We start from the raw sequence: 461,373 nt of genomic DNA, 5'->3' as shown, positions 1-461,373 counted from the left end.
AAAATGTAATATACGAGTTGGATCAAAAATGTGATTGCTAAAAAGGCTAGTAATGCTTGCTGGTAAATCGCTAATTCGCTGAAGAAAGTGTACTCCATTGTTATGCTAAAAAATAATCGGCAATTTTATCAAAGTTTTTCGGCATTCTCAGCTGTCGTTCACATTTTATGTGTTTGTTGTAAGTTACTTAACATTTACAGCAACAATTTATTGCGTAGAACGAGGTAGTTTTCGATGTATAATTAGTTATTTTTGCGCTCATTTTCAATAAAAGAGGTCAATGAAGTTCGACTTAACTGCCACAGATGTGCATTCGAAGGCTCGTGTTGGTGTAATAACTACCGACCATGGGCAAATACATACGCCAATATTTATGCCTGTTGGAACGGTTGCAACCGTAAAGGGGGTTTTTCATCGAGATCTAAAGGAAGAGGTAAACGCAGAGATTATATTGGGGAATACCTACCATTTGTACCTTAGGCCAGGTTTAGAAGTGCTTAAGGCTGCTGGTGGATTACATAAGTTCAGTGCTTGGGATCGTCCGATTCTTACCGATAGCGGTGGATATCAAGTTTTTTCTTTAGCAGAAAATCGAAAGTTAACTACCGAAGGGTGTACTTTCCGTTCGCATATTGATGGATCAAAGCATATGTTTACTCCCGAAAACGTAATGGATATCCAGCGCGTTATTGGCGCCGATATTATTATGGCTTTCGATGAGTGCCCTCCAGGAACAGCAACCTATGAGTATGCCAGCAAATCTTTAGACCTTACTCAAGGTTGGCTTGAGCGATGCGTAAAGCGTTTTGACGAAACCGAAGGACTTTACGGCTATTCGCAAACGTTGTTCCCAATTGTTCAAGGATGTGTTTATCCCGACTTACGTAGAAAGGCTGCTGAGCATGCTGCTACGCTCGATAGGGAGGGGTATGCTATTGGTGGTTTGGCCGTTGGAGAACCCGCGGAGCAGATGTACGAGATGATAGAGCTGGTAAATGAGATTCTGCCAGAAACAAAACCTCGCTATTTGATGGGAGTTGGTACTCCTGTAAACATTCTTGAAGGCATTTCGCGTGGTGTAGATATGTTCGATTGCGTTATGCCAACTCGGAACGGAAGAAATGGGATGCTCTTTACTAGCGAGGGCATAATCAACATCCGTAATCTAAAGTGGAGAAATGATTTTTCTGCTATTGATTCCAATGGTGTGGCATTTGTTGATACCACCTACACTAAAGCCTACCTTCGACATTTGTTTGTCTCTGACGAAATGCTTGGTGCACAGATTGCCTCTATGCATAATTTAGCCTTCTACCTATGGCTGGTAAGGGAGGCGCGCACACATATCCTTGCGGGGGATTTTGCGCAATGGAAGGAGATGATGGTGCCGAAGTTGTCAACGCGACTGTAATTCGTGTAGAACAAATCATACAAATTAACGTAGTTCTTCTTTCGCTTTTGTAATTTTGAAAGCATAAATAAAAAGAGATGAAGGTTAAACTTTTTAAGCGCCTCGACATATATATTATCAAGAAGTTTATTGGAACTTATTTCTTTGCGCTTCTTATTATTATTGGTATTGCTGTAGTTTTTGATGCAGCAGAAAAAATAGATGACTTCATGGAGAAGAATGCTCCGCTAAGAGCGATTATCTTCGACTACTATATGAACTTTATCCCCTACTTTGCTAGCCTTTTTAGCTCGCTCTTTACTTTCGTAGCGGTAATATTCTTTACATCTAAAATGGCCAGCAATACAGAGATTGTTGCAATTTTAGCGAGTGGGGTTAGCTTTAAGCGGTTACTATACCCTTACTTTGTTGCTGCGTTGTTTATTGCTGTGCTTAACTTTTTATTGGTTGGCTTTATTATTCCCCGAGCTAACGAGGTTAAGATCGACTTTGAAAATAAGTATGTAAAGAAGCAGTACCAAAATACAGAAACGAACATCCATAGGCAGCTTACTCCGAATACGTTTGTGTACATGGAGAACTTTATGGTAATTGGCAAAATTGCCTCTAAATTTTCGTTGGAAAAATTTGATGGCAACCAGCTTAAGTCTAAGTTGATCTCCGACTATGCTGTATGGGATTCGACTAGTGGAAAGTGGACTGCTTACAACTACTACGTTAGAGAGATGTTTAACGGGAAAGAGGTTATTAAGCGCGGGGAGAAGATCGATACGCTTATTGACCTTAGCGGTAAGGAACTTTCGCAGCGATCGAATGTGGTAGAGACAATGAACTTGGTTGAACTTTCCAGGCAAATTGTAAAGCAGAAGCAGCGTGGTGCTGATGATGTTCAGTTCTTGCAGGCAGAACGTAATAAGCGCTACGCATATCCTTTAAGCACCTTTATTCTAACCTTGATTGGGGTGTCGTTTGCATCTCGCAAGGTGAGAGGCGGCATCGGGCTTCATATTGGATTAGGCTTTCTTATAGGCTTTTCTTACCTTCTGTTTATGCGCTTTAGCGAAATGTTTGCGATAGGGGGGCTAATTTCTGCAAATGTTGCAATATGGGTGCCTAACGTACTTTACGCTTTCATTGCGCTGTATCTGTATTGGAAAACACCTAAATAGGACGCCCATTTAGGTCGTTAATGCCTTTTACTTTCCTTAAAAAAATGCCTAACGTGTGAAAAACTGGTGTTAAAGTTATCACAGTAATTCGCAATTTAGGAATAGAATAGCTAGACTTGTAGCTTGAATTTGATGTGGATGTTGGAATATTCTGCATTTTAGTTATCAACTAACACAAGAAAACACATGCCTTTGAAAAAGAAAATTCTTGAGCTTAAGAAGCGCAAGGAGGAAGTACTACAAGGAGGTGGCCCAAAAGCGATTGCTAAGCAGCAAGCGATGGGAAAAATGACCGCACGCGAGCGTATTCTCGCCCTACTAGATGAAAGTTCATTCCACGAGTATGACCTTTTCGTTGAGCACTCTGCTCGCGAATTTGGAATGGATGGTAAAGTGCTCGCCGGGGATGGTGTGGTAATTGGAACAGGTACAATATTTGGTTCACCTGTAGCAATATTTGCTCAGGACTTTACCGTTATGGGTGGTTCGCTAGGCCTTATGCATGCTCGCAAAATCACCAAAATTATGGACTACGCAATCAAGATGCGTATGCCTCTTATCGGAATTAACGACTCGGGTGGTGCTCGTATTCAGGAAGGCGTTAACTCGCTTGCCGGATACGGCGAAATTTTCTACCGCAACACCATCGCCAGTGGCGTAATTCCTCAAATCTCTGTAATTCTTGGTCCATGTGCTGGTGGAGCCGTTTACTCTCCAGCGCTAACCGACTTCGTTTTCGTGGTGGACAACATCTCTAAGATGTTTATTACAGGACCTGAAGTTATCAAGTCGGTACTTGGCGAGGAAATTACCCAGGAGGAGCTTGGTGGTGCTCGCGTTCACTGCGAAATTACCGGTAACGCTCACTTCTTTGCCAAGAGCGAGGCTGAGTGCTTCGATCAGATCAAGAAACTCATCACCTTTATCCCTTGGAACAACAGCAAGAAGGCGCTACGCTTCGAGCCTAAGCATCCAAAGCCTCAGTACAAGATCGAGGATATCGTTCCTGAAAATCCTAACAAGCCATACGACGTTCGCGATGTAATTCGTGCCGTTGTTGACGATTCTGACTTCTTCGAAATTCAGGAGATGTGGGCTCAAAACATCGTTATTGGTTTTGGCCGCCTGAATGGCGATACCATTGGTTTCGTTGCCAACCAGCCTAAGGTGGTTGCCGGAGTGCTTGACTGCGACTCATCTGACAAGGCTGCTCGCTTCATCCGCTTCTGCGATGCGTTTAACATCCCACTCGTTACCCTTGAGGACCTTCCAGGCTACCTTCCAGGTGTAGACCAGGAGCACCAAGGCGTTATCCGCCACGGCGCAAAGATGCTTTACGCTTACAGCGAGGCTACCGTGCCTAGAATTACCGTTATCCTTCGTAAGGCATACGGTGGTGGGTACATTGCCATGAACTCGCGCCACCTGCAGGCCGACTTCGTATTTGCTTGGCCTCTGGCCGAGATTGCGGTTATGGGGCCAGAGGGTGCTGCTAACATCATCTTCCGTAAGGAGATCATGGAGGCTGAGAACCCCGACGAAATGCGCAAGCTGAAGGTTGAAGAGTACAAGGAGAAGTTCGCTAACCCCTACGTTGCCGCTTCGAGGGGCTACGTTGATACCGTTATCGAGCCTTCGGAAACTCGCCGCTTCCTGATCCACGCCCTAGAGGTGTCGCTGGAGAAGGTTGTTGAGCGTCCATCGCGTAAGCACGGAATTCCTCCATTTTAATCGTTGGGCTATGAGCAATACCGAGGAGCTAAAACCTGAGTATACCTCGTTTGTTGTTGACGAAACTACGTATGAGACAATAGTCCCTGCGAAGATTGCCAACCGCAAGGCGTGGGAGAGGCCAAACCCTAACATGATTACCTCGTTTCTTCCGGGTACCATCCTAGAGATGTACGTTAAGGAGGGCGATGTTGTTAAGGCTGGCGACAAGCTGCTTCTGTTTGAAGCAATGAAGATGCACACACTAGTCAATGCTCCTTTTGATGCAACCGTTAAGGCGATTGTTGTATCGGAAGGGGGAAAGGTTCCCAAAGGGGAGTTGCTGATTGAGCTAAAGTAACCATAGAGGGGGAGGGCGAAAGCCTTCCCCCTTTCTTTTTCGCCAGGTGTCCGCTTGGCGAGGGGCTGCTGGTTCAGCGTTTGGCGCTTGGGCCTTCGGTGCAGCGCCGCCGGTGGGGGATATCCGCTTTTGTTGATTCGAAGGGCTCCCCATTGGGCTTGAATAAACTTCTTTTCGGATTGCAACCCGCCCTCTTCGGATTCAAATTCCCGCTATTTTGATCGGGAATGCGGCTCTTTTGATTCAGATTCCCATTATTTCGATCGAAAAAGCCTCTCTTTGAATCGAAATACTCATTCTTTCGATCGAAAGAGGGTCTCTTTGAATTCAGATTCCCATTATTTTGATTGAAAGAGGGTCTCTTTTGATTCAAATACTCATTATTTTGATCGAAAGAGCCTCTCTTTGAATCGAAATTCCCATTATTTCAATTGAAAAAGCCGCTTTTTTGATTCAAATGCTGGCTATTTCGGCTGGGAAGGCGGCTTTTTGAATCGGCATTTTCCCTTTTTTACTCGAAGGAGGCGGTATGCCTGCCGGAGGAGCGGCTCTTCGAGGCGGGAGTGGCGATATTGGGGCTTCGAGCCCAAGGGCTTTAACGCGCAAAGGGCGAGAGCCTCCTTGGTGGAGGTCCTCGCCCTTTGGCGTTCGCTGTGGCTGCGGCTAAGCTACCTGGCGATGATTAGCAGCTTGGCGACTTTCTTATCCTTGGTTCGGGCTACTACGGGGTAGCTGCCCGATTCGAGGTGGCTGACGTCGTAGCTGCTCAGCTTGGTGATGTTTTCGGGGGTCAGCGGCATCGATTCGAGCAGCATGCCGTGGGCGGAGTAGATGTCGACGGTTATTTCGCTGTCGGTGTTGATGGCTGCGACGATGCTGACCTGCGTTGAGGCCGGGTTGGGGTAGATGCTGAGCTGCAGCGTGAGGGCTTCGGCGCCCCGCTTGACCTCTACGGTGTCGGATGCCGAGCATTGGTTCTTGCTGGTTACCGATACCCAGTACTTCCCTTCGGCATTAACGATGATGCTGTTCGTTTTTTCGCCGGTGCTCCACAGGTAGGCATACTCGCTGGAGAGGTTAACCGTGAGCGCGGTCGGAAGCGGGCGGTAGAGCACGTCGCTGCCTAGGCTGACGGTAGGAGCGGGGTAGATCTCGAACTGCGACGTCTTGACGGGGCTCTTTATGCCGCCAACTTCGGTGGATCCGGTGATGGTGTGCTTGCCGGCAATCCCTTCGACCATGTTGGGCGCCTGCTTGCCCTGCGCGAGCATGTTGTCGAAACTGTAGGCGATGCTCTGGGTTGGCTTCAGGTCGGCGCTGAGCTTTACGGTGCCGCTAAAGCTGTACTCTACGGTTTTACCATCAGCCTTGGCGATCTGGTAGCTGCACGATACCTTCACGTCGGTTCCGGTTGGTACGGTAATGTTCTGGCTTTCGTTAACCAGCTTCACCTCGAAGGCTGCCTTTTTGCCGTCGTAGCACTTGGTTTGGCTTACTGCGGGGTACAGCGTGATGAAGTTGGTTGCCTTGGGCGTCAGGTAGTCGATGGCGATCTCCTTTATCAGGATGCAGCCGTCGGCATTGGTTCCGGTTACCTTGTATAGGCTATTCTCGTACACGGTAATATCCTTGGTGGCGGCGCCATTTGACCAGAGGTAGGTTAAGGTGGTGTTGCTGCCCGACAGCGTTGCCGAGCTTTTGTCGGCTGCTGTTTTGGTATCGATGCTAAAGGTTGGGTTGGCCACCACCTTAAACGTTTTGCTCACCGCTGGGTTGTTCGGGTTGACGTCGTACTGGTAGCTAACGCTCACCTCCGCCGTCACGGTGGCACCTGCGGTAGCGGCTGGGATGCCGGTTGCCGTGGTAAGGGTGATGGTGGTCGTCGATTTGGGCAGCAGGTCCTCGGCGAGCACGTAGCTCTCCGTCTTGACGGTGCCGTTCGCCTTCACCGAAACGGTAATGGTTTCTCCCTTGGCTATTGGCGTGTCGCCATCGTTGCCAATCACCAGCGAAAGGGGGACTGGGCGGCCCGACTGGCACATCTTCTCGTTGTTGACGATGGATTGGAGCACGAGGTCGCCGCCCTTAAACTGCACCTTGATCGATGCTTCGGCGGAGCAGCCCTTATCGTTGGTCACCTTAAGGGTATAGGTTCCCGATAGGGTGACGGTGATCGTCCTATCCTGCGAAACGCTTACCCCATCCTTCGTCCATGCGTATGATGCCATCCCCGCAGGCCCGTCGATAGTCTCCTTGGCGTTGGATGAGACGATGTCGGCTGGCAGGGTGAACGTTGGGCTTGGGTTTACGGTAACCGTGGCGTCCGTTTTATTGTTGGCGGTATTGGATTCGCCGGTTAGGGCGGCAATGGTTACGGATACGGGATACTGTCCGGCCGTAGCTCTAGGAAGCGTGGCCGCTAGGGTTACCGTGGTGCTGGCTTGGGGGGCGAGGTCGGCGCTCAGCAGCGTCTCCTCGCTAAAGCTGGTGCCGTTGATGGTGCCGCTGACCTTCAGCGGGGTGTTTTTTGCGATTGTCTTGCCCGATTTGTTGGCCACTGTTAGCGTTAGCGGTTCGGCGGCGGTGCCCTGGCAGAGCGCGGTGCTGACTACCGACGTAAGCTCGATGTCGGGGGTAAACAGCACCTGCGTTGTTTGCGCCGACGAGCAGCCGTTGGCGTCGGTAACGGTGAGCGTGTAGCTGCCATCCTGGGTTGCCGTGATGCTTTGGGTCTCGGCTCCGGTGCTCCACACGTATTTGGTCATGCCGGCAGGCCCTGCGATGGCTACTTGGGCCTCGTTGCTGGTAATTGGGTTGGCAAGCGTAAACGTGGGGGCGGGGTTAACCTTAAAGCTGCCTGTAAGCGTGTTGTTGGCGGCAATGCCGTCGTCGGCAAAGGTGGCTGTAGCCGAAATCGAGTAGCTGCCAGCCGCCAGCGCAGGCAGCTTTTGGGTAAAGGTGTAGGCTATTGTTTTGCCGACGGCCATGGGCTCGGCAAGGGTGGTCTCTTCGGAAACGGTATTGCCGTTAAACGTGTACGATAGCGTAAACTTTGTTCCTGTAGCGATGTTTTCCATGCCCGAGTTCTTGACGCTCATGGCCACGACATGGCCTTCGGGAGCCGCGCAGAAGTCTTTAGGGCTATCGATGGCGGCCACGGCAATATCCTTTCGGTTAAAGTTGACCATCACCTCGTCCGAGGTCGAGCAGCCCTGGTTGGTTGCCGTTAGCGTGTAGGCTCCCGAGTTGGTTACCGTCAGCGTCTTCGACGTGGCGGCGGTACTCCACAGGTAGGTGTTCGATGCCAGATCGGGGGTTACGGTGGGCACAATGGTGTAGCTCGATTCGGTTGAGGCGATGTCGTCGCCCAAGCTCACCGTAGGCGTTTGGTTTACCGTAACGCTGATCACCTTGCTGAAGTTGTTGGTGAGGTCTAGGTCGTCGAGGGTAATCATTGCCGAAACGCCCGTTGGCTGAGCCGTTGTAAAGGTTGCCTTCTTGGCGAAGGTGTATTCGATGCTCGCGTTGGGCGCAAGATCGTTGGCCAGCGTTATAACCTCGCTCACCTCCACGCTTCCGACCTTAAAGGTAACGGGTATGGTTGTCCCGGCCTTGGGCGTGTCGTTGCCAACGTTGGTTATCTTGACGGATACCGGGTATTCGGTGGTGCCGGTGCAGACGGTGCTGCTGGTTCCGTAGGTCGAGGTTAAATCGATGGACAAATCGTTCTTGATGAAGGCCACCTGCGTGCTGAAGATGCTGGAGCACTTGTTGGCATCGGTGATTTTAACATCGTACTTGCCATCTTTCGATACCAGAATGGTTTGGGTGATGTCGCTCGTGCTCCATTTGTAGTCGGTAAAGCCGGCTCCGGCATCAAGGGTCACCTCTACGTCTTTGGTAGTTATCGTAGGCGGAAGGCTCGACTGGGGTAGCCCGTAGGTTTCTGCCGCTACCGTTTGCGCATTGTTGTCCGCCACCAGGTCGCCGGCGAGTTTCGCCACAATGGCTACGGTGTAGGCTCCCTTGGCCGAGATATCGATCGGATTATTTAGGATGATGTCGGCCGAAGCTCCGGGAGCCAGTGCCGCCGTAAGCGTATAGCTGTCGGTGCTGGTGGCTCCGTTTTTCGTAACCTCGAATGAGATAGCCGTTCCGCTGGGGATGGTAACGTTACCCCTGTTTTCGATGGTCAGCGAGGGCTTCATCGTAGGCTCGTGCGTACAGGCCGTTTGAATATTATTGATCGACTTTACGGCGACATCCTTTACGGCAAAGGTGATGGTGGCTTCCGACTTGGTGCTGCAGCCATGCTCATCGGTTACCGTACACCAAACCTTGCTGTCGGCGGGTCCGGGGAAAATCACCTTGTTCGTCTTCAGCGTGGTCTTGTCGTACCACTCGTACGACTTGTAGGCCAGCGAAGGATCGGCGTCGTAGGTGTACTCGAGCGCATTTACCGTTTGCGTTTGTGGGGTCAGCGTAAACGCTGGGAACCCGTACGACTCTATGGTGGCCGCTAGGTTGTCGGCCGTGTTGATATCGTACGGAATGGTAGCCGAAACCTCGATGGGGTAGGTGCCTTTGGCCGACATGTCGAAGGTTTCGGGGAAGATGTAGTCAAACGACTCGCCAGCGGCAAGGTCTTTGACGGTCGTGGTCTTGTGCACGGGCTGAAGCGCTCCCTTATACTTTAGGCGAAGCGTAACTTCGGTTCCCGCCTTGATGACATCAATAGCCTGCCCCTTGTTGGTAACCTTAACGGTGATGGCCTGAGCCTTGTCGAGGCTACACTTGTTGGCGGGCGACACCACCGCTTCGGCGACAACGTTGGGGTTGAGCTTGTACACGTCGGCGGTGCTGCTAACGCTACATTTGGCCGGCGTATTATCGGTAAGGGTTACCTTGAAGGATATCTTATTGTTGGGGCTTACAAACTCCGCCGATGTAATCGCCTGCTTGTAGCCGTTGTTGGCGAGCTCTCCCCATATGCCTTCGCCAATTTTCTTCTCCCACTTGATGGTGTAGCCGAAACCATCGGCGTCCGTGGTGATGTCGAATTCGTGGTTATTCGGATTAAGCGGATCCGATGGGGTCGGAAGCCCAAGTATTACGGTTGGACCGAGGTCTACCGTTGGCTTTTTTACCTCTACCATCTGAACTTTCTTGTCGTTGTCCGTCTTGTAGAAATATTCGGGGTTGTCGATGTTTGTTACCGTAATGTTGTAGAATCCGCCGCGATTCATGTCGATGGTTTTGGAGGTGACGAGCTGCACCTCGCTGCCCACGGGCAGGTCATTGGGCAGGTTGTAGGTCTCCTCGAATTCCTCGGTACGGCTTACGGTGCCGCCATTGGTTCGCGAGTACTCCGATTTGAAGGATACCTTTACGGGTGCGCCCTTCTTGGCCGTTTTTATGCCGCAGTTCTTTACCTTAAAGGTGATGTTCTCCTTATCGGTGAAGCCTCCGCACACTTCGGCTCCGGTAAGCGTTACCGGCTTAACGATTCCGGAGATCCCGAAGTCGTCTGGAGCCTCCTTTATGGCAAATCCGTTCAGCCCAAACCCGCTGAAGAAGCCGTTCGTGGCGTCGCTGGTAAACTCGAAGCGGAATTTCACCCCGGTAGCCCCGTTTAGGCCTGCGGGCAGCAGGTGGCTGATGGTCTGCCAGCCGTTGCTGTTACCCGTAAAGCCGATTTTGCCCGACGAGGCAATGGAGGCCTGATCCTTCCAGCCCCAGAAGTCGTCCCAGAGGTCGCCGTTTTTGCCAACGGGCTGCCAGGTGGCGCCGTTGTCGGTGGAGTAGGATAGGGTTACGCCGTCTTTGTTCAACTCGGTGATGTAGTTGGCCTTGATTTCGAGCATTGGCTTTTCGAGGCCTATAATATCGAAGCAGGGGCTGGTGAGTATTGCCTTGGCGTTGTTGTCGTAGTTACCGTTGAGGTTGGTAATCCACATCTTATCCGTTTGGCTATCTCCAGAAATGTTGGGTGCGGTAGACACGCCGTGCATCCAGTTGTAGCCGGTCTTCGTCCAGTCGTCCGGGGTGTCGAAGCTGGTGGTGTATGGGGTTTTGTACGTCTTCGAAATGTGTACGTTGACGCTGGCTGTGTCGTTCACGTTATCCTCATCTCCGGGGAGCAGCGTTGTTGCCAGCACCTTCAGGTCGCCGTAGAGGCCTGCGGGGAAGGTTTTGCTGAGGGTTACCGTTGCTTCGGCACCTGGGGCTATGTTTTGGGTGATGTTGTCGTCGATGGTGGACCCTCCGTTAATGGTAATCTTGACGGGGATGGGGGCAACGGCCTCCTTCGATCCGGCATTCCTTACCTTAAGGGTGATGGGCTGGCTGGTGCCGTCGCTTCCGCAGGTGCTGGTGGGACTCACGACCTGGACCATGGCCAAATCCTTCTCCATGAAGTTGCCCACCACCGAAACGTCGTCGATGTTCCATCCGGTGAACTCCCTATCGCCGTTGGTGTAGGAGAGGGTGTAGCGGAGCTTGATGTTGTGGGCGCGGTCGAACTCGGCGGGGAAGGCCACCGAAGCGGACTGCCAGCTATCGTCGAGGGTGTAGTCGGTATTCTTCCAAAGTGTGGCCCACGTGGCGCCGTTATCCTTGCTTGCCTGAATCTTTACGGTGTCGTACATGTCAACGTTCAGCCATCGCTTGAAGTTTAGCACCAATCCTTTGTAGAAAAGCGCGTCGAAGCTGGGCGATGTGGCGGTGTAGGGTGCCGACGAGGGGATGTTGGCATCGTAAACCCCATCTTTGGTGAGGTCGTTTCCGAGGACTTTGCTACCGCTTACTGCATTCTCGGGGTCGGGGTTGCCGTATGCCCCCGATTTGCCCATTGGCGCGGCAATTTCGAAATCGTTGGATAGGCTCCATCCCTTGTCGGTCTCAAAGTCGTCGAAGAACAGGTTCTGCTTGATTATTCGGTTGCCGCCCGAGTTGATGGTGGCGTTGGCAAACGCGGTTCCGTTGACGGTTATGCCGCTTGCCGGAATTTCGGCATCGACGGTGTTGCCGCTTTTGGCGTCGGAGGCGATGTCGTAGGTGGCCCATAGGTAGGTGTAGCCGGTTGGTAGGCTGTAGCTGGCGGTAAGAACGGCGGAGCTGCCGCTTAGGGTGCCGCTGGCTATGGGGGTGGAGGTGTTGAATTCGGGATCCTGCGTGGCGTAAAGCGTTACACGGGTGATATCGGTTAGTTTGGTGGCGATGGCGTTTACCTTTACGCTGCTGAGAATAGCATCGCCGGTGTTGCCGGTTACCTTTAGGCGCGAGCAGAGGATTGGGTTGTTGGTCGTGCCGTTGGGGATGATGTCGGTGGTTACCCCTTCGGGGGTTGCCTCGACAAGCGACTTGGCCTGCGAGCCGGTCTCCTCGAGTTTCACCTCGTCGAGGCAGATACCCATACCCCAGCGGCTGAGCCCTTCGAAGGCGAGGTAAACGTCCTTTTGAAGCGCGTCGGAGGGGAGGTTCAGCTGGAAGTCGCGCCACTCGTTCTGCACGAAGTTGTAGGTTTGCAGGAGCCTCCATCCTCCGCTAAAGCCCACCTTATAGTAGATGCGCAGGATGTCGTTGTTTACCCCTGTTGGAACCCTCCATTCGTAGATGGTTAGCCAGAACTTTAGGGTCGGCAATACTGCGAACTTAAGGTTAAGGGGCGGGGTTATCAGCCGGGTTTGCTCCCTTCCGAAGCCTTGGGTGAAGTACCAGGCGTTGTAGGTGCCAGCCTTAGCCTTGTCGGGGTTACGGAACATGTCGTACGTTGCAGCAGGCTTCAGCAGGTTGGGGTCGGCGGGGTTGTACCCCCCATTCCGGTAGCGCCAGGGGACGCTTCCTACTACCGCTTCTTCTGTCCAGCCGTCGGGCTTTCTGCCCAGCTCAAAGCCTTCTTTTAGGTAAACTGTTTGAGCCTTTAGCTCGATGGTAGAACAAACCAATAGGATGATGTACAGCATCATCCTTCTCATCCCTCTTTTCATAATCCAACAGATTCTTATAGCTTTTCGTTGTGAAATATAGCTTAATAATTCAATAAATCGGAGGGGGGGACGTCTCGTAGCGCCAGCAGGAATTAAATTGCGACCCTGTTCTGCCTAGTAATTAGGCAGAAAAAGCAATATCGCCACAGGTTTAATAAAGCTAAATGTTTCGAAACTGCTTCTCGAAACCCCGTACGCGATAAAAAATCACCGCAAAAAAAATCGCACTTGCTTTGTTAATCATCTTGAAATTTCTACATTAGGCATCGGTAAAGATTGTTTTTAGTAGCATTCTTTAGGCCAGCAAAAATATCAGTTAACGCATAACATTACGGGCTATTCAGCCAAATCGGGCCCAATAGCCAGCAAAGATTTCCAATTTTTAATCGTAGCACGAGCTGTAGCCAATGCGTGAAACCTCGGGTAGAGCTTTCACCAAGGGAGAAGTTCCGTCGGAGGACGCGGATTGAGCTTTTACCTAAGGAAAAGCTTCGTCGGAGGTCGCGGACAGAGCTTTTACCTAAGGAAAAGCTCTATCGGAATGCGCGGATTGAACTTTCACCTATCGAAAAGCGCCATCGCCATTCGGCAGGAAAGCTACAGCACGTGCAACTGGCGGTATAGCCCTTGTAGTAGCTTGCGTTAGGGGTATTCGACCTTGCCTTAAGCAAGTGGTGCAAAACCAATCAGCCGTTAAACCAAAACCTAATATCGATGGAAGAATTAGCAATGACCAACCTTGCGTAGCCGACGTGGGTGCTGTTGCAACAGTTATCAAGGAGGAGGTTGTGGGCACTACCCTCAAGGAGGTGAAGGAGTCGGCAGCCTACCAGGAGGTGGTGAGCGAGCAGCTGAGCTACGACGACTCCATGGCTCGCGTGCGTAAAAGCGAGAACACGCTGAGCAAGAACGAGGCCGACAAGCGCCGCGACGATGCCTACGTGGGTACGCGCAAGGCTATCGACTCACTCACCTACTCGCCCGACGAAGCGATTCGGGGTAAAGCCACCAAGCTCTTCAGCATTATGAACATGTACAGCTCGGGTGTCGAAAAGCTGCCCGACTCGAAGGAGAGTGAGTACCTGAAGATCATCATCAGCCGCATGAAGGAGCCCGAGAACTACCAGATGGCCACCGAAATCGGCATCAAGGCATTCGTGGACAACATGGACAAGTGCGAGAGCGATTTTCGTTCGGATTGGGGCGAGATGGAGAACGATAAGGAGGAGTACCGGAACAGCCAATCGGCCACGAATAGCCGCCGGAAGCTGGAGGATGCCATCAACGCGTTCTACGCCTACCTAGCCTACAACGCCAAGTACAACGCCAGCAAGGAGCAGTTTGCCCAGCTGCAGCGCGCCATCTACAGCCGCTACCTGAGCATCCGCCAGAAGTACATCGAGCGGAAGAAGAAGGAGGCCGATAAAAAGGATGGCGACAAGAAGGATTCCGACAAGAAGGACACCACCCCCAAAACCGATGGCGGCTCGGAAAAGAAGTAGCCTTGGAAGTACGATGCTAAGCCCACCTCGTAAAAAGGTGGGCTTTTTTGTTTTATAGATATGGTAGCACCAATAACGGATGGAGGAGGTCCCGTCAGGCCTAAGCGCGCTGCTTCTGCTGCTACTGGACGTTTCCCCTTTTTTATTCCGCCTTAGCCTGAAGGCTTTGGGCAACACCTCCGGTGTGCGCGATTGAGTCCGGCAGCGAGGGATGTCTCTTCCCCCATATATAATAGGGGCGCCTATACCGCTTACTCGTGGTGGAGATGAGGCTTGCTGTGCAACTTTTGTTTTGCGAATAACGGCTTGTAAATGTAGCGGGTAACATTTGTAGAAACTTTTTTTGAGTACGAAGTGTTTATTTTTCGAAATCTATGTTTTTTTTAAAATAAATGTTTTCTTTCTTTAAGGTGTGAAATGGGGGGGATAATGGGCATGTTGTAATGCCCTTAAGCTTTAGTTATAAAATTGGCTGTTGGTTATGAAGGTAAAGGCTGTATTTAATCCTTTTAGGGGCATATTGCTGTTGCTCCTATTTACGGTTTGTGGACTGAAATCTTTCGCGCAAACGGATACTGAATTTTGGTTTGTCATTCCCGATATTACTTACGAGCATCAGATTCCAGGAGGTGAGCCTGCCAAATTCACCTTTTCTACATTCGACATGCCCAGCACCGTTACGGTGAGCATGCCGGCCAATCCATCGTTTACCCCAATCATTATAAACATTCCTGCAGGATCGGCATACAACCTGTCCATGGATAATTATATCAATACGGCGATTAACGCCAGCAGGGCAGGGAATCCCGATGCAGAGAACCAGTATAAAACGTTACCAACTCCCACAAACCCATCTGGGGCAAACAAGTGTGGGCTAAAGATTACGGCTACAACCCCAATTACGGCCTACTACCAGGATGCCAACATCAACAATACCGAGCTCTATGCGCTGAAGGGGAAGAATGCCCTAGGCAATCATTTCTTTGTTCCGTTTCAAAATCAGCGAACCAACCACGGGTTTTCCAATACCAATCCTGCATACTCCTCCATTAACATTGTGGCCACCAAGGATAATACGGTGATCCACATAAAGCCGAGCCAGGATGCCTACATGCATGGAACGTCGATTCCTGCCAATGCAGACAAGACGGTAACGCTGATGGCGGGAGAGGCAATTTGCGTTGTTCCAAAGCTCGTTGGTGGGCAGCCCGATAGGTCTGCTGCTGGGCACCTTGCCGGTACCGAGATCTCCTCGAGCGAGGATGTTGCCATTACCATTAACGACGACTCCGTTCATGGCGATGGGGGGGGCAACTACGATATTATTGGCGACCAGCTGGTGAATATGGCTTCGCTGGGGCTTAAGTATGTAGTTCTTCGAACCAAGGCGCAGACCGATGACGACCGCATATACGTAACCGCAACAGAAGATAATACCACGGTAAAGTTCTACAATAACAATGGTAACACTTTTTCGACAAAGGTGATAAACGCAGGGGAACAATGCGATATTGGTACGGTTGGCGACTTCTGTATTGTTGATGTAGATAAGAAGGTTACCGTGCTCCATGTTGGTGGTTATGGCGGCGAGCTTGGTGGCGCCATTCTTCCTGCCATTGATAAGTGTACGGGTAGCACCCAGGTGGCTTTTAATAAGCTGAATGATGGTGGAAAGACCTTCAATACGAATGTAATGGTGCGTACCAATGGTAAAAACGAGTTTTACCTGAATGGAGTAAAGGTAAACATGGAAGCCGCCGCTGGAAAAACGTGGACACAGCTTCCTGGTACCGACTGGTGGTTTATGCAGGTGCTCGATTGGAATACGGGCAAGTTTCCCTCCCTTAAGCAAGGTCAGGGAAATATCCTTACCAATAAGGGTGACCTCTTCCACCTTGGAGTCTTCTACGGAGCCAGTAGCGGAGGTTGTAACTACGGCTTCTTCTCGGACTTCAACGAGCTAAAGATTGATGCCAACGTTGCAGGTGTAGAAGCTGGCGAAACCAAGGTTTGCTTTGGCGCCCCAATTCAGCTTTATGCCAAAGGGGGTACAACGTATAAGTGGACTCCTGTCGATTATCTAAGCGATCCTGCCGTATTCAACCCAATTGCCAACATCCCGTTTCAAGGGGTGAAGCAGTACCAGGTTGAGGTTTCAGGAGCATGTAACATGAAGGAGGTTAAAACCATTAACCTCCAGATCTTGCCTCCGGTTAAGGCCAACTTCTCCGTCGACAACATTACTGGATGTTCACCCCTTACGGTTAACTTTACCAATACCTCCCTGAATGCGGCCGAGTTACGCTGGAGCTTTGGCGATACCAAGGATACGGTTTCGAATATGTTTAAGGCCACAGGCTTGGTGGAAAAGTTTAGCCATCTATACGTAAACAATACCGATACCCCCATAACCTACACCGTTCAGCTCATCGTAAAGAGCGAGTCGGGCTGTGGCGATGTTATAGAAAAGCAAATTACGGTGTACCCATCGGTGGAGGCAAAGATGAATCGAATCGATCCTACTCCGTCCTACTGTTCGCCACGTAGCCTTACCTTCGAGAACGTATCGCCGCCAACGGCGTTGCCAGCCAGCGATATTACCTATATCTGGGATTTTGGTGATGGGGGAAGCGTTAATACCAGCGATCCAACCGTAAAGCACGACTTTTCCGCTCTAAACAAGGATAAACTGCGTTACGATGTGTCGTTGACCATGATCAACAAGTTTGGCTGTAAGTCGATTGCGAAAGATACCATCGATGTTTACGGAAAGGTGGATGCATCCTTTTCGCTCGATAAGATAAGCGGATGTCCCGATCCAACATTTAACGCCGTGCTAACCGATGGATCAACAGGTCCTATTAAGAAAAGGACTTGGGATTGGAGTGGCTTCTCGCAGACCCCAAGCGCCACCCTTGCCAATGCTTACGATATCTCTACCACAAGTACTTCGGCTACTACGGTTACCCGTACTATAAAGTTGGATGTTGAAGGTGCTGGTGGATGTAAGGATTCGTATAAACAAGATGTGACAATTTATCCGTATGTCAACGCTACCTTCTCGTTTAATGGAGGAACCGACCTCTGCGATGGGGAGATGCTTAACATAAGCAAGTTTTCGTCAGGTGGCGCTACCGATTTTCTTTGGGAATTCGGTGATGGATCCACTTCTACAGAGGCAACACCTGCGGTGGCGCACCTTTACAATAATGCTAGCTATGCTACCGCAACGTACGATGTTAGGCTTACGGTTAAATCTTCCGAGGGAGGTTGCCAAAGTACCTACGTTTCACCTACTAAGGTAAAGGTCTTTTCGCGTATCGATCCCGATTTTTCCATAAAAGATCTCGGAGGGTGTGCTCCTTTTAATGCCACCATACTAAACGTCTCTAAAGGTAATGCGTCGAATAAGTACGAGTGGAACTTTAAGGATGGTTCGGCTCCTGTTGTTGAAAATACGCTAGTTGCTAGCCGACAACACTTATTCACCAATAGTACAACCCTCCCCGAAAAGCATTTCGTAGAGCTTACGGTTACCAACGAGGGTGGCTGTTTTAAGACTGTTTCTCGTTTGGCAACCGTTTATCCACAGCCAGTCGCCGACTTTACGGTTGATAACTCCATTGGTTGTAATCCGTTGCCAGTTGCCTTTACTGCTTCAACCAGTGCTAAGGAGTACGATTACCAATGGTCGTTTGATGATGGGGCTACGGGATCGCAGCCTGCCATCTCGCATACCTACAACAACTTCGATTTTACAAATGATGCAACCTTTAATCCAACGCTCGAGGTTAGTTCTATATATGGATGTAAGGCATCTATAACAAAGCCGATAAAGGTGCATCCTTTCCTGAAGGCTGCATTTACGGTTCAGCAGTTATCTGCTTGTGCTCCTTTCGATGTTAAGGTTACTCCCAACTCGTTAGGCGCAACCTCTTATGCTTGGGATTATGGAGATGGAAGAACCGCTACTAAGACAACAGGGGATTCGTTTACCATCAGCTACGACAATACAGGGGCAACATCTGCAACGTACCCCATTAGCTTGGTGGCTACCAACTCTGGTGGTGCCTGTCAGTCTACCGCAAGTACTGTTCCTGTGGTGGTCGACCCTCGGGTAGTGGCTAACGGAACATTTACAGTAGTTGACAAGTGTACGGGTGCGATTACCTTTAATAATACTTCAACAGGTGCCACCTCCTATACTTGGGACTTTGGCGATGGGCAATCGGCCAGTGTGGCCAGCACGGCTGCTCAGCAGCACACCTACGAAAATAGGACTGCATCGATAAAAACTTATACGGCAACGCTAACTGCCGAAAATGCTAAGGGGTGTAAAGCCACAAAAACGTTCAGTATAGATGTAGTTCCTCGTGTAGAATCGTCGTTTACCTACGATGTAGTCGAGAAGTGTACTCCTATGAAGATTCACATTATCAATACCTCGTTGAATGGAACTGAATTTCAGTGGGACTACGGGCATACCGTTGGTGGTGTTGCTCAGCAGGATGTTAAAACGGTAAAGGATGCCTTTGACAGAATTATTGATAGCGAAGATCCATCTCAGGTAAAAACCTATACCCTTAAGTTAACTACATTGGATAAATCATCGGGCTGTTCTGCGGTTTCTACAAAGGATATTAGCGTATATCCAAGGGTAAAACCTTCTTTCACCAGCTCTATTATTGATAAGTGTACAGGAAAACTATCCTTCCAAAATGCGACTACTGGTGCAATAACATATACATGGAATTTTGGGGATATGAGCTCTTCGTACACAACAGATAAGCTAGATCCTGTTGCACATACCTACTTGAATAGGAGTGGTATTAATGCAACATTTAACGCTAAGTTAATTGCTAGTAACTCTATAGGATGTTCTGCTGAATTTGCTCAGGATATTTCTATTGTTCCTCTTGTTGAGTCTAGTTTTACCATGGAGGAGTTAGAAAAGTGTACCCCAGTTAAGGTTAAGTTAACCAATACCTCGTTGAATGGTAGTGAGTTTAAATGGGATTATGGGCATACTATTGGAGGAATTGCACAACAGGAGACTAGGGCAACAAAGGATGCTTTCGAGAAGATAATTGATAGCGAAAATCTCAATCAGATTTTGACCTACCAAATAAAGTTAACCACCCTAGATAAGGTGTCAGGTTGCTTTGCTGTCTCCTCTAAGGATTTGACCGTATATCCAAAAGTATTACCATCTTTTACCAGCGCCGTTGTTGATAAGTGTAGCGGGAAGATGTCTTTCCAAAATGCGACAACGGGTGCCACAACTTATACTTGGTTCTTTGGAGATCCAAGTTCGGCGTACTCTACAGATAAGCTAGATCCTGTATCTCATACCTATCTGAATAGAAATGCAACCAATGCAACTTTTATTGCTAAGATTGTTGCTAGCAATGCTATTGGATGTTCTGCTGAGGCTGTGAAGGATATTTCGATTGTTCCTAGAGTAGAATCGAGTTTTACGTTGGAGGAGTTGGAGGTTTGTACCCCAGTGAAGGTTAAGCTCACCAATACTTCGCTCAATGGACAGCAGTTTACGTGGAATTATGGTCATACTATTGGGGGTGCATCCCAAGTTGATGTTAAGACTGATAAAATTGCTTTTGAGAAGATTATCGATAGTGAATCAGCTAACACAGTAGTGAACTATCCTATTAAGTTGGCGGTGCTTGACAAAAATACGCTCTGTGCCGACGATTCAACAATTAGTCTTACGGTTCACCCAAGATTGATACCTTCGTTTACTTCCGATAAAGCTGTTGGTTGTTCAGACCTACCTGTCGTACTAACTAATACATCTACAGGAGGGAATCTCTCCTTTAATTGGGACTTTAACGACGGACAGTCGGTAAAATCTTCAGATGTTACGGAGACAGTGGCTCATACATTCGTCAATAGGAATTCTGTTACGAAGAATTATAGCGTGGTACTAACCGCAACTAACGCAAAGGGGTGTAAAGCTACTGCATCTAAGTCCATAGGTGTATACCCCAAGGTTGAGGCTGCCTTCACCTTTGTTCAGTCTTCGAAGTGTACCCCATTCCCGATTGATATTGCCAACAGTTCACTTAATGGAACTGAATATTCTTGGGATTTTGGGCATGTAGTAAATGGAAATAAGCGAGATACTCTTACAATAACAAAGGCTGGATTTAGAACATACATCTATAATGGCAATAGTTCGAACGCTCAAACATACACGTTAACGCTTACTGCTCGTGATGCTGCAACGGGATGTAATGATGTTATAACTAAAACTGTTGATGCTCAACCTGAGGTTAAATCTAGTTTTAGTTTGAGTACGGACAAGGGGTGTAATCCACTTACAGTTTCGTTTACCAATTCGTCTACAGGTTCTTCTGCATACACCTGGAACTTTGGAAATAATACCTCTTCGGCAAGTGTTACACCTGCATCAATGGTATTTACCAATAGTGATACTGTTAGCATTAAAACCTATAATATTGTGCTAACCTCTAAAAACCAAGATGGATGTACCAATGTTTCTACCAAGCGTGTAGATGTTTATCCAAAGATGTTGGCTGATTTTAGTTTAGACAAGGTAAATGGATGTACGCCTTTAACTGTTAAGGTTGCTAATGCATATCCATCTTCGGCATATCGTTACGAGTGGTCCTTAGGTTCGAACGGAACTAGCACTTCACAGCAAATTCCTGATTTGAACTTTATAAATTCGACTACGGATTATACTATTCAAACCGAAAATTTAAAGTTAAAGGTATTCTATAAGGGAGACGCGACCTGCTATAAGGAGGTTGAGCGTTCGGTAGATATTTATCCTGGAACACGAAGCGATTTTGCAATGGATGTTACAGAAGCTTGCAATCCATTGGTCATAAACTTTACAAACGAAACAAAGTCGTACAACAACTCTGCTTCTTATAGATGGAACTTTGGTAGCCTAGGTGGTTCTGGAGATGTTAATCCTAAGTATACATTTACTAACCTGTCAAAAACCGAGAGGGTTACGTATGCTGTTAAGCTAAAGTCCACTTCTATCCACGGATGTAGTGACTCAACGACTAAGACGGTTGTGGTTCGTCCTATCCCTAAGGCTCAAATGGCAATAAATACGGCCTCGGGTTGTGCTCCATTTAACGTGGATGTACAGAATCTCTCTATAGGTTCTATGCCAACATACACCTTTTGGCTTGATAATGATAGAACGACATCTGTGGTAAGAAATGGTAATTCTAATGTTCAGTTTAACGTTGATAATCTTGCTGATACTCCTAAAATGACGGAGGTGTGGCTAAAGACGGTTAGCGATTTTGGTTGTAAAGACAGTATTTCTCAGAAGGTGTATACATATCCTCATGTTACATCAGCCTTTACTTTTACACCTTCGGATGCAGGATGTAATCCGTTGACGGTGAATTTCGCGAATACCTCAAAGAATGCAATTTACTACACTTGGGATTTTGATGATGGGGTTACTGCTCACGTTAGCTCACCTAGCCATGTGTTCCAAAATTTCAAGGAGCAGGATAGGGTGTATAATGTTAAGCTTAAAGCTAAATCGGAATATGGTTGTGAGCATGTGTCATCGAAAGATTTTACGGTATTCTCGGCTCCTATTGCCTACTTTACCATAGATCCACCTTTGCGTACTTTCCCAGATGCTTCGTTCCTGTTTAACAACCAGACAACTCCAAAGGCAATAAATTGGAACTACGAATGGACTTTTGGAGATGGAGGCAAGTACATTGGCGTAGATCCTCCTGTATATACTTATAAGACATGGGGCGATCAGGGAAATGACTATAAGTACAATGTAACGCTGAAGGTGTCGAATGGAAACTGTAAGGATGAGATGACACAGTTCCTTTATCTAAAGCCTGCTATTCCTGTTTCTATTTTCTCGTCTAGCGTTGGTAGTAGCTGTTCTCCTTTGGAAACTCAGTTTGTTCATCAGGCGAAGTTCTATAAGTCTATTGAGTGGAATTTCGGAGATGGAACAACTTCAACTGAGGATAGCCCATATCACGTGTTCAGAACTCCTGGAAAGTATCACGTTCAGTTAACCGTAAAAGGTGACGGTGGTAATTCTTACTCTTATACTACATTGGAGGTCTTCCCTAATCCTGTAGCAAGTTTTAAACTTGCTCCTGGCGAGGCAATGCTGCCCGAGGCTCGTGTACAGTTCTATAATACGTCAATCGAAGGAAAAGATTACGCTTGGGATTTTGGAGATGTGCTAGGTACGTCAACGGAGAAGAACCCTACATACAGCTATAAGAAGTTGGGTAACTACAATGTGCGCCTAAAGGTGACTTCCGAGAATGGTTGTGTGGACGATACGTTGGTAAAAGCTGCGGTTAAGGTAGTAGGCGAGGGTGTACTTAAATTCCCCAATGCTTTCATTCCGAACCTCTACGGGGGGAATGGCGGTACCTACGAGGTGCCCGACTACAAAAACGAGGTATTCCATCCTACGAGCGAGGGTGTGGTTGTATACAAACTATTGATCTATAATCGTTGGGGTGAGAAGTTGTTCGAAAGCGATGAGATCGGCAAAGGCTGGGATGGCTACTACAAGGGTAAACTCTGTGAGCAGGGTGTATACGTGTACAGAGCTACGGGCCGATTTACCAACGGAAAGACGTTCGACCTTAGAGGTGACGTTACGCTACTTCGATAGTTTTGGAGGGATATGATGATGTTAAGGAAATATTTGCTTGTATTATTTGTTGGGTTTGGTGTTTTGTTTGCAAAGGCGCAAGATCCACAGTTTACGCAGTTTTATGCTAACTCGCTATACCTGTCGCCATCTTTTGCTGGTGCGATAAAGGATTCTCGTATAACGGCTAGCTATCGTAACCAGTGGACTGGCTTAAGCAAATCGTTTAATACCTATAATGTTGCTGTTGACCATTACTTCTACAATTTGAAAAGTGGAGTAGGTTTGATAGCGTTTCGTGATGTTGCCGGATCATTGAACCTTGCAAATACCTATTTGGGACTGCTATATTCCTATAATATTCCGATAAACTTTGAGTGGTATGTTCGACCTGGTGCTGGTTTCTACTATAATCAGCGTTCGATTGATTACTCAAATCTTATCCTCGGAGACCAACTTTCATCAGGAGGTCAGAATAGCTCGATCTCTAATCTGAAGGGAAATGCATCTAATCGCGAATTCGACTTCTCTGCATCTTCTCTTCTAGTTGGTCCCAATGTATGGTTAGGATTGGCCTTTGATCACCTGCTTCGTCCTGATCGGTCATTGCTTGGGTCGGAGAATCGGGTTCCTATTAAGATATCGTTGCATGGGGGATATCGTTTTGTATTGCAAGGCTATTACCTTAGACCCGTTGATGAAAGCGTAACGGCTGCTTTTAACTACAGGCAGCAGGGAATTTATCATCAGTTTGACCTCGGGCTGTACTGGTATAAGCGTCCATTAATGGTTGGTGTATGGTATAGAGGGATTCCTGTTGCTAAGAATTCGGGAACCGATGCGCTTGCATTTCTTATAGGCATAAAGGTGCCAAACTTTAATATTGCCTATAGCTACGATCTTACTGTTTCCAATTTTGGGGTAGATTCGGGAGGTGCTCACGAAATATCGTTAACCTACGAGTTTAGCACTCAAGGAAGGAAAAAGTGGAAGGCCGTTCCTTGTCCTGAGTTTTAACCTGTTATTGCAAGTTGAAGATGCTTATTTGATGCTCTGGGGATGTCGTATTTTTACATGTATCATGTGAGTGCGTAAATAAATTAGTATATATTTGCATTGAACACGAAAACAAAAAACTTTTATGAAAAAAGGAGCATTAATTTTTTATATCGCTATCTCAGCTGCAGTTATTGGCCTTTACATCATGTTCTTCGTTTCGAAAGGAAGCCAAGAGAAGATTGTTGCAGGGACTCCTGCTGCATCTAAGAATGTGATTGCTTACGTTAATATTGATACTGTTTTAGCAAAGTACGATATGGCAGCCGATCTGAACAAGTCGTTACAGGATAAGACTAAGAAGATCGAAGGCGAATTTGGATCAAGAGTTCAAAGCTTCCAACGCGAGGCGGTAGACTTTCAGGATAAAGCTCAAAAGGGGTTGATTACCCGTTCGCAGGCAGAAGATATGCAAGGGAAACTTCAGCAGAAGCAGCAGTCGCTTTCTCAGCAAGAGAATCAGTACCGCATGCAGCTTGCCGAAGAGCAACAGGTTGCCCTTCGTAACATCCATACTAAAATTGTTGATTTCCTTAAGGAATACAACAAGACCAAGGGGTATTCGGTAATCATTAGCACCACTTTGTATGGTGGGCCTGTACTAGTTGGCAACGAGGCTATCGATATTACCAAAGATGTGATTAAAGGATTGAACGATTCTTACACTCCTGGAAAGTAGCGTATTTTGTACTTTAAATAACAAGTTAAGGGCTACCGAAATTCGGTAGCCCTTTTTGCATGCGGTTAAACGGGCTTTTGCTTGGTTTAATTTAAGGAATAGCCTACTTTAGGGAAACGTATTTCTAAAGAGTGAGAAATGGAAGAAAAATCAACTAGAAGCTGGCATAGCATAAGCAGCGATGATGCGCTTAAGGCTTTGTCTTCTGATAAGATGGGCTTGTCTGCTGATGAGGCGGCTCGGCGCCTTGAAGAGTATGGTAAAAACGAGCTGGCAGCAGAGGAAAAGTCATCGTTGCTGTCCATCTTTCTATCGCAGTTTGCCAACGTGCTGATAGCGGTACTTCTTGTTTCCGCTACCATATCGCTTATACTCGGGAAGCAAGTTGAATCGATATCCATATTTGTTATTGTGGCGTTGGCTGCAATTCTGGGAACATTACAGGAGTTTCAGGCAGGAAAAGCGCTTGAGGTACTTCGTAAGATGGCTTCACCGTCGGCAACCGTACTTCGAGATGGCGAAGCAGCCGAAATTCCTTCTTCGAATCTTGTTCCGGGGGATGTGGTTGTTATCACCTACGGCAATAAAGTTCCTGCCGATATTCGTCTATTCGAAAGTAACAACCTACAAATTGAGGAGGCTGCCCTTACCGGTGAATCGCTGCCGGTTGAGAAGATCTCCGAGACTATCGAGGGCGATAGCATACCGCTTGGCGATCGAAAGAACTTGCTGTTTATGGGAACATCTGTTTCGAACGGTAGGGGGAAGGGCGTTGTGGTAGGAACTGGCTCTAACACCGAGTTCGGGAAGATTGCCACCATGCTGCAGAATACTAAAACCGAGCAAACGCCGCTTCAAAAGAACCTCGATAAGCTGGGTCGCAATATCGGTATCATTGCTATTGTTGTTGCGCTTCTTCTTTCGGTTGTTTCCTACCTCCTTAATGGGGGAACCATTCTAGATGCCTTTATTTGGGCGGTTGCGCTGGCGGTTGCCATTATCCCCGAGGCGCTACCTGCCGTTGTTACCATCGGCTTGGCGCTAGGTGTTCAGCGTATGGTTAGAAGGAAGGCGCTTATCCGGAAGCTGCCAGCGGTTGAAACGCTCGGCGCCGTAAACGTTGTGTGCACCGATAAAACGGGTACGCTTACCAAAGACGAAATGACGATCAGAAGGGTATACGCCGATTCGACCACCTTTGATGTGGATGGAAGCGGCTACTCTCCCGAAGGAAATATCATCCTAAATGGACATAAGGTAAGGCACGATATGAATTCCATCCTTACAAAAGTGCTTTCCTACGGTGTGCTTTGCAGCGATGCCGAGCTGAAGTTCACCGACGAAGGGTGGAGCATTCTTGGCGATCCGACCGAAGGCGCCATTGTTACCGCAGCCCAAAAGGCAAAGATTGATACGGATGCCATCAGAAAGAATAATGTGCGTGTAGAGGAGATTCCGTTTTCCTCGGATAAGAAGTATATGGCTACTGCGCATATCACTGCTGACGGTAAAATGGTAATCCTTAAGGGAGCCTTTGAGGTGGTGATGGCGAAGTGCTCGATGGTGGATGCTTCGGATGGTGCTCAGCCGTTATCTTCGGAAATGGAAATGAGCATTTCCGATACGGTTGCCGGTTTTGCCGCCAATGCTCTCCGTGTTATTTCTGTTGCCTATAAGATGGTAGACAATAGCGAGCCGCTAGCAGACAAGATGCTTACGGATATGGTCTTGGCTGGCTTTGTGGCTATGATCGACCCTCCGCGCGAGGAGGTGAAGCCCGCCATTGCCACCTGCAAGAGGGCTGGAATACGTACCATCATGATTACGGGCGACCATAAGGCTACCGCTTTTGCCATTGCCAAGGAACTGAAGATTGCCCACGACGAGTCGCAGGTGTACTCTGGTTCAGATGTTGAAAAGATGGACCAGGTTGAGCTGGATGCTGCCGTAAATAAGGCTTCGGTATTTGCACGTATTGCTCCCGAGCATAAACTGCGTATCGTGGAATCGCTCATGAAGCAGGGTAATGTTGCTGCTATGACGGGCGATGGGGTTAACGATGCTCCGGCGCTTAAAAAGGCAAATATCGGCGTTGCTATGGGCATTACGGGAACCGACGTAAGCAAGGAGGCTGCCGATATGATCCTTACCGATGACAACTTCGTAACCATCGTGGCGGCGGTGGAGGAGGGGCGTACCATCTTCGAAAACATCAAGAAGTTTCTCATCTTCCTGCTTAGCGGAAATGCCGGAACCGTGTTTGCCATAATGATTGCATTTGGGTTTGGGCTGGCTCTGCCGCTGACTGCCGTTCAAATCCTATTTATTAACTTTATAATGGACGGGCTTATTGCCATTGCCATAAGCTTGGAACCTGCCGAGGAGGGCATCATGCACCGTAAGCCCCGTACCGTAAGCGAGGGAATTATCACCCGAATGGGGCTGCTGCGCATCATGTCGCTGGGGATGGCCATTGCGCTGGTAACCTTTGCGGTTTACTACGTTGGGGTTGTTGTGCTGAAGCTGCCGCTAATCGAGGCGCAGACTATGTTCTTCCTAACGCTGATCTTTGCAAGGCTGTTCAACAGCTTAAACAACCGATCGCTGAACGCATCAGCATTTAGGTCGAAGCTGCTGGGGAATATTCCTCTGGTTGTTTCGAGCGTTGCGGGCCTTGCCATTGTTTGGGCCACTACCAAGATCGGGGTGCTCCAAGCCGCGTTTGGAAATGTTGACATCAGCATTAACGGATGGCTGGTGGCCATCGGAGCCGGTTCGCTGGTGCTGCTCTTTGGGGAGATCTTTAAGATGATATCGAGGGGCAAACTGTAGGGTTTGCTTGCGAGAGGCTAGAAAATAAAAGGCGGGCACGTTGTGGTGTCCGCCTTTCTTTATTGCTTTACGATGAAAATCTTCTCATCGGCCTTCTTCATCAGGTACTGCTCGCGCGCGTACTTCTCCAGATTCTCGTTGTTGGTGGTCAACTCCTTTATCCGGGTGCTATCCTCGGTAATCTTGGTCTTGTAGTACTCCTTTTCGTCCTTCATCTCGCGAATGGCCGATGCGTTGGTCATCATGTCAACCAGGTTGTAGCGGTCGAAAAAGGTGAGCCATACCAGAAAAACTACGATGGTAAGCACGTACTTATTCCGCAATACAACGAGCGACTGCACGAGGTAGTACTTTACGGGATGCTCGCTCTTCTGCTTGCCCGTCATTCCTTTAGCGTCTTTTTCTTCGGCTTCTTTCATGGATTGCATCTAATAATGCGAATATAGCAAGAAACCGCGTAAAAAGTTATGCGCAATTAAAGAACATGAAGCCGCTTGGTGGAATACTGATTTGCTGGTGAAAATTAAAGATTGGCGGGTAAACGTGGCTGTTTTGTTTGGGAAATCGATAGGTTTGTTGGTGAAAGTCACAAATTGGTGTGCAGTATAATCGAAAAAACGATTTGTATCGATTTTAAAAACGATTTGTGATAGAACGCACGCATATAAGCCAAGGGCGCCTAGTTAATGGGCGCCCTTGTTATTGCTATGCTTGCTGTGCCTTTACGGACGTCTGCGGTGAGTTTAATTTCATCCGTATTGTGATAACTTGTAATTACTCCTGGCTTGCTAAAGTCGGCTAACCTTAGGTTGTTATACCAATAGTCGATGTACAACTTAACAACTAATTCAAAGTCCCCACTAACGGTCAACTTGCTCACCTTGGGCTTACGATCCTTGCTGTAAAAGAAGTCAGTATATAAAAGCCTCTTCGTACCCATTCTATTCTCATAAACCGTTCTTTGCCCATTCCCCAACTCTTTTACACCCGTCGGGTTTAGATTTAGGCCTTCTGGTGTTTGCAAAAAAGCATCGAGAAGACCGCTAACTTCGATATAGTCTTCTCCTCCAAAAGTAGTTCCCAATTTATGGGGAAATGTTGCCCTCAAATTATGAATACTATCCTCCTTTGCACGTTGGGGAGTAGATGCAACAAACGCCTCCTTTCCTGCCTGTTGTTGGGATTCTATTTTAGCAATTCTAATACTATCTGAGACCAATCGTTCTCTTTCTGCCTTTAGGATGTTAGCATTTGAAATAAGGTCATTGCACTTTTCATAGAACGCCAACTCCGATTTATAAGATTCAATATTTATCTTACCTGCAAACTTCTTACAATCGCCAGTTAAGGCATTATTTAAATCGCGAATCTGTTCATTTAAAGAATATTCTCCAATCAAATCAGCCCTTACACCTTTACTGATGGACTCTTGGCATTTATCCAATGCAATATCAAGGTAATATACAGCGCGATGCAAGTTTGGTTTCGCCTTTTCTAAACTAGGCAGTAAATCCTTATTATGGCGATTGTATTGAAGGGTGTCAGAGCCAAAAACAAAGACTCCTTTAGCATTTTGAGCATGGAGCGAATAGCTTAATCCTATGAGTAATAAAAATACAATGTTTTTCATTTCGCTAAAGTTTGATTCAAATGTAGTAAATCGGTAAATATTTAACTCTATTTCTACGTCATTATTTTAATGTCAACTATATAACACCCGCATAACTCACCATAACTCTATTGATCGCAATGCCGTTGGAAGTGGCTTATTGATTGTCCACCTTTGAATAAACAAAAACGCAACAACATGAAAGAGATTGACAAAAAGAAAACTACTGAGGCAATAAAAGAACTAAACAAGGCAGTTTCTACATTATACGAACAGTGCGCATACGACAGCAACTTACTTAGAACAGTAGATAAACTTTACGATCAGATTTACGAAATAAGCTACAAACTAAGGAAAAGAGGGTGCTAAACACCCTCTTTTGTTATATCATAGTTCGCCGTTAAAACCTCCACCTTCCTTTTCCTCTTTTCAAGCGTATTTCCATTCCCTGCGCTCAACGCCTTATCCACACTAATCGAATACCATCCGTTTTTGGCTATATACTCGTCTAAAATTTCACTCGGATATGAGCTAAGCAGGAATTTACCCTTAACCTTGATTAAAACGTCTAAATCGCGCCTAAAATGTTCCTCTTCGTATCCTCCGTAATGACCTTGGTTGGAACCCACATAGGGAGGATCGACGTAGTGAAAGGTGCTTTCGGTATCTCTGCTCAATATGACCTTATGCGCTTCATTACATTCTATTTGAACATACTTCATGCGCTCCGATAAATCTTCGTTGAAGGAGTCTATCTTATTTTGCACGGTTCTAGCCCGCTTATCTCTGTCGTAACCCCACGTGCCTATCTTGCACGAAAAGCCTTGGTTGGTCACTACAAAAAACGCCCAGGCGCGGATAACAGGATCGTCGGCAAAGAGCTCTGGCGTTGAATAAATAATCATGGCCTTCTTGTAGGTTTCGCGGCTATGAAGAGTTGCTTCTATCCGTTTACGGAGGGAGAAGTAATCGTGCTTTAAAACATCGTAAAAATTGACAATATTCATATTCGCATCGTTAACGACCTCGCAACGGCTTGGCTCTTTAGCCCAGAATACAGCTCCTCCTCCGAAAAAACTTTCAGTGTAAATGGTGTGTTCCGGTATTAGCGGTAAGATATTTGGCAACAGCTGCTGTTTACCTCCGTAATAACTAATCGGTGTTTTCATGATTTAAAATGGTTTTAAATGGTATTTCAACTATCTTTGTAGCCTCTCACAGATATAAAATAAATGCGCAAGCATTCCCATCAGAAGGCTTTGGGGCCATCGGCGGGGATGCTTGCGCATTTTTTGTGTTTTATATCTGTGAGAGGATTGAAATACGGGCCGATGGCCTTTTTTTTGCTAGCTAGTCATCGTATAGCTATAACCTTTCTTGAGATCGGTTACCTCTACCGTCGAAAACTTCGTTCGCTGAATTACGGATAGCCCTATTGCGGTTACAAATGGCATGGTGGGCTTACTTACAACCGACAGCCCTACCGATGCAAGTTTAAAGCTGCTTTCTGGGTAGCGGTCGTAAGGCGTAATAACCGATAGCGAAGCAGCCCCCAACAAAGGAGGCTTCAATCCCTGATTAATTACCGACAGGCCAACCGATGACAGCCTAAAGCTGCTCTCAGGAAAAATCCCGTAGTTGGTAAGTACTGAAAAGGAAAGTCCCGCTATCTGCATGATGCTAGTTGTATTTTGTTATGGCAAGACGAAGAATCACCCACCTTGCCGCAATTAGGAACTTAGCCCTAGACGAGTTTGCAGCGCTGTAGAACTCAGGGTGGGCACTCGTTAATGGTTTGCCATCAGTTCCAACGTCAAGCGCTCCAGTTATTAGGTTTCCAACTCTTAGACATCGCATACCAATTGCATCATCCGTATTAGCACCTGACGAGTGGTTGCTCTTACAATCGATCCAAGGGTAGGCAACATCGTTGGTCATGAAATCCGCAGGACAATCGCGAGACTCAGCAATTTTCATCTTAACGCCATTCCAAATAGTTGGGCGGTAAATAGGGTGAAGTGTTGCCGTGTCGCCAGCCGACTTATAGCAAAGGGTTGTGCTATCAACGGCCGTAATTACCGAGCCTCCTTGGTAGGTATTGCCTGCATAGGTGACGTATGCGCTACCAGCCTTTACGAAGTACGATACGCCAGCCAATAACGGAACACCCGATACCGTTGGGGTAATCTTAGCACCTTCGCTAAAGTCGATGGAATCATCAAAAGGAGTAATCAGCACTCCATTCTTTTCGGTATCGGGGATTAGGCTAAGGTTGATATTGTTGAAGTTAGTACCCATTGGCACAGGCATTGGCTTTGACAGCAACACGCACCCCGCAAAATCGGAAGCAAGGCCAAGACGCTCGCCTATTATTACCACCTTATCGGTTGGCTTAACCTCAATCTCGAATGGCGATGAGGTAAGATCGGCGGTTGCCTTAAACGCTATTTTCATCGCAGGTGGGAATGGACCAATGTGCTTACCGCTATCCATATAGCATGCAGGATAGTTATCTTTATCTCCATATATTAGCGAATAGTCGAAGTTGTATCCATCCGTATCTCCATCTGGCTTATTAAATATTCTGTTATCGGTTATCTTACAGTTAGCCCAAGAAATCTTTGAATATCCAGATAGAATAATCCCATTTGACATCCAATTCATAATGGCTGCAAATTTCTGAGCAGCTGTTTGCCCATCAGCATCTATACGAATATCTCCAGTATTATCTGATTTCCTTGCCCAAAATGTGCAATTAACTCTAAAAATACAGGTGTCGAACTTAGGTAAAACACTAGATCGGCCTACATCAAGAAATACCTTACAATTGTCATAAATAGACTTTGACATAATTACTTCTCCGCACGATGGCCTTGCTGAGTTTGTTATATTTAAGTAAGCAGCCCCGGTTGTATTAGAATAGAAAATATATGGGGAACCAACAGTGCCTACTAAAGTATCATAGATAGAATAACTCGAAGATTGCCCATAATTATCTCCTTTTGTATTAACTAGAATAGAATTAGAAATCACACCAAAGGCGGACGATAAAGGACAAATGTTCGCAATTATTAATCTGATACAACTAGGGGTATTTATGGTGTAAATGTTTTTCCCGTCAAAAATCGCGTCTCCCAAGAAATCTGAACTATATGATCTACCTGAAACGCTCACCTGCTCCGAGAAATATCCTTTCAAAACTAAGTTCCCGCTTTTAAGCACCGCTTTGTTAATGGTTTGGTAAGGCTTATCAGCGCTACCATCGCCAAGCAAGTCATCACCTCCCCAACTATCAACGTAAACGTATCCTGCCCCTGTGGTTTTCCACGTTCTCTTATATGCCAACGAAAATGCCATAGCTCTACTGTTTTAAGGTTACTGTAAATTGTTCGTTATCCAGCCTCCAGTTGGTAGCCTGCTCTATGTAGGTACGCTCAACCATGATGGAGTAGGTTCCTTTGTCTATTACCAGTACCCGTGGGCGTGCCCACCTGTCGAAGGTAGTTTTGTTGTTGCCGCTTGTAATGGTTTCTTCTTGGGCAAGGCTACCTGCCGATGCCACCTTCATCTTTAGCTCGTAGGGAGGCTCAAATAGCCCCTCGCTATAGCAGGTATCAATAACCGTCTGTTTTACCTCATCGGTTTGTTCTGCGAATGCTTTAGTTTCGTCAAAAGCAATATTGCCATTTAACTGTATCATGCTGTTTGTTTTAGTTGTAACTTCCTTCAATAAGTAGGCTCCCAATTGTTTTGCCAGTGGCAAAGGCAATCTTTAAGTTTAGAGCGGAACCTGCTGCTACCGCTATTGAGATGGTATTACCGTTAGTAATTGTCGATGCAGTTCCTACACCCGCTTGTACGGATGTAAAGAGGGAAGCATCCCACGATAGCTTCTTAATGGTTGCTGCTGCAGGGAATGAAATGTTTGCCTCCTGCGCATCAGAAAAGCAAACCGAAAGCAGTATTACCTTGGCGTTGCTATCAATAAGATTTTTAAGAACTCTTCCCTGATTGGCAGAAAGCGGCTTATTGGCAGCAGTAGAAAGTAAATCGTCAACGATATCGCTGATATTTACCTTGCTGGTAGATATTGTGTCGATTACAGTCTTGTTGCTTTTGATGAATGCAACAATCTCCTGCACCGTGTCGAGGGTAACATCATCGGATTGTAGTATCGTTAAAATTGTTTGCAGTTGAGCGTACAACTTGGCAAGCGTATCACCTGCAGGAGCAACGCCATCGCGGAGCGTGGTTATAATGCTGCTAGCCTCCTCTATTGCCTGCTGTGCTTTTAGATCGGCAGCGCCGGCCTGCTGCGACACGGTTGCTACGCTTTGCGACAGCGTTTCAACATCCGACTTTTCAGCCTTACCGTTTATGGCTTCAGCCAATCCATCCACCGAACCAACGGGAATCTTATCTTCCCTATGAAAGAACGAATCCAACCAGTCGCCAAACTGCGATTCGGTGGGGTACATCCCTTTTTTAAACCAACTCTTAAGCTGCTGTATGCTTCGTAGTGCCATTTTGCTCTATTTTAAGTTATCCCAAACGCATTATATAGGCCATCACGTAGTATGGAGGGCGGTTCTCGTGCGACTCGCCACCACCAGCCTCTTTTGATTTATAATTTCTAGCCTCAGAAGAGTTTGAATCTCCAGAAACTCGTATGCCTGCTGCACTTTCATCGGAATCTGTGTATACTCCTACTGAGTCGCCTTTTAACCTATTGCCAAGAAACAAATGGAAATGTTTAGCAAGTTGGGCAACCGTTAAAGTCACCGATTTTAAGCCTCCTTTTTTTGCAATGGCATCATAGTCTTCATCATTAGGATCAAAGCCAACAACAAATCTGCTTTTTAAGTCTGGAAGATTAAAAAAACCTTGTCCTACTGCTGATGGCGTGTGCAGCCTACCAATCTTTGCGTATAGCCCTGGATAATCAGTAGCCGAAAGCGTAGAGCCGTCGCACAAGGCGTAACCTGCAGGAATTGCTTCAGGAGTACAGTATCCCGCCCAAATCTGCGCGATGCCAAGCGGTGGAGGTGCCAGCAGCGCAATGGCTTCCTCGAGCACCTTTGCCTTAGCCTCCAACTCAACGTTAGTCTTGATCGATTTAAAGTCTGCCCAAGCAAACTTCTCGTTCCCGGTTCCTGCAGCCAGCGAACGGCGGGTGTAGGCAGTTGGGTAGGAGTTGCCCTGGGCGTCTACTGATATCGACTCGGTTTTTACGTAAAGCCCGGCGCTTACCGCTCCACCGTCAAAGCGAAGAATCTCACCTTGCGGAAAAGCCTGAGTCTTGACAAATACGTAACCCTCCGAGCGATTTGCACCACCATTGGTTAGGTCGCATCCTGCAAGGATTATCTTATCCCCACCGATATTTCCCAGCATGGCGAGCATGGCTGCGTTGCCCTGTATGTAGTCCAGCGTCTCCGCATCGAGTGGAAAATCGCGGTTTGCTTGATTCAAATAGTTACCTAAAATTTTATCCATAGCTATACATAATTGATGGCGTAGCGCTTGCTCGCCAGTTTGTAGGTGTTGGTTATTGCCCTAAGGCGAGATTCATCCAAGCCTTTAAGATCGATGGGCAGGTTTACCATGAAGTCGAAGCCCGTTGTTCCCGAAAACCCTCGTCGCGAAATCAGCAGAGCACCCTCACCACGCCGCTTCAGCATTTTAAACTTGCTCTCCGAACGCTGGTAAATGAAAACTGCCGCACCTGAAATATCACCGTCGGTAACGGTGATCCGTCGGCTTGTTGGATCAAAGGCATCGTTAAGCACGGCGCGGAGGTAGCACGTTTGCCCGTTGTGGTATAACCGGTAGTTGGTCTCATCCCTAAACTGCATAAACGAGCGGTACAGGCTAACCACCGGAGAAATCATTGCATTCGCAATGGCTACCAGCAGCGGCTTACGCAGCATGGTGGGTAGCAGCATTAACACCAGCTTCTTGTGCGATATGTCGTAGATTCTACTACTGCTCATAAGGCTTCATGGTAAAGGTGGAACTCTTCAGCACAAAGTATCCAGCGGCAGGAACCTTCACAGCATCGATAGCCTCGGTGGTATCGACGCCAGCCTCCTTGCTCGATGATTCGCGTAGCTCCACCACCTTAACGCCATCAACCTTTTGAAGGGTGTCCACCAAATCCATGTTGGTGTACATACCGTTAAATGGCAGGTTTTCGATGTAGCTTTTAACCGCATCGATACAGGCATTCTGCACATTTTCGGGTAGTAGCATCGGGTTGTAGTAGATGTCGCACGAAAGGTTGAACTCGTCCGGAGCAATGTTTACAAGGTTGATTCTTACGCCAGCGTCCTTGATCTCGTAGATGTAGGCATCCAACTGCACTTCCACTTCTTTTGGCAATGGGGTACGGATTCCATTAGTTTCTCCTGCTACCTTAATGGTAAGTATCGAAGCATCCTTATTCTCGGTAGCAACCGCATGCTTTACGACCCTTGCGGCTTCAATATCGTTTACGCTCATCAACGAGGAGTCGTAGTAGTCCTTGTCCGGAACAAGCGTTTTGTTTACCATAAAGGCTAGCACCTTGTCGCGATACCACTTTGGGCGGTGGGCAATAATCTCATCTATCCGGGTACTAACATCCGATCGAAAGCGGTCGAACAGCGTCTCCAGAGTCCAAATGCAAACGGCCACCGTGTAGAAAAGAATGCTCTCAACGGACACCGTGCTGAATGTGGCGTTAAAGTCATCGCCCACCTTAAAGCGGTAGATGGCTGCCGCCGATTCGTTGCCCATAAACTCAGCGCAAATGGTGTGCTTTATTTCTGCTATGCTTCGTGCCATACTAGGATACAATAAAATCGATTTCTATTCCCATAAAGTTGATTCCTCCAACGGGATGCTGGGTTAAATCATCTACGGTTGGTGCAGTAAAAGGAACTATTCCTTTATTCGAGTAATAATCGACGATATCCGAGTCAACTATCGGCTCACTTCCAAGCAGCGAATCGTAAGGGTTTAGATCGTCAGTAATTGACAGCCCATTGCTTAAAGCCAAATCAAAAACCGATTCAATCCCACCTGAATGCTGTACAGCAACATCCAGCATCGACTGCCGTTCATATACTTTTAAATTCGCCATTACTACCGTTTAAATACCATTTAAAGGTTACTTTACCACCCTAAATCGTTTAAGCACAAAGTAGGCTAGTACAACAAGTCCAAGTGAAATAATTATAGCCATCCACGTAAATGCTGCGGGAGGCTTGGTTTTGGTTTTCGAATCAGATGATGTTTTAGCATTCGCATCCGATTTTGACTTATTGCTTTCGTTAGTGGCACTTGCTACCTCGCTCAACTTCCCTGTTTTTTCGGTGATGTTGGAATTCGTTTTGCGATTCGTTTTTTCCTGCGAAACCGTTTGCTCAACCGGGTATTGTTTCCCCGAACTATCAGGCTGAGAGTATTTGGTTGTAGTAGTTGTTCGGGTGGTTACCTCGTCTACTACCGACTTATCAACCTTCGTTGTGGAGTCCTTTTCAACCGCTTTGGCTGTGGACGATTTAGCCAAATCAACAACACTTGATGTTTTCGACGTAACATCTTCCGATGTTACAATCTTTGACGTTCGACATCCGAAAAGGAGGATGCTAAAAATCAATCCCGTTATCAGTAAGAAGTTTTTCATACTTTGCTATTGTTTTTTCGAGTTGCTCAATTTTCTTATTGCGTTTGGCATGCAAGGCTATCTCATCGCGAAGTTTCGCGATTTCTTCTTTTAACTCGTCGTTTTCTTTTGATAGCGCATCTACCTTGGTTAGCAGGGTGTCTACTCTTTTTTCCAACGAATCGACCACCTTTTGCCAAGTTTCGAGAGCCATGTCAATATTTTCGATATTCTGCCGCTTACGGCCGAAGATCCACCCTCCAAAAGATCCGGCCAAACCAGTACCAAGGGCAATTACTATCGTTGATGCTACTTCGTTCATACAATGAATTTTTTAGCCAGTTCGTAAAGTCTCTTCCTATCATCCAACCCATTCGTTCCACCATTAATGCGCTTCGAAATCGTGACGATATCATCAGCATCAGCAAAAGCATTTAGCCCATTGGTAGTCCAAAACCAGCATGCAGATTTCACAGCATTGTCCGGTTGTTCTAGCAACGCGGGGTTACTAAGCAAGGAAAGGTTGCCGAAAAGGGCTTTGCTGCATCGTTCATAGTTTGCTTTGCCTGTGACCTGAATTAGACCTCGGCCCTTGTATTTCTGCCCGTCGCCATCAGCCTCTGGAGTGTTACCAAGCTTAACAGCCAATCTTCCGGTGTCGTAGGCGCTACCGCTGGCTATTTCTCTGACATAGTTGAAGCACCCCGATTCGTGGGCCACCTGTGCGATGAAATGTCTTTTCCTTTGTGGGGTATTTATTCCATACTGCTCCATCCACCTGTTTAATGGATCTACGAATGGCTGTAGTACACCTGTTCTTGTTAAGGGACAAACCCCCTTTAGCTGGTTAATGGTTATCATAATGGTTTAGTGTTAATGGTTACACTCAGCTTATTGCTATAATCGTCGTAGTTGATGCTTGCACGAGCGAAGTGGGCTCGAATCCTTTTCTCAATCTTTGATGGGCTATACTTTCCCCTAACGAACTGCGTCAGGCCACAACCCAATAGCGGATCTTCCTTCAGATCACCTTGAGACATGCTCAATACTAAAGCGGCACACTGATCGGTATTGTCGCCAACAGCCACCCCTTGTGTTATGATACCATTCCCATCTCTTTCGATAGAAACGGCTAAATCAAATTCAGTATCGAGCATTAATCCTCTCATGTCAGTGTTTTATGGTTGTATCTTCGATTTTATCGAAAGATTCCTTGTCTGTTATTTTAGCCAACTCTACTCGGAGAAGTCCTAAAAGTGCGGTACCACCATCTTGAGGCGTTGCCACTACTTTAGGGCTGTTTATTGCATCGATGAGACCATCAACCCTTTTGGATAGTTTTTCGAGTTGTGTCTTCAGCTCTGGAACAACGGCCAATCCTCCATTCTTTCCCCCGTTGAATTCTATTAATTCTACTTCATCGGCCATTACCAGAAATGCGGTTGCTTCATCTCCCTCTATCTTTGCAATAAGGCAATCTGTATCCTTCCTCGGTTTTACAGACATCGATCCAACGCCAAGCAGTACATCATAGTAAGGAAGATCATCTTCATCAATTGCGGTCATTGTCTTGTTTACCCAGTCTATTTCACCTGCAGTAACCCAAACCAACGTCGCTTTAACGGCTCCATTTAAATGGTGCTTGAACAACATTCCAAACTGATCTAACTCACTTTTAAGCGTCATACAGCCTTATCTCCTAGTTTACAAACCTGACGAAATCCACCTCCATCAAATGTTTTGGTAACAGCATCGATGTAGTAAAGACCATTCTTTTCGGGGTACAGCCAGCTGCATAATTCCATTCTCATACCATGCTGAACTCTTGGATTCCCAAATAGCGTAACATCACCATCCAAACCGGGTACCTTTACAGCATGGTATATCTTTTTTGCCTCAGCCATCATTTCTGCTTCGCTAAGGTTTATACCGCTAAGAGTTCTGTGAATTGTTTTCCCGGCACCTTTGTCCCCGTATTCAACCTTCAACTTTTTACCCTTCTTCCTTATCAAGCTAATAGTCACTAGCGTATTTTCTATTGACTTTTGCTTAAGGCTTTCTGCTGCACACTTTTCAATGACAACTTTTACTGCAGGAATGCTGCTTTTTGCAATTGATGCAGCGTGTAACACTTTACCTTCGAACCAGGAGTGAATGCCCGTTTTTTTAAGTTCATCCAAAATGGCACTTGCAGCCATCTTGGAGAATCGAACAGTACCAAGCATTTTAGTCTCGTCGCACTGTATCTCGTAACCAGGTGCGATTGTCTGAAGCAATTTTTTCAAAGAGCAATTCTGAAGGCTTATGCTAACTGTTTTGCGTTTCAGTTTATACATCTCATCCTCCAGTTCCAGAACAAGAGGTATTCCCACAGGAACTTTTGCGATATAACCGCTAAACTCAAGCGTAAACTTGTCGTTACATCCAAGCCATATTTCAACCGGATCTCCCTCCCTAAACCAATCGGTAACGCGAAACCTGTTAAAATCTCTTGTCTTTCGAGGTAGCGTGATTTCTGCAGTATCTGTTAGCGATTGCCAACTCGTTTCAATCTTAACAGCGCTAAACCTTCGTATTTTGAATCCCTGCCTCCCGTTGTTGGCAGGGAATTTTAATTCTCCATATAGTGTGTATGCCATACCCTAAACCATTGTTAGCATATCTTCATCGCTTACAGCCTCTATGCTATACTGCATCATATTAGGCTTACCCTGAACAGGCGTAAACGTTAGGCTTTCGGTAACAATGCTGACGATGTTTCTATCAGCGAAAATTTGGCCTTCTACACCAATGCTACTTGCAATCTCATGGAACTTCTGAATGGCATCCATTTGCCCGCGTACCGATCTAAATGCAGGCGGGTTATTCTCATCAGGAAGAATTATCCCATTAATGGTGATATTCCAATCCTCCAGCGAAAAGATTTCCTTTACCGATCCTATCCCTCCAACAGTAGATGTCTTTACAACTGTTTTTGGCCTGCTAAAATCAACTATTGTTGCCACTGGCATTAAGAACCTAGAATACCTGTAGTCCTTCAGAGTTCCATCAGCCTCATACTTCTTGTATGAACCTTCTTTAATCCAAAATGCTCCAAAAACCTTGTTCCCAAACCGAACAGGAGCATCGTCGTATTCTGGATCTTCTTCCCTTAACTTGATGTCAGGATATGAACCAGCCTTAAACTCCCTAGCTTGCCACCATGTTGGCAGATAGATTGGGCTTTCAACTCCAAACACATCGGAGAGCAGCTTTCCTACAAAGGCAACATCTATAGTCGGCACAGCCTTCTTTAGGTCGCCTTTGTAGTCAGCGGCTATCTTCTCTTTGTTAATATTTTCAGTTAATGGGTTATACATATTAATTAGCGGAAACTATTACACCATCCCTTAGCTTGTCGTTAATAACTCTTACAACTTTTTCGGCTATGCTTTCAAAATCTGATTTGTCAGCATCAGCACTTATAGTAAAGTAGTTCTTGATATCAATCCTTTGAGAAATGCTTTTTATGGAAGCGCCTCCGCTACCCTTCATTTCACTTGTTCCATTCCCTTTACCCTTGCTCAGATCGGAGGTGGTTAGCTTTGTGGTCGGCTTTTTAATCTCAAGCGTTTTGCTTTTTGCGCCTGCATGCGAAGTATTCGGACGCTTGTCCGGATTATCTTCGTAGAAGCTTTCCTCTCCCTGCTTTTTACCATCGCCGTAAGCCTTTGATAAATCACGCCCAAACTTCTTGGCTGCACCTACTATTTTGTCAAATCCGTCGCTAAACTTGTAGTTCTTGTCGAACCAGTTGGCCGGGTTGAATACCCCTTTTATTAGGTGCCATATACCTTTAAATACATCACCAATAAAAGATGCAACTCCCGTGAAGAATGTTTTAATGAAGTTCCAAACTCCCATAAGGACGCCTCTAAACGTAGCCGATGTTTTGTAGAAGTAGGTTCCAAGCGCGATTAACCCAGCGATAATGGCGGCAATCCATCCGATTATTGGAATGTTCATAATGGCAACACCCGCCATTTTTGCTCCTGCAGAGATCATCTTAAACCCTGCGCTTGCAATGGTAGATCCCCACGTTACCAACTTGCCCACAACAGGCATTGTTTTTAGGGTATTGAAGAGCATTACAACTCCAGTTCTAGCGTTAGCTAGGTTTGCCATCACTACCACTGTTCCTGCAAGTCCATCAATAAATGGGGTGATTTTTGATGTCACATCAAACATTCCAATCTTAAGATCGGTGAACCAAACCTTAACCTTATTCATACGTTCAGTCCAACCGCTCATAATGGTATCGGCCTGCTCAGTTGCCGTATTGGTACCTGTTATAGCCTTTGTCATTTTATCCTGGGCGTCGATGGAATCTACCATAATGTTTGCTGCCGCGCTATTCTCTGTTCCGAACATTTGGGCAAACAGCGTTGCATCAGCCTGTGCCTTTTTCAGCTCGCGTAAGCGGGTGGTAAGAGGAAGCGTCTTATTTGATACGATATCATAGTTAACGCCAAGAGCCTTTAGTTTCTCTTGAGCGTCCTTTGGAATAACATCGATACCTGCCATTTTCCCAAGAATGTTGCGAAGCGCTGTTCCTGCTTGCTCTCCATACTTACCACCTTGTGCAAGCGCTTGCAGGGCAGAGTTACCTTCTTCGAATGATACTTTTGCATTCTTGATTTCAACCCCTGCAACCTTATAGGCAGCACTTACGCTTGGTACTTCAGCGGCACCATACTTTGCACCAGCTGCCATAACGTTCATCATCCGCGTCATTTCCTGAGCAGCCTCCATTGGGTTACTTAGGTCAACGCCCATTTGCAGCATCGAGGTGGTTAAGGCATCCATCGCACCAACAGCGTCGTTACCCATAGTTTTGCTGAGGGTAGCTACATTTCGCCCCATCAAGTCGAGCGCCTTTTGGTCGTTTGCTATGTCAGGGCCTAAGCGCGATAGGATAGACTTGTAGCTTTCCATCATGTCAGATGCGTCACCTCCAAAATCCTTAGCCGTTTTTCGGGCTTTACTGCCTAAATCGTCAAGAGCGGAGCCTGTAACTCCTGTTATGGCTTCCACCTCTTTCATCTGAGCGTTAAACCTAGCACCTGGCTCGTTTAACGCGTCAAACTTGTTGGCAAGATTCTCCACGCTATCGGCGACAGCGTAGAGATCTATTGCCGACATCTTCTTAATCTTCTCCTTGCTGCCTTCGGCTTTGGTTCCAACGCCCTCAACCTTCTCTGCCGCTTCATCTGCCGCACCGATGACGTTCTTCATCGGTGCGGTCAGCTTATCCACTAGCTCAAGAATCCATTGTGTCGTTGTTGTTGCCATTGCCAAAAATCTCCACAACAGCAGCACAAACTGCCGTCTTAAGGTTTAAGAAGTTTACTTTGTTTAAATGGAGTGATTCTGCGTAAAGCTTGCACCATTCGTCATCATGTAGCTTATCCGGATCGATATGGAAATAATGGCGAATGGATGCATCGCCCTCCCTTATATAATCTCCCTCTTCGGAAATCTCGTGCTGCTTTACGCCTTCGATAAAAAACTTTCGTAGGGAGCAATCAGCTCTTGAAGCTGCTGAACTACGCCCATAAAGACTAGGCCATCCTCCAAGGCATCCATATCACCAGCAACCACCAAGTTCTTTACCCCTTTTTCAGAAAACTCGTCCAGCTTCTTTTGCTGGGCCAGCGGCATAAGCATCTTAATTAATCCCCTGTCTGGACGTCTAACCGCAAACTGATACTTTTCGCCTTCGTCGACCACTTTACCCGATGCAATGCTCCTTATCTTATCCTTTGCCGACTCGTCTTTTTCGCTATCGTTTAGTGATGCCGTTACGGATGATAGCCGTTGTTCCAGTGATAGGCTTTTGTTAGTTAGTAGGAGCGTGTCTACCCCTTGCGATTTTAGGTATTGAAGCTGATCTGAAGTAAGTATGTCGATATCGTACTCCTCAGGCTCAACAATCACCGTAATTATTTTGATCTGCCCGTACTTTACCTTCATTTCTTGAATGACTTCAGGGGTTAGCTTTGCGCTGAATATGGCCGCAGGAGCCAGCGCATAAATGGTATTTTGTAGAGCACCTCCATCGGCATGAGCAACCGCACCTGCAGTTAAAACAAACGCTAGTAGCGTGAATAATCCGAGCAAAATGGCTTTTGAGTTTTTCATTTAAATGCTATTTAAAATGGTTTTACAATACGGACCAGCCGATATGGCTTACCACAAGTTCTAGCTTGTTGGCGATGGTCTTGTCGCCTTGCTTTACCGCAATCGAACGGCCTTTGAACTGGCAGTTATGGATTCTATCCTTAACCTTAAAATCGTTGTACTCGTACTCGACAACAATATCGAATGGAGCAATGTCAGATAGTCGTTTACCCGGAGGTAGCGATCGTTGAATGGCATTTACCTCTTCTACGTATAGGGTAACCGAGGCTTTTGCCTCATAGTTGCCTTCACCTCTCCCGCAAGGATACTTACCTTGCCCTTTAGCATTCTCCAACTCAACACTATCGTCATACTCCAGTTCGGTAATTCCTTCAACGTCTCTGCCAAGAAGGTTGACAGTAATGGAGTTCCATCCTGTCATCTTTCCAAACTTGTTAATTAGCGTACTTGCTGTTGACATATCCTAAAGTTTTTCGGTTAAACCTAAATCCACGTCAAACTCGTGGACAATTTTCCCAACCACAACAAGCGCCTTTATCTTCAACGGGGTGGTTTCGCTTGGGGCCTGAACCTCGCTAATCGAAACATCCTTTCCATCGATATTGCCAGAGGCTTCCATCGCGCTCAATGCGCTTAGGCAAGCAGCTTCCAGTCCCGACACCCAGGTACTTTTCAGGTATCCGGTTGTTGGATCAGTTGGTGCTTTGGAGCGCACCCTTGGGATTAGCGTATTGCGAATAATCCTTGCTGCCTTATTCCAAATGCAGTTAAGGTTGAAGTACGCATAATCGCTATTGGCGCTTACTGCTGTTGGGCAACCGTTGAAGTAGAACCCTCCATAGTTGGCAAATGAGCCTACGTACATGTAACCCTTAGCCGTCAGCGCCTTTTGTTCTTGTGGAGTTAGGCTGGCGAATTTCTTGCCATCCGATAACGAGGCAGATAGCCAACGTCCGGTTTGCTCATCGCTTAGCGAATAATTCTCCTCTCCTCGGCGTGATCGTGGCTTCTCTTCAATATCCACGCTCCCGATATCCTCGTGAATGCGCCTTACCGCAACGGAACCAAGGGCAGTACCAACAGCAGCACGCTTGGCGTAACCAGCCTTTAATGCAGCCATGACAGGATCTTGTGCCACAACGTAGGTTACGTTAGGAGCAGTCACCGTTCTTAAGTCGGGGTAGGCCGTAATGGCAAGCGGAGCAACTCCTCCAACGCCTTCTACAAATACCCCATCAATAAGAATATGCTCATCGGCAAGGCTATTTACCAAACCTTGTAGGCTTACCGCATCAGCAAGCGAGGTGTCAACCGTAGTTGCAAGCCCGGTAATGCCAAGCACGTTCAGGTTCTTTATGCTCCGAATGGCCGTTTTCAAATCAGCATCTGCCACTAGGGCCGCTACTGTTTTAGATTTATCCACAGGGATAAGCCAGAACTTTGACTCAGAGGCTAACCTAAACATCTCGCTCAGGTGGTAGTGTGCAAGCTCGCTATTGGTATCGTCAGTGGTTTGGGTGATTCCTAAATCCTCAGCCGTTTCAATAGAGAGCAGCTCGTAGGCAGTGTTGTAGGCCATACCGCTAGGGAGTGTCATCCCTCCGATAAGGCAAACAACTCTGTCCGATTCTGAATGGCGGTTTAATCCGCCATTCAGCTTGTTGATTGATGCACCAGCGAAGCTCATTCTACTCGTTATTTAGCGAGTTCAACTTCTCAGTTGCAGCGTCTATAACCGTTTTGCGATTCTTGCCTGCAGCCTCCTCGTTTTTAATAGCCTCTACCTCTTCAGCAGTAGTTGCTGCTAGAATAAGCGCAATCAGATCTTCTGCCTTGATAGGCTTTTGTCCCTTCGAATCTTCGAGTTCTTCACGGGTAAACGAGGTAATCTTAAGTTCCTTCTTGTAAACATTGTTTACAGCGTGATTCTTAACAGCGTTCTCGCCTTCGTCGGTAATGAAAGCCATTCCATCGCTGGTTACGGCTACCTTTTGGGCGTTTGGATAGCGAGAAAAAATATCCTTAGCAATTGCCTTTAGCTCTTCTGAATTGTATGTTTTCATGTGTGCTTAAGTGTTAGAGCCGGAATTACCCGGCTCATTGGTGAAACTAAACCGCAATACCCGAAACAATGGCGCCAACGCCAATCTCCTCAATTCGGTCAATCAAACCGTAGGTTTGAGTTCTGAAGATGGACTTAGGATCTGCCGATTTGGTGTCGGTAGTCTCAGGGCTGTAGAGGATCTTTACCGATTCGATATGGTAAACGGTGTTTGGAGCATAGAAGAAGAGCGATGCTCTACGGTCGGTAGCGCCAAGTGCAGCACCTTTTGCCTTTTTCGTTCCATCAGCAGCGTATGCCAATGCGGCGTTATTCGAGAAGAACTTAAAGCCCATAACCGAGCGAACCTTGCCTGTAGTTACGTCAAAGAAGATATTCTTATCGGCAAAGTAGTTGGCGCTATCGCGGTCCAGAATAAGGTCGGTTTCGTGCTCTGGACAAAGAACCATGTACAGTTCCTGCTCATTAGGCAAATTCAGGTTCTTTACCTTTTCAAGGTACTTTACCAAGTCGGCAAAGGAGAGTCGTAAACGACCTGTTCCGTCATTTGCCCCGGAGGTACGCATAACAGGCATGTTGGCATCGGTGGATACCGATGGGGCAAGCTTCCACATTACATGGTCGCGAATACCCATCTTAAACGCCTCAGCATGCTTAACACGAACTGCCGAACGCTTATCGTAGGCCAAATACCTAATCTCTGAATCATCTACCTCGGTAGGCTCAGTATCGTACTTTTCCCAGTCAACAAAGATTTTCTTCCCGGTCATCTTCTTGGCAGTAAACTCCGAGGTGTTGTTTACCAAGAATCCAACGTTGTTGATGAGCTTGTTAAAGCGAATACCATCAGCAGTAATTGCCGAGGCTGGCGCTCCCTTCAGTACGCCAATGAAATCGTCCTTGTAGTTTTTAAACTCAGCAAGGAGCTGAGGGGATACAAACTGGGTTAACCAGCTGCCATCTGCTATAGTTGCCATTCGGTAGCCTCCTATTTAATTTTGTTACGTTTCTTCCAATCAGCAAAGAGCGCGTTGTAGGTCTCTTCATCTTCGTCCTGTAGGGTTGCCAGTAGCTCTGGATCTTCGTCCTGTAGCTGCTCGAAGTTCTTACCTTGGTAGGTATTTCCGTTAGCGTCAATGCCAGTTTTGGTGAATGCAGAAAGCGGCTTAGTGATAGGCTTAAGCCCTTCGTAAAGAGCCTTGGTTCCTTCAAAATTCTGTTCGAACATTTCCTGCCACTTTGCTCGGGCATCAGCGGCAAAAAGCTTATCCTTTTCACCTTTGTCCAGCAAAGCCTTTATCTGAGCGGCCTTTTGCTCCTTTTCCTTGCGATCACTTTCCGCTTTTAGCGTATCATAATCGCCTGCCTTACGGGCATTTTCTTGAAGCCTAGCATTTATCTGCTCCTCAGTAGAGGCTTCAGGCATTCCGAGCGATCTTGCAATTGCTTTTAAATCCATTTCTTCATTGTCGTTTTTGTGAATTAAATCGGTATTTAGAATGGCAATCGGAGAGCCGCTCTCTTGTATTGCCTTCGCTGTTTCTTGGTCTATTTTTACAGCATCCTTAACGCTAGACGCAAAGCCCCATTCAACGGCTTCCTGTGCGGTAAGCCAGAAATCGCCACCATCCCACTTGGCCTTAAAGTCCTTTTCCGGCTTATTAAGCTTAGCCTTATAGGCGTCGTAGTAGGTAACGGTCATGTTCTTGATAAGCTTTAGGTAGTTCTCTACCTCGGTCTCATTACCTTCAACCCATCCGCTTGGCTTGTGAATCATGTACTGCCCGTTCTTGGCCATAGTGAATTCCGTTGCACAAACGCCTATATAGGTACCTGCACTTGCAACGATAGCACCTCCCTCGGCAGTATACGTTCCGAATACCTGATTGAGGATGTTTACGATCTCATTGGCCTGAAAGCAATCACCTCCAACTGTCATCAGGTAAACATGGCAGCTGGTTGCTCCGCCATCCTTAAGTTCCTGGCATCGGGTTCTAAGGTCAACAGCATTGTTACGTCCCCATTCCGAGATCGACCCTATAATATCAACTCGTGAAGCGGTGCCTTCTGCTGAAATACTTATCTGTAATTTTTCATGCGCCATAGTGCTTGTCAATGATGGGTTTTGTGTTCCATTAGACCACAAAGTTTCCCCCTTTTTACCTATCCCACAAATCGCTATTTCAGCAGCTTACTATTTCAGCAGTAGAACCTAAAATTCTTATAGTAGAACTTGAAATTTTTATAGTAGAAAAAATCAACTTTTTACAATACAACTAATTACAATCACCTTTGTGTAAATAACTATTGTATGGGCACAGGTAAAAAGGTAGTACGTAAGCGAAAGGATTACGAGAAGCTAAAGCACACGGCGTATGAGTATGTTGTCGTTCAGGGGCTAGACCAAAAAGAGGTGGCTCAAATGCTTGATATTTCTGAGCCAACCATGTCCAAATGGGCAAAGGAAGGTAGCTGGAGGGAAGAGCGTGAAGCGCGTCAACACTGTTCAAGCGTCGATATCGAAAACACTAAACGTCTACTATCCCTCATGGCCAAGCAGCGGCTTAACCTCGAAACGCTAATACAGGATGCCGTTGCTGGCGGTAATGCTGAAGAGGAGGCTCGGCTAAGAAAGCAGGCAAGCGCGCTAAGCGACGAGATGAGCAAAATCAATAAGACGCTTATTTCTCTTGGAGGCAAGAACTACACCCTTGGCGTATTCATCGATATTATGGACGAAATATTTAACTCGCTCCGCGTATACGATGAGGACCTATGGGAAAAGACCATCGACTTTCAATCCCAGCTAATCCGTAAAAAAACTAACGAACTAGGCTAATGGCAACATCACGTCAAAAAGCGGATAAGCAAAGGGCTGAGGAATACCTTAAGAAGTTGGAGATCGTCCGAAAAGCCAACGATGTAAACCCATTCGAAACGAAAGCCGAACAAAAGGCGCGAATCGAAAGGGCCAAAGTTGACGTTGCCTACTTCGTGGTAAGCTACCTCCCTCATTACGCAACAGCCGATTGTGCCCCGTTTCATATTGACTTTGCGACAATGGTTAAGGAAGATCCCCTTTTTAAGGGCTGTGCCGAATGGGGGCGCGGACTTGCTAAGTCGGTGTGGTGTGATGTAATCATACCGCTGTGGCTATGGGTAAGAGGCGAAGAAGTCTTTTTCTGCCTAATGTCCGACAGTAAGGAGCGCGCCCAGGAGTTACTTGCCGACGTGCAAGCGGAGCTGGAAGGTAATCCGCTACTCATACACGATTTTGGAGCCCAAAAATGTGAGGGTGACTGGGAAATAGGGAACTTCAAAACCATCGACCAGCGCTTTATTGGAATGGCCTTTGGTATAAAGAAGAAGGTGCGCGGGGTGCGCGTTAAGCAGCGTCGCCCTAACCTTTGGGTAATCGATGACCTCGAAACTCCGGACACTATCAGCAATCCAAAGCGAATGCGCAAGCAGTCGGAGCAGGTTGAGAGGGACATTATTCCAACAATGACTGGTCCTATCCGACGAATGCTATATGCGAACAATAAGTTTGCCCGTGTGATGACGCAAACTATGCTGCAGGAAAAACACCCGCACTGGAAGGTTCACCAAATTAAGGCTTACAACAAGGCAACCCATGAGCCTGCATGGAAAAGCATGTACACAAAGGAGTACTATATCGAGCAGGAGCGCGACATGGGCATCGTTGCTGCCTATGCAGAGTACCTGCACGAGACGAAGTTGGAGGGCACCATTTTTAGCGAGGATCAAATACAATGGGCTAATATTCCTGATTTCCGAGAGTTCAAAATGATAATTGTCCATTGGGATATTGCCTATACGGACAACGAAAAGAGCGACTATAATTCGGTAAAAGCGTGGGGACTGCACGAAACTGACTTTTGGCTGGTGGATTGCTACGTGAAGCAATCAAAAATGAAGATGGCCGTACAATGGATGTGCGACTTCAAAAAAAGGCTTCCTGAGGGGGTAAATGTCATATTTCAGTACGAATCGCAGTTTTGGAATGGCGAGGTACAACGTGCCATTGAAGAGGTGGAATACGAAACGGGTATTTCATTAAACCTGATAAAGATCAACACCCCTCACAGCAATAAAACCATGCGTATGATAACCATGCAGCCGTATTACCAAAACAGCCGAATATTCTACAACGATAAGTTGAAAAGTCACTCCGACACGCAGGTTGGGATTATGCAGCTATGTGCCGTTGAAGAAGGCAACACCGAGCATGACGATAGTCCGGATGCCGATCAGCAGGCTATATCTAAGTTGGAACTGTACTGTACTCCTAAGCGCAAAGAAGGTAAAAGTTGGTGGAAAACAGGAAAGATGAAACGTTCAATAGAACTACCATGAAATATATCAATAAAGAAGATTTGGTTTCAATTATCCAGGAGCGATTAATGAACGACAGCATCGCTACCGAAGCGCCTGTAAATATCAACGATAACGATATTCTTGATAACATAGAGGCTAAAACGATCGACCTTGTCATATCCTACATATCTGGCAAGTACATCTGCGACAAGATATTTACAGAAACACCTATTCGCAATGGCGTGCTAGTCCAAATCATTGCATCAATTGTAGTTTACCGTTCCGTACGTAGAAATGCAGCCCGCAAGGTGCCTGAAGATTACGTTCTGCTTTACAACGATTCAGTAAAGCAACTCGAAAAGATTCAATCTGGAGCAATGAAACTGGTCAACTGTCCTCTTCTTATTAAGGAAGACGGCTCTTCTGCAAGTCCTCTATTTGGCAACAATACCAACGATAACTATTTTATTTAAACGCCATTTAAATGCAAAGTAAATCCATCGTAAATAGACTTACTGCGGCAGCAGAAAGAGTCATACTTAGCCGTGTAAAGAGTTCTTCTCTTTTCAACGAATACTATAATCGTACAGAGAAGAGGGCTAGTTATACAAAGCAAGCAACTACCTACAAAAGAAAAGAAATCAAGGACTGGATTAATGGTGTTATGGCCGCAACAGACCCGGAAAATCCAAGAAGGGGAATGCTTATGCGCGTTTACGAATCCTTGATGCTTGATCTACATCTGGGCAGCTGTATTGACAACCGCATTCTGCCGATTCAATGTGCTGCCTATAAGTTGACGGATGCCAATGGGGTTGAAGATTTGGAAGCGCACAAATTACTCGAAAGGCCTTGGTACATCGAACTTGTTAAGCTCGTATGTATGCATACATACGAAGGAACGAAGCTGCTCGAACTTTTCGAGTTGAACGAAAAAGGCGAGCTGAAAGAGGTAAAGCAAATACCTCAGTCAAACTTTATTGCAACAAAGGGTATTGTCATACAAGAAGAATACGATGACAATGGCGTTTCGTACAAAGATGGTCTTTACAAGGACTATTATATACAGATAGGGGGGGATTGGAGTTTAGGAATGCTCAATCAGCTAGCGTCAATAGTTCTTGCAAAGAAACTAGGACTAGGATCATGGTTGAGTTACATAGAAAAATTTGGAGTGCCACCTATTTTCGCTATTACCGAACGCATGGATGATGGCAGGCGTCAAGAACTCTACGAAATGCTTGAGAACTTTAGAATGAATCATTTTGCAGTTCTCCAAGGTAACGAGAAAATTGAAGTCCCCAATAACTACAACGTTGACGCATACAACTCTTTTGAGACGTTGATTAGCAAGGTTGCCAACAACGAAATGAGTAAGCGCATACTTGGAGGTTCGGGTATTTCAGATGAAAAGAGTTTCGTAGGATCGGCAGAGGTACAAGAGAGACTGTTGAAGTATAGGCATCAGGTTGATAAGCTTATCTTCAAATACTATTTCAACGAAGAAATTAAGCCAAGGCTCGTTAAGTTGAGTTCGGTATATAAACCACTCGAAAACTTAACCTTCGAATTCGATGAAACGGAATCCCTATCGCTAAAAGATATATTGGAAGCGGTAAAGGCGTTGTCCTCATTCTATAATTTTGATGTCGATGAGCTTGTTAAAATAACAGGACTTCCTATTGTTAGCATAAAGTCTGCTCTTGGGGATACCACTCCGCCTGCAGGCGAAAAAAAAAAGCCTAGTTCAACCCTAAATAGTGGCACTCCTCAAAGTGAAGCTACACCTATTATATATAGTGCCACTTGGGATGCAGCCTTTGATCGGTTGGCCAATCAGGTTTGGAACGGAGAGATTAAGGCAGATCAGCTAGACAAAGACCTGGTACTAAAAAACTACTCCGCCTTCAGCAAGGAAACTCAATCCGCATGGGGTAAGGGATACGACGAAAGTCCGGTTACTCGAAGGATTCGAGAGAACTTGCTGAAGTTTTCGGGAGCAAAGGCCTACAACCTAATTAAGCGGATCGAAGATTTATCGAAGCAGAATCTTTCAAAGGATGATTTCGTTAATCAAGCAAAGAAGGCTGCCATGCTCCATAACGAAACATGGATGGAGGTGGAGAAAAAGTTTGTGGCCAACTCTGCCAGTTCTGCTCGCGACTTTGAGTCATATATGGCCGATGCCGACATATATCCATACCTCAAGAATAGGACAATGGGCGACTCGGAGGTGCGCGATAGCCATGCCGTAAACGATGGCGTAATTAAGCCAATAGACGAATGGAAGCAAATCCCACCATACGACCCCGGTTGCCGTTGCTGGCTCGAGCAGACTAACGAACCGCCAACAACGCACCATAAAATGCAAAACTTGGACGAAAAGTGGGCAAACAACCCTGTTTTTTCAGGAAAGATTTTCGTGGAAAACCATAGTTACTTCGCTTCAATACCCAGTGGTTCCAAAAAGGTAACTGCCGACAATTCGGAGAAAATGAAGGTGTATGCACCTTACAGTAAAAGCATGTCTGCTGGCGGCGATAGCAAGGTTTTCATCAGCGACTTTTCTGATATCTCCGACACCGATTCAAACGTAACTGCCGCAAAGACGCTTGCCAAAAACCTTAAGACTAACATCTACGTAAGGCCTCACGTCAACAATATTGTTGGATACAAGAACCCTGAACTTGGAATAGGTGCTCCAAATTCAAAGGCCGATCTAAAAACATTCGAAGCCGTCAGGAATGGCAAGCCCATTAAGTTGGATAAGTTCATTGTAAACTCCTTTAAATCGGCAAACGAGCAGGGTGCTAAATCGGTTGTTATTGATATAAGCGCAGAAAAGAACGACTGCAAGGATATTCTTATTCGAAGAATATGCGGAGGGATAAACAAGGGTATAAACACCAACCTAAAGCAGGTATTTGTCATTGCCAATGGCAAGGTTGCTTCAATCACACGCGACCAGGTATCAAAGCGGAAGTTTGACGAATTCCTAAAAGACCTGGATTAAATCGAAAAGGCGACAACCGGAGTTATCGCCTTTTCTTGGTTGGGATTGTGACGAATCACGCTCCCATAGCATCACAAATATACAACTTATTTTGATTTATGTCGAAAAACAAAATTCCTGAGTTTTTAAGGCATGCCAAGCTGCTCAAGAAAAATGCCATAAGGTATGCCGCATCTGAGTCTGTTATCTTTTTTAAGGAGTCGTTCGTTAACGAAGGGTGGACGGACGGTGCTTTAACCAAGTGGAAGAAATCGAGCACTCCGCTGGCTGGCAAGCGAACGCTTTATAAAAGCGGGAAGTTGATGCAATCAATAAGGAAGCTGGAGGCTACAGACCAAAGGCTGGTTGTTATTGCCGACTCCGATCATGCCGAGATCCACAACGAAGGTGGATACATCACCGTAACCGAACAAATGAAGCGCTACTTCTGGGCGCAGCACCTGAAGTTTAAGAAAAGGAATAAGAAGAAAGCGGAGTTTTGCAAGTTCATGGCGCTTAAAAAGGTCGGTTCTAAGGTAAAGATCGATAAGCGACAGTTTATAGGCGAAAGCCGAACGCTAATGCAAAACCTAGATAGTTGGTTCCGTGGTACGGTTAATACAAATTTCGACAAACAAAAACAGGAGTACACGTTTATTCTACAAAGCGATGGTAATAGCGCTTACTAAAAATACTAGCAATGGAAGCATGGGATGACTTATACGTAGAGCTATCTACAACGATTAAAGAGAAGCTGCCCGAAGTGGAATGGGTAGACTTATGGCACGATCAGGTTGCCTACCTAACCGATGAGTTGCCATTTCCGACTCCTGCGCTATTCCTTTCCTTCAACACGATCGGGTGCGACGATAAGGGATTGCTCATTCAGGATTGCGACACTCAAATAGACATGTACCTTTTCTACGAGACCTTTAGCGACACCTACCAAGGATCGTACAACCAAGGCTCTGCACTTGAGTTTCTCAGGACGCTAACAAAGATCCACCAGACTTTTCACGGAAAATCGGGTGTCAACTACGGTACGCTTAGGCGAGTTGGAATGGGGAAAGAAGAAAGTGGCGGTGCCGGCAACTTGTACCGCATTTCGTTTGGCTGTGTGATAGAGGACTCCAGCGCAAAGGTTGACTATCCTGACAAGCCTGTGGCTGATATAGCTGTTGAAAGTTCGAGAATTGAAAGACCTAAGGTTATTGACGCTAATCCGCTGTTTTTTGTCGATACCAAATAAAAAAGGGGATCGAATCCCCTTTTTTAAACCTTAATCTTGCAGCGATTTGCTTTTAAGTAGCTCGTTGTAGTAAGCGTTATTTTCTTGGCAGTAGAATATTCGGCTATAGATGTAGTCCTCGTTCAAAAAGAACACGTTTTCCGACAGTTCCTTTAGAACATCGTCCATCCGTTTGCGCTTTACATCGTACAGCTCGTGAAACTTTTGTACCAGCTGCTGATCTCGCTTTTTTATAAGGTCACGCTTACGCATACAGTAGATTTTTTCGAATGGGGTAAAGTTGTACTACAAATATAATGAATTCCTATTTTATGCTTTTTGCAAAAAAAGAGGCTCGATATTCGCGCCTCTTTTTTTTCTATAAACTACATTTTGCACCTAACAATCATTTACCATCGACAAAATCTGCGACTAAGTTTAGGGCTTCATTTAGTTTTGTAATTGCGTCTGTAAGTTTTACATCCGCACCTGCTTTTTCAACCTCTTCCATCGCTTTGTAGATGGATAATTCAGCAGGAGTACATTTATCCAACTGATTACGTCTCGGAAAATTTTCCATAACAATTGAGTTTAAACTTCGGATTTACATTATTTAATCTTGCTCCATTCGGTCTCCCAGCCGTACCGCTTTAGCCAGTTCTCCGGATCCATCTTTGCCCGGTTATGCAGCTGTACAAAGAAATCATACTGTTTGATTGCCATTATGCACTTTACCTTTTCGCTTTCATCCAGCTTGTCGTAAAGCGGCTCGCATCGCTTGCGGTTGATCTTCCTATTGTACCGCTCCCAAAACGAGGCAAAGGTTATGTCGATGGGAACATCCTTTAATCGTAGCGTTTTCGTGTTGTCGATCATCCACGTCAAAACTCCCGTCGTTAGCGGAAAGTAATCGAGAAACCACTTGAGCATGGCGGGTTCAAGCTTCGCCCTATTCTCAAACTTTTCCAGTACGCCATTCTCATCGTACCGCAGCTCTATCTCACCATCAAATTTTGACGATACTAGTAGCACATGCATTGGTCAAATGTTTAAACGGTTTCAGAATCAAAGTAAATCTTGTAAAAGGACATCTTCTTTTCGGCATCGTAACCTTTTTCCATTAACTCCCGGTTGCCATGCATGTAGATATGGAAGTTCTTGTCTAACTTAATCACGCTCTTAAACTGCTTGGCCATGCCTTTAACAACCCCTTCCGAAATATCGAATTCATCTTCTACCTTAACTTGGTAGAGTGTCGAGTACTTATCCTTGTAATCCTTAAAGGCTTCAACGATCTCGGGCTGCTCCAGGACCGTTGCCTCAAAGTCACCAGCGTTAAACACCTCGTTATCCTTAAAGTACTGCGCGGTGCGGTTGAGCATATCCACCCGATCCGCTGGATCTACCTCATTATCCTCGTTGAACACCTTCTTTACAAACTGCTTGCAAACATCTAGGTAGGTGCGGGTCTTGTAGTAGCTATCGTTTCTAGCCTTAACCTGCAGGAAGGCTTCCTTCCAGTAAACAGCCTCGCTATTCCTTGATGTGTTATCAACCACGCACACCTTGTAGCCAAAGTCCGATTCTGTATTAAGCACTAAGCATGCCTTATCCAGCGAGGTAGGGTTAATTCCAATAATCGGCTTAAGGTTCTTACCCTTGCCATTGTTTTCTACCACTAGGCTTGCCTGTGTACTTTCCGACTTAAAGATTCCCAACCCATCTACCACCTCTCCATCGCATACTATGTCTTTAAATAGGGCAACGAACAGCTCACCGCTTTTAATGTTGGGGTGATCCGAAACCTCGTAAAGCAACGTTGCCAATATTTTACTTGCATGCCCCAATGTATGGCCACCACTAAACACCTGCTCAACCGTTTTATAAACGGGATTTAAGTCGAGCGATGTAGCATGCCAAAAATTAAAGTAGGCGTCCCCTTTTATTGGAGCAAAGAAGAAGTTCAGCAGCAGTCCGGTAAGCATTTCGTTATTGTCAATGGCTACCTCATTCTCCGAAAACGACACGCCGTCTCCAACAAATTTATTACCTACACCATGAACGTAAAGTTCAACCATTGTGGCCTCTGAAAATTGAATCATTGTTTTAGATTTTATAAGGGTTACAACTTTTGATATAAGGGTTTATTTCTTTCAAGACTCTCGATCATGGCTACCGCTACGGCGGCAACCTGAATAAGCTCTTTTCTGTAGTTGGCAAGGCGATCAACATCTCGGTAGTACTCTTTGAAATGGTTTTCGAGAGCCTCTTTGCTGACCTCTCCAACTTCTTCAGTTAATATCGCAACCCATTCTATGGGTTTGTGGTTTTGCTCACCCCATTTGGCATCCTGAGCGAGCCTTTCATTTTTTATCTCTTCAAAGATTGAATCCATAATGCTTTAGTTTTTTGATTGTAGACTGTTGAAACTTTTTTAGCGTCTTCAAAGCCTTTTATACACCCTTCGTTGTATATCACATCCAGTTTATCTTTGATTTTTTCAAGGAAAAGCATGGAGTCATATATGGTTTCAAGTTTCGGTGGATTAGACAAGAAGTTTATCATATCTCGGATTAACTCTTCCTTTGTTTTCATGCAAGCACCTCCTCCAGTTTTACAGACTCTCCAGCCTTGATTTTTTCCGCAAGGGTAATCGCCTTCTTTTCATCAGGCGTTCGATTCGATTCATTTTTCTTCTTTGCCCCCCACGCTAGGAAACAAAGATGATTCGCCATGAAATCCTTTGCCGCATTTTCGTATCGCTGGCGTTTCGCTTTCTCATGATCGAGTATCAGACTTAATTCAGTAACCTTCGATTCTGATTCACCAACCGCCACCGACAAGCATGAAACGTTTCTTTCCAAATCATCAATGATACATTTCGATTCCGCTTTGATTCGTTCAACATCCTCTGCGTATCGTTTCGAATCATTTGCATCGGCCACGTGGTCGGTGTAGTTAATCAAACCGAGCGAGTAGGTGATTAATCCTGTAAAAACGGCCATAAAAACCGACAGAAGTAAACGAACGGGGTTATCATGCCCCGATGCAATTTGAGCGGCGAATTGAAGGTTAAAACCACAAAAGACGAGAAGAGCATCAAACGCCGGAAACACCACCTTTATCCACCTCTCCCGGCTCTTGCGCATCACCAGCACGGTGACCATGCTAAAGGCCATAGAGCCTACCACGGCAAAGAGCTTGTCTATCGCTCCAAACTCGTTGCCCAGGAATAGCAGGCTTTTCGAGTTAATGTAGCTCAGCTCGCACACCATAAACAGGAGCACAAATCCAACGCCAAGCTTACTGAGTAATTTATCTACCATCTCGTTTAGTCAAATAGTGATGGAAGTTTCTCTTCCGGTTCTGGCTCTGTTTGCTCAGGGAATAGGGCGCAGAGCGCTTCGTCAACCCCTACTTCCGCCATTATCTTTAAGGAAAGCATCTTCTTATCTCTGCTTCTATTGTACTCCTTTTGCAGCTGACGCATTACAAGTACCATTTCTTCAAACGATTTTTTTGCCATTGTTCCTTCTATTGGTAGTTTCACAATACACCTTGTAGCGCTTCCTGCGCTCCTTATTACTTTCAAAGCAGTTTGGTGGGTGAATTCGGTAGTACTTATCACCGATAATCTTGTAGTTTTTAGCAAGCCAATCGTTGTAGCTGTCGGCATTACCGATGCCAATATGATCTTTACAGCCTCCAGCGATAATGGTTACCAGCCCAACTACGGCGTATGCGGCTAATGTTGCTTTTACTAGTTCTGGTATCATTTTAAGCGGCATTTAAATGGTTTTTCAATAGGTTTTAACTGGCTTTTTAAAGAACTCCAACCTCTTTGGTTCGTATCGTATCATATACCTTCCGGTGCCTTGGCAATTCGAGCATACAACATCCTCGTAGTCGTCCATTCTGTCGTTCATCTGAGTCAGGAACCCAAACCCATGACAGAAGGAGCATAGCATCACCTTGTATCCATCGGCATCCAGCACATGTCTGGGTTTTGGTAGGGGCACAACATCTTGTGCCCTTACCGATATTTTAGAGTTTTCCACAACCCAACGTTTAGATGTCCGTGTATTTTAGAGCTACCCTGCGCATCTTCCCATTTTCTTCCGCCACGTCAACGTAGTAAAGGCGGTTGCCCGGCTCGGTTCGGATGGCCTTGTCAAATAGGTCGACCGCTTCTACAAATAGCTCCCATCCGGGGATCTTGTTGCGTTCTGCAGTAGCCTTATGGGCGCGTATCTCGTTAACGCTTGTTTGGTCTAGGTCGCCGCTACCCTTAAAGAGTAGGGAGTTTACCATGTCGCGGAGAAACGAGAACTTCTTAGACTCCTTTTCGTCCTTGTCGAACACAGCAAAGAACTCCTCAAACTTTGCCTTTACGATGCTCACGTAGGTCTTATCGAATATTAGCCTACGGGTGGTTCTGATATCAACGCCGATGGTCTTGTCGAAAGCCGAGAAGGTGAGCGATTCTGGCGTAGGTAGGCGCTTGTAGTCCTTTACTTGAGCATCCTTTAGCTTTGCCTCGTATACTTCCTGCTGGGCATCATCAACAGCATCGTTCAGCTCCTTTAGCGCCTTTTCTGCCTTAAGGGCACACCCGGCAATGCGCTGGGCATGCTTCTCTTCAACCTTTAGCACTGGATTAATAGCCCATGTATCCAGCTGCTTGCCGCTACCATCAGTCCAAACTTTACCTTTTTGCTTCATCTCTATTGTTTTTTAGTTGATTTTCTCGGTTTATTTCGTTCAAGTTTTCTTCCTTCAGTTCCTGCAGGCGGCGTTCCAGCGTTCGTGTATCTTCCGCAACCGCCTGATAGGTTCTCCGTTTGCGGTTTTCTGGTTTGCTCAACCAGTCATGTCGAGCATTTACCAGCTTGCTGAGGCTCTTTATATCCAGCACAAGAGCCTCTCGTGTGCTACGCTTATCCTTAACTTCCATAGCCTATTGCATTATTTGTAAGGGTTCGATATCGTATTTACCACTCAACGGAGGATCTATTCTATCCTCCAGCTGCTTCACCTTAAGTTCGGCAGCGCGGTAAAGGCGTAAATTCTTGTCCAAATCGTCGGTGGAGCACGTGCTTACTATTCGTTGCAGCTTATTAAGTTCCTTGTTGGCCTTTCTAAGCGCCCGCATGTACGTCCGTGTGTCATACTGTTTGGTTGGTTTTTCTTCGGTTTTCATGCTAATGGGTATTAGTTGAGATACGAGGCAACCTCTATCTCGGCTTTGGTTAGGTTATCCACGAATTTTAAGTCCTTTTGCTTTTTGATAAAGGCGTTGTAGATTGATCGTAGGCGCTCCAGCGGGATATCGTTAAACGCCTTGGTTTCCGCAGCCCTGCAGGCGATAGACTTAATCAGCTTGATATCGTTCTCCCGGCCCATTGCAGTAAGCCATCCGCCTATGGCGGCAATAACGCGCTTGCGGTATTTATCCAGCTCCCTTTTTTGTGGATTCAGCTCGCATTCCAGCTTGTCGCAAAGTTCTGCGAGCTGCTTCGAGGTTAAGTCCGTGCTGCTGGTCACCCCGTAGTTTTCAAACAGCATTTCCCGCTTGGATTCCTTGTCAAATCCGAGCCTCCCAAATAGGGTGTGCAGGCGTTTTATCAGGTATTTTTCGTGTACGGTTTGCATGGTTATGTTTTTTAGAATGGTTTAACTTGCTTGACCAACTTCACCCCAGTAGAGCTCCGCGTTGCGTTCCTCTATATCCACATGTCCTCCCTGAGAGAACCTGCTTACCACAAAGGCTCGTAGTCCAACTACGTTGATAATAACCTTGCTGAGTTTTCTCGCCATCTGCGCTACTGCAGGATATGGTTTCTTTCTATCCTCATGGGCAATAAGAATGATCAGCTTATTGGGTAGCCTATCAAGTAGATCCTTTTTTAGTCGGCTACTCTTAAGCTCATCGGCATACATCGTTAGGTTATCAATAATGATGATATTGGGAGTCTTGGGCTTGCTAAACTTCTCTACAATATCATCTACCGACAAGTACTCGTCAAAAACAATCTTGTCCGATGCGGTTATATTAGCCCTTAGGCATGCTTGCTTAAACGAGTCATCGACACCTTCTTCTGCTGATATGTAGGCTACCTTTTCCGATAGCGAGATGTCCTTTGCCAGCTGAAGCGTAAACCACGTTTTACCGTTCTTTTCCATGCCATATATCAGCCAGTAACCCTTCGCTTCAGCCTCACCAATCAGCTGGCGTAGTATCGGGTTTTGCAGCTTAACAGTTCGACCTCTTTTCTTTTGAAGTACGTTTGCCGCAGTTAGGCTTCTTGGCTGCGTTCGTTTCTTCTCGGCTCCCTTATCCGTTATATCTACCCCAACAGTCGCTTGCTCCTCCATCTCTAAGCCTCCATGTTTAGGATTAGCAGACTCTCAGCGCGGCGTAAACCGCCTACGTACCCGCTTCCATCGGTTGTTAGACACTTCTTAAGTATCGTAGGGAGTAGGCTCTTATCCTGCATATTTACCTCAAGAACGTCTGTTATGAGCTTCCTGTAAAACTGAAGCCTATCATGGTTGCCTGTGGGCACTACAGATGTATATCGTTCCGAGTATCGGCTAAAAAGTTCTCGGTAGCCTACTTTTCTACCATTGATTCCTCTTTCTATTTTGGCTCTTAAACCATCAGCACCTATCAGGTACCATCCGCAGGCACCGTCGGTTCCGTTCCATAGCTCCTTTAGCTCCAAAAAGGCGGGGTAGTCAAGGTCGCCAGCCTCATCAATTATGATGATTGGGTTAGGAAGCATCTTTATGTAGTACTTGATATTGGCCTTTACATCGGCAAATCGTCCTGTCGAATCCAATCCTATACGTTGGGCTATAAGCCTAATGAACAGCTGCTTTGTTTTAGCTTGAGAAGCATCGACGTAAAAGCAGTTTTTAAGGGATCTTGATAGGTACTGAGCGGTATAGGTTTTACCAATGCCACAATCGTCTACGCAAATTCGCCCTTTAGCGTACTCCTTACAAAAAAGTACGTCCTCCTCAATGGTCTTAAATACTTCCGTTTTTGCCGTATTCCATCGGCGCTCCGACATAGAAACTCCCAATTCACGGCCAAGGCTCAACCACTTTCCATCCTTCAAAATCTGTTCGGTTTCGCCTGCCTTCATACGGTTGAAAACAGAGCCGTTTATGCCCCACTGACGAGCAAAAGCAGCATCGGTACCATCAAAGTTCTTTCGAACCTCAAGTAGCGTTGTAATCACGCTATTTTTAAATTCGTTGGTTAGCTGTAACATATCGGTTGTTTTTTAATTAGAATCTATCCTTTAGTGAGCGGCTATACGATACCTCGCAGCGCTCGTTTTCAAACTCCTCCAGCGCTGGCATCATTTCTGCCTTATGCTCAGTCGTTGGAAGCGCCATTGGCTTCAGCTCGCTAATCTGAAACTTGCGATTCGGAGTCACTGGCCTCTTATCCTCAATGTGTATTCGTTCGAGCTTCTTCTTTTGGCGGCTCATGTAGCCATCTATGGTAGCGGTGTAGCGGCTCATCAGCTCTAAGGCCTTTTTATCCGATTCCTTTTGCTCAATTCTTGCCCTGTTGTATCGGGGTTTAGGGTGTAGCTCGCAGATGTAGCGGTCACCATCGGCTAGATAAACAAGCGCCTTCATCACTTTCCCGGCATTATCATCCAGCCAGTAAACATCCAGTTCCCGTCCTTCCACGATATCCATCAGATGTAGGAGTTTATCCCCCGTACAGATGCCTTCAGCATCACCAATTAGGTACTCTTCATACTGCAGGTTAACTATTCCAACATGGCAGCTGGTTCGGGTTTTATAGCCTAACGATGGGAGTATGGCCCTCCAGTTGGTAGGCTGCACGTCTGGATTTTGCGACTCCAGAAATACCTCCCAGCGTGTTTTGTCCTTAATTTTGGAGTGAGGCATGTTGTTCCAAGTCTCGATATCGCGAAGGCAGCCTTCAACTATCTTTTCGTAGGGTATTTGTGGCACTTGTCCTGGACCTGCCTCGTTCGCTTCGCTAATGGCAAACGGACGGGCCAGCCATCCCTCGCGCTTCTTCTCCAACTGGTAGCGTAGCTGTCTGTAGTAGGCCTCTATTCGCTTACCTCGTGCCTTGTTGGCTTCAATCCTGACATACTCAAACATGGCTCCTTCTCTTAGGAAGGTACTCTGGAAGCTGGAGTTTAAGCTTTTCTCACCCTCAAGCTCAGCAGGCATGCTTAACCCCCACATGGTGTAGTTTCTTACCAACTGACGGTAAAAGTCGATGATGATTCCTTCTTTGGTTTTGCCGTAAACCCAGCAGGTGAAGCATTCGCTACCAATATCGATGGCGTTATAGAACCATAGGCGCTTGCCCTTTGCATACTCAAACGGTGGTTGGCGGTCATCGATGGATATTAAGCTACCAGCCATCGTTGGCTGATCCATCGAGGCGTATGGTTTAAAGCGCTGCATGAACTTCTGCCTATCTCCGCTACGCTCCGCTTGCGTTCCGATAGCATTACGCCATTCCGCTAGGTAGTTGGTAACAGTTGCCGTGCTCAGCGACTTAATCGAAAAGTCAGATGGTTTATATATTTCTCCTGTTCTTTCGTTGGTCAGCTCAATGTAGCCTGAAAGGAAACCATCAAACTGGCGAGCAATTTCGGTGGCCGTTGGCTTATGCTCCTGCTTCGCGAAAAGGCAGTTAAGCAGTTGCTCAATATCTTCATCAACCTTCCTTGCGCTATCGTTACCCCAACCTCCATGAATAAGAACCTTGTATCCGTTTTTCTTATACTCGTTAAGCTTTTGCCTAAGTCGGGTAGGGTTAGATGGAAGGGTATGCCCAAATTTCTCCTTTACACGGTTGCATTCGTCCACCGTAGCCTCCCATGCTGTTTTGGTAGAACCTCGCAGGCTCTTGCGGTAGCCTACGCGTTCGGTGTACACCTTATTAAGCGTATTTAGCACCGAGGCGTTTACGGTATACTCTTCAATGGCCTCATCGGTAAGCGCCACCCCCGCTTTGGTTTCGCACGATGAGTAGAATGCAAGTGCCCTAGCATCCCGTTCGTACTTCGATTCGAACAGAGGAACCCTTACCTTTTCAGGTGGAGCTCCAAATGTCTTAACCAGTGCATCGCGCCATGCTTGCGGTAGGCTAGCCCACATCACAAGCATGGGAGTTCCTGGCCCATTTGAACGGAGTTTTCTTAAAGCCCCCTTGCTAATGCGAAGTTGGAATCCTCGCTCTCCTATAAGTTTTAGGCTATGCTCGCTGGCATTACGTCCATCAAACAGGTATCGGGCTAGCACGCCTAGTATATCGTTATGGTATTCGTATGGTGATTCCATAAATCCCTTAATTTTCCGTTTGCTCCCCGGCAGGTTCCGATGTGGCTGCTTACACGTACTCAAATCGTCGGGGATTGATATTGGGGCAGTATTAATTCTGTTTTTTTTCAATGCCGCCTCTTTCAATTGCGGCCTTCCTTATCCGTAGCGCTGTTGGTGATTCAATTTCCCCGTTTAACGCCTTACGCACAGTGGGGTGACTTACTTTAAAAAGTTCTGCAAGAACCTTTTTTTCCCCAAGGTCAACCAGTATGGGGTTCAACCCTTCAACCTTCTTTTTTTTTCTCATGATATCTCCGCTTTTAAAAATTAATATCTTTACAGGGTGTTTTACTTCAGAAACATATTGCAATATTATACGCTTTTGCGAACATTTCAAAATAATAAACTCTAAAAATACGCGTTTGCGAATATTATTTTGTGTTATGACTATCAATGAGAAGTTTAGTAAGATTATAGATGAACTTTATTCGGGTAACAAAAGGGCCTTTGCAAACTCAATAGGGGTTGCACCAACCGTTATTGAGAATATTGTAGGTAAAAGACAGGGGAATCCATCGTTCGACGTTTTGCAAAAAACCATATCCGCAAATGCGAACATAAATTCAGAATGGCTGCTTTCTGACAGAGGGGAAATGTTAAAGGCAAATGAAGAATCAAACGTTATAGTCCGTGAGTTTAAACTTAAAACCGACGATATGCGTAGATCTGATAGGGTTCCTTTATACAACATCGAAGCAGTTGCTGGTGTTGTAGCCATATTCGACGACTTACACAAGCAAAAGCCTACAGATTATCTAACCATTCCAAACCTCCCAAAGTGCGATGGTGCAGTTCATGTTACAGGAGATAGCATGTATCCGCTTCTAAAGTCTGGAGATATTATCGCTTACAAGGTCATTAATAACAAGGAAAATATCTTTTGGGGAGAAATGTACCTCCTTTCCATAGACTTCGACGGCGACACCTATATCACGGTTAAGTACGTACAGAAAAGCGACAAGGAAGGATACGTTAAGCTCGTATCCCAAAACCAATATCACCAAGACAAAGAAGTTCCTTTAGACAGCATCAAATTCGCTGCACTTGTAAAAGCGTCAATCCGTATCAACAGTATGGGATAGCGCACACGTTTTGAAGCACACTACTAGATGTTGTTTTATTCTATATTATTGGTTTTCACAACTTAAATTCATATTGTTATTTATATAACGCTAGGAATATAGGGGGGGCTATCCTTCTTTTTACCCATGTTAGCGGCTTGTTTTTGGATGTATCGGGGGGATTATGCCGCATTTTCAAACCCTGTTTTGTTCGCCTGTTATTTCGCCTGTTGCTTTTTTCGGGGTCTTTTTTGCATAAAAAAGCCCGGTAAGGCATCAACCTTCCGGGCGTCTGTTTTAATGCTGCTATATATGGCTATTTTAGCCAATTTAGGCTACTGTAAAGCCGTTTATGGCTGTTTGTACGTGTGGGGTAATTGGCGTTTAAATACACCTTTAAAAGTTAAAGCAGAATTAAACTGCAATTAAAGAAAATCACAACTCGTTTTAAATTTGCCGAATTTCAAAACACGTGTAACTAATTGTGTTTAAACAGAAATCGCACAATTTTATAATGCTATACAGATACAATTCATTTTTTACCCCCTAGCAGAAGTTTCAAAGCTGCCTGTGAAAGTTTGATTCTAGCTTGTAAAACATGAGTTATTGTAGGTAAAACATGCATTTCGGTATGGTAAATGTGTTTTTCAGTGGGTAAAAGTCACTTTCCTGTAGGTAAAAGTATCTTTCTGGTGGGGAAAAGCCTCCTTCCTGCAGGTGAAAGTTACTCTTCTGTGGGTAAAACTTGTTTTCTACAGGTGAAAATCTCTTGCCGATGGCGCTACAGAAAGAAAAGGCCAACTCCCGCAATGGCAATCAGTGCCCCGATAACCTCCTTTGACGTCACCTTTTCTTTGAATAGAAAGATGGCCGCTGGAATGATGAGGATGGGCATTATGGACATGATGGTGGAGGCAATGCCTGTTGATGTATGCTGTATGGCAAATAGCGAGAGGGATACTCCCAGAAAGGGGCCAAACACCGAGCCAATGGCAACCACGCCTACAACCTTCGGATTTTGGACAGACTGAAAGAACTTCGGCCACTGCCTGATGAAAAAGAAAACTAAAGCAAAGCCAACCAGTGCCGCAATAGCCCTGATTTCCGTTCCCTGAATGGCGTTGTAGCTGCCAATGCCGTACTTGCTTAGCACCAGCCCAAATCCTTGTCCGAATGCGCCACCAAAGGCAAGAAGAATGCCCTTTAGCGGATACGAAAGCTTGAGTTTCCCATTCTCGGTTCCATTTTCACCGTTGTCGGAGGGGCGCTCCAGAATCACTAGGGCAATTCCGCTAAGGGTTAAAGCCATTCCCAGCAGGCTGGTTGCCGACATCGTTTCACCCATGATCAGCCAGCCGAAGATGGCCGCAATCGGCGAACTGAGTGTCATTACCAGCATACCAACGCGCGCTCCAACCACAACGTAGGCCTGAAAGAGGCAGAGATCGCCAAATACGAAACCAACTAGGCCAGATAGCGACAGCCAAAGTATGTTGTGCGAAGTAGCGTTAACTGGTAAGAAACTTCCGTAGGTAAAGTAGCTGTATGCCGAAAGAAGTACAATGGCTATGAGCATTCGGATCATGTTAACGTTTACCGACCCAATCTTTTTCCCTGCTATTTGGTAGGTTATCCCTGTAATCGTCCAACAGAATGCGGTGACAAGAGCCGCCAACTGCCCAATGTGGTGTGCCATTAAAATGAATTTTGGCAAATTTACAATTCTCAAAAAAATACGAGCCTCGCTTTAAGAAAAATACAGAAATTATCCCAAGGGTGACTCTCTTGGATTAGGCTGTGTATCGTGCGTTTGTGATAGTATATCGTACGTTTATGATAGTATACCGTACAATATGTGTAGAAAACCGTGTGAAAGTAGTAATGTATCGTGTAGAATTGTTAATGAACCGTGTTAAAATGCAAAAGAAACGTTTAAGTACAGCTATTAGACGTGTATAATAATCAAAAATACGTGCATTTGATGTATAAATACGTGTAAAACGAGCAAAAATACGTGTGATTTGCAGATAAAGCTAAAAAACATATGAGCTGCAATACCAACCTTTTTCTGCTCTTTTAGCTGGCTACGTAGATTTTTTACCATCAATTATTTTTGCAGTAAAATGAAAAAAAAACGGAGCAATAGCATGTATTGTTGTTAAAACATTTTAATATTGCCAATAGTAGAAACCCTTAATGATGACGATATGCTAAAAAAAGTTGATATAAATGAGGTAAAGAAAAGCGCCACTAAGCTTATAGGGAAAGACTGGATGCTAATTACCGCTGGCAATCCAGACAATTGCAATACAATGACGGCTTCGTGGGGAGGATTTGGAGAACTTTGGAATATGCCCGTTGTGATGATTTTTGTTCGCCCATCTAGGTTTACGTACAGCTTTGTTGAAAGCGAAGATTACTTTACGGTGTCATTCTTCGATGAGAAGTATCGTAGCACGTTGCAGCTATGCGGAACGGTATCAGGCCGTAAGGTGGAAAAGATAAAGGAGGCCGGCTTGACCCCTGTTCTTTCGGAACATGGAAGCACCTATTTCGGGGAAGCTAAACTGGTATGCGAATGCCGAAAAGTATACTTTGCCGATATCGATCCAGCCAATTTCCTTGAGGAGAAAATAAAGAAGTTTTACCCTCATAACGATTACCATCGCATGTTTATTGGGGAAATTGTGAATACGTACATGAAGTAGGGAGATTTATATCTTCCTCTTTTTTGATTATAATCTTGGGCTGCATTTAAAATTAATTGTATTTGTATGTTCGCACTTCGAAGATGTCGACGAACTCTTCCTTATGGATTAAAAGATGTAGAGTTTTACCTCTATCTTTTAGTCTTTGTGCTATCGTACCTACTGCTAAAAGAGATACTCACCTGCCTTCCTGGCGGGTGTAGTTACTTTTATCCGCAGCTTGTTGCCGTGATAGTTGGCACCATATTTTTTGGATTTGAGTTTGGTTTGATAAATGCGGTTGCTCCCCCTTTGCTATTTTTCTTTTTTATTGGGGCAGATACTTCCTTTTTGGAGCTAGAGCTAACGCGTGAGGTGCTCGTTTTTATACTAGTCGTAGCTGCGTTGGTGTTCCGTAGGATTACTCCCAAGTTCTGGAATTTCTTTATCCTAATCGTTATTGCGGAGGTGGGGGCAATGCTCGTCCTGCTGGTGGCAGGTGGCGAATTTCTCATCTTGCTGAAACAAGCGGTATTCTTATTGCCAGGAATGGCTTTGGGGAGCTTGCTTTCGCTTGCCCTGCTGAAGGCCTTATGTGCGATAGAGAGTCGTAGTATTGATCAATGTCGTAGAAAATAAAGGAGGGGGTCAATTGACCCCCTCTCTAATTATCTAATTATTTACGAAATCTTTCTAGCGCCATCGCTGATGACTACATCGTAAACGGTAGGCTTTTTCCCGAATTGCTTTTCGAATTGAGCTACTGCTGCTGCAACAAACTCGTCGTGGTTGGCCTCGGCAACAACGTTGATGGTGCACCCACCAAAGCCGCCGCCCATCATTCTGGCACCAATTACTCCGCTAACCGACTTTGCCACATCAACAAGGAAGTCGAGTTCCTTGCAGCTAACCTCGTAGTACTTGCTGAGCCCTTCGTGAGAGCCGTACATCTCCTTGCCAAACGAAAGGATGTCGCCTTTCTTTAGCGCTTCGCAGGCCGCGTTAAGGCGGATGTTCTCCTTCACCACGTACTCGCAGCGGTTGTAAACCACAGGGCTAAGCTCCGCCTTTACTTCGGCAAGCATTTCGAGGGTAACATCGCGCAGGCTTTCTACTTTAGGATGTCTCTTGATAATCGTAGCAATGCCTTCCTCGCATTGGGCCCTGCGAACGTTGTACTCCGAAGAAGCCAACGAGTGCTTAACGTTGGTGTCGAGTAGGATTACCCTGTATCCATCAAGTTTAAAAGGAACCAGCTCGTAATCCAACGAACGGCAGTCGAGCTTCATCAGCATGTCCTTCTGCCCATGCAGCGAGGCAAACTGGTCCATAATTCCACAGCGTACACCTGCATAGTTGTGCTCGGCTAGCTGACCAACCTTAGCCAGCTGCATGCGGCTTAGACCAAAGCCATTCATGTCGTTAATGGCAAAGGCAAAAGCGCTCTCAAGTGCTGCTGATGATGATAGTCCGCCGCCAAGTGGAATGTTTCCTCCAAATACGCAGTCGAATCCAGGAGTCGTAAAGCCTAGCGCCTTAAGCTCCATGATAACGCCTAGGATGTAGTTGGCCCAGGCATATGGAGTTTTTTGTCCGTTTGCTACAAATGAGGTTTCCTCGTTGTAGTCGATAGACCTTACGTTGAAAGATTCGGTGCCGTTAGGCTTAACCTCAAGGATGATAGCCTTGTCGATAGCACCAGGAAGAACGAAGCCAAGGTTGTAGTCGGTGTGTTCGCCAATGAGATTCACACGGCCAGGAGCAGCGTAAACTGCTCCGGTGGTGTGAAACCTTTCATTGAAAGACTTTCTAACTGTTTCCTTTAACATTTTGTGATGTTGGTATTACCACCAAATGGTGTAGATTACTATAAGAAATAAACAGATTAACGCTGCAGATACTTTAAACCTAGTTGTGGTTTTAAATAGATCTGGAGTAATGATAATTGCTTTGTCGCTTGGTTTGTTACCCTCAGCGTATGCAGTAACAACCATTACTAAAACGCATAGGATAAACACAATGCCCATACGGTCCATGAAAGGGATCTCAGGTGCTAAGAACTTCAATGCTACAGAGAAGATGAAAGTACCTAATGCCGCAAGAAGCGCACCGTTTGCAGATGCCTTTTTCCAGAAGAATCCGAGTAGGAAGATGGCAAGAGCACCTGGGCTAACAAAACCGGTGAATTCCTGAATGAACTGGAATGCTTGATCGAGGTTCTGTAGCATAATCGCAATAGGGAACGCAATAATAAGAACTACACCAGCAGAGATTCTCCCGGTAAGAACAAGGTTGTTTTGCGATGCCTTCTTGTTGATAAATCCTTTGTAGATGTCCATCGTAAAAATGGTTGAGATGCTATTAAGCATTCCGGCAACAGCACCAATAATTGCAGCAACCAGAGCAGCAAAAGCCAACCCTTTAATACCAGTAGGTACAATGTTAGAAAGCAACCAAGGATAAGCCTCGTCGGGTTTGCTGATGTCTGCATTTAGTGCAAATGCAACAATACCAGGAATAACAACGATTAGGGGGAGAAGAAGTTTAAGGAATCCGGCAAATACTAACCCTTTTTGGGCTTCGTTGATGCTCTTTGCAGCAAGCGCACGTTGAATGATGAATTGGTTACATCCCCAGTAGTATAGGTTGGCAATCCATAATCCACCAACAAGAACGCTAATACCAGGAAGATCCATGTAGGCATCCTTGCTGCCACCCTTACCATCGGCTATCATGTGCTGACCTTTGGTTAGTACCATATCGAAGTGGTCCTTGTGATCTCTGGTAAGTGTTATGAATCCATCGAGAGGATTTCCGTGTCCAAGTGCTTTTAGGGCAACATAGGTGGTAACCAAGCCACCTCCAATTAGGAATACTACCTGTACAACATCGGTTACAGCTACTGCTTTTAATCCGCCAAAGATTGCGAACGAAGCAGCGAGCAATCCAAGCACAATGATACCAATCCATAATGGATCAACAACGACACCCGATATGAGCAGGTTTTGTCCTTCAAAAAGAACGTTCTTAACGGTAAGGGCACCTAAGTAGAGGATAGAAGCAAGGTTTACGAAAACGAATACGATCAACCAGAATATGGCCATAACCGTCTTTACGCGCTTGTCGTAGCGTTGCTCTAGGAACTCGGGCATGGTGTAAATACCCATCTTTAGGAAGATTGGTAGGAAGAATACCGCTACGATAATCAGCGTTAGTGCTGCCATAAACTCGTACGATGCAATACCCATTCCTATCGCATAACCCGATCCCGACATGGCGATAAACTGCTCGGCCGAAATGTTACTTGCAATAAGCGATGTGCCAATAACCCACCAACTAAGGCTCTTGTCCGCAATAAAGTACTCAGAGGCATTCTTTTTTTTACCCCCCTTGTTGCGCGAAACCCACAATCCGACGCTTATAATAATCAAAATATAAGCCATCAGGACAACGTAATCCAATGTTGAAAATGACATGCGTGCTAATGTTTTAGATTAAACTGATAAACTATTGTCTGGTTGTACTCTCTGCCTGGTCGGAGCAGGGTACTCGGAAAAGACTCAATGTTTGGACTGTTAGGGTAGAACTGTGGCTCTAGGCAAAAGGCACTCCTTTTGGGATAGACTTTGCCATGTTTGCCGGGTTGTACCCCATTTTCGAAGTTGTCTGTGTAAAATTGAACCCCTGGAAGTGTACAGTATACGTCCAGGGTTCTGCCCGATTTAGGATCGAGTACTCGAGCACAGTGCGAGAGTCCTTCCTCCTTTTTGTCGATAACGTAGCAGTGATCGTAACCTTTACATTTCTGTATAGGCTCGTATTCGCTGAAGATGCCATCACCTATAACCTTGGCTTCCTTTAGATCGAGCGGTGTATTTGCAACAGGAAGTATGTTGCCTGTTGGAACGGAGTTGCAGTCCGTCTCGAGGTAGCTACTGGCATCAATGGATACGATATGATCTAGTATCGAATCGCAGTCATCTCCGTTAAGGTTAAAGTAGGAGTGATGCGTTAGGTTGATGTGGGTAGGCTTGCTGGTAGTTGCTCGATAGTCCAGCGACAACTTTAAGTTGTTGCTCCACTTGTAGCAAATGCTGATGTTGGTATCGCCAGGGAATCCGTATTTCCCATCGGGTATGCTGCAGCTGAATGTTACCGCATCGTTCTCTACCTCGTAGTCCCAAACCTCGGCCTCAATGGCGCTGCTGCCGCTATGGAGCAGGTTGGCACCCTCGTTGGGGGTAAGGTGGTAGGTTTGTCCGTCGATGGTAAACGAGGCATCCTTAATGCGGTTCGCAAATGGACCTGGGTTCGATCCAAAAAAGCGCTCTCCGTTAAGGTAGCTTTCCAGATCGTTGTAGCCAAGTACAACATCGGCTAACTTGCCATTTTTGTCAGGGATAACAAGCGATACTAACTTTGCTCCGTAGCTGGTAACCTTAATGTATGCCCCACTTTCGTTTTCGAAAGTAATTAGGTCGACTTGCTTTCCTTGAGGCGTTACCCCAAACTTGTCTATTGAGATTTTCATGTGATGGCGTCTCTCTTTGCTTTTGTTAGGCTTGGAAAGAGCAGTGCTTACTGCCTTTTAGGTGGCAGGCACCGCTCTTTGTCCCTATGTCTATTCCCAAAGTTTGCTTGGGTATTCGCCGTTCTTGATAAGGCTATTCAGCTTCTCAACTACAGCAGGACGGTCGCCTTGGTAGGTTACGCCAAACCACTGCGCGTTGGTGTCAAGAACCTTAAGGATTGATGTCCCATCGTTGATGAGCTTGTTAACCACTAGCGGAATAAAGAATTCCGACTTGATGTTTTCCATGTTGTTGGCAAGGAAATCGGTGAACATGGCATCCGAATGCTCGAAGTAGTCGGGGGTAAAGCCCCACATGTTCATCGAAACAATGGTGTCGGCTGCAACGGCAACCTGTTCGCCATTTTCGTCCTTATACTTAATAACGCCATCGATCTTTTCGATGCTGGTACGCTCTACCACACCAGTTAGGTTCTTGTTGGCATCAGAGCTGCAAACTCCGCGCGATACAGAACCCATCTCCGAAAGCGTATTGCCCAAGTGATAGCCCACCATGCAGTACTCGTTCTTCTTGCCGTTGATCTCGCTAAGGAACTTACCTAGTACGGCAAAGGCATCCTTGCCGTAGAAATCGTCGGCATTGATAACCGCAAAAGGTTCCTTAATGGCATCCTTTGCCATCATAACGGCATGGTTTGTACCCCAAGGCTTGGAGCGCTCTGGATTAAGGGTAAACTGGCTTGGGATCTTGTTTAGCTCCTGAAGCACGTAGTCCACTTCAATCTTATTGCCGTAGCGCTCCTTCGAGAACATTTCCTTAAACTCCTTTTCGAAGCTGCCACGGATTACGAATACCACCTTGCCGAATCCGGCGCGGATAGCGTCGTAAACCGAGTAATCCATGATGGTCTCGCCGTTTGGACCAAGCCCATCCATTTGCTTAAGGCTGCCGTAGCGGCTTCCCATTCCGGCAGCGAGTATCAACAATGTTGGTTTCATCTTATTATTTTTATTGCTGTTGTTTGTAATGCTCGATTAAAGAGAACCGCGGATGATTAGCGAGAACGGATTCTCGATTTGTGCGGTTGTTTTGTTTAGGATAAAGTTGGCAAGCGTTTCTCCCATTTTGGCAAAGTCGGTGGATATGGTGGTGATACCGTTGGCAACTACCTCCTTTAGTGGCGTATCATTAAGCGAGATAATGCCGATGTCGGAGCCGATCTCTAAGTTGTTGCTGCGGGCAAGTTTCACCAACTCCACTAGGTGTGCATCGTTAACTACTAGGTATGCTTCCCCTGCCTTAACCGTTCTATCTTTTAGGTCGTTTACCACCTCGAAGGGGATGTTTGCTTCCTTGCAGAAGTGGATGAATCCGCGTAACTGAGACTCTGGCTCTTTACCACCAGGGTACACCGATATGATTTTTTTGTACTTGGCGATTAAATCCTTTGCCTCCATCAGCCCGCTGTACACCTGCTTCTCAAAGTTCTGGTAGATGGTTGGGTAGTTCCCTCTCAGCTCCACAGGAAGCTGGTCGAGGACGTAAACCTTACCCTTTAGGTCACCAAGTAGCGACGATATGCCGGTAAACTGGGCGGGCATTACCACATAGGCTGTGTACTTGTAGTTGTTCTCCTTCAGCAGGTGGTTGAAGATCTTTCGATTGAAATTGTGGAAGTAGAGATCGACGTTGGCTTTGCCATCGATGGTTTTGATGAATGAGTTGTAAAGTTCCTCCTTGAAGGCGTTTAATTCATCGTATAGAAGCATGATGTTTTGCTCCATCTTCACGTTGGTGGAGCAGACATAGTACGCCTTGCCAGGATGAGCGGATATGATACCTTTTGACTTTAACTCGTTGTAGGCGGCAAGCACCGTGTCGCGCGAAAGATCGAATTCGTCGCAGATTTCGTTAATGGATGGCATTTTATCGCCCAGCACCAACCGACCCTCGCTAATAGCGCCAAGGACGGAATTGATGATCTGCTTGTACTTCGAAACAGATAGGCTTTTGTCGATGCAAATGAAATCGAGTTGGCACATAAGGTTCCCTCTTTTAACTGGTGGGTAAAGGTAGGTAAAAAATGAAATGGCTTAGCTTAAGTTCGTTTATAGATTGGAGGATTAACGTTTTGTAGCAACTTTTATTGTTTGTGAATGACTGTCTTTTTGATGTAAATACCATATTTTCAATTGTATCTTGATTGTGTTTTCTGTGGTGTGTACTGGTAGGTGAAAAACAAAAGCCTGAATTCTATGTTGACTCGTGATAGTCGTAAGAATTCAGGCCTTTTAATTAGAATTTTACTAGTAAGTTACATCTTCAACTAGTGACAACTGTTGAGATAAATTGCCAATTTCAATAGTGAAGTTTCCTTTCTCTGCTTTTGCCTTACCCTCCAAATCGAAGAATTTAAGATCATTTGGTGTTATAGTGAAGTTTACTGTTTTTTGTTCGCCTGGGTTTAATTCTATCTTTTCGAATTTGCGTAGGCGCTTAACATCAGGTGTGAGTGAAGCTACTAGATCAGAAGAGAAAAGCATTACCACTTCTTTTCCACTCCGGTTGCCTGTGTTTTTAACATCTACAGTAACTGTTATTGATCCATTTTTTTGCAACTCTTTTGAACTAAGTAGTAGGTTGCTGTAGGTGAAGTTGGTGTAAGATAGTCCGTATCCAAATGGATATTGTGGCGTAAATTCACCGTTGTAGTCGTAGGCTCCTTCTGATTTCTTTTGTTCTTCGGCTGGCTTGTGGTGGTAGGCTATGAGTGAGTTGGGGTAGGCTGGGTAAGTAATAGGAAGTTTACCTGATGGGTTTTCTTTACCTGATAGAATTGCAGCAAGAGCATCTCCTCCATAGTTTCCAGGTAGATAGGCCATTACTACCCCTTTACAATACCGTTCTATCTTGCTTATGATTCGAGGTCGTCCTTCGTTGAGTACCAAAATGATTGGTTTGCCTACTTTTGAGAGTTCTTTTATTAGTTGTTGTTGGTTTTCTGATAGGTAAAGATCTTGAAGATCTCCAGGTTTCTCAGTATAGGAGTTTTCTCCAAGGCAAGCCACTATGTAATCCACCTGTTTTGCTTTCTCCACTGCTGCTGTAATATCAGTATTTTGTTCCTCGTAGTATTGTCCTTTCATGTTGTACTCAAGACCAGGGGTGTAAAGAACGTTTTCTTTACCGAATTCGTTGGTCATGGCTTCAAGAATAGTATTGTACATTTGTGCGTATTCTTCGGTTTTTTCACCTTGCCAAGAGTAACTCCATCCACCATTAAGCGTGCGCATTGAGTTGGCATTTGGTCCTGTTACCAGCAATTTTGCTCCTTTTTTTATTGGAAGAATGTTGTCGTTCTTAAGTAGAGTAATTGCCTCGCATGCGGCATTGTACGCAGAGTTTTCAAATTCTTTTGAGCCAAATAGAGGGTAGTCCTTATAGTCAGTAGTTGGTTTTTCGAAAAGTCCGAGTTCCAACTTCATTACTAAAATACGATGAACAGCATCGTCAATGCGACTTGTTGATACTTCACCTTCCTTAACCAACTGCACAAGATAGTCGCAAAAATCAGTGGAGTATGGAACCATAGACATGTCTATACCAGCATTGATAGCTAGTTTGACAGCCTCTTTAGGGGTTGCTGCTATTTTGTCGCGTTTATATAGATTTTCGATGTCAGCCCAGTCTGTTACTACTACACCATCGAACTTCAGTTCCTTTTTAAGTAAGTCTGTGAGTATACGGTGGCTGGCGTGAATCGATTCGCCATTAATGATGCCTGAGTTTATCATGATAGACTTTGCGCCTGCCTCAATTGCTGCCTTAAACGAAGGTAGATGGTATTCGCAGAGGTAGTTATTGGGAATAAGAGCTGGTGTTCTATCCTTTCCACTAACAGGTGCTGAGTATCCTAGAAAGTGTTTTAGGCAAGCTGCTCCTTTGTTGGTGGCTCCAACGTTGTTGTCGGCTCCTTGATAGCCTTTTATCATTTGTACTCCCATTTCTGCTGCAAGGTAGGGGTCTTCACCAAAGGTTTCCCATATGCGAGGCCAACGAGGATCGATACCCAAATCGAGTACAGGAGAGAATGTCCAAGGAATAGATGACGCACGCATCTCATATGAGGTAATAGAAGCTCCTCTTTCTACCAATGATCTATTCCATGTAGCTGCCATCGCCAGTTGCTGGGGGAATAGGGTCGAGCCTTGGGTGTAGTTTACCCCATGGATGGCATCTATTCCAAAAAGAATCGGAATTTTCAGTCTTGTTTTAGCGCTCTCTTCTTGGATTCGGGTAATGATCTGTGACCAGTGTTCTTTGCTTAGAGCCCGATTATTGGAGGTGTTCAGTATGGAGCCAATCTTGTAATCGACAACGGCTTTTTTTATTCTTTCGTTGTCAATCATAAAGGGCTCGTATGATGTAAACACATCAGCACCTTTGCCAATGGTGTTGAGGGATAGCTGGCACATTTGCCCAACCTTTTCCTCTAGGGTCATCTTTTTTAAAAGTTCAGTTGCTTCTTTCTCTATTGAAATTCGATTGGGCTGAGCGTAACATCCCAAGCCACATGTTAATATAGATAGAGGAAGAGTGAAAAATAAAGATTTTTTCATTCGTCTATTGTATTGAAGGTTGTTTTGTATTTCCAAGGATTGTGAGTATTCTATGCATTGTTTGTTTCGTTTTTTCTATCGCATGAATACAATAAGGATCGTGCTGCTATTCCCTTTTATATTGGTTGATAAACTCTAATGTAGTCTATTTCCATTCTTTTGGGAAAGGAAGATTCGTCGACAGTTCCACCCCAGTTTCCGCCTATGGCTAAATTGAAAATGATAAAACAAGGATTGTTAAAAGGCCATTTACTTGGTGTGTATTCGTTGGGTTGATAACTGAAATATAGTTGGTTGTCAACGTAAAAGTCGATGCACAAGGGGCTCCATTCTACAGCATATACATGAAATTTACCTGCTACATCATCCACCAAAATGTTGGCAGTTTTTTGAGTTTGGGCAGGATGGTTATACGACTTGGTGTGAATAGAACCGTGAACTCTGTTCATATCAAAACCTACATGTTCCATTATGTCAATTTCGCCGCAGTCAGGCCATGGAGTCGTATCTATGTTAGAACCTAGCATCCATATTGCAGGCCAAGTACCTTTCCCATCAGGTAGTTTTGCAGATATTTCAACTCTTCCATAAGTAAAATCCTTTTTCCCTTTGGTTATAAGTCGGGCTGAAGTGAATCTGCTACCTTGATAGTCCTCTTTTTTTGCAGTAATGACTAAATGGCCATTCTTAACTTCTGCATTTTCTTTGCGGTCAGTGTAGTATTGCAGCTCGTTATTTCCCCAGCCATGTCCACCGATTTCGATAGTCCAGATTTTGGGGTCAGGTGTACCGTCTTTGTTGAACTCATCAGACCAAAGTAACTTGTATCCATGCATTAAAGGGGGACGTTGTTTTTTTATGTTGTTATCTTGAGCATAAGCGCTAAAGTATATTAGCATAAAGGTCAATGTTAAGGTAGCGAATCTACTCATGATTGTGAATGTCTTTTATTGTTCTACTGTTATTCTTGGTAAACCCTAACGTAGTCTACTACCATATTTTGAGGGAAAATGGAGTCATCTATTTCGCCGCCTAAGTTGCCGCCTATTGCAATGTTCATGATAAAGAAGCAGGGCTTGTCGAATGGCCAAGTACTGCTATTCCTAACAGAAGGGCTATAAGTGTAGAATACGTTATCGGGGGTGTCGATATAAAACTTCAAGTATTTCTCGGTCCATATTAATCCATAGTTGTGGAACTCGGTTTCAGCATCGGGTAAGTTTTGTTGCTTAACGTTTATGGTGGCACCATAACTCGAAGGCGTATGAATGGCTGCTTGTACCATACTTGGATTACTCCCAATATGCTCTAGAATGTCTATTTCTCCACAAGCAGGCCATCCGGCAGAACCAATGTTGGAGCCAAGCATCCAAATGGCGGGCCAGGTGCCTTTGCCCTTAGGAAGTTTTGCACGTATCTCTATTCTACCGTAACGGAAGTCTCTTTTTCCTGCTGTTACCATACGGGTTGAGGTGTAGGAGCCCACCTTGTGGGTGTCGTTCTCTTTTCGAGCGGTTATGGTGAGCATCCCATTACTTACCGAGGCATTTTCGCCATTTGTGTAGTTTTGGAGTTCATTGTTGCCCCAACCACTAGCCCCTGTTTCAAATTTCCAGTTGTTTTGATTTATAGATGTTCCATCAAATTCGTCGGACCACGCTAGTTTAAGGTTGTCGACGTAATTAGGATCGTCACTAGAGATGGTGAAAGTTTCCTCTTTCTTAAATGAGTACTTTTCGGTGTCTACTGTTAGTATAACGGTATAAGTGCCCATAAAGGGAAAGTATGCTTCTGTTTCCGTAGTGCCTGCTATTTCTTTGCCTTTTATCGACCATTTGATATTGCTGTAAGTCCCATCAACTAGGGCTTTTAGTTTATACTTATGCCCGTTAGATTTGTCAACTTTTTGGGATACGATGGCGAGGTTGACGATATCCTTGCTAATGGTTACAGTTTTTTCTGCCTTAAATTCAACATCGTGCGACCAAGCCGAAAGAGTTACTGTATAGGTGCCTGCGTAGGGGTAGGTGACTGATGTTTCTTTAATATTGTCTGAGGTTGTATTATTGCCAAAGTTCCATGTGATTTTATCATAGCTGCCAGTTAAGATCGCCTTGAAATCAATAGTATTATTGTTGTTAGGGTTGTGCGTTAGCGAAAAATCTAAGTCTAGTATGTCTTTCTCTATAACAATTTCTTTCTCGCATTTAAACTCTGTCAGTCCTTTCCATGCGGAAAGTGTAATTTTGTAAGTGCCTTTATGTATGTAAGTGTGAGTTGGGGACGTTTCTCCTGATAGAGTTTGTTCATCACCAAAATTCCATCGGATAATATCGTAGTTTCCTTTAATATTGGCGTTAAGTTTTACCTCGTTTGGGGTTGTACCATCGATGGTTGTTGTGAAATCAATAGTTAAAGGAGTTGCCTTATCTTTTTCAGATTTGCAGGAGGAAACTACTGATATTGCCATGAAAAGTACTATTTGCAGGTAGGCCTTGATGCGCATTAGATTCTTTGTTTTAAAGGGAGGACAATCCTCAAAGAAGAGGACTGTCCTTTGAAAAAACTATTTAGTAAACTCGAAGTTGTCGAAGAAGAAGATTCCTGTTCCAGAATGTCCTTCGCCGCCAAACTGAATTACGATTTTATCGTAGTTCTTATTTGTACTAACTATGCTAAAGTCGAACTCTAGGTCAATCCACGTATTGGTAGGAAGGTTATCTTTAATAATCTCTGTTTGAGTTTCCCAAGAACTACTTCCACGGCTGCTATCCTGTAGTTTGACGGATACTTGAGGACGAAGCTTCGCATTCTTAATCCAGTTACCAGCTGTACTATTGTCTTTTGTGTAGTCGTTGTACGAAGGAATATACACCTTAAGTTTTACCTTGTGTTGGTTGGTGAGGTCAAACTTATAGCCATTAGTCTTGTAATAGACGTTGCTGTAGAAATCGTTACTTTTTTGGTATAGGAAAACCTTCGACGAAGTGTCGACTGGAACAGGTGCTGGGTTGGAGTACGATGCTGAAGTCAGAAGTCCCATAGCTTCGCTAGTAAAACTTACCGCTGGTACGGTTTTCTCGAAATCTTCAGCAAGTGGCTTCTCCTTAATAGGAATCACTGGTTTAACCCTCTTTTCTATTGGAATAAAACGGTAGTACCATGCATTGCTTGGTTCTACTTTGCTATTACATCTTACGTAAAGTTCATTGTCCGTAAGCTTTACAATTTTGTATTCCGATGTTCCCGCATAGTGCCCCAAAAATGCACCATCGCTAAGTGTCAGCGTCATAGTGGCCTCGTTGAGGGAGAATGTTAGGTTGTTCTTTGGAGTGTAAGCAACGTCGAAATCGCCTACTCCGCCAGGGTTTTCTACAAAGTTTGAGGGAGGAAGAGCGTTCTTACCTGCACCATTGGTGTAGATGTAGGCATTGTTCTTCCATACTAGTTTAAGTCCGTCTTGAATGAAGGTGAACTCTTGAGTGAAAAGGCTAGAACCTGCTTTTTCGTCAGGGCCTGCATTCCACCACGAAGCGGTAGCACCGTCTGCTGGTCCGAGACCAAAGTATCCTGACACATACTGGTCGAACACCCATGTTTTACCTTCTAGTTTAGTAGGACCACCTGTTAGTGCGGTAAAGTTTGGCGTGTTTAGCAGCGAGGGGTTGTCCTGGGCAATAGTAATTTGCGATGTGGTAGAAACAGCCCCTCCAGTGGTGTAAAGAGTCATAGTGATGGTATAGGTTCCTTTGTATGGATAACCGTTACTTACGCTCTCACCCTTAAGTGATGTTCCCTCTCCAAGGTTCCATGTTGTAACACCTGCCACTTTCGAGGTGTTTTTAAATTCGATGATGTTTGCATTTGCAGCGCTGGGAGTTGCTGTAAACGATAACTCGCTGGCGTTCGGAAGTCTGCCCAACGAGTAGTCATTGTCTTCCTGTGGATCGCAAGCCACCATTGTCATTATCGACAACAGGGCGAGAATTCCTATTTTGAGAATGTTTTTCATTCGTTTTATGTTTTGGTTGAAGAACCCTCTATGGTTGAGATAGAGGATTCTTCGTTAAACTAATGATTTACTTTGTTAGAAGTACTTTACTAGTACTTGCTAAGCTGTTTTAGTTCGTATTCTCCAGTCCCTTTGGTTTTATCTATTTCAGACTGGGGAATTGGGAGGTATTTCTTGTTCTCATTCCAAGTACGGGTGCTAAGAGGTGTCGATTCGGTTAGCACAGTGGCTGCATCGCCCCAACGTACTAAATCCCAGTAGCGCATGCCTTCGCCAATAAACTCGCGATGACGCTCTAACTTAATGTTTGCTGCAGTCACAGGAATTGACTTGTCGGTTCCGAATGCACGCTTTCTTATTTGGTCAAGGCACCATTGTGCAGTAATTCCATCGACTTCAGATTGTCCATTCATAACAACCAATTCTGCATAGTTAAGTAGCGTTTCTGCATAGCGGAAGATTCGAAGGTTGTTGCAGTAGTTGAGGTCAACGTCCCCTTGGGGGTTATATCCCTTACGAGCAGCGTACTTGGCAAGAAAGTAGCCTGTGTTTTGGAATCGGGCTGTGTAACCTTCTTCGAAATGATTTATAGAGCCTTCGCGGCGGGTATCTCCCTCTTCGAAGATATTCCAAGAGGAAACGCGTACAGGAGCAAATCCCCAACCTCCTTGAAAATCTCCAATCTCTTTGCCAGCAAGTCCGTTTGGCGAGATGAACGCAGGAAGGTTGGTGCCGTAGCCTTGCCATCCGCTTGACCATGTTTTGCCTTCGGGAAGGTGGTTGACCTCAAAGATATTTTCCTTGCAGAATTCGTAGTTATTCTTCCACATTGCTGCAAAAGGAGTGCTGGTTTCTCCTGAGATTATGCTTGATGCGTCAATTAGGACGTAATCGCCGCTTTTAATAATAGCAGCCATGTTCTTGGCAACCTCAGTATATCGGCTTTGATCTTTTTGGTACATCACCACACGTGCTTTGAGCATCATCGCTGCTGCTTTAGTGATGCGGCCTTGGTCGCTGCCGCTAACCGACATGGGGAGCTTATCTCCAGCAATTGCAAAGTCTAAGTCTTCCATGATTTCCTTGTAGATATCATCAGGGTTAGTCATTTGCTTGGCAAGGTATGGTGCTTTTAGTGGTTCCTTAAAGTATGGAATATAGCCCCAAAATTTCCACAGAAGATGGGTGTAGTAGGCGCGTAAAAAATGGGCTTCTGCGCTGTATTGGTTAACCTTTGCCTCTGTTACTCCAACAGCTTTGCTGCAGGCAATGATGGCATTGTTGCAGCGGGCAATACCAGTGAAGTAGATGTTCCAAAGGCCCGATGGTTGCTCTTGGGGTGTGGCGTTAAACTGAGATAGTAGGTAGAGTTGGTGCTGGTCGCCGGCATCACCACCGCCCTTGTAGATGTCATCCGATTGCAGATCAGACATTAGTACGATGCTGTTGTAGTTGTTGTTGGCGTAGCTATCGAAGAGCAACGGCTGATAACTTGCTGCCAAGTTCGAAAGAATGGCTCCCTCTGTTGCTGGTCCACCTGCCTCTTGAGATTCGGTAGGGTTCGAGGTGAGAAACTCTTCGCTGCACGAGGTGAAGGCCACCGCAGCCATGAGTAAAACTATAAAGCTATATTTCTTCATGATTCTTCTTATTTGCGGATTAGAACGTGATGTTTGCACCAACCGAAATGGTTCTAGATTGTGGGTAGATGCCACGGTCGATACCAATGGTTGTATAATCGCCAGAAGCAACTTCGGGGTCAAATCCATCGTATCCAGTAATGGTAATAAGGTTTTCGGCCGATACAAATAGGCGTAAACGTTGGATTGATGCCTTTTTGGTAAGTCCTAGTGGAAGGGTATAGCCTAATTGAGCGGTCTTTAGACGCAGGTACGAACCATCTTTGATGTAAAGATCCGAAGAACGCCAGTTTCCGTTGGGGTTTTCAATGGTCATACGTGGAAGCTTGTTTGAGGTTCCTTCGCCAATCCAGCGATCAAGGATCCAAGATGGACGGTTCATGGCTGGTATATCGCCGCGTTGAGAGAAGTCGAATATGTCGTTGCCCAGAGTTCCTTGGAAGAATAGGGCTAGGTCTATGCCTTTCCAGTCTGCATTAAGCGAGAGACCATAGGTCCAATCGGGCATACCTTTACCGATCTTGGTTTTATCTGCATCTGTAATCTTACCGTCGTTATTTAGGTCGTGGAATAGTACGTCGCCAGCTTGAGCTTTTTCTCCGTACTTGGCATTATAGGCATCGGCTTGTGCTTTATTCTGTGCAATACCATCAGTTTTAAAACCGTAGAAGAATGGGAATATTTCACCATTTTCCTCCTTAACGTACGATCCAAGTCCCGAAGCACCTGCATTTTGGAGAATAGACTCGCCAGAGGCGTTGCCTAACTTTACTAACTTATTCTTTAGGTAGGTTGCATTGGCGTTAACCGAGAAGTTTACGTCTCCAATCTTTTCTTTGTAACCCAACTCAAACTCAAGTCCCCAGTTCTCCATGTCGCCAACGTTGCCCATTGGGGCTGCCATACCCACGTAATCGGGGATGGGAATGTACATCAACATGCCGTTGGTTTTCTTCTTGAAGTAGTCAAAGCCAAGGTTTACCTTGCTGCTAAAGAGGCGTGCGTCAAGGCCAAGGTCTACTTGTTCCGATTCCTCCCACTTAATATCAGGGTTTGCTATACGAGCAGGAGAACTTCCATACTGCATCATTCCTCCATTTTCCCCAACCTTTTGTAGAGTCCCTAGTTGGTACGATCCACCAAAGTAGTAGTTCTGACCGCCCTGCATAAGCGAGGTGTAAAGGAATCCTCCAATATGCTCGTTACCGTTCTTACCCCAACCTGCTCGTAACTTTAACTGGCTTAACCATGTTGGGCGATTTTGCATAAATTCTTCGTTGGTTATGTTCCATCCTAGCGAGAATGCGGGGAATATGGCCCATTTGTTGGCAGATCCGAAGTTAGATGAGCCATCGCGGCGTACGGTACCTTGTAGGATGTAGCGCTCGTTGTAGTTGTAATCTAGCCTGCCAAAGTATGAGGCAAGCGTGGTGTTGTCGTACCCACCTGTTCCACCGTTAATTTTAGATAATTTTTGGTCGGCAATGCAGTAGTTTATCACTGCTTTGTTTGGATCGGTTTCTAGAAGGTCTCTAAAATTGCCTCCAATATTTTTGTAGGTGTATTTTTGGGCAGATTGGCCAAGAACAACGGTAAGGTTATGCTTGTCGAAAGACTTGCTGTAGCTAAGCACATTTTCAACCTGCCACTTGTAGCCACGATTCATGTTGCTCGAAACGGTACTGAAGTCTTGATTCTTTCCTTGAGTGGCCAAGAAGTAGGGGAAGGAATAGTCGTCGTAACCCCAAAAGGCTAGGTCTGCCCCAAAGCTCGACTTGAACTTCAACCCTTCGAATATGTCTAGTTCGCCCCAGAAGTTGGCAACAAACTTATCGTCGTTGTTAACACTGCCATTAGGTTGGTTGAGCATACCAACTGGGTTGGCTAGTTCCTGGAAGCCTGCAGGCGGAGTCGAGAATACCTTGCCGTTTTTATCCTTTACAGCGTATGGGTGCTGGGCTAGGATTTCGGCGGCAGTAGCATCGTCGGCATAAACCGAAACAAGTGGCGAGAATGTAACGGCGCTACCTAGTATAGAGCCATACTCTGAGTTAGTTTCGATGCCCGACGACTTGCTGCGCGAGTAGCCAACGTTAGTGCCAGCTCTTAGCTTATTAAGAAAGTTACGGCTGTTGTCTTCAAACAGGTTGTAGCTGCTGTTTAAACGAATGCTGTAGCGGTTGTAGTTTGATTTGTTGTAGTTGCCTCCAACAATACCTTCTTGGTCGTAGTAGCCAAATGAAAGGAAGTAGGTGCCCTTGTCGGTTCCTCCCGATACACTAACCTGGTGGCTTTGTACGGGAGCATCGTAGTTAAAGGTTTCCTTTTGCCAGTTGGTACCAGTACCTGCACTTTTTATCTGCTCAGCAGTATATCTAGGCGCTTTCCCATCGTTAACAAGCGACTCGTTCATGATGTTCATGTACTCGGTTGCATTCAGAACTGACTTCTCCTTCCAAGGATTTTGCCAACCGTAGGTAACGTCGTAGCTAACGGTGGGTTTCCCTTTTTGTCCATTCTTGGTGGTGATAAGGATAACGCCGTTGGCTGCGCGTGCCCCGTAAATGGCTGATGAGGCTGCATCCTTTAGCACTTCTACCGATTGAATGTCGGTTGGGTTTAGGTAGTTGATTCCTCCATCTACTGCCATGCCGTCTACAATATATAGAGGTTCGCTGTTGTTAATGGTACCAATACCACGGATACGCACTTTAGAGTCAGATCCTGGCTGTCCCGAACTTTGAGTGATTTGTACACCCGAAGCCTTTCCTTTTAACACATCCTCTACGCGCGAAGGCTTGGAGGTATTCAGCTGTTCGGCGGATACCTTACTGATGGCTGCTGTTACTACGCTTTTCTTTTGAATACCGTAGCCAACCACCACTAGTTCGTCGATCTTTTGGTTCGATTCTTTTAGGCTTACGTTTATCGCCTTTTGGCCAGTAAGAATCTCCTTGTAAGTCTCGTACCCAATAGACGAAAAAATGAGCGTTTCGCCCTTCTTCGCTTCTATAGAATACATGCCATCTATGCTGGTAGTAACCCCTCTGGTACTACCCATAATTGCAACAGAAACCCCTGGTAGAGGTTGCCCATCATTGGCCGATGTAACCTTACCTGTTATCTTACCCTGCGCATATGTCTGCAAGGTAAAGGCAAGGAGCAACCAAATTGTCAAGTGAATTTTTTGTTTCATTCAGGTCTAGATTTTAGTTGGTTTAATCTTAAATCACGGGCAAATATATCTTAATGAATCCTTTTAGTGTTAATAAGTGTTACTTCAAAAATTCATCAAATCGATTTTTGCAACTCATCTTAAATACATCATATGGATGTTTAAATATTTGAATAGTAGTAAAGATGATGTCTTGAAAACACATCTTGCGAAATATTTTGAAATTATGTCATTTCGACTCTGTGTTTTGAAATTTTTGTAAAATAACAACTCCGTTTTTTTTTGATTGTATGGGAGCCTTTTTCTTAATCAATGCCACTGCTGGTGCTTCCTTGTTTGCCATTTTCCCTCGCATTATATGGACGCTTACTATTAGCGGAGGTAGAGGGCGGATTGCTGGGGATTTTGCTCATCATGTTTTGCCTACTGAAGATACTGTTCTATATTACCTTGTAAGGGGAGGTGTCTTGTCTGCCATGTTCTGTAACTATTGTTACTCCATTAATGGGGCTTTAATTGCTTGTGGTCTTTGTTCTTAATGAAGAAATCTCCTCGTTACTTTTATACAAGCCTCTCTGATGATGAGGGGCTGTTTTAAAAGATAAATTCCTACAATAAGGATTACCCTTGTTGTAGGAATTTATCTTTGATTCTTGCTCGTATGTAAGGCTTACTAGGAAATCTATATTTCCATTAGTATTTCTGAAAGACCCTCGGCGCGTTCCAAACCCAGCTTCTTCCTTACCCTATAGCGGCTAATCTCTACGCCTCTGGGAGAGATGTTCATAAGCGTTGCAATCTCTTTAGACGACATATTCATCTTTAGATATACGCAAAGCCGAAGCTCGCGCGAGGTAATATCTGGATATTTCACCTTCAATCGCTTCATGAAATCCTCATGGATTTGTTCTAGGTGCATCTCAAATATCTTCCAGTCCGATTTATTATCGATGTCCTTTGATATCTTTTTGATGATGTTACTTGCCTTCTCCTTTACCGTTTTGTCGGTGGTGTTGGATTGTAACTTTGAAAGCTCTGACTTCATCTTGTTGATCATCTCGTTTTTTTGGATGATGTGCATTGTCGAAAGAGCAAGTTCGCGCTCTTTGCGCTTCATCACCTCCTGTAGATTCTCATTCTTAATTCGAATCATTTCATTCTCCGACTGCAGGGCGTCTTTTATGAGCTGTTCCTCCCGGTCTTTAAACCTCAACTTCTGCTTTTCCTCACCATGCATTCTCGACTTCTCGATGTTGAGGTAGTATCGCTTCTTGATTTTTACCACAATAGCCAGCAGCAGGATAAGGTAAATGATGTAGGCGTAAATTGTTCTATGCCATGGAGGAAGAATGGTTAGCGATTTTGTCTCTGCTTCGCGGATTTCTCCATTAATGCTTTTGGCCCTAACCCTTATTTTGTACTCACCCTCGCTTAAGTTCATGTATTCTTTGTGGTTGTTGTCGCTCCATTGCGACCATTCGTCATCAAATCCCTCGAGCTTAAAGGAGTACTGTACGGCATCGTTGTTTTTGTAGGGTACGGAGGCCTTTATGGTTATAGGCGTGTTGCTATGCTTAATTCTTACCGATAGATTTGGAGTGAAGCTGTATGAAAAGGTTTCGCCTTTAGCGCTAATGCTCTTAGTTATAACCTTAAATTGGGTTGAGTTGCCCTTGCTTGCCATGGGGTCGTAAAGAGCAATGCCATCTTCAGTTCCAATTAGGGTTGTGTTATCGGGAAGGCTGGCTATGTATTCGAAGGTTATGTTGTTGTGGTTGGTTAAGGGGTAGAATGGGCTACTTATTTTTGCGTATTTCTCATCTTCCTGAAGCCTTAATACCGAAAGCTGGTTGTTCTTGTAGTACCAAATGTTTCCGCGTTCGTCCTGCTTCATGTAGCTGATCATTGAAGTCTCGGGGATGAGTTTGTTGTAGTAGCAGCTTGCGGTAAAGAGGTTTCGTGAAGGGTTGTACTCGTAGATTCCCTTCTGGGTTGATGCAATTATCTTACCGTTGATCCTCCAAATGTTATTGTCCTTGTCGGATGGAAGGCCGCTGCGGGTGCCGTAGAATTCGATGGCGGTGAACTTTGTGAGCTCCTTGTTGGGCTTGATCTTGTAGATTCCCTTGTACCCATGGCTCACCCAGATGTATCCGTTGTCGTCAACTTCAATAAAGCGCGACGACTCGTTGAACCCCGATATGTTGTTGACGAACTTCCATTGGGCGCCAACCTTCTCGATGACGGCTATGCCGGAGTAGTGGCCAACGAGCACTTTGGTCTTCTCCTTGTTGATTGGGATGAATAGCCAAGCGCCTCTAACTCCTTTAACCTCCGTGACCCTAGAATTCGATACCGCATAAACCCCGTTGTTGTGCCCGCAGAAGAGGGTGCCCCCCACTTGGGTTAGGTTCCAGACCTGCCCTTCCGAGCCGGGTACGAGCTTGAAGTCGCTCTCGCTCTTCATCGGATCTAAAAACTTGTTCCAGCTTATGCTGTATAGGCCCGAGTTGGTCCCGATATACAGCATCCCATTCAGGAGGCTTGAGGTGTACACCGATTCGATGTTGAAGGAATTCCCGATGTAGCTTAGAGAGGAGTTGAACTCAACCTTGGCGATGCCATTATTGAGCCCTAGCCAGATGTTGTTCTCTGCATCCTTCCCGATGCTTATGACGGTGTTGTTGCTCAGCCCCCGATTCTTGTTGATGTGGAGCACGATTTTGCCCCGGCTATCAATAATGTAAAGGCCGTTGAGGATTGTCCCTATTGCATGGTACCCGTTAATTCTGCATTCTGAGTTGATCTGGTACGCCTTCAGCATGTTGGAGGCGGGGATGACCCATTCCGAAATGGTATGGCCGTCGTAAATAAACAGCCCCTTGTCGATGGTTGATATGAGATATCGCTTTGAGTCGAGCATGGAAACCCCCGAGAGCTGTCGGGTTATGACCTTGCGCTTGGGGTCAATCGGCATCAGCTTCCCCTTTTCGAGGAGGAGGATTCCCTTCGCCGCATCATTTACGAATAGCCTGCCGTTGGCGATGAACGAGAAGTCGAAGCGCGAGGGGGCCTTGATGATGGTGATGCGGTTGCCGGTATACCTGAATATTGCCTCGTTGGATTGGAAGTAGATCTCGTTGTTTAGCTCGTGGATTTTCCAGATGTCGCTGAAGTAGAACTTCCGGCGCAGCTTGGGGGTGATGCTCTTGTAGGTAAGCACCCCGTGCGAGTTGGCCGAGTAGTAGCCGAAGTCGCAAAATCCGCCGACGTAAATCCGGCCATTGCTGTAGAGTACGGCCCTGTTCAGCACGTGCAGCTCCTTGTAGATGCTCCACTCTTTGCCGTCAAACTCGAGGAGCCCGTCGTTGTTTGCCACGTACATGAAGCCGTTGGCCGATTGGGTGAACATCCAGCTCTGGGTGCCCCCCTTGTACATCGATTTGCTGTAGCTTACGATTCGGGGAATGCCCGCCAGCGAGCCTTGCGCAAGGGCTGGGTATATGCTGCTGCCCAGCAGGGCGAGCAGTAGCGTGAGGAGTGTTGCCGTCTTCTTCATTTTGTTAGGTTGTATTGCTTTATATGTAGGCATCTCGAATATTCGTGGTGCAGATAGTTGCCTAGCGCTAGAAGCTAAACGGTGTGAAAGTATTTAATTCGGTAACTTTCTACAAATATTTGACACCTTTTTCGTTTCAAATTAAAAGCGTCGGGTGTGGTAGCAGGCGTAAAACGGTAGTACGGAGCGTGAAAAAAGTTGCCATGAGCATCAAAAAATGGTCACGATGCGCGAGAGCTGCGATGCTTCGCCATGCATCCGGCATCGGCCTCACCTGTAAAAGACCATCTCCGTTCGTCTATGGGAACCGCCTCTGCCCAACAGGGTCTCTATCTCGCTCGCTGATGCTAAACCGAAGCGGATATTGTGTATCTTCGTTTTTGGGTAGAAGCCTACCCGCTAACGCATAACCTACAAACTTGCTACGCTATGATACAGGACAACCTCGCTAAAATCACCTTTACCCCCGACGAGGTGGCGGCACTCGACGGTGCGCTGGCCACCATCGAGCAGGTGCTCGAAAAAAAGATGGTAAGCCTTACCCCCAAGCAGCGCAGGCAGTACAGCCGCGTGAGGTACAACATGGAGAATTGGGTGAACAAGGCCACTGGCTACATCGCCAACAACGCGGAGCTGACCCCCTCGTTTGTTGATGTCGGGCAGCTGCGGCTCGACATGGAGACTCACCTGATGCTAAACCCTCGTATCGATAAGATGGAGGTACTCCTTCAAGGGATTAAGGATACTAACCTGCTGTTGGGTTCCGACATCTACAACGCCTGCATCTCCTTCTACCGCTCGGTTAAGCTGGCCTCTTTGGGCAATACCCCTAGCGCCTCGGCTATTTACGACGACCTAAAGAAGCAGTTCTCGGGTGGCCGTAAGAAGGCTGCCGAGAAGTAGCCTTGGCTTGGGGGCAGCTCTAGGCCCTGCTTTGGGTGGTTGGGTACGCCGCCGAGGGCGTTCTTCCGTATCTCCGCTACCGTTAAAATCCATCTCGAAGCATCCTTAAGGTATCTCCAATATACCTTTGAGGTATCTTTGATATACCCTTAATGTATATCGGATATACGTTCGATGTATTGTTGATATACCTTTGAGGTATCTTTGATATACCATCAATGTATATCGGATATACCTTCGATGTATCTTTAATATACCCATAATGTATATCTGATATACGTTCGATGTATTGTTGATATACCCTTAATGTATATCAAAGATACGTTTGAGGCATTATTGATGTACATCATGGGGGACCGATATACGGTCGAGGCATCTTTGACATGCCTCTAGTGCAGGTCAAAGATGCCTCGATTGTATTCCGATATACCCCAAATACATCGTCGGCTACCTGTGATGCCTAATGCTGGTGGGTAATTGGGGTAGGGGGGAAGTAAAAAGGGCTCCCGAAGGAGCCCTTAACAGAAGTTCTTATTCCGCTAGGAATGGGTATTTATAGTCGGTAGGTGGATTTAGGGTCTCCTTAATCGAGCGGGGGTTGGTCCAGCGGATCAGGTTGAGGTAGCTACCCGCCTTGTCGTTGGTTCCCGAAGCGCGTGCGCCGCCAAAGGGCTGCTGTCCCACAACGGCACCGGTTGGCTTATCGTTGATGTAGAAGTTGCCAGCGGCATACTTCAGCTTTTCGAAGGCCACCTCGGTAGCGTAGCGGTCGTTCGAGAAGATCGATCCGGTTAGCGCGTAGGGCGAGGTGGTGTCAACCAGCTCCAGCGTCTCCTCGTACTTGTCGTCCTCGTACACGTAAACGGTGAGCACCGGCCCGAAGATCTCCTCCTCGATGGTTACGAAGTGGGGATCGTTGGCCAGGATAACGGTAGGCTCAACGAAGTACCCCTTGCTCTTATCGTAGCTTCCGCCAAATACAATCTCGGCATGCTTCGTGTCGCGGGCTTTTTCGATGTAGCTGGTGATGGAGTCGAAGGCCGCCTCGTCGATAACCGCGTTGACGTAGTTGCTGAAGCTGCGCACATCGCCCACCTTGATCTCGGTCAGCATTTCGCCGATGCTATCCTTAACGGCATACCACAGCGACTTAGGCAGGTAGGCGCGCGATGCGGCCGAGCACTTCTGCCCCTGGTACTCGAATGATCCACGAACCAGCGCAACGGCCACCTGCTGTGTGTCGGCCGATGGATGAACCATCACGAAGTCCTTGCCTCCAGTTTCGCCAACAATCTTGGGGTACGAGCGGTAGTGAGGCAGATTCTTGGCAATCTCCGACCAGAAGGTGTTGAACGTCGAGGTAGAACCCGTAAAGTGAACCCCAGCAAACTCGCGGTGGGCGAAGATCTCCTTGCCAATAACCGACCCCTTTCCGGGGATGAAGTTGATGATGCCATCGGGCAGCCCAGCCTCCTTATAGATCTGCATCAGGTAGTAGTTGGATAGGATGGCGGTGGTAGCCGGCTTCCAAACCACGGCATTACCCATAATAGCTGGCGACATGCACAGGTTGGAGGCAATGGCGGTAAAGTTGAATGGGGTAACCGCAAACACGAACCCCTCCAGCGGGCGGTACTCCATGCGGTTGATCACGTCGGTGGTCGGCGACATGGGCTGGTCGGCATAGATCTGCGACATGAAGTAGGCGTTGAAGCGAAGGAAGTCGATTGTTTCGCAGGCAGAGTCGATCTCGGCCTGGAAGGCATTCTTGCTTTGGCCCAGCATGGTGGCGGCATTCATAACGGCCCTATACTTCTTGGAGATGAGTTCGGCAACGCGAAGGGCGATGGAGGCTCTATCTATCCAAGAGATTTTCTCCCATTTCTTGCGTGCCTCAAGGGCCGCTTCGATGGCCATCTTAACCTCATTTTCGCCGGCCAAGTGGTAGGTTGCCAAAACATGGTTGTGGTCGTGCGGCATAACAACCTTACCGGTGTTGCCCGTTCTGATCTCCTTGCCCCCAATTATTAGTGGAATTTCGATCTGTTGAGAAGACATCTTTTCGAGTTCGGCAACCAGCTCGCGGCGTTCTGGCGAGTTGGGCGCGTAGCTTAGAACAGGCTCGTTCTTTGGCTTCTCGAAGCTAAATACTGAACTATTCATACTGGTAGATTAAGTTTGTGTGATTTGTAAAAACCAAAGTTAAAGATTTAAAAATACCAAAGATGATTTTGCTGCTCTTTTTTTGATGGGGTGGTGGGTTACTTTATTTTGGTGTAGAGGCAGGGGGCACGTTTTTTTGCGGATGTCTCATGTTTTGCTTAGCGTTTCTTTTTCTTGTTGTCCGATGAGCGGTGAGTGAACACAAATTGTGGATAATTATGTTAATCACTCTCGGTTAGGTGGTTTTCGAAGTATACTTTTGCGGACGTTAAGTAAAAAAATAAGGCTGTATGATCGTAAAAAACCGCTTGCTAGTAGCAGTTCTTCTTGCTTTAGCCTCCGTTTCGTGTGTTAAGGAGGATTACAACATTGATAAGCTTTCCTCGTCGGTTGATGTAACCTCGTCGGTTGCGCTTCCCATTGCCAGTGGCTCTATTGCGCTAGAGCAGGTGCTGCCTAAGAGCAGCGATACCACCAAATACATCTACGTGGATGGCGATAAGCTGCTTCACTTGGTGTACAAGCAAACCTTCGATTCGCTTACGTTTAGCAAGTACGCCAACATTGTAAAGGACATGCAGGGCAGCACCTCTATCGCTGCTCCCGATGGCATTTCGTTTCCCCTGGGCACTACTAGTGGGCAAACTTCCTTTAGCTTTACGATCAGCTTAGATAGAGCCGATCAAACGTTAACTGAGGCGCTACTCGAAGGCGGATTGCTTTCCATTAGCAGCAGCGCAACTTTTTATGGGTCGTTCTCCTATACTGTCGAGTCGCAGGATGTCGTAGATGCTAATGGCGAAAATCTGAAAAGATCGTTTAACCAAAGTATGAGCTTAAGCCTTGCAGGGTGTAAGATAAAACCCTCCGGCGGCAAGCAAATTAGTTTCAAAATAACTTATGCCATTACCAAGCAGGGCAGCAGCACCACCAACGATAAGGTTACGCTATCGTTTGGGTTAAGCTCGCTTAGGATTAGCGAGCTGGTTGGCAACCTAGGGCAAATCAGCATTCCGCTTCAGAATAACTCTCTGCCGCTAGATTTTAGCGATATGGTGGATAACGTTGGCGACTTCGACATAAAGAATCCTCAGGTTAAGCTGATCTTTAGGAATCAGGCAGTACTACCATTCGCCTTTTCGCATAGCGGAGTAATGGCAACCAAGGATGGTCAAGCCTACAGAATTACAGGGCTCCCCTCACCAATAAATATATACTCGCCCACATATGGTGTCGAGAAGGTGAGGCTTAGCGAGGCAGCCATAGATCCAAGCTCAAACTTGGTGAGTGTTCTTGCAAAGTTCCCTCAGAAGCTAAACTTTAACGGGAGTTTGGTTGCAAACCCAAGCAGCCTTCCCGCGGTGACAAACAGAATAAATACTAAGGATAAGCTTTACATTGGAGCTGCTGCCGATTTGCCTCTCGATGTTAAGTTGTCGAATGTTGTTTTAAAGGATACGTCGTCGTATGACTTTTCGAGTGTTGTTAAGGATTCGAAGAGCATCGATCTGATGAAGCTGCAGTTTCAGTTCAAGAACGGTTTCCCTCTCAACCTTAAGGTTACAGCCGTAATTATTGATGCCGCAGGTAATGTTCTCGATAATGTTTTCGCAGCACCTTTTGATGTTAAGTCGGCTTCTACCCAGAATGGGAAGGTGGTTGCCGCAACCGAATCAAAGGTTGAGGTATCCTACAATCAGGCACGCATCCAGAAGTTAAAAGCTGGCGACAGAATCGTGTTCATATCAACGGCGAATACCGACGGAAATAGCACGGGGCAAACGGTTAAGCTGCTTGCCAGCTACAAGGTCGACATTAAGGTTGTAGGCTTTATTCAGGCAAACCTCAATAATCTATAGTTTAAAAATACACTGATAAAGAGATGAGAAGAGTAATACTTTCTATTATATTGCTGGTTGCTACTATTGCTGAAGTTAATGCGCAAGATAAAACCCTTTACTATATGACAAGGGTTCCCCAATCAACATTCCTTAACCCGTCAACCAATCCAGAATTTTCGACCTACGTAGGGTTTCCTGCGCTTTCGAACATTGGGATCTCCTATAATAACTCGTCGTTTTCGCTTGTAGATGTGCTAAAGAAGGGGAGCGGCTTGCAAAAGGACTCCTTGGTATTCGATGTTAACGGACTTTCGAAGAACTTGGGCAAGATGAACTTTATCCGCTTGGATAATAACATTGATTTGCTCTCTTTCGGTTTTAGGGTGAATAGCTTCTACGGGCATTTTAACATATCATCGAAAACATCTGTTGGATACAATTATCCCAAGGGGCTTGTCGATCTTAAGAATGGTAACTACGATTTCGAAACAAACCGTCCTCGAACCATCGATCTTGACGATATGGGGGTTAACGGTTTTTCGTATGTAGAGTTGGGTTTAGGTCTTTCGAAGGTGGTAAACGAGAAGTTGACAGTAGGTGCGCGCCTTAAGATCCTTAATGGCTTGGCTGCTGTAAAAACCAGCAAGTTTAAGGCGAACATTGTAACCTCCGATGATTTTTCGAAGTCAACTATAAATGTAGACGCCGAGATGTTTGTGTCGGCACCTAAGCTGTCGTTTACCCGCAATGCGGAAGGGAAAATCGACGACGTTAGCTTTGACGATGAGGGAACCAATGGTTCTAAGGATTATAAGTTTGGTTCGAACCTCGGCTTGGGAGTCGATTTTGGGGGAACCTACAAGTTCGACGATAAGTTTACATTCTACGGTAGCGTTAACGACTTTGGCTTTATCCGATGGTCGCAGAACGGCTATAAGCTGGTTTCGAAAGGTGCTTACGACTTTAATGGGGCCGACATCACCCCAGATGAAAATGGCGATGTTGACTTTGATAAGGCAATGGAGGCTATTGCAGATACGCTAAAGACAAAGTTTAAGCCAACAGATGAGAATGCTAAGTTTACTACGATGTTAAAAACGAAGGTTTACCTTGGGGCAACCTACAATGCGCTTAGCTGGTTAAACTGTGGTGCGCTTCTTCGTGGAGGTTTCTATGGTAGCTATTTCGATCCTGCACTAACGCTTTCGGCTAATGCTACACCTTTTAGGGTGCTTGCATTTACGCTTACCTATTCGATCTACAACCGAAGCATGAATAACTTTGGGGCAGGTTTGGTTGTTGGCGGAAAGCCTGTTCAGTTCTACGTGGTTGCCGACAACATTCTCTCCAGAATGGTTAACCTTAAATCGGATGATGGCTCTTCTGTGATGGTTCCGGGGTATACTCGAAGCTTTAACCTTCAGTTTGGTATTAACCTTCAGTTTGGTTCTAGGGTAAAGAAAGGCGCTCAGGCTGCTCAGTCGAAGAACTAAAAGCATTTGTCTTTTTTAAGAGCGGGAGCTGCGTTCATCGAGTTTGCTCGCATATTATACATCAACGGGATTACCTACCATGTGGGTAATCCCGTTGATCTTTTATTATAGTATTCGGATAGGCTATTCTATCGAGTATTCCACGCCAACCACCACCTTAATGCGCTTGTAGAGGTCATTCGTGCCAGAACCTCCGCCACCTTCAGCTTGTCCGGAGAGCGACTCATCCCGGTCAACAATGGAAAAGATCCCCTGGCTGGCGTGCTTCATCTTTCCCAATTTGGTTTGGCTTTCGTTGGCAAAGCGAATGGCGGCATTCTTGGCATTGACGGTTGCCTCCGACAGCATGTCGGGCTTAATATCATTGAGCTTGGTGAATACATATTTTACAGAGCTGCCGCCATACTCGTTTGCGCTGGTAAGTACTACGCCTGCTTTCAGCAGTTCGTCGGTCATTCGGCTAATCTTTTGGATGTTTTCGACGTTGGTGGATCGAACCTGAATGGTCTTGTCAATAAGGTAGCGGAATCCACTTGCCTCGTTATAGTTGCTATACTCCTGTGCCTTTCGGTCGTTAACCACTAGATCCTTTTGAACGATCTCACTTGGCTTAACTCCATTTTTAAGCAGGAAGTTAACCACCTTGATCTTCGCCTCATCAATCGATCGGCTTCCCAACGCGAGGTCGTTTCCTGCAACGCGAGTCTTTATCGACCAAACTGAGAAGTCTGCCTTTACCTCACGTTCGGCAAAGCCTTTAACCGAGATGGTGCGATCTTCCTTCCGAAAGCGCTGAATGGAGCTGCCCAAGAGTATGGCTTGAAGTCCTAGCCCAACCACAATGGCTGCGCCGATAATAATGCTGGTTCGTTTTTCCATAATACCTTACATTTTTAAATTACACTGAGCGTTTAGCAATGCTGCATCTTAACACAAATTTAGTGCCAATGGTTCGTTGCCACGATGAAGAAGTATAGTTGGTGAAGAAAAGACATGTTAGCGATTCTCCTTAACAAAGAAAAAGAAGTAGGCAGCAACAATCGCTGCGGCAATGCCCGTAACAATAAAGGTGGTACTTGCCCCAAACCTAAACCAAATTAGTCCGGCTAAGGAACTTGCCAACATCGTACAGACGCTCTGAAATCCGGTGAAGGTGCCAATAGCCGTTGCTGTATCTTTCTTGTCGGCAATGTTGGTTATCCAAGCCTTAGAGATGCCCTCGGTGGCTGCCGCGTATACGCCGTAAAGAAAAAACATGGCAGCGATGGCGTAGATGTGGGTAAAGTACCCCATCCCTAGGTAGGTTGCTGCGAATATAAAAAGACCAATAACAAGTACCCGCTTTAGCCCAACCTTGTCGGCAAGTATGCCAGCCGGAAAGCTGAATAGCGCGTAGACTAGGTTGTAAAAAATGTAGATTCCTATTACGGCGGTGTCGCTTAGCCCAGCCTGCTTTGCTTTGAGCAGCAGAAACACGTCGGAGCTGTTGAATAGCGTAAAGATTAGAAGCCCAACCACGACCTTTCGGTAGAGTACTGGGCTTGTCTTCCAGTAACCAAGAAACGAAAAGAAGGAGGTAGATCTTTTACTTTCATTTGTTATGCTGCCTTTATGCCTTTCGGTAAGGAAAAAGGTGGCGGCTATGGCAATCAACCCAGGTATAAATGCAATGAAGAATAGGGTTTTGTAGCTCTCGGGGTGGAGGTAGAGGAAGAGCAACGCTAGCGATGGTCCCAGCACTGCACCCAGCGTGTCCATCGAGCGATGAAAACCGAAGACCTTTCCTTTGTTCTCAGGGGTGGCTTCGTCTGACAAGATGGCGTCGCGGGCTCCTGTACGAATTCCCTTTCCGAGGCGATCGGTTGTGCGGGCGAAGAAAACCCAAAGCGGGAAGATGAACATCGCCATCATGGGCTTGGAGATGGCGCTTAGCGCGTAGCCTATCCGAACAAACGGGACGCGCCTGCCGCTGATGTCGGAGAGTTTGCCGAAGTACCCCTTGCTCAGCCCAGCGGTAGCCTCGGCCATTCCCTCAAGGATGCCTATCAGCACCACCGAAAAACCAATCGACCTTAGGTAGAACGGCATGATGGGGTACAGCATCTCGCTGGCGGTATCGGTAAAGAGGCTTACAAGCGATAGTATCCAGATGGTGCGGGTGATGGATTTCATCTCTTTTATAATCCTTAAGGTTTCTTTCCTGTTTTTTCTCGAAAATTGGGATCCCTATAGAAACAGTGTAAGTTGTATTCTTGTTTTACAAGTGTGCATTTGGCGGATATGGGAAGTCGTTGGCATAAGACTTCCTAATTGGGGGCGTTTGCAATTTGTAGGTTAGGAATAGCAGACGCAATAGATATCCGCGAATGTCGTACTAGCATGTGCTGAGATGCATTTGTCTTTACGTTCCCGATTATATAGAAATGGGTTATACTACAAGATTATTCGTGTTTTTTGTAATCATTCTATTGGCCAGTTCTGCTTTTGGGCAGGTGCGTACCGATGGAATTGTGGTTGATGCCCAAACACAAAAGCCTATTGCTGGTGTAGCCATACATGTTGATGGTGGAGAAACTTGCATCAGCGATTCTTTGGGCAAGTTTTATTTCTCTGTTTCGGGGAAAACTGCAGTGACGTTGTTTTTTGCCCACATTGCCTATAAACCCCAAGTGTTTGCGAATGTCAAAACAGGCGGCACCTTGCCGGTGTTTAGCTTGACATCAAGGACGTACGATTTAACGGAGATAACAATAGCAGGTGTTGTCCCAGAACGGAAGGGAACGAATTTGGGGTTAAGCTCCATTGATATCAAGCAGGCCATTCCTGTACTAGGGGAGGCCAATGTTGTCCTCACGCTTCAGCAAAAGGCTGGAGTGGCGCATGCCCACGAGATTAATCCAGGACTTTTTGTGCGGGGGCTGTCGAGCTCGCAGAATAAGGTATTCCTCAATGGGGCCCCCATATTCAACTCGAACCATACGCTTGGAATTTTCCCCTCGATAAATGCGAAAGCGTTGAGCAAGGTTGAACTGCTGAATGATGATGTTCATCCTAAGTATGGCGATTTTTTATCGGCTTGCTTGATTATGGAGGGCAATAGTCAGGTGGCCGATAGCAGCGAGCTGATGCTTGGGATTGGCGGGCTTACCTCGCATGTTTACAGTCGAGCACCTACTGTTAAGGGAAAGATGTCGTATATGGTGGCTGCTCGCCGATCGTACTTCGACCTTGTTGCTAACTACTACAACCGAAAGTATGGCAACGAGAGCGGGAGCAATAGGTTGCCAGACTACAGGCTTTACGATATTAATGGTTCTATTGTCATTCAGCCAACCAAAGAAGATAAGATTGTAGTAACCGGCTACTACTCGGATGATAAGCTGAAGCAAGAGAGGTTTGGTGTTGTTGATCTGGTTTGGGGAAATACGATGGCAACCCTCAGCTGGGAGAAGAAACTGACGGATGCTTTTACCATTAAGCTCAGCGTCGACGATTGCCATTACAACACTACCATGAAGCTGCTTAAGGTTGAACGGAATCAGGTCGTTAATCGTATAGGCCGACATCATTTCAACCTAGATGGGGTATACCGGGTAGGCAAGGACTTGCAGTTTGATGCAGGTGTTTTTGCGGCTCACATGCAAACGGCAATAAGCAACAACTCTAGGGAGTTTAACGGGAACGAGTCGGTTTTAGATAGCATGGCAGGTGGCTATCGCAACTGGGGCGGGTATGCTGCCATTAACGTGTGGCCTTGGCGGCATCTTCAACTTAAAGGTGGGCTGCGGATGGAGAACTACGACCAGAGCCAGTTCTACTTCTCGCCGCGCATTTTCGTGCAGTCGCCGGTGACTTCTGCCTTAACGGTGTTTGCCGCTTTCTCGCATCGCCAGCAGTTCGATCATCTCTACGAGCCCATGGGCATCAACCTGCCCATTGATATGGTTATCCCTAGCCGCGGCAAGATTAAGCCGCAGAAGTCGCACTACTATAGCGCAGGGGTGAAGGTGCGGATGGGGGATCAGGCGCAGGTTACCGCATCGGCCTACTACTCCAAGCTGAGGAATCAGGTTGACTTTGTGAACCCCGAGCCGCTCTACCAGGGCTTCTACTATACCGTTGGACGGGGGACCTCGAGGGGGGCCGAGCTGTCGGTGTCGTATCAGGGGAACTGGTTAGGCGTTGAGGCGTCGTACTCGTTTAGTGAGTCGTTGAGGCAGTTTGCTCAGATTAACCAGGGGCGCTGGTTTCATCCTCCCTTTGACGTTACGCATAAGGTAGATTTGCTGGCAAACCTGCAGCTGAGCCGAAGGCTGAGGCTGCAGGTGGCGCAGTTCCTGCAGAGTGGAACGCGAATTACCATTCCCACCTCCATCTACGTTACTTCGGGAGGAGATTTGGTTCCCGTTTTTACCACGCGCTACAACCTTCAGCTGCCGCTGGCCCACCGGCTGGATGTGGCGCTGCACTACTCTGTGGTTCGATCGTACGGTTCGTTTAGCTGTAGCGTTGGGGTTTACAATGCCTACAACCAGGCGAATCCCTACTTTATCTACTTCGATCCTGTTCCGCTGGATAATAAGCAAAGAGCATTTGTTACAAAAAAGCGCTCGATGCTTCCAATGGTTCCCTTTATTATGATTGAATTCTTGCTATGAAATCGCGTATCCTACTTTGGGGGCTTCTGCTGCTTGCCAGCTGCCAGCTGAGCGAGGATGTGAGCGTAACGCTTCCGCCTCAGCAGCCAAATTTTGTGGTGGAGGCAATCCTGCGGCCTGGCATGCCCATGGAGCTGATGCTCCTCGAAAGTTCGCAACTGAAAGGTGTTGTAAGTCGGAGCTACGTGAAGGATGCCTTCGCCTGCTTTGTGCTTGGTGGCGACACCATCAAGCTTAAGTACCAGTTTTACACCCGGGCCGACGACAAGATGACGGTTAACTACACCAGCAAGGTGCTGCTGCCTAACAGCGAGAGCGGTCGCCTGCGGCTATACATCCGAAAGGGGGGCGATACCTTAACCGCCGAGGCCCAATTTATCAAGCCTGTTGCGATAAGGGCATGTGCGGTTGACGGTGTAAGCGTTGATGCCACCGTTGCTAACACCTTCGGGGATGATGACCGCTTCTTCCAGCTCCATGCCTACCTATACCTGCAGAAGAAGTGGATAGGGCGCTACTCCCGGATCTACGACTTGAGAGACAACCGTACGGAGGAGTTGCCGCTGCATCTGGAGGTGGAGAATATACCGCGAGACTCGGTGAAGGTGGTGGTGTGGCACATCTCGCGCCAGTACTACGAATACATCTACACGTGCATCCGCTCGCTGGAGGCGTACCACGATCTGTACACCGTCCCCACGCCAATTAAGACGAACATTTTTGGAGGAGTGGGGGTGTTTACCGTTGTAGCGGAGGATAAGCGGGCGATGAGAAGCGTTTACCCGTAGAGCGCCTGCCACGAAAAAAGGAAGCCCCTCCGCAGATCGAGGAGGAGCTTCCTTGTAGTAAAATTTTCTGCGAGGAAGAATGCTTTACATATTTAGATTGTACAGAATCTTCTGCTAAATATATAAAAAAGGGCAGCATCCCTAGAAAAGAATGCTGCCCCTGCTGCCTGAGGTTAGCTTGTCAATTATCTTACACCGCCATCCGCTTGGTGCAGGCCCTGTACCACGAGGCTAGGGTGAAGAGTACGAAGAACCCGCCTACGGTGAGCAGCTCCTTTGCGGCGAAGAGGCCGCCGTGTGCGGCTGCAATCTTTTGGTACTCCATTCCGCTTACCATTGGGTAGAAAGTGGGGATCAGGTAGGCGTACTCCCATCTGGCCACAATGGTGGTTACGATAAAGAGCGAGATGCCGATGCCCATGGATTTCACCTGATTTTTTACCTCAAAGCAGATGTAGTAGTAGACCGATAGGATGCCGAAGCTGCATACGAACACCTTGCTGAAGAGCGCAGCGCAGTGCTGCCACGGAATGGCCGCCAGGGTGAATCCGAGGTCGGGCTTGATGACGGCCAGCAGCAGCCCCGTTGCAATGGTGAGCAGCATCGTGAGCAGGTGGGCCGACAGGTTGAGCGTAAACAGCATGGCCAACTTGCTCCAGAAGATTACGTGCTTGCTGTGGGGCAGGGTGTAGGCCAGTCTCCAGGTGGTGTTCTTGTGCTCGAGGTTCAGCAGCTGGCTGGCGAGCAGAATCAGGTACATCGGCAGGAACACCATGGCCGCGCTATTCCATATTTGGGTGATGAAGGGCAGCCAAGGATCTACCTTCGGGGAAAGCATCAGGTGCCCCTTGAAGTAGAAGGCCAGAAGGTAGATGAACAGGATGAATACGGGGCCAAGGTAGGTCAGCCAGTAGGCGGCCGTCCCCCTCGACTTGATGGTTTCGGCCTTAAACGCAGCGCCGAATTGCTGTAGTGCGGTTCTCATTGTTGATCGGTTTTTAGATTTGCGGCAAACGATTTGAGTTGTGCAAGATTACATGCTCAAGGCATTTTGCATCTAATGTCTTGATAATTGCGTCTATTTACTATCCTCGAATAGCTTCATGTACATCTCCTCGAGGGTTTGGTGCTCCTTGTGGATGCCGAATACCTCCACGCCCTTGGCGACCAGCCGATGGTTGCAGCGGGCAATTTCCTGGTCGGTGGCGTACTCAAATCCCACCTTAATGGAGCCATTCTGCCGGATCTCCAGAGGCCTTTCGAGCACGCTACTGATGCCCTCGACGCTGCCCACGGTAAACCATACCCGCTTTTGGGTGGCAATGCGCTCTGTGAGCTGCTCGATGGGGCCCTCGAACACCGCCTGCCCTTGGTTGATGATGGAGAGGTGGGTGCATAGCTTCTCTACCTCCGATAGCAGGTGGCTGGAAACGAAGATGGTGGTGCCCAGCTGCTGGTTGATGCGGATCAGCAGTTCGCGGATCTCGATGATGCCGTTGGGGTCGAGCCCGTTCGATGGCTCGTCGAGCACCAGCAGCTCGGGCTTGGGCAGCAGCGCCATGGCTAGGGCTAGCCGCTGCTTCATCCCCAGCGAGAACTCCGACACCTTTAGCCTCTTTGTGGCGCTGAGGCCAACCAGCTGCAGCGCCTCGTCGATGCTCGCCTTGGGCAGGTCGTGGGCCAGGCGGACTACCTCCAGATTGTTGTAGGCCGTAAGGTGCTCGTAAAAGGTGGGCATGTCGATTAGCGACCCGATGCGCGAGAGGATCGGAATTCTGGCCGTGCTGTACTGCTGCCCAAAGAGGGTTACTTCGCCCTCCTGCGCCTTAAGCAGGCCCATTACGATGCGGATGGTGGTACTTTTCCCCGAGCCGTTGGGCCCTAAGAATCCGTAGATGCTTCCCTGCGGAATGCGCAGCGAGAAGCGGTTGAGCACCTTCACCCCGTTGGGGTAGGCGAACGTTGCGTTGGTTAACTCTACAATTGGTTGCATACTTTATCGACGTTTAATTTTAAACTCTAGATCCCAGATTGCTGTAAGGCTTTGCTCGATGGTTGCCCTACAAATCCATCGCAAACATCACGCTTTGCCAGCGGCTCTTCAACTTTATTCGATAAATGAGTAGGATGGTGCGGCAAACGGCTAAAAGGGTTGCTGCCTGCCGTACTTGCTTTTGTGGAGGCCGTTCGTCGCAGCGCGGTGCGCTTTTGTCGAAAAGGGAGTCTCGTTTGCCGCCATTTTCCCTTACTTTGTGTAAAAAAAGAACGGAATGGAAAAGGTGGTTCACTTTGCCCGGCAGCATGGTTTGGTTGTAGCAGCTCACCTGCTGATGATGACGCTGCTGCTAATCGTAAGCTCGTTCCAAAAGTTTGTGCTGCTATTTGCTGTCAGCACCATTATTCCCATATACTTTAACCACTTTACGCTTATCCCACGCTTGCTCAATCGGCGCCAGCTGTGGCGTTACATCGGCAATATTGTGCTGATGCTGGTGGTCTACTATGCGCTAATTTACCTGGTGATTGCGACCTCCTTCCACCTGGGGGAAACGTTCGGGGTGAATAAGTATCGCCCACAAGGGTACTTCGATAATATGTTCTTTGGAATGACCTCGTCGCTAACGATGCTGCTGATTATTGTAGGTTTGGTTACCTCGATAATTCGGCTGCTGGCCGATTCGATGGCCGTATGCGAGATGCGGGAGCGGCTCTCCTCCATTGAGAGCGAGAAGGTGGCCGCCGAGCTTACCGGGCTCAAGTCGCAGATCAACCCGCACTTTTTCTTCAATGCGCTCAATAGCATCTACGCGCTATCGCTGGATGCCTCGCCGCAAACCCCCGCCTACATCCTTAAGATCTCGGGGCTGATGCGCTACGTGCTCTACGAGTGCAACCAGCCCTTCGTGCCGCTGAGCAAGGAGGTCGAGTTTCTTCGGTCGTATATCGATCTGCAGGAGATTCGCCTTTCGGAGGGCAACCAGGTTCGCTTTGATGTTCGGGTTGACGACGACCAGCAGCCGGTTGCTCCGCTGCTCTTTCTTCCGCTGGTGGAGAACTGCTTCAAGCATGGGCTTTGCGGTGGTGCTAATGCTACCATTGGGGTGAGACTGCATGCCGATGGCGAATCCATCCGGTTTTATACGGAAAACCCGTGCAATCCGGCCGTCACCACCAAGGGCGATAGGGAGCGAGGTCGCATCGGCCTAAATAATGTGGCGAAGCGCCTAGAGCTGATCTATCCTGGAAGGCATGCCGTTTCGTACCAGGCAACCGATCGTATATTCACCTCCGAAATAACCATACAGCCATGAATGCTCGCTGCCTAATTGTTGATGACGAACCGCTGGCCCAGCGCGTGGTGGAAAAGTATATCGAGCAAATGCCCATGCTTACCCTCGCGGGGAAGTGCTCTTGCGCCATAGACGCCGTTCCGTACCTAAATGGTGGGGGCGTCGATCTGGTGTTCCTAGACATCAACATGCCCACCCTTACCGGGGTCGACTTTCTCCGCTCGCTTAGGAATCCTCCTTTGGTGATCATCACAACGGCCTACCCCGAGTACGCCATCGAGGGCTTTGAACTCGACGTGGTAGACTACCTCCTTAAGCCAATCCCCTTCGAGCGCTTCTTTAAGGCGGTGAATAAGGCGCTCGATCGCCTACGCCTGGGTGCCGCACCGGTGGCGTTAGCGGCGATGCCTGTCCCCGAGCCGTTATCCGCCACCGAGAATGCCGTCCTGGCCGTTAAGGCCGATAAGCGCATCTACAAGATTCCTCATAGTACAATTCTCTTTATAGAAGGGCTGGGCGACTACGTAACCATCCATACCGTCAAGGGAAAGATCACCTCGCACGATACCATGAAGCGGCTGGAGGCCGAGCTGTGCCGCCCCGATTTTCTGCGAATCCACAAGTCGTACATCATTGCCGCTGGCCGGGTGGAGTACATCGAGGGGAATGCCGTAAAGGTGGGGGAGGAGCTTATCCCAATCGGCAAGAGCTACCGCGACGAGGTGCTGCCGCTGCTAGAGGGGTAGGCAATTTTGGCCTAGCTCCGCAATAAAAGTGGCATCCGTCTCGTTTGTTACCTGTAGAACCGTTTTTTCTTATATTTGTGCAAAAGATAAAAATAGCGATGAAGAGATTATTACTTTTTTCTTTGGTAGGAATTGTTGGGATGCTAGGCGCCGGTAAGGCTCATGCCCAGCTGCACAACATGGGGCTTCAGATGTCGATTGTAAACCCCAAGGGCGACGCTAATAACAAAGGTGGGTTTAACAGCCTATACGGCGGGCTATTCTACGAGTACCGCTTTACAGGTGTTGATGTTGATAAGAACGAGCTGCGCGACCACTTCGGCCTCGAGTTCGGATTGAACTATACTGAGTTTATCAAGAAAGGAACAGAGAGTGTCCCCTCTTCGAACCAGGCTTTTTACACCTATTTTACGGAAATCAACGGGCGACCATACGCTAGTGTGAAGTCGAACAATAAGGGGGTGAACTTCTATGCTGCTCCAAAGTACTACGTAACGGTTTACCCAGAGTTGGTGGAGTTGTACGTGATGGGGAAGGTAGGGCTTCAATACCTAAATGGCGATAATACCGCAAGCGCTAAGCTTAGCAAGACGGTTAGCGCAACCAACCTGTTCTATGGTGCTTCATTGGGGCTAGAGGTAAAGCTGGGAACCGTTTTCGTTGGCGTCAACTATGGGTTTGACACCAATAGTCCCGAAAAGATAATGAAAAAGGTTGGCTACGACTTCCCTAATGCTGCACCTGGTGTAATACCTCAGTATAAGCCGTTCAACAACTACGACCTTTGGGGGAATACCGTGTTGGAGTTCAAGATTAAGGCGCTGCTCAACGCAAAGGACTAATGTAACCACTATACGAGGAGGAGGCTTTCCGCAAGGGGCCTCCTCTTCTGGTATCTGGGGGGTATTCTTTCAATCCGTGCACGCCGCTAGTCTTCCAGAGCATGCATTTGACAATTCAGAGCATGTGGCTAGACTTTCAGAGCGTGCATTTGGCAATTCAGAACGTGTGGCTAGACTTTCAGAGCGTGCATTTGGCAATTCAGAACGTGTGGCTAGACTTCCAGAGCATGCATTTGGCAATTCCGAGCATGTGGCTAGTCTTTCCGAGCATGCATTTGGCGATTTAGAACATGTGGCTAGACATTCAGAGTGTGCATTTAGCAATTCAGAACGTGTGGCTAGACTTCCCGAGCATGCATTTGGCAATTTAGAACATGCGGCTAAACATTCATAGAGTGCATTTGGCAGCTCCGCATGCTACATGCCGCAAATAACATCTTTCGCCTCACGGATAGAGGAAACCTCGCGGAACTTGGGGCTCTCTACCTTAACGTCCACCTTGTCGAGGCTCCAGTGGGTGTGGAAGGGGATGTGAATGCCGTAGCCGCCGAGCTTGAGTACCGGAATGATGTCCGATTTGAGCGAGTTGCCCACGATCAGAAACTCCTCGGGCTGCACGTCGAGGTGGTTGAGCAGCTTGCTGTAGTCCTCGGGAGCCTTTTCCGACATGATTTCAACGTGGTGGAAGTATCCTTCCAGGCCCGACTTGCGCAGCTTGCGCTCCTGGTCGAGCAGGTCGCCCTTGGTGGCAACCACCAGGCGGTATTGGTCGTAGAGCGCCTTTAGGGTTTCCTCAACGCCGTCAATTAGCTCCACGTCGTGGTCCAGCTGCTCACGGCCCAGCTCGATGATGCGGGCGATGACTTTAGATTCGAGCGACCCGTTGGAGATGCGCAGAGCCGTCTCCATCATCGATAGGGTGAAGGCCTTTACGCCGTAGCCGTATAGGGCAATGTTGTTTGCTTCGGTAGTAAGCAGCTCGCGCTCTATCTCGTGCGGTTCCAGCAGGTGGTCGAGTAGCCCAAAAAACTTCATCTCAGTTTCCCGAAAGTAGGGCTCGTTAACCCACAGCGTATCGTCGGCATCAAAGGCGATTACTTTTAGCGGCATGAATTTTAGATTTTGCCGTAAAGGTAGGAAAAAGCGGGGTAGAGAGCAGGGTGTTTTTGGAGGTCTAGCAGCATTCAAGGCGGTTTGGCCTAAAGAAATCTTCGTTCGCTGGCCTTCGAAGCTCCCGGTTCGCTTCTTTCGGTAATGGCGAACTGCTTAGAATTCCTATCTTTGCACAAAAATAAGCAGTATGCAGGTAAAGAGTGCCATCTTTGTAAAGAGCGCCGAAAAGGCTTCGCAATGCCCCCCACAAACCCTCCCAGAGTTTGCCTTTATTGGGCGGTCGAATGTCGGAAAGTCGTCGCTAATCAACTACGTAGCCAACCAGAAGGGACTGGCCAAGGTGTCGGGCACGCCAGGTAAGACTAGGCTCATCAACTACTTTTTGATTAACGGAGGCTGGCACTTGGTAGACCTTCCGGGGTACGGCTACGCCAAGGCATCGAAGAGCGTTAAGCAGGGCTTCTCGGACATCATCACCGCCTACTTGGAGGCTCGCGATGAGCTAACCTGCCTTTTCGTGCTGATCGACTCGCGGCTCGAGCCTCAGAAGGTCGACCTCGATTTCATCACGCTTTTAGGAACCCACGGTATTCCGTTTGCCCTGGTGTTCACCAAAACCGATAAGATTGGGGTGGAGGTGCTAAAGGATAACGTGTCGCAGTATGCCAATACGCTGCTTCAAAGCTGGGAGGAGCTACCACCGATGTTCTACACGTCGAGCTCTAAGCGTAAGGGGGGCGATGAGTTGCTGGCCTATATCGATGAGTGCATAGAACTTGTTAACACAAATAAGTAGCATCGGTCGCAAATTTTGCGCTCATTTTATACCTTTGCGCTGTCAAATTAAATACCACGACATAATCACCCTCCAATGGCCCAAAAGCATACGATTAAGTTCTTCGCCGGAAGAAACTCACGTTATCTAGCCGAAAAGATTGCCAAAAGCTTCGGAATAGATCTGGGAAAATCTACCGTCACTGACTTTAGCGATGGCGAATTCCAACCATCCCTCGACGAGAGCGTCAGAGGGTGCACCGTGTTCATTATTCAATCTACTTTTCCTCCAACCGACAACTTATTCGAGCTGTTCCTGATGATTGACGCTGCAAAGCGTGCTTCGGCACACCGCGTGGTGGCGGTAATGCCTTACTTCGGTTGGGCTCGTCAGGATCGTAAGGATAAGCCTCGCGTTTCGATTGGGGCCAAGCTGGTGGCCAACCTGCTTTGCGCATCTGGTGTAGATCGTATAATGACGATGGACCTGCACGCCGATCAAATTCAGGGCTTCTTTGATGTTCCTGTTGATCATCTTTATGCCAGCTCGATTTTTGTGCCTTACCTCAAGGCGCTCAACCTCGATGATCTTGCGGTTGCTGCACCCGATATGGGCGGAGCAAAGCGTGCGCATGCCTACTCGCGCTTCATGGATGCCTCTATGGTTATCTGCCACAAGCAGCGCGAAAAGGCCAACGTTGTAGGCCACATGACCGCGATTGGCGACGTGAAGGGTAAGAATGTGATCATCTTCGACGACATGATTGATACCGCAGGTACCATTACCATGGCTGCCGATATGATGATGAGCATGGGGGCAAAGAGCGTTCGTGCCGTAGTAACCCATGCCGTACTTTCGGGGCCTGCCTACGATCGTATCAACAAGTCGGCGCTGGTTGAGGTGTGCGTTACCGATACCATTCCGCTTCGTACCGATGTTGACACCTCGAAGATCAAGGTGCTCACCGTAGCCGACCACTTTGCCGATGTAATTGATAAGGTGTACAACTATAGGTCGATTAGCTCGACATTCATTCAGTAGTTTTTTCTATATTTGCAATCTCAAAATATCAGCCTTCTCTATTTGGTTGAAGGTGTGATGGGGAGCCGAGTTAGGCTCTGAGTAACACAATAAAACAAAGTAACATGAAAAACATCGAACTTAAGGGCGCTCTTCGTAGCGAACTTGGAAAGAAAGGTGCTAAGGACATTCGTCGTAATGCGCTTACTCCTTGCAACCTTTACGGTAATGGCGGAAACATCAACTTTACCGTAGTTGAGAAGGAACTTAAGGACATTCTGTACACTCCAAACGCTTACATTATCGACCTAAACATCGATGGTAAGAGCGAGAAGGCTGTTATCCGCGAAATTCAGTTTCACCCAGTTAGCGACAAGGTCCTTCACATCGACTTTTACCGTGTAACCGAGGATAAGCAAGTGGTAATCGAGATTCCCGTTAAGCTTAACGGTAGCTCGGAAGGTGTTAAGCAAGGTGGTAAGCTAACTCTTACAACTCGTAAGATTAAGGTTTCGGCTTTTGTTAAGGATCTACCTGATACGCTTGATATCGACATCACCAACCTTGGCCTTGGAAAGACTGTAATGGTTGGCGAGCTAGATTATCCTAACCTTACCCTTCTTAACCCAAAGAGCACCGTGGTTTGTGCTGTTAAGATGACTCGTGCCGCTCGTGGTGCTGCTGCAGCTGCTGCTCTTGCCGCTCAACAAGCTGGTAAGAAGAAGAAATAGTAATTAACCGCTATTCGATAAAAGGCGTTAGGAGTATTATCCCCTAACGCCTTTCTTCTATAGTATAACTGTTATAGCGTTGAAGTACCTAATTGTTGGCCTAGGGAATATTGGCGATGAGTACGTAAATACCCGCCATAACATAGGCTTTAAGGTGGTGGAGGCCTTTGCCAAGGCGGCCGATGCAACCTTTACCACCAAGCGATACGGCGATGTGGCCGAGGCGAAGCTTAAGGGGCGAACGTACATCCTGCTGAAACCATCGACCTACATGAACCTGAGCGGAAAGGCCGTGAGCTACTGGATGCAGGCCGAGAAGATTCCGCTCGAAAACGTGTTTGTTATTGTTGACGATCTTGCGCTGCCCATGGGCTCCATCCGCATCCGCGAAAAGGGAAGCGATGGCGGCCATAACGGACTGAAGCATATCAACGAGATACTGGGAACGCAAGCTTACGCCCGCCTGCGCTTCGGCATTGGTGATGCGTTTGCCAAGGGCAAGCAGGTGGACTACGTGCTGGGCCGCTGGACCGAGGAGGAGGAGAAGCTCCTTCCGGCGCTCATCGACCATAGCGTTGAGGCCATCAAGGGCTTTGGCACCATTGGGCTGGCGCGAACGATGAACTTTTACAACAAAAAGTAGCCGATATGGCAGAAGTAACCTCTGTACGAATCGACAAGTGGCTATGGTCCATCCGCGCCTTTAAGACGCGCACGGATGCGGCCGATGCCTGCAAGCTGGGGCGCGTAACCATCAACGGGGGGCAGGCCAAGGCTTCGCGCGACGTGAAGGTGAACGACATCATCGGGGTGAAGAAGATGCCCGTGGTGTACACCTTTAAGGTGCTGGCGCTTGTTGCCAACCGGCAGCCGGCCAAGAGCGTGTACCTCTACGCCGAGAACCTTACCCCCGAGGAGGAGCTCGAAAAGCTGACGATGAATCGCACCGTGATCTTCGTGCAGCGCGATAGGGGAACCGGGCGCCCAACCAAGCGCGATCGCCGCGAGATTGACGACCTAATGGAAAATTACTACTGGGGCAGGGAGGGCTCCGACGAATGAAGCTATCATCGCAAAAGCGCAAGGAGAATGTGGCGGAGTACATCCTCTTCATGTGGCAGCTCACCGACCTGCTCCGCTCGATTCAATTCGACGAGGGTCGCATCCGCGAGCTGCTGATTGATCCCCTAGGCCTGCCCGAAGCGGAGGCCGTGGCCGAGCTGCAGTGGTACCGCGACTACTGCCAGATTATCCGCGAGGAGGGCAAGGAGCAGCGCGGGTTTCCGTCCATCACCCTTTACCTTATCGGCGAGCTGCACGACTTCCACCAGCGCCTGCTAAAGGAGCCCGGCGAGGATACCTACCGCATGCTGACCTTTAACGCCACACCGGCCCTTGTCTCCTTCAGGGAGAAGGTGCCCCAGCCGCTGGCCAACGACATGGAGTACTGCTTCTACGCGCTCTACTCCAAGCTGCTCTTGGGCATGCAGAAGCAGGAGATCTCGCAGCAAACGGCCGAATCGTTTGCCGAAATCGCCAAAATGGTGGGCTACCTGGCCAAAAAGTTTGGCCAGTTCGAAAGAGGGGAGTTCTCGTTTAAGGAAGATTAGTCTCTTTGAGGATGTTTTTTGCTACTGTTGCCGCTAGGTAGTAGAATTGCTAAGGATTTTCTGCTATTGTTGCTGCAATATTGTAGAATTGCTAAGGATTTTCTACTACTGTTGCTGCAATATTGTAGAATTACTAATGCTTTTCTACTACTGTTGTTGCAATGTAGTAGAATTACAAAGGTGTTTCTGCTATTGTTGCTGCAATGTTGTAGAATTACAGCTGCTTTTCCACTACCGAGCACGTAATTACGAGCTTCAAAAGATAAGGACCAAAAAAAAAGCGCGGGCTACCCGGAAGGTGGCTCGCGCTTTTCTTTTATCTTTTATGATGTGAAGCTGGGCTAGGCGTCTACCCCTAGGAGCTGCTTCAGCACAAATCCGAGAAGGAACGAGAATCCGGCCACCGAGATGCTGATGATGGCCATTTCGAGGAAGCGCTTCCTGAAGTTGAGATCCTTCGCAATCGAAATGTGTAGTAGTTAAAGATGAAGATGATGAAGATGGCAATGGCAATCATGCAGCCTAGGGCCATCAGCCCGCTGTCGAGCAGCAGGTAGGGCGCCACCAGCAGCGCTACGGTAATCAGGTAGGCAATGCCGGTGTAGGTGGCCGACTTCAGCGCATCCTCCTCGCCATCGGCCCACGTACTTGAGCTTCTCCTCGTTGATCATGTCGATGAGCTGGTGCTCGTGCTTCTCCTCATCCTCGCGTATCTGGGCGACGAAGGGGTAGAGGGGTTCGAGTTCGGCGTAGGCCTTTTGGGCGCTCTGCTCGTTCTTCTCCATCAGCTTTACGCCGAAGGTGAGCCCCAGCGTTCGGGTGATGAAGTAGCTCCTGAACGTACTCCATCTGTTGGGCTCGATGTCGACCCCCGAGATATCCTTAAGGGCGTTGTAGTGCCTCAGCTCCTGCTGGGCGATATCGCGGAAAAGCTGGGCGTTGTGCGGATCCTTTTCCGCTTCCGCCAGCTTATTGTAGATGGTGTAGCCGGTTATTTCTTCCTTTTGAGCAGTAAGAACGCTCTTGGTTACGCTCATTAGAATTGTGTTGAAGTGGGTTATACTAGTAGAATTCGTAGGTGTACTTGTACAGCACCTGGTACTCGTAGGGCGCGTAGTAGGTATCCACCTCCTTTAGGATGTCCTTTTGATCGTAGGTAGACTCCTTTTTCGAGTACTCGGCACCCTTATTCTCGCTCCACTGCTCCTGTAGCAGGTTGCCCTTGCTGTCGTACTTGTAGGTGCTGTAGGGGAATAACTTCCCGGATGGCTCTTTTTGAACTACCTGGATGAGCTTGTTGTCGGCATCGTAGATGTACTGGTGGGTGTAGCGCTTGTTGCCCCCAACGTACTCGTCGCGCTTGTCGATTTGCCCATTGGCGGAGTAGAAGTAGAGCGTCTTCTTGAGCTCCTTGTTCATGGCGTCGTACTTTACCTCCTCCAACTTTTGCCCTTTGCCGTTCTTAACAATTCGCTGTCTGTAGGTGAGTTTGCCTTTTTTGGTTATGCTGATGTTGCATACGGTATCGGAGTAGCTGTAGTCCCATGACTCCTCTACGATTTTTCTAGAATCGAACTTGACGATCTTGGTAACCTGCTTTGCGGAATCGTGGTGGTATTCGATGTGGTATGGAGATAGTCCATCGTATCCATCCTCGCGAACGAGTTGCCCTTCGGAGTTGTAGGTGAACGAAACAGAGTAAACGGTTGTGTCCTTGTCAACATCAAAGTTGGTGAAAAACGATTTATTCCCCTTGACGTCGTAGGAGTACTTCTGTATGGTGGATGCTTTTCCTGAATTATAGTTGGTAACCTCTGTGGGGTATCCTTGTGCGTTGTATAATGTAACAACGCTAATAGTCCCATTGGAGGATGGCTTGCCATTCTGGTACTTGTAGCTCCATTGAATTGACTTGTGAATCTTATTCGCCTGGTTCTTTTCGCGAGTTTTAGATTCGTCAAGAGGGTCAATCATTTGACCAAAGCAAGGTGTAAGGCATAGAAATGCTAGAGTAAGAACAAGTAGGTGTTTCATAGTTTGAATTCCCTTATAAACCCGAACGGTTAAATCTTCAGCTTTAAAATAGTGAGCAATTATACTAAAAAAAGAGATTAATTTTCTTGTTGCAGCTGACGAATGTCGCTTTTTTAAGAGAAAAAGGCAGAGAAATTTCTTCTCCACCTTTTTTGATTGCTATAGCTTTATGTACACCTCAAGTATTTCGGTGTCGCTTTTTGCCGATATGGTCACCTGCTCCATGGTGGCTGGTATCAGGAGGGTATCGCCAGCGCTGGCTGCCTCTACGCCATTCTTATAGTTTAGGTCGACGTCGCCCTGCAGCACCATGTAAATTACGAAGGAGTCGAGCATGGCGTAGTCGGTTTCCAGCCCTTTGCCCTTGTTGAGCTTTATCAGGTTGGTGGTAAAGTAGGGGCATTCTACCAGCGTATTCGATTGGTTTTCCTTTGCCTCGTAGTCGGTCTTGTACTTTGGCAGGAAGCTGTAGTCGATGGCGTCGACGGCGAGCTCGGTATGCAGTTCTCGGGGTTGGCCGTTGTCGTCTACGCGCCCCCAGTCGTACATGCGGTAGGTGATGTTGGAGGTTTGCTGTATCTCGGCAATCAGGTTTCCCTTCCCGATGGCGTGTATTCTTCCCGATGGGATAAAGAAGGTGTCGCCCTTTGCCGAGGTCTCTACGTTGAGCAAGTCGGCGAGCTTCCCTTCGCTGAGGTACTTCACGTAGGTCGCCTTGTCGACCGGTTGGTTGAAGCCAACGTATATTTTCGCGTCCTTGTCGTGCCCTACAACGTACCACATCTCGGTTTTCCCGAAGGAGTCGTGGCGCTTTTGCGCGAGCTCGTCGTTGGGGTGAACCTGAATGGATAGGTCGTCGGAGGCGTCGATGAGCTTGATGAGCAGCGGAAACTCCTCGCCAAATTTCTCGTACACCTTTTCGCCAACCAGGTCGCCCATGTAAACTTCGACGAGCTCCTGGAGGTCGTTCCCTTTTAGGAAGCCGTTTGTTACAACGGAGATATCACCTTCTACTGCCGATAGCTCCCAGCTCTCTCCGATTTTCTTATTTGCAGGAAGTTTCTTTCCAAGAACGGTGCTCAGCTTGTTGCCACCCCAGATTCTCTCCTTGAGAATTGGGCTAAATTTTAGTGGGTAGAGGTTTGCCATTTTGCGTAGTAAATTATTTGCCGCGAAGTTAGCGTATCGCGGCAAACTTTTAAAGACATTTGTGCGCTAAAGTGTCATGCTTTTTGGGAATATCTTTCTAATTTTATTCCCCAAAAATCGACGTATGCTAATTATTGGAATTGCAGGAGGGACTGGCTCCGGGAAGACGACCGTGGTTCGGAAAATTGTGGATTTGCTCCCCGAGGGGGAGGTTATCGTTATCCCTCAGGACTCGTACTACAAGGATAGCAGCCATCTTCCGCTGGAGAAGAGGCTTGAGATCAACTTCGACCACCCCGAGTCCATCGAGTTCGACCTGCTTGTTGAACATATCAAAAAGCTGAAGTCGGGCATTTCCGTCAATCAGCCCATCTACTCCTACCTCACCTGCACGCGCGCCGAGGAGACCGTTTCGATTGAGCCCCGCCACATCGTCATCGTCGAGGGTATCCTGATCTTTACCTGCCAGGAGCTGCGCGACCTGATGGACATTAAGGTTTTTGTGGATGCCGATGCCGACGACCGGCTGAGCCGCGTTATTACTCGCGACATCGTGGAGCGCGGGCGTTCGGTGAGCAAGGTGCTCGACCGCTACGACCAGACCGTTAAGCCCATGCACCTCCAGTTTATTGAGCCTACCAAGCGCTACGCCGACATCATCATCCCCCAAGGCGGCAACAACGAGGTGGGCGTAAACATCCTCAAGATATTCATCGAAAAGAACCTCCGCGATCACCAAGAACAGTAGCCATGCTCAAGCACATCAACCTGAAGAACGTCATCTTTTTGGATATCGAAACCGTTCCGCTGTTCGAAAGCTACGGGGCTATGCCCGATGTTTTCCGGGAACTGTGGGATCGGAAGGCTGCCTCGCTGGTAAGGGAGGCGCAAACTCCCGAGGATATCTACCAGCGCGCCGGTATTTACGCTGAGTTTGGGCGCGTAGTCTGCATCTCCATGGGGGGGTTCGCCGAAAAGGATGGCGCGATGACCTTTAGGGTTAAGTCGTTTTTTGGGGTTGATGAGGCGGAAATTCTACGGGGATTTGCCGAGGCGCTGGGCCGCTTTACCTCGAAAAAGGGGACCTACATCTGCGCCCATAATGGCAAGGAGTTCGACTTTCCGTACATCGCCCGGCGGATGATTGTTAACGGCTTGGAACTGCCCTCCATTCTCGACGTTGCCGGCAAAAAGCCCTGGGAGGTGCCATTCCTGGATACGCTCGAACTTTGGAAGTTCGGCGACTACAAGCACTACACCTCGCTGCATCTGCTCACCACCATCCTAAACATCCCAACGCCTAAAGACGATATCGATGGGAGCATGGTGGCTGCTGTGTACTACAACGAAGGGGACATCCGGCGAATTGCATCGTACTGCGAGAAGGATGTGATTGCCGTGGCGCAAATCATGCAGCGCTATAAGGGCGAAGCAATCCTAGATAGAGATCGGGTGGAGGTGGTACCCTAGCTGCTGGGGAAGTATACCCAAACCAAGAGACCCCAAGGGTACACTACTGGGGAAGCATACTCAACCGCGAGCCCCCGAGGGTACACTGCAGGGGAAGTATACCCAGACCGTGAGCCCCGGAGGGTACACTACTGGGGAAGTATACTCAACCGAGAGCCTCCGAGGGTACACTGCTGGGGAAGTATACTCAACCGAGAGCCCTGGAGGGTACGCTACTGGGAAAGTATACTCGACCGGGAGTCCTGGAGGGTACACTGCTGGGGAAGTATACTCAACCGAGAGCCCTGGAGGGTACGCTACTGGGAAAGTATACTCGACCGGGAGTCCTGGAGGATACACTGCTGGGGAAGTATACCAAAACCGAGAGACCCCAAGGGTACGCTGCTGGGGAAGGTACTTCAGGTAAGGCGCGTGAAGGGATTATTCGAAAAGAAAGTATGCTTCGTTGCGGCAAAACGCCATCAGAACGGCGACGAATTGCTCCTGCTGCTCGGCATGAACCCAGTGCCCGGCGTTGCCGATTACCACCACTTCCGATTCGGGGTAGAAACGACGAATCGCATCCCGATCGCCATCGTCAATGTAGTCCGACTCGGCACCTTTAATAAACAGCATCGGAAAGCTGCTCTGGTTGACGTGCGCGGGGTTGCTGAGGTCGAATCCGCTCATGATGCTCTCCAGCTGTTCGGCAAGGACATCGAGGTTGAACTTCCACCGAAAGCCCGCTTGCCTACGGCTTAAGCTCTTCAGCAGAAAGCCGCGAAGCCTTTCCGAGGCGATATGCTCGCCGAGTAGGGTGTCCGCCTCCTTGTAGCTGCTGATGGATTCTAGGGGGAGGTGCTGCAGAATGGAGATGATGCTCCTATGCTCCTCGAAGATGTGCCGCTTATGGCGGGCGTTGGTGCTGCCAAGGGGCGAAATGTCGACCACCACCATTCGCCGAACCTTGCTGGGGTACATTAAGCCGAGCTGCATTACCACCTTTCCACCCATCGAGTGCCCAACTAGAATAGGCTTTTCAATACAATTATCCTCGATGAATTCGTTTAGATCTAGCGCCATTGCCTCGTAGCTGTGGAGGGGGGAGTGGGGCGAGCTGCCGTGGTTCCTAAGGTCGACAAGGTAGATGCTGAAGTGCTTCTCTAGCATCTTGGCAACCGATAGCCAGTTGTCCGACGAGCCGTAAAGCCCGTGTACAATGATTAAAGGGTACCCGTTGCCAGTATGCCGCGAGAATAACTTCATGCTACTTCAACTGGTTGAGGTAGCGCTTTATGGTTTCCTCCATCCCCAGGTATAGCGCGTCGGATATGAGCGCATGCCCAATGGATACTTCGTCAAGTCCGGGGATGTTCTTGTAGAAGTATGCTAGGTTTTCGAGGCTGAGGTCGTGACCGGCATTTAGCCCAATCCCCAATCGGTTGGCCTCTTTGGCGGCTTCAACAAATGGCTTAATGGCAAGCTCCCGGTCTTGAGGGTATAGGGTTGCGTAGGGCTCGGTGTAGAGTTCAATGCGGTTTGTGCCCGTTTCTAGCGCGTGCTGCACCATCTCCACATCCGGATCAACAAATATCGAAACCCGAATGCCCTTTTGCTGGAAGATCTTTACCGCATCCGTAAGGAATGCCTTGTTGGCTTTTGTGTCCCAACCCGCGTTCGATGTAATGGCAGTAGGAGGGTCTGGAACAAGCGTTACCTGGGTGGGCACCACCTCGAGCACTAGGTCGATGAACTCCTTGCAGGGGTAGCCCTCTATGTTGAATTCGGTGGTCACCACCTTCTTTAAATCGCGTACATCCTGATAGCGGATATGCCTTTCGTCGGGACGAGGATGGACGGTAATGCCTTGCGCTCCGAATTTCTCGCAGCGAATGGCTGCCTCTACAACATTCGGGGTATTCCCGCCACGCGCGTTTCGAATTGTGGCAATTTTATTTATATTTACACTTAGCTTAGTCATTGCTGTACCGTTTTTGTTAGTAGTAGTGCAAATTTAGGAGAAATATTCATGAAGTTATCTGCCGATTTGGTGTCTGATATGATTCCTGCGTTAAAAATTACCGACACAGGAGGTAAAGCCCTTGCGCTGATGGAGGTATTTAAGGTGTCGCATTTGCCGGTGGTGGATAGCAACAAGCTTGTAGGGCTGATTTCCGAGTCCGACATCCTCGATATGAACGACCCCGAAGTGCCAATAAGCGGCTACAAACTTAGCTGCGGGAGCAACTTCGTCGAGGATAATGTTCCAATTTTTGACGTTCTTTCAATGGCATCCAGCCTAAGCTTATCGGTTATCCCCGTTGTAAATGCCGAAAAGGAATACGCGGGGGCAATATCGGTGTCGGAACTAGTCGTAAAGTTTGCCGAAAACTCCTCGTTCGAGAATCAAGGCGGAATCATTGTTCTTCGGATGGGGATTAAGGATTACTCATTGGCACATGTGGCGCAAATGGTCGAGTCTAACGAGGCAAAGATTCTATTCTCCTACTTAACCATCATTCCCGACTCTTCGATGGTCGAGCTAACCATAAAGGTGAATACGACCGATCTTACCTCAATCGTACAAACCTTCAACCGCTATAGCTACAATGTAGTGGAGGTTTATAATGCAAGCAACGACATGGATGATCTGTTAGATGAGCGTTACGACCAGCTCATGAAATTCCTTAACCTGTAAATGATGGAAGATCGCATTCGCATCGCCGTATACGGGCGTCCCCTTAGCAGCCCCCGAATTTCAGATATTCTTCAGTTCCTCTCAAAGCTCAATACCATTTCGACGTTGTACATATCCAAAGACTTTCTTGATTCGCTAAGCAGCTTCACCATCGCCCACGGGCATACGTACCTAGGTGCTGACGATTTTCCAGAGGTTGACGTGCTGGTAAGCATTGGGGGTGATGGAACATTGCTCGATTGCGTTTCGCTGGTTCGCGATACCAATATTCCAATCTGGGGGATAAACATTGGCAGGTTGGGTTTCTTAACTTATACCTCACTAGACGATGTTGACGATGCCCTCGAAGCCTTATTGAATAAGGAGTACGTCATCGAGTCTCGTTCAATGATCGAGGTAGAAACTGGCAGCTCCCGTCCATCCTTCCCCTCCGCCCTGAATGAGGTAACGGTACAGAAGCAGGATGCCTCGATGATTACCGTTCATGCATATATTGATGAAGAGTTCTTGGGTACTTACTGGGCTGATGGCGTTATTGTGGCAACACCAACCGGTTCTACCGCCTATTCGATGAGTATTGGAGGGCCGATTGTAGATCCTAATTCAAACGTATTTGTTGTTTCTCCCATAGCTCCGCATAATCTAAACATGCGACCTTTAGTGCTCCCCGACACCTCTAAGCTACGTTTAGAGGTCGAATCCCGTACAGGGTATGCAATCTGGTCTATGGATAACCATAGGTTCGTTGTTCCTAGTGGGGCGTCGCTTCACCTGAAGAAATCGGAAACTTGTATAAAATTTATTAAGTTTAGAGGAGGTAATTTTTGTATTAATCTAAGGAATAAACTTTTGTGGGGACTCGATAAGCGGAATTAGTAATTTAGGGGATGTAAGGCGTAGAGTTTTATTTTTTTATGATAGTTTTGCTTGGCATAGTGTTGGAAAAAAAGAGTAGATGAGAAGGTCGCTGGTTGTTATACTGTTTATCTCAATTTCTTGGGTAGGTTATTCTCAAGTTAACCAAAAGACGGTTAAGGAATTTGGGGTTGGTTTGTCAATGCTTACTGGATACACTGATATCGGTGGGGCAGAGGGGGCAAGTGCTCAAAGTATTACTGAGTTTTCCCAAATGTCAAAGAGAGTAGGTGTTGTCGGGTACTACAAGTACAATATTAATCCTAGGTATTCTATTAAGCTTAATGGAACCGTTGGGTTACTTGCTGGTACCGATAAGGGGTCGAGAAATGAGGGAAGAGGTTATAGCTTTTCTTCGTTTATACTAGATGTCTCTGTTATTGGAGTGTATTATATCGTAGCGGAAAAGGAACCTTTCTTTTTTAAGTCTTCGCTTCGGCGACAAGGATGGAGTAGGAATGTATATCCATCACTTTACATTCAGGCGGGGATCGGGGCATGCATATATACACCATCACCAAATGATAAGCTTAAAAACGCTACTTTAGTTGGCTATGAAGGAGGAAAAACAGCAACACCTGTCTTTCCTGTAGGGTTGGGAAGCACTTTGCCAATATCACGGGATGTCCGCTTTTTTCTTGAAACAAACTATGTTTTCACCTTGACGGATTACCTTGATGGTTATAACAATCCGCTATATTCAAAAAGTAAAGATTCTTATATGACAATAACTGCTGGACTTGTTTACCAAATTGGAAATGAGAAAACGAACTGGAGAAAGTCACGATTGTATCGACGGTAATGAAGCATAGCCGATGTTTAAATATCTTCGTAACCATTATATCTTTTGTTCTCTCGTTTCAGGCACGTGGGCAAGAAGTTCATGAAGTTGGATTGCAAGGTGGGGCAAGCACGTACCTTGGCGATTTTAATCATATCAATATTTTAAAATCCCCCTCATTTTATGGGGGAGCCTTTTATCGTCGGTTGCTTAGCGACTACAGCTGCATTCGCATTTCTGCCGGAGCAGGTACCCTTTCTGGAAGTTCAAAAAATCGTGATGGTTTTCTTCCAAGTATTCCTCCTGATATCGAATTCCACCAATTATACTTCAATCTCGATGTAAAATATGAGGTAAACTTCATTCCTTTTAATCCATTAAAGGCGAAGGATGATTTTTTTTCACCATATTTGTTCGTTGGAATGGGGTGTTACTTTTACGATGGAACTTTTGTGCCTGCAATCCCGTTCGGAGCAGGTGTGAAATTAGCAGCATCACCCCGTTTGACTATGGGGGTTGAACTCCAATTTTCTAAAACTTTTTACGATAAGTTGGACGGATATGCTAATTTAACTTCCAGTAAATCGGTATTCATTAATAACGACTGGTTTGTGTTTTACGGTTTGGTAGTATCCTATCGGTTGAAATTGGGGCAAAAAACTTGTCCTGCATACTTATAAATAGCGAATGAAGAAAATGTCAGTTGAGTCTGTTGATAAGAGTAGAGTGCCGCAGCACGTTGCAATTATTATGGATGGAAACGGGAGATGGGCTAGAAAGTTAGGAAACCAACGCTTATTTGGTCACAAAAAGGGGGTGAACTCTGTTATAACAACGGTGGAGATTGCTTCGGAACTTGGAGTGAAATACCTTACCCTTTATGCTTTCTCGACTGAAAATTGGTCTCGTCCAAAGGAAGAGGTCGATGGTCTAATGTCCCTGTTGGTATCAACCATCGAATCAGAAACGCCCAACTTAAATAAGAATAACATAAGACTTACTGCAATTGGCGATTTAGATTCGCTCCCGGCAGGCGTGTCCGAAAGACTTCGTAAGGCTATCAGTAATACATCCGAGAATACAGGTGTGGTGCTTACCTTAGCACTCAGCTATAGTGCCCGATGGGAGATTCTAAAGGCTGTGAAGGATATTTGTCGGGAAGTAAGAAATGGCAACCTCGATATTGAAGCAATAAACGAGCAATCATTTCCGTTATATCTTACAACACGTGAAACGCCCGATCCAGAGTTGATCATTAGAACTAGTGGAGAGCAACGAATTAGCAACTTTTTGCTTTGGCAGTGTGCCTATTCAGAGTTCTATTTTTCGCCGGTATTGTGGCCCGATTTTAACAAAGAAGAGTTTGTAAAAGCCATCGTTGACTACCAGAAAAGGGAGCGACGTTTTGGTAAGACAAGTGACCAAGTGAGTAAGTAAAAGGTATAAGTCTAACTTCATTATTCATAATAATGCAAAGAAGAGCATTTTTTCTCTTATTGTTTTTGCTGTTTGCGGGCAATCTTTTTGCTCAAGATCAGACGGTTGATATTGAGCTAAACTACGAGAAACCCCAAAAGTACGTAGTCGAAGATATCTCTATAGAAGGCATTAAATATTTAGATCCTGATCTTTACATTGGTGTTACTGGTATTGCTAAGGGCGATACTGTAACTCTGCCAGGAGACGTGTTTGCGCGTGCCGTAAAGAAACTTTGGGAACAAGACCTTTTTGGTGATGTGAAGATACGTGTTGCCAAAGTAGAGAACGATAGGATTTGGCTGAAGGTAGACTTGGTAGAAAAGCCCCGCTTGTACAATTGGGACTTTAAAGGCGCAAAGAAGTCGGAGGTGACAGATTTGAATGAAAAACTTAAGCTTAAGCGAGGTACTACTATTACCGAGTTTATGCTTAATACAACCTCAGATTTGATTAAAAAGTATTACATCAATAAAGGTTTTCTAAATGTAGGTGTGAACATTACCCAAAAGCCTGATACGGTAGTTCAGAATACGGAGCATTTGCTTTTCAACATAACGAAGAATAAGAAGGTAAAAATTAAGGATGTCGTTTTTGATGGTAATGTGAACTATACCGATGAACGTTTGAGAAGAGTGCTAAAAAAGACACACCGTCGTGACTGGAATATCTTTAACGTATCAAAGTATATCAAGAGCGATTACGAAGCTGATAAAAAGGAATTGATCGATTTTTATGAGCAAAAAGGTTATCGCGACGCAAAGATTATCGGTGACTCTGTTTATCGTGTAAGCGATGATCGTATTGCAATAAAAATTAAAATAGAAGAAGGTCATAGGTATTATTTCCGATCTATTAATTGGGTTGGGAATACTAAGAATACAGCAGAAGAATTAGGATCATTGCTCAAAATTAGAAAGGGCGATTACTATGACAGAGTAGCCCTAGATAAGCGCTTGAATACCGATGAGGAATCTGTAGCAAGTATTTATCAAAATCAAGGTTACCTATTCTTTAACGCAACACCAATTGAGGTAAAGGTAGACAGCGATTCTGTTGATGTCGAAATTCGTGTTAACGAGGGTAAGCCCGCCACAATTTCCTATATTAGCATTGCAGGTAACGATAGAACTAATGAGCACGTTATTCGTAGGGAGTTGCAAACAAAACCTGGAGATTTGTACCGAAAGGATAATGTGGTAAACTCTATCCGATATTTGGGGCAACTTGGGCACTTTGATGCAGAAAAACTTGGGGAAGGAATTCAGATGGATCCGAACCAGCAGGAGAGTACTGTAGGAATTAAGTATACCGTTAGCGAGAAATCGAATGATCAACTTGAACTTTCTGGAGGCTGGGGTGGTAACATGTTTGTAGGTTCAGTTGGCTTACGATTCAACAACTTCTCAGCTCGACGAATTTTCGAAAAGGGTGCATGGCGTCCAATACCAACAGGCGATAGCCAATCGCTTTCGCTTCGTGCTCAAACCAACGGTTCTTATTATAAAGCCTTTTCTGCTAGTTTTACTGAACCTTGGTTAGGAGGAAAGAAACCTCAATCGCTATCTGTATCGCTATTCTATCAAGTACAGACTAACGGGTATTATTTCTACCAATCCGGCGATCAGTCTTTCAAGGTGATTGGAGGTTCTGTCGGACTAGGGCGTCGTTTGAATTGGCCAGATAATTTCTTTACACTGTCGACTTCTATAAATGCGGAAGTATACAAACTGAAGGATTGGAACAGTTTTATTATAACTAATGGTACGTCTACGAACCTTAGTTTGGCAACTGCGCTATCTCGTAACTCTACGCTAAATCCTATTTATCCTCGTGAAGGATCGGAATTGTCGATTTCGCTAAAGGCTACCTTCCCATATTCGTTGGTTAATGGGAAAAATTATACGCTCTACAACGAGGAAACAAAAACGGGAATGCCTGACAGTGAGCGTTACCGTTGGGTAGAATACTATAAGGTTGGATTTAAAGGAACTTTCTATCAGAGCATATTCAAGGATCTTGTACTTGCTGTAAAAGGACAATTCGGATACCTTGGTATGTATAACTCCAAGGTTGGATATTCTCCTTTCGAAAGTTTCATAGTTGGTGGTGATGGTCTTAGTGGATATGCAATGTATGGCACAGAAACTATTGGTTTACGTGGTTATGAAAACGAGTCTGTAACTCCTAGGTATTCCTACAGAACGTCTGTGCAATCGGTGTCGACAATAAATAAGGCAAATGTGTACGATAAGTTCTGTGCAGAACTTCGTTACCCAATTACGCTTACACCTCAATCATCTATCTACGTTTTGGGATTCTTTGAAGCTGGTAATGCATGGCAAGACATCAAACAATATAATCCATTCCAAGTGGTAAGATCTGCTGGTGTTGGTGCTCGTATCTTCCTTCCAATGATTGGTATGTTAGGTATCGACTGGGCATATGGTTTTGATGATCTTCCACAAACACCTGGTGCTGGAGGAAGCAACTTCCACTTCGTAATAGGTATGCCAACCAACTAATTTTTTGATGATGATGAAAAGGTATTTACTTCTAACCACCTTGATGTTGCTCTGCATGTTTGGGTATAGCCAAAAGTATGCGGTGGTTGATTCGGAGTATATCCTGAAAAAAATACCGAACTATAAGGCAGCACTTGAGCAACTCGATAAGCTTGCGCAGCTGTATCAAAAAGATGTGCAGACGAAGTTCGATGATGTAGATCAAGCCTATCGCGCCTATCAGGCAGAGAAGGTGCTGCTCACAGAATCGCAAAAGAGAAGTCGTGAAGCAGAACTACAAAAAAAAGAGTTGGATGCAAACGAGCTGCAACGGAAATACTTTGGTCCTGAAGGTGTGATGTTAAAGAAAAGAGAAGAACTACTTAAACCATTTTACGATCAGGTTTTTAGTGCTGTAAAAGAGTTAGCCACTGATGGTGGGTATTCCTTAATCCTTGATAAAGCCAATAATCCTTCGGTAATGTTTGCAAGTTCTAAAATCGACAAAAGCGATGAAGTTTTGCAGAAACTAGGTTATAAGTAATTTTTGAAATGTATATTTGCGTAAAACGAAAAAGAACTATTAAAATGAAAAACGGAATTAAGGCGCTTCTACTAATTTGCGCTGTTCTTGTAGGTGGAGCCGCTTTTGGACAAAACCTAAAATTTGGGGTTATCAACTCTCAAGAGGTAATCTCTAAAATGCCAGAAAGAGACTCTGCTGAAGCTAAGTTGATGAAGTTAAGAAACGAGCTGGGTTCTCAAATAGAATCACTTCAGGTTGAACTAAACCAAAAATATCAGGCTTTCGTTCAGGGTAGAGATAAGATGGCCGATCTAGTTCGTCAGAACAAGGAAAAGGAGATACAAGATTTGCAACAACGTGTTCAAGAATATGGCCAGAATGCAGAAGCTGAACTTAGCAAGCAGCAAGGTGCGCTTCTAAAACCAATTGTTGAAAAGATTACTGAGGCAATTAAGGCTGTAGGTAAGGCTAACGGTTTTGCTTACATATTTGATACTGCTGTTCCTTCGCTTGCTTACTACGATACAACAATGGCTGTTGATGTTTTGCCTTTAGTTGTAAAGCAGCTTGGTATTAAAGATAAACCTGCTGAAAAGCCAGCAGAAAAGCCAGCTGCTCCCTCAAAAAAGAAATAAGTGAAATAATGTATACCTTTAAGCCACCCTTTTGAGGGTGGCTTTTTTTGTTACTAGAAGTTTGAAAATGAAACAGCCTATCGGTGTTTTCGATTCTGGCGTTGGAGGTCTCTCGGTATGGAGAGAGATTGCCGCGCTACTCCCCAATGAGAATATCATTTACTTTGCGGATAACGCAAACTGTCCTTATGGACCTAAAAGCCAAAAGGAGGTGATTGAACTTTCTGAGGCTATTGTGAAGTTTTTTATATCGAAAAATGTAAAGTTGATTGTTGTCGCCTGCAACACGGCAACTGCTGCGGCTATCGACTACTTGAGGGCGAACTACGAATTGCCATTTGTTGGAATGGAACCTGCCGTAAAACCAGCTGCTATTCTTACAAAAACAAAGTGTGTTGGGATTCTGGCAACAGCAGGGACTCTTGGAGGAAAGCTGTTTAAAGCCACAACCGAAAGGTATGCTTCGGATATAAAGGTTGTAAAACAGGTAGGGACAGGATTGGTAGAGCTTGTGGAGAACGGAAATCAGTATAGCAAGAAGGCGGAGGAACTACTAGAGAAGTATGTGCTGCCTATGATTAAAAAGGGGGCAGACCATATTGTTCTTGGATGTACCCATTATCCCTTTTTCCGTCCTTTGGTTGATAGAATAGCGGGGGAGGGCGTTACCATTATTGATCCGGCACCTGCGATAGCCCGTAGGGTGAATGATATTTTGGAGGATCAGCAACTGAATGCTTTAGATAACGATGCTCCAAAATACCATTTTTACTCTAGCGGAGCTTCTTCGACAATGAAGACGCTGCTTGAAGATGTTTTACACGTTGATACTTCCAAGGTAGTGCTAGAGGAAAATGTAGCGCTTTAGCTATTCCTCGTCTTTATACCAGCTGGCGTACATTAGGTAGTTGTTCGCAATTTTGTTGATCATCTCCTTGGTTTGCTCTGGATCAACCTTCTTTACGAACTTTGCGGGAACTCCTGCGTAGATGCTACCTGGCTCAATAATCGTATTGCTCAGGACTAGCGCATTGGCTGCAATGATGCTGTTCTCGCCAATTACGGCACCGTCGAGGATCGTGCTGCCCATTCCAAGTAGAACGTTATCCTTTATGGTTGCTCCGTGGATGGTTACGTTATGCCCAATGGAGACGTTGTCGCCGATGTGGATCTTAGACTTCTCGTAGAGGCAGTGTAGCACTGATCCGTCCTGGATGTTTACCTTGTTTCCGATGGTAATGGTATTTACATCGCCGCGAAGTACGGCGTTAAACCAGATGCTGCAGTCGTTTCCCATGATAACCTCGCCAACAATGGTGGCGTTTTCGGCAATAAAGCAGTTCTCTCCAATAACAGGGGTATATCCCCTAACCGATCTGATGTAAGGCATATTCTTCGATTTTATTTTGTGGGGCAAAGGTAGCAGTACCGTTAAGGAAACGCTGCTGTTTCAACTAAAATAAGGATACTTTATACTATGTTGTATTGCATGTTTGCTTGTATCTAACAATTGTATGGCTTCGTATTCGATAAAGCTAAGCATGTTAAGAAACATGTTGCGTCATGTGATAAAGTGTAACTAAATATCGCTCTTTAACTTTCATTTGTACGACTATTTCTTTGAGATGATAAAAAAGTGAAATAAATAGAGGCTAGTATTTCAAAATCACTAATTTTGCCGCAAGTAAAATCATAATTCGGTTTTCAAAACGAGACTAAATAGTGCTGCATCGGGCAGCATGCTGACCTAAAAGAATTAATTATGGATGCAAAGGAAAGATGCTTAGAGTTGGAAGACGTGGTAATCCGGTTTTCAGGAGACTCGGGCGACGGAATGCAGCTTACGGGAACGTTGTTCTCTGAAACCTCTGCGCTGTTAGGAAATGGTGTATCAACCTTTCCTGATTATCCTGCTGAGATTCGTGCTCCACAAGGTACGGTTGCTGGTGTATCTGGCTTCCAGGTTCATTTTGGAAGTCACCCGGTGGCTACTCCTGGCGATTTTTGCGATGTGCTAGTGGCAATGAACCCTGCTGCGCTTAAGGCTAATGCAAGATGGACCAAAAGAGGTGGTACAATCATTCTCGATGTTGATGCATTTAGCGAAAAGGGGCTACAACGCGCTGGATTTGTTACCAGCGATCCTGTTGCCGAGTTAAAGCTAGAGGACTACGTTGTTATTTTTGCTCCAATCACTTCGCTTACCAAGGAAGCGCTTAAGGATACTGGGCTGGACAATAAGAGCATCATCCGCAGCAAGAACATGTTTGCTCTTGGTATCTGCTACTGCATGTTTAACCGTCCGCTAAACTTTACCGAAAAGTACTACGAGGTTAAGTTTAGGAAGAAACCTGAGATTGTTGAAGCCAACAAGAAGGTGCTTCAGGCTGGTTTCAACTATGCTGCCAACACCCACTCTATTGCAAGTACCTACAAGGTGGCTCCTGCCGTTCGCGAGAAGGGAACCTACCGTAACATAAATGGTAATACGGCTACCGCTTGGGGCTTAATTGCTGCTGCCGAGAAATCGGGTCGCGAGCTGTTCTGCGGCTCTTACCCCATTACTCCTGCTACCGATATCCTTCAGGAACTAGCCAAAAGAAAGGAACTAGGCATTAAGACTCTTCAAGCAGAGGATGAAATTGCCGGTATCTGTACCTCGATTGGTGCTGCCTTTGCGGGCGATTTCGCGGTTACCTCAACTTCGGGTCCTGGTCTTTCGCTTAAGTCGGAGGCGCTTGGTCTTGCAGTGATAACCGAGCTTCCTTTGGTGGTTGTTAACGTTCAACGTGGAGGTCCTTCTACGGGTCTTCCTACCAAAACCGAGCAGTCGGACCTAATGCAGGCGCTTTGGGGACGTAACGGCGAGGCACCCATGGTAGTTGTTGCCGCAAGCACTCCATCGGACTGCTTCCACTACGCATTTTATGCAAGTAAGATTGCGCTGGAGCACATGACCCCTGTGTTGCTGCTTACCGATGGCTTCATTGCGAATGGTTCGCAGCCTTGGCGCATCCCAAGCATGAGCGACTATCCTGCCATAAACCCACCAATTGTACCTGCCGGCGATGCCGACTACATGCCATACAAGCGCGACGAGAAGCTTAGCCGCCGTTGGGCTGTGCCTGGAACTCCTGGGTTGGAGCACCGCGTTGGCGGTCTCGAAAAGGACTTCCTGAAGGGAACCGTATCGCACGATCCTATTAACCACCAAAAAATGGTTGACGTTCGTGCCGCTAAGGTTGCCAAGGTTGCCGACTATATCCCCGAGCAGGAGGTATTCGGCGATCAGGAGGGCGAGCTGCTGGTTGTTGGCTGGGGCGGAACCTACGGTCACCTCTACTCGGCCGTTAAGGAGCTGCGCAAGCAGGGAAAGAGCGTTAGCTTAGCGCATTTCAACTATATCAACCCACTTCCACGCAACACCCAGGAGGTGCTGAAGCGCTACAAGAAGATTATTGTTTGCGAGCTGAATTTGGGACAATTCGCCAACCACCTGCGCATGAACTTCCAGGAGTTTGAGTACCTACAGTTCAACAAGGTTCAAGGATTACCATTCTCGGTAGTTGAGTTGGTAGAGAAGTTTAACGAAGTATTGGAGGGATAATAGCCATGTCAGAAATTTGCAACAAGTATACAGCCCAAGATTTTAAGAGCGATCAAGAGGTAAGATGGTGCCCCGGGTGTGGCGACCATGCTATTCTAGCCTCCGTTCAAAAGGCATTGCCTGAGGTAGCCGAGGCGCTTAACTATACTAAGGAACGCTTTACCTTCGTTTCCGGTATCGGCTGCTCGTCGCGCTTCCCCTACTACATGGACACCTACGGATTCCACGGAATCCACGGTCGTGCTGCGGCAATTGCCACAGGGGTAAAGGTGGCCAATCCTAAGCTATCGGTTTGGGAGATCACCGGCGATGGCGATGCCCTTGCCATTGGTGGTAACCACTTCATCCACGCCGTTCGCCGTAACATCGACATCAACATCATCCTATTTAATAACGAGATCTACGGGCTGACCAAGGGGCAGTACTCGCCAACCTCGAAGCTGGGCATCATCACCAAAACATCACCTTTTGGTACGGTGGAGCACCCATTCATGCCAGGAGAACTGGTGCTTGGCGCACGCGGTACCTTCTTTGCCCGCTCGCTCGACGTGGAGGTTAACCTTACCAAGGACTGCATGGTGGCTGCCGCTAAGCACGACGGCACATCGGTGGTAGAGGTGCTTCAGAACTGCGTGATCTTTAACGATGGAACGCATGCCGGATTTGTGGATAAGAGCGTTCGCGAGGATAGAACCATTGTTCTACGCCACGGCGAGCCCATGATCTTCGGCAAGGATAAGGATAAGGGGCTTGTGCTCGATGTTGAGAACATGAACATGAAGGTGGTGAAGCTGGGCGAAAACGGCATCACCGAAAAGGACATCATGGTGCACAACGCCAAGAATCCTAACCCCGGTATCCACATGATGCTGGTTAACATGAAGTCTCCTGAGCTTCCTGTTGCCCTTGGTGTGATCCGTGCCGTTAAGGATTCGACCTACGACGATAACGTTCGCGATCAGGTGCTCGAAGTGATGAAGAAGGCGAAGATCCACAACGTGGACGAGCTGCTTCGTAGCGGAGATACCTGGGAGGTGGAGTAACCCCCCCTTCCGCTGAAAAAATATGCTACTAAGGCTGCCTGCTACCCGCGGGCAGCCTTTTTTGTGTGCTGATACGTGGGGGCGGATGCTCTTCTAGGTGTTTTTTTGAGGTATTTACAGCAAAGAAAAGCTCTTCTAAACCTCAAATGGGGGATTTCCTAGCAGTAAAATACTCTTTCTAATCTTTTTTCGGTAAGCTGCTAGGTGTAAAGTTGGCCTACTTTAGCAGTTGGCGGACTTTACACGTGTAAAGTCAATCGAAGCAAAGTTTTTTATCACTTTACAGGTGTAAAGTTGAACGATTATTGGTTTTTGAAAACATTACACGTGTAAAGTTGATGGTTTGGCAATTTTGGTAGACTTTACACGTGTAAAGTCGGTTTCCTATAAGGTTTAGGCGACTTTACACTTGTGATGTTGTCCTTTTGTTATTAGCGGGAGGATTTTATGCCTGCTATTGTCGTCGAAAAAGAATCTTATACCTTTTCCCGGTGCAAAAATGTGCTATCTCTTTTTTGTGGAGGCTTTCTTCGGCGTGTAGAGGTGATAAAAAGTAAAAATAGAAGAAAGACTGTGCTAAGTTTATCTTAATAGCTTTATATTAGTCTCTAGAAGGTTAATACCCCTAAAAACATCAGCATGATTAAGCCGTTGTTGTACCGCAGGCTATCGCTTTATGAGAAGCTGGCCTTTGCTAGCGAGGTTATATCGGTATTCGATTCGGAGTTTGGAAGTATTCCTGAACTTATGCCGCTGGTATCTCAGGTGAAAGATGACTACAGCGTTGTACGGCAGGCCTCGATTTGGCTTAGCCATCCAGAGTTAACCCAAGCGGTGAGGAACGGCGATGCGCTGCGCGACTTGGGGGTGCGCACGCTCAAGTACGTAGCTTCGCAAAGCCTTAGACGCAGCGATGCCGCATGGGTGGCTGCTGGCAAACTGATCCTTCAAGCCTTCCATGATTTTGGCGACGATATGGCCAGCAGCTCCACGGCAAGCGAATCGGCGGAGGTCAGTAATTTGCTGGCTGCGTTCGACCGCAACGCTGATCTGCGCGCTGCCGTTAGCACCATTGGGTGCGATGCGTGGCTGCAGGATATCCGCGATGGGGAACAACAGGTAAAGCAGGCGATTGCCAATCGCGATGCTGTGCAGGCAGAGGAGCCCCAGTCGCCGGCCTACAAGCTGGCGTTTCAGCTGGTGAAAAGCCTTTCGAAGCTATTCCGCTTTATCAACGTGAAGCTGGAGTTCGAGCAAACGTCCGAGCTGGTTGCGCTGTCGCACCGCATTAACGAGATTGTAGGCCGCTACCGCGCCAACGTCAAGCACCGACAGACGCTGCGGAAGCAGGCCAAGGAGAAGAAGGCTGCCGAACAGCAGGCAAGCGAGAAGACGGAAACCGACGAGGGCTAAGCTCGGCAGTGGCTGCTGTTTGGTGATTAGTCATTATGCTAGTGGCGATGCCAGTAACCTACATGCTATAATCAAGGTGCGTTATCCCCTCCATGGGAGGGGTAGGGGTGGGTTACTCGTTAAAATCATCATATCTACCTCACTTAGCGTTCTTACTCACCCCTACCTCCCGCCTAAGCGGGAGGATTACCTGCTACGATTATGCATTTCGGATTTGAGAAGCATCCTAACCTCAACGGCCATGGGCAAAAGCCATCATCAACCCGCCAAGTACGAAAAAAGATGATCTACCAATTGCCGCTACAGTACCTTGTAGGGCCGGTTCTGGCGATCCTCACGGCCAATGTTACCCGGTAAGCCGCTAAATGCTTATATTTGCAGCTCAAAAAAACCGAAACAGATGAAAGCATATGTATTTCCTGGGCAAGGTGCTCAGTTTGTCGGAATGGGGAAGGACTTGTACGAGAACGTGCCCCAAGCAAAGGAACTTTTCGAAAAGGCAAATGAAATTTTAGGCTTCCGCATAACCGATTTGATGTTTAACGGTACCGACGAGGATCTGAAGCAGACCAAGGTTACCCAACCTGCCATCTTCCTTCACTCGGTAATTCTGGCAAAGTCGTTAGGTGACGATTTTAAGCCCGAGATGGTAGCAGGTCACTCGCTTGGCGAATTCTCTGCGCTTGTAGCAGCAGGTGCGCTTAGCTTCGAGGATGGACTTCGCCTGGTGGCCGCTCGTGCCAACGCCATGCAAAAGGCTTGCGAGCAAAACCCATCGACTATGGCTGCCGTGCTTGCCCTCGACGATGCTAAGGTTGAAGAAATCTGCGCCTCTATTGATGGCGTTGTTGTTCCTGCCAACTACAACTGCCCCGGACAGCTGGTAATTTCGGGAGCCAACGAGGCTATCGATGCTGCCTGCGAGGCCCTAAAGGCTGCCGGCGCAAAGCGCGCGCTTAAGCTTCCTGTTGGTGGCGCATTCCACTCTCCACTTATGGAGCCCGCACGTGTTGAGCTAGAGGCCGCCATCGAGGCAACCGCCGTTAGCAAGCCAATCTGCCCCGTTTACCAAAACGTAGATGCTAAGCCATACACCGATCCAGCACAGATTAAGAAGAACTTGGTTGCACAGTTAACCGCTCCTGTTCGTTGGACCCAAACCGTTCAGAACATGGTTGCCGATGGCGTTTCTTCATTCGTTGAGCTTGGACCCGGAAAGGTTCTTCAAGGTTTGGTAAACAAAATCGCTAAGGATATCCCAGCCGAAAGCAAGCAGTCGCTTTAGGCTTTAGCAACGATACAAAAAAGGAGAGCCCCGATAATTTCGGGGCTCTCCTTTTATATATGCGGTTCATCCTACAAGTTTTCGAGGATGGGCTTTGTCGATTCCTTGAGGACGCCTACCGAGTGCGCCAGCTTCTGCTGCTCCTCGTCGTTCAGCTGCAGCTCTATCACCTCGGTGACACCCGCGCGTCCAACAACCGCAGGCACGCCAATAAAGATGTTGTTCTGTCCGTACTCCCCACCTAGGAATGACGATACGGAAAGGATGGAGCGCTCGTCGTTCAGGATAGCCTTGATGATGCGGGTAAGTGCCATCCCAATGCCGTAGTAGGTTGCCCCCTTACGCTCGATGATGTGGTAGGCGGCATCGCGCACCTTCACGAAGATTTGCTCGAGGTCCTCCTTGCGGTACTTGCCGTGGCTCTGCTCGATGATGTCCTCCACCTGGCGAACGCCAATAAGGGCGTGGCTCCAAGCGGCAAACTCGGTGTCGCCATGTTCGCCCATGATGTAGGCGTGCACGTTGCGGGGGTCAACGTCGAAGTAACTCGAGAGCTCGTGGCGTAGGCGAGCCGTATCGAGGGTGGTGCCCGAGCCAATCACGCGGTTCTTGGGTAGCCCCGAAACCTTCCAAGCCACGTTGGTGAGGATGTCTACCGGGTTGGTGGCAATTACCAGGATGCCGTTAAAGTAGTTTGACATGATCTGCTTAACGATGCCCTTCATGATTTGGGCGTTGCGCTCGAGCAGCTCGAGGCGCGTCTCGCCGGGCTTTTGGTTGGCACCAGCGGTAATCACAACAACATCGCACATGCGGCAGTCGGAGTAGTCGCCAGCTCTGATCTTGGTGCGCGAAGGGGCAAAAGGAATACCGTGGGCAATGTCCATGGCCTCGCCTTCGGCCTTGTCCTTGTTTACGTCGATTAGGATTATCTCGCCAGTAATACCTTGGTTTACCATTGCGTAGGCAAACGAGGTTCCAACAAAGCCTGTCCCAACTAGGGCTACACGATTTACGTTACTAACCATATCTATATTGTTTTTATTTCGATTGGGTGAATGGCAGAACAACCGTCTCCATTCAAAGTTTTGAAGGTAGCGATCTTGATGGAAAGAACTAGCAAAATTGCAGGGCATGTACCCATCTTAACCTTTAATTTATCGAAAATGGGAGATGCGGATGCTTACAGATTCGGGGTGCTTTCTGGTTGTACCGCCAGAATATCTCTTGGCATGATTTCCATATCTGGGGAGAAGCATGCTCCGCACATCTGCATTTAATGGGGGTGGTACGAGCTTTCCGTTTGGTTCATACTTCGATTCTTCATTTATTTGGGGGTCGATTATGGGGCGTAAGATTTATGGAGGTCTGAGATGGACGATCTCCAGATAGCTGAATTAATTGTTTCATAGATAAAATTCGATAACGATGAAAAGAGTAGTAACCTTTTTTGCAGTATTGCTGGTAGTGCTTGCTGCAACGGTGGCTCAGGCAAAAACTACCAGTGCCACCATAAAAACAACCATCCAGTGCTCGTCGTGCGAGAAGCGGATTATGAAGAACCTTCCATTCGAAAAGGGAATCACAGATGTGAAGGTAGATGTGGACAAGCAAACCGTGTGGGTGGAGTACAACGACACCAAGACAGACCTGAAGAAGATAAAAGAGGCTATTGCCAAGCTAGGCTACGATGCCGATGATGTTAAGCGTGATGCTAAAGCCTACGAGAAGCTGCCCGCCTGCTGTAAGGAGAATTCGGGCCTAGGCAAGCACTAGCGCTTCACCTGCAAAAAGACTCAAAACCCCATCCTTCCTGATGAAGAATGGGGTTTTGTTTTAGGCTTATTATGCCTACTTTAGCGCCCCGATTCAGTATAGAGAATAATTATACTATAGGCTAAAAAACATAGTGGGGAAATTACGAATGGAAAATAGGTACATAACCAATTATCTGCAAATCGAGATCGATTCTCAAAATGGATGTTTAGTTCAAACATGGACAGGCTACTGTACCCCGGAAGAGTTTCGTGAAGGACAGCAAAAATCGTTGGATTTGTTTGTGGAAAACCATTGCGTACATTTTGTAAGCGATACAACCAATGCCTGTCCGTTGAAAAAAGAGGACATAGATTGGGTCTCCCGAAATATCACTCCGAAGCTGCGTAATGCGGGAATGGCTGTCATTAACATTGTCCTTTCATCGAGCGCCTATACCCGGTTAACCCTTGAAATGCTTGAGGAGGTAGATCGCGATATAAATAATATACCAATGAGGTTTTTTGGCTCGCTAGAGCGTGCGTTGGACTCCATTTAGGGTTTAAAACAAAGGGGATTTTACAGATCCCCTTTGCTCTATTATTCGATTAGTTTTTTCTGTTTAATCCTTACGAATACTGCGTAGAGTGCAACACCTGCGAGCGCACAGCCTATCCAGAAAGCTGCTGCTCCCGCCATGTTTAGCAGATAAATTAAACCAAACGCAATACCCGCAAATAGCATCATTATAAGCATTTTTGCAACATTTGCACCTCGTCCGTTGTCGGATGGTGGTACGCTAAAGGGTAGGTTGTAGCTGAAAAGCAAAATTGTAATGAGGTGCGTTAGCACTACCAGTATCCCTCCAAATGTTAGGATAGGTATCACTTTGCCTCCCCAGATGAAAAGTGCGGGCAGGCAGATAAGCGTATATGCCGGGATGAAGATTTTGAAGAGCATGGCCTTTATGGCTCCCGATAGCAGCTCTCCTTTGCGCTCTAGCGGTGTTACCTTATATATCCAGGCTGCTTGGTAGCTGCTCGATGCGCAAATCATCCCGAACACCATTCCAATGTAAATACCCATAAATATGAAGCCGTAGTAGCTCTTCGATTGCGATATGGCCCATATCGAGGCTTTAAAGTGAGCGAAATCGGGCTTGAGTATTACAAAGATGTAGGCAAAGGCGAAACCTATGAAGGGGTATACCATCTGCTTAAAGTTGCGGTCGCGGCTCGATATAATCATGGCCAGCTTCCATCCGGCCTCTTCTGTGGAAGTGTTGCAGGTTAATTGGCGGAGAAAGTTTTTTCTTTTGTACTTATTGCCTACATCTTCGTGGCGCTCTGTGCTGGTTGCCAATTTATCGAGAACTGCATCGTAGCCGTTGGTAAGGTAGCGTACCATAATTATAAGTCCAAGGAGTGGAACGGCGATGCCTAATGCTGCAAGAGCAATGCTTCCGAGTGTTATGGTGGCTCCTGCAGCAATATCAACCAGCATGGCGCTCCATAAGGGTTGTACAAGGTAGGCCCACCACTGAGAACCAATGCTATCAACCAACTTTAGATCTTGGGGAATTTTTCCGATGAAAATATATCCAACGAAAAGCAGCACACTAAGTCCAACCTGAAGGTAGGTGATGAGGTTCTTAAACCGCTCTGCCGACACCATCTGAGATAGAACAAGGTAGATGAAATTCGCGGAAAATAGCGCAAAGGCAGTGGTTGTAAGAACGCCAAGCAGGTAGGCTAGCATAGGGACGAATCCCCATTTTACGAGTACGATTACTGTTGCTGGCAGCGATAGCGATGACGCTATAACGCCAAGGTAGAAGGCGATGTGTAGCAGTCGCGATACCATAAGGGTGCGATTGCTAATGGGGCGTGGTAGCAGAATGAGGTTGTCGCTCGGATCGAAGACCACTTGGGTAAACTCGGTAATGAGCGTGGTGCAGAGGAGGAACATGATAAAGGTGTAGCTGATCAGCAGCCCCATGAGGCGGTTGTCCATAACCATCATCATGATGGCTACAAGAAACCCGAATATTACATATGAGGTGATCTGGAAGGCGAGGCTACGCTCCTTCTGCATGCCCTTCGAGGCTTCGGGGACACGGCGAAAATCCGATATCAGCTTGGCGGCAACAATGGCTCGTAGCTGGTTGTAGTCGGCACCGAGCAGCTCTATTGGCTTTCGAAGAAGCTTAATCAGGAATAGGAAGAATTTTACCATAACCACCTACTTTTCGAATGCGTGAACGATGGCTTCGGCCGTTACTTGGTGCCCCTCCTTGCCGGTGAGCTGCGCAAAGATGCGCTCGAGCGATTGGTTGTCGCCGTTCATCAGCGAATCCATGGTGCCATCGGCTACGACGTTGCCGTTGTTGATGAGGATGATGCGGTCGGAGATCTTTTCCACCACATCCATGATGTGCGAGCTGTAGAAGATGGTCTTTCCCTCGCGGGCCAGCTGGGTGACCATCTCCTTAACGATGATTACGGAGTTGGCGTCGAGCCCCGAGAGCGGCTCGTCGAGGAAGATGATGTCGGGGTTGTGCAGCATGCCGGAGATGAGCAGAATCTTCTGCTTCATCCCCTTCGAGAAGGTGTCCATGCGCTGGTTGGCGTGCTTGCCCATCTCGAAGAGGCCTAGCAGGCGGTCGGCCTTATCCTCAATACAATCGTCGTCGAGGCCGTAGAGCGTGCCCACGAAGTTGAGGTACTCCATGGGGGTAAGCATGTCGTACATCACGGCATTTTCGGGGATGTAGCCGATGCGGCGCTTGATCTCGATGGGGTTGGTGCGGATGTCGTAGCCCAGAATCGACACCACACCGTCAAAATCCTGAATGATGCCGCTGAGGATCTTTACGGTGGTGCTCTTACCCGCACCGTTGGGGCCAATGTAGCCTACAATTTGTCCGGCTGGAATCTCGAGGTTGATGCCTTTTAGCACATCTACATATCCGTCTGGCGAGCGGAACGATTTGCGGAGGTTGCTAATGGTAATAGATTTCGTACAATCCATAGTAGTATAAGTATTTTGGGCGTAAATATATAAAAATGGCGGATAGAAACTGGGCCGTGGGGCTAGCTCTTTGGGTGCGCTGGCTGTTATACCCATATCCACATAAAATGGCAGGCCATGAAGCGCGTTACCGGTATAGGCGGCATCTTCTTTAAGTGTAAAGATCCGAAGCGAATGAAGGAGTGGTACCGGGCACATCTGGGGCTCGATACCGACGACTACGGCACCAACTTCGAGTGGCGGCAGGGGGGCAACCCCGCCCTCAAGGGCTTTACCCAATGGAGCCCGTTTGCCGGCGAAACCACCTACTTCGACCCGTCGGGTAGCGACTTTATGGTGGGCTACCGAGTGGAGAATATAGAGGAGTTGGTGGAGCTGCTAAGGGCCGAGGGGGTGACGGTGCTTGATGCCATAGAGGCGTTTGAGTACGGTAAGTTCGTTCATATCCTCGATTTGGAGGGCAACAAGGTGGAGCTCTGGGAGCCCAACGACGAGGAGTACGACAAGATTGTTGTAGGTCGCACCCTGTAGCGTAATCGTTCAAGCATCTTCTCCGTAAATCTTTTTAATGCTGGATTCGATCCGGCATTTTTCTTTTACGGACTGTTTGTCGTATGGCTTGGGGAGCATATCGGACATGTGGAAACCGATATCTACCGACTAGTTGAAGGCATCGTACATGTGGGTGGGGGCATCGGACGGATGGAAATTGGCATCGGACGACTAGGTGGAAGCATCGTACATGTGAAAATCGATATCTACCGACTAGTTGAAGGCATCGTATATGTGGATGGGAGCATCGGATGGGTGGAAATTGGCATCGGACGACTAGGTGGAAGCATCGTACATGTGGAAATTGATATCTACCGACTAGGTGAAGGTATCGTACATGTGGATGGGAGCATCGGACGGGTAGAAATTGATATCGGACGACTAGGTGGAAGCATCGTACATGTGGAAATTAATATCTACCGACTAGGTGAAGGCATCGGACGGGTAGGAGCGGGGTGGGAGAGGCTTGCCTGAAAGGCGTCGGTACGGGAAATCAATGTCGGATGCCGGGGGGGAGGGCTGTCTAGCGGTTGTTCATCCATGGGGGAATGTAAAGGGAGGAGTACTAGCGATTGCTGTAACTTCCTCCCTGTAAAACTTCATTATAACAAAAACTACTATTACTTAAAATGATCGGCTATTTCTTGTCGGATGATGGCTTATTCTCCTTCTCTGACTCGTGGTAGCCCATTTGCTTCAGCGCGCGGCTGTAGGAGAACTTATCGATATCGGCCTTGTTGGTTAGCAGCGTTGAGGCGATTTTGGCTATGCCGATCACCTCGTCGTAAAGGTCGTTTAGCTGGGCGTTGAGGGTTGCGGTGGTCTCCTTGCTGCCGATTTTCTTCTGCTCCTGGATGGCGTTGGCCTGGTAGAGCTCGGCCGCCAGCGCTTTGATGCTGGTAAGGGTGGTGGGGCTCATTCCTGCAGCGATAAGGTCGGCCTCAAGGACTGGCGTTAGGTTGTTGCGGAACGTGGTCAGCATTTCGATGGTGGCGTCCTGCGAGGCGTTCTTGATGAGCTTCACCTTGCTGAGCCCAAGGGCCGTTAGGATGTTGCTGCATTTGGTCTTGTCCTTTCCGAAATCTACCTCGATTTGCGTCTTGGCCTGCTGGAGCATTGCCTTAGCTGCGATTTCCTTGGTGGTGAGGGTGGCGGTTACTTCCTTAAGCGAGGTGGTGCCCTTAATCCCGAAGTTGTCTTCGAGGATGCCGGTGATGTTTCCCTTGATGTCGGTTAGGTAGCTTAACGTCCACTTCGGGCGTGCGGCGGTGAGGGTTGGCGCCATTGCGATGGCGTTGTCGATGATTAGGTCTGTTGCCATCAGCATCTGGATGGCCGTTCCTCTGTACTTACGTTCGTTCATACTTATTCCGTGTTGGTTTGACATCTATTGACGCCCGTAAAAATATAACAATAATTAACCGCAGCAAATTTTAATGTGAATAATCATCAAAAAAAATGGAGAAATGTATGTTTCTTTTAAAAAAGCGTCGTTGCGCCGCCATTCGCCGTTGCTTGGGGGATGGGGGTTGCCGTTATCCCCCATTATAGCTTACTTGTAGGGGCGTAAAACGTGTACACCTCTAAATACATTTACCTGAAAATGAGAAAAAGATTTGTTGCCTTGGCCCTTCTTGCGGGGCCTTTGGCCGGCATGGCGCAGCTGCAGCCGGCCATCGACTCGGTTGTGAAGAAGGACCAGCTCATGGGCATTAGCCTGCTGACCTACGCCAAGGGCCGGGTTACCGGCACCTACCACTCCGGCCTACGCGACTACGAGCGCAGCCTCCCGGTGACCGATAGCACCCTGTTCCGCATCGCATCGCTCTCCAAGCTGGTAACCACCACGGGACTGATGGTGCTCTACGACCAGCATCGCTTTAAGCTCGACGATGACGTTAGCCGCTACCTGGGCTTTACGCTTCGCAACCCCAACTTCCCCGAGGTGCCCATCACCTTCCGCATGCTGATGTCGCACACGGCCAGCCTGAACGACGGCGATGGGTACGACCGCTTTCTGGGTGATATCTACAGCACCCCAGGGGCAATTCCGTCGGTAAAGGAGCTGCTGCTCCCCAGCGGCCGCTACTATACCCCCAACATGTGGCTGGCGCATAGGCCCGGTAGCTACTTTACCTACTGCAATGCCAACTTCGGAATTATCGCCACGCTTATCGAGCGCATCAGCGGGCAGCGATTCGACCTGTACATGCGCGAAAAGATATTGGATCCGCTGGGGATTACCGGGGGGTACAACGTGGCCGAAATTGGCAGCATCGGTAACGTTGCCGCCATCTACCGCAACAAGGACGGGTGGAAGACGCAGGTTGATGGCTACCATGGGCAACGCCCAAGCCCCCGCAACCTTTCGGGGTACGAGCTGGGCACCAACGGCTTCCTGTTTGGGCCACAGGGCGGCCTGCGCATCTCGGCGCTCGATTTGGCCAAGGTTATGCAGCTGCACCTTAACGGCGGAGCCTACGCGGGGAAGCGCCTCCTTAGGCGCAGCACCATTGCGCTTATGCATACGCCCCAGTGGCGCTACAACGGCACGAATGGCGACACCAACGGCGGGATGTTCCAATGCTGGGGGCTTAGCGTTCAGCTGGTAACCAACACCCCCAAAGGCGATGTCGCCATCGAGGGGATTCCGCTGATGGGCCATGCCGGTGACGCCTACGGCCTAATCTCGGGCTTGTACTTCGAGCCTAAGCGGGGGATTGGCTTCGTATTTATGACCAACGGTACGGTGGGCGGGGCTAACCCTGGCGCGCGTACGGGGTATTTTGCGCTCGAAGAGGATATCTTTAGGGCGGTAGCTCCCTACTTTAGGTCGCTGAAGTAGCGGCAGCCCGCGTGAGTTCAGGAAACGGAAAGGGAGGCGTTGCCCATTTTCCTCCTTCTCTCGTGGAAGCTCCGCTTCGGCAAGGCATTCCTCTGCTGCCGTCGGCCGTTCTTTGTTCGCTCGAACACGTTGCGGTTTTTGCGGTTTATTGCTTACTTAGCATTGCTTAAAAAAGTTTAGAATGATTGATCCCGTTAAGCTGGGCAAAGACTTAAGCCCTTTCAACATAGAGTTTGCCGATACCTCGTTCCACAAGCTCATGCAGCGCCGCATCCATAAGGTGCTGCTCATTTGCAGCAGCTACGATGCCTTCATCTTGGAGGAGGATGGGCGAATCGAGGAGCAACTCTTCAAGGAGTACGTCTCGCTGAACCTCCGCTATCCGCCAAACTTCTGCAAGGTGAGCTCGGGGCAGGAGGCGCTCGACCGGCTTAAGACGGAGTCGTTCGACCTGATTATCTCGATGCTAAACATTGGCGAGATGGATATCTTCTCGCTGTCGCATACCTTCAAGGAGATAGATCCCGACACGCCCATCGTGGTGCTCACCCACTTCTCGCGCGAGGTATCCATGAAGATGGAGAAGGAGGACCTCTCGGCCATCGACTACGTTTTCTGCTGGCTGGGTAACGCCGACCTGCTCTTGGCCATCATCAAGCTGATCGAGGACAAGATGAACGCCGACAACGACCTGATGGGGATCGGCGTTCAGGCCATCATTCTGGTGGAGGACTCCGTTCGCTACTACTCCTCGTACCTGCCCAACCTGTACAAGGTGGTGCTCAACCAGTCGCGCCACTTCGTTCGCGAAACGGTCAACGAGCAGCAGCAAAACCTGCGCATGCGTGGGCGCCCAAAGATTCTGCTGGCCACCACCTATGACGAGGCCATGGCACTCTACTCCAAGTACAAGAACAACCTGCTGGGCGTGGTGTCGGACGTAAGCTTCAAGGTAAACCACCGCCGCGACTCCAAAACACGGGCGGGCATTACGCTCTGCAAGGTAATCCGCCGCGAGGATCCCTACATGCCGTTCATCTTCCAGTCGTCCGACCTCAACAACAAGAGCATTGCCGATGAGCTGGGGACTGGCTTTATCCATAAGTACTCGAAGACGCTCCTGCACGAGCTAGGCGAATATGTGCGCGAGTACTTCTTCTTTGGCAGTTTCAAGTTTGTCGATCCGGTATCCAAGGAGGTGATCTACGAGGCCCATAACCTGAAGACGCTCTGCGAGGCGCTCATGAACATCCCCGACGAGTCGCTCTACTACCATGCCAGCCACAACCACCTTAGCAAGTGGCTCTTTGCGCGGGCGCTATTCCCCATTGCCGAACTCTTCAAAAGCCTTCAGGCAACCGACTTTGCCGATATGGGGGCGCTACGCGAGTACGTATCCACCGCTATTACCCAGTATAGGCTGGAGACGGGTAGGGGCGTAATCGGCAAGTTTAACCGCAACGACTACAACGAGCTGCTGCAGATATCGCGTATCGGCGACGGATCGCTAGGCGGCAAGGCGCGCGGGTTGGCCTTCATCGATACGATGCTCAAGAAGTACAACCTATTTAATAAGTACGAGGGGGTTATCATCAACATCCCCCGCAGCACGATAATCTCGACAGACTTCTTCGACCAGTTTATGGAGGAGAATAAGCTGTACAGCTACGCCAGAACCGAAGAGCCGGATGCTAAAATCCTAAAACGATTCATCAAGGCGAAGCTGCCTACTGAACTCGTTGAAGATCTTCGCGAGTTTGTGCGTAACGTAAAGAACCCTATCGCAGTTCGCTCCTCAAGCAAACTTGAAGATTCGTACTACCAGCCCTTTGCCGGGATATACAGCACCTACATGATTCCCCGAGTGGAGGATGATGAGGAGTGTCTACACATGCTGCTGCAGGCCATAAAGAGCGTGTACGCTTCGGTGTTCTACGCCAGCAGCCGTGGGTACATCTTCGCCACCTCCAACGTGCTCGACGAGGAGAAGATGGGGGTGGTACTCCAAGAGGTGTGCGGAACGAAGCACGAGAACCTGTACTATCCCACCTTTTCGGGAGTTGCCCGCTCCATTAACTTCTACCCGCTTGGGGTCGAGTCTTCGCACGATGGAGTTGCCTCTATAGCCTTTGGGCTGGGTAAGTTTATTGTTGATGGAGGGATGACCATGCGCTTTTCGCCCAAGCATCCCAAGCACCTGCTGCAGCTAAGCACGCCACAAATGGCCCTACGCGATACCCAGCGGATGTTTTATGCGCTCGACCTAGATCCTGCCGCTTTCACCATCTCCACCGATGATGGCGTAAACCTCCAAAGGCTGGAAATCGATACGAAGAGCGACTACGAAGGAATGCAGCATGTCGCCTCATTCTACGATTTGCAAAACGATATGGTTAGGGACTATTATCAGCCTACCGGGTGGCGGATAATCAGTTTTGCCAAAATATTGAAGTATGGCACATTCCCGTTAGCAGAGATCCTGGACGAATTGCTTGCGCTCTGCCAAAAGGAGATGAATTCTCCCATTGAGATAGAGTTTGCCGTAAACTTCGATGTTGAGCCTGGGCAGCCAAAGATTTTTAACTTCCTACAGATACGGCCCATTGTCGAAAATGAGGAGATGGAGGATTTGCAAATTGGGCAGATGTCTCCTGACGATGCGCTTATCTACTCGAATTCGGCGTTGGGCCATGGCGTGATGGAGGGTATTAGAAGTGTGGTTTACGTGAAGCCAGAGGCGTTTGATTCCACATACACTCGGCAAATTGCCGACGACCTAGAGAAAATAAACAAAACGTATAAGGACAAGGGCGAATACTACGTGCTTGTGGGACCTGGCCGTTGGGGTTCGAGTGATCCTTGGCTGGGGATTCCTGTGAAATGGCCTCAGATATCCGAAGCTAGGCTTATCGTAGAGTGCGGCCTTCAGAATTTCAGGGTCGACCCTAGCCAGGGCAGCCACTTCTTCCAAAATATAACCTCATTCCGCGTGGGGTACTTTACCATCAACCCGTTTATGAACGATGGCAAATTTGATGTTTCTATTCTCGACTCGCTGCCAGCTACGTTCGAAAACAAGTATATACGGGAGGTGACCCTCGAAAAACCGTTGACCATAATTATTGATGGACGGAATAATAAGGGGATCGTTAATCTGTAAATTTTGATTTTAGAGTCTAAGTTACAATATGTAATGAAAAATATTTGGTATGCTATTAAATATGTTGTGAAATATTGTTTGGTATTTGGAATTAAAGCTACATTTACGGCATCAAATTGCTCCATTAGAGTAGGGGCAAGGCGAATAGAAAAAAACGTTTGTTTAATATATTAAAGAGATAAAAGCGATGGACGTAAAAAAAATCATGGCCGATCTTGAGCAGAAACATCCTGGTGAAAAGGAGTATCTTCAAGCAGTTCACGAAGTGTTAGAATCTATAGAGGAAGTTTACAACCAACATCCAGAATTCGAAGCCGCCAAAATCGTAGAAAGAATTGTAGAGCCAGACAGAATCTTTACTTTCCGTGTTACATGGGTTGACGATGCTGGTAACGTTCAAACCAACCTAGGTTATCGTGTTCAATTCAACTCTGCAATTGGACCTTACAAAGGTGGTCTTCGTTTCCATAAGGCAGTTACCCCTTCAATGCTTAAGTTCTTAGGTTTTGAGCAAACTTTCAAAAACGCTTTAACTACCCTTCCTATGGGTGGTGGTAAAGGTGGTTCAGATTTCGATCCAGTTGGAAAATCGAATGCTGAAGTAATGCGTTTCTGCCAAGCTTTCATGCTTGAATTGTGGAGAATCATTGGTAATGATACTGACGTTCCTGCTGGTGACGTAGGCGTTGGTGGTCGTGAAATCGGCTACTTGTATGGTATGTATACCAAGCTAGCTCGCGAGTACAATGTTGGTGTATTAACTGGTAAGGGTACCAACTGGGGCGGTTCACTAATCCGTCCAGAGGCGACTGGTTATGGTGCATTGTATTTTGTACAGCATATGCTACACAAAGCAGGTAAGGATATTAAGGGCAAAACTGTAGCTGTTTCTGGTTTTGGTAACGTAGCTTGGGGTGCTGCTCAAAAGGCAACTGAGTTAGGAGCTAAGGTTATTGCAGTTTCTGGTCCTGATGGTGTTTGCCATATTCCTGCAGGTATGACCAACGACATGATTGATTATTTGCTTGAGCTACGTGCTTCAAATAACAATATTGTTGCTCCTATGGCTAAGAAGTTTAGCGGTATTACCTTTACTGCTGGTAAGAAAGCTTGGAGCGTAAAGTGCGATATCGCTCTTCCATGTGCTTTCCAAAACGAATGTGATGGAAACGATGCTAAGGACCTTCTTGCTAATGGTACTTGGTGTGTTGCTGAGGTTTCTAACATGGGTTGTACCCCAGAAGCTATCAAGGCTTTCCAAGATGCAAAGATTATGTTTGCTCCTGGTAAGGCAGTAAATGCTGGTGGTGTTGCAACTTCAGGTCTTGAAATGACTCAGAATGCAATGCATATCAGCTGGACTGAGGCTGAAGTTGACGCAAAGCTACATCAAATCATGGAAAGCATCCACGAGGCTTGCGTTAAGTATGGTACTAAGAAAGACGGAAGTGTTAACTACGTTGATGGTGCTAATATTGCAGGTTTCATGAAAGTTGCTAGCGCTATGCTAGAGCAAGGGTTGATCTAGGGATCCCTATAATAATTACTATACGACCGCTTCAAGTTTACTTGAAGCGGTTTTTTTATGTGCACGGATTTAACACATTCAATTTTTGAAAGATAAAATGGTAGGGTATATTTGCGCCTAGTTGTATTAATGGATTATTTGGGGTTGGATTTGTATGGTGCTGATACAGCAAGATAAGGAAACTTGGTTTAAATCTGTATTCGACGACTACTACGATAGCATTCGAAGGTTTTTGTATTTTCGGTGTGGAGATATTGACTTGTCTGAGGATATTGCCCAAGAGGTTTTTATTAAGCTATGGGATATTCGCGATACTATTCGCGAAGAATCCACCCTGTCGTTGCTTTATACCATTGCAGCCAATCTTCTAAAAAATCACCACAAGCATCAGAAAGTGGTGTTGAATTTCCAAAAAAATACGACGAAGTCAGATGTAAATGCCGAGGAAGCTGATCATCCGATGCGCGAGCAGGAGATGAAAGAACGCCTCGAACGAGTTTTGTCTGATATGCCAGAAAAGTGTCGAATCCCATTTCTTATGAGTAGGATTGAAGACCTTACCTACTCCGAAATTGCCCAGAGGCTTGATCTTAGCGTTAAGGCGGTAGAAAAGAGGATGAAGGAGGCACTGGATTTTGTTCGTAATAAGTTGGAATACAAAATTTAATGGTGCATACATGTAAGTGTCTCAGATCTTATCTTCGATGTGTTAAGCTTATACTAATTGTTTTCTTGTTGGGATTTGGATACTCTGCGGTTGCCGAGAGGTTATCCTACTCGTTTAAGAAAAAAACGCTTTCGGGAGTTCTCGAAAGAATAAGTGCCGACAACCATGTTAAGATTGCTTTTGATGCTCAACTTGCCGATAAGCATAAGGTAGATGGTGTCTTTAGGGAGGCTTCATTTGATGAGCTGCTGAAGTCTGTTCTTGCATCAAGCAGCTTCGAAATGGAGCGTATTGGTGCAGTATATGTGGTAAAACCTAGACGGAATGATTCTCGGGGTGTTGGGTACGAGGTTGCTGTCGTAAAACCGACTGTAGAACTGCCCCGGTTTAAAATTTGGGGAACTGTTGTTGATCAGGAAACAGGAGAGAAACTTCCCTATGCCTACATCTATACTCAAGATAAGAAGTATGCTGTAACAGCAAATGCCGAAGGCTATTTCAATCTTATTTTACCATCTTCAACACCTGTCACACTCTGTATCTCCTATTTGGGTTTCGAAAAGAAGTGCGTTGAGGTAATTCCTGAGACAAGAGCAGGAATGCTTTCAATTAACCTCGATCGGGCAAATGCAGTGCTAAGTAGCGTTGTGGTTACCCAAAAGCAAAACTATTTGGTGCAGATACCTAATATTGCGGGTAAAAGTACGCTAAATCCGAGGGCTGCTTCTGGTGTTCCTGCTTTAAATCCTCTTGATTTTACTCCATCCCTTCAAATGCTTCCCGGTATTGATGGCACAACTGAGTCGGCGGCAGATCTGAGTATTCGTAAATCGCCATCATCGCAAACACAAGTTCTTTTTGATGGCTTTACCATTTATCATATCAACCACTTTTTGGGACGGTTAAGCGCTTTTAATACTAAAGCAATAAAGGATATTCAGATTTTTAAAGGTGGTTTTGATGCGCGTTATGGGGGGACTGCATCATCTGTCATAGAAATTACAGGAAAGTCTGGTAATCGATATAAACCGATTTTTAGTGTTGGGGTTGACCCTCTTTCGGTTGATGTTTCTGCTGAGGTTCCTATTGGTAGAAAGTTAAGTTTGGTAGTTGCTGCTCGCCGATCTTATACAGATGTTTACCAGACTTCACTTTATAGTAAACTCTTTGATAAGCTTAGGAACGACATTGCAGAAATTTCATTGAAGGATATTTCTAGCTATAACGAGAAGTATTCTCCCAAGTATCATTTCCTAGACTTGCATAGTAAACTTACCTACAGTCCAGATTCGACGCAAAACTTATCACTGTCTGTATATGGAGGAGAGGATAATATGGACTTACTGTCCGACAAAAAGCGCCTTCTTCTTTCGGAAGGGTCAGATATAGATAATCAAGGAGTCGGCTTTAAATGGAGCAAACAGGTGGGTAATAAATACTTTTTGAGAACATCTTTAGGGTATTCGTCCTACCTGCTGAATTTTACACACCTAAATGTCTCTCGTAATGCAACGCTAGCTGAGGTTGCTCGTAGGTATAGCGCTCTTCATAACCAATTAAAAGACTTTACAGCAAAGGTTGAATGCGAATATCGATTCTTGCCATCTGCCGGGATTATTGCAGGAAGCGTTTTTAGCAATCAGAATAGTACCTACTCTTTCAAGAATTACAGGAGCAACCAAGCAAATGTTCTTATTGATATGGCTAAAAGAGTCGGCTCAGACGGAACCTCTGCGGTAGGATATGTTCTTTTGGATGTTGGGAAAGGCTGGCTAAAAACCTTTACACCGGGTTTGAGGGTTACCTACTTTTCTCCTACAAAGAAGGCTTATGTAGAGCCTCGTGCGCAGATTAGCGTTGAAGTTGCCAAGGGGCTGATTGTTAAAATGGCAGCAGGACGTTACCTTCAGTTTATAAACAGTGTTCCAATGCCATTTATTGGCGATTACACCAGCTACTGGGCTGTTGCTAATGGTGATAGTTTGCCTGTTATTTCTTCCAACCATTTTATTGTAGGATTTACCTACGACGCAACAAGTAGGCTGCAATTTGATGTCGAATCTTATTTTAAACGAACCAAAGGGTTGGTGTCTCAGGTTTTGCTTCCTTCTTTGGTGAATCAGAAGTATAAACTTAGGCAGCTTAGTTTCTACAACTCGAATGATATTTTAGGAGTGGATGTGTTAGCCAAGTATTTATATCCGAAAGGACAGGTCGCGCTGGCTTATAGCATCTCGCAGTCAACCGTGTTTTCGAAGAACCTAAAAGTTGATGATAGCTATCCCGCAAATAATGATCAAGAGCACGAGTTTAAGGCATTTGCATCTCACAAGGTTGGGCGTCTAAATTTTTCGGCAGCATGGATATATGGCTCAGGGAAACCTTGGGATGAACTGGCGTTGTATAATAACCTAAAGGTTGTGCCCGATTACGAAAGGAATAGCCGTAGACTTGGTTCGTACCATCGGCTCGACTTGTCTGCCTCTTATGAGCAAAGAATAGGGTACTCATTACTTTCCGTTACCGCCAGCATTTTTAACGTATACGATAAAAATAATGAGATTATGCGTCCCTATGGTTTTAGCAATACCTCGTTACAGGATGTTTCACAGGGAAAATCTCCGTTGATTTATAACGATATCTATGGGCTGAGATTTACACCTTCGTTGTACCTTAACTTGACATTTTAGAAAATAGATAGAAAATTGCTGCCCTAGGTAGGGTGATTAAATGTGTAGTTGTATTATACATGAATTTCGGCGATATGAACCATAAAAGATCAGATATTGAAGACCGGCAACGCTTAGATGAGCAAACAGAGATGCTGCTAAAGCAGTTCTCCGTTCCAGCAAAGCGTTCAAAAGAGGAGGCATGGGCGGCACTCAACAGCGCTATTGCCTCTCAACCTAAAACGAAGCGTCGTTGGCTTACACCTACGATAACGTGGACGGTGGCTGCTAGTTTTGCATTGCTTGTTGCAGTTGGCTCTCTTATCATGACACATACTACCCATGTTGCTAGTGCAAAAGGCGAACATCTGGCAGTAGTTTTACCCGATGGTTCAAATGTCCTTCTAAATTCAGAATCGCAGCTTAGCTACCAAAAGTATATGTGGTGGCGAAAACGCGAAGTAACGCTTAAGGGTGAAGGCTATTTTAAGGTTATGAAGGGGCGTCGTTTCGAAGTTAGAACAGGAAAGTTTGTAACATCAGTTTTAGGAACAACCTTTAACGTTTTCGCTCGTGATAATGAGGTTCGCGTTTGCTGCTTTACCGGAAAAGTAGGGGTGCGCGAGGTTACAAGTGGCTCTCATACTATACTAACGCCAGGATTAGGAGTTGGTAGTGATGGAAACACTTTAGGAAGCGTTGAAAAGATATCGGAAAAGCAAAAAGGCTGGACAAAAGGAGAGTTTTACTTTACCGATGTTCCACTTGATGATGTTTTCGCAGAAATAGAGCGTCAGTTTAATGTCAAAGTAAGCTGTGCTGGTTGCGAGAACCGACGCTATAGCGGCTATTTTAATGATAAGAGCTTGAGCCAGGCGCTAGAGTTGGTTTGCGTTCCAATGCAACTAGAGTACAAAGTTGCCTCGAATGGCGAGGTAGAGGTAAATCCTGCCGATTAGTAATTTTTTTAATCACATTCTTATGAAAAAACTGTTCTGGGTCTTAGCGGCTGCAGCAGCCCTCTCTATGTCTTCTTGCCAAAAGGAAGATACTGCTTCAACGATTAACGCAAATGAGGAAACCGCCATTGATGGCGACCAGGTAGATGGAATCTATGACGAGGTTGCTAGCGAGGTAGATCAGGTTACCCTTGGTTTAAAGTCGGATATTGCTCCTGAAAGTTCGGGCACCCGAACCGTTACTACTGCTAACAATAACGACGGCACATACACCAAAACGGTGACCTTTGCCAACTGGAAGATTGGGAAGAATCAGCGCTGGATGAAGAATGGGCAGATTATTATCAACGTAAACGTAACCACTCTAACCCGTACAGTTACCTTTAACAACTTCACCATTAATGGGCGCAAGATTGAGGGAACTAAGATAATGGTGCTGAATCCTCAAACTAACACCCTTACCATAACCCTAAAAGATGGGAAGGTGACATTTGCTGATGGTACTACCTATACCCAGGCTTTCACTAAGGTATGGACTAAGGTCGCAGGTGTTGATACCCCTCTTAATGTATGGGACGATGAGTACGATATCACGGTGGATGCTACTGGCGTAAACCGTCGAGGTAAAGCTTACACTGAAACGACTACTACTCCGTTGCATCTAAAAACAATTTGGCCGGTATTTGTTTCGGGAGAAGTTACTCGGGTTGTTGATAGCATGCATACCATTGTTACCAACTATGGCGCCGGCACAGAAGATTTCCTTGTGACCATTACGGTTGATGGAGTATCTAAAGAGGTTAATCTGCTTGATAAAAAGTAGCAGGAGTCAATAAAAAGGAAAGGGATGAGTTAACTGTTCATCCCTTTCTTGCTTATATGGTCGAAATCTATGATTTTTGCTTAACCAAAAGCAAAAATCATGGAAACTGTAAAAACAACTTATTTAGGCGATTTGCGTACTGAGGCTACCCACGTTCGTTCGGGTAAGAAAATCACCACCGATGCGCCTATAGACAATCAGGGAAAGGGAGAGTTCTTCTCGCCTACCGACTTGCTGGCAGCCGCTTTAGGTAGCTGCATGCTTACAATAATGGGAATTGCTGCTCGTACGCATGGTTTTGATATTGACGGAACTGATGTGAGCATAACTAAAGTCATGGGAACCAATCCCCGTAGAGTTGTAGAAATTATCGTGGAACTAAACTTTCCCCATTGCTATCCTGAAAAGTACAGAAGGATTATTGAACTTTCAGCGAAGGAATGCCCGGTTGCCAATAGCCTTCATCCAGAACTGAAGCAAACCGTTGTCTTCAACTATAAGGGATAGGGCAGATTTGAAGGTGCTAATGAGGGGTGATGTTTTTGATTAAAGCTAATTAGCACTTTTGGATGTGGACTTGCTTGCGCGTTGGCATTGATGTGTAGCGTTTTTTGCCATACCGTGCCATAATTCCAATTCGAAGAAAAACGCTGATGTTGAAGGTTTGTTTCGTTGCAAACGTTTGTATTTAATATTTCCCTATTATATTGGAATAACAAATGCAAAAAATGTAGAAAATAGCAATATTGCAAGCGAACATTTAGGGAAGACTCGGTGTTGATAATATCGTAAATACCACAAAATGAAGGTTTAGTTTTCGTTAACCTAGTTTTAGTCGAGTTAGGATTAACATCAGCTACCTTTGTAATCGAAAATCAGTTGAGACTAGTTTTTTCATAGGTTAAGTTTTAGGTTAGGTGTTAAATGTGTCTGAAGATTTAGGTTAGGTTTAGCAAAAGGAACGAAGTGATTTCGTTCCTTTTGTGTTTTTATACGGTTTGAACCTAGAACATAGGATCCCAAGGTGGAAGAACTACAGGCTTCTGATCAAGAACCTTTAGAATTTCGGGCTTGATGAACTTCTTTAGCGTAACCATTCGGAACATGTACTCGCTGAACCAGCTGTCGGTAAAGGTGAGGTATCCGTTGTGGCCGCTCGATGCACCCCAGCTGTTTTCGAACTGCCATTTGGTTGGCTTCTCATTCTTATCCACATCAACGGCAACGATGGCCATTCCGTGCGACGATCCGCTTTCGCCGGTCATTATTCGTTGCTTCTTATCCATACCGAACTTTATGCCGTAAAGGGCCTCGTAATCGTAGTTCTCGAGGGCGCTAACGCCGTCGGCGCTATTGAGGAACTTGCCTACGTCTACGCCTCCGTAAACGGCTTCGTTGCCCTTAATGGATTCGAGGGCAATTTGCTTTAGGTCTTCGACAGGTAGGTTGATGTAGCACCAGTTGATGCCATCCTGAGCATTCCTGTAATTTTCTATCTCGTAGAGCTTGTAGTAGGGGCGGGTAGGGTCGTTCATCATCATCACGTAGTCGCCAACCTTTACGTCGGGAAGGACGGCGTGGTAGAAGCTGATGGGGGTGTAGGTTTGGAGGTCGCTAATGGCTCCATCTTTCTTCTTATACCTCCAGTCGAAGGTAGTTGGTGGCTCGCCGAGGTTGAGGGCTAGAATGCGGTACACCTCGCCAAGCATGGTGGCCTTTTGCGCTTCGATGGCGCTTGGCTTTGCCTTTTTTGCAACCATGTCGCGGAGGGTAAGCCCATCCTCGCGAAGTCGGCTCTTTAGGATGCTTCCCATCGCAGAGGTGTTGCTGCTTGTGTTGGTTTCGGGCATTACGCTTTTGGGCACCAAGCCGTACTTATCCACTAGGTTGATGAAGCCTGCCCAAGTTCCTCCATCGTCAACGGGCGACTTGAAGTACCATTCTACCCTGCGGTCGTCCATGGGGCTGGTGGCGGTGGCGATAACGTTTTCGAGGAAGAGGTTGGACTTTTCGAGCAGGTCGTAGAAGTAGAGGTAGCTCTGCGAGAACTCGAACTCCGACACGTTTAGCTGCTTGATGGCCTTTGGACGGAACAGGTTTAGGCTGGTAAACATCCAGCATCGGCCCGAACTCTTTTGGTCGGTGATGCCCGAAACATCGACCTTGTACTTGAAGAGGTGGTCGATTTTGCCCTCGAAGGCGTTGTTCTCGGCCAACTTCTTGGCGTCGACGTGGGTGAGGGCGTTGGTGATGGCGCGGGTGCTGGGGTCGTTGGCGTTGTACGTCTTCTTAATCTGGTCGAGCATATCCTTGGATATCCCCTTGTTGGGTTGCGCGACTGCGGCAAGGCTTAGCAGCGATGCTACCCCAATTAGTAACGATTTTTTCATCGGTATACAGTTATCATTAATCATTCCGAAGCGAGAGCAGATGCGCTTTCTCGCGCTTCAAAAGAAGGTAATTCTTGCTACAAATCCTATAAGAAGGTGGGGGTGATGGATAATGAATGGGAGAGGCGCGTTTGAAACTCGGGTGTGCGGGGAATCGGTATCGGACGACTAGTTGGAGGTATCGGACATGTGGAAATGGATATCTACCGGGTGGGTGGAGGCATCGTACATGTGGGTGGAAGCATCGGACGGGTGGATATCGGTATCGGACGACTAGTTGGAGGTATCGTACATGTGGAAATTGGCATCTACCTAGTGGGTGGAGGCACGAAGAGACGCGTTTGAAACGCGTCTGTACGAGTAATTGATATCGGACGACTAGTTGGAGGTATCGTACATGTGGAAATCGATATCTACCGGGTGGGTGAAGGCTGGTAGAGCCGCGTTTCAAACGCGGCTGCACAGAAAATCGGCATCTGCCGGGGAGATGATAGTGGAGGTGGCGGATATGTGGAGAAGGTGCGAGAAGACGCGTTTTAAACGCGTCTGTACAGGTAGAGACGTGTTTGAAACACGTCTCTACGCCATCAGGGTTGCGATGTAGGCCGATTCGGTTTGGTCGGTGAGCTTGTAGCGGTCGTCGATGCGGCGGCCAACAATCCACACGATGTCGCTGCCCGAGCAGAGCAGCCACTGGTTTTCCTTATCGAGGATGGACATCTTCTGGTCGATGAAGAAGTCACTTAGCTTCTTTGTGCCCTTCATCCCAAGGGGGACGAACTCGTCGCAGCTTTTCCACCGGCGCAGGGTGAGGGGGAAGCGGAGCTTGCCCAGGTCGAGGCAGGCGGTGGTGGGCCGCTTATCAATTTGAAATGGTACGGACGTATCTAGGGCATCGAACTTCAGCTTAACAGGGCTGCTGATGGAGCTGCAATCGGCATCAATCTGATAAATATTATCGGCTTTGTCCTTTTTGATGGGCGAGAGGATGAGGTGGTCGCGGTCGCGCACGAGCAGGTGGCTGGGGCTAAGGAACTGGCGCCCCGATTCGCCGCTTTCTATCGAGTGGATGATGCCTTCGGTTTGGGTGCTGTTGAAGCCGTACTCGCACAGGAATTCGTAGAGCAGCAGCGAGGCGTTACGGTTGAACTTTAGCTTGCGGATGCTGACGCGGAGCTCGTCGGCGGTGGCGGCTACGGCATCACGCTTGAAGCTGTTAACCTCCTGGGTTACCAAATCTTCGACCAGCTGAAGCCTGGCGATGTTGTCGAGCATGGTTTGGTTGAAGGAGGGGTTGATGATCTTTAGCTGGGGGATGACGTTGTGGCGGATGCGGTTGCGGGCGTACTTGTCCTTGGCGTTGGTGGAGTCTTCGCGAAACTCGATTTGGTGATGCCTGGCGTACTCCTCGATTTCGCAGCGGGGGGCGAAGAGCAGCGGGCGAACCACCCGCCCGGTCTTAGGCTTGATGCCCGTGAGCCCCTTGATGCCGGTGCCTCGGGTTAGGTTGAGGAAGAAGGTTTCGGCAACGTCGTCGGCGTTATGGGCGATGGCGATGTACTGGTAGTTTTCGGTGTTGCAGAGCTGCTTGAACCACTCGTAGCGGAGCCTGCGGGCCGCCATCTGGATGGATTCCCCCTCTTTTTCGGCCTCGCGCTCGGTGTCGAAGCGGATGTAGTAGCCCTCGATGCCGAAGCGCTGCTGGAGGCTGCGCACGTGGCGCTCGTCGCCATCCGACTCCTCGGCGCGTAGACCGAAGTTGCAGTGCGCTATGGCAACGGTATACCCCTGGCTCACCAGGAGGTGGAGCAGGGTGGTGGAGTCAATCCCTCCGCTGATGGCAACCAGAATTCGATCGTCCTTGTCGAACAGCTCGTTGTGCGCTACGAAGCTGTGAAATCGTGATGCAAGTGGCATTCCCTTCAATTTTCGAGTAAAGGTAGCAGCTTAATCGTTATGTTGCCCGCTTTTTTTGCCCAATACCTCCATGATGGCCTTGGCTTTTACGAGGCACTCGTTGTACTCCGCTTCGGGATCGGAGCTAAAGGTGATGGCGCCGCCAACCGAGAACGAGAGGTAGCGCGCCGGCTGGTTGTAGAGTATGCTGCGGATAACCACGTTGAAGTCGAAGCTGCCCGATGGGGTGAAGTAGCCAACGGCTCCGGAGTAGAGCCCGCGCTTGGTGCTCTCGAACTGTTCGATGAGCCGCATGGCGCTAACCTTGGGCGCACCCGTCATCGATCCCATGGGGTAGGCATCGCGGATGACCTCCACGCCGCTGATGCCCTCCTTAACCTCCGACTCTACCGTCGAGATCATCTGGAAAACTTGGCGAAAGGGGTATATGCCGAACAGTTCGGTGACGGTTACCGACCCATCTCGGGCCGTTCGCGAGAGGTCGTTCCTAACCAGATCAACGATCATCACATTTTCCGCCTGCTCCTTGGGGTTGCTCCGAAGCTCCTGCTTTAGCATTTCATCTTCGGCGGGGGTGCTTCCCCGGCGGATGGTTCCCTTTATGGGCTGCGAGATAACGCGGCTGCCCTGCTTAAGCAGGAACCGTTCGGGCGATGCGGATATGAGGTACCTGTCGTGCAGCTTGTAGAAGCAGGCGAATGGGGTTGGCGATACGGTTGACAGCTCGATGTAGGTGGTCAGCGGGTCGATGTCGGCAGCAGCTGCGAAGAACTCCTGGCAGAAGTTCATCTCGTAGATGTCGCCTCGGCGGATGTGCTCCTTAATCTGCTTTACGGAGTCGATGTACTCGCTGTGGCTAATCCGGCTCTCCACCGCTAGCGGTTTGTGGGGCTTCGCCTCGAACGGGCATCGGCTTATTTCATCAAGGATAGAGGCGCTGTCTCTGTCCGACTTTAGAACCGTAAAATTCCCAGCGCAGTCTACGGCAACGATATGCTTTGGAATGAAGAAGTGGATGTCGGGGAAGCCTACGTTATCGAGGTTCGAAGAGGTGAGATCCTCCACGTAGTTCTTAAGGTCGTAGCCCAGAAATCCGAAGGCGTACTGGTTGCGTACGAAGGTCTCCAGCTCGCGGAATGGAGCCTCCGACTCGCACATTTCAGCATCCACATCGGCAGCCAGAACTAGCGCGTATTGGCTGAATTCTGTTTCAACAGGATTTTGGGATAGCCCGTTGCTATCGATCAGCGCAAAGATGCCGAATTGGTTTCCCCAGGAGAGTAGCCGCTTTTTTGCTTCAAGAATCATTTCCGAGACATTCATGCCGCAAATGTACGTAAAGGCACCCAAAGGCGAGGGTGGCTACGGCTGATTTTGGTACTGGACAAAGTCGGGCTTGGTGGGTTTGAAGCCAGAAAGGCGCAACCTGTCGGAACCCGACATCTCAAATTGGTCTATTGTCCCTCCGTATGGCACTCGGGGGTAGAAGCCTAGCCGGATGGAGAAGGTTTTGAAGGCAAGGTTGTCGTTCCTGATCCGTACTCCAATGCCAAAGCCGCTATACATTGGTCCCTTGAAGGGGCTGTTGCCGTGTCCGCTCATCCATGCAAGATCGGAGTAGGCGAAGAAAGCCATCTTAAAGTTCCACAGGGCGTAGGGGGAGTAGGCGATTGTTTCGAGATGGAAGCTGAGCCTGCGTTGCGCTTTGGTGCTGTCGCCCTCGTAGCCCCTGATTCCGTTGTACTCGTCGAGGTAAAGGCTTTCCTGGAGACCTCTGAACCGGTTGAAGCCGTGGGTGTAGTCGAGGCTAGCAAATTGGCGGAAGCGGTATACGCCTAGCTTAAAAAGGTTCGAGTAGTAGAAAAAACCGGTTCTGATTGTCCCCTGCTGGATGCTGTCGTTCTTAACGTACCCTCCGAGCTCCGCATAGCCCCTAAGGTAGCCTATCCCATCCACAATCCCTCCCTGCGATGTTTTCATCGCAAAGTAGGGGCGGTTGCGAAATTCGCCTTTTTCTAAGCCGCCAACCAGCTCTAGCTTATAGCCCGACGGAATATCCTCGGTACGCCCATAGCCGAGCAGCAGCTTGGTTTGGGTGTACCACTGCTTTGCAATGGCTACGGAGCTTAGGTAGGCGGTTTGGTCGTGGTAAAGCGGATTGTCGATAATGGACACGTATCGATCACCGCAGAATCGGTTGTTGGTAATTCGGGCAGCAACGTACAGCTGCGGCTTGTTGACATCGAACTGGTGACTCAGAAAAATCGGGAAGGCATGTCCTACCCAAATATCGTTATGGAATTCTTCTACTGATGATTTTGTTTGATGCAGGGGGAATTGTATCATGTCCTGATACTTCTGCAGCGTCAGCCCATAGGCGTAGTTGCTCTTGTAGTAGTAGTCTTTTTGTACGTCCAAGATCAGATTCTTGAGGTCGAAGTAATTTGCAAAGCCGGCCTTTATGCGTACAATTTCCTTTCCAATATTGTTGATGGTGTAGTAGGCTTCGTAGCCGACGGAGGGGCTACGCTGATTGTTGTATCGGGTTCTGACAACAGCTTCATGGCCATATCCAAACGCATTTTCGTCGTATACTTCAACAAAACCCTTTGCAGCAGAGTATGGCTCCCAGTGAAAGCCAATTGACCAGATATCTTGAATGGCAACATTCAAATCCACCGAGTCGGTGTTAGGAACCTCCTTGGGGGTAATCATCACATCGGAGATGTAGGGGAGGTTACGAATAATCACCTCCTTTTCGGAAAGCTCGTAGGGGGCAATTACCTGCCCCTCTTGGATGTTTAGCGAGTTTCTAAGCGTTTTTTCGCGGGTGTTTCGGTGGATGCGATTGCCTGTTTTTTCGATTAGCGTTAGCTCCTCGTTTGGCTTCGAGTAGCTGACGGTCGCCCCAAATACGTTTATATTTTGGATGGTGATCTTGCGAACTATTTTGCCACTAAAGAGGTCTAGGTACTCCTGCCTTCCGGTATTGATTTGAGATGTGTCGGGCTTCCCTGCGAATACCCAGGCATTGAGGTGCTGGATTATGGCATTGTTGTTTTTAATTATTCTTTTAACTTTTTTGTTTTTGCGGAGAATAACCAATTCAACAGAGTCGGGAAGGTAGAGTATGGTGTCTTTAGAAATTACCATCTCCTTTTTCCCAAGAAGAATTCTTGCTGGGCTTTTAATAAGAACCGAGTCTTTCGATACTTTGGGTCGCTTTGCTTCTGCGCTAAATAGAAGCAGGCAAAATAGGGAGACCAAAAGCAATCGTAATCCTCGCATATTAGGCTGGTAATTTCTGCGACTAAAATACGATAAAAAATAAGTCGTACGAGTATAAATAGAGAAGAGAGGCTGTTGGCCTCTCTTCTCTATTATGTTTGCTTGCTTTATTGGTAGATTTTCTTTGTGCTGACTTCGACTTTCAATATAAAAAAGTAGTAGTCGTCATCGAAGGGGATAAACTGGAAGTTTAGCTTCTCCTCAGTTTTTCGTGCAATGTCGATAAGTCCGAGTCCTGCACCACCTTTTTCGGTTAACATCCCCTCTTTCATTTGCTTTTTGTACATCTCTTTCAGCTCCTCCTTCGTGGCGTTGTTCACCTTTATGAGGTTTTCTTCGAGAATAACGCGATGTTCCGCGGCTACCTTATTGGAGGTAATAACGTAGTAGGTGTCGTTTTTCTTTCCGATAATAAAAAGCCCGCTTCCGGTTTGGCTGCTTTTACTCAGCTCATCGGAATGCTTGTTCATGTTTTGTAGGGTCTCAACCATCACATGGAAAACCTTGCGCTGAACCGAACGTTCTTCGCTATTTCGCTCCATGCTTGATTCTGTCATGTTGGTGAACATGCGCGTGATCTCGTGGTTAAATTCCCCTAGATACACCAACGAAAATCCATTCTCGATCATTTCATCGTAAATGTTCGAAATGGATTTGATAAAAGAAAATGAAAGATCCATATTAACAGCCTTGATTATAAAATTAGGTACTAAAACTTAGACAGCCCAACCTCGTTTGGACCTTGAATAAAATTCAAGTCACGAGGGATATGCTTGCTATCTATACGTTTTAAGTCTTTCTTAAGAGTTGCAGGTATTGTTCCTTTCTCGCTTGCTCTTTTTAGAGCAGCTTCGTAGTCGCCATTTCCTTGGATAACAAGAATCTCGTGCGATAGATTTTTGATGGCTTGCTTCATCGCGTGCTCGTTGATGGTGTAGTAGCCTGTCTTGTTGTTTCTGCTAATAGCACCATTGTCGACAAAGTAGTTAAAGGTTGCCATGTTGGCTTTTCCATGTGAGCTGGCTGCTCCAAATCGAACCGAGCGGAAGATGCCAGCCGTAAAGGTTACGTAGTTCTCCATCAGCGCTTTTTTAGGAAGCGCCTTTAGCTTCACGAGTTCTCCAATCATGTAAAGACCGAGAATGTCGGCTTTGTTTTCTTCGAGTGCGCTGTATTGCTCTTTAAGTGCTTCACGAACGGCACCTTTTTTATTTATTGTATTCTTGATTCCAAGTCCGTGAGCTACCTCATGGAACATGGTGTTTTGGAAGAATGCGTTAAAGGTAACCAAGTTGGCTTGCGAAGGATCGATAACCACCTCCGAAATAGGTTTAACGATGAGGTTAAACTTAGCCTCCATTACATTTTTAAGCATTAGCTTGCGGCTACCCTTCTTTAGCTGCACTCTAGGATCGTTTGGAAGGTTGATGGCGATGGTTTTGCCAGCAGCGTTGCAATCGCCAGCATAGTAGATGGCGCTGTAAACGCCGATGTCAGACCCTTTGGCTGGAACTTCTTTCTTGTACTTCTTCTGAACAGGTAATGCCTTTTGTAGTTTAGGCAGATACTTAATAAACTGGTTGTAGTACTTTGTTTCGCTATGGTTTTTTAATAAGATATACGCCTCGAAAGCGGTTTTATAGTTAAACAGCTCGTCTTCGTAGTTCTCAATAGGTCCAGCAACAAAATCGATGTTGCTATTTTTCATATCCATCCAAACCAAATCGCTTGGGTAGTAGTTGTCAGTTCGGAATGATTTTGCTCTTGTTGCAAGATACTTTTTCAGTTGCTTGTTATCTGCTAACTTGGCTGCTTGATCGAGCAGCTTTGCGGCTTTTTCGATTTGTTCGCTATAGGCAACAGAGTAGGGTACAGATGCCAGTTGTCCAGCCTCATCACGTCTTACAATTGTATATTGGCTTTTTTTGTCGGCAGAATCCCACTCTTCAAACTCTGATTTCGTCATATTGGTAGGATAGAAGTTTGCCCCAAGTGGTTTTTCTTCGAATCCTCTAATAAATGACTTATTACCATCTAATCGATCCCATGGACCATAGTTTATGGTAAAATACTTCTTTGCAGCTTTTCCCTTAATGGTGTCAAGTACTTGCGATTTATCTCCAAATGCTTGTAGCCAGTATATGTCATCCATTATGCGGCTTACCTCAAATAACTTGATGAGAATCTTTTTTTCCTTGTCCGACAGGTTACTTATGTCTGCGGTTAGGTTGAAATCAGCATACTCGGCAACTTTAGCGTTAAGAGTGCTTTCTTCTTTTGCTTTTAGGTCAACTTTAGCAGTCTTTTTATTGTCGTTACCACCTCCACATGCAGTAAAGAGGAGTGTAGCGGCAACTAGTCCAAAAAGGAATTTATTCTTCATTTTTAATATTTGTAGACGTCAATTTATCCGTTAACATCGTCAGAATTAAACTTGTAACCAAGGCGTTTCCCCGTTTGCATTTTCGAGTTCTCGATCTTGGTGTTCATTTGAGCAACCGAGGCAATCTTTACCGTGTCGTATGGGGGAACCAGCAAATCAAATTCTAGAGAATAAACAATCGCAGTCTCAATTATCTTTTTTAGAGCATCTGGTGTTATGGGTGAATTCCCAAAGTTGCTGTACAAGAATGCCATTTGACGTTTCCCTTCGACAAAATAGTTCAGATCCTTGTTTATGAATATTCTGCCAATAAGGTAGCCGAGGTCATCAAGTCGGTTGTACTTAAACGAATCGGTAAGGAAGTTGTAGATGTTAATTACGCCGCAAAGCGCATTAAGCTTATCCTGCTCAACATAGGAGGTTTTCCAAATTTGGTGATCTCTGTCGAATTGGAAAACGTTAGTGTGCATGCTAAAGATAAGAATGTCTTCGGCTATACGGATTTCTGCTTCAAACTTACCTCGATCGCGATATTCCAATTTCACCCTGCGGTCTACGCCGGAAAGTTCTTCGTTGATATCGTTGGTTAACTCGTGAAGCATCTCCTTTAACTGGTTGAATACTTCGAAAGTATTATCGTATACTTTCTGCTTAATGTTGGTCTTTAGCTGAAGGATATCGATGATGCCGTTTAAGTTTTGCTTGTTTTCCTGCGGGTCAGAATCCATGACTGTTATTTGTTTTTATTCGAGCCATAAATATATAAAAATGGCAAAAGGGGAACGATTATTTCCCCCTTTTTTTGTGTTTTATACAACTTGACTAGTAAGATCTAGCAATAATCACGCGTTGTTTGGATGGTTTTCCTGTAACCATACACTTGCCTTCTTCCATTTCGCCTTCTAGCGGAATGCAACGAATGGTTGCTTTGGTTTCCTCCTTGATGAGTTCTTCGGTTTCAGCAGTTCCATCCCAGTGGCATAGAAAGAAACCTCCCTTTTCATCGAGAAGACGCTTAAATTCATCGTAGTTGTCAACCTTGGTGGTCATTTCCTTACGATGGTTAAGAGCCTTATTGTAGATGTTCTGCTGGATGTTGGTAAGAAGTTGCTCGATATAGTCTGCAATTCCTTCTTGCGAAAGAAGTTGCTTTTCGAGTGTGTCGCGACGGGCAATTTCGATGGTGCCGTTTTGGAAGTCGCGAGGGCCCATTGCAACGCGAACAGGTACGCCCTTTAGTTCGTATTCTGCAAACTTGAATCCTGGCTTAAAGTTGTCTCTATCATCAAGTTTAACCGAAATGCCTTTTGCTTCAAGTTGCTTCTTGATCTCCTTTAGCTTGCCGCTGATGCTTTCAAGTTCTTCGGTTCCCTTGTATATAGGTACCATTACAACTTGGATTGGCGCCAACTTTGGAGGTAGAACCAAACCGTTATCGTCGGAGTGGCTCATGATTAGTGCACCCATTAGACGGGTTGATACGCCCCAAGAGGTTGCCCATACGTAATCGAGTTTACCTTCCTTATTGGTGAACTGTACGTCGAAAGCTTTTGCAAAGTTTTGACCCAAGAAGTGAGAGGTTCCCGATTGAAGTGCCTTGCCATCCTGCATCATTGCCTCAATGGTGTAGGTTTCAACGGCTCCTGCAAAACGTTCGGTTGGCGATTTACGGCCAATGGTTACCGGCACGGCCATCCAGTTCTCCGCAAAATCGGCGTAAACATTAATCATTCTCTCAGTTTCTTCTAATGCCTCCTGTGAAGTTGCATGTGCAGTATGGCCTTCTTGCCAAAGGAATTCGGCGGTGCGGAGGAAGAGACGAGTTCTCATCTCCCAGCGTACCACGTTGGCCCATTGGTTGACGAGAATTGGAAGATCGCGGTACGACTGAATCCAATTCTTATAGGTGTTCCAAATAATGGTTTCCGATGTAGGGCGAACGATGAGTTCTTCTTCTAGCTTGGCTTCAGGGTCAACAACAACACCTTTGCCATTTGGATCGTTCTTTAGGCGGTAGTGGGTTACTACGGCACATTCTTTAGCAAATCCCTCAACATGGGCTGCTTCCTTGCTAAGAAACGACTTCGGGATGAAGAGCGGGAAGTATGCATTTTCGTGGCCTGTATCCTTAAACATCTGGTCGAGGGTGCGCTGCATCTTTTCCCAGATGGCGTAACCGTAGGGTTTAATCACCATACAGCCCCTGACTGCCGAATTCTCAGCTAAGTTGGCTTTTAGTACAATATCATTGTACCAAAGCGAATAATTCTCCGAGCGTGGAGTTACTTCCTTTGCCATGCGACTTTGGTATGAAATTTGCTTTATTTTTGTAAGATTTGTGAACGCAAAATAAATAAATAAAATCGGTTTCTCATAAAACGCTGGAGGGTCATTATGAAAGCTTTAAAATTATTCACATTGCTGGTTCCTATAGCACTTCTTGGGGTGTCTTGTGGTACGAGTTCGAGGCTAGGCGGTAGTTCTGCTGGCGACGATATCTACTACAACCCAACACAAGACGCTAAGGAACAAGTGGTAAGCGCTTCGAATGGTAAGCGGGTGCCTCTTGATAAGTCGTATAACGATTTAGTTAATGAAACCAATAGAACTTTGGCGGATACCATTTATGTTGCTTCTGAATCCGATTCGACAGGCAATCCTTACCAGGATGTTTTAGCCGATTCCTACGAAAAAGCAAAGCGTAATCGAGAGTTGGGATATAAAGATCCATGGTATGGCATGCCATCGAGTGCTGCTTATTCGCAAAATATGTGGTATGCTACAGCTTACGATCCTGCATTCTATAACGTCATCGTAATGGGGAATACGATATGGGCAGAGCCTAAGTACATCTCCTCGATGTTTGGCTATCCATACTACAACTCGTACGTTAACTTTGGACCTTACTACAGCCCATACAGAAATTCATGGAACATGAGTTTTGGTGTTGGTTGGGGCTGGGGATTGAGCACCAACTGGGGTTGGGGTTATGATTCTTACTGGGATTATCCTTATTACGGCAACTCCTGGGGTGGATATGGACATCATTATCATGATGGCTACTACTCGGGGAGAGGGTATCGTGATGTTGTTTACGGCCCACGCGATGGTGGCATGCGTTACGGAACGCCAAGTGTTCGCAACTATCCGTCTTCGAGAGGGTATAGCTATTCAAATACCAGCAATCCATCGAGGGTGAGCCGTGATGGTAATTCTGATGTGATCCGTTCGAGCAGGGGTAGTTCTTCTGTAAGGCGAGATGATTCGCGTACCTATCAGAGTGGAACATCCGCTCGCGATTACCAATCGGTTACGACGCGACGTTCGGTAATTACTACACCTACCCGTCAGCCTAGCAGCAGCAGAGAGGCGTATACGCCTACCTATACCTATAGCAGGCCAACGCGCTCTGGTCAGCCTGTATTTAATGAGGGAAGCAGTTCTGGAGCATCAAGGACGTACGAGCGTCGCAACTCGACAGCCGTTGTGCCAAGATCGGAGAGCAGCAGCTCTTACGACAATAGCCGTAGCTACCCATCGCGCAGCAATAACGACAGCAATAGCCCATCGCGTAGCAGCAGCTACAACTCGGGTAGCAGCTATTCGTCGCCATCAAGAAGCTCTTCGTCTAGCTCTAGTAGTTCATCGTCGAGTAGCCGTTCGGAAAGTTCGGGTAGCAGCCGTGGACGTAGGTAATGCTTAATAACAATGATTACAACCAACCCACTTAAATAACAACTAATACGTGTGATTATGAGACTTCGCGCAATACTACTAGGGGGAACCTGCAGCCTGATGGCTGTAGGCGCCCTTGCCCAAAGCGAAACTGATGTGCTCCGCTTTTCGCAAACTTACATGAAGGGATCGGCAAGGTTTACCGCCATGGGTGGTGCCTTTGGTGCGCTAGGGGGCGATATGTCCTCGTTTATGATAAACCCAGCAGGGGTAGGTGTTTACCGCTCTTCGGAGTTTACTTTCTCTACTGGAATTCTTAACAGCAACCAAAAAATAGATTATCGTGGCGATAGGTCTTTTGATGGACATACGTCGGTAAATGTCGGTAATGCAGGTCTTGTTTTGAATTTTTTCAATAACTCTAATAGCGAACTTCGGAATTTCAATCTCGGTATTTCCTACAACAGACTGAATGATTTTAATCAGAATACCTTCTTGTCTGGTGTTAATAACGAAAATTCTATTACCGACTACTTTGCAGAAAAATCCTATGGAATAAAGCAGGTTGATCTGTTAAGCCAAAATCCATTTGATTCGAACTTGCCTTGGAACTCTATTCTTGCTTGGAAAACGTATTTAATGGATCCTGCTAGTTCAGATAACAATAATCAGTTTTATCTTACTCCATTGGCTCGAACAAGGTATGCCAAGGATCCATATTATGCGCCATACGCAAGAGATATTGACAAGAAAGGGCTGAATGATGCCGTTTTTCAGGATCAATGGGAAGAGGTTCGTGGTTTTAATGATGTAGTGAATATTGCTTTTGGCGGAAATTTGATGGATGTGGTTTACGTTGGAGGTTCGCTAAATATCACAAACATCAATTACCATTCGACAAAGAACTACCACGAACAAGCAGATAAGAACAACCTGTCAAATTTCAATGAACTGAATTACGAAGAGATTTACAACGCTTATGGTACAGGAGTATCGTTAGGCTTAGGAATGATCCTTAAGCCAATTCAAGAGATTCGTATAGGGGTTTCCTACCAATCGCCAACTTGGAATTCGATTGATGAGGACTATTCGGCATATATGAATTCAACCTTTTTGAATGTTAACAATGGTTTTGCAGAGTACGATACCCCAATCAATACCTTTAGCTATCGTATCTCATCTCCACAACGTCTTACGGGGAGCCTTGGATTTATTCTTGGAAACTACGGCATAATTAGTGCTGATGTTGATTGGGTAAACTATGCTGGAATGAGAATTCATGGTTCGAATGATTATCGAACACTTTTTAATAATATTAATAGTGCCATTGATAATAGCTACCGCAATACAATAAACGCAAGAGTAGGTGGTGAACTTAAATTGGATAAACTTGCCTTTCGTGCAGGTTATCAGTACTACCAAAATCCTTACAAAAAGGATTTCATCAATTCCGATAATGCTACAAACGTTTACTCTGCTGGTTTTGGCTACCGCACTCGTTCGTTCTTCTTCGACTTTGCGTATAGCCTTATGACGATGAAAAATGCTTATTCGTTATACGACTACTACTATAAGGATGCCAACTCAACGGTTGACATCTACTCGGGCACTGCTACGTCCAACATCAACCGTAATTCGTACATTGTGACGCTAGGGTTTAAGTTCTAGGTTCATCAGAATATAAAATGAAAGGCGGGTGTTGCTACTCGCCTTTTTTTATGCTTTGCTCTAGGATGCTCTTGGCCATTGGACCTTCGTTGAAGAGGAGGTCGAGGATGGAGAGGTTGGGGGTGAAGCCGTGGCGGTCGGCGAATACCTGGTAGTACTCCACTGGGGCGAAGTGCGGGTCGGGCTGCTGCTGGCTCTCCTTGGGCGATATGGCGTACCTCAGGTCGATCTTGTTCTCGATTACTTTGTCGTAGCTGGTGGTGTAGCCGATGCTGGGCGCTATGGAGAGCGACTTTAGGATTGTCTCTAGGATTTGTTGGTTGAAGTCGAACAGGCGCTCGTAGCGGTTTTCGAAGAAGGGCATGAAGTCGTCGATGTAGTAGTCGTAGAAGGGCGAGCTCTTGTAGGCCGATTCGATGGACTTGAAGTGCTGCTTCTGCCAGGGCTTGTTGTAGTCGAGCTGTACTTCGGCGATGGGCATCTTCTCTCCATGCCACTTTACTACGGGTACGGTGAGCGCCATGGGACCGTTGGCGGCAAGGATGCTGCAGCGATTGCGGTAGCTCTGCTTGAGGTAGCTCTCGTGGGCTTCGATGGTTACGCTGCCGGCTATCAGCTTGCAGAGGTACTGTACGGGTGGAAAGTAGGCGGTAGATAGGACTACGGGTTGCATTGTCGTTGTTTTGTCGGGCAAAAGTAGCAATCCGCAGGCAAAATTGAAAGGCACAAAAAAGGGCCGGACGTTTCTCCTGTCGACATATCGTACCTCGGGCATCTCCCTTGGTCGATTCGGCGGGCTAAACCTTCGGCCCCTGCTATTATTGGTGCTTGCCGCTGCTCCTGCTATAGGGGCATGGCCTTGTAGACGTTGGAATCCTCAAGAGGAACGATGTTACCCTTGTAGGTGATTCGTCGGCCCCAGGTGTTGGGCGAGATGTACGCCTCGCCGCGGTTGGAGTTGGCCGTTAGGGTGATGAAGATCTCGGCGTTGATGCCCACGCCAACCACCATGAACCGTACGCTGACGTTTCCATGCTTATCGGTTTCGAGCTTATACCCGCTAATGCTACCTTCGACGGTGATGCCACCCAGCCCGTTGTAGCCAGCTCGGTAGGGCGAGGCCAGCTGCACGGTTGACTTCTCTTTGTCCATCATAACAAAGTTGGTGGTGCTGTTGACGAAGTAGAGGCTGCCCCGCTGCCCCTGTATGGTGTAGGCTTCGAGTACCCAGGTTTGCGCGGATAGGGCTTCTACCGCTTTGGCGTAGCTGGTGGAGTCGAGCTGCTGCTGCTCCTTCTTGCGCAGCTCCTTTCGCTCTTGAGGGGTTAGCTCCCTGAAATCCTGCGCTAGCAGCCCCGCAAAGGGGAGAACGATCAGTGCTAGCAGCGTTGCTATTCTTTTCATAAGGGGAAACTCTTCGATTAATATGGGTGAATCGTCCAACTTTAATATAGGTGGGGACAGGCTACCGCCTATCCCCTAGATGCTCCTGTTAGTGCTGATCGTTTTTGGCAGCCATAAAATGGCCTTTTACGTGAAAGGGAACCAGCGGTCGACATCGAGCGGCTCGGAGGTCTTGCTGAGGTTGGCAACCTGGGCAATGATCACGTAGGTGTAGATTTCCTCGCCCTGCGCATCCTTGCTGGTGGCTACCCGGTTTACGTAGTACGTCAACGGCCGCTCGTTGCGCCCGATGAGGAAGGCCTCCATCTGCCTGAAGAAGCTGCGCAGCTGCGTTTTCTTTCCTTCGAAAACCCGGCTGCGGAAGGTGCCCGACAGCTCGATGTAGTCCTTATCGGCTACCGGCTTGGTGACGGATAGGAGCACCTCTTCTTTCCAGGGGGATACGGGGTGGCGCAGCAGCAGCGCTTCGTTATCGTCGGGGATGATGTTCATCTTGTAGGCCTTGTGGAGCAGCGATTGGTTGACGGTCTCAAGGTTGTCGACAATGGGGAAGTGCATGACTTCCGACACGGTGGTGCGGATGAAGGGCTTGTGGTTCCACACAAACTCTACATCGTCCCAGCTCTCGCGGTTGAACTGGGGATTCAGCATGATGTTGTTACCTTCTACTCGCATGGCGTTGATTTTTTATGTTTCGTTTTACGTAAAACGCACACGGTTAGCAGCTAAAATGTGCTAGAAGATGCGCTTGGCGGTGATTTTACCGCAGGTAGAGGCGTTCCTCTGGGGATGTTGGGCGCCTTGTATATGGTACAAAGGTGTCCCCGGAGTTCCGTTGGGTGCCTTGTATATGGTACAAAGGCTTCGCCGGAGTTCCGCTGGATGGTTTGTATATGGTACAAAGGCTTCGCCGGAGTTCCGTTGGATGGTTTGTATATGGTACAAAGGTGTCCCCGGAGTTCCGTTGGCCGATTTGTATATGGTACAAAGGGGCTTCTTTGGGTTAAAGGCGGCTATTCAATGTTGGTCGTAAAGGAGGGCTGGTGCTGCTATGCCTCCGTATTGAACAAAAGGGAGTCGGGAACAGGGGATATAGGGAGTAAGGAGTAGGAAAGGGCAGACAAACAGGCATAGAAAATCGCTGTGCCCTTTGTACCTCAGAGACTGAAAAAATGTGGAGCGCACCGAAGTGCGCCCCACTACAATTCAAAATTCCTAGCAAATGGGGACTAGGCTCCCATGAATAGCTTAATGTCCTCGTCGACGGTGTTGATACCGGCGATGCCGAAGTTCTCCACCAGCACCTTCACCACGTTGGGCGATAGGAAGGCGGGGAGGGTTGGCCCGAGGTGAATATTCTTTACGCCGAGGTGTAGCAGGGCAAGCAGCACGATAACGGCCTTCTGCTCGTACCAGGCGATGTTGTAGGCGATGGGTAGCTCGTTGATGTCGTTTAGCTGGAATACCTCCTTCAGCTTAAGGGCAATCAGGACCAGCGAGTAGCTGTCGTTGCACTGCCCGGCGTCGAGAACGCGAGGGATTCCTCCGATATCGCCCAGCGGAAGCTTGTTGTAGCGGTACTTGGCGCAACCTGCGGTAAGGATTACGGTATCCTTTGGCAGCTGCTCGGCAAACTCGGTGTAGTAGCTGCGATCCTTCATGCGGCCATCGCATCCGGCCATCACAAAGAACTTGCGGATGGCACCCGACTTAACGGCATCCACCACCTTGTCGGCAAGGGCAAACACCTGCTCGTGGGCAAATCCACCGATAATCTCGCCTTCCTCAATCTGGGTAGGCGCCTTGCAGCGCTTGGCGTGCTCGATGATTGCCGAGAAGTCCTTCGTCTTACCATCCTCACGTGGACCGATGTGGGTAGCCCCTTCCAATCCTGCCGAGCCGGTGGTGTAGATTCTATCCTTGTAGGTGGCGCTGCCTAGCGGTGGCACAATGCAGTTGGTGGTAAAGAGCACGGGGCCGTTAAAGGTCTCGAACTCGTCTCTTTGCTTCCACCACGAGCTGCCGTAGTTACCCACAAAGTGGCTGTACTTCTTAAAGGCAGGGTAGTAGTTGGCGGGTAGCATCTCGCTGTGGGTGTACACGTCAACGCCTGTGCCCTCGGTTTGGGCCAGCAGCTCCTCCATATCCTTCAGGTCGTGACCGCTGATGAGGATAGCTGGGTTATTTCGTGTTCCGATGTTCACTTTGGTGATTTCGGGGTTGCCGTAGCGGGTGGTGTTAGCCTTGTCGAGCAGCGCCATGGTGGTAACGCCGTACTTGCCCGTTTCGAGGGTAAGGGCTACCAACTCGTCGGCACCGATGTCGGTGCGGGTGGTCTTCGTAAGGGCATCCTGGATGAATGCGCTGATGGTATTGTCCTCGAAGCCTAGGTTGCCGGCATGCTCGGCGTAGGCGGCCATGCCCTTAAGCCCAAAGATGATGAGCGACTTCAGCGAGCGGATATCCTCGTTGTCGGATAGCGATAGGGTGCCCACCTTGGTCGATTCTGCGGCAAACTCCTCGCGGGTGCCTGTCCAGGTAACCTCTATGGTTTGGGGAATGGCGATACCCTGCTTGCTGCATTCGGCGATAAGGTTCTTCTTAATCTCAAGCCCCTCGATGATGCGGTTGCTGATGGCGTTATCATCGAAGTTGGCGTTGGTGATGGTGCAGAACAGCGAGTCGATAACGTACTTATCGACGGCGCTGCTCTGGTATCCTTTAGCGCGTAGCTCGGTATGGAGGATGCTGATCCCCTTATTTACGAATAGCAGTAGGTCCTGAAGGTTAGAGGTCGATGCGTCTTTCCCGCATACACCCTTAATGGTGCAGCCAAATCCTTTAGCTGCTTCTTGACATTGGTAGCAAAACATGCTCATGGTATTTTATTTTAGATGTTAGTCTTTTGACATTAGATATTAGACGTTAGACTTTAGATGGCAGATGCTTGATATTCTGGGAAAGGACGATTGGACGTTCTTCTAATATCTAACATCTAATATCTAACTTCTTGTAATTAGATCCACTTCGATTCAAGTATTTCCCCCTGAATGCCTACCTCCACCACCTTAATGGGGATGTTTCGCTTGGCGGCATCACGGGCAAGCTGCGCCATCTGCACCAGACCGCCGCAGCAGGGAACCTCCATGCGCATTACGGTGATGGTGTCAACCTCGGCGCTATCGATTAGAGCGGTGATCTTTTGTACGTACACCTCCTTGTTGGAGTCCAACTTCGGACAGGCAATGGCCAGCGTTTTACCCTGTAGGTGCTTGCTGTGGAAGTTGGCCAGCGCGTAGGCCACGCAGTCGGCGGCTAGCAGCAGGTTTGATCCCTTGAAGTGTGCCGCAGCAGGGTTAATCAGGTGCAGCTGCACAGGCCAGTGGGTAAGCGCCGATGGCTGATCGTCGGCCGTAGGAGCCGTCGCCATCTTAGGCGCAAAGGTGCGAGCTGCCGATCCGGGGCATCCGCCACCGGCATGGTGATGGTGGTGCATCTGTGGAACCGCTGGCTGCACCTTCTGCTTCAGCGAGTCTATCACCTCGTTAATATTAAATGGAATGCTCTTCTCGTTATCACGTAGGTAGCCGAATGCTTGGCGGAGGTACTCCGTTTCGTTGTGGTCGAGCAGGTGCTGCAGGTGCGCCGTTACCACGTTCTTGCCGTTAGGGATCATCTCAATAATGGTGGCCACCTCGTCGTAGGCCTCGGCCTCGCGCTTCTCTATGGTGATGGCGCCAACCGGACAGGTGCCAATGCAGGCGCCAAGGCCGTCGCACATCAGCTCGCTCACCAGTGTTGCCTTTCCGTCTATTAGCTGTAGCGCCCCCTCGTGGCATCCGGTGATGCAGTCGCCGCATCCGGTGCACAGCTCTCGGTCTATCCTAACAATGTCGCGTATCATGGGTTTCAGTTTTGTCGTTTTACGTTCTTTTGATGAGGCAAAGCTACGGCAACTTCAGCCCCTAGTCTGTACCATATGATACAAACCGCAAACATTTTTTATGGTTAACTTTGAGCAGAAGTTAGACGAATGGGAGGTAGAACTGCACGGCCGTGCGGCTCTACGAAAGAATTTGCAGTAACGCTTAATCAGCGCTCCTGATCCCCTCCTCGGGAGGGGTAGGGGTTGGGTAAAACTGGTATCATGCATTTTAACTAGAATTCGCTGATTGATGTTGAACTTCATATGCAAAGGGAGATATCTGCTATCTGAAATTGCCTAAACCCACCCCTGCCCCTCCGAAGGAGGGGATGAAGTGCTGCTAGTAAGCGAAGGACTTTAGGGGAATGTTTGTATGAACTTTAGACCAACATAATAAACCAACCAACATGAATTTTACCCTGCTATCCCGCTGCCCGCTGTTCCATGGAGTTGATCCTGTGGAGCTGGAAACCCTTTTGTCGATGTATCCCTACGCCGTAAAGAGCTACGTAAAGGGCAACGTGCTGGCCTCGCGCGACGACGAGTACACGGGGCTGATGGTTGTCCTGGAGGGCAGCGTTAAGGGAGAGATGGTGGATAACTCGGGCAAGGTGGTAAAAATCGAGGATATTTCGGCGCCGCGGCCCATTGCCCCCGCCTTTCTCTTTGGGCAGAACAACCGCCTGCCAGTCGATGTGGTGGCCAACGATGTGGTGAAGGTGGTGGTCATCCCCCGTGCGTCGATGGTGGGCATCATGCAGGCCAGCTCGCAGGTGCTCACCAACTACCTCGACATGATGTCCAACCGGGCCACCTTCCTTTCGAACAAGCTCTACTTCCTCTCGTTTCGGTCCATCAAGGAGAAGCTGGCGCACTACCTGCTCGACCTGGCCAAGGGGCAGCTCGTCACCTTCTCGCTCCCCATGGGGCAGCAGGAACTGGCCGACTACTTCGGGGTCACCCGCTCGTCGCTGGCGCGCGTGTTTGCCGAGATGGAGCGCGATGGCCTCGTCGCCTTCGACCGCCGCAGGGTAACGCTGCTCAATAGAACAGGGCTGGTGAAGGTTATCCGGTAATGTCGGGAGGTAGTAATCGGAACCGGAATCGTCGTCCCGAGATGTCGGGAAGTAGCAATCGGAACCGGAATCGTCTACCCGAGATGTCGGGCGGTAGTAATCGGAACCGGAATCGTCGTCCCGAGATGTCGGGAGGTAGTAATCGGAACCGGAATCGTCGTCCCGAGATGTCGGGTAGTAGTAATCGGAACCGGAATCGTCTACCCGAGATGTCGGGCGGTAGTAATCGGAACCGAAATCGTCTACCCGACATAAGCAGCAAGGGCAGGTTTCGAACCTGCCCTTGCCGTTAGTCGTACTTCTTAGCCTCTTCCCAGATCACGTTCATCTGGTCGAGCGACATATCCTTGAGGGGCTGCCCCTGCTTGATGGTCTTCTCCTCCAGGTAGCCAAAGCGCTTGATGAACTTTCGGTTGGTGAGCTCCAGGGCGGCTTCCGGGTCGATGTCGTAGAGCCTAGCGGCGTTGACCACCGAGAAGAGTAGGTCGCCGAACTCCTTCTCCATCCGTTCGCGGTTCATGGCTTCCACCTCCACGCGCAGCTCGTCGAGCTCCTCCTGCACCTTGTCCCACACCTGGCTGCGCTCCTCCCAGTCGAACCCCACGGCGCGCACCTTCTCCTGAATTCGGTTGGCCTTGATGAGCGCCGGAAGCGCGCTGGGCACGCCCGAGAGGACGCTCTTGTTGCCGTCCTTCTCCTTTAGCTTCAGCTCCTCCCAGCTGCGGAGCACCTGAGCGGCGCTCTCGGCCTGCTCCTGCCCGAACACGTGCGGGTGGCGGTAGATGAGCTTATCGCAAAGGGCGTTTACCACGTCCGAAACCTCGAACCACTGCTTCTCGGAGGCCATCTTCGAGTAGAATACCACGTGGAGCAGGATGTCGCCCAGCTCCTTTTTGATGTTGGGGATGTCGCTGGCGTTGATGGCGTCGATCAACTCGTAGGTCTCCTCTATGGTGTTGCTGCGCAGGCTCTCGAAGGTCTGCTCGCGGTCCCAGGGGCACTTCTCGCGGAGCTCGTCCATGATCTTCAGAAGCCTGTCGAAGCTTTGCTGCTTGTCGTTCATTATGGATGATGATTTTGTCTACTGGTTAAAAAAGTTGATGCGCACCGACGAGCCCATGTCCAGGTTCAGGATCGAGGCAATGCGCCCCTTGTTCTGGGCCACCTCCAGATGCCCGGCCGAGTTGAACAGGGCTACAAACTCGCCATCCTCCACCGCGTTGTAGGTGCTGGAGATCGCCTTTACCTTGTAGCGGTTGCTCTGGATCAGTATCTCGTAGCGGCGCCCCTTGGCCACGCGGTCGAACTCCTGGCAGGTAATGTTGGTGATGATGTTACCAAACGTATCGATGTAGATGACGTTGCCGATAATGAAGCTGGCGTCGAGCACCGGCAGTAGCATTGGCATATGGTTCACCGAAGGCTTGGGCGTTCCGATGCTCTCGATGGGCTCGCCCAAGGTGAGCGCCGCCGCCGCCTTGGCAAAGGGCACTAGCGCGCTGAAGCCGTTCCCCTGGTCCTCGTAGTCGACGGTCACCACCGCATCGGGCTGCGAGTCGCAGATGAGCCCCATCACCCCGTTATCCACCGCCACAAAGAAGTGCCCCTGGTAGCTAACCGCCACAACGGGCTTCTTGGGCGTAGGCTCGCTATCCACCCCTATTACGTGTACGCTTTTCTCGGGGAAATGGTGGAAGGCGCTCCGCATGACGTAGGCCGCGCCCTGTAGCTGAAATGCGGGAATCTGATGGGATACATCGATGATGGCAGCCGCTGGATTCCTCTTCAGAATCTCTCCTTTTAGGGCGGCTACGTAGAAATCGTGCCGCGACCAGTCGGTTGTGAGCGTTGCAATTGCCATCTGTTTTAAAGCGCTGTTGGAGTTTTATCGTGTGGTTTTGCGGATGTGCCGCTTACCGACAATCAAAATTAGTAAGATATTCCTTACAAAAGATGGTAGGCGTGCATTTTGCTGAAATTTGGAGGCAGATGCGGCTAAACCCCCGCTCCTCCGAGCCCTTTTCTGCTAATTTTACTACCTTCGCCGAGGTTTTTAACCCTTCTTTTACCCAAATAATTATCTAGTAATGGAGTTAAACGTAAAGAATCCGCTCGTAATTTTCGATCTCGAAACTACGGGAATCGATATGGTAAACGATCGAATCGTAGAGATCTGCATCCTTAAGGTATTCCCCGACGGGCATTCCGAGGTGAAAACGCGCAGGGTGAACCCTACCATTCCCATTCCTGCCCCATCAACGGCCATCCACGGCATTACCGACGAGGACGTAAAGGACTGCCCAACGTTTAAGGAGATCGCCAAGTCGCTGGTGCAGCTCATCGAAGGGTGCGATTTTGCGGGCTACAACTCCAACAAGTTCGATTTGCCGCTTTTGGCCGAGGAGTTCATCCGCGCCGGCATCGACTTTGATCTGAAAAAAAGAAAGTTCATCGACGTGCAAACCATCTTCCACAAGATGGAGCAGCGCACGCTGGTTGCCGCCTACAAGTTCTACTGCGATAAGGATCTGAACAACGCCCATAGCGCCGAGGCCGATACCGTTGCCACCTACGAGGTGCTCAAGGCGCAGCTCGACCGTTACCCCGAGCTGAAGAACGACATCGACTTCCTTTCCGATTTCTCGGCAAGGACCCGCAACGTCGATTTTGCCGGACGAATCGTTCTTAACGATAAGGATGTTGAGGTGTTCAACTTCGGCAAGCACCGGGGGCGTCCGGTGGTGGAGGTGCTGCAAGCCGAGCCCGGCTACTACGCCTGGATGATGAACGGCGATTTTCCCCTTTATACGAAAAATGTTCTAACCCGCATTAAGCTGGGGATGATGGTAAAGTAATCGTTCGATCGTGCTATGAAGATAATCTGTATAGGGCGTAACTACGTCGATCACGCTAAGGAGCTCGCCAATCCGGTACCCGAGGAGCCGGTCTTCTTTATGAAGCCCGACACCGCGCTGCTGCGCAACAACGCTCCCTTCTTTTACCCCTCCTTCTCGAAGGATATCCAGCACGAGGTGGAGCTAATCATTAAGATCAACAAGGTGGGGCGGTGCATCGGCGAGAAGTTCGCCAGCCGCTACTACAGCGAGGTTGGTCTTGGCATCGACTTCACCGCGCGCGACGTGCAGCAGAAATGTAAGGAGAAGGGGCTTCCCTGGGAGGTTGCCAAGGCGTTCGATTTCTCGGCTCCCATTAGCAGCAAGTTCCTTCCGATTGCCGATTTCGAATCGGTAGACCGTATCCCGTTTCGCCTGGTTAAGAATGGCGACGTGGTGCAGCAGGGCAGCTCTGGCGATATGCTTTTCAGCGTCAACCGCATTATCTCGCACATATCGCAGTACATCACCCTGAAAATTGGTGACCTTATCTATACGGGAACGCCTGCCGGCGTAGGCCCCGTTGCCATTGGCGACCGCCTGCAAGGCTACATTGCCGATACCCTGATGTTCGACTTTGAGGTGAAGTAAAGCTAGCATCACGATACCGCACAATGGTTGGGACCTACTCCCAACCATTTTTGTTTAGCATCGTACCACCTCGGAGGCCCGTCGAACCACCCATCGAGGTATTCCGCTTCGCCTTCGATGCGGTACTTCTCGGAACGGAGCTCCATGGGTAGGCAGCCTTCGGACTGTTTTGTCAGGTTTGGTCTGACACAAACCACCCCAATACAGCTGGTGGAGCCGTGCATTTGGGGATGTGTGACAAATTGTCTGCAACCCTTCCCTTGGCATAAGTATTGCCATACTATTGGCATCAACAATTAAGTAATTAACTCTTTTAAGCAAACATACTATGGGTAAAATCATTGGTATTGACTTGGGAACAACCAACTCTTGCGTATCCGTAATGGAGGGTAACGAGCCCGTTGTAATTCCAAACAACGAAGGGAAAAGGACAACACCTTCGGTAGTTGCTTTTACCGAAAATGGCGAAATTAAGGTTGGTGATCCAGCAAAACGTCAAGCAATTACCAATCCTGAAAAGACCGTATACTCGATTAAGCGCTTCATGGGCGAATCTTACGATGAGGTAAGAGAGGAGATGACGCGCGTACCATTTAAAATTGCTCGTGGCGACAACAACACACCACGCGTAAAGGTTGGCGATCGTTTATACTCACCACAAGAAGTTTCAGCGATCATCCTTCAAAAGATGAGAAAGACCGCCGAAGACTACCTCGGACAAGAGGTTAGCGAAGCGGTTATTACCGTACCTGCATACTTTAACGACTCGCAGCGTCAGGCAACCAAGGAAGCAGGCGAAATTGCCGGTCTGAAGGTTCTTCGTATTATCAACGAGCCAACAGCTGCCGCTCTTGCATACGGTCTTGATAAGAAGGGCGCTGATATGAAGATCGCCGTATTCGACCTTGGTGGAGGTACCTTCGATATCTCTATCCTAGAGCTTGGCGATGGCGTATTCGAGGTGAAGTCTACCAACGGTGATACCCACCTTGGTGGCGACGACTTCGACAACCGCATCATTGGCTGGTTGGCCGATGAGTTTAAGGCAGAAAATGCGAACATTGACCCTCGCAAGGACCCAATGGCGCTACAACGCCTAAAGGAAGCTGCCGAAAAGGCGAAGATCGAACTTTCGAGCACCACCTCTACCGAAATCAACCTGCCATACCTAATGCCAGTTGACGGTGTGCCTAAGCACCTTGTTAAGACGCTTACCCGCGCTAAGTTCGAGCAAATCTGCGACGAGCTAATCCGCCGTGTGATTGAGCCATGCAAGGTTGCCCTTAGAGATGCCGGCTTGTCCACTTCCGAAATCGACGATGTAATCCTAGTTGGTGGTTCAACCCGTATTCCTTCCGTTCAGGCAGAGGTTGAGAAGTTCTTCGGCAAACAGCCTTCTAAGAATGTAAACCCCGACGAAGTGGTGGCCGTAGGTGCCGCAATCCAAGGTGGCGTACTTTCGGGCGATGTTACCGACGTACTCCTTCTCGATGTTACCCCACTTTCGCTAGGTATCGAAACCATGGGTAGCGTAATGACGAAGCTGATCGACGCCAACACAACCATACCAACCCGTAAGTCGGAGACCTTTACCACTGCTGCGGATAACCAGCCTTCGGTTGAAATCCACGTGCTACAGGGTGAGCGTCCTTTGGCAAAAGACAACAAGACGATCGGACGCTTCTCGCTTGATGGAATTCCATCAGCACCACGTGGCGTGCCTCAAATCGAGGTAACCTTCGATATCGATGCAAACGGTATCCTGCATGTTACCGCAAAGGATAAGGCAACCGGCAAGGAGCAAAAGATTAGCATTACCGCTTCATCAGGTCTTTCTGATGACGAAATCAAGCGCATGCGCGATGAGGCAAGGGCTAATGAGAATGCCGACCGCGAGGCTAAGGAGAAAATCGACAAACTAAACCATGCCGATTCGCTCATCTTCCAAACCGAAAAGCAGCTTAAGGAATTTGGCGATAAGCTGCCTGCCGATAAGAAGAAGGCAATCGAAGAGGCAGTTGGCAAGCTGAAGTCGGCTCATGCTAGCCAAGATCTAGCAGCCATCGATGAGGCTACCAAGGTGCTTAACGAGCTTTGGAATGAAGCATCTCAGCAGATGTACAACGCCGGCGCACAAGCAGGACCTCAAGATGCTGGTGCTGGTGCAGGTGCTGGACAAGGCGCTGATGCAGGTGGTAAGAAGGATGAATCCGTTACCGATGTAGACTTCGAGGAGGTGAAGTAGTTCGCCCCGTAACCATAAACAGAAAAAAGCCCCTCCTTGGGGCTTTTTTCTTTCATTATTGCAGCTACTTTTGGTGCGGATAATAATGTTTAAATAAGTCAGAGGAAGATGAAGGCAATACTATTTCTAGTTAGCTGCTTTTTATGCTGTGCAATGACGGTTTCGGCGCAGCAGGATACCGTATTTAACCAGAAGAATGCACGGGGGCAAAAGATGGGATGGTGGAAGAAAACCTACGAGGACAGCACCATTCAGTACGTAGCCTACTTCGAGAACGATAAGCCCGTGGGCCTTGTTAAGCGCTACTCGAAGCGTGGAAAGATAAAGTCGATATTGAACTACCTTCCAAACTCAAGCGTTGTCGAAGCGCAGCTGTTCAATGCCGACGGTATCCTACTGGCAAAGGGGAAGTATGAGAAGAATAAAAAGGAGGGTCAGTGGATAACCTACTATCCCGATGGGCAAACAATGTACGTGGAGAACTATAAGAATAACCTCAAGGATGGAAAGGCAAACGGCTACTATCCGAATAAGGCGGTGATGTATAAGTACCAGTACACAAATGGTCGTCGTGTTGGTGCTGCGGTGCAGTATTACTCCAACGGCACCCTGATGGAGGAGCTAACCTACAGTCAGGATGGAAAACTCATTGGTCCTTACCGAGGATATTACGATAATAACGCCAAACGGATTGTCGGCACCTACGTAAATGGCGAGAAGGATGGCGAGTGGATTACCTACAGTCAGGACGGAGCTGTTTTCTCGAAAGTTACCTACCATAATGGCTACCCAACAATAACCGACGAGATGGTGAAGAAGGAAACCGAGATGCTAAACTCGTTCAACAAGATGAAGGGAAAACTAAAGGAACCAACCGAAGAAGATCTTCTAAGGTAGGCAAGGTCGCAGCTAGAGTTTAGCATCATTTATCAGCCGCCGAATACCTCCTGCCGCATATCAATGTAATTCTATCTTTAGGTAAGTTGGCTGAAAAGAAAAGTAGCAAAGCAATGGAGCATTACTCGTTATTCGACTTACAGCAAAAGATAAAGGATAGCCTTCAAAGCTCGTTTCCGCTACCCATTTGGGTGGTGGCCGAAATAGGTGAGATAAAGGTTAACTATGCCGGGCATTGCTACCTGGAACTAATCGAGAAGGATGATTCCGATACCGTAAAGATTCGCGCCAAGGTAAGCGCAAACATCTGGGCTAACAAGTTTCGACTTCTCAAGGCATACTTCGAAACATCCACTCGAATAGCGCTCGAGCAGGGGCTAAAGGTGTTGGTTAAGGTTGATGTTCGGTTTCACGAGGTGTACGGACTTAGCCTAAATGTGGTGGATATCGACCCCTCCTATACGGTTGGCGAGATGAAGTTGCAGCGGAATCTTATCATTCAAAAGCTCATGGAGGAGGGTATTGTCGACCTAAATAAGGAGGTTCCTCTTCCGATGGCGCCGCAGCGAATCGCGGTGATATCGTCGGCCTCGGCAGCAGGCTACCAAGACTTCCTAAACCACCTTGCCGCTAACCAGTTTGGGTATGCCTTTTCGGTGGAACTGTTTGCCGCCGTAATGCAGGGCAATGAGGCCGAAGCATCAATCATTGCTGCGCTCGATTGCATCTATAGCAGGCTAAACGATTTTGATGTCGCGGTGATTATTCGAGGAGGGGGCTCGCAAACCGATCTTGTCTGTTTCGACTCCTACGCGGTTGCTGCCAACGTTGCCCAATTCCCGATCCCAGTTCTTGCCGGAATCGGGCACGATAAGGACGAGAGCATTGTTGACATTGTGGCGCACCAGTCGTTTAAGACACCAACCGCCGTGGCCAACTTCCTTATCGATTGCTTGGCGGAGTTTGAGGACGAACTTGTCGACTATGCAAATGGTATAGGGCATGTGGCCCAGAGTCTAATTCACCACCAAAAACTGCTGACGCTTGACGTGGAGTATGAACTACTAAATAGAATTAGAGATATGCTTAAGCAGCATGGAACTTTCATTAGCGATATAGCCTATACGGTATCCAATCGGGCAACCTCCATCCTAAACGATCAGAAAAGATTTGCAGATAGGGTAACGCATGTGTTTAACGCATCGGTACTGTTCAGCATTAAGCGGCGATACGATTTCCTGCAACAGGTAAACCGCGAGTTGGAGTTTGGTTTGACGGTGGGGCTTGCTAAGCAGAAAACAATAATAGATAACCTAGAAGCCAGAATCGGGGCGTCAAGTCCGCGAGAGGTGCTAAAGAGGGGGTATTCGCTAACCCTGTGCGATGGACAGGTGGTGCGGCAACTCGAAGACCTAGATGGGAAAGAGGTTGAGACCCTACTTGATGCTGGTCGAATAAAGAGTAAGGTAACGGTAGTAAAACGTATAACAGGAGATATATGGCAAAAAAGGAGTTGACCTATAGTGCCGCACTCGACGAACTTAAAAGTATTCTAGCTCGTATAGAGGGGCAAGATGTAGATATCGATCAAATAGCAGAGGATGTTAAGCGATCGACAGAACTGATCAAGTTCTGTAAGGAAAAGCTTAGGAAGACCGAAACCGAAGTGGAGGGTATTCTTAAAGGTATGAAGGAGTAAATAAAAAAGGAGGCTGAAAGGCCTCCTTTTTTATATGCGTTGATGTCTATTTCTTTGTAAACCTTCGTGGTTGAATCATATTCTCTGGTTTGAGAATGTTATCCAATTCGTCTTGCGAAAGCAGACCCTTCTCAAGAACTAGGTTGTAAACGCTCTTGCCAGTTTCAAGGGCTTCCTTTGCAACGATTGTAGAGTTTTCGTAACCAATGTATGGGTTAAGCGCTGTAACCAACCCGATTGAGTTGAGAACAAGGTTGCGGCAGTGCTCTTCATTCGCTGTGATTCCTTCAATACATTCATCCTTAAGGGTGCGCATTCCATTTCTGAGCAACTCTATTGACTCGTGGATGCTGTAAACGATAATTGGTTCCATTACGTTTAGCTCAAGCTGACCTGCTTCGGCAGCCATTGTAACCGTTAGGTCGTTGCCAATAACCTTAAAGGCAATCTGATTAACAACTTCAGGGATAACAGGATTAACTTTTCCTGGCATGATTGATGATCCTGGTTGTTTTGGAGGAAGATTAATTTCTCCAATTCCTGTGCGAGGTCCTGAAGACAACAATCTAAGGTCGTTGCAAATCTTTGAAAGTTTAATTGCAAGACGTTTTAGTGCCGATGAATACATTACAAAAGCGCCAGTGTCCTGAGTTGCTTCAACCAAGTTTGCTGCTTGTACAAGAGGAAGATCTGTAATGCGGGCAAGAATCTTTGTAACAAGAGGTGCGTAGTCTGGATCTGAGTTAATTCCAGTGCCGATGGCAGTAGCTCCCATGTTTATCTCGTGGAAGAGCTTCACGTTTTGTTCCAAGCGATCGATCTCTTCCGAAAGAGTAACTGCATAAGCTTCGAACGCTTGTCCAAGAGTCATTGGTACCGCATCTTGCAGCTGGGTTCTACCCATCTTGATTACGTCTTTAAACTCAACACCCTTTGCTCTAAATGCATCGATGAGAGATTTAAGACCATCAATAAGCTGTTGATTGCTGAAGATTACAGCAAGTTTAACGGCTGTTGGATAAGCATCGTTTGTTGATTGTGATAGGTTTACGTGGTTGTTTGGATGAACAAACGAGTACTCCCCTTTTTTCTTGCCCATAGAAACTAGGGCCATGTTGGCGATTACTTCGTTGGCATTCATATTAGTTGATGTACCTGCACCACCTTGCACCATATCAACGATAAAATGCTCGTTTAGCGAGCCCGATTTTACAACCTTACATGCTTCAACAATGGCATCCTTGATGTTTGGTTCAAGAAGTCCAAGTTCGCAGTTGGCCTCAGCAGCGCCCTCTTTTACCAATGCAAGCGATTCTATTAGCATTGGGAAGAATTTCAGCGTAACACCGCTAATGTTGAAATTTTCCAGAGCTCTTAGAGTTTGGACTCCAAAAAATGCTTCTACTGGTACTTCTTTATTACCCAGTAGGTCATGCTCTGTTCTTGTCTTTCCTGAAAAAGGAATATTTACATTTTGGGAACTTAACTTGGCAAATAGGCTTTCCATGGTTTACCCTCCAGTTGTTTACGTATTAAAAATTTCAGTAAATATACGAAATCTTTTTGCTTGTTATGATGACAAAGTGTAAGATATATTAAAACAAAAACTGTTAAATGTAAGTAAAGGGCTTTTATTGCTTCTGAATTGAAACTTATGTCTGTTCGCTAATTAAAGAGAGTCAGATGGTAACGCAGAATCCTAAATGAATATCTTCTTCATGTTAAAAGGTTGGTTGCCGTGAGGGGAAGGAATAGACAACTATTCTATTCATTTTGATTTTGGGAGAGCGAAAAAACTGTTGTGCGGTGACCGAAGAAAATCATAATTCAAATAATATGAAAAAAACGCCTCACCCTTTAGTCTTTAAGTTTTAACACTGCCCTGTATTTGAATCATTTTTGCTATGCTTAGTTGTTCTTATTAGCATTACTATAGCCAAAGGGCAAGGCGCTTTTTCGAGTATTATATATTCTTAAATGGTTTTCTTTATATGGTATGATCTTGTTCTTTTTTATGTTTCGGTTTTGGTACAAAAACAAACGCTCCTTAATTGTTTATTCTTAGTTCATCACTGCCCATACGCTTATTCTTATTTCACTAATAACCTGTGTCCTTTTATTAGAATCTATATTAGTCAAGGAGCGTTGTTTTTGGATGGGGCAAAAGTATGTTCAAAGATTTGCACCAACAAGTGTCATCGTTGTCAAATTTTTTCTCTTATTTAGTATGTCTCATTTTGAATTAAGAAAGGAGGTATCTTGATATGTTTGATAAGCTGAAGGAACGCGTTGAACAAGAGTTTGGAGGGAAGGTGGCTAGTGTGAAAAACTGCCAATCGCTTTCCGAATTAATAACAGAACGTTGTGGCGCAAGAATCAGCGATTCGACATTACGCAGGTTATGGGGGTTACTGCCAAGTCCACGTAAGCCTTCGGTTCATACCTTAGATCTGCTATCGCAATTTGTTGGATATAAATCATGGGGAGATTTTTGTTGCGATTTTGAAGATAAACATTCTATAGCGGGTTTACTCGACAATGCAATGTCAAATTGGCATGTCGGTAAGGAAAATGCCGATAGGATCTCCATGAATATCGCTTCCTTTATTTTTAAGAAATCGGGTGTTGTTTCTAAGGATGTAGTCTTTAGGCAATGTGTTGACGATCAGATATGGGCTCTTCTTGATTCTCGCTATACAGCTACTGGAATAATAGCACCAGGCGGTTATGGTAAATCACTGGGAGTTGCATCGTGGGTAGTACGAAATGTGAATCGTAAGGCTTTTAAAAATAGCATTATATACTTCTTAACGGGGGCTCAGGTAGATGAATCGTATACTCATTCAACTTCAATTGATAGGTGGATTTCAAGCAATTTGTTTAAAACCAATGAGAATGTTTTTGGCAATCCAGAATTGTTTGAGGGTAAATCGTTTTTACTTATTATAGATGCTCTTGATGAAATTGATAGCACTCAAACTAAAGCGGTAACTTTTCTTTCTAAAGTTGTCGATTTTGTAAGTAAGTATTCTGGAAGTGCGTTTATTAAGGTTGTTGTTACTACCCGAACGAGCATTTGGGGACGGAGTATGGTGCAGGAAGTAGTCGGCAACACGAATGCTGCTTCATGCTGGATGGGATTAAGCTATGGTGCATTTGAAAGCGATGCTACAAACTTGCCTTTGCTTAACCATAAAGAATTGCAGGAGGCATTCAATAATTTCATCAATAAGAAAGCAAAGGGACGGAAACTGCTGGTGGAGCAGCTTAACTTTATGCTTAAGGAGACCATTTCTCATCCATACATGCTGAAGCTGTTTATTGCTATATACAATAGTAGTACGCTGAAGCTGCAAAGCTATAATGATGTAATCGATGAGTTTATTTCGAGGGAGGTTGCGCATGCTAAGTATGCCGATGAGAATCTGGATATCATCAATTTTATTCTTAAGGAACAGCAATATGGGCAAACCTTGCGGCCTGTAAAGAAGAATGACCTAAAGGAAAAGTATCCGATTCATCTTCGAAAGGGAGGCAATTACTTTGCGGCTTATGAGCATCTACTGGCTTTCAGCATTCTTTCGGAAGAGACATTCGCAAATAAGTTCAAGAATCTAGTTGTTCAAGTTGATTTCTCGCACTCGAACCTTCGGGATTTGCTGATAACCCGTTACCTTGTTGAGGAGAATGGAGGGGTTACCCACGATCTGTTCATAAAGGTCGATAAGCATTATACCAATTCAGATTTAAGGATTCGGTTGATTAGTAATCTTTACGCCATTGCGTATGCTGAGAATAACTTTGAAGCCATAAAGGATTTCTACCTGCTTCCGGATACAATTAGCAGGGATAAGGAGATCCTGAAATATATAATTTACCTGCTTAGAAATGACAAGCCAATTCTTTCGTTATTGGCGAAAGAGTATAGCAAGTATCCCGTTGCAAAAGAGTTCTTGATTAGCTCCTTCTTTGATTTTGATTATCTAAACACATCGTACTACAAGTTCTTGGAGATGATCTTGGAGTCTTCGACTACCACAAATGAGCGGGTGTACAGCTTAGCGGGGTTGGCTATTTCTAGGGCGCAGCTGCTCGATTATGACGATTTCTTTGCCTTCTCGGAGGATCTCAAGGAACTGCATGTCGATGAGTCGTGCAGCGGCTATAGCATTTTACTCTGGGCAATTTGGACGATTTACCACGCACATATTGTAAACAGCGAGGAGCCTGCCGAGAACTTGAGGGATAGCTTGATTTCTGCCGAAATCCTTTACAGCCGTCAATCGGCAGCTAATCGGTTGTCGACCTTTGTTTTCTACTTAGAGTTGCTGCCACATCTAATTCTTTTCAAGGATATGGCAGTGGCCGGGGATGTGCTGGAACTGATAGGCAAGCATCCCCTAAAAGGTGAAATGGAGAAGGATGTAAAACTTTCCATGCTTTACGATCTATACAAGTTGGATCTGTTGAGCATTGAAGATAGGCGGCATACGCTGTCGGCGGTGAAGGCGTACGGCTTAGAACAGCAGGTTAACGCTTCGCCGATCTCGCAAAGCTACTTCAATCGGGTGTCGGGGTATGTTCTGCTCGCATGCAGCTACCTGCAGCAGGACGATAAGCCGAAGTTTATGTACTACTATCAAACCGCTCTTGAGATATGCAGTAACGCCAGCTTTAAGCTGCTGGAGGTTTCGAGGGTCAAGCAGCTTGCCGACATCCTCGATGACTACAAGATGCATGTTCAGGCGCAAAAGTTTAGGGAGTACTCTGGCACAATTGGGAGTAAGAGAAGCGAAATCCTTTACCACGCCGTTTAGGGCATGGCAAGATGATAATCTGTTAATCCTGGCATGGGAGAGTGTACCTTTGCTTGAACTTGGAGCTTGTGCGTGCTGATCTCGTTCTGTAGGATGTCGTTGAAAAGAAAGCCAATTGAGCCAACAATTCCAATGTTTGTGATGCCTGTCTTTTTCGAAAGAGGCACTAGGTGTAGATCCGTGAATTGGCGAAATGCGCTCTGCACCTGTTGCCTGATGAACGGATGAGCTTTGTGCGCACTCGCAAACTCAACAAAGCCGGAAAGGAATTGGGCCGGGTTTTCGGAGCTGTTTAGGCTGTTGAACAGCTCGTTTGGGGATATCCCCGTTTCCTTTATAAAAATTTCCTTGAGTTCGTCGGGCATGCTGCCGTAGTAGTAGCTTTTGGCTACCTGTGTGCCGATGCTGATGCTGCCCCCTTCGTTGCCGATGTGGATGTTGAGCGAAATCGATTTCTCGATAATGGTTGTGCCGTTGTAGGCGCCGGTGCTTGAGCTTGCTCCTAGGATGGCGATTAGCCCTGGGGTGTGGTTGAATACGCCTTTTGCGGCACCTGTCAGATCGGTATCTACCATAACCGTGGCTTCCTCGAAAAAGCTTTCGAGGCAGAAAACGATGCGTTGCTGGTGAGATTGGGCGCTACACCCAACTCCGTAAAAGAACACGTGGGTGATGTTGCGGGGGTCGATGGATTTGGGAAAGTGGGTAATTAGCGCGCGTACAACGGTGTAGTTATCCACTAGTATGGGGTTTAACTCCTCGGTTGTAAATGCGACGACTTTTCCTGCTCTATCAATAATGCTCCACTCTGTTGTTCCTAAGGCGCTATAGGCTACTACTACCATTAATCTTGCGGGCTTTTTTTAAGTAAAGGTAATTCATCGGATTTGGTTCTAATCCGACGATGTTTTTTTTGACAAACCGTACAGTTTTGTCGAAGTAGAGTGGAATTAACGGGGTGTGCTTGGCGAGGATCTTGTCCATTTTGGAGAAGGCCTGGCTTCGAGCTTCACCGGTTTTGAAGAACGATTCGAGGTAGAGCTTGTCGAACTCGCTGCTCTTGAATCGGGTATAGTTCGGCCCGTTGGGGCTCTCGTTTTTCGAGTAGAAGAGGGCCATGTAGTTCTCGGGATCGGGGTAGTCGGCAATCCAGGAGCCCCGGAAGAAGGGGAGCTTGCCGGAAGCCATCTCCTGCTGGAACGATCCGCCCGGAACGATGTCGATGTTGAGCGTTATGCCGATGGCGGCCAGGTCGTGCTGGATGAACTCCAGCAGGTCGGCGTAATCTTCGAGCGAGGTTACCGTAATGGGTGGTATCCCTTGCCCGTGGGGGTAGCCTGCCTTTCGGAGCAGCTCGGCGGCAAGCGTCGGGTTGTAGGCGTAGGGCTTCTCGGTGGGCTTGTAGCCGGGTATGGATGGGGGGATTATGCCGCTTTCGGCGGGCATGGTCAGGTTTTTGCGGAGGTACTTGATCATCTTATGCCTGTCGAACCCTATGGCAATGGCCTTCCGAACCAGCGGGTTCATCAGGGGGTGGCTGGGGGGCAGGTTGAGCGTGAAGCCGAGGTACTCGGTGTTGAGGTAGGGGATCTCGAGCATCTTTATGCGGTCGGCATACTTGGGGTTGAGCTTGCCCGAGCTGGTAATGATCTCGTCTTTGGTGGACTGGTTGATGCCGGAGATGAAGTCGAGGTTGCCGCGGATGAACTCCATAAACTCGGAGTACTTGTCGGTGATGAAGGTGATGTTTACAGCCTTGAGGTAGGGCAGGCGCTGGCCCTTGGCGTCGAACTCGAAGTACTTGGGGTTCTTTACCAGTACGAGCATCTCGCCCTCGCGCCACAGCTTAAACATGAATGGTCCAGTGCCGACGGGGTGCTTGCGGAAGTCCTTCTTGTAGCGCTCCACGGCCTCCTTGGGCACGACGCTGGTGGGCGGCATGGCCAGCATGCCCAGCAGGAAGGGGGCAGGTGCCTGTATCTTTAGCTGGAAGGTGGAGTCGTTGGCCGCAAAAAGGCCGTTGCCGTGGAAGGTGGTGTCGAGCTTGGCGAAGATCCAGCGGCAGGGGCTGCCCACGTTGTCGTCGAGCAGGCGGCCGAAGGAGTAGGCAAAGTCGGCGGCAACCACCTTACGCCCGATTCCGTGGGGGAAGGCGGGGTCGTCGTGAAAGGTAACGTCGGTGCGCAGGTGGAAGGTGTAGAGCGTTTGGTTGGGGCTAATCTCCCACGACTTGGCTATGGCGGGCTCGACCTTGAGGCTGTCGTTGAGCTGAACTAGCCCGTTGAAGAGCTGGATGGTGCCCCAGATCGTCTTCAGGTTGCTGGCAAATGCCGGATCTAGCGTCGCAATTCCCTTCGACTCGTTGTAGCGGATTACATCGGCCAGCTCGTGCTTCCTGTTGGAGCATCCCAGAGCGGCTATTGCTATAAGCAGTATGAGGAATCTTCTTTTCACCACGATCAATTTGGCCCAAAAGTATAAAAAGAAGGCGATTTTACGGGTAAAAGATGCGCTCATTAACAAGTGCGATATTTGGAGCCGCTCCAGCGGTAAGCCTTCTTCGAGCTTTCGTTGCCCAGTTAGCAGCCCTAACCTAAAAGGCAGGCGTAATTCCTGCTTCCGAAAAAATAGGGTAGACACAGTTCCGTGAATACACCCAGAGGAAAAGAGAAAACGTCACGAGGATATCTCTTAACCTCGTGAGGAAAACGGAAAATGTCGCAAGGTTTTCTCTTAAGGTCGCGAGGAAAGGAGAAAATGTCGCGAGGAAAACGGAAAACGTCGCGTGGTTTTCTCTTAACCTCGCAAGGGAAAAAGAAAATGTCGCGAGGAAAAAGGGAAACGTCGTAAGGTTTTCTCTTAACCACACGAGGAAAACGCAAGTAGGGGCTCTATCAGTAGCCGCAGTGCCTCCGGAGCGTATCGGAAGGGTGGGGTGCTGCGTTGGGGAGGTTGAAGCTGCTGTAGACCTCGAATAGAAAGAGGTTGCCGTACAGTGGCAACCTCTTCGCTATCGTTGCAAAGGCTATAACAGCCTTACCGCAGTGCCGCTCACCGAAACCATCAGCATGCTTTGGCCAATGGTTTCGTAGTCGATATCGATGCCCACAACGGCGTTGGCGTTGAGGCGAAGGGCTTCGTTGATGGTGTCGCGAAGGGCCGTGTCCTTCGCCTCCTTAAGCACCTCCTCGTAGGATGAGGATCGGCCACCAACGATGTCGCGAATGCCGGCCATAAAATCCCTGAAGATATTGGCGCCAATAACCGTTTCGCCGGTAACAATGCCGAGGTACTCTACGATTTGGTGGCCCTCGATGGATGGGGTTGTGCTTAGAATCATAACTTGAGGTTTTGTTTTACGGCATTAAATGTAAAAAATCCTTTTGATATATTGCCATCTATCTCCCGACTTCTCTTCAGTCCGATTTGAAGAAACCGCAACTGGTGATTACCTTTGCATCACTAATAGAAATAAACAACTTGATTTATCCCAATACCTTCGAGGAAAAGGTTGGATTCGACCGAATTCGACAGCTAACCGAGCACTACTGCGCCACCGAGCTGGCAAAGGAGAAGTTGCATTCCGTAAAGATGTCCACCAGTTACGAGTGGATTGTCCGCGAGATAAGCCTTGTGGAGGAGCTCCGCCAAATCCTGCTCATGGAGGTGGGCTTCCCTCAGTCGGGCTATGTTAACGTGGATAACCTGCTCCGGAAGCTCGCCGTAATCGGCACATTCCTAGATCCCGCCGAGATGGTGCTGCTGCGTAGCGCGCTGGAGGTGGTAAACTCCATCCTGAACTTTCTGCGGAACGTGGAGGCGGAGAAGTACCCCTACTTCACCCGCATGTCGGAGGGCATAAGCGCCTTCCCATCGGTTGTTGCCAGCATCGATGCCATTATCGATCGGTTTGGCAAGGTGAAGGACAATGCTTCGCCAGCGCTGCTGGAGATCCGTCGAGAGATCAGCGCTAAGGAGTCGCAGATATCGCGTAGGATGACCTCAATCCTAAAGAGCGCCCAAGCCAGCGGGGTGGTGGATGAGGATGTGCAGATCTCCATTCGCGAGGGGCGGCCGGTGATTCCGGTAAGCGCCGCCAACAAGCGAAAGATAAAGGGATTCGTTCACGACGAATCGGCGACAGGAAAGACCTTCTACGTTGAGCCCATAGAGGTGGTAGAGCTCAACAACGAGATCAAGGAGCTCTACTACGACGAGCGCCGCGAGATTGTGGTAATCCTCACCACCTTTGCCGATGGGCTGCGCCCCATGCTGCCCGACCTGTTGGGCGCCATCGACTATATGGCTACGGTTGATTTCGTTAAGGCAAAGGCGAAGGTGGCGCTGGATATCGATGGGGTAAAGCCAATACTGGTAGACTACCCGCACCTCAGCTGGCGCAACGCCAAGCACCCCATCCTGATGCTTACGCTCAGGAAGGAGGGGAAACAGGTGGTGCCGCTCAGCATCGAGCTGAACAAGGAGACCCATTTGCTACTGATATCCGGTCCTAACGCCGGGGGGAAGTCGGTATGCCTAACCACCGTTGGGCTGCTGCAGTACATGATGCAATCGGGCTTTCTGGTGCCGCTATCCGAGATCTCGGAGATGGGCATCTTCGAAAGCCTGCTGATAGATATCGGCGATGAGCAAAGCCTGGAGAACGACCTGAGCACCTACAGCTCGCACCTGCTGAACATGAAGATGTTCCTGCGCAGCATCAACGAAAGATCGATTATCCTTATAGATGAGTTTGGTTCGGGAACCGAGCCCACTGTCGGCGGTGCCATTGCAGAGGCCCTGCTCGCCCAATTCTTGGAGCGGAAGACCTTTGGGGTGATTACTACCCACTTTTCGAACCTGAAGTACTTTGCTGCCGATGCCAAGGGGATTGTCAACGGGGCGATGATGTTCGACGTGCAGCAGATCCAGCCGCTGTTTAAGCTGGAGATGGGCAAGCCCGGCAGCTCGTTTGCCTTCGAGATAGCCCGGAAGATCGGTCTTCCTGAGAGCGTGCTCGCTGCTGCATCAGAAAAGGTGGGCGACGAGTATGTGAGCATGGAGAAGCAGCTGAGGCAGATTGCCCGCGACAAGCACTACTGGGAGAGCAAGCGCGATAAGATAAAGCGCAACGAGAGGCGCTTGGACGAACTGGTGGCTAAGTTCGAGAAGGATCTTCTGGAGATAAAGGATCTTCGCAAGGATGTGGTGGAGAAGGCTAAGGTTGAGGCTAAGGCTATTCTTTCCGAGGCCAACAAGAGCATCGAGCGCACCATCCGCGAGATTAAGGAGAGCAACGCCGAGAGGGAGAAGACCCGCCAGGCTCGCCAGCAGTTTGAGCAGGAGAAGGAGAGACTAGAGGCGGAGTCGGAAGATGAGGACACCCGCATTGCCCGTAAGATGGAGCAGCTGCGCCAGCGGCAGGAGCGCAAGTCGGATAAGACGGCTATTGAGCCGAAGGCGCCAGCGCAGAAGGAGCAGAAGTCCTTCGAACTGGGCGACAAGGTGCGCCTGAAGGGGCAGGGGGCTGTTGGTGAGATCACCCAGCTATCGGGCAAAAGCGCCACCGTGGCCTTTGGCAACCTCTACACCTCGGTAAAGGTGGAGAAGCTCGAGCGCGCCTCCAACGCCGAGTTCCAGCAGAAGATTCGAGAGGACCGAACCGTTTCGTCGACGGTGGTGGAGATGAGCACCCGCCGCAACAACTTTAAGAGCAACGTCGACCTGCGGGGCATGCGCGCCGACGAGGCCCTGGAGGTGGTGCGCGACCTGGTGGACGAGGCCATCATGCTCAGCATCTCCGACCTGCGCATCCTCCACGGCAAGGGGAGCGGCATCCTCAAGCAGCTGATCCGCGACTACCTGCGGACGGTCGACCTAGTGAAGTCCTTCGGCGACGAGCGCGAGGAGCTGGGTGGCGCCGGTATCACCATCGTAAAGCTGGATATATAGACGGGTATTCCTGACCACCATAAAGGGCCGAAGCTGCAGCTTCGGCCCTCTTTTTTGCTTGGTGTAGGGAGAAGAAAGAAAGAGGAGTAGGCCGTCCCGGCTTACTCCTCTCATCAACAAAGGTGTTATGATCTTTTCATTCCCTTACTTACACCTCTTTGTATATCGATACTAGTCCAACAACCTCCCCGCTGGCATTCTTTACGGGGTACTTGTCTTTCTCTATGTTTACAACAACGCCATCCTTGAATTTAAACTGACCCCTTTGCTTGATGATTGGCCTTTGGCTGGCCATAACATCGTTGTCCTCCTGGTCAATTATGGTTGCGACGTCGGTACTGAATAGATCGGTGGCGGTTTTGCCTACGGCATCTTCAATTCGATCTATCTCGAACAGCCTCTTAGAAGATTCGCTTATTCGGAGGTAACGGCCATGGTTATCCTTAAAGTTGACGTATTCCGACGTACTTCTAAGCAGCGCCTCGAACATCTGGTTATCGGTGTTGATCTTGTCCATCGCCAGCTTCTGGTCTTCCTGCACGCGGGCCATCTCCTCTTGGGTAGATTGCAACTCCTCTAGGTTCTGGCGCATCTCCTCTTCGGCAGCGGCCATTTCCTCGGCCTGAAGTTTGGTTTGCTCAAGCAATTTGGCGGTGCGCTCGTTTACGCGGGCTGCCTTAAGGGTAGAGGCAATGCTCTCGGCAACCTTTTGTACGAAGCTAATCTTGTACTCTTCGAGGGGTTGCAGTGAGGCTAATTCGATTACGCCGTTCACCTCTTTGTCTACCATTAGGGGTACTAGGAGGAGACAGCGTGGAGCCGTATCACCCAACCCGGAGGTGATGGTGATATAGTTGTCTGGAATTTCGAGTAGGTAGATGGGCTCAGCCTCTACGTAGCAGCGGCCAACGAGTCCTTCGCCAACCTCGATGCGGCGATCCATCAGTTTGCGGCGGTTGTAGGCAAAGCAGGCAGTCATATCGAGGTACTGCGTCTCATTATCGTTTTGCACGAAGAGTCCGCCTTGGTTGATGCCGAGGTACTTCACCAGGTTGCTGATGATCTGATGTGACAGCTCGCCGATGTCGGCATGGTTGCTGCGCAGGATCTCGGCGAACTTGGCCACCCCTTCGTTAGCCCAGTTGTTGCGCATTTCCTCCTCCTGGCGCTGATGCTCCTGGCTCTTGCTCTGGCGCAGGCTCTCCTTCATCTCTAGCAGCGCCAGTCCGATATTGTCGTTCTCGCTCTGGAGTTTTAAGTCCTCATCGAAGTTGCCCTTGCCGATTTCGTTGGCAAAGTGAACCGCCTCGCCCAAGGAGTCGATCAGGTTATTCACCGATCGGTTGATCTGGCCGATCTCCGTTTGGTCGGAGGTGTCGAGCTTCTTGGTGTTCCTCACGTCGCCTAGCCCCAGCTTGGTGATGCTATCGTTCATCTTGTTGATGGGGTTGGTGATGCGCTTGGCCATATTGCTGCTCATGAACGAGCAGATCACCAAGCCAATTATCGATACGATAATGGCCAGGATGGTATCGGTTAGCGCCTTCTTGTAGAGTACGCTGTTCGGAATGGTTAGTCCCATGGCCCAGGTGGTGTAGTCCTGGTCGGCGTTGACTGGTGCCACAAAGTGCGATACGTCATCGGTTTCAACGTAGTACGATCCTAGGCTCTTATCCTTCTCCGTAAAGATGGTCTGTAGCGTCTCCTTCAGTTTGGGGTCGGTATCGGCTGCTAGCGGCTTGCCGTAGAGTTCGTCGTTGGTGTTGGTGACCATCTGCTGGTCGTGCGATATCAGGTAGGCCGATGCCCCTTCGGGAACTGCCGTCTTTTTGGTGATGCGCTGCATCTGATCGAGCGGCATATCTACGGCGGCCGCCCCTACTACCTTGCCGTTAAACTCGATGGGGGCGGCAATGGTGGCCACGTAGGCAGCTGGCGACCCGTTGGGGTAGCTGCTGGTATAAGGTTCTGATATTACGGTCTTGTCGATGGACTCGGCGTGCTGTAGGCACTTGTCGACGCCGCTCTGGTCGAATCCCTGCTTTACCTGGCGGGTTACCCCAGGCCTATCGGCTGTAGAGATGTAGAGCACATGCCCCTCCGAGCCATCGCCCTGAAGGTATTTGGAGTCTATTGAAAAGTAGGCGGCGTGGTACAGCGTGATGTCGTTGTACTTAGTCAGCCGCTGGGTAACGCTGGTGAGCAGGCGCGAGATCGAGCTGTCGCGAAGCGACGACCCGCTCTGCAGGATATTGTCCAGCGCTATGGTCAAGGTACGTGCGGTTCCGATGGTGCGGTAGATGCGCATTTTAGCCCCCGTGGCGTTTACCTGTGCCTGCTGGGTGTAGTACTTTTCGGCGTTTTCCTTGCTGGTTGTCCAGTTCGTGTACGCAAAGAATGCTCCCGTTACAGCCAATACTGCGCCAAATGTGAATGTCGCATCCCTGAAGATCTTCCCTTGTAACGACTTCTGATTCTTGATGGAGAAGAAGCCTTTAATAGATTCAAACATAAGTTGCCCTTGAAGTTTATTCTGGTGCCAAATGTATTAAACATACATCTTGGGCAAGGCTGCACAGTTGCTTAGCTCTTGGTATAAATTGTTAAATGATTGTCGGTGATGGATAGGCGCATTGCGATGCCTTGCCGGATGCTGGTGGTACCTGTTTATTTATAAGGGCGTTTTAGCTTGGGGTGGTGCTTGTTCAACTTATTGCACAGCTAGCCCTCGCTATTCCTGCTGGTGTTCTGTTTAAAATTGGGGCAGATAGCCATTTGCGGGCTGCGTATTCGTAGCCATATGGGGAGGAAGATTACATCATCTTCAGCTAAAAAAGCCGAATGTGAAGAATACTGTCGCTTTGTTAAATAGTTTGCCGCACTTGGGGGATAGGGGGATTTCTCCGATTTGGCCTGCATTTAAGCTCCCCTTTGGTTTGTGGAACTTCGATTTTGTGCAGGTTTATGGCTACCGGTGGGGGGGGTGCTTTGGCGTTAAAGCTTGGCATCGCTTGTATCTGCTCGCTTTAGCCTAGCCTTTAAGGTGTATTTTATGTATTTGCTGCATGGTCGACCTCCAATAGGTGCTGTTGGGCAAGGAATGGGTGGTTCGGAGGTGTTAGGTAAGGGGGACGGAGGTAGCTGTAAAGGTGCCCCCGCCAAAGCCGTTGCCGAACCTGCTTATTCCTTCCGTTTTTGCTATATTAGCGGAGTAATGGCTAATTTCAACAGCGGAACAGCATGGATAGAGCAACGTTCGAGCAAGAGTTAAGGGTGGTGGTGGCCGATGGGCGGCAGAGCGCTGTCCTGCGGCTGTCCAGCATGGTAGGGCTGCTTCGGCCAGCGGTGGCCTCCGATGTTGGCCATGCCCATGCCTGCTTCGGCTACTTGGCCGAACTGCTTGAGGAGGATACCCTGCTGGCCGGCCAGGTGGCCACCCTGCTGTTCGATGTGCTGAATGGCTATAGCTCCGAGAAGCTCTTTGCCGAAAGCGGTATCGTGTCCATCCGCAGCTTCTGGCCCGATTTGCGGGCTAAGCTAAGCCGGAAGCTCCTGCCCGAATACTACCCCGACGATGACGCCCGCTCGCTGCTGCACCAGGTGTTCAGCCATCGAACCGACTATATATGGCTCGCGGCGCTCTCGCGCGACGACTGGCACCGCTTTATGGCGGTGTTGCGCCTCTCCGAGGAGCCGCTCCAGCATTCCGGCCTCGAGAGCGCCATCTCCCACTCCCTCATCGTGCTGGCCCAGCGCATCACCGCCATTGCCTACGAGCCCGAGATCGACTCGAAGCTCCCCGAACTCGAAAGCATCGACTCCCCTTTTCTGGAGCTGGCGCGGGCCACCAATAAGCTGGTAAAGGCCCGGCGTACCCCATCGGCAGCGCACGAGGTGAAGCGCTACCAGGAGGCCATCCTCAGCCATCTGGCGAAGTGCCGTAAGCTCATCGAGCATATCTACGCGAATAAGGACCGCTACGGCGTTAGCATGCACTTCATCTACTTGATTAAGCGGTTCGAGCAGCAGGTGGAGCGCTACGCCATGCTCTTTGCCGTAGTCGGGTCGCCCGATCGTAGGGGGGCGGCTGATGGCATCCGGCAGCTGGTGGTGCACCTGGTGCGCGTGGAGAAGCAGCGCAACAGCATCAGCCGTCACCTGCATACCAGCACGCGGCTCCTCCTTTATAAGATTGCGGTGAACACCTCCAAGACGGGCGAGCACTACAAGGTGGCCAACCTCAAGGAGTACATCGTGATGCTTAAGGCGGCCCTAGGGGGGGGGCTGGTCGTAGCCCTTTTGGCCTGCCTTAAGCTAGGCGTATCGTACCTGCCGTTATCCCCTTTAGGTACGGCTGTTGGGTATAGCCTTAACTATGCGATGGGGTTTGTGGCCATATACATGCTGCGCTTCACCCTAGCCACCAAGCAGCCTGCCATGACGGCCTCCACCATTGCCAAAACCCTTGCCAGCGGTGACTCTCGGCAGATGATTACCCCTGATACCTTACTGCTGACTCGGCAGATCGTCCGAAGCCAGTTCGTCTCGCTGATGGGGAATGTGGCCGCATCGCTACCCTTCGCCTGGCTGCTGGCCACCCTCTTTACCTATATCGGCGGAGGCCATGTCGTAGATGCCCCCAAGAGCGCTACCCTTTTGGCCGATATTAGCCCGTGGACAAGCCTGTCGCTCTTCTATGCGGCCATTGCGGGGGTATACCTCATGCTTTCGGGGTTGATTGCCGGATACTACGACAACCTGATTCTTCACAACAGCTTCTGCCAGCGGGTTGAGTCGCACAAGGGGTTAGGGCGGTTGCTCGGTCGGCGACGCCAGAATGGCCTGTCCGTATACCTATCGGGCAACATGGGGAACCTCGCCGGGAACGTAGCGCTAGGCCTATTCCTTGGCGCCACCTCTACCATCGGGCACTTCGTTGGGCTTCCGCTCGATATCCGGCACGTCACCTTTTCGGCGGCCAACTTTGGCATTGCCCTAGCCGATAGCCCGGCGATGCCGTCGTTGGGGATGGTGGTCGAGGTGGCCGTAGGCATCTTTGGCATTGGGTTGATGAATGTGGTGGTTAGCTTTGGCCTATCCATAGCCGTTGCCCTCTACTCGCACGGTGCAAATCCATCCGACTACCTGAGGCTGATAAGGGTGCTGGTGGCCGATTTCGTTAGGGCACCCCACCAGTACATCCTGCCGCTGAGGAGTAGGAAGCGGAGGCACTAGCTATGGCTGCAGCTTGGGCTATCTCCAATATGGCGCTTAACGCTGGCAACGTTATCGGCGTTCCACTTCACTCGATGGCAAAGCGGCGCTACCCGATGAGTGCAATCCTTAACCTCGCATATCGAGCAGGCCGATAGGTGGCAGTCCTCCACGTGCACGCTCATCTCGATGTTCCTCCCGAACTTCTCCACTATAAAACCTTCTAGCTGGCTGGCCTCAAGGTGAGCCTCCTTTACGGTGATGTACCAGGGCACCGTCAGGTGGCAGTCGATGTGGTACACGGCTCCATACTTAACGATTCTGAAGTTGTGCAGGTCGATCCAATGTGCCCTGCGATTCCTGTTCAGCTGCTCCACCACATCGGCGATGAGCTTCATGTCGGCCTCGTCCATGATTCCCGCAAGGGCATGCCGCACAATCTTTACCCCTTGGTAGATGATTAGGGAGGCAAATACCATAGCCGTAACTGCATCGAGCCAACCCTTTCCTGTAATCTCCAGGATGATTAACCCAACGATGATGCCTAGGGTGGTGTAGGTATCCGATTGCAGATGCCTGCCGCTGGCAACAAGAGCCAACGAGCTGGTCTTCCGTCCTTGGCGGATGGCCATGTAGCCGACCCCGTAGTTTACGATGGCCGAGAAGAGCACCAGGTAGATACCGTAGTCGAGCTTAGCCAGCGGGGTGGGCGATATCAGTGCGAGTATCGATTTGTAGATGATGAGGGCTCCAGCAATGGCGATAAGCGCCCCCTCGAAGCCCGCCGACACAAACTCCACCTTACCGTGCCCGTAGGGGTGATTCCTATCTTTAGGAACAGCCGAAAGGTAGAGGCTGTATAGCCCAACAAATCCACCAACCATGTTCACAATGCTCTCCATGGCGTCGGTAAAGATGGCTACCGATCCGGTGATGTACCACGCCACCGTTTTAACGGCAAAGAGCGCCACCGCTACCGTGGCAACTATTTTCTGATAGTTAATGTTCTGTTGGGCATTGCTTACCATGATGGCTTTTTGGTAAAGATAGGGTGACTTCCCAATTTTATCAACTGGCGCTATTCGGTGCTGGTGATGCCGATAGGGGAGGACGGTTTGATCGCCGTAAAGCTAAGTGTGAAATTAAAAGTATAAAAGCTTAATAGCAGTACGTTATCTCCTCCTTGGGAGGGGCGGGGTGGGCTAATAATGTTGATTTACCGAGCAAAACCTACCGTTTACCCTTCTGCCTAAGAGGAAGGACTGCTGGCATTGATTATGCATTGGAGAATTTGGGGAAACTCCTTAGCATGGAGGCTATGGGGACGCCTCCTCTCCTTTAATGTTGCAATTCGGTTGTTGAAATAGGCACAATTGCATTATGCATCGTACCCAAATTTACCTGTTTTATTTGACGGCTAAACCTCCGACATTTGGGCATGAATTATCTTATCCGATAAATAATCTTGCAGAAGCATGAAACGAATAACCTTACCTTGTGCACTATTGCTGGTTGCGCTGGCACAGCAATCGGTGGCGAAGAGGCCAAGCCAAACCGTAGAGTTTGTCCCTCAGTGGGCAAAGAGCGCGGTGTGGTACCAGATTTTCCCCGAGCGCTTCCGGAATGGCGACCCAACCAACGATCCAACCGTGAACGACATTAAGGGTGCCGACCCCGCCGATCCTCCTAAGCAATGGCAGGTGCACCCTTGGGGTAGCGATTGGTACGAGCGCCAGCCCTACGAGAAAGCTAATGGAGAACCCGAGCTATGGAAGCACATGCTCCGTCGCCGCTACGGGGGCGACCTTCAGGGGGTCATCGAAAAGCTCGACTACATAAAGGGTATGGGCTTTAACGCCATCTATCTTAACCCGATATTCGACTCCCCTTCGGCGCACAAGTACGACGGTGCCAGCTACCACCATGTCGATCCAAACTTCGGTCCAGATCCTGTTGGCGATAGGGCGTTAATGGCAACCGAGAATCCGCTAAAGCCCGCTACCTGGGTGTGGACAAAGGCCGACCTGCTGACACTAAAGCTCATCAAAGAGGCGCACAACAGGGGCATCCGCGTTATCTTCGATGGGGTATTTAACCATTTAGGGGCAAATAGCTTCGCGTTCCGCGATCTGAAGAAGAACCAGCAGCACTCTCCGTATAGGGATTGGTTTACCGTTAAGTCGTATGATGATAGCGTTAAGGGAACCAAGTTCGACTACGAGGGGTGGTTTGGCGTTAAGTCGCTTCCCGAGCTGCGCGAGGATGCGAATGGTATTGTTGATGGTCCCAAGCAGTACATCTTTGCCGCAACCCAGCGCTGGATGAATCCGAAGGGCATGGGTACCAAGTACGGCATTGACGGCTGGCGCCTCGACGTTGCCTACTGCATAGGTCATCCCTTCTGGAAGCAGTGGCGCAAGCACGTTCGCTCCATCAACCCCCAAGCCTATATGACCGCCGAGATTGTCGAAGCTCCCGAAAAGGTAAAGCCTTACCTCCTGGGCGATGAGTTCGATGCCGAGATGAACTACAACTTTGCCTTTACCTGTGCCGAGTTCTTCATCAACCCCGACTCCATGCGCATCAGCGCCTCCAAGTTCGATAGAAAGTTGCGCGATTTAAGGGAGTACTACCCTCAGGGTGTTGCCTACGTGGTGCAGAACCTCTTTGGCAGCCACGACGCCAACCGAATTGGGTCTCACATTGTAAACCGTGGCATCTGCAACTACCGCAACTGGGGCACATACTTTGGCAAGTCGCAGGCGGCAAACAATCCGAAGTATAGCGTTCGTAAGCCTAACGCCGAGGAGCTGCAGTTGCAAAAGCTCGTTGCAATTATGCAGATGACCTATGTTGGTGCTCCAATGGTGTACTACGGCGATGAGGTTGGTATGTGGGGCGGCAACGATCCCGACTGCCGCAAGCCTATGGTTTGGGACGATATTACCTACGCCGATGAGGTTTACAACGTCGATGGCTCCAAGCGCACCCCCGATAGGGTAGAGGTGAACAGGGAGTTGCAGGCGCACTACAAGAAGCTCATCGGAATACGCAACGCGAACCCAGCCCTACAGCTGGGCACCTTTAAAACCCTCATTGCCGACGATGCTAAGGACGTTTACGTCTTTGAGCGCGAGTACAAGGGACGCAAGCTAATAGTGGCTCTTAACAACTCCGTTAAGGAGCAGGTGGTTACCCTTGCAGGGGTAACAGGCCAATCGATGAGCGATCTGCTTAACGGGAAAACCTACAGCGCTGTAAAGGGTAACCTTACGCTTACCGTTTCTCCTAAGTGGGCTGATATCGTAAGGGTGCGCTAGGATATTCTTACTCATATTATGGTAAACCGCTAGATGATTTCTAGCGGTTTTTTTATGCCTGATGATTTATCGTAAGACTAAATTTTATACCTTCGTTTCGGGATTTTACGAAATACAATGGCAAAAAAGGAGAAATACTACACCGAAAAGCAGGAGAAGTTGGCACGATACGGTAAGGCTTTATCGCATCCCGTGCGAATTTTCATCCTCGACTACCTAGCCAACAACCTCGACAGGTGTTGCTATAGCGGTGATATGGTAGAAAATCTTCCGATTGCCCGTTCGACGCTCTCCGAGCATCTTAAGGAACTTAAGAATGCGGGGCTAATTCAGGGCGAGATAAATCCACCGTACATAAAGTACTGTATAAATAGGCAGAATTGGGAGGAGGCTAAGCTTCTTTATGCCGAATTCTTTAAGCGATAGCACATTTTTTTAAACAAACAGTTCGGGAATTCCCGAAATAAAACAGCTTACTATGGATATAAAAGTATTAGGTCCAGGGTGTACAAGGTGCAAGAACCTAGAGAAGATTGTTTACGATGCCGTAGCCGAACTAGGCGTGAATGCCACCATCACTAAGGTTAGCGATGTTGTTGAGATTATGAAGTATGGGGTTATGGCTACTCCTGCTCTTGTGGTTAACGAAAATGTAGAGATTAAGGGGCGCGTACCATCCAAGGATGAGGTTAAAGAGGTGCTCGCTAAGTATTAATTTATAGAATAGGTCGAATTTATGAAACATCTTTTTCTTTTAAGCCTAGCGCTTATGCTTGCTGTTGCTGGATTTTCGGCAGATGCGAAGAGCGCAAAAAAGGAGGCTAAGGCAACGGTTAACCCTAAGGTAGAGGTTTACTACTTCCACTTTACCCGTAGGTGCCCAACTTGCTTGGCCGTAGAGAGCGAGTCGAAGAAGGCGGTTGAGGCGCTTTATCCCGCGCAGGTTAAAAGCGGACAGGTGACCTTTACCAGCATCAACCTCGACGATGCGAGCAGCAAGGCCGCTGCCAGCAAGTGTAAGGCAGAGGGGCAAAGCTTGCTAGTGGTAAGCGGCAGCAAAAGAGCTGACCTTACCTCGAAGGGCTTCATGTATGCAAAATCGAATCCCGAAAAGCTAAAAGTGGCACTCGGAAAGGCTATCGAAGAGGTGTTGAAGAAATAGATTCGAGAGATGGAACTATTGCAAAGCATACTCGATAGCACACAATACTCATTTCTAACGGCAATTGTGCTAGGGCTGATGACCGCCATCAGCCCTTGTCCTCTTGCTACCAACATTTCGGCTATTGGCTTTATTGGGCGCGATATCGAAAATAAGAATAGGGTGTTTGTAAGCGGTTTGGTTTACACCCTTGGCAGAGCCATTAGCTACACCGGATTGGCGGTCGTCCTGTTTTTGGGCGCCAACCAGATGAGCATTACCATGCTCTTTCAGGGTTGGGGTGAAAAGCTGCTAGGTCCGTTGCTGGTTGTTATTGGGCTTTTTATGCTCGATGTTATAAAGTTAAACTTTCCGATGTTCTCTAAGCTAACCGAGACGCTGGGAGAGAGGAGCAAAGGAAGCTACTGGGGGACCCTGCTACTGGGGATGGTGTTTGCGCTTGCCTTTTGCCCCTACAGCGGCGTGCTCTACTTTGCCATGCTGATCCCAATAACCATAACAAGTGCAAGCGGGCTTTACCTGCCAGTGCTTTTTGCCGTAGCAACAGGGCTTCCGGTGATTGTTTTTGCCTGGCTGTTGGCTTTTGCCATCGGCAATGTCGGGAAAACGTACAACCGGATTAAGGCATTCGAGCTCTGGTTTCGCAGGGTGGTTGCCGTGCTGTTTATCCTGATTGGGGTATACTATATCGTGCTATTCTTTATCTAACCTTTTTTTGCCCATTCATTTCGGGATTGGTCGAAATAAAATTATTACCGTTATGCGATTGAGTAAGCCAGCTATTATACCTTTTCTCCTTCTTCCGGTTTGGTACCTGCTGTACCGAAGCCTACAGCCTGCAGCCGACTGGATAGTCGATTCGGCGCTTGGGCTCGAAAGAGGGGCTCACCTTACCGAAGCCTTGCGCTTCTTCATCTTCGAGGTGCCCAAGGTGCTACTTCTGCTAGCCCTAATCATCTTTTTTGTGGGTATCATTCGGTCGTACTTTTCGCCCGAGCGCACCCGAAGGATGCTGGAGGGCAAGTCGCTATTCACGGGCAACGTAATGGCGGCGGGGCTTGGCATTGTTACTCCATTCTGCTCGTGCTCGGCTATTCCGCTCTTCCTCGGATTTGTGGAGTCGGGTGTTCCGCTGGGGGTGACCTTTTCGTTCCTTATTGCCGCCCCAATGATTAACGAGGTAGCCGTGGTGCTGCTCTTCGGGATGTTTGGCTGGCAGACGGCGCTAATCTACGTTGTAACGGGACTGGCAATAGCTATACTTGCCGGTTGGACTATCGGAAAACTTCGGCTGGAGCATTGGGTGCAGGACTGGGTTTACCAAACCCGATTCAGCGATTCGGGCGATGCCGAGGAGACGATCTCCTTCGAGCAGCGCATCAGGTTTGGCTACGTTGCAGTGAAGGATATCGTAGGCAAGGTTTGGATTTATGTGATGCTGGGTATTGCCGTTGGGGCAGGCGCCCATGGCTACGTTCCCGAAGATTTTATGGCTTCGCTTATGGGAAAGTCCGCCTGGTATAGCGTCCCCCTGTCAGTTTTAATTGGCGTTCCGCTATACTCCAACGCGGCAGGAATTGTACCTATCGTTTCGGTGCTCATCGAGAAGGGGGCATCGCTGGGAACGGCTCTGGCATTTATGATGGCTGTAATCGGGCTGTCGCTGCCCGAGATGATTATCCTGAAGAAGGTGCTGAAGCTGCCAATGATTTTAACCTTTGCGGGTATCGTTGCCCTAGGCATTATGGTGGTGGGGTATCTGTTTAATCTGGTGTTCTAACAAAACATGAAATGAAGAGGAGTCAGAAGTGGCTTTATTCTACTGTTCCTTCAATTAAATTCAGTCGTCTACTGAATTAAGCGCAGTCGCTTGCTGAATTAAATTCAGTAGCTTACTGAATTCATCGCAGTCGCTTGCTGAATTAAATTCAGTCGCCTACTGAATTAATCGCAGTAGGTTGCTGAATTAAGCACAGTCGTTTACTGAATTCATCGCAGTAATTACTGAATTAAGCTCAGTCGTCTACTGAATTAACCGCAGTAGTTTACTGAATTAAATTCAGTCGCCTACTGAATTCATCGCAGTAGCTTACTGAATTAAATTCAGCCTAGAGTATGCTCTAGGGGCATTTGGGGGCTAATGGCTGGTGTTTGGCGCTTTTTAAGCGGGAGGTAAACGTGCGAGCGGGGTAGGTGCTTACGTAAAGAACCTACCCCGCTCGTTGTATCTTTGGGTTAGTGCTACTGCCCGATGCTTGCTTCGGGGCTTATTTCAGCCATTGTCTCATTTTCGAAGCGGATAACCCTGGATGGGAATTTTTTGATGAGGCTGTAGTTGTGCGTTGCGATGATGACCGTACAGCCGGTGATGCTGATCTCCAGCAGCAGCTTCATGATATCCTCCGATGCTTCGGGGTCGAGGTTGCCGGTGGGCTCATCGGCAAGCAGCACCTCGGGGTTGTTGAGCAGCGCTCGGGCAATGGCAATGCGCTGCTGCTCGCCTCCCGATAGCTGAAACGGATACTTGTAGTCCTTCAGCTGCATCTTCACCTTTTCGAGCACGTCGTTGATCCGCGTCTCTATTTCAACCCTGTTCTTCCAGCCGGTCGATTTTAGCACGAACTCCAGGTTTTCGCGCACCGAGCGGTCGTTGAGCAGCTGGAAGTCCTGGAATACCACGCCCAGCTTGCGGCGGAGCATCGGAATCTCCTTATTCTTAATCTTTCGGAAGTCGAATCCGCAGATGGTGCCTTCGCCTTCGTCGAGTCTGAGCTCTGCGGTAAGAACTTTTATGAGGGTTGACTTTCCGCTACCTACCTTACCCACAAAGTACACCAGCTGCCCCTTCTCGATGTCGAGGTTGACGTTGTTCAGTACTACGTTTTTACCTTGGAAAATGGTAGCGTCCTTTATCTCAATAATTGTGTTTAGTGCCATTTGCTTTAAATTTTAAGCGCCCTTGCGGCTTCAGATCATGCCTGAAGTTTTTTGCTTTCGTGGTAGTCGCCTGTTGCGATTCCGCTTTAGGGCTACAAAGATCGGTAAAGACAACGAATTAGCATCCAAAAATAGCAAATGTTTCAGTTCGTATTCGCTTAGCAACCAAAAAAAGAGTGAAGCTGCAGGGGGCGATTCTCCCATAATTTTGAGGGAGCTGCATCAGGTTCGGCTAAAACTTTCTATTTTTAGGCAGAATCTATTCTCAAGTCAATGGTAAAAAACTTAGCTAAAGGTTGTGCCTCCCTGCTCTTCTTTGTTGCAATAAGCTACTCAGGAGTAGGACAAACCACGCAGATCAACCGAAGTGATGAGCGCCTATATCGTGAGGCGCTGGAGCTGTTCGAAAAGGGAAAGTACGCCTCTTCGCAGCATCTTTTTGAGGAGTATACCTCCTCAATTGGGCAAAAAAATACGATGCAACGGGGGAATGCCGAATTCTACAAGGCTATGTGCGGCGTGCATCTCGAAAATAAGGATGCCGAACGCGAGGTGCGCAACTTCGTGATGCACTACCCCGAAAACCAAAAGGTAAACTACGCCTGCTTTGCGCTGGGTAACCTTTACTACAAGCAAAAGAAGTACGCCGATGCCGTTTACTGGTACAGCAGGCTGGAGGTTGACGCCCTAGGGTTCAACGACAAGTGCGAAAGCTACTTTAAGAAGGGGCTATCGTACTACTACACGGGTAAGAAGGACTTGGCGGCTCAGGCTTTTGCCTCCATCAAGGATGTAGACAACAAGTACTCGTCGCCGGCAACCTACTACTACTCGCAGATTGCCTACGAGGAGAAGAACTACGCCACCGCGCTAAAGGGATTCTCGATGCTGCTCAACGACGAGTCGTTCGGGCCAATTGCCCCTTACTACATCGTGCAGATATACTACATCCAGCGCAACTACGAGAAGGTGATCGAGCAGGGACCAAAGCTCGTTGAGTCGTCGACCCCATCGCGTGCCGCCGAGATATCGCGCCTGATTGGGGAGTCGTACTACCGGTTGAAGATGTACCCCGAGGCGTTGCCCTACATCAACCGCTACGCCGACGAGGCTAAGAACATCACCCGCGAGGATAGCTACCTGATTGGCTTCATCAACTTTAAGGCTGGCAACCATAAGAAGGCGGTAGAGTCGTTCGAGCGCATTGTTTCGGGCGAAGATTCGCTAAGCCAGAACGCCTACTACCATCTAGCGTATAGCCAAATGCAGCTGAATGCAAAGCAAAAGGCGCTTCAGGCATTTAGCATGGCCTCAAAGATGAGCTTCGATAAGGATATCCAGGAAGATGCGCTTTTCAACTTTGCCAAGCTAACGTTCGAGCTCAACTACAACCCGTTCAACGAGGCAATCAAGGCGTTCAACAGCTACATCGAGAAGTATCCCAGCAGCCCACGCGTCGACGACGCCTACGAGTACCTGATGATTGCCTACACCAACACCAAAAACTACAAGGCGGCGCTCGAATCGCTACAGAAGATAAAGAAGCAGGATGTTAAAACGAAGTCGGCCATTCAGCGTGTGGCATACTATCGAGGCTTGGAGCTGTTCCAAAACCTGAACTTCAAGGAGGCTATTGCTTCATTTGATTTGTCGTTGACGAACTCTAGCTATGACCATAAGCTTGCCGCATTAACGCAGTACTGGAAGGGCGAGAGCTACTACCGGTTGGAGGATTACGACAACGCCCAAAAGCTATACGGCGAGTTCCTGCTCGCTTCGGGGGCATTCGATCAGCCAGAGTATAAGCTGGCGCACTATGGCTTAGGCTACAGCGCCTTTAAGCAGAAGAAGTACGACGAGAGTATGACCTGGTTCCGTAAGTACACCGCATTTCAGGATGTTCCTTCGAAGCCAGCGCTGGCGGATGCCTACAACCGTATCGCCGACATCCTCTTCTACGAGCGTAAGTACTGGCAGGCTATCGAGAGCTACGATAAGGCGTACGCGCTAAATGCATCCGATCCCGACTATGCGCTCTACCAGCGTAGCTTCGCGCTTGGATTGGTTGATCGTCCCGAGCGCAAGATCGAATCGATGAACACCTTCCTTCAGAAGTATCCAAAATCGCCTTTTGTTGATGATGCGCTATTCGAAATAGGGCGTACCTACACCCAAATAGAGCAGTTTGATAAGGCAGAGGAGACATTCCAGAAGTTCTTGGATAAGAATAAGGGCTCTAACTACTACATCAAGGCATTGGTGGAGCTGGGCTTGATTAACGTAAACAAGGCTAACGACGATAAGGCTCTCGAATACTACAAGAAGGTGGTGGAGGATTTCCCCGGAACCAACGAGGCAAAGAACTCGCTTTTGGCGATCAAGGAGATCTACGTGGACAAGAACGACGTTGATGCCTACTTCACCTATGCCCAAAAGCTAGGAAAGGATGTAAGCATCGGCATGGCAGAGAAGGACTCGCTGATGTACTCTGCGTCGGAGCGCGCCTACCTAGCCAACGACTGCGCCAAGGCAATTCCCGGATTTAAGAAGTACATAGCATCGTTCCCCAATGGTGATTTCCTTCTTAACTCGTACTTCTACCTAGCCGATTGCCAGGAGCGAACTGGTAACCTAGGCGAGGCTGCTGTAGCCTACAAGTACGTTAGCGAAATGCCAAAGAACCAGTTCTCGGAAACATCGCAAAAGAAGTATGCAAGCATTAGCTACGGGCTGAAGAATTACAAGGATGCCTTAGCCGCCTACGAGAAGCTGGAGGTGAATGCCGAAAACAAGTCGAACCTACTTGAGGCACGTGTTGGGATGATGCGCAGCGCCAACGAGGATAAGCAGCTGCAGCAGGCTGCCGATGCCGCAACAAAGCTGATATCTACCGAAAAGGCTACCCCCGAGCTGCTTCGCGAGGCTCACTACGTAAAGGGTAAGTCTCTTTACGGGTTGGGTGATCTTGATGGCGCTTCGGCAGAGTTTGCGCAAATTGCCACCAACGTCCGAACCAAAGAGGGAGCCGAGGCTAAGTTTATGAAGATACAAATTGCCTACCAGCAAAAGAAGCCCGAAGCGGTAGAGAAGGAGGTGTTCGAATTTGCCGATATGAATACGCCATTCCAGTACTGGATCGGAAAGAGCTTCCTGTTACTCGGTAGAACCTACCTGGACAAGAACGATGCCTTCCAGGCTAAGGCAACCATTCAAAGTATTCTCGATGGCTACACCGTAAAGGATGATGGTGTGGTTGATGAGGCAAACAAGCTGCTCAAGGAGGTTGAGGAAGCCGAAAAGGCAAAGCAGAACGTTCAGCAAGCCCCTGTGGAGGTAATTCAAAAGTAAGCAATGATGAAGAAGATTCTATATACGATACTTGCGCTGACGCCAGCTGTGGCATTTGCGCAAACCCAAGATAATACGCTTAACAAGCAGGTGGAGGTTACCCGTTCGTACGAGCCAACCATCAACGATGCTTCGAAGCTAAATATAATGCCCAAGATAACGGATACGCTAAAGCTAACCCCTAGCTTTAAGTACTCCATCTTCTCGAAACCGGTGGAAACCTACTTTCCGGTTAAGCCTATTGCTGCCGCTAAGCTGGTCGAAGAGCCCAAGGAAGATCTGTACAACTTCTTCATCCGTGGAGGAATTGGCAACTACTCAACCACGCTCTTCGATATCTACTACAATAGCCCACGCAACGTGGATTACAGCTACGGTGCCTACTTTAAGCACCGCGCATCAACAGGTAACATTGGGTTGGAGAAAGGACCAAAGGTGCCAACGAACAACTCGAAAAACGAGATAGCGCTATTTGGCAAGAAGCTCTTTGGTACGAATATCCTGAGCGGAGGAGTATCCTACAGTCATAACAGGAACCTTTATTACGGCATTGATTCTGCCCAGATGGCTAAGCCTGCTTTCCGCTTCAACAAGGATTCGCTGCTCCAGCATTTCAACAGCATTAGGGCAGAGGTAAACCTGAAGTCGTTCTATTTGGATTCTACCCATATTAACTACAAGGCATCGGTTAGCTACGATTACTACAACGACAAAGCCGATTTTGGGGAAAATCATGTAACGGTAGGTGGCGAGGTGTTTAAGTATATCCAACGAGACTACCTAGGTGCTGGCTTAAACATTCTTCATGTTGGTAAGTCGGGTAGCTTCGATACGGTGTCGAATACGGTGGTAACCCTTGCACCAATGCTCCGAAAGTACGGAAGCTTCTATACGGCATCAATTGGCGTTAACTTCACCAACGACGCGTGGGGAAATAACACCAAAAGTTACTTCTTCCCTGTTGGGCATTTAACCCTCGATGCTGCCGGAAACTTCTTTGTGCCCTACATTAAGGTGGGCGGATACCTAGAGGTGAGCTCCTATAAGAAAATCACCACCGAAAATCCTTTTGTAATGCCCGGAATTTACGTGGAGAATACGGCGCATAAGATGGTGCTCACCGGAGGTATTAAGGGTAATGTAAGCGCATCGGTGTCGTACAACGTGTGGGGTGGCTACGAGCTAATCGACCATCAGTTCTTCTTCGTTAACCAGAAAGGCAGCAAGAGCTACTACAACAACTTCAACGTGATTTACGACAACATATCGAAGACTACCTTTGGTGGCGAGATTGCCTTAGCCGTAAAGAACTTCTTGGATATAGGCGTGCGTGCGCAGGTGTACAGCTACTCGCTGGATAAGCAGGAGAAGGCGTGGGGTATGCCAGCCTTCGAATCGTCGGTTGATGCAGCCTACCGCCACAACGAGAAGTGGACGTTTAAGGCATCCATCTTTACCGTTGGATCGCGCTACGTAAAGTGGATGGATAACTACAATAGCAAGGGTGAAGTTATTTCACCAATGATGCCTGCAATTAAGCTCAGCTCGTTTGTTGACGTCAATCTGGGCTGCGAATACCAGTTCACCAAGCGTATTCATGCCTTTATTAACATCAACAATCTACTCAATAGCGATTCGGACACCTACTACCAGTACAAAACCTACGGGATTAATGGCGTTGTAGGCGCCAGCTACTCGTTCTAGCCATCGGAAAAGGTTAAGCTATTAAAAGCGAGCAATAATCTTTGGCGCTAAAGCCTGTTGTTGGCTCAGATTTAGGATATAATTGCTATATTTGCATGTAATCCTGCCTAAGTTAATTTAAGGATTAATCTTAGGCAGGATTTTTTACGTGAATAGTAAGATCAAAACATAAATTTTTGCAAGTAATGAGCAATCTTGACGCAGAAAACAATGAGCTTAACTCAAACAACAGCTATTCGGCCGATAGCATTCAGGTGCTCGAAGGGCTTGAGGCAGTTCGCAAGCGTCCGTCGATGTATATCGGCGATGTGGGAGTTCGAGGCTTACACCACCTGGTTTACGAGGTAGTTGACAACTCTATTGACGAAGCTCTTGCCGGATACTGCAAGAACATCAACGTATACATAAACGAGGATAACTCCATTACCGTTGAGGACGACGGTCGTGGTATTCCTACCGATTTCCACGAAAAGGAGCAGAAATCGGCACTTGAGGTGGTGCTAACCGTACTTCATGCCGGTGGTAAGTTCAACAAGGATTCCTACAAGGTTTCTGGAGGTCTCCACGGTGTGGGCGTATCGTGCGTAAACGCGCTTTCGATAAAGCTTGTTGCCGATATCTACCGCAACGGAAAGCACTACCGTCAGGAGTACAGCCAGGGAAAGCCAATGACAGAGGTGGCGATTATGGGCGATACTGATCGTACTGGAACTACCATCACCTTTAAGCCCGATGCCGAAATCTTTAATGCCATCGAATACTCCTACGATATTCTTTCGACTCGTTTACGCGAGCTGGCGTTCCTAAATAAGGGGATCAGCCTTTACATACAGGATAGGCGTGAGGCTGAAGAACAGGTGGATGAAGAAGGAACCTCTACGCCTGGTTTTAAGAGCGATAGTTTTCTTTCGGAGCTGGGCTTGCGCGAGTTTGTAGACTACCTTGACGGTACTCGCGAGAAGCTAACCGAAAAGCCAATTTATATTGAAGGTGAAAAGAATGGGGTGCCAGTGGAGATTGCCTTCCAGTACAACACCAGCTTTTCGGAGAACGTTCACTCGTACGTAAATAACATCAACACCATAGAGGGTGGTACGCACCTTACCGGCTTCCGCCGTGGCTTAACGCGTACCCTTAAGAAGTATGCCGACGAATCGGGCGCGCTTACCAAGGTGAAGTTCGAGATTAACGGTGATGACTTCCGCGAGGGGTTAACCGCTGTTGTTTCGGTAAAGGTTGCCGAGCCACAGTTCGAGGGGCAGACTAAGACGAAGCTGGGTAACTCGGAGGTCTCGCTGGCCGTCGATCAGGCTACCAGCGCTGCGCTGGAGGCTTACCTAGAGGAGAACCCTAAGGATGCCCGCCAGATTGTTTCGAAGGTGATATTGGCTGCCACTGCCCGTCATGCTGCCCGTAAGGCGCGCGAGATGGTGCAGCGTAAAACCGTTCTTTCGGGATCGGGGCTGCCCGGTAAACTGGCCGACTGCTCGGAGCGCGATCCTAGCATTTGCGAGATCTACTTTGTCGAGGGAGACTCGGCAGGTGGTACCGCTAAGCAGGGGCGCGACCGTAAGTTTCAAGCCATCATGCCGCTTCGTGGTAAGATCTTGAACGTGGAAAAGGCCATGCAGCATAGAATCTTCGAAAACGAGGAAATCAAGAACATGTTTACGGCGCTTGGCGTTAGCATCGGCACCGAGGAGGACAGCAAGGCGCTTAACCTAGCGAAGCTCCGCTACCATAAGATCATCATCATGACCGATGCCGACGTGGACGGTAGCCACATCGCCACGCTAATGATGACCTTCTTCTTCCGCTACATGCAGGATCTGATTAAGGAGGGCTACCTCTACATCGCCACACCTCCGCTCTACTCGGTTAAGAAGGGCAACAAGATGCAGTACTGCTGGACGGATGACGAGCGCGACAGAATCAGCATGGAAATGAGCGGCGGGCGCGAAAACTCGATCCACGTTCAGCGATATAAAGGTCTTGGTGAGATGAACGCCGAGCAGCTTTGGGAAACCACCATGAGCCCTGATAGCCGAATTCTCCGTCAGATTACCATTGACAGCGCTGCCGAGGCCGACCGCATCTTCTCGATGCTAATGGGCGACGAGGTTCCACCACGCCGCGAGTTCATCGAAAAGAATGCCAAGTACGCCAAGATTGACGCGTAATTCCAGACGTTAGACGATAGATTTTAGATATTAGAGGAGGGCGCTTGCCTTCCTCTTTTTACTTTTATGAAAGCTCTTGAACGTTTAGCTATTTTCTAGGTTGTTGCTGCTGCTGAATCCTCCCTTCCTCCGTGAGGTCTTTTCTTAATTCTGCTACCTTTGCCGCACTTTAAAATGCCTATGCAAGCCGTCTGTTTTATCGTAAACTCCCAGAAGAGGAAGGTTAAAGGGCTGGTTGCCCGAATAGCGTCTACCTTTGAAAGCAGGTATGCGGTGATGTTTCTGTACACCTCGGCTAGCCGCGATGCCGAGCGGCTGGCGGTGCAGGCGGTGGAGCAGGGCTGCTCGTACGTTGTGGCCGTTGGCGGCGATGGCACCGTTAACGAGGTGGTGAACGGCCTGATGCTGCTCTCCGATGCACAGCGCAGGGCGGTTACCCTTGCCGTGCTTCCTTGGGGGACTGGTAACGACTTTGCCCGCTCTATTGGCGCCACGCCCTCGGTGGAGCGCCTCTTTGAGCTGGTTGAGCAGAACAGCACCTGCCAGGTTGATGTGGGCAGGGTGCAGTACACGCAGCCCAACGGGCTTGCCGCGCTTCGCTACTTCGTCAACATTGGCGATGTCGGCATTGGACCAAGCACGGTGATGATGGTGGAGCGGCTAAAGCGCTTCCTAGGGGCGACGCTGGCCTTCTGGATCGGCGGTTTTTGCACCATCTGCTTCCGCAGGCCGCAGGAGGTGGCCATCGAGGCGGATGGGTACTCGCATAGGGGTACGGTAATGGCCGTTTGCATGGCCAACGGGCGCTACTTTGGCAGTGGGTTGGGCATTGCCCCGCACGCCGTGGTCAACGATGGCATGCTGAACCTGGTGGTGGTGGGGCGCGTGTCGGCGCTCACCTTTCTCCGATTCACGGGTAAGCTGCGGAGGGCCGAACCCGTAATTCACCCCGAGGTGCGGTACGTGGAGGTTAGCCGCTGCCGTATTCTCTCCGAAAGCGACTGCCCGCTGGAACTCGACGGCGAGGTGCTGGGCGCTGCGCCGCTGGAGGTGGAGCTGCTGCCGGGCGCCATCTGCGTTGTGGTGGATACCTGCTGCTCGCGCGCCATCGATTCGCGTCTTAAGCCTGCCAGCATGGAGCGTTCGGGGGCATCGGTTACGGCTTGATCGGCCATCATGCTCTATAACGAAAAGGGTGGGCGGTAAAGTTCGCTGGGGCCCGCTTGCTTGTGAATACATCCAGCAACCTCGTGGTTGTTCTCTTCTTCTACTTCCTTTCACTAGCTTCTCTCGAGGCTAATCGCGTTGGAGCCATTTGGGGCTTCTGATCGCTGCTGTAGCAGGTGGGCGCTTGCTTACCTTGGCTGGTGCCGCATCTTGGCTGCCGCTTCTCCATCCGCAATTATTCTTAAAAGCTTTACGATTTTGGGTGATCCCCATAGGGTCTTGGAGGGCTTGTGGGGCCTTGCTTTTTGCTGGAGTGCCCCTTGTGTAGGCTTCTGTAAGGCGCTGTGGTATGCGGTTGTGCGGATTGTACATCTGAATAAATGGGCTACTTTTGAGGCGCCTTTTTTCGAATCATTCCCAAGCCTTGTTTGGGTTGGCTCTACTTGCTGCAACAGCCGTGGTTTCTGCTGATCCCTCGGCGATGCGCTACGCTGCAAATTTTAACCAACGCAATAAATCCATGAGAAAAACCGCTCTAGTCTTGCTGTGGACGCTTGCCTCTTCTCTTCTCTTTGCCCAAGGCGAAGGCGAGATGACGGTGAGCAGCCTAAACCACTGCCATAGCCCCAACAGCTGTGCCAGCGTCCAATCGTTAACTGCCAAGTGGAACCTGACCACGATGATGGGCGAGCTGCTGGTTCGTGTCTCGTTTAAGTGGACCGCTGGGGGCGATACTCCCGCCAACTTCTTCGATGGCCGCGACTTTATCGTGCTGCGCTGTGTTGCCTCGGGCAGCTCGCAGGTGGTGGGTTACATCCGCAGCGGCGCCGATTGCCCGGTTTCGGGGAAGGGGTACGGCCATAACATGGGGGGCTCGCCCTCGTGGACGTCGCTTTTCTGCGATTCGGAGGGCAACAGCCTCGGCTACTCGGCCGAGAAGACCAAGGAGATCTGGAAGAAGGGCTTCTCGGTTGCCGGTGTGTCGCTGGTGCGATCGGGCGGGCTCGATGCCGACAAGCCCCGCGCCGCACAGGCGGCCAGCTCGGGTGGCGGTGCGCCAACCACCACGGTAACGGGCTCGCCGCAGTCGTCGCAGCGGGTGGCCGAGCTGCAGGCCAAGCAGCGCCAGCTGGAGGAGCAGAGCAAGCAGCGCCAGCAACAGCAGCAGCAACAGGCGGCTCAGGAGCGTTCCCGCCAGCAGCAGGCCGATCGTGGCCGCCAGCAGACGACGACGAGCCGCTCCTCCTCGCCGGGCGAGGCTGACCGCTACGCGAGGGAGATGGCCATTAACCAGTACAACGACGCGCAGCGCAACACCCAGGAGATGCTCGACAAGGTGAAGCAGGGCGCGCAGGATATCATGAACACCATATCGCAAACCGCCGAAAATAACCGCAGGGAGAATGAGAAGTGGAAGGCGGAGTGCGCCGCCAAGAACCGCGAGTGGGAGGAGAACGAGGCCCGCAAGAAGCGGGAGCAGGAGGAGCAGAGCCGGCAGTACTGGGAGAATGCCCGCAGGGAGGCCGAGCAGAGCAAGCGCGAGGAGGAGGCCAAGGCTGCCCAGGCAACCCTGATTGGCCAGAACCGTTTGGCCATCGTTAACGAGTTTAAGGCCTCGACCATCCCGCTATCGTCGGAGCTGGGCTCGGCCGATAAGCTCTACTACTTCGGCTTCTCCTACAACGGGGACAAGCTCAAGGACAACACCTGCACGTTCTACATCACCCCAACCTTCGAGGTGGGCCGACGCGCCGACGGCACCTGGCCCTACCTGTCCAATGTCGTGGACGACCTCTACCGAAAGCTACCCTACAACACCCGCATCATGCACGGGGCCTACTCCTCGTACGACGAGGCCGAGCAGGTGCGGCAGACGCTCATCGGCATGCTCACGAAGACCAGCGTCACCTTTAAGGATAAGGAGTACGCGGGCAAGGTGGCCACGGTGGTGGCTAAGCCGCTGCCCGCCCTGGCCCCTGCGCTGAAGGCCAGCTTCGAGGGGGCCGAGCTGCTCTTTGCCAGCGGCAAGTACTCCGCCGCCCTGGCGCAGCTCCTATCCACCGAAGGGCAGCCGGGCGGTAGCACCGAGCGGGTGGCCTACCTGAAGCTCTTCGCCTACGATGGGCTGCTGGCCTATCCGCATACCGACTCGCTGGAGCTGCTGCTGCTCATGCACCAGGCCATCAGCGGCTACCTGAGCGCCTACGCCAACCATCCCATAAAAGAGAAGTACGCCGAGGTACAGGCGCTACAGGAGAAGTACAACCGTTGGGGGCTGGGCGACCAGCGCGTTGCGGGGGCTATGGGCGGTAACGCCGAGGACCAGTACCAGCTGGGCATGATCTTCTACCGGAGCGAGCTTTACCCAAGGGCGGTGCAGCTGCTTGCCCGTAGCGCCGAGCAGAAGCACCCCAAGGCCTGCGGCAAGGCGGGGGTGCTCTACGACCTCGGCATTGGACGCGTGAAGCCGAACCCCGACCTCTCGGCCAAGTACCTGCGGTGGGCCGTGGAGGCCAACGACTGGGAGGGCATCAGCTTTGCCGCCTACCAGTACCGCGAAGGCGTGGCCCCCTTCGCCAAGGATGCCGCCAAGGCTGCCGAGCTCTTCCGAAGGGCCTACGACATGAGCCCGACGCAGACCGACAACAACGATGCCGATGCGGCCATGTACCTCACGGGCCACTTCTACCGCTACGGCAGCTACGGCGAACCCAACTACGACAAGGCCTACTACTGGTACAGCAAGGCGGCCCAGCGGCCCTACTCGATTTACCAAAAGGCGGCCCAGGCCAAGGTGAACGAGCTCTCCTCGTTCCTCTCCAGCAAGCGGAGCGGGGATGCCTACTTCAGCGAGAAGAATTTCAAGATGGCCATCTGGAACTACAATCATGCCTATAGCACCATCAAGGACGGCCGGTTGAAGAGCCGCCTCTTCGAGGCGCAGGTTGCCCTAGGCGACCAGCTCTTCCACGAAAAAAAGAACCGGTACGATGCTCAGAAAGCCTACGATGAGGCGGGTGAGCTGGTGGGCGACGACCCGCAGAAGCTGGCCGTGCTGCTGCCCAAACTCGAGGAGTTCGTGTACGACGACATGCGCAGCTACTCCTTCGATTGCACCTACCCCACCGACGAGGGGAAGCTCAACTACTACCTGGCCAGCTTCCCCAACGGCAAGTACCGCCGCAACCTGGCCAACGTCATCGACTACCTGTACCCCGGCGCGGCCAAGAGCAACCTCAAGTGGGATTACTACAACAACGCCAAGCGGCTCTACCTGATAGCGGCCTTCACCTACTCCGACTCGGGCAAGGCCCCGCGATTCCTGAAGAAGGTAAAGCGGTACATGAAGAAGCGCTCTGAATACGGCGAGCGGTATGCCGGCTTCTCCTACGAGCCGAGCACCAAGGACGACTGGACCAAGGGCAAGCTCGTGGTAACCGCGGTGCAGAAGGGCAGCCCCGCCGGGGAAAGAGGCCTGCTGGCCAACGACGTGATCACCCATATCAGCGGCATCCCCGTCGAGAAGCTGGAGCCCTGGCAGGCCAGCGAGCTGATGCGCTCCTTCAAGGGCGACGAAACCAGCGGCTGCTACCTCACCGTCATCCGGCCGGGCGAAATCCTGCGCCGGGTAATCTACGTTTTCGGTAGGTAACCGCTAGGTAAAAGATACAGTAAGGGGCTGCCTACCGCGCGTGGGTGGCCCCTTGTGGTTTTTAAAAGGATGATGCTGCATCGATGCATTAGGTCTACGGGAAATCGGTTAGGGGTGCTGCATCGATGCATTAGGTCTACGTGAAATCGGTTAAGGGTGATGCATCGATGCATTAGGTCTACGTGAAATCGGTTAAGGGTGATACATCGATGCATTAGGTCTACGTGAAATCGGTTAGGGGTGATGCATCGATGCATTAGGTCTACGGGAAATCGGTTAGGGGTGATACACCGATGCATTAGGCTTACGGGAAATCCGTTAGGGGTAATACATCGATGCATTAGGGCTTCCTGAAGAGGGTAGGAGCGAGTGGGTTATCCGGGAGCTTGATGGGAGGGGTGAAAAGCTACGGAATATTTGCATTTCGATCGAAAAAGTTAAATAGAATTTGCTGTAGTTAAAAAATGTATATATTTTTAAAGGCCTTACATATACGGATTCCCAAAAAACTACAACAAATGAAGAAAGTAAAGTCATTTAATCTTCGCAAAGTGCTGGTAGACGAGCTCGGCACTTTTGCACGTAACTTCTGTACAATCGTAAAGGGGCTCGTTGCCTCGAAGCAAATTCCAGAGCCGATGGTGACGGGGTTGGAGCAGGGCATAAAGCGCTACGAAATGGGCGTGGGGCCCAAGGTGGATAAGGCTGGCACCGAGCGCAGCCGGTTGCTCGATCTGGAGTGCGACGGTCTGTTTCTGGCCACCAAGGGGGCCGTTCGCACGGCCAAGTTCCGCCCCGATCAGCGGGAGGCCGCACAGCGAATGGAGGATGCCATCCGCAACCGTGGCTGGAATATGCAGAATGCCGCCTACGATGCCGAGTCGAACAACATCAAGCTGCTGCTGGCCGACATCAAGGGCTCGCCCGTGCTGCAGGCCGATGCGGTAACCATCAAGTGCGACGACCTGCTGGCGCTCCTCGAAGCGGCCAACAAGAAGTTCGACGCCAGCGAGGCCGACCGTAAGGCCAAGGAGCTGGAGCTGGGCGGCCTCAACAGCTACGAGGCGGTGAAGGGGCTCAACGCCGAGATCCAGCGCATCTTCAGCTACCTGGATTCGGTGTCGGGCATCTACCCCGAGGTGGCGAAGGCCATCGACCAGATCAACCTGCTCATCGATCCGCTGGCGGCCAAGATCAAAACCCGCGAAACCGTTGCAGAGAACAAGAAGAAGGAGGAAAAAGAAAAGGAAAAGGATAAACCAACCCAACCAAAGCAGTAAAACACAATTTCTAACCGTCCGATATGTAAGCGCAAGGCCAACCGATAAGGTTGGTCTTGCTTTGTTTTGTGGCGAGTTTATGGTTGTTGTAGTGCTGCTGTAATTTAGGAATGTTATAATTTGTATACTGCCATAAACTCATGAATTTACTCTTGTAAAAGTTTTTTCGTTTGTAATTCTATTGAATCTTTTCTAATAGAGAACTTAATTAAGCCTGTTTTCTTTATTTCGTCTTTAGAAATGCATGGTAAAATATCATCGAGTGTTTTAGGTATTCCATCAGGACCAACAGCTGATAAGTAATATTTAGTGGAACTTATTCTCTCATAGTAGTAGTCGGCATAGGTTATATCACCATTATTATTACTAACAATGTATGATAAATCTGGGGTGACTAGGATTTTTTTGTCATCGAGAGCTAGGTGTCCTAAGCTATATGGGAAGTCTCCTAGATGCTCTTTGTACTTTTCTATTTTTTTAGAATAATAGTTTAAATCGCTAATTGTACAATCTTTAAAATTAGGATGAAATCCGATTTTCGTCAACTCTTTATAATCTTGATTAGTTTGAGGATTTAAAACGCATAAAAAGAAAATAAAATTGATCATTGCTACGGCAATGAAGGTTATTGATGCGATTAGATGTCTCCGAATAAAAATGATGTTAAGTGATAACAAAAGAATAGTTATCGGGGCAAGGGTTGGAAATATTGAGATGAAACATGTAATTGAAAAGAAAGTGGTAATTAAGATTTCGTTTTGAAGTGCCTTCTGAATAAGTCTTTTAGGTGAGAATTGGTGTTTCATGTGCTTGCTATTGCTAAATGTATGTTTTATAGTTGTGCAAAGTTGCGAATATAATTAGACGAAGTAGTAAAATTGTGATTTTTTCAAGGCAGAATCTGAAAGCATATCTAACGTTGATCTATTTAAATGAAGTTCAATTTAGGTACTATATGAATTACCAAAAAAAGCAAAAGGGCGCCTTTAGAGGGCCCTTTTGTTATTTTTTTTGGTAGCCTTATCGGCTGCCTTATTTCTTGTACTGCAGCGTGGCAACAACGGGGTAGTGGTCCGAGATGTACACGTCGCCCTTCTTGATGGCCATCACCTGGTAGTCTTTGGCCTCGAAGGATTTTCCGGTGAAGATGTAGTCGATGATGCAGCTCTTGGTGATCTTGCCGTAGTCGTGGAAGGTAACGCCGTCGTCCGAAGCTCCATCCCTATTCTTTGCGGAGGCACGCGCGTCGATAAGAGGAGGGAATCCCGCTAGGTCTTTTACGGCGGTAAGGTAGGCGCTCTCGGTGGGGCGCGAGTTGAAGTCGCCCATCACGATGTAGCTCTTTGCGTCGAGCTCCTTCACCTTTTGGCGGATCAACTTTATCGACTCCTCGCGGGCCTTAACGCCCATGTGGTCGAAGTGGGTGTTGATTACTGTAACCTCGCGTTTCGCCTTCTTGTCGTACAGCGTAACGATGGTGGCAATGCGAGTAAGCGCGGCATCCCAGCCCACGCTGCCCGCCACCGATGGCGTTTCCGACAGCCAAATGGTTTGGTGGTTCTTTTCCGAGAAGCGATCTTTTCGGAAGAAGAGTGGGGCATACTCCCCCTTTTGCTTGCCGTCTTCGCGGGCAACCCCCACGTAGCTGTAGGCATTCAGGTTCGAGCTCAGGTAGTCGAGCTGCTCCTGGAGCACCTCCTGCATCCCAATAATGTCGGGCTTCTCGGTGTTGATGAACTCGGCCGCGATGGCCTTGCGGTTTTCCCAGCGGTTGATGCCATCGTTGGCGTTGCTGTTGCGGATGTTGAATGTTGCGACTTTTAAGCTGCTCTGGCTGCTAGCGGCAAGCGAGGTAAGCGCTAGCGCTAGCGTAATAAAATATGTACGCATTTGGTGTTATATTTTTTGATGATGCAAGCTTACAAAAAAAGGCGCAAACCCTTGCGGGCTGCGCCTCAATCATTGGATGGATGGCCTATAAGATTTTAGATGTTAGATATTAGATTTTAGATGTACGACTGATCGTCCTATCTCAGGATATCTGGCATCTGCCTCCAAAATCTAAATACTAACGTCTAAATACTAATGTCTAAAATTCCACACCACGCCCAGCTTAACGCCTAGGGCGAGGGGCTTCACCTTATCCACCTGGCTGGATTCGAAGAGGCCGTTGTAGATGCCCTCCTTTAGGTAGATATTCTTGCTGTCGGCCTTGAGCATGCTGTTCAGCCCGTAACTGGCGTAAATGCCGCCGTACAGGCTGATGGCGTCGTTTAGCAGGTAGGTGGCACCGGCATCGGCCAGCAGCGCTACCGAGGGGCGCAGGGAGATATCGCCCGAAGGCCTCTGGGAGTAGGTGCTCAGCCCCTGCTCGGGCAGGTCGCCCAGCTCCGCTTTCCACTGGCTGTAGTAGCCCGTGGTGGTGATGGAGCCACCCGTGGCCTTGTAGGTGCTCTTAGCTGGGATGGAGAGCTTGGCGCCCGCCGAGGCCGTCAGCCCCACCTTGGTGGTGAGCGCCCTTCGGTAGGTGGCCGCTAATGGGATGTCGATAAGGGTGGCCGACTGCTCCTCCTTCCAGCCGCTGTAGCGGGTGCGGAGCTCGTAGGCGTCGCCCTCGGCATCCACGTTAGGGGCCTTGGTCAGCAGGTTCAGCGTACTGGTCGACTTGAATGACTGCGCGCCCACGCCCGTGCTGATGCCCCAGTTGGGGCTGAAGAAGTAGGTGTACCCTGCGCCGAGGGTATACCCAGCACCGCCCTTGCGGCTGCCGTTGTCGATGCTGTAGCCCAGCTGGTGGAACCCGCCCCCCGCGCTAAGCGAAAGGAACTGGTCGCCCTTCTGGGCCTGTGCCGCAGCGGTGGCGCCGAGCGCCAGTGCGGCTATAAGTAGCTTTTTCGTCATCTTACTTTTCTTTTTAGGTTGAAGGGATGAGCGGCGCTGCCGCCCATCCCTTTACTTTTAGTTGGCCAAAACCACCTTAAAGGTGAGCACCTGCCCATCGGCGGTGACGATGCGGCCCATGTACACGCCGTTGCTGCCCGATAGGGTGATGCGGTTTTCCTGCTCCACCTTGCGCAGGGTGAGCACGGGTGCGCCCTGGGTGCTGTACACCGTTAGCACGGCGCCTATCAGCTCCTCGTCGCCGAAGCCCGAAAGCTTAACGGTGAGCTCCTGTCCGGCACGGGCAGGGTTGGGGTAAACGCTCACGCTGGCCGATGCGCTCTTTTTGATGCTAAGCACCTTGGAGCAGGTGTTCACCGTTTGACCCGTAGCGGTTTTAAGTTGCGCGTAGTAGGTTCCGCTAAGGCCGTTGGGGTCCTTGTAGAACTGGCTGGTAGCCCCGCCGATGGCGCTGCCGTTCTTGTACCACTGGTAGCCAGCAAAGCGGCCGTCGTGGTTGTCGATCAGCACCACGTTGCCAAACTTAGGCACGATGACGTCGGCCGTTATGTTAACGGTAACCTCGAAGGCCGAAGGCTCGCTGATGTTGCCGTAGCTGTCGCGCAGCTGCAGCGAGGCGGTGTAGCTGCCATCGGCCACCCTTGATGGTATGGTGAAGGAAACAGTGCCGTTACCGGCAGGCAGCGCGGCGTAGCCGCTGTTGCTGAAGCCAGCCGTAAGGGCTTTGGCGTCGAATACGATCTGGTACTCGGTAGGCTTACCGCTGGTAAGGGTATAGGCAAGGCTCAGCTTGTCGCCCTCGCAGCCTGCCTGTGGGGCCTGTAGCGAAGCTACCTCAATGGGGTTCGATATGGTAAGCTTGCCATCAACGTAGGCGAACTCGTAGCTGTCATCGGAACCGCCTGTAACCTTAATGGCGTACACCCCAGTTGGGCTGGTTGCCGTTGCAGTGGTGGTAGCGGTAGGCTTGGCCTCAAGCACTGCCTCTGTATCGCCGTTTACGAATCCGTTGTAGGTGATGCCTAGGGCAGGAATGGCCTCACCCTCGCGGATGTTGTAGCTGGTTGCGGTAGCGGTAAGCGGTGCCTTGCTTACGCTGATGGCTGCTGTCCTTGTAACCTCGTTGTAGTTGGCCTTATCGGTAGGGGTAAAGGTAGCGCTGAGCGTTTGACCTTCTCCTGCGTTGAGCACGATTCCTGCTGCCGGAGCGTAGGTGAAAGTTCCCTCAATATTGGAGGTAGCGCTGAGCTGCTCCTCACCCAGCTTTGTGCCGTAGGTAATGGCCGCAGGGGTATTCCATGCAATAGTAGGTGTCGCCTTATCTACGGTAAGGCTTACGGTTGGCTCCACGCTGCTGTAGTTGGCCGCATCCGTTGGGATAAAGGTTGCCGTAAGGTCGTGCTTACCTGCCGTTAGGGTTGTCCCTTCGGCAGGAGCGTAGGTGAAAGTTCCCTCAATATCAGCGGTGGCGTTTTGCTGTTTGTCGCTTAGCTTGGTACCGTAGGTTATGGATGATGGGGCATTCCATGTAATAGTAGGCTTCGCCTTATTTACGGTAAGGGTAGCCGTACCCTCTACGCTGTTGTAGTTAGCCACATCGGTAGGGGTGAAGATTACCTTTAGGGTGTGCGTCCCTGCGGTAAGCATATCACCACTATTTAGGGCGTTGCCGTTGGTGGTGTAGGAGAGTGTACCTGCTACTGCCGTTCCGTTATGTGATGCGGTGGCATTAAGTTGTGCGTTGCCTACTGCCGTGCCGTAGATGATGGCTGTTGGCGCTGCCCAGCTGATGGTTGGGGTAATCTTTTTGATTTTTAGAGTACCTATTATGTAGGCGAAGAAATAGTTGTTGTCGCTTCCCTCAGCAACGTTGATGTCGTATGCGCCAGCGTTACTTTTGTCGCTTGCTGTGGTGGTAGCGGTAGGCTTGGCGTCGAGCACGCTTTCGTCTTCACCATTCACAAACCCTTTGTAGGTAACCCCGAGGGCTGGAATTGCCTCGCCCTTGACGATGGTGTAGCTGTTGGCGGTAACGGTAAGCGGTGCCTTGGCTACGGTAAGGCTTACGGTTTTCTCCACGCTGATGTAGTGGTCGCCATCGGTAGGGGTAAAGGTAACCTTCAGACTATGGGTACCTGCTGTAAGTATATCTCCAGACTTAAGCGCATTGCCGTTGGTGGAGTAGGATAGCGTACCTGCTAGTAGTGCATTGCTGTACGATGCGGTTGCGTTCATTTGTGCATCGGTAAGCGCGGTGCCGTAGGTGATGGCGGCAGGCTCTGCCCAGGTAACCGTAGGTATACGCTTATCGAGGATGTCAATCTCGCCATCAACGTAGGTAAAGCTGTAGTTGTTGTCTACCCCATCTTTAGCCGTTGTGGCATACTTGCCCACGGGGCTGGTAGGGGGAGCGGTGGTGGTTACGGTAGGCTTGGCCTCGAGCACGTTCTCGTTTTCGCCGTTCACAAAACCATCATAGCGAATGCTGAGTGCAGGAGTTTTCTCGCCCTTGGTGATGGTGTGGCTGCTGGCGGTAACGGTAAGCGGCGCCTTGGCTACGCTGATGGTTACTTTCTTTGTTGCCTCGTTGTAGTTAGCCTTATCGGTAGGGGTAAAGGTCGCGCTGAGCGTTTGCTCTTGTCCTGCATTGAGCAAGGTGCCTGCAGTAGGTGTGTAGGTAAAGGTTCCCTCGGCATCAGCGTTAGCGCTTAGCTGCTCATCGCCTAGCTTGGTGCCATAGGTGATGGCGGCAGGGGTAACCCAGCTGATGACTGGGGTGATTTTACCTATTGTAAGCGTACCCTTCACGTAGGTGAATTCGTAGTTGTTGTCAGCCCCATTCGCTGCCACGATATCATAGCTGCCTGCATTGCTGCCTGCATTGCTGGCATCAGTAGCGGCGGTGGTTGCGGTAGGCTTGGCGTCGAGCACGCTCTCGTTTTCGCCGTTCACAAAACCATCATAGTTAATGTTGAGGGCAGGAATGTTCTCGCCCTTGGTGATGGTGTGGCTGCTGGCGGTAACGGTAAGCGGAGCCTTGGCTACGCTGATGGTCACCGTTTTTGTCACTTCGCTATAGTTGACCCAATCGGTAGGGGTAAAGGTCGCGCTGAGCGTTTGCTCTTGTCCTGCGTTGAGCACTGAGCCTATTGCAGGTGCGTAGGTAAAGGTACCAGGAGCATCAGCGTTAGCGCTTAGCTGCGCATCGCCTAGCGCTGTTCCGTAGGTGATGGAGGCTGGCTTTGCCCAACTGATGGTTGGGGTAATCTTTTTGATTTCTAGAGTACCTATTATGTAACTGAAGAAATAGTTGTTGTCGCTTCCCTCAGCAACGTTGATGTCGTATACGCCAGCGTTACTATTGAAGTTTGCCGTGGTGGTAGCGGTAGGCTTGGCGTCGAGCACGCTTTCGTCTTCACCATTCACAAACCCTATATAGTTAACGCCGAGGGCTGGAATTGCCTCGCCCTTGACGATGGTGTAGCTGTTGGCGGTAACGGTAAGCGGTGCCTTGGCAACGGTAAGGCTTACGGTTTTCTCCACGCTGATGTAATGGTCGCCATCGGTAGGGGTAAAGGTAACCTTCAGGCTATGGGTGCCTGCTAAAAGTATATCTCCTGCCTTAAGCGCGTTGCCGTTGTTGAAGTAGGATAGCGTACCTGCTAGTGGTGCATTGCTGTACGATGCGTTTGCGTTCATTTGTGCATCGGTAAGCGCGGTGCCGTAGGTGATAGCGGCAGGCTCTGCCCAGGTAACCGTAGGTATACGCTTATCGAGGATGTCAATCTCGCCATCAACGTAGGTGAACTCGTAGTTGCTTGCAGTACCACCTGCGGCAACGACGGTATACTTGCCCACGGGGCTGGTAGGGGGAACTGTGGTGGTTACGGTAGGCTTGGCCTCGAGCACGTTCTCGTTTTCGCCGTTCACAAAACCATCATAGCGAATGCTGAGAGCAGGTATTTTCTCGCCCTTGGTGATGGTGTGGCTGCTGGCGGTAACGGTAAGCGGTGCCTTGGCTACGTTGATGGTTAGCGTTTTGCTTACCGTGGTATTCCCCTTATCGTTGGGGGTAAAGGTTGCGGTGATCGCTTGCGCATTGCCTGCGTTGAGCACGGTGCCAACGGCAGGGGTGTAGGCGAATGTTCCGGGGACGTCGGCGGTAGCGTTGAATTGCTCCTTGCCTAAAGCGGTACCGTAGGTGATATCGGCAGGATTGCTCCATGCGATTACGGAGGTATGCATTGGCGTTACGCTGTTCGATGCCATTGATGGTTTGCTTACTCCTACCTTGTTGCTGGCCGTAACGGTAAAGGAGTATTTTGTTCCGTTGGCAAGCCCGGTCACCTCAAGGGTGTGCTCTATCCCGGGGGTGATCCCGGTTGCGAGTACCGTTATGGTGGCCGATTTGCCCGTGCCTACAGGGGTGGCGATTACCGTGTAGCTCGTAATTGGCAATTCTCCGTTGTTTGTCGATGGGGTAAAGCTTACGGTAGCCTGTCCATCGCCTGCGGTAGCGGTTCCAATGGTTGGGGCTGCGGGTCGGTCGTAAACATTCAGCTTAAACACCTCCGAGGTGGATGCGTTGTAGCGAGCATCACCAATGTACTTGGCTTTTATGGAGCGCTCGCCTAAGCCTATGGATGGATAGCTAAAGGTGGCAACGCCGTTGTCTATCGTGATTTTATCTAAGACATTTCCATCTTCCGTGAATAGCACCTCCCCGGTTGCCCCTGGTGTTACGGTGGCGGTAAAGGTTACAGGCGAATGTTTGGCGGTTGGATTGGGAGTTCCGCTCAAGCTAACGGTTGAGGCGCTGGGTCCAGCTAGCGTTCCGCCAGCGGCCATTACCTGCTTTAGGTTGTCGAAGAATTCCTGCTCGTTATTTGCATTTATATTAGGGGTGCTAGATGTAAAGTCGATATCGTACATTACCACTAGGCATCCCTCTTTGGCATTTGCAAGCGTACCCTGGGGGAAGTAAAGTCCGCCTCCTACCGTTCCATCGCCTTCGGTGGCAATAAAGGAGCCCGTACCCGACGAGGTGACGGTTCCGCAGCCTACCGTCGTTACGGATGATATGCTGCTTGCTCCCGTGTTGAAGGGAATCTTTAGCATTAGGGACTCAGTCGACTTTTTTGCTGGTGGGGCAATGGTGCCGCCACCTGCTAGCGCTATAAGTTCGTTAATGCTCTTGTTGCGCTGGTCGGTTGATGGGTTAGGGTGCTCACCTGTTAGGAGTAGGGTGTTGCCCTTTGCCGTATTCAAGAAGCTTACGTACTGGGCCTGTTCGGTAGCGGTAACCAACGAGGCATTTTCGTATCGTAAGTCGTAAATCTGCGCGTAGCCATTCAGCGAAGCGGGTACTCCTGTGGTGCTTAAGGTTACGTTGTAGGTGCTCGAAAGATCTTCATTGAGCTTGTCGGCTGCTGCTTTTATGGCAGTCTCCGTGCTGGAAATGATCAGGACGTTGGGCTTGGGCGTTACGCTGTTCGATGCCGACGACGGTGCGCTTGTTAGGACTGCATTGCTGGCCGTAACGGTAAAGGAGTACTTTGTTCCGTTGGTAAGTCCAGCCACCTCAAGGGTGTGCTTTGTCCCGGGGGTGATTCCTGTTGCGGGTACCGTTATGGTGGCCGATTTGCCTGTGCCCTCAGGAGTAGCGGTTACCGTGTAGACCGTAATTGGCGATCCGCCGTCGGATGCCGATGCGGTAAAGCTTACGGTAGCCTTTCCATCGTCTGCGGTGGCGGTGCCAATGGTTGGCACATCGGGTGCGGCGCATACAACCAGCTCAAACTTCTCCGAAGCGGATGCGTTGTGGGCTGCATCGCCAGTGTATTGGGCCGTTATGGTATGGGTGCCTAATGTTAAATCTAAGGTTGTAAGGGTGGCAACCCCTTTCTCTAGCGAGGGCGTGCCCAAAGCATTAGTGCCATCTTTAGTTACGTCCACGAATTGCACCTGCCCGGTGGCGCCCGAGGTTACGGTGGCGGTAAGGGTTACAGGCGATTTCTGGGCGACGGGGCTAGCAGTGGCGCTTAGGCTGGTGCTGGTGGCGCTGGGGCCTGGCAGCGTTCCGCCGGCGGCCATTACCTGCTCCAGTTTCATTCGGAAGTCATAGTTATTGTAAGGGCTAGCCAGTAAGGAGATGTTGTACATCACTACCAGGCACCCTTCTTTGGCGTTGGCTAGCGTGCCCTTAGGGAAGTAGAGCCCAGCGCCCGAGGTTCCGTTGGCTTCGGTGGCAATAAAGGAGCCGTTGCCCGATTCGGTGACGATTCCGTAATAGGTCAGTGGAGAGGTTGATATGCTGCTTGCCCCCGTGTTGAAGGGAACCTTAAGCGCTACATCGCTAAGATCTGATTTTGCTGCCGGAGGGGCAATGGTGCCGCCACCGAGCTCCTTAATAAAGTTGCTGACGTTCTGGTTGCGTAACTCGTACCAAGGCGTCCCTCCTACCAAAAATAGGGATTTGTTTGGCTTATTTAAAAATTTGGTGTATTGGGTTATATCGCCAGATGGTATATAGAATTCGGATATTCGTACGTCGTAAATCTGCGCGTAGCTATCTAGCGAAGCGGGAGCTCCGTTGGTGCTTACCGTTACGTCGTAGCGAGCGGAGAGATCCATTACCAGCCGATCGGCTGCACTCTTTTCTTCAGACTGATTGTTCGAAACAACTAGGACGTCGGGCTTGTAGAAGGGCGTTACGCTTTTCGATTGATCTGATGCTTTACTTGGGCCTACCTTGCTGTTGGCCGTAACGGTAAAGGTGTAGGAGTTATCGTTGGTAAGATCAGGCACGATGATGGGGCTCCGGGTGCCCGTTGCCGTAATGCCGCCAGGGGTGGCGGTTACGGTGTAGCCCGTAACGGGTGCTTCGCCTTTGTTGGATAGATGGAAAAAGCTAACCTTGGCTTCCTCGTCTCCTGCGATGGCGGAAACGCCGATGGGGGCCGATGGTGCTACTGGCGTTACTGCAAAGCTTTGCGACACGGATGGCGCTGCCTTGACGAGAGCGGTGCCTGCCTGATCGGCCACTACGGTGCAGGTTCCTACGGAGACAAAGTTTAGCGCCCCGCCGCTGGTGATGGTGCACACATCAGTCGTCATGGAGGTATACGTAACCTTGAGTTCCAATGTGGTCTTAGCCGAAAGGGTTGGCGTTGTGCCGTAGAGCTGCGCGCCAGGGTTATCGAAGGTGATGGTTTGGCTCATTTTGGGCGTTACGCTGTTCGAAGCCTCCGATGATTTGCTTGTTAGTGCTGCATTGTTGGCCGTAACCGTAAAGTTGTATTGTATTCCGTTGTTAAGCCCGGTCATCTCAAGGGTGTGCTCTACCCCGGGGGTAATTCCGGTTGCGGGTACCGTTATGGCGACCAATTTGCCCGCGCCAACAGGGTTGGCGGTTACGGTGTAGCTTGTAATTGGCGATCCCCCGTTGTTTGTGGGTGGGGTGAAGCTTACGGTAGCCTTTCCATCGCCTGCGGTAGCGGCGCCAATGGTTGGCGCATCGGGTTCGGTGCAGACAACCAGCGTAAGCGCCTCCGAAGTAGATGCGTTGAGGTTTGCATCGCCAGCGTATTGGGCCGTTATGCTGTAGGTGCCGGATTCTAATGCGGTGGTAATGGAGGCAACGTCGTTATCGAGCGTGGTTCTGGTCCAAACGTCATCGCCTTTTTTGAACACCATCGCTCCGTTGATTCCCGATTTTACGGTTGCGGTAATGGTTACACGCGAATCCTTGGCAACGGGGTTAGGGGTGGCGCTCAAGCTAACGCTGGAGGCGATGGGGCCTGGCCGCGTTCCGCCTGCGGCCATTACCTGCTCCAGGTTGGCTCGAAATGCTTTTTGGTCCGAATTGTCGTTATAATAGGTAAAGTTGATGTCGTACATCACCACCAGACACCCCTCGGTGGCGTTGGCTAGCGTGCCCTTGGGAAAGTAAACACCAGCGCCCGAGGTACCGTTGGCTTCGGTGGCAATAAAGGAGCCCGTACCCGACGAGGCTACTATTCCAGGTGAGGAAAGCGCTACGGTTGATATGTTGCTTGAGCCCGTGTTGAAGGGGGTTTTCAGCAATACGGCGTCATACGATACCTTACTAGGAGGGGTAATGGTGCCTCCGCCTAGCGTCTCGATAAGCTTGCTGATGCTCTGGTTGCGGGTGTCGAAAGCTGGGGTGCGGGAGTCTTCTCCTGCCACAAAGACGGATTTGCCCTTTGCTTTACTCAAAAACAAGCCGTATTGATTTAGGTCGTTGTCTGTAATCGCCTCATTTACTCGTACGTCGTAAATCTGCGCGTAGCCATCTAGTGAAGCGGGTACCCCGGTGGTGGTTACGGTTACGTCATAGCGGTCGGAGAGATCGGCTACCAGCTGCGGGGCTGCCTTCTTTTCGTCATACCATCCGTTCGAAACAACTAGCACATCGGGCTTGTAGAAGGGCGTTACAGCGGTCGACTTGTCGGAAGGAGAGCCATCCCCTGCGCTGTTGGTGGCCGTAACGGTAAAGGTGTAGGGTGTACCGTTGGTGAGCCCTGGTACAACGATGGGGCTTGCGGTGCCCGTAGCCTTAATGCCCCCAGGGCTGGAGGTTACCGTGTAGCTGGTGGCTGGCTCGCCGCCATTGTTGGCGGGGGGGCTAAAGCTTACCGTAGCCTGCTCGTCGCCTGGGGTGGCGCTGACGCTGGTGGGGGGCTGCGGTTTCTGGATCTTAGCCACGTTGGACAGCTGGATCTTCGTTATGTAGAGTAAGAATTGCAGATTGTCCGTGCTGGTGGGATCCTTCAAATTGGAGTCGTTAGACAAAAAGCTGACGGTGACGGTAAAGCTGGTTATGCCGTTACACACAGAGGAGGGAAGGGGGGGGGTGTAGTTGTTATTGGAAGAGGTTTTTTCAATATTATAGAATACTCCCTTCGATGTTGCGGCGCTCACCTGCCGCTGATACCCCCCCGATACCTCGGAGAAATCGAAGTCAGTAAGGTCGAAATAGTAGCCGGGGATGGAGAAGGTGACCGAGATGCTTTTCTGTTTGACACTGCTGTTGTAGAGCTTCCATGCCGAAGTTCCGAGCCCGGATGTTGGGGTTTCGGCATTGGTCATGACGATATCCAGCGTGTTGCCATTCTCGGTCCATGTGAAGTGGTTGTCGCTAGTCTTAGTTTGGGTTCCTGTTCCAAACACGAAGGTCTGCGCGGTTGCCTGCCCGCCTATTGCCAGCAGGGCTAGCGTCAGGGCCAGCAGCGGTAGCCTGCTGCTCCTTCGTTTGGGTACCGCTGCCGGTGCGGCAGCTGCGGTTTGGCCCAGAGCCCCCATGGTGGGGGTCAGCCATAGGGCCAGCGTTCGTAGAAATCTTTTCATGTATGCTTGTTTGTTGTTCTCTATATAGGGGTAATGCTGCTCCCGGAAAAATCGCGCGAAGGTGGCGAATGCGGCGTAAACCGGGTCGCCAAATCGTAAAATTCAGCTTACGATTTGGCGAATGGCTGAAAATGAGGGGTGCGGCGGCTGTTCTCTAAGGAATTTTAGGGGTTGCGGGGCTGTCTTTTGTGGGCGGTTTTGGTACTTTTGCTCCCCTCTTATTTGGCCGTTAACGTATGATATCACTCGAAGAACTGTATTCCTTACTTGTAATACTGGCTCCAGCTATAACCTCGTTTGCCGCGCTGCTGATCCTTACCCTCGACACCATGCGCGGCGGTAGTGGCGAGTGGCGGCTGCGCTCCAGGGTGTTCCTCTACTTTGGTAGCGCGCTGGTTAGTTGGCTTTCCTTGCTCTGCTACTTCCACCTTCCCGAACTCTTTGTCCGCATCAACTGGCTTTCCTACCTGGCGTTTATGCTTATCCAGGTGTACTTTTACGGGTTTATCTTTAAGGTGACGCGTATCGATGCCGCCGAGCGCTTCTCGTGGTGGCACTACCTGCTGCCGGGGCTCATTGCGCTGGGGCTGCTGATGCTGCAGCAGGTAACGCCCCAGGCCGAGCAGCTGCGGGTGGTGGTGGGCCATGGCGAGTACGACGGGGCCGAGCGCCTCTTCTTTCGTTACTCCAACAGCAAGCTGGCCGTGCGGCTGGTCTTTACGGTGGTGTATACCCTGCTGGCCTTTAGGCGGCTGGCGCGCTACCAGCGCTTTGCTGCCGAGCAGCCCAATGGGCGCCCCAACCTGCTGCGGTGGGTGCTGGGCTTCCTCTTTTTTTCGGTGCTCCTGCTGGTGATCCCCTCGCTGGCGCTGATATACTCGCGCAGCACCGTTCTGGGCACCGTCGTAATGGGCTTCCAGACTTTGGTGCTGGTGCTTCAGTACTGCTACCTCTGCTACTACGTGCTGGCAGGGCACTACGTCACCATTGTGGAGGACGAGCCTCCGCTGCTGGGCACTGGTGTCGCCGAGCCCGACGGGGCTGCCCTGCCCAAGAAGAGCCTGCTCACCCGCGAGCGCTTCGAGGAGTACATGCAGGTCGAGCGCCCCTTCCTGAACCCCAGCCTCAAGATCGCCGACCTGGTGGAGACGCTAGGGGTCAACCGCACCTACATCTCCTCGTTCATCAACTCCGAGTACGGGGTCAACTTTAGCGCCTACATCAACCAGCGCCGCTTGCAGGAGTACCGGCAGCTGCTGTCCGACTCCGCCAACGAGGACCGAAGCAAGATCGAGCTCTCGGAGATGGCCGGCTTCAGCAGCTACCGCAGCTTCTTGCGCGTGGCGGATAGTGGGGAGTAGGTAATAGGCCGCGCGTATTCGCGTATTAACGTGTCGCGGGGATACAACGCTTAGTAGGGGAGGAAAGAACCACACGCCCCGAAGTTCTACCAACAAAAAGGCGCAACCCCCGTCGGGCTGCGCCTCAATCATTGTATGGATGTTCTATAAGATATTAGACTTTAGATATTAGATTTTAGAAGTGCATCTGATCGTTCTTCCTCATGATATCTAGTATCTGCTATCTAAAATCTAAATACTAACGGCTACCATCTAGACTTTAGATGTTAGATATTAGAAGTACGTCTAATCGTCCTTCCTTATAATATCAAGCATCAGCCATCTAAAATCTAAATACTAATGTCTAAAACTCCACACCACGCCCAGCTTAACGCCTAGGGCAAGGGGCCTAACCTTATCTACCTGGCTGGACTCGAAGATGCCGTTGTAGGTGCCCTCCTTTAGGTAGATATTCTTGCTGTCGGCCTTGAGCATGCTGTTCAGCCCGTAGCTGGCGTAGATGCCGCCGTACAGGCTGATGGCATTGTTTAGCAGGTAGGTAGCGCCGGCATCGGCCAGCAGCGCCACCGAGGGGCGCAGGGAGATATCGCCCGAAGGCCTCTGGGCGTAGGTGCTCAGCCCCTGCTCGGGAATGTCGCCCAGCTCCGCTTTCCACTGGCTGTAGTAGCCCGTGGTGGTAATCGAGCCCCCTGTGGCCTTGTAGGTGCTCCTTGCTGGGATGGAGAGCTTGGCGCCCACCGAGGCCGTTAGCCCCACCTTAGCGGTGAGCGCCTTTCGGTAGGTGGCCGCCACGGGGATGTCGATAAGGGTGGCCGACTGCTCCTCCTTCCAGCCGCTGTAGCGGGTGCGGAGCTCGTAGGCGTCGCCCTCGGCATCCACGCTAGGGGCCGAGGTCAGCAGGTTCAGCGTGCTGGTCGCCTTGAACGACTGCACGCCCACGCCTGTGCTGATGCCCCAGCTGGGGCTGAAGAAGTAGGTGTACCCTGCGCCGAGGGTATACCCGGCACCGCCCTTGCGGCTGCCGTTGTCGATGCTGTAGCCTAGTTGGTGGAACCCGCCCCCCACGCTAAGCGAAAGGAGCTGGTCGCCCTTCTGGGCCTGTGCCGCAGCGGAGGCGCCGAGCGCCAGTGCGGCTATAAGTAGCTTTTTCGTCATCTTACTATTCTTTTTAGGTTGAAGGGATGAGCGGCGCTGCCGCCCATCCCTTTACGTTTAGTTGGCCAAAACCACCTTAAAGGTGAGCACCTGCCCATCGGCGGTGACGATGCGGCCCATGTACACGCCGTTGCTGCCCGATAGGGTGATGCGGTTTTCCTGCTCCACCTTGCGCAGGGTGCGCACGGGTGCGCCCTGGGTGCTGTACACCGTTAGCACGGCGCCCAGCAGCTCCTCGTCGCCGAAGCCCGAAAGCTTAACGGTGAGCTCCTGTCCGGCACGGGCAGGGTTGGGGTAAACGCTCACGCTAGCCGATGCGCTCTTTTTGATGCTAAGCACCTTGGAGCAGGTATTCACCGTTTGGCCCGTAGCCGTTTTAAGCTGCGCGTAGTAGGTTCCGCTAAGGCCGTTGGGGTCCTTGTAGAACTGGTTGGTAGCCCCGCCAACGGCGCTGCCGTTCTTGTACCACTGGTAGCCGGCAAAGCGGCCTTCGTGGTTGTCGATCAGCACCACGCTGCCAAACTTGGGCACGATGATGTCGGCCGACACGTTAACGGTAACCTGGAAGGCCGTAGGCTCGCTGATGTTGCCGTAGCCGTCGCGCAGCTGCAGCGAGGCGGTGTAGGCGCCATCGGCCACCCTTGAGGGGATGCTGATGGAAACGGTACCGTTACCGGCAGGCAGCGCAGCGTAGCCGCTGTTGCTGAAGCCCGCTGCAAGAGCCTTGGCGTCGAATACGATCTGGTACTCGGTAGGCTTACCGCTGGTAAGGGTGTAGGCCAGGCTCAGCTTGTCGCCCTCGCAGCCTGCCTGTGGGGCCTGTAGCGAAGCTACCTCAATGGGGTTCGATATGGTAAGCTTGCCGGCTACGTAGGTAAGCGCGTAGTTGGCCGCTGCTCCCCCATCGGCTGTAATGGCGTACACCCCAGTAGGGCTGGTTGCCGTTGCAGTGGTGGTAGCGGTAGGCTTGGCCTCGAGCACTGCCTCGGTATCGCCGTTGACGAATCCGCTGTAGGTGATGCCTAGGGCAGGTATGGCCTCCCCCTCGTGGATGCTGTAGCTGGTTGCGGTAGCGGTAAGCGTTGCCTTGCTTACGGTAATGCTTACGGTTTTCTCCACGCCGATGTAGCGGTCGCCATCGGTAGGGGTGAAGGTAACCTTCAGGCTGTGGGTGCCTGCGGTAAGTATATCTCCAGCCTTTATGGCGTTGCCTTTGGTGGTGTATGATAGCGTACCTTCTACTGCCGCGTTGTTGAATGATGCGGTGGCGTTAAGCTGCGCATCATTTAAAGGTGTACCGTAGGTAATGCCATTTGGCTCGGCCCAGGTAACCGTAGGTATACGCTTATCGAGGATGTCAATTTCTCCATCAACGAAGGTAAGCTCGTAGTTGCTTGCAGTACCACCTGCGGCAACGACGGTATACTTGCCCACGGGGCTGGCAGCACTTGCTGTGGTGGTAGCGGTAGGCTTAGCGTCGAGCACGCTTTCGTCTTCACTATTCACAAACCCTTTGTAGGTAACCCCTAGGGCAGGAATTGGCTCGCCCTTGACGATGGTGTAACTGTTGGCGGTAGCGGTAAGCGGTGCCCTGTTTACTGTAATGCTTACGGTTTTCTCCACGCTGATGTAGTAGTCGCCATCGGTAGGGGTAAAGGTAACCTTCAGGCTATGGGTACCTGCGTTAAGTACATCTCCAGCCTTAAGCGAGTGGCCGTTGGTAGTGTACGATAGCGTACCTTCTACTGCTGCATTGCTGTACGATGCGGTAGCGTTGAACAGCTCCGTGTTTAGCGCACTGCCGTAGGTGATGGCGGCAGGTTCTGCCCAGGTAACCGTAGGTATACGCTTATCGAGGATGTCAATTTCTCCATCAACGAAGGTCAGCTCGTAGTTGCTTGCAGTACCACCTGCGGCAACGACGGTATACTTGCCCACGGGGCTGGCAGCACTTGCTGTGGTGGTAGCGGTAGGCTTAGCGTCGAGCACGCTTTCGTCTTCACTATTCACAAACCCTTTGTAGGTAACCCCTAGGGCAGGAATTGGCTCGCCCTTGACGATGGTGTAACTGTTGGCGGTAGCGGTAAGCGGTGCCCTGTTTACTGTAATGCTTACGGTTTTCTCCACGCTGATGTAGTAGTCGCCATCGGTAGGGGTAAAGGTAACCTTCAGGCTATGGGTACCTGCGTTAAGTACATCTCCAGCCTTAAGCGAGTGGCCGTTGGTAGTGTACGATAGCGTACCTTCTACTGCTGCATTGCTGTACGATGCGGTAGCGTTGAACAGCTCCGTGTTTAGCGCACTGCCGTAGGTGATGGCGGCAGGTTCTGCCCAGGTAACCGTAGGTATACGCTTATCGAGGATGTCAATCTCGCCATCAACGTAGGTCAGCTCGTAGTTGCTGGCAGCACCACCTGCGGCAACGACGGTATACTTGCCCACGGGGCTGGTATTGGTTGCGCTGGTGGTTAAGGTAGGCTTGGCGTCGAGCACGCTTTCGTCTTCACCATTCACAAACCCTTTGTAGGTAACCTCGAGGGCAGGAATTTTCTCGCCCTTGGTGATGGTGTAGTTACTGGCGGTAACGGTAAGGGGCGCCTTGGCTACGCTGATGGCTACCGTCTTTGTAACCTCGTTGTAGTTGACCTTATCAATAGGAGTAAAGGTAGCACTTAGCGTTTGATCTTCTCCTGCATTGAGCAGAGTTTTAGCTGCTGGAGAGTAGGTGAAGGCTCCCTCGGCATCAGCGGTAGTGCTTAGCTGCGCTGCACCCAGAGACGTGCCGTAGGTGATGGGCGAAGGGGTATTCCAAGCAATGGTTGGTGTTGCCTTATCTACGGTAAGGCTTACGGTTGCCTCAACATTATTGTAGTTGGCCGCATCGGTAGGGGTGAAGGTAACCTTTAGGTCGTGCTTGCCCGCCGCTAGGGTTGTTCCTTCGGCAGGAGCGTAGGTAAAAGCTCCCTCAATATCAGCGGTGGCGTTTTGCTGTTTGTCGCTTAGCTTGGTACCGTAGGTGATGGATGTTGGCGTATTCCATGTAATAGTAGGCATCGCCTTTTCTACGGTAAGGCTAACGGTTGCCTCCACGCTGTTGTAGTTAGCTGCATCGGCAGGGGTAAAGGTAACCTTTAGCTTGTGCTGTCCTGCATCCAGCTTGGTATCTGCCGCAGGGCTGTAGGTAAAGGCTCCCTCGGCATCGGCCGTTGCGTTTAGCTGCGCTGCACCCAGAGGTGTTCCGTAGGTGATGGCGGCAGGGGTAGCCCAGGTAATGGTTGGGGTGGCCTTCTCCACAACAATGGAAACGGTTTTCGCTGCACCAGTGTGGTTAATCGCATCGGCAGGGGTAAAGGTAACCTTTAGCTCGTGCTGTCCTGCCGCTAGCTTGGTATCTGCCGCAGGGCTGTAGGTAAAGGTTCCCTCGGTATTGGCGGTCGCGCTTAGCTGCGCTGCACCCAGAGGCGTTCCGTAGGAGGTGGACGAAGGGGGATTCCAAGCAATGGTTGGGGTAGCCTTCTCTACGGTCAGTGTTACGGTTTGCTCTGTGCTGTTATAATTAACCGCATCGGCAGGGGTAAAGGTAACCTTTAGCTCGTGCTGTCCTGCATCTAGTTTGGTATCTGCTGCAGGGCTGTAGGCAAAGGTTCCCTCGGCAGTGGCCGTGGCGTTGAGTTGCGTATTGCCTAGCGCGGTGCCGTAGGAGATAGAGGAAGGATTAGCCCAGTTGATGGTTGGGGTAATCTTGTTAATGGTAATCTTGCCCTCACTGTAGACAAACTTGTAGTTGTTATCGGAGCCTCCAGTTACGCCAATGACGTACTCGCCTGCATTACTTTGGGCCGTTGGCACGTTGGTTAAGGTAGGCTTGATGTCGAGAACTCTCTCGTCTTCACCATTCGCGAAACCGCGGTAGGTGATGGTGGGGGTAGGAATCGCGTCGCCCTTGGTGATGGTGTGCGTTGAGCCGATTACTGTAAGCTGCTTCTTCTTTACGTTTACCGTTACCGTTTTTGTGACCTCTTCGACGTTGTTTGGGAAGGTAGGCATAAACTTGATGGTAAAGGTTTGGTTGTCGCCCACATTGAGGGGTGGGGTCAGCGAAGGGGTGTAGGAAAACGTACCTTCGGCGTTTGACCCTGCTGGTTTTAGCATGTTGCCGTAGGTAATATCAGTGGGGTTCTCCCATCGAATTATTGGGGTAGCCTTTACCTTTACCTCCTCGGAGCGGAATATATTACCTGAACTCGAACGGACAAACCCATCGAAGGCAGGATTGGTCATTACACAGTACACCCCATCGGTAACAGGAGAAATAAAGGTAAACACGCCTGCCGTCTCGGTATAGTCGACATCCTTTGTCAGTTCATCGTTTGTTCCCGATTTGTACCAAGTGTAGGTGGTGGGATACTCTTTACCATCGGCATCGGTTACCTTTTGCTGGCTGCGGAGGTCTACCACACCGTTGGTTACGGTAGGCGCAATGGGCTGCTGTGGGGCGTATTGGTAGTTTTTGTAGTAGTACGACTTCACCTTAGGCAGCGTGTTAAAATCTAGCTTATTGTTATTCGCGTAGATGTATTTCAGCGTTTGTGTATCGGGGAATACCAGTTCGGTAAGTAGGTTGTCGGCGCACGATAGCTTTTCGAGTGCTAAACTGGCGTTAAGCTTGAGCGTGGTTAGCAGGTTGTTTGTGCCGTTAAAATCCTTTAGCGCTGTGTTGCTGCTTAAATTTAGCGCTTGCAGCTGGTTCTGATAGCAATGAAGGGTGGTAAGTGCCGTACAGCTCGAAATATCGAGCTCTTTTAGGTTGTTGGCATAGCAGGATAGCTCGACTAGCTTAGGGCTCGAAACCTTCAGCTCTTTTAGGTTGCTGCTGGTGCAGCCCAGAGATGTAAGGTTTTGGCTGCCGGTTAGGTCGAGCGTTGCAATGTTGGCACCAGAGATGCTCAGCTTCTGCAGATTTGGAGACGCCGACACATCAACCGATCGTATGTCGGTGGCTGTTGATATCAACTCTACTACATCTTTGGCGTATACCTTTACGGTGCTGCCAGCGGTTGCTGACCCGTTATAGTTGGATAGCGTGCTATGCTGCACTCCCTCTACTAAAACGCCGTTGCCCCAGTCGATAAAGCAAGGCCCTTCGCTGCTGCATCTCATTCTGAATTCGGTAATGGCACCTACGTTTCCTTGGGTAAAGCTGTAGGCCAATGGGCTGTTCCTCTCTACCGTAATATCCTCAGTGCGGAAGGCTTTGGTACCTGTAAATTCGCTGAACGCTTTGTTGGTCATTATGCAGTACACTGGGCTGGCAGGGGTGGTTAGGAAGGTAAACACGCCTGCCGTCTCGGTATAGTCGGTATTCTTTTCCAACATAACATCTGTTCCAGCTTTGTACCAGGTGTAGCTGGTGGTTTGCTCACCATTGGCACTAGTAGCCTTTAGTTGGCTGCTGAGGTCTACTATGCCGTTGCTGGCTGGAGCCTTTAGCATTGCCTGTGGGGCGTAAACGTATTGGCCTAAATCTCCGGCAGGAGGTAGGGTGGGCAGCGAGAACTTGTTGTCGTTGACGACTAGTGTCTTTAGATTGGCATTGGCGCTAACATTTAGCGTGGACAGGCCATTTTTTGCACAGTGTAGATAAGTTAGCGCAGGGTTTTTGCTAAAATCTAACGAAACCCCCGGGTTGAACTCGATGTTGACCTCCTCAAGCAGCGGGTTGTTGGAGGTGGTTAGTTCCTTTAGCTGGTTGTACGAGACGACCACCTTTTTTAGCGCAGGGTTTTTGCTGATGTCTATTGCGGTAAGGCTATTGTTGTTGCAGTACAGGTTTTGGAGTTGCTTGCATCCTGATACATCGAGCGAGGAAACCCCTTGTTCTGCGCAGTTAAAGCCAGTTATGCCATTGCCAAGTATTTTTACAGTACTCCCTGCGGTGAAGGGGTTTTGTCTAACCTCAGAAGGAATGCTGGGATCTGTCGAGGAAATAGCTCGTTTCTCCAGTACACCATTGCCCCAGTCGATGTAAACGTCGCCAGCCACCTTGAGGCTTAGGTGTGCGGATATCTTATTATTTGTGAGCGACGAGGTAAAGGTAATATTGTCGGTGCATTGGGGTGCAAAGCATGGGTAGTTTAGGGTGGTGGTGGTGTTATCCTTAGTAGGAATAAACATCCAGCGGTTGTCGGTTCCGTTGACCGGCTCGCCGTAGAAGCCCCAGCCGGCGAAGGTGCCTTGGGCTTTCATTTCGGCGGTGGTTTTAGGAGCTCCCTTGCCGGTGTCACTTTTCTTAGATACCTCACTATCGTAGTAGGAGTTTGTTACAGTGCCTAGATTACTAAAGAACCCTACAAGGCCTCCTAAATTGCTTGTGCCACTTACATTGCCGGCACTAAAGCACCTGTCTATAGTTGAATTAGACAAACTGAACCCTACAAGGCCACCCACGTTAACGCTACCTTCTACGTCTGCGGTGCTGTAGCAGTTTTGCACTTTAACTGGGGAGAAGAGCACTCCTACTAAACCTCCAGTTCCTCCGTTTGCTACATTGTTGACACCGGTTACGCTGCCCGTGGTGTAGCAGTAGCTAAGGGTGCTTCCAACGGATACAGTACCCGCTAGCCCCCCTACCGGTGCTTTAGTAGTGGTAGGGCTACCCTTTACCTGTCCGCCAAAGCTGCACAGGCTTACCTGCGAGCTGGAAGCTTCGCCTGCCAGTCCCCCGATGTACGATGTTCCTGTTACGGTTCCATTAACCACCTTGCAGCTGGCGATGGGGGTGTTTGAAGTGTAGCCTGCTAAGCAGCCAACGTAATTCTTTCCTATAACGTTAGGGTTGGTAAGGGTAAGCCCTTTAATGGCGGCATCCTTAGTTTTCCTCCAAAGCCCAACATATTCTTCGCTGGGACGGTTGATGTACAGCCCGGTAATAGTGTGGCCGTTACCGTCGTATGTGCTGATAAAGGATTGGGTTAATGCGCCAATTGGGGGGAAGCCTTTGCCGCCATCCCAATCCTTGGTGCTGGTGGCATCGATATCTGCCGTTTGAAGGTAGTATCTCCCGTCCCAGTACTGCGTCTTCGAGAGCCAGTAGAGGTTATCCAGCGTGGCAATCTGGTACGGGTCTTCCTGTGTTCCTTCCCCTGTGGGTTTTATTGCGGTTTGCGCCACCGCCCCGGCGGCAATGGCCAGCCATAGGGCAAGGATTAGTAGAAATCTTTTCATGTATGCTTGTTTGTTTTGCTATTTTTCCAACGTTGCCAGGTGGGGCGGGGCGAAGGTGTCCTATGTCCTTTCTATCGGCCTAGGTCTTTCTCGGAACCTCCTTCGGAGCGCAGTGCCGTACCTCGGGGAATTCTGGAACAGGCCCAGAATGGCGGCATGAATTGGAATTCGTGCTGCGCGTAAAGGCATCGCTCCCTTGCGGGTGGCTTCTGCTCTCCCCCATTAATTGCGCAAAGGAGGTGAATGCGGTGCAAACCGAACGGACAAATCGTACATTTCAGTTTACGTTTTGTCCATCTGCCTGAACGGAAGGGGAAAACAGCACCCCGTTTTGTAAGAGTTTTTAGGGTTTGCGGGTGGTGCTGCAGCCGCTTTTACCGAATGATTTGGTACTTTTGAGCCCCACTAGAGCAACCGCGAATGATTCCGATAGATAAGCTTTACTCTCTCTTTGTACTACTTGCTCCAGCCTTTACCACGTTTGCTGCGTTGCTGATTCTTGCCATCGACTCCATGCGCGGTACTCGTGGCGAATGGCGGCTGCGTTCTAGGGTGTTCCTCTACTTAGCCAGCAACCTGTTTACTTGCATTTCGCTGCTGTTCTACTACTATCTGCCGGATGTTTTTGTGCGCATCAACTGGATCTTTTATCTGGCCTTTATGCTCATTCAGGTGTACTTCTACGGCTTCATCTTTAGGATAACGCGTACCGATTACTCCGAGCGCTTCTCGTGGTGGCACTACCTGCTGCCCGCCCTTGTGGCGCTGGGCATGCTAGTCCTGCAGCTTACTACCCCGGTGGCCGAGCAGCTGCGGGTGGTGCTGAGCCGTGGCACGTACGAGGGCGGCGAGCGCCTCTTCTTCCTTTACTCCAACAGTAAGCCAGCCGTGCGGCTGGCCTTTACGGTGGTGTATACGGTGCTGAGCTTTAGGCGGCTGTTCCGCTACCAGCGCTTTGCCGTCGCACAGCCCAGCGTTCGTCCCAACCTGCTGCGCTGGGTGCAGGGCTACCTCATCCTTTCTGTGATCCTGCTGATTACCCCCATGCTATCGCTGGTGTACTCGCGCAGCGCCATCTTGGACACCTCCGTTATGGGCATCCACGTTATGGTGCTGGTGTTTCAGTACTGCTACCTCTGCTACTACGTGCTGATGGGCCACTATGTGACCATTGTCGAGGACGAGCCCCCGCTGCTGGCCGCCACCCCCGACAGCGCCCTTCTGAAGAAGAACTTGCTTACCCACGAGCGCTTCGAGGAGTACGTCCGCACCGAAACCCCACACCTGAAACCCGACCTTAAGATGGCCGACTTGGCGGAGGCGCTGGGCGTTAACCGCACCTACATCTCCTCGTTTATCAACACCGAGTATGGGGTTAACTTTAGCGCCTACATCAACCAGCAGCGGCTGCAGGAGTATCAGCGGCTGCTGGCCGACCCCTCCAACGAGGGACGGAGCAAGATCGAACTCTCGGAGATGGCAGGCTTTAGCAGCTACAAGAGCTTCCAGCGCGTGGTCGGGCGGGAGGCGTAAGGCGTGGCTTGTGAAAAGTGAGTAACCACAGCGTACGTTCCTCTGCCATCCACCATTTTGGGCTGCCGTGCGGCGCGCGAAGCCCCACGTTCGGAGGAGGTGCTACCCCGTAGCCGTTAAGTTAAGGCTGCATTCTACTAAGCCTTCTCCCTTCAATTATCTTCAGCCGATGCGGCAAATCCTTTTACGGCGAAACTCCCCGAACTTACGTTCGGGGCCACAGCAATACCATTGGTCGCCGCTGCTAGTATATCTAAGCGGCCAAGTTAGGAATGCTGTTAATACATTCTTAGCGGTACTACCTTCGTTGGTTTATGTTTACAGGCTCAATATTGTTACGCAAAAATGGCAGGCAGAATTCCAAAATTGGTCTCAAAATCACCTTGCTGTCAGACGATGTCTTTCCTGTTGCATGCTACAAGATTACCGATATCGTCAAAAAAAGGCGCAACCCCCATCGGGCTGCGCCTTTCTCATTGTATGGGCTAATACGGACAACCAGCCCCGAGCAAAATACTGAATTCCCAACTTGCTATTTCCTACTCCCTACAAGGTAATTGCCGTCCCGTTGTAGTAGTCGAGCAGCTTGGTGCGGAAGATGTACTCGTAGCGGGCCTGCGCCAGCTCCGACTGCGAGGTCGCCAGGCGCTTCTTGGTCTCGTTCATCTCGAATACGGTCGATCTTCCGGCGTCGAACTTCTCCTGCGCGTACTGGTAGGCCACGGTCGATGCCTCCAGCGCCTGCTTGGCCGAGAGGAAGCTCTGCTGCGCCGTCATGGCGTTATAGTAGGCCTGCTGCATCTCCTTAAAGAGAACCTTTTTGGCATCGCTGAGCACCAGCGTACGCTGATCCTGCTCTATGCGGGCCAGGTTGATGTTGTTGCGGCTCTCGTAGCGGTTAAAGATGGGGATGCTCAGCTGTAGGCCAACCACCTTTTGCCCCTGGTTCTTTACCTGGGTCGAAAACGACGGGTTAGTCATGTCGAAGACGTTGTAGTAGCTATTGCCGTACTGCGCAACGGCGCTCAGCGAGGGGTAGTAGGCCGCTTTGGCCATGCTGATGTACTCCTCGCCGGCCTGTAGGCGGTACTCGGCAGCCTTTACGGCAGGGCGTATGCCGTAGGCCTTCTCTATGCTGCCCGAGCTAAGCGCCAGCACGGCATCGCTGTTGATGGCCACCTTTTCGGTGGATGGCACCTCCACGTCGAAGCTCTCGATGGATTGCAGCTCCATCAGCTGGCCGAGCGCCAGCAGGGCAATCTTCAGGTCGCCCTGTGCCTTAGTGAGGTTGTACTCCTCCTTGGCCAGCTGCGCCCTGCTCTCGTACTGCTCCGACTTGGGCAGGCGTCCGCCGTTTACCAGCTCCTCGGTTTTCTTGAGCTGCAGCTTGCCCTGGTCTACGTTCTCCTGGGCCACCTTCACCAGCTCCTTGTTGTAGAGCACCTGCAGGTAGGCCAGCGTTACCTGTATGGTAATGTCGTCGCCCATCTGGTTGATGTCCTCCATGGCGGCCTTCAGGCTCCAGTCGGCGTACTTCACGCGGCTGTTGATGTAGCTGCCCTGGTAGATGGGTGCGCTGGCGTTGATGCCCAAGGTGGTGGTAGCCGAGCTTTGGTTGACGTAGGAATTTGCCGAGTTTATCGATCGGCCAAACGTCAGGTTTTGGTTGATGTTGGCGTTGAGGTTGGGCAGGCGGCTGTTCTTGGCCGTGTTTACCTGCACCTCGGCGCTCTTCATGTCGTTGGTGCGGCGCTTCACATCGAGGTTTTGCTGCTTGGCGTAGTCGATGCACTTGGCGAGGTTCCAGCTCTCCTGTGCGGTTGCCGAGGTGCTCATAAGCCCCATCAGCAGTAGGGTTGCTATGGTTGATGCTTTCTTCATGGTTGCCTAGTCTTGCTTTTTGGCCTCATCCTTCTTGATGAGTGCCCCCTTTAGCTTATCCTTGGTGGTGATGCCCGACAGCACCTGGATGTTGATGCCATCCGATAGCCCCAGCTTAACGGCCTTGCGCGTAAACTCCTGCTCCTTGCCCTCCTTCTTAACGATGTTGACGTACGAGGTGTCGTTCACAAACTCCACCACGCTTTCGGGAATGGTAAGCACCTTCACCTTCCGGTCGAGGGTGATCTCGGCGTTGGCGCTGTAGCCCGCGCGCACGAAGATGTTTTCGGGGATTTTGGCTGCGGCCTTAATCTCGAAGAGGATGGCGCCGTTCTCCTCCACCCCCTTGGGCGAGATGTACTCCAGAATGGCGTCGAACTTCTTATCCTGAAGAGCCCCCATGGTGAGCTTTATGGGCATTCGCTCCTTGATGCGCCCCACCTCGGTCTCATCGATTTTCCCCTTAAAGATCATGTCGCGCAGGTTGGCCACGCTGGCAATGGTGGTGCCGTCGTTAAAGGTGTTCGATTGGATTACGGAGTTTCCAACCTTTACAGGAACATCTAGAATGGTTCCCGAGATGGTCGAGCGGATTTGCGTGGTGCTGTAGCTGGCCGACCGCTTGGAGATACCCTCGCGGATGATGGTAAGCGCATCCTGCGCGTTCTCCTTGTCCTCCTTGGCCTTCTTCAGCTGGAACTGCGACTTCAGGAAGTCTTCTTTGGACACTACTCCCGAGTTGTAGAGTTTGTTCACGCGGTTGTAGTCGTCCTGCGCCTGCTCTAGGGTGATGTTGGCCTGGTTCAGGCGGCTTTCGGCCGAGTTGATCTGCACCATCTCGGGGATCACCTTCACCTTGGCGATGATCTCGCCTGCGGTAATCTTATCGCCAGCCTGCTTGTAAATTTCGGTTACAATGCCCGATATCTGTGGCTTGATGAGCACCTCGTTGCGGGGCTCTATCTTTCCGGTTGCAATAGTCTTCCGTTCTACATTGCCAATCTTGGGCACTACCACCTCGTACTGGTCCTTGGGCGGATTAGCCTTTTTCCACAGAAATGCAAATGTGCCAATAAGCATGATGGCGATAATGGCAATGAAAATGATCCGTTTAGTTTTTTTCATCGTATGTATTTTTTACTGGTTCCTTATTTTAAAGATGCTAGACGTTAGATTTTAGATAGGCCTTGAGGGATAATCATTGTTATTCTTCCGCTTCTCTGACTTCAAAATACATTCGTCTAACTTCATCTAACTCCGTTTAACTTCTGAAATAGCTTCTCCAAGAAATCTACTCGTCCCTCAGCGCATCAATAGCCTTAATCCGAAGTGCCTTTCGGGCGGGGATCATTCCGGCAAAGAGGCCTGCAATAACCAGCACAAGCATGGCGAATATGGCCAAGTCGAAGCTGATTTGTGGGTTCATAAAGAACATGTCGTCGTTCGAGGCTGCGCTCTGTGCCGTAAGGACGTTGTCAACTATGTTGAGGATAAATACCCCAAAACTTAGCCCGGCAACTCCCGCAATGAGCGTAAGCACCAAGCTCTCCATCATAATTTGGCTAAGGATGTTGAATGGCGTTGCACCAAGGGCACGGCGAATGCCAATCTCCTGGGTACGCTCGCGGATGGTTACCATCATGATGTTGCTTACGCCAACCACCCCGGCAAAGAGCGTCCCAAGGCCAACGATCAAAATGAGAACCTTGATGCCGAGGAACAGGTTGGCAAACATCTTAAACTGCCGCTCGAGGTTAAACCCAGATACCGCCTCTGGGTCGGTGGGCGAGATGTCGTGCTCCTTTTTGAGGATGCCCTTAATCCTATCCTCCAACGACGATACGCTGGTGCTTGCCTTAGAGGTAATGGCTAGCACATGCACCTGGTCGCCCATGTTGTAGGCCACCTGCATGGTGGTGTAGGGGAGCATCACGCTACGGTTTACCGGCCCGTTGATGTTCATTTGCGAGTTGCCCTTTACCACGCCGATCACGGTGTAGTAGATGCCGTTTACCTTAATGGTGGTGCCAATCGGGTTCTCCCCAATCTTGTAGAGATCCTCGTAGGCGTTGTAGCCAATAACTACGGCCTTGCGCCTTTGCTGGATGTCGATGTCGTTAATGTATCGGCCGTAAACGATATCGGGCTTATCTATCTTTACGTAGTCGGGGTTTAGCCCCTTTACGTTGTACGAGCCCGACTTTTCTCCTCTGATGGTGTTCTTTGGTGTTCGACCACCTCCAAATAGCATGGGCGATACCACCTCAACTTCAGGAATCTTGCTCTTGATAATCTCAATATCTTTCGAGCGCATGAGCCACGATCGTCCCTTCTTAAATCCTTTGTAGGGCTCGGTGGTATTGTTTGTCCAGTAGAATACGGAGTTGGTGGCAACCGATTGTATGCCGTTCATAATGCCGTTGCGGAGGCCATTGCCCGAGCCGTACATCACCACCAGCATAAAGATGCCCCAGAATACCCCAAACGCAGTGAGAAAGCTGCGCATCTTGTTTTTGGTGATGGTTTCCCAGATCTCTTGCCAACGATCTAAATCAAACATGATAATTATTTTATAGGTTTTGCTATTCCGATCTTAGCGCCTCTATTGGCTTAATGGTAACGGCTCGTTTTGCGGGAATGTATCCGGCAATCAGCCCTGCAATAACCAGAATTCCTAGGGCGGCAATAACAATCCCAACATCAACCGTTGGATTTCGGAAGATCACGTTGCCGGGTTCTGCTGGGGTTTGGTTTATTGCAAAGTTGATTGCTTCGGTTATTGCAATGCCGAGCATCATCCCGATATACCCAAATACCGAAGTAATAAGCACCGACTCTATCAGGATAAGCTTGATGATGGAGTTGGGCGATGCTCCCAAGGCCTTACGGATGCCAAACTCCTTGGTTCGCTCCTTTACAGTAATCAGCATGATGTTGCTAACGCCAACAATTCCGGCTATTAGGGTTCCAATTCCCACAATCCAAACGAAAAGCTTTATTGCCCAAAATATTTTCATGGTCTGGATGTAGTTCTCCGAGTTATTCCATAACCCCAATGCAGCCCTATCGTCGGGGTTGAAGGTGTGCAGCCTGGCAAACCCTTTTCTGATGGTGGTGTTGTACTCCTCGTTCTCCTTCGCCGTTTTTAGGCTTTTGGCCGATAGAATGATGCCATCGTATCCTTTTTTTCCGAAGTCGTAGATGCTCTTGGCGGTCGAAATGGGGATGTACCCCTCCCGGTTATCGTTGCCGGTAACGTATTTCACGACGCCCACCACCTTATACATAACGTTGTTGACGTTTACGTATCGGCCGATGGCATTCTCGTTGGGGAACAGCACCTCCTTAATCTTTTCGTTGATGGCTATAACCTTGCGCGTTTCGCGGATATCCATGATGTTGATGAATCGGCCCATTCCCGGCAGAACCTCTATACCTTCTAGTGCTGCATAGTTCGATGTAACCCCCAGAAGCCCGTAAGATCCCGTCTTGTTTCCATTGGAAAATGTAGCCGACTCCGATGGATAAAACTTGTAGGCAACCGTATCAACATAGGGGAGCTGCTTCTCGGATAGAAAGATGTCCTTCTCCGACATCTTCATTTTTCTTCCGCTTTGGTAGCCGCTGTATGCCATGGTGCTAGTTCCCGGCCACAGGTAAATGGCGTTCTTCGACTCGGAGGCGAAGTTCGTGCTCACCCCATTGCTCAGCCCATTCCCCGATGCCAGAAGAATGATTAGCATAAAAATACCCCATGCAACGGCAAACCCGGTAAAGAAGGTTCTAAGCTTGTTGGCCTTTATGGTGGCCATTATCTCTTGCCATAAGTCTAGCATGGTGCCCTAGTTTTGGGTTATCGATTCGATGATGCCATCCTTTAGGTGGATGATCTTATCCGTCTTCTCGCCAACTGCCTTTTCGTGGGTTACAATAATCATCGTCATCCCCTTTTGGTTAACATCCTTAAGGATGCTCATCACCTCTTCGGATGTCTTGCTGTCGAGCGCCCCCGTAGGCTCATCGGCAAGGATAATTTGGGGGTTGGCGATCAGCGCACGCGCAATGGCAACGCGCTGCTTCTGCCCACCCGACATCTCGTTGGGCATGTGGGTTGCCCACTCTTTTAGCCCCAGCATATCCAGGTATTCCATGGCCATGATGTTGCGCTTCTTGCGGCTTACCTTTTGGTAGTACAGCGGCAGCGCCACATTCTCGATGGCATTCTTAAAGTTGATGAGGTTAAACGATTGGAAGATAAATCCAATCATCTGGTTGCGGTACTCTGCGGCCCGCTTCTCGCTCAGGTTGCTGATCAAAACATTGTTGAGGCGATATTCTCCGGTATCGTAGTTGTCGAGGATTCCCAAGATGTTGAGTAGGGTAGATTTTCCTGATCCTGAAGCACCCATGATGGACACAAAATCGCCCTCGTGGATGTTTAAATCGATGCCTTTTAGCACATGCAACGGGCTGCCGTTGTTGTATGTCTTATTAATGTCCTCAAGTTTTATCATAGCACTATTATGATGAATTAACCCCCTTATGACGTACGCCCTAGCGAAAGGTTACAGCATTTTTGGAACAAAAAAGGTGGACAACCTTCTTCGAATAATTAATTCTCTTTAAATCAATGCTAATCGTGCTTCTTTGAATCGGATATCCAACCTACACGAAAACGCCGATGCGTGTAATCTGCTGGCTCTGTAACAGCAAATAGGGGAGAGCATAGCAGGGATTTTGCCCTTGCAATTTCCCGAGCATTGATTGTTGGCTTGTTGGTAAATATTGGGGAGATACGCCATTCCTAAGCAGATCTGTAAAATTGCATTGCAGGGTTGTCATCGCCCATTGCAGACCTGTAATATTGCATTGCGGAGTTGTCAATCGCTATTGTTGACCTGTAATATTGCATTGCAGGGTTGTCAATCGCTATTGTTGGCCTGTAATATTGCATTGCGGAGTTGTCAATCGCTATTGTTGGCCTGTAATATTGCATTGCGGAGTTGTCAATCGCTATTGTTGGCCTGTAATATTGCATTGCAGGGTTGTCAAACGCAATTGCAGACCCGAAATATTGCATTGCAGGGTTGTCATCGCCAATTGCAGACCTGTAATATTGAATTGCGGAGTTGTCAATCGCTATTGCAGACCTGTAATAATGCAATGCGGAGTTGTCAATCGCTATTGTTGACCTGTAATATCGAGTTGCGGGGTTGGCATTGCCCATTGTAGACCTGCCTTCTGTTATTGTTTGTCCAATATTGTCGAATTAATTTACCCCATAACGAATCGAATTAAGAGTATCGCTAGCAATGGCCGCTTGCTAGCGAATCCATTCAACCACATTACGATTCTTAACCACCATCAGCCACTCTCCCGAGTGAACGTTTATTTATTGAGATAGGTGAGATAAAGGAAAGGGCCCAAACAAGTATTTGAGCCCTTTCAGTCGTATTTTACTACCGCTGCTATTCTACGTTGATTGTGCCCTCAAAAACTTTTTCTGCAGGACCTGTTAGCCAAACATTCTCGAAGGTCCCGTCTTCTTTCCTGTCGAACGATACCTGTAGGTTACCTCCCATTACCTCCACGTCCCAAACGTTCTGATCCGATTCGAGAAATAAGGACGCTGCAATTGCGGCAGCCGTTGAACCTGTTCCACAGGCAAGAGTTTCGTCCTCAACGCCACGTTCGTAGGTGCGTACAAAGATTTCGTCGTCAAAAATCTCAACAAAGTTTACGTTTGTACCGCCTGGCGCAAACTTTGGATCGTTGCGAATGGCCTGACCCTCCTCGTAGACGTCCAGATTCTCCAGATCCTCAACAAAGGCAACGTAGTGAGGCGAACCTGTATTGACAAAGTAGTAGTCGTCGTTCTCTTCAACCTCTTTTACATCAATCATCTTAAGCTTTACGAGCATCTCTCCATCCTCTTCTGTGAAAAATGCCTCGTGCAACCCATCGATGCTGTTGAACTCCACCTTCTCAGCAGAGCCCAGTCCAAGCGATCTGGCAAATACGGAAATGCATCGTCCTCCATTCCCGCACATGGTCGATTCCTTCCCATCTGCGTTGAAGTAGCGCATGTAGAAATCATGCTTATCGTCCTTTTCAAGAAGCATTAACCCATCGGCACCTATGCCAAAGTTTCTGTCGCAAAGCATTTCAACAGTGTCAATGCTAGGCGAGAACTCGCCCTTTCGGTTGTCTATAATAACAAAGTCATTGCCTGCTCCTTGGTATTTTTCAAACTTCAATATCATGTTGTAACATTTTAATGTTCCTAAATTAGTTGTTTGGTTCTAATAACAGGGAAATAGTTCTCTTTTTATTTGGGTTAATCTATGTTACGCATCTGTAATCGTTATAATAAAAGGCATCACTTTTGAGTTATTGTGCTAAGTGAAAAACTTGACAACGCTGTAGTGTATGCCATTCGTTTTAAGATTAATATGGCATATCTAAAGATGTAATTTGTCAAGGATATCTGTCGTTGTGTCAGTGAAGGAAACTTCAAGTTGAAAATTTAAATCTAACGCATATGAGAAAAGAAAATTTGGTTGCAATTGTTGCAGCAGCATTGCTAGGTGGTGCCGTTTCGTCAATTTTGGCAATTACCATTATGCAAAAGAGATTTGTTACCACACAAGATTTGATGAATCCTCAGCTAAGTCTGGTTAGCAATCAGGCTGGTAATTCAGCAGGAGGAGGTGCCGATTTTACCTATGCTGCCGAACAATCTGTAAACAGCGTGGTACACGTTAAAACCTACTCCTCGGAGGTTGAACAAGCTGATCCGTTTTTTGAATTCTTTTTTGGACAACCAACTCCTCGTCAACGCCAAGATCAGCCAGTCCCAAGGGGGGCTGGATCTGGGGTTATTGTTTCAAAGGATGGCTACATCGTTACCAATAACCACGTTGTTGATGGTGCAGAAAAGGTGATGGTAACCCTAAACGATAAGCGTTCCTTCGAGGCAAAAGTTGTCGGAACAGATCCTAATTCCGATATCGCTCTGCTAAAGATTAATCAAACTGACTTACCCTTTATGCGCATAGGCGATTCCGACAATCTTCGTATTGGAGAATGGGTAATAGCCGTTGGTAACCCATTCAACCTAACCTCTACGGTTACCGCTGGAATTGTAAGTGCTAAGGGTAGGAATCTTCCTGTTCGCGAAGATATGAACCAGTACCAGGTTGAGTCGTTCATTCAAACTGATGCGGTTGTAAATCCAGGAAATTCTGGCGGGGCTTTGGTAAATACCAAAGGAGAACTAATTGGTATCAATACGGCAATTTACACACAAAACGGAGTGTTTAACGGATATTCGTTTGCAATTCCTGCCAGCATTGTAAAGAAAGTGATATACGACCTAATGGAGTATGGTGCTGTTCAAAGAGGATTTCTGGGAATTTCGATGAGCGATATAACTTCAGACAATGCGGAAAAGCTAGGATTAAAGAATCTTCTTTCTGGTGTTTACGTTGCTGAGGTTACTGCTGGTGGTGGTGCAGCCGCGGCTGGCATTCAAAAAGGGGATGTGGTTGAGTCTATTAATGGGATGAATGTTAATTCGATAGCGCAGCTGCAGGAGCAGGTCGCCCGTTATCGTCCTGGTGATAATGTAGATATTTCGCTAATTCGTGATGGTAAAGTGAAACATTTTAAGGTTACTTTACGTAAAACATCAAGTGGTGACAATCAAGAGATAGCCGTTAAAGGCAGTTTTACTGCGATGGGTGCCACGTATGCCAATGTTAGTCCCCAATTAAAGAATAGCTTAATGCTTAAGGGAGGAGTTCAGATCGTTGAATTAGAGAATGGGAAGTTAAAGTCTCAAGGCATCCGAAAAGGGCTAATAATACTACGTATAAACCGACAACCAATTAGCAGTGTGGAGGATCTGGCTGAAATCTTTGCTAATGCTCAACAGCGACAGGTTATAACTATAGAAGGAGTCTATCCAAATGGGCTGCAGGCTTTGTACAGTATAGGCATTTAAGTTTGGAGAAGAACTAAACACAAAGTTAATATATTTTCATGAGACAGCTTAAAATCACCAAATCGATTACCAACAGAGAGAGCGCATCTCTTGACAAGTACCTACAGGAAATTGGCAAGGAGGAACTTATTACTGTTGAAGAAGAGGTTGAATTGGCACAACGAATCAAAAAAGGCGATCAGGTAGCCCTCGAAAAGCTTACCCGCGCTAACCTTCGTTTCGTGGTGTCGGTAGCAAAGCAGTATCAAAATCAAGGGTTGAGCCTACCTGACCTTATCAATGAGGGTAACCTCGGTTTGATTAAGGCTGCTGAGAAGTTTGATGAAACCCGTGGTTTTAAATTCATCTCTTATGCGGTTTGGTGGATTCGTCAATCAATCCTTCAGGCTTTAGCTGAGCAGTCGCGTATTGTACGTCTTCCACTTAACCAGGTGGGATCGCTTAACAAGATCAACAAGGCGTTTGCAAAATTTGAGCAGGAAAACGAGCGTACTCCATCACCAGAGGAATTGGCTGATGCACTTGATCTTCCAAAAGAAAAGGTGTCGGATACTCTTCGCGTTGCTGGTCGCCACGTATCGGTGGATGCTCCATTCGTCGATGGAGAGGACAACAGCCTTTTGGACGTGCTTGTTAATCCTGATTCGCCAAATGCAGACCGTAGCCTAATTAACGAGTCGTTGGTTAAGGAAATTGAGCGTGCATTGTCGACTTTAACTGATAGGGAACGTGATATTATCCGCCTATTCTTTGGTATCGGTTGCAGCGAAATGACACTTGAAGAGATTGGAGAGAAGTTTGGTCTTACACGTGAACGTGTTCGTCAGATTAAAGAAAAAGCAATTCGCCGTCTTCGTCACAGCACTCGCAGTAAGCACCTTAAAAGCTTCCTTGGCTAGAAAATATTTATGGAAATTACTTGATGCCCGCAACACCAGCGGGCATTTTTTTGTTTGATGGGCTAAAACTGTTAAAAAGAATGAGGCTGCCCTTTGGGGACAGCCTCACCAATTATAGATTAGTCAATTTCTTTACTTTGCTTTCTTAGTTTTAGCCTTATTCTCAATATCGGTGTACTCAATCTCGAGACTTTTATTGTACATAGCCATTGCGCGTGCGCTCATACCCATGCTCGAGAAACCACCATCGTGGAGTAGGTTTTGCATGGTTACCTTACGGGTTAAATCAGAGAAAAGGGCAATGGTGTAGTCGGCACACTCTTCAGCCGTAGCGTTGCCAAGGGGTGACATCCTATCGGAAAAGTCCATCAAGCCATCGAAACCCATGATTCCACCTCCGGCAGTTGTCATGGTAGGCGATTGTGAAATGGTGTTGATGCGAACATGCTTTTCGCGACCATAGATATATCCAAAGCTGCGGGCAATAGATTCGAGGAGTGCTTTTGCATCAGCCATGTCATTGTAACCGTATAAGGTGCGCTGTGCGGCAACGTACGAGTAGGCAACGATTGATCCCCACTCGTTCATGGCGTCGAGTTTGCGGCAAGTCTGAATGACTTTATGAAATGAGATGGCAGATATGTCGAGCGTTTTTTGAAGATAGTCGTAGTCGAGATCGTCGTAAGTTTTTCCTTTGCGAACGTTTGGAGACATTCCAATGGAGTGAAGAACAAAGTCGAGTTTCCCTCCAAGAATTTCCATTGATTCTGCAATAAGTTTCTCAAGGTCTTTTACATTAGTTGCATCGGCAGGAATAACAGTAGATCCGGTTTTTTTTGCCAACTCATCAAGTTCTCCTAATCGAAGAGCTACAGGAGTGTTTGTTAAAACAAATATAGCACCTTCTTCATGTGCCTTTTCAGCAACTTTCCACGCAATAGATTTGTCATTTAATGCTCCGAAAATGATTCCTCTTTTGCCTTTAAGTAGGTTGTATGACATTGATTTTTAGTTTAGTTAAACAAATATAGGGATAAAAAGCGGATGATGCCGACAGTCATCTATTAACATAGACTAAATCGGATACTCAAGCCCATAACCCCAATAGTAGGGTAAAGTTCAATAAAGATTTATGTGAGCAGAGGAATCGTCCATTGCTATAGGTTTCTTCCTAAGAAAATCCTAGTTATTTAAGAGTGCTTTAGCATTTTTGATGGCTGCATCGGTGATATTTTTGCCGCTGAGCATTTTAGCAATTTCGCTAATACGCTCCTGAGCGTTGAGTAGCTTAATTTGAGTTGATGTAGCAGCGTCTCCTGTTTCTTTATATACAAAGAAGTGGTAATCGCCTTTGCTGGCAATTTGAGGAAGGTGGGTTATGTTGATTACCTGAATGCTTTGCGACACATCCTTTATGATGGAGCCCATTTTATCGGCAACTTCGCCCGAAACTCCAGTGTCAATCTCATCAAATATAATGGTGGGCAAGTCGCCTTTCTTTGCAAGTAGTGTTTTGATGCTAAGCATTAGACGTGACATTTCTCCACCAGAGGCAACCTTTGCAACGCTTTGAAGCGGGAGTAATTTGTTGGCAGAAAATAGAAATTCTACCTTGTCTATACCGGTGTTGGTTAACTCAGTTTCGTTGATATCTATTTGAACTTTAGCATGGGGCATTCCTAACTCACTAAGTTGATGCTCTATGTAGTTGTGAATTTGCTCGGTTACACTTTTTCTCTTTTCCGACAGTTGAATTGCTAGCGCTTTTGTTTCAGCATGTAATGCGCTTGTAAGCATACGCTGTTTTTCAATCTGTTCGTCGAAGTTGGCTATGAGCGAAAGTTTTGATTCGAATTCGTCGCGAAGAGATAATAGTTCAGCAACCGAGGAAACGCGGTGCTTTTGCTGTAGGGTGTATAGCAAGTCAAGTCTTTCTTTTACTTGGCGCAGCCTTTCTGGATTTATCTCAATCTTTTCGTTGAAGTTTATAATCTCATCGCTGATGTCTTTTATCTCGATAGAGATGCTGTCAAGTCTTTCTAAAATAGATTCCGATTTGTGGAAAACATCTTTGATGCGTCTAACCGATTGCTGACAACTTTTTAGCGTATGGATGATTGCCATGTCCGATTCGGAAATGGCTTCGCTGCAAAATTGAAGTTCTGTTTTTATAGTTTCAGCATTAGATAGCTCCTTTTCCTCTTCCTCGAGTGCTTCCTGTTCTTCTTCCGCAAGGTTAGCATCAGCAAGCTGCTGGTACTGGAAGGTGTAGTAGTCGAAGTCGGCGGCAGACTTATTTTGCTCTTCGATGAGGTCTTGTAGTTTTTTATCCTCCTTCTTATACGAAGCAAAGGTTTGCTGGTATTGAAGCAGTAGCGCGTTGTTCCCGGCTGCTACATCCAATACATTCATCTGAAAATTATGGTTGGAGATAAGCAGCGTTTCGTGCTGTGAGTGAATGTCGATGAGCATTAACCCGAAATCTCGTAGGGTAGTAAGGTTTACAGGAGTGTCGTTGATGAAGGCGCGCGACTTGCCGCTTGGCGTTATCAGCCTTCGAATAGCTGCTTGCTTGTCGTATTCTATGTCGTTTCCCTCAAAAAACTTAGCAAGATTCATCTTTTCTATATTAAAGATGCCTTCTATGATGCAGCTCTTTTCGGGATTCTTTAGCGTTGAGGTGTCGGCTCGTTGACCCAATATAAGTCCAAGAGCGCCTAGTAGAATAGATTTTCCAGCACCAGTTTCGCCGGTGATGATGTTCAAGCCCTGTTTAAACTCGATATTGAGTTTGTCAATAAGGGCATAATTCTCTACGGATAACGATTGGAGCATGGCAGAGTCGTTAGTTTGTCTTTTTCTCTTCTGTGATTTTTTTGTACTTAGGGTCGTTGGCTTGATCTATCTCAGCAAGTATTTGGTAAACCCGTTGCTTTTCCGATGCGTATGCCTCTGAGTATACATTCACAATTTCGTCCGATTTGGCATCAAAGAATATTTTAAGAAGAAATAAGTTGGGGTCTGGCTTATCTCGAAACACCTTCTGGATGCTGAGCAAACTGTTGGTGATTTCGTCTCGCCCCTCTGCAACTTTTGATGCCATTTGGTCGAGACCTAGGCGATGGTACATATAAATGGCGCTTCGTACCTGCGAATACTTGGGGTTGAGCAGGTTTTCTACCAGCCAATAACGGTTTTTTCGTGATGATTCGAAGGATTTCCATCCTTTTTCGGGAGCTGTTTGCGCATTGCTAACAATCTTTTCTGCCTTTTTGAAGAACTCAGTGCCGCCCTTTGTCGAAAATGAGTCGTAGTCGAGGCCAATAACGATGTAGGTGTAGTAGGCGAGAAGCGATGTTAGCGCAGAACCATACGAGTTTTCGTTGAATTCAAGCTTATTAAACTCTTGGTAGCTAAACTGAACATCGTTGTCGTTGAAGTTGAAGAGTACAGTGGTGTATGAGGAGCCAAAAACAGGTCGGCGTGCCTGTACCTGAAGTGTTCCTTTATACTCGTTCGGACCAACTTGTTCGGTGATGTTAAGAAGAAAGTTGCATTCGATGCGCTCATCCGTTGAGTACACGTTGTTGCTCCACGAGCGGTTGTTCATAAACTCGTAGAGATCGGTTTGCATTGTCTGAAAAACTTGCCGATAAGTTCCCTGTATTTGAGATGCGTTTACCGAAATATTGCATCTCAGATCCTGAGCTTCGGTAAGTCTACCAGCAAGAAGAACAAGTGCAAGAAGAAGCAACTTTTTCATTCCACAACCAAGTTAAAAGAAACGAACGATCTGACTCACGATGTCTTGAGCAACTTCAGCCTTTGATTTTAGTTCAAAATGCTCAACTTTTCCGTCTTTGAAGATAATTGAAATTTTATTGGTGTCGTGATTAAATCCCGCACCTTTATCGCGTAAAGAATTTAAAACGATGAAATCAAGGTTTTTGCTCTTCAATTTTTTGATTGAATTTTGCTCTTCCTCGTTGGTCTCGAGGGCAAAGCCAACGAGTACCTGTTTGGCTGTTTTCATTCTGCCAAGTTCGGCAGCAATGTCCTTGTTGGGGGTGAGATTGATGGTTAAATCGTCGCTTTTGCGTTTGATTTTTACATCGGAGTAGCTGTCGGGGCGGTAGTCGGCTACAGCAGCACACATTATCGCACCGCTTGTGTTTGGAAACACTTCGATGCTCTTTTGGTACATTTGGTCGGCGCTAATAACGTTAATTCGATTGATGTTGGGATGAGTCGTGGAGAGGTTGGTTGGACCGCTAACAAGCGTTACGTTAGCACCTCTGTTTGCCAGTTCTTCTGCCAATGCATATCCCATTTTCCCTGACGACCAGTTGCCAATAAACCTTACAGGGTCGATGGCTTCGTAGGTGGGGCCTGCTGTAACTAGGAAATGCTTACCGCTAAGCTCTAGCGGTTGAAAAAAAAAATCTTCGATATACTTGACGATTGCCTCAGGTTCCTCCATTCTGCCCTTGCCCATTAATCCGCTGGCTAGCTCGCCTGATGCTGGTTCAATAATCTTGTTGCCGTAGGTCTTTAGGGTTTCGAGATTTTTGAGGTTGGCTGGATGTGCATACATGTCGAGATCCATTGCTGGAGCAACGCAAACAGGACATTTTGCAGAGAGGTAGGTGGTCAGAAGCAAGTTGTCGGCAATGCCGTTGGCCATCTTTCCAATGGTATTGGCCGATGCTGGGGCTATTAGGTATAGATCGGCCCACATGCCCAAGTCGACATGGCTATTCCAGTCCCCATTTTCGGGATTGTAGAAGTCGACCAAAATTGGATTTTTGGCAAGTGTTGCAAGGGTAAGAGGGGTGATGAATTGCTTGGCCATAGGGGTCATTATCACCTTTACCTCGGCGCCTGCTTTAACTAGTAACCTAATAAGTATAGCAGCTTTGTAGGCTGCTATACTGCCGGTAATACCGATAATTATGTGCTTGTCCTTAAGAACTGAAGGCATTGTAATGCTTATTGTTTTGCTTCTTCTCCGCTAAGACGGAAGTATACTTTGCCATCAAGAAACTCTTGAGTTGCAATTAATACTGGCTTTGGAAGTTTTTCGTAGTACTTCGAGATTTCAATTTGCTCGCGGTTTTCGAATACTTCTTCAAGATTATCCGAAACGGTGGCAAACTCCTCGAGCTTACGGCTTAACTCTTGCTTCATCTCTACCGAGATTTGGTTGGAGCGCTTTGAGATAATAACTACCGATTCGTATAGGTTTCCACTTGGGGCATCTATCTTATGCGAATCGCGGGTAATTGTTGTGCTGGCTGCGCCGGCTTTCTTGTAGTCCATATGGAATTTACAACTTAAGTTTAGTTCTTAACAATTTTGTTTGCTACGCTGAGCATCTCCTCAACCTCTTTCTTGTACTTGGTCTCTGGGTATTCTGCGATTAAGGTGTAGTAGTTGTCTACCATTTCCTGGAATCGCTCCCTCTTCTTCTCTGGAATACTGTTGTTCGCGTATTCGTAGGAGGCTTTTACGACCATGTACAGCTGCTCTTCGTGATACTTCGAGTCGGGGAATTCGTTGATGGCGCGCTTCAAAGCAACTATGGCTGCCTTGTAGTACTCGCCTCCCATGTCGAAGTATAACTTCGAGCTAAGGTACGACTTCTCCATCAATTTGTCCCTCATTTCCTTGATGATTTTCTTAGCCTCATCGGCTTTGGGGCTCTTGGCATATTTGTAGCAGAACTCCTGCATCTGAACAATTGCGTTGCTGGTAGATGTTTGGTCGAGCTCTATACGAGGCGATTGCTTGTAAAAGCTGTAGGCGTAGAGGAACTCGGACTCCTCGGTGAAGACGCTTCGTGGAAACTTATTTCGGAACGTGTCGAAAAGGGTTGCGGCTGCTTCGTAGTCTTCCATCCCAAAGTAGCACTTTGCCATGAAATAGTTAACCGAGTCGTCGCGAACCGTTCCTTGGTAAACGGTGGTTATCTGTTCGAGAAGCTGCGAGGCTCGGTAGAAGTCCTTCTTGTTCATGTACTCAATAGCCTTTTTGTACTTGAGCTCGTAGTCGTTGCTTTTGAGTAGCTTGTCGAATCCGCCACAGCTGCTGAAAAGCACTGCAATTACCGATACTATAAAAATGACTTCGTACTTTCTTCTCATGGTTATGGAAAAATAATTGGCAAATTTAGTTTTTTTCGATTAACTGTGAAACTTTTTTGCTTTAACGGTTGTCCCTCTGCCAACTTATAGGGGGCGGTTGAACCGTTACTACAAAAAAATGCATAGTTTTGCGTACATAAAATAACGCAACTTCGCACTAAGTTATTGTAGAACTTAAAATAATTAATCGTGGACATATTTGAGAGGATAAGGAAAAACCGCGGTCCTATTGGTAAGTACGAGAAAGAGGGGCACGGTTACTACGCTTTCCCAAAGCTAGAGGGCGAAATTGGCCCTCACATGATTTTCCGTGGCAAGCCTGTGCTTAACTGGAGCCTTAACAACTACATCGGATTGGCCAATCACCCAGAAGTACGCAAGGCGGATGCCGATGCGGCTGCTGTATACGGCATGGCCTACCCTATGGGGGCACGAATGATGTCGGGACAAACCACCAAGCACGAGGAACTGGAGCAGCGCCTAGCGCAGTTCGAGAAAAAGGAAGATGCCTACCTGCTCAACTTTGGATACCAAGGGATGGTTTCCATCATCGACTGCCTTGCTGGCCGTAACGATGTTGTGGTGTACGACTCGGAGGCGCACGCCTGCATCATCGATGGCCTTCGCCTATCGCCTGCCAAGCGCTTCGTGTACGGACATAACGATATGGATAGCCTGGAGAAGCAGCTACAGCATGCCACCAGCTACGCCGACAAAACGGGCGGCGGTATCTTGGTCATCACCGAAGGGGTATTCGGTATGGCTGGCGACCTTGGCTACATCCCCGGTATTGTTGAAAAGAAGGCTCGCTTTAGCTTCCGCCTGCTGGTTGACGATGCGCACGGCTTTGGCACCATGGGTAAGACGGGTGCTGGTATCGGCGAACACTTTAACGCGCAAGACCAAATCGACCTATACTTCTCGACCTTCGCTAAGTCGATGGCTGGTATTGGCGGTTTTGTTGCCGGTGATGCTGATATCATCAACTTCCTTCGCTACAACCTTCGCTCGCAGATATTCGCCAAGTCGCTTCCAATGCCTATGGTATTTGGTGCGCTGAAGCGTCTGGATCTTCTTCAAACCCGTCCGGAGCTGAAGAACAACCTTTGGGAGATTGTTGGCGCGCTTCAGTCGGGCCTCAAGAAGGAGGGATTCGATATTGGCGTTACCCAATCGCCGGTAACCCCTGTTTACATGCACGGCGAGGTGCCAGAAGCAACTAACCTGGTGCTCGACCTGCGCGAGAACTACGGCATCTTCTGCTCCATTGTGGTGTATCCGGTTATTCCTAAGGGGCAAATCTTGCTGCGCCTTATCCCAACTGCCGTTCATACGCACGAGGATGTTGAGCGTACCATTAAGGCTTTCTCCGCCTGCCGCGAGAAGCTGGCCGCCGGCAAGTACGTTGGCGAGGCCGTTGTTCAGCCAAAGTAAAATTCCTGACGAAAATACAGCAGAGGGCTACCAATTAGGTAGCCCTTTTTGGTTGGTAGGCGTGCAGGTGCGGCCGAGGGGCTGCCCGATGGCCGCATTTGCGGTAGCCCGGTGGTGCTGGGGCATCCTCCTCGGCGCGCTAGCAGTATCTGGCCTTTGGCAATCAATTTTCGGATGCTCGGAAATGGTGCGGAAGGTAAAAAGTGGTTTCCGAGTATGCTCGGAAAACTCTTTTGGGTTTGAGTGTAAGTTCCGAGCATGCTCGGAATTGCCTTTTAGGTGATAAAGTAATTTCCGAGTATACTCGGAAAAGACTTTGGAGGGTGAAGAGTATTTCCGAGGCTGCTCGGAAATAGCTTTCAGGGGTTGTTGTTATTTCCGAGCATGCTCGGAAGTCTATTTTGGCGTTGTCGGGTATTTCCGAGGTCAGAGGTTTTGCCCGCTGCCCTACATCTGCATAAAGTTCCGACCCGATATTCCGATTCGGGGGCTCTTCTGCTGGGGCTGGTGGCGGGAGTTTTGGGTGCTGGGCTTCGGGCACCCTTCCCGGCATGGGAGGTTTGCGGTGCCGTACGACGGGTAGTGCTGCTGCCGAGCGATGAGGGGGCTGCTGGTGTTCTCCTGCTATCGCCTTACCGGTGTCCTTGCCGCTTCTGCCCTTTTTTGTTGGGCCTCCTTCGAGAGCCGTTTCCCGTTTATGGCCTGGTTTACGACCCCGCCCCATACCGCAGCTGTAGCTGCGATTCCGAAAAACAGCGCCGTCTTGTCCCGCTCCCGATCCTTCGATAGGGTAAGGTTTATGGAACTTAGGGCGTTGTCGGTGCTCGAGCTCTTAAGCAGGAGCATGTTGGTGGTGGTAAGGTGGCTGCCGGGCAGGCTTAGCGCTAGCGGCTTGGGGGTGTAGTAGTAGGGCACCATGTACAGCGATGGGGTAAACCTTACGGGAAGCATGGGCTTGACCTTGGGGAGGGCTTGCTTGGCCTCGTCGGCCTTTAGGGTGTCGGCATTTTGCGCGGCTGCGCTGGCACCTGTAGCGCAGAGTAGGGCGATGGAAATAAATCGGGCTACGGCATTGGTTGCATTCATAGGTATAGGGTATTTGGTGGCTAAATGTATCGATTTTTTCTGATACGACTAAAACGAATCTACCCCAACTTTATTGTGCAAAAAGCCCCCAGCTGGCGGGCTGAGGGCTTCGTGGATGTGGGCGCTAGGCCTACTTCTTCTTTTTCTTCTTGGTGGCAAACTCCTTCTGCTTTTTCAGGAAGGCGAGCTGCACGTTTACCTGCTTTTGCAGGCTTTGGATGGTCTGGGTGAGGTTCTGCATTTGCTTTTTTTGCTGCTCGTCGTCGAAGCTCAGCCGCACGAGCTCCTTTTGGGCGATGGCCAGGTTGGCGGTGCAGGTGTCGGCCAGCTCCTTCAGCGTAAAGGCCGATATGCCCTTTGCCCGGAAGGTCTTCTTTAGCGCTACGAGCTTGTTGTAGTCGATGATCACGATGTTCACCCGATCCACCACCGTGTTAAACTTGTTCACCTTGCGGTTTTCGAGGGCGTACTTCTCCTTCTTTTTTAGGATGACGATGTTCTGCTTGCAGATGTCCATCATGGCGTTGGTGCAGGGGTTGACGTCGCCGGCCCACTGCAGGCGGCGGCAGAGCGCCTCCAGCTGCTCCGACTTGAAGAGCTTGCTGTTGGCCGCGATGGTGTCGTTGTAGCTGTAGTACACCTTTTCCTTCGATGCTGTTTCGCCGTTGTAGAAGGCCTCGGCCTTTACGGGGTGGCTCATCAGCTGCCACAGCGGGTCGAAGGGCATGTGCGTTTTGATGAACTCCGAAGGCTCCACCATAAAGTACTGGTCGTTGACCTTTTTCGAGAACTTGCCCTTTACCAGGGTGCCCGCGCCCCACATGGGGTCGAAGAGCTTCCACTCGCCGCTGGAGAGCTGCACGGCGTTCCAGGCGTGGCCGTCGATATCCACTACCTTGTTGAGCATGGTGTACCCGGCTACCGTGTAGGCCTGGAAGCCCAGCTTGAGGCAGAGCTGGGTGAAGAGCTCGGCGTAGCCCGAGCATACCGCCTTCTTCTTTTTCAGGATGACGTTGGCAATCGAGTCGGTGCTGCACGACAGGGTCAGATCCATCTCGCCGCCCTTGTCGAACGAGACGTTCTTGGCCATCCACATGTAGGCCATCCGCAGGTATTCGTCCTCGGTTGCTGCGTTTGCTTTGATGTACTCCGCCATCAGGGTGCACGATTTGGCTGCACTGCCGGGCATCTTAAAGGCCAGCTTGTCGACCTTGTCGTAGCCCGCTGCCGATGCGGTAAATGCTACTAGTGCTGCCGCTGCAGCGATAAGAATGCGGAGTTTACTCACGGATACCGTTGTTTTTTAGGGTTAATCAGCTGTTGCGGTTGCAGGCGCCGCGCTATTCGTCGCGCTGTTGGCCTACCTCCCACTTTTTTCGGCTGCAAGGATACGAAAAAGAAGTTTTGGTTTCTCCGCCTTGCCCAAATTTCGTTGAATATTGCATGGGATAGGCAATTTTATAGATTCGCTATTCGGATTACCTTTGCGCCAACTATGGCGGAGCATAAATCATTTAGTACGATAGTTGTAGGCGGAGGGCCGGCCGGTCTCTTTGCCGCGGTGAATTTGCCGGAAGGGTCGACCCTTATCCTTGAGAAAAAGGAGAGCCCCGGCAAGAAGCTGCTGATTGCCGGTACGGGGCGCTGCAACATCACGCACGAGGGAGATATCGCCGATTTTACGGCGAAGTACGGCGGCAACGGCAGTTTCCTCAAGAAGGCGCTGCGGGAATTTACCAACAGCAATACGGTGCGCTTCTTCACCGAGCGGGGGCTGCCCACCATCATCGATAAAAACGGCAAGGTGTTCCCCGCAACCGAAAAGTCGCGCGATGTGCTGCGGGTGCTGCTAGGCGAGTGTGCTGCTCGTAAGGTGGAGATTGCCTACAACGAGGCGGTTGTTGATGTTGCTCAGTTCGAGCACGGCTTCCGGGTTAAAACGGCAGCCAACACCTACTTGTGCCAGCACCTTGTTTTGGCTACAGGGGGCTGCTCGTACCCAACAACCGGATCGGCGGGCGATGGCTACCGCATTGCCGAGCAGCTGGGGCATACGGTTGTTGCGCCACGTCCTGCGCTTACCCCCATCTTCGTCAAAGATTTTGCGATGGACGACCTTGCTGGCGTGTCGCTGGTGGATGTGCCCATCTACCTTTACCGCGATGGAAAAAAGATTAACGAGCATTCGGGCGACATCGGGTTTACCCATAAAGGGCTAAGCGGACCTGGTATTATAGATTTCTCGAGGTACATGCAGGCGGGCGATGAGGTAAAGGTGAACTTCATCGGTGTGCATATCGATAGCCTTAGAAGCGCCTTTATGGATGCGGCCGCTGCCAAGGGAAGCACCACCATACAGCAATTTCTACGCGAGTACGAGCTGCCCAAAAGCCTAGCAAAGGAAATCCTCCTGAAGGTGGGGGTGGAACCCTCGTGCTGCCTTTCTAATGTTACCGCCAAGTCCCGGAACCTGCTGTTGGCCTACCTCTGCGAGTATCCGTTTACCATAGAGCGCTTGGGCGGGTTTAAGGTGGCCATGGCAACGGCAGGTGGCGTCAACCTAAAGGAGGTATCGGCAAAGACCTTGGAGTCGAAGGTCTGCAAGGGGCTTTTCTTTGCTGGCGAGGTGCTCGATGTTGATGGCGATACCGGCGGGTACAACATCCAGGCTGCCTTCTCGACAGGCTTCCTGGTGGCGAAGTCAATTACCACTCGGTAGTGGTGTAGCATATAAAACGCGAACGAGCGGCATCAGTCTGATGCCGCTCGTTCGCGTTTACGTATAGGTGTGCTATCGCTGAAACATCTCGATTTCGGTCTGCACCTGCTGCGCTAGGGTGTCGTAGGTGTGCCCCTCGGGGGACACTGGTGGAAGAAAGTCGATTTCCACCTTGGTGAAGGGCTTGGGGAAACGGCTTCCGCGGGGAAGCGCCTCGAATGCCCCCTTAATGGAAACGGGTACGATGGGGATATTCAGCTCGCAGCTGAGGATGGCGAAGGTTTTCTTGAAGTCGCCAAGCTCGCCATTTCGGGTACGAGTTCCCTCGGGGAATATCATGATGTTGTTGTTGGTCTTAAGGGCTTCACCCATCTTCTGGATAGACTCCTTGAGCTCTTGGTCGATGTCAACAACAATGATGTTGTTCTTATTGGCTAAGAATTTCAGGAATCGGTTGTTTACATGCTTTGCCTTGGCGTAGAAGAAGGTCTTTCGGATCTGGCTATGCTTAAGGAATGCTGCAACAAAAATGCCATCGAAGTAGCTTTGGTGGTTTGGTGCAATGATGCATGGCCCTTCGGGAACATTCTCCTGCCCAGAATTTCGTAGGCGGAAGTAAACCGAAAAGAAGAACTTAAATGCTTTTATGAGGATGCTTCCGGTGATCCAGGTGCTTGGCATTTTAAACTTAACCTTTTCGCGAAGTATTTCCGACCAGTTAATCTGCGAAATCCTCATGGTCTTCTTCTTCTCCTTAATGTGCTCGCTTAGCTTGATCACGCTTCCAAATCCAAGAATTTCGTTTATCTCCATCTTTACGCCAAAGGTGGTAGCAAGGAACATCTGCAGGCTCACCTTGTCGAGCGAGTCGAGGCCTAGGTCCATCTCCAGGTGGTCGTTCGGATGCACCTTTATCATCTTTTCGTTTTCGATGAAGTTCTTAATCCAGAGGTACTCCTTGATTTTAATTTCAGGGATGTTCTCGTCTTCGTCCTTGCGCTCTACGGCCAGCTCTGCCAACTTGAATCGTTGGATTTTGCCAAGGCGAGTTCGGGGAAGCTCTCCGTCGAAAATGGTGAAGGATACGATTTTTTTGTACGAGGCGGCCTCCTTGTTGTACTTGTCGATTACCTCCCAGCGGATGGTCTCTTCGATGTTGGTAACGCCTCGCTCCTTGAGCGCTGCTGTATTGGGAATCACGATTGCGCTTAGCTGATCGCCTTTTTGGAATACGCCAATCTCCTTAATCAGCGGCGACATCTCCTCAATTTCGGACTCAACAATCGAGGGGTTGATATTTTTTCCGTTCGAAAGAACAATGATCTCCTTCTTCCGTCCGGTGATGTGCATGTAGTTATCCCTGTCGAGGTAGCCTAAGTCGCCGGTGTAAAGCCACCCATCCTTTAATACTTCGGCAGTTTCCTCGGGGCGGTTGTAGTAGCCCTGCATAACATTTGCCCCCCGAACAACGATTTCCTCCTCGCGGAAGTCTATCTCGCATCCCCTTAGCGGAGCACCTGCCGAGCCAACAACAATTCGGTCGGGGCGGGTGAAGGTGATCATCGGAGCAGCCTCAGTCATTCCATACCCTTCTAGGATTTTGAAGCCGAGCACCTGGTAGTCGCGCCCAACAGCAGGGTCTAGCGCGGCACCGCCGCTAACCATGAAGCGAATAGATCCTCCGAACTTTTTATGAACCGCGGCAAATACAAAGCGCGAGAATGCGTAGGTGTTAACCTTTGCGGCAAGTCGGTATAGGTTGCGGGCTATAATGCTTTTGTTGATCTTGTCCATTATGCCCCGTCGGATGGCGGTATAAAGGCGGGGAACCCCAATGATGGTGCTTACCTTATACTCCTGCATGGTGCGGATAATGTCTTCCGATGCCATTGATGGCGAAAAGGCCATTCGAGCACCTTGGTAGCACGACACCACCATGGTGCCAAGTAGCGGGAATATGTGGTGAAGGGGCAGCAGTACAAGTGTGGTGTCCGATGGAATAAGGATCGGAATCTCGATTGTTACCGCCGTTATGTTTGCCATTATGTTTCCGAATGACAGCATCACCCCCTTGGGCGAACCTGTAGTGCCAGAGGTGTAGATGATAAGCGCTGTTTTCTCCATCTCGGGGCGAATGTCCAAGATAACCTTTTCGGGCGACAGTGGGATATTCTCGATATCGTCGATGAGGATAACCCTAGGCTGGTAGGTTAACTCCTTAAGCGCAATGGATAGCGCTTCCTGTTTTAGCTTGGAGCAGAATATAGTTTCTGGTTTGCAGTCTTCCAGTATGTAGGCAACCTCTGAAGGGTTTGCCATAAAATCGATGGGCACAACCGTACATCCGTTATGCCAAGCAGAGTAGAAGGCGTAAACCCATCCCGGTCTGTTCTCGGAGTAGATGGCAACCTTGGCATTGCAGTTTGGCTGGTAGGTTAAAGCGGTGGCATTAACCCTCTGATGAACCTCGTTGTAGGAGATAAATTTACCGTTCTCTACTATAGCCGTATTATCTCCAGTTTTTAAAAGCATAGTTCCGTCTTTTTTGAAAATGGGTTTAAATCTTGTCGTGGTTTTCTGAAACCATCTAATTCAAAATCTCATTAGCAGATTTCCTAGGCGTTTGAATCCTTTCGTGGGACTACTAATTATCCGTTTTCAGCGTTTGTAAACAACCTGCAAAAGTATAAGTTTTTATTTAGCGACAATGAGTGGGGGTGGAATGTAGGCTTTGCTACTTGTAGGTGGCACCTGCTGGAATGCTGGTTTCTTTGGTGATTCGCTACAACATTGCCGGAAAAATGGAGGGGAGGTTGGAGGTTGATTTTGACAAAAGTATCTGGTTGCAACCTGCCCTTTGCCTGAAAACAGCGAAATGGAGCGGAGGTGCCCGCTCCATTTCGTTATTCTATTTTTCTCTTTTCGAGATACTTCTTTGCGTAGTCGAGAATTTGCTCGTGGTCGAAGGCGAGCGGGGGCAGGGCATCTAGGCTGAACCAGTCGGCTGAGCTGGCGTCGTCGCCTGCTTTAATTTGCGAATCCTCATTGGCAAATCCTAGGAAAACGGTGCTTATCGTTCTGTCGCGAGGATCGCGATTCACGGCATCGAAGGTATGTAGTTGGTAAAGCGTATCCACAACAATGCCTGTCTCCTCGTAGAGTTCCCGATTGGCAGCATCGGCTAGGGTTTCGTCCATATCCACAAAGCCGCCGGGTATGGCCCAGCAGTCTTCGAATGGGGAGTGCTTACGCTCGATAAGAAGCGCTTCATCGCCCTCGTCGAGGGTGCGAATGATAACCGCATCAACGGTTACCTGCATTCGGGGATAGGGGTATGTGTAGGGCATTTTCTACTCAATGATTCTTTTAATCACTCGCAGCTTGTGGGTGTACTTCCCTAAGCGGTTGTTGAAGATGCCCTGCTGGTCGAAGATGTCCTTGCGGACCTTGCCGCTTGAGTGGATGATGCTGCCATTGCCATCGAGAATGCCAACGTGGATAATGGTACCCTCGTCGTTGTCGAAGAAGGCGAGGTCGCCGGCTTTGACTTCGGATACGAAGTTGATGGTTTGCCCCTCGTTTACCTGCTGGCTGGCGTCGCGGGGGAGCTTAATGCCAATAATTTTGTAAAGAAGTTGGGTGAATCCGGAGCAGTCTATCCCAAATGCTGTTCTCCCGCCCCATAGGTAGGGCGCGTTGAGAAGGGCTGCTGCCATATCGATGATTCCGTTGCTGCTTTTGTGGTTTACTACATCTATGGAGCTGGTAATTCTGTACTTTTTGTCGGCGATTTCGAACTCCTTGGCCTCGTCGCGGTAGTAGTTTAGGCTTGCGCCAATGGGGATAAGGATATGGTCGCCTCGGTTGACATCGACGGCATGGCATATCTCGGAGGATACTTCGTAGCCCGAATGCTCGATGTACTCGTTGTAGTAGGTTTCAGATACGGGGGTGATTGTTTTCGAGTCAATCCAGCCGCGGTAGCCGTCGAAGGCATTTTCGACATACAGCCAGCTGTCCTTTTCTTCGAGGATGGTTAGGCATTCGCCTAGGAGAAGTTGCGATACCATCTCGCTACGTTCCGATGGCTCTCGCCTCATAGGGATTACTGATATTGAAGAAACTGCATATTTCATGGAACTGAGTGTTATGGTTGTTAACGGAATATAAAATTAGGAAAAACAATTAAACGTTAGCGTATAGGATTAAGTTTATTTTTCCAAACTTTAACGCCGCATTTATTTTTTGGAAATATACACGGTAATGAAGCTCTATAACCTAGATATCTACAGGACAAAAAAGTCCTTTCTTTTGCTACTGTTCCTCTTGGCTGCTGTCGCTATTGTGGGGATTCTACCCAAGACGCCAACGTTTAAGCAGGAGTACCGCGTTGGTGCTCCGTGGCTGCACGACGACCTGTACGCGCCCTACGATTTTCCGCTGTACAAAACGGAGGCCGAGCTGTCTGTCGAGAAGCGCCGGCTGCGGGCTAAGGCGATGCCGCTCTTTAGGCTTTCGGAGAGGTCGGGGGCACTATCGTTGAGCAGCCTGATGGACCAGAAGCAGCCTAGCGGGTGGGCGATGCCTTCGGCTGAGTACCGGAAGGTGATGGCGGGCGTGGAGGTTCTGCTCCGGGATATTTACGCAAAGGGAATTATCTCGGAGGTTGAGCTGTCGCAGGTGTTCGCTCAGCGGAAGGATAACATCATTGTAATTCGGGACGATAACGCTGGGCAGGTGTCCGTTTCCGATCTCTTCACCATAAATTCGGCTACCGCATATATTCTATCGCAGGTTACGACTCAGTACTTCGATTCGAACCTGAAGCGGGCAAAGGCCTTTGTTCAGGCAATCAACTTGAGTGCCTACGTTAAGCCCAACCTCGACTTCGACAGGGAGGCTACCGCCCAGTTTCTGAATGATAAACTCAACGAAATGTCGTACTCGAACGGGATGATCAGTGGTGGGCAGAAGATTGTCTCGAAGGGCGAGGTGGTGAACGAGGCTACCTTTAAGATGCTGGAGTCGCTCAAGCGGGAGAATGCGAGCCGCTTTTCGTTCTCGAAAAACGTGTACTACCTGGTGGCGGGGCAGTTGCTGCTGGTGGGGGGAGCCTTGGCGCTGCTCTACCTATTCCTGATGGGCTACAGGCGCGAGGTGCTTACGGGCTACCGTACGACCATATTCCTGCTGCTCTCGATTGTGGGGATGGTGGCGCTGGTGGCCTGGGTGGTTAAGCAGGGAACGGTGAGCATCTACATTGTTCCGATGACGATTACTGCCATGTTTATCCGCACCTTCTACGACTCGCGGGTTGCCTTTTTCTCGTACAACATCATTGTACTGATTTGCGCGATGGTGGCGCCCAACAGCTTCGAGTTTGTGCTGATGAACTACTTCCCAGGCGTGGTGGCCATCTTCACCATGAAGCAGATCTACCGCTCTGGCGGGCGAATTTTCGTGGCGGTGCTGGTGGTCTTCCTGACCTACCTGGTTTCCTACCTAGCGCTGAGCCTGATTAAGGATGCCGTTTACGACTCCCAGTCGGCGTGGAATGTGCTTTGGCTGGGCGTTAACGCGCTTTGCGTGCTAATTGCTTACCAGTTTGCTTACCCCATCGAACGGCTGTTTGGCTTTCTCTCGGATGCCACGCTGCACGAACTTACCGATACCAACCAGCCCCTGCTGCGCGAGCTCTCGGAGCTGGCTCCGGGAACGTTTCAGCACTCGCTGCAGGTGGCCAACCTGGCCGAGGCGGTGGCCCGCGAGGTGGACGGCAATCCGCTGCTCATCCGCGCTGGGGCGCTCTACCACGACATCGGAAAGATGAACAACCCAGGCTACTTCACCGAAAACCAGTCGTCGAGCTTCAACCCGCACTACAACCTAGAACCGGACGAGAGCGCGGGCATCATCATCCGCCACGTTGCCGATGGGGTGAGCATTGCGCGCAAGCACGGCTTGCACCAGCGCATCGTGCGGTTTATCCGAACCCACCACGGCACCACCAAGGTGGGCTACTTCTACCGGAAGTACCAGGCGAGCTTGGCGGAGGCCAACTTGGACGACCGCTTTACCTACCTAGGCCCAAGGCCCGAGTCGAAGGAGGAGGCCATCCTGATGCTGGCCGATGGGGTAGAGGCCGCCTCGCACAGCCTAAAGGTGTACACCTCCGATACCATTGGCCAGCTGGTGGAGGAGATCGTACGGATGAAGATGGAGGGCGGCCAGCTCGACCGGGCCGACATCAGCCTCAGCGAGCTCACCCTGGTGAAGGAAATCTTTAAGCGCAAGCTGCTAACCATCTACCATACCCGGGTGGAGTACCCCAAGTAGGGCAAACTCGCCGAACTTGACGTTAGACTTGCCGAGTTTGATGTTGGTCTCGTCGATCTTGACGTTAAACTCGCCGATCTTGACGTTAAACTCATCGAGTTTGATGTTGGATTCGTCGATCTTGACGTTAAACCTGCCGAGTTTGACGTTGGACTCATCAAGTTTGATGTTAGACCCGCCGAATCTGACGTTAAACCCATCGAATCTGAAGCAATGCTAGCCGAGTTTCACCCTAGCTAGCATCAAGAGAACAATCCTGAAACCATTAATTGTTGCTTGCTATCGGTTTTCGAGCAGCAAGGCCTTTAACGCCTCGTAGCTGGGGCCGATGATGGTGGATTGCTTGGGGCTGGCCACCAGCGCGGCTACCTGCTGGGCCAACTCGGTGGGCAGCGGTTGATGCACCTCTACGTCGCTGTCGAACTTCACGGGGTGGGCGGTTTCGAGGATGAGGCCGCTCTCGGCGGGGTGCTCGGCAAGATACTGCTCCAGCGCCCTGTAGGCAACCGCTCCGTGGGGGTCGAGCCAGTAGCCGTAACGGTCGGATACGCTGCGGATGGTGTCGCGGGTAACCTCGTCGCTGATGCTGTAGCCGGCCATGCGCTGCCTTAGCTGCTCGTAGCTGTTCTTGTACAGCTCCAGGATGCGCACAAAGTTGCTGGGGTTACCCACGTCCATGGCGTTGGAAATGGTGCTGATGGTTTCCTTCGGATTGTATTTGCCGCTGAGCAGGTACTCGGGCACGGCATCGTTGGCGTTGCAGGCCACCACAAACTTCTTGATGGGTAGCCCCGAGAGGTTGGCCAGCATCCCCGAGCAGATGTTCCCGAAGTTGCCGCTAGGCACCGATACCACGGGCGCCTCTCCATTATCCTTCCACTGCTTGTAGGCGAAGAAGTAGAATAGCTGCTGCGGCAGCCAGCGCGCCACGTTGATGGAGTTGGCCGAGGTGAGGAACCGCTGCCCGCGAAGCGCGGTATCGGCAAAGGCCTCCTTCACCATTCGCTGGCAGTCGTCGAAGTTGCCTTGCACCTCCAGCGCGTACACGTTATGACCGAGCGTGGTTAGCTGCTTCTCCTGCACGTTGCTCACCTTGCCCGAGGGGTAGAGGATAACCACCTCCACGCCCGGAACGTTGAAGAAGCCGTTGGCAACTGCGCCGCCGGTGTCGCCTGATGTTGCTACCAGCACCGTCATCTTTTGGCTGGCATCCTGCGCAAAGTAGCCCAGACAGCGGCTCATGAAGCGGGCGCCTAGGTCCTTGAAGGCAAACGTTGGCCCGTGGAAAAGCTCGAGCGACGCAATCCTATCGTTGATGGCTACAAGCGGGAATTCGTAGCTGATCGATTCCGCTACAATCCGTTGCAGCTCGCCATCGGGTAGCGCTCCCTCCACGTAGGGCCTCATCACGCTAAAGGCGATATCGACGTTTGAGTAGGACTTGATGTTCTTAATCAGATCGGGATCTACTTGCGGAATCGACTCCGGGAAGTACAGCCCCTTATCTGGCGCCAGCCCTTCTATGGTTGCCTCTCTAAAATCTACCAGCGCAGACTGCCTGTTGGTGCTATAGTATTTCATTGGTTTTCGTTTGTTTTGATGATGTTAGAATTCTCGTAGCGGGTTTGCTCAAGGTAGTATCAACGCAGAGGTTCTGGGCTTAGCGTAGCGTCCTATAGTCGTCAACCTAAGAATTTTTATAAAAGCCTAATGCCTAATCATGGCAGTTTATCCCCTCCTTGGAGGGGGTAGGGGGTGGGTTTGCTCGTTTAAATCAACATTTTCACTCCACTTCGCGTACCTAACCCACCCCTACCCCTCCCGAGGAGGGGATAACGTGCCCCTATTGGACTTTTATCCTTTTGATTTCAGGCTTAGCTTGGCGGCTGGCTATTAGTTTCCTCGCTACGCTTAGCCTTACTCCTCAAATACCTTTACCCCGTTGGTGTTAATGGTCGTTACGTAGGTGTGGTAGTCGATGCCGAGGCGGGTGAACACCTCTGCCATCACCGCCTCTACCCTGTGGGCGGTTGCCTCGTCCTTGCTCAGCATAAAGATGGATGGGCCCGAACCCGATATGCCGCCACCTAGTGCTCCTGCCTCCTTGCACCGCGCCTTCACCTCGTCGAAACCGGGAATTAGGATGCTGCGGATGGGTTCGATGATGACATCCTCCAGCGAGCGTCCCAGCAGGTCATAGTCCTTTTTGAGCAACCCGGCTACCAATCCGGCAACGTTGCCCCATTGCTTTATGGCATCCTTTAGCTCTACCTGATGCTTTAGTATCTTGCGGGCATTCTCGGTTTTTACCTCTATCTGCGGATGCACCACGGTGACGTGTAGCGCTGGCGATGACAGCTGCACCACATCGAGCGGAAAGATGGAGCGGATAAGCGTAACCCCACCAAGTATGCATGGGGTGATGTTGTCGGCATGCTTTACGCCGCTGGCCACCTTCTCGCCGCACATGGCAAAGCGCACCAGATCGTCGGAGGAGAATCTATTCCCCAGCAAATAGTTTGCGCCAACCACCGCTCCGGCTGCGCTAGCCGCGCTGGAGCCGATTCCGCTGCCCGGCTTGATGTTCTTCTTGATCTCCACCTCGAAGCCAACCGATCCATCCAGCTCATCCATCAGCGCAAGGAGTGCTGCCCCAGCTACGTTGTCGGGCGGATTGGTGGGTAGGTTGTAGTCATCCTTATTGATGATGCGGATGATGGGCTCGTTGATGAGGCGGAGCGCCATCTCGTCGTAGGGTGCCTCGAGGGCAAAGCCCAGTATATCGAATCCGCACACCATGTTGGCTACCGTTGCTGGTGCGTGGACTTTTACCTGTTTTACCATTTACTGCTTGTTGTTTGTCTCGTTTGTATTCGTTATCGGCTAAACCCTTGCGGCTCTAATGATGTCGGAGAAGATACCCGAGGCGGTAACCTCGGCACCTGCACCTGCACCCTTTACCACCAGCGGCTGCTCCTTGTAGCGGTCGGTGAAGAAGAGCACGGCGTTGTCTTTCCCATCGAGGTTGTAGAAGTCGCTTGTTGGGCTAACGGCCTGCAGGCCTACCGATGCCTTGTTGTCCTTAAGCGTTGCGATGTACTTTAGGCGTTTCCCTTCGGCCTGTGCCTTTTCGAGCAGCGCTTTGAAGTGGTCCTCGTGCATGGCAACCTCGCCGTAGAAGCTGGCGATATCGCCCTCCATGCACGACTCGGGCAGGAATCCTGCGTTCGATATCTGCTCCATTTCAAGCACACGACCCGACTCGCGGGCAAGGATTAGTATCTTTCGCATCACATCGGTTCCGCTCAGATCGAGGCGTGGATCGGGCTCGGTGTAGCCCTCGTCCTGCGCCTGCTGCACCACCTCGGCAAACGAGCGGGTGCCGTCGTACTTGTTGAATACGAAGTTGAGGGTTCCCGAAAGCACCGCCTGTATGGTGTTAACCCTGTCGCCGCTGCGCAGCAGGTCGTTGAGGGTGTTGATTACGGGCAGTCCAGCGCCAACGTTGGTCTCGAACAGGAACTGGGCGTTGAACTTCCGGGCAAGGCTCTTCAGCTCTGAGTATTCGCTGTAGGCCGACGAGCAGGCAATCTTGTTGCAGGTTACTACCGAGATGCTCCGCTTTAGGAACTGCTTGTAGGTTTTGGCAATAACATGGCTGCCCGTGTTGTCTACGAAGATGGAGTTGCGCTTGTTCATGGCAACCGCCATCTCGATAAACTTATCGAGGCTCATTGTCGATCCTGCGCCTAACTTCTCCTTCCAGCTGTCGAGGCATATACCATCCTCGTCGAAGTGCATCTGGCGGCTATTGGCAACGCCAATCATCCTAACCTGAAGCTTCAGCTGCTCCTGCAGGTACTCCTGCTGATGCCTTAGCTGCTCGATGAGGCGGCTGCCCACATTCCCAACGCCCACCACAAACAGGTTGATCTGCTTGTACGAGGTCTCGAAGAAACTTTCGTGAAGCACGTTCAGCGCCTTTCGTAGGTCGGAGGTTGCTATTACGGTGGAGATATTTCTTTCGGATGATCCTTGGGCAATGGCCCTAACGTTAATGCCGTTGCGCCCCAAGGCCCCAAACATTCTTCCGCTGATGCCGGGCTGGTTTACCATGCTGTTGCCTACGAGGGCCACCACCGAGAAATCGCGCTCGCTCTTTATGGGGTACACCACGCCTTCGGCAATCTCGCTGTGGAATGCCTGGTTAACGGCATTCACGGCGCGGTACTCGTCGTTTTCGCTGATGGCAACGCATATCGAGTGCTCCGAAGAGCCCTGAGTAATTAGGATAACGTTTACGCCCTCGCCGGCTAGGGCGGCAAAGAGGCGCTTCGAGAAGCCCGGAATGCCAACCATCCCTGCACCTTCGAGGCTGAGCAGCGCAATGCTGCTGATGCTCGATAGCCCGCTTATCTTCTCGCTTCCGTCGTGTGCGGAGTCGGTAATCAGCGTGCCATGATCGGTGGGGGCAAAGGTGTTCTTTATCCATAGCGGAATCTTCTTGCGCATTACCGGCTGCACGGTTGGAGGATAGAGCACCTTGGCGCCAAAGTGCGACAGCTCCATGGCCTCCTGGTACGAGATGCTCTCTATGGGCTTGGCGTTGCGCACCTGGCGGGGGTCGGCGGTCATCATGCCGCTAACGTCGGTCCATATCTCCAGGCGGCTAACGTTTAGGGCAGCCGCAAGTATGGCTGCGGTATAGTCCGATCCGCCACGGCCTAGGGTGGTGGTGTTGCCAAAGTCGTCGGAGGCAACAAAGCCGGGAAGTATGGCTATCCGCTCGTCTGTGGCCTCGAAGCGCTTTCGGATAAGCTTATTCGTTACCGAGAAGCTGACCGCAGCGTGGCCAAACTTGCTGTTGGTCTTTATCAGCTCGCGGCTGTCGATCCACGCGTGGGCGATGCCATCGGCCTCCATCTTTGCCGAGATGATGCGCGAGGTGATCAGCTCACCAAACGAAACCAGCCGATCGGAGATGCGCGGCGACATCTCCTGCAGCACAAACACCCCGTTGCAGATCTCCTCGATGGCGTTTATCTGCTGCTTCACCATGCTTAGCGTGGCGCTTTGGGTGGTGATGGGCAGCATGTGGCGCACGTACTCGAGAAAGCGGTTCTCGATCTCGGCAATAATCTGCTTGTACTCCTCGCTCTGCACCGTTGCCAGCCGGCCGGCCATCAGCAGCATGTCGGTTATTCCGCCCATGGCCGAAACTACAAAGGCGGTGGGCCGCTTTTCGGCCGACTGCTTGACGATGCTTAGCACCGCATCTACGCTTTGTGGAGTTGCTACCGAGCTACCTCCAAACTTCAAGACTCTCATATGTTAGTATATTAATTGCTCAACTGGAAGTTAAACCTCTACTTCTCCCCGTAGAGGCTACCATTAAATGGTCTGTGGATTATATGGAACAACGCAACCCCTTACAGGGTTGTAATTGTAGCTGTGGTAATAGTAGTAGTAGGGCATAGCCCAGTACCAATACCAGCAATAGCAAGCGCAGCCACCGATTGTGGCAGGATAGGAGTTGAGGCGATATGTGATAAAATCTGCTTCAAGCGTTTGCTCTTTATTTTGACTTTGGGCAATATCAAAAAAAATATCTACCGACAGCTCGGTTTGATGCTTCTTTTCGTTCTATTTAATAGTAAAGGATCAGGCGTTTGCATATTGGCTATCTTACACATTTAGCCGTTTGGGCGCCTTTGGGGTAAGGATGTTGCCGTAGAGCCCCCTGGTATGCATCGAGCCCTTTTGCCGTAGGCGTAAAATGCTGGAGATGTGTAAGCGGAGTGCTTGGGCGGGCGTTTATGGGTTGTGCACAGGGACAAGAAGATGGTTGTATCTTTCTATACTTTAGAAAGAAAAGAATAGGGTATGGCAATGTTACATGATTGATGCGGCTAATCCTGTTTGGCGAAGCCTCTTGCCCATAGCCGTCAAACTAAGGTTCTTTCTCAATACTCAATACATATTCATGGCTCGTTATCCTCCCGCTTAGGCGGGAGGGCAGGGGGTGGGTTTACTCGTTTAGATCAACATTTTACTTCACTTAGCGTCCTTAACCCACCCCTACCCCTCCCAAGGAGGGGATAAACAGTTTCAATCATGCGCTGGTACTTAATTTCTATCCTTTTCTTTCAAAAGATATAACTCTATCATCCGCTTAGCTTGTGTCTTCTCTACTTCCGCTCTATTTTCTTTAGTAGCTCTAGTAGGTAGATCTTGTTTTCGAGGTTAACCTTTACCTTATAGTTGATGTAAACCTGCTGCAAAAAAACTATTGCCATTATTATAAAGACACCGGCCCTATTCAGGTCCACCGATTCGAGCATGTCGAAGTATTTCTGTAAGGATATCACCACTAGGACTGATGCTATTACGATTGCCATTACCCTGTAAAGCTGAAAGCCTCGGGTTACCTTCTTTAGTACTGCCGTAAGGGTGTCGATGTCTTCGCTTAGCAAGCCCTCGAACTGTAGCTTTCCCCAGTAGTTGGTAAATGCTCGGTTTGTTTTTTGTATCTGATTCCTGATGTCTTCCTTTACGTACTCCATAATCTATTTTTTTTATCGGGATTCATTTATGCGGTACTGCTGCTCAGCGGAGGCGTAGCAAATGGCAGGCTGCATCGGTAATGCTGCAGCTAATGTCTGCTTGGGTTTCTTGGTTATAGTGTTTTTAGGGTCTTCTGATTGTTTCGAAGCATTAAAATCGCTTTCTCTGCTCTGGTTTGTCTAGTTGCTGCTTGCTTTGCAGAGCCTACCCAATCGCAATACCCCTTCTTATACGAATTAGCCAACGAGTTAAAGAATTCTTGTGCTTGTGAGTCGTTGTCGAGTAGCTTTTGAAGCTCTTCTGGAACTCCATCAGTGTGATTTCCTTTTTCCATCATAGTATTATGTCTTAATCGGTTTTATGGTTTTATCTCAGCTAAGCGTAGGCTCTGCCTACGCTTTTGGACCTTACGGCCTCCGGCCGTATTTTATAGGCTAGAAGACTGGTTACCCGAGCGGAGCGAGGACGCTCCGCTCAGCATGGGGATTATACTTCGGTTAGCGAAGGGCGCTACATGCTGCTTAAACCCCTATTTATTAGGCTCAGTTATCTTTTTTCTTTTTATATCTTCTTCAATATTGGTTTTCTTGATAATAAGTTTTTCGATTTCTTTATTAAGTTTGTCCACGTCACCCAAAAGTTTTTCTTTCTCAACTCTAAGTTTATTTATATCCACTTGTTCTTTGGATATTATTTTCTCAATCTTAATTTGATTTTGTTTTAATGACTTCTCTAATTCGATAGCAGATTCATTTAGAGCGAGGATTTCAACTTCGATTTTTTTCTTTTCTTTCTTCAAATCTTGAATTATCTCACGTGCAATTTCTTGTTCAATATTATACTCTTCCAATTGTTGGAGTGTAATCTTTAATTCATTGTCTTTCTCGTTTAATATTTCGCTAATCGCTTTTAAACGTTTATTTTTGGTCTTCAGGAGATTTTCGACAATGTCTTTTATTGATTTTGCGACTTCATTTAGAGCGATTTCTGAGTTTTCCCAATGAGTAGAAGTTATCGGTTTTCCATTTTGAGGTAGTCCTTGTATTTTTGAAAAAGGTAAGTCTGACCAGTCACATGGGTTGAGAATTATCGGAATAATTACAGCATCACCCTTTTCGTGTCTGCTTATTGCTTTCGTCATCTCTACATCATAACAATAATCAGAAGCTATAAAATCAGCACTAATTAACAGCAAAACAATATCTGCTTTTGATAAATTAGTGTCAATTTCTTTTTCCCACTCTTTACCGGCATCAATCTTTCCATCATACCATGTATTTACGTAATTTTTTCTTTTTAGCCCACTTAAATGTTTATCCAGTCGGTCTCTTAGAGCAGAGTCTTCCCGTGAATATGCGAAAAAGATATTAATATGAACTTCTTCAGTTGTATTGATTTTATTCATGAAATTATTAGTGTTTAATTTGATTGTCGGTTTTTTAAAAAAAATGAGCCTAACTCGTTTGTATGTCTGACTTTATAAGACATATCTAACTAATTTTTGGAGAGTATGTCTGATTGGTGCCAGTCTTATCTATTATAACCGTATGCTAAGGTCCCAATATTGGGCGCAAACGAAATGCTCCAATAACATATCTGTTTGCAGAGGGTTATTGCTATACGAGTAGGCTTGCTAAAGTAGCAACTTTCCTGTGTTGTTGTGCTTTTATCCGTAGGAATTCGTTGCTGGTAGGCATTCTTGCCCCAAAATGGCTAAAGCTTCAGGGTCGAAGGCCGAAGCTTCGGGTAAAAAGGCTGAAACTTCAGGGTCGGAGGTCGAAGCTTTGGGTAAAGAGGCTAAAGCTTCAGGTAAAAAGGTTGAAGCTTCAGGGTCGGAAGGCGAAGCTTTGGGTAAAAAGGCTGAAGCTTCAGGGTCGGAAGGCGAAGCTTCGGGTAGAAAGGCTGAAGCTTCGGGGTCGGAGGCCGAAGCTTGGGGGTAATTAGGCGAAGCTTCAGGGTCGGAAGGCGAAGCTTCGGGTAAAAAGGCTGAAGCTTCAGGGTCGGAGCTCGAAGCTTCGGGGTAAAAGGCTGAAGCTTCAGGGGCGAAGCTCGAAGCTTGGCGCTTTTCTAACAAAATGCACCGTCTACCAGTGGTAAGCGGTGCAATCACTTAAAATAAAGGGGAGCATTTACTTCTTTTCGGCGTCTTTTGCGGCTGCCTTTTTCTCCTTGTTGGCCTTTCGCTGTTCAGGACGTGCAAACAAAGGGCTAACCCTTTCGAAAATGGCCTGCGCCTTAGGATCGTTCTTTACGGCAAAGCGCTTAACGGAGCTGTAGTAGTCCATGCAGGCATCAAAGGCCTCGCTTCCGGCAACAATAACGGTGTCGTCGACCATCCGCTGGAGGTTGTTGATGCTTAGGGATACCGTCGAGAGCTCGGATAGCACCTTAAAATCCTTGTTAACCTCCTCTAGCGAAAACATTGGTGGAGCGTACTCAGGTGCCACGTTCATCTCGGTAGTGATGCTGCTCACCTTGCCGGTGTTTCGGCTGCCCAAGCGTGGCAGCTCTTCGCGTCTGGCATCCGACAGCTCTACGCAGTAAGGTTTCAGCTCGGTGTGGCACTCCAGCAGCTTTGCCTTAACCTTGTCGATTACTTCTTGAGGAATTACTTTTGAATAGTCGTTTTTCATGGGCTGTTGTTTTTTCTTTGTGGATGTTAAAATACTTATCGAATGCTAAAATAATGAATTTTTAATTCATCCTAATAAATCGCTACGGATTTTGAAATAAAATACAGCTGATCCTATCAAATCGTAAGGCTTTCGTGGGGAAAATCCGAAAAGGGCTAATCCTTCGGGTGGGAGAGGGGGCAAAAAAAAAGCGCAGCCCTAGGGCCACGCTGGTATTTTATGCGATCGGAATATCCTACTCGCTGTTTCCTGCTTCCTCGCCTACGGCTTTTGCACCGCGATGATGGTGTCGTAGAGCTTTTGCAGCACCGCATCCTTGTCCTCGGTGCTGAAGCACTTCCCGAGGTAGAGCACAAACTGCGCCGATTTCGACTTCAGCTGGCCATCCTTGTAGAACTTCACCATGGGCTGCGCGCCAATGATGTTAAGGGTGATGGAGCTAACGTTGTAGTCCTCGCGGAAGAGCATGAAGCCCGACTTGTCGACCTCCTTGAGCGGGATCTCCCACTTGTAGCTGTACTTGGCGGGCGATTGGCCGAGGTACACCACCAGCGATGTAGTGGCGGTATCGAATGCGGCCCTGTAGGCCATGGTGTTGAGGCTGCTGTCGCTGCTACAGCTGTTTATCAGCTCTATGGCTGGCTGGATAATGGTGGCTGGCGAGGGCTTGGGCTGGTTGGGGAGCGTTGGGCGGCATCCTACGGCAAGTACTACCACCGCCGCTATTGCGTATAGCGTCTTCATCATTCGATTTTTTTCAGATTTATCGTCATCAAAAGTAGCACAATATGCGTAAACGGGAAACCCTAAAGCATCAAAACCTGCTAGCACCGTGGGGTGGTAGCAGGTTTCTTGCAAGCTTCGATGAAGGTTTATAAAAGTTATTTCCTCGTAGTTGTGCAGGAAAGCTCCTGCAGTTTCGAGATGGGGCAAATATAGGAATTCGTGTAAAAGTTGATGCGCCATCAGCGTTATTTTTATCAGGGATATCGCTTTTAAAAAAACATCGATCATAATGGAGGTAGACGTAAAGGAATCAGCAATTCGAGCACAAAGCGTATCCCCCTTTGGAGGGGGAAGGGGGAGGAAAATAGACGTTATAGGTAAAAACTTGATGCCAATTGTAGTTATACACTTCTAAAAAATCCACCCCCTAACCCCCGCCGGCGGGGGATATCCTTCGAAATAGAGTAGTGTAAATCATAAAGACGAAATCCCTGCTATTTTTCCCAAGTTAAGCGGATGATAGAATTATATTTTTTGAAATTAAAGGATGAAATTAAGTGCCAGTGCATGATTGAAAAGGTTTATCCTCCCGCTTAGGCGGGAGGGTAGGGGTGGGTTAAGTCCGCTAAGTGGAGTGAAAAATGTTGATATAAACGAGTAAACCCACCCCCTGCCCCCTCCTCGGAGGGGATAACGAGCCATGGATATGCATTTGAGTTTTGAGAAAATTCCTTAGCTTGCTGGTCGTGCCGTTTATTCCTACCGTCCTTTACCATATCGGGGCGCCCATTGATGATAGCGCCAATAACCAAAAGAGGCAGCCCGATGCTCCTCGGACTGCCTGCTCAATTGAATAAAAGGAAAAATAAAAACTAGCTATAAGCTATGAAGGTCTACTCGTTCATGGCCTTGCCCAACGTGGCAAGGATACCGCCATCTACGTAAAGCACATGGCCGTTTACAAAGTTCGAGGCATCCGATGCCAGGAATACGGCTGGTCCAGCCAAATCCTCGGGCACGCCCCAGCGAGCGGCTGGCGTACGCTTAAGGATAAACTCGTTGAACGGATGGCCGTTTTCGCGGATAGGGGCGGTTTGCTCGGTAGCAAAGTAGCCCGGTCCAATGCCGTTTGCCTGGATGTTGTACTTGGCCCACTCGGTAGCCATGCTACGGGTAAGCATCTTCAGGCCACCCTTTGCCGAGGCGTAGGCGCTAACGGTTTCGCGGCCCAGCTCGCTCATCATCGAGCAGATGTTGATAATCTTACCGCCATTGCCGCGGGCAATCATGCGCTTGGCAACGTTCTTGCCCATAACGAATGGCCCGGTTAGGTCAACCTTAAGCACCAGCTCGTACTCCTCTACGGCCATGTCGACAATCGGAATACGACGGATGATTCCTGCATTGTTTACCAGGATATGGATAGGGCCAACTTCCTTCTCTATTAGGTCCAGAGCTGGAATAACCTCGCTCTCCTTGGTAACATCGAAGCGGTAGGCATGGGCCTTGATCCCCTGCTCGGCATACTTTACCACAGCGGTGTCGAGTTTTTCCTGTAGGGCATCGTTTACAACAACGGTTGCGCCTGCGCGGGCAAGAGCTACGGTCATTGCCATTCCTAAACCATGGGTAGCGCCGGTTACTAGGGCTACCTTACCTGTTAAATCAAATAGTTGTTGTGACATAATGATGTATTTTACGATTAACTCTTTATTCGTTTAGTTGGCCTCGGGCTTGTCTACCCTAAACCAGTCGAAATCGGCGTAGCCAACATCGTTCTTTTTTATTTTACCAGTGGCAAAGATACCCACGCGTGCGCCAATCCAGCGCCCTTGGGTAAACCTAACGGGCTTGCCGATGCTGGTGAAGGTGGTTCCGTTGGTGCTGTACGAAAACTGGCAGAGCTTACCCTGGGTGATGCTTACCCTTAAGTAGGCGGTGTTGGCTAGCGGTACAGCATCCGAAAGAACCTCGGCGTTGCCCTTGTCGGCGCCCTCGCACGAGGCCTGAACGAGCACAATACTACCGTTCCGATTCTCTAGGGCCACATATCCGTACGACATCCCCATCACGATGAGCCCAACCTTTTCGCCATCTAGGAGAGCCTTAAAGGACAACTTGGTGGTGGCGCTCATTTCGGGTGCCGAAATCCGCTGCATGAAGAGGTTGGGGATATCCCACATGTTCTTTGCCTCGGCAGGAGCGGTGATGCAGTATAGGCGTTGCACCCCAAGCTTGTTGTAGGCAAATGCCCAGGTTGGTTCGGGGTTGGCATGCCACTGCCACTGTAGTCCCGCCGATGGGGCGTTAAACTCGTCGGTAGCTTGGGGCGTTGCCACCGCTACAGGCTTAAGGGTGCTCGGCTTCCTGTACTTTGCAACAGGTTCGCCAATGCCATCGCCATCGGTATCCACGCCAATAACGGGCCAATCTTGCTCCCACTTCATGGGCTGAAGATGGGTAATGCGGCCCAGCTCCTCTACATCCTGAAAATGGATGAACCAGTAGTTGCCCTTAACATCGTCTACCCAGCCACCCTGGTGGGGACCGTTAACCTTAGAGCTGCCCTGCTTCAGCACCACCTTTTCGTCGTATGGCCCAAAGGGCGATTTCGAACGAAGGGCCAGCTGCCAGCCGGTGGCCACCCCGCCTGCTGGGGCAAATATGTAGTAGTAGCCGTTGCGCTTGTAGAATTTTGGACCCTCGACGGTAGGATGCGCCTCGTGCCCATCGAACACAATGCGTTCCTCGCCAATAAGCGACTTGCCATCGGGGGCCATCTCGCTAACGGTAAGGATGCTCTTTATGCCAGCACGGCTTCCGGCCCATCCGTGTACGAGGTAGGCTCTGCCGTCGTTATCCCAAAGGGGGCATGGATCAATTAGCCCTTTCCCGGCTTTAACCAAGTGGGGCTTGCTCCATCCGCTGGTCATGCTTTTCGACTTAACCATGTAGATACCGTAGTCGGGATCGCCGTAGTAGATGTAGAACTCGTCGTTATGCTGGCGTAGGCTAGGTGCCCACACTCCGTTGCCATGCTGTGGCTTGGCAAATACGTCGAGAGGCTCCTGTCGGGCAATGGCGCTGCCAATAATTTGCCAGCTGACAAGGTCTGCCGATTGCATTATGGTTAATCCGGGTACAGTGTTAAAGGTCGACGATACCATGTAGAAAGTATCCCCAACCCTAATCACATCCGGATCGGGATAGTCGGCGTAAAGGATAGGATTCTTGTAGGTGCCATCGCCGTTATCGGCCACCCATACCTTCGACACCTGTTCTTGAGCGAACACCGCGCTACAGCATACAACCGATATTGCTAGCAGTAGGAGTCGTTTCATTGTTCTACTTTTTTACAATTTCGGATTGGGATACCCCATCACCGATCTTTACAGAAGCCCCTTCGGCTCCCTTTACCCCCGACAAATTTATCGATTTGGTGGCAGCTCCGGCAACGCTAACCTTAATTAGCGATGAGCTTAGCAGCTCAACCTTCGACGTTTTTATACCTCTCGCATTTACCATCTCCATAGGCACGCCTTTAGCCGCCTTAATGGTGACATTGCTAAACGAGATATCTTCTGCTTCAATGCATATGATTCCCTTTTGAGCCTCGATGGTAATTCCGTCGAAGCTGATGCCTTTGATGCTCATCTCTGGTAGTCCCTCCAGGTAAATAGCCTGCTGAGCCCCCTTACAGGATACATTTCGTATGGTGAAGTTCTTGAACTGAGGGGTCGATTCGTCGGCAACCGGATTAGCGCCCACCTCCTTTACTGTCGTCTGAGTTTTTCCCTCATCCTCAGGCTCGGCAATGGGCGATTTACCCATGTAGTACATGCTAAAGTTGATGGCTTCGGCAGGGATATTCGTCATGTTGATGCCATCAACAAGGATATTTTCTACCACACCTCCACGTCCGCGTGTGGTTTTGAAGCGTAGGCCGATATCTGTTCCTAGGAAGGTACATTTCTTTACAATGATGTTGCGAACACCACCCGACATTTCGCTGCCAATAACAAAGCCTCCATGTCCGTGGTAAACTACGCAATTCTCGATGCGGAAGTTCTCGGTTGGCATTCCGCGCTTGCGGCCTTCCTCGTCCTTGCCCGACTTTATGCAGATGCCATCGTCGCCTACATCGAATGTGGAGTTGGTTACCACACCATTTTTACACGATTCGATATCGACACCGTCGCCATTTTGGGCATACCACGGATTGCGAACGTTTACCTTGTTGATGGTAAGGTTTTCGCACATTAGCGGATGGAGGTTCCATGCCGGAGAATTCTGGAAGGTAACACCTTCGAGCAGTACATTTCTACACTCCACCAAGCTAACCATATTGGGACGTAGGTAATCCTTTATCTTTTCGTACTCCTGCATCGAGCCTCCCTTTATGTATCCTTGAATGGTCGTGTTCTGTCCGAGAAGCGATTTCTCCGAGGGGTACCATGTGCTCTTATCGGTAGACAGGATTCCTCCTGACGATACTAATGTTTTCCACTGCTCGGAGGTAAGCTTCGACTTCTTGACTGGGCGCCATGCCTGACCCGCACCATCAATAATGCCGCTGCCTGTAATGGCAACATTCTCCTGCTTTTTGGCGCTAATTGGCGACTGGCAACGAATGGTTTCCCACCCTTCAAAGTAGCTCATCACCAAAGGATAGTCGTCGAAGTTGCTGCTAAACTGCAAAACAGCCCCAGCTTGAAGATGAAGGTTTACATTGCTTTTAAGCGTTATAGGACCCGTTAGCCACATGCCCTTAGGTACTAGAACCACGCCACCTCCTGAGCTGCTACAAGCTTCGATAGCCTTGTTTATGGCAACAGTATTGAGCACTAAGCCACCTTTTGCCGCCCCAAAGCTGGTAATCTTTACTGTATCGGCTTTAAAAGTAGGTTGTTCTACTTTGGGTAGAGTAAACGACGAGACATTTGCTTGCCCTACAACTTGGACTGATACCGAAAGCATCAATCCAAAAAAGAATAGTACTGTAACCTTCTTCATCTATGGTTAGTTTTCTACTTTAAAAACTTAGAAATAGACAGCTTTTGCTCGCTCGCATTCTTTACAAATAGATTTGCCATTATGCTAGCACCATACTCGGTAAAGTGTGTGTCGTCAATCTTCCCCTCTGGAGCACAAAGCAGCTCGCCTGGTTTCAAATGCACAAACATCTTTACAGATCCTTCGGCGCCATGCTCGCGAACAACGGCTTCGCTTAACTTGTGCATGTCTACAAAATCGGACTTCGTTTCCTTCGCTACTGCACGAGTCAGATCTGGATATTCGCCATGCACGTCGTAGAACATCCCCTTGTCGTCGAACCTGCGGCGAACAACAGGCGTGCAGAGTACAGGAATTGCACCTTTAGCACGAGCCTCTAGCACAAAGCGGCGCATGTTTGCCTTAAAGTCTTCGGGAGCAGTGTAGCGATCTACCTTCTCTTTGCTCTCATCGTTGTGCCCAAATTGAATGATGACATAATCGCCTGGTTGCAGCTTATCTAAAACAGCCTGCCAGCGTCCTTCCGAGATGAAGGTTCGGGTGCTACGTCCATTCATTGCATAGTTCTGAACAGCTACATTGCTCTTGCAATGCTGCTGAAGGAACATTCCCCAACCACGTTCTGGGTAAACCTTATCCGGCTTGTCAGCCATCGTAGAGTCGCCTATCATGTAAATGGTGATGGGCTTGCTGGAAATGAACCCAAACAGCAGCATGCTAGCTGCTATCATGCCTAATAATTTTTTCATTTTATTCGTTTTAGTAGTGATGATGGATTCCAGCTATCGTCGTAACCCTTGCGGTAGCCATCTTTCCCGAATATGTTGGCTAGCGTAAGCTCGTCAGCCTCCTTTTTTGATAGCTGCTTAGTCCAAGGTGCACGAGTATTAGGGCTAGCACCAGCCCCTGTAGATTGGTATTCGGCGTAAAAGGCTGTTTTTTCGGCATCCTTCTTATTCCAGTTGTGCCATCCCTCGGGTAGAATATGACTGCCCATCTCGCAGCTAACAAATATCGTTTTGGCAAAGCTTCGCCATGGACGACCAAGGTACACCTTGGTTGCCTCGTCGTTTGCAGTAAGCTTGCATCGGAAGAAGACATAGCCGTAGCGATTCCCCTCGGGGGTAGATGCTGCTGTTATGTATGAATTCTTTATCGAGTGAATGGTACACCGCTCGAAAACGGCGATTGAGGTGCCGAATATAAAATCCGTTGTTCCTTCTATGTAGCAATCTTCAAGGTAAATTCGTCCAGGGCCACGCGTAAAAAACGTATCCTGATTCCCCAAGAACCTGCATCCTTTAAAGGCAACCTTGTCGCCTAGCACTTCGCATGCAACCGCTTGACCAACCTGCCCTGCCGAATTCTCGAAGGTGATATTGGAGAATAGCACCTCATTTGCACTAATGGATGCCGACCAAGAGGAGTAGGTATTTATTGTATCGCCGTTAACCACCTTTCCCGTATGGTCTCCCCATGTGATTATGGTTTTGGTAGCATCTTCGCCTTCCACAATAATGCGCTGCTTGTCCTGTCTGAGCACTACCTTTTCGGTGTAGATGCCCGGTTTTACCTTAATTCTCGTATACGAATTAGAGCCACTAGCAACAGCATCGAATGCCTGTTGAATGGTAGTGAAATTACCATCTCCCTTTTGCGAAACGACGATAGTGCGCTCCTTCCCAAAGGATAGTAGGGAGGTGAAAAAGAGTAGCAGGAACGTTATGCTTTTCATCTAAAATTAGTTTGTTTTTAAGCAGAGGTGAATGCCCAATGTATTTTTGCAAGGATTTGCCGCCTGATAAATGCGCTTAAAATCTTTTTTGGAATATCTTCACCCTTGTAGATCGTCCAAAAATCTTTTTCGGAGCATCTTCACCCCTGCAGATCGTCCAAAAACTTTTTTTGGAGCATCTTCACCCCTGTAGATCGTCCAAAAACTTTTTTTGGAGCATCTTCACCCCTGTAGATCGTCCAAAAATCTTTTTTGGAGCATCTTCACCCTTGTAGATCGTCCAAAAATCTTTTTTGAAGGATCTTCACCCCTGTAGATCATCCAAAAATCTTTTTGGGGGCAATAGGTGATAGGTGAATAATCACGACTAAAGAGATTTATAGTGTAACCCCTGTTTTAAATATGGCAATCTCCTTAAATCCCGTTTTTTCGTGCTTTAGCTTTTCGCCACTAGCTACGCTGATTACATAGTCAACAAAGCTACTGGTAACCTCTTCGGCTGGAGCGTCCTCTAAAAGGATACCAGCGTTAAAGTCTATCCAGTTTGCCTTATGCTTAGCTAGGTTGGAGTTGGTTGCAACCTTCATGGTTGGCACAAACGAACCGAATGGAGTGCCACGACCAGTGGTGAATAGCACCATTTGGCATCCTGAAAAACCGAGAGCTGACGAGGCTACTAAATCGTTTCCTGGCGCGTATAGCAGGTTAAGTCCTGGCACCTTTAATGGTTCTGCGTAATGTAGCACGTCCATAACAGTGGCACTGCCACCTTTCTGTACGCACCCCAACGACTTTTCTTCGAGGGTAGTTATGCCGCCCTTCTTATTTCCGGGTGATGGGTTTTCGTAAATTGGTTGGTTGTGTTCGCGGAAGTAGTCCTTAAAGCCATTAATAAGCTTTACTGTCTTCTGGAAGATGAGGTTATCCTTCGATCTGTCCATCAGGATGGTTTCGGCACCAAACATTTCAGGTACTTCGGTTAGCACAGTTGTACCGCCTAAGCCAACCAGCCAATCCGAAAACCGTCCCAGAAGAGGATTGGCAGTAATACCGGAAAAACCATCGCTGCCACCACACTTAAGCCCAATTTTAAGGTGAGAGACGGAGTGGGAGGTACGCGAATCGTTCTTCATCGCTTCGGCTAATTTGGCTACAATACTTAAGCCTTCCTCCACTTCATCTTCTACCTCTTGTGAGGATAGGTAAACAACGCGCTCGTCATCCACATTGCCCACAAACTTTTTGAGATTGGCAATCTGGTTGTTTTCACAACCAAGACCAAGCACCAGCACACCTCCCGCATTGGGATGGTTGATGAGTGCAGCAAGTGCCTTTTGGGTATTCTCCAAATCATCACCCAGCTGAGAGCAGCCGTAGTTGTGCTTAAACACAACTATATCGTCGATATGTGCCACGTCAAGTTCCTGCTTGGCCCTATCGACTATTAGTTGAGCCTGACCGTTAACGCAACCAACTGTTGGCACAATCCAGAGCTCATTGCGAATGCCTACTTCGCCATTTTTCCGCAAATAACCCTCAAAAGTGCGTTCCGACTCAGGTTTCTTTATTTGCGATAGGCTAGGATTATAGTCGTACTCTAAGTTGTCTCGAAGAGTAGTTTTGATATTGTGAGTATGAACCAGCTGACCTGGGATGATTTGCTGTAAGGCAAAACCGATAGGAAAGCCATACTTCAAGACAACCTCGCCCTCGTTAATCTTAGCGATAGAGAATTTATGCCCATTATCGATAGGCTCTTGTAGGGTAATTTCTACCCCATCGATATTGAGCACCTCTCCTGCGACAAGGGAATCGAGAGCCACACAAACGTTGTCGAGGTCATTTATTCTAAGCCATCTCTTCATATTCGACTAAGTTGTGGTCGTTGTATCGTTTCCATAACAGATACAACGACCATTTTATCTATGCATTTTATGAATTAAGAACCGCTTCTAAGGATTTGCGCATTCCAACAGAAAGGATGCTTTGAACAAAGCCCGCTACAGTTGGTGCTAAAGGTTCAATGCTCATTAGGTTTTCCTTCCAGATATCCCTGTTCGAGAGAATTTGAGAAACAGTTTCTAAAATATTCTCGCTATTCCAAACAGTTTGAATGAACTTTACATGTTCGGGAGTATCGTTAGGAATGAAAGTGATTTCTGATTTACCGCTATATAGAGTAAGCAGAGCTGCAAGTGAAAATGCAGTAAGTGATGCCACCTTCCCTTTTTTTACATAGCAGTCTTTCAGGGTAGGGAAGTTGCGTGTTTCCCACTTCGATAAAGAGTTAAGCGAGATGGTCTCTAGGTAATGCTTAATTGCAGGATTATAGAATCTTTCAATTATCGACTCTGAGAAACGCTTAAGCTCATTTTGATCCTCATCAATTACAGGAAGAACTTCTTCTGCTACCATCTTATTGATAAACGATTCCGCTAGCTTATCATCAAAGGCTTCTTTTACAGTTTTAAATCCCAGTTGAAGGCCTACAGGAACAAGCGCAGTATGCGATCCATTTAAAATGCGAACCTTCTTATCTCTGAATGATTTGATATCATCGAGGAATAGAACATGTAAACCAGCCTTGTCAAGAGGGAAACGGCGTTGAACATCGCGGCCACCAGCAATTGCCCAAACATGGTAGAACTCTCCCTTAACCACAAGATTGTCATTAAAGCCAATTTCAGCCTTAATTTCATCTATATTTTCTCTTGGGAAACCAGGAACAATTCTATCTACCAGCGTATCGCAGAAGGTACAGGAATCTTTAACCCAACTAATAAAATCGGTGCCAAGGTTGCATCTCTCCGCATGACGAAGCACATACTCCTTTAATGTTGTAGCGTTGTTCTCAATAAGTTCGCAGCAAATGAAGGTAAGCCCTTTTGTTGGATCTCCCTTAAAATGCTCGAAACGGCTATGTAGCAACGCCACAACCTTTCCAGGGAACGATTTAGCAGGTTTTGCAAAGATATCCTCATCGTCGTGATACTTTATGCCAGCTTCTGTGGTGTTTGATACCACAAACTCTAGTTCCTCGCTAAGAATATACTGCTGGTACTTTTCGTATTCAGAATAAGGATTTAAAGCATCCTGAATTGACTCAACCAAAGTCACCTCTTTAACCATCTTCTTATCCTTAATGCCTTCGAGGTAAACATGGTATAGATTATCTTGCGCTTTGAGCATATCTACCATGCCCATTTCGAGGGGTTGCACAACAACAACACCCGAATTGAGAACACCTTTCTTATTGGCATGGTCAATCATCCAATCTACAAATGCACGAAGGAAATTGCCTTCGCCAAACTGCATAATATGTATTGGTCTTTGGGTAGTAGCTACCGTCTTTCTATTTAACTCTTTCATATTCTTCTTTTCTTAATTCTACAAATCAGTAATTGGCCTATACTTTGGCACGAATGTCTTCATTATGACCCAAGCAATTAAATAGGCCACTGAACAAACGGCAAACATAATAAGATATGCAGTCTTAGGCGTTTCTACATAGAAGTCGGTTAGTCCTCCAGCAAGTAGTTGAACCAAAACGCCTCCAATACCTCCAGCCATTGCTCCAATACCCGTTACCGAGGCGACTGCTTTTTTAGGAAACATATCAGAAACAGTTGTAAAGAGGTTTGCAGACCAAGCCTGATGAGCAGCACCGCCAATACAGATGACAGCTACAGCTAGCACGCTTGCCCAAGATCCAAAATGGTCTACATTACCAAAATACTGAGTAGATAAAAGCACTAGAGGAAGAATTGCAATCATTAGCATCGCAGTCATTCGAGCCTTATATGTTTCCATACCTCTGTTGATAAGCATCATTGGAAGGCTACCTCCAAATACGCTACCTATAATGGCAATACCAAACACAATAAAGGTGGGCCACATCACTTCCTGAGTGGTCATGTCGAATTGTTTTTTGAGGTAATCAGGTAACCAAAACAACAGGAACCACCAAATGCCATCTGTCATAAACTTGCCAAAGAAGAACGACCAAGTTTGACGGTAGGAAAAAAGCCTAAACCAGCTCACCTTTTCCTTCGCTTCTGTACCATTAGAGGTAACTATATCGTCGCTATGAATGTAGTCGAACTCCTCTTTAGAAACTTTTCCTTTAGCCAACATGGCTTTAGGCGTACCGTAGAAGATAAACCAAAATATTAACCAGATAAAACCAGCAGATCCTGTAAGGATAAAGGCCATCTTCCAGCCCAATTCGGAGCCAAAGTAAACCATACACCAAGGTACAAACAGGGCCGAAATCATAGCACCCATGTTAGAGCCGCTGTTAAAGATACCTGTTGCTAGAGCACGTTCCTTTTTTGGAAACCATTCGGCAACAGTCTTTATTGATGCTGGAAAGTTACCTGCTTCGCCAACGCCAAAAAGGCTTCGAATTGCAACGTGTAGGGCAACTGTCTTTCCTGCGAAAGCATTTAAAACTCCAAATACAGACCAAATAATTAGCGAAAGGGCCAAACCTAACTTTGTTCCAATTTTATCAATAACCCATCCTGCGATAATTGTAACCCCCGCATAAAAAGCGGTAAAGAATGAGGTAACAAAGGCAAAATCAGAGTTTGACCATCCAAATCCGCCCTCTTCTACAGGTGAGCAGAAGAAGGATTTCAAGAAACCGATTACGTTTCTGTCCATGTAATTCACTGTAGTGGCAAATAGCAAAAGAGCTGCAATCACCCAGCGATAATTCGTTACATTACGTACGTTAGTCATGGTGTGTTTTATGTATCTGAAAAGAGTTGGGGTAAGAACGGATATCGAAACTCACCCCAACTATTGGTTAGGTTGTTTTTAGTTTTTTTATTGTGTCAAGTGCAAACTTGCAGAGGTCTGTTATAGACTTCCAGTTTTTGGCTTCAATGACGCTGGCTGGAAATAGATTCGAGCCCATTCCCACACAGGTTACACCTGCCTTAAACCATTTTGTCAGACTTTCCTCTGTAGGCTCAACTCCACCAGTAGGCATAATGCTAGTCCAAGGGCAAGGTCCTTTTACTGCCGAAACAAAACCAGGTCCTCCAACTGATGATCCAGGGAATACCTTTACAATCTCAGCACCCAATTCTTCTGCTTTCGATATCTCGGAAAGAGAACCACATCCAGGAGACCAAAGGATCTTACGTCGATTACAAGTTCTAGCAACATCTTCATTTATAAGAGGAGCTACAATAAAGTTAGCTCCTAGTTGTATGTAAAGAGATGCTGTTCCTGAATCGATAATAGAACCAACCCCAAGTGTCATTTCTGGGCACTCTTTGGCAACCCACTTATTTAGTTCACCAAATATTTCGTGAGCAAAATCGCCTCTATTGGTAAACTCAAATACGCGAACGCCGCCCTCATAACAAGCCTTTATCACCTGTTTGGCAACATCAATATCCTTATGGTAGAAAACAGGAACCATTCCTGTTTCCGCCATTTTTAATGCTACCTGAATTCTAGTAAATTTTGCCATTTCTTTAGTATTGATAATTTACCTACTATCTCGACACACGTCCTGATGTATCTCCACCCATAAGTTTCTTTACCTCATCAACTGTAACGAGATTAAAGTCACCATAAATAGTATGCTTTAAGCATGATGCAGCAACTGCAAAGTTTAGAGCACTCTGCAAATCGTCACCATAAGTAAGTAGCCCGTAAATTACGCCTCCCATAAACGAATCACCACCGCCAACACGATCAACGATATGTGTAATTTGGTAGGTTGGGGCTTCATGAAGCTTCTTTCCATCATACATTAAGCCCGACCATGTGTTGTGATTAGCATTAATGGATCCCCTCAGTGTTATAATAATACGTTTTGCCCGAGGGAAGCGCGCCATTAGCTGCTTTGCTACCGATTCATACTGCTGAGCCGTTACATGACCTTGAGTGACGTCCATCCCTTCAGGCTTAATACCAAAGAAGGTTTCAGCATCTTCTTCATTACCAAGAATCACATCACATCCTGCTACTAACTGTTCCATAATAGCCGCAGGCTTTTGTGTGTATCCCCACAAGTTTTTACGGTAGTTCAAGTCTGTAGATACGGTAACTCCGAGTTCATTTGCTACCTTAATTGCTTCGAGGCAAGCCATTGCTGCGCTTTCCGAAATAGCAGGGGTGATGCCAGTCCAGTGAAACCACTGCGCATCCTTAAACACTTCGTGCCAGTTTACCATCCCTGGTTGAATTTCCGAGATAGCAGAGTGAGCACGATCGTATACTACCTTGCTAGGGCGATTAACAGCACCTGTTTCGAGGAAGTAGATACCAACACGTTCCCCGCCGCGAACAATATTGCAGGTTTGAACGCCGTACTTGCGAAGATCCATAATGCAAGACTCGGCTATATCGTTTTTCGGAAGTCTGGTTACAAACTCTACAGGAATGCCATAGTTTGCAAGCGAAACTGCTACATTGGCTTCGCCACCACCAAAAGTTGCATTAAGTGTTTTTGCCTGCGAAAATCGTTCGTATCCAGGAGTGGCTAGTCGGAGCATGACTTCACCAAATGTTACAACCTTTTTCATCTTATGTCTTTTCTAGTGTTACTTACGTAGATCCTAAAATTTGAAATAGCCTTTGGGATTATTGTAGCAGATATCCTGCACCATAGCTCCTAATAAAGGCATATCGTTCGTTATTAGCCCGTTTTTAATGTCATTTCCAAGCATATTACAAAGAATACGACGGAAGTATTCGTGACGAGAGTAAGACATGAAGCTGCGAGAGTCAGTTACCATTCCTACAAAAAGACGAAGTAAACCGAGCGCCGAAAGCGTATCTATTTGTTTTGTCATGCCATCCTTCTGATCGAGGAACCACCAGGCAGATCCCCACTGCATCCTCCCCCGAACTCCTTCACCTTGGAAGTTTCCTAGCATGGTTGCCATAACTTCGTTATCCTTCGGATTAAGGTTGTAAAGAATTGTACGGGTTAGTCTGCCCTTGCTAAGAAGGTTGTCGATATATTTCGCTAAAGGCTCTGCATAGGCGGCATCACCAATAGAATCGAACCCTGTATCAGGACCAAGGGTGTTATACATTAACGTATTGTTGTTACGTATGGCACCAATATGGTACTGCTGCACCCAATCTGTACTATGGTCGAGTTCTGCAAAAAAAGTAAGCATGAAGGTGATAAACTTTTCTTCCTCTTCTGCATTAACCTTAATGCTCTTTCTAATCTTAGAGAAAATCGTTTCAACTTCAGATTCTGTATAAGTTGCGGCATGAGCGGTCTTTAATCCGTAATCGGATAGTTTACAACCCATGCTGTTGAAGAATGAATGACGCTTTTGGTAAGCATCTTTTAGAGAGCTGAGATCGGAGATGCTAGTGTCCGCTGAAGCTCCCAAACGATCGATATATGAATTGAGCGATACCAAATCAGACAGGTTGAGAATTCTATCGGGTCTCCAACCTGGTAAAACGGTAACCTTCCAGCCGTCATTTGCTATTTTTTTATGGTATTCTAAGTTGTCTGCTGGGTCATCTGTAGTGCAGAGAGTCTCAACATTCCAGCGTTCTAGCAATCGACGGCACGAGTATTCGGGGGTTTGGAGCTTACTGGTGCAGTTATTATATATGCTATCCGCAGTACTTGGATTTAAAATTTCATCAACTCCAAAAACACGTAATAGTTCAAGATGCGTCCAGTGGTATAGAGGATTGCGAAGCGTATATGGAACAGTCTCAGCCCATTTCTCAAACTTCTCATAATCCGTTGGATTACCAGTGCAGTACTTCTCTTCAATACCCAGCGTACGCATCGCACGCCATTTGTAGTGGTCTCCTTTAAGCCATATTTCCGTTAATGACTTATATTGGTAATCATTAGCGATTTCAGCAGGTGGTAGATGGTTATGGAAGTCTATAATAGGAAGTTTCTCTGCATAATCATGGTAGAGTTGTTGGGCCTCTTTGGTTTCCAACAAGAATTCATCAGTAATAAATGTTTTCATTTCAGTTCCTCCTTATGTGCTTTTTAGAGCAGTTGGTTTGGTAGAACAGTATCCATATCACCATAGTCCATATTTTCACCGCACATTCCCCATATGAAAGAGTAGTTGCTAGTACCAGCACCTGCATGTATCGACCATGATGGAGAAATCACAGCTTCCTCGTTTTTCATCCAAATATGGCGGGTCTCATCAGGTTTTCCCATAAAGTGACAAACGGCTTGTGTTTCTGGAACCTCGAAGTAGAAGTATACCTCCATGCGGCGAGCGTGGGTATGTGGTGGCATTGAGTTCCAAACGCTACCTGATTTGAGTTCAGTCAACCCCATTTGAAGTTGGCAGGTTTGAATATTCTTGCTTATTATAAGCTGATTTACCGTTCTCTTATTAGATGTCTCCATCGCGCCCAAGTCAAGAACGTTGGCATCAGCTCTGGATATTTTTACGGTAGGGTAGCTGCAATGAGCAGGAGCCGAGTTAAAGTAGAACTTAGCAGGAACAGCCGCGTCTGCACTTGCAAATTCTATTTGCTTAGCTCCTTGTCCTACATATAACGCCTCTTTGTACTGGAGTTGAAAGGCATGACCATCTACAGTTACAACGCCATCATCTCCCACGTTGATAATGCCTAACTCGCGACGCTGACAAAAGTATTCGGCTTTTAGCGCATCTATAGCTTCCAGTTTTAGCGGAGTCGACATTGGGATAGCACCACCTACTAGCATTCGATCATTGTGCGTATAGAGCATTTTTACAAGCCCCTTTACCAGAATTTCCTCGATAAGAAATTCCGACCTCAACTTCTCAGTGTCGTAATGCTTAACATCTTCCGGACTAGTTCCGTAACGTTCTTCAAATATTGCCTTCATAGCTACTTATGTTTTAAAGTTGAAGGAGTTTCCTTCAACACTTCTCCTTTTATTTTTACATTTTTAAGGGTAACCCCCTTTACACCTGTCATTAAATTGCCTTCAGATACTTGCTGAAAATCGCAGTTGCTAAGGCTAATGCCCGATACTTGATCATCCCTATTTAACCCATCAATAAAAATTCCATATCGGCTTTTTAAGCAGGTTATTTTGTCGAGATTTATGTTGTGTACAGCAGGATTATGTCCCCCCTTTTCTCCGTTCTTAACCTCGTAGTTAAGTTCTATACGAAGAACAGCCTCCGAGCATTCGCCCACCTTGATGTTTCGGACAAAAATGTTTTCGATAACTCCCCCCCGAAACGAGTTTGACTTAATTCGAACCACTCTTTCGAGTAAAGGGCTGTCCATCACGCAATCTTCGGCAAATACGTTGCGACAGCTGCCCGATACTTCACTGCCTATAACAACTCCTCCATGTCCGTTTTTCATGGTACAGTGGCGGATTAGGATGTTCTCGCTAGGGATATTCCACTTACGTCCATCATTGTTACGTCCCGACTTAATTGCAATGCAATCATCGCCTGTATTAAAGAAGCAATCCTCAATCAGCACATTTTTGCAGGATTCTGGATCGCAACCGTCGTTGTTTGGACCATTACTTTCGGCAGTAATTCCACGAACGATAAGATTGTTGCACATAAGAGGATGAATGAGCCAAAAGGGAGAGTTGGTTATTTTTACACCCTCTATCAAAACTCTTTCGCACCTGTAAATATTGATAAACTGAGGACGAAGTAGGTCGGTTTCCTTCATGATTCGTTGGGCAATAGGCGTGCGGTTGCTTTCCATCATCACCAACTTATTCTTACCTTCTGAATTATGCTCTTGACTTGACATTCCTTCCTTCCAACCATACTCTGGACGCCCCTTCCAGGGCCACCAGTTTTGTTCGTTAGCCATTCCGTCTAATGTTCCTTTGCCCGAAATTGCAATATTCTTTTGGTTATAGGCGTAAATCAATGGCTTGTAGTTATAGCAGTCGATGCCTTCCCAGCGGGTTAGAACAAAAGGAGTATAATCTTTAGGATTTGTAGAGAATCTGAGAATTGCCCCTTCGGAAACATGCAGGTTAACGTTGCTTTTTAGTTCAATTGGTCCTGTAAAGAATGTTCCAGCAGGTACGACAACCGTACCGCCCCCCTCATTTGCACAAGCCTCAATTGCCTTATTAATTGCCAATGCCGAGTTAAAGTCCATACCCGCTTTAGCTCCATAATCCAATATGCTATACTGCTTATTTCGGAATGTTGGCTCTACAATATGCTTCAGTATTGTCTCTTTGTATAACCATGGATCTGGCTTAGCCGTATTTTTCGTAAAACCTAAAAGCATTACAATCGCGACTGTACATCCCAACACCCTAACTGTATGTTTTACCATATTCGCCATTTACTAGGTTATAATACTTTTACTTCTACAGGTTCACTTAACTGTTTCTGCAAGTTCGAGAGGTAGGCAATAAATGCTTCCTTCGACTTGATTCCATTTTTTTCTAACTCCCAAGCACCAAGGAAATAGTATTCTACATAACCATTTGTTGGTTTCAGTACCACCACATGGTTGTCCTTATCTTCCGTTTTTTCTATCAAATCGGACTGCTTGTAAAGTATGGCCAAACCCAAGTTATCCTTGTTTAAGCTTTGAGGTCCCCAAGTTGCGATATATCCCCACTTGGTATTGTTTCCATTCGCAACTAGCAATTCCGCTTTTGTATCCTTAATTATTCCCGTACAAAAATTTGAAAGATTGCCATCTACGAATAGCTCTTGGTGGGATGCGCGACTACCTGCATCGATGGTTATTGTCGATTTTAGAAGATGCTTTGCTCCATCAATCTCCCATCCGTAATAGTTCGTTTCTATTTTTGACTGAATAATGCCATCGGCAACAATCTGGCTCGTGACACTATCAGTTTTTGCCACACGATTGGCTTTTCCGCCATCCCAGTAGGCAATGGTACCAATTCCTAACGATGGACCAACCTTAAGTATATCCATTCCCCAGTTGCACATGTGATGATACGACTCGAAACCATCGACACCAACCTGATTGAGAACCATAGCGTCGGTTATCTTTCCGTACAAATCGGTGGCATTTCGCCAATCGAGGTAGAAACGGTAACCAACCTTATCGCTCTCCCAGCCTGGTCCTTCGTACTTTATGTCGAAAGAATGATCGGTATGCTCGTCGGCAACACGAATGGCATTTGTTTTCACCCATTCGCCTCCTTGATACTTTCGGTTTACAAAAACGCCCCCCTGCTTTTGGGTAATCTCGGCATACGTTCTTTTGGGGTACGAAAACTGTTTGCTAGCTTTGGTAATTACGATAGTCTTCTGATCCTTTTCTGCCAAGTTTATTGGGAAAATGGCGTACAGTGTACCGTTATACGATGCAACCTGCATGGCTATTCCCGACTTCCCATCTTGCACCATGTAGCGTGTGGCATCAAAGTTTGCAATCTTCGCCTCGATACTCTTAAGGGGGATTCTAACCATGTAATCGGTAAAAGCGACCGATTCCTTGTTGGTTAACTTAACTTTTAAATTTCGTTGTGCAATACCAACAAGCGACAAAGACAGTAGGCAAAGGCTTATGATTCCAATTTTCATCATACAATGTATTACATCCAATAATCAAGAACATACAGTTCCAAAAACATCTTCAAATTCGGTGCTAATAAGAAACAGGCAATGCTTTTTAGAATACCATCACCAAGAGGCTTCTCTTGGCGATGGTTTCTTTTTTCATTATGGATACAATTATGGGTGGTATCCCAGTTCAGTGTTATCTATTACATTAATACCCATAGTCATTTTTCAAAAGTCCATTGCTAGAATCAATGAAGTTCTGCCAAATTGGCCAGAATTGACGAGTATTAGGATCCGTTAGGTAGAGCGAGTTTATCTTTGAAGTAGGAAGTTTAGTTGCAGAAATCCAAGTTGTAACAGTAGTGTATTCGCTTGTTTTATCTTCCGTTTCGCCTCTGTTTAAACCATATATTTGCAATGTCTCTCCATCGGCTGCATAGCGTGAGTATAACTTGCTATTGATGTCAGAATAACGGCCTGTTAAAACTGCGAGTTCTGTCATTTTTGTTTTTGCTAAATCCATTTTATCCTTAAGAAGGTTCCAACGGATTAGCGCTTCCTTACGTAGCATTTCTCCCGTAAACTCATATGCATGCTCGTCAACGATTGCCTTGAACATAGACTCCTTATCTGTTAATGCATCTACATAAGCATCAACTTTAGTAGGCCAATCTGCTTTTTTAAATGCTCTTTGTCTAATTTCTTTTAGATATGGAGCGGCAGCTTTGGGGCCTTCGAGTTCATTCATAATTTCGGCAGCCATTAAAAGCACTTCAGCATAACGCATATACTGCTTGTTCACACCATCATCATTTGTTGAGGTAACACGACGTTTTGTCATCCATTCATAGCGGAATTTTCCAAAGTACCATTTAGCAACACCACTAGGATTAAGCACTTGCTTTGATTTTGTTTCCCCAGATTTTAGAGCACTCCATTCATAGGGAACACAGGTAATATCGCGTCTAGTATCCTTAACATCGTAGTCATAGAACAAAAATGGAACAACTCCAGAATCACCACCCTTATTTTGACCTGTATATTGATCTACGCTATTATGTTTTACTCCAAACGTAAATACCATACGACCACGACCATCCGCAAATGGAATTTCAAAAAGGCCTTCACCTCCTGCAGTAACATCATCATTTACATTTTTCTTAAAGATGTCACCAAAAGTTGGTTCTAGTTTTGCAGTTTTTGACCCGTACACATCTAATACCTCTTTTTTAGCAATGGCATACATTTTTTCAACTGATAGTTCAGGATCGGTGCTTCTTCTTATTTGTCCATCTGCACGTAAGCTGTAACCTGAAGCAACTAAGCATAGGCGAGCCCGAAAACTCTTAACAAAAGCCTTGTTAACATGCTCAATAGTTTTAGTCATAGCAGAAGCATTAGGCCATGCAACAAGTTCTTCTGCCTCACCCAAGTCGGCAATAAGCTGCTTGTATATGACATCTCGATCAGATTTGCCCACGTAGACGGTACTTGTAGTAATAGGCTCAAAACGAGCGGGTACATCTCCCCATGCACGAACAAGATCAGCATATATAATTGCACGAAGAGTAAGAGCTTCTCCTAATATTTGCCCCAATTCAGTACCTGGTTCTGGTTTTCCGTACTTGCGTAAACCGCTTATACACATATTAGCGCGCTCAATTCCCTCGTACATTTTTGCCCAAGCATTGTTGGCCGTGTTCATTTGGTCGTTTGTTGGGGTTAGAGTGTAGTTGGCAAGTTGAGCCTGACCGGTAGTCTTTTCAGAACTATTGTACCATTCAACATCTGAATTTAGCCCATACCATGGTAGAAAACGTCCGCGATAGGAGTTGGTTTCACCGAAAGATTGATGAATCCCCATTACTGCCTTCATTGCAAGATCTGGAGTCGAAAATATGATCGATTCTTCTAAGGAGGATTTGGCTGGGGTGTCCAGATAATCCTCGCATGAAACCAAAAAGAGGGCAGCAATAAATCCAAGAATATATTTTAACTTCTTCATTACAGTCAATGTTAATTTGTTAGAAGGCTAAGTTTACTCCAAATACAACCTGACGGCTCTTTGGATATGCAGAGTAGTCAACCCCTGGTGTCAATGCTGTTTGACGACGAGTTGATGCTTCTGGATCAAAACCACTGTAGTTTGTTAAACAGAATACATTGTATGCTGTAACATAGAATCTAAGGCTGTTTATTTTAACTTTCTTAAGCATCAAACTGGGAAGGTTGTATCCAAGAGTTAGGGTGCTTAAACGGAGGAATGATCCATCCTCAACAGCCCAATCGCTAAAAATAAAACGACCGGTATATGGTGACCACATAGTTGTTTTAGTATTCATTTCTGCTAGCTTGGTAGGATCATTAACAAGATTACCATCCGTATCAACATTTGTCCATCGTTTACCATCTGCCATGTCATCAATCATGTTACGGTATTGGTACTTGCTAGTAGAGGTAAACTCTATTTTATTAGCATTGTATACGTCGTTACCATAGCTCCAGTTGAATACAGCAGACAGGTCAAACCCTTTGTAACGGGTGTTAACGGAGAATCCTCCTGTATGCTTTGGATTGGCATTTCCAATAGATGTGCGATCATTAATATCAACCTTACCGTTTCCATCCAAATCTTGCAGTTTCATAGAGCCTGGACGAATAGTACCCACAACACCACTTGCATCTGCAACTCCTTGTTTTAGTGTCCATATTTTCTTAACTGCATCATAATTTTCGAAATCACTTACTTCATAACGTCCTGCTGATTTATAGCCATACATTTCGCCAACAGAACCACCTGTGGCAATAATATAGTCTGCGCCAATATCCGTAGAAGCCCAACCTGATGCGGCAGTGAAGTCTTTCATCGTCTTGCCGAGATTTTCGATTTTATTGCGGTTAAATCCAATGTTGAAATTGAAATTCAATCCAAAATCCTTCTTGTCAAAGGCAATCCAGTTCATCGAGAATTCAACACCTTTATTTTGGGTTTCGCCCATATTACGATACTGAATATCATAACCAGTACCTGCAACTGGGAACGCGATTAGCAAATCCTTCGTAGTGTTCATGTAGAATTCGAAAGATCCTGTCAAACGAGATTTTAGAAATGCATAGTCGATACCAATATTACGCGTATAGGTAGTCTCCCATTTTAAGTCTGGATTCGCCATAGTTTTAGATGGTGCCCAGAAGTTTCCTGTCCCGTTAATCCACTCGGTATTGGTAGACACAAATACTTGATTAATTAAGCCAGAAGGAATATTGTTGTTACCTGCAGTGCCATAGCTGAAACGAATTTTCATGTCGTTCAACCAACTTTCGGTCCATTGCATAAAACTTTCATCAGAAATACGCCAAGCAGCTGCAGCTGATGGGAAGTATCCCCAACGATTTCCTTTCGCAAACTTTGACGAACCATCAGCACGGAACGTACCGGAAAGGATGTAGCGACCTTTATAGTTGTAGTTTGCTCTACCGAAGAATGAGGTCAAGTTATCATCGGGATTGTAGAAGTTATCGATTGATGAAGCTGCACCTGTTGATGTAAGCTTGAATGCTTGATCAGATGTAAATAGTTTAGGTAAGCCATGAACCGTATTGGTGAGTCGCTTCGAACTGGTATGAAGCATCTCCTGTCCTAATAGCAAATTTAAGCTATGATCGCTGCCAAGCCACGACTTGAAATCGTAGTTTATAGTATTGGTATTTCTGAAGCGATCGCTACCATTATTGGTAAGAATAGCTGCAGGTAACCCTTGGTTTGCACTTGCTGGTGCATTTTTTACGTAGTAAGTCGATCGACCGTAAAAGCGTTCCTCATTGGTGTTGTAAACATCTAAACCTACTTCAGACTTTGCTGTAAAGTTTTTAAAAACTTCCCAAGCAGCACTAGCGGAGGCGTTGTAGTTTACACGGCGTTGATTTCTATCATTATCCGCGATGGCAATATCGGGTCTGGTCAAATCGCCAAAGGTTTCCTCGTTGGTATCATCAGTTCCTCCCGAAATACCTAGTGGAACTGGCGTATAGATTACAGTGTGCTTTAATCGAGAATCTGCCGATGATGCCTCGTTTTGCTCATTAAGGCCACCACCATTAATTCGGGTATCCGAATAGCGGAAAGAGTAGTCTAGCGTAATCTTATTATTCGGTTTATGATTCAGCTTAAGGCTAAAGTTGTTACGATTGAAATCGGAGCCTATCATAATTGCCTTATCCTTTAGGTAGGAGTAACTGAAGGCATAGCTGAACTTATCGCTTCCGCCTGTAAGGCTAAGATTGTGGTTCATGGAGTATCCTGTACGCCCATAGACCTCGTCCTGCCAATCAGTCCCGGTCGTATTTTTGTATGAGGTAAGGTTACTATAATCGCCAAAATAATCCGTATAGGATGTTAAGTCATCCTTACTAAGTAGTGTCAGTTCATATTGCCACTTTGCATAGTCGTAGGGCTTAAGTACGTCTAGTGTTTTTGCAATTGACTTAACGCCATAGTAGGCGTTGTACGTAACAGACATTTTCCCTTCTTTACCTTTCTTGGTGGAAACAATGATTACCCCGTTTGCTCCACGGGCACCGTAGATTGCCGTTGAGGATGCATCTTTCAAAACATCGATGCTTTCGATATCCGATGGTGCAATATCGCTGATTCGGTCAACAGGGAACCCATCCACAATGTAGAGTGGGGAATTGTCTCCGGTGATAGAACCACCACCACGTACACGAATCTTCATTTCAGCATCTGGGGAACCTTCGGTTGAGGTAACCTGAACACCAGCTAGGCGTCCGCTCATTGCTTCGACTGCTGAGGCAACTGGCATTGACGCAATCGCATCCGACTTAACCGATGCCACAGATCCTGTGATATCGCGCTTCTTCTGAATGCCGTATCCAATAGCAACCACCTCTTCGAGCTGTACCGATGAGGCTTTCATTACTATGGTCAGCTGTTTTTGCCCTTTTACGTGAACATCCTGATTCTGCATTCCTATAAAAGAGAATCGCAGAATGGCGGTGTTTAGGTCTTTCACCTTTATCTTAAAGGTGCCATCAATTGTTGTAGAGGTGCCGATGGCGGTACCCACTGCCTGTACGGATACGCCAGGTAGCAGTTCTCCTTTTTCATCCTTCACCACACCACTCACGTCTTGAGCCTGAGCCATTGCGCTCGAGATACCCCAGAGGGCGAGTAGGAGTAAGAGTTTCATCGAGATGTGTTTCATACTTGAAAAAAGTTTGTGTTAGGTTCATGCGCCATTAAATGGCCGCATGCTGATTAGTTGGTTAGTGTCATCCTCTTATCTTTTGAGGCGACTTTCATGGGCGCAATATAGGGCGACTATTGCTTAAAGATGATAGTTTCCCATCCCAATCATGGGGGTGAATTATCTCAAATTCAACATTTGTTAACTTTGGAATAATGCCACAACTAGTTGATGATGCGATGTATATTCGTTATGATTCTTGAATTAGTTAATAAATACCTTGTTTTCTGTTGCTTTTCAACCGCAGCAAAGAGTGGCATTCAGCAAAGCACCCTTGCGATGAAATCGGCTAAGGCAAAAAGGCAGATGATGGCGGTCGTCAGTATAAAAAAAGATCGAACGTAAATCCGCTTTGAACTAATCCCGATACCTTCCGCGCGTGAGCGCCTAGCGGAAGGCATGCTTACAGGATGGCAGACTAAAAAAAAGGAGAATGCTAGGTCTTCAGTCTAGTATCTGCTGGCAGTCCCGCTTTAGCTGCAAATGCTCGGGATTCTAGCCAATGTGCAAGTTGGCTTGCTGCCATTCAACGGCTGCTAGAAACCTCTGTTTACTTCCTCCTCCGGTTAAATTTTTGCAAGAAAAATGCCTGTCAATAATGGATAACAGGGGATCTTGCGATGAGAAAGGGAGAAAGCGAGTTCAGATCGCTAAAATACCTGATAAGTGGATTTGACTTCATGTCGTGAGTAACAACCTCGGAATTATTTGCTATAGAAAAAGGCTCGTCTTTTATAAAAAATGAACTATTCCGTAAAGAAAATGGACTATTTGATAAAGAAAATGCGTCATTCCAGAAAGAAAATGGTCTATTCTAGAAAGAAAATGGATCATTCCGTAAAGAAAATGAGTTATTCCAGAAAGAAAATAGACCATTCCGCAAAGGAAATGAACTATTCCAGAAAGAAAATGAATCATTGTGTAAAGAAAATAGCCTAGATGTTGACCTAATATTGAGGTGTATTAGTGGGAATTGCATCTTTTTTGCTGTTTTTTTTCCTATGCAAAAAAGGGCTGCCTACAAGCATAGGCAGCCCCCAACCTAACCACATCTGCTAATTGCCGTACCCAGGATTCTGCCAGAATCCGTTAGGATCTGAGCCCTGTGTACGGTTGGTAACCGCATCCATTTGCGTTTGAGGGATTGGCCTCAAAAGGTGGATGGCCTTTATGTTATTTTTTGCCGAACCATTGTACTTGGTAACCCTTTCTATGAGCTTCCCAGTACGCTTAAGGTCGAACCAGCGCTGCTGCTCGCCGCAGAGCTCGCGGGCACGCTCGTCGAGGATAATGTTGATGTCTTTTGCCGCTAATTGTGCCTCTTCAGCTGCCGATAGCGTGTTGTTTTTGCCCGCAATGGCGCGTGCGTTGCGCAAATCGTTGAGTCTGCTTTTTGCCAAGTTGGGTTGGTTGGCCATCATGTACCCTTCGGCTGCGATGAGGTACATTTCTGCCAAGCGGAAGACAAACGCATCGCGCTCGCATAAGTCGCTAATTACGGAAGAGGTGTAATCGTCGAATTTCTTTAGCTGGATGTACATGCGGTTTCCCTTATAGTTCTCGTTGCCAGCGGTACCCGTTGCAATAGTAGGTAAGGTTCCTTCAGCATCTTGGTATAGGGGATATACCTTGGAATTGCTCACATCGGTGCGAGAGAAAAGAACGTATCGTCCTGCGGCACGAGCGATTTGTGCTGGGGTTGCCGCTTTTTTAGCTAGGAAGATGGCGGTATCGCGCATGTTTGCAAAGCCAGATGGGGGGGCAATGCCAGCGTTAAAGGCGGCCTGTAGCGAAGGTGCTACTAGGTAGGCATCCCTAAACGAAGCCTGGTAGCGCTGGTCGGTTTCGTCGTTGAATAGATCCAGAAGATATCCTGACGGAACATAGCGTGTAAAGCCTTTACTGTAGGATTGGTAGCTGGTGCCTAGATCGTACGTCTTTCCAGAGTAGGAAAGTTTTTTGTTGGTTTCGGTATCTGTACGCTTTAACACTCCAGCTGTTGCGGGAACTACATTCCATACTCCAACGAACATCAGATGCGAGGCATTGCCGCCAATTGTGTTTGCTGCATTACGAATCATCATTGCCGACCAGTTCATTTGCTTCCCTTGCGGATCTAACTTTAACCTCTTAGGCATGATGCTGTTCTCCAATATGCTTGAATAATCGATATACCAAACGACCTCCTTGTTGGATATCCCATTTTGATTGGCCCCAGACCAGCAGTCGGCATACTTCGAGTAAAATGAGCATCCGCTTGCAGTAATAACCTCATCTGCTGTAGCTGCAGCATCGGCATATGCTTGGCTATCGTTAAACTTGCTAGCTTTGTAGAGGAGCAAGCGTGCCTTTAATGCTTTTGCAGCCCATAGGTTTATGCGCCCTGTTTTTGCTGTCTTATTGGCTAACTTGGCAATAGCATCGTTAACATCTTCGAGCATGAAGGCATATACATCCGCTTCTGACGAGCGATGCGCAATGGTGGTCAACTCTGTTATTGGTTCCTTATTAATTTGTACAGGACCCCATGTCTCTACCAAATGCCAGTAGTAGAAAGCACGTAGCGTCTTAAGTTCTCCTAGGTAAGCATTTTTGTCGCCTTCCGATAGCACTGTAGTAGGTGCGGCAGTAACGTATTTGATACCTGTATTGCACACGTTAATGGCGGTGTAGAACAGTTCCCAGTATTCGTCGAAGCATGCGTTCATGGTTTCTTTTGTACTGGATGCTGCTACTTCGGGGGTAATACCAGAATAGTCGATTAATACTTTCTGTCGGTTATCGTAGCCGGTAAGCCAGGTATCTGTACCGCCTTCGCTTAGACCAAATGCTGCTTCTTTACCATACCATCCTCGGAGGTAAGCGTAGCTAGCAGCAACAAGACCGTCGAGTCCTGATTTGGTGGAGTAAACCAAATCCTCAGTAGAATTGGTTTTGTTGCTCTCCTCCAAAAAATCGGAGCAGGAGACGTTGATCAAGGCTATGAGGGCTATAAACCCAATAGTATATCTCATTTTTGTTTTCATACGTCTGTTATTTTAATATAATACAACCTAGAATTCTATGTTTAAGCCTACAATCAGCTGCTTAGCAAGGGGGCTCGATATTGCACCACCTCTCTCAGGGTCGTAGTTGTCGAGATTGCTAAACGTAAAGTAGTTTTGCATAGAACCGTATACGTACAACTTGCTCATTCCAATTTTAGACGTAAGTTTTGAGGGAAGCTGATATCCCAATGTAACCTCTTTAATCTTAAAGAATGATGCCTTCTCATAAGCTAATGCTGGCATGTCATTCTGAGAAGCAATACCTGGGCGAGGAAATTTAGCTCCCTGATTTTCTGGTGTCCAAAAATCAACAGCCGGAGAACCATCGGCTTCTGTAGGCTTATACGCCGTATTGTAATCGTACTGGATCCATTGTCCAACACGTGCATACATTAAGGCCGATAATGAGATGCCTTTGTACGAAAGCGTATTGTTCCAGCCCAAAATAAAGTTTGGACTCTGGTTGTAAATTCGCTTATCCGATTCGTTAATAACGCCATCATTGTTGCGGTCAACAATTTTAATGTCTCCTGGAACCCGGTTATAGGTTTTAGCTTTGGCCGCTTCTGCAATCGACCAGCAGCCATCTGCTTCGTAATCGTAGAAGGCACGTGCTGCTTTGCCAACGATTAACGCCATTCCAGGAAGGGATAAATCTTGATGTGCACCGCTTGCAAGCTCTACGATTTTATCACGATTCATAGAGAAAGAGAAGTTTGTATTCCACGAAAAATCATGTTTCTCAATTGCTCTAATATTTAGAGTCGCTTCAATTCCCCTATTCTCAGTAGTACCCACATTGGTTAAAACTTGAGGATACGCAGATGTGGCAGGTAATCCTTTATACAACAATAAATTGTAAGTTCTGGAGTAGTAAGCATCTACAGTAGTAGATATTCGATTGTTGAACAACGAAAGATCAAGTCCTAAATCATAGGTTTTGGTTGTCTCCCAAGTCAGATTTGGATCGCCAAAATTTGCAGGTACCTGTCCAGATATTAGACTGCTTCCAAATGAATTATACACCTTGTCGGCACCTAATACGGTAAGTGTACTATAAGGTTCAACGGCCGAGTTGCCAGATTTTCCCCAACTTGCACGTAGTTTCAAATTGCTGACTGAGTTTATTCCTTCAAAAAAAGATTCGTCAGAAATAACCCATGCGCCAGAAATGGAGGGGAAGTACCCCCATTTATTCCCTTTCGATAATGCTGATGAACCATCAGAACGTAACGACGCTGTAAGCAGGTACCGATTGAATAGCTTGTAGTTTACTCTGCCAAAGTAGGAGAGCATGTTTTTCTTTATGTAATTATTAGCAATTGTTCGTCCTCCAGGGATAATGTTCGACAATTCGTAGAACGAGTTCTTTCCATAATGATCCTGTAGACCTGTTCCTGAAAGTCCGTGCATTTCGTAGGTAGATTGATACGAACTTTGTCCTAATAAGAATTGGAAGTCATGGTTAGCACCCAGTTTTGTTGAGTAGTTTAATGTGTTTTCCCAGGTGTATGATAATGATTGGTTGTTTTGAACCTCGAAGGCAGAGCCACGACCCGATTGATAGTTTCCTGTGCACATGTAATCTTCGTACTCACCATAACGATTAGAGTTCTGATCTACCCCTAAAATGGTTTTAAAGCGTAAGTTCTTTACAATTTCCCAGTCGAGAAATACATTGCTGAAAAGTCTATTGCTTTGCGTGTTATTTTGATAATACCCAGGGACTTCATTTAGTAACGGGTTGGTGTGGCTTGTTGCTAGCTCCGACGGTTTATCAAGGATGTCCCCATTTGCAAAGTAGGGTTGAGCCAACGTGTGCATTTTTATCAGTTGCGAATAAACGTTGTCGGCTCTTCGAGCCCAATCTCTATAGGTATACTGAATGCTTGCCCCAATTTTTAAATTATTTGCAATGCTATGGTCAATGTTAAGTCTTCCATTATATCTGCTAAGGTCGTCGTTCCGAAGTAGTCCCTCTTCCTTCATGTATCCTAGCGATAGGTTAAATGAAGTTTTGCCACTCCCTCCAGAAACAGCCACTTCGTAGTTCTGTGTAGTGCTGTTGCGCATAATCATATCGAACCAATCTACTCCACCCTCTTTATAGATGTCGTAAACAGATTTTTCGTAAGGTGAGCTTACAACGGTAGATAATACCTTATCGGCAGGGTAGTCTGCTAGGTTTGTTGTTCCCCACGCTAGTGTACCTTTTTCGGCATTATAGCGTTTTCGTTCAGCTTGGAAAAGGTACTCCTCTTGAGCATTCATCAGCTTTGGTAGGTTGGTTGGGCTGTTAAACGAAAGATAAGAGTTCAGTGTAACCCTTGTTTTTCCTCCATTCTTTTCAGCACTTCCTCTTTTAGTTGTTATTATAACAACGCCATTAGCGCCCCTTGTGCCATAGATAGCAGTAGATGAAGCATCTTTTAGAACTTCCATCGATTCAATATCCGAAGAGTTGATGTCAAGCGTTGAGCCATACTCAATCCCATCAACAAGGAATAACGGAGCATTCGAGGCAATGACAGAACGATTTCCTCTCAGGCTAATGTTTATTCCAGCACCAGATTCACCGCTCGACTTCGTTATATCCAATCCTGCAACTTTACCTTGCATAGACTGTAGCGCGTTATTCGATGCTGTCTTTACAATCTCGGTGGTTTTAAGAGAAGACACTGCACCTGTTAGATCTCTTTTTTTTACAAACCCGTAACCAATGGCAACAACCTCTTCGAGTTCAACAGAGGCAGATTTCATGGTTACTACTAAATTCTTTTGTCCCTTTATAGGAACGTCCAGATTCTGCATCCCCACAAAGGAGAAACGTAGAACGGAGGTGTTCAGATCTTTCACCTTTAGCTTAAAGGTTCCATCTATGCTTGTAGATGTCCCTACAGTGGTACCCACAACCTGAACAGAAACGCCAGGCAAGAGTTCTCCCTTTTCATCTTTTACCACTCCTGCTACCTCTTGGGTTTGAGCCATTGCGCTCGAAATTCCCCAAAATGCAAGAAGCAGCAAAAATCTAATAGAAATGTTTTTCATTTAATAAAAGTTTTGTTAGGCTTAGCATTTACCTTCATTAAAACCAGAGATAACTTCATGTTGCAGATCAATCAATCATCTGTTGGGATAATGGTAGGTGTTACCGGTGCAATATAGGGTGTTATACTATTGGTAATAGAGGTTTTTTATACCAAAGATGGGTGGTAAAAATAACATTTGTTGATTTAGTTAAACTGTATATAACTTTAAGACGAGTTTGTTTAACTGATTTATTGTTTAAATATATGATTGTTGTGAATGTAGGTCAAAATTATAAAGCATTAACGACATCTATATTATAATCACAATGCAAAAGGGTGGCTCAACATTCGTTAAGCCACCCTTAAATCTGATAACTGTAAGGACTATATGCTACTTATTGTGCCTGCAAATCGATTCAACTTCTAGGCTGGCCATAATAAACGGCCCAACGCCTTTGGGATCGTTATCCCTTTTCACTTCGTTGATATAGTATTCGTAGGAACCATCGCGATAGGGATTTCCTCCAAGGCCAGCAACCGCACAGCAGCTGGTAAGGCTTATGGTTCCATCGCTATTCTTAACAATAAAATATTTGAGAATTCCGTCATATCCCTTTTTTGCAATCTTTAGATACGATTTGTCGAGATAGCCCAAACGTACTCCTTTATATAGCGCGTAGACGAACATTGATGACGCTGTTGCTTCTAAATAGTTTCCTTGTCGTGTCCCCTGGTCAAGAACCTGATACCAAACTCCAGAAGTTGGATCTTGATACTTTTTTATCCCTGCAGCAACTTGATGCAGAATGGCAATTAACTCTTCTCGACCTTTATAATCGGCAGGCATGTTGCTAAGTGCATCTACTAAGCCCATGGCATACCATCCCATAGCTCGTCCCCAGAAGTTAGGTGAACAACCTGTCTCCTTATTTGCCCAACGTTGAGCTTTTAATTCATCCCAACCATGATAGTTTAATCCCGTTTTAGGGTCGTAGGTGTGCTTGTTCACAAGTACAAATTGCTTAACAACATCGTCAAAATCAGCAGGCTGATTGTACTCCTTTGCATAAAGTGCGTAGAATGGGGCACCCATGTAGAGACCATCAAGCCACATTTGGCTGGTGTATATTTTTTTATGCCAAAAGCCGCCTTCGGTGGTTCGTGGATGTGTATCTAGCTGGTGACGTAACAAATCCACCGCCTTTTTATACTTTTCTTCTTTTGTATGGCGGTATAGGTAAATCAAAAACTTTCCTGGGTTAATCTTGTCAATGTTGTACTCTTCCAGCTTATAGGTGGCAATGGCGCCCGATTCGTCTATAAACTTATCTGCAAAACCTTTTGCATACTCGAAGAAATGCTTGTCGTTAGTACTATCGGCAAGCTGCAGCATCGCCAATGCCATTAATCCTTGGGTGTAATCCCATTTGGGGGTTGAGACGAAGTCTGCCGTCCAAAGTTCCTTATGCCTCTTCATTTCAGATTCACCCATCCATACGGAATATCTTATGCATTTTTTTTTAGGTTTTGCATCAGCAGACATGGAATGGAAGCATCCTACAACTAGGGCTAATAATAGTCCGATAACCGTAACATGTGTTTTACTCATAGCTGTGTATCTTCTTTATTATACTTATACTGAACTTTCGACTGAATACTACTTTACCTTTTTAATTTTTCGCTGCCACTTGTCGTATTTTGGATAGAGCCTCAGAGGCCATTCTCCATACCAAGCATAGCCGTTTCTTCGCTCGTACCCAATTTCGGAGATATCGTACTTTTTTACACCATCTCTGTCGCACACAAAAGGCCTCATGTCATCGAGATTATAGAAGCGTGCCCATAGAGGAGTGGCGGAAGGATCGTCAACCATACGACGATCTTTTTTGCCTTCTACGTTAGTAATCTCATCGAGCCTCTTTCCTACGATTTTTGTCTTGTCGAACCACGCCATTGCGCCATTAACTGCATTAATAACCTCGGGCGAAGGATTGGGGATGCTCATTAGAAGTACTACAATCTCGGCAGACTCAGATCCCGAAAATGATGGTAACTCGTAGGCTCTAGCCTTGGCTGGCAGCAGGGTAACTTCATCGTGCTGTGCACACCAAACAGTTGGTTTCCCATCTACGATAATCTGTGTTTTGAGAATGCAGTCAATTCCTTTATCAAACATTTTTTTCGCAGTCTCTGCGTTTTCATCAGTTGTTATTCGAGTAAATACGGTATCCCTATCGGCTATTTTTTTCAAAAGATTCATCACATTCACCATAGCATTATCATTATAGGTGATATGAGTGTAATAACCTTTTCTGTCGTAGAATTGAGGCCAGCCTCCATTGGCGAGCTGCATCTTCTGCAAAAAAAGAAATCCTTTCTGGAAGGCACTTCTATATTCATCCCGGTGTGTTACATTAAAAATTTTTGCCAGAAATGTTAGCTCGGTTGTGGTTGCTCCATTATCTATGGTTGCATCTTGTGTTACTTCCTTTTCATCTGTGACTGCTGCGATTTGCGAATCGGAGAGCGGCTCGTCCATGCGAATATTTTTTGGCCAACCACCACAACTACGCTGATAGAGCAGTATGTTATTTGCAATATTTGCAGCCTCTGGAGAGGCGTACCATATCTCCGATTTCTCCTTTACAAAGTTGCGCCATTCCCGAGCCATTTTTGGCGTTCCATGTCCGCTATCCTGTGCAATAGCTGGTGCATTGCCAGCAAAGACACCTAGGAAAGATGTAATAATGGCCACCTTGAAAATATGTCCGTTTCTAATGTGTAGCATTGTGTATTTTCTTTTTAGCAGTACCGATGAATATTAGAAAAGAGCCACGAAGCCCTTACAATCAGCATTTCAGTTCTGCGAATATCTATATATTTAGGTAGTAAACCATCTACTTTTTTCCCATTCGAAGCGGGTAAACGTAACATTACAGCAATGTAGATTGGCAATATGCGCGAAGGACAGCCGTTTAATCGGGTAGAAGAAATGGAATTAACTCCCGCTTCGTCCTCCATGGCCACCGTAAATGCAGATCCGCATAGAGGTTAGAGCGTTGACCTTTTTGCTGGTATTCCTGCTTTCGACATGTTCTCATTTCTTGTTTCGATAAGTTCGTCCGTAGGGCTACGGTTCTTATTTCATGTTTCGATAAGTTCGTCCGTAGAGCTACGGTTCTCATTTCATGTTTCGATAAGTTCGTCTGTAGGGTTACAGTTCTTATTTCTGGTTTCGGTAAGTTCATCCGTAGAACTACAGCTCTCATTTCTGGTTTCGATAAGTTCATCCGTAGAGCTACAGTTCTCATTTCTTGTTTCGGTAAGTTCATCTGTAGGGCTACGGTTCTTATTTCATGTTTCGATAAGTTCGTCCGTGGAGCTACAGTTCTTATTTCTTGTTTCGATGTGTTCGTCTGAAGAGCTACGGTTCTCATTTCTTGTATCGATATATTCATTCGAAGAGCTTGGGTTGTTTGTTCTGCTTCCGGAATATACGTCCGTAGGGCTACGGAGGTCGTTTCTTCAGATCGGGTAGGAGGGCCACGGTTAACTCCCGCTTCGGCCTTCTGCGCAGCGTACATGCGGATCCGTATATGACGGTTCCGTGCGTTGACAGATTGCTGCGGGTGCGATATTGGTCTCCGCTATCCAACGGGTAAGGGCACCCTTACTTCTTTATCGAATCCTCGAGCCTTAAGCAAGATGACTCCTACTGATGAACCTGCCCCATTGGGGGATGCCCATGCCGGGCGAACTTAAAAAAGGCTGTAGATTCTTAACTCTACAGCCTTTTCACTATTCATGCTTCTCGTTTCTTATCTTCTCTAAGTAACTCGACGGGCTCATTCCGTATACATCCTTAAAGCACTTTCGGAAGTGCGCCAAGTCTCTAAACCCAACGGCGTACACAACCTCAGAAATGGTAATCTTATCCTGTTCGAGAAGTTGAGCAGCTCTTCGTAACCGAATATCACGAATAAACTCCTTTACTGTCATGCTGGTGAGCGCCTCTAACTTTCGATAGAGCTGCATGCGGCTAACCCCAACTTCGGACGAGAAAAGTTCTATGTCCAGATCAGGTTCTGACATATACTTTTCAACAACCTCTACAGCCTTTCTGAGGAATCTTTCATCTGGGGAGGCTATGGAAATGTTTGTAGGTTGAAGTAAAATGTCGGTTTTTAACTTTTCACGAAGTTTGTTACGGAGTAGCAGCAGGTTGTCAATCTTCACATTGAGGATGCTCAAATCGAAGGGCTTTGTTATGTAATCGTCGGCACCAGCAATAAGACCGCTCATCTCCGATTCTTTAGAGTTAGCGGCCGTTAGTAGCACTATAGGGATGTGAGAGGTTCTCTCGTCCTTTTTGAGCTTCCTGCACAGTTCTTGTCCGTCCATTACTGGCATAATAACATCCGAAAGCACCACCTCTGGGATATACTTTACTGCTAAGTCGAAGCCGATCTTACCATTTTCGGCCTCTAAAATGGTAAACTCATGCTTAAAATGCTCTCGAATAAAGGTTCGCATATCCGCATTGTCGTCGACAACCAGCAAATATTTTGCCGAGGCAGCAATCTTCTCTTGGTCCTCTTTTTTTGCCATTGCTAAATCATCACCACGGGCGTCGCTATTTTTAATTTCGTAGTCCTCAAGGATTGGAAGTCGAACAACGAAGGTAGTACCCTGATCCATCTCGCTCTGAACATCTACATCACCATGCAGCAGCTTAACAAACTCCTTTACGATAGATAGACCTATACCCGTTCCAGTTATTCCCTTCGAATTCGAGGCTTGGAAGAATCGGTTAAACACATTACTTACGCTACTGGCTGGAATTCCTGTTCCCGTATCTGAAACAGATATTTCGTAGCAGGCTCTTTGCCCAATATCTTCGAAGCTATAGCTGTCGGTAAGCTGTAGGCTAATCCTTACGTCACCTCCTTGATCCGTAAACTTAAAGGCATTCGAGAGAAGGTTGTTTACGATCTTACCCAGTTTATCGGTATCCATCCATACTGAAAGCTCGCGCTCAGGAAAATCGACAACAAGCTTAACTCCCTTTTCTTCTGACATAAACTGGAATGGCTTGACGGCGCTTTCCATGAATCTTACTAAATCGCCCTTGTCGTAATCGGCTTGAAGTTTCCCGGTTTCCAACTTTTTAAAGTCTAAGATCTGGTTTACCAGCTTCATTAAAAGTTGCGTATTATTTCGAACCATCTCCAGCATGACCCGGTCTCCATTACTCAACGATGGATTTTCGATCATCTTTTCGACAGGTCCTATAATTAGGGTAAGTGGTGTTCGTATTTCATGCGATACGTTCGTAAAGAACTGCTGCTTCATCGAATCAATTTCGTTCAGCTTCTTAGCCTTTGTCTTTTCGAATACTAACTTGTTGCGGAGATTTGCCCTATTAGTTAGAAACTGAATAACGAGGATGATGATTGCAATGAATACGAGTAGCATTAATCCACGAAACCAAATTGTTCCCCAAAATGGAGGTCTTATTTTAACTGTCAGAACGGCGCCATCCTCATTCCAGAGCCCATCGGAGTTTGAGCCTTTAACCCTAAACTTGTAGGTTCCGGGGGCAAGGTTCGAGTAGGTTACCGAGGTAGCATTTCGGGCATCAACCCAACGATCTTCTAGGCCTTCGAGTTTGTACGAGTATCTATTTTTATTCGCCTTAGCATAGTTTAGGGCTGCATAGTCGAAGGTAATCATGTTTTGACTATGGCGAAGTGTTACCTCTTTGGTCGTACAAATGCGCTTATAGTTTGCCCCATCTTCAGTTTCGATCTTTAGGGGCTCGTTAAATATGCTGATGTTGGTAATTACAACGGGAGGGCGATAGCTGTTAGGCTTTACCTGCTTTGGATTAAAGATGTTGAATCCGTTTATACCTCCAAAGAGGAGTTCGCCGCTTCGTGTTTTGGCAAATGCTCCATAGTTAAACTGGTTATTCTGCAGACCGTCTACCCGGTAGTAGTTCATAAACTTGTGGGTAGCCTGGTCGTAACGCGAAAGCCCATTGGAGGTGCTCACCCAAAGTCCCCCCACACCGTCGTCGACGATGGAGTAGGTGAAGTCGTTTGCAAGACCTTCAGCTTCGGTTAAGTATCTCTTTACGCCTTTCTTTTTATCGAAAATGGCAAGGCCATGCCCTTGAGTAGCCAGCATGAAGGTGTTGTCCGAAAGCTTATGAAAATCTCTGACAACCTCGTTGACAATGCGCTTTGTGCCAGTGGAAGGAGTATAGATTACTAAGTGATCGTTCGATCCAAACCAAATATCTCCGGACTGATCCTCTTCAATCCAGTTGACCTGCTTATTTCCGATAATATCGCCTCTAGTGATAAAACTATCCGACACAGGATCGTAGAGGTCTACGCCTTTATACGACCCAACCCAAATACGCTTTCTACTATCCATAAAGGTGATCCAAACCCTATTGTCGCTTATGCCACCTGCTTTACCGGGAGTTGCAACGTAGGACTTAAGCACCTTTTTAGTGTTGGCGTTTACAATGCTAATTCCTCCCATGTAGGTTGATACCCAGACATTCCCGCGTCCATCGGGCATAAACCATTTTATACAATCCGACTTAAGACCGCTGTTCTTTTTGGTGATAGCCGAAAAGTTTCCCGCTTTTCTGTTTAGAATGTTGATGCCTCCATTTTCTGTGCCTAACCAAATCTCGTCGTTACTCGATGGACAGATGGCATATATTTCGTTGTCGTTTAATCCATCGGCCATAGAGTTAGACATGGAGTAGTGCTTAAAGTACTTCTTCTCGTCTATCAGGTAGCTCACTCCGCCTCGAGTGCCTACCCACAGGTCGCCTTTGGCATCGACAAAAAGGCTAAGGATGGAATTCTGCCCTAGGCTTGTTTGCTCCTCGTTTTCGTGTCCATAGTAGGTGTACTGTTTGGTTGAAGTGCTGTAGGAGTAAAGCCCAGCTCGGGTTCCAAACCAGTAATCGCCATTCTTATCCTGGGTTATCGCCTTAACGGTTTGCGATCGATCTTGAGTAGGATAGGGGGTGAACCTGCTGGCGCTTTTGTAGTCGGCATTAACATAGTACACGCCGCTATTGTAAGTTCCAACCCATATTTTTCGGTACGAATCGGCATATAGAGACCAAACCTCGTCGGTGAGGTACGACTTTGCATCAGCACTTACCCTTGCAAGGTGCCTGTTACTAGGGTTGTAGGTGAGCAATCCTTTATCGGTGCCTACCCAAATAATGCCACGATAGTCGATGAGTATCTTTTTTATTTGTCCTACTGCAAATAGAGGATTTTTGAATTTTATGAAGGTTGCCTTTAGTCCATTCTCCGATTGGAGTAGCTTATACAATCCGTTATCGCATCCCAGCCATATACTCCCATCCTTATCCGACCTTATGGAGTTTACGGATACGCCATCGAGTCCTTTTATGATGACTGGTTCAAATTCTTCAACCCCATTCCTTAGTCTGTAAAGACCACCTTTCTCTACGCCTACCCAAATGGTGCCATCTTTGTCCTGAAAAATATCGCGGATTAGTCCATCTGTAGGGTTTGCTTTGCCCTTGTGCTTCATTTTGTATTGCTTAAAATGAAGCCCGTCAAAGCGGTTTAGGCCATAGCTGGTTCCTATCCAAATCCAACCATCACGATCTTGAAAAATGGATTGAACCTGATTGTTTGAAAGTCCCTGTTCTTGCGAGAAGTTATCGAATCGGTATAGCGAGTTTCGGCCGGCTTGTGCATTGGTGCTTATCAATGCTAGGATTAGGAGTACGGTTAGGCTATAAAATCTTGAAATCAGTTTCATACACGCGAAATAAATGCTGTAAATCTAGCTAATATTACCTGCAAAAAAATAGTTTGGTATGACAATTAACAGGGGGAGTTTTCCTTATAGGGCAGTAGTATCCACGAATTCGTAAGCAAGAGGTTAGGGGGGCATTATAGCGCTTGAATAATAGAGGGGGAATGGTACCTTGTTCTAACCAATAAAAAAAGCGCCCTACAAGAGGACGCTTTTCTATAATATAGGATAAACCTAGTTTCCTAGTGTAGCTACCATTACTGCCTTGATGGTGTGAACGCGGTTTTCTGCCTCGTCGAATACGATTGAGAGCGGAGACTCGAATACCTCTTCGGTAACCTCCATTTCGGCAAGACCGAACTTTTGGAACATCTCTTCGCCAACAACGGTTTCGCGGTTGTGGAATGCAGGTAGGCAGTGCATGAACTTCACGTTAGGGTTACCAGTAGCACGGATAACGTTCATGTTGATTTGGTAAGGCTTAAGCAGCTTAATGCGCTCTTCCCATACGTTTGCTGGTTCGCCCATCGATACCCAAACATCGGTGTAAACGAAGTCGCAGCCTTTAGCTCCTTCTTTAACATCTTCGGTAAGGGTGATTTTAGCGCCGGTTTCCTTGGCAATCTCGCGGCATTTAGCAACGAGTTCTTCCTCGGGCCAGCATTGCTTTGGAGCAACAGCGCGGAAGTCCATGCCCATCTTAGCGGCACCAACCATTAGGGAGTTACCCATGTTGTTGCGGGCATCGCCAAAGTAGGCAAAGGTAACCTTGTTAAGAGGCTTGTCGGTATGCTCGCGCATGGTTAGAAAGTCGGCCAAGATTTGAGTTGGGTGGAACTCGGTGGTAAGGCCATTCCATACGGGTACGCCAGAGTATTGAGCAAGTGTCTCAACGATCTCCTGAGAGTAGCCACGGTATTCGATACCATCGTACATGCGGCCAAGAACGCGAGCGGTATCCTTCATCGACTCCTTCTTGCCCATTTGCGAGCCGGCAGGGCCAAGGTAGGTTACATGAGCACCTTGATCCATGGCGCCTACTTCGAATGCGCAGCGGGTGCGGGTAGAGTCCTTCTCGAAAAGAAGCACAATGTTCTTACCCTTCATGGTTGGTTGTTCGGTTCCAGCATACTTTGCCTTTTTAAGGTCAGCTGCCAAATTCAACAGGTAGTCGATTTCTTTTGGTGTGAAATCAAGAAGCTTAAGGAAACTCCTATTACGCAAGTTAAATGCCATATCATTAATTTTTAAGGTAAATCGTTTCGCCTATGCAAGTAAGCAAATTGTTACGACCTACGCCATTTTACATGTCAATAATTTTATGCCGCCCTAGACGCTAATCGGCGTGCAAGGACGATTGCTTTGCGGTGCCGAGTATGCCTAGCAGCTACAGCCAATTGGCTTATCCTCGGTGTCGTACTCCATGGTGATCTTGGAGCCGTACTTCTTATCCTCGAGCTTGGTTGCCTCGGTGATAATGCTCTTTTCGCCGCCCAACTCGATGAACTTAAGCGCTGCACGAATCTTAGGAGCCATGCTACCCTCGCCAAACATGCCCATGTCGAGGTACTTCTTGGTGTCGGCATGGTTTAGGAATTCGGCAATTTGCTGGTTAGGTTTCTTGTAGTTGAGGTAGATGAAGGGCACATCGGTGAGGATGTAGAATTCGTTGGCCTTGATGTTGGAGGCCAGAAGCGCCGATGCGGAGTCCTTGTCGATAACTGCCTCGGCTGCGCGAAGAGTGTCTGCCTCGTCGTAGTAAACGGGAATGCCACCACCGCCCGATGCGATGACGATGAAGCCTTGGTCGGCCATGCTCTCGATCACCCTCTCGTTGAGGATGCCCTTAGGGGTTGGCGATGGAACCACGCGGCGCCATCCGCTGCCGGTATCCTTTACCTCTTCCTTGAAAACCCATCCCTTGCTGGCGGCCAACTTGTCGGCAGCCTCTTTCGAGTAGATGCGGCCAACACGCTTGGTGGGGTTAGAGAAGGCGGTGTCGTTGATATCTACCAGTACCGGGGTTACCAGCGTAACCACCTCGCGCTTGATGTTGTGCTTGTGCAGCACGTTGCGTAGGGCGCGCTCTATGATGTAGCCAATGGAGCCCTGGGTGTCGGCGACGCAAACGTCCAGCGGCATTTGGGGGAGGTTGTACACCTGCTCGCCGGCGTCGTTCTGGAGTAGCGCGTTGCCTACCTGTGGGCCATTGCCGTGGCTTATTACCAGATTGTAGCCCTGGCGAAGTAGGAATACAATGTTTTCTAGGGTGTCGGTTGCATTTTGCTCCTGCTCTTCGATGGTTCCCTGCTGGTTGCCCCGAAGCAGCGCATTGCCGCCTAGTGCAATCACAGCTAGCTTTTTTGTACTCATATATTTATTTCGTAATAGTTGTTATATAGGTCGTTATTAAGCCGAACAAGCGCCCTACGGAGCGCCAGTTCGAGTGGAGACCTACATCATCCACCGAACGCCAAAATTATATTTTTTTAACTTCATACAATATGATTTTGAAAATAATTGAAGAAAAAATCGATGATTTTATAGCTTGATGCTGGCTGTAAGGCTATAAATCGATATTCAACTTGGGTTAAATCGGAAAAATCAAAAGTAAAAATGGCGAATTGTTGCTGTTTTTGATGATTAAAGCGAGTAACGGGGTGTTTTGTTTCTTTGTATAATCAGTGTGAAATCGCGTTGCCCGTCTTTTTTCTAATCGGGAAAGAGTGTACATTCGTGTTGGCTTACGTAAGGTTGACACGCTTGTAGTCCTGTATCAGCGATCTTTATTGGTCCTCGGATTTTTTTGAATTGTAACGGCTGCGGTAGGCAGCCACTGTTGCGCAGGATCAACCCCGATAGGCTATTTTTTAATACGCATCACTTCCTTATACGCTAAGGTTTTACTTATAATCATGGAAACACTATTAGAATTGGATTACGTTACGCTTTCGTACGTAGCAGAGAAGAAATGTTTGGTTCAAACATGGAAGAAGTTTTGTACCACCGAGGAGTACAAGCATGGGCAGGAGAAGAGCCTGGAATTTGTTGTTGCCAAGGGCTGCAAGGGCTTTGTTAGCGACACCACCCATGCTGGCCTGCTGAAGCCTGAGGCCACTAGTTGGGCTGGCGAGGTCTTTGTTCCAAAGCTGAAGGCGGCGGGCATCGGCAACGTGGAGGTGGTGCTGCCCCAGAGCGCATTCACTAAGATGACCCTGATGAGCATCGAAAAGGATGCCGTAGGCTACATGCGCTACTACGGGTCGTTGGAGAGCGCTATGGAAGTGCTATAGCTGATTCGGCAAAAATGTTGAGCCCCCGCTGCTAGGTAATGCCTAGGGCGGGGGCTTTTTTTGTTCCGTAACGAATCGGGTGGGGCTGTAGATGTGATGGGTAGATTCTATGCTCATAGCCGTCAGGCCAAGAAAAAAGGATTCTGCTAGCAGTATTGTATGTTCTAGTACGACCCGTATCGGGTCGGTATGGTTGCCATGCTTCGATCTACAAACCTTAAATCCCTCTGGGATTTTTCGAACGAAAGTATAATGCCATAGGCATTAAAGGTTTGTAGATAGGGGCGTCATTCTGGAACCACGACTCCGGAGGAGTCGAACATTATGGATTAAACCTTAGCCTGACGGCTATGAGACTCTATGCTACTCCTGAGCATTATCGTATAATGGCGGCTAATCTACAATCTCTACGGATTGCTGCCTAACCTCCACCCTGCTGCATTAGTTAAAGGTAGTAGGGGCAGGGTTGTTGCTTTTCCCGTATGCTTAGGGGCTGATGCAAAAAAGCAGAGGATGCGCTGGGCATCCTCTGCTTGTAGGTATGTCGTTAAGGCGGTGCTACGCCATCTTGTAGACAAAGGCGTTGATGTTCATTCCTGCGCCAACCGAGGCAACAACCACGGTGTCGCCCTTCTTGATTTCGTGGGGGGCGAGCTGGCCCTTCACGATGAGGTCGAGCAGCGTGGGTACGGTGGCCACCGACGAGTTGCCCAGCCACGAGATGGTCATCGGCATTACGTCGGCCGGTGGGGTCATGTCGTAGAGGCTGTAGAGGCGGTCGAGGATGGCGTCGTCCATCTTGCCGTTGGCCTGGTGGATGAGCACCTTGCTGATGTCGGAGAGCTGCAGGTTGGCCGCGTCGAGGCAGTCCTTGATGGCCTGGGGCACATGCTCGAGGGCGTACATGTACAGCCTACGCCCGTTCATGCGGATGTAGAGGTTGCCTGTAGCCTCGTACTCGGCGGGGTTGAGCGAGGGGCCCATCTGGAGCATCTTGGAGTAGAGGAAGGTGTCGGAGCGGGTCTTGTGGACCAGCATGCCCACGGGCTCGTCGCTGGGCCTAGCCTCGAGGATCACGGCGCCGGCGCCATCGGCAAAGATCATGCGGTCGCGGTCGTGCGGATCCGATATGCGCGAGAGGGTGTCGCCACCGGCTACCAGGATGCGCTTGGCGTCGCCCGAGCGCAGGTAGTAGTTGGCCTGGATCATGGCCTGCACCCATCCGGGGCAGCCGAAGGGAACGTCGTAGGCTACCGTTGCGGGGTTCTTGATGCCCAGCAGGTGCTTCACGCGGGCGGCCACGCAGGGCACGATGTCCACGCGGTTGCTGCCGGGCAGCACGTCGCCGTAGTTGTGGGCTACAATCACGTAGTCGAGCGTTTCGGGGTCGATGCCGGCTGCCTCGATGGCCCTGGCGGAGGCCAGGTGTACGATGTCGGAGGTCAGCTGGTCATCGGCGACGTAGCGGCGCTCGGCGATGGTGGTTATCTCCAAAAACTTCTGGATGATCTCCTCGTTGCTCTTGTCGAGCGGCTGGTGGTCGTTGCCGTAGAACTGGCAGCCCAAAAATTCCTCATTCTTCACAACTCGCTCGGGGAGGTAGCTCCCCGTTCCGGTAATGACGCTGTAGATCGTTTGGTTCATATGGTAAATATAAATCTTGTTACATACGGATTGCCGTATCAATCGAACCGTTCCCAACTAAATTAAAGCCTGCCCGTGCTGAGGGCGGAATTCCCGATGATAGGCCCGCAGGCCGGCGGGCGAAGGTACTGTTTTTTCTCTGAAAACCGGATTTGCCCTTGGCCACATCCGCGGAGGCTGCCCGAAATTGGACCGATGGTTTAGCAAAAAATGGCTTTTGTATTAAAAATAACGGTAAAAAATAGGAATACATGTAAAAAATACTACTTTAGCGGTTGGTTGATATAAAATAATACTAAATCCAACAGCCAATGAAAAATGAGTATTCGCAGGTTATTGCCAAGGAGGTGCTCGACAAGGTGAATGCCCACCTTAAGGAATGCTACACGCTACTAAAGCCCTCCTGCGTGGAGCTAACTCCCAGCCAACGGGAGGAACTGCCCAAACTGGGCACTAGGAATACGGGTAAGGTGAGCAGCATCACCAACGAGATGAACGTGGCTCCCGAGTACGCCCCAATCATGTTTGACATGGTTGAGGTGAATAAGGACTTTAAGGTGATAACCGACTTGTCTACCGTCGCCTTAAGTATCACCAACCTCCAGATGCTGGTCGATGACACCCTAACCGTTGCCGGAAGCGAAGCCTTCCTGGGCTGCATGGAGTACTACAGCTCCGTTAAGCATTTTGCTTCGCGGAACGATCCTAAGGCTAAGGCCATTTACGAGCGGCTTAAGCCAATGTTTACCCCACAAGTGGCTAAAAAGAAAAAGGACGAGCAAAAGCCAACGAAGTAGAGCCATCTACCGCGCCAACAGAGTTCCGATAGCACCTCGCTACCGGAACTTTTTGTTGGTACCCTTTCCCGGTTGGCAGCGTAGGCTGCAAATAGCAGGGTGCAGGCTGCAAATAGCAGGGTGCAGGCTGCAAATAGCAGGGTAGAGGCTGCAAAAAGCAGGGTAGAGGCTGCAAAGAGCAGGGTAGAGGCTGCAAAGAGCAGGGTGCAGGCTGCAAAAAGCAGGGTGCAGGCTGCAAAGAGCAGGGTGTAGGCTGCAAATAGCAGGGTAGAGGCTGCAAAGAGCAGGGTAGAGGCTGCAAATAGCAGGGTGTAGGCTGCAAATTGCAGGGTACAGGTTGCCCTTAACGACTTTTTCTTGGCTAGCAGGAACAAGCATCCCGAAAAGCAGTTACTTTAATCTGCCCCGATAGAGCTGATGGGGGCAATCGTTATCGCCGCATCAGGATTTGCGGGGTTTGGAGTAATGGTTAAACGATATTTAAGCTATCACACGAAATCCGCTGTTAAAACCACTGACAATTTTTACTACTTTTGAGCGGCTATTGGGCTAGCCATACGCGGCCCAATAGGCAGGTGTACCGCCCGAGTGAATACCGGAATACGGGTTTGGCAGCATTGCTCGTACGGCAGCGGGCAAATTCATACAAACAATACACAATCCTGCTGTATCCCCCCAGCCATATAGCTGTAAGGTTGGCTGCGCAGGCAGAGCAATAGAGGTTTTTCTAATTCATAATTGCATTTACATGAATTTCACACACGAAGTAGAAGGAATGATTTGCGTTGCACAAGGTGCAAATCATGGTCCTGCACCCATCCCCGAAGAGGGCAAGTGGGTAAAGGCAAAGGAAGTGAAAGATATTTCGGGCTTAACGCACGGTGTGGGCTGGTGTGCCCCACAGCAGGGTGCCTGCAAGCTAACCCTAAACGTTAAGGAAGGTATCATCCAGGAGGCGTTGGTAGAAACGCTAGGCTGTACCGGTATGACCCACTCTGCGGCGATGGCCTCCGAGATCCTACCCGGAAAAACCATCCTAGAGGCGCTAAATACCGACCTCGTGTGCGATGCCATCAACACGGCCATGCGCGAGCTTTTCCTTCAGATTGTTTACGGTCGTACCCAAACCGCCTTCTCGGAAGGGGGCCTTCCTATTGGTGCTGGGCTCGAAGATTTGGGCAAGGGGCTTCGTAGCGTAACCGGAACCATGTACGGAACCGTAGCAAAGGGATCTCGCTACCTGGAGATCGCCGAAGGCTACGTAACCAAAATAGGTCTTGACGCCAATAGCGAGATCATCGGCTACGAGTTTGTAAACCTAGGCCGCATGATGGACATGATTAAGGGCGGTACCGACGCAACCGAAGCCCTTAAGAAGGCATCGGGTAAGTATGGCCGCATGGAAGAGGCGGTAAAAGTTATAGATCCACGTAAAGAATAGGAGGAAACAAGAATGGCATTATTTGAGAGCTACGATAGACGTATTGCACAAATCAACAAGGTGCTCAACTCCTATGGAATTTCCTCGGTAGAGGAGGCTAAAGCAATATGCGATGCCAAGGGAGTGGACGTGTACACAATTGTAAAGGATATTCAACCAATTGCCTTCGAAAATGCATCGTGGGCCTACATCGTAGGTGCTGCCATTGCCATTAAGAAGGGCCAAACCAACGCGTCGGAAATTGCTGCAACGCTAGGTGAAGGGCTTCAGGCATTCTGTATCCCTGGTTCGGTAGCCGACGACCGTAAGGTTGGTCTTGGCCACGGCAACCTAGCCGCCATGCTGCTTCGCGAAGAAACCAAGTGCTTTGCATTCCTAGCCGGCCACGAATCGTTTGCCGCTGCCGAAGGTGCAATTGGTATCGCCAAGTCGGCCAACCGGGTTCGCAAGGAGCCATTGCGCGTTATCCTTAACGGTTTGGGTAAGGATGCTGCAAAGATCATTGCCCGCGTTAACGGCTTTACCTACGTTCAAACCCAGTTCGACTACGCAACCGGCGAGCTTAAGGAGGTTAACCGCATCGCCTACTCGAATGGCGAAAAGGCAAAGGTAAACTGCTACGGTGCCGACGATGTGCGCGAAGGTGTTTCGATTATGCACCACGAGGGTGTTGATGTTTCGATCACCGGAAACTCTACCAACCCAACCCGCTTCCAGCACCCTGTAGCGGGTACGTACAAGAAGGAGTGCTTCGAGCAAGGTAAAAAGTACTTCTCGGTAGCATCGGGCGGTGGTACAGGTCGTACGCTCCACCCCGACAACATGGCTGCAGGTCCTGCTTCTTACGGCATGACCGACACCATGGGACGCATGCACTCCGACGCTCAGTTTGCAGGTTCGTCATCGGTACCCGCACACGTAGAGATGATGGGGCTTATCGGTATGGGCAATAACCCAATGGTAGGCGCTTCGGTTGCCGTTGCTGTTGCTGTTTCGCAAGCTTAAGCGAATGATCGTTTTTTAAAGTTAGATGATGATAGTTTAACTTGAAAGGCCTGGCAAATTCTATATTTGCTAGGCCTTTCTCTTTAGTAAGACTACTGATGTTCAAACGTGGGCCTTCGCCCCGCTGAGTGGAGCGTCCTCGCTCCGCTTAGGTAGCCAAGGCTTCCAACTTTTAAAAGATGAAATTGGTAAAATAGAGGCTGTCCATTATTATTTGGACAGCCTCTTTAATTTCATGGAATTTCTGATGCGGCTTATACTTTGTCAACCGCAGTCATTTGTAGGTTGTAGAAGGACGTATTAAGATATTGTACTTACAACCTGAAACCATGAAATTTAAAGACAACCAGATCTGACCAAGAAAACTTTCTTTTATGCTTTAAATGATTGCTACTTGTTCCCTTTCCAAACAGAGTCGATCAACCCCTGAATCCCATTTGCTGTAATAAAGTCAAATAGTTTTACGAGCAATGGAAAAAGTAGGATTATGATGACTATGGCAATAGCTAGTATGGCTACCATTGCAAAAATGACCAACCTCCTTAGCTTCGGGTCCCTAAGGTATTTGCTAATCAACTCCCTCTTAAAATCGTGATGCCTCGAATGGTAATGTGAGTTGTGATGATCATCATCATGGTCAAAAAAGTTATCATCCCTACCATAATGGTCATGATCGTGACTATGGTGCTTACGTCCATATTCAGAAAAATCATTGAATCCCATGATTATAACGTTTAATAAAAATAAGTAATAGGAAAGCCTTGCTACAAGTAATACGAATGCTGTAATGGTAGAGTACCTACCATTAACTTGTAGTAAAAAAAGGATGAATTACAAAAACTTTGGTGGCTGCCAAATGCTTGATGAAAAGCAATCTTCTTCTAGGACAGAAACTAAACGGGGCGATTTTTCGATACTCGAAAGATATCTACTTAGATCCATTTTTGTGGGATCAACAAAAAAACACTCATCACAATTTGCGGTATGCGTGCTATCTAGCTGGAGCAAGGAGCTGGAGCATTCTCGCTGTTCACATTCTTTGCTAGGTGAGAGCGTGCAACAAATAAAACCACAATCAGCCAGAATTAGAACGAAGCTGAGCGCTAAAAATAGGAAGGATATTTGTTTTACGGCATTTCTCATATAAAAATCGTGCTCACCTTATATCTAACATAGGGCTGCAAATATATAATAGAATGAAAAGATATTACATCAAGATGTCTGCAAGAAAGTAAAATTCAATGCAAACTAACACTTATATCGGCTTACAAGGCGATGTGAGGTATTGTAAAGCAAAACATCCTTGTTCGGCTGAGGTTTTCGCCCATTGCCGAATCTATTCTGCAGGCTATAGCCTGCTATGATAGAGCTGCCGAAGGCTGGAGCCTTCGCCCAACGGAGCGTCCTCGCCCCGCTTGGGTAGCCAAGGCTTCCAGCCTGTTACTAATGCGGCCAGCGGCCGCAAAAAGCAAAAGCGTAGGCAGAGCCTACGCTTAACTCGGGACTTTTTTTAGCTAGCAGGAACAAGCATCCCGAAAAGCTGCTACTTTAGCTCGCCCTGTCCGGTGGTGGCTCCTACCTTCGCCGAATGGGGTACGCCTGACCGCGTAGATGAAAACAAAACCATGATAGGAATGAGAACCATAGACATCAACAGCTGGAAAAGAAGGGAGCACTTCCGCTTTTTCTCCAAAATGGCCAGCCCCTTCTTTGGGGTGGTAACGGAGGTCGACTGCACCCGCTGCTACGACAGCGCCAGGGCAAGCGGGAGGTCCTTCTTTGCAAGCTACCTGCACAAGTCGATGATCGCGGTAAATGCCGTAGAGGAGCTGCGGTATAGAATCGTAGGCGACGAGGTTGTAGCGTTCGATGTTATACACGCGGGGACAACCGTAGGCCGCGAAGATGGCACCTTTGGCTTTGCGTTTGTAAACTTCTCGGCCGATTTTGACACCTTCAACGCCGAGCTGCAAAAAGAAATAGAGGAGGTAAAGAGCACCTCGGGGCTTCGGCTTAACAACGACGATCTGAAGACGAACCTTATTCGCCACTCAACCATCCCCTGGAATTCGTTTAGCGGCCTGCTGCACCCTACCAACTTCGATCCGAAAGAGTCGGTCCCCAAAATTACCTTTGGCAAGTTCGCAATCCGCGAAGGGCGAAAGATGCTTCCGGTGTCGGTTGAGGCCCACCACGGCTTGGCCGATGGCTTTCATTTGGCGCAATACTTCAGCGAGTTTCAGGCCCAACTTGATGCGGAGTAGCTGGGGCGGGAGCCCCGCAGAGGGGAGGCTCACCGGCGCTTGTAGCCATGCCGCAAAGAGGAACGAATATATTTTAAACGGTCGATAATTAACAAGTGCGATAGCCGAATGGATAGGACATTCTTGAAGTTTTATGCTGATTCAACACGGTACAACTTGGCATTTTCGGTGCTGTGCTTTGTGGTAGTGAGCCCGCTCGCCGGCCTTGTATCGCTGCCAACATTCGGGTTGGCCGTTGGACTGCTTTGCTACAGGAAGTTTCATGGCCACCAGTACTACTTCTACTACAACCTGGGGATAACCAAGCGGCGGCTGATTGCCAAATCGGTGGCGGTTAACCTGGCGATTGCGCTTCCCGGACTACTTGTGCTGCTAATAATGTACCTGAATGAGTGAACTCGTAGTAGGTAAGCTGTCCAAGGCGTTCAATGGGCACGAGGTGCTGTCCGACATTTCGCTCCACCTAAAAACGGGTGAGATTTTGGGCATCTTTGGCCGTAACGGTTGTGGGAAGTCGACGTTGCTAAAGATTCTATTCGGCACCCTATCCGCCGACGATGAACGTATCTGGGTTGACAACGAGCGCTTCAGTACGTCGAGGAATATCGAGTTGATGAAGATCTCGTACCTGCCCCAGGAAAGCTTTTTGCCCAGCGATTTAAGGGTGAGGGATGTAATTCCGCTATACTATAAGGATGGAGATGTGCAGGACAAACTTTTCTACGACCCCCGGATAGCCAAGATTGAGCGGCAGCAGGTAGGAACCCTATCGTTGGGCGAGCGGCGGTACTTCGAGATTTTGCTGATTTCGAGATTGCCTCACCAATTCATGCTGCTCGACGAACCCTTTTCGATGGTCGAACCCTTATACCAAGACTCCATAAAAGCGCTGCTGCTCCAGCTGAAAAACGAAAAGGGGATACTAATCACCGACCACTACTACCGCGATGTTCTCGCAATTTCGGATCGTAAAATGCTGATAGCGGATGGCCGTGCCATTGAGGTTGACAATGAAGCCGACCTGATGAGGAATGGATATTTGCCCATCCGCTGAGCGCCCTCGAACCTGGCTTTCCCCCCCCGTTCGGATGAGGCTTCAGCATCAAGCCTGCAATAGCAGAGCTGACGAGTATGGGAATCTTTGCCTAGCGAAGGAACTTCACGTATAAGCACATCTAGGCGCAGCCGTACCAGCAGCTGCGCTTGTTTTTTACTACTTTTGGGTGGCGGACGAGAGGCTGCCAAACTTTTTTCGAATCGATAAATAAGTAAGTTGATGGAAAATATAGAGGTTAAGCGGGCATCGGTAAACGACATAGAAGCACTGCAGGCAATTGGGCGGCAAACCTTTTTCGAGACATTCTCGGCCGAGAACACGGCAGAGGATATGCAAAAGTACCTAAGCGAAGGCTTCTCCGACAAGAAGCTGGCCGCCGAGCTTGGCGACCCCAACTCGGAGTTCTACCTTGCGCTGCTCGACGGTAGCGTAATTGGGTATCTGAAGTTGAACTACGGCCCGTCGCAAACCGAGATAAAGGATAGCGAAGCGCTAGAGATAGAGCGAATTTACGTGCTGAAGGAATTCCACGGGAAAAAGGTGGGGCAGCTGCTCTACGCGAAGGCCATGCAGGTGGCCCAGCAGATGAACGCCAGCTACGTGTGGCTGGGCGTATGGGAGAAGAATCCGAGGGCAATTAACTTCTACCGCAAAAATGGCTTTGTGGAGTTCGACAAGCACGTCTTCCAGCTGGGCAACGACGAGCAGACCGACATCATGATGAAGCGGCCGCTGAAAAGTAGGTAAGGAATATTGTAGCGGCAACTCCAACGGAGAATGATAGTAAATACATATAGTATGGCGGATAGCGTAAAAAGGTATAGTACGATTGGATGTTGTGGAATTGACTGTGGATTGTGCCCTCGGTTTCATACCAAGGGAGCTTCGGTTTGTCCTGGTTGTTGTGGTGAGGGTTTTAGGGAGAAGCACCCCTCGTGTGGCGTGGCTACGTGCTGTGCAAGCAAGCGGGGACTCGAAACGTGCGCTGATTGTGGCGATTTCCCCTGCCATCGATTCAAAACCGAGAGTGCGGGAGCCGATTCCTTTGTCACGCACCGAAAGATGCTGCCCAACTTGGACTTTATTAAGGAAAATGGAATCGAGCTTTTTGTAGATCAGCAGCAGATGCGGGTTGATATCCTCACCGATTTCCTCCAGAAGTGCGACGATGGGCGTTCCAAAAGCTTCTACTGTATCAACTGCGCACTACTGCCCATCGGTGAGTTGCAGGATAGCCATAGATATATGGTTTCACTCGGAGATTTGGTAGATACAAAAGAAAAGAGCAAAAGGCTAGAGAACTACTTACAGATTATAGCAAAGGATTTGATGGTTGATCTGAAGCTGATCCGTAAGAAGTAAAACATCTTCCATCTTTACGCAATAGCTTATGTCTTAAAAATGGGAAAGAAGTATAGCCCTTGGCTCGGCGGCATGAGCCCCATTTCGTTCTGGTTGCAATGCCGTCAAACAGAAATAGCAGTTTTAAACTGCAAAGAATTGGAGTGTTATTAGCGTGCATTTTGATTGCAGCCTATAGGCTACTTAATAAAGTTGAAGTTATAACCTTCGGTTAGCCTTGGAAGACGAATACATCACTCTTCGGCAGTCATACCTGATTCACCAGTCACCAGCATGTCTAACATCTAACGTCTGAACTGTCTACGTATTTTCCCCATCCCAAAATATTCAGTGATTTCCACCTTGAAAATCGAATTCCGTAGTTGTAAATTGAGCAGATTAAATGTTTTATCGGACAGGTAGATCGCAGCAGGAGTAAATTCACCCTCTGACTAGGAGATGGCTCCCGCAAAGTGGGGTCGCCGATGAACAAAATCCTTAAAGTCAAAAGTTATGGAGACAAAAACAATTTTTTTCAGCTCGTTAGATTCTATTCTGAACGGACGTTCGCTACTAAAGCAGGGTAACACCGTAGATCCCCACTCCACCTACATCCAAAACTATGTACAGGTGTGCAACTACGTATCGTCGGTAAACAAGAGTGAACTACCCGTACTAAGGAAGGCACCTGCCCATTGGGATGAGTATCAGAAGAGCCTGATCGATGCAAAGGCAGCCTCCATTAAGTGGGTCAACGAGATTGCGGCCAATTTAAAGGAACTCCCCACGGAGCTGATGGATTCGAATGAGGATGTTTTAGACCTCTTCCAAAAGGCGATTGATCATTGTGATAAGCTGATCATAGACCCAACTGACGAGTTTGCCCGTAAAAAGCTCAAGCAGGATATTAACAACAGCCTAGAGGAGATACACGACCTCTCCCAAAAAATAGAGAGGGTGATTCAGCGAATGAGCGAATTCAGGGATACCCTTCCCCAGCAGGCGGCCAACCTGCAGCATATTGCAGATCTGGCAATGCAGGACGAAAAAGTGGACAAGGACAAAATCGAGGAGCTGCAAAAGAAGATTGGCGAAATTAAGTCTGAAATTAGCAGTTTGACGGGGGCAATCGTTGGGCTCTCAATAGCTCTAGGTGCTTCGATTATTCTTTCGGTGGTGGCCGTGGCGGTGGCCGGACCAATCGGTATGCTCACCTGGATATTTACGGGAGCAGCAGCGGCAGTTGCGACAACCTATATTGTAATCGACTCCATTAAGCTTAACACCCTGAAACAGGAGGTTAAGGCTTTGCAGCATGATATGGACGATTACACCGCCGATGTTGCCACCCTGCAGGTGGTTGCAAAAACGTTCCAGGAGCTGGCCGAGCAGGCAATAGCAGTTGAGGATAACATGAAGTATATTCTGGATATCTGGAAGGCGCTCGATTACGACTTGACTCAGATCTCCAAGGAGATTGAGAAGTCGGGTGAGAAATACAGTTCTCAGGATTGGGCTGGTGTAAAGACCGGATTCCAGAACGCAACTACGTTATGGAAGCAATTCCAGGAGGAGGTAAAGCTTTGCAGCCTTGAGGAGATGAGCGGCAATACCGCCAAACTCGATATCGGAATGTCGAGCGAGGAGGTGAAGCAGCAGCTGGATGCAGGTAAGAATGTCGAGCTTATTGAATACTTGACAGCTTAGCAATGCGCCTGCAACGCTGTCCGTACTACTATTCGTCTGAGGCTCCTGCCCATAGATGTCATGCTACGCGGAAAACTTCCCTAAATGCGATCATGCCGGACGAAAGTCCCTGTATCTCCTAAGAGATAGCACTCCATGTTTTGATCTTAATATGTCATAAGGCAGCACCCGAATGGAGTGCTGCCTTTGCTCTAAGTAGGAGTAGGAGCTTGCTACTGCTTTACCTCAATTCGAGGATCTTCCTTAAAGTATCCGTATAGCTGCTGCGTGCCGTCTGTTCCCCTCTTGTAAACTTCGAAGCAGAAGTGGTATGCCTCAGAGCCTCTATTTTCTATGGCTGCATCAACGAATGGGAATGTTCTAGTTTCAGAAACGAGCGTGAGAGGATCCTTCCGGGATGGAACTTTTACCTCTTTTTGGTAGTTGTGATAGCTGGTGGTGGTGTTGTAAAACACATTCTCGTCCCCGAAAATCTTATAGATGTAGGCGGCATGATCCATGTTAGAGGTTTCGGACTGTGAGGCCCAGCAAATATGGTCACCCACCTGTGCATTTACCTTTAGGTCCGTTGTGCCCGAGTACATGCTGCTGTTGTAGGTAGCAACCATGTATATTGGATTAAATGGAACCGTTTTTTTAGGATCGTTAGGATCTGGAACTTGCCTGGTGTTTATCATTGTAGGGTTGTTCGGATCTTTGGAAATGGCATACCACTCTGGATGGTCGATAATGGCTTGCGTGTCGATGGTGGTATTCACGTAGAGAATTTGTTGCGTAGACTTTAGCGCCAACATGTCGCGAATTTCATTGTTTTCTGCCTCTTTTCTAATCATGGCTAATTCGTTTTATATTTTGCCTACTCGTGGGTTTTTCGGCACCGACCACCTCGTCTTTTTGGGGATTGGGTGTAGCCCAACTTGTTGTATTCATTTTTTTGTGAGCTAAATGTACATCGGTAGTTTTCGATATGTCAATAGAATAGAGGTTAACGGATGTGTGTATTGCCTAAATAATGCAATACAATATATTGCACTTTGTCTTTTTTTGTTTGATAGTTAGGCTGAGATTTTGGTGATTCTCGCTGGGCATACGCTTTTGTTATGCTCCCGTTGTCAAGGCTTTCTTCCTGTTATGGTCAGTGTAAGTTTTCACTTAGCAAAGCGATGTTGGTACGGTTGGCATTTTATATATTTACTTCATTAAAATGTTGTACCAAAACATCTCATCCATGCTAGAAATTCCCGAATCGAAAACCATTAGTCGGCAGGCCAGCGAAACCTTAACCGGAAGAACGATTACCGAGGTGGTTAACGCCACCAGCCCCCATAAGTTTGCCTTCTATAGCGGCGATCCTACGGCTTATGGGGCGCTGCTCATCGGCAGAACGGTTGTATCAACCCGAGGGCACGGCATGTTTGCCGATATCTGCCTCGATGGCGATGCCACCATTACAATTGGCGATGGCACCAACATGCGCTACTATGTACCCTCAGAGCCACGCCCTGCCAAGCACCAGCTGCTGCTTGGGCTCGACGATGGTAGCAGCCTTGCCTTTACCGTTGCCATGTACGGCAGCATCTGCGCCTACAGGGGAGCGCTCGATAGCAAGTACCACCAGCGTAGCCTCGGCAGCATCTCTCCGCTCGACGATGCCTTTGATGAGCAGCTCTTCGAAAACATTTTTAGGAGTACCACCAAGGATTTGTCGATGAAGGCGCTTCTGGCAACCGAGCAGCGTATTCCCGGATTGGGGAACGGTGTTTTGCAGGATATCCTCTTTAATGCGGGTGTTCATCCTAAGCGGAAGAAATCTACGCTCTCCGACTTTCAGAAGGCGGAACTCTTCCATTGCCTGAAGGTGACGTTGCAAAATATGACCGATAGGGGAGGGCGCGATACCGAAAAGGATCTCTTCGGAAATCCCGGAGGGTACAAAAGCGTGCTGTCGAAAAACACCTATTCGGCTCCATGCCCCAATTGTGGCGATACCATTATTAAGGAGGCCTACTTGGGCGGTACCATATACTATTGTCCCACTTGCCAGCCGCTACTCAAATAGGAACTCCGGTATTTTAAGAGCATTGGTCGACTTTTGGTATTTCACATCATCTAACTCCTTATTTATTCGTTTAGTTCTTCAGTAACATGGAAGATATCAACATCGCCTCTTTTTTTGGAAGCCTTTTGCCGCGTAGAAACGAATTTATACCTTACTTTGTAGCATATAAATAAAAAGGAGCATTAGCCCGAATGAGTACGAAAGAGAAAACCACTAAGAAAGAGACCGCTAAAAAGGAGAATCAAGTCGCCGAAAACCACATGGATGGGCGCTACAGCTTTATTGTAGGCATCTTTATCCTTTTCTTTGCTGCCTACCTGCTGCTGGCTATCGTTTCCTACTTCTTCACCTGGGAGAGCGACCAGAGCTTCATCTGGCAAAAGGTATTTTCGAGTAGCCTGATATCTGTCGATAACTGGACTGGAAAGGTGGGTGCCTTCCTTTCGAATGCCCTCGTGAATAAGGGCTTTGGCATATCTGCTATTGGCTTTCCGTTTATCATGGCGCTCATCGGGCTCCGCGTGCTTAAGTTCCGCCCTTATCCATTTCGCAAGACGTTGCGGACCCTAGTCCTAGGGATTATCCTACTGTCGGTAATTCTGGGCTTTGCCTTTGGCGAGGCAAAGGGAACCTTGGGTAGTGGGCTAGGCGGCGAGCATGGCTACTTCGTTAGCAAGTGGATGTCTGCCTTTATCGGCAAACTGGGAACTTTCTTTGTCCTGCTGTTTGTAAGCATTATCTACGCCATCTCCATCAACCGTAATACCATTTTTTATATAAATAAGACGGTGGTGGCTGTTGCCGATCTGTTTAGGTCGAAACCTGCAACTCCTTTAACCGAATCGTTCGAAGAGGAGGAATCGGTAGAGGAGGAGGTAGAGGTCCGTAACGAAGAGCCAAAGCAAAAGCCAGCGGTAAAGGATACCCAGATTGTTCGTGCTACCGAAACCGAGCAGGCAAAGGAAGCCACCTTCACCATTGTTCGCGACGAAGAGGAGGAGGAAGATTCCTACGAGCAGGAGGATGTTAACGAACAGGAAGAGGTAAACAAATCTGTCGCCTTCCCTTACAACGGGGCTGTTGTGCCTCCTTTCGATATTGATGATAAACCAGTAGAACCGCTCACTCCAATACTGCTCGACGATAGCAAGGTGAAGTTTATGCTCGAGCAGACATCTGAGGAGAAGGATGCTGACGAAGACGTTATCAATAGTGAGCTGTACGATCCTACACTTGAACTTTCGTCGTACCAGCGTCCGCCTATCGAATTGCTCGAAGACTACAAGTCGAATTTCCGCGTTACCGAGGAGGAACTCATCGCCAACAAGGAAAAGATTGTAACCACGCTAGCCAATTATAAGATTCAAATCGATAGCATTAAGGCAACCACCGGTCCAACCGTTACGCTCTACGAGATTGTTCCGGCGCCGGGTGTTAAGATATCGAAGATTAAGAACCTTGAGGATGATATTGCCCTGAACCTTGCCGCGCTGGGTATCCGTATCATTGCGCCAATTCCCGGAAAGGGAACCATCGGTATCGAGGTGCCCAACCAGAAACCCGATGTGGTGTCGATGCTCTCCATCCTTAAGTCTGCAAAGTTTCAGGAGTCAAAGTTCGATTTGCCTATTGGTTTGGGTAAAACCATCTCCAACGAGAACTTTGTTGTCGATTTGGCAAAGATGCCCCACCTTTTGGTGGCTGGTGCAACCGGACAGGGTAAGTCGGTTGGTTTGAATGCCATTCTAACTTCGCTGCTCTACAAGAAGCACCCCTCGGAGTTGAAACTGGTGATGGTCGATCCTAAGAAGGTGGAGTTAACGCTCTACTCTAAGATTGAGCGCCACTTCCTAGCAATGATTCCCGATTCTGATGATGCCATTATTACCGATACGCAAAAGGTTATTTATACGCTTAACTCGCTTTGTATCGAGATGGACTCGCGCTACGACCTGCTCAAGAAGGCGCAGGTGCGCAACATCAAGGAGTATAACGAGAAGTTTGTATCGCGCCGCTTGAATCCGAACAACGGTCACCGATTCCTTCCATACATCGTGGTGGTTATCGACGAGTTTGCCGACCTGATTATGACGGCTGGTCGCGAGATTGAAACGCCTATTGCCCGTTTGGCTCAGCTGGCTCGTGCCATCGGCATTCACCTGGTGATTGCCACCCAGCGTCCAACCACCAATATTATTACGGGGGTAATTAAGGCTAACTTCCCTGCGCGTATCGCCTTTAGGGTAACCTCGATGATCGACTCGCGTACCATTCTTGATCAACCCGGAGCCAACCAGCTTATCGGTAGGGGTGATATGCTTATCTCAACAGGCAGCGATCTTACCCGCGTGCAATGCGCCTTTGTGGATACGCCCGAGGTGGAACGAATCACCGACTTTATTGGCAACCAACGAGCCTACTCTACTGCGTACCTGCTACCAGAGTACGTTCCCGAAGGGCAGGGCGATGCTGCTGCCAGCGTCGATCTCGACAAGCGCGATTCGCTGTTTGACGAGGCTGCTCGCCTTATTGTGCAGAATCAGCAGGGATCAACTTCGCTTATCCAGCGTAAGTTTAGCATTGGCTACAACCGTGCTGGTCGAATTGTCGATCAACTGGAGGCTGCCGGAATTATTGGACCATTCGAGGGTAGCAAGGCTCGTCAGGTGCTTATTACTGATGAGCTCAGCCTCGAACATATTCTAAACGACTTAGACAACAGATAGCATAAGATGAAACGAGCATGTTGGCTACGATGCAACCATAGCTGAACGTCGATATGCGAACTACATCCTTCGGCTCAAAAAACAAATTATTTTAGGATGAAAAAGTTACTATTCCTACTGTTAGCCATCGTTACAGGTGGTGCAGCGATGGCGCAAGATCGTCAAGCAAAGGAAATACTCGACAGGCTCTCGGAGAAAACGAGATCTTACAGCACCATAACTGCCGAGTTTACCATTTCAATCAACAATAGAAAGGATAAGGTAAAGGACACTCAGCAGGGCAAAATGCAGCTTAAGGGAAGCATGTTTAAAATATCGATGAAGGCTAGCGATATTTATAGCAATGGTCGTGTACGTTGGACTCACGTAAAGGAGGCTGCTGAGGTTAACCTTCAAAATGTAAATCCAAACGATCCCAGCATCCTTAATAATCCTGCGAAGCTATTCAACGCTTACCTTACCGATTTTAAGTATGCCTATAAGGGAACAAAAAAGGAGTCTGGAGTAAAGGTCCAGGAGATTCATCTTTTCCCAAAAGATCTTAAGGCTGCTTACTCGCAGGTTAAGTTAATGATCGAAGAAAGTACAGGAATGCCTAAAACTGTAATATACGTAGGGAAAGATGGTGTAACTTATACCGTCAGGTTTACAAGGATTACCCCTAATCTTTCTATGTCGAATGCAGAATTCGTATTTAACACTAAGGCGCATCCCAATGTCGAAGTTATCGACATGAGGTAAGTTCGCAACAATGCTACAAAGCAAGAGAGGCTGCCATCGTTGGCAGCCTCTCTTGCTTTGTAGCATTGTTGAGTATTACCAATGCCGATTTCGATGTGTTTCTCTTTTGTTGGGCTAAATGTTTGTTATTTAAATATTAGAAGATGGCATGTTGTGCTTGATGAATTTATATTAAAGATTGCTATTAAGCAAATGTTTGTTTGGGCTTATTAGCATTTGGAAATGGTTTTTATCTGTGGCCCTATCCCAATGTTTTACTGCTTTGGGGTGTGTTTTAACTTCATTTTAATGTGTTAATCTATTGGAATGAGAAGTTGTTAGTGTTGTTTTGCCGTACTCTGTATCAATACATTTGTACTTAATTAAATCGAATATCTATGTTTTGGTTTGAACTCTTAGTTGTTCTACTTGCAATATTTGTAGGAGCGAGGTTGGGAGGTATTGGTCTTGGTGTAATGGGTGCCATAGGCTTGGCCATCCTTACTTTTGGTTTTCATCTTCAACCAACAGTTCCTCCTATTGATGTAATGTTGATGATTGTCGCAGTTGTTACCGCTGCTGGAGCATTACAGGCTGCAGGAGGATTGGATTACTTGGTGCATTTGGCCGAAAAAGCATTGCGAAAAAATCCTAAGCAAATTACTTTTTTAGGACCTTTTGTTACCTATGTTTTTACCCTTGTTGCAGGAACTGGGCACGTTTCCTATTCGGTTCTTCCAGTAATCGCTGAGGTGGCTACCGATTCGAAAATACGACCTGAACGACCACTTTCCATATCTGTTATTGCATCGCAACAGGCGATTACAGCAAGTCCGATATCTGCAGCCACTGTGGCATTACTTGGCATGCTAACTCCTTTTGGAATTGGGCTTGCCGATATTCTTGCAATTTCTATTCCTGCAACGCTTACAGGTGTGTTTGTCGGAGCTTTGTTTGCATCGCGCATGGGCAAAGATCTTGATAGTGATCCTGAATACCTTAAGCGTTTGAACGATGGACTTGTAGAACCTCTTGGTAAAGATGAGGGAAGCAAGAATGTTCCTACAACCGCAAAGGTGTCGGTATGGCTATTCCTTTTGGGTGCTGTGCTTATTGTACTTTTCGGGTCATTCGATTTTTTACGACCAGAATGGATTGTAGATGGTAAGGCAACGCGTTTAGGCATGCCGGAAACAATAGAAATAATCATGCTTTCTATAGCAGCGCTAATACTGATTTTAGGGAAGGTTAATGTGGCAAAGGTGGGAAAAGGGTCTGTTTTTTCAGCAGGAATGCAGGCTGTTATTGCCATCTTTGGTATTGCATGGATGGGTGATACTTTCTTCAAGGGTAATATGCCATTTCTACAAAGTTCGTTGTTGTCGATGGTTACCACCTATCCTTGGCTTTTTGCCTTTGCGCTGTTTGTTTTATCGATTCTACTTTATAGCCAAGCCGCCACGGTTAGGGCATTAGTTCCTTTTGGTATTGGGCTTGGCTTACCTGCTGCTTCTATTATTGCAATGTTTCCAGCCGTAAACGGATACTTCTTTATCCCTAACTATCCGACAATTGTTGCTGCAATTAACTTCGACAGAACAGGGACAACCCGAATCGGGAAATATGTGCTGAATCATAGTTTTATGATTCCAGGTTTAGTGGCTACGGCAGTAGCTATTGCTGTTGGTTTTATGTTGGCTACTATTATTTTATAGTCGAATATAAAAACGTGAGAAGATGAGAAAGGTATCGATTAGAAGAGCAATTAGCATAGCATTTTTGCTGATGCTCGGTATTTTTACGTTTAACAACTTTGCATTTGCTCAGGTAAAACCCAAAATTGCTATTCTAGCAACAGGGGGGACAATTGCCGGGGTAGGGCAATCGGAAGTAGGCTCGGCGTACAAGTCAGGAGCAATTACGGTTGATAAACTTCTTGCTGCTGTTCCTCAAATTAATACACTTGCGACCGTTCAAGGTGAGCAGGTTGTACAAATTGGTAGTCAAGACATGAACGACATGGTTTGGCTTAAGTTGGCAAAGCGCATTAACGAACTTGCAAAAACAGACGTTCAGGCGTTTGTAATTACTCATGGTACCGATACGCAAGAGGAAACAGCGTACTTTCTTAACCTTGTGTTAAAGACAGACAAGCCTGTTGTTTTAGTAGGATCAATGCGTGCATCTACAGCAATAAGTGCAGATGGACCTAAGAATCTTTATGATGCCGTTGCTTGTGCAATTGATCCATCTTCAAAAGGACGCGGTGTAATGATTGTTATGGATGATAAAATATTAGGTGCCGACGATGTTACAAAAACAATGACAACTACTGTTGAAACCTTTGCTTGTCCTAACTACGGTCCTCTAGGAATAATGTATAATGGGAAACCAATATATACTAGAGTTTCGTTGAAGAAGCATACTGTAAAAAGTGAGTTCTCTGTCGATAATTTATCAGTGCTCCCTAGAGTAGAGATAATTTATGGCTATGCCAATGTTACCCCTTTATTTGTAGATGCTGCTGTTAAGGCAGGTGTTAAAGGCATTGTTTATGCAGGGGTAGGGAATGGAAATCCTTCGACAACACTTCAAGATGCTCTAGTTGCTGCTCGTAAGTCGGGAGTTGCGATTGTTCGCTCATCCAGAGTATTTAGTGGACCCACTTCTCAATTTGACGAGGTCGATGATGATAAATGCGAATTTGCCGCTTCGTGGTATAAAAATCCTCAAAAGGCTAGAGTCTTACTAATGCTTGCACTTACCAAAACCAACGACTACAAAGAAATTCAGCGAATGTTTGTTGAATACTAGTTATCCCTATGCTTTGTAAGTATAGTTCTTTTAGTTACTCAACGTAATCGAATTTTAATAGGAGGACAAAAATGATGAAACGGACATGTACAATTATGGTAGGGGTGCTCTTATTTGGAATCGGAACAACCGCATATGCGCAGGAATTTAAACCTGAATACATAAGGAGTAATGCGATCTTCCAAGTAGAAACACGTGTAGATGCACTTACTCAGTTCGATGATGGTTATTTTGACACTCATGGAATATGTAAGAACTTCAACCTTGTATTAAAGGGGAAACTTTCCAATCGTATTAGTTATAAGTTTCGTCATCGCCTGAACAGAGCAGCACAAGGAGATGATAAATTCTTGAATGCTACTGATGCGGCGTGGATTGCCTTTAATGCTACAGACAAATTTATTATTACTGCAGGAAAGCAAACCGTTGCGTTAGGAGGCTTCGAGTACGATTATGCACCAATCGATATGTATATTCCTAGTGTTCTTTATGATAATATTCCTGGTTATAAGGTTGGTGTCGATCTTGGGTTTATCATAGGGAAAAATGATTGGCATTTTCAGGTGACCAATGGTGGTTTAGGATATTATGTTGACGGGAATGGCAATATTATTCACACGGAGAGAGTTGGGGATCATACATTCTTAACTTACACCTTTGCTTTAAATGGGCAATATGTAGATGGAATCAACTACCGTCACTCGGTTAACTTCTATGAATATGAAAAGGGGCGTTTTATAAACTTAATTGCCCTTGGACACCAGTTTAATATTGGTAAGTTTTGTTTAGAAGCTGATCTTACTAATCGCGCTTATACCGATGACATGCAACTTTTCAAAGATTATACTTTAACTGGTAATTTTAAGTATGATTTTGGGAAAGTTACAGGGTTCTTTAAGTTAGGGTATGATAAAAACGAAAACTATATTCCCACTCCTAATGTAATAGATGCAAGAGTAGAACAGCTTGTTTATGGAATTGGAATTGAATATTTCCCATTCGAAACGAAAGATGTTCGTTTCCATGCCTTTTATGCAAATGGGAGGTATGATATGATGAATAATGCAAAAACTGGAACTAACTTGATCAATTTTGGAGTCCGCTGGAATCTCAGGTTGCTGTAAGTTGTATAGTTCCTTAAGTGTGTAGTTTCTTATAGAAAAAGGGGCTGTCTAAAAAGGATAGCCCTTTTATTACAAGTGCTACTAAGGTATTGGGGGTATCCCAAGGTAAGTTGGATTGGTTGTAAAATGGCTTTTCAATGGGGGATATACTCTTTTTTTTCGAAAAAACATTTCCCTCCAAGGAGTTCATTTTAAGGGAGGCAACGTTCGTTAACGCGTTAAGGTATGGTGTAGGGGTTGCAGGTTCGGAAAAAGGCAGTACTTTTGCATCCGCAATCGGGAACAACGGCGCCTTCGCAGGGAGGGCTAGCGGGAACGGGAGCGAGGCTCTTTAACATAAGCGGCTTAGGAGGTAAGCCGGAACGGACGAGGGAGTAGCGAGAGCACCGGCCGCCCAGAAGGGTTTTAGGACGGAAAGCCGCGAAGGGGCAACCGAAAAAAAAGTTGGCCAACCGCTTGGAAGTTTCGAAATAAAGCCTACCTTTGCAGCCCGCAAATGAGGGAGCGGGTCGCTGAGAAGCGGCAAAAAGTAATAGGTTCTTTGAGGAAGTGCAGTGAAAAGATAGAAAACGATTAGGATGATTTATTAGACTAACGTAATCCTGATGGGCTAAGGAAACAACAGGGGAAGCAATTCCCCGAAATCAACATCTTCTACTATGGAGAGTTTGATCCTGGCTCAGGATGAACGCTAGCGGCAGGCCTAACACATGCAAGTCGAGCGGTAGAGGACCTTCGGGTTCTTGAGAGCGGCGCACGGGTGCGTAACGCGTATGCAACCTACCCTTTACAGGGGAATAGCCCGTCGAAAGGCGGATTAATGCCCCATGGCTCCCAGGTTCGGCATCGGATTTGGGGTAAAGATTTATCGGTAAAGGATGGGCATGCGTGCCATTAGCTTGATGGTAGGGTAACGGCCTACCATGGCTACGATGGCTAGGGGTTCTGAGAGGAAGGCCCCCCACACTGGGACTGAGACACGGCCCAGACTCCTACGGGAGGCAGCAGTGAGGAATATTGGTCAATGGGCGCAAGCCTGAACCAGCCATGCCGCGTGCGGGAAGAAGGCGCTACGCGTCGTAAACCGCTTTTGTCTGGGGGTAACCGCAGGGACGTGTCCCTGCCTGCAAGTACCAGACGAATAAGGGTCGGCTAACTCCGTGCCAGCAGCCGCGGTAATACGGAGGACCCGAGCGTTATCCGGATTCATTGGGTTTAAAGGGTGCGTAGGCGGCCCGGTCAGTCAGCGGTGAAAGGCTCCTGCTCCACAGGAGAGCTGCCGTTGATACTGCTGGGCTAGAATCTTAGCGAGGCGGGCGGAATGCGCGGTGTAGCGGTGAAATGCATAGATATCGCGCAGAACGCCGATTGGGGAGCCAGCTCGCCAGCTGAGTATTGACGCTGAGGCACGAAAGCGTGGGGATCAAACAGGATTAGATACCCTGGTAGTCCACGCCGTAAACGATGATGGCTCGCTCTTGGCCTGCAAGGGTCAGGGGCTTAGCGAAAGCGTTAAGCCATCCACCTGGGGAGTACGCCGGCAACGGTGAAACTCAAAGGAATTGACGGGGGCCCGCACAAGCGGAGGAACATGTGGTTTAATTCGATGATACGCGAGGAACCTTACCCAGGCTCGAACGCCGAACGAATATGGGGGAAACTTCATAGCCAGCAATGGCGGTCGGCGAGGTGCTGCATGGTTGTCGTCAGCTCGTGCCGTGAGGTGTCGGCTTAAGTGCCATAACGAGCGCAACCCCTATCGGTAGTTGCCAGCGGGTTAAGCCGGGAACTCTACCGAGACTGCCAGCGCAAGCTGCGAGGAAGGCGGGGATGACGTCAAATCAGCACGGCCCTTACGTCTGGGGCGACACACGTGTTACAATGGCCGGTACAGAGGGCAGCCACCCAGCGATGGGGCGCGAATCTCGAAAGCCGGTCGTAGTTCGGATCGGAGGCTGCAACCCGCCTCCGTGAAGCTGGATTCGCTAGTAATCGCGCATCAGCCATGGCGCGGTGAATACGTTCCCGGGCCTTGTACACACCGCCCGTCAAACCATGGGAGCTGGGGGGACCTGAAGTGCGTGACCGCAAGGAGCGCCCTAGGGTAAAACCGGTGACTGGGGTTAAGTCGTAACAAGGTAGCCGTACCGGAAGGTGCGGCTGGAACACCTCCTTTCTGGAGCGCCATCAGGGCGAAATCTGAGAGCTGCACTTCCCAAAAGATATTGAGCGCCACGAGGCAGACGGCCGCATCGGATGCGGGTGGCGCGCAAACGGTAAATCCGGCTTTAAAACCCGGAGGCACCAGAAGATCTTTGACGTTTGAGGACGAAGCGGCGCATGCGACGGAGTTGATCTCCGGCGGGTGCGCGGAAAGGAGTAAGAAAAGGGCGCACGGGGGATGCCTTGGGTCCTATAGGCGACGAAGGGCGTGGCAAGCTGCGAAAAGCCGCGGGGATCGGCAAGCACGAATCGATCCGCGGATACCCGAATGGGGCAACCCACCTGGCTGAAGGCCAGGTATCCGGAGCAATCCGGAGGCGAACGGGGAGAACTGAAACATCTAAGTACCCCCAGGAGAAGAAAACAATAGTGATTCCCCGAGTAGCGGCGAGCGAAAGGGGATTAGCCCAAACCCATCCGGTTACGGCCGGGTGGGGGTTGTAGGGCCTCCATTACCAACCACGAGCGAAGCTGAAGCCGCTGGAAAGCGGTGCCATAGCGGGTGACAGCCCCGTAGGCGTAGGCGAGTGGGCGGGGGAGGAACCCTGAGTAGGGCGGGGCACGAGAAACCCCGTCTGAATCTGGCAGGACCATCTGCCAAGGCTAAATACTCATAGGACACCGATAGTGAACCAGTACCGTGAGGGAAAGGTGAAAAGTACCCCGAATAGGGGGGTGAAAAAGACCCTGAAACCGTGCGCCTACAAGCGGTCGGAGCCCTTTAGTGGGGTGACGGCGTGCCTTTTGCATAATGAGCCTACGAGTTGCTCCTGTCCGGCAAGGTTAAGTGCGGTTACGTACGGAGCCGAAGCGAAAGCGAGCCTGAATAGGGCGAATAAGTCGGACGGGGCAGACGCGAAACCTTGCGATCTACCCATGGCCAGGATGAAGTTCCGGTAATACGGAATGGAGGTCCGAACCAATAAGCGTTGAAAAGCTTCTGGATGAGCTGTGGGTAGGGGTGAAAGGCTAATCAAGCTGGGAAATAGCTCGTACTCCCCGAAATGCCTTTAGGGGCAGCCTTGGACTTACCACCATGGAGGTAGAGCTACCGATTGGATGCGAGGGCCTCACCGCCTATCAAATCCTGACGAACTCCGAATGCCGTGGTGCGATATCCAGGAGTGAGCCGGCGGGTGCTAATGTCCGTCGACGAGAGGGAAAGAACCCTGACCGCCAGCTAAGGCCCCCAAGAGGCGGCTAAGTTGATGAAACGATGTGCGGCTGCAGCGACAGCTAGGATGTTAGCTTGGAAGCAGCTATTCATTTAAAGAGTGCGTAACAGCTCACTAGTCGAGCGGCTGCGCGTGGATAATAATCGGGCATCAAGCCGTCCGCCGAAGCTGCGGATAAGAAATTATGGTAGGGGAGCATTCCACCGGCGGTGAAGCTGGGCCGTAAGGTCTGGTGGAGCTGGTGGAAAAGCAAATGTAGGCATGAGTAACGACAAGGCGGGTGCGAAACCCGCCCACCGATAGACCAAGGTTTCCTGATCAACGCTAATCGGATCAGGGTAAGGCGGGGCCTAAGGCTAACCCGAAGGGGGATGCCGATGGACAGACGGTTAATATTCCGTCCCTGGCCAGCGCTGCGATGGGGCGACGAAGGAGTGAAAGGACCGCCCGGCGACGGAATGCCGGGTTGAAGGGTGTAGGTATAGGGTGTAGGTTAATAGCCGGATCCTGCCGAACCTGATAGTACCGCGAGCCCACGGGCAAGCGGATAGCGTCCCTAATCCGACTTCCAAGAAAACCCCCTAAGCATCAGGCGCTGGGCACCCGTACCGCAAACCGACACAGGTGGTCAAGGAGAGAATCCTGAGGTGCTCGAGTGAATCACGGCTAAGGAACTCGGCAAACTAGCCCCGTAACTTCGGGATAAGGGGCCCCCACGGTGACGTGGGGCGCAGCGAAGAGGTCCAGGCGACTGTTTACCAAAAACACAGGGCTCTGCGAAACCGAAAGGTGAAGTATAGGGCCTGACACCTGCCCGGTGCCGGAAGGTTAAGAGGAGAGGTCATCGTAAGAGAAGCTTTGAATCGAAGCCCCGGTAAACGGCGGCCGTAACTATAACGGTCCTAAGGTAGCGAAATTCCTTGTCGGGTAAGTTCCGACCTGCACGAATGGTGTAACGATCTGGACGCTGTCTCAGCCGTGAGCTCGGTGAAATTGTAGTATCGGTGAAGATGCCGATTACCCGCAACGGGACGGAAAGACCCCGTGCACCTTCACTGCAGCTTAGCGCTGGTTCTGGGGTGGCGATGTGTAGGATAGGCTGGAGGCTGTGAAGGCGGTACGCTAGTATCGTTGGAGCCGACGTTGAAATACAGCCCTTCGCCACTTCGGGGCCTAATCCCTGATAGGGAGACACCGCTTGGCGGGTAGTTTGACTGGGGTGGTCGCCTCCAAAAGAGTAACGGAGGCTTCCCAAGGTGCCCTCAGCGCGAATGGCAACCGCGCGTGGAGTGCAATGGCACAAGGGCGCTTGACTGTGAGGCCGACAAGCCGAGCAGGTGCGAAAGCAGGGCATAGTGATCCGGTGGTTCCGCATGGGAGGGCCATCGCTCAAAGGATAAAAGGTACGCCGGGGATAACAGGCTGATCGCCGCCAAGAGCTCACATCGACGCGGCGGTTTGGCACCTCGATGTCGGCTCGTCACATCCTGGGGCTGGAGAAGGTCCCAAGGGTTCGGCTGTTCGCCGATTAAAGTGGCACGCGAGCTGGGTTCAGAACGTCGTGAGACAGTTCGGTCCCTATCTGTTGCGGGCGTAGGAAGTTTGAGGGGGTCTGACCCTAGTACGAGAGGACCGGGTTGGACGAGCCTCCGGTGTACCAGTTGTTCCGCCAGGAGCACCGCTGGGTAGCCGCGCTCGGTTGGGATAAGCGCTGAAAGCATCTAAGCGCGAAGCCTGCCTCAAGATGAGACTTCCCTTAAGGGCCGTGGGAGACTACCACGTTGATAGGCCGCAGGTGTACGCGCAGCAATGCGCTTAGCCGAGCGGTACTAATTGCCCGAACGAGCTCCGAGAGGGCCGCGCCCTTAGCGGGCAGACGCCGCTTCGTCCGAAGAATGTCAAAATCTAAAAGATATAAGATTTTAGACGCTAGATATTAGACGCTATATGAGGATTGAATGGCATATGCTATGAAGTCTAAGATCTAGGTGCTAAATACTAGGATCTAAAAGAAGACTTAGGTGGCTAGGCGGCGGGGCTCCACCCCTTCCCATTCCGAACAGGGCCGTTAAGCCCGCCAGCGCCGATGGTACTGCTACACCAAGCGGGAGAGTAGGTGGCCGCCAAACTTATAGGAGCCTCGATCTACTGATCGAGGCTTTTTTACAAAAAAAAGAAATCAGGCGATGTCCTAAACGGACGAATTGCCGAAAAGACTTAGGTGACTAGGCGGCGGGGCTCCACCCCTTCCCATTCCGAACAGGGCCGTTAAGCCCGCCAGCGCCGATGGTACTGCTACACCAAGCGGGAGAGTAGGTGGTCGCCAAACTTACAGAAGCCTCGATCGAAAGATCGGGGCTTTTTTTATTCCATTAAGAGGCCCATCTATCTTTATTCCGTTGCAGCTTTTGCTAGAGAGACGCATTGTAAGGTGTTTGCTCGAATCCCTGTGGGCTAAAAATATCATATTAGAATTGCCTTAGATTTATTTTTGGCCCAAACAACCTCCGAAAACATTTGTTACTTGCTGCAGGATGACGGCAGTAGGGTATATGCATTATACCTTCTTATAATCGAAATGCTGACTGTTAAATGGGTGGCATCAGTATACTAAAGGGAGTAGAGTTCTCGTTCATTTAATAAACAACCAAACTATGAATTTTTTAGCATCACTACTACTATCGGCGATGCTCTCGGTGCCATCGTTTTGGGGTACCAATATGGAGCAGGCGCAGCAGCAGGCAAAGCAGGAGAGTAAGCTTATTCTTCTCAACTTTTCGGGATCGGATTGGTGTGGTCCGTGCATGAAGCTTCGACGGGATGTCTTCGATTCGGACGAGTTCTTGGCCTACGCCAAGGATAAGCTGGTTCTGGTTAACGCCGATTTTCCGCGTCAGAAAAAGAACAGGCTCGATGCCGAGCAGGTTAAGCGCAACGAGGCGCTTGCCGAAAAGTATAATACTAAAGGTACGTTTCCCTACACGCTGCTGCTCGATGCCAACGGTCGTGTGCTGAAGACATGGGAGGGAAATTCCGGCTTAACTCCAAGCCAGTTTATCGACGAGCTAAAGCAGAGGTAATGCCTATGGAGCATGACGCAATGCAGCCAAAGATGTTTAGCCGTGCGCTCAAGCTAATGGGCAATCGGTTTGAGTTAAGCGTGGTGAGCGATAATGAGGAGTGGGCCAACCTTCGTATAGATGAGGGTGTGGCCGAAATTCAGCGTATTGAGCGGCTGCTGACAACCTTTAGCGACGATAGCCAAACCAACCAGATTAACCAAATGGCAGGCGTACAGCCCGTGATGGTGGATAGGGAGGTGTTCGATCTGATATATCGCTCGATAAGGATCTCGGAGCTGACGCAGGGGGCGTTCGATATCACCTACGGATCGCTTGATAAGCGATTCTGGAACTTCGATACGAAGATGACTTCGCTGCCCGATAGGGAGCTGGCCCGAAAGTCGGTTTCGCTGATAAACTATCGCAACGTGGTGCTCGACGCCCAAGATTGTACCGTCTTCCTGAAGGAAAAGGGGATGCGCATTGGTTTTGGCGGTATCGGCAAGGGGTACGGCGCCGATAGGGCTAAGCTGGTGATGCAGCAGAACGGCGTTACCAGCGGCGTGGTGAATGCTTCGGGCGATCTGACGGTGTGGGGAGCACAGCCTAACGGCGATGCCTGGACTATTGGCGTTGCCGATCCGAATTTGGCTAACGAATCATTTTCATCATTTAAAATTACCAATGCTTCGGTAGCCACATCGGGAAGCTACGAGAAGTTTGCAATCGTTGATGGCAAGCGTTACTCGCACACCATCGATCCGAAGACTGGATTCCCGGTTTCGGGGATAAAGAGCGTGACGATTATCACCAAGTCGGCCGAGCTGGCCGATGCCATGGCCACTCCCGTTACGGTGATGGGGGTGGAGGTTGGCTTAAACCTTATTAACCAGATGAAGGATATCGCCTGCATAGTTGTTACCGACGATGATAGGCTTTACTGCTCACGTAATATCAACATCAAATGAAAGCAGCAAAAGGAAGGATATGGCTGGGCGTAGTGGCCCTTTTGGTCATGGTGCTCCCGTCGTGCGTTAGCGTGAAGGGGTATCAGAAGATGTACATCAACGACTCGGAGATGGAGCTCTCCACCCGCAAGGTGCAGCTCCTGGAGCAGAATGTGCTGATGTACCGCGAGGGGGCCTCGGGGGCCAACGGAGGTAAAACGGGTGGTGGCTGCGGCTGCAACTAGTAACAATTAAAGCAGGCAACGCTTATGAAGAAATTTACGCTTTCGCTGTTGGGATTGTACCTGTCGGCCTTAATGGCTTTTGGGCAGGCGGCTAAGGATACAAGCAGCTACAAGTCGACTCCCCTGAAAATTGATGAGGTGAACTTTGTGTCGGGCTACTACTCGCAGGATGGCAACCACTCGGCCGTTACCGGGGGCGTTGGCACCGAGAGCCTGACGAACTTCTCCAACGTGATCGACCTTACCATGAGCAAGCGCAGCAGCTACAAGCTCCACACCTTTGGGGTGCAGCTGGGCATCGATCACTACACATCGGCATCGTCGGATATGATTGATGGCTGGAAGGGCGGAACGCTGCCTGCCGGAGGCTGGACAAAGGGCGATGATGTTGTTAATCCCAACGCTAATCCGTCGCTACTAAAGAGCAGCACCATCTCGAGGGCCTCGGGTGGCTCTACGCCAAGCGTGCAGACGGGCGCATCGAACGCCATCTACTCGCGCGCCTCTAGGGCCGATAACCACATCTATCCATCGCTGAGCTACACCTACAAGAACGAGCTGAAGCGCTTCCAGCTGGGGGCTAACCTTGCCTACTCGCACGAGTTCGACTACGAGAGCCGGGGCGCCACGCTGTCGTTTGCCAAGTTCTCCAAGGACGAGAACCGCGAGCTTGCGGTTAAGCTATCGGCCTACCTCGACGAGTGGAAGGTGATTATCCCCAAGGAGTTGCGCGATAATGTGGACTACTCCTCGATAATTGGCTACAGCTACAAGGGGGTGGTGGGCTACAGGGGCATTGTCCCGTACGGGTCGGGGTCGGAGAGCGATCCGGGGCCGGTTGCCCACTCGCCGCGCAACTCGTTCAACGCCTCGTTTGTGCTGTCGCAGGTGGTGAACCCGCGCCTGCAGCTGGCCCTCCTGCTGGATGTGGCCTACCAGCACGGGCTGCTCGGCACCAGCTACCAGCGCGTATGGTTTAACGACAACTCGCTGCGCTACGAGAATCTGCCCGACAGCCGCTTTAAGCTGCCCGTGGGCATTAGGGGAAGCTACTTCTTGGGTGATAGGGTTATCCTGAAGGGCTTCTACCGCTACTACTGGGACAACTGGGGCATACGGGCCAATACCGCCGAGCTGGAGCTGCCCGTTAAGCTCACCCCGTTCCTCTCGCTGGCCCCCTTTGGGCGCTACTACCAGCAGTCGGCGGCCAAGTACTTTGCGCCGTATAAGCAGCACGCCATCGACGAGCCCTACTACACCAGCGACTACGACCTCTCGAAGTTCGACAGCCAGAGCTACGGGCTGAACCTGCGCTTCACCTCGGCCGATGGCATTCTGGGGATGAGGGTATTCAACGCGGTAGAGGTGCGCTACGGCCACTACAACCGCTCCGATGGCTTATACTCCAACATGATTGCCGTTTCGCTTAAGTTTAAGTAGCGTAGCGGCACGCAAAAGGGGCCCCGCCGCTAGCGACGGGGCCCCTTTCTATATTCTACGTGTTGCTATTCGTTGCTGGATGTCTCGGCGGGAGTGTTGTTCTCCGACTCCATGGCCTTCTTCGCCTTGGCCTCCTCCTCCGCCTTCTTTTCGGCCTCCCACTCCTCCTGCATCCTGTCGAGCTTCAGCTGGTGGGCTGCGATCGACTTGCTCGAGAACTCTTCTGGGGGAAGGTCGAGGTACTCTATCGGGAAGTCGTACTCCAGCATGTTCAGCAGCCGGTATACCTCATCCTCGAACTGGCCGTAGTCCTTGTAGAGGATGTAGCCGTACATGATGATGCCGTCGGGGCTTAGGTTGAGGATTTGCCGGCAGCTGGCCAGCAGCGAGTTTTGGATGATGTCGAGGTACTCCTTGCGGCAGTCGTTGTACAGATCGGCTTCCTCGGTGGCCTCGCGGATGTGCTCCTGGTAGTGTAGCTCGCACTGCTCGGGGGAGAGGTTGGGGATGCTCTCGAAGAACGAGCGCTCTAGCAGGTGCGGCTCCATGGGCATGCCGCACAGGTTGACTATCCCCTCGAAGTCGCTATGCTTGGTGCGGAAGTCTACGCCTAGGCGATCCTCCACCAGCAGCTTTAGCAGCGAGGGGAGGGTTTCGGTGTCGGCCATGGAGGCAATCTTGTCGATCTCCTCCAGCATTCGGGGGTGCAGGTCGGTGTCGAACGCCTCGTACTGCCCGAGGATAACCTCGCGTATGGGCGCCTTTACCTCGCGCCAGAAGCGGAGGCATACCTTGTTGAAGAACAGCTCGGCCTCCATTACTGCTTCGGATGGCTTAAGCTTGTTCTGGAAGGTGTAGTAGCGGAGGTTTTCGTCGTACCAGGCCTCGAAGGGCGTCATCTCCTCCTCGTCCTCTAGGGCGTCGTCATCGTCATCGTCGTCGTCGTCGAACATAGCAGCGCGTTTTGGTAGTTTGGGCGGTGGGTGCCTTGTGCGCCAACCGCTTGCCCAAATATAGCTATTTTGTGGTGCTGGAGGCAACTTCTTCGCCTAATCCGCTAGAAAGCCTAGCTGGAGCATGATGTCGCGGGTCATTTTGGCTAGCGGACGCTTACCCACATCCTTTTTGTCGATGTAGCTTCCGAGCACCAGCTGCCGTACCTCGTTGGGCGAGGTGAACAGCTCGGGGAACGACTCGCACAACTCCATAATCCGATCCTCGCTGTAGATGTGCTGCTTTAGGAATAGCTCGTGGCCGATGTCGTTGTGCTTTTCGTAGAGCTTTTCGAGGCCAAGTATTTCTTTCTGCTCTTTTAGATCAGTGTCAGGCGTTGTTGTAATTACCTTAAATGCATCAGGCTTGGTGTAGTCGGCCTTAGCATATTCTAACGAGAACTTAAATCCCTTATCTACATCTTTAATCTCCAACGGCGACTTGCCAAACTTTTTCGACTGCTTGCTAAGGTTGCAGCTACTGCAAACAGGAATTAGGTTAAATAACGAAAGGCATAAGTATGGGTACTTACTCTTTTCAAAGAAGTGGTCGATTTGACAGATCGTTTTCACAGATTCGCTACGTACTGTAGAATAGATAAACGTTCTGTTACAATACGGACAGACAGTAATACCCAACAGTTCTACTAAATCTGGGAAGTTATACATTCGAATACTATTTTTCCTTTTAACATCTCGCGTACGAAACAGCTCATACTTTTGAATCAAACGGCCTTTTCGAGTTAATTCATTACCTTTTTTCTCAGGTGAACTATCGATCCCTATTTCCTTCGCTATTTCTCTTAACGTCGGAACATCACCAATTAGTAGGTCTTCAATTGAAAACTTGCTTGCGTGGCATTTAAGTAAAGACTCTAGTTCACTTAATGTCTTATTCTTTTTGAGAAACTCTAAAATGGATTCTAGATAATTCTTTACGATTGCATCCGTATAGTGCTGCCTAATTGGTATCATCTCTTCTTGCTTTAAGTGCCACCAACTCCTTTTCTAGCGCTTCAATTCTATCCTCGACGTTGAAGTGGAACTTCTGGTTGTACTGCTTTAGCAGCATCTCTCTTACTAAGGGTTCGCCTACTTGCCCGATGATAAAACGAATCTCCGTCTTCCTTTCCTTCGTTATTTCTCCTTTCCCTCTCAAGTCTTTAATCACATCCCCAATTTTACCTTCGGCAAACTTTCCCATAACCCCATCCATAAAGAAGGAGTTGCGGTAGAGGCTATGTATGTTGGCGCCAAAGGTGCGGTCCATATCTTTGGGATCGCATACTTTGCAACAAGGTTTACCTTTCTCGTCTTCTTTCGTATTTAAGAATATTACGTTTTCGCGAGGAAGATCGGAAACGACGATTGGGGAGTGAGACGTAATAATGATATGGTGATTGTCTTTTTTGCCCAGAAGCGAGAAGAACCAACGAAACCTATCAACTAATGATTTTTGCCATTCGGGGTGTAACGAAGTGTCTGGCTCATCGAAGATGCAGGTCGTAAAAATGCTTTTTGCCTTTTTGTGCTCATGCCAAATGCGTGCAAATAATGAGATCAGGGAGGCCTCCCCATCGCTTATGTCATTCCAGTAAATAATAGGTCTTATGCTATATGCCCAATTTTTTAAGGTTCGCTTTTCTTCCTTGTCCTCAATAAATAAGAGAACTTCTTTATTGAAACTGTCAATGTTGAATTTAAATGTTAATTCAAATATAGAAGATCTCTCATCTCTATCGTTTGATGAAATCGGTATGACAAATATGCTGCTGTTTATGCATTCATCTAATAATTGCGAATAATCATTGAATCCGGTATTTATATTGAACTCATCATTGAGGTTTCTTTCCAATTCTGGGTAACTAGCGATTCCTCTTTCTTTGTAGTTCGTGGATGCTAGCAGTGCAAAGTACAGGTATTTTACGATGTCTTCTTTTTGTATTGTGCCATGTTGTCTATATTTTAATAGTCCGTATTCAGGACTTTGTATTAAATCAAGTCGATCTATGTATGAATCCTCAAATGAGAATAGCACTTGGATATAGAATTTATCTGGGCATGCGAATGGTATCAATTTATTTTCCTTACTTATCCTCCTAATATGTGAGAAAAATTCTATCTGCTTTTTCTTATCAAGAAGATGAAATGCTGTTAATGAGGGATTGGTTGAATTATGATCTTTCGATTTTCCTAGTTCAAATGCGCTAGGATGACCAGAGGTTTCGAGTAAAAAGTTTGAGGAGATATTGGCAGTAAAGGAATTGTTAACAGGTCTCTTTTGATTGGAATTTATCGAAGTTGAGTAGTATAAAATATTGTGTGGATTATTTCCTTTCTCGTTTACGTAAAATCCATCTAAAACATCTTTTGTTTTGACCATCTTGTCATCCTGCATAATGCAGTCTCTTAGTGCATGGCTGCAAAAATGGTGGTGCTGCTCATCTTTATCTTGTGTAATAAGGATGTAATTGCGGATTAGCTCAGGGGCAATTTCTTCTGTTCCCCATCCGTCTCTAGTAATAATAAAGTCAATCAAGCTACTCTTCCCACTCCCATTCTTCCCAACAATAGCCGTAATGTTGCTAATGTTTTCTCCAAAGAAATTATCGGGGTAGTTGGGGTTAATGGGGGCGTGGGTTAGGGTTCCTCCTGTAACGGGGCCCTCTTTTTCGTTGGGTTCGAAATGGAATTTGTGCTTGGGCGAAAAGTTAAAGCCCTGTCTTTTTATGTTGTTGTACTCCTCTATCCAAACGTATAGCAGCTCCATGGTGGGTTGTTTAAGGCGTTAGGTAATGATTTTGCGATTTTTTCGGCCCTAAATATCGATAAAAAGTGGGCTGGTTGTTCACATTCCCTCCGAATGGTTGGCGAAAAGGAGCGGAGCCAATCTTGTTCGGTGACAAATCCTCCAAAAAAACTTTTTGAGCCATTTGTTTGCCAGCAAATCCTCCAAAAAAAGTTTTTAGGCTATTTGTTGGCCGACAAATCCCTCAAAAAATTTTTTAGTCCATTTGTTCGGCGATAAATCCTTCAAAAAAAGTTTTGTGCTATTTATTTGCCAGCAAATTCTCCCAAAAAAACTTTTGAACCATTTGTCGGTGGTCGGGAATGGCGTAGAGACTATTGTAGGGCATTTGGGGGGCTTGTCTGTCCGAAAAATGGCCAGCTGGCAGCGCCACGCTTTTAAGAACTATAGCTTACACGGGAAGCAAATTTTTACTTTTCGTAATAATAAATTGCAAAACATGTTTGGAGTTAATGTTTAATCGTATATATTAGCACTTGCAAATACAAACTAACAATAAATAACGTAAAGATGATTGAGCCAACGATGTTTCGACGCTACTCTCTAGAGGAGAAGCAGACCTTCACAGAGGAAACCATTCGTGCCGTAGATCCAGAGCTTGGTAAGTTACCCGAATACTCGGCTCTGGTGGCTCAGGTGAAAACCGATTATTCGAATATGATGAAGACCACCGAAGGATTGAACCATCCTGAGCTTACCAAGGTGGTAAACGATGGCGACAACCTTCGCGATGGCGGTATTGGTGGCCTTAGGGGCAATGCCAAACGAAGCCTAAACCGTACCGACCCCAAGTGGGTAGCTGCAGGAACTGTAATTCTGCAGGCATTCCACGATTTTGGCGAGGGGATGGCCTCTCTTGCAATTGCCAAGGAAACCGCAGCCGTGGGTAGGTTTCTAGCCGAGGTGGATAGAAATCCGGTGCTCCGTGCAGCCATCACCACCATTCAGTCGGATGCGTGGCTTCAGGATATGCGCGATGGCCAGCATATGGTGGAATCCGCTGTCGATCAGCGTGGGGTAGAAAGAGCCGCTGATGCGCTACCCTCTACCGTAGAGGCAGCCATGCCGCTGGTGGCCAGCATCGATAAACTGTTCCGCTATATCAACATGAAGCTGGAGTTTGATCCAAAGCCCGAGCTGGTGGCCCTGTCGAACCGGCTTAACGAGATCATCGCCCGCTACAAGCAGGTGGTTAAGCTGCGGCAGACGCTCCGCGAGCAGGAAAAGGATAAGAAGGACGACAAAAAGGACGATAAGGTAGAGGAAAAGAAATAGGAAATCCTGCCGTGAGGCAGCTCTTCATTGGTTGGTAATTTTGTTTTTTTTTAAAGGTTAGCTGAAGGGGGAGCGTGGTTAGGCCCCCCTTCTACTTCTAGGATTATTAGCATCGATTAGGTTGTCCTGCCGGGAGGCAGTTTCTATATGTGATACGTGATAATTAAGGTTAACTGTTGAGGATGCTGTGCTAGCGCGCAGCATCCCTTTTTTTGTGCGTGCGCCAGGCGGCTGCCCCTCAAAATGTGCGGCGCCGCTAGGAACTGAGCAAGAAAAAGCTACCTTTGGGGCATCCGCTCGGATGCATTAAATTTAACAGAATAGCTATGAAAAGATACCTATACGTTCTGCTGCTGGGTGCCTCTATGGCAGCCTCGTGCGCCAAGGATGGCAGCTCGCCGTCGGGATTTGGAACCGAATCGGGGATGCAGGCCAAGGATATTGTAGGAACTTGGACCTTTGAGACCCCTAAGGACGAAGATATTGTGGTGAAGGCTACGAGTGACGACTTTACAAAATTGGTAAAACAAGATCTTACCACCATGATGAATGGGGGCGTTCTTTCCTACATAATGTTCGATATTACCTTCGACGGCAGCCAGTACTGCTCGGCCGTAAACAACGCAACCGACCCCAAGGCTCGCTACCAGGGCGCGTACATCGTTAGTGGCGGTCGCCTGAATGCGGTGCTGAACTCCCCCAAAGATAATAAGTCCATTTACGGGAAGCTCGAAATGTCGGCCGACTCCACGCGCTACCTTGTCTTCGATAAGGATGCCTACATCGAGTCCTGGGCGCAGCAGCTTAAGAGCCAAGATCCCACGGGAACAGTCTCTGATCTTACCAAAAAGGCTGTGGAGCTGATGCGCACCTCCATCACCGAGCTCCGGTACCCCGTAAAGCTGGTGAGGAAGGATATTCAGTAGCCGCTTGGTGTAATGATTTTTCGGGGGGAGCCTATACGGTTCCCCCTTTTTTATGCGCCTTGGCGTGGTAGGCGAGGGAGTAAAAAAATGCTCTATAACGTTTTAGGTGGGTAATGTCCTCTTTTCATCTCGCTATTCAACCGCTTCACGGTTGTGATAATGCTGTACGCTGTTTCCCCGCATTGCATGCGGGGCTATTAAAATTCAATCTAAGTGCCATTGCATGATTGAAACTGTTTATCCCCTCCTTAGGAGGGGGCAGGGGGTGGGTTTACTTTTTCAAATCAACATTTTTCTTTACTTAGCGTTCTTAACCCACCCCTACCCCTCCCAAGGAGGGGATAACGAGCATGAATATGTATTTGAGTTTTGAGGAAAAGACTTAGCTTGACGGCTATGCAGGAGGGGTTGAATATATTCTCTGAGAAACGGGCTAGCTCATCGCTAATACCCACCCGATAGGACAAAAAAATCCCCATCTGACTTTCAGATGGGGATTTTCTTATTTCGATTACTCCTTAATCAGCTTTTTGTACTTCACGCGGTGGGGCGTCACATCGCCGAGGCGCTTCTTCTTGTTCTCCTCGTAGTCGGTGTAGCCACCCTCGAAGAACACCACCTGCGAGTCGCCCTCGAAGGCAAGAATGTGCGTAGCGATACGGTCGAGGAACCAGCGGTCGTGCGAGATTACCACGGCGCAGCCGGCAAATCCTTCGAGACCTTCCTCCAGCGCACGGAGCGTGTTAACGTCGATATCGTTGGTAGGCTCGTCGAGCAGCAGCACGTTGGCCTCCTCCTTCAGCGTTAGCGCCAGGTGCAGGCGGTTGCGCTCGCCACCCGAAAGGTTCTTTACGAGTTTCTCCTGATCGGAACCCGAGAAGTTGAAGCGCGATACGTAGGCGCGGGCGTTTACCGAGCGGCCACCGAGCATCATCAGCTCGTTGCCCTCCGAGATTACGTTGTACACGCTCTTTTCGGGATCGATGCTCTTGTGCATCTGGTCGGCGTACCCAACCTTAACGGTGTCGCCCACCGAGAAGGTGCCGCTATCGGGCGTCTCCAGCCCCATGACAAGCTTGAAGAGGGTGGTCTTACCAACTCCGTTGGGGCCAATAACCCCTACGATGCCGGCAGGTGGGAGCGAGAAGGTGAGGTTCTCGAACAGCACCTTGTCGCCGTACGCCTTGCTCACGCCCTGCACGTCGATAACGTGGTTGCCCAAGCGAGGCCCGTTGGGGATAAACATTTCGAGCTTCTCCTCCTTCTCCTTGCTATCCTCGTTAAGCATTTTGTCGTAGGCCGAAAGGCGGGCCTTGCTCTTTGCCTGACGGGCCTTGGGCGCCATGCGCACCCACTCGAGCTCGCGCTCTAGGGTTTTGCGGCGCTTGCTTTCGGTCTTCTCCTCCTGGGCTAGGCGCTTGCTCTTCTGGTCGAGCCAGCTGCTGTAGTTGCCCTTCCAGGGGATACCTTCGCCACGGTCGAGCTCGAGGATCCATCCGGCGGCGTTGTCGAGGAAGTAGCGGTCGTGGGTAACGGCGATAACCGTTCCCTTGTACTGCTGAAGGTGCATCTCCAGCCACTGGATGCTCTCGGCATCGAGGTGGTTGGTGGGCTCGTCGAGCAGCAGCACGTCGGGTTGCTGGAGCAGCAGGCGGCACAGGGCCACGCGGCGGCGCTCACCTCCCGAAAGAACACCAACCACCTGGTCGGGTTCGGGGCAGCGAAGCGCATCCATGGCGCGCTCGAGCATGCTGTCGAGCTCCCAGCCGTTCACGTGGTCGATCTGCTCGGTAAGCTCGCCCTGGCGCTCGATGAGCTTGTTCATCTCGTCGTCGCTCATGGGCTCCATAAACTTGGCGTTTACCGCCTCGTACTCTGCCAGCAAATCGACAACGGGCTGCACACCCTCCATAACGATTTCCTTCACCGTTTTGCTATCGTCGAGCTTCGGTTCCTGCTCCAGGTAGCCAACGCTGTATCCGGGCGAGAAAACCACATCGCCCTGTATGGATTTGTCCAATCCGGCGATAATGCGTAGCAACGTAGACTTACCCGAGCCGTTCAACCCGATGATGCCGATCTTGGCACCGTAGAAGAACGACAGGTAGATGTTGTTCAGAATCTTTTTGTTGTTGTGCGGGAGCACCTTGCTCACCCCAACCATCGAGAAGATAATTTTTTTGTCGTCGGACATATATAAGTTAGATATTAAGCTTTTGTATTAGACGCTAGATGTTAGATATTAGAAGTTAGATATTAGATGAGGATGTGTAAGCCTTTGTGCGATGCTATGTCCTATGTCTATTATCTAAAGTCTAAAATCTAAATTCTAAAGTCTCCCTCTAGTATCTGGCAATACGCTCTATATCCCAGCGGGTAAAGCCGCCCTTTTGGATTTTGTTTGCCTTGTGATCTCCGTAAAAGTAGAGCTTCGCATCGTCAGTTCCAAATAGCATCTTGAAGCAGCGGCCATTCTCCTTCCCTTTGGGGTAAACCATGTATCCTACAACGGTATTGGGGGTGTGCTGCTCAACGGCTTTGATGATTTCCTCGCGCGATACGAAGCGGATGTCGTTCTTGTTCTTCTTTTCCATGCGCTCTTGGGTTACGCCAGGGGCAACGTCATCCTTGCATATCAGGATTGTTTTGTTTGCCAGCTCCTCCACGTTCTTGTTGTAGAATCGGAGGCTTTCCTCTAGTATGCCGGGGTTCATCTTAAGGTTCTGAATGTGCAGCTGAAGGAAGTTAAGCATGGTTGGCAGCATGTACATGTTGTCGAAGGCCTCTTCGAGCGTAGTGGAAAAGGGGATGAATCCCAGGTCGGGCATGTCGGAGTAGGTTGCCGCATTACCACCCACCGACAGGGCTAAGTAGTAGTAGGGCGATTCGCGCTTGTCGTTGCTGTAGCGGACTTCGGTTATCCCAAGGAAGGAATTCTTGGCATCCGTTCTTAGGTTCTCGAACTCGGTAGAGTCTACGTACTTTACTGGGGTAACCTTCCAGTACTTGGTGAGGTTATCCTTAAGGCTGATATCTACCATTTTGTTCTCGTTAAATATCAGAACGGAGGTAGTCGATTTAAAAAAGCGTTCAACGTCGGCCGATGTAGCCTTTTTGCCTTGGGCTAAAGCTGATAGCGAAAGCACGAGGGTAAATGCAATAAGTCCTATTTTCTTCATTTTCATTTGAGTTGGTTGCAGTGACAAATGTAAAAAGGATTTTAGAATAGTAAGTTTTATTCATCTTAATTAAGCGAGTAGGAAAAATCCCCATTCGTGATTCTAGGCAATAAAAAAGAGAACGATAGATTGGCGAAACCCAACTATCGTTCTCCTATACATTAGCGGTAGTGGCTACTATTTTTTTGACAGCTTCTTAAGGTCGGATTCAAGCATCCCATCGGGCTTCGATCCGGAAATGTGGTGCATGTCGAAGTAGTACAGTAGGCCATCGGATGCGCTGAAAACCATCTTGTAGACGCGCTCTTGCATACGTTGTCCTTCAGGGCCAACCTTGTGGATGAACATTACGTTCTCATCCTTTTTAGCAATGGCATCCTCAATATCTTCTGGATTAACCACCTTCACAGGGAAGGGGTAAGCCTTACGCTGCTTGGTGATATCGCGCATATCCTTTTCAAGATCTTTCTCTACAACCCAAAGCTCCTTCTGTTTTACTTTAGGTGCATTATTGTTGTAGTCGTCGAGCATGTCAGACTTGAGCAGCTTAGGATCGGCCTTGAGCGCAAGGATGTGCTGCTGGAAAAAGCGTAGGAATGCCTCTAGCTTGTAGAAGTAGGAGGCATCTCCATTCTTGGAGTAGGCAACAGGAATGCTGATTACCTCTGGCATATCGGTAACCTTGCTGGTTGCCGAACCGTTCATGGCGCAAAAGTGGGTGTAGTTAATAGAGAGGTTTTCCTCGGGGTACTTAAAGTCAACCAACACCAAAAACGACTTGTCGCGGTCTTTACGCATTTGCTCGAACTGCGCCGAGGAGATAAACTCAAACTTGGTAAGAGTCCAGTTCGCAGCCATCGCCTCCTTAATCTTTAGGTTGAACGAGCTAATTTGGTTCGACTCCAGCACCACATAGGTTGTGTTCTTCAAGAACGTGTTCACGTCATCTGTCGTAGGCTTGTACCTTCCGGCAAAAAGCGACGTACTCAGAAAACCCAACAAAACAGCCAGTAATGTTCTTTTCATGATTATTCCCTTTAAAAAAAATGTTCTGTAAAATTAAACTTTAGCGCCTATCTACAAAAACAAAAATGCCATTAGCGTGAAAAATGGGTGCAGAACTAATATCTAACGTTGAATTAATGCGGAGGAAATGCTAATAATTGAGAATTTCTGTTATTTTCGGGGCGCTAATTATATGTAGAATTATGAAACTTGTCAACGAAGAAGATTTAATGAGAGCAGCGAACCTACAAGGTTTAGGTGGCGAAGGTATTGCTAAGCTGCTAATGTTCGTCTTGGGCTTTAACAAGGTAAACGATATTTACTCGAAAATTGGAGATAATAGGGGGCTCGACTTTATAAATAGCCTACTCGAGGAGCTTGGCATTAGATACGAAATTAATCCCGAGGAGCTGAAAAGAATCCCTCAAGGTGGATTTATCACCGTTTCGAACCATCCATTTGGAGGTATTGATGGCATTCTGCTGATGCTTCTCATATTGGAGCATCGTCCCGACTTTAAGGTGATGGTGAACTTCCTTCTGCAAAAGATTAAGCCGATCGAAGATTTCTGCCTACCCGTAAATCCTTTTGAGAATAAGAAGTCGATAAACTCCAGCTTGGCAGGTATAAAATGCGCCATCAAGCATGTTAAGGATGGTAATGGATTGGGAGTTTTCCCCGCCGGTGAAGTTTCGGCATTCAACCAGAGCCTCTTTAACGTAGCCGATAAGCAGTGGAACGATTCTATTATGAAGCTTATTAAGGGTGCCGAAGTTCCTGTTGTTCCCATTTACTTCCATGGCAGCAACTCTAACTTGTTCCACCTTCTGGGGATGGTGCATCCTATGCTGCGTACGGTGAGACTCCCTTCGGAATTGTTCAACAAGAAGAACAAAACAATAAAGATTCGCATCGGCAATCCTATTTCTGTAGAGGAGCAACGCGAGTTTAAGGGTAGCGACATCTCGCGTTATACCCGTTACTTGAGAGCCAAAACATACGCGCTCAGCTCGCCAATTAACGATAGCGAGGTGAAGAAGTTCTTTAAACCTCGCATTGTCAAGAAGACAGCGGTAGAGGCGGTTGTTGCACCTGTCGATCCTGAAGTTGTACAGGCAGAAGTTGCTGCGCTGAAAAATGAATACCTGCTTTTTACCAGCAAGAACTATTCGGTGATCTGTGCCCCTTCGGTAGAGATGCCTAATCTCATAACCGAAATTGGTCGTCTGCGTGAGCTTACCTTCCGCGAAGTTGGCGAAGGAACTAACCAAAAGATCGATATCGACGAATTTGACCTTTACTACAACCAGCTCTTTATTTGGGATGATGAGGCTAATGCTATTGTTGGCGCATATCGTGTTGGCAAAGGTCAGGAGATTATGGATCGTTACGGGAAGAAGGGCTTCTACATTCAATCCCTGTTCAAGATTAGCGACGAGTTTGCACCCGTACTCAACCAAAGCATAGAGCTGGGACGTTCGTTTATAGTAACGGACTACCAAAGAAAGCCGCTTCCTCTGTTCCTGCTATGGAAGGGGATTCTTTACTTCCTGCTCAAGCATCCCGAGTACCGATACCTCATAGGCCCCGTTAGCGTGAGCAACCGCTACTCCTCGTTCTCGAAGAAGCTTATAGTGAACTTTCTGAAGGAAAACCACTACGACTACGAGATGGCGAAGTACGTTAAGCCTCGGAATCGGTTTAAGGCTAAATACGATAATATCGATTCGGAGATTGTCGTTCAGCAGGCTAATGCCGATATCAACAAAATAGATAAGTTTATCAGCGACGTGGAGTCGGAAGACTACCGTATGCCGGTGCTGCTTAAAAAGTACACCAAGTTGGGTGGAAAGATCATCAGCCTAAACGTCGATCCTCTTTTCAACGATTGTCTCGATGGTCTGCTAGTTCTCGATCTTTTCAATGTTCCTTATGATGTAATCACCTCGCTATCTAAGGAGATTAACGACAAAACAATACTTGAAAGGTTTAATCAAACCGACTATGCATTTGAGGAATAGATAGCCTCATCGCATTAAAGTAACGAAGGGCAATTCTAATGAGTTGCCCTTTTTCTGTGTTGGGATTATAAAAAAGGGGGATTAACCGCACTGGTAATCCCCCTTTTAGTCTCAATATTGATTTCTCTTTTTCTCTTACTTCTTTCCTGCCTTATATCCTGCAATTCCATAGTAGAAAATTGCAACAAACGATAGGATACTTAGGAAAAATGCTGCATTAGGCATGCCGTTTTGGTTAAATATGCCCCAAATCACAGGGTAAACAGCGCCACCAACTACGGCAAGCATCATCCAGCCTGCAGCCTTTTTGGTGTATGAACCAAGACCGTCCATTGCCAAAGGCCATACGGCAGGCCAAACCAGCGAGCAGGAGAAGCCCATTGCTGCAAATATTAGGATCTTAACAGGAACCATTAGTGTGGTTTGCTCTAATCCTACAAGGTTAATAAAAGGGAAGGTAACCGTTACATCGGCAGGAACAAGTAACCCTGCAATTGATAGGATTATGCCAGAACCAGCGCAAAGAGCCAGCGCCTTCGATTGAGAAAGATACTTAGGAATAAATACAATCCCGCAGATATAGCCGATAATAAGGCCGTATGAAGCGAGTGCATTGTAGAATTTAGTGTGAACTTCTGCCATGTTGAAGGCTTCACCCATTGCCTTGCTTTGTCCCATTACCATTGTCTCGATACCCACGTAAAGGAATAGCGTTAGCACACCAAGAATAAGGTATGGGTAGTCGGTTAGCTTGCCTTCTACCTTCTCTTCGTCGGTTGATGATGAGCCGCTAGTGTTTTCGATTTCTGGCATCTTAACGAATAGCAGAATAACGGCAGCCGCAACGAATACAATGGTTATCCATACGTAGGTAGAGCTGATCTGTGAAAGCTTATCATCCTGAGTAGCGGTAGGGGAAAAGGTAATTGCCGATGCAAGGATGATAGGAGCAAGACCACCTGCAAACTTGTTCATGATGCCCATGAAGCTGATGCGGCGAGCCGCACTTTCGATGGGACCAAGAATGGTAATGTAGGGGTTAACGGCTGCTTGGGTCATTGTATTTCCAACTCCAGTTACGAAAAGTGCACCTAGGAAAAAGAAGAACGACTTGTAGATGGCTGCCGGAATAAATAGGAATGATCCGAGGGCGATGAAAAATAATCCTACCGACATTCCTCGCTTGTACCCAACTTTAGTAACAACCCACGCTGATGCGTTTGCCGAAGCGAGGGTGGCTATGAAAAAGGCAAAGAATACCATTTGAGATTGCCATCCCCCTTTGGGAAGGTTGAAGGTGTTCTCAAGGATTCCGTTTAATCCGCCAGTTGCAAAAGTGACGAATCCAAAAACGGCAAAAAGCATAGCTACGACCGTAAACGGTACGAAGTTGCTGCCGACTTTTTTAGTGGTTGCGGACATTTCTGGTGTTTTTTAAGGTTATCTTTTGTTTGCTTGCGAATGTACTTTTTTTGGCATTAATAGCATACTACCATTCTATTTTTAAAACAAAAGTGAAATTTACTGTATAATAGTGAATTTAAAATTCTGCGTTACGGCGTATCTCAATTGTTTTATTTTGTATTTTTCGTTCCCGTTTTTGACAAGGAAAATAAGCGCGATAAGGACTTCGTTTCGCATAAGCTGATTATTTACTCGTCAGCCTAAACCTTTGAGCAACAAAAGAAACAGAATGATAATTACAAAAGTATTAGAGAAGATCGAAAAGCCAGACCTAGAGCTGGTTTCGCAAACGTTGGATTGGGAAATCTCGTCTTTTAAAATAGAACAGGTAAACTGGGAGGCATTCTCCTACAAGCCTCGTGTTACCCTTAGGTTAGGCTACAATGAGTACGAACTTTTCTTGAAATATAAGGTTCGAGAGCAATCAGTAAAGGCTGCGGTCTCGGAGAATAACGGGAAAGTATGGGAGGATAGCTGTGTCGAGATGTTTATTTCGCCTCTGCGAAACATGGATTACTATAATTTGGAGGTCTCTTGCATCGGGAAGAAGCTGCTAGGGCTTCACAAGAAGGGAGCGGAGTCGGTAAGAGCCGAAAATAGCATACTTTCATCTATCAGGGTGCTTTCGTCGTTGGGTAGTAAGCCTTTTTCGGAGAAGCAGGGCGAAACAGAGTGGAACATAACCATTGCCATCCCATTCAAGGTCTTCTGGAACGATCACTTCTCGCCAAAGTCGGGTGATAGGGTTGTGGCTAACTTCTATAAGTGTGGCGATAAATTGGCAACCCCGCATTACCTGTCGTGGCAAAAGATAGACGCTGTTAAGCCAAATTTTCATTTACCTCAGTTCTTTGGCGAGCTAGAGTTTGAATAGAGCCTGTACCTTTATCTTCCATATTCTTTGATCTGCGTGTTTCGGGTTTGATGTTATTAAACATGTTATGACATGCTATATAATACGAATTTGTTATCAGAATAACAGTGGAAAAATAATAGTTTTGAGGCACTCTTGAACAAAGGCACAAACAATTTAATTATAGTCATGGGAAGAAAACTTCTTATTAGAGACTTGACCATGCGTGACGGTCAACAATCTCTTTTTGCTACACGTATGACTCAGGCACAGGTTAACAGGCTGCTACCTTTCTACAAGTACGCCAACTTCTACGCTATGGAAGTTTGGGGTGGTGCAGTACCTGACTCTGTAATGCGTTACCTGAACGAAAACCCTTGGACTCGCCTAGAGACTATCAAGGCTGCTGTTGGCAATGTTTCTAAGCTTACTGCTCTTTCTCGTGGTCGTAACCTTTTCGGTTATGCTCCATATCCAGACGAAATCATCGACGGTTTTAGCCGCAACGCTATCGAGTCTGGTCTTGGTATCATGCGTATCTTCGACGCGCTAAACGACGTTAACAACGTTAAGGCTACCATTAAGTACGTTAAGAAGTACGGTGGTATTGCCGACTGCGCTGTTTGCTACACCATCGACCCTCAAGGTTTGAAGACTCCAGTGTTTACTGACGAGTACTTCCTTGGTAAGGCAAAGGAAATGGCTGCTCTTGGTGCTGACATGATCACCATCAAGGATATGAGCGGTCTTATTCCACCTGCACGCATCGCTGGTCTTATTAAGCTATTCAAGCAGCACATCAACGTACCTATCGATTTCCACACCCACTGTACTCCTGGCTACGGTCTTGGCGCAGTTCTTTCGGCTATCGTAAGCGGTGTTGATGTTGTTGATACCAACATCTGGAACTTTGCAGGTGGTCCTGCTGCTCCAGCTATCGAGCTTATCTACCTCTTCTGCCAAAAGCTAGGCATTGAGCTAGACATCAACATGCACGCGGTTGCCATGATCAACTCTGAGCTTGTTGATATCCGTAAGGAGCTTGCCGATGTTGATGCAGTTAAGAAGTTCCCTAAGCCATTCAACCCACTTACCGATACCCTACCTGCAGAAATCGATGCCCTATTCAATAAGGCTGTAGATGCTGCTAAGGCTGGTAAGGAAGCCGAACTTCTTGAAGCTTGCCAAGCTATCGAGGCTCACTTCGGATTCCCTGCTCCAGACGAACTGGTAAAGAAGGCTGAAATCCCTGGAGGTATGTACACCAACATGGTTGCTCAGCTTAAGGCGCTTAAGTCGGAGCACATCCTTCCAAAGGCTATGGAGCTAATCCCACAAGTACGCTTGGACGCTGGTCTACCTCCATTGGTAACCCCAACCAGCCAAATCGTGGGTGCACAAGCCGTAAACTGCGCGCTTGACATCATGAACGGTAAGGAAATGTACAGCAACGTTTCTAACCAATTCCGTAACATGGTTAAGGGTGAGTACGGTAAGACTCCTGTTTCTGTAGATCCAGAATTCCGCTTCAAGATCTGCGGTACCCGCGAGGAAAGTGACTACGATGTATCTAAGCACCAACTGCAGCCAAACCCAGAAATCGCTGGTCTTGGCGTGAAACTAGCTGAAAACGAGAAGGAAGTTCTTCTTCTTGAACTCTTCCCACTTGTTGCTAAGGATTACCTAACCGCTGCTAAGAAGGAGCAATACAAGAACGCTCCAAAGGCTGAAAAGGTAGAGGCTGCCGCTGCTGTAACTGTTGCTAAGTCTGCCGTAAAGGGTCAAGATGTTACTGTTGCCATGCCAGGTAAGGTGCTTCAAATCCTTGTTAAGCCAGGCGATGCAGTTAAGGCTGGACAAACCATCGTTATCCTTGAGGCTATGAAGATGGAAAACAGCATCACCTGCCCATTCGATGGCTTCGTGAACAATATCTTTGTTGCCGAAGGCGATACTATTCCTGCTGACTCTGCAATTCTTGACGTAGTTAAGGAAGCTGTTGCTGCACCTGCTGCTGGCGCTGCTGCTCCTGCTGCTGCCTCTACTAAGAATGGCAAGCCAGTTCAAACTCCAATGCCCGGAAAGATCCTTCAGATCCTTGTTAAGCCAGGCGAAACCGTAGCTGTAGGACAAACTATCGTTATCCTTGAGGCTATGAAGATGGAGAATAGTATTCCTTCTACCTTCGCTGGTTTGGTAAACAGAATCTTCGTTGAAGAAGGTCAAACTGTTGCCGCTGACTCTAATTTGATTGATGTTATCTAGTAGATATCTCAAATAAGCTTAAGGCCAACCTTTCCGGTTGGCCTTTTTTCTTGTCGTATTTTTGGGCGTTCTGCTCTTACACTCCATCTGCATTTGCCGAAGTAGCTTCGGCCACTACTGATTCTATTTCGGCCATTACCGAAGTCGTTTCGGCTATTACTTATTTTACTTCCGCCATAGCTGAAGTTGCTTCTACCATTACTTATTCTTCAGCGACCATTGCAGAAGTGGCTTCGGCCATTGCTAAAATAGCTTCCGCCATTACTGAAGTCGTTTCGGCCATTACTAATTTTGCTTCCGCCATAGCAGAAATAGCTTCTATCATTGCTAATTCTTCAGCGACCATGGCAGAAATGGCTTCGGCCATTACAGGAACGATTTCGTCCATTGCAGAAATGGTGGCGGCCACGCTATGCGCTGCTGCGACCTCTGATTACATGGGTACAACTCCTGATTGCTTGTTGGCTACTTCTGATTGGGGCTTTGCTTCTTCAATTGGCGATATTTCTACTTCGATGCTTTTGCTGGTGTTTTGATGAGGTGAGGCGGAGGGAGCGGTACAGAAGCAAAACACCCTAGATAATGTGCATTACCTAGGGTGTTCTTGTATATTAAGCGCGATGCTTTACTCTCTAAGCCCTTTTGCGGCGCTCTTGCCGGCCATGTATCCGGTGGAGAAGGCGATCTGGAGGTTGTAGCCTCCGGTTGGCCCGTCGAGGTCGAGCAGCTCGCCGGCCACGTAGAGCCCTTTTACGACCTTCGACTGCATCGTCTTTGGGTCGATATTCTTTAGCGAAACGCCGCCCATGGTAACAATGGCGCCGTCGAAGCCGGCCGTGCCGCCTACGTTTAGGCGGGTAGACTTCAGCGTGCGGGCAAGCTTGGCAATTTCGGTGGTCGATAGTTCTGCGGCCTCCTTCTTCAGCCCAATCTTATGGAAGGTGGCGAATGGCTTAACCAACTTCTTGGGGAGAAGCCCCATCAGCAGCTCCTCGGTGGAGGAGAACTCGCCCGATTTCACGTCGCGCTTGATGCGCTGGATGAGCTGCTCGTTGCTGAGCGCCGATTTCAGGTCGAGCGTTAGCCCCACGTTCTGCTCCTTTTCGAGGGCGAGCACGGCCTGCCGGCTCATGCGGAGGATGGCCGAACCGCCAAGGCCGTTGTCCAGGAATTCCACCTCGCCGAACTCGCTGGCTACGGTGGAGCCTTCAACCTCGAGGGAAACCTCTACGTTCCTTAGCTGTAGCCCGATTATCTTGGAGAATTCCAGCTGCTTTACCTGTAGCGGAACGAGCGATGGGAGAGGGGGGACGATGTGGTGGCCCAGCTTTTCGAGGAAGGTGTAGCCGTCGCCGGTTGATCCGGTGCGGGGGTACGACTTGCCGCCCGTGGCCAGGATGATGGCCTTTACGCCCATTACCGTCTCGTGGCCGCGCTCCGAATCGCGGAATTCGATGGTGGTAACCTTGCTGTTGCTGACGCCGATGTTTACCACCTCCTTAAAGATGTGCACGTCGGCGCCGGCGTCGGTGGCGGCATCGAGCAGGGCGGTGGCCACGTCCCACGCTTGGCCGCTTTCGGGGAAGATGCGGTCGCCTCGCTCCACCACGGTTCTAACGCCGTATTTTTCGAGCAAATCAACAATCGCCTTTTGGGGAAAGCCGCTGAAGGCCCAGCGGAAGAAGGCCGGGTTGGTGTTCACTTTTGATAGGAATTCGTCGTACCTACACTCGTTGGTGATGTTGCAGCGCCCCTTGCCGCTGATGCGTACCTTGCGGGCTGTTTTCTCCATCTTTTCGAGCACAACCACCCGTGCACCCTCGCTTGCGGCTGCCCAGGCGGCAACTAGTCCTGCTGCACCACCTCCAACGATGGCCAAATCGTATTCTCTCATTCGGTTGAATTATTGCGCAAAGATAGCCACATAAAAAGATAAAACGCATTACCCTGTAGAGTAATGCGTTTTTTATTAGTAGGTTTCAGGTTCTTCCTGGATTGGCGTTGGGAGCTCGGCATCGGTGGGGATTTCGTTCCCTATGAGCAGCGTGTCAGCCGGATCTTCGACGGGGTGCCGCAGGTACATGCTGGCAAGGCCGTTGAGGCTAACGTGCGGGTAGATGCCGTCGAACTCCTCCTGGGTGATGATGCCGTTGCGCAGCAGCTTGCTGGCGATGAGGTGGTAGTACCCCGTGTAGTGGCTGCGCAGGCTTCCGCTATCGCTAAAGCTGTAGTAGAATTTCTTTGGGCGGGGGATGATGCTGGCCATGAAGATGGCCTCGCTGGGCGTAACCTGGCTTACGCTTTTGCCGAAGTAGAATTCGGCCGCCTCGTTGGCCCCAAAAATGCCCGGTCCCCACTCGATGATGTTGAGGTAGATCTCCATCATCCGGTTTTTCGATACCAGGTGCTGCCTTTCGATCAGCCAGGTAACCAGCGCCTCCTCGAGCTTGCGGGCGATGGTCTTATTTCGGGATAGGTAGATGTTCTTTACCAGCTGCATGGAGATGGTGCTTCCGCCCCTAACAAATCGTCCCGCCTGGATGTTGCGGATCAGCGATGCGCGGAAGGCATCAATTAAAAAGCCGCGGTGCCCAAAGAAGTTGCCATCCTCCGAAAACATTACGGCGTACTGCAGCACTCTCGGGATTTGGTCGAGGCTCCTAAAGTTGGGGTTGTCGGGGCCTACCGAGAAGGTGCGCGAAGGCACTCCGTTATCGTAGAACGTGTACTGGAACGGTGCGTTGATGTAGGGGTACACCACTTCGCCATACTTGCGGATGCTGAAGTCGCGCGATTGGAGGTCCGACTCAAAAACGAGGTTCTTGAGGTTGTTCCAGTCTGCCTCGAACTTCAGGTGGTAGGAAAGCTCGCCGTTCACCTCAAGCCCTTTCACCGTCGAGAAAATTCCGTCGGGCAGCGAGCTGAACAGGTCCTGAGCGGGGAAGAAATCCTTATTGACGGATAGCGCCACAAACCGATTAGGCTTGGAGCGATACTTGGCGTAGGGGTTAAACGTTAGGCGGTTGAAGTTAACCACCGTAGCGCTGTCGAGTTCGATGAAGTCCTTGCCAAAGTTTACAACATAGTCGAAGTTGCCTTTTTCGAGCACCACCTCCTTTTGGGCGATTTTCCGGTGGTCGATGTAGAGGTTGTTGAACATGGCGTCCCCTTTAACCTGGTACTTTCCGCGGTGGTAGCCCGAGCCATCGATGCCAAAGGCTAGCGTATCGAAGGCTACCTTAGCGTGGTACTTGTAGGTGATAAAAGGAATCGTAGCCCTAGGGGTGTTGGTGGCGTAAACCTTCATCGAGGCGCTGTTAAGCCAGGTGTTGATGTCGCCAACAAACCGGAATACCGTGGTGGAGTCGTTTTCGGTAACACGCGCTTGCAGGTCCACCTCGCCGCTGCTGATGTCGAACCGTGGAACGGTAGCCGAAACCTTGTGCCCGTACGAGCTGATGCTGGCGTTAAAGCGCTTGATGTGGATGTCGCTGGGCAGGATGTCGAAGAAAAGGTCCAGCAGGCGCTCTACCCTTCGGGCGTAGCTGGTGCTGGTGGTGGTGGACTCGTCCTTGCGGGTGGTCTTGTACAGGAACGTGTAGTTGTTGCCCGTCGAATCCCTCAGCACATTTATGTTGATGTTGTCCGCGTTCATCTTGGTGATGCTCAGGCGGGCCATCATAAGCCTAAACGGGTTAATCTTTATCTTAAGGTTGTCGATGTTGATCAGCGTATCGTTGTCTATCGGCTTAATTACGATCTTGTCGAAGTTTATGGTAAGGATTCCCGTAAAATGGGGGTTGATAACCTGCACATCTGCCTTGTGCGACTCGTTGAACGAGGTAACCTTTTTCGTTACCATGTGATCCAGTATTGACGAGCGAAAGGCAAAAAGAACGATGGAAATTGCAATTAGCCCTGCTACGATGCACAAGGCAATAATTCTGATTTTTTTCCAAGGTAGATTCCTAAAATCCATGTTTGTCAATTTAGCGCGTAAAGCTATAATAAAAATGAAGAAATGGGAAGGTTTGCGGCGTTAGTTTTTCGGGCGTTTACTATTTGTTAAACCTTTTTGGGCGCTGGTCTGGCTGCGTCTCCTTTCGGCTGTTTTATGCCCTTTAAGCCATAGCGAATTAGCTTAATTTCTTTGTTCATTGGGGCGTGTGGCGGACGATGCGCAGATTATAAGCCCTAAATTTGACGGTTTAATGAATAGCTTACTATTATGGCATATTTAGGTGTCGATATCGAATCGATGAAGCTTGCAGCAGAGGCTATTCGGGAGGGAAAGCTGGTGTCGTTCCCTACCGAAACCGTATACGGATTGGGTGCTGATGCGTTTAATCCAGCGGCCGTTGCCCGTATCTTTCAGGAAAAGGAGCGTCCTTCTTTTGACCCGTTGATTGTTCACATTTCAGATATTTCCCAGCTGTCGAAGCTTACAAGGTCCGTTTCTCCGGTGGTGCTTAAGCTGGCTGAGCATTTCTGGCCGGGGCCTCTCACCATGGTGCTCCCTAAGCAACCCGAAGTGCACGATATTGTAACGTCGGGGCTCGATACCGTTGCGGTTCGAATGCCGAACCACCCAATAGCGCTTCAGCTGATATCGCTTTCGGGTACCGTAATTGCGGCGCCAAGCGCCAACAAGTTCGGGCAGCTTAGCCCAACACACCATAAGCATGTCACCAAGCAGCTAAAAGGGGTCGATTATGTTATTCAGGGTGGATACACTACGGTTGGTATCGAATCCTCGGTAGTGTCAGTAGAGGAGGGGCTAATCCAAATTCTTCGTCCCGGTGCTATTACTGCCGCCGATATTAAAGCTGTTTTGCCCGATGTCACGGTCGTAGACTTTACAAAACCTGTAGATGACCACCTGCCATCACCGGGCTTGTTGAATAGCCACTATAGCCCTAAGAAGCCGCTTTACATTGCCAGTAGCATAAGCGAATTTGCCGGACAAAAGTATGGCTACATTGCCTTCTCGGGCGATGGAGCAGTTGATGGTCCTGCCATTGTTCGGGTGCTTTCTAAAAGCGGAAGCTATGCGGAGGCTGCCACCAACCTATTCGGAGCCTTACACGACATGGAAGAGTCGGATGTAGACTTTATCGTAGCTGAGCCAATAAAAGAGGAGGGGATTGGAATTGCGATAATGGATAGGCTGAAAAAGGCCGCATTTAAGTATAAATCCGAGTAGCCTTAACGTTCGCGGCTACTAGAAATAGAAAAGGAGGGTTTAGCCCTCCTTTTCTTGTTATATCCTGATGGTTGTTACTCTACTTCCTTCATGTTGTGGAAAACGTTGGTAACGTCATCGTCGTCCTCGAATTTAGCCAGCAGCTTTTCGATATCGGCTTGCTGTTCTGCAGTAACCTCCTTGGTGTCGGTTGGAATCCTATCGAATTCGGCGCTTACGATTTCAAACTCGTTTTGCTCAAGGTACTTTTGGATGCTCCCGAAGTTTTCGAATACTCCGTAGATCTCGATGTTTCCTTCTTCAGCATCAGCGAAGATCTCGTCAACACCAAAGTCGATCATCTCAAGTTCTAGTTCTTCCATGTCAATGCCCTCTTTCTCCTTTACCTTAAAGTGGCATTTATGCTCGAACATAAACGATACGCTTCCCGATGTGCCCAGCGACCCGTTGCACTTGTTGAAGTAGCTGCGAACGTTCGCTACAGTACGCGTAGGGTTGTCTGTTGCAGTGTCTACGATAATCGCGATCCCGTGAGGTCCGTATCCTTCGTAGGCGATTTCCTTATAGTCTTCTTGTTCTTTAGTTGTAGCCTTCTTGATTGCACGCTCAACGTTTTCCTTAGGCATGTTGGCCGCCTTGGCGTTTTGAATTAACACCCTGAGGCGTGAGTTCGACGTTGGATCAGGACCACCCGATTTCACGGCTATAATAATCTCCTTGCCTAGCTTGGTAAAAGTGCGAGCCATGTTACCCCAGCGTTTCAGCTTACGTGCTTTGCGATACTCAAATGCTCTTCCCATTGTACTTTTCTTTGGATGTTTTTCCGAACTGCAAATGTATTGCCGCTTTGCGAATTATAAAAGTTTTTTTGCAAAAATATGTAAACTAAAAAAGCCCCGAATACTTTCGGAGCTTTTTAGAGCCGATGGCGAGAATTGAACTCGCGACCCCTTCCTTACCAAGGAAGTACTCTACCACTGAGCTACATTGGCCTTTTGATAAAAAAGCCTTTGATAAATCAAAGGCTTGGAGCGGAAGACGAGATTCGAACTCGCGACCCTCAGCTTGGAAGGCTGATGCTCTACCAACTGAGCTACTTCCGCGATTGTTGGTAAGTGGGGAGAGCAGGATTCGAACCTACGAAGACATAAGTCAGCAGATTTACAGTCTGCCCCAGTTGGCCGCTTTGGTATCTCCCCAACAATAATACTTTAAGAACTTTCTTTGGAGCCGGTGGAGGGATTCGAACCCCCGACCAGCTGATTACAAATCAGCTGCTCTGGCCAACTGAGCTACACCGGCAATTCTCTATTTTAAAGAGCGTTTGCTTTTGTTTTTATCAGGAGCGTTTCCTTTCAAAAGCGATGCAAAGATATGGGTAATTCTTGAATCTGCAAGGGCTGTGAAGAAAAAAGTCTGGGATTTATTCCAGACTTTTTGTTTGATTTTTGAATCTCAACCGATTAAAAGTTGAAAATTTTTTCATGATTTTCCATCTCATTCTGCAGTGCGACCATTTTTATGGCGGTAAGAGCGGCTTCGTCGCCCTTGTTGCCGTGTTTTCCGCCTGCACGATCGAGAGCCTGCTGTTGGTTGTCTGTAGTTAGAACCCCAAAAATTACAGGAATGTTGTAGTTAATGTTTACTTGGGTGATGCCTTGGGTTACTCCTTGGCAAATAAAGTCGAAATGGCGTGTTTCTCCTTGAATAACGCAGCCAAGTGTTATAATGGCGTCAACTTCGGTGTATTCGGCCATAAATTGGGCTCCTACGGTCAACTCGAAGGTTCCGGGCACATGTTTTACTATGATGTGTTTTTCAACCGCTCCGTGTTTGATAAGGGTGCTGTAGCAGCCTTCCAAAAGTTTGCTGGTAATTTCGTCGTTCCACTCAGCCACGACAATGCCAAACTTCATGTTTTTTGCAGATGGAATTTCACCTTTCTCTGTTGAGAGGTTTTGTAAGCTAGTAGCCATGTCTTAAAATTTTTTCAAAAGGTAAAAAAAAAGTACCAATCTTTCAATTGATACTTTTCTGTATTGAGAGAGAAATATTACTCGTTAGTATTCAACTTGGCGCGTGTAATGTACTTGTCTACGTCAGTTGCTTCTGCACTTTGTGGGTAGTTGTCCTTCACGTTTTCGTAGTTGCTGAGCGCATCTTTCCACTTTCCTTGTTCTTCGTATACTGCAGCTGCCTTAAAGAGGAACTGAGGAGCGGTAAAGTTGTTGTCGCTTAGCTTAGCGGCTTTCATGTAGGCATCCGCAGCCTTGTCAAGCTGCTTGAGTTCTACGTATGCATCACCTTTAGCGCCTTCGGCAAGTGGGCCAAACACCAAGTGGTCGGTGGTGTAGTCGTTAAGGTAATCTAGCGCCTTTTGATACTGACCAAGGTTTAGTTCGCAGATACCTGCATAGAAATTGGCAATGTTACCTGCTGTTGTAGAACCATACTCATCTACGATCTTGGCAAAACCAGCATCGGTTGCGCTTCCTTCAAGAGCCATTTTGTAGTTGCCTTGTTCGAAGTAGTTCTGTGCTGCAGCCATTTGTGCAAGAGCCTTTTCTGCTCGTGGTTCTGCTATTAACTTTTTGTACCCAAAGAATAGTCCTATAATTACCACTACGGCAGAAAACCCGTAGATCAATAGCTTTTGGTATCTTTCAATGAATTGTTCGGATTTAGTTAGAGCGCCCTCAATTGCCTGAAGGTTCTCTTCTTGATGCGTTTTCTTTTCGTGTGACATATTATTAATCTGTTTGTTGTCAAAAATAGGATAGCAAAAGTAATTCTTTTTAAATAATATGGAAATTTTTGTGTGCCTTTTGTCATCCGATCGTTTGTAGTACATTTGCTAACATATATGTACGGAAATTTCAGATGTAATCGATTGGGGATAAGTATTTCAGCCTATGTTTTTAAGTAGATTAAACCTTGTTAACTTCAAAAATTTTGCCAACGTCGAGGCTGAGTTTTGTCCGAAGATTAACTGTTTTGTGGGCAACAATGGCGTTGGAAAAACCAATATGCTGGATGCTATCTACTTTTTGTCGATGTGCAAAAGTGGTTGGTTGATGGCCGACAGCCAGTGCGTAAAGCATAGCGAACCTTTTTTTGTTATCGATGGTACATATAAAAGTAGAGGGAACGAGGATAAGATCTATTGTGGTTTTAAGCAAGGTAGCGGCAAAATCATAAAGAAAAATGGAAAAGAGTACGACAAAATCGCCGATCATATTGGAGTCTATCCATTAGTGCAAATTTCGCCTGCCGATAATAACCTTGTGCAGGAGTCGGGCGAAGAGCGACGTCGGTTTATGAACATGGTACTTTCTCAAGTTGATAGAAGCTACCTTGCCGCCTTACAAAAGTACAACAGGCTTATTGCTCATCGGAATAAGCTGCTTAAGTCCGACCTCTCCATTCGCTCTTCGTACGAGGTGCTGGAGGTTATCGATATTCAGATGGCAGAGGTTGGGACATACATATATATATGTAGAAAGAAATTGATTGAAGACCTTCAACCAATTTTCGACAGCTACTACTCCGCTATCTCAGAGTCGAAGGAGATGGCAGGAATACGCTACATTAGCCACCTTGAAAAAGGTGATATGAAGTCGCTGCTTGTAAAAAATTACGAGAGGGATTGCATTTTGCAGCATACTTCGGTTGGAGTGCATCGTGACGATTTGGACTTGCAACTTGATGGCTATTCTGCTAAAAAGATGGGGTCGCAAGGACAGCACAAAACGTTGCTCATATCGCTTAAGTTGGCGCAGTTCGAATTGATGCGGCAGTCTGCTGGCGTAAAGCCGATCCTGCTGCTCGATGACATATTCGATAAGCTAGATCCCCGAAGAGTTTCGCGACTAATAGAGTTGGTTGGAAACGATCAATTTGGCCAAATATTTATTACCGATAGCAATAAGCATCGACTTGAAGAGGCTTTAGGCGTACTTCTCAATGAAGCCTACCTCTTTTCGGTTGCTGATGGTGTTGTAGAACGAAAGGAAATCTTACCATGAAACCAGGTAAAACTTACGCGGTATCCGATTTGCTCAAAAGCATTTTTAAGGATAAAAAGTTTGAAGAAGGATTGCTTAGCGCTCAAATAAAGCGCGAATGGTCGGACATCGTAGGGCTTAAAGTTGCGTCTGCAACAGGTGGAATGTGGGTAAGAGAGCGAGTGCTTTTCGTTGAGGTGAAATCTTCTATTATTAGAAGTGAACTGAAGCTGATTAGCGCAGATTTGGTGAAGTCGATAAACCGGAGAATGGGAGAAGATGCCATCACCGATTTGATTGTTCGATAACCAATAATCGGCAATGGCTGCTTATTTCTAGAATTCGACCTCTTCTGGGGTAAAGAAAAAGCGAATTTCTCTTTGGGCGTTTTCGTCAGAGTCGGAGCCGTGAATGGCGTTACGCGAAACTTTTTCGCCGTATATTTTTCGGATTGTACCTTCGGCGGCTTCAAGTGGATCTGTTTTTCCAATCGTCATCCTAAAATCTTCTACGGCATTTTTCTTCTTAAGAGCAGCTACTACAATTGGACCTGAGGTCATAAACTCTACCAGTCCACTAAAGAAAGGTTGTCCTTTATGTATGTCATAGAAGCTTTCGGCTTGTTCTTTGGTTAAAGTGGTATCCTTTCGGCTTAAGATTTCGAATCCAGCCTTCTCGATCATTCCGAAAATTGCTTCAGTGTGATTATTTGCTACCGCATCAGGTTTTACGATTGTAAATGTGATATTTCCGCTCATTTTGTTAACTGTTATTGAGGGGCGCAAAGTAATAAATTATTCGAACCAACAAAAGAATTGATATCTTTAGCCCGTAAAAACTAGGAAGTGATAGATAACAGCAAACTCGAGATACTGAAAAAGCTGCTGAATGATGCGCAGTGCATTTCAATAGTTACACATCCAAATCCTGACGGTGATGCCGTTGGCTCTTCAATCGGCATATATCAAATCTTAAAACAATTAGGTAGAGAGGTTTACTCTATTGTTCCCAATTCGTTTCCAGACTTTCTGGCTTGGATGGAAGATGCGGATAAGTGCCTAAACTTTGAGAAAAATCCGCAGGATGTATCAGATGTGCTAGGTAGAAGTGACCTTATTCTTTGCCTCGATTTCAACTCTATATCGAGGTTAAACGGAATGGGTGATGTGGTTAAGGCAACATCGGCACCTAAGGTGCTAATCGACCATCACCTCTATCCAGAAGATGATTTTATTCTTCAGTTTTCGGAGCTGTCGGTTAGCTCAACTTGCGAGCTGGTTTACCATATCATCAAGGGGTTGGACTATCAATCGCTATTTACCATTGGCGCGGCTGAAGCACTTTATGCCGGGATTATGACCGACACCGGCTCCTTTAGTTACTCGAGCTCAAATCCGGCAACTTTTCATGTTGTTGCCGACTTGCTGGGGTTGGATATCGATAAGGATAAAATCCACCAAGCGATATATAACACATTTTCGGAAGAACGGATGCGCCTGATGGGCTACTGTTTAAACGAGAAAATGGTGGTTTTTAGGGAGCATAAAACGGCATACATCGCACTAACGCTAAAGGAACTTAACAGGTTTAAGCATCGTTCTGGTGATACCGAAGGGCTTGTAAACCTCCCGCTTTCTATTAAAGATGTGAATTTCTCCGTGCTCTTTACCGAGCAGACAGATGGGAACGTAAAGCTGTCATTACGCTCGAAGGGCGAATTCTCGGTAAACGAATTCTCGAGGAAGTACTTCTACGGAGGTGGGCATAAAAATGCTGCTGGTGGGCGAATTCAAATGAAGCTGCCTGAGGTTATTAAATATTTCGAAATCTGTGTAAGGGAAAATGCAGACAAAATTGTTAAAAGCATCTAGCATTTTAGGATTAATGTTACTGGCTGCCTGCAGTAACAACTCTCAAGAGGGCTACGTAAAGCATCAAACCAACTATTCTGTCGAAGAAAATAAGATGCTCCGAGCCAATCGCTACCTTAATAAGAAGGATATGCTGGTTGTTGAAGGCTATATCGAACGGCATGGGCTTAAGATGAGCCTTTCGGACTTCGGATTTTACTACCGATGTGTGGAAAGCGGTGGGAGTAAGAAGGTAAAGTCTGGATCGGTTGTTCTATACAGCTATAAGGTACGGCTGATTGATGGTACTCCTTTGGATTCTTCGGGTGTTGAACTTGCTCAGCTTGTAGTTGATAAGTCGGATGGAATTGCCGGTCTTCATGAAGGACTAAAGTATTTTCATGAGGGCGATAGCGCTCAATTTATCTTCACGCCTCATTCAGCCTATGGGTTGGTTGGCGATGGCGAGAAAATTCCATCGCGGGCAACGCTCGTTTACGATGTAAGAATAAAAAGTGTGCAGTAGCGCACAATAAATAGGATTGATTTGCTGTTTATATAGGTAAAATTGGGCATCGCCTGCGGCTTGAGGTAGCTATATTTAAAGAATATTCCTACATTTGGGAGCCTAAAGGCAAAGCAATTAGCCAATCTGCAAATCCAATTTTTAGAAGTTGATGAGATTTTTTAAACATACATTTTTTGTCGTTACGCTTGCTTGCGCTGCTGCATTCATTACGTCTTGCGGCAAAGAGGAAACCACTACAACCAGCTTAGTGGCGCAGAATACCCTAATAGAGTCTTTTGTAAAGACCACCAAACTTACGGATAGCGTCGAAAAGAGCGGCGATTTGTGGTGTAATCGGTTTGTTAAGGGTGCAAACTCCACTAAGATACAGGTGGGAGATGAGGTTACCTTCTACTACATTCTAAGTGTTGTGAAAGATGCTACAACTCTTGAACCCTATGCCACGAATATAGAGTCGGTGGCAAAGGCTAAGGCATTGGCTAATCCCTTTTCCAAGTATGAGCCTATTACGGTAGTAGTGGGCAAGAGCGGGTTGCCTAAAGGATTTGATCTAGGGCTTCGCCTATTGTACGATGGCGATGCCGCTCAAATTCTTTTTCCATCGACCTATGGTTATGGAGCAAGCGATATTGGCGCTGTCCCTGCCAATTCGGCAATAGGGGTAAGGGTGTATATCAGCAAAGTTGAAAGATAAGAACGAATAAAAAGTTGCAATAACAGTTTTTCTATGCATAGCTATCTTAAAGTATTGGCTTTAGCAGCCCTTGCAGTGGGGCTTTACTCATGCGCTCAGGAACAAACCATATCAGATCGAGTAGTGGAAGATGGTATTATCGGTGCGTATGTTGAGCAAAATCCTATATGGAAAAATAAGACGGAATCGGGGCTTTACCTAAACGTGCTTAAGGAAGGAACTGGCGCTACACCAACCGTTACCGATTGGGTTATGGTTAAGTTTACCGGTAAGACGCTAGACGGCGATTACTTCCACTCTACAGATACCACCGTATTTAACCATTTAGACTATAACGTAAACTACTATCACATAGTCCCCGATTTCTTGTACATGGCAGGTTCGATGCCTCAAGGCTTTAGGGAGGCGTTGTTGACCATGAAGGAAGGAGGCAAGGTTGATCTTCTTATTCCCTCGTACCTTGGTTTTGGTTCTTACGGAGCCGTTAAGTTTGGGCAGATGCCAATTCTTCCTAATGCATACGTACAGGCTAACCACCCTGTAAAGTATCAGTTGGAGCTGGTAAAGGTTATCTCTAAGCCTAGGGAGTACGATTCTTTGCTGGTCGACTCTTACGTTAAGAATAATCCAGGTTTTGTTGATATTAAGGATAAGGCTGTGTATCTAAAGGAACTTGAGAAGGGAAGTACAGCTATTAGCGATACCATTGGAAATGGAACAAAGGTGTATGTTCACTATGCTGGATATTTCCTAGATGGATACTGCTTTGATACGAATATAAAAACCATTTCGGATACTTTCGCTCCTTATGCGCCCTATAGTGGCAGTTCTTCTAGTTCGTCGACTTCTACTTCTACAACTACCTCTGGAGATACGCTAGTTGTAACAATGGCAGCAAGTAGTAGTGGGGTTGTTACTGGTTTTGATAAGGCATTGCGTAAAATGACCAAGGGCTCTAAGGCAGAGGTTGTATTTACGTCAACCAATGGTTATGGATTATCTGGTAGCTCTAGCTCAACCAGCAAGCCTTCCATTGGAGCCTATACGCCGCTGAAATTTTATATTGTAGTTGATAGGGTAGAGAACCCCACCTCATCTACAACTACCGCGTCGTCTATCGTTGTTCCGAAATATTTGCTACGAAAGAATTAAAAAGACCGTGGGTCTTTTATGAAGGTCGGGGACTTGCTTACGCCAGTCTCCGATTTTTTTTGTCACAATGTACTCGGTTTCGGTGGTGATGTCGGCGGCAATGCAGAGGCGCGTTTCGGGGTGGCAGGTTTCCAGCAGCGCTGCCAGCATGTGGTTGTTGCGGTAAGGCGTTTCGATGAAGAGCTGGGTTTGGTGCTCGCGGTTGGAGCGTTGTTCCAACGTCTTTATGGCCTTAACCCTTTCGGCGGGCTTTACGGGGAGGTAGCCTACGAAGGAAAAGTTCTGCCCGTTTAGTCCCGATGCCATTAGCGACATCAGAATAGACGACGGCCCAACCAGCGGAACAACCTTAACCCCCAGTCGATGTGCTTCGGCAACCGCATCGGCTCCAGGATCGGCAACGCCGGGTACACCTGCCTCCGATATGATGCCGATGTCGTTTCCGTCCATCGCGGGCTGTAGCATCCTACGAACCTCGGTTGGGTGGGTGTGTTCGTTGAGTTCATAAAAGGTGAGTGAGTCGATCTGAATGCCCAGTTTGAGCTTGCTGATAAACCGGCGGGCGGTGCGAATTTCCTCCACAATAAAGAATCGGGTGTTTAGGACTACATCCTTTACGTGTTGCGGAATGACGTTCTCGATTGGGGTATCGCCCAGCGTGGTTGGAATCAGGTATACTACTGCCGACATGGTCTCTGTTTTTTCGGCAAAGGTAATCCAATTATCCTGATATGCTGCTCGGGGGCGTTTTCGGGGGATACTTTGTCGGTTTATGTGCTACTTTTGCGGTACTATTCAACCCATAAATAGAAGCGGTGAAGGTTACATTTCTAGGAACGGGAACCTCGCAGGGGGTGCCGATTATTGCCTGCAGCTGCCCGGTGTGCCAGTCGGGCGATAGCCACGATAAGCGCCTGCGCTCGTCGGCAATGGTGGAGGTTGATGGCGTTCGCATCCTGATTGATGCTGGGCCCGACTTCCGCCAGCAGATGCTCCGCGAGGGGGTGACGGACTTGGATGCCATTCTGCTAACCCACGAGCACAAGGACCATGTGGGCGGGCTCGACGACGTTCGCGCCTTCAACTACGTGCTCAATCGGCCCATGGACATTTACGCCCAGGAGCGCGTGCTGGGGCATCTGAAGGTCGAGTTCTCCTACGTCTTTAGCGAGAAGCCCTATCCGGGCGTGCCGCAAATGGCGCTGCACCCCATCGGCAGCGAGCCGTTTACGGTGAAGGGGGTTGAGGTGACGCCCATATCGGTGAGGCATTTCCGCCTGCCTGTGTCCGCCTACCGCATTAGCGACTTTTCCTACATCACCGATGCCAACTACATCTCCGAGGAAGAGAAGCAGAAGCTGGTCGGAACGCGCGTGCTGGTGGTTAACGCCCTGAGGCGCGAGGAGCACATCTCGCACTTTACCCTGAGCCAGGCGCTGGAGCTAATCCGGGAGGTGAAGCCCGAGGTGGCCTACCTCACCCACATCTCGCACCAGCTGGGTAAGCACGCCGACGTGCTCAGGGAACTCCCCCCAAACGTCTTCCTAGCCTACGACGGGCTGTGCGTGGAGGTGATATAAGACATAAGATTCAAGACACAAGATATTACCCCAGACATGGCTTCTCGCTCTGTTCTGGGGTATTGTTACTAGTATCCGCCTCTCGTGGCTGCTCTTCCATGCAGCCTTCTCCTTTTTCCTTTTTCTTCCTGATGAAGGTGTAGTGGCGCTTCAGTTCGGCGCTGTACTTGTCGTTGAGCAGCTCCACGGCATGCAGGGTTCGATCCCATCCCTGCTGCGGGTTGATGATGGCCTGCGCGTCGATATAGGCCCAGAGCCCCCGAATAGCCTGCTCGAGCGCCTTGCGCACCCGCGTGGGCGGCGCAATTGCCTTCTGCTCGGCTCGCTCATTATTGGCCAATATGTCGCTGTGGTCGAATAGCTGGTTGGCTTCTTCCAGGCCAGCTAGGGCTTCCTGCAGGTTAAGAGCGTCCACGGCGGGCTTGTGTTCCCCATTGTTAAGCACGTGCAGCAGCTTGCTGATGCTCACTGATTCGGTGTTGTAGTTCTTGCGGTACAGGGTAAAGCCGAGGCGCTCCATCAGGTGTTTTACATGCTCGCCCGCCTGCTGCTGCTCCTCCTTGGCCGAGTAGCAGCCCGCCAGCACTAGGTGCTTCAGGTGCAGGAAGGCCCGGTCGCGGGTGGTATCGGCCTTTTTCAGGTTGATGTTGCTTCTTCGGCTGGTGTTAAACCCGCTTTCGAAGCGCTGCTTGGCCTCCACAACGGCATGGTAGCGTTCCGTATCGAGCAGCGCGGCATCAACGTACAGGCTTACGTCGTCGAGCACGCTGTTGGTGTAGCATATGATGCTGTTCACGCTCAGGCGGGGAAGCAGTGCGGTCTTTTTCATAGGTCGAAAAGGTTAAACGCGTTCTGTTTGGCGGCAACGGCGCTGCGCGAAAGGCCATTTCGGCGAGATATTGTCCTTCTGCCGCTGCGCGAAAGGCCATCGGCAGATCGTTTCGGCCAATTGGCTGCCAACGAAAGCTCATCCTCCTCTTCGTTGGCCCTGCTGCGCGTTGCTGCATGCTTTACTTCGCTAAATATACTAAAAATACAGCTGTATTTTATGTGATGCTACTTTTGTTATGAAAAATGCAGTTGTAAAATTTATGCTGTCATTTGCAGTGCATAAAATACAAATGAATATTTAAAGATTCGGTATGCGTATTAAAAAATACAGATGAATAATTAGAGATTCTATTTGTACAATGAAAAATACATTTGCAAATTTTATTGCAAAATGGTGGTGAAAAATACAACAATCAGAAAAAGCTCCGTTGCATCGGTGCTTGCCCTTCCGCTGGCTGCGCTAAGAATATTTGCTGGCGTTTTGCCCTTTTGTAGGCTGAAGGTAGGGGCGTCCGGCGATGCTTTTGCCTTTCCTACGACTGCGGAGGGGGAATTCCGTTTGGTTTCTGCCTTTTGATCTAAAGGGGAAAGGCTTTTCGTATGAATTTGATGCGGATGATGGATAATTTTTTTGAAGTTGCTTAGCTGTATTTGAAAAATCACTACCTTGCTACTGCTGTCCGAACTTCGATTAACGGTATTAACCTAAAGAAATTAGTACTATGGTCACAAAGCAACGCTATTATCATGGTAAGAGGGTGGAAAAGCAGCCGCTGAATACTACCGAACAGCTTGCGCGTATCTTTATAATCCTTTTGGGCCTAGGGTTGGCCATCGCGCTGGTGTACCTGCTTGTTGCTCGCTACTTCTAGCTGTTTGTAGTGGCAAAATGGAGCGAACTTCCCTTGCGAGGTTCGCTTTTTTTATGTGCCGATGCCGCTTGGCTACAGCGTCGCCACCATTCTGATGTAGGCTTCCACGTCGAACTTCGATCGGCATCCGTTGTAGATCATGTAGCGTATCTTTCCGAAGATGGGGCGCGGAAACCAGGCCCTGTCGTGCACCCCGCCGATGCTCCATGCAATGCCCGCATAGCCGTTGGGGTCGCGCCCGTCAATCGAGTACCTATCGTTTAGGAAGATGGCCGTAGCAAGCGCATCCTCTACCGAAGGAGTCCACTCCAAGATCTTTTTGGCCCAGTACATGCGCATGTAGCCGTGCATCTTTCCCCGCTTTACCAGCTCTTGCTGGGCGGCATTCCAGAGCGGGTCGTGCGTTAGCCCCTGCTCCAGCTGCTCTAGCGGGTAGCAGAACTCCCGAGGGTCGGTCCTGTGTAGGTCGATGTCCTTTTTGGCCCAGTAGGGGAAGCCGCCGACGCTATCGTACTTCGGGTTGTAGAAGCAGAAGTTATCGGACAGCTCGCGCCGGACGATGAACTCCTCCAGAAAGGCCTCGCTGGAGGGCGATGCCGCAGCTCTTCGGCTAACCTCCACGGCGATTCGCTGCGCCGATAACTGCCCGAAATGCAGGAATGGCGATAGGTTCGACTGCCCGTCGAGCGTCGGATTGTTCCTCCGTTCGCTGTAGCCATCGAGCTTCTGCTCTATAAAGCTGTCGAGTGCTCGCATGGCGCTGGCCTCTCCCGGCATCAGCCATCCGATAGGCTTTACGGATGAGTCTGCCTGAATGCTCGTCTCCACCTGTTGCCAGTTGGTAGGCTGCCTGTCTAACCTGCCAACGCCATTTTGCTCTTTTAGCGGAGGAAACTCAGTAAGGAAATCCTCAAGCGCCCGCTTTATCTTCGGGCGGATGGTGTAGGCCCCAAACTCCACCTTCTGCGACACCCAGCGGCACGGAACAATGTTGTGGGCATCTACCTCGTAGTGGGCTATGCCTTCCATTTGGTTGATGGCTTCAATCCAGTTCCGCTTTATGCGCAGCGGGTCAAAGTCGGAAACCACTAGGTTGATTTCATTTTCTATGATGTACTGCTCTAAGGCTCTTGTTGGATTGTTGTCGAGTATAAGCCTAAAGGGAATGTTTAGCACGGAAAGCCTCCGTTCTACCTCTTTTAATCCTTGTAGCATGAAGCTGTAGTGGCGCATGTTGGCTAAGGGGTAGGAGGAGGTGAGGGTAAAGACAACTTCTAGCGGGCAGCTGTGCAGTAGCGCCTGCTCTTGGGCGAATATCAGCGCCCAGTTGTCGCTAACCCGTTGGTCGCGGCTCATGCGGTAAACCACCTTCCTAATAGCGGAGCCGGTGGTTTTGTGCGTAATTACTCTTCGTGGATCTACATTCATGGTCTGCTAATTTACGAAAAAGGAAGAGCCTACCCTTTGAATATGGTAGGCCCTTTTTATGTAGGTCGATTAGGCATTGGTATGCATGCTAGGCTAATACTTAGGAAGCGGTGCGGAACCTTTTATGATGTCAATCAAGTCGATTTTGAAGATTATGCCTTGGTTGGGCTCTATTGCAGGAGCTCCCTTTTCACCGTATGCGAGTGTGCTTGGAATGTAAAGGATAAAGGTGTCTTTGGGCTTCATGAGCAGTATGCCTTCTTGTAGTCCAGGGATGATTTGGTTGAGCGGCATGCGTACAGGCTTTTCTGCTCCATAGGAAGAGTCCAGTATTTTCCCATCAATAAATTTGGCCTCGAAGTTTACCACGGCGGTATCGTTAATGGTCGGATTTAGGCCATCTGTAGGGCCGCTTGCTATTGCCTCGTATTGAAGGCCGCTGACTGTCGTTTTTACGTTGGGCTTTTTGGCATTTTCCTCGAAAAACGCCTTCATCTTAACCTCATTTTCTTTAGTTAAAACATCAATCCGTGCTTTCTCTTTTAGTTGAATTTGAGTTTGAAGTTTAGTAAGCAGGACGTTAATGGTGGTGTCGTTGTATAGGTTGATCTTATTTTTTACGTCGTTAAGCGCTTGCAGTACGAGCCCGTGGTTAAAATCTACCCGTAGGCTCTCCATACTTCTGGCTAAAACTACGCCATAGGCATACGAAGCGCTATCTATGAAGCTGCTGAATTTTGCTTGTTGGGCAGCGGGGCTGCTGTTAAGCGATGCTTGGGAAAAGCCAAAGCCTGATGAAAGCAAAATGGCGATTAAAGTGGTTGTAAAATTCTTCATGGGAATTGTTTAAAATTTGAATGACCATTAATAGTTATTTTAACCATCCATTGGGTGAAAAGTTTTAAATAGGCAAAAAAAGAAGCCTTGTAAGATGCAAGGCTTCCTGCTTCTAAATAAACCAAGGATTAATCCATTCGCTCGATCGCATGAGTATGTCGATGTACTGGGCACGAGTGTAGGCAAATGGATCTTTAAGGTTGACGTACGATAGCTTGCCTCTAACCTCATCGATGGTTTCGTAGCCTTTCATATTCATCCATGTTTCTGTTTCTGCAATCATACTTTTTACGTATTCAGGACCATTCTTGTATACCGCGCTTACTATCTGTACGGTATTTGCCCCGGCAAGGAACGTTTTAATTGCCTCTTCGGCGGTAACGATTCCGGTAGCTGCTGATAGCTGCGCATTAATTCGATTAAAGAGCAAGCCGCAGTAGCGTAGCGCTAGCCGCGAATCGTCGGAACGGCTAAATACGTACGATTGCTTCATGGCTTCGGCATCAATATCAATGTCGGGTTGGTACATCCTGTTGAAAAGCACGAATGCCTTTACGCCAAGCTTATCCATTCGCGAAATGACCTCAAGCGGATTGCCGTAGAATGGGCTCAGCTTTACGGCTATCGGGATGGTTATTTTGCTCGTCACCTCTTTCAGCACATCGAGTTGGGTGTTGATGATTTCGGCACCAGTAATCTCAAACTTGGAAGGGGAGGAGTAGAAGTTTAGTTCAAGGCCATCGATGCCAGTCTCCTGCATGCGCACTGCCCAGTCTACCCATGTGGCTGGCGTAATGCAGTTGAGGCTTCCGATTACGGGAATGCTTAGCTCGCTCTTTACCTTTTTCAACTTATGCAGGTGACCTCTAGGACCAGCATGGTGTAGTTCTGGAAATATGCGAACCATCTCGGGGTGGCGCTCGTTGTAGGCCTCCAAGTCGTTGTCTAGTTCGAGGCTCTCCAGTTCAATTTGTTCTTCGAAGAGCGTTTTGTAGACGATTGCACCTGCACCTGCTTCCTCCAACTTTTTCAATCGGTCAACGTTATCGCTCAAATTACTTGCCCCAATAATGAATGGACTTTTAAGGGATAAGCCCATGTAGCTTGTGCTTAAATTTGCCATGGCTGTCCTAATTATGATTTTACTTATTACGTGTTGTATTAGTGCTTGTAGAAGCTAACTCTTAAACGTATTTAATGGATGTCTTGTTCGGAATGCGTGGCTCTTATCCTATATTTGCAGGATTTTTTGAATATGGCTTTCTGGAATATTTCTACAGGTTTAATACGTTTTTCTAATGATTGATAAGCATTCTGAGTACGATTTAACGCCTCAGCGGAGGATTGTTATTGGAGTACAATTTCTTTTTGTGGCGTTTGGAGCGACAGTGCTGGTGCCGTTACTCGTTGGACTCGATCCCTCGGTGGCGCTATTTACAGCAGGTTTGGGAACTTTAATCTTTCAACTGATTACGAAAGGTAAAGTTCCCATTTTTTTGGGCAGCTCTTTCGCTTTTATTGCTCCCATACAAAAAGCCACAGCGCTTTATGGGTTGGCAGGGACATTAAGCGGAATGGCAGCAGTTGGCGTTATTTACGGCATTGTATCGGCACTAATAAAGTGGAGGGGAATAGGCCTAGTAAAGCGTCTTTTCCCCTCTGCTGTGTACGGGCCTGTGATTATTCTTATTGGAGTTTCGCTTGCACCAACGGGGGTAAAGATGGCGTCGTCTAACTGGCCAATTGCCTGTATTTCTCTGGCGGGTGCAATCGTTGCGCTAATGTACGGTAGAGGAATCCTTAAGTTAATCCCTGTTTTTATAGGAATTGTTGTCGGATATGTCGTTTCAATTTTCACCGGAAATGTTGATTTCTCGGTTATTGCTAACGCTCCATGGATTTCTATGCCAAAGTTTGTAACTCCAGAGTTTTCGATAGAGGCTGTTCTTTATCTGATTCCTGTAGCGTTGGCTCCAATTGTGGAGCACGTTGGCGATATCTACGCAATTAGCGCTGTTACCGGAAAGGATTTTGTAAAAGATCCCGGATTGCATAGAACCATGCTTGGTGATGGCGTTGCCTGTGCTGTTGCCGGATTTGTAGGAGGCCCTCCTGCTACAACTTATGCTGAGGTTACTGGGGCAATTGCACTGACCAAGGTTTTTGATCCCCGTGTTTTACAGATATCGGGTGTAACCGCTATTGCTTTTGCCTTCCTTGGTAAGATTAACGGTTTTCTTAAATCGATTCCGGAAGCAGTCCTAGGGGGGATTATGCTTATTCTTTTTGGTATCATTGCTACGATTGGTATCAAAACAATGATTGTTGATAAGCTAAACCTCTCGAAGTCGCGCAACCAAATTATAGTAGCCCTGATTCTTACTGTTGGAATTGGAGGTGTCGCAATGAAAATTGGTGAATTTGAACTTTCCGGCATCGGCTTAGCCGCAATCGTAGGAATTGTACTAAATTTGATCTTGCCCGATAGAGACAAGTAAAACTGTTAATATGACTTATCAGAAGGGCTGCCACAGGGTGGCCCTTTTGTATGAGGTGAAAAATGTGAATATGAATAGTACCGAACAAATTATTAAGCCTAGATCTAAATTTCCAACCATAACTCAGGCTTGGTATATTACGCTGATCTTTTTTGCTGTAACAATTGCAGTTTCAGGTATTCTTGCCCTTCTAATTAAAGATAGTAAGGATTTGACTTTATTTCTGGGGTATACAATTCCTTTTGTGATTATTGTTGTTATGGCCTTTCTTTTTCAAAAGCATGATTTTGAGGCTAAATTCACAACGCTTTTTAGAAAGTTCGATATTCAGATCGTTCCATTCCTGCTGCTTTTCGTTTTGGGATTTGGATATGCTAGTGATTATGTCACCAGCTTAATTCCGATACCCGATTTTATGAGGACGCTCTTTAGTCAGATGTTCTCTTTTAGTATCTGGGGCTTTGCCCTAGTTTGCATTGCCGCACCTTTACTTGAGGAGGTTTTGTGCCGAGGAATCTTTCTCCGTTCTTTTCTGGAAAACTATTCGGGAAAGAAGGCAATTTTATGGTCTGCAATAATCTTTGCCGCTATACATATGAATCCTTGGCAAGCAATTCCTGCTTTTATTATCGGATACTTTATGGGATGGCTTTTTTATAGGACGAAATCGCTGCTGCCTTCGATTGTTGTTCACTTCATAAACAACATTGTTGCGTATGTAGCGGCAGGCATGCTTGGGGACGATTTTGAAAATGGTAAGATGCTTAGCTGGCAGCTGAATCTGGCATTAGCTGTAGTTGGTGCACTTATTGCCCTCTTTAGCGTTTACAGAATCCGTAAAATTTTAGGGAAGGAAGTAGTGCAGCAGTAGGTGCTGTATGAAGATATAAAATAGAAAGGCCGCGATTGCGGCCTTTCTTATTCCATTAGTATTTATTCTTGATGTATTCGTCAATCGATTTTGCGGCAACTCTTCCTGCTCCCATTGCCAGAATTACGGTTGCGGCTCCGGTTACGGCATCACCGCCAGCAAATACGCCTTCTCGCGTTGTTTGTCCCTTTTCGTCGGCGATTAAGCACTGCCATTTGTTGAGTTCGAGCCCTGGGGTTGTTGTCGAAATTAGTGGGTTTGGCGATGTGCCAAGCGACATAATAACTACGTCAGTTTCGACTTCAAACTCAGAGTTTGACATTTCAATTGGGCGTCTACGACCAGAAGCATCGGGTTCGCCAAGCTCCATTTGGATGCACTTTATTGCTTTAACCCATCCTTTTTCATCTCCGATAATTTCGGTTGGATTGGTGAGCAGTTTAAACACGATACCTTCTTCTTCGGCATGGTGAACTTCTTCTACACGTGCAGGAAGTTCTGCTTTAGAACGACGGTAAACTATAGTAACATTAGCACCTAAGCGTGCTGCCGTACGGGCTGCATCCATTGCTACGTTACCACCTCCTACAACAACAACATTGCTTCCAACGAAAATGGGGGTGTCGTACGATTCGTCGTAGGCCTTCATTAGGTTATTTCTGGTCAAGAATTCGTTGGCTGACACTACACCGTTGAGGTTTTCTCCAGGAATGCTCATAAACTTGGGAAGACCAGCACCAGATCCTACGAATACGGCATGGTAGCCCTCTTCGTCAATTAACTCATCAATGGTCACTGTACGACCAATTACTACGTCGGTTTCTATCTTAACACCAAGTTTTCTAACATTCTCAATTTCTGCTTTTACAACCTTCTCTTTGGGTAAACGAAATTCCGGAATGCCATATTCTAACACGCCGCCAGGTTGATGTAGCGCTTCGAAGATCTTCACCTCGTAGCCCATTTTGGCAAGGTCGGTTGCACAGGCTAATCCTGCAGGGCCGCTACCTATAATCGCAACCTTAAATCCATTTGGAGCGGCAACTTCTGCGAGGTTTAGATGATTTTCGTTTGCGAAGTCGCCTACGAAACGTTCGAGTTTGCCAATTGCAACGGGTTCCGATTTTACTCCAAGTATGCAATCGCCTTCGCATTGCGACTCTTGTGGACAAACTCTACCACAAACGGCAGGTAAGCTACTGTCTACAGCAATAACTCTAGCCGCTTCTTCAAAGTTCCCTTTCACTACCTCCTTTATAAATGCAGGGATGTTTACAGAAACCGGACATGCTGCAATGCATTTGGGCTTTTTACAGTTGAGGCAGCGAGTCGCTTCAAGCATGGCCTCCTCTTTGTTATAGCCGTATGATACTTCTTCGAAGTTGTTTCTTCTGATATTGGGATCCTGCTCGCGGACAGGTACTCTTGGTATTTTGTTTGCCATGGTATTTTCTTCTATTATTTTTCGCATTGGCAGCTTTCGTCAGACTCCTTTTCTTGTTTGCGTAGCTTTTGCCCTTCTGCCGATTTGTACATTATTTGGCGGCGCATAGCCTCATCAAAATCTACAAGATGTCCATCAAACTCTGGCCCATCAACACAGGTGAAAAGTGTTTTGCCTCCTACCGATACGCGGCATGCTCCGCACATCCCTGTTCCATCAACCATTAGAGTATTTAGCGATACAATGGTTTTGATATCGTACTTTTTAGTAGTGAGCGCTACAAACTTCATCATAATCATAGGACCAATGGCTACAACTACATCGTATGTTTTCCCTTGATTCTCGATTAGGTCTGCAATAACGTTGGTAACAAGTCCTTTTGTTCCAAAAGAACCATCGTCGGTGGCTATGTACACATTTTTTGCAACAGCGCTCATTTCCTCGCAGAGTATGAGATTATCTTTGTTCTTTGCTCCAATAATCACATCAACATCAATTCCTTGCTGGTGTAACCATTTAACCTGAGGGTATACAGGTGCAGTGCCAACACCTCCAGCAACAAAAAGAATTTTTCTAGATTTTAATTGCTCTGGAGTTTCCTCAACAAATTCGCTTGGGCGTCCGAGTGGACCTACTACGTCAAGGAACGAATCTCCTTCTTCCTTAGCGCATATTAGGTTGGTTGATGCTCCTACAGTTTGCGTTACGATGGTTACAGTACCCTTGTTTATATCATAATCGCAAATTGTTAAAGGAATACGTTCGCCTTTTTCGTGCACTCTTACTATAAGAAATTGCCCTGGTTTTGCCGCTTTTGCAATTCGTGGCGCATAAACCTCCATGAGGTAGATGTTGGGGGCAAGCAATGATTTTTGGGTAATCTTGAACATGATTAGCGTTCAGGTTTATTGTTTTGTGAGTTACAAAGTTAATTTTTTAGGCATTCGAACAAATCTTTTTTGATAGTTTGGAATAACATTTTGTTATTAATAATGTGCAAACTGACAAATAGATATGCAACGATTTTTAGGATAAACTCTTTAACGCAGAATAGATAACCTTTTCACATACCCTCTGTTAGTAATATGAATTGGATCATTTTTTTGTGGTAGCACGTGATTGAGTGATCTATTGCATAAAAGACTCTCTAGATCATTAAGAGTTTTTTTGCTAACGATGAAGAGGAGAAGAATGTATGACTTTGGAAGTTAACTTGTTTCTATGAAAGAAAAAGAAGTTATTCTCATTGTCGGCGATGATGTTAGCACTATTGGTACACTAGAAGAATCGTTACGAAAGTTTGGGTACGATTGCTTTGTTGCATTATCAAGCGCTCAAGGCATACAAAAGGCGTTTGAGTGTACTCCAGATTTGATTATTTGTGTTCCAGAAAAGGAATGTTTTAAGTCGTTTGAGTTTTTTAATATTATAAAAGAGAGCAGTCATACATTTGATATTCCATTTATTGTTATCTCGGATAGCATTAGTATGGAGGATAGCCTCTTTGCCCTAGAACTTGGTGTTGATTTGGTTTTAGATAAACTTCCTAAGAACAGAAATTTACAACAGGTAATTGAGGCTAGGATAAAAACTCATCGTAGGCTGAAGAGGGAGTCGGAACGAATCTTTCTAAAATCCTTTGATCAGGTTTCTTATCCGATTGTCATTTACGATACAGATTTTAATATCGTAAATGCTAATAACTCTTTTTATAGCATTTTCAATAAAGATGGTAGCGGGTTTATTTGGGAAGTTGTTGGGATAGATAAGGATGCTTTTCAACATCTGTCCTATAAAATTTTTGCAAATAGCGAAAGTCGTGAAGAACTTAACCTCCGCATAAAGAAGAACGGCTCTTATGAGGAATATAATCTAGTATTATCTTCGCTAAATACGCTTTTTGCGAAGCGATCTGCTCTTATCGTTTTTCAAAAGGTTAATTCCTATGATCTGGTTGAAAATATTGATATTTCCAATTCCTTGGATGCTAAAGAATCATTGATAGATAGAAATCTATTCTTAATGGGGCAAAAAAGTGCACCTGATCCTGTATCTTACAGTGATGGGGGGATTACAAAACCTAATGAAATGAATTTTACAAAACGACAACTCGAAGTTCTAGAGTTGTCGATCTTAGGGTTGCCAATGAAGCAGATTGCTGATAAGTTGTGTATATCAGAGAAAACCGTTGAAAAGTATCGCTCTAACTTAATGGAAAAAACGGGGTCGAAAAATATTATAGAATTGGTGTTGTTTGCCATCAAGAATAAATACGTTCAGGTGTAACTAAGCAATGTGTAAAAAAGCAGGATTGAAAGTCTCTCTTTCAATCCTGCTTTTTATGTGCTTCGAAATTGCGACTTATTCTACAACGACCAAAATGGGAAGGTGCCGTTAGTAACCACTGAAGTTCTACCTCCATTATAGATGTCTGTTTTTAAAATGTCACCAATTGCAGTACCTAAGTTTGGTCTATTAACAAAGATAATTTGTCGATTGTCAGGTGCAAATCGAGGAAAAAGATCGTTGCTGCCATTCGATGTTGTTGTGCTTTCTCCACTAGATGTTAGGTCAACAGGGGCTGAACTGTCGGTCAATTTCTTCAAGAAAATGTGCGATTGTATTTTTTGTCCGGAAATGTCGAGTACTCCGCTAACATCTTGGCTATAGACTAAATACTTCCCATCTGGAGAAAAAGATGGAGATTCAAGCATTCCTGTTACCCCTCCAATAAGAAGCTGCATGTTGGTGCCGTCATTGTCCATCGTGTAAAATTCCGATTCGTATGGCATAGGACCAACTGTTCGTACCACAATCTTACCTGTCTCGGGGCACCAGTCTACGTTTGTGAATTGACGATTTGTTGGAGCTGTAGCAATTTGCCTGTTGTTAGTTCCATCGGTATTAATGGCATATAGACGATCCATGTAGGTATAAAGAATACTATTGCCATGGTTGTAGAATGAGTATCCGTTACCGATAGAGTAGGCTGACATGTTTGGGTAAGGCGATATTTTCATGACTCCTGTTCCATCGCGAAAAATCCCAAATACATAAGGTAGATTTTCGTAATAGGATGTAAAGAGTATTAGGTTTTGGTTCTTGTAAGCAACAGGTGCGAAGGCTGTTTTTTCATACTTTTCAGTAACAACCTCTTCGTAGCTCATGTCAGGGTCGGTTGCGATGATTTGATAGAGCCCGTTAGACGAGCTCCTCGAAAAAAAAACTGACATGGTGGGTTTTGTCATTGTGGTAAATGTCCAGGTTGTGCTGGTATCTACAACAGAGTTGTTATATACTGCGGCTACCTTCCAAGCATATTTAGTTGAAAATTTGAGCCCTTGTACAACAAGGGCAGTGTCAGTAATATCATTGAACACCTTCTCTATTTTGCTCCCCACTTCTTTAACGGTTACTTTGTAGGATATGGCATCGAGAGGTTCTTCTCGTACAATTTTCCACGATATGGTTATTTTCGGTTTTATATCTACAGCATTACTATCGGGTATAGAGCCGGAGAGGGTTATTGCTCCAATGGTTTTGGTTGCCTGCTGCATCGAAATGTTGGCAGTGGAGGTTACTCCTTTGCGAACTTCAAGTTGAGCCGAATAGGTAGTGTAGTTTGTCTTTTCAGCGTTAACAGTTACTGTTCCAATTTTTACATTATCAAGCGAATATTCGCCTTTGTCGTTAGTAACAGCAGTAGAACTACCTGGATTGGTTGATACTGTAACCCCTTTAAGTGGAGTCTGGGTCTTTCCATCGGTAACTACCCCTTTGATACTCCCATATTCACTAACAGGGAATGGGTCTTTTTCGCATGAAATTGCTATAACAACCGCAAAAGATAGCAGTAGTATTGTCGATAATATCTTGTTTCTTGTTCTCATCTTTTTTTAATTAAGTGGTTTAAAAATTAGAAGTGGTAGAAAAAGCCCAATTTTGCGCCCCAATACTTATCATTCATATCTCCATTTTTAACGCCGTCAATTTCATCGGTAAGCATGTAGCTATACATGCCTGTGAAGTTAAGGCTGAAGTTCTTGTTGAGGCGGTACTTAAAGCCAAGTTCTGCACCAATGTAGGGGAATACGTTGGTATTGCTACGGACGTTATTCGATTTTGCAGTAATGCAAGTCCCTCCTTTTAGAACAAAGATTGGAGTTCCTTTATGGTACGGGAACATAGAGAACTTTAAGTCGGCAGAAGCATCGAAGAACTGGTGCGAAAAACCGTTCTTTATATAGCTGTAGCGGTAGCCAAAATTCTGACCAAATGAAAGAACTTTTGATAGGGCAATGTCTGAGCTTATGAATGCAAATGGTTGATAGTTGCTATATGCATAATCTCCATTATACTGTTCTACTCCAGCAGATGCTCCTATACTGAACTGCCCTGCTACTTGTTGTGGGTTGGTTGCTGTGTTCCCGTATACATCAATGTCGTCATTCATTGAACTCTCCTTTGCGTAGGTTACAATCGGTGCACTTAAGGTGTCCTTCGCATTTTGAAGCTGCCAGTACTTCTCCTTGACACCCTCAATAACGAGAGATTGTACTGCTTTTTCTATGGCTTCGGTAATACATAGCTCCGATGGTTCGTTGTAGGTAAAGCCGGTTTCTGCCTCTAGCAGCTTAGTTAAGCTTACATAGCGGTATACATTAGCCTTAATCTCCTGCGACAAGATGGTCTTAGAGGTGTATACCGTTTTTAGAACAGCTCCACTTGATGTAGATACAGCTCTAAGGTAAATGGTTACCCTGTCCATCCGATATTGGGTATTACCACCAATACCAAAGTAGCGAACTCCCAAACCTCCGGTGAGCAGGTTGGTTTCGTAGGAGATAATACCTCCTTCTAATAGGACTCCTGCAAATAGGAGAGGAGGGAGGTCTGATTCTTTACCTTCGAATTGAGCTCTGCTCGATCGAATTATTTTACGCTCGTTTAGCAGGTTGTTGATGTTCTCACGCTCAATTGGCATAAACCAACCTGATTGCTCCAACGCACGGATAAGTATGGTTGTAGCTCCCTGTGTTACGGCAGTAGACCACGACCCACCTGATTCAGACATCTTGTATTGCCCAGTTTGGTCTCTAAATTTATACACTGCTGCCACTACTTTCTCCTTTGGTGGAGGGAGTTGGCTGAGTGTTTTTTTCATTGGGGTTTCGGGGCCCAGCCTTGCTCTCTCAGGTTTGTAGGGCTGGCTTGTGTAGTTGCCGCAACTTGCGATAAATGCTAAGGCAGCAACTCCAATTAATAGCCTAATTTTTGTTGTGGTTTGCATTGCTGTTCTGTTGATAATTAGTAATTGGGAACTGTTACTTGTGTTTGATTTCCCGTAGAATTGTCAAAAATGGTAACTGTTACACCTCCCGAACCAGAGCCAATGTTGATGCGATACTTTCCAATGTTGTATACTCCTTCTTTTAGTTTGTTGTCCGTTCCAAACTGTTTTTGAATAATAGCATTGGACAACGAATAAAGAATTTGGTTGTTGAGGTTTTTGGCAAACTCATCCAATTCCGAATCGGATTTATCGGTTGTGGAAGCCTCCTTTTGCTTGTAGTCCGACTGCACTTGGGCAGACTGCATAAGCCAGCTCGCATTTAGCGGGCTTCCTCCAAACGAAGGGTTGATGAACGAAAACGTCAACTGTTGGGCTAATGCGCTACTTGCTGCCGATGACAGAAATACAAGTAACAATACAACTTTTAGTGTTTTCATACTTTGACTATTTAAAAAATTCCGGATCCTGTTTGTTCTTTGTTGATTAACTCCAGGAGTATCTGGTTATAGTTGACTATAAAATCTGCGGCTAACTCTACAGCTTCGTAGGCTGTCTCCTCAATTAAATCTCGTTTGGGTTGTAGGTAGTTGCCGTATATCTCCATGTCGTTAATGGTTACTTTTATTATAGTTGATGTTCCAAGACCTGGTGTTTCGTCGATTACAATGGAGTAATCCATGACATTCTCGGGCAGTACTAGGTTTTGGATAAACAAGTCATAAAAGTCTCGTCCTGCTCTTGTCTTGGTTTGATCCATTACAAAACCACCTGTAATTTCTTCAAATGAGGCTTTGCCATTTTTGCCGTTGCTTATTTTGCCTACCAATTCTTCGAGTATCGCTTGAGTTTTAGCATCTTTCTTGGTAGTGTCGGTTTGAGCAAATAGGGGAGTGCTCAATGCAGACAGAAGTAGAAATGCCGTAAATGCTAAAACCTTCATATTGCTTTGTTTTTTGAGTTTTACCTTACTAACCTATGGTTAAACGATTAGGTTTAAAAAATGGCTTCTTTTAACAAAACTCTAGCTTTTAAAGTAAAATCCATGGTAGTTGTCGCAACAACCATGGCTCTAAGAATTAGGATAATGGTTTGTCCTATTAAGAGGATGTTGTATGAACTTCTATGTGGCCTTGCTACGAATTAACGTGCTGTCTTTCTAAATTCAGGGATGGATTATCTCTTTGCTCGAGATATTCCAAGTAACCTTTTCCTTATAATATTTGTACCACTATTGCCTTAATTATATGTTTGTTAGTTGCCTTGTTTTTAATATAGATATGCTCGTCTTTATTCATTAGAAAACCCCAGCAGTATTTTACTATACTATTGCTGGGGTTTTTGTTCAAAGGCTAATTTTATTTGGCCTTATTGTTTGGAAGTTACTGAGAATACCATATTAATGATGGTGGCGGAAATCGCTTTGGTAGATCATTCCGAAGTTGAAAGCGCCTTTTTGGGATACAGAGATTACGCCATTGGAACTCTCGCTTTCGATGCTAAGCCTGTTGGCAAAGCCTTCTTGAGTAATCTTTAAACTTTCTCCTTTAAATTCAGCAGGACCTGAAGCGTAAGGGCTAAATGGACTGTAGTATTTAGCAACTACGTTTCCTGTGCCTTTTTGAGTTATGTCAACATCTGGTTTTTCGTTACTCTTCCCCTTAACATATAACCAAATCAAGTTGTATTTCCCATTTTGGCTAAGATCTACATCACCACCTTTTTGAGATAGGTAGATAACGTTAAAGTTGGGGTGTGCTTGGTGTGGTTGACCATTCAAACCATCTAGGTGATGATGTTCTTCTACATCTTGCCTAATGGTTGTTTTACCACCTCTTAATACGCCGATAGAGTAGAATGCATCTCCGTATCCATCTTGGGTAACATTAAGTATTTCGTCGTTTCCAACTTCTAGTGGACCATATATAACGCTGGTATTGTTGTCCTGTTGGTAGTTGTGTTGAGGAGCTCCTGTAATCCCTGGATTGTGAACGTATCTGAGACCACCAACAAAATTATACATGCCTCCTTGCTTAATATTTAAGTAGCTATTGCCAAACTGAGAAGCAGAAGCTATGTTATGGTTGCCTGTTTGGGTAATTTCACCATAAGGTTGCTTGTGATGATCCTTGTCGGCTACAAAATTTGGGTGATGCTGGTCGAAGCGAACCTGCATTAAGTTTGCGTAGTTGCCATGGCCGAGTTGGTTGATTTCACCTTCGTTACCACTGCCTATTTGACAAATAAAAGCAACGTTCCTAAAGCTGAGCTTTTGTTGTGGTGCGCCATTTGTTGTTAGTGGAAAATGGTGATCATCTAGTATACCTTGGTTAATGGTAGCAGTGTTACCTGTGCCATACTGGTAGATGAACCCCCACTGCATCCATCCTTCCTGATTTAGATTGGCAGTATTGTCATTGTTTGGCTTTGGCCCTGGGCCTGGTTTTCCGTCTTGGGCACTTACTCCAATTGCAAGCATTGCAAGCACTGCAATAATTCCTAACTTTTTCATGACTCTTGATTTTTGGTTTGACATTTAAACTTTGTTTCAAACTGACAAGAGCAAAGGTATCTCACAGCCAACGGTTGCTTCAATTAGGATTTTCCATACTCTTTTGCGCTTGTTTGTTTTCCTTTTATAATGCTCTCCTAAAATTTTTTTACGTCTGCTAATTTTAAATTCGTAAGCGTTCGTTTGTATTCTATTTGTAGGCTACGTTAAGGTTTAGCTCCGGTTTTGTTATCGAATTTGTAGCTGCTATAAGTTCTTATTCCATCGTTTTCCCTTCAAAAATTCAGATTTCTTAAAAGGCTATGGGGGAATACCCTACAATTTTGGTAAAAACGTTAACTCCCGCTTTCGCGTTTTGAAGGGCTTTAGTAAAAGATTGCACTTTTTTTAGGGGTATTTGTATTGCGAGCAGCGTTAAGGCGTAACCTTTTGTTTTTTAGGATTTCGGAAGGCCTTCCTTCGTTGTGGCGCTGGGGGAATACCGAAATATCGACGGTTTTCGAACACCCAGCGTATGAATCACGATTTGCCAGATTAAATGATGTATGGAGGTATTTTCAAGCATGGCAGGCTAAATGGCGTTCAATGACTCCCTCGGTGGAATAGGTGAAACACGTCGAATTAGAGATTCAGCTATTGAGGGTTCTGGTATGTGATGCTGCTCCTTTTGTGATCGTTGAAACGTAGTTTTGCTCCTGCTGAACTCAGGATGCTACGAATCTGTAGGGGCTAGAATAAAACAAGGCCGAGCTGCGTTAGCTCGGCCTTGTTGGGGGGGGGCGTACTGTCTATTCGTTGCTATCGAGCTTCTTTGGCTCCTTCTTGGCCTTGGCCGCAAGCGTTTGGCGGGTGCGCAGCTGCTGCATTACAAGGTCAATTTCGTGGTTGATTTTGGTAATCAGCTCGTCGTATTCGGGCTTGGGATCCACCAGGCTAAGCGCATCGAGCATCTCCAGAATGCCGGCGCTCTGCTTGCGGGCTACCTTTGCCAGCTCGTAGGCTGCAACCTGCTCCGACTCCTTTACCTTCATATCGCTAACGAGGCTGTACTCCTTCTCGAACTCAGCCTGTGCGGCCATTACGGCATCCCACATTAGCTTGGCGTTAAGCGTCTGTAGGGCGGCAATGTAGCGTTCGTTGGTGGTAAACAGGTTGTTTAGCCCGTATAGCGCCGATGTTTCCTTGTCGAGCTTCATGCTCTGTACGTTTCCGGCATCCTTAAGCGCCTTGTGGATGAGGTTGGCGGCCTCGTTGATGGCCGGGTTGGAGCTGTGGGTGAAGGCCTCGGTAAAGGTCAAAAAGCAGAGGTATTCGCTGTCGCGTTTTGTGTCTTTTGCCTTCTTGTTCTTGGTTTCGATGATGTAGGTTGGGCTCGACATTACCCCCTCCATGTCGGCCATGGTCTTCGAGAGGCCCGTTACCAGCTCCTTAAGCCTGGCGTTGAGGTTTGGAATTGGGCTGAACAATGCCAGCATCAGCTTGATGAAGTTGAACACTTCGCCAACTTGCATCTTGGTTAGGTAAACTGAATTTGTTTTCATACGGATTTTGTTTTTTTATTGCGTGTTAAATAAGAATAAAATATTAGACATTTCCAACTGCTACACAAAAAAACAGCTGCATAAATTAATGGTGTTAGGTTTGGCTTATTCTGCTTATGGGTGGGGCGTAGGCTTCGGCGGTTGATCACCCCTTTGGGGGGGCGTATCGCTGCTCCTCTTCTTTAGGATGGCCTGCCCGCGTAAATTATTTGAGCCTTTTTTGGGGAGAAAACATGTCCTCGTAATTTATTTGGGGCTTTTTTTCGTGAAAAACATGCCCGTGTAAGCTATTTGAGGGCATTTCTAACGGCGAAGGCTTTCGCGTAAATTATTTGAGCCTCTTTTGGGGAGAAAACATGTCCGTGTAAATTATTTGGGGCTTTTTTTCGTGAAAGACATGCCCGTGTAAGTTATTTGGGGGCGTTTCTAGCGGCGAAGGCCTTCGCGTAAAATATTCGAGTTTTTTTCTGAAGGAAGGCATGCTCGCGTAGCTTATTTGGGGCCGTTTTCGGCGAAAGGCTGCTTGTCGGAGGGCTGCGGGTGCCTGCTTGTGGGCAAAGGTGTTTTCCTGTAAAGTGCTAGTGCGTGCTTCTAAGCAGAAAGGAAGCGCACTCTAGTGCTGTCGCTACATTTCGCGTAAGCGGACGGCGTATGGCCGCTTTACATTGCTGCCTAAATTATTTTTTGCATTATCAGCGTGTGCGTTGTAGGCGTTGCACCTGCGGGAATATACACGAAAACCCCCGGATGGTACAGGGACTCATCCGGGGGTGTTAATACTAGTGTCGTGTCACACTTGAAGCAATGTTTTTGGCTGTAGTATTTCCGTACGGCTACCGCCAAAGAGCGCCGTTAGTGCTGTACGATGATTCCTACGTTCCAATTTCCTACTTGCTTAACATTCATAGTGCTGTTAACCGATGTACCCATCACGGTTAGCTTGTTGAAGTGGCCAATTTGGTCAACATCCAGCTTGTTTCCGAACCATATAACTGCAGGAGTAACTAGGTTGTGGCTTCCAACTTGGTTGATGTCTGCAGTGCTATTAGACATTTGGACTAAGTTGGCCTCGTTCATATGGCCCATTTGGGTGATGGTGCCCGTTGCTTTCCATGACATGGATGGATGGGTAATCGATGCTTGGTTGCCCCAGCCGTTTTGGTTGATGGTAGCCACCCCAAAGAATCCGTACTGCTCGATCTTAGCTACGTTTGGTGCCATCCACTTGCCGCCGGTTTGGGTGATAGATGCATTGTTGAGAATCCCAACCTGGAAGATGAATGCCATGTGGTTCTTCCCGTTTTGATCAATGGTTGCTGTATTAAGCCATCCAAGCTGATCAATGGTTGCGAACAGGTGCTTGCCGTGTTGCTTGATGCTTGCGGTGTTGAACAGCCCTGCTTGAAGGATATTGGCATGAACATCGGTGCTGTTTTGGAATATAAAGGCAGAGTTGAACCAACCAGGTTGGGTGATGCTAGCCGTAGAAAGAACCGTGTTGGTTTGGCTAATGGTAGCATTGTTGAAGTAGCCAGGCTGAGTGATAGCAGCAGCACTTGCAAAAGTCATGGTTTGGGTGATGGTACCGGTATTGTGGCCACCTGTTTGGTTGATATCGGCATTGGATAGTGCAGCCCTAGTTTGGTCGATGGTAGCAACGTTCCTGTGGTTGGCTTGTAATATGTTAGCGGTGCTATAGACTGAACCAGTTTGGCCTATGGTTGCCGTATTGTTCTTGCCTTGCTGTACAATATTGCCAAGTACATACATGTTGCCAATTTGGGTGATGGTAGCAACGTTATCCTTGCTGTTGGGTACTTGCATAATTACCGCAGTGCTTAGGCCTCCAAGGGTTTGAGAGATGGTTGCCATGTTATGCCTGCCGAACTGGGTGATTAGGGCATTGTCAGCCACATCTTCTGTTTGAGAGATGGTGGCGATATTGTTCCTGCCGTACTGCATAATATCGGCGTCATCAGCTAACGATTTTGTTTGGTCGATGGTAGCATTAAGCCTCATACCCTTCTGAACAATTTTAGCATCCGATGGCATTGGGAAGAACCACCAGCCATCCATGGTTTGGTTGATTGTGGCGTTGTTGCCCCATCCTACTTGGTCGATTTCGGCTTTGCTAAACAACGAGAACTTTTGGTTAGTTGTTGCAACGTTGTGCTTGCCTAACTGGTTGATAAAGCCTTTTAAGAACAAACCATTGTACTGGTTAACGTTGGCCATATTATCTTGCCCTATTTGGGTGATAAAGCCAAAGCCATAGTAGTTGTTGATTTGGTTAAGATTTGCAGTGTTGTTTTGCGCAAATGCTGCAGCTCCAATCAACATTAGTCCTAACAGTAGGCCAGTTGTCTTTTTCATGATCTTAAATTTTTGGTTCGACAATAAAAATTTACTGACAGGAGCAAATGTATGCTGCCGTCAAGGCGCACCACAATTAGGTATTTCCATATTCTTTAATTGAAATTTAATTGATGTTTTTAAATTGGCTTGCTGTTCTAATTAAATAGCATTATTTGTGTAACATGAGCGAGGAATGAGCATTTGTTTAATTAACGATAATCAAATTCGATAAACGTTGGTTAATGCGGAGTGCATTTTTAGTGTTGCCCAACATTCAGGGTGGATGTTTAGCTGGGCTAAACCCTATGCTTATGCATGGAGTTGCTCCATTTGATGCCTCTTTTGGGCTGAAGTTTGTGTAAATTTAAGCATCGTTTTTCAGAACCTGCATAAATTAGCGTATAAGATGGATGTGGGCTGTTTTTGATCGGTTGTTGTAACGTAAGTTGGATAATTGATGTAATGGTATTTGAACGCAAGTTAAATGCTCGATTAAATCGTATATATTAAGAGCGATGTTAAAGAGTTAATGGTAACATTTGTATGAGAAATATTTCCTAATGTGAATTGTAATTTATTGGTTGTTTTAAGTGCAGCGCAAATCGATGCTTTAAATTGTTAATTGGTGATTTGTTTAAGCATTAATTATGGTGGTTTTTGTAACAAAAAATGGTCGTCTATCAGTTGTGCGTTTGATGGGTGCTGTAGAGGCAGCTGCATGCAGGATATCTACCGAGGTGGGTAGCGCCTAGCGCAGCTAGCTATGGCACAAAGAAAACCCCGGATGTACGGTTCATCCGGGGCTGTCAGCACATGAAATTAGATTAATGCATTATCCTAACGTCATTGTTTCGGATTGTAAAGTTATTGTTGGCAACCTGCGCAGTAGCCCGTAAACATATGTTGGTAGCCAATGCCTTTTTGAACAATCATACCAAAGTTGTTCGATCCGTTTTGGGTAGCAATAATGGTGTTGTTCCATCCATCGCTTTCAATGCTTAGCCTGTTGTGGTCTCCAGTTTGTTTAACATCTAATAGTTTTCCGTTAAACTCAGCAGCTCCAGTGCCGCAATCATCGCATGGTCCATTGAATTTGGCAACATAGTTCTTGTAGCCGTTTTGTTCAATTTTTACGGTTGGCCCATTTGGATCTCCATGTAGCACGTCTATATCTAGGATAATCCGGTTCTTTCTGCCATTTTGCGATAGCATTGCATTACCGCCAGCTTGTTCAAGCCAAATTGCGTTGTAGTCGAGTTGGGCGTGGTGGTGCTTGTCAAAGGTCTTGTTGTTCCAAGTTCCATCATTACCTTGGATGATGGTTCTTGTGCCTTTTAGTACGCCAACACCAAAGAAGAATTCTCCTTCGCCTGTTTGGGTGATGCTAGCAGCATCCCATTTCTGGTTTTCGCCAATAATTAAAGGCGTAAACATAAAGTTAGGACAGCAGCTTTGTGCGTAGCTGTACTGCGATAGTGGATAGCAGCAGTTAACAAAGCCCATAGAGCCGCCAATAAAGTTATGCTCGCCCCCTTGGACAATGTTTAATACGCTACCACTTAGTTGAAGAACTGATGCAATGTTGTGGCTCCCTGTTTGGGTAATAGTACCAATGGCTCCGGGTTTTGGGCCTTGATGGCTGTTTACAATGTCAGCATATGGGCCACCATGATACCAGCCCCAGTTAAGCTGCCATAAGGTTGCTAGGTTGCCATGTCCTGATTGGTTGATGGTACCTTCGTTGTTGAACCCAATTTGCGTAATAAAAGCGGTGTTGCCGTAGCTGCCAGTTTGATGGTTCATTACACCTTCTCCTGTTGGAGCTGCTATCATACCTTGATTTATGGTAGCTTTATTGGCATCTCCAAACTGGTAGATAAACCCCCATTGCTTCCATCCTTGTTGATTAAGGTTGGCTTCATTACCCTTTGCTGGGGTTGGTTGTGGATGATTAAATTCCTGCGCACTCACGCCGATTGCAAGCATTGCAAACACTACAATAATTCCGAACTTTTTCATAATACAAAATTTTTGGTTCGACAATAAATTTCTACTGACAGGACAAAGTTATTCCGCCGCTGAAGCTCGAATCAATTAGGTATTTCCATATTAATTGTTAGCGTCTTGTTAATCGGTAAATGGCGATTTTATATTTCTGATTAAATAATATTTGTTGTGCTTTTTATGAGAGAAATAAAATATTATTAAATAGATATTCACTTGTTTTATTAAATTCCAGTTAAATTAATTAATAAATTATTTAATATTCTGGTTGTATTGCTAATGATGATTGATGGGGATTTCCTATGTGAAAAGGCTTTTATGTGTACTTGTGTACTTGCTTTATTTGAAATTTTAATGAATTATTATTAGGTGATATGCTTGTTGTGTTATTTAGCAAATGCATTGTTTTGTTTGTTTAGATAATACTGTTATTGAGGTGTTGAAAATACTAATTACTCTTGCAAATGTTAATGGTTAGTTAAGTAGTAGATAATTTTAGTTTGTGTTTTGTTATTGTCGTGTTAATGGTTAAGTAAAATGTAATTATATTATTTGAAATAGTGAATTGTAATTTGTTTAATATTTATAGGTTAAAACGATGCGAATATTTTTGGTTTTGTTGGAGTATAATTCAGTATTATTTATGTGAATTTACACAATAATAGAGATGGTCGTGTTTTACAAATAACAGAATTGCGTAGTTTGTAGAATAAGTGTGTTGGTGTTCATGGTGTTCGCGTGTGGGATATGATGAGCTTTTGTCTGAAAAGCAGCTTAGTAATTTGAAGAGTTTATAAGGAATGGGGTTAATTTTTTAGGTAATCATCTTGTTGCTCTCTTCTGGGGTGCTCATAGAACATGCAATGAGCATTAGAAAATCGTACAGATCGCTTTAATACGCTGAACTAAGCCATAAAAGCAGGTGTGCTCGGTTAAAACGGTTAAATAAATCTAAACAGTTCGGAAGTTTTTGTTTTTGGTTTGCTTTTGAATTTAATGGCAACTGAGGTCGGCGTGTTTTAAACTATAGCTGATATTTTTATTATCGTTGAATACGGTAATGGCTATTGGGCTAGACGCTATTATTTAACTATCCCCCCTTCGAAAATAGGGGGTGGTGGATCGTTTCCTTATTTTTCTACCTTGCATCCGAGGAACGAAGCGTGTTTAAATTTATATACTATGGAAGTAATTGTAAGTGGCACCGAGCAATGTGCTATTGTTGAAATTGGCGATTTAGTTCGTCGCTTAACTCAGGAGACAGGCCAAGAATACCTTGCCTTGAACAGAGGAATCAATGCTGTAGTAAACATTGATTTGAGCGAGGTAGTCAAATCGATCGATTTCAATTCTCCCGAAATTCAGATTTATCCACCAACAACAGGTTTCCCTGCGCTTAAGGATGCGATAAATAAGGAATTCTTTGGAGGTAAAACCAATCCTGCCCAGATTTCGGTTACGGGAGGCGGGATGGCTGCAATTGATATGGCCTTCCAAACAGTAAAGGTTGATAAAGTATACGTTCCAGAAATTATTTGGGAGTCGTACTTTATGATTATGCAGATGCGAGGGAAGACGCCTGGCCTGTACCACTCGCTATCGTCGCTAAAGGGGATGATAGATGAGCTCCGTGGTAATGCCGTGCTAATCTGCGATCCAAGCAACCCTGTTGGCGACAAGTACGACGACGAAAAGTTGTTCGAACTAATTAAATTCCTAAACGATAACGATGTGGTAGTTTTTTGTGACTGCCCATACCGTCGTATCTTTAAAGGTGCCGATGACAACTTCTACGAACGTCTTCTTCCTCTCGAAAATGTGATTATTACCGAAAGTTTCAGCAAGTCGGTTGGTCTTAGCGGTATGCGTCTAGGGTTTATCCATTGTAATAATCCGTTGTTCAATAAGGAAATTTTGCTACGATTACTCTTTGCTACAAATGGAATTAACGGCTTTGCTCAGCAGCTAGTTTTACGACTTCTTACTACCGAAGAGGGGAAAAAGGCTGTTGCCGATTTCAAGCAAAAAACAGTTGAGGGTATCACCAAGAATATTGCATACCTACGTGAAAAAGGGTTCTTGGCAGAGGAGTTTTACCAAGAGTCGACTCCTGTTGGTATTTTTACCATTCTGAACTTGAACTATGATGTGCTAATGGAGCACCATATTGCAAGCGTTTCTTTACGCTTTTTTGCGAAGGAGATGGAAAGTGCTGATAAGTATGCTCGCGTATGCGTATCAGTTCCTCACGAGAAGTTGAAAAGATTCTTTGAACCATTAGAAGGGTTAGTTGCATCGAAGTAATGGTTTTTTGAAATATTTATTCTTATCCCCACAAGCAAAGGTTTGTGGGGATTTTTGTTAGAAATCAGCTGAGTTGTTTAGTCATTATTTGCTATAGTATTGTTATTCCTATTCCAAATCGGCCTGTTTTACCGTTGTTGTATCTCGATGAGAAAAAGAGGTTGGGGTTGCATTTGGTACATAATCGGGCAATCTCTATATTTCTAGGAGGGATTCCTACTTCTTCAAGTTGCACCTCGTTCGTTTTCCAAAGATCGAGGTGGTACCTGTTATTATAGGGTATTAGTAGATTTGTAGAATTTGGGAAGTTCGAGGATACTGCATCAACAACATCGTCTCCTATCTCGTAGCAACAATGACCAATAGATGGGCCTATTCCGGCTAGTATATTCTCCGCGTTACATCCGAATTCAGCGATCATCTTTTCGGCAGTCTGTTGGGCTATTTTTTTCACAGTACCTCTCCAGCCTGCATGAATTGCTGCTGCTACCTTTCTTTCTGTGTCGAATAAAACGATAGGTACACAGTCTGCCGCCTGTGCAAAAAGGGTGATTTCTTTAGTCTCGGTAATTAAGGCGTCGGAGTTGGGTATTGATTGGTCCTTTACGCGATTTCCTGCACCTGCATTGCTGCTGGTTATAATTGTGATTGTATCGCTATGTACTTGATTTTGGAAGGTCATCTTTTCGAAATCGAGGTTTAGTGCAGCGCAAATCTTTTGTCGGTTGCTTATGGTTATTGCTGCTGGTTCGAATTCGGAAAGCCCAATGTTGCATGTTGCCAAATGTTCCGAACCCTCACCCCCAATACGGGTTGTTACAAATGTTCTAACATCTGTTCTATTGGCAAAAAGGTTAAATGTGTAGGTAAGTGGTGCCTTAGTTAGCTTGATCATGAGGGGAAACGAAAAGAGCGAGAAATTCCCGCTCTTAAATTATTGAAGGTTGAAAATGTACGTGATATTCCCAGTTTGTATGGATGGTGCATCCTGGTCGACATTGAAGCGAGCTCGTTGTGCTGCTGCAATAGCCGCCGAAATTAGCCTTGAATCGGACGTTGTAGAGCCTTTAGGGGAGTAGGTCGCCTTAGTTACATTTCCGTTCTGATTAACGGTTATAGCAACAATAACCTTTCCTGATGCTTGTACGTTATAGGCAGGATTAGGGAAGCCACCTACAATGCGTCTTCCGCTGAGGCTAAAGGAGTGTCCTCGACTGCTGCCTGTGCTACCACCAATTCTACTTTTGCTATCGGGTGAGCCGTTAGGGTCTCCTTGATTTCCAATACCGCCACCATCTCCTTCACCGTGTGAAGGTAAACCGGAATTGCTTCTACCAGGGAAAAGAGCGCGCTTGTTTACTTCGCGGGGCTTTTCAACAGGAGTTGTGGGTGTCGTTTCCGGTGTATTTTGTGCTACAATTTTAGCAGATGGAAGGGTTATGTGGGGCTTCTTCTTAGCAATGCTTTTTGTGGGTAGGCTAGGAGCATCTTCTATGTCCTGAGTCATCGGACTCTCTTCCTGAACCATTTGCTGGTTTGGCGCTGCCTGTGCAATGTTGTCTGCGGCTGATGGTTCTACAGAACCACTGCCAACATCGCTGTCGCCAAAGTTGATAAGGATAGCCTCTTCGGCTGGGAGAGGTTGTTGAGGTTTAAGGCTGATCAGCAGCAGTGTAAGCACAAATGCTGTGTGAAAAAACAATGTCCCTATAATTCCTACCCTTTTTGATGTATCGGTGCTAACCATATATTATTCTAGGCTTGTTGCTCAAATAAACTTGTTGCTGTTGTCTGCTTAATGTTCATCTTTTCTCACCCTTACCTGTCAAGTTGCTTAAAATCACAACTATTTATTTGGGTATTTGCCCTGTCGAAAATAGTAAATTGTTTATTCTCGTCAAAGGTTTAATGTAAGAGAATGTTCTTAAGTGTTGAGGATCTGTTTGTGGCACTACTTATTATTATACTATTTTCCTCCTTTTTGTGTTTTCGTAGAGTCATTTTTCGACTTAGTTTCTGGGAGTAAGGCTGGTTTTGGAGGTGTTGGCGCACTATTCTTTTTCTTTTTTCTGAAAAGATCTCCAAATGAGTTGAACTGGTTTTGAAAGAATATGCCAACTCCCTGTCTACTTTGTGTGGTGCTGTTTAATAGGTAGTCTTGCTTTTGGCGGGAAAACATTTTAAACTTAACCCTATCCTTTTTATCAAGGCGAACCTCTGCATCGTAGTCGCCAGCAACGCCTCGTCCTGTTGATTTTGTGTTGTCGGCTACGTCGATTGTACCGTTTACGGTGAGCCAGTCTTTGAACTTATAAGACCCTGAAAACTCGTATTCTTGTGTAGTGGTTGCTGTTGAAGGGGTGTATTTTATGCCAAAGTTTAACGAGTTGGATATTTGCGAAACAAGGTTTGCCAGCTGGTTGAAAAGGAGGTCGGTTGCCATGCCCTTGCTGGCGTAGGTTCCTATTGGATTTTCGTTGCTTGCTGTTGTTTGTTCGGGGAAGAATTGACCGAACCAGAGCAGGCTGACAAACTGCTTTTGCATTTGGCTCTCTGTGTTAAGAGCGGCTTGTACTAGTGTTTGGGTTGATGCTTCGGCATCAGGAAGTTCAACCCCCAACTTTATGGTGGGGTTTAAAAGCATTCCATCGAGCATGAGCTTGCAATCGACGTTGTAGCGTTGTGTGTTGTTTTGGTCTAAGCCAACGAGTATTGGACCAAGAGAGGTTCTAACCTTATGGCGTGCGGTTACATTTATGGTTGCGTTTGATGGATTTCCAGTCCAGGTTATAGTACTTCCAGCATCAATAGAGAAATCTTTTGAGGTGAGATTTAGTAGTGAAAAGCGGAAGTTCCCCTTTTGAATGGTGTAGTTGCCTCGAATTTGGAAAATGTTGGATGATGGATTAACCTCCATGCTCAAGTTGGAGGTTCCTTGGGCCTTTAAGATATTTCCAGAGCCTGGATCTAGAAGAATTTGTGCTTCGGCATCGGGGGTTACCTGAAGTTCAAGGTATATCTTTAGGTTCGACTTGGGCTTTTTCTCCTGCTTCATACTTGGAGTGTCTGATGCAGATTCTGCATTATTATCATTCTTTTCCTTCTGGCTTATAAAGGTGATAAAGCTTTGATCCTGGATTTGTGTTCGATTATTTAGGGGTATATATACTTTCGAATTCTTTTCTGTTACGGCGTTGATACGCATCTCTAGGTCGTGTAGATTACCTAGTATTTGAACTAAACCCGAAGCGTATGCGGTTCCATAAAACACCTTGTTTTGCTTAGCGGTAGTATTAAGTGCAAGCAAGTTTTTGGGTTGAATGTTGATGTTGAACTTGAAGTTCTTGAGGTTTTTATGGGTTACTGAGGCATTTACGAAAGCAAGGTTGCCTAATGCGTCGGTAAGCGTATCGTTCTTAATGCTGAGCTCTGTTGGGGTTATGACAATAGGAGCAGTGATGTTATAGGTCGTATTTAGGAAGTCAACTTTGGCTTGAATACTATTGAGGTAGGCTATGCCATTTATTATAGGTGTATCAGTTGTTCCAGTAATGCGGAGATCGCCGCTGATGTTGCCCTTCATATTTGATACGATTCCTTTGGTGAAGGGCTCGAGCAGGAAGGGGCGTAGCTGGTTTACCTTGACATCCAACTCAAGATCCTTTGTTTCGGGAGATATGGTGCCAGATAGCCTGTACACCTCTTTGTCGTCGATAGTATTTGTGGAGAGAACGCTGACCTTGCGGCTTACTTCGTCCCACGAGCTTACTAATTCGGGACTACCTACCGATTGACCATTGATGTAGGCATCGTCGAATTTGACGTTGCTGAAGAGCATTGGGCTTTCGTAGATATTCTTTAGCGTAGCAATACCGTTTAGAGCACCTCTAATATCGTATCCTGACTTTTGGAAGAAGGACTTGAAATTTTGGATGTCGAAGTTGTTAATGATGAAGTGGAGCTGATCGTCTCGATTTTTTGAGATCTTACCTGCAACGGCAATCTTCTGTTGCTGGTTGATTATCTTGAAATCTTCAATCCCAATGGTGGTGCTATCGATGCTAACCAGTGCTTGTCCTATCTTCCATGGGGTATTGTTAACCGTTAGGAGCGACTTTAGGAAGTTTACTTCGATGTGAGGCTTTGGCGAATGCGTCTTTTTCTCGAAGGTGGTTATGAACTTCACTTCGCCTTCGTTATGGTTCTCTTTGGTGTTATTGTTGAAAGATACCGTTGTGTTAATTCTGTTTGCGGCACCCATTGCATCGAGGTTGATGTTGCTTAAGGCAAGCGATTTTATCTGGTACTTACCGCAGGTTAGCGACGTCCGCATGTTTCCGGGTGTTCCAACGGCTTGTAGGTTTACTTTGCTAAACTGGCTTGACCCCAGCTGCAGAAGCGGTGATATTAGCTTAATGTCGAAGGTGTTGTTGCTGGTGTTGATTGAGCCCAGCAGCGTTGATGATTTCTCAACTTTTAGCCTTGGAATAAAGAGTCCGAGAACATCGTTTACTTTCTTCACCTTGACATTTACAAAGTATTGCTGCTGCGTTCCTAGTTGGATTGCCGCAGGAGCTTTTTCTCCTGTAGTTGAACCTCCTTTTGCTGTCGTCGGTAGTTGTGGTATTTCTGCTTTGGCAATTGCAGGGAAGTATAGCTTTGTGAAGTGGTTTACTGCCAAACCAAGATTTCGAAGCGAGGAGTTGCCCTTAATTACCCCATCTGCCAGATCGGATTCAATCCTCAATTCCCTTTCGGTGCTGCTATTTTTGAGGTAGACGTTAGCCATTCCAACGAGCACACTTTTGCTATGCGTGGAGAAGGTGGCGTTGTGTAGGGTTGCCGATCCGTTTATATTATCAATGCTGGTTCCGGTAAAATCAACATTAAACAGACCTTTTATTGAGGTGATCGTATCGCTTGATGTAAAGTTTAATCGGTGCAGGTTTACATGGTTTACCTTGAACGAGGCCATCGTTCTACTTGGAAGGCTACTGAAGTTGTAGCTCCCCGCGCAGGTGAAGTCGGCATCGCGGCTATTTACCCGAACTAGGTAGTCGTAGAGCTTGCCTTCGCGGTTTAGGGTTAGGGCGATGTCCTTGTAGTCGTAACCGTGAATGTAGACGCTGTTGAAGTTGGCTTCCGTGGAGGAGTTCTTTATCAGCCTTCCTTCTGTTGCGCCTGATGATTTGAGTGTTCCTGTAACGGCACCAACCTCTTTCGAATCGATAATACGACCTAGGTTGAGGTTGCTTGTGCTGACGTTTAAGGCGTAGGCGTTGGTGTGCCCGTTGCTCGCCTTTGTATCTAGCGAGGCTACTATATTGCCAATGGATGAAAATACCTGTGCTGACGAGTTGAATGCTGAGAATTTTCCGCTGAAGTAGGCGTTTAATTTTAGTTTCCCCAGCTTAGCCATGATACCTGCCACGCTTTCGCCGTGGGTGCCAACAAAGGTTTTTATGGTTTGTCCCAACTCCCTTCCATTGGAGGTTAGCTCGTGTACGTTACCTCTCCAAACGGTTTCCTCGGCTTTGGGTAGTCCTACAATCGAGAAGTTTAGCGATAGCTTCGTGCTATCACCTGTCTTAAACTCTAGGTAGCTGCTGCGGAGGTTGCATACGGGACCTCTTACTCGTCCATCAAGGATTCCCTTGAAGTTCCACTTGCTCAGGGTGGGGGCAAAGTAGGATATCGTCTTAAAGTCGACGAAGGCGTTGTTGAAAAGCGCGTCCATCTTCACCTTATGCACGTAGTCCTTCCAGTCGGCGAAGCCGTTAAACCGAAATATGATGTACGATGCCTTTACGAGGCTGTTTGGGGTGTTGATGGTGGCGTTGGATAGCTTTATCTCCTTGGGCGAAAAGTCGACATCGGCACCGAGGTGGCGCAGCAAAAATCCGCACTTCTCGTAGGCGCTCAAGTTCTCCATCTTTGCCGTAATCTTCGAGCCTACAATGCGAATATTCCTAAGATCGACGTAGATGTGGCGGATGTCGAGGTCGGTGTAGTTCATGCCGTAGGGCTTAACCTGGGGCTTCCACTTGTGGTATTTGAACGCGAAATCGACCAGCTTAAAGTTGCGGACCTTAAAGCTGTACGCCTTTTTCTTAGTGGTGTCCTTGCTGGCAAGGGCATCGAGGATGAACTTGAGGTTGAGAACGCCCGTCGAATCCTGCTTAAGGTAGAACTTGCCGTTGTCGAGCTCGGTGGTTCCTATCGATATAAACCTTTTGCCGAGGTTGTACCCTCGCAGCGATGCGTAAATTCTTCCGGAATAGAGCAGCGTGTCGCCATGCTGATCTTCCACGTAAACCTTGTTCAACCTAAGCTTGTTGAAGAAGGCGTAGTCGACAGATTCGATGCTAATTTTGGCGTTAAACTTCTCGGAAAGGATATTGGTGATCTCATGTACGACGAAAGTTTGTACTTTTGGGCTCTTCAATGCTAAAAAAAGAAATAGCGGTATCGATATTAATATCAGTACCGTTATGGAGAATATTTTGAAAACTTTTTTTAGAAGTGCCTTTTTTGTCATACAGTCACAAAACTAGCACAAATAAATTTTTATACACAGCTTTACGCTATGGCAATTACAATTTTGGCAATAGAATCTTCGTGCGACGACACTTCGGCTGCGGTAATTCGCGATCAGGTGCTGCTCTCCAACATAATCGCCAACCAGGATGTCCACCAAAAGTACGGCGGGGTGATCCCGGAGCTGGCCTCGCGCGCGCATCAGCAAAACATCATTCCGGTTGTGCATCGGGCGCTAGAGGTGGCCAACGTTGAGGTTGGCGAGGTTGATGCGATTGCCTTTACCAACGGTCCTGGGCTGCTGGGGTCGCTGCTGGTGGGGACGTCGTTTGCCAAGGGGCTATCGATATCGCTGAACGTTCCGCTGGTGGAGGTTAACCACCTTCAGGGGCACATCCTGGCGCACTTCATCCAAAAGCCGGGCGAGGAGCCCAACCATCCACAGTTTCCGTTCCTATGCCTGCTGGTGTCGGGTGGCCACTCGCAGATTGTGATTGTGCGCAGCCCGCTGGAGATGGAGATCATCGGGCAAACGCTCGACGATGCCGCCGGCGAGGCCTTCGATAAGTGCGCTAAGGTGATGGGGCTGCCCTATCCTGGAGGTCCCTTCATCGATAAGCTAGCTGCCGAGGGCGACCCTAAGGCCTTTAAGTTTGCCAAACCGCAGATTTCGGAGCTTAACTACAGCTTTAGCGGGCTGAAGACATCGTTCCTGTACTTTCTGAGGGACAGGGTTGCCGAGAATCCCAACTTTATTGAGGAGAACAAGGCCGACCTGTGCGCCTCCATCCAGCATACCATCATCGCGGTGCTCATGGATAAACTCGTTAAGGCTGCTAAGCAAACCGGCATCCGAGAGATTGCCGTTGCTGGGGGCGTTTCGGCCAACTCGGGCTTGCGCAGCACGCTCGTCGAGGAGGGGAAGAAGCGCAGGTGGAAGGTGTTTATACCAGAGTTTGGCTACACCACCGATAACGCCGCCATGATTGGCATCACCGGATACTTTAGGTACCTGAACGGCGAGCGCACCTCGCTGGATGTGGCTCCGGTTACGCGAATTAAGTAGGGAGTAGGACGAAAGTCTTAAATCTTGCGTCTTGTGTCTTTAATCTACTCGTGCCATGAAGATCATCATCTCGCCAGCCAAATCGCTCGACTACCGGAAGCCCGTTCCGGTGGCAGAATATACCATGCCTCGCTTCCTCGATCGCTCGCAGCGGCTCGTTGACGCGCTGCGCCAGCTGCATCCTGCCGAAATTGGCTCGCTGATGGCCATCAGCAGCAAACTGGCCGAGCTCAACTTCGAGCGCTTCCAGCAGTGGCATCAACCTTTCACAATCGAGAATGCCCGTCAGGCGGTGTACGCCTTCGATGGCGACGTGTACGATGGGCTCGATGTCCGTTCGCTGAGCGATGCTCAGGTGGGCTACCTGGGCCAGCACCTCCGCATCCTTTCGGGCCTGTACGGCGTGCTGCGTCCGTTGGATATCATCCAGCCCTACCGCCTGGAGATGGGCAGCAAGCTCTCCGTTGATGGCGCCAGGAACCTCTACCACTTTTGGGGCACCCAAATTACCGATGCGCTCAACGACGAGCTGGCTGCTGAGGCCGATGCAACGCTCGTCAACCTGGCCTCAGAGGAGTACTTCCGGTCGGTTATCCCATCAGCCCTTAAGGCGCGCATCGTTACCCCCGTTTTTATGGAGTACAAGGGCGACAGGCCCCGCGTGGTGGCCCTGATGGCCAAGCGCGCCCGTGGAATGATGGTGCGCTTTATGGCCGAGCAGGCCGTTGACGATGTGGAGGACATCAAGACCTTCGACTACGGCCGTTACGCCTTTAACCCCGACCTGTCGGTGGGCGACCGCTGGGTGTTTGTGCGGTAGGGGCGCCGATTCTGTTCTCCGCAGGGGGCTGTCGTAGCTGCATCTCGGTGCTCCAGCCCTATCTTTTCCCGTTTATATGATGCCGGCCATCGTGCAGGCGCTACTTGCCTTCGGATAGAGTTGGCCCGGGGTCGGACCGACTCTCCCCGTTGCTGTTTGCTGCTTGCCCGTGGTCGGGCCGATGGTGTTCATGCCTGTTTGGTACTTGCCCGAGGTCGGGCCGACTCCTCCCATTGCGGTTTGCTACTTGCCCGGGGTCGGGCCGGGATGATTCAGGGTGTAGTAGTGCTTGCCCGGGGTCGGGCCGAGAGGATGTGGTATAGTGAAGAGCTGGCCCGGGGTCGGGCCAATTCTTTGCAGCGGCAGCAACACCCCTCCGGGGGGATGTCCTGCGCTATCTGTGTAGCGGTTGCGTATGCCGCTGGCCGTGAATGGGCCAGCGGGCCATTGCGACAGCAGGCGGGTGCCTACTTAGCGTTCTCCTTTAGCCATCCAGGGCGGTTGGTGGTGATGCCCTTAACCCCAAGGCTGGTTAGGCGCTTGGCCTCGGCGGGGTCGTCAACCGTCCAGGCCAGAATGTCGAGCCCGAGCTCCTTTGCCTGCTGCATCACCTGCTCGTCGATGGCCTTGTAGCCTAGGTCTAGCCCGTCGAGGCCGGCGGCTTTTGCGGCTTTCATCTTTTCCGAAAGCCCCTCCTTCTTGCTGCTTAGCCAGTAGCAGGCGTTGTGGGGGAGCTGCTTCTTGGTGTCGACAATGGTATTCCAGTCGAAGGCGATAAACAGGCACTGGGACTGCTTTCCGCTCTTTGCCACCACATCTTTAAGAGCGGGGAGAACCTCGGTGCCGCATTTCAGCTCAATTACCAGCTGCTTCCCTTCGGGGGTGGCGGCAATCATCTCCTCCAGAAAGGGGATTCGTTCGCCTGCGTACTTTGCATCCTTAAACGATCCGGCATCGAGCATCCGCAGGCTGTCGGAGCAGGATTCGGAGATTACCATGCTCTTTCCGGTGGTGCGCTTGGTGTTCTTGTCGTGCATCACCATTATGCGGTTGTCCTTGGTGAGGTAGATGTCGAGCTCTACGGCGTCGGCGTTTTGCTCCCAGGCCAGCTTGGCGGCCGCTACGGTGTTCTCGGGGGCCAGGTGTGAGGCTCCGCGGTGGGCGATGTAGCCCTGCGCGAGGGCGAAGTTCGAAATGGTAGTCATGAGGAGTAGTGCAAAAAAACGGTTCATGGTAAAATGGTGCTAGAGGGTTGTACGTAAAGTCTGGGCGATGCCCGTATTTTTTTGATGATCACCCGTAGGGGGTGCCCGCAAATGTAGCGTAAATGGGCGCAGGGTGGTTCTCCATTTCGGGCTGATTTATCGGCTGCCAGCGAAAAAAGCAAGGGTGCCTCGCGAACGGGACACCCTTGGGTTTAGCAAATAATATAGTAACCGTTTCCTACTTGCCGGTTCTGTTCTGCTCCTCCTCCGAGCTGGTGCTGCGCTGGCGGGCTGCCTTTACATCGCTGCTGCCAAAGCGGTAGGTGAGCGAAATGTTGAATCGCTGGCTGCTCCAGGTGTTTCTGGTGTAGAGGTCCATGCCGTTGTACCGGGCAGTTGCCCTGCTGCTGGTGGTTTTGAAGAGGTCGTCGACGGAGAGCTTGGCGGTTAGCTTGTCGCTAAGGAACTTCTTTTGCAGGCCGATGTTTACGGCATATCGGGGTTTTATGTCGATAAGGCCGTAGGACATGGCGCTGCTGTAGGTTCCCATCACCTCGAAGATGTACTGCTTGGGCAGGATGAAACTGTTGCTGGAGTAGATCATGTACATGACCTTGATGTTGCCCGATTCCTTGCCGTTGTTCGATGTATTGATGTTACCCGTTTCCTTGCTGTTGCAGTTGTAGTCGTTGTACATCGCCGTGATGTTGTTGTTGGTGCGGAACCATGAGATGGGGTTGAGGTTGGCGCTAACGTTGAGGGTAACGCTGTTCAGTTCGTCGAGGTTGCGCTTGTAGATCCTGGTGGGCTTTATAGCCTGTGGGTTGTTGGGGTTGGCCACCTCTTCGAGCACCTCGTTCTGCACGTCCTTGGTATGCGAGTACCCAACGCTGGTAAACACCTTGTTCCTCCAGGCATGGCTCAACTCGATGTTGTCGGTGTACTGGGGCTTCAGGTAGGGGTTGCCCTCCTGGTAGGTGTACTCGTCAACTCGGAAGGCAAACGGATTGAGGTTGCTGTAGCAGGGCCTGTCGATGCGTCGGTTGTAGCTAATGTTTACGGAGTTGTTTTCGTTGATGGTTCTTTGGATGAAAAGGGTGGGGAAGATGTCTAGGTAGTCGCGCTTGGTAACCTTATTTATGCTGATCGAGTTCCCCTTGCTCCAGGTTTGCTCGGCGCGTAGGCCCCCCTTAATGCTCCAACTGTTCTTGTCGTACGAGAGCGAGGCGTATCCGGCAAGGATGCTCTCGTCGTACTTAAAGTGGTTCGATCGCTCGTTGTCTACCTCCCAGGTGCTGGTGGTGTGGTTGTACTTGTAGTACTTTAGGTCGTTGTCGCTGCTTACGGTGCTGCCCTTAACCCCGGTTTCAAGCATCACCCCCTTCGCGAACGGGTGGGTGTAGTCTGTTTTAAACGACTTAATGAAGATGTCGGAAGGGGTTTGGTTCTTCAGGAGCAGGGTTGGGGCGAATGTTTCGCCGTTGGGCTTAAAGTAGTAGGTGTCGTTGTGCTGGTTCGATCGATTCTTGTACTCCACGTAGTCGACATCCACATTCAGCGAGCTGCCAACGGTGTCGATGGTCATTCGGTAGTTTGCGTTAAGCGTAAGGTTGCTGTTGTTGTTATCGTCAACGGCGGAGCTTTTTAGGTATTGGGCGAGGCTGCCGTCTTTTACGATCAGGTTGGTGCGGGTGTTCATCTCAAAATCCTCATAGTACTTCGATCCTCTTGCCATCACCCCAAAGGTGTGGCGCTTGTTCATCTCGTAGTCGACCCCTGCTAGAAAGTTGTAGGTGTCGTTGGTTCCCTTTCCTTTGCCATTTTGAATGAGCTGGGAGATGTCGTTATTTGTCTTTCTATCCAGGAATAGGGTGTTCTTGTAGCAGAACCTTCTTCCATTCAGCGATCCGAAGGTGTTTATTTTCCCCTTGCGCATGTTTAAGGATACACCACCATTTCCGCCAACCTTGTTGGTGATGGTTAGGCCCGCGTTGGCAGTTCCGTTCACCCCAATCTTGTTGTTCCTTTTCAGCTTGATGTTGATGATACCAGTATTACCGGCAGCCTCGTAGCGGGCAGGGGGGGAGGAGATCAGCTCCACCTTTTCGATTTCGGTTCCCTGAAGAGTTTTGAGGTAGTTGGCCAGCTCCTGTCCCGAGAGGTAGGTGGGCTTGTCGTTAATGGTAACCATTACCCCATCCTTTCCCTTTAGCGATATCTTGTCATCCTTGTCGATGTTTATTCCGGGAGCTTTGCGGAGCACCTCGTAGGCATTTTCGCCGGATGCGGTAGTGCTATTCTCCACATTTAGCACGGTGCGGTCGGCTTTTTGCTCTATTTCGGGGCGTTTGGTGCTTACTGTCACCGCTTGTAGCACGGCGTTGTTTTCGAGCGTGAGGTCCTCCATCTTTACGGAGCTTTGCTTGCATGCAATGGGCCTAGAGTGCTTTGGCTCGTAGCCTACCATGCGGGCCGATACCACATAGCGGCCATCGTTTACCTGGTTGAAGGTGTAGGCTCCGTTTATATCGGTTATCACCGATTTTTTGATGGTGGTGTCGGGGAGTATGGCTAAGCTTACGGCGGCGAATGGAATAGGCTGTTTGCTTAGCTTGTCGATCACCCTTCCCGAAATGCTTCCCTTGCTTATGGGCTCGGCAGGTAGAGTCCCTGCTGCTGCAATCAGGATCAAGAGCAGAATAGCTTTAACAGAATAGATAGGTTTCATTTTGTATTGATGTTTATGTTTTGGCGGTATGACGCAGAAATCTCAAGATCGTTACACCCTTTCTATCGTTATTTGGGCACCTTGAGCGTAATTGAATGGGGCATAAACACCCAACCCCGCTGGGTACGAGTACGCTAAATGCTGTGCGGAAATTGAAAAAAAAGTGGACTATAAAGCGCGAATCAGCTCTATAAAGACGGGTAGATGGTCGGAATAGCCGCCGTTGTAGCGGTAGCCGTTATAGGTACGGCGGGGTTTTGTGCCTCCATTTTCCTTGTCGTCTTCGAGCATAAAGGGGCTGGAGTAGATGGTCTGTCCGCCCTTTAGCATAACAGGGGTGTCGCCATTTATCAAGCCTCTCGAAACGATGAATTGGTCGATGAGCTCCCATGTGCCGTCGAACTTTATGGAGCCACGGTCTTCCGTTGCTAATGGTGCGGCAAGGTTTACAAGCAGGCTGTCGTTAAGAGTATTCAGCGCATCGCTTTGGGGTAGGTCGTTAAAGTCTCCGGTAACGACGATGCTTGCCGACTGGTTCTTCGCAAGAATAGAATCAACCTTCGACTTTAGCAGGCGGGCAACTAGCATGCGCGACTTGTTGGAGCGCTCGCCTCCCAGCTTGCTGGGGAGGTGGTTGACGAAAACGTGCAGCGTGTCGAACTCGCCCCACTTAAAGCGGGCGTAAAGGATGCTGCGGGTGCGCAGGCTCGTATCTATAGCATTCGGGTTGAAGTAGCGGTAGTCGAGCAGCCTTAGCCGATTCCTCTGGTAGATGAGGGCAACGTCTATTCCGCGGGCATCCGACGAGTTTTGGTGCACCACAGCATACTCGAACTTCGAGAGTGGCGTTTCGTAGCAGAGCTTGTTGAGCACAAATCGGTTTTCAACCTCGCAAAGGCCGATGATCTCGGGCGGGGTGGGGGAACTCATCGAGGCAAACACCTTAAAGATGCCATTCCGCTTGGCAAGGAACCGCGAGTAGTTCCAGCGGCGAGGGCCGTCTGGGGTATAGTCTGCATCATTGATGGTGGAGTCGCGGAACGAGTCGTAGAAGTTTTCGCAGTTGTAGAAGGCGATGCGTATGGAGTCCTTTTGTGCCTTCGAGGAGGCGCAGCAAAAGATTACCATCAGCAGTACTATGCATCGCCGTGCCATAGGCTACATCTGGAAGATTATCATGTAAACGACCGAAAAGATCAGCATCCCCAAAAGAAAGTAGCGGATAACCTTAGCTCCCCACTTAATTGCATACTTTGCCCCAAACCAGCCGCCAATCATGTTGCCGATGCCTAGGCTAATGCCGTAGGGGAGGTTCACCTGCCCGTTGTAGAAGAATATGGCAAGGGCAAAAATGGTAAGCATAAAGGCTAGGAATACCTTTAGGGCGTTGGCCGTAATCAAGTCGTTGCCGATACTGAGCACAAGCCCAGCCAGAAGGAAGTAGCCTAAGCCCGCCTGAATAAACCCACCGTAAAAGCCAATAGCCGTAAAGATGATAATGTCGCGAGGACGAAGCCTCAGTGGTTGGTCGCTCTTGGGGCGTAGCCACTTGTCGGGGCCGTAGAACACCAGAAAAAACATCACCGCATAGAGGGAAAGAATCATCCAGCGGATAACATCCTCGTGGGCATCTACCGCCATGTAGGCGCCAACAATAGAGCCGATGCTGGCAGGGATGGCCAGAACAAGTCCCTCCCTAACCGGAAGCACTTTCTGCTTGGCAAAGCTAGCCGAACCTACCAAGTTCTGGAGAAGGATGCCAATGCGGTTGGTGGCGTTGGCTATGTGTGGCGATAGCCCAAATCCCATCAGAATGGGAAGCGATATTAGCGAGCCACTACCCGCCAGTATGTTGATAAAGCCGCACAGAACGCCTACGAATGCTATGATGAGGTAATTTATGATGTCCATGTTTAGATGGTAGACATTAGATTTTATATGCTAGATATTAGAACGGCTCAGTGGTTGGGTCATCGTTAACTTCAAAATCCTTCCTAATAACTTTTCAGATATCCCACAAATATAGCTAGAAGAACCGTTCCTGCTTTAACGAAAAGTTTCAGGAATTATCGCAATTACTATCTTTGCGTATTAAAATAGAAATAAATGAGCGAACAACAGAATGCTTTGATATACTCTAAGAATGTGGTAGAGGTTGTTACCCTAGCCAAGGAGTATACTGCATTTTTGGAACGAGCAGGCGAGTACGAGCAGTACGAATTTCTCATTCATGCGCAAAAGTTGCTTCCTCTGATCTACTTAAAAGGTTGCCTACTGCCCGATGTCGAGCAGCTTTTTGATGAGGAGGTGGAGAAATTTGTTTCGGAAACCGACTGGACTTACATTCGAAATAATGTTGCCGAACTTCTTGGCGATAGGGACGATTTCTACGAGGTGTACACCGAAAAACTTTTCGATACCGAGGGGGGCGAGCAGCTTTCGATTAGCGAAACGCTTGCTGATATCTACCAAGATCTGAAGGATTTCTTGGAACTTTACCGCTTTGGCAACGAGGAGTGCATTAACGATGCGCTTTACGAGTTAAAGAATAGTTTTACCGAATACTGGGGGTATAAGTCGGTTATTGCGCTTAAGGCAATTCACCGCGCCATCTACTTCGGAACAGAAACGGAAAACGATGAGGAGGCTCAAGCACCAAAGGGAGGCTTCTTCAATCGCTTTCAGGATAGCCACCGAAATATCGACTAAGTATGTACTCTGCATCCATAAGCAAAGAGGAGTTAAACGAGCTACCCATCCGAGCATTCGAGGGAGCAATACATGTTGTGGACAGCCCCGATAAGGTTGCTGATGCCGTAACCTACTTGGCAAATGTCAAGCTGCTGGGTTGCGACACCGAAACCCGCCCCAACTTTAAGAAGGGGCAGCGCAACAAGGTTGCTCTACTTCAGCTCTCCGACCACGCCCACTGCTATCTTTTCAGACTAAATATGATTGGGCTACCCGTAGAGGTGGCTAGCATCCTTCAGCGCGCCGATATCAAGAAGGTTGGCGCTGCCATCCGCGACGATATCACGGCTCTGCAAAAGCTTACCCCTTTTATCCCAAACGGGTTTGTCGACATCCAAAAAATGATGGACGCCTACGGCATCGAGGCGAAGAGCCTTAAGAAGATGTCGGCCATCGTCCTAAACTTTAGAATTTCTAAGTCGCAACAGCTCTCCAACTGGGAAGGCCCCGTGCTCACCCACGCCCAGCAGCTGTACGGCGCCACCGATGCTTGGGTGAGCCGCGAAATCTACCTCAAGCTCATAGAAGACATTAAAGGTATCTCTTTATAAGATGGAAGTAACCGCACAGGTTTTTTTGAAGCCCAAAAAGGAGGAATCCCTTTTGCGCTTCCACCCTTGGATTTTCTCAGGTGCCATACGTCATATCATCGGCGACCCTAAGGAGGGCGACGTGGTTGAGGTGTACACCGCCAGCAACGAGTTCATCGCGCTGGGGCATTACCAGATTGGCTCTATCGCCGTTCGTATCCTTTCGTTCGATCCTGTTAATATCAACCAGGAGTTTTGGAATGCTAGGATTCGTCGCGCATTTGAGGCTCGCGCTGCCATAGGATTGACCAGTAGCAGCACTACCAGCTGCTACCGCCTGATCCACGGCGAGGGCGACAACCTCCCCGGTGTGATTGTTGACATATACGGCGAAACTGCCGTGGTGCAGTCGCATTCGGTGGGCATGTACCTCTCGCGCGATTACATCGCCGAGGGTATCAGGCAGGTTTACGGCAGCCGCATCAAGGCGATCTACGATAAGAGCGAGGGAACGCTTCCCTTTAAGGCTGGGCTCAACGCCAAGGATGAGTACATCTTCGGATCGGCCATCGATACGCCTGTGCTCGAAAACGGCATCAAGTTCAACGTTAGCTGGGAGGAGGGGCAGAAGACCGGATTCTTCCTCGATCAGCGCGACAACCGCGAGCTGGTGGGCAAGTACTCCAAGGGGCGCGACGTGCTCAACATGTTCTGCTACACCGGAGGATTCTCGCTATACGCCCTTGCCGGTGGCGCCAACAGCGTCGATTCGGTTGACAGCTCGAAGAAGGCGATGGACATGGTGGATCGCAACGTGGCGCTCAACTTTGGGACCAACCACAACCATACCTCCTACGCCGAGGATGCCTTCGAGCACCTCCGCACCATCGATGGTAAGTACGACCTCATTATCCTCGATCCTCCAGCGTTTGCCAAGCACAACAAGGTGCTCAATAAGGCGCTGCTGGGATACCGCAGGCTCAACGCGCTTGCCTTCCACAAGATTAAGGCGGGAGGAATCCTCTTTACCTTCAGCTGCTCGCAGGTGGTTACCAAGGAGCATTTCCGCAACTCGGTGTTTACCGCCGCCGCCATCAGCGGGCGTAACGTGCGCATCCTGCACCAGCTTACGCAGCCAGCTGATCACCCCATTAACATCTACCACCCCGAGGGCGAATACCTGAAGGGGCTGGTGCTGTACGTGGAGTAAGAAATCAAAATAAGTAATCGACCATATTGGGGCATGCTTCGGCTTGCCCCTTTTTCGTTTATTGGTAATAATTCAATTACGGAGTTATTTCGGCTATGATTATGTGATACTATAATTTGTTGAGAATATTATTGTAATTTTCGAAAGGTTCGTTCTCATTCGAATTTAATACGTACAAACTTGAATGCTTTCTGATGAAAAAAACATACTTATTCCTGCTGTGTTTTTTTGCGAGTATCAGTTTAGTAGCACAGAACACAACAGGCTCCAATAACATAATACCGAGAAGTGGTGTATACGCTAACTTTTTGGGAGATGCATCGGTTGTTTCAATAAACTACGAAAGAATCTTTCCATTTAGTTCAACCATGTTTTTAACGGGTAAAGTTGGTGTTGGATACAATGAAGACTACCACCTTCATATTGCTGAATGGGGAAATTCCAATTATTCTCCAGATAAGTTTATCACCTTTACTCACCATATTACAGCCAATTTGGGGAAGAAAAAATTCTATTTTGAATTGGGATTAGGAGGAACTATTGTAGGAGGAAACACCAAATATAATTACTTGCTATATCCAATTATAGGGTATAGACTTCAACCTCTAAAATCAAATAAAGTAAACTTTAGAGTATTCTCCTGTGTTCCGATAGCACCTTTTAGGTACACAAGCATCTGGTTTTCTCCAATTGGGGTAAGCGTAGGATTGAGCCTTTAATATTAGACCAACCATACAGGGACATGTTTCGGCTTGCCCCTTTCTCGTTTCTACCCTTTGGTAGCTCAGCTTTCAATATCGGTAGCTAAGGTTTACCCCCATGTAGCTAAGTTTTGGGTGTCGGTAGCTGAGTTTAGGAGCCCGGTAGCTATAAAATACCCGTCCCGGGAGCTACTGAGCCGTCGGTTACAACATTTTTGTGGTCGGTTACTGTAACCGGAGGGGTAAAACCTGTAACCGGGCGGTGAAACTATGTAACCGATGTCCAAAAAACTGTAACCAGAGGGTCAAACCATGTAACCGACGCCCAAGAAGTAGTAACAGGGAGGCAAAATCGGGTATTCGTTTGAATCAGATCGAGAATGTAGCGTCTAAATTCTAAACTCTAAAGCCTATCTGTTCCAATTCCGTTGGCGATGTTTACCCCCTGCTTAACCCTATCGGCCATGCCGATGCCGTCGCGGATGCTGCCTGCAAGGATAAGCCCATGGCAGGCGGTCTGTAGCTTCTCGATGGCGGCAAATCGCTCCTCCGACGACCGCTCGTACTGCGCAATGGCATGCGGGTAGCGGAACACCTCCAGCATGTCGGGCTTGGAGTTGGTGCGCATGGTTTCGGATATCTCCCTCATGGCAACCTGCTTCAGCTCGTCGTCGCTTAGGTTGTACACCGCCTCGTTCTTGATGCCTCCGGCAAATATCGACAGCAGCGCTCCGTCTTCGGGCGCACGGTTGGGGAAGATGGAGGAGGGGAAGAGGATGCCCAGCACCTGACGCTTCTCCTTCGAGGGGATCAATCCCCCGAAACCGTTAAGCGGAATACCGTTCCACTCCCTAAATCCGGCTACCACCTGCGCCACCTTGGCGTATCGGAGGTTGGTGATGGGCGCTAGCACATCGGCACCTAGGAACGGAAGCAGCGATGGCAGCTCGTAGGCCCCAACGGTTGATACAACCTTCGACGATTCGATGCAAATGGCATCGCCATCTGTAGCGGTTGCCGATACTTGGTAGCGATTGTCGGTTGGGGTTATCTGGGTATTTTCGGCATTCAGGATGATGTTTTCGCGTCCTACTGCATCGGCAAGCGCATCAACGAGGCTTTGCAGGCCTCCGCTTACCGAGAAGACATTCTTCGTAGCGCGCTTCTCCAACTCGGTTTTAGGCTCCTTGGCCTTCTTCATTGCTCCGCGGATGAAGCTGCCGTAGTTCTGCTCTAGGTTGTAGAGCTTAGGCAGCGCAAACTTGGGCACCAGCAGCGAAGGGTCGCCCGCGTAGATGCCGGAGATGAACGGATCGATGGCGTACTCGAGGAAGCTGCGCCCCATGCGGCGGAGCACCAGCTGGTCGAGGGTTTCGTAAGGATTATTTCCTGGCTTGCGGAAGGGCTCGCCAAGAATGCGCAGCTTATCGCCAACCGAGAATAGCGGCGTGCCGATGGCCGAGCCAAGCCCCGAAGGAAGGGCATTCCAAGCACCATTCTTCCATATCAGGCGGCGCTTGGCGTTGGGGTTGGCGGTTTCGAGCGTGCAGCTGCTGCCAAGATCGTCGAACAGCTGCACTAGCTCGGGCGATGATAGAACTCCCGTATTGGGCCCCGCCTCGTAGGTAAACCCATCGTGACTAAAGGTGCGGATAACGCCGCCAACGCGGTGGCTGTGCTCTACTACGGTAACGTTTTTGCCGGCTTTCTTCAGGTAGAAGGCTGCGGTAAGCCCGGTAAGTCCGGCGCCAATAACGGTTACATCGGAGGTGATATTTTTTTGCATGCTATACGGTTTTGGAGTAGCTGTTTGCCTGCTGCTGGTATGCGCTATCGAGCGCTGCGGCAATGTTTCGGATGAAGATAGCCCCTAGCTCGGTTACCGTAATCTCGTCGGAGGTGTAGCGTATAAGCTCATCGGCGGCAAAGCCAGCCAATACCTCATCGTTTACAGCTACCTGCGTCCTAACATCCTCGACAGGTACGCCTAGCTTGCTGGCGACATCGCTCCAGCTAACCCTCTTGTTGCACATCAGCTCGGTGATGGTCTCGCGGGTAATTATCTCACCTGAAGAAAGGGTGTAGCCCTTTTCGATAGGAAGATGGTGGTTCTCGATGGTGGCGATATACTCGGCAATATCCTTTACGTTCTGGGCATATCCTTTTTCCAGCTGGCTGATGGCGGTTACCCCAAAGGCGTACACCTGTCCGGTGGTGCGGCGGGTGCAGTATCCCTGGAAGTTTCGGTGCAGCTCCTTGCTTTCGAGCGATGCGAATAGCTCGTCGGTGGGTAGCACGAAGTGGTCGAGGCCAACGGGCTGGTAGCCCTTCTGCTTTAGCAGGGCGTAGGCGCTAAGGAACATCTCCATCTTCACTTCGGATGATGGCAGTCCGCGCTTCTCGAGTATCATCTGGTGCTTCTTCATCCAGGGCACATGGGCGTACGAGAAGGTGACAAGCCTATCGGGACGAATGGCTGCGGCTTTCTCTACCGATTCGAGGAAACTCTCCACCGTTTGACCTGGGAGCCCGTAAATAAAGTCGAGGTTAACGCCAATGTCGCTTCTTCCCTTTTTGATGAAGGCCACCAGCTCGTCAACAGGTATGCGCGAGGAGTCGCGGTTGACGGTGCGGAGCACTTCATCGTTGAAATCCTGAATGCCGAGGCTAAAGCGGTTGAACCCCGCCTGCTTGAGCGCATCAACGTACTCGTGGGTGAGGTACGCAGGGTTGCACTCTATGGCAATCTCGGGCTTGTCGATAAAGCTGAAGCTGCTGGCAACCATATCCACCAACTCCTTGAGCATCGCTGCATCGATGGAGTTTGGTGTGCCGCCACCAAAGTGGATTTGCGACACCTTGCGAGCCGGATCGATATGCTTTGCTACCAACGCAAACTCCTTTTTGATTGCCCTGAGGTATGCCTCGGTTTGCTCGGGGCGCCCCATGGTGTAGGCGTTGCATCCGCAGTAGAAGCAAATCTTCTTACAAAAAGGAATGTGGAAGTAGAAGGCCAAATGCTGGGGCGTGCCGCTGTTTGACTCGTCGAGCATCTGGATGTAATTAGATTCGCCAAACTCGCTGCTGAAGTGGTTGGCAGGTGGGTAGCTGGTGTACCTTGGAACGGGTACGTTATACTTTTGCAGGAGCTGGCTAGATATTTTCATTTTCCTTGTATTGACGAAAAGCGTATGTGATAACAATTAGGGTGAACAGGCTTAGCAGCGCCTCGATGCCAAAGAGGTTGGTGTAGCCCAGCTTGTCGGTCAGCTTGCCGCTAACCACCGCAAAGATAAGGCTGCTAAGGTGTGTTACTACAATCTGCAGGGTAAAGTCGGTTCCCTCGCATCCCTTACGCACCTTATCCATAGAAATGGTGTAGATGATAACCGTCGAAAGACCATATCCGCACCACAGCAGTCCAATAGCCGCGTATAGGCTTGCAACGGATGGCGTGCCTTGCGAGATGAACCAGAAGAATGCCGCAGCCGCTAAGCTAACCAACAGGAATAGGTACATCGAGATCTTACGACCAATCCACTTAACTAAGAATCCGGCACTAAGGGCGCTGATGGCTGCCACCGAGGTGCCGAATATCCCCGACATAAAGCCAATCTGCTTAACGTTGTAGCCCAAATCAACCAGGTAGGGCTTTAGCATGGTTAGTATTCCTATGATTCCCGAGTAGTAGAAGATAAGAACGAGCACCCACTTGTGCCTCCCCTTTTCGGCAAAGAAGCGGTAGATGTCGGCTAGCGTTACCCGCTTGGTAATGGCTTCGTGCGATGCCAGTGGCTTGCGGTATAGCAGCATGGGGATAATGGCAAAGGCTACAAAGGCTGCCAAAAGAATCAGCAGGTAGTTCCATCCGAAGTAGTGGTAGGCAATGAGCAGCACACCTGTACCCAAAATGCTTCCGGCAAATGTTCCGCCCGACTGCATGCTGTTGCCCAGCCCGCGCTCCGATGGTTTTAGCATCAGAATGGCGTAGATATCTACGGCAATATCCTGCGTAGCCGATGCAATAAAGGCCACCACCATTAGCATGATGATTAGCTTAAAGTCGGTTTGCAGGTTGAAGTAGCCTATGCCTATTATTATAGCCGCATAGAAGAGCTCCGAGATGATTACCCAGCGGCGGAGATCCTTCAGCGAGCGGGTATGGTTGTCGATAAAGGGCGCCCAGAGGAACTTGAGTATCCAGGGCAGCTTCACCAGCTGCAAAAGGCCAATCGACTGCAGCGAGTAGCTCTCCTGCCGCATGATTACGGGCACAACCGTCGAGAAGAAGCTCATCGGTATCGACTGTGCGATGTAGAGGCTAAAGAGTACCGGAAATTTTTGCCAACTTTTTGGGTTCATCTCTTGAGATGTTAGATATTATATTTTAGATGTGAGATTCAGAACTATTCCCGATTCCCGACTTTTTGTTCCCACTCACTTTTCCCTACTCCCTTTTAGAAGTTCACCGATAGGTTTACCCCCAGCTGCATGGGGCGACCTGTTTGAATAAACTTACTTGGTAGCATCTCGAAGTAGTAGGATTCGTACTCCGTATCGGTTAGGTTACGCCCCCATAAGTCGAGCTGGATGCTTTTGCGAATAAACGAAATCTTTCCATCCAATACACTGTAGTAAGGCTGGTGATGGTTATTCGCGTCTGTCCAGTAAATGGCTCCTGCTCCGCGATAGATTACGCCAATTTTTATCTTATCTAGAATTGTGCTATTCGCAAAATTGAAGGTCTTTCCTGCCTGAATTCCTAGCGTGTGCTTTGGAACGTAGGGGATGTAGTTGCCGCTATAATCAATGGTAGTGCCATTCTTAATCTGGGTGTACTTGGTAAAGGTGGCATCGGTGTAGCCGTAGCTGATAGATGCGTCAAACCCTGCGATTGGGAGTAAATGTAGCGATGTTTCAAGACCTCTGCTGCGGGATTTCCCAGCATTCTTTAGCATGACACCTCTGCCGCTTGGTAGTGGTTGTGTTATCTGCTGGTTTATCCAATCAATATAGTAAAGGGCAAGATCGCCATAGAAAAGATTTCCAAGAAGCGGGCTCTTTACCCCAACTTCGTAGTTAATGCTATGTTCTGGATTAAACTTTGTGTCTTCAGGTCGCTCGAAGGAGGTGTTAAACCCACCTGTTTTATATCCCTTACAGATGGTAGCGTAGATATTGCTTGAACCCAACTTGTATGATAAGGCAACTTTGGGAATAATCTCAAGCGTTTTTTGTGCAGGATAGGTGGTGTCTTTCATGTTGGTAGTAACCCCATTTGCTGCAAGAACCTTGTAGGTGTAGTCCATTACATCTTTCTCTCCATCGAGCCGTATGCCGCCAGTAAGGCTGAGATTCTTTACCAAGAAATCGTTTATGGTTAACTGATGGAAAAAGGCATATCCCATAATATCGTGCAGGTAGGCTTTCTTGTCGTACGACTTTTTTGAGTAGTAGTAGGCATCAACGTTGTTGTCGAAGAACTGCGCAAAGCCGTAGGCGCCGAACAGCCAGCTGATGCGCTTTGCTCCCTTAGAGCGGATGACAGCTTCCTGCGAAGCCATGTTCTGCTTCTGGTACTGATTTACGAAATAAACCGATTGCTCCGAAAAGTCCTGATCGATGGCTTGGCGATCCTTAAAGTACTGGTACGACGATGTCGATAGGACTTCGTACGATGGTGCATCGTACTTCACCACCACCGCATCGGAAAACATGTCGCGGTTGTAGTAGCTGTACTCGTTGTACTTTATAGGGTTTGCCTTGCCCGTAACAGAATTAAGTAACCCGTAGGGGTAGCCTCCCTGGCGGCTACGCTCGTACGAGGCTATATTCTCGACCGACAGCTTCTTGGTGATATTCCAGATAAGGCGGTTACGCCCGCCAAACGAGTTGAGGTTATCCACCAGCGTGTTGTTATAGGTGTTGGTGAAAAAGCCATCGTTGTGGCGGTAGTTAAGGGCCAGCGAGTAGCCAAAACTGTCGCCCACCTTGCCGTAGTGCCCGCCGCTAACGTTGTACGCGCCGTAGGTTCCGGCCGAGAGGTTGAGGGAGGTGCCCTGGTAGGTCATGGGCGATTTGGTGATCACGTTGATGATGCCGCCCATGGTGTTACGCCCGTAGAGCGTACCCTGTGGGCCACGGAGCACCTCTATCTGCTCGATGTCGAAGAAGTCGAAGGCAAAGGTCGACTTGTCGAAGTAGGGAACGCGATCGACGTATAGCCCTACTGATGGCGCGTTGATCTTGGAGCCAATGCCGCGGATGTAGATGGGCGAGGTTAGCTTCGACCCATAGTCGCCCATGAAGACGTTCGGCGTGGTTGCCGTTAATCCGCTGAGGGTTTTCATGCCGGTTTCGGCTATCGTCTGAGGTGAGATCACCGAAATGGATGCGGGGATTTCCTTTACCTTGGCGTTGTTGCGCGAGGCGCTTACCTGTACTTCGCCCAACTCGTATCTCTTGGCTATGGTGGTGTCGTTGTTTTCGGTGGCGCGCTGCGCGTTGGCCAATGAGGCAGCCGACATCAGCATAAGTGCGGCTGCTACTTGTTTACGGTTCATAGTTTTCTTTTTCTCCTTAAAATGCTCGCGCATTTCGGTAAGTATTCTACTAGCTTAATTAAATGGTTGAGATGCCGACGGTGCAGCTTGCGCCATCAGGCAGCTGGAGGGCTAGCAGAATGTAGGAGGGCGAGAAAAGCGAATGGATACCTTGTAGTAGGCGGATAGGGTCGCGTTCGGGTGGCTGCAGACTTCGGTCTGAACGGCTACGGCAACGGGAGGTTGGCTTACCTGCTCGGGGCGTTCGGCCTGCTGCGCCTGAAAGTGGCTGGTGGCATCGTAGGCCTGGTGGCTGGTGGTGCTCGCTAGCCGAATCTCGTGCGAGGATGAAATTGAGGTAGCCGCTAGCTCGGCAGCATCGGCGTTGGGCTTGTTGAGCGCATAGAATCCGTACGATAGTAGGTAGGCCACCACCGTAATGATATAGGGAGTATGCGTCGAGAATAAGCCGAACTCAAACATGATGCTGTTCTATGTGGCCGCAAAGTAACGCATTTTATGGGGGAAGCACAAGGAAAAGCTGTTTCTTGGAGCTTTGAGATGCGCAAAAAATGAAGGCTCTGCAACGAATAGCATGGGTGGTACGCTGTTTTGTGGCGCTCCGCTGCCATCGAGCTACGGGGTTATCCCAAAGCCTTGTGCCTAGTTGGGATTGCGAGCAGGGATTTCGCTTTTGGGATATACTAAGCGTTGCATTCTCCACCTAAAGTGTTAAGGAAATAAAAATAATCACACCTCTTGCAGCGTTTCTCTTTTCAGCCTCGTATGGGGAGATGTGCTCATCATCAGAAGCAACCCGAAAAGGTAATGCTTCAAGAGCATCAGCGTGGGTACCTGTCGGCTAGTTTGCTTTGGGTACAGGAATGATCTATCACAAAAAACGCTTTATTTTGTAATCATATTTACCTAGTCAATACATATAACGGGCAGTGTAGGGGGTAGCTTGGCTGCTACCCCTATTTGTCGTTTTATAGAACTCTAAAATTTTTGGAAGATAACCTTATAGAAATAGTACTGGGATGCCAACGGGGGAATAGCCGTTGCCAAAAGATGCTGTACGAGATGTTTTTTCGGTACGGCATCTCTGTTGTCCGGCGGTTCTCCTCTGTAGAGGAGGACGCCCGCGAAATACTGAACGATGCTTTCGTAAAGGCGTTCTCCAAGATTCATCTATTCGACGAGCGGTCGGATTTTAAGCCTTGGTTCCGGAAGATTGTGGTAAACACCTCCATCGATCACTATCGGTCGGCGATGGGCAAGGTCTCCACCACCGACGGGGGCGAAATCACAGCCCAAATACCAGAGAACGCCAGCTTCTTGGATTCGCTTAACGCGAACGACATCATCCGGCTCTTGGACTCCCTGCCCGATATCTACAGGATACCTTTTGTGCTGTACGAAATAGAGGGGTACTCCCACGCCGAGATCGCAAAGAAGCTGAAGATAAAGGAATCAACATCCCGTAGCAACTTAACCCGAGCCAAGCAGCAGTTGCAACTTTTGGTTACAAAACATCATTCCTATGAGAACAACTAACGGTATCAACAATGAGGAAAAGTGGAAGGAGGCGCTCGAGGAGTGGACTCCCGACGTTGAGGTTACCGGATGGGAGGATGTGGCCGGCAGAATTCCTTCGGGCAGGGCATTTCGCGTAAGGCAGCGTGTCGAAGGTGGTGCCGTAAGGGTAGCGCGTGCTGTTGTTCGTTTTGTTTCCCTCAAAATGGCGGTTGTTGCCATCGTGTCGGCGGCCATATCGGGGTATGTAACGTACCGAATTGTCGAAAAGCATACGGTTGAACGAATTGTTGTGAAAGAATACGTAATGCAGCCCGCTGCGTTCCAGCAAGCCGTTCCTCGGGCCAATGGCCTTATAGGAGCAGAACGGTACGATGGGGCCGACGCTTCGCCCCTCCATGTCGCAGGTTATTGGCAACCTGGTGGTGCGGTTTCTACGGCTGGTGGGCATAGAGCAGGCTCTGCGAACCTACTGGGCATAGGGCGTGAGGCCAATTCCGGTAGCAATAGGGATCTAAATGGAGGTAGGGCTGGCGCTGCAGGTTGCTCTACGGATGCGTATTCTACGGGCGCTGCAGTGGCAGCAGGGGGCGCTACTCGATCTGGTGGTGCTGCTCGTGCAGAGGGCGAGGAAGATGTTGCCCTCTCGCCCGATGGCTATCCTGGAGCATTGCCAACCCAAGCCAGCAGCGCAGCGGCCTCGATGAACGGGGAGTCAGCCGCCGTGTCGGGAGCAACGTCCGCTAGCCACAAGGGTGGGGTCTCCGATGCTCGGCATAGCAGCCGTGCCTACGCCAAATCGCAAGGGCTTGCAGGTGCACCTGCACGTGCATCAGTTTCCGAGATGGATGAGGCTGATGCCGTATCGGGCCGGGAATGGATAAAGAAGCGTAGGATGGCAAAGGCAAGGCAAGGTTCGGCGATCAAGCATCGAGCGCTTGCTAGTGCCCCCTCGGTGGGTGACTCTGATGCTGCCAGCGCTGTACCCTCCAGCCCGGCAAGCGGAAGCTCTTTCGCTAAGCGCGAGCTGCCCGATGCGCCTATTGGACGAGGAGGTGCATCGCTACAGAAGTATCACCTGAACCCCAGCTGGTCGACCAGCTGCTTTTTATCGCTCGAATATCCCGAATACCATGTTCCTTTTAAGCGCTACCTGTCCTACTTCTGGGGCGTTTCGCTCGATGCCGGTACTGCTCGCAGCGGCTCCTCTTTCTTTGTGCTTGCCGGGGCAAACGCCTTTGTGGGGAGCATGTACAAGGAGAAGGTTGGGCTGATGCTTTCGGTTGGTGGCCGTTGGCTTGGCGACTTACCCAGTATGCTGCTGGTAGATTCGAATACTGGCTATGAGCTTTCTGGAGCTCGTTCCGATTCGTCCAAGCGCTCCAGTTCCTTGCAGAGCTACTACCAGGCCTTGTTGGGCCTCGACGGTGTTGTCCGCCTTTATTCGGGGGCAAAAACATCCTTCAGCACCACGTTGGGGGCTCGGGGCTGTTGGACGCAGCTCGCTAAGGGCGATAGCACGTCCAAGCGCTTTATTCCGCTATCGGCGGTGCGGTTCTCGGCAAGCTATCTTCGACGAATATCCGTAGGGCAGATCTCGCTAAGCCCGTTTGCCGAATACCAGCTAAACGGTGCGGGAACGATTTCCAAGTCGACCATCCTGTTTGGGCTTAACGTAGGGGTGATCTTCTAGGGTGATGCCGATGGCCGCTCTTTTGCCAACGGCTCCGCGCTTGTGCTAGCGGGGTGCCGATGCCTCGGGAATGCTCTCGCAGACGTGAAAGCTCGTAGCCGAGGGGTCAGAAACCTTCTCGCAGACGTGAAAGCTCATACCCGAGGGGTCGGAAACCTTCTCGCAGACGTGAAAGCTCATTGCCGAGGGGTCGGAAATGTCCTCGCAGACGTGAAAGCTCGTAGCCGAGGGGTCGGGAATGCTCTCGCAGATGTGAAAGCTCATACCCGAGGGGTCGGAAACCTTCTCGCAGATGTGAAAACTCATAGCCGAGGGGTCGGGAACCTTCTCGCAACCGTGAAAGCTCATTCCCGAGGGGGCAAAAATAGCCCTGCCCCTACGCGGGTAGAAAACTGCGGTAACATTAAGGAGGGAACATCAGCCCTTGTTAACTTATTTTTTTACTTTTACGTCAAACTAAAATTTTCAACAACCTATGAAACACCCATGTTTCTTTACCGCAAACACGAACGGATTAACGTTTGTATGGGTGTTCCATCCAACCGCTTTAAATAATTATTTGGATGAAAAAGCTACTGATGTACTCTTTATCGATGCTGATGGGGGCGCTAGGCGCTAACGCTCAGCTGCTGGATGCAACACCTGTACCCTCGTCGTCGGTACAAAAGATGATTTCGGCTCTCGAGTCGAAGTACGGGCAGGGCGAATCGTTCCGCATCAAGCGGGGCGTGGAGCAAACCGCCATGCTTTGGCGCGCCAGCGATGGCTCGGTTGCCGATTTCGAGCAGTTTGTTGCCGACAATTACGAGGCCGATCCCGCCAAACTCGATGCGCTCTTTGGCAAGCTATCGCGCGCCTTCGAGATTCTGAACGGCTACAACAACCGCATTACAATGGACCTGAAGAAGCCGCTCGACCTCGACTGGGGCCCCGTGGAGCCCATCGACGAAATTGTTGGCTCGTTTAACCCATCGGCGCACCTGGCCGACGATCTTTACGCCAATAAGCTGGCCTTTATGGTGTCGCTCAACTTCCCCACCTACTCGCTGGCCGAGAAAACCCAGCTAGGGCCCGGCTGGAGCCGCAAGCAGTGGGCTTACGCGCGCATGGGCGACATGTTCACCTCGCGCATCCCTGCCGAACTCAAGCAGCGCGCCACCAAGATTTCGGTGGATGCCGAGAAGTATATCTCCGACTACAACATCTACATGGGCAACCTGCTTACCGATAAGGGGCAGTCGCTCTTCCCCGCCGATATGAAGCTCATCACCCACTGGGGCCTTCGCGACGAGCTGAAGTCGAACTACGCCAACAAGCAAACCGGCCTGCAGAAGCAGCAGCTGGTGTACGCCGTTATGAAGCGCATCATCGACCAGTCTATTCCTAAGGAGGTGATCAACTCGGGCAAGTACAAGTGGAACCCCGTTACCAACGTGGTTACCGACAACGGCAAGCCCGTTGCCACTGCCAGCGAGCCCAACACCCGCTACCAGGTGCTGCTAAACAACTTCAACGTAACAAAGGAATTCGACCAGTACTACCCCGGCAAGCCAACCTTCCTGCAGAGCAACTTCGAGTACGGCATGGAGATTCCTCAGGCCGATGTCGAGAAGCTCTTCCGCGAGTACCTGGCATCCCCCGAAATTCGCAAGGTGGGCAAGCTCATCGCGAGCCGCTTGGGCCGCAAGCTGCAGCCGTTCGACATCTGGTACGATGGGTTTAAGTCGCGCAGCACCATCAACGAGGACGACCTGAGCGCCAAAACCCGCGCCAAGTATCCCACCGCCGATGCCTTTAGGGACGACATGCCCCGCATCCTTGGCGAGCTGGGCTTTACCCCCGAGCAGCAGCAGTTTATCCAGTCGCGCGTAAAGGTGGAGGGATCGCGTGGCTCGGGCCATGCCGCCGGTACTGCCATGAAGGGCGACTACAGCCTGCTGCGCACCCGCGTTGGTAAGGCCGGGATGGACTATAAGGGATACAACATCGCCGTGCACGAGTTTGGGCACAACGTGGAGCAGACCATCACCATGGAGCTGGTGGACTACTACATGCTTAGCGGTGTTCCTAACACCTCCTTCACCGAGGCGCAGGCCTTCCTTTTCCAGAAGCGCGACCTCGAGCTGCTGGGCATCCCCGAAAATAATCCTAACAAGCGCGACCTGAACATCCTCGACAACGCCTGGTCGGCCTACGAGATTATGGGCGTTTCTATTGTCGACATGGAGGTTTGGAAGTGGATGTACGCGCATCCTAACGCCGCCGCCGCCGAGCTTAAGGATGCCACCATCGGCATTGCCAAGAATGTTTGGAACCAGTACTACGCCGATGTTTTTGGCAGCAAGGATGAGCCAATCCTCGCCATCTACAGCCATATGATTGAGATACCGCTTTACCTCAGCGCCTATCCAATTGGACAGCTGATCCAGTTCCAGGTTGAGGAGCAGGTGGAGGGGAAGAACTTTGCCTCCGAGATGGTTCGCATGCTAACCCAGGGCCGCATCGTTCCCCAGCTGTGGATGAAGGGGGCTGTTGGTAGCGAGATCTCCACCGCCGCACTGCTGCATGCTGCAAGTAAAGCCGTGGATAACGTAAAGTAGCACCAGAAGACAACTTATAGAGGGGGGCTCGCCGCAGGCGGGCCCCCTTTTTTATAGGGTGATGGCTGCTACGCGCTGTTGGAAGGCCATTATGCATGCATAATGGGTAGTCGCAAAGCTGCGGCAGCCAAATATTCATGCATAATGGGCTGCTGCAGGACTGGGGCTGCAAAATATGTATGCATAATGGGGCGTCGCAGGAGTGGGGCAGGCAAAACTTCATGCATAAAAGGTTGCCGCAGCTTTGCGGCTGCCAAATATGCATGAAGATCGAGTTGTACCTAACACCCTACCTGTCGCTACGTATGGCATCCGGCGCGCCGCCGATCTTCTTTGCACAAAAAAATTCCCTAGCGGGACGAATCCGGCTAGGGGGCTGTGCGCCATCAGCGCTTTGGGTACGGATGCTTTCAGAAAAGATGCCTGGCGAGCCGCAGCGCCAGCTCCGCAATGCTGCCGAGCATGGTGGCGAGGTGTCTTGCAGCCATCGCCCCGAGGAGCCGAACGAGCCAGTCCATCGGCTACAGGGGCTTCACCGGTATGCAGATGTCCACAATAAACTTCTTCTGGGGGTGCTCCTCGTGGTTGTTGTGGTACAGCTCGTAGGGGCTGGCGTCGGCGGGCTGGTAGCCGCTCTGCGCCACCCACAGGCACATCGAGTCCCATGCCTGCTGAAATTCCTGCTCGTTAACCTCGAAGTGCCCGACGGCGTAACGGCCTCCCGGAATCTGCATCTTGCCAATCTCCCCCTCGGTCTTTACATCCTCGAATACGGTGATGCAGGCGCTCTGGCGGATGTTCTCCTGCGCGGTTACCTTGGGGTCGTCGTGGTAGTAGGTAATTCCCTTACATTCGGGGTGGTTGAGTAAACCTCTTGGCCCCGCCCACTTAAAGAGCTTGTCGTAGGCGGCGCCTATCTGGTTGTACTCGCCCTTGTGCCGGCAGTAGATCACGTTCATTGCGGGCATCTCCCTAACTTCGATAACGTTTTTCATCTCTTTCCTCCAAATTGTTTGTGATTCGATATCGCAAACGTACGCATTGGAGCCCTCGTCGAGCTTACCGCTTTTGCTATCCAGCTGACGATTCTTGCTATTTTCGTCCCAGCTGCTGCGGAACTCTTGGGCGCTTACCTTAAACCGCTCCTTGAAGTTTCGGCAAAATACGGATGGGCTGTTGTAGCCGCAGTAGTAGGCAACTTCGGTAATCGAGGTGTCAGGCTCGCTAAGCAGGATGCTTGCGGCCCGTTCGATGCGCTTGCGCTTGATGAAGCCGTTCAGCGTTTCGCCCGTGAACGCCGAAAAGATGCGGTGGAAGTGGAACGGCGAAAAGTTGGCCACATCGGATAGCCGCTCAAGCGACAGCTCTTTGTTGATGTTCGCCTCAATGTAGTCGATCACCCGATTAATCCTGTATATGTACTCTTTTTGATACTTGTTCATTGGTAGCAGTATTTCGGTGCAAATATACGCAATGCCCCACGCATTGCCGCAGCTGTAGGGCATGCAGCAATGCGGGTGTCGGTGTCCAGCATTCGACAGCTTTAGGGGAAAGTTTCTTGGGATGTACTAAGGGGTTAACATTCTTTAGGCAGCTTATTCATCCATTTTACGAGCGGGTACTTGTGCCGCCTAATCTTCAGATTGGCGAATGGAATGTATAACGAAAGCTGCTTGGCGATCTGCTGTAAGTAGTCGTTAGCTCTAAGCGGAAGGAATCGTTCTCGCCTTCTTGTTTTTGTGCTGGCGCTTTCTGCGTTCGATCTCGTTAAGTTAATCGGAAACGTGTAGCTAAATCGTTCTAAATTGGCAGCGATATATTGCATTTTCTCCTCGAAGACCCGTTAACCATCAACAGCACTCTTTTGCTTGCAGCTGTCGTAAATTACTCATGTTAACCCCTAATAAACTCAATCATGAAAAGAGTAGCAATTTTAGCAGCAACATTTCTATTTACATTTTCTATGCTTCAAGTAAATGCCCAAGAAAATGAAAAAGGAGCCGTAAGAGATACCAAGAAGGAGTTGAAGGAAACCAAGAAAGAGCTACGTGGTGAGAGAAAAGAGTTGAGAAAAGCGAAGCGAAATCAGGTGAGCGAAATGTCCAAGGAGCAATTCGTATCTGATTTTGGAAAGATTCCAAACGCTCATTGGTCAAGAGCAACCTACTATGACAGGGTCGTATTTTCGAAAGACGGACAAACAATGACGGCCTTTTACGATGATGACTCGAAGCTGATCGCAACAAGTACGTTTAAGAAGTTTACAGATCTACCTTCTAAGGGCCAGAGTAAGATTAAAACGGCATACAAAGATTACACCGTAAATTCGGTTTTCTTTATCGATTATAGAGGATCGGAGTATGGCGTTATGTTCTATGGCCATTCATTGGAAACGGATAATTATTTTGTAGAGTTAACCAATGGTGCTAAGAAAATACTTGTTATGGTTGATCTCAATGGTGGCGTATCGTTCTTCAAGCAACTTTAGCATTCTTAATTTAAATAGTGAAAAGGTGCGGATTAATCTGCACCTTCTTTTGTCGCTATTTGAGTAAATCAAAAAGATGAAATACGATTAAAAAAGAAGGCTGCTCGTTGAGGGCAGCCTTCTTATACTATTTCTGGTTCGATTTGTAAGCCAAGTTGCATAGCTTGTAGAGCATGCGGGCTCCTACGTTGGCGTCCCACTCGCCATCTTCGTCGGTGGCAACCTCTACAAGGTCGAATCCGACAATCTGACGGCCAGTTTCGGCGACTAACTTTAGCAGGTAGATGGCCTCTTGGAAGGATAATCCTCCAGGAACTGGCGTGCCTGTATTTGGGCAGCAGTCGGGGGTAAGCCCATCGATGTCGAAGCTGATGTAAACCTTCTTAGGTAACTGCTCAATGATTTGCTCGCACTGTTCGTGCCAGTTCATTCCCTGGAACTTTTCTTCACAAAGCTCGTAGTCGGTAAATGGAACAACCTTCGGATGGCTCATGGCAAGGGCAATTTCCTCTTCGCTAAAGTCGCGAACGGCCACCTGCACTAGTCGGTCTACAGCAGGGATTTTGTCGAGCACGTTGTACATGATGGAGGCATGCGAGTAGGTGAAGCCTTCGTAGGCAACGCGTAGGTCGCAGTGCGCATCGATGTGCAGGATACCCATGCCCTCGTGCTTCTCCGACAGAGCCTTTATCAGCCCAAATGGTACGCTATGCTCGCCGCCAACTACACCTACAATCTTCCCCTTTTCGATCCATTTTTTTGCTTCGGCGTAAACGTACTCGTTTAGCGATTCCGAGGCGTTATTGATGGTTTTAAGGTTCTTGGTAATGGCGGGCGAGTTCTCATCTTCACCATTCTCTAGGCGCTCGATTACGTCCTCGGCCAAATCTCGTAGCTCAGCCGATTTGTCGCGCCAATCCTCGTCGATAGGCAGCGTCCCGATGCCAACCTTCCAGGCGTCCTTCACAAAAGGATCGTAGAGGTCTAGCTGCGGCGATGCCTCGAGAATGGCCACAGGGCCATCTGCTGTGCCGGGGGCGTAAGATGTGGTAACATCCCAAGGCACCGAAAGAAGCACTACGTTGGCCTCATCGGGCGAGTAGGGAAGAGCAAAGTAGTTGCCGTTTGGTTGGCCAACTCCGTTAGGATCAAATTCCATATTACAGCTCGTTTAGCATTCGTTTTACATAGTTAGGCAGGGCAAATGCGCCGCGGTGTACGTCGGCGTTGTAGTAGTTAAGCAGGTGGTTGTTGCCAAACGTTTCTGCATTTTCGTTGCTTACGTTGGTAACGTCAACATCACCCTTAACGCCTAGCTGGAAACTCCAAGTTCCCGATGGGTAGGTTGGGATGTGGAAGAGAAGCGTCTTTACTTTTTCCGTTCCAAACACCTCCTTTAGGCATCCGTTGAGCTCAACAAAAGCGTGGTCGTTGAATAGTGGCGATTCGGCCTGTGTTACCAAAATACCGTTTGGCGTTAGCGCGTTGAAGCAGCATTCGTAGAACTTCTTCGAGAAAAGGCCTTCGGCTGGGCCAACAGGATCCGAACCATCAACAATGATGAGGTCGTAGCTTTCGGCGCTGGCCTCTTGTACAAACTTGATGCCGTCGCCAACAATAAGCTTTAGCTTGGGGTGGTTGAAGCTGCGCGAGATTGAGGGAAGGAATAGCTTGGATGCCTCAATTACGTTCGCGTCAATTTCAACCATTGTAACCTTCTCAACCGAAGCGTGGCGTAGAACCTCGCGGATGGTGCCGCCATCGCCGCCTCCAATTACAAGAACGTTTTTCACCTGTCCGTGCGAAAGGATTGCTGGGTGGCTAATCATCTCGTGGTAGTGGGTTTCATCCTTTTCGGTGCACATTACCATGTTGTCGATGGTAAGGGTTGTTCCGTATGCGTAGGTGTCGATAACGCGGGTACGCTGAAACTCCGAAGTTTTATCGTAGAGCACCTCGCCGGTGTAGCGAAGCGAGAGTGCCTGGTTGTCATCTTTGTCGGTAAACCACACGTTGCGATTAAAGGTGTCGGGGTTGATGTGTTTTTTTGCCTCCTCGCGGACGTTGTTCATATCGAAATTAACGTGCTGAAGCAGGTTAAGCGATCCGCGCTTCATCTCTAAAGCCGAGTAGTTGGTCGACTCGAATACCTTCTTTAGGTAGTCGAACGAGATCCAAGGATCAACCGATTCGCCGCAGGTAAATAAATCGACAGCGGCGTAACCGTATTCGGGCCATGTGTGAATGGCAAGGTGGCTTTCCTGTATAACCACTACTCCCGATACTCCGTAAGGGGAAAAGTGGTGAAAGGTGGAGTTGATAACCGTTGCCCCTGCTTTGGTAGCGGCCTTCACCATTCCTTGTTCGATAACAAACACGTCGTTGAGGATTTCGGGATTACATCCCATAAACTCAACCAAAATGTGCCTTCCTAATGCTGACATTCCGTGGGTTTATTTGTATAACATTCAATAATTCAGCAAAGATATTGCAATTAACAGTTTTTTCCAACGGATTGTAAACGGGCTCAAATCGAAAGAAGTTAAATGAAGTTATTGTTGTAGGCGAGATGTCGCCAGTTTACTTGGACTCGGATGCTGAGACGGCTTTTAACAAGATGTTAACCAGCTCTAACATCTCCTTAACCCGTAATGACTATTTTATGATGTATGTTTGTATCGTAAAACTTTTCAACGTCCCGATAGGGAAAGGCTAAGATGAATAGTCTTTAGAGAAGGAAAGTTTACGGAATACTTTGCACTAGACAGAAAATAGATTTTTTTCATAGATTTTCTGTGTCTATACGTTTCGGTGCCGGCGCTTCGCCGAGGGATCACCTCTGTGATGCTTTGCTTTTAGCTCCTCTTAAAGGCGGAGATCAATTTCCTGAAACAATTAACGAGCCATTAGCTAGGACTAACATCACCTTAACCTGCATGGGGGGTATTATGTAGTATGTTTGTACTGTAAAACTTTTACAGCGTCGCTGTTGGAAATATTCGAACAGAACGGCTGATAAAAAGGGGTTACGTTTACTCCTAGTGTAAGACAGACAGAAATAGTTTTTTCATAGATTTAGGTTATTGGTTATACATCAACCCTCGATGCGACATCGGGGGTTGATGTTTTTATATGGTTTGATTACTGGCTAGCCTCTACTTAACTTCCTTCCTGCAAAGCGCTGTTTTAACTCCCCTTAAATTCGCAGGTTGATTCCCCGAAACAATTAACGAGCCATTAACCAGCTCTAACATCACCTTAACCAGCATGGGGTATATTATGTAGTATGTTTGTACTGTAAAACTTTTACGGCATCGATGTCGAAGAGATTCGAGTAGAGCGATTGCCAAAAGGTTTACGGGTTACTTTAGTGTTAGGAACGCTTAATAATAGTTTTTTCATAGATTTAGGTTTTTTGGTTAGACACAAACGACCCCGATGCGATATCGGGGTCGTTTGTGTTTGTAGGTGGGCTTAATGCTTTGTTCGGAATAGGTTCGATAGCTGCCTAAAGATGCTTGTAGGCTCTTTGGTTGGCTCTTTTTCTATTTTCCAAGGTGTAAGGGGAGTGGCTTTTTCTTCTGCTCTGTCGCCTTGTGGAAGCATTTTGCTTTCGTATATCGCAAAATCTGCTGGAATGGAAGATCGGAATATCACCTTCCAGATGGATTTGTTTGTCTGGTTTTGGACAAGACAGAGCTCGGTGTCCCAGGTGAGCCAGCTGAGCAGCTCGGAGAGGCGCGTAAACCCTAGCCGGCTGCTGGAGAATCCAACTACGATCTCGCGAATGGCGCAGTCGATGGTTGCCGGATTGACGCCCTCGGTTAGGCTGGTTCGAAATTCTGGATCTGCCGCAATCCACTCGATAATTTCTTTAAGCTTTTCGACCACCTCCTTGGTGCTGGCGTTGGTGGAGATCGACTTTATCTCCCGGGTCATTCTCCTTATTCGTTGATCTCGGATGTCGGCGTTGTTGTCGTTGCCAAACCGCTTGATGTTGCTTTTGCTTAGCGATACGGCGTTTGTGGGCTTGGCGCTTTTGAGTCCAATTTTGATATCGGAAGGGGGAAAGAGGTAGATTGCCATTTCGGTGTTCTCGACGGCATGGGCTAGGAAGTCGATAAAGCGTTCGAATCCAAAAGCCGATGGGTCGAAGTTGGGGATGGCGGCCCCGATGAACTCCCGTATTACCGATGGGTTGATGCCGCATTCCAGCGCTTTCTTGTACTCCTTCGAGTCGACGAACGCGCTCAGAAGTTCGTTGATGCGCTGCCATATAAGGTTGTTGCTGTTCGAGTCCTTTCCGTTGAGTTTCTCGATGAGATGCTGGCTGCGGGTGTCGGAAACGCGGACCTCGACCTTGTCGTTCTCCACCTCGGGATCTTCCACCCAGATGAAGTGGTCGCAGGCGGAGGCAAAGAGCTTGTTGGTGGACTGCTTGTAGGCGCATCCGATAACCACCTTGCTGTACTCGCGAAGCTTGCGGGCGAGGCTTGCGTAGGCTCCATCGCCCGAGATGATAACGTAGGTGGTGATTTCGGGGTGGGTGTGAAGGGTGTCGATAACGTCGACGGCTAGACGGATGTCGGCAACGTTTTTTATTGTTCCCCCGTTGGTGCCCACCACGGTAATGGGCTCGATATCCAGGTCGATAAGCTCGGAGTGAAGGAAGCTTAGCGTGGGGTTGAGCCAGTTGGCGTAGGCCTTATGGGTGGCTATCCTTCCGGTTTTTCCTGTTTCTCCAATCTTTTTTAGGATGTCGTGGAGCGACAACCCCTGTACGATTTTCTTGCTGAAGCCGTAGCCCTTAATCAGGTTTTCAACATCGTAAAAAATGGCGGTGTTGTAGGGCGCTTTTACGTCGGTTGTGGCATTCATTGTTGGTCATTTTTAAATTAATAATTAGTGCTGCTAGTGTTGGTCGATGGGTAAATGGTGTTGTTCACTGCCTTTTCCCCTGTTCGAGCGGGCGGTTGCCTCGCAATTGTAAAGTTAAAGATAGTTACAGAATAAAAATAGTGTTTAAGAAAAAAACATTGGGCTGCGCTACTTTTTTTATTCGAACTCTTGGGAGCAACTACTATAGAGCATAGGAGTGGCATTCGGATCTGTTTGAACTTCGAGATTTCGTCTTCCTAAACTTCTTTGATCGATGTATGCATAAACAAGGCGCAGGCGTAAAGGGGGTGTCCTTTACGCCTGCGCCTTGTTTATGTAAATTGCCGGTTGTGCTACCTCAGCTGCTTACTCCATATGTCGTATCCCTCCTTGGTAAGGTGCAAACCATCGGTGGTGAGCTCCTTGCGCAGCACGTTGGTGCCCTTTTCGGTGAAGAAGGGGTAGAGGTTGATGTACTGGATCTTCTTTTGGGCAGCAACCAGTTCAAACTTCTGGTTAATCTCCGGTATTAAGTTGGTCTTACCTATCATGGTTTTGTAGCGGCCAAACGATTCGTTGATGGGGATTAAGCTTTGCAGGTATAGCTTGGTTTTGGGCGATTCGGACTGTATTCTATCAATAACCGTGGTGAGCAGCGTCACCACGCTATCTGCCGAGAGGTTGTGCGATACATCGTTTACCCCAAGCATTAGGTATATCGTTTTGGGCTTACCGGGTAGGATTTGGTATAGGCGATCGTAAACGCCCATGGCATCGTCGCCAATGATGCCGCGGTTGCGCACGTGCTTTGCGTTGAGGAGCGTTCCCCAATCGCCGCCATTTTCGGTCATGCTGTCGCCCAGCATAACGATGTCGCCATCGGTGATCGGATTCTCGTTTTCGAACTGTAGCGTGCGCTGGTAGTAGTGGTCGGTGTACTTGCGCGCTGGGGGGTAGATGGAGGCGGCAACGACGTTAGCCACCATGGTGCGCAGGCGGGTTACCTCGCCCTTATCCTCGGGGTGAACCCGGTTGGTGAGGAGGATTACCGCGGTTTGGGTATCGGGGTCGATTACGATGGAGGTGCCCGTGTAGCCGGTGTGGCCGTAGGCGTTTGGCCCGAATAGGTCGCCCTTGTTGGAGGAGTAGGGCGAGGATACGTCCCACCCGAGCGATCGGCCAAAGGATGCTAGGCTTGCGGGTACATGGGTGAGCGCCTGTACGCCCATGGGGCTGAGGATGCGCTTGCCGTTGTACTCTCCGCCGTTAAGCAGCGCTGCCGATAGGATGGCCAGGTCGTCGGCACAGGAGAATATACCTGCATTCCCCGATATTCCCCCGTTCATTTCTCGAGCTAGCGGATCGTGGACGATGCCCTTGAGGACGCTCCCGTCTTTCAGCCTCTCGGTAGGCGCGCATAGCTCGAGCAGCTTGCCGGTAGGGTTGTAGTCGGTATGGTCCATGCCCAGCACGTCGTAAATGTTCTCCTTGGCAAAGTCCCTTAAGCTTTTCCCGCTAATCGTTTCGATGATCTGCTGTAGCGTTATGTAGTTTAGGCAGCTGTACTTAAAGGCTGTTTCGGGGGTGGTGTCGCGCTTGCAGGTGGCGATGTACTCTACAATGGGGCTGGGACTGGGGTTGGGCGCGGCGTGCTTGGCCTTGATGCTGGATATGGGCGCGTAGGCGGGGAGGCCCGACGTATGCGTGAAGAGATCGATTACCCGGATGTTGTCGGTAAACGAGGGGACGTAGAGGCTCACCTTGTCGGATAGGCGCAGCTTACCCTGCTCGATGAGGATCATGGCCGAGATGGCTGTGGCGATGGGCTTCGTGCACGAGGCCATGTCGAACACCGTGTTTACCGTCATCGGTTCTGCTGTAGGAACCGTTTGCTTGTTGCCGTAGGCCTTCAGGTAGGCCATCTTGCCCTGCCGCACTACGGCGAGGACGGCTCCGGGGATTTGCTTGCTGTCGATTGCTTTTTGAATGGCCTGGTCGGCGTAGCGTAGCTGCTGCGTGCTCATGCCCACCTGTTCGGGCATTACCCGCTGTAGGGGTTGCGAGGTGGCCTGCAGTGCGATTAGCAAGGTGATGGCCACTGCTAGTAATGATTTCATGCTTCGATATTTTGTGTTTTAAAGGTTGGTCGGACGTTGTGTGGCTTCGGCCGTGCCGTCGGTGGGGCGGGAGCACGCGGCGGTGGACTCCCGTTGCCGTTCGGCGGCGTAGGTTGGTGCAAATGTATAAAATGAATGCTCTTCTGAAACCGTAATTTGTAGAGAGCCACTCGGGGCATTCGTTAAATCGGTTGACAAGCGGGGGAGGCAGGAATTTCGCTTTTAAGATTTACACTACTCTATTTCGAAGGGTATCCCCCGCCGGCGGGGGTTAGGGGGTGGACTTTTTGAAGTGTACAGCAATCATTGGCATCAAGTTTTTACCTCTAACGGCTATTTTCCTCCCCCTTCCCCCTCCAAAGGGGGATACGCTTTGTGCTACGACTTGCTGATTCCTTTACGTCTACCTCCATTATGATCGATGATTTTTTAAAAGAGAAATCCCTGGCGGGGGAGGCTTTCCCCCGAATTGATGACGGTTGCCTTTGAGGGGAGCGGTGCTGCTGCGTAAAGGCAAGATTTCGGCGGTTGGGCGGTGCTGCTGTTTTTGCTACATTTGCGCGATTTACCGTACGGGAGAACCCGTCAAACTCGAATCTTGCTTTACCCAATGAGCGCTTCATCGTTAACGCCTAAGCCGCACTACGAGATCCTCGATGGCCTTCGTGGAGTGGCTGCCGTTCTGGTGGTGGCCTTCCACATCCTGGAGGTGCACGCGCAGGGCCATGTGGACCTGCTGCTAAACCATGCCTACCTGGCGGTGGACTTCTTCTTCCTGCTGTCGGGCTTCGTTATCGGCTACGCCTACGACGACCGATGGGGGAGCATGAGCCCGGGCGGCTTCTTCAAGCGGCGCCTCATCCGGCTCCAGCCCTTGGTGGTGATGGGCGCCATCCTTGGGGCTGCTCTTTTCTTCTTCCAACGGTCGGACTTCTGGCCCATGGTTGCCGTGGCGCCCGCCTGGAAGGTGATGCTGGTGATGCTGGTGGGCTGCACCATGCTGCCCCTGCTGCCGGCCTTCGACATCCGCGGAGGGGCCGAGATGTACCCGCTCAACGGGCCGGCGTGGTCGCTCTTCTACGAGTACGTGGCCAACATCCTGTACGCCCTCTTCGTTCGCCGGTTCTCCACCACGCTGCTGGCGGTGCTGGTGGTGCTCTCGGGAGGGGTGCTGGTTCACCTGGCCGTTACCGGGCCCGCCTGCGACGTGATTGGCGGATGGTCGCTCGAGCTGGTGCAGATCCGCTACGGCCTAACCCGCGTGGTGTACCCCTTCTTTGCGGGGCTGCTGCTCTTCCGCATCGGCAAGCCTGCGCGGGTGGAGCATGGCTTCCTGCTCAGCAGTCTGCTGCTGGTGGTGCTGCTGGTGATGCCGCGCCTTGGCGAGTACGCGCACCTCTGGATGAACGGCATCTACGAGTCGGTAACCATCGTTGTGCTGTTCCCGCTGGTGGTGTTCATCGGAGCCAGCAGCCAGCTTAGCGGCAAGCTATCCACCACCCTTTGCCGGTTCCTCGGCGAGATCTCTTACCCCATTTACATCACCCACTTCCCGCTGGTGGAGCTCTACAGGGCCTGGGTGTTCAACCACAAGCTAACCCTTAGGGAGTCGTACCCGCTGGCGCTGCTCGTGTTTGCGCTGGCCATCGTGCTGGCCTACGCCTGCCTTAAGCTGTACGACGAGCCCGCCCGCCGATGGCTCCGCCGAAGGTTCTCCGGCGAGGCAGCGCCTAAGCCGCAAGGTCCGCTCGGCGCGGGTAGCTCGCTGGTAGAGTCCTGCCTACCGCAGCCCGACGCCTTTGGTGCCGATGTGGAACAGTAGCAGGCAAGCGAGACTCTGGGGATATTTGGCGGTAGCCCTGCCGTCGTCGCCCCTTTTCGGGTTTCGGCAGCTCCTTTCTCGGTTGTGACGCTGCCTTTCTGTCATGTGATAGGCTTTGGATCGGGTGTGACGGTCCATTTTTTGCCTGAGAATTTTTATTTTTGATGTGTGACGGTTCGTTTTTCGGTAGCGACAGGCCTTGGATGAGGTGTGACGCTGCCTTTCTGTCATGTGACGGGCTTTGGATGGCGTGTGACGCTTCGTTTTTCGCCTGTGACAGCCTTTGGATTGGGTAAGACAGCTCGTTTTCTGGCATTGACACTCCTTGGAGCGGGTGTGACGGTTCGTTTTCCTCCTGTGACAGCCGTTGGAACGGGTGCGACGGTTCATTTTCTGGCATCGACAGGCTTTGGAACGGGTGTGGCGCTTCGTTTTTCGCCTGTGGCAACCTTTGGAGCAGGTGCGACGGCTCTTTATTCTCCGGCAATGTTTTTTTCTTTAAGGCTGCTTAACGTTGGAGGTTTATTGCTACATTGGGGGCAACTTTATAATCGTACACCTACCTGTAAGCATGCTTTGGAATTAGCCTTTCGGCTTGCACCCCGTTCGGGGTGGTGGGGTACGAGATGAAAATCGAACTTTAACTTAAATCCTATTGCATGAAACGATTTGTTGTCGCTTTTCTGATGCTGCTGGCTTGCTCGGTATCGCTTCAGGCTCAGAAAATCAAGTACGAAACCTCTTTCGAAAAGGCCAAAGCCTTGGCCGTACAGGAGAAAAAGCCGCTAGCTGTACTCGTAACCGTTCAGTCGCCATCCTACCCAAAAAATTACACGGGGGGCCTTGACGATAGGCGTGTAGCCGAGAAGTTTAACAGCAGCTTTGTCTGCTATAGGGTCGACATGGCTGATACGGCAAATGCGGGGAAAATTATAAGGGCCTATAACGTATCCCAGTATCCTTCCTTTATTTTCCTTGATGCAAAGGGTGGATTGTTGTTTGCCGATATAGCTCCGCTACCTTGCCCCGAACCATTGCTGGAGATTGCCGATAGGGCAATTGCCGCTTCAAAGGAGAAGTCGATGGCTGATTACGACCGCGAGTATGCCGCAGGAAGCTGCAGCACGACCTTCCTGAAGGAGTACATCGGCAAAAGGCAGCGAGCCAGAATTACCGACAATGCCGACCTAGTTGAGAAGTACGTGAAGGGGCTGAGCGTTGCCGACTTCTCCAAGTACAGCGAGGTGCTCTTCATTCTTAAAGCGGGGCCAGTTGTCTATGGCAATGCTTACACGCTGGCTTATATGAATAGGCCTTTGGTTGATAGCATCTATAAGGTAGAGCCATCGGCCGTCCGTATTGCCATCAACAATACAATAGTGGAAAATACCTTGAGCCGGGCTGTTGCCGCTAAAAATGAGCAACTGGCGAATTCTGCCGCAGGCTACTCCGAGCGTTGCTGGGGAAAGAACCATCGGGAAGAAGGGAACAAAAATTGGAATGCAGTAATGATGGAGTATTACATTGGCGTAAAGGACACCGTTAGCTATCTCCAAAAGGCTTCCTACTTTTACAATGATTACTATATGAATATTTCGGTGGATTCGCTAAAGAAGAAAGACTCGATAAATCTTGCCGCTCGAAATAAAGCAGCAGCATCCCGTACAAAACTTTCCGATACCACCGTGAATAGAACCGAGACCTATTCGTATACTAGCTTCAAGGATAGCTATGCAACCATCTTGAATAATGCCGCATGGCGTTTCTACCTGATGGCTGGCGATAAAACCGACTACCTGCTAAAGGCGATGCTGTGGAGCCGACGCTCCATTGAGGTAACCCCCAAGGCGAGCTTCTACGATACTTACGCCCATATATTGTACAAGCTGAAGCTCTTTGATGAGGCAGAAAGCATGGAGCGAAAAGCCGTAGAGCTGGGTAAAGCCGAAAAGTTTGACGTGAAGGTGTACCAAGAGGAGTACGGTAAGATTAAAAGCAGAAGCTTGTAGAGGTGAATAGTATGGTTGGCAATGCCAATCCGTTCAATCCCCGTAATCCGTGATAAAAAAAGGCCGTGGGAACCACCCCACAGCCAAACCTAAATCACAACCTAATCCTCCCTACGAGTAGATCAGAATTAAGCTCAGAGCTTATCGTTTAACGGCCGCAGTAGAGTATTTCGCATTGGAATAGCCTCCTGCGGCTTTTTGTGTGTATCGTTTACTTTACCTTGCTGCGCTTCATCAGCTCGTCGATTTGGCGAAGGGCAATCTTGGGGTTGGCAATCACGTTGCATCCGCCCACGCATCCGCCCTCGCAGCTCATCACCTCGACAAAGTTGCCGGAGCACGACTTGGGAAGCTGCTTCAGGGCGCGTATCTGCGCCTTGTCGATACCGTTAATCACCACCGGCTCCACCTTGGCGGTAGGGGCGTAGGCGAGCACCGCGTTGGTAACGCCGCCCGAGTAGCCGAATCCGCGGGCTACGCTGGTAACCTCCTTGTCGATGCTGCCGGGTTCGGCCTCGGTAATCTCCACCCCGTGGGCCACCATTAGGGCGCCAAACTCCTCGAAGCTTAGCACCAGGTCCACGTTGGGGTCGTAGAAGGCCTCGTGGCGCTTGCCGGTGCAGGGCGCAACCATTACCAGGATGCCGTCGGGGTACTTCTGGCGGGCTAGCTCGGCGGTGTAGTACATCGGCGACTTGGTGTGCGACACGAAGGGCTTCAGCTCGGGGATGTGGCGATCCACCAGGTTCACGTACGCAGGGCAGCACGAGGTGGTCATAAATGGGGCACCTTCCTCCATGCGCTCGAGGAACTCCTCCGACTCGTACTGCGAGGTGATGTCGGCGCCCACGGCCACCTCCACTACCTCGTCAAAGCCCAGCTCCCTGAACGCTCCCACGATCTTCTCCATCGGCACCTTAAACTGTCCTGCAATGGCGGGCGCCACCATGGCAACCACCTTCTTGTCCGACTTAAATCCTCTATACAGCTCGGTAAAGTGGGTCTTTTCCATTACCGCGCCAAACGGGCAGGCCACCACGCACTTTCCGCAGTTGATGCACTTGCTCTTGTTGATGCGCTCGATGCCCAGCTCGTCTTTGGTGATGGCTCCCACGGGGCACGATTCCTCGCAGGGCACGGGCTGGTAGATGATGGCGTGGAAGGGGCATACCTTTTGGCAGAGCCCGCAGTTAACGCACTTGGTGGAGTCGATGATCGCCTGCCCGTTGACGAATACGATGGCGTCCTTGTTGCAGTTCATCGTGCAGGGGCGGGCAACGCAGCCGCGGCACATGTTGGTGACCACGTAGTTTGCCTTTACGCACGAGCTGCACGCCTCGTCGACCACCGTGAGCATGGTGCTGTTTTCCTTCTTTCCACGGGCATAGGCTATGCGGGCGTACTCCGATAGCGGGGTTAGCTCGTCCTCCTCGTCTTCGATGTTAAATCCGAGCAGCGCCATCAGCTTGTACTTGATAACCGCTCGATCCTTGTGAATACAGCAGCGCGATGTTTCGCTGTAGCGGGGGCGCATCTCAACTGGAATACGGTCGATTTCCTGTCCGATGGTTCCTTCGTTCAGCATTTTCGCAAGCCTAGTCATCAGCTCGCGGCGAATTAGCATTGCGTTGTTGGTAACAGCCATTACTTTCCTCCTATTTCTTCCTTTATTACCTCAATTATTTTCGATACCGATGCTTCGCGGATTAGCTTCCCGTTTACCTCGGCGTAGGGTGCCTTCACCGGCTTATCGGTGTTGCAGTACCCCAAGCAGGGCGATCCCTTAATCACCACCTTGCTCTTTAGCTCTTCGGGTAGCACCTCCAGTAGCGTCCAAAGATCCGATCCGCCCATCACGTAGCAGAGCGTCCCGGAACATATTTTTACAGCTATCATAGGTCAGTTTTTCGTTACGTTTTTTATGTTGGTTAGTCTGTCAAACCTCGGTTTGCTGGGCTTGATCCCTATTCTTTTTGCTTCGTCTAGTTTCTCTTTAAATAAACTGCAGCCTCACCTCCTTCAGGTACTTTCCCTCCAGCAGCTCCACTATTCGCTTTACCACGTTTCGCCGAATCTCCAGCTCAACGGGCAGGTTGGGATCTTGGTGGGCGATGTTGATTTTAGTTCCAACCACAAAGTCGATGATGTCGTTTTGCAGCAGCAGCTGAACAATCTCAACGGCAGGACCGTCTCCCTCAACCTCTCCTGTGGTGTGCTCTTCGAGGATTTGTGCCACCTTCCCTATGGTAAGTATTCCTTCGGTAATTAGGTCAACGCCCTCCATGGATGAGGTGGGAGGGAGCCCCGATTTTCCTACGTCGAAACCTACCTCTATCTCCTTGCCGAACTCGCGCGATAGGATTTGGGCTGTAGTTCCTCCGCAGATAATCTTTTTACCTGGAAATGACTTTACAATTGATGCCAGATACCTATCCTTCTGCTCGTGGAACGGTGGACCGGTGCAAATAAGCAGCTGGCGTGGCTCCCTAAAGTACACAACGGCGCAGGTTGTGTCGTCCATCGGCATGTATATGTCGTTTTTTTGTGCCTGAAGCACAATCTTCCTGGCAAGTGTTGTTGCCGATCGGGTTGGTCTGCCCTTCAGCTCCTTAATAATGAACTTCTGAACAGCCTCATCTCCCCAGCCAAAAGGCATCTGCTGGGTTCCCATCCCCGATTGCGTAACGCCATCGGAAAAGAGCACCATTCTGTCCTCCTTTTGGGCGATGAAGTGCGATCGGTACATAACCTTTCGGCGGATGCTGCTCTCCTCAATGGTAATGCTCTCCTTCTCGGGCGTAATTACCTTGCCGTTGCGTACCAGCACAAACGATGGGTTGTCGTACTCCACCACGTTGGTTTCGCCATCCGACTCAATGTCTACGATGGTGAAGGTGGCGTAGCTAATCTTTCGCTCGCTATCAACCGGCAGCGTTTTCATGATGGTGTGCGCTATTCGGTCGATAGGCTCCTTCAGCAGCGTGTAGTTTACCGCCATCGATGCGGTGAGCGATGCCAGCACGTTGGCTTTTATACCGCTTCCCAAACCGTCGGAGAGCACCATCACCAGGCGGTTCTCCTCCTTAATCTTTTTCGAGAGGAAGACATCTCCACACACGGGACGCCCCTTGCAGTTTTGCTGCCACATGTCAACTTCTATGAAAAAGGGGCTATCTTTCACTGCTTTCCTCAATTTGGTATGCCTCTAGGATGGTGTTAAGCATGGTTTCGGTACGCGATGCATTTTCGCCAAGTAGGTAGGCTATCTTTTGTACGGTTTCCAGGTTTTCCTGAATAACCATTTGCGTTCTTTTCACAATTTCATCGTTGCGGACTTCGGGTACCACAAGGTCGCGCATAATGGCGCAAACAATTTTGTGCTTTTGTACGGTGAATATCGAAACCTTAAAGACCTTATCGCTGAATCGTACGTCGCGCTCCATGATATCCTTTCCGGTACTTAGCACCGACGAGAATAGCTTATGGAAGGGGACTAGCTTGGCAACGTTGGCTCCAGCAAGTCCCGGATTCGCCTCGTTAATCATCTCGATTTCTGCTCCCATCATTTTGGCGAAGCTCTTGTTCGACTCAACAACCTTCATCTCCTCGTCCACCAGCAAAACTCCCGAAGGGATTTTCTGAAGCAGAACCGTAGCCTTGTCGTTGGCAACCTTGCGCATGTACGATACGCACATGTTGCGCTCTGCCTGTCCGTCAATTAGCGCTGCGGCAAAATCACGGCAGCTGTCGTAGCCGCAACCACCACAGTTTATCTCGTCTTTCTCCGATTGCTTGCCTATTGCGCTTAGCGATTCTAGAAGATCAGCCTCAGCATGCTGCCTTTTTTGAACTGGATAAATATTGCTGAAACTACGACTAATGTCTATACTAGGAGTGGTGGCAGCTGCTTTGGCATCTCTTGTATTCTTGCGATTAAGCTCCGACTGAATCTTATATCGCTTTATTGCTGTCGAATCTTTGGTTAATGTTCCTGGTCCGTGGATGCAGCCTCCGGTGCACGAGAGCAACTCGAGGAATAGCTTTTGGCTCGAATCCCAGATACCTATGCTGTTTAGCGTTTGTCTAATTGCATCGGCTCCCGAAAAGTTCATGTAGATGGTGCTGTTCTTCTCTAAATCGGCGGATACTCCAGCAACCATTCCTCCGTCAAGCGGGTAAATGGAGCCCATACTCGAAAGGTTAGGCTCGAAGGTATCCTCATTTTCGGGGATTAGGTCGAAATCGATACCCTCATCTTCCAGCCATTCGCGCAGGTCGTTGAAGGTTAGTGCCACATCAATGGAGTCTTTATACTTGTCAGCCTCGCGCTTTTTCGATATGCATGGACCAAAGAAGATGGTTTTGGCATCTTTCCCAAACCACTCCTTAATCATCAGTCCGTGCGTAACCATGGGCGAGTGTATAGGAACAATCGAGTCGCTGAGGTTGGGGTAGTATTTGCATATCAGCTCAACCACCGATGGGCATGCCGATGATATAAATATGCCCCCTTCATGCCTTGATATGTAGTTGGCGGTCTCTTTCGAAACAACCTCTGCACCAAGTGCCGTCTCCGAAACGGCGCTAAATCCTAGCATCTTAAGCGCACGGGTGATTCTTGATATGGAAATGTTTGAGAACTCCGTAGCGTAGGATGGCGCAATCGAGGCAACCACAATCTTTGTGTTGTTTATGATGTTGCGTGCAGCCTTCAGGTCGTTGCGTATCTTCTTTGCGTTTGCGGGGCAAATGGTAACGCAGTTCCCGCAAAAGATGCAGCGCTCGCCAACAATCGAAGCGCTCCCTTGACCAACATTTATTCCTTTAACAGGGCAATGGCGGATGCACTTATAGCAATCCTGGCAGTTGTTTATCTCGGTATATATCGGGTTTGCTAGGTTCATTGCTGCTGTTTAAGGGCGTTTTCGATATGAGTTATTGCCGTGTTGAAGCGCACTTCTTTGTATACAACCCCGTTTATGGAAATTGTAGGTCCGCTGCTGCAGATGTTTGAACAGAGCTTCCCTTTAAAGCATACCTTTTCTTCAAGGTTGTTCTCTTTGAGGTGCTTTTTTATAGCATCAAGCATCTCTCTGTTTCCTCGCGAGAAGCACGAGCTGCCAAGGCAAATTAGAACTTCAACTTTTTGCTGCATATCCTCAATGTGTATTTGCTGCCATTAAGGCTTGTATTTTACTTATGTCTTCTGCAAGGTTGTCAAACCCGTTTGTGTTGATGCAGGCTATTCCTTCAGAAAGTGTTAGCGCTTCTCCCGATATATTGATAATTGCTTTTGCTCCGGCATCTATGGCAATATTGGCAGCTTGCTGTGCTTGCTCTTTTTCGGTTGCAATTATCATAAATTGAATATGCATCCGATCAGAGAGGCTAGTTATCCTGTCGGTACTTAATACTTTGATCCCGTCTATTTCGTATGCATCAAAACTGGATGAAGGATCAAAAGCCGCAACTACTTTTATTCCTTGCAGGGATAACTCTTTTGCGTTGATAATCTTTTTTCCGTGCTTGCTAGTGCATATTAGAAATGCCTCCTTTAGGCGATTCACAACCAACAGCGATTCTATGATGTCGATTCCACTGCTAATGGATATTGCTGAGTTAACATGGTAGATGCCAAGCAGATGAAGGTCGTTGGATATTGTAGGCTTATCAAATCCAAGTGCGGACGACATCTCGTTTGTGTCAAACATATTACGCCCCTTAACCTTCTGAAATTTTAAGTAGGCTAAGTAGCGCGATGCTCTTTTTTTTAATTCCTCAGTTAGTATGTATCCCTTTTCATTCATCTGCGTTGAGATTTGCAATTTGTATACCAAATAATGTAATGTGTTGATTTGTATTTTTATAGTAGGTGTTGCTTTTGTAATGACAAAGGCTTGTTGTTGTGTAATAGGACGACGTGATGTTGTTTTGTGTGTAATAAATACTTTCAATGTTTTAATATAGGACAGTTTGTTGCAAAAAAAATAGGCCGAAGCCTATTTTTATTTCCTTTAAGCGGTTTGACTAAGCTGGATGAATTGCTTCTACTGGGCAAACATCGGCGCAAGTTCCACACTCGGTGCATACTTCTGGATCGATCTTGTAAATATCACCAGAAGAAATTGCCTCAACTGGACACTCGTCAATACATGTACCGCAAGCGGTGCAATCGTCACTAATTTTGTAAGCCATTACTTATTAGTATTTGGTTAAACTTGTAAAAGGTTTGCTTTGGACAAATTTAAACGGAATTATTATAAAGCGAAACATAATTCGGTGAAAAAATACCAATGCTTAGGTTTTTTGATGCTTCTCGCAGCTTTTACTTTTTTGATCTTCCTGAAAAAACATTCAATGTCAATTTTTTACCGAGAGGTTGTTGAGTCGCTGGGCTTACGTCATTTCGTAGATTGTGTTGTTTGCTATTCCAACAAACTTTTGGCAAGGGTAATCAGTGCAAAGGTGCCTGTTTTTAGAGCTTTTTCGTTGGCTATAAATTTTCCGTTGTGAAGCATTCCTGACGAGCCTTCAACTCCGCCTACTCCTAGGCGGAAGAATACGGATGGATAGCGATTGCTGATAAAACCAAAGTCTTCGGTTGTCATTCGAATGTCGAGATCAATGACATTTTCGATACCCAAGTTCTCAATAAATGTAGCTCTTGCCTTGCTGGTAATTTGGGGGTTGTTGATTAGGCAGGGGTATCCCTTTTTAATGTCAACAATAGCCTCTGTGTGGTATGCTTTGGCGGTACTCTCAATAACTTCGGTGATGCGCTGATGCGCTTTTGCTCTCCACTCTTCGTTCATGGTGCGGAATGTTCCTTCGAGTTTTACTGTTGAGGGAATGATATTGGTTGCACCATTGGCTATGAACTTACCAATTGACAGTACAGTTGGAATGCGGGTGTCGCCAATACGGCTAACTAGTTGCTGTAAGTTAACCACGATGCTCGATGCTGCTAGAACGGTGTCGTCTAGTGTATGAGGAAGGGCTGCATGTCCGCCTTTGCCTTTAACTTCAATGTGTATTTCGTCGCCTGATGCCATGTACATTCCGGGACGAATACCCACTTTACCTGTTTCTATTTCGGGAGATACGTGAAGCGCTGCAAAGGCTTCAATGCCTTTGCTATCGAGTATGCCCGATTCTAGAACCTTGCTGGCTCCACCTGGGAACATCTCTTCGCCAGGTTGGAATAGGAGGTAGATGGTTCCTTCTATATTATGTCGATTCTTCCAAAGTACTTTTGCTGCCGATAGTAGCACGGCTGTATGCATATCGTGACCGCAGGCATGCATACAACCGCTATTGGCAGATGCATAGGGTAGGTTGGTTTCTTCTTGAATGGGGAGGGCGTCAATATCGGCTCTTAATCCGATCGACTTCCCCTCTTTAGAGCCTTCTATAGCTGCCAATAAGCCAGTGCCTGCAACGCTTGTGATGTCGGTAATGCCGATTTTGCGTAGCGTATTGGCTATAAACTTTGAGGTTTCGTGTTCTTCGAACGAAAGTTCGGGATGCTGGTGCAAATACCTGAAAATTGAGGTTGCCCAATCGTAACTTTCGGTGACCTCCTGCTTGATTTGGTCAAGATTTATCATTTTAAGCCTTTGAATGTTTTTTTTTGCTGCTAAATTTGAGGCAAATCTACCAACTTTTTAAAGTTGGGGAATAATTTCTGTATAACAAAGAAATCAGGTTTATAAAGCAAGTACAGTGCAATAGGTTTTGTTGTATTGCGTTATTGCCAAGATTGAACGATAATTGTTTAAAGACTAAAATCGCTAAGAATGAAAAAAAAGATCTTGTCGTTGGTTGGCTTGCTGCCCATTTTGGTGGGAGTCGCGTTTGGGCAGGCTGCAAAGCCGGTAATAAACTTTACGAAAACCACGCATGACTTCGGACAGATTGAAGAGAAGGGTGGTCCTGTATCGTATTCATTTGCCTTTTCGAATACGGGGAGGGTGCCGCTGATTCTTACCAATGTGGTTTCTTCGTGCGGATGTACCACGCCGGAGTGGCCCAAGGCGCCAATTCTTCCAGGAAAGAAGGGCGTAATAAAGGTTACCTTCGATCCAATGAACCGTCCTGGTCCGATTGATAAAACCATTACGGTATCATCGAATGCTACAAAGCCTCTTGTTGTGCTGACGTTAAGCGGGCTTGTAAAGGAAAAGGCTAAAGACGTTGCTGATTTGTATCCTCGTAAAATAGGGGAGTTGCGTATGCAAACTTCTCACCTTGCCTTTACGCGTATAGATCCAGATGCCGTTGTTACCAATAAGGTCGGAATCATAAATACCGGTGCGAAGCCTATCAGCGTAAGGTTATCAGGTGTGCCTGCTCATTTAAAAGTTAGCGTAACTCCATCTTCGCTAAAGCCTAATGAAAAAGGAACTATAGTGGTAACATACGATGCCAAGAAAAAGAACGATTGGGGTTTTGTGGTTGATAACATGTCTGTTCTTGTAGATGATAGGGCAAGCGACGACTGTCGATTTACGGTTAGCGCTACAGTTGAGGAGGACTACTCTAAGATGACGCCTGCGGAAATGGCAGATATGCCAACCATCAAGTTTGATAGAACCACCTACGACTTTGGTGAAGTTGCCGAGGGGAAGGCTGTGGTGTACGAGTATGGCTTCAAGAATCTTGGCAAAAGGGATTTGATCATCCGTAAAATTGGTACCAGCTGCGGATGTACCACCGGAGCTCCTAGCGGAACCATTATCAAGCCAGGAGAGTCGGGAAGCATTAAGGTTAGCTTCGGCACATCGGGGTATAGCAACCGTCAGGGAAAGACCATAACGGTGATAACCAACGATCCTAAAAATCCGTCGGTGGTGCTTCGTCTGACCGGAAATGTAAAGCCAAAGTAGAGCAGAGAAGATTCATATTATAGTAATGGCCCGCCAGCTGCTTGCTTGGCGGGCTTTTTTATGTCCCATAAATCGTCAACTAGATGTTTCATGGCAGGAATTTCTGCAAGGGGTTTATTCTGGTTTCTAATTTATATTGTTATAATTTTGCGGCCGAACAAGACGTATTCCTAAGATAGCATTTATGGAAGAAAACGAAAACAAAAGCGCATTGAGCGTTAACAGCGGGGTGGAGCAGCCTCCTATTGTTAACCCCAACGCCTTGTCTCAAATTAAAAGAAAAAAGCGGAAGCCTTTAACCCTTGACGGCTATGTGGAGGGTATCTTGGCCGGAAACAGAACCATACTAAGCCAAGCCATAACCCTTCTCGAGAGCTCCTTGCCCGAGCATAGCGAGCTTGCTCAGCAGATCATCGAGCGGTGCTTGCCCTACAGCGGAAAGTCGGTACGGTTGGGCATCACCGGTGTGCCGGGTGTGGGGAAGAGTACGTTTATCGAGGCAATCGGAGGGCAGATTACTGCGCTAGGCCACGAGCTGGCGGTGCTCGCCATCGACCCCAGCTCCGAGCGCTCGAAGGGTAGCATCCTTGGCGATAAAACCCGTATGGAAACGCTTTGCGCCGACCCTAAGGCGTTCATTCGTCCCAGTCCATCGTCGGGCTCGCTTGGTGGTGTTGCCCGTAAAACCCGCGAAACCATCATACTCTGCGAAGCCGCTGGTTTCGATGTAATCTTCATCGAAACGGTAGGGGTGGGGCAGTCGGAAACTGCCGTTCACTCGATGGTTGACTTCTTCCTGCTGCTGATGCTTGCCGGTGCTGGCGACGAGCTGCAGGGCATCAAGCGTGGCATCATGGAGATGGCCGATCTGATTGCCATAACCAAGGCCGATGGGGTAAACGCGACCAAGGCAAGGTCGGCAAAAATAGAGTACCAAAGCGCGCTGATGCTTTTCCCCGCCACCGAGTCTGGCTGGAGCCCCAAGGTGGAAACCTGCTCCTCGTTGGATAACGCTGGCATTATGAATATCTGGGAGAATATAGAGCGCTACGTTGCTCTAACCCAGGAGAACGGCTACTTCCACAACCGGCGCAAGGATCAGGCCCGCTACTGGATGATCGAGGCCATCAATAGCCGCCTGATGCGCAATTTCTACAATAGCAGCGAGGTGAAGGTTAACCTCGAACTGCTGGAGCAGCAGGTACTCGACGATAAGATCAGCTCGTTTGCTGCGGCAAACAAGTTGCTGTCGATTTACTACAATTCGGGGAAGCACTAGCGCTTCGTACCATAGAATATCAGGAAAGGACGCGAGGAGGCAAGCAAGCTCCTCAGCGTCCTTTCTTCGTTTGACCCAAGGGTGGCGTGGCGGATAAGAAGAGTCTAGCAGAGGCGGAAATTTCTATTTGGCGGTGCAAGTATGCTAATCGACGGCGGAGTTTTTCACAAAACGATAAATAAGTATCAAACGACAGCGGAAATATCTATAAAATGGAATGAAAGTATTAATCGACGATGTCGTTTTTCACACAGCGAAAAAATATATCAAACTACGTTGTAAAATTTCACACAGCGATAAAAGAGTATTATCCTACGTTGAAGTTTTTCGTACAGTGAAATAAAAGTATCATCCTACGATGAAGGTTTTCGCACAGTGAAATGAAAGTATCATCCTACGTTGAATTTTTTCATATAATGAAACAAGAGCATCGGCCAACGGTGTGGCTTTCCCTACGGTCTAATTGGGAGGAGGAACCTTCGGCGAAGCGTTTCGCCAGAGGAAATAGCGTACGGTGTTACGGTAGCGTTTGGGGGCGATGGGAAAAAGGATGTGCTGCGGTGCTGCACTTCTCTGGTTAGCGGCAGCGCGACAAGCCGCGCTGCCGCTGGAAACAACCCTTGCCAGTGGCTGCTTAAATAATGCAAAAAGCAGCCGTTAGGCTTCTTTAAAGGCTGTAGTTTTTCCTCGTTCTGCTAGAAATAGTACTTTTGTGGGTCTATGCAAAAATAGGAGGATAATGATGACAGGTATTAGCATGGTTGACCTTAAGGGGCAGTATAATCGTATAAAAGACGAAATTGATGGTAGGATGCAGGAGGTGGTCAGTACCGCTGCGTTTGTAAAGGGGCCGCAGGTGAAGCTGTTCGAGGATCGTCTTTCGCGCTATTTAGGGGCTAACCATGTTATTGGATGCGGTAATGGGACTGATGCGCTTCAGATTGCGCTCATGGCGCTTGGCCTAAAGCCCGGCGACGAGGTCATTACTGCTGACTTTACCTTTATCGCTACCGTTGAGGTGGTTGCTCTTCTTGGCCTAAAGCCTGTTCTAGTAGATGTCGATCCTGATACCTACACCATCGACATCGAAAGGCTCGAGAAGGCCATCACGCGCCGTACAAAGGCCATTATACCGGTTCATCTTTTCGGGCAGTGCGCCGATATGGAGCCAATCCTGCTGCTTGCGCAAAAGCATAACATTTATGTGATTGAAGATTCAGCCCAGGCAACTGGTGCAACCTATACTTTTGCCGATGGTACGGTAAAGCATGCCGGAACTATGGGGCATATCGGAACGACTTCGTTCTTCCCTTCTAAGAACCTAGGCTGCTACGGCGATGGTGGCGCGCTGTTCACCAACGACGATGCCATTGCCGAAAAGATACGGATGGTGGCCAACCACGGGATGCGCATCCGCTACCACCACGAGATGATTGGCGTTAACTCACGCTTGGATACCATACAGGCTGCCGTGCTCGACGTTAAGCTGAAGTATCTCGACGAGTATAATAAGGCGCGCAGAACGGCCGCTGATTACTACGATTCAGCATTCGAAGGTGTGCCTGGCTTGATCGCTCCTTTTAGGGCAGAAAACTCATCGCACATATTTCATCAGTATACCGTAGTTCTCGACGAGGATGTAGATAGGGCTGCTTTAATGAAGCATCTACAGGAAAAGGGCATTCCTTCGATGATATACTACCCCATTCCGCTACACCGTCAGGAGGCGCTGGGCGAGGCAAAGGGAAAAGATACAGATTTCCCAATCACCGAAATGCTTTGCAAGAGGGTGATGTCGCTTCCGATGCATACCGAGTTAACCGAGGAGCAGTTAGGCTACATCTCTAACTCGGTGATTGAGTTTTTGGCGAATAGGTAGTGAGTAGGAAATAGGGAATTGTCTCCTTAACGAAAGTCTCGCTGCTGTTGCTAACGTCTAAAATCTAATATCTATCATGAAATGGCAGATTACTTTGCCCACGAAACGGCGATTCTTGATGAGGGTTGCCAAATTGGCGACGGAACTAAGATATGGCACTTTTCGCACATCATGAGCGGGTGTACCCTTGGCGAAGGGTGCAATATCGGTCAGAATGTTGTGATTTCGCCAGATGTTGTACTCGGCAAAGGCTGCAAGGTTCAGAACAACGTGTCGATATATACCGGCGTAATCTGCGAGGATGATGTTTTTCTCGGACCTTCGATGGTGTTTACCAACGTAACCAATCCACGAAGCGCCGTTAACCGCAAGAGCGAATACCGCAAGACTGTAGTAGGCAAAGGTGCTACCATTGGTGCCAACGCTACCATCGTTTGTGGGCACGATATTGGAGAGTATGCCTTTATCGGCGCTGGCGCGGTTGTCACTAAAACCATAAAACCTTATGCCTTGGTGGTAGGCAATCCTGCCCGTCAGATAGGCTGGATGAGCGAGTTTGGGCACCAACTCGAATTCGATAGCGAGGGTATCGCCGTTTGCCCCGAAAGTGGCGAGCGCTACATGTTAGCGAACGACGAGGTTGTAAAGATTGCATAATCAAGTAGAATTTTCGTGATGCTTGT

The 461,373-nt window shown here is 48.2% G+C and carries 359 protein-coding genes, 4 tRNA genes, 4 rRNA genes and 2 pseudogenes (1 of these 369 only partly in view); 157 read left to right on the top strand and 212 right to left on the bottom strand.

Translation table 11 applies throughout. The features are described 5' to 3' along the window. Positions 1–98, bottom strand: partial view of a glycosyltransferase gene (locus ACHZA1_RS04285; protein WP_320054003.1) — the start only. The gene continues 1,051 nt to the left of window position 1, outside the view; 98 of the gene's 1,149 nt are visible here — the first part of the coding sequence; the start codon lies at positions 96–98; its stop codon lies off the left edge, out of view. A 182-nt stretch (positions 99–280) separates the two neighbouring features. Here ACHZA1_RS04285 and tgt point away from each other — a divergent pair, with 182 nt between their 5' ends. The 4 genes from tgt to ACHZA1_RS04265 all read left to right on the top strand — a co-directional run bounded on the left by tgt (position 281) and on the right by ACHZA1_RS04265 (position 4,651). Next, the gene (gene tgt, locus ACHZA1_RS04280) at positions 281–1,411 is read left to right on the top strand and encodes a tRNA guanosine(34) transglycosylase Tgt (RefSeq protein WP_320054002.1); all 1,131 of its coding nucleotides are present in this window, start codon (positions 281–283) and stop codon (positions 1,409–1,411) included. A 77-nt stretch (positions 1,412–1,488) separates the two neighbouring features. Then, positions 1,489–2,580 carry an LptF/LptG family permease gene (locus ACHZA1_RS04275; RefSeq protein ID WP_320054001.1) on the top strand — a complete coding sequence of 364 codons (1,092 nt, stop codon included), beginning with the start codon at positions 1,489–1,491 and terminating at the stop codon, positions 2,578–2,580. 186 nt (positions 2,581–2,766) lie between these two features. Beyond that, a complete protein-coding gene (locus ACHZA1_RS04270) occupies positions 2,767–4,311 on the top strand; it encodes an acyl-CoA carboxylase subunit beta (RefSeq protein ID WP_320054000.1) in 1,545 nt (514 codons plus the stop codon). A gap of 10 nt (positions 4,312–4,321) precedes the next feature. Then, a complete protein-coding gene (locus tag ACHZA1_RS04265; RefSeq protein WP_320053999.1) occupies positions 4,322–4,651 on the top strand; it encodes a biotin/lipoyl-containing protein in 330 nt (109 codons plus the stop codon). A 668-nt stretch (positions 4,652–5,319) separates the two neighbouring features. Here ACHZA1_RS04265 and ACHZA1_RS04260 read toward each other — a convergent pair. After that, positions 5,320–12,639 (bottom strand): T9SS type A sorting domain-containing protein, encoded by a 7,320-nt coding sequence (locus ACHZA1_RS04260; protein WP_320053998.1) that lies wholly within the window; start codon positions 12,637–12,639, stop codon positions 5,320–5,322. 674 nt (positions 12,640–13,313) lie between these two features. Between ACHZA1_RS04260 and ACHZA1_RS04255 the strand changes: the two genes are divergently transcribed. The 5 genes from ACHZA1_RS04255 to ACHZA1_RS04235 all read left to right on the top strand — a co-directional run bounded on the left by ACHZA1_RS04255 (position 13,314) and on the right by ACHZA1_RS04235 (position 27,364). Further along, positions 13,314–14,141, top strand: coding sequence for a DUF6261 family protein (locus tag ACHZA1_RS04255; protein WP_320053997.1), 828 nt, complete (start codon positions 13,314–13,316; stop codon positions 14,139–14,141). Between the two features lie 481 nt (positions 14,142–14,622). Continuing rightward, positions 14,623–22,818 (top strand): PKD domain-containing protein, encoded by an 8,196-nt coding sequence (locus ACHZA1_RS04250; protein ID WP_320053996.1) that lies wholly within the window; start codon positions 14,623–14,625, stop codon positions 22,816–22,818. 33 nt (positions 22,819–22,851) lie between these two features. Continuing rightward, a complete protein-coding gene (locus ACHZA1_RS04245; RefSeq protein WP_320053995.1) occupies positions 22,852–23,814 on the top strand; it encodes a PorP/SprF family type IX secretion system membrane protein in 963 nt (320 codons plus the stop codon). Positions 23,815–23,938: 124 nt separating this feature from the next. Further along, the gene (locus ACHZA1_RS04240; RefSeq protein ID WP_320053994.1) at positions 23,939–24,532 is read left to right on the top strand and encodes an OmpH family outer membrane protein; all 594 of its coding nucleotides are present in this window, start codon (positions 23,939–23,941) and stop codon (positions 24,530–24,532) included. 138 nt (positions 24,533–24,670) lie between these two features. Further along, the gene (locus ACHZA1_RS04235) at positions 24,671–27,364 is read left to right on the top strand and encodes a cation-translocating P-type ATPase (protein ID WP_320053993.1); all 2,694 of its coding nucleotides are present in this window, start codon (positions 24,671–24,673) and stop codon (positions 27,362–27,364) included. Positions 27,365–27,423: 59 nt separating this feature from the next. Here the strand turns inward: ACHZA1_RS04235 and ACHZA1_RS04230 are convergent, their stop codons facing one another. Both ACHZA1_RS04230 and ACHZA1_RS04225 read right to left on the bottom strand, forming a co-directional pair. Then, a complete protein-coding gene (locus ACHZA1_RS04230) occupies positions 27,424–27,783 on the bottom strand; it encodes a septum formation initiator family protein (RefSeq protein WP_320053992.1) in 360 nt (119 codons plus the stop codon). 260 nt (positions 27,784–28,043) lie between these two features. Beyond that, entirely contained in the window at positions 28,044–28,994 is a 951-nt protein-coding gene (locus ACHZA1_RS04225; RefSeq protein WP_320053991.1) for a hypothetical protein, read from the bottom strand. A gap of 177 nt (positions 28,995–29,171) precedes the next feature. Here ACHZA1_RS04225 and ACHZA1_RS04220 point away from each other — a divergent pair, with 177 nt between their 5' ends. Beyond that, positions 29,172–29,342: a hypothetical protein gene (locus ACHZA1_RS04220; protein ID WP_320053990.1), complete on the top strand. Its 171-nt coding sequence runs from the start codon at positions 29,172–29,174 to the stop codon at positions 29,340–29,342. Here ACHZA1_RS04220 and ACHZA1_RS04215 read toward each other — a convergent pair. From ACHZA1_RS04215 to ACHZA1_RS04105, 23 genes are all read right to left on the bottom strand, one after another. Further along, a complete protein-coding gene (locus ACHZA1_RS04215; RefSeq protein ID WP_320053989.1) occupies positions 29,339–30,142 on the bottom strand; it encodes a DNA adenine methylase in 804 nt (267 codons plus the stop codon). The two genes, ACHZA1_RS04220 and ACHZA1_RS04215, sit on opposite strands and share 4 nt — an antisense overlap. A 177-nt stretch (positions 30,143–30,319) precedes the next feature. Further along, positions 30,320–30,649 (bottom strand): hypothetical protein, encoded by a 330-nt coding sequence (locus ACHZA1_RS04210; RefSeq protein ID WP_320053988.1) that lies wholly within the window; start codon positions 30,647–30,649, stop codon positions 30,320–30,322. Positions 30,650–30,653: 4 nt separating this feature from the next. Then, entirely contained in the window at positions 30,654–31,637 is a 984-nt protein-coding gene (locus ACHZA1_RS04205) for a hypothetical protein (RefSeq protein WP_320053987.1), read from the bottom strand. A 697-nt stretch (positions 31,638–32,334) separates the two neighbouring features. Then, entirely contained in the window at positions 32,335–32,673 is a 339-nt protein-coding gene (locus ACHZA1_RS04200; RefSeq protein WP_320053986.1) for a hypothetical protein, read from the bottom strand. Positions 32,674–32,683: 10 nt separating this feature from the next. After that, entirely contained in the window at positions 32,684–33,499 is an 816-nt protein-coding gene (locus ACHZA1_RS04195) for a hypothetical protein (RefSeq protein ID WP_320053985.1), read from the bottom strand. A 16-nt stretch (positions 33,500–33,515) separates the two neighbouring features. Beyond that, on the bottom strand, positions 33,516–34,469 hold the full coding sequence (locus ACHZA1_RS04190; protein ID WP_320053984.1) for a tail fiber protein: 954 nt from the start codon (positions 34,467–34,469) through the stop codon (positions 33,516–33,518). A gap of 2 nt (positions 34,470–34,471) precedes the next feature. Next, positions 34,472–34,966, bottom strand: coding sequence for a hypothetical protein (locus ACHZA1_RS04185; protein WP_320053983.1), 495 nt, complete (start codon positions 34,964–34,966; stop codon positions 34,472–34,474). Then, positions 34,956–35,798 (bottom strand): hypothetical protein, encoded by an 843-nt coding sequence (locus tag ACHZA1_RS04180; RefSeq protein WP_320053982.1) that lies wholly within the window; start codon positions 35,796–35,798, stop codon positions 34,956–34,958. The genes ACHZA1_RS04185 and ACHZA1_RS04180 overlap by 11 nt, the downstream gene beginning before the upstream one ends. A gap of 1 nt (position 35,799) precedes the next feature. Next, on the bottom strand, positions 35,800–36,096 hold the full coding sequence (locus ACHZA1_RS04175; RefSeq protein ID WP_320053981.1) for a hypothetical protein: 297 nt from the start codon (positions 36,094–36,096) through the stop codon (positions 35,800–35,802). A 27-nt stretch (positions 36,097–36,123) separates the two neighbouring features. Further along, the gene (locus ACHZA1_RS04170; protein ID WP_320053980.1) at positions 36,124–36,642 is read right to left on the bottom strand and encodes a hypothetical protein; all 519 of its coding nucleotides are present in this window, start codon (positions 36,640–36,642) and stop codon (positions 36,124–36,126) included. After that, the gene (locus tag ACHZA1_RS04165; RefSeq protein WP_320053979.1) at positions 36,605–36,943 is read right to left on the bottom strand and encodes a hypothetical protein; all 339 of its coding nucleotides are present in this window, start codon (positions 36,941–36,943) and stop codon (positions 36,605–36,607) included. Before ACHZA1_RS04165 ends, ACHZA1_RS04170 begins: the two co-directional genes overlap by 38 nt. Further along, positions 36,940–37,482, bottom strand: coding sequence for a glycoside hydrolase family 19 protein (locus tag ACHZA1_RS04160; RefSeq protein WP_320053978.1), 543 nt, complete (start codon positions 37,480–37,482; stop codon positions 36,940–36,942). Before ACHZA1_RS04160 ends, ACHZA1_RS04165 begins: the two co-directional genes overlap by 4 nt. Continuing rightward, positions 37,479–37,790: a hypothetical protein gene (locus tag ACHZA1_RS04155; RefSeq protein WP_320053977.1), complete on the bottom strand. Its 312-nt coding sequence runs from the start codon at positions 37,788–37,790 to the stop codon at positions 37,479–37,481. Before ACHZA1_RS04155 ends, ACHZA1_RS04160 begins: the two co-directional genes overlap by 4 nt. 1 nt (position 37,791) lies before the next feature. Beyond that, complete coding sequence (locus tag ACHZA1_RS04150) at positions 37,792–38,307, bottom strand: hypothetical protein (protein WP_320053976.1); 516 nt, start codon at positions 38,305–38,307, stop codon at positions 37,792–37,794. Next, a complete protein-coding gene (locus ACHZA1_RS04145) occupies positions 38,304–39,260 on the bottom strand; it encodes a hypothetical protein (protein ID WP_320053975.1) in 957 nt (318 codons plus the stop codon). The genes ACHZA1_RS04150 and ACHZA1_RS04145 overlap by 4 nt, the downstream gene beginning before the upstream one ends. Before the next feature lie 3 nt (positions 39,261–39,263). Beyond that, positions 39,264–39,980 carry a DUF6046 domain-containing protein gene (locus ACHZA1_RS04140; RefSeq protein ID WP_320053974.1) on the bottom strand — a complete coding sequence of 239 codons (717 nt, stop codon included), beginning with the start codon at positions 39,978–39,980 and terminating at the stop codon, positions 39,264–39,266. 1 nt (position 39,981) lies between these two features. Continuing rightward, positions 39,982–41,952 (bottom strand): phage tail tape measure protein, encoded by a 1,971-nt coding sequence (locus ACHZA1_RS04135; protein ID WP_320053973.1) that lies wholly within the window; start codon positions 41,950–41,952, stop codon positions 39,982–39,984. Positions 41,953–42,150: 198 nt separating this feature from the next. Further along, on the bottom strand, positions 42,151–42,801 hold the full coding sequence (locus ACHZA1_RS04130) for a hypothetical protein (protein ID WP_320053972.1): 651 nt from the start codon (positions 42,799–42,801) through the stop codon (positions 42,151–42,153). Positions 42,802–42,823: 22 nt separating this feature from the next. Then, positions 42,824–43,261 (bottom strand): hypothetical protein, encoded by a 438-nt coding sequence (locus ACHZA1_RS04125; protein ID WP_320053971.1) that lies wholly within the window; start codon positions 43,259–43,261, stop codon positions 42,824–42,826. Positions 43,262–43,264: 3 nt separating this feature from the next. Then, complete coding sequence (locus tag ACHZA1_RS04120; RefSeq protein ID WP_320053970.1) at positions 43,265–44,488, bottom strand: DUF2586 family protein; 1,224 nt, start codon at positions 44,486–44,488, stop codon at positions 43,265–43,267. A gap of 1 nt (position 44,489) precedes the next feature. Continuing rightward, the gene (locus tag ACHZA1_RS04115; RefSeq protein ID WP_320053969.1) at positions 44,490–44,864 is read right to left on the bottom strand and encodes a hypothetical protein; all 375 of its coding nucleotides are present in this window, start codon (positions 44,862–44,864) and stop codon (positions 44,490–44,492) included. Between the two features lie 46 nt (positions 44,865–44,910). After that, positions 44,911–45,840: a hypothetical protein gene (locus ACHZA1_RS04110; RefSeq protein ID WP_320053968.1), complete on the bottom strand. Its 930-nt coding sequence runs from the start codon at positions 45,838–45,840 to the stop codon at positions 44,911–44,913. A gap of 11 nt (positions 45,841–45,851) precedes the next feature. Beyond that, positions 45,852–46,967: an ATP-dependent Clp protease proteolytic subunit gene (locus tag ACHZA1_RS04105; protein ID WP_320053967.1), complete on the bottom strand. Its 1,116-nt coding sequence runs from the start codon at positions 46,965–46,967 to the stop codon at positions 45,852–45,854. 207 nt (positions 46,968–47,174) lie between these two features. On the opposite strand from ACHZA1_RS04105, the gene ACHZA1_RS04100 reads away from it, so the two are divergent. The 6 genes from ACHZA1_RS04100 to ACHZA1_RS04075 all read left to right on the top strand — a co-directional run bounded on the left by ACHZA1_RS04100 (position 47,175) and on the right by ACHZA1_RS04075 (position 53,442). After that, positions 47,175–47,702, top strand: a complete 528-nt coding sequence (locus ACHZA1_RS04100; protein WP_320053966.1) for a hypothetical protein — start codon at positions 47,175–47,177, stop codon at positions 47,700–47,702. Then, the gene (locus ACHZA1_RS04095; protein WP_320053965.1) at positions 47,702–49,240 is read left to right on the top strand and encodes a hypothetical protein; all 1,539 of its coding nucleotides are present in this window, start codon (positions 47,702–47,704) and stop codon (positions 49,238–49,240) included. The genes ACHZA1_RS04100 and ACHZA1_RS04095 overlap by 1 nt, the downstream gene beginning before the upstream one ends. Beyond that, on the top strand, positions 49,237–49,674 hold the full coding sequence (locus ACHZA1_RS04090; RefSeq protein ID WP_320053964.1) for a phage protein Gp36 family protein: 438 nt from the start codon (positions 49,237–49,239) through the stop codon (positions 49,672–49,674). Before ACHZA1_RS04095 ends, ACHZA1_RS04090 begins: the two co-directional genes overlap by 4 nt. 11 nt (positions 49,675–49,685) lie before the next feature. Beyond that, a complete protein-coding gene (locus ACHZA1_RS04085; protein WP_320053963.1) occupies positions 49,686–52,214 on the top strand; it encodes a hypothetical protein in 2,529 nt (842 codons plus the stop codon). A gap of 98 nt (positions 52,215–52,312) precedes the next feature. Next, positions 52,313–52,882 carry a hypothetical protein gene (locus ACHZA1_RS04080; RefSeq protein WP_320053962.1) on the top strand — a complete coding sequence of 190 codons (570 nt, stop codon included), beginning with the start codon at positions 52,313–52,315 and terminating at the stop codon, positions 52,880–52,882. Between the two features lie 11 nt (positions 52,883–52,893). Further along, on the top strand, positions 52,894–53,442 hold the full coding sequence (locus ACHZA1_RS04075) for a hypothetical protein (protein ID WP_320053961.1): 549 nt from the start codon (positions 52,894–52,896) through the stop codon (positions 53,440–53,442). A gap of 30 nt (positions 53,443–53,472) precedes the next feature. Here the strand turns inward: ACHZA1_RS04075 and ACHZA1_RS04070 are convergent, their stop codons facing one another. The 18 genes from ACHZA1_RS04070 to ACHZA1_RS03985 all read right to left on the bottom strand — a co-directional run bounded on the left by ACHZA1_RS04070 (position 53,473) and on the right by ACHZA1_RS03985 (position 63,061). Next, entirely contained in the window at positions 53,473–53,694 is a 222-nt protein-coding gene (locus ACHZA1_RS04070) for a hypothetical protein (RefSeq protein WP_320053960.1), read from the bottom strand. A 133-nt stretch (positions 53,695–53,827) separates the two neighbouring features. Then, positions 53,828–54,001, bottom strand: coding sequence for a hypothetical protein (locus tag ACHZA1_RS04065; RefSeq protein WP_320053959.1), 174 nt, complete (start codon positions 53,999–54,001; stop codon positions 53,828–53,830). A gap of 29 nt (positions 54,002–54,030) precedes the next feature. Continuing rightward, positions 54,031–54,459 (bottom strand): hypothetical protein, encoded by a 429-nt coding sequence (locus tag ACHZA1_RS04060; RefSeq protein WP_320053958.1) that lies wholly within the window; start codon positions 54,457–54,459, stop codon positions 54,031–54,033. An 11-nt stretch (positions 54,460–54,470) separates the two neighbouring features. Further along, positions 54,471–55,523, bottom strand: coding sequence for a nucleoid-associated protein (locus tag ACHZA1_RS04055; RefSeq protein ID WP_320053957.1), 1,053 nt, complete (start codon positions 55,521–55,523; stop codon positions 54,471–54,473). A gap of 20 nt (positions 55,524–55,543) precedes the next feature. Further along, positions 55,544–55,816 (bottom strand): MazG-like family protein, encoded by a 273-nt coding sequence (locus ACHZA1_RS04050; RefSeq protein WP_320053956.1) that lies wholly within the window; start codon positions 55,814–55,816, stop codon positions 55,544–55,546. Continuing rightward, entirely contained in the window at positions 55,792–56,016 is a 225-nt protein-coding gene (locus tag ACHZA1_RS04045; protein ID WP_320053955.1) for a hypothetical protein, read from the bottom strand. Before ACHZA1_RS04045 ends, ACHZA1_RS04050 begins: the two co-directional genes overlap by 25 nt. Then, the gene (locus tag ACHZA1_RS04040; RefSeq protein WP_320053954.1) at positions 56,013–56,747 is read right to left on the bottom strand and encodes a hypothetical protein; all 735 of its coding nucleotides are present in this window, start codon (positions 56,745–56,747) and stop codon (positions 56,013–56,015) included. The genes ACHZA1_RS04045 and ACHZA1_RS04040 overlap by 4 nt, the downstream gene beginning before the upstream one ends. A gap of 5 nt (positions 56,748–56,752) precedes the next feature. Continuing rightward, positions 56,753–56,923, bottom strand: a complete 171-nt coding sequence (locus ACHZA1_RS04035; protein WP_320053953.1) for a hypothetical protein — start codon at positions 56,921–56,923, stop codon at positions 56,753–56,755. A 4-nt stretch (positions 56,924–56,927) separates the two neighbouring features. Continuing rightward, complete coding sequence (locus ACHZA1_RS04030; RefSeq protein ID WP_320053952.1) at positions 56,928–57,197, bottom strand: hypothetical protein; 270 nt, start codon at positions 57,195–57,197, stop codon at positions 56,928–56,930. A 24-nt stretch (positions 57,198–57,221) separates the two neighbouring features. Further along, complete coding sequence (locus tag ACHZA1_RS04025; RefSeq protein ID WP_320053951.1) at positions 57,222–57,479, bottom strand: hypothetical protein; 258 nt, start codon at positions 57,477–57,479, stop codon at positions 57,222–57,224. 10 nt (positions 57,480–57,489) lie between these two features. Continuing rightward, entirely contained in the window at positions 57,490–58,143 is a 654-nt protein-coding gene (locus tag ACHZA1_RS04020; protein WP_320053950.1) for a hypothetical protein, read from the bottom strand. Beyond that, complete coding sequence (locus ACHZA1_RS04015) at positions 58,127–58,375, bottom strand: hypothetical protein (RefSeq protein WP_320053949.1); 249 nt, start codon at positions 58,373–58,375, stop codon at positions 58,127–58,129. The genes ACHZA1_RS04020 and ACHZA1_RS04015 overlap by 17 nt, the downstream gene beginning before the upstream one ends. Before the next feature lie 3 nt (positions 58,376–58,378). Next, positions 58,379–58,621, bottom strand: a complete 243-nt coding sequence (locus tag ACHZA1_RS04010) for a hypothetical protein (RefSeq protein ID WP_320053948.1) — start codon at positions 58,619–58,621, stop codon at positions 58,379–58,381. A gap of 11 nt (positions 58,622–58,632) precedes the next feature. Further along, complete coding sequence (locus ACHZA1_RS04005; RefSeq protein WP_320053947.1) at positions 58,633–59,073, bottom strand: phage protein GemA/Gp16 family protein; 441 nt, start codon at positions 59,071–59,073, stop codon at positions 58,633–58,635. A 21-nt stretch (positions 59,074–59,094) separates the two neighbouring features. Then, positions 59,095–59,796 (bottom strand): hypothetical protein, encoded by a 702-nt coding sequence (locus ACHZA1_RS04000; RefSeq protein WP_320053946.1) that lies wholly within the window; start codon positions 59,794–59,796, stop codon positions 59,095–59,097. Positions 59,797–59,798: 2 nt separating this feature from the next. Next, entirely contained in the window at positions 59,799–60,701 is a 903-nt protein-coding gene (locus tag ACHZA1_RS03995) for an ATP-binding protein (RefSeq protein WP_320053945.1), read from the bottom strand. 16 nt (positions 60,702–60,717) lie between these two features. After that, positions 60,718–62,772 carry a hypothetical protein gene (locus ACHZA1_RS03990; protein WP_320053944.1) on the bottom strand — a complete coding sequence of 685 codons (2,055 nt, stop codon included), beginning with the start codon at positions 62,770–62,772 and terminating at the stop codon, positions 60,718–60,720. A gap of 91 nt (positions 62,773–62,863) precedes the next feature. Further along, complete coding sequence (locus ACHZA1_RS03985; RefSeq protein WP_320053943.1) at positions 62,864–63,061, bottom strand: hypothetical protein; 198 nt, start codon at positions 63,059–63,061, stop codon at positions 62,864–62,866. Between the two features lie 136 nt (positions 63,062–63,197). Between ACHZA1_RS03985 and ACHZA1_RS03980 the strand changes: the two genes are divergently transcribed. Next, on the top strand, positions 63,198–63,896 hold the full coding sequence (locus ACHZA1_RS03980) for a S24 family peptidase (RefSeq protein ID WP_320053942.1): 699 nt from the start codon (positions 63,198–63,200) through the stop codon (positions 63,894–63,896). A 760-nt stretch (positions 63,897–64,656) separates the two neighbouring features. Here the strand turns inward: ACHZA1_RS03980 and ACHZA1_RS03975 are convergent. Further along, positions 64,657–65,571, bottom strand: a complete 915-nt coding sequence (locus ACHZA1_RS03975; RefSeq protein WP_320053941.1) for a DMT family transporter — start codon at positions 65,569–65,571, stop codon at positions 64,657–64,659. 478 nt (positions 65,572–66,049) lie between these two features. On the opposite strand from ACHZA1_RS03975, the gene ACHZA1_RS03970 reads away from it, so the two are divergent. Both ACHZA1_RS03970 and ACHZA1_RS03965 read left to right on the top strand, forming a co-directional pair. Beyond that, positions 66,050–66,583, top strand: coding sequence for a flavin reductase family protein (locus ACHZA1_RS03970; RefSeq protein WP_320053940.1), 534 nt, complete (start codon positions 66,050–66,052; stop codon positions 66,581–66,583). Positions 66,584–66,649: 66 nt separating this feature from the next. Next, complete coding sequence (locus ACHZA1_RS03965; protein ID WP_320053939.1) at positions 66,650–67,201, top strand: hypothetical protein; 552 nt, start codon at positions 66,650–66,652, stop codon at positions 67,199–67,201. Between the two features lie 41 nt (positions 67,202–67,242). Here ACHZA1_RS03965 and galK read toward each other — a convergent pair whose 3' ends face one another. From galK to ACHZA1_RS03905, 12 genes are all read right to left on the bottom strand, one after another. Beyond that, on the bottom strand, positions 67,243–68,391 hold the full coding sequence (gene galK, locus ACHZA1_RS03960; RefSeq protein ID WP_320053938.1) for a galactokinase: 1,149 nt from the start codon (positions 68,389–68,391) through the stop codon (positions 67,243–67,245). A 15-nt stretch (positions 68,392–68,406) separates the two neighbouring features. Next, on the bottom strand, positions 68,407–70,038 hold the full coding sequence (locus ACHZA1_RS03955; protein ID WP_320053937.1) for a sodium/sugar symporter: 1,632 nt from the start codon (positions 70,036–70,038) through the stop codon (positions 68,407–68,409). A gap of 5 nt (positions 70,039–70,043) precedes the next feature. Next, entirely contained in the window at positions 70,044–71,093 is a 1,050-nt protein-coding gene (locus tag ACHZA1_RS03950; RefSeq protein ID WP_320053936.1) for an aldose epimerase family protein, read from the bottom strand. A gap of 90 nt (positions 71,094–71,183) precedes the next feature. Beyond that, positions 71,184–72,092, bottom strand: coding sequence for a sugar phosphate nucleotidyltransferase (locus ACHZA1_RS03945; protein WP_320053935.1), 909 nt, complete (start codon positions 72,090–72,092; stop codon positions 71,184–71,186). A gap of 36 nt (positions 72,093–72,128) precedes the next feature. After that, a complete protein-coding gene (locus tag ACHZA1_RS03940) occupies positions 72,129–73,136 on the bottom strand; it encodes a GntR family transcriptional regulator (RefSeq protein ID WP_320053934.1) in 1,008 nt (335 codons plus the stop codon). A gap of 264 nt (positions 73,137–73,400) precedes the next feature. Next, positions 73,401–75,713 (bottom strand): glycoside hydrolase family 3 N-terminal domain-containing protein, encoded by a 2,313-nt coding sequence (locus ACHZA1_RS03935; protein ID WP_320053933.1) that lies wholly within the window; start codon positions 75,711–75,713, stop codon positions 73,401–73,403. A gap of 116 nt (positions 75,714–75,829) precedes the next feature. Next, positions 75,830–76,645 carry a glycoside hydrolase family 16 protein gene (locus tag ACHZA1_RS03930; RefSeq protein WP_320053932.1) on the bottom strand — a complete coding sequence of 272 codons (816 nt, stop codon included), beginning with the start codon at positions 76,643–76,645 and terminating at the stop codon, positions 75,830–75,832. A gap of 29 nt (positions 76,646–76,674) precedes the next feature. Continuing rightward, positions 76,675–78,183, bottom strand: a complete 1,509-nt coding sequence (locus tag ACHZA1_RS03925; protein ID WP_320053931.1) for a family 16 glycosylhydrolase — start codon at positions 78,181–78,183, stop codon at positions 76,675–76,677. Between the two features lie 96 nt (positions 78,184–78,279). After that, positions 78,280–79,725 (bottom strand): PKD domain-containing protein, encoded by a 1,446-nt coding sequence (locus ACHZA1_RS03920; protein ID WP_320053930.1) that lies wholly within the window; start codon positions 79,723–79,725, stop codon positions 78,280–78,282. Positions 79,726–79,814: 89 nt separating this feature from the next. Then, entirely contained in the window at positions 79,815–81,365 is a 1,551-nt protein-coding gene (locus ACHZA1_RS03915; RefSeq protein WP_320053929.1) for a RagB/SusD family nutrient uptake outer membrane protein, read from the bottom strand. A 19-nt stretch (positions 81,366–81,384) separates the two neighbouring features. After that, positions 81,385–84,561, bottom strand: coding sequence for a TonB-dependent receptor (locus tag ACHZA1_RS03910; protein WP_320053928.1), 3,177 nt, complete (start codon positions 84,559–84,561; stop codon positions 81,385–81,387). 661 nt (positions 84,562–85,222) lie between these two features. After that, positions 85,223–88,099 (bottom strand): triple tyrosine motif-containing protein, encoded by a 2,877-nt coding sequence (locus tag ACHZA1_RS03905; protein WP_320053927.1) that lies wholly within the window; start codon positions 88,097–88,099, stop codon positions 85,223–85,225. Positions 88,100–88,528: 429 nt separating this feature from the next. On the opposite strand from ACHZA1_RS03905, the gene ACHZA1_RS03900 reads away from it, so the two are divergent. Further along, positions 88,529–89,002 carry a hypothetical protein gene (locus ACHZA1_RS03900; protein WP_320053926.1) on the top strand — a complete coding sequence of 158 codons (474 nt, stop codon included), beginning with the start codon at positions 88,529–88,531 and terminating at the stop codon, positions 89,000–89,002. Positions 89,003–89,533: 531 nt separating this feature from the next. On the opposite strand, the gene pruA is transcribed toward ACHZA1_RS03900, so the two are convergent. Next, positions 89,534–91,165, bottom strand: coding sequence for an L-glutamate gamma-semialdehyde dehydrogenase (pruA, locus tag ACHZA1_RS03895; RefSeq protein WP_320053925.1), 1,632 nt, complete (start codon positions 91,163–91,165; stop codon positions 89,534–89,536). 290 nt (positions 91,166–91,455) lie between these two features. Between pruA and ACHZA1_RS03890 the strand changes: the two genes are divergently transcribed. Beyond that, positions 91,456–93,024 carry a hypothetical protein gene (locus ACHZA1_RS03890; protein ID WP_320053924.1) on the top strand — a complete coding sequence of 523 codons (1,569 nt, stop codon included), beginning with the start codon at positions 91,456–91,458 and terminating at the stop codon, positions 93,022–93,024. A gap of 23 nt (positions 93,025–93,047) precedes the next feature. Continuing rightward, positions 93,048–94,499, top strand: coding sequence for a DUF5723 family protein (locus tag ACHZA1_RS03885; protein ID WP_320053923.1), 1,452 nt, complete (start codon positions 93,048–93,050; stop codon positions 94,497–94,499). 123 nt (positions 94,500–94,622) lie between these two features. On the opposite strand, the gene ACHZA1_RS03880 is transcribed toward ACHZA1_RS03885, so the two are convergent. Then, the gene (locus ACHZA1_RS03880; RefSeq protein ID WP_320053922.1) at positions 94,623–95,378 is read right to left on the bottom strand and encodes an SIMPL domain-containing protein; all 756 of its coding nucleotides are present in this window, start codon (positions 95,376–95,378) and stop codon (positions 94,623–94,625) included. A gap of 117 nt (positions 95,379–95,495) precedes the next feature. Next, on the bottom strand, positions 95,496–96,671 hold the full coding sequence (locus ACHZA1_RS03875) for an MFS transporter (protein WP_320053921.1): 1,176 nt from the start codon (positions 96,669–96,671) through the stop codon (positions 95,496–95,498). 275 nt (positions 96,672–96,946) lie between these two features. Between ACHZA1_RS03875 and ACHZA1_RS03870 the strand changes: the two genes are divergently transcribed. Then, positions 96,947–99,157, top strand: a complete 2,211-nt coding sequence (locus tag ACHZA1_RS03870; RefSeq protein WP_320053920.1) for a TonB-dependent receptor domain-containing protein — start codon at positions 96,947–96,949, stop codon at positions 99,155–99,157. Continuing rightward, a complete protein-coding gene (locus tag ACHZA1_RS03865; RefSeq protein ID WP_320053919.1) occupies positions 99,154–99,945 on the top strand; it encodes a DUF4249 family protein in 792 nt (263 codons plus the stop codon). Before ACHZA1_RS03870 ends, ACHZA1_RS03865 begins: the two co-directional genes overlap by 4 nt. Before the next feature lie 190 nt (positions 99,946–100,135). Here ACHZA1_RS03865 and ACHZA1_RS03860 read toward each other — a convergent pair whose 3' ends face one another. Both ACHZA1_RS03860 and ACHZA1_RS03855 read right to left on the bottom strand, forming a co-directional pair. Further along, the gene (locus tag ACHZA1_RS03860) at positions 100,136–100,930 is read right to left on the bottom strand and encodes an ABC transporter permease (protein ID WP_320053918.1); all 795 of its coding nucleotides are present in this window, start codon (positions 100,928–100,930) and stop codon (positions 100,136–100,138) included. A 93-nt stretch (positions 100,931–101,023) separates the two neighbouring features. After that, positions 101,024–101,938 carry an ATP-binding cassette domain-containing protein gene (locus ACHZA1_RS03855; RefSeq protein ID WP_320053917.1) on the bottom strand — a complete coding sequence of 305 codons (915 nt, stop codon included), beginning with the start codon at positions 101,936–101,938 and terminating at the stop codon, positions 101,024–101,026. A 277-nt stretch (positions 101,939–102,215) separates the two neighbouring features. Between ACHZA1_RS03855 and ACHZA1_RS03850 the strand changes: the two genes are divergently transcribed. From ACHZA1_RS03850 to ACHZA1_RS03840, 3 genes are all read left to right on the top strand, one after another. Continuing rightward, positions 102,216–103,256: a sensor histidine kinase gene (locus ACHZA1_RS03850; RefSeq protein WP_320053916.1), complete on the top strand. Its 1,041-nt coding sequence runs from the start codon at positions 102,216–102,218 to the stop codon at positions 103,254–103,256. Beyond that, positions 103,253–103,981, top strand: a complete 729-nt coding sequence (locus ACHZA1_RS03845; protein WP_320053915.1) for a LytTR family DNA-binding domain-containing protein — start codon at positions 103,253–103,255, stop codon at positions 103,979–103,981. The genes ACHZA1_RS03850 and ACHZA1_RS03845 overlap by 4 nt, the downstream gene beginning before the upstream one ends. A gap of 98 nt (positions 103,982–104,079) precedes the next feature. After that, positions 104,080–104,823, top strand: a complete 744-nt coding sequence (locus ACHZA1_RS03840; protein ID WP_320053914.1) for a hypothetical protein — start codon at positions 104,080–104,082, stop codon at positions 104,821–104,823. Between the two features lie 417 nt (positions 104,824–105,240). Here the strand turns inward: ACHZA1_RS03840 and ACHZA1_RS03835 are convergent, their stop codons facing one another. Continuing rightward, complete coding sequence (locus ACHZA1_RS03835; RefSeq protein ID WP_320053913.1) at positions 105,241–105,933, bottom strand: HAD family hydrolase; 693 nt, start codon at positions 105,931–105,933, stop codon at positions 105,241–105,243. Between the two features lie 190 nt (positions 105,934–106,123). Between ACHZA1_RS03835 and yihA the strand changes: the two genes are divergently transcribed. From yihA to ACHZA1_RS03805, 6 genes are all read left to right on the top strand, one after another. Continuing rightward, positions 106,124–106,732: a ribosome biogenesis GTP-binding protein YihA/YsxC gene (gene yihA / locus ACHZA1_RS03830; RefSeq protein ID WP_320053912.1), complete on the top strand. Its 609-nt coding sequence runs from the start codon at positions 106,124–106,126 to the stop codon at positions 106,730–106,732. A gap of 75 nt (positions 106,733–106,807) precedes the next feature. Then, positions 106,808–107,752, top strand: a complete 945-nt coding sequence (locus ACHZA1_RS03825; protein WP_320053911.1) for a ribose-phosphate pyrophosphokinase — start codon at positions 106,808–106,810, stop codon at positions 107,750–107,752. Positions 107,753–107,856: 104 nt separating this feature from the next. Beyond that, a complete protein-coding gene (locus ACHZA1_RS03820; protein WP_320053910.1) occupies positions 107,857–108,462 on the top strand; it encodes a 50S ribosomal protein L25/general stress protein Ctc in 606 nt (201 codons plus the stop codon). A gap of 79 nt (positions 108,463–108,541) precedes the next feature. Next, on the top strand, positions 108,542–109,105 hold the full coding sequence (gene pth / locus ACHZA1_RS03815) for an aminoacyl-tRNA hydrolase (protein ID WP_320053909.1): 564 nt from the start codon (positions 108,542–108,544) through the stop codon (positions 109,103–109,105). A 5-nt stretch (positions 109,106–109,110) separates the two neighbouring features. Continuing rightward, complete coding sequence (locus tag ACHZA1_RS03810) at positions 109,111–109,524, top strand: RNA-binding S4 domain-containing protein (protein ID WP_320053908.1); 414 nt, start codon at positions 109,111–109,113, stop codon at positions 109,522–109,524. Continuing rightward, the gene (locus tag ACHZA1_RS03805) at positions 109,521–110,072 is read left to right on the top strand and encodes a DUF4924 family protein (protein WP_320053907.1); all 552 of its coding nucleotides are present in this window, start codon (positions 109,521–109,523) and stop codon (positions 110,070–110,072) included. Before ACHZA1_RS03810 ends, ACHZA1_RS03805 begins: the two co-directional genes overlap by 4 nt. A gap of 479 nt (positions 110,073–110,551) precedes the next feature. Here ACHZA1_RS03805 and ACHZA1_RS03800 read toward each other — a convergent pair whose 3' ends face one another. The 3 genes from ACHZA1_RS03800 to ACHZA1_RS03790 form a co-directional block, all read right to left on the bottom strand. After that, positions 110,552–111,109, bottom strand: coding sequence for a ferritin family protein (locus ACHZA1_RS03800; RefSeq protein WP_320053906.1), 558 nt, complete (start codon positions 111,107–111,109; stop codon positions 110,552–110,554). A gap of 25 nt (positions 111,110–111,134) precedes the next feature. Then, entirely contained in the window at positions 111,135–112,106 is a 972-nt protein-coding gene (locus ACHZA1_RS03795; RefSeq protein ID WP_320053905.1) for a hypothetical protein, read from the bottom strand. Positions 112,107–112,265: 159 nt separating this feature from the next. Beyond that, positions 112,266–113,255 (bottom strand): type I phosphomannose isomerase catalytic subunit, encoded by a 990-nt coding sequence (locus tag ACHZA1_RS03790; protein WP_320053904.1) that lies wholly within the window; start codon positions 113,253–113,255, stop codon positions 112,266–112,268. A gap of 124 nt (positions 113,256–113,379) precedes the next feature. On the opposite strand from ACHZA1_RS03790, the gene udk reads away from it, so the two are divergent. Beyond that, positions 113,380–114,003, top strand: a complete 624-nt coding sequence (gene udk, locus ACHZA1_RS03785; RefSeq protein WP_320053903.1) for a uridine kinase — start codon at positions 113,380–113,382, stop codon at positions 114,001–114,003. Between the two features lie 2 nt (positions 114,004–114,005). Next, complete coding sequence (locus tag ACHZA1_RS03780) at positions 114,006–114,725, top strand: 3'-5' exonuclease (protein ID WP_320053902.1); 720 nt, start codon at positions 114,006–114,008, stop codon at positions 114,723–114,725. A gap of 420 nt (positions 114,726–115,145) precedes the next feature. Here the strand turns inward: ACHZA1_RS03780 and ACHZA1_RS03775 are convergent, their stop codons facing one another. Together ACHZA1_RS03775 and ACHZA1_RS03770 are read right to left on the bottom strand one after the other, a co-directional pair. Further along, positions 115,146–115,970, bottom strand: coding sequence for an alpha/beta fold hydrolase (locus tag ACHZA1_RS03775; RefSeq protein WP_320053901.1), 825 nt, complete (start codon positions 115,968–115,970; stop codon positions 115,146–115,148). A gap of 1 nt (position 115,971) precedes the next feature. Further along, complete coding sequence (locus ACHZA1_RS03770) at positions 115,972–116,685, bottom strand: pyridoxine 5'-phosphate synthase (RefSeq protein WP_320053900.1); 714 nt, start codon at positions 116,683–116,685, stop codon at positions 115,972–115,974. Between the two features lie 48 nt (positions 116,686–116,733). Here ACHZA1_RS03770 and ACHZA1_RS03765 point away from each other — a divergent pair, with 48 nt between their 5' ends. From ACHZA1_RS03765 to murI, 9 genes are all read left to right on the top strand, one after another. Next, the gene (locus ACHZA1_RS03765; RefSeq protein WP_320053899.1) at positions 116,734–117,402 is read left to right on the top strand and encodes a CBS domain-containing protein; all 669 of its coding nucleotides are present in this window, start codon (positions 116,734–116,736) and stop codon (positions 117,400–117,402) included. Continuing rightward, positions 117,403–118,278 carry an NAD(+)/NADH kinase gene (locus tag ACHZA1_RS03760; protein WP_320053898.1) on the top strand — a complete coding sequence of 292 codons (876 nt, stop codon included), beginning with the start codon at positions 117,403–117,405 and terminating at the stop codon, positions 118,276–118,278. A 79-nt stretch (positions 118,279–118,357) separates the two neighbouring features. Continuing rightward, positions 118,358–119,119: a DUF6089 family protein gene (locus tag ACHZA1_RS03755; protein ID WP_320053897.1), complete on the top strand. Its 762-nt coding sequence runs from the start codon at positions 118,358–118,360 to the stop codon at positions 119,117–119,119. Next, entirely contained in the window at positions 119,119–119,778 is a 660-nt protein-coding gene (locus ACHZA1_RS03750) for a DUF6089 family protein (RefSeq protein ID WP_320053896.1), read from the top strand. The genes ACHZA1_RS03755 and ACHZA1_RS03750 overlap by 1 nt, the downstream gene beginning before the upstream one ends. Positions 119,779–119,794: 16 nt before the next feature. After that, positions 119,795–120,535 carry an isoprenyl transferase gene (locus ACHZA1_RS03745; RefSeq protein ID WP_320054887.1) on the top strand — a complete coding sequence of 247 codons (741 nt, stop codon included), beginning with the start codon at positions 119,795–119,797 and terminating at the stop codon, positions 120,533–120,535. 32 nt (positions 120,536–120,567) lie between these two features. After that, positions 120,568–123,099 (top strand): POTRA domain-containing protein, encoded by a 2,532-nt coding sequence (locus ACHZA1_RS03740; protein ID WP_320053895.1) that lies wholly within the window; start codon positions 120,568–120,570, stop codon positions 123,097–123,099. Positions 123,100–123,106: 7 nt separating this feature from the next. After that, a complete protein-coding gene (locus tag ACHZA1_RS03735) occupies positions 123,107–123,622 on the top strand; it encodes an OmpH family outer membrane protein (protein ID WP_320053894.1) in 516 nt (171 codons plus the stop codon). Between the two features lie 44 nt (positions 123,623–123,666). Then, positions 123,667–124,239, top strand: coding sequence for an OmpH family outer membrane protein (locus tag ACHZA1_RS03730; protein ID WP_320053893.1), 573 nt, complete (start codon positions 123,667–123,669; stop codon positions 124,237–124,239). A 67-nt stretch (positions 124,240–124,306) separates the two neighbouring features. Then, positions 124,307–125,107, top strand: coding sequence for a glutamate racemase (gene murI / locus ACHZA1_RS03725; RefSeq protein WP_320053892.1), 801 nt, complete (start codon positions 124,307–124,309; stop codon positions 125,105–125,107). Here the strand turns inward: murI and ACHZA1_RS03720 are convergent, their stop codons facing one another. Beyond that, positions 125,108–125,629, bottom strand: a complete 522-nt coding sequence (locus tag ACHZA1_RS03720; protein WP_320053891.1) for a gamma carbonic anhydrase family protein — start codon at positions 125,627–125,629, stop codon at positions 125,108–125,110. 372 nt (positions 125,630–126,001) lie between these two features. Here ACHZA1_RS03720 and ACHZA1_RS03715 point away from each other — a divergent pair, with 372 nt between their 5' ends. The 4 genes from ACHZA1_RS03715 (at position 126,002) to fabD (ending at position 131,587) form a co-directional block, all read left to right on the top strand. Then, the gene (locus ACHZA1_RS03715) at positions 126,002–127,846 is read left to right on the top strand and encodes a 2-oxoacid:acceptor oxidoreductase subunit alpha (RefSeq protein ID WP_320053890.1); all 1,845 of its coding nucleotides are present in this window, start codon (positions 126,002–126,004) and stop codon (positions 127,844–127,846) included. A gap of 5 nt (positions 127,847–127,851) precedes the next feature. Further along, on the top strand, positions 127,852–128,889 hold the full coding sequence (locus ACHZA1_RS03710; RefSeq protein ID WP_320053889.1) for a 2-oxoacid:ferredoxin oxidoreductase subunit beta: 1,038 nt from the start codon (positions 127,852–127,854) through the stop codon (positions 128,887–128,889). A 639-nt stretch (positions 128,890–129,528) separates the two neighbouring features. Then, positions 129,529–130,302 (top strand): DUF6261 family protein, encoded by a 774-nt coding sequence (locus tag ACHZA1_RS03705; protein ID WP_320053888.1) that lies wholly within the window; start codon positions 129,529–129,531, stop codon positions 130,300–130,302. Between the two features lie 400 nt (positions 130,303–130,702). Further along, complete coding sequence (gene fabD, locus ACHZA1_RS03700; protein WP_320053887.1) at positions 130,703–131,587, top strand: ACP S-malonyltransferase; 885 nt, start codon at positions 130,703–130,705, stop codon at positions 131,585–131,587. Between the two features lie 71 nt (positions 131,588–131,658). On the opposite strand, the gene ACHZA1_RS03695 is transcribed toward fabD, so the two are convergent. After that, positions 131,659–132,615 (bottom strand): L-lactate dehydrogenase, encoded by a 957-nt coding sequence (locus ACHZA1_RS03695; RefSeq protein ID WP_320053886.1) that lies wholly within the window; start codon positions 132,613–132,615, stop codon positions 131,659–131,661. Positions 132,616–133,015: 400 nt separating this feature from the next. Here ACHZA1_RS03695 and ACHZA1_RS03690 point away from each other — a divergent pair, with 400 nt between their 5' ends. Both ACHZA1_RS03690 and ACHZA1_RS03685 read left to right on the top strand, forming a co-directional pair. After that, on the top strand, positions 133,016–133,363 hold the full coding sequence (locus ACHZA1_RS03690; protein ID WP_320053885.1) for a heavy-metal-associated domain-containing protein: 348 nt from the start codon (positions 133,016–133,018) through the stop codon (positions 133,361–133,363). Positions 133,364–133,511: 148 nt separating this feature from the next. Next, positions 133,512–133,901 (top strand): hypothetical protein, encoded by a 390-nt coding sequence (locus tag ACHZA1_RS03685; RefSeq protein WP_320053884.1) that lies wholly within the window; start codon positions 133,512–133,514, stop codon positions 133,899–133,901. A 41-nt stretch (positions 133,902–133,942) separates the two neighbouring features. Here ACHZA1_RS03685 and ACHZA1_RS03680 read toward each other — a convergent pair whose 3' ends face one another. After that, the gene (locus ACHZA1_RS03680; RefSeq protein WP_320053883.1) at positions 133,943–135,577 is read right to left on the bottom strand and encodes a hypothetical protein; all 1,635 of its coding nucleotides are present in this window, start codon (positions 135,575–135,577) and stop codon (positions 133,943–133,945) included. Positions 135,578–135,583: 6 nt separating this feature from the next. Next, a complete protein-coding gene (locus ACHZA1_RS03675; protein ID WP_320053882.1) occupies positions 135,584–136,372 on the bottom strand; it encodes an ABC transporter ATP-binding protein in 789 nt (262 codons plus the stop codon). Between the two features lie 117 nt (positions 136,373–136,489). On the opposite strand from ACHZA1_RS03675, the gene ACHZA1_RS03670 reads away from it, so the two are divergent. Beyond that, the gene (locus ACHZA1_RS03670) at positions 136,490–136,903 is read left to right on the top strand and encodes a VOC family protein (RefSeq protein WP_320053881.1); all 414 of its coding nucleotides are present in this window, start codon (positions 136,490–136,492) and stop codon (positions 136,901–136,903) included. Positions 136,904–137,011: 108 nt separating this feature from the next. Continuing rightward, positions 137,012–137,398 (top strand): hypothetical protein, encoded by a 387-nt coding sequence (locus ACHZA1_RS03665; RefSeq protein WP_320053880.1) that lies wholly within the window; start codon positions 137,012–137,014, stop codon positions 137,396–137,398. Positions 137,399–137,561: 163 nt separating this feature from the next. Here the strand turns inward: ACHZA1_RS03665 and ACHZA1_RS03660 are convergent, their stop codons facing one another. Continuing rightward, a complete protein-coding gene (locus ACHZA1_RS03660) occupies positions 137,562–138,287 on the bottom strand; it encodes a hypothetical protein (RefSeq protein ID WP_320053879.1) in 726 nt (241 codons plus the stop codon). 240 nt (positions 138,288–138,527) lie between these two features. On the opposite strand from ACHZA1_RS03660, the gene ACHZA1_RS03655 reads away from it, so the two are divergent. From ACHZA1_RS03655 to ACHZA1_RS03620, 8 genes are all read left to right on the top strand, one after another. Next, entirely contained in the window at positions 138,528–139,769 is a 1,242-nt protein-coding gene (locus ACHZA1_RS03655; protein ID WP_320053878.1) for a serine hydrolase domain-containing protein, read from the top strand. 181 nt (positions 139,770–139,950) lie between these two features. Then, positions 139,951–142,929 carry a PEP/pyruvate-binding domain-containing protein gene (locus ACHZA1_RS03650; protein ID WP_320053877.1) on the top strand — a complete coding sequence of 993 codons (2,979 nt, stop codon included), beginning with the start codon at positions 139,951–139,953 and terminating at the stop codon, positions 142,927–142,929. Between the two features lie 187 nt (positions 142,930–143,116). Continuing rightward, entirely contained in the window at positions 143,117–144,457 is a 1,341-nt protein-coding gene (gene gdhA / locus ACHZA1_RS03645) for an NADP-specific glutamate dehydrogenase (protein ID WP_320053876.1), read from the top strand. A 154-nt stretch (positions 144,458–144,611) separates the two neighbouring features. Further along, complete coding sequence (locus ACHZA1_RS03640; protein WP_320053875.1) at positions 144,612–145,124, top strand: RNA polymerase sigma-70 factor; 513 nt, start codon at positions 144,612–144,614, stop codon at positions 145,122–145,124. A gap of 68 nt (positions 145,125–145,192) precedes the next feature. After that, entirely contained in the window at positions 145,193–147,814 is a 2,622-nt protein-coding gene (locus ACHZA1_RS03635; RefSeq protein ID WP_320053874.1) for a carboxypeptidase-like regulatory domain-containing protein, read from the top strand. A gap of 74 nt (positions 147,815–147,888) precedes the next feature. Then, positions 147,889–148,752, top strand: coding sequence for a FecR domain-containing protein (locus tag ACHZA1_RS03630; protein ID WP_320053873.1), 864 nt, complete (start codon positions 147,889–147,891; stop codon positions 148,750–148,752). Positions 148,753–148,774: 22 nt separating this feature from the next. Beyond that, positions 148,775–149,575 (top strand): hypothetical protein, encoded by an 801-nt coding sequence (locus ACHZA1_RS03625; protein WP_320053872.1) that lies wholly within the window; start codon positions 148,775–148,777, stop codon positions 149,573–149,575. A 99-nt stretch (positions 149,576–149,674) separates the two neighbouring features. After that, entirely contained in the window at positions 149,675–150,082 is a 408-nt protein-coding gene (locus tag ACHZA1_RS03620) for an OsmC family protein (RefSeq protein ID WP_320053871.1), read from the top strand. Positions 150,083–150,579: 497 nt separating this feature from the next. Here ACHZA1_RS03620 and ACHZA1_RS03615 read toward each other — a convergent pair whose 3' ends face one another. Continuing rightward, entirely contained in the window at positions 150,580–151,965 is a 1,386-nt protein-coding gene (locus ACHZA1_RS03615; RefSeq protein WP_320053870.1) for a C1 family peptidase, read from the bottom strand. A 144-nt stretch (positions 151,966–152,109) separates the two neighbouring features. Here ACHZA1_RS03615 and ACHZA1_RS03610 point away from each other — a divergent pair, with 144 nt between their 5' ends. Then, complete coding sequence (locus tag ACHZA1_RS03610; RefSeq protein WP_320053869.1) at positions 152,110–152,310, top strand: hypothetical protein; 201 nt, start codon at positions 152,110–152,112, stop codon at positions 152,308–152,310. A 234-nt stretch (positions 152,311–152,544) separates the two neighbouring features. Here ACHZA1_RS03610 and tilS read toward each other — a convergent pair whose 3' ends face one another. The 7 genes from tilS to proS form a co-directional block, all read right to left on the bottom strand. Beyond that, positions 152,545–153,882 (bottom strand): tRNA lysidine(34) synthetase TilS, encoded by a 1,338-nt coding sequence (gene tilS / locus ACHZA1_RS03605; RefSeq protein ID WP_320053868.1) that lies wholly within the window; start codon positions 153,880–153,882, stop codon positions 152,545–152,547. Positions 153,883–153,912: 30 nt separating this feature from the next. Then, a complete protein-coding gene (locus ACHZA1_RS03600) occupies positions 153,913–155,190 on the bottom strand; it encodes an anthranilate synthase component I family protein (RefSeq protein ID WP_320053867.1) in 1,278 nt (425 codons plus the stop codon). A 54-nt stretch (positions 155,191–155,244) separates the two neighbouring features. Continuing rightward, positions 155,245–157,035 carry a hypothetical protein gene (locus tag ACHZA1_RS03595; protein ID WP_320053866.1) on the bottom strand — a complete coding sequence of 597 codons (1,791 nt, stop codon included), beginning with the start codon at positions 157,033–157,035 and terminating at the stop codon, positions 155,245–155,247. A 242-nt stretch (positions 157,036–157,277) separates the two neighbouring features. Beyond that, positions 157,278–157,850 carry a SiaB family protein kinase gene (locus ACHZA1_RS03590; RefSeq protein ID WP_320053865.1) on the bottom strand — a complete coding sequence of 191 codons (573 nt, stop codon included), beginning with the start codon at positions 157,848–157,850 and terminating at the stop codon, positions 157,278–157,280. Between the two features lie 29 nt (positions 157,851–157,879). After that, positions 157,880–159,553 carry a Zn-dependent hydrolase gene (locus tag ACHZA1_RS03585; RefSeq protein ID WP_320053864.1) on the bottom strand — a complete coding sequence of 558 codons (1,674 nt, stop codon included), beginning with the start codon at positions 159,551–159,553 and terminating at the stop codon, positions 157,880–157,882. 23 nt (positions 159,554–159,576) lie between these two features. Next, positions 159,577–160,281: a hypothetical protein gene (locus ACHZA1_RS03580; RefSeq protein ID WP_320053863.1), complete on the bottom strand. Its 705-nt coding sequence runs from the start codon at positions 160,279–160,281 to the stop codon at positions 159,577–159,579. A gap of 94 nt (positions 160,282–160,375) precedes the next feature. After that, positions 160,376–161,851 carry a proline--tRNA ligase gene (gene proS, locus ACHZA1_RS03575; RefSeq protein ID WP_320053862.1) on the bottom strand — a complete coding sequence of 492 codons (1,476 nt, stop codon included), beginning with the start codon at positions 161,849–161,851 and terminating at the stop codon, positions 160,376–160,378. 96 nt (positions 161,852–161,947) lie between these two features. On the opposite strand from proS, the gene ACHZA1_RS03570 reads away from it, so the two are divergent. Both ACHZA1_RS03570 and ACHZA1_RS03565 read left to right on the top strand, forming a co-directional pair. Then, a complete protein-coding gene (locus ACHZA1_RS03570; protein WP_320053861.1) occupies positions 161,948–163,249 on the top strand; it encodes a hypothetical protein in 1,302 nt (433 codons plus the stop codon). A 57-nt stretch (positions 163,250–163,306) separates the two neighbouring features. Beyond that, positions 163,307–164,896 carry an outer membrane protein transport protein gene (locus tag ACHZA1_RS03565; protein WP_320053860.1) on the top strand — a complete coding sequence of 530 codons (1,590 nt, stop codon included), beginning with the start codon at positions 163,307–163,309 and terminating at the stop codon, positions 164,894–164,896. A 34-nt stretch (positions 164,897–164,930) separates the two neighbouring features. Here ACHZA1_RS03565 and ACHZA1_RS03560 read toward each other — a convergent pair whose 3' ends face one another. From ACHZA1_RS03560 to ACHZA1_RS03540, 5 genes are all read right to left on the bottom strand, one after another. Then, a complete protein-coding gene (locus tag ACHZA1_RS03560; protein ID WP_320053859.1) occupies positions 164,931–165,569 on the bottom strand; it encodes a WbqC family protein in 639 nt (212 codons plus the stop codon). A gap of 170 nt (positions 165,570–165,739) precedes the next feature. Beyond that, entirely contained in the window at positions 165,740–166,300 is a 561-nt protein-coding gene (locus ACHZA1_RS03555) for a DUF4251 domain-containing protein (RefSeq protein ID WP_320053858.1), read from the bottom strand. A gap of 126 nt (positions 166,301–166,426) precedes the next feature. Then, positions 166,427–166,975 carry a hydrolase gene (locus ACHZA1_RS03550; RefSeq protein ID WP_320053857.1) on the bottom strand — a complete coding sequence of 183 codons (549 nt, stop codon included), beginning with the start codon at positions 166,973–166,975 and terminating at the stop codon, positions 166,427–166,429. A 554-nt stretch (positions 166,976–167,529) separates the two neighbouring features. Then, positions 167,530–169,173 carry a hydroxylamine reductase gene (gene hcp / locus ACHZA1_RS03545; RefSeq protein ID WP_320054886.1) on the bottom strand — a complete coding sequence of 548 codons (1,644 nt, stop codon included), beginning with the start codon at positions 169,171–169,173 and terminating at the stop codon, positions 167,530–167,532. Between the two features lie 143 nt (positions 169,174–169,316). Beyond that, positions 169,317–170,204, bottom strand: coding sequence for a 4Fe-4S dicluster domain-containing protein (locus ACHZA1_RS03540; protein WP_320053856.1), 888 nt, complete (start codon positions 170,202–170,204; stop codon positions 169,317–169,319). 428 nt (positions 170,205–170,632) lie between these two features. Between ACHZA1_RS03540 and ACHZA1_RS03535 the strand changes: the two genes are divergently transcribed. Continuing rightward, complete coding sequence (locus ACHZA1_RS03535; protein WP_320053855.1) at positions 170,633–171,301, top strand: Crp/Fnr family transcriptional regulator; 669 nt, start codon at positions 170,633–170,635, stop codon at positions 171,299–171,301. A gap of 289 nt (positions 171,302–171,590) precedes the next feature. Here the strand turns inward: ACHZA1_RS03535 and mazG are convergent, their stop codons facing one another. Together mazG and ACHZA1_RS03525 are read right to left on the bottom strand one after the other, a co-directional pair. Beyond that, positions 171,591–172,364 carry a nucleoside triphosphate pyrophosphohydrolase gene (gene mazG, locus ACHZA1_RS03530; RefSeq protein ID WP_320053854.1) on the bottom strand — a complete coding sequence of 258 codons (774 nt, stop codon included), beginning with the start codon at positions 172,362–172,364 and terminating at the stop codon, positions 171,591–171,593. A gap of 18 nt (positions 172,365–172,382) precedes the next feature. Next, a complete protein-coding gene (locus ACHZA1_RS03525; RefSeq protein WP_320053853.1) occupies positions 172,383–173,162 on the bottom strand; it encodes an SAM-dependent chlorinase/fluorinase in 780 nt (259 codons plus the stop codon). A gap of 226 nt (positions 173,163–173,388) precedes the next feature. Here ACHZA1_RS03525 and ACHZA1_RS03520 point away from each other — a divergent pair, with 226 nt between their 5' ends. The 6 genes from ACHZA1_RS03520 to xseB all read left to right on the top strand — a co-directional run bounded on the left by ACHZA1_RS03520 (position 173,389) and on the right by xseB (position 179,627). Continuing rightward, positions 173,389–174,156 (top strand): 3'-5' exonuclease, encoded by a 768-nt coding sequence (locus ACHZA1_RS03520; protein ID WP_320053852.1) that lies wholly within the window; start codon positions 173,389–173,391, stop codon positions 174,154–174,156. A 15-nt stretch (positions 174,157–174,171) separates the two neighbouring features. After that, positions 174,172–174,786 (top strand): fumarylacetoacetate hydrolase family protein, encoded by a 615-nt coding sequence (locus tag ACHZA1_RS03515; protein ID WP_320053851.1) that lies wholly within the window; start codon positions 174,172–174,174, stop codon positions 174,784–174,786. 328 nt (positions 174,787–175,114) lie between these two features. Further along, a complete protein-coding gene (gene dnaK / locus ACHZA1_RS03510) occupies positions 175,115–177,031 on the top strand; it encodes a molecular chaperone DnaK (RefSeq protein ID WP_320053850.1) in 1,917 nt (638 codons plus the stop codon). 108 nt (positions 177,032–177,139) lie between these two features. Continuing rightward, on the top strand, positions 177,140–177,928 hold the full coding sequence (locus tag ACHZA1_RS03505; protein ID WP_320053849.1) for a toxin-antitoxin system YwqK family antitoxin: 789 nt from the start codon (positions 177,140–177,142) through the stop codon (positions 177,926–177,928). Positions 177,929–178,041: 113 nt separating this feature from the next. Beyond that, on the top strand, positions 178,042–179,445 hold the full coding sequence (gene xseA / locus ACHZA1_RS03500) for an exodeoxyribonuclease VII large subunit (protein ID WP_320053848.1): 1,404 nt from the start codon (positions 178,042–178,044) through the stop codon (positions 179,443–179,445). Beyond that, positions 179,427–179,627, top strand: coding sequence for an exodeoxyribonuclease VII small subunit (xseB, locus tag ACHZA1_RS03495; protein ID WP_320053847.1), 201 nt, complete (start codon positions 179,427–179,429; stop codon positions 179,625–179,627). The genes xseA and xseB overlap by 19 nt, the downstream gene beginning before the upstream one ends. A gap of 46 nt (positions 179,628–179,673) precedes the next feature. Here the strand turns inward: xseB and aspA are convergent, their stop codons facing one another. Further along, positions 179,674–181,134, bottom strand: coding sequence for an aspartate ammonia-lyase (aspA, locus tag ACHZA1_RS03490; RefSeq protein ID WP_320053846.1), 1,461 nt, complete (start codon positions 181,132–181,134; stop codon positions 179,674–179,676). A 1,036-nt stretch (positions 181,135–182,170) separates the two neighbouring features. Here aspA and ACHZA1_RS03485 point away from each other — a divergent pair. Continuing rightward, positions 182,171–184,444 (top strand): hypothetical protein, encoded by a 2,274-nt coding sequence (locus ACHZA1_RS03485; RefSeq protein WP_320053845.1) that lies wholly within the window; start codon positions 182,171–182,173, stop codon positions 184,442–184,444. Here ACHZA1_RS03485 and ACHZA1_RS03480 read toward each other — a convergent pair. Further along, entirely contained in the window at positions 184,441–185,289 is an 849-nt protein-coding gene (locus ACHZA1_RS03480) for a hypothetical protein (protein ID WP_320053844.1), read from the bottom strand. The genes ACHZA1_RS03485 and ACHZA1_RS03480 overlap by 4 nt on opposite strands. Further along, the gene (locus ACHZA1_RS03475) at positions 185,270–186,961 is read right to left on the bottom strand and encodes an ABC transporter substrate-binding protein (RefSeq protein WP_394701065.1); all 1,692 of its coding nucleotides are present in this window, start codon (positions 186,959–186,961) and stop codon (positions 185,270–185,272) included. Before ACHZA1_RS03475 ends, ACHZA1_RS03480 begins: the two co-directional genes overlap by 20 nt. A gap of 182 nt (positions 186,962–187,143) precedes the next feature. Between ACHZA1_RS03475 and ACHZA1_RS03470 the strand changes: the two genes are divergently transcribed. Beyond that, entirely contained in the window at positions 187,144–187,422 is a 279-nt protein-coding gene (locus ACHZA1_RS03470) for a hypothetical protein (RefSeq protein ID WP_320053842.1), read from the top strand. A 47-nt stretch (positions 187,423–187,469) separates the two neighbouring features. Here the strand turns inward: ACHZA1_RS03470 and ACHZA1_RS03465 are convergent, their stop codons facing one another. Then, entirely contained in the window at positions 187,470–187,784 is a 315-nt protein-coding gene (locus ACHZA1_RS03465) for a YbjQ family protein (protein WP_320053841.1), read from the bottom strand. A gap of 140 nt (positions 187,785–187,924) precedes the next feature. Here ACHZA1_RS03465 and ACHZA1_RS03460 point away from each other — a divergent pair, with 140 nt between their 5' ends. After that, the gene (locus tag ACHZA1_RS03460; RefSeq protein ID WP_320054885.1) at positions 187,925–190,396 is read left to right on the top strand and encodes a Smr/MutS family protein; all 2,472 of its coding nucleotides are present in this window, start codon (positions 187,925–187,927) and stop codon (positions 190,394–190,396) included. A gap of 148 nt (positions 190,397–190,544) precedes the next feature. Here ACHZA1_RS03460 and ACHZA1_RS03455 read toward each other — a convergent pair whose 3' ends face one another. Beyond that, positions 190,545–192,908 (bottom strand): GAF domain-containing protein, encoded by a 2,364-nt coding sequence (locus tag ACHZA1_RS03455; RefSeq protein ID WP_320053840.1) that lies wholly within the window; start codon positions 192,906–192,908, stop codon positions 190,545–190,547. Positions 192,909–193,636: 728 nt separating this feature from the next. Between ACHZA1_RS03455 and ACHZA1_RS03450 the strand changes: the two genes are divergently transcribed. Continuing rightward, a complete protein-coding gene (locus ACHZA1_RS03450) occupies positions 193,637–195,631 on the top strand; it encodes a hypothetical protein (protein WP_320053839.1) in 1,995 nt (664 codons plus the stop codon). On the opposite strand, the gene ACHZA1_RS03445 is transcribed toward ACHZA1_RS03450, so the two are convergent. Further along, positions 195,628–196,638, bottom strand: coding sequence for a cation diffusion facilitator family transporter (locus tag ACHZA1_RS03445; RefSeq protein ID WP_320053838.1), 1,011 nt, complete (start codon positions 196,636–196,638; stop codon positions 195,628–195,630). The genes ACHZA1_RS03450 and ACHZA1_RS03445 overlap by 4 nt on opposite strands. Before the next feature lie 447 nt (positions 196,639–197,085). Here ACHZA1_RS03445 and ACHZA1_RS03440 point away from each other — a divergent pair, with 447 nt between their 5' ends. The 6 genes from ACHZA1_RS03440 to ACHZA1_RS03415 all read left to right on the top strand — a co-directional run bounded on the left by ACHZA1_RS03440 (position 197,086) and on the right by ACHZA1_RS03415 (position 201,872). After that, positions 197,086–198,930, top strand: coding sequence for a glycoside hydrolase family 13 protein (locus ACHZA1_RS03440; RefSeq protein ID WP_320053837.1), 1,845 nt, complete (start codon positions 197,086–197,088; stop codon positions 198,928–198,930). A gap of 117 nt (positions 198,931–199,047) precedes the next feature. After that, positions 199,048–199,356 carry a winged helix-turn-helix domain-containing protein gene (locus ACHZA1_RS03435; protein ID WP_320053836.1) on the top strand — a complete coding sequence of 103 codons (309 nt, stop codon included), beginning with the start codon at positions 199,048–199,050 and terminating at the stop codon, positions 199,354–199,356. A gap of 52 nt (positions 199,357–199,408) precedes the next feature. Further along, on the top strand, positions 199,409–199,645 hold the full coding sequence (locus ACHZA1_RS03430; RefSeq protein WP_320053835.1) for a thioredoxin family protein: 237 nt from the start codon (positions 199,409–199,411) through the stop codon (positions 199,643–199,645). Between the two features lie 21 nt (positions 199,646–199,666). After that, a complete protein-coding gene (locus ACHZA1_RS03425; protein ID WP_320053834.1) occupies positions 199,667–200,092 on the top strand; it encodes a nitrophenyl compound nitroreductase subunit ArsF family protein in 426 nt (141 codons plus the stop codon). Between the two features lie 9 nt (positions 200,093–200,101). Then, positions 200,102–200,800, top strand: coding sequence for an aromatic aminobenezylarsenical efflux permease ArsG family transporter (locus ACHZA1_RS03420; protein ID WP_320053833.1), 699 nt, complete (start codon positions 200,102–200,104; stop codon positions 200,798–200,800). Positions 200,801–200,852: 52 nt separating this feature from the next. Next, positions 200,853–201,872 carry a permease gene (locus ACHZA1_RS03415; RefSeq protein ID WP_320053832.1) on the top strand — a complete coding sequence of 340 codons (1,020 nt, stop codon included), beginning with the start codon at positions 200,853–200,855 and terminating at the stop codon, positions 201,870–201,872. Between the two features lie 461 nt (positions 201,873–202,333). On the opposite strand, the gene ACHZA1_RS03410 is transcribed toward ACHZA1_RS03415, so the two are convergent. Further along, positions 202,334–203,029: an ATP-binding cassette domain-containing protein gene (locus ACHZA1_RS03410; RefSeq protein ID WP_320053831.1), complete on the bottom strand. Its 696-nt coding sequence runs from the start codon at positions 203,027–203,029 to the stop codon at positions 202,334–202,336. A 273-nt stretch (positions 203,030–203,302) separates the two neighbouring features. Here ACHZA1_RS03410 and ACHZA1_RS03405 point away from each other — a divergent pair, with 273 nt between their 5' ends. From ACHZA1_RS03405 to ACHZA1_RS03380, 6 genes are all read left to right on the top strand, one after another. Continuing rightward, positions 203,303–206,377 (top strand): tetratricopeptide repeat protein, encoded by a 3,075-nt coding sequence (locus ACHZA1_RS03405; RefSeq protein ID WP_320053830.1) that lies wholly within the window; start codon positions 203,303–203,305, stop codon positions 206,375–206,377. 3 nt (positions 206,378–206,380) lie between these two features. Continuing rightward, a complete protein-coding gene (locus ACHZA1_RS03400) occupies positions 206,381–208,081 on the top strand; it encodes a TonB-dependent receptor (protein ID WP_320053829.1) in 1,701 nt (566 codons plus the stop codon). Positions 208,082–208,266: 185 nt separating this feature from the next. Further along, a complete protein-coding gene (gene gyrB, locus ACHZA1_RS03395; RefSeq protein ID WP_320053828.1) occupies positions 208,267–210,261 on the top strand; it encodes a DNA topoisomerase (ATP-hydrolyzing) subunit B in 1,995 nt (664 codons plus the stop codon). A 180-nt stretch (positions 210,262–210,441) separates the two neighbouring features. Next, entirely contained in the window at positions 210,442–211,428 is a 987-nt protein-coding gene (locus ACHZA1_RS03390) for a diacylglycerol kinase family lipid kinase (RefSeq protein ID WP_320053827.1), read from the top strand. Between the two features lie 520 nt (positions 211,429–211,948). Beyond that, positions 211,949–215,080 (top strand): PDZ domain-containing protein, encoded by a 3,132-nt coding sequence (locus ACHZA1_RS03385; protein ID WP_320053826.1) that lies wholly within the window; start codon positions 211,949–211,951, stop codon positions 215,078–215,080. Positions 215,081–215,598: 518 nt separating this feature from the next. After that, positions 215,599–216,360, top strand: coding sequence for a DUF6261 family protein (locus ACHZA1_RS03380; protein ID WP_320053825.1), 762 nt, complete (start codon positions 215,599–215,601; stop codon positions 216,358–216,360). A 146-nt stretch (positions 216,361–216,506) separates the two neighbouring features. On the opposite strand, the gene ACHZA1_RS03375 is transcribed toward ACHZA1_RS03380, so the two are convergent. The 4 genes from ACHZA1_RS03375 to ACHZA1_RS03360 form a co-directional block, all read right to left on the bottom strand. After that, complete coding sequence (locus tag ACHZA1_RS03375) at positions 216,507–216,968, bottom strand: hypothetical protein (protein WP_321427022.1); 462 nt, start codon at positions 216,966–216,968, stop codon at positions 216,507–216,509. A gap of 424 nt (positions 216,969–217,392) precedes the next feature. Further along, entirely contained in the window at positions 217,393–218,250 is an 858-nt protein-coding gene (locus tag ACHZA1_RS03370; protein WP_320053823.1) for an endonuclease/exonuclease/phosphatase family protein, read from the bottom strand. Positions 218,251–218,442: 192 nt separating this feature from the next. After that, entirely contained in the window at positions 218,443–219,261 is an 819-nt protein-coding gene (locus ACHZA1_RS03365; protein WP_320053822.1) for an outer membrane beta-barrel protein, read from the bottom strand. 57 nt (positions 219,262–219,318) lie between these two features. Then, positions 219,319–228,630 (bottom strand): MBG domain-containing protein, encoded by a 9,312-nt coding sequence (locus tag ACHZA1_RS03360; protein WP_320053821.1) that lies wholly within the window; start codon positions 228,628–228,630, stop codon positions 219,319–219,321. Positions 228,631–228,866: 236 nt separating this feature from the next. Between ACHZA1_RS03360 and ACHZA1_RS03355 the strand changes: the two genes are divergently transcribed. Then, positions 228,867–229,991: a helix-turn-helix domain-containing protein gene (locus ACHZA1_RS03355; RefSeq protein WP_320053820.1), complete on the top strand. Its 1,125-nt coding sequence runs from the start codon at positions 228,867–228,869 to the stop codon at positions 229,989–229,991. Positions 229,992–230,327: 336 nt separating this feature from the next. Here the strand turns inward: ACHZA1_RS03355 and ACHZA1_RS03350 are convergent, their stop codons facing one another. Further along, entirely contained in the window at positions 230,328–231,146 is an 819-nt protein-coding gene (locus ACHZA1_RS03350) for an outer membrane beta-barrel protein (protein ID WP_320053819.1), read from the bottom strand. Positions 231,147–231,203: 57 nt separating this feature from the next. Then, positions 231,204–238,370 carry an MBG domain-containing protein gene (locus tag ACHZA1_RS03345; protein ID WP_320053818.1) on the bottom strand — a complete coding sequence of 2,389 codons (7,167 nt, stop codon included), beginning with the start codon at positions 238,368–238,370 and terminating at the stop codon, positions 231,204–231,206. A 420-nt stretch (positions 238,371–238,790) separates the two neighbouring features. On the opposite strand from ACHZA1_RS03345, the gene ACHZA1_RS03340 reads away from it, so the two are divergent. Next, positions 238,791–239,903, top strand: a complete 1,113-nt coding sequence (locus ACHZA1_RS03340) for a helix-turn-helix domain-containing protein (RefSeq protein WP_320053817.1) — start codon at positions 238,791–238,793, stop codon at positions 239,901–239,903. A gap of 546 nt (positions 239,904–240,449) precedes the next feature. Here the strand turns inward: ACHZA1_RS03340 and ACHZA1_RS03335 are convergent. The 7 genes from ACHZA1_RS03335 to dapF all read right to left on the bottom strand — a co-directional run bounded on the left by ACHZA1_RS03335 (position 240,450) and on the right by dapF (position 248,047). Continuing rightward, the gene (locus ACHZA1_RS03335) at positions 240,450–241,784 is read right to left on the bottom strand and encodes a TolC family protein (protein ID WP_320053816.1); all 1,335 of its coding nucleotides are present in this window, start codon (positions 241,782–241,784) and stop codon (positions 240,450–240,452) included. Positions 241,785–241,790: 6 nt separating this feature from the next. Beyond that, positions 241,791–242,909 carry an efflux RND transporter periplasmic adaptor subunit gene (locus ACHZA1_RS03330; RefSeq protein WP_320053815.1) on the bottom strand — a complete coding sequence of 373 codons (1,119 nt, stop codon included), beginning with the start codon at positions 242,907–242,909 and terminating at the stop codon, positions 241,791–241,793. 166 nt (positions 242,910–243,075) lie between these two features. Further along, positions 243,076–244,344 (bottom strand): ABC transporter permease, encoded by a 1,269-nt coding sequence (locus ACHZA1_RS03325; protein WP_320053814.1) that lies wholly within the window; start codon positions 244,342–244,344, stop codon positions 243,076–243,078. Between the two features lie 22 nt (positions 244,345–244,366). Next, positions 244,367–245,620 (bottom strand): ABC transporter permease, encoded by a 1,254-nt coding sequence (locus ACHZA1_RS03320; protein ID WP_320053813.1) that lies wholly within the window; start codon positions 245,618–245,620, stop codon positions 244,367–244,369. Between the two features lie 6 nt (positions 245,621–245,626). Then, the gene (locus ACHZA1_RS03315; protein WP_320053812.1) at positions 245,627–246,298 is read right to left on the bottom strand and encodes an ABC transporter ATP-binding protein; all 672 of its coding nucleotides are present in this window, start codon (positions 246,296–246,298) and stop codon (positions 245,627–245,629) included. A 290-nt stretch (positions 246,299–246,588) separates the two neighbouring features. Further along, positions 246,589–247,011, bottom strand: coding sequence for a hypothetical protein (locus ACHZA1_RS03310; RefSeq protein WP_320053811.1), 423 nt, complete (start codon positions 247,009–247,011; stop codon positions 246,589–246,591). Positions 247,012–247,252: 241 nt separating this feature from the next. After that, positions 247,253–248,047 carry a diaminopimelate epimerase gene (gene dapF / locus ACHZA1_RS03305; RefSeq protein ID WP_320053810.1) on the bottom strand — a complete coding sequence of 265 codons (795 nt, stop codon included), beginning with the start codon at positions 248,045–248,047 and terminating at the stop codon, positions 247,253–247,255. A gap of 278 nt (positions 248,048–248,325) precedes the next feature. Between dapF and ACHZA1_RS03300 the strand changes: the two genes are divergently transcribed. Then, a complete protein-coding gene (locus tag ACHZA1_RS03300) occupies positions 248,326–249,789 on the top strand; it encodes a Do family serine endopeptidase (RefSeq protein WP_320053809.1) in 1,464 nt (487 codons plus the stop codon). Between the two features lie 38 nt (positions 249,790–249,827). Continuing rightward, positions 249,828–250,688, top strand: coding sequence for an RNA polymerase sigma factor RpoD/SigA (locus tag ACHZA1_RS03295; RefSeq protein WP_131837635.1), 861 nt, complete (start codon positions 249,828–249,830; stop codon positions 250,686–250,688). 132 nt (positions 250,689–250,820) lie between these two features. Here the strand turns inward: ACHZA1_RS03295 and ACHZA1_RS03290 are convergent, their stop codons facing one another. From ACHZA1_RS03290 to ACHZA1_RS03265, 6 genes are all read right to left on the bottom strand, one after another. Further along, positions 250,821–251,690 carry an SDR family oxidoreductase gene (locus ACHZA1_RS03290; RefSeq protein ID WP_320053808.1) on the bottom strand — a complete coding sequence of 290 codons (870 nt, stop codon included), beginning with the start codon at positions 251,688–251,690 and terminating at the stop codon, positions 250,821–250,823. A 180-nt stretch (positions 251,691–251,870) separates the two neighbouring features. Then, positions 251,871–253,523 (bottom strand): DNA repair protein RecN, encoded by a 1,653-nt coding sequence (recN, locus tag ACHZA1_RS03285; RefSeq protein WP_320053807.1) that lies wholly within the window; start codon positions 253,521–253,523, stop codon positions 251,871–251,873. A gap of 10 nt (positions 253,524–253,533) precedes the next feature. Next, the gene (locus ACHZA1_RS03280; RefSeq protein WP_320053806.1) at positions 253,534–254,451 is read right to left on the bottom strand and encodes a DUF4835 family protein; all 918 of its coding nucleotides are present in this window, start codon (positions 254,449–254,451) and stop codon (positions 253,534–253,536) included. A gap of 12 nt (positions 254,452–254,463) precedes the next feature. Continuing rightward, positions 254,464–255,669 carry a bifunctional phosphopantothenoylcysteine decarboxylase/phosphopantothenate--cysteine ligase CoaBC gene (gene coaBC / locus ACHZA1_RS03275; protein WP_320053805.1) on the bottom strand — a complete coding sequence of 402 codons (1,206 nt, stop codon included), beginning with the start codon at positions 255,667–255,669 and terminating at the stop codon, positions 254,464–254,466. Positions 255,670–255,677: 8 nt separating this feature from the next. Beyond that, entirely contained in the window at positions 255,678–256,007 is a 330-nt protein-coding gene (locus ACHZA1_RS03270; RefSeq protein WP_320053804.1) for a DNA-directed RNA polymerase subunit omega, read from the bottom strand. Between the two features lie 20 nt (positions 256,008–256,027). Beyond that, positions 256,028–256,831: an outer membrane protein assembly factor BamD gene (locus ACHZA1_RS03265; protein ID WP_320053803.1), complete on the bottom strand. Its 804-nt coding sequence runs from the start codon at positions 256,829–256,831 to the stop codon at positions 256,028–256,030. 186 nt (positions 256,832–257,017) lie between these two features. Here ACHZA1_RS03265 and ACHZA1_RS03260 point away from each other — a divergent pair, with 186 nt between their 5' ends. Beyond that, positions 257,018–258,265 carry an aminotransferase class I/II-fold pyridoxal phosphate-dependent enzyme gene (locus ACHZA1_RS03260; protein WP_320054884.1) on the top strand — a complete coding sequence of 416 codons (1,248 nt, stop codon included), beginning with the start codon at positions 257,018–257,020 and terminating at the stop codon, positions 258,263–258,265. 624 nt (positions 258,266–258,889) lie between these two features. Here ACHZA1_RS03260 and ACHZA1_RS03255 read toward each other — a convergent pair. After that, positions 258,890–259,351, bottom strand: coding sequence for a hypothetical protein (locus ACHZA1_RS03255; RefSeq protein ID WP_320053802.1), 462 nt, complete (start codon positions 259,349–259,351; stop codon positions 258,890–258,892). Positions 259,352–259,481: 130 nt separating this feature from the next. Next, positions 259,482–260,639 carry a transglutaminase domain-containing protein gene (locus tag ACHZA1_RS03250; RefSeq protein ID WP_320053801.1) on the bottom strand — a complete coding sequence of 386 codons (1,158 nt, stop codon included), beginning with the start codon at positions 260,637–260,639 and terminating at the stop codon, positions 259,482–259,484. A 207-nt stretch (positions 260,640–260,846) separates the two neighbouring features. Here ACHZA1_RS03250 and ACHZA1_RS03245 point away from each other — a divergent pair, with 207 nt between their 5' ends. Then, positions 260,847–262,070 carry an NAD(P)/FAD-dependent oxidoreductase gene (locus tag ACHZA1_RS03245; protein ID WP_320053800.1) on the top strand — a complete coding sequence of 408 codons (1,224 nt, stop codon included), beginning with the start codon at positions 260,847–260,849 and terminating at the stop codon, positions 262,068–262,070. 72 nt (positions 262,071–262,142) lie between these two features. Here the strand turns inward: ACHZA1_RS03245 and ACHZA1_RS03240 are convergent, their stop codons facing one another. The 3 genes from ACHZA1_RS03240 to ACHZA1_RS03230 form a co-directional block, all read right to left on the bottom strand. After that, positions 262,143–264,602, bottom strand: coding sequence for an AMP-binding protein (locus tag ACHZA1_RS03240; protein ID WP_320053799.1), 2,460 nt, complete (start codon positions 264,600–264,602; stop codon positions 262,143–262,145). Between the two features lie 371 nt (positions 264,603–264,973). Beyond that, a complete protein-coding gene (locus ACHZA1_RS03235) occupies positions 264,974–265,417 on the bottom strand; it encodes an NUDIX hydrolase (protein ID WP_320053798.1) in 444 nt (147 codons plus the stop codon). 3 nt (positions 265,418–265,420) lie between these two features. Further along, positions 265,421–266,206 (bottom strand): C40 family peptidase, encoded by a 786-nt coding sequence (locus tag ACHZA1_RS03230; RefSeq protein WP_320053797.1) that lies wholly within the window; start codon positions 266,204–266,206, stop codon positions 265,421–265,423. Positions 266,207–266,333: 127 nt separating this feature from the next. Here ACHZA1_RS03230 and ACHZA1_RS03225 point away from each other — a divergent pair, with 127 nt between their 5' ends. Continuing rightward, complete coding sequence (locus tag ACHZA1_RS03225; RefSeq protein ID WP_320053796.1) at positions 266,334–268,406, top strand: HDIG domain-containing metalloprotein; 2,073 nt, start codon at positions 266,334–266,336, stop codon at positions 268,404–268,406. Positions 268,407–268,685: 279 nt separating this feature from the next. On the opposite strand, the gene thrC is transcribed toward ACHZA1_RS03225, so the two are convergent. The 6 genes from thrC to ACHZA1_RS03195 form a co-directional block, all read right to left on the bottom strand. Then, a complete protein-coding gene (gene thrC, locus ACHZA1_RS03220) occupies positions 268,686–269,987 on the bottom strand; it encodes a threonine synthase (protein ID WP_320053795.1) in 1,302 nt (433 codons plus the stop codon). Between the two features lie 336 nt (positions 269,988–270,323). Further along, positions 270,324–271,250, bottom strand: coding sequence for a homoserine kinase (locus ACHZA1_RS03215; protein ID WP_320053794.1), 927 nt, complete (start codon positions 271,248–271,250; stop codon positions 270,324–270,326). Between the two features lie 39 nt (positions 271,251–271,289). Continuing rightward, positions 271,290–273,734 carry a bifunctional aspartate kinase/homoserine dehydrogenase I gene (gene thrA, locus ACHZA1_RS03210; protein WP_320053793.1) on the bottom strand — a complete coding sequence of 815 codons (2,445 nt, stop codon included), beginning with the start codon at positions 273,732–273,734 and terminating at the stop codon, positions 271,290–271,292. An 860-nt stretch (positions 273,735–274,594) separates the two neighbouring features. Continuing rightward, positions 274,595–274,969, bottom strand: coding sequence for a hypothetical protein (locus tag ACHZA1_RS03205; RefSeq protein ID WP_320053792.1), 375 nt, complete (start codon positions 274,967–274,969; stop codon positions 274,595–274,597). Positions 274,970–275,082: 113 nt separating this feature from the next. Beyond that, positions 275,083–275,307, bottom strand: a complete 225-nt coding sequence (locus ACHZA1_RS03200) for a YdeI/OmpD-associated family protein (RefSeq protein ID WP_320053791.1) — start codon at positions 275,305–275,307, stop codon at positions 275,083–275,085. A gap of 192 nt (positions 275,308–275,499) precedes the next feature. Next, positions 275,500–276,375 carry a TIR domain-containing protein gene (locus tag ACHZA1_RS03195; protein WP_320053790.1) on the bottom strand — a complete coding sequence of 292 codons (876 nt, stop codon included), beginning with the start codon at positions 276,373–276,375 and terminating at the stop codon, positions 275,500–275,502. Between the two features lie 304 nt (positions 276,376–276,679). On the opposite strand from ACHZA1_RS03195, the gene ACHZA1_RS03190 reads away from it, so the two are divergent. Continuing rightward, entirely contained in the window at positions 276,680–276,910 is a 231-nt protein-coding gene (locus ACHZA1_RS03190) for a hypothetical protein (protein WP_320053789.1), read from the top strand. Between the two features lie 189 nt (positions 276,911–277,099). Here ACHZA1_RS03190 and ACHZA1_RS03185 read toward each other — a convergent pair whose 3' ends face one another. Both ACHZA1_RS03185 and ACHZA1_RS03180 read right to left on the bottom strand, forming a co-directional pair. Then, entirely contained in the window at positions 277,100–277,603 is a 504-nt protein-coding gene (locus ACHZA1_RS03185) for a hypothetical protein (protein ID WP_320053788.1), read from the bottom strand. Positions 277,604–277,864: 261 nt separating this feature from the next. Continuing rightward, positions 277,865–278,350, bottom strand: coding sequence for a hypothetical protein (locus ACHZA1_RS03180; protein ID WP_320053787.1), 486 nt, complete (start codon positions 278,348–278,350; stop codon positions 277,865–277,867). Between the two features lie 268 nt (positions 278,351–278,618). Here ACHZA1_RS03180 and ACHZA1_RS03175 point away from each other — a divergent pair, with 268 nt between their 5' ends. Beyond that, a complete protein-coding gene (locus tag ACHZA1_RS03175; RefSeq protein WP_320053786.1) occupies positions 278,619–278,744 on the top strand; it encodes a hypothetical protein in 126 nt (41 codons plus the stop codon). Between the two features lie 478 nt (positions 278,745–279,222). Here ACHZA1_RS03175 and ACHZA1_RS03170 read toward each other — a convergent pair whose 3' ends face one another. The 23 genes from ACHZA1_RS03170 to arcC form a co-directional block, all read right to left on the bottom strand. After that, on the bottom strand, positions 279,223–280,014 hold the full coding sequence (locus tag ACHZA1_RS03170) for a gluconate 5-dehydrogenase (RefSeq protein ID WP_320053785.1): 792 nt from the start codon (positions 280,012–280,014) through the stop codon (positions 279,223–279,225). 33 nt (positions 280,015–280,047) lie between these two features. After that, the gene (locus tag ACHZA1_RS03165) at positions 280,048–281,670 is read right to left on the bottom strand and encodes a glycoside hydrolase 43 family protein (RefSeq protein WP_320053784.1); all 1,623 of its coding nucleotides are present in this window, start codon (positions 281,668–281,670) and stop codon (positions 280,048–280,050) included. A 4-nt stretch (positions 281,671–281,674) separates the two neighbouring features. Then, positions 281,675–283,342, bottom strand: coding sequence for a glycoside hydrolase family 28 protein (locus ACHZA1_RS03160; protein ID WP_320053783.1), 1,668 nt, complete (start codon positions 283,340–283,342; stop codon positions 281,675–281,677). 14 nt (positions 283,343–283,356) lie between these two features. After that, a complete protein-coding gene (locus ACHZA1_RS03155; protein ID WP_320053782.1) occupies positions 283,357–284,091 on the bottom strand; it encodes a rhamnogalacturonan acetylesterase in 735 nt (244 codons plus the stop codon). Then, complete coding sequence (locus tag ACHZA1_RS03150) at positions 284,088–285,077, bottom strand: pectinesterase family protein (protein ID WP_320053781.1); 990 nt, start codon at positions 285,075–285,077, stop codon at positions 284,088–284,090. The genes ACHZA1_RS03155 and ACHZA1_RS03150 overlap by 4 nt, the downstream gene beginning before the upstream one ends. A 377-nt stretch (positions 285,078–285,454) precedes the next feature. Beyond that, positions 285,455–286,942, bottom strand: a complete 1,488-nt coding sequence (locus tag ACHZA1_RS03145) for an altronate dehydratase family protein (RefSeq protein WP_320053780.1) — start codon at positions 286,940–286,942, stop codon at positions 285,455–285,457. A 67-nt stretch (positions 286,943–287,009) separates the two neighbouring features. Beyond that, positions 287,010–288,446 carry a tagaturonate reductase gene (locus ACHZA1_RS03140; protein ID WP_320053779.1) on the bottom strand — a complete coding sequence of 479 codons (1,437 nt, stop codon included), beginning with the start codon at positions 288,444–288,446 and terminating at the stop codon, positions 287,010–287,012. Positions 288,447–288,464: 18 nt separating this feature from the next. Then, positions 288,465–289,742, bottom strand: a complete 1,278-nt coding sequence (locus ACHZA1_RS03135) for an MFS transporter (RefSeq protein WP_320053778.1) — start codon at positions 289,740–289,742, stop codon at positions 288,465–288,467. 145 nt (positions 289,743–289,887) lie between these two features. Further along, complete coding sequence (locus tag ACHZA1_RS03130) at positions 289,888–290,562, bottom strand: bifunctional 4-hydroxy-2-oxoglutarate aldolase/2-dehydro-3-deoxy-phosphogluconate aldolase (RefSeq protein ID WP_320053777.1); 675 nt, start codon at positions 290,560–290,562, stop codon at positions 289,888–289,890. A 25-nt stretch (positions 290,563–290,587) separates the two neighbouring features. Further along, positions 290,588–291,622, bottom strand: a complete 1,035-nt coding sequence (locus tag ACHZA1_RS03125; protein ID WP_320053776.1) for a sugar kinase — start codon at positions 291,620–291,622, stop codon at positions 290,588–290,590. 33 nt (positions 291,623–291,655) lie between these two features. After that, entirely contained in the window at positions 291,656–293,056 is a 1,401-nt protein-coding gene (gene uxaC, locus ACHZA1_RS03120) for a glucuronate isomerase (protein ID WP_320053775.1), read from the bottom strand. Between the two features lie 23 nt (positions 293,057–293,079). Next, positions 293,080–293,922, bottom strand: coding sequence for a 5-dehydro-4-deoxy-D-glucuronate isomerase (gene kduI / locus ACHZA1_RS03115; RefSeq protein WP_320053774.1), 843 nt, complete (start codon positions 293,920–293,922; stop codon positions 293,080–293,082). A gap of 2 nt (positions 293,923–293,924) precedes the next feature. Next, positions 293,925–295,364: a glycoside hydrolase family 28 protein gene (locus tag ACHZA1_RS03110; RefSeq protein WP_320053773.1), complete on the bottom strand. Its 1,440-nt coding sequence runs from the start codon at positions 295,362–295,364 to the stop codon at positions 293,925–293,927. Positions 295,365–295,381: 17 nt separating this feature from the next. Next, entirely contained in the window at positions 295,382–296,599 is a 1,218-nt protein-coding gene (locus ACHZA1_RS03105) for a DUF4861 domain-containing protein (RefSeq protein WP_320053772.1), read from the bottom strand. 184 nt (positions 296,600–296,783) lie between these two features. Then, positions 296,784–298,580: a RagB/SusD family nutrient uptake outer membrane protein gene (locus ACHZA1_RS03100; protein ID WP_320053771.1), complete on the bottom strand. Its 1,797-nt coding sequence runs from the start codon at positions 298,578–298,580 to the stop codon at positions 296,784–296,786. Positions 298,581–298,599: 19 nt separating this feature from the next. Then, positions 298,600–301,800, bottom strand: coding sequence for a TonB-dependent receptor (locus ACHZA1_RS03095; RefSeq protein WP_320053770.1), 3,201 nt, complete (start codon positions 301,798–301,800; stop codon positions 298,600–298,602). Positions 301,801–302,897: 1,097 nt separating this feature from the next. Continuing rightward, a complete protein-coding gene (locus ACHZA1_RS03090) occupies positions 302,898–304,868 on the bottom strand; it encodes a RagB/SusD family nutrient uptake outer membrane protein (protein ID WP_320053769.1) in 1,971 nt (656 codons plus the stop codon). A 27-nt stretch (positions 304,869–304,895) separates the two neighbouring features. Then, positions 304,896–307,937 (bottom strand): TonB-dependent receptor, encoded by a 3,042-nt coding sequence (locus tag ACHZA1_RS03085; protein ID WP_320053768.1) that lies wholly within the window; start codon positions 307,935–307,937, stop codon positions 304,896–304,898. Between the two features lie 372 nt (positions 307,938–308,309). After that, the gene (locus ACHZA1_RS03080) at positions 308,310–309,527 is read right to left on the bottom strand and encodes a glycoside hydrolase family 88 protein (RefSeq protein WP_320053767.1); all 1,218 of its coding nucleotides are present in this window, start codon (positions 309,525–309,527) and stop codon (positions 308,310–308,312) included. A gap of 48 nt (positions 309,528–309,575) precedes the next feature. Next, a complete protein-coding gene (gene pelA / locus ACHZA1_RS03075; protein WP_320053766.1) occupies positions 309,576–310,706 on the bottom strand; it encodes a pectate lyase in 1,131 nt (376 codons plus the stop codon). A gap of 1,010 nt (positions 310,707–311,716) precedes the next feature. Further along, entirely contained in the window at positions 311,717–315,745 is a 4,029-nt protein-coding gene (locus tag ACHZA1_RS03070; RefSeq protein ID WP_320053765.1) for a two-component regulator propeller domain-containing protein, read from the bottom strand. Positions 315,746–315,976: 231 nt separating this feature from the next. Then, positions 315,977–316,978: an ornithine carbamoyltransferase gene (argF, locus tag ACHZA1_RS03065; RefSeq protein ID WP_320053764.1), complete on the bottom strand. Its 1,002-nt coding sequence runs from the start codon at positions 316,976–316,978 to the stop codon at positions 315,977–315,979. Positions 316,979–317,122: 144 nt separating this feature from the next. Next, positions 317,123–318,115, bottom strand: a complete 993-nt coding sequence (gene arcC, locus ACHZA1_RS03060) for a carbamate kinase (protein WP_320053763.1) — start codon at positions 318,113–318,115, stop codon at positions 317,123–317,125. A gap of 542 nt (positions 318,116–318,657) precedes the next feature. Here arcC and ACHZA1_RS03055 point away from each other — a divergent pair. Continuing rightward, complete coding sequence (locus ACHZA1_RS03055) at positions 318,658–319,035, top strand: hypothetical protein (protein WP_320053762.1); 378 nt, start codon at positions 318,658–318,660, stop codon at positions 319,033–319,035. Between the two features lie 558 nt (positions 319,036–319,593). On the opposite strand, the gene ACHZA1_RS03050 is transcribed toward ACHZA1_RS03055, so the two are convergent. After that, positions 319,594–320,721 carry a ketoacyl-ACP synthase III gene (locus tag ACHZA1_RS03050; RefSeq protein WP_320053761.1) on the bottom strand — a complete coding sequence of 376 codons (1,128 nt, stop codon included), beginning with the start codon at positions 320,719–320,721 and terminating at the stop codon, positions 319,594–319,596. Between the two features lie 269 nt (positions 320,722–320,990). Between ACHZA1_RS03050 and ACHZA1_RS03045 the strand changes: the two genes are divergently transcribed. The 10 genes and pseudogenes from ACHZA1_RS03045 to ACHZA1_RS03000 all read left to right on the top strand — a co-directional run bounded on the left by ACHZA1_RS03045 (position 320,991) and on the right by ACHZA1_RS03000 (position 330,291). Continuing rightward, complete coding sequence (locus tag ACHZA1_RS03045) at positions 320,991–321,476, top strand: hypothetical protein (protein ID WP_320053760.1); 486 nt, start codon at positions 320,991–320,993, stop codon at positions 321,474–321,476. A 748-nt stretch (positions 321,477–322,224) separates the two neighbouring features. After that, a complete protein-coding gene (locus ACHZA1_RS03040) occupies positions 322,225–322,917 on the top strand; it encodes a hypothetical protein (RefSeq protein WP_320053759.1) in 693 nt (230 codons plus the stop codon). A 12-nt stretch (positions 322,918–322,929) separates the two neighbouring features. Then, entirely contained in the window at positions 322,930–323,922 is a 993-nt protein-coding gene (locus tag ACHZA1_RS03035; protein ID WP_320053758.1) for a GGGtGRT protein, read from the top strand. Between the two features lie 1,634 nt (positions 323,923–325,556). Further along, positions 325,557–326,186, top strand: coding sequence for a chloramphenicol acetyltransferase (locus tag ACHZA1_RS03030; RefSeq protein WP_320053757.1), 630 nt, complete (start codon positions 325,557–325,559; stop codon positions 326,184–326,186). Positions 326,187–326,294: 108 nt separating this feature from the next. Beyond that, entirely contained in the window at positions 326,295–326,582 is a 288-nt protein-coding gene (locus ACHZA1_RS03025; RefSeq protein ID WP_320053756.1) for a hypothetical protein, read from the top strand. Continuing rightward, positions 326,575–327,240 carry an ATP-binding cassette domain-containing protein gene (locus ACHZA1_RS03020; protein WP_320053755.1) on the top strand — a complete coding sequence of 222 codons (666 nt, stop codon included), beginning with the start codon at positions 326,575–326,577 and terminating at the stop codon, positions 327,238–327,240. The genes ACHZA1_RS03025 and ACHZA1_RS03020 overlap by 8 nt, the downstream gene beginning before the upstream one ends. Positions 327,241–327,462: 222 nt before the next feature. Next, positions 327,463–327,990, top strand: a complete 528-nt coding sequence (locus tag ACHZA1_RS03015) for a GNAT family N-acetyltransferase (protein WP_320053754.1) — start codon at positions 327,463–327,465, stop codon at positions 327,988–327,990. Positions 327,991–328,020: 30 nt separating this feature from the next. After that, positions 328,021–328,251, top strand: a pseudogene (locus ACHZA1_RS03010) (DUF3795 domain-containing protein); the annotation flags it as partial. Between the two features lie 66 nt (positions 328,252–328,317). Next, on the top strand, positions 328,318–328,605 hold the full coding sequence (locus ACHZA1_RS03005) for a hypothetical protein (RefSeq protein ID WP_320053753.1): 288 nt from the start codon (positions 328,318–328,320) through the stop codon (positions 328,603–328,605). Between the two features lie 492 nt (positions 328,606–329,097). Continuing rightward, positions 329,098–330,291 (top strand): hypothetical protein, encoded by a 1,194-nt coding sequence (locus tag ACHZA1_RS03000; protein WP_320053752.1) that lies wholly within the window; start codon positions 329,098–329,100, stop codon positions 330,289–330,291. Positions 330,292–330,503: 212 nt separating this feature from the next. Here the strand turns inward: ACHZA1_RS03000 and ACHZA1_RS02995 are convergent, their stop codons facing one another. Next, positions 330,504–331,124: an AidA/PixA family protein gene (locus tag ACHZA1_RS02995; RefSeq protein WP_320053751.1), complete on the bottom strand. Its 621-nt coding sequence runs from the start codon at positions 331,122–331,124 to the stop codon at positions 330,504–330,506. Between the two features lie 395 nt (positions 331,125–331,519). Between ACHZA1_RS02995 and ACHZA1_RS02990 the strand changes: the two genes are divergently transcribed. The 15 genes from ACHZA1_RS02990 to ACHZA1_RS02920 all read left to right on the top strand — a co-directional run bounded on the left by ACHZA1_RS02990 (position 331,520) and on the right by ACHZA1_RS02920 (position 348,826). Next, positions 331,520–332,350, top strand: coding sequence for a DNA-formamidopyrimidine glycosylase family protein (locus tag ACHZA1_RS02990; protein ID WP_320053750.1), 831 nt, complete (start codon positions 331,520–331,522; stop codon positions 332,348–332,350). Between the two features lie 191 nt (positions 332,351–332,541). Next, positions 332,542–335,076 carry a DNA translocase FtsK gene (locus tag ACHZA1_RS02985; RefSeq protein WP_320053749.1) on the top strand — a complete coding sequence of 845 codons (2,535 nt, stop codon included), beginning with the start codon at positions 332,542–332,544 and terminating at the stop codon, positions 335,074–335,076. Between the two features lie 96 nt (positions 335,077–335,172). Next, positions 335,173–335,817 (top strand): outer membrane lipoprotein carrier protein LolA, encoded by a 645-nt coding sequence (locus ACHZA1_RS02980; protein WP_320053748.1) that lies wholly within the window; start codon positions 335,173–335,175, stop codon positions 335,815–335,817. A 377-nt stretch (positions 335,818–336,194) separates the two neighbouring features. Then, positions 336,195–337,511 (top strand): anaerobic C4-dicarboxylate transporter, encoded by a 1,317-nt coding sequence (locus ACHZA1_RS02975; RefSeq protein ID WP_320053747.1) that lies wholly within the window; start codon positions 336,195–336,197, stop codon positions 337,509–337,511. Between the two features lie 22 nt (positions 337,512–337,533). Continuing rightward, positions 337,534–338,610, top strand: coding sequence for a type II asparaginase (locus ACHZA1_RS02970; RefSeq protein WP_394701060.1), 1,077 nt, complete (start codon positions 337,534–337,536; stop codon positions 338,608–338,610). Between the two features lie 71 nt (positions 338,611–338,681). Next, positions 338,682–339,734, top strand: coding sequence for a porin (locus ACHZA1_RS02965; protein ID WP_320053746.1), 1,053 nt, complete (start codon positions 338,682–338,684; stop codon positions 339,732–339,734). A gap of 137 nt (positions 339,735–339,871) precedes the next feature. Then, entirely contained in the window at positions 339,872–340,069 is a 198-nt protein-coding gene (locus ACHZA1_RS02960) for a hypothetical protein (protein ID WP_320053745.1), read from the top strand. Between the two features lie 321 nt (positions 340,070–340,390). After that, positions 340,391–341,910, top strand: a 16S ribosomal RNA gene (locus ACHZA1_RS02955). 198 nt (positions 341,911–342,108) lie between these two features. Then, a 23S ribosomal RNA gene (locus tag ACHZA1_RS02950) occupies positions 342,109–344,986 on the top strand. 163 nt (positions 344,987–345,149) lie between these two features. Further along, positions 345,150–345,261: ribosomal RNA gene (gene rrf, locus ACHZA1_RS02945) — 5S ribosomal RNA — on the top strand. A gap of 88 nt (positions 345,262–345,349) precedes the next feature. Continuing rightward, positions 345,350–345,461 (top strand): 5S ribosomal RNA (gene rrf, locus ACHZA1_RS02940). The 16S, 23S and 5S rRNA genes sit together here, the layout of an rRNA operon. A 325-nt stretch (positions 345,462–345,786) precedes the next feature. Continuing rightward, the gene (locus ACHZA1_RS02935) at positions 345,787–346,212 is read left to right on the top strand and encodes a thioredoxin family protein (protein ID WP_320053744.1); all 426 of its coding nucleotides are present in this window, start codon (positions 345,787–345,789) and stop codon (positions 346,210–346,212) included. 5 nt (positions 346,213–346,217) lie between these two features. Beyond that, complete coding sequence (locus ACHZA1_RS02930; protein WP_320053743.1) at positions 346,218–347,162, top strand: FAD:protein FMN transferase; 945 nt, start codon at positions 346,218–346,220, stop codon at positions 347,160–347,162. Beyond that, positions 347,159–347,386, top strand: coding sequence for a DUF4266 domain-containing protein (locus ACHZA1_RS02925; protein ID WP_320053742.1), 228 nt, complete (start codon positions 347,159–347,161; stop codon positions 347,384–347,386). The genes ACHZA1_RS02930 and ACHZA1_RS02925 overlap by 4 nt, the downstream gene beginning before the upstream one ends. 24 nt (positions 347,387–347,410) lie before the next feature. Then, the gene (locus ACHZA1_RS02920) at positions 347,411–348,826 is read left to right on the top strand and encodes a DUF3570 domain-containing protein (protein WP_320053741.1); all 1,416 of its coding nucleotides are present in this window, start codon (positions 347,411–347,413) and stop codon (positions 348,824–348,826) included. Positions 348,827–348,891: 65 nt separating this feature from the next. Here the strand turns inward: ACHZA1_RS02920 and ACHZA1_RS02915 are convergent, their stop codons facing one another. The 3 genes from ACHZA1_RS02915 to ACHZA1_RS02905 form a co-directional block, all read right to left on the bottom strand. Next, positions 348,892–349,779, bottom strand: coding sequence for a hypothetical protein (locus tag ACHZA1_RS02915; RefSeq protein ID WP_320053740.1), 888 nt, complete (start codon positions 349,777–349,779; stop codon positions 348,892–348,894). A gap of 96 nt (positions 349,780–349,875) precedes the next feature. Continuing rightward, positions 349,876–350,391, bottom strand: coding sequence for a hypothetical protein (locus ACHZA1_RS02910; protein ID WP_320053739.1), 516 nt, complete (start codon positions 350,389–350,391; stop codon positions 349,876–349,878). A gap of 388 nt (positions 350,392–350,779) precedes the next feature. Further along, positions 350,780–352,588 (bottom strand): AAA family ATPase, encoded by a 1,809-nt coding sequence (locus ACHZA1_RS02905; RefSeq protein ID WP_320053738.1) that lies wholly within the window; start codon positions 352,586–352,588, stop codon positions 350,780–350,782. A 549-nt stretch (positions 352,589–353,137) separates the two neighbouring features. Here ACHZA1_RS02905 and ACHZA1_RS02900 point away from each other — a divergent pair. Next, positions 353,138–353,902 carry a DUF6261 family protein gene (locus ACHZA1_RS02900; RefSeq protein WP_320053737.1) on the top strand — a complete coding sequence of 255 codons (765 nt, stop codon included), beginning with the start codon at positions 353,138–353,140 and terminating at the stop codon, positions 353,900–353,902. A gap of 326 nt (positions 353,903–354,228) precedes the next feature. Next, on the top strand, positions 354,229–354,828 hold the full coding sequence (locus tag ACHZA1_RS02895) for a hypothetical protein (RefSeq protein ID WP_320053736.1): 600 nt from the start codon (positions 354,229–354,231) through the stop codon (positions 354,826–354,828). Positions 354,829–355,339: 511 nt separating this feature from the next. Here the strand turns inward: ACHZA1_RS02895 and ettA are convergent. From ettA to ACHZA1_RS02880, 3 genes are all read right to left on the bottom strand, one after another. Beyond that, a complete protein-coding gene (ettA, locus tag ACHZA1_RS02890; RefSeq protein WP_320053735.1) occupies positions 355,340–357,022 on the bottom strand; it encodes an energy-dependent translational throttle protein EttA in 1,683 nt (560 codons plus the stop codon). Between the two features lie 148 nt (positions 357,023–357,170). Then, positions 357,171–358,007, bottom strand: coding sequence for a hypothetical protein (locus tag ACHZA1_RS02885; protein WP_320053734.1), 837 nt, complete (start codon positions 358,005–358,007; stop codon positions 357,171–357,173). A gap of 177 nt (positions 358,008–358,184) precedes the next feature. Beyond that, the gene (locus tag ACHZA1_RS02880; RefSeq protein WP_320053733.1) at positions 358,185–359,033 is read right to left on the bottom strand and encodes a hypothetical protein; all 849 of its coding nucleotides are present in this window, start codon (positions 359,031–359,033) and stop codon (positions 358,185–358,187) included. A 182-nt stretch (positions 359,034–359,215) separates the two neighbouring features. On the opposite strand from ACHZA1_RS02880, the gene ACHZA1_RS02875 reads away from it, so the two are divergent. Next, on the top strand, positions 359,216–361,033 hold the full coding sequence (locus ACHZA1_RS02875; protein ID WP_320053732.1) for a lysophospholipid acyltransferase family protein: 1,818 nt from the start codon (positions 359,216–359,218) through the stop codon (positions 361,031–361,033). 135 nt (positions 361,034–361,168) lie between these two features. Here ACHZA1_RS02875 and ACHZA1_RS02870 read toward each other — a convergent pair whose 3' ends face one another. Continuing rightward, positions 361,169–362,455, bottom strand: a complete 1,287-nt coding sequence (locus ACHZA1_RS02870; RefSeq protein ID WP_320053731.1) for an MFS transporter — start codon at positions 362,453–362,455, stop codon at positions 361,169–361,171. A gap of 271 nt (positions 362,456–362,726) precedes the next feature. Here ACHZA1_RS02870 and ACHZA1_RS02865 point away from each other — a divergent pair, with 271 nt between their 5' ends. The 4 genes and pseudogenes from ACHZA1_RS02865 to ACHZA1_RS02850 all read left to right on the top strand — a co-directional run bounded on the left by ACHZA1_RS02865 (position 362,727) and on the right by ACHZA1_RS02850 (position 366,151). After that, positions 362,727–363,371: a carbohydrate-binding family 9-like protein gene (locus ACHZA1_RS02865; protein ID WP_320053730.1), complete on the top strand. Its 645-nt coding sequence runs from the start codon at positions 362,727–362,729 to the stop codon at positions 363,369–363,371. 168 nt (positions 363,372–363,539) lie between these two features. After that, positions 363,540–365,339, top strand: a pseudogene (locus tag ACHZA1_RS02860) (biotin/lipoyl-containing protein); the annotation flags it as partial. An 84-nt stretch (positions 365,340–365,423) separates the two neighbouring features. Next, entirely contained in the window at positions 365,424–365,615 is a 192-nt protein-coding gene (locus tag ACHZA1_RS02855; RefSeq protein WP_394701073.1) for a biotin/lipoyl-containing protein, read from the top strand. Between the two features lie 50 nt (positions 365,616–365,665). After that, positions 365,666–366,151 carry a hypothetical protein gene (locus ACHZA1_RS02850; RefSeq protein WP_320053728.1) on the top strand — a complete coding sequence of 162 codons (486 nt, stop codon included), beginning with the start codon at positions 365,666–365,668 and terminating at the stop codon, positions 366,149–366,151. An 89-nt stretch (positions 366,152–366,240) separates the two neighbouring features. Here ACHZA1_RS02850 and ACHZA1_RS02845 read toward each other — a convergent pair whose 3' ends face one another. Together ACHZA1_RS02845 and ACHZA1_RS02840 are read right to left on the bottom strand one after the other, a co-directional pair. After that, positions 366,241–367,509: an NAD(P)/FAD-dependent oxidoreductase gene (locus ACHZA1_RS02845; protein ID WP_320053727.1), complete on the bottom strand. Its 1,269-nt coding sequence runs from the start codon at positions 367,507–367,509 to the stop codon at positions 366,241–366,243. 75 nt (positions 367,510–367,584) lie between these two features. Beyond that, entirely contained in the window at positions 367,585–369,594 is a 2,010-nt protein-coding gene (locus ACHZA1_RS02840; RefSeq protein WP_320053726.1) for a biosynthetic peptidoglycan transglycosylase, read from the bottom strand. A 249-nt stretch (positions 369,595–369,843) separates the two neighbouring features. On the opposite strand from ACHZA1_RS02840, the gene ACHZA1_RS02835 reads away from it, so the two are divergent. Continuing rightward, positions 369,844–370,818 carry an L-threonylcarbamoyladenylate synthase gene (locus ACHZA1_RS02835; protein WP_320053725.1) on the top strand — a complete coding sequence of 325 codons (975 nt, stop codon included), beginning with the start codon at positions 369,844–369,846 and terminating at the stop codon, positions 370,816–370,818. Between the two features lie 74 nt (positions 370,819–370,892). On the opposite strand, the gene ACHZA1_RS02830 is transcribed toward ACHZA1_RS02835, so the two are convergent. The 7 genes from ACHZA1_RS02830 to ACHZA1_RS02800 all read right to left on the bottom strand — a co-directional run bounded on the left by ACHZA1_RS02830 (position 370,893) and on the right by ACHZA1_RS02800 (position 373,564). After that, positions 370,893–371,618, bottom strand: a complete 726-nt coding sequence (locus ACHZA1_RS02830) for a YebC/PmpR family DNA-binding transcriptional regulator (protein ID WP_320053724.1) — start codon at positions 371,616–371,618, stop codon at positions 370,893–370,895. A gap of 120 nt (positions 371,619–371,738) precedes the next feature. Next, a tRNA-Thr gene (locus ACHZA1_RS02825) sits at positions 371,739–371,810 on the bottom strand. Between the two features lie 35 nt (positions 371,811–371,845). Next, positions 371,846–371,921: transfer RNA gene (locus ACHZA1_RS02820), tRNA-Gly, on the bottom strand. A gap of 13 nt (positions 371,922–371,934) precedes the next feature. Beyond that, positions 371,935–372,017, bottom strand: a tRNA-Tyr gene (locus ACHZA1_RS02815). Positions 372,018–372,043: 26 nt separating this feature from the next. Further along, a tRNA-Thr gene (locus tag ACHZA1_RS02810) sits at positions 372,044–372,120 on the bottom strand. Between the two features lie 161 nt (positions 372,121–372,281). Next, the gene (gene ribH, locus ACHZA1_RS02805; RefSeq protein WP_320053723.1) at positions 372,282–372,794 is read right to left on the bottom strand and encodes a 6,7-dimethyl-8-ribityllumazine synthase; all 513 of its coding nucleotides are present in this window, start codon (positions 372,792–372,794) and stop codon (positions 372,282–372,284) included. A gap of 77 nt (positions 372,795–372,871) precedes the next feature. Beyond that, a complete protein-coding gene (locus ACHZA1_RS02800; RefSeq protein WP_320053722.1) occupies positions 372,872–373,564 on the bottom strand; it encodes a tetratricopeptide repeat protein in 693 nt (230 codons plus the stop codon). A 166-nt stretch (positions 373,565–373,730) separates the two neighbouring features. Between ACHZA1_RS02800 and recF the strand changes: the two genes are divergently transcribed. Continuing rightward, positions 373,731–374,843 (top strand): DNA replication/repair protein RecF, encoded by a 1,113-nt coding sequence (recF, locus tag ACHZA1_RS02795; protein ID WP_320053721.1) that lies wholly within the window; start codon positions 373,731–373,733, stop codon positions 374,841–374,843. Further along, complete coding sequence (locus ACHZA1_RS02790; protein ID WP_320053720.1) at positions 374,840–375,130, top strand: DUF721 domain-containing protein; 291 nt, start codon at positions 374,840–374,842, stop codon at positions 375,128–375,130. The genes recF and ACHZA1_RS02790 overlap by 4 nt, the downstream gene beginning before the upstream one ends. Positions 375,131–375,157: 27 nt before the next feature. Here the strand turns inward: ACHZA1_RS02790 and ndk are convergent, their stop codons facing one another. After that, on the bottom strand, positions 375,158–375,580 hold the full coding sequence (gene ndk, locus ACHZA1_RS02785) for a nucleoside-diphosphate kinase (protein WP_320053719.1): 423 nt from the start codon (positions 375,578–375,580) through the stop codon (positions 375,158–375,160). Positions 375,581–375,667: 87 nt separating this feature from the next. Between ndk and ACHZA1_RS02780 the strand changes: the two genes are divergently transcribed. From ACHZA1_RS02780 to ACHZA1_RS02765, 4 genes are all read left to right on the top strand, one after another. Then, positions 375,668–376,693, top strand: coding sequence for a bifunctional oligoribonuclease/PAP phosphatase NrnA (locus tag ACHZA1_RS02780; RefSeq protein ID WP_320053718.1), 1,026 nt, complete (start codon positions 375,668–375,670; stop codon positions 376,691–376,693). Next, the gene (locus ACHZA1_RS02775) at positions 376,677–377,198 is read left to right on the top strand and encodes an FKBP-type peptidyl-prolyl cis-trans isomerase (protein ID WP_320053717.1); all 522 of its coding nucleotides are present in this window, start codon (positions 376,677–376,679) and stop codon (positions 377,196–377,198) included. Before ACHZA1_RS02780 ends, ACHZA1_RS02775 begins: the two co-directional genes overlap by 17 nt. A gap of 151 nt (positions 377,199–377,349) precedes the next feature. After that, complete coding sequence (locus tag ACHZA1_RS02770) at positions 377,350–377,895, top strand: FKBP-type peptidyl-prolyl cis-trans isomerase (protein ID WP_320053716.1); 546 nt, start codon at positions 377,350–377,352, stop codon at positions 377,893–377,895. 33 nt (positions 377,896–377,928) lie between these two features. Further along, positions 377,929–379,047, top strand: a complete 1,119-nt coding sequence (locus tag ACHZA1_RS02765; protein ID WP_320053715.1) for an FKBP-type peptidyl-prolyl cis-trans isomerase — start codon at positions 377,929–377,931, stop codon at positions 379,045–379,047. Here the strand turns inward: ACHZA1_RS02765 and ACHZA1_RS02760 are convergent. Continuing rightward, a complete protein-coding gene (locus ACHZA1_RS02760; protein ID WP_320053714.1) occupies positions 379,033–379,737 on the bottom strand; it encodes an SAM-dependent methyltransferase in 705 nt (234 codons plus the stop codon). The two genes, ACHZA1_RS02765 and ACHZA1_RS02760, sit on opposite strands and share 15 nt — an antisense overlap. A 125-nt stretch (positions 379,738–379,862) precedes the next feature. Here ACHZA1_RS02760 and ACHZA1_RS02755 point away from each other — a divergent pair, with 125 nt between their 5' ends. Further along, positions 379,863–380,627: an MBL fold metallo-hydrolase gene (locus tag ACHZA1_RS02755; RefSeq protein WP_320053713.1), complete on the top strand. Its 765-nt coding sequence runs from the start codon at positions 379,863–379,865 to the stop codon at positions 380,625–380,627. A gap of 25 nt (positions 380,628–380,652) precedes the next feature. On the opposite strand, the gene ACHZA1_RS02750 is transcribed toward ACHZA1_RS02755, so the two are convergent. Together ACHZA1_RS02750 and ACHZA1_RS02745 are read right to left on the bottom strand one after the other, a co-directional pair. Beyond that, entirely contained in the window at positions 380,653–381,456 is an 804-nt protein-coding gene (locus ACHZA1_RS02750; protein WP_320053712.1) for a DUF6261 family protein, read from the bottom strand. 383 nt (positions 381,457–381,839) lie between these two features. After that, positions 381,840–382,121, bottom strand: coding sequence for a hypothetical protein (locus tag ACHZA1_RS02745; RefSeq protein ID WP_320053711.1), 282 nt, complete (start codon positions 382,119–382,121; stop codon positions 381,840–381,842). A 59-nt stretch (positions 382,122–382,180) separates the two neighbouring features. On the opposite strand from ACHZA1_RS02745, the gene ACHZA1_RS02740 reads away from it, so the two are divergent. Beyond that, positions 382,181–382,330: a hypothetical protein gene (locus ACHZA1_RS02740; RefSeq protein ID WP_320053710.1), complete on the top strand. Its 150-nt coding sequence runs from the start codon at positions 382,181–382,183 to the stop codon at positions 382,328–382,330. A gap of 72 nt (positions 382,331–382,402) precedes the next feature. On the opposite strand, the gene ACHZA1_RS02735 is transcribed toward ACHZA1_RS02740, so the two are convergent. From ACHZA1_RS02735 to ACHZA1_RS02725, 3 genes are all read right to left on the bottom strand, one after another. Then, positions 382,403–383,758 (bottom strand): deoxyribodipyrimidine photo-lyase, encoded by a 1,356-nt coding sequence (locus ACHZA1_RS02735; RefSeq protein ID WP_320053709.1) that lies wholly within the window; start codon positions 383,756–383,758, stop codon positions 382,403–382,405. Between the two features lie 93 nt (positions 383,759–383,851). Further along, positions 383,852–384,595 carry an FKBP-type peptidyl-prolyl cis-trans isomerase gene (locus tag ACHZA1_RS02730; protein ID WP_320053708.1) on the bottom strand — a complete coding sequence of 248 codons (744 nt, stop codon included), beginning with the start codon at positions 384,593–384,595 and terminating at the stop codon, positions 383,852–383,854. Between the two features lie 112 nt (positions 384,596–384,707). Beyond that, on the bottom strand, positions 384,708–385,718 hold the full coding sequence (locus ACHZA1_RS02725; RefSeq protein WP_320053707.1) for a dihydroorotate dehydrogenase-like protein: 1,011 nt from the start codon (positions 385,716–385,718) through the stop codon (positions 384,708–384,710). A 175-nt stretch (positions 385,719–385,893) separates the two neighbouring features. Between ACHZA1_RS02725 and ACHZA1_RS02720 the strand changes: the two genes are divergently transcribed. Continuing rightward, positions 385,894–387,093, top strand: a complete 1,200-nt coding sequence (locus tag ACHZA1_RS02720; RefSeq protein ID WP_320053706.1) for a uracil-xanthine permease family protein — start codon at positions 385,894–385,896, stop codon at positions 387,091–387,093. 10 nt (positions 387,094–387,103) lie between these two features. Continuing rightward, the gene (locus ACHZA1_RS02715; protein ID WP_320053705.1) at positions 387,104–387,964 is read left to right on the top strand and encodes a type II CAAX endopeptidase family protein; all 861 of its coding nucleotides are present in this window, start codon (positions 387,104–387,106) and stop codon (positions 387,962–387,964) included. 55 nt (positions 387,965–388,019) lie between these two features. Here the strand turns inward: ACHZA1_RS02715 and gltA are convergent, their stop codons facing one another. Both gltA and ACHZA1_RS02705 read right to left on the bottom strand, forming a co-directional pair. Next, a complete protein-coding gene (gltA, locus tag ACHZA1_RS02710; RefSeq protein WP_320053704.1) occupies positions 388,020–389,408 on the bottom strand; it encodes an NADPH-dependent glutamate synthase in 1,389 nt (462 codons plus the stop codon). 14 nt (positions 389,409–389,422) lie between these two features. Then, a complete protein-coding gene (locus ACHZA1_RS02705) occupies positions 389,423–390,298 on the bottom strand; it encodes a sulfide/dihydroorotate dehydrogenase-like FAD/NAD-binding protein (RefSeq protein ID WP_320053703.1) in 876 nt (291 codons plus the stop codon). A 331-nt stretch (positions 390,299–390,629) separates the two neighbouring features. Here ACHZA1_RS02705 and ACHZA1_RS02700 point away from each other — a divergent pair, with 331 nt between their 5' ends. Beyond that, the gene (locus tag ACHZA1_RS02700) at positions 390,630–391,694 is read left to right on the top strand and encodes a LuxR C-terminal-related transcriptional regulator (protein WP_320053702.1); all 1,065 of its coding nucleotides are present in this window, start codon (positions 390,630–390,632) and stop codon (positions 391,692–391,694) included. Between the two features lie 80 nt (positions 391,695–391,774). Here the strand turns inward: ACHZA1_RS02700 and ACHZA1_RS02695 are convergent, their stop codons facing one another. The 8 genes from ACHZA1_RS02695 to ACHZA1_RS02660 all read right to left on the bottom strand — a co-directional run bounded on the left by ACHZA1_RS02695 (position 391,775) and on the right by ACHZA1_RS02660 (position 403,125). Then, positions 391,775–393,298 (bottom strand): carboxypeptidase regulatory-like domain-containing protein, encoded by a 1,524-nt coding sequence (locus ACHZA1_RS02695; protein ID WP_320053701.1) that lies wholly within the window; start codon positions 393,296–393,298, stop codon positions 391,775–391,777. Between the two features lie 26 nt (positions 393,299–393,324). After that, the gene (locus tag ACHZA1_RS02690; protein WP_320053700.1) at positions 393,325–394,572 is read right to left on the bottom strand and encodes a CsgG/HfaB family protein; all 1,248 of its coding nucleotides are present in this window, start codon (positions 394,570–394,572) and stop codon (positions 393,325–393,327) included. Between the two features lie 143 nt (positions 394,573–394,715). After that, positions 394,716–395,138, bottom strand: coding sequence for a curli assembly protein CsgF (locus tag ACHZA1_RS02685; RefSeq protein WP_320053699.1), 423 nt, complete (start codon positions 395,136–395,138; stop codon positions 394,716–394,718). Between the two features lie 11 nt (positions 395,139–395,149). Next, the gene (locus ACHZA1_RS02680; RefSeq protein WP_320053698.1) at positions 395,150–395,641 is read right to left on the bottom strand and encodes a CsgE family curli-type amyloid fiber assembly protein; all 492 of its coding nucleotides are present in this window, start codon (positions 395,639–395,641) and stop codon (positions 395,150–395,152) included. Between the two features lie 456 nt (positions 395,642–396,097). Beyond that, positions 396,098–397,210, bottom strand: a complete 1,113-nt coding sequence (locus tag ACHZA1_RS02675; RefSeq protein ID WP_320053697.1) for a curlin repeat-containing protein — start codon at positions 397,208–397,210, stop codon at positions 396,098–396,100. Positions 397,211–397,998: 788 nt separating this feature from the next. Beyond that, the gene (locus tag ACHZA1_RS02670; RefSeq protein WP_320053696.1) at positions 397,999–398,751 is read right to left on the bottom strand and encodes a DUF6261 family protein; all 753 of its coding nucleotides are present in this window, start codon (positions 398,749–398,751) and stop codon (positions 397,999–398,001) included. A gap of 852 nt (positions 398,752–399,603) precedes the next feature. Beyond that, the gene (locus ACHZA1_RS02665; RefSeq protein WP_320053695.1) at positions 399,604–401,124 is read right to left on the bottom strand and encodes a hypothetical protein; all 1,521 of its coding nucleotides are present in this window, start codon (positions 401,122–401,124) and stop codon (positions 399,604–399,606) included. A gap of 846 nt (positions 401,125–401,970) precedes the next feature. After that, positions 401,971–403,125, bottom strand: coding sequence for a hypothetical protein (locus ACHZA1_RS02660; protein ID WP_320053694.1), 1,155 nt, complete (start codon positions 403,123–403,125; stop codon positions 401,971–401,973). A 1,167-nt stretch (positions 403,126–404,292) separates the two neighbouring features. On the opposite strand from ACHZA1_RS02660, the gene ACHZA1_RS02655 reads away from it, so the two are divergent. Then, positions 404,293–405,414 (top strand): pyridoxal phosphate-dependent aminotransferase, encoded by a 1,122-nt coding sequence (locus tag ACHZA1_RS02655; protein ID WP_320053693.1) that lies wholly within the window; start codon positions 404,293–404,295, stop codon positions 405,412–405,414. A gap of 91 nt (positions 405,415–405,505) precedes the next feature. Here ACHZA1_RS02655 and pgeF read toward each other — a convergent pair whose 3' ends face one another. The 3 genes from pgeF to ACHZA1_RS02640 form a co-directional block, all read right to left on the bottom strand. After that, positions 405,506–406,309: a peptidoglycan editing factor PgeF gene (gene pgeF, locus ACHZA1_RS02650; protein ID WP_320053692.1), complete on the bottom strand. Its 804-nt coding sequence runs from the start codon at positions 406,307–406,309 to the stop codon at positions 405,506–405,508. A 39-nt stretch (positions 406,310–406,348) separates the two neighbouring features. After that, a complete protein-coding gene (locus ACHZA1_RS02645) occupies positions 406,349–407,161 on the bottom strand; it encodes a TonB family protein (protein ID WP_320053691.1) in 813 nt (270 codons plus the stop codon). A 219-nt stretch (positions 407,162–407,380) separates the two neighbouring features. Beyond that, positions 407,381–411,859 carry a translocation/assembly module TamB domain-containing protein gene (locus tag ACHZA1_RS02640; RefSeq protein ID WP_320053690.1) on the bottom strand — a complete coding sequence of 1,493 codons (4,479 nt, stop codon included), beginning with the start codon at positions 411,857–411,859 and terminating at the stop codon, positions 407,381–407,383. 141 nt (positions 411,860–412,000) lie between these two features. On the opposite strand from ACHZA1_RS02640, the gene tsaD reads away from it, so the two are divergent. Together tsaD and yaaA are read left to right on the top strand one after the other, a co-directional pair. After that, entirely contained in the window at positions 412,001–413,017 is a 1,017-nt protein-coding gene (tsaD, locus tag ACHZA1_RS02635) for a tRNA (adenosine(37)-N6)-threonylcarbamoyltransferase complex transferase subunit TsaD (RefSeq protein WP_320053689.1), read from the top strand. A 55-nt stretch (positions 413,018–413,072) separates the two neighbouring features. After that, the gene (yaaA, locus tag ACHZA1_RS02630) at positions 413,073–413,837 is read left to right on the top strand and encodes a peroxide stress protein YaaA (RefSeq protein ID WP_320053688.1); all 765 of its coding nucleotides are present in this window, start codon (positions 413,073–413,075) and stop codon (positions 413,835–413,837) included. A 467-nt stretch (positions 413,838–414,304) separates the two neighbouring features. On the opposite strand, the gene ACHZA1_RS02625 is transcribed toward yaaA, so the two are convergent. The 4 genes from ACHZA1_RS02625 to ACHZA1_RS02610 all read right to left on the bottom strand — a co-directional run bounded on the left by ACHZA1_RS02625 (position 414,305) and on the right by ACHZA1_RS02610 (position 419,681). Further along, complete coding sequence (locus tag ACHZA1_RS02625) at positions 414,305–415,069, bottom strand: glycerophosphodiester phosphodiesterase (RefSeq protein ID WP_320053687.1); 765 nt, start codon at positions 415,067–415,069, stop codon at positions 414,305–414,307. Positions 415,070–415,280: 211 nt separating this feature from the next. Next, the gene (locus ACHZA1_RS02620) at positions 415,281–417,770 is read right to left on the bottom strand and encodes an outer membrane beta-barrel family protein (protein ID WP_320053686.1); all 2,490 of its coding nucleotides are present in this window, start codon (positions 417,768–417,770) and stop codon (positions 415,281–415,283) included. A gap of 168 nt (positions 417,771–417,938) precedes the next feature. Next, positions 417,939–418,925 carry a hypothetical protein gene (locus ACHZA1_RS02615; RefSeq protein WP_320053685.1) on the bottom strand — a complete coding sequence of 329 codons (987 nt, stop codon included), beginning with the start codon at positions 418,923–418,925 and terminating at the stop codon, positions 417,939–417,941. A 3-nt stretch (positions 418,926–418,928) separates the two neighbouring features. Further along, positions 418,929–419,681 carry a sulfite exporter TauE/SafE family protein gene (locus ACHZA1_RS02610; RefSeq protein ID WP_320053684.1) on the bottom strand — a complete coding sequence of 251 codons (753 nt, stop codon included), beginning with the start codon at positions 419,679–419,681 and terminating at the stop codon, positions 418,929–418,931. Between the two features lie 195 nt (positions 419,682–419,876). Between ACHZA1_RS02610 and ACHZA1_RS02605 the strand changes: the two genes are divergently transcribed. From ACHZA1_RS02605 to ACHZA1_RS02590, 4 genes are all read left to right on the top strand, one after another. Then, entirely contained in the window at positions 419,877–420,479 is a 603-nt protein-coding gene (locus ACHZA1_RS02605; protein ID WP_320053683.1) for a DUF5063 domain-containing protein, read from the top strand. Between the two features lie 2 nt (positions 420,480–420,481). Then, entirely contained in the window at positions 420,482–421,072 is a 591-nt protein-coding gene (locus ACHZA1_RS02600) for a 3'-5' exonuclease (RefSeq protein ID WP_320053682.1), read from the top strand. Between the two features lies 1 nt (position 421,073). Continuing rightward, positions 421,074–422,261 (top strand): class I SAM-dependent rRNA methyltransferase, encoded by a 1,188-nt coding sequence (locus tag ACHZA1_RS02595; RefSeq protein ID WP_320053681.1) that lies wholly within the window; start codon positions 421,074–421,076, stop codon positions 422,259–422,261. A 194-nt stretch (positions 422,262–422,455) separates the two neighbouring features. Continuing rightward, on the top strand, positions 422,456–422,980 hold the full coding sequence (locus tag ACHZA1_RS02590) for a hypothetical protein (RefSeq protein WP_320053680.1): 525 nt from the start codon (positions 422,456–422,458) through the stop codon (positions 422,978–422,980). Between the two features lie 385 nt (positions 422,981–423,365). Here ACHZA1_RS02590 and hemG read toward each other — a convergent pair whose 3' ends face one another. From hemG to ACHZA1_RS02565, 5 genes are all read right to left on the bottom strand, one after another. After that, positions 423,366–424,748, bottom strand: coding sequence for a protoporphyrinogen oxidase (hemG, locus tag ACHZA1_RS02585; protein ID WP_320053679.1), 1,383 nt, complete (start codon positions 424,746–424,748; stop codon positions 423,366–423,368). A gap of 1 nt (position 424,749) precedes the next feature. After that, positions 424,750–426,123 carry an oxygen-independent coproporphyrinogen III oxidase gene (hemN, locus tag ACHZA1_RS02580; protein WP_320054882.1) on the bottom strand — a complete coding sequence of 458 codons (1,374 nt, stop codon included), beginning with the start codon at positions 426,121–426,123 and terminating at the stop codon, positions 424,750–424,752. Further along, positions 426,116–427,324 (bottom strand): MFS transporter, encoded by a 1,209-nt coding sequence (locus ACHZA1_RS02575; RefSeq protein WP_320053678.1) that lies wholly within the window; start codon positions 427,322–427,324, stop codon positions 426,116–426,118. Before ACHZA1_RS02575 ends, hemN begins: the two co-directional genes overlap by 8 nt. A gap of 95 nt (positions 427,325–427,419) precedes the next feature. Further along, on the bottom strand, positions 427,420–429,525 hold the full coding sequence (locus ACHZA1_RS02570) for a TonB-dependent receptor plug domain-containing protein (RefSeq protein ID WP_320053677.1): 2,106 nt from the start codon (positions 429,523–429,525) through the stop codon (positions 427,420–427,422). A 111-nt stretch (positions 429,526–429,636) separates the two neighbouring features. Next, positions 429,637–429,987 (bottom strand): hypothetical protein, encoded by a 351-nt coding sequence (locus tag ACHZA1_RS02565; protein ID WP_320053676.1) that lies wholly within the window; start codon positions 429,985–429,987, stop codon positions 429,637–429,639. Between the two features lie 525 nt (positions 429,988–430,512). On the opposite strand from ACHZA1_RS02565, the gene ACHZA1_RS02560 reads away from it, so the two are divergent. Together ACHZA1_RS02560 and ACHZA1_RS02555 are read left to right on the top strand one after the other, a co-directional pair. Continuing rightward, positions 430,513–431,061 (top strand): RNA polymerase sigma factor, encoded by a 549-nt coding sequence (locus ACHZA1_RS02560; protein WP_320053674.1) that lies wholly within the window; start codon positions 430,513–430,515, stop codon positions 431,059–431,061. Next, on the top strand, positions 431,048–432,733 hold the full coding sequence (locus ACHZA1_RS02555; RefSeq protein WP_320053673.1) for a hypothetical protein: 1,686 nt from the start codon (positions 431,048–431,050) through the stop codon (positions 432,731–432,733). Before ACHZA1_RS02560 ends, ACHZA1_RS02555 begins: the two co-directional genes overlap by 14 nt. 45 nt (positions 432,734–432,778) lie before the next feature. Here ACHZA1_RS02555 and ACHZA1_RS02550 read toward each other — a convergent pair whose 3' ends face one another. Then, positions 432,779–433,039, bottom strand: coding sequence for a hypothetical protein (locus tag ACHZA1_RS02550; protein ID WP_320053672.1), 261 nt, complete (start codon positions 433,037–433,039; stop codon positions 432,779–432,781). Positions 433,040–433,296: 257 nt separating this feature from the next. Between ACHZA1_RS02550 and ACHZA1_RS02545 the strand changes: the two genes are divergently transcribed. After that, positions 433,297–435,333 carry a hypothetical protein gene (locus tag ACHZA1_RS02545; protein ID WP_320053671.1) on the top strand — a complete coding sequence of 679 codons (2,037 nt, stop codon included), beginning with the start codon at positions 433,297–433,299 and terminating at the stop codon, positions 435,331–435,333. Positions 435,334–435,854: 521 nt separating this feature from the next. Here the strand turns inward: ACHZA1_RS02545 and ACHZA1_RS02540 are convergent. Further along, complete coding sequence (locus tag ACHZA1_RS02540; RefSeq protein WP_320053670.1) at positions 435,855–436,775, bottom strand: AraC family transcriptional regulator; 921 nt, start codon at positions 436,773–436,775, stop codon at positions 435,855–435,857. Positions 436,776–437,248: 473 nt separating this feature from the next. Between ACHZA1_RS02540 and ACHZA1_RS02535 the strand changes: the two genes are divergently transcribed. Next, positions 437,249–437,821 carry a hypothetical protein gene (locus ACHZA1_RS02535; protein WP_320053669.1) on the top strand — a complete coding sequence of 191 codons (573 nt, stop codon included), beginning with the start codon at positions 437,249–437,251 and terminating at the stop codon, positions 437,819–437,821. 127 nt (positions 437,822–437,948) lie between these two features. On the opposite strand, the gene ACHZA1_RS02530 is transcribed toward ACHZA1_RS02535, so the two are convergent. From ACHZA1_RS02530 to ACHZA1_RS02515, 4 genes are all read right to left on the bottom strand, one after another. After that, positions 437,949–438,980, bottom strand: coding sequence for an agmatinase family protein (locus tag ACHZA1_RS02530; protein WP_320053668.1), 1,032 nt, complete (start codon positions 438,978–438,980; stop codon positions 437,949–437,951). A 1-nt stretch (position 438,981) separates the two neighbouring features. After that, positions 438,982–440,265, bottom strand: a complete 1,284-nt coding sequence (gene speE / locus ACHZA1_RS02525) for a polyamine aminopropyltransferase (RefSeq protein ID WP_320053667.1) — start codon at positions 440,263–440,265, stop codon at positions 438,982–438,984. A 1,030-nt stretch (positions 440,266–441,295) separates the two neighbouring features. After that, positions 441,296–442,699, bottom strand: a complete 1,404-nt coding sequence (locus tag ACHZA1_RS02520; RefSeq protein ID WP_320053666.1) for an NYN domain-containing protein — start codon at positions 442,697–442,699, stop codon at positions 441,296–441,298. Positions 442,700–443,052: 353 nt separating this feature from the next. Beyond that, positions 443,053–444,816 (bottom strand): serine hydrolase, encoded by a 1,764-nt coding sequence (locus ACHZA1_RS02515; RefSeq protein ID WP_320053665.1) that lies wholly within the window; start codon positions 444,814–444,816, stop codon positions 443,053–443,055. A gap of 610 nt (positions 444,817–445,426) precedes the next feature. Here ACHZA1_RS02515 and ACHZA1_RS02510 point away from each other — a divergent pair. Together ACHZA1_RS02510 and ACHZA1_RS02505 are read left to right on the top strand one after the other, a co-directional pair. Beyond that, the gene (locus tag ACHZA1_RS02510) at positions 445,427–446,638 is read left to right on the top strand and encodes an acyltransferase (protein WP_320053664.1); all 1,212 of its coding nucleotides are present in this window, start codon (positions 445,427–445,429) and stop codon (positions 446,636–446,638) included. Positions 446,639–447,297: 659 nt separating this feature from the next. Next, complete coding sequence (locus ACHZA1_RS02505; protein ID WP_320053663.1) at positions 447,298–448,647, top strand: hypothetical protein; 1,350 nt, start codon at positions 447,298–447,300, stop codon at positions 448,645–448,647. Between the two features lie 211 nt (positions 448,648–448,858). On the opposite strand, the gene ACHZA1_RS02500 is transcribed toward ACHZA1_RS02505, so the two are convergent. From ACHZA1_RS02500 to ACHZA1_RS02465, 8 genes are all read right to left on the bottom strand, one after another. Beyond that, positions 448,859–450,292, bottom strand: a complete 1,434-nt coding sequence (locus ACHZA1_RS02500; protein ID WP_320053662.1) for a monomeric [FeFe] hydrogenase — start codon at positions 450,290–450,292, stop codon at positions 448,859–448,861. Then, positions 450,292–450,543 carry a hypothetical protein gene (locus tag ACHZA1_RS02495; RefSeq protein WP_320053661.1) on the bottom strand — a complete coding sequence of 84 codons (252 nt, stop codon included), beginning with the start codon at positions 450,541–450,543 and terminating at the stop codon, positions 450,292–450,294. The genes ACHZA1_RS02500 and ACHZA1_RS02495 overlap by 1 nt, the downstream gene beginning before the upstream one ends. A 97-nt stretch (positions 450,544–450,640) precedes the next feature. Next, a complete protein-coding gene (locus ACHZA1_RS02490) occupies positions 450,641–451,828 on the bottom strand; it encodes a SpoIIE family protein phosphatase (RefSeq protein ID WP_320053660.1) in 1,188 nt (395 codons plus the stop codon). Then, the gene (locus ACHZA1_RS02485; RefSeq protein ID WP_320053659.1) at positions 451,818–453,551 is read right to left on the bottom strand and encodes a [Fe-Fe] hydrogenase large subunit C-terminal domain-containing protein; all 1,734 of its coding nucleotides are present in this window, start codon (positions 453,549–453,551) and stop codon (positions 451,818–451,820) included. Before ACHZA1_RS02485 ends, ACHZA1_RS02490 begins: the two co-directional genes overlap by 11 nt. After that, positions 453,548–453,736 (bottom strand): hypothetical protein, encoded by a 189-nt coding sequence (locus ACHZA1_RS02480; RefSeq protein ID WP_320053658.1) that lies wholly within the window; start codon positions 453,734–453,736, stop codon positions 453,548–453,550. The genes ACHZA1_RS02485 and ACHZA1_RS02480 overlap by 4 nt, the downstream gene beginning before the upstream one ends. Positions 453,737–453,806: 70 nt before the next feature. Next, a complete protein-coding gene (locus ACHZA1_RS02475; RefSeq protein WP_320053657.1) occupies positions 453,807–454,601 on the bottom strand; it encodes a hypothetical protein in 795 nt (264 codons plus the stop codon). A 73-nt stretch (positions 454,602–454,674) separates the two neighbouring features. Further along, the gene (locus tag ACHZA1_RS02470; protein ID WP_320053656.1) at positions 454,675–454,842 is read right to left on the bottom strand and encodes a 4Fe-4S binding protein; all 168 of its coding nucleotides are present in this window, start codon (positions 454,840–454,842) and stop codon (positions 454,675–454,677) included. 230 nt (positions 454,843–455,072) lie between these two features. Further along, positions 455,073–456,254, bottom strand: coding sequence for a M20 family metallopeptidase (locus ACHZA1_RS02465; RefSeq protein ID WP_320053655.1), 1,182 nt, complete (start codon positions 456,252–456,254; stop codon positions 455,073–455,075). 189 nt (positions 456,255–456,443) lie between these two features. On the opposite strand from ACHZA1_RS02465, the gene ACHZA1_RS02460 reads away from it, so the two are divergent. From ACHZA1_RS02460 to ACHZA1_RS02445, 4 genes are all read left to right on the top strand, one after another. Then, the gene (locus tag ACHZA1_RS02460; RefSeq protein WP_320053654.1) at positions 456,444–457,532 is read left to right on the top strand and encodes a DUF1573 domain-containing protein; all 1,089 of its coding nucleotides are present in this window, start codon (positions 456,444–456,446) and stop codon (positions 457,530–457,532) included. A 184-nt stretch (positions 457,533–457,716) separates the two neighbouring features. Beyond that, positions 457,717–458,811 (top strand): methylmalonyl Co-A mutase-associated GTPase MeaB, encoded by a 1,095-nt coding sequence (gene meaB, locus ACHZA1_RS02455; protein WP_320053653.1) that lies wholly within the window; start codon positions 457,717–457,719, stop codon positions 458,809–458,811. A gap of 742 nt (positions 458,812–459,553) precedes the next feature. Beyond that, complete coding sequence (locus ACHZA1_RS02450; RefSeq protein ID WP_394701072.1) at positions 459,554–460,690, top strand: DegT/DnrJ/EryC1/StrS family aminotransferase; 1,137 nt, start codon at positions 459,554–459,556, stop codon at positions 460,688–460,690. An 81-nt stretch (positions 460,691–460,771) separates the two neighbouring features. Then, the gene (locus tag ACHZA1_RS02445) at positions 460,772–461,347 is read left to right on the top strand and encodes an acyltransferase (protein WP_320053650.1); all 576 of its coding nucleotides are present in this window, start codon (positions 460,772–460,774) and stop codon (positions 461,345–461,347) included. Positions 461,348–461,373: the final 26 nt, after the last annotated feature.

It is taken from the genome of uncultured Acetobacteroides sp. (genome assembly GCF_963667355.2).
In the GTDB taxonomy this organism is placed as follows: Bacteria; Bacteroidota; Bacteroidia; order Bacteroidales; family ZOR0009; genus Acetobacteroides.
Note: the sequence above shows the minus strand (reverse complement) of the source record. Positions and strands in the feature narration are given on the sequence as shown.

What these genes read in the sequence shown, in the direction of transcription:
- ACHZA1_RS03750 (WP_320053896.1), top strand. Translation starts at nt 119,119, where the DNA reads ATGAAGCATAGCCGATGTTTAAATATCTTCGTAACCATTATATCTTTT.
- ACHZA1_RS04275 (WP_320054001.1), top strand. Translation starts at nt 1,489, where the DNA reads ATGAAGGTTAAACTTTTTAAGCGCCTCGACATATATATTATCAAGAAG.
- ACHZA1_RS04095 (WP_320053965.1), top strand. Translation starts at nt 47,702, where the DNA reads ATGGCAACATCACGTCAAAAAGCGGATAAGCAAAGGGCTGAGGAATAC.
- ACHZA1_RS03365 (WP_320053822.1), bottom strand. Translation starts at nt 219,261, where the DNA reads ATGACGAAAAAGCTACTTATAGCCGCACTGGCGCTCGGCGCCACCGCT.
- ACHZA1_RS03800 (WP_320053906.1), bottom strand. Translation starts at nt 111,109, where the DNA reads ATGAGCGTAACCAAGAGCGTTCTTACTGCTCAAAAGGAAGAAATAACC.
- ACHZA1_RS03555 (WP_320053858.1), bottom strand. Translation starts at nt 166,300, where the DNA reads ATGAAAAGAATAGCAACGCTGCTAGCACTGATCGTTCTCCCCTTTGCG.
- ACHZA1_RS04125 (WP_320053971.1), bottom strand. Translation starts at nt 43,261, where the DNA reads ATGTCAACAGCAAGTACGCTAATTAACAAGTTTGGAAAGATGACAGGA.
- arcC (WP_320053763.1), bottom strand. Translation starts at nt 318,115, where the DNA reads ATGAGTACAAAAAAGCTAGCTGTGATTGCACTAGGCGGCAATGCGCTG.
- ACHZA1_RS03475 (WP_394701065.1), bottom strand. Translation starts at nt 186,961, where the DNA reads ATGAGCGCATCTTTTACCCGTAAAATCGCCTTCTTTTTATACTTTTGG.
- ACHZA1_RS04215 (WP_320053989.1), bottom strand. Translation starts at nt 30,142, where the DNA reads ATGAAAACACCGATTAGTTATTACGGAGGTAAACAGCAGCTGTTGCCA.
- ACHZA1_RS03360 (WP_320053821.1), bottom strand. Translation starts at nt 228,630, where the DNA reads ATGAAAAGATTTCTACGAACGCTGGCCCTATGGCTGACCCCCACCATG.
- ACHZA1_RS02605 (WP_320053683.1), top strand. Translation starts at nt 419,877, where the DNA reads ATGAGCGAACAACAGAATGCTTTGATATACTCTAAGAATGTGGTAGAG.
- ACHZA1_RS04015 (WP_320053949.1), bottom strand. Translation starts at nt 58,375, where the DNA reads ATGGAAGTTAAGGATAAGCGTAGCACACGAGAGGCTCTTGTGCTGGAT.
- ACHZA1_RS03380 (WP_320053825.1), top strand. Translation starts at nt 215,599, where the DNA reads ATGAAGAAAGTAAAGTCATTTAATCTTCGCAAAGTGCTGGTAGACGAG.
- ACHZA1_RS02480 (WP_320053658.1), bottom strand. Translation starts at nt 453,736, where the DNA reads ATGCTTGATGCTATAAAAAAGCACCTCAAAGAGAACAACCTTGAAGAA.
- ACHZA1_RS03405 (WP_320053830.1), top strand. Translation starts at nt 203,303, where the DNA reads ATGGTAAAAAACTTAGCTAAAGGTTGTGCCTCCCTGCTCTTCTTTGTT.
- ACHZA1_RS03850 (WP_320053916.1), top strand. Translation starts at nt 102,216, where the DNA reads ATGGAAAAGGTGGTTCACTTTGCCCGGCAGCATGGTTTGGTTGTAGCA.
- ACHZA1_RS03015 (WP_320053754.1), top strand. Translation starts at nt 327,463, where the DNA reads ATGGAAAATATAGAGGTTAAGCGGGCATCGGTAAACGACATAGAAGCA.
- ACHZA1_RS04170 (WP_320053980.1), bottom strand. Translation starts at nt 36,642, where the DNA reads ATGAAAAACTTCTTACTGATAACGGGATTGATTTTTAGCATCCTCCTT.
- ACHZA1_RS03685 (WP_320053884.1), top strand. Translation starts at nt 133,512, where the DNA reads ATGGAAAATAGGTACATAACCAATTATCTGCAAATCGAGATCGATTCT.
- argF (WP_320053764.1), bottom strand. Translation starts at nt 316,978, where the DNA reads ATGGCATTTAACTTGCGTAATAGGAGTTTCCTTAAGCTTCTTGATTTC.
- ACHZA1_RS03590 (WP_320053865.1), bottom strand. Translation starts at nt 157,850, where the DNA reads ATGGATCTTTCATTTTCTTTTATCAAATCCATTTCGAACATTTACGAT.
- ACHZA1_RS03690 (WP_320053885.1), top strand. Translation starts at nt 133,016, where the DNA reads ATGAAAAGAGTAGTAACCTTTTTTGCAGTATTGCTGGTAGTGCTTGCT.
- ACHZA1_RS02645 (WP_320053691.1), bottom strand. Translation starts at nt 407,161, where the DNA reads ATGGTTAGCACCGATACATCAAAAAGGGTAGGAATTATAGGGACATTG.
- recF (WP_320053721.1), top strand. Translation starts at nt 373,731, where the DNA reads ATGTTTTTAAGTAGATTAAACCTTGTTAACTTCAAAAATTTTGCCAAC.
- ACHZA1_RS02790 (WP_320053720.1), top strand. Translation starts at nt 374,840, where the DNA reads ATGAAACCAGGTAAAACTTACGCGGTATCCGATTTGCTCAAAAGCATT.
- ACHZA1_RS03965 (WP_320053939.1), top strand. Translation starts at nt 66,650, where the DNA reads ATGTTCGCACTTCGAAGATGTCGACGAACTCTTCCTTATGGATTAAAA.
- ACHZA1_RS04210 (WP_320053988.1), bottom strand. Translation starts at nt 30,649, where the DNA reads ATGCAGATAGCGGGACTTTCCTTTTCAGTACTTACCAACTACGGGATT.
- mazG (WP_320053854.1), bottom strand. Translation starts at nt 172,364, where the DNA reads ATGAACGACAAGCAGCAAAGCTTCGACAGGCTTCTGAAGATCATGGAC.
- pruA (WP_320053925.1), bottom strand. Translation starts at nt 91,165, where the DNA reads ATGAATAGTTCAGTATTTAGCTTCGAGAAGCCAAAGAACGAGCCTGTT.
- ACHZA1_RS03240 (WP_320053799.1), bottom strand. Translation starts at nt 264,602, where the DNA reads ATGCTTTTAAAAACTGGAGATAATACGGCTATAGTAGAGAACGGTAAA.
- ACHZA1_RS03110 (WP_320053773.1), bottom strand. Translation starts at nt 295,364, where the DNA reads ATGGTAAAACATACAGTTAGGGTGTTGGGATGTACAGTCGCGATTGTA.
- ACHZA1_RS03450 (WP_320053839.1), top strand. Translation starts at nt 193,637, where the DNA reads ATGGATAGAGCAACGTTCGAGCAAGAGTTAAGGGTGGTGGTGGCCGAT.
- tilS (WP_320053868.1), bottom strand. Translation starts at nt 153,882, where the DNA reads ATGCCACTTGCATCACGATTTCACAGCTTCGTAGCGCACAACGAGCTG.
- ACHZA1_RS03215 (WP_320053794.1), bottom strand. Translation starts at nt 271,250, where the DNA reads ATGGTAAAACAGGTAAAAGTCCACGCACCAGCAACGGTAGCCAACATG.
- ACHZA1_RS03455 (WP_320053840.1), bottom strand. Translation starts at nt 192,908, where the DNA reads ATGTTTGAATCTATTAAAGGCTTCTTCTCCATCAAGAATCAGAAGTCG.
- ACHZA1_RS04180 (WP_320053982.1), bottom strand. Translation starts at nt 35,798, where the DNA reads ATGGCACGAAGCATAGCAGAAATAAAGCACACCATTTGCGCTGAGTTT.
- ACHZA1_RS04270 (WP_320054000.1), top strand. Translation starts at nt 2,767, where the DNA reads ATGCCTTTGAAAAAGAAAATTCTTGAGCTTAAGAAGCGCAAGGAGGAA.
- ACHZA1_RS02905 (WP_320053738.1), bottom strand. Translation starts at nt 352,588, where the DNA reads ATGGAGCTGCTATACGTTTGGATAGAGGAGTACAACAACATAAAAAGA.
- ACHZA1_RS03825 (WP_320053911.1), top strand. Translation starts at nt 106,808, where the DNA reads ATGGCCCAAAAGCATACGATTAAGTTCTTCGCCGGAAGAAACTCACGT.
- ACHZA1_RS02460 (WP_320053654.1), top strand. Translation starts at nt 456,444, where the DNA reads ATGAAAAAAAAGATCTTGTCGTTGGTTGGCTTGCTGCCCATTTTGGTG.
- ACHZA1_RS03810 (WP_320053908.1), top strand. Translation starts at nt 109,111, where the DNA reads ATGGCAGAAGTAACCTCTGTACGAATCGACAAGTGGCTATGGTCCATC.
- ACHZA1_RS03020 (WP_320053755.1), top strand. Translation starts at nt 326,575, where the DNA reads ATGAGTGAACTCGTAGTAGGTAAGCTGTCCAAGGCGTTCAATGGGCAC.
- ACHZA1_RS03280 (WP_320053806.1), bottom strand. Translation starts at nt 254,451, where the DNA reads ATGAAAAAGTTGCTTCTTCTTGCACTTGTTCTTCTTGCTGGTAGACTT.
- ACHZA1_RS03370 (WP_320053823.1), bottom strand. Translation starts at nt 218,250, where the DNA reads ATGCGTACATATTTTATTACGCTAGCGCTAGCGCTTACCTCGCTTGCC.
- ACHZA1_RS02980 (WP_320053748.1), top strand. Translation starts at nt 335,173, where the DNA reads ATGAAAAAGTTACTATTCCTACTGTTAGCCATCGTTACAGGTGGTGCA.
- ACHZA1_RS04010 (WP_320053948.1), bottom strand. Translation starts at nt 58,621, where the DNA reads ATGAAAACCGAAGAAAAACCAACCAAACAGTATGACACACGGACGTAC.
- ACHZA1_RS03315 (WP_320053812.1), bottom strand. Translation starts at nt 246,298, where the DNA reads ATGATAAAACTTGAGGACATTAATAAGACATACAACAACGGCAGCCCG.
- ACHZA1_RS02880 (WP_320053733.1), bottom strand. Translation starts at nt 359,033, where the DNA reads ATGAAAAGAACATTACTGGCTGTTTTGTTGGGTTTTCTGAGTACGTCG.
- ACHZA1_RS03860 (WP_320053918.1), bottom strand. Translation starts at nt 100,930, where the DNA reads ATGAGAACCGCACTACAGCAATTCGGCGCTGCGTTTAAGGCCGAAACC.
- ACHZA1_RS03855 (WP_320053917.1), bottom strand. Translation starts at nt 101,938, where the DNA reads ATGCAACCAATTGTAGAGTTAACCAACGCAACGTTCGCCTACCCCAAC.
- ACHZA1_RS03440 (WP_320053837.1), top strand. Translation starts at nt 197,086, where the DNA reads ATGAAACGAATAACCTTACCTTGTGCACTATTGCTGGTTGCGCTGGCA.
- ACHZA1_RS04160 (WP_320053978.1), bottom strand. Translation starts at nt 37,482, where the DNA reads ATGATAACCATTAACCAGCTAAAGGGGGTTTGTCCCTTAACAAGAACA.
- ACHZA1_RS02845 (WP_320053727.1), bottom strand. Translation starts at nt 367,509, where the DNA reads ATGAGAGAATACGATTTGGCCATCGTTGGAGGTGGTGCAGCAGGACTA.
- ACHZA1_RS04065 (WP_320053959.1), bottom strand. Translation starts at nt 54,001, where the DNA reads ATGGAAAATTTTCCGAGACGTAATCAGTTGGATAAATGTACTCCTGCT.
- ACHZA1_RS03100 (WP_320053771.1), bottom strand. Translation starts at nt 298,580, where the DNA reads ATGAAGAAGTTAAAATATATTCTTGGATTTATTGCTGCCCTCTTTTTG.
- thrC (WP_320053795.1), bottom strand. Translation starts at nt 269,987, where the DNA reads ATGAAATACTATAGCACCAACAGGCAGTCTGCGCTGGTAGATTTTAGA.
- ACHZA1_RS02510 (WP_320053664.1), top strand. Translation starts at nt 445,427, where the DNA reads ATGAGCGCTTCATCGTTAACGCCTAAGCCGCACTACGAGATCCTCGAT.
- ACHZA1_RS02540 (WP_320053670.1), bottom strand. Translation starts at nt 436,775, where the DNA reads ATGAACAAGTATCAAAAAGAGTACATATACAGGATTAATCGGGTGATC.
- ACHZA1_RS03660 (WP_320053879.1), bottom strand. Translation starts at nt 138,287, where the DNA reads ATGAACGAACGTAAGTACAGAGGAACGGCCATCCAGATGCTGATGGCA.
- gyrB (WP_320053828.1), top strand. Translation starts at nt 208,267, where the DNA reads ATGAGCAATCTTGACGCAGAAAACAATGAGCTTAACTCAAACAACAGC.
- ACHZA1_RS04100 (WP_320053966.1), top strand. Translation starts at nt 47,175, where the DNA reads ATGGGCACAGGTAAAAAGGTAGTACGTAAGCGAAAGGATTACGAGAAG.
- ACHZA1_RS03435 (WP_320053836.1), top strand. Translation starts at nt 199,048, where the DNA reads ATGGCAAAAAAGGAGAAATACTACACCGAAAAGCAGGAGAAGTTGGCA.
- ACHZA1_RS03190 (WP_320053789.1), top strand. Translation starts at nt 276,680, where the DNA reads ATGGCTAAAGCTTCAGGGTCGAAGGCCGAAGCTTCGGGTAAAAAGGCT.
- ACHZA1_RS03330 (WP_320053815.1), bottom strand. Translation starts at nt 242,909, where the DNA reads ATGAAAAAAACTAAACGGATCATTTTCATTGCCATTATCGCCATCATG.
- ACHZA1_RS04145 (WP_320053975.1), bottom strand. Translation starts at nt 39,260, where the DNA reads ATGGCATACACACTATATGGAGAATTAAAATTCCCTGCCAACAACGGG.
- ACHZA1_RS03975 (WP_320053941.1), bottom strand. Translation starts at nt 65,571, where the DNA reads ATGGCACACCACATTGGGCAGTTGGCGGCTCTTGTCACCGCATTCTGT.
- ACHZA1_RS02655 (WP_320053693.1), top strand. Translation starts at nt 404,293, where the DNA reads ATGGAAGTAATTGTAAGTGGCACCGAGCAATGTGCTATTGTTGAAATT.
- ACHZA1_RS02610 (WP_320053684.1), bottom strand. Translation starts at nt 419,681, where the DNA reads ATGGACATCATAAATTACCTCATCATAGCATTCGTAGGCGTTCTGTGC.
- ACHZA1_RS04055 (WP_320053957.1), bottom strand. Translation starts at nt 55,523, where the DNA reads ATGATTCAATTTTCAGAGGCCACAATGGTTGAACTTTACGTTCATGGT.
- ACHZA1_RS04230 (WP_320053992.1), bottom strand. Translation starts at nt 27,783, where the DNA reads ATGAAAGAAGCCGAAGAAAAAGACGCTAAAGGAATGACGGGCAAGCAG.
- ACHZA1_RS02590 (WP_320053680.1), top strand. Translation starts at nt 422,456, where the DNA reads ATGAAAAAAACATACTTATTCCTGCTGTGTTTTTTTGCGAGTATCAGT.
- ACHZA1_RS02970 (WP_394701060.1), top strand. Translation starts at nt 337,534, where the DNA reads ATGAGAAAGGTATCGATTAGAAGAGCAATTAGCATAGCATTTTTGCTG.
- xseB (WP_320053847.1), top strand. Translation starts at nt 179,427, where the DNA reads ATGGCAAAAAAGGAGTTGACCTATAGTGCCGCACTCGACGAACTTAAA.
- ACHZA1_RS02750 (WP_320053712.1), bottom strand. Translation starts at nt 381,456, where the DNA reads ATGAAAAAGACCGCACTGCTTCCCCGCCTGAGCGTGAACAGCATCATA.
- ACHZA1_RS03300 (WP_320053809.1), top strand. Translation starts at nt 248,326, where the DNA reads ATGAGAAAAGAAAATTTGGTTGCAATTGTTGCAGCAGCATTGCTAGGT.
- ACHZA1_RS02715 (WP_320053705.1), top strand. Translation starts at nt 387,104, where the DNA reads ATGACTTATCAGAAGGGCTGCCACAGGGTGGCCCTTTTGTATGAGGTG.
- ACHZA1_RS03955 (WP_320053937.1), bottom strand. Translation starts at nt 70,038, where the DNA reads ATGTCATTTTCAACATTGGATTACGTTGTCCTGATGGCTTATATTTTG.
- pgeF (WP_320053692.1), bottom strand. Translation starts at nt 406,309, where the DNA reads ATGATCAAGCTAACTAAGGCACCACTTACCTACACATTTAACCTTTTT.
- ACHZA1_RS03095 (WP_320053770.1), bottom strand. Translation starts at nt 301,800, where the DNA reads ATGAAACACATCTCGATGAAACTCTTACTCCTACTCGCCCTCTGGGGT.
- ACHZA1_RS03055 (WP_320053762.1), top strand. Translation starts at nt 318,658, where the DNA reads ATGGAAACACTATTAGAATTGGATTACGTTACGCTTTCGTACGTAGCA.
- ACHZA1_RS03310 (WP_320053811.1), bottom strand. Translation starts at nt 247,011, where the DNA reads ATGGGCAATGCCAACCCCGCAACTCGATATTACAGGTCAACAATAGCG.
- ACHZA1_RS03990 (WP_320053944.1), bottom strand. Translation starts at nt 62,772, where the DNA reads ATGGAATCACCATACGAATACCATAACGATATACTAGGCGTGCTAGCC.
- ACHZA1_RS03035 (WP_320053758.1), top strand. Translation starts at nt 322,930, where the DNA reads ATGGCATTATTTGAGAGCTACGATAGACGTATTGCACAAATCAACAAG.
- ACHZA1_RS02930 (WP_320053743.1), top strand. Translation starts at nt 346,218, where the DNA reads ATGGAGCATGACGCAATGCAGCCAAAGATGTTTAGCCGTGCGCTCAAG.
- ACHZA1_RS03535 (WP_320053855.1), top strand. Translation starts at nt 170,633, where the DNA reads ATGAATTTTACCCTGCTATCCCGCTGCCCGCTGTTCCATGGAGTTGAT.
- ACHZA1_RS04250 (WP_320053996.1), top strand. Translation starts at nt 14,623, where the DNA reads ATGAAGGTAAAGGCTGTATTTAATCCTTTTAGGGGCATATTGCTGTTG.
- ACHZA1_RS03520 (WP_320053852.1), top strand. Translation starts at nt 173,389, where the DNA reads ATGGAGTTAAACGTAAAGAATCCGCTCGTAATTTTCGATCTCGAAACT.
- ACHZA1_RS04090 (WP_320053964.1), top strand. Translation starts at nt 49,237, where the DNA reads ATGAAATATATCAATAAAGAAGATTTGGTTTCAATTATCCAGGAGCGA.
- ACHZA1_RS04235 (WP_320053993.1), top strand. Translation starts at nt 24,671, where the DNA reads ATGGAAGAAAAATCAACTAGAAGCTGGCATAGCATAAGCAGCGATGAT.
- ACHZA1_RS03770 (WP_320053900.1), bottom strand. Translation starts at nt 116,685, where the DNA reads ATGACTAAGCTAAGTGTAAATATAAATAAAATTGCCACAATTCGAAAC.
- kduI (WP_320053774.1), bottom strand. Translation starts at nt 293,922, where the DNA reads ATGAAGGCAATATTTGAAGAACGTTACGGAACTAGTCCGGAAGATGTT.
- proS (WP_320053862.1), bottom strand. Translation starts at nt 161,851, where the DNA reads ATGGCAAAGGAAGTAACTCCACGCTCGGAGAATTATTCGCTTTGGTAC.
- aspA (WP_320053846.1), bottom strand. Translation starts at nt 181,134, where the DNA reads ATGGAAAGCCTATTTGCCAAGTTAAGTTCCCAAAATGTAAATATTCCT.
- thrA (WP_320053793.1), bottom strand. Translation starts at nt 273,734, where the DNA reads ATGAGAGTCTTGAAGTTTGGAGGTAGCTCGGTAGCAACTCCACAAAGC.
- ACHZA1_RS03180 (WP_320053787.1), bottom strand. Translation starts at nt 278,350, where the DNA reads ATGATGAAGACGCTATACGCAATAGCGGCGGTGGTAGTACTTGCCGTA.
- ACHZA1_RS03795 (WP_320053905.1), bottom strand. Translation starts at nt 112,106, where the DNA reads ATGAAACACCTACTTGTTCTTACTCTAGCATTTCTATGCCTTACACCT.
- ACHZA1_RS03805 (WP_320053907.1), top strand. Translation starts at nt 109,521, where the DNA reads ATGAAGCTATCATCGCAAAAGCGCAAGGAGAATGTGGCGGAGTACATC.
- ACHZA1_RS02675 (WP_320053697.1), bottom strand. Translation starts at nt 397,210, where the DNA reads ATGAAAAAGTTAGGAATTATTGCAGTGCTTGCAATGCTTGCAATTGGA.
- ACHZA1_RS03840 (WP_320053914.1), top strand. Translation starts at nt 104,080, where the DNA reads ATGAAGAGATTATTACTTTTTTCTTTGGTAGGAATTGTTGGGATGCTA.
- ACHZA1_RS03945 (WP_320053935.1), bottom strand. Translation starts at nt 72,092, where the DNA reads ATGAAACCAACATTGTTGATACTCGCTGCCGGAATGGGAAGCCGCTAC.
- ACHZA1_RS04070 (WP_320053960.1), bottom strand. Translation starts at nt 53,694, where the DNA reads ATGCGTAAGCGTGACCTTATAAAAAAGCGAGATCAGCAGCTGGTACAA.
- ACHZA1_RS04020 (WP_320053950.1), bottom strand. Translation starts at nt 58,143, where the DNA reads ATGAAGCAAAAAGGTAAAGTTTGGACTGATGGTAGCGGCAAGCAGCTG.
- yihA (WP_320053912.1), top strand. Translation starts at nt 106,124, where the DNA reads ATGCAGGTAAAGAGTGCCATCTTTGTAAAGAGCGCCGAAAAGGCTTCG.
- ACHZA1_RS04075 (WP_320053961.1), top strand. Translation starts at nt 52,894, where the DNA reads ATGGAAGCATGGGATGACTTATACGTAGAGCTATCTACAACGATTAAA.
- ACHZA1_RS04085 (WP_320053963.1), top strand. Translation starts at nt 49,686, where the DNA reads ATGCAAAGTAAATCCATCGTAAATAGACTTACTGCGGCAGCAGAAAGA.
- ACHZA1_RS02875 (WP_320053732.1), top strand. Translation starts at nt 359,216, where the DNA reads ATGAAACTTGTCAACGAAGAAGATTTAATGAGAGCAGCGAACCTACAA.
- recN (WP_320053807.1), bottom strand. Translation starts at nt 253,523, where the DNA reads ATGCTCCAATCGTTATCCGTAGAGAATTATGCCCTTATTGACAAACTC.
- ACHZA1_RS02690 (WP_320053700.1), bottom strand. Translation starts at nt 394,572, where the DNA reads ATGAAAAAAACACTCAGCCAACTCCCTCCACCAAAGGAGAAAGTAGTG.
- ACHZA1_RS03170 (WP_320053785.1), bottom strand. Translation starts at nt 280,014, where the DNA reads ATGTCACAACAACTATTTGATTTAACAGGTAAGGTAGCCCTAGTAACC.
- ACHZA1_RS03595 (WP_320053866.1), bottom strand. Translation starts at nt 157,035, where the DNA reads ATGGTAATTTCTAAAGACACCATACTCTACCTTCCCGACTCTGTTGAA.
- coaBC (WP_320053805.1), bottom strand. Translation starts at nt 255,669, where the DNA reads ATGCCTTCAGTTCTTAAGGACAAGCACATAATTATCGGTATTACCGGC.
- ACHZA1_RS02545 (WP_320053671.1), top strand. Translation starts at nt 433,297, where the DNA reads ATGAAAAAGCTACTGATGTACTCTTTATCGATGCTGATGGGGGCGCTA.
- ACHZA1_RS03485 (WP_320053845.1), top strand. Translation starts at nt 182,171, where the DNA reads ATGTCAAATTGGCATGTCGGTAAGGAAAATGCCGATAGGATCTCCATG.
- ACHZA1_RS03820 (WP_320053910.1), top strand. Translation starts at nt 107,857, where the DNA reads ATGAAAAACATCGAACTTAAGGGCGCTCTTCGTAGCGAACTTGGAAAG.
- ACHZA1_RS03150 (WP_320053781.1), bottom strand. Translation starts at nt 285,077, where the DNA reads ATGAAAAGCATAACGTTCCTGCTACTCTTTTTCACCTCCCTACTATCC.
- ACHZA1_RS02445 (WP_320053650.1), top strand. Translation starts at nt 460,772, where the DNA reads ATGGCAGATTACTTTGCCCACGAAACGGCGATTCTTGATGAGGGTTGC.
- ACHZA1_RS03880 (WP_320053922.1), bottom strand. Translation starts at nt 95,378, where the DNA reads ATGGAAAAACGAACCAGCATTATTATCGGCGCAGCCATTGTGGTTGGG.
- ACHZA1_RS03000 (WP_320053752.1), top strand. Translation starts at nt 329,098, where the DNA reads ATGGAGACAAAAACAATTTTTTTCAGCTCGTTAGATTCTATTCTGAAC.
- murI (WP_320053892.1), top strand. Translation starts at nt 124,307, where the DNA reads ATGAAACAGCCTATCGGTGTTTTCGATTCTGGCGTTGGAGGTCTCTCG.
- ACHZA1_RS02990 (WP_320053750.1), top strand. Translation starts at nt 331,520, where the DNA reads ATGCTAGAAATTCCCGAATCGAAAACCATTAGTCGGCAGGCCAGCGAA.
- ACHZA1_RS03630 (WP_320053873.1), top strand. Translation starts at nt 147,889, where the DNA reads ATGAACCATAAAAGATCAGATATTGAAGACCGGCAACGCTTAGATGAG.
- ACHZA1_RS03735 (WP_320053894.1), top strand. Translation starts at nt 123,107, where the DNA reads ATGATGATGAAAAGGTATTTACTTCTAACCACCTTGATGTTGCTCTGC.
- dapF (WP_320053810.1), bottom strand. Translation starts at nt 248,047, where the DNA reads ATGATATTGAAGTTTGAAAAATACCAAGGAGCAGGCAATGACTTTGTT.
- ACHZA1_RS03325 (WP_320053814.1), bottom strand. Translation starts at nt 244,344, where the DNA reads ATGTTTGATTTAGATCGTTGGCAAGAGATCTGGGAAACCATCACCAAA.
- ACHZA1_RS02495 (WP_320053661.1), bottom strand. Translation starts at nt 450,543, where the DNA reads ATGATAGCTGTAAAAATATGTTCCGGGACGCTCTGCTACGTGATGGGC.
- ACHZA1_RS03320 (WP_320053813.1), bottom strand. Translation starts at nt 245,620, where the DNA reads ATGCTAGACTTATGGCAAGAGATAATGGCCACCATAAAGGCCAACAAG.
- ACHZA1_RS04150 (WP_320053976.1), bottom strand. Translation starts at nt 38,307, where the DNA reads ATGACGCTTAAAAGTGAGTTAGATCAGTTTGGAATGTTGTTCAAGCAC.
- ACHZA1_RS02995 (WP_320053751.1), bottom strand. Translation starts at nt 331,124, where the DNA reads ATGATTAGAAAAGAGGCAGAAAACAATGAAATTCGCGACATGTTGGCG.
- tsaD (WP_320053689.1), top strand. Translation starts at nt 412,001, where the DNA reads ATGGCAATTACAATTTTGGCAATAGAATCTTCGTGCGACGACACTTCG.
- ACHZA1_RS03885 (WP_320053923.1), top strand. Translation starts at nt 93,048, where the DNA reads ATGAGAAGAGTAATACTTTCTATTATATTGCTGGTTGCTACTATTGCT.
- ACHZA1_RS03875 (WP_320053921.1), bottom strand. Translation starts at nt 96,671, where the DNA reads ATGAAATCCATCACCCGCACCATCTGGATACTATCGCTTGTAAGCCTC.
- ACHZA1_RS03570 (WP_320053861.1), top strand. Translation starts at nt 161,948, where the DNA reads ATGAAAGCTTTAAAATTATTCACATTGCTGGTTCCTATAGCACTTCTT.
- ACHZA1_RS03225 (WP_320053796.1), top strand. Translation starts at nt 266,334, where the DNA reads ATGAAGCTCTATAACCTAGATATCTACAGGACAAAAAAGTCCTTTCTT.
- ACHZA1_RS03650 (WP_320053877.1), top strand. Translation starts at nt 139,951, where the DNA reads ATGATTGATCCCGTTAAGCTGGGCAAAGACTTAAGCCCTTTCAACATA.
- ACHZA1_RS04060 (WP_320053958.1), bottom strand. Translation starts at nt 54,459, where the DNA reads ATGCATGTGCTACTAGTATCGTCAAAATTTGATGGTGAGATAGAGCTG.
- ACHZA1_RS02515 (WP_320053665.1), bottom strand. Translation starts at nt 444,816, where the DNA reads ATGAAATCATTACTAGCAGTGGCCATCACCTTGCTAATCGCACTGCAG.
- uxaC (WP_320053775.1), bottom strand. Translation starts at nt 293,056, where the DNA reads ATGAAAACATTTATTACTGATGAATTCTTGTTGGAAACCAAAGAGGCC.
- ACHZA1_RS03355 (WP_320053820.1), top strand. Translation starts at nt 228,867, where the DNA reads ATGATATCACTCGAAGAACTGTATTCCTTACTTGTAATACTGGCTCCA.
- ACHZA1_RS03125 (WP_320053776.1), bottom strand. Translation starts at nt 291,622, where the DNA reads ATGAAAAAGGTTGTAACATTTGGTGAAGTCATGCTCCGACTAGCCACT.
- ACHZA1_RS02870 (WP_320053731.1), bottom strand. Translation starts at nt 362,455, where the DNA reads ATGTCCGCAACCACTAAAAAAGTCGGCAGCAACTTCGTACCGTTTACG.
- ribH (WP_320053723.1), bottom strand. Translation starts at nt 372,794, where the DNA reads ATGGCTACTAGCTTACAAAACCTCTCAACAGAGAAAGGTGAAATTCCA.
- ACHZA1_RS03480 (WP_320053844.1), bottom strand. Translation starts at nt 185,289, where the DNA reads ATGGTAGTAGTAGCCTATAGCGCCTTAGGAACAACAGAGTGGAGCATT.
- ACHZA1_RS03185 (WP_320053788.1), bottom strand. Translation starts at nt 277,603, where the DNA reads ATGAAAAACGACTATTCAAAAGTAATTCCTCAAGAAGTAATCGACAAG.
- ACHZA1_RS03350 (WP_320053819.1), bottom strand. Translation starts at nt 231,146, where the DNA reads ATGACGAAAAAGCTACTTATAGCCGCACTGGCGCTCGGCGCCTCCGCT.
- ACHZA1_RS02885 (WP_320053734.1), bottom strand. Translation starts at nt 358,007, where the DNA reads ATGAAGAAAATAGGACTTATTGCATTTACCCTCGTGCTTTCGCTATCA.
- ACHZA1_RS03915 (WP_320053929.1), bottom strand. Translation starts at nt 81,365, where the DNA reads ATGAAGAAATATAGCTTTATAGTTTTACTCATGGCTGCGGTGGCCTTC.
- ACHZA1_RS02600 (WP_320053682.1), top strand. Translation starts at nt 420,482, where the DNA reads ATGTACTCTGCATCCATAAGCAAAGAGGAGTTAAACGAGCTACCCATC.
- ACHZA1_RS04105 (WP_320053967.1), bottom strand. Translation starts at nt 46,967, where the DNA reads ATGGCGCATGAAAAATTACAGATAAGTATTTCAGCAGAAGGCACCGCT.
- ACHZA1_RS03705 (WP_320053888.1), top strand. Translation starts at nt 129,529, where the DNA reads ATGATTAAGCCGTTGTTGTACCGCAGGCTATCGCTTTATGAGAAGCTG.
- ACHZA1_RS04000 (WP_320053946.1), bottom strand. Translation starts at nt 59,796, where the DNA reads ATGGAGGAGCAAGCGACTGTTGGGGTAGATATAACGGATAAGGGAGCC.
- ACHZA1_RS03200 (WP_320053791.1), bottom strand. Translation starts at nt 275,307, where the DNA reads ATGATGGAAAAAGGAAATCACACTGATGGAGTTCCAGAAGAGCTTCAA.
- fabD (WP_320053887.1), top strand. Translation starts at nt 130,703, where the DNA reads ATGAAAGCATATGTATTTCCTGGGCAAGGTGCTCAGTTTGTCGGAATG.
- ACHZA1_RS03135 (WP_320053778.1), bottom strand. Translation starts at nt 289,742, where the DNA reads ATGGACAGAAACGTAATCGGTTTCTTGAAATCCTTCTTCTGCTCACCT.
- ACHZA1_RS03755 (WP_320053897.1), top strand. Translation starts at nt 118,358, where the DNA reads ATGAGAAGGTCGCTGGTTGTTATACTGTTTATCTCAATTTCTTGGGTA.
- ACHZA1_RS03080 (WP_320053767.1), bottom strand. Translation starts at nt 309,527, where the DNA reads ATGAGTAAAACACATGTTACGGTTATCGGACTATTATTAGCCCTAGTT.
- ACHZA1_RS03730 (WP_320053893.1), top strand. Translation starts at nt 123,667, where the DNA reads ATGAAAAACGGAATTAAGGCGCTTCTACTAATTTGCGCTGTTCTTGTA.
- ACHZA1_RS02555 (WP_320053673.1), top strand. Translation starts at nt 431,048, where the DNA reads ATGAGAACAACTAACGGTATCAACAATGAGGAAAAGTGGAAGGAGGCG.
- ACHZA1_RS03420 (WP_320053833.1), top strand. Translation starts at nt 200,102, where the DNA reads ATGGAACTATTGCAAAGCATACTCGATAGCACACAATACTCATTTCTA.
- ACHZA1_RS03430 (WP_320053835.1), top strand. Translation starts at nt 199,409, where the DNA reads ATGGATATAAAAGTATTAGGTCCAGGGTGTACAAGGTGCAAGAACCTA.
- ACHZA1_RS02985 (WP_320053749.1), top strand. Translation starts at nt 332,542, where the DNA reads ATGAGTACGAAAGAGAAAACCACTAAGAAAGAGACCGCTAAAAAGGAG.
- ACHZA1_RS04045 (WP_320053955.1), bottom strand. Translation starts at nt 56,016, where the DNA reads ATGAAAACAAAGGAAGAGTTAATCCGAGATATGATAAACTTCTTGTCT.
- ACHZA1_RS02520 (WP_320053666.1), bottom strand. Translation starts at nt 442,699, where the DNA reads ATGAATGCCACAACCGACGTAAAAGCGCCCTACAACACCGCCATTTTT.
- ACHZA1_RS03925 (WP_320053931.1), bottom strand. Translation starts at nt 78,183, where the DNA reads ATGGCAATATCAGTAGTTTCCTCCTGCAAATCTGAAAAAGATAAGGCA.
- ACHZA1_RS03980 (WP_320053942.1), top strand. Translation starts at nt 63,198, where the DNA reads ATGACTATCAATGAGAAGTTTAGTAAGATTATAGATGAACTTTATTCG.
- yaaA (WP_320053688.1), top strand. Translation starts at nt 413,073, where the DNA reads ATGAAGATCATCATCTCGCCAGCCAAATCGCTCGACTACCGGAAGCCC.
- ACHZA1_RS03340 (WP_320053817.1), top strand. Translation starts at nt 238,791, where the DNA reads ATGATTCCGATAGATAAGCTTTACTCTCTCTTTGTACTACTTGCTCCA.
- ACHZA1_RS02465 (WP_320053655.1), bottom strand. Translation starts at nt 456,254, where the DNA reads ATGATAAATCTTGACCAAATCAAGCAGGAGGTCACCGAAAGTTACGAT.
- ACHZA1_RS02770 (WP_320053716.1), top strand. Translation starts at nt 377,350, where the DNA reads ATGAGATTTTTTAAACATACATTTTTTGTCGTTACGCTTGCTTGCGCT.
- ACHZA1_RS02965 (WP_320053746.1), top strand. Translation starts at nt 338,682, where the DNA reads ATGATGAAACGGACATGTACAATTATGGTAGGGGTGCTCTTATTTGGA.
- ACHZA1_RS04155 (WP_320053977.1), bottom strand. Translation starts at nt 37,790, where the DNA reads ATGAGAGGATTAATGCTCGATACTGAATTTGATTTAGCCGTTTCTATC.
- ACHZA1_RS02615 (WP_320053685.1), bottom strand. Translation starts at nt 418,925, where the DNA reads ATGGCACGGCGATGCATAGTACTGCTGATGGTAATCTTTTGCTGCGCC.
- ACHZA1_RS02535 (WP_320053669.1), top strand. Translation starts at nt 437,249, where the DNA reads ATGAAAAGAGTAGCAATTTTAGCAGCAACATTTCTATTTACATTTTCT.
- ACHZA1_RS03845 (WP_320053915.1), top strand. Translation starts at nt 103,253, where the DNA reads ATGAATGCTCGCTGCCTAATTGTTGATGACGAACCGCTGGCCCAGCGC.
- ACHZA1_RS02760 (WP_320053714.1), bottom strand. Translation starts at nt 379,737, where the DNA reads ATGTCGGCAGTAGTATACCTGATTCCAACCACGCTGGGCGATACCCCA.
- ACHZA1_RS02720 (WP_320053706.1), top strand. Translation starts at nt 385,894, where the DNA reads ATGATTGATAAGCATTCTGAGTACGATTTAACGCCTCAGCGGAGGATT.
- gltA (WP_320053704.1), bottom strand. Translation starts at nt 389,408, where the DNA reads ATGGCAAACAAAATACCAAGAGTACCTGTCCGCGAGCAGGATCCCAAT.
- ACHZA1_RS03985 (WP_320053943.1), bottom strand. Translation starts at nt 63,061, where the DNA reads ATGAGAAAAAAAAAGAAGGTTGAAGGGTTGAACCCCATACTGGTTGAC.
- ACHZA1_RS02680 (WP_320053698.1), bottom strand. Translation starts at nt 395,641, where the DNA reads ATGAAGGTTTTAGCATTTACGGCATTTCTACTTCTGTCTGCATTGAGC.
- ACHZA1_RS04135 (WP_320053973.1), bottom strand. Translation starts at nt 41,952, where the DNA reads ATGGCAACAACAACGACACAATGGATTCTTGAGCTAGTGGATAAGCTG.
- ACHZA1_RS02505 (WP_320053663.1), top strand. Translation starts at nt 447,298, where the DNA reads ATGAAACGATTTGTTGTCGCTTTTCTGATGCTGCTGGCTTGCTCGGTA.
- ACHZA1_RS02595 (WP_320053681.1), top strand. Translation starts at nt 421,074, where the DNA reads ATGGAAGTAACCGCACAGGTTTTTTTGAAGCCCAAAAAGGAGGAATCC.
- ACHZA1_RS03290 (WP_320053808.1), bottom strand. Translation starts at nt 251,690, where the DNA reads ATGTCATACAACCTACTTAAAGGCAAAAGAGGAATCATTTTCGGAGCA.
- ACHZA1_RS03780 (WP_320053902.1), top strand. Translation starts at nt 114,006, where the DNA reads ATGCTCAAGCACATCAACCTGAAGAACGTCATCTTTTTGGATATCGAA.
- ettA (WP_320053735.1), bottom strand. Translation starts at nt 357,022, where the DNA reads ATGTCCGACGACAAAAAAATTATCTTCTCGATGGTTGGGGTGAGCAAG.
- ACHZA1_RS03400 (WP_320053829.1), top strand. Translation starts at nt 206,381, where the DNA reads ATGATGAAGAAGATTCTATATACGATACTTGCGCTGACGCCAGCTGTG.
- ACHZA1_RS04050 (WP_320053956.1), bottom strand. Translation starts at nt 55,816, where the DNA reads ATGGATTCAATCTTTGAAGAGATAAAAAATGAAAGGCTCGCTCAGGAT.
- ACHZA1_RS03745 (WP_320054887.1), top strand. Translation starts at nt 119,795, where the DNA reads ATGTCAGTTGAGTCTGTTGATAAGAGTAGAGTGCCGCAGCACGTTGCA.
- ACHZA1_RS04140 (WP_320053974.1), bottom strand. Translation starts at nt 39,980, where the DNA reads ATGTATAACCCATTAACTGAAAATATTAACAAAGAGAAGATAGCCGCT.
- ACHZA1_RS04035 (WP_320053953.1), bottom strand. Translation starts at nt 56,923, where the DNA reads ATGGTACTTGTAATGCGTCAGCTGCAAAAGGAGTACAATAGAAGCAGA.
- ACHZA1_RS03265 (WP_320053803.1), bottom strand. Translation starts at nt 256,831, where the DNA reads ATGAGAAGAAAGTACGAAGTCATTTTTATAGTATCGGTAATTGCAGTG.
- hemG (WP_320053679.1), bottom strand. Translation starts at nt 424,748, where the DNA reads ATGCAAAAAAATATCACCTCCGATGTAACCGTTATTGGCGCCGGACTT.
- ACHZA1_RS03155 (WP_320053782.1), bottom strand. Translation starts at nt 284,091, where the DNA reads ATGAAAAAATTATTAGGCATGATAGCAGCTAGCATGCTGCTGTTTGGG.
- ACHZA1_RS04205 (WP_320053987.1), bottom strand. Translation starts at nt 31,637, where the DNA reads ATGAATTGGATGTCAAATGGGATTATTCTATCTGGATATTCAAAGATT.
- ACHZA1_RS03465 (WP_320053841.1), bottom strand. Translation starts at nt 187,784, where the DNA reads ATGATTCTAAGCACAACCCCATCCATCGAGGGCCACCAAATCGTAGAG.
- ACHZA1_RS02625 (WP_320053687.1), bottom strand. Translation starts at nt 415,069, where the DNA reads ATGAACCGTTTTTTTGCACTACTCCTCATGACTACCATTTCGAACTTC.
- ACHZA1_RS03105 (WP_320053772.1), bottom strand. Translation starts at nt 296,599, where the DNA reads ATGATGAAAATTGGAATCATAAGCCTTTGCCTACTGTCTTTGTCGCTT.
- ACHZA1_RS04005 (WP_320053947.1), bottom strand. Translation starts at nt 59,073, where the DNA reads ATGCAAACCGTACACGAAAAATACCTGATAAAACGCCTGCACACCCTA.
- ACHZA1_RS02660 (WP_320053694.1), bottom strand. Translation starts at nt 403,125, where the DNA reads ATGAAAAAGTTCGGAATTATTGTAGTGTTTGCAATGCTTGCAATCGGC.
- ACHZA1_RS03175 (WP_320053786.1), top strand. Translation starts at nt 278,619, where the DNA reads ATGGAGGTAGACGTAAAGGAATCAGCAATTCGAGCACAAAGCGTATCC.
- ACHZA1_RS03425 (WP_320053834.1), top strand. Translation starts at nt 199,667, where the DNA reads ATGAAACATCTTTTTCTTTTAAGCCTAGCGCTTATGCTTGCTGTTGCT.
- ACHZA1_RS02975 (WP_320053747.1), top strand. Translation starts at nt 336,195, where the DNA reads ATGTTTTGGTTTGAACTCTTAGTTGTTCTACTTGCAATATTTGTAGGA.
- ACHZA1_RS03565 (WP_320053860.1), top strand. Translation starts at nt 163,307, where the DNA reads ATGAGACTTCGCGCAATACTACTAGGGGGAACCTGCAGCCTGATGGCT.
- ACHZA1_RS04030 (WP_320053952.1), bottom strand. Translation starts at nt 57,197, where the DNA reads ATGATACCAGAACTAGTAAAAGCAACATTAGCCGCATACGCCGTAGTT.
- ACHZA1_RS02485 (WP_320053659.1), bottom strand. Translation starts at nt 453,551, where the DNA reads ATGAACCTAGCAAACCCGATATATACCGAGATAAACAACTGCCAGGAT.
- udk (WP_320053903.1), top strand. Translation starts at nt 113,380, where the DNA reads ATGCTAATTATTGGAATTGCAGGAGGGACTGGCTCCGGGAAGACGACC.
- ACHZA1_RS02565 (WP_320053676.1), bottom strand. Translation starts at nt 429,987, where the DNA reads ATGTTTGAGTTCGGCTTATTCTCGACGCATACTCCCTATATCATTACG.
- ACHZA1_RS03625 (WP_320053872.1), top strand. Translation starts at nt 148,775, where the DNA reads ATGAAAAAACTGTTCTGGGTCTTAGCGGCTGCAGCAGCCCTCTCTATG.
- ACHZA1_RS02530 (WP_320053668.1), bottom strand. Translation starts at nt 438,980, where the DNA reads ATGGAATTTGATCCTAACGGAGTTGGCCAACCAAACGGCAACTACTTT.
- ACHZA1_RS03165 (WP_320053784.1), bottom strand. Translation starts at nt 281,670, where the DNA reads ATGAAACGACTCCTACTGCTAGCAATATCGGTTGTATGCTGTAGCGCG.
- ACHZA1_RS03600 (WP_320053867.1), bottom strand. Translation starts at nt 155,190, where the DNA reads ATGATTCTTGAAGCAAAAAAGCGGCTACTCTCCTGGGGAAACCAATTC.
- ACHZA1_RS03620 (WP_320053871.1), top strand. Translation starts at nt 149,675, where the DNA reads ATGGAAACTGTAAAAACAACTTATTTAGGCGATTTGCGTACTGAGGCT.
- ACHZA1_RS02570 (WP_320053677.1), bottom strand. Translation starts at nt 429,525, where the DNA reads ATGAACCGTAAACAAGTAGCAGCCGCACTTATGCTGATGTCGGCTGCC.
- ACHZA1_RS03230 (WP_320053797.1), bottom strand. Translation starts at nt 266,206, where the DNA reads ATGAAATATGCAGTTTCTTCAATATCAGTAATCCCTATGAGGCGAGAG.
- ACHZA1_RS03775 (WP_320053901.1), bottom strand. Translation starts at nt 115,970, where the DNA reads ATGAAGTTATTCTCGCGGCATACTGGCAACGGGTACCCTTTAATCATT.
- ACHZA1_RS03245 (WP_320053800.1), top strand. Translation starts at nt 260,847, where the DNA reads ATGGCGGAGCATAAATCATTTAGTACGATAGTTGTAGGCGGAGGGCCG.
- ACHZA1_RS04220 (WP_320053990.1), top strand. Translation starts at nt 29,172, where the DNA reads ATGAAAGAGATTGACAAAAAGAAAACTACTGAGGCAATAAAAGAACTA.
- ACHZA1_RS03295 (WP_131837635.1), top strand. Translation starts at nt 249,828, where the DNA reads ATGAGACAGCTTAAAATCACCAAATCGATTACCAACAGAGAGAGCGCA.
- ACHZA1_RS03720 (WP_320053891.1), bottom strand. Translation starts at nt 125,629, where the DNA reads ATGCCTTACATCAGATCGGTTAGGGGATATACCCCTGTTATTGGAGAG.
- ACHZA1_RS03760 (WP_320053898.1), top strand. Translation starts at nt 117,403, where the DNA reads ATGATGGAAGATCGCATTCGCATCGCCGTATACGGGCGTCCCCTTAGC.
- ACHZA1_RS02855 (WP_394701073.1), top strand. Translation starts at nt 365,424, where the DNA reads ATGCCCGGAAAGATCCTTCAGATCCTTGTTAAGCCAGGCGAAACCGTA.
- ACHZA1_RS03695 (WP_320053886.1), bottom strand. Translation starts at nt 132,615, where the DNA reads ATGGTTAGTAACGTAAATCGTGTAGCCCTAGTTGGGACAGGCTTTGTT.
- ACHZA1_RS03025 (WP_320053756.1), top strand. Translation starts at nt 326,295, where the DNA reads ATGGATAGGACATTCTTGAAGTTTTATGCTGATTCAACACGGTACAAC.
- ACHZA1_RS03560 (WP_320053859.1), bottom strand. Translation starts at nt 165,569, where the DNA reads ATGCAACCCGTAGTCCTATCTACCGCCTACTTTCCACCCGTACAGTAC.
- ACHZA1_RS04080 (WP_320053962.1), top strand. Translation starts at nt 52,313, where the DNA reads ATGTCGAAAAACAAAATTCCTGAGTTTTTAAGGCATGCCAAGCTGCTC.
- ACHZA1_RS03270 (WP_320053804.1), bottom strand. Translation starts at nt 256,007, where the DNA reads ATGGACTACAAGAAAGCCGGCGCAGCCAGCACAACAATTACCCGCGAT.
- ACHZA1_RS03790 (WP_320053904.1), bottom strand. Translation starts at nt 113,255, where the DNA reads ATGGCAAACCTCTACCCACTAAAATTTAGCCCAATTCTCAAGGAGAGA.
- ACHZA1_RS02575 (WP_320053678.1), bottom strand. Translation starts at nt 427,324, where the DNA reads ATGAACCCAAAAAGTTGGCAAAAATTTCCGGTACTCTTTAGCCTCTAC.
- ACHZA1_RS03950 (WP_320053936.1), bottom strand. Translation starts at nt 71,093, where the DNA reads ATGAAAATCTCAATAGACAAGTTTGGGGTAACGCCTCAAGGAAAGCAA.
- ACHZA1_RS04115 (WP_320053969.1), bottom strand. Translation starts at nt 44,864, where the DNA reads ATGAAAACATACAATTCAGAAGAGCTAAAGGCAATTGCTAAGGATATT.
- ACHZA1_RS03410 (WP_320053831.1), bottom strand. Translation starts at nt 203,029, where the DNA reads ATGGCACTAAACACAATTATTGAGATAAAGGACGCTACCATTTTCCAA.
- ACHZA1_RS03640 (WP_320053875.1), top strand. Translation starts at nt 144,612, where the DNA reads ATGGTGCTGATACAGCAAGATAAGGAAACTTGGTTTAAATCTGTATTC.
- ACHZA1_RS02800 (WP_320053722.1), bottom strand. Translation starts at nt 373,564, where the DNA reads ATGTCACACGAAAAGAAAACGCATCAAGAAGAGAACCTTCAGGCAATT.
- ACHZA1_RS03935 (WP_320053933.1), bottom strand. Translation starts at nt 75,713, where the DNA reads ATGAAAAAATCTTTATTTTTCACTCTTCCTCTATCTATATTAACATGT.
- ACHZA1_RS03040 (WP_320053759.1), top strand. Translation starts at nt 322,225, where the DNA reads ATGAATTTCACACACGAAGTAGAAGGAATGATTTGCGTTGCACAAGGT.
- ACHZA1_RS03385 (WP_320053826.1), top strand. Translation starts at nt 211,949, where the DNA reads ATGAGAAAAACCGCTCTAGTCTTGCTGTGGACGCTTGCCTCTTCTCTT.
- ACHZA1_RS03940 (WP_320053934.1), bottom strand. Translation starts at nt 73,136, where the DNA reads ATGTGCCAACTCGATTTCATTTGCATCGACAAAAGCCTATCTGTTTCG.
- ACHZA1_RS03715 (WP_320053890.1), top strand. Translation starts at nt 126,002, where the DNA reads ATGGATGCAAAGGAAAGATGCTTAGAGTTGGAAGACGTGGTAATCCGG.
- ACHZA1_RS02685 (WP_320053699.1), bottom strand. Translation starts at nt 395,138, where the DNA reads ATGAAAACACTAAAAGTTGTATTGTTACTTGTATTTCTGTCATCGGCA.
- ACHZA1_RS03865 (WP_320053919.1), top strand. Translation starts at nt 99,154, where the DNA reads ATGAAATCGCGTATCCTACTTTGGGGGCTTCTGCTGCTTGCCAGCTGC.
- ACHZA1_RS03045 (WP_320053760.1), top strand. Translation starts at nt 320,991, where the DNA reads ATGAAAAATGAGTATTCGCAGGTTATTGCCAAGGAGGTGCTCGACAAG.
- ACHZA1_RS03995 (WP_320053945.1), bottom strand. Translation starts at nt 60,701, where the DNA reads ATGTTACAGCTAACCAACGAATTTAAAAATAGCGTGATTACAACGCTA.
- meaB (WP_320053653.1), top strand. Translation starts at nt 457,717, where the DNA reads ATGGAAGAAAACGAAAACAAAAGCGCATTGAGCGTTAACAGCGGGGTG.
- ACHZA1_RS02735 (WP_320053709.1), bottom strand. Translation starts at nt 383,758, where the DNA reads ATGAATGTAGATCCACGAAGAGTAATTACGCACAAAACCACCGGCTCC.
- ACHZA1_RS02620 (WP_320053686.1), bottom strand. Translation starts at nt 417,770, where the DNA reads ATGAAACCTATCTATTCTGTTAAAGCTATTCTGCTCTTGATCCTGATT.
- ACHZA1_RS04200 (WP_320053986.1), bottom strand. Translation starts at nt 32,673, where the DNA reads ATGATACAGTTAAATGGCAATATTGCTTTTGACGAAACTAAAGCATTC.
- ACHZA1_RS02550 (WP_320053672.1), bottom strand. Translation starts at nt 433,039, where the DNA reads ATGAGTTTTCACATCTGCGAGAAGGTTTCCGACCCCTCGGGTATGAGC.
- pelA (WP_320053766.1), bottom strand. Translation starts at nt 310,706, where the DNA reads ATGCTACACATTAGAAACGGACATATTTTCAAGGTGGCCATTATTACA.
- ACHZA1_RS03235 (WP_320053798.1), bottom strand. Translation starts at nt 265,417, where the DNA reads ATGCCCTACACATACCCCTATCCCCGAATGCAGGTAACCGTTGATGCG.
- ACHZA1_RS03740 (WP_320053895.1), top strand. Translation starts at nt 120,568, where the DNA reads ATGCAAAGAAGAGCATTTTTTCTCTTATTGTTTTTGCTGTTTGCGGGC.
- ACHZA1_RS03445 (WP_320053838.1), bottom strand. Translation starts at nt 196,638, where the DNA reads ATGGTAAGCAATGCCCAACAGAACATTAACTATCAGAAAATAGTTGCC.
- ACHZA1_RS04110 (WP_320053968.1), bottom strand. Translation starts at nt 45,840, where the DNA reads ATGGCAACTATAGCAGATGGCAGCTGGTTAACCCAGTTTGTATCCCCT.
- ACHZA1_RS02920 (WP_320053741.1), top strand. Translation starts at nt 347,411, where the DNA reads ATGAAGAAATTTACGCTTTCGCTGTTGGGATTGTACCTGTCGGCCTTA.
- ACHZA1_RS04190 (WP_320053984.1), bottom strand. Translation starts at nt 34,469, where the DNA reads ATGGATAAAATTTTAGGTAACTATTTGAATCAAGCAAACCGCGATTTT.
- ACHZA1_RS04185 (WP_320053983.1), bottom strand. Translation starts at nt 34,966, where the DNA reads ATGAGCAGTAGTAGAATCTACGACATATCGCACAAGAAGCTGGTGTTA.
- ACHZA1_RS03585 (WP_320053864.1), bottom strand. Translation starts at nt 159,553, where the DNA reads ATGAAGAATAAATTCCTTTTTGGACTAGTTGCCGCTACACTCCTCTTT.
- ACHZA1_RS03710 (WP_320053889.1), top strand. Translation starts at nt 127,852, where the DNA reads ATGTCAGAAATTTGCAACAAGTATACAGCCCAAGATTTTAAGAGCGAT.
- ACHZA1_RS04040 (WP_320053954.1), bottom strand. Translation starts at nt 56,747, where the DNA reads ATGGTAGATAAATTACTCAGTAAGCTTGGCGTTGGATTTGTGCTCCTG.
- ACHZA1_RS03195 (WP_320053790.1), bottom strand. Translation starts at nt 276,375, where the DNA reads ATGAATAAAATCAATACAACTGAAGAAGTTCATATTAATATCTTTTTC.
- ACHZA1_RS02500 (WP_320053662.1), bottom strand. Translation starts at nt 450,292, where the DNA reads ATGGCTGTTACCAACAACGCAATGCTAATTCGCCGCGAGCTGATGACT.
- ACHZA1_RS02450 (WP_394701072.1), top strand. Translation starts at nt 459,554, where the DNA reads ATGACAGGTATTAGCATGGTTGACCTTAAGGGGCAGTATAATCGTATA.
- ACHZA1_RS03085 (WP_320053768.1), bottom strand. Translation starts at nt 307,937, where the DNA reads ATGAAAAACATTTCTATTAGATTTTTGCTGCTTCTTGCATTTTGGGGA.
- ACHZA1_RS03615 (WP_320053870.1), bottom strand. Translation starts at nt 151,965, where the DNA reads ATGAAAAAATCGTTACTAATTGGGGTAGCATCGCTGCTAAGCCTTGCC.
- ACHZA1_RS03900 (WP_320053926.1), top strand. Translation starts at nt 88,529, where the DNA reads ATGATACAGGACAACCTCGCTAAAATCACCTTTACCCCCGACGAGGTG.
- ACHZA1_RS02665 (WP_320053695.1), bottom strand. Translation starts at nt 401,124, where the DNA reads ATGAAAAAGACAACTGGCCTACTGTTAGGACTAATGTTGATTGGAGCT.
- ACHZA1_RS03130 (WP_320053777.1), bottom strand. Translation starts at nt 290,562, where the DNA reads ATGGCAAAATTTACTAGAATTCAGGTAGCATTAAAAATGGCGGAAACA.
- ACHZA1_RS03205 (WP_320053792.1), bottom strand. Translation starts at nt 274,969, where the DNA reads ATGGAGTACGTAAAGGAAGACATCAGGAATCAGATACAAAAAACAAAC.
- ACHZA1_RS03550 (WP_320053857.1), bottom strand. Translation starts at nt 166,975, where the DNA reads ATGCGAGTAGAAGGTAACAACATCATGCTGAATCCCCAGTTCAACCGC.
- ACHZA1_RS02670 (WP_320053696.1), bottom strand. Translation starts at nt 398,751, where the DNA reads ATGAAAACAAATTCAGTTTACCTAACCAAGATGCAAGTTGGCGAAGTG.
- ACHZA1_RS02700 (WP_320053702.1), top strand. Translation starts at nt 390,630, where the DNA reads ATGAAAGAAAAAGAAGTTATTCTCATTGTCGGCGATGATGTTAGCACT.
- ACHZA1_RS03905 (WP_320053927.1), bottom strand. Translation starts at nt 88,099, where the DNA reads ATGAAGAAGACGGCAACACTCCTCACGCTACTGCTCGCCCTGCTGGGC.
- ACHZA1_RS02900 (WP_320053737.1), top strand. Translation starts at nt 353,138, where the DNA reads ATGATTGAGCCAACGATGTTTCGACGCTACTCTCTAGAGGAGAAGCAG.
- ACHZA1_RS02695 (WP_320053701.1), bottom strand. Translation starts at nt 393,298, where the DNA reads ATGAGAACAAGAAACAAGATATTATCGACAATACTACTGCTATCTTTT.
- galK (WP_320053938.1), bottom strand. Translation starts at nt 68,391, where the DNA reads ATGTTAAAGGAAACAGTTAGAAAGTCTTTCAATGAAAGGTTTCACACC.
- ACHZA1_RS04175 (WP_320053981.1), bottom strand. Translation starts at nt 36,096, where the DNA reads ATGGCGAATTTAAAAGTATATGAACGGCAGTCGATGCTGGATGTTGCT.
- hcp (WP_320054886.1), bottom strand. Translation starts at nt 169,173, where the DNA reads ATGTTTTGCTACCAATGTCAAGAAGCAGCTAAAGGATTTGGCTGCACC.
- ACHZA1_RS03160 (WP_320053783.1), bottom strand. Translation starts at nt 283,342, where the DNA reads ATGAAGAAGGTTACAGTACTATTCTTTTTTGGATTGATGCTTTCGGTA.
- ndk (WP_320053719.1), bottom strand. Translation starts at nt 375,580, where the DNA reads ATGAGCGGAAATATCACATTTACAATCGTAAAACCTGATGCGGTAGCA.
- ACHZA1_RS03835 (WP_320053913.1), bottom strand. Translation starts at nt 105,933, where the DNA reads ATGCCGCTAAAAGTAATCGCCTTTGATGCCGACGATACGCTGTGGGTT.
- ACHZA1_RS03525 (WP_320053853.1), bottom strand. Translation starts at nt 173,162, where the DNA reads ATGGCAATTGCAACGCTCACAACCGACTGGTCGCGGCACGATTTCTAC.
- gdhA (WP_320053876.1), top strand. Translation starts at nt 143,117, where the DNA reads ATGGACGTAAAAAAAATCATGGCCGATCTTGAGCAGAAACATCCTGGT.
- speE (WP_320053667.1), bottom strand. Translation starts at nt 440,265, where the DNA reads ATGTCAGCATTAGGAAGGCACATTTTGGTTGAGTTTATGGGATGTAAT.
- ACHZA1_RS02740 (WP_320053710.1), top strand. Translation starts at nt 382,181, where the DNA reads ATGGTCACAAAGCAACGCTATTATCATGGTAAGAGGGTGGAAAAGCAG.
- ACHZA1_RS03375 (WP_321427022.1), bottom strand. Translation starts at nt 216,968, where the DNA reads ATGATCAATTTTATTTTCTTTTTATGCGTTTTAAATCCTCAAACTAAT.
- ACHZA1_RS04120 (WP_320053970.1), bottom strand. Translation starts at nt 44,488, where the DNA reads ATGAGCTTCGCTGGTGCATCAATCAACAAGCTGAATGGCGGATTAAAC.
- ACHZA1_RS03765 (WP_320053899.1), top strand. Translation starts at nt 116,734, where the DNA reads ATGAAGTTATCTGCCGATTTGGTGTCTGATATGATTCCTGCGTTAAAA.
- ACHZA1_RS03070 (WP_320053765.1), bottom strand. Translation starts at nt 315,745, where the DNA reads ATGAAACTGATTTCAAGATTTTATAGCCTAACCGTACTCCTAATCCTA.
- ACHZA1_RS02840 (WP_320053726.1), bottom strand. Translation starts at nt 369,594, where the DNA reads ATGGATTTTAGGAATCTACCTTGGAAAAAAATCAGAATTATTGCCTTG.
- ACHZA1_RS02895 (WP_320053736.1), top strand. Translation starts at nt 354,229, where the DNA reads ATGAAAAGATACCTATACGTTCTGCTGCTGGGTGCCTCTATGGCAGCC.
- ACHZA1_RS03670 (WP_320053881.1), top strand. Translation starts at nt 136,490, where the DNA reads ATGAAGCGCGTTACCGGTATAGGCGGCATCTTCTTTAAGTGTAAAGAT.
- ACHZA1_RS03335 (WP_320053816.1), bottom strand. Translation starts at nt 241,784, where the DNA reads ATGAAGAAAGCATCAACCATAGCAACCCTACTGCTGATGGGGCTTATG.
- ACHZA1_RS02835 (WP_320053725.1), top strand. Translation starts at nt 369,844, where the DNA reads ATGGCATATTTAGGTGTCGATATCGAATCGATGAAGCTTGCAGCAGAG.
- ACHZA1_RS03655 (WP_320053878.1), top strand. Translation starts at nt 138,528, where the DNA reads ATGAGAAAAAGATTTGTTGCCTTGGCCCTTCTTGCGGGGCCTTTGGCC.
- ACHZA1_RS03415 (WP_320053832.1), top strand. Translation starts at nt 200,853, where the DNA reads ATGCGATTGAGTAAGCCAGCTATTATACCTTTTCTCCTTCTTCCGGTT.
- ACHZA1_RS03680 (WP_320053883.1), bottom strand. Translation starts at nt 135,577, where the DNA reads ATGGTAAAATTCTTCCTATTCCTGATTAAGCTTCTTCGAAAGCCAATA.
- ACHZA1_RS03580 (WP_320053863.1), bottom strand. Translation starts at nt 160,281, where the DNA reads ATGGATTCTGACCCGCAGGAAAACAAGCAAAACTTAAACGGCATCATC.
- ACHZA1_RS03255 (WP_320053802.1), bottom strand. Translation starts at nt 259,351, where the DNA reads ATGAATGCAACCAATGCCGTAGCCCGATTTATTTCCATCGCCCTACTC.
- ACHZA1_RS04130 (WP_320053972.1), bottom strand. Translation starts at nt 42,801, where the DNA reads ATGAAAAACTCAAAAGCCATTTTGCTCGGATTATTCACGCTACTAGCG.
- ACHZA1_RS03030 (WP_320053757.1), top strand. Translation starts at nt 325,557, where the DNA reads ATGAGAACCATAGACATCAACAGCTGGAAAAGAAGGGAGCACTTCCGC.
- ACHZA1_RS02960 (WP_320053745.1), top strand. Translation starts at nt 339,872, where the DNA reads ATGGGGGATATACTCTTTTTTTTCGAAAAAACATTTCCCTCCAAGGAG.
- ACHZA1_RS03505 (WP_320053849.1), top strand. Translation starts at nt 177,140, where the DNA reads ATGAAGGCAATACTATTTCTAGTTAGCTGCTTTTTATGCTGTGCAATG.
- ACHZA1_RS02765 (WP_320053715.1), top strand. Translation starts at nt 377,929, where the DNA reads ATGCATAGCTATCTTAAAGTATTGGCTTTAGCAGCCCTTGCAGTGGGG.
- ACHZA1_RS02725 (WP_320053707.1), bottom strand. Translation starts at nt 385,718, where the DNA reads ATGGCAAATTTAAGCACAAGCTACATGGGCTTATCCCTTAAAAGTCCA.
- ACHZA1_RS02830 (WP_320053724.1), bottom strand. Translation starts at nt 371,618, where the DNA reads ATGGGAAGAGCATTTGAGTATCGCAAAGCACGTAAGCTGAAACGCTGG.
- ACHZA1_RS02705 (WP_320053703.1), bottom strand. Translation starts at nt 390,298, where the DNA reads ATGTTCAAGATTACCCAAAAATCATTGCTTGCCCCCAACATCTACCTC.
- ACHZA1_RS03145 (WP_320053780.1), bottom strand. Translation starts at nt 286,942, where the DNA reads ATGAAGAGATGGCTTAGAATAAATGACCTCGACAACGTTTGTGTGGCT.
- ACHZA1_RS03540 (WP_320053856.1), bottom strand. Translation starts at nt 170,204, where the DNA reads ATGATACGCGACATTGTTAGGATAGACCGAGAGCTGTGCACCGGATGC.
- ACHZA1_RS03390 (WP_320053827.1), top strand. Translation starts at nt 210,442, where the DNA reads ATGCAAGCCGTCTGTTTTATCGTAAACTCCCAGAAGAGGAAGGTTAAA.
- ACHZA1_RS03090 (WP_320053769.1), bottom strand. Translation starts at nt 304,868, where the DNA reads ATGAAAACAAAAATGAGATATACTATTGGGTTTATAGCCCTCATAGCC.
- ACHZA1_RS03140 (WP_320053779.1), bottom strand. Translation starts at nt 288,446, where the DNA reads ATGAAAGAGTTAAATAGAAAGACGGTAGCTACTACCCAAAGACCAATA.
- ACHZA1_RS04225 (WP_320053991.1), bottom strand. Translation starts at nt 28,994, where the DNA reads ATGAAAAACATTGTATTTTTATTACTCATAGGATTAAGCTATTCGCTC.
- ACHZA1_RS04165 (WP_320053979.1), bottom strand. Translation starts at nt 36,943, where the DNA reads ATGAACGAAGTAGCATCAACGATAGTAATTGCCCTTGGTACTGGTTTG.
- ACHZA1_RS03920 (WP_320053930.1), bottom strand. Translation starts at nt 79,725, where the DNA reads ATGAAAAACATTCTCAAAATAGGAATTCTCGCCCTGTTGTCGATAATG.
- ACHZA1_RS03515 (WP_320053851.1), top strand. Translation starts at nt 174,172, where the DNA reads ATGAAGATAATCTGTATAGGGCGTAACTACGTCGATCACGCTAAGGAG.
- tgt (WP_320054002.1), top strand. Translation starts at nt 281, where the DNA reads ATGAAGTTCGACTTAACTGCCACAGATGTGCATTCGAAGGCTCGTGTT.
- ACHZA1_RS04265 (WP_320053999.1), top strand. Translation starts at nt 4,322, where the DNA reads ATGAGCAATACCGAGGAGCTAAAACCTGAGTATACCTCGTTTGTTGTT.
- ACHZA1_RS02915 (WP_320053740.1), bottom strand. Translation starts at nt 349,779, where the DNA reads ATGTTCGACGACGACGACGATGACGATGACGACGCCCTAGAGGACGAG.
- ACHZA1_RS03910 (WP_320053928.1), bottom strand. Translation starts at nt 84,561, where the DNA reads ATGAAACAAAAAATTCACTTGACAATTTGGTTGCTCCTTGCCTTTACC.
- ACHZA1_RS04195 (WP_320053985.1), bottom strand. Translation starts at nt 33,499, where the DNA reads ATGGCACTACGAAGCATACAGCAGCTTAAGAGTTGGTTTAAAAAAGGG.
- ACHZA1_RS02470 (WP_320053656.1), bottom strand. Translation starts at nt 454,842, where the DNA reads ATGGCTTACAAAATTAGTGACGATTGCACCGCTTGCGGTACATGTATT.
- ACHZA1_RS02730 (WP_320053708.1), bottom strand. Translation starts at nt 384,595, where the DNA reads ATGAAGAATTTTACAACCACTTTAATCGCCATTTTGCTTTCATCAGGC.
- ACHZA1_RS02935 (WP_320053744.1), top strand. Translation starts at nt 345,787, where the DNA reads ATGAATTTTTTAGCATCACTACTACTATCGGCGATGCTCTCGGTGCCA.
- ACHZA1_RS03675 (WP_320053882.1), bottom strand. Translation starts at nt 136,372, where the DNA reads ATGGATTGTACGAAATCTATTACCATTAGCAACCTCCGCAAATCGTTC.
- ACHZA1_RS02925 (WP_320053742.1), top strand. Translation starts at nt 347,159, where the DNA reads ATGAAAGCAGCAAAAGGAAGGATATGGCTGGGCGTAGTGGCCCTTTTG.
- dnaK (WP_320053850.1), top strand. Translation starts at nt 175,115, where the DNA reads ATGGGTAAAATCATTGGTATTGACTTGGGAACAACCAACTCTTGCGTA.
- ACHZA1_RS02865 (WP_320053730.1), top strand. Translation starts at nt 362,727, where the DNA reads ATGATAATTACAAAAGTATTAGAGAAGATCGAAAAGCCAGACCTAGAG.
- ACHZA1_RS04240 (WP_320053994.1), top strand. Translation starts at nt 23,939, where the DNA reads ATGAAAAAAGGAGCATTAATTTTTTATATCGCTATCTCAGCTGCAGTT.
- ACHZA1_RS03930 (WP_320053932.1), bottom strand. Translation starts at nt 76,645, where the DNA reads ATGAGTAGATTCGCTACCTTAACATTGACCTTTATGCTAATATACTTT.
- ACHZA1_RS03890 (WP_320053924.1), top strand. Translation starts at nt 91,456, where the DNA reads ATGATCGTAAAAAACCGCTTGCTAGTAGCAGTTCTTCTTGCTTTAGCC.
- ACHZA1_RS03345 (WP_320053818.1), bottom strand. Translation starts at nt 238,370, where the DNA reads ATGAAAAGATTTCTACTAATCCTTGCCCTATGGCTGGCCATTGCCGCC.
- xseA (WP_320053848.1), top strand. Translation starts at nt 178,042, where the DNA reads ATGGAGCATTACTCGTTATTCGACTTACAGCAAAAGATAAAGGATAGC.
- ACHZA1_RS04260 (WP_320053998.1), bottom strand. Translation starts at nt 12,639, where the DNA reads ATGAAAAGAGGGATGAGAAGGATGATGCTGTACATCATCCTATTGGTT.